We start from the raw sequence: 453415 nt of genomic DNA on the forward strand, positions 1-453415 counted from the left end.
GCACGTGATCGGGCACCTCGAGCTCGCGGACGTGCTTGTGCCCGCCCACCTCGTGCTTGATCGAGCCCTGCGGCAGGCCGATGCGGTCGACCAGCCCCTTGGCGTGGGACTCACCCGTGTCGGGGTCGACGAGCTGGTACTTGAGCGAGGAGGAACCCGCGTTGACGACGAGAACTGCGCGCATGCCTTACCCCTTGGCCTGGATGCCGGTGATGGCGACGGTGTTGATGATGTCTCGCACGGTAGCGCCGCGCGAGAGGTCGTTGACGGGCGCGTTGAGACCCTGCAGGACGGGCCCGATCGCCACGGCGGACGCGCTGCGCTGGACGGCCTTGTACGTGTTGTTCCCGGTGTTGAGGTCGGGGAACACGAGCACGGTCGCGCGACCGGCCACCGGGGAGTCCTTGAGCTTGGTGGCCGCCACGTCGGGGTCGACCGCCGCGTCGTACTGGATCGGTCCCTCGACGAGGAGTTCGGGGGCGCGTTCGTGCACGAGGGCCGTGGCCTCACGGACCTTCTCGACGTCGGCGCCGGAGCCCGAGCCGCCCGTGGAGTAGGACAGCATCGCCACCCGTGGCTCGACGCCGAACTGCGCGGCGGTCTTGGCCGAGGAGATCGCGATGTCGGTGAGCTGCTCGACGTTCGGGTCGGGGTTGATGGCGCAGTCGCCGTAGGCGAGGACCTTGTCGGCCAGGCACATGAAGAACACGCTGCTGACCACGGAGACGCCGGGAGAGGTGCGGATGATCTCCAGCGCCGGGCGGATCGTGTGGGCCGTGGTGGTGATCGATCCGGACACCATGCCGTCGGCCTCGCCGGCCTTGACCATGAGTGTGCCGAAGTAGGCGGGGTCGACCACGACGTCGTGGGCCCGGTCGAGGGTGACTCCCTTGTGGGCGCGCATCTCGGCGTAGGTGTGGGCGAACTGTTCGCGCAGCTCGCTGGTGTAGGGGTCGATGACGCGGGCGTTGCTCAGGTCGAGGCCGAGCACGATCGCGCGGTCGCGGATCTGGGCCTCGTCGCCGAGCAGCGTGAGCCTCGCCACGCGCCGCGCGAGGAGGGTGTCGGCGGCGCGCAGGATGCGGTCCTCGCCCCCTTCGGGCAGGACGATGTGCGCGTCGGCGGCGCGGGCGGGCCGTGAGCTGGTGCTCGAACATCAACGGCGTGACGACCCGCGGTGCCGAGGAGGGCTCGTCCTCCGGCCCGGCCGCGGGCAGCAGCGCGTCGACGTCGACGTGATCGTGCACGAGCGCGCGGGCGTGCTCGATCTTGCGGGTCGTGTGCGGCGTGATCCGCCCGGCGACCTCGTGCATGGCCATCGCGGTCTGCATCGTGTCGTCCTCGCACGTGAGCACGGGCAGCTCGACCTCCAGGCCCTCGACCAGGCGCGAGACCTGGCGAGACAAGGGGAATCCGCCGTTGAGCACGACACCGGCGAGCGCGGGGAACGTGGAGGACTTGTGCGCGAGCAGCGCCGCGATGAGCACCTCTTCGCGGTCGCCGGGACAGATGAGGACCTTGCCCTCGGTCAACCGGTCGAGCACGTGCGGCATCGTCATGCCGGCGACGACGAGGCCGGCGGTCTCGCGGTCGAGCAGGCTGTCCTCACCGGCGAGCAGGGTCGCGTCGATGGCGGTCATGAGGTCGCGCAGGGTGGGCGCGCCGAGCAGTGTGTCGTCGGGCATGGCGAACACCCGCGGGGTGCAGGTGTCGAGGTCGAGCTCGGCGAGCCGGGACTCGATCGCCTCGCGCACGACGTCGACCTGGCCGTCGGGGACGCGGTTGGTGACCACGGCGGCGACGTCGGCGTGCCGGCTGCGGGCCTCCTGGACGCTCACGACGGCCGCGGTGGCGGTGGCGTCGGCGCCGCGGTCGATGGCGGGGACGACCAGCACCATCCGCGAACCCAGGTGGGCGGCGAGGGCGGCGTTGGTGGAGAACTCCGCGGGAGCGGGGACGCCGGTGAAGTCCGATCCGACGATGAGCACCATGTCGTGGATCGCGGCGAAGGCGTGGTAGCGCTCGACGGCCGTGCTGATGGCGGCCTCGGTGTCGCGGTGGATCTCCTCGTAGGTGACGCCGACGGCCTCCTCCAGGGGCGTCTGGGAGGTGGAGAACGGGTGGAGGAGCTCGAGGATGCGGTCGGAGGAGCGGTCCTGGACGACGGGGCGGAAGACGCCGACCCGGCCGCCGCGGGCGCAGAGTTCGGCAAGGAGCCCGACCGCCAACGCGGTCTTTCCTGATCGGGATTCGACGGACGCGAGGTACAGGCTGCGAGTCACGTTTTTCACGATAACCTCCCGAGAAATAGCCGGTGACACGCCCGGTGATTCGCGAGGTGCCTCCTGTCCCTTCGGCCGCCACGGCCGACTCAGAAGTCGGACATTTCGACCGATGGGTGCCCGACGACATCAACGAGCCGGGAGAATTCGTGCGACGCCCCTTCAGAAAAGACCCGGTCATCCAGACCGCGACGACCCCGATCGAGCACGACGAGGTCTTCATCCTTCGCAAGGTCGTCAAGACCCTGGCGGGGGCGGAGGGCTACCAGGCCGCCGCACACGCCGGCATCAACCGGGTGTGCGACACCGTCGGGTGGGACCTGTCCAGCGTGTGGCGGGTCGACGAGGAGGCCGGCGGGCTCGTCCTCGACGTGTCCTGCGGACGCAACCCCGAGCTGACCGCGAGGTCGGCCGGAGTCGTCATCCCCCGCGGTGCGGGCGGGCTCGGCAAGGCCTGGCAGACCGGTGAGCTCGTCCTCGAGGAGGGCGAACTGCGCGATCTCCAGGCGATGCTCGGCCCGGATGCGCCGGTCCTGTCGACCACGCTGGCCATCCCGATCTTCTCGGGGCGTCGCGTCGAGGGGTCCTGAGCTTCGCGTCCCTCGAGCCGTGGCCGCGCACCGAGCGCCGCATGGAACTCATGCGCTGCGTCGGCGACCTGGTGTCGCAGGCCCTGGACCGGATCCAGGCGGCCGAGTCCTCCGCCGAACGCGCTCGTGACGCGACCGCGATCAACGCGGTGCTGCGCGAGGTCACCGAGGCGGAGTCCGAAGAGGCCGCGGTGAAGATCGCGCTCGACACCATCCGGCGCGAATTCGGTTGGGCCTACGGCTCCTTCTGGGCCGTCGACCCGGAGGCGCAGGTCCTGCGCTTCTCCACCGAGTCCGGTGACGCCGGCTCGGAGTTCCGGGACGTGACGCGCGCGGCGACCTTCGCCGAGGGCGTGGGCCTGGCCGGGCGCACCTGGCAGAAGCGGGATCTCGTGTTCGAGGCCGATCTCGGCACGGTCACCGACTGCGTGCGCGCACCGGCCGCCCAGCGCGCCGGGGTGAAGTCGGGCGTGTGCGTGCCGATCACGATCGGCTCCCAGGTGGTCGGCACCATGGACTTCTTCGCCACCCGCGAGATCGTGCTGACCGACGCGCGCCGCGACGCCCTGCGCAACACGGCGTTCCTCGTCTCGCACAGTCTCGAGCGCAGCCGTGCCACCGCGCGGATCGCGCACGCCGGCCGCGAACTCATCACCTCGATCTCCGAGGTCGGCAAGAACGTCGATTCCGCGCGGGACGTCGCCGCCGAGGCGAATCGCATCACGGCCGAGGCGGGCCGGATCGTCGCCGGGCTGGACAACAGCTCCATCGAGATCGGCGCCGTCGTCAAGACCATCACGACCATCGCCGAGCAGACCAACCTCCTCGCCCTCAACGCCACGATCGAGGCGGCCCGTGCCGGCGACGCGGGCAAGGGCTTCGCCGTGGTCGCCGGAGAGGTCAAAGACCTGGCGCGCGAGACCGCGTCGGCCACGGAGGAGGTCGGCACGAAGGTCGCGAAGATCCAGTCGGATTCGACGGCGGTGCGCGGTGCGCTCGACGAGGTCTCACAGACGGTGCGCCAGATCAACGACGCTCAGGAAGTCATCGCGAGCGTCCTGCGAGAGCAGGTGGAGGTCACGCGCAGCGTCCTCGGCGGCTGAGTGTCGGGATGTCGGCGGCGACGCACACATCGCAGCGAGAGTGGCGACACCCGCCGAATCTCCTACGCCTCCTCCGGTCTCGTGCCGCCTCCGATCGGAGGCGGCCTCGGCTCGCTGTCCTGGGCGGCTCCCGTCGAGCGATCTCCCAGGTGGGGTCGCTACCCTGCCGACTCGTGCCGGGGGCGCGCGTGAGTACCAGGGGGGACGATGAGACGGATGCCGGTGGCCGTGACGGCTGCCCTCGCGCTGAGCCTGCTGGGTGCGTGCGCCACCACGCCCCCGCTGACGCCGGAGGAACATCGGACCATGCACCCCACGCCGTCCACCCCACCCGCCACACCCGTGCCGGAGCAGCACGTGCGTGATCAGGCGTACGTCGCCGGCGGCGACGACGCACACGCTGGACCTCACGGTGCCGGGCGGTCACCGCGGTCCGCGTCCGGTGGTCGTGTTCATCCACGGCGGCGGCTGGGAGGGCGGCTCCCGAGCGCTGTTCGAGAGCACCGAGGGGCAGAACGTCGCGGCCCTGCGCGACGCCCTGCACCGGCGCGGCTGGGCGACCGCGAGCATCGACTACCGCCTGTCCGGGGACGCGCGGATGCCCGCGCAACTGCACGACGTCAAAGCCGCTGTGCGGTGGGTGTACTCCCACGCCGGGCGCTACGGACTCGATCGGGAGCGCATCGCCGTGGCCGGGGAGTCCGCCGGCGGGCACCTGGCGCAACTGCTCGGGACGACCCGGGGGCGGGCCGCGCACGAGGGGCGCCTGGGGCCGCTGCAGGGTGCCTCCAGTCACGTCGTCGCCGTCGTGAGCTACTACGGCGTCTCCGATCTGGCGGCGGTCGTCCCCGATCGGGTCCGGGCCGGGTGTGGTCGTGGGTCCGCCGGGCGGAGTTCACCGGAGGGGAAGCTCATCGGCGCCGACCCCGGTGCCGAGGCGGGCGCGAAGGCCGCGGCGGCGGCGAGTCCGATCACGTACGTGTCGCCCGAGTCGGCGCCGACCCTGTTCATCCACGGGCGTCAGGACTGCGTCGTCCCGCACGCCCAGTCCGAGCGTGCGGCCGAGGCGCTGCGCCGAGCCGGTGTCGCGACCGACCTCGTCCTCACCGACGGCGGGCACGCCGAATCCCGGTACTACGCAACGGAGGACATGCAGCGCAAGGCCGTCGACTTCCTCGCGACCTACCTGGATCCGCCTGCCGACGGCGGATGAACGCAGCGGTGGATCCGGGACCCGACCGGGCGGGGGAGCCCTCGGGGAGGTCCTCCTGGAGGAGGACCCGAAACCCTCCTGCAGGGTGACGCGCCGAGGGGAGGCCGGCGGGCACCGTGGTCGGTGAGCGCGGACCCGCGCTCGACGCGACCGTCCGAGGAGTCGACATGTTGAGCCAGGCCGTCTGGTCCGTGATCGCCGGTCTCGCCCTGTCGGGTGTGGCCTTCGTGCCCGTGCTGGTGTGGCAGTACCGCCGCTACGGTGCGCCGTCGCCCATGCGCTTGTTCGGCCTGGTCATGGCCGCGGTGTACGGGTCGGCGATCATCGCCTACACGCTGTTCCCGCTGCCCGGGCCGGGGGAGCTGACCCCGGGGTTCTGCACCGCTCGCGGTCGCCCTCTCGAACTCGATCCGACCGCCTACTTCCGCGCGATGCCGCGTGAGCTCGCCGGGCTGTCGCCGATCGCGATGGCGAAGAGCTGGGTGGTCATGCAGATGGTCCTCAACGTCGCGCTCTTCGTGCCGCTCGGGGTGCTCGGGCGGCGGCTGGGGCACTGGTCGGCCGGTCGGACCGTCCTCACCGGGGCCGGGGTGTCGCTGCTGGTGGAGGCCACGCAGTACACCGGCAACTGGGGGCTCATGGCGTGCTCCTACCGGTTCGCCGACGTCAACGACCTCATCACCAACACCACCGGCACCGCGATCGGCGTGGCCGTGGCCGGGTTCGTCCCGCGGTTGTTCGCCGACCCCGACGCCCTCGTGCGGCAGCGGGAGTCCGCCCGCCCCGTCACCCGGGTGCGCCGGTGGACCGCGATGCTGCTGGACGCCTGGATCCTCGCCTGCGCCGTCGCGCTCACCTGGGTGGGGGTGTTCATCGCGTTCGGGCTGGCCGTGGGGCCGCGCCTGGAGGAGCGGGGATGAGCGACCTCGCGCTCGAGCTGATGCGGTGGGCGGCGGTGGCCGTCACGGTCGCCCTCGCCGTGCTGCCCACCCTGCGCGGATCGCGGGCCTCCCTCGGGCAGCGGATCGTCTACCTGCGACCCGTGCCGGTCCGGCGGGACCGCCCGTTCCCGCTGGTCACGCCCGGTCTGCTGCGCGGGGTCGCCGCGGTGGGCATCTTCGCCGGACCCTTCCCCGTGGCGGCACTCGCCGTGCTGTGGCTCGTCGCCGACGTGCTGTGGGTGCTGCGCGACCCGCGAGGTCTGAGCGGGGTGGTCTCCGGGCACGACGTCGCCGATGCGCGGGCCGTGGACCGGGCGGGTTCGCACGCGGGCTCGGGAGCGACGGTGCGCGAACCCGTCGGCTGAACCGCGCGGCCGACACGGGCGGTCGTGGACGGCGAGGGTGAACCCCGCAGCCTCGGCGGCTGCGGGGTTCACCCTCATCGGGCCGTGCCCGGTCCGTTCTTCCGGTGCGGCGTCACTTCACCGGCGCGCGCTCGTCGACGACCGTGAAGCGGACCGTCTCGGTGTAGACCCGGCCGTGGCGGTCGGTGCCCTTCACGGTGGCGGTGTGGGTGCCGTTCGACAGGTTCTTCGGCAGCGTGGCGCGCCACACCGAAGAGCTGTTCTGGGGCACGTTGCCGCCGGCCGACAGCAGGTTGGCGTTGGCGACCTGGACGTCGGCGAACTCCCACCCGGTGTTGGTCTTCTCGCCCTTGCCCGGCTGCGCGAGCTCCGCCACCTGGTAGGCGCGGCCGTCGACGGACATCTCGACCGTGGCGTCGCGTGAGCCGAGCAGGAAGTTGGCCGAGATCCAGGTGCCGCCCTCGAGGTCCTCATCCGTGATGACGTTGAGGTTGCCCATGGTGGGGCGTGCACCCTTGTCGGCGGCCTTGTCCGCGCGCCACGCGAGAGCCTTGGGGGCCCAGTCACGCCACGTCGGGGAGTTCACGCCGAGGGAGAGCCGGTACTTCCAGGGCTCCTGGCGCACCTTGTAGCTCTCGACGAACCGGTTGCCCTTGAGCGACAGCGTCAGGGTGCCGGGACGGTTGCCACCGATGCCGACGGCGTAGGGCAGTCCGGACTCGTCGAGGTTGCCGGAGTACCAGTCGCCGGAGACGGCGCCCGCGACGATCTGGTGGAACGGCAGCTCGGCGATGCCCTTGGCCGCCCATTCCTCACGCTTGGTGCCCGGGAGCAGGTTCTCGATGGTGTGGGTGTGGCCACCGATCATGACGGTGTTCTCGGCGGTCCGACCGGTCGACTTCAGCACCGCGAACAGGTCGGCGGCGTTGTCGGTGCCCACGCCGCGGTAGTGCATGATCGGCGCGTGCGCGTTGATGACGACGAGCTTGTTCGCCGGCACGCTCGCGAGGTCCTTCTTCAGCCAGTCGAGCTGCTCCTGCGTGAGGGACTCCTTGTAGCCGCCGTTGTCCCACTTGCCGCCGGGCTTGGTGCCGTTGTAGCGGATGTTGTCGAGGGCGACCATGTGGGTGTTGCCGACGTCCCAGGAGAAGTAGGCCGGGCCGAACTGCGCGCGGTGGGTGTCGAGGCTGCCCTCGTCGTCCTTCGCGTCGAAGTCCATGTCGTGGTTGCCCGGCAGGGCGCGGACGGGACCCTGGAATTGGCGGTAGATGTCCTTCGTCGGGTCGTTCATGGCGAGGTCGTCGCCCACGTTGTCGCCGAGGAGCAGCACGCCGCAGCCGCCGAGGTCGGTGCGCTTGACGAGGTCGCGCACCGCACCCTGCTTGGCGTAGGCGACCTCCTTGAGGTTGTAGCCCTGTGTGTCGGAGGCGACCGCGCAGTTCTGCGAGGTCTTCGCGGTGGCCTTCGACTTCACCATCGGGAAGTTGACGGCCTTGGGCAGGGCGCCCGTGGCGGGTACGCCACCGAACCGGAGCTTGGGCGAGCCGGTCGGGAAGTGGTTGTAGGAGAACTGGGCGATGTTGTCCTCGTTCACCGGCACGGCGTAGCCCGAGGGCTGCGTGACGAAGACCGTCATGCGGTCGAACGCGGGGAGCGAGTACTCGCCGTCGGCGTTCGTGGTGACGACGTCGCGGCCGTTGGAGACGGTCACGCCGGCGATGCCCTTCTCGCCGCGGTCCTTGACGGAGTCCTTGTCCTTGTCGACGAACACCGATCCGGTGAGGACCTTCTCGTCCGCGGCCTTGCCGCGGACGACCTGCACGTGACCGGTGTAGTCGTCACGGACGACCTGGGCCTTGCGCTCGGGGTTGACGGGCGGGGTGGAAGCGGCCTGCGAGACGGTCACGGGCGCGAGGGCCAGACCGACGAGCGGGAGGATCGCCGTGGCGACGCGGCGGGATGCCTTGTTCATGAGGTGCTCCTGGGTGAGAGACGGAGGGCTGGACGGGCCCGCCGTCACGCTGTCGCGCCGGGGTGAACGCGACTCTGCCGTCGTCTGTTGGCCCGATGTACGCCACCTGACCGGACCCTGAGTAAATCCCTTGGTGCGCAACGAATTTCGGGTGACGTTCACCTGGTGTGCGCCGCCAGAGAACGTCGATCTGTTGTCGGGGTCGTCGGTCGCGCTGCGGGAGGGGTGAGGTGCGGGTGCAGGCATCGGGGTGCGGGCGGGCCGGACCCCGGCGTCCGGCGCGCCCAGCGTCGCGATCGTCGGCGTGGTCCAGGACGTAGCGCAGTTTCGACGTACTCGCGGAGGGGGTCGGGGGCAACAGTGCAGGTCAGCGGGGTGGGGTGTGGCGGGACCCCCTCCAGATGACGTCGAAACTGTGCTACGTCTCGGGTGGCATGGGCGGCGTGCCCGCTACCGAGATGGGCGCTTCGTCCTGCGTGACGCGCCGGGGTGGGGGCGGGAGGCGTCGGCCTGGTACGTCCTCGCGTTCCAGGTCGGGATTGCGGCGGGCGCGGGCCTCGGAGGTCTCGTCATCGCGCTCCGGGCGGCCCCGGGATGCTCCCACCCACGTCGTGCGTCGCGGTGGTCGCCGCGGCGGTCGTGGCGTGGGTGGCGGTGCGCGACCCTCATCGGACTGCTCGCCGGGCATGAGCGTCGTCAGGCCCGAGCCTCATCAGAAGGGTGGGGGTCCTGGGTCGGTGTCGGTCCAGGGGTCGCGTCGTGGTTCGGTGGTTCGACGCAGTCGTGTTCGTCGTGGTCGGTGGATGTGGATGGGGTCGTCGGTGAGGTCTCCGACCAGGACGGTGTCGATCGTGGTGGTGCGTCGGCAGTCGGGGCAGCGGGTGATGCGATGCACCACGCGCTCCGGCTGGGCGGGCCTCGATCCGAACGCAGTGAGCGCTCCTGGCGCGGGGTCGGCGGCGGGGTGGCCGGCAGTGCTGAGGGCCTCCAGGATCTGGTCGGGTGTGGGTGGGTCGGGGTCGCGGTAGTCCCAGGGTGTGGTGCGGTAGCGGCGTCCGGTGGGGGTGGTCCAGATGATCGTCCCGTCGGGTGCGGGTTCTCGATGGGAGTGCCAGGTGCGGTGGGTCTTGTGGTTGTGCCCGCCACGATGCTTGGCCGACACGTTCGACTCGCTGGTGGGGCCGCCGTCGGCGTAGTCGATGTCGTGGTCCATGTCGCACGCCCCGGCCGGACGGGTGCTGCCTGGCACTCGGGAGACCCGGTCGCGGGCCACGATCCGTTCGCGCAGGTCCCCGGTCACCGCGTATCCGGTGCTGGAGAGGTCGACCAGGTGCCCGCTCATCGGGTCGGTGACCAGTCGCCGCCAGGTCGATCCGGCCGCGAACGCCACATCGCGCACGATCTCCGCGCAGATCCACTCCTGTCGGCCCGCGATCGGCACCATTCCCGGATCTGCGCTCGCACCCATCAGGGAGGCCGCCGAGATCACCACATCGACCCGCGCCGCGGGCAACGCTCCGGCGAACCTCGAATACGCGGACAGGCCGGCGACGTCCAGGATGGCCGAGTCGGTGGGTAGTTCGCCCCACTGCAGCAGGTCCAGGGTGATGTCGGAGCGCAGTTGGGCCAGCGTGCGCGGATCCCCTCGCCCCGCAGCCGGCGCGCGATCCGGTCGACGCGTTCATGGGCGCTGGCCACGCGCAGCACATGGCCTGACGCAGACAGGGTGGCCTCGCCCTCGGGCAGCACGTCGATGCGGGTGCACCGCTGCCGCATCCGCTGGGCGTGACGCTCGGAGGCGTCCACGTGCCTGGCCACGAACCGCCGCAACCGGGCGCCGAACACCTCGTGCGGCACCAAGAGTCCGCCCACTCCGTCGACCGACCGCGCCGGATAGGGCGCCACGACCCGCGTCACCAGGTCTTCGATGTGCTCGGCCGGGACTTGGGCAGCGGAGTCCATGACTCGTCGCGCGCGTTCCCAGGACAACTCGCCCCGGCCCAGCGCCGCCCTGATCGGTCCCGTCCGCGAGGCATCACCACAGGCCAGGTCCAGCCGGGCCCGGCATTCATGAACCCGCAACCCCGTCGCCAGTGCCACCTCATCGACCACACACGCATCGGCCTCGGCGACCTCCAGAGTGCGCCGCCCCGCCGGGACATCCGGTGCCAGCGCCGCGAGGGCCTCCCGCCGCCGGCCGCGCGCCATGACCTCCATGAGGACCACCGACCGCGCCACCAACGCCGCCCGCTCACGCTCGATCCGCTCCAACTCGGACAGCAACTCATCCCCGGACATGCCCGCGAACACCGCCGCCTCGACACGCTCGCCCTCGCCGTCTGAGCGCGTGAGGGGGCCGCCGGCCCGACATATTCGGTCGCTGTCGACACAACCCTCACCCCCCGATCACCCGTCTGATTCCGTCTCCTCACCCTATCGCGTTGACCGATGAAAAGGAATGCTCAAACGGGAAACAATCGAATAGGTGTACGAGTTATCCACAGCGCTGTGGATACTCCCGCGTTGTCCACATCGTCGCCAGAGCAAGCCGGGCCTACAGGAACGGGCACCGCCTGATGATCTCCGCCGCCGCATCCCCCGGGGTGGCCGTGTCGGTGTTCACCACCATGTCCCAGTCGCCGCCCTGGCCCAGGCGGTGATGCCCTCGCGCATTGCCCGACTTGCGGCCCGACATCCGCTCCCGCTCCCGTCGTTCCAGCACCTCCAACGGCGCCGTGACGTAGACCCAGCAGCTCGCCGATGCCCGGAGATCACGCCGCCAGGTAGGCATGGTGGAGGCCTCGATCGGCATTTCGTCGAGGATGACGTCGTTGCCCGTCGCGAGGAGCCCGTTGACGGCGGCCCGCATGCCGGCGAGCAGCCTCCCCCAGCGTCTCCATAGCGGATGCGGGCCAGCGGAGCGCCGTCGTCGTCGGCGGAGTCGTCGTACCAGAATCCCGGCCCCGGACCTCGCGGATGGTCCTTCCAGTGGTGGGGGAACATCGAGAAGAATGATCCACCCCGACATGCAGAAGGGGTTCGCCCAGCCGGGTCTGCAGCTCCTGCGCCACAGACGTCTTGCCTGCGCTGGAGTCTCCCGCCAACACCACTGCTCTCCCGATCACGCGCCGAGTGTCCCAGCTTCAGGAGTCCGGTCGCCGGTCGACGCGCGGTCCTCCGGTGACCTCCCTGGCCAGGGGAGCCGGTGACGCCCGTCCTCACCCACGGCCCGTTTCGATCATGCCCACGGCGTCGACGTGCTCGCCCCCCCGCTGTCCCGGCGCGTGAGAGGGGTTGCCGGCGCCACACGTTCCGTCGCGGTGGACACCGCACGTCCCCCCGATCGCCCGCCGTCCACAGCACCCGGTCGAGCCGGCTCCAGGAGCAGACACCGTGCGTGGTCAGACACACGACTCAGCCCCTCCTACCCTGGGGGTCATGTCGCTGACCTCCCCGCCCAAAGCCGTGCCCGGAGACCGGGTGGCCGTGATCTCGCCGTCGTTCGCGGCGCCTGGATTCGCGCCGGAGGTGCACGAGCAGGCGATGCGTCGCCTCGCGGAGGTCACCGGTCTCGTCCCGGTCGAGTACCCCACGACCCGGCAGCTCGGGTCGTCGGCGCAGGCTCGGGCCGACGACATCATGGCCGCGTTCGCCGACCCCTCGATCCGGGCGGTGCTGGCGACCGTCGGCGGTGAGGACCAGATCACCGTCGTGGGCCGCCTCGACCCTGACGTCGTGCGCGCCGACCCCAAGCCCTTCTGCGGCTACAGCGACAACACCAACCTGCTGAATTGGCTCTGGGCGCACGGGATCCAGGGCTTCTACGGCGGGTCGACCCAGGTCCACCTCGGGCCGGGGCCGGAGGTCGACGCCGTCCATGCGGCCTCCCTGCGCGCCGCGTTACTCACCGGTGAGCGGCTGCGGATCACCGATCCGGGGGTCTCGGAGGACGTCGGCAAGGACTGGACCGACCCGGCGGCCCTCACGCAGTTCGGCGATCGCGAACCGACCGAGCCGTGGAGTTGGGCGGGGCCGGCGCGATCCGTGACCGGCCGCACCTGGGGCGGGTGCATCGAGGTCCTGCAGTGGATCCTCACGGCGGGGCGATTCCCTGACGACGCCGGCATCCTGGGCGGCGGGATTCTCTTGCTCGAGACGTCGGAGGAAGTCATCGACGCACGCGAGTTCTCGTGGATCCTGCGGTCGATGGGGGAGCGCGGCCTCCTCGCCGCGGTCGACGCGGTGCTCGTGGCGCGTCCGCCGGTCGCGACGATGGAGCACGCCCCGCCGGCGCGGGACCGAGCCGCCCATCGGGAACGGCAGCGCGACACCGCGATCGAGATGATCGCCCGCTACAACCCCGACGCCGTCGTGGTCGTGGGAGTTCCGTTCGGGCACACCAGGCCTCAATGGATCCTGCCCTACGGCGGAGTCATGACCGTGGACGGCGCCGCCCGGGAGGTCTGGGCGGAGTACGCCTGAGGCGCCCCTGATCCGGTCGTCAGCCGGCGGCACAGGCCTCCGCCGTCTCCTCCAACCCGGGCAGCCCGACGACGCCCGCATCCACCCACGTACCGTTTCGGTCATGCCGCCGACTCCCTCGTCGTCCACCTCGCCGCAGGCGCCCGAGGCGCCGCTCGACGTCAAGCTCGACCTGGCCCTGCAAGGTGGGGGTCGCACGGCGCGTTCACCTGGGGTGTTCTCGATCGTCTGCTCGACGACGACCACATCACGATCAGCGCCGTGAGCGGGACGAGCGCGGGTGCGCTCAACGCCGTCGCTCTCGCCTCCGGTCTCGCGGACGGCGGTCGGGTGGGTGCCCAGCAACGCCTCGCGCGGGTGTGGACGGAGGTCGGCCGGATCGGCACATGGATCTCCTCGCCGCTGGAGGCAGTTCTCGCCGACACGCCGCTGCAACCCTGGGTACAGATGTCCCAGGCCTGGGCCCGCATGTGGACCGGTCCCGTCGGCGGGGCCTGGCAGCAAGCCGTCCGGATGTGGGGCGCAGCGTGGTCGGCCGGGTTCTCCCCCTACGACATCAACCCCTGGGGCGTCCATCCGCTGCGGCGGATCATCCAGCGCGAGATCGACTTCGACGCGATGCGCCGCGGTGAGGTGGAGGTGTACGTCTCTGCGACGGCCGTCCGCAGCGGGCGGCTGCGGGTGTTCGACGGGTCCCGGATCGACGTGGACGTCGTCCTCGCCTCCGCCTGCCTGCCCACGTTGTTCCAGGCCGTGACGATCGACGGCGAGGAGTACTGGGACGGCGGGTACGCCGGCAACCCCTCCCTCCTGCCGCTGGTCGACCACGCCGAGGCCCGCGACCTGCTCGTCGTCCAGATCAACCCGGTCGGCCGTGACGAGGCGCCCACCACGGCCCCCGACATCCTCGACCGGATGAACGAGATCACCTTCAACGCCTCGCTGGTCAAGGAGCTGCGCATCCTCGGTCTCCTGCAGATCGTCGCGCCGGAGGCCGACCGGGCCTGCGAACAGCACCCGTTCCTCGCGCGCGTCCGGGATCTGCGCGCGCACCGCATCGACGGTGGTGACGAGCTGGCCCGGTTCAGCGCGTCCTCCAAGACCGAGGCGCCGGCCGCGCTGATCAGGAGCTTGCACGACCTGGGATGGCAGCAGGCCGACGCCTGGTTGGTCGAGCACCGCGCCGACCTCGGCCGCCGTCAGACCCTCGACCTCGCTTCGCTGGCGATCGCGTGAGTCGCGCCCGCCGCGCTCAGGACTTTCGGTACAGCTTCTTGGTCTGGTAGGCGGGTTCGCTCGTGACCTGCACACCGAGGTTGCGGAAGATCCCCTCGTCGACGGGCCCGAGGATGACGGTCGAGTGCACGTCGCACCCGCGCAGCTTGGGGAGTTCGGCGAGCGCGCGACGTGCGTTGTCGTCGTGCTGGGCGCCGACGGCCAGGGCGATGAGCACCTCGTCGGTGTGCAGGCGCGGGTTGCGGCCCCCGAGGTGGCGGGTCTTGACCTCCTGGATCGGCACGACGGTCTCGCGCGCCAGCAGCTTGACGCCGTCGTCGATCCCGGCGAGGGCCTTGAGCGCGTCGAGCAGGATCGCCGAGCAGCAGCCCAGCAGCGAGGTGGTCTTGCCGGTGATGATGCGGCCGTCGGGCAGTTCGATGGCGGCGGCCGGCCCCTTGGTGCGCTTGGCGACCTTGAGCGCGGGCTCGACGACGGGGCGGTCGGTGGCCTGGATGCCCATCCGGCCCATGAGCAGGGCGATCTTCTCCGACTGCTCGGGCTCGATCTCCTCGCGCCGTTCGTGCGCCAGGGCCTTGTAGTAGCGGCGGAGGATCTCCTGCCGGCTCGCCGCCACGCACGCGTCGTCGTCGCTGATGCAGTGCCCCACCATGTTGACGCCCATGTCGGTGGGGGAGGCGTACGGCGAGGTCTCCATGATCTGCTCGAACAGCAGGTTGAGGACGGGAAAGACCTCGACGTCGCGGTTGTAGTTGACGCAGCTCTCGCCGTAGGTGCGCAGGTGGAACGGGTCGATGAGGTTGACGTCGTCGAGGTCGACCGTGGCGGCCTCGTAGGCGACGTTGACGGGGTGGTCCAGCGGCAGGTTCCAGATGGGGAAGGTCTCGAACTTGGCGTAACCGGAGGAGATCCCGCGCTGATGGTCGTGGTAGAGCTGCGACAGGCAGGTGGCCATCTTGCCGCTGCCCGGGCCGGGCGCGGTGACGACGACGAGGTCGCGGGAGGTCTCGATGTACTCGTTGCGGCCGTACCCCTCGGGGCTGACGATGTGCGCGACGTCGTTGGGGTAGCCCTTGATCGGAAAGTGCCGGTAGACCTTGACGCCCTGCCGCTCGAGCTTGCGCTTGAAGGCGCGTGCGGCCTTGTTGTCGTCGGTGACGTGCGAGATGACCACGCTGCCGACGAACAGTCCACGGCTACGGAACTCGTCGATGAGGCGTAGGACGTCGGCGTCGTAGCCGATGCCGAGGTCGCCGCGCATCTTGTTGTCGGCGAGGTCCTGGGCGCTGATGACGATGACCATCTCGACCTCGTCGGCGAGCCGGCGCAACATGACCAGCTTGTCGTCGGGCGCGAAACCCGGCAGGACGCGGGAGGCGTGCAGGTCGTCGAAGAGCTTGCCGCCGAACTCCAGATAGAGCTTGCCGCCGAACTGCTTGCGCCGGGCGTCGATGTGCTCCGCCTGCATCTGCAGGTACTTCTCGCGGTCGAACCCGATCTCCATCTCGCCCCTTTCGACCGTCGGAGCCTACCGGGCGCCTCCGAGCGCCCCGCGCACCGCTCCGGTCACGTGCGGACGAGGACGACGAGGGCGCCGATGCCGGCGACGACCGCGGCGATGACGCAGGCCGCGACCACCGACTGCTGGTAGATCGGCAACAAGGCCGGCGCGAAAGCGGATCCGAGGAACTGGGCGGACAGCGCGAGGGCGGTGGCGGTGTTGCGGTTGGCGGGGGTGCTGCGCAGCGCGAGCGTGTTGGTCATGACCCGGGCCCCGGTGCCGGCGATCCCGGCGGCGACGACGCACGCGACGAGGGCGGCGACCACGGGCGGCCAGGCGGCGGCGCCGACGGCGAGCGCGAGGGTGGCGGTCGCACCGAAGCCCATCCGGCGCATCCCGAGGCGATCGGCGAGGGCGCCCACCAGCCGCCCGGAGGCGAGCCCGGCGACACCGAACGTGGCGACGACCAGCCCGCGGGCCGCGGGGGACAGGCCGAATCGGTCGCTGGCCTCGAGCGCGGCCACCAACATGATGACGGTGGAGGCGAACTGCACGGTGAACCCGACCAGGCACGCCTGCCCGAGCCCGCGGTTGAGCAGGGGCCGCCACGGCGGGCGGGCGGCGTCGGTCCGGGTGTGGGCGGGTGCGCGGGGGGTGACGATCGCGAGAGCTCCGGCCGCCACGGCGACGACGACGAAGGCGAGCCGGTAGTCGACGGCGGCCGCCAGCCCACCGACGAAGGGCGCGAAAGCCATCCCCGCGGCCTGCATGCTCGCGTACGTCCCGAGACTGCGGCCGATCCGCGAGGCCGGCACGCGGTCGGCGATCATCGTGATGAGCAGCGGCGTCGTGAAGGCGTTGGCCATGCCCTGCAGCACGCGTCCGGCGAAGAACACTCCGAACACCGGAGCCACGACGCACACGAGCGCGGCCGCCGCGTAGACGACGTACGCGCGCCGCACCGTGCGCTCCGCACCCCACCGGGCGGCGAGCAACCCCGCCAGCGGCATGAGGGCGGCGAACGGGAACAGGTAGGCGCTCACCGCCGAACCCGCCGCCGTGACAGTCGTGTCCAGCCCACCGGCGAGCTCCGGCAGCATCGTGTTGAGGATCGCCCCACCGAACGGGCCGAGGAATCCGCCGGCGTACAACGGCCACAGCGAGCGCTCCTGGTCGCGGGGGACGTCGCCGGTTCGGTCGGACACCGGCACAGAGTACGCGTGCGCCGGTCGTGAGCATCGGCGATGATCGAGCGCGGATCGCGACACCGGGCCACGCGGATCACGGCCCCGACCCGAGGAGAGCCCACCGATGACCGAGTTGTCACTGCGAACCACGTTGGAGCCGTTCGGTCCTGCGTGCGCGATCATCCTCACCGACGACCAGGTGCGCGAGCTCGGCGGCGGCAAGCGGGCGGCGGTGCGCGTGAGCATCGACGGGCGCACGACGGCCCTGCGTCTCGCCGTGATGGGCGGCGTCAACTGCATCGGCCTCAGCAAGGCCGCACGTGCCGAGCTCGGGGTCGAGATCGGGCAGCAGGTCGACGCCGTGGTGGCGCGCGACGAGACGCCGCGAGAGGTCGAGATCCCCACCGAACTCGCCGACGCCCTGAGCCGGGACGCCGACGCCGGCCGGGGGTTCGAGGCGCTCGCCTACACCCACCGCAAGTCCTTCGCGACGTGGGTGGGCGAGGCCAAGAAGGCCGAGACGCGGCTGCGGCGGGCCGCCGAGGCGATCACGATGATCCACGAGGGCCGCATGCGCTGATCCCGGTGGTTTCACCGCTCGGGGAGTTCCTGGGCGAGGGACTCGCTGCCGCGGCGCCGCTCAGCCCTTCTCGAGGGTGGCGACGACGGTGATCGTGCCGGGGTCGACCTCGGTGTACCCCGCGTCGCGGACGGCCAGGCGCCGATGCTCGGTCCAGGCCACCGCCGGGTCCTGCAGGCTCGCGAGGAGATCCCTCCAGCACCGCTCGTCCGCGACCTCGGCCACGGCGGGGCAGTCGGCCTCGAACCACCGGCGCAGCAGGTCGGGGTCGGTCTCGGCGGCCAACGCGGCGGCGATCATGCCCGCGTGTCCGGTCTGGGCCATGAGCTTGCCCGCCGTCATCTCGAGCGAGGCCGGGACGACGCAGCGCAGGTGAGGGCCCTCGTGCGGCGTGGTGGCCGGGTCGGCTGCCGGGGCGGGGGTGTCGTCGTCGGGGTCGACGGGCGGGATCTCCGTGCCGCCCACCTGCATCACCGACACCCGCTTGTCGAGGTCGCCGACTCGCCCTGGAACGAGGACGCGGATCTGCGTGTCGCCCTGCTCGAACGACAGTCCGGGCAGGTCGGCGCTCGCCTCCCATCGGGCTCCGCGGGCGCGGCGGGTGACCTTGCGGATGTGGCCTCGGCAGTACGCGTCGACCTCCGCATGCCAGGGCCCGCCAGGAGCGCTGCGCTCGTCGAGGCAGAGCAACGCGCACCCGGTGGCGGCCAGGGCCAGTGCCGTCGCCCGGTCGGGGGATCCGTCGCGTTCCAGGCGCAGGATGAGTTGCAGCGCGCGGACCTCCTCGGGGTCCTCGCGGCCGTCCCGTTCGACCTCGACTGCGTCCAAGCCCAGCCAGTGCGCGTATCGCTCGCGCACCGGGGTCAGCACCTCACCGATCGACATGACTCCCACGGTGCCATGGGGACGCGGATGCCCGTCGCCGCGGCCCGCCGGCGTCGGATCGGGTCGTCGTCGCCGCTCGCCGTATCTGTGGCGTGACCAGCGGTGTTCTGCGTTCCGGATGCGTTGTCGGTGGCGGCGGCTACGGTCGGCACCCACGGCGTCACGACAGAGGAGCACCGATGCCCGACACCCTCACCCCCACTCTCGATCGCCACATCGATGGCATCACGGTCCGCGACCTGCTGACCAACGGGTCGGGCTACGGCATGCAACCCGGTGGGTCGCCGTTGGCGGCGGCCTACCGCGACGCCGGCGTCGAGGCGGGGGCGGATCCGGTCGACTCGTGCGCCGACGACTGGCTGGTCGCGCTCGCCACACTGCCCCTGGCTCATCAACCGGGGGACGGGTTCCGGTACCACCACGGCTTCGGCATCCTCGGCGTGCTCCTGCAGCGGTTCGCCGGAATCCCGGTGGAGGAGTACCTGCGTCGAGTCGTGTTCGATCCACTCGGCATGCCGGACACCTCGCTGTTCGTCCCCGAGGATCAGGCCCACCGGCTCCCGGCCGCCTACCGCCACGGCGAGTCGGGCCTCGAGGAGGCCGAGCCGCTCGGCGGCGGGTTCTACGTGGGCGAGCCTCCGTTCGACACGGCGCACGGAGAACTGGTCTCGACCGCCGCCGACTATCACCGGCTGTGCCGCATGCTCGCCGACGGCGGCAGGCATGAGGGTGACCCCTTCCTCGACCCCGACCTGGTGCGCGAGATGACGCGGGATCAGGTGCCGGAGTCGGTCAAGACGCCGGACAGCTTCTTTCCCGGCTTCTGGGACGGCATCGGGTGGGGCTACGGCGGATCGGTCGCCACCGGTGGTGAGCACGAGGGGCGCTACGCCTGGTCGGGTGGCCAGGGGACCGACTTCTACATCGACCCCGACGGCACGATCTCGGTGTTCCTCACGCAGGTCGAACTCGGAGACGCGATGTGGCCGGTGCTCGGTGAGGTGCAGGCGAACGCGGCGTCGCTGCTCGAGGGGTGAGGCGCGCGCTCAGGCGAGGGAGAGGAAGAGCTTCTCCATCGCGGCGAGATCGGCCTCGCGGTCGGGGTTGTCCTCGGTCATGCACTGCTGCAGGCCGGTGGTGATGATCGAGAACCCTGCGCGATCGAGGGCGCTGCTGCAGGCGGAGAGCTGGGTGATGACGTCCTTGCAGTCGCGGCCCTCCTCGATCATGCGGATCACGGCACCCAGTTGACCGTGGGCGCGGCGCAGCCGCTTGAGGGCCGAGTCCAGGTCGGACGGGTCGAGTCGCATGGTGAGTACCTCCTGGTGACGACGAGCTACCGGACGTCGACGATGCCGGCACCGCACCCAGTGAGTCGGGGCGTGCGGTGATGTGCGGTCTCGGCGCAGGCCGAGCCCCGATCGTACATGTACCCCCAGGGGTATCGGTCGGCGCGTGCCGTGCAGCGACCTGGGAGCGCACCCCTCATCACTGTCGGCGGAGCTCGCCGGTCAGGTCGTGGGGGTCGGCGTAGGTCGGCGGGTGGCTCAGCGAAGGAAGTCGAGCAGCGTCGGTCGCAGGTCGTCGGCGAACTCGTCGAAGAAGCCGTGACGGCCGCCGTGGTGGTGGATGAGTCGGGCGTCGAGGATGGCCGAGGCGATGATCTCTGCGTTCTCGGGGGGCACCATCGGGTCGTCGGTGCCGTGCAGGACGAGGGTGGGTGCGGTGATGTCGGGCAGCGCCGTCCAGGCGTCGTGGCCGGTGCTGGCGCGCAGGTGGGCGAGGGAGGCGGCGGGCGTCATCGTCGGGTCGCCGAGCAGCAGGCTGTCGGAGGGCCGGCCCGGCCAGTCGTCGGTGTAGAAGAAGCGCAGCACCCGCTGGATGCGGTTCCCGTCCTCCGGGGAGGCGAGGATGCGGCGCACCTCACGGCTGCGCTCGCGGGCCAACGGGCCGCCGGGGGAGGTGCACGCGAGGATCAACCGCTCCACCCGTGAGGCGTGCCGGGCGGCGAGGTGTTGCGCGACCCGGCCTCCCATCGACGTCCCGTAGACGCGGTAGCTCTCGAACCCGAATTCGGCCATGACGAGCGCGGCGTCCTCGGCGAAGGTCAGCGTCGTCCAGTCGCCGACGTCGGCGCAGGTGTTGCCCGTGCCGCGGTAGTCGATGGTGACGGTGCGGTAGGCCTGCTCGAAGCCGGTGCGGAGCTCCTCCCACCACCGCATCGAATTGGCCTGACCCTGCAGCAGCAACAACGGGGGCGCGGTCTTCGGCCCGGCCTGGCGGACGGCCAGCAGGGCGCCGTCGGGGGCGCGGACGTAGTCGTTCATGCCGCAGGCATGCCGAGAGCGCCGTTCATGGCCACACCCTGTCACGACGCGGGCCGATCGCCCGCGCGTCGGGCCCTCAGCGAGTCAGGCGAACGCGCGCATCACGATTCGGAAGAACGAAGCGCGAGACGCCGGCACGCGGGACGTGAAGCGCGAGACGCGACGCCGCGAGGCGCGGAACGGCGCCCCCACTCCCACCTCCGGTTCGAGGTGGTCGGCGGCGAGATGTGGGGCGGGTGCGGCTATCGACCCAGGAGCCTGCTGAGGAAGCCGGACTTCTGGCCCGCCGCCGCTCGCGGGTGGCCCTCGCACCACTGGTCGGCGGGGACGTTCTGGCGGACCGAGTCGATGTGCAGGCCACATCCGGCCCAGGTCGTCCGGCCACAGACCGTGCAAGGCACTGCTCGGCACATGGTGAAGCTCCTTCTGATGACGGGGGTCGACAACTTGACGACCATATACCCCCAGGGGTATGTATGTCCACATGAACATCGTGATCGTCGGTGGCGTCGCCGCCGGAATGTCGACCGCAGCCAGACTCCGCCGGTTGGATGAGACCGCCACCATCACCGTGGTCGAGAAGAGCGGCAACGTCTCGTTCGCCAACTGCGGTCTTCCCTACCACGTGGGCGGGGTCATCGAGGAGCGCTCGGCTCTCCTGCTGCAGACCCCCGACTCCCTGCGGGCGCGGTTCGACATCGACGTCCGCGTGCGCACCGAGGCCGTCGCCATCGCCCGCGACGCCCGAACCGTCCGGGTGCGCGATCTCGACTCGGGGCGGGAGGAGGACCTTCCGTACGACTCGCTCGTGCTCACTCCCGGCGCCGCGCCCGTGAGGCCGCCGATCCCCGGCATCGAGCGCGCTCTCGTGCTGCGCAACGTCGAGGACACCGACGCGCTGGTCGCCGCCGTCGACGGCGCGAGGTCCGCCGTCGTCATCGGTGGGGGATTCATCGGCGTCGAGATGACCGAGAACCTCCTGCACCGTGGCCTCGCGGTCACGGTGGTCGAGGCGATGCCGCAACTCATGGCGCCCATGGACCCCGAGATGATCGCCGGTGTCCACGACGCCCTGCGTGAGGCGGGGGTGGATCTGCGTCTGTCCTCCAGCGTCACCGCCATCGGTGAGGATCACGTCGAACTCGCCACGGGAGAACGGATTCCGGCAGACCTCGTCGTCGCGGCCGTCGGCGTCCGGCCGGAGTCGGCGCTCGCCGTGGACGCGGGTCTGGAGGTGGCGCCCCGCGGCGGCATCGTCGTCGACGAGCACTACCGCACCAGCGATCCGCACATCTACGCGGCCGGCGACGCCGTCGTCAAGAGGGACGCGCTCGACGGCGAGGGGGTCCTCGTCCCGCTGGCGAACACCGCGAACCTGCAGGGGCGTCGCATCGCCGACACCATCGCCGGACGCGCGGTCGAGGATCGCCCGGTGCTCGGAACGGCGATCGTCGGGGTGCTCGGCCACCAGGTCGCGGCAGTGGGTTGGAACGAGAAGCGCCTCGTCGCGGCAGGCCGCGCCCACCGCTTCATCCACACCCACGCGGCCTCGCACGCCGGCTACTACCCTGGCGCGGAGTCGATCTCGCTCAAGCTCCTCATCGACCCCCAGACCGACGCCATCCTCGGCGCCCAGGCCGTGGGGCGCGACGGCGCCGACAAGCGCATCGACGTCATCGCCACCGCCATGCGAGCCGGATTGCGGGCGAGCGACCTCGCCGAGCTCGAACTGGCCTACGCCCCGCAGTTCGGCTCCGCCAAGGACCCCGTGAACATGCTCGGGTTCGTCGCCGAGAACCGTGCCACCGGTCTGGAGGACAGCATCCAGTGGCACGAGGTCGCCGACGCGCAGGCCGCGGGCGAGACGGTGATCGATGTGCGCACGCCGGCGGAGTTCGCGGCCGGGGCCATCCCGGGGGCGGTCAACATCCCCGTCGACGAGCTGCGAGTTCGGGCCGATGAGGTACCCGCCGGTGACCTCGTCGTGCACTGCGCGGTCGGCATCCGTGGCCATGTCGCCGGCCGCATCTTGACTGCCTCCGGTCGTCGCGTCCGCAACCTCGACGGCGGGTATCGCACCTGGTCGGCAGGCATGTCGACCCGCGGCTGAGTCGTCGAGCCCTCCGTCCATGAGGGGAGAGGTCCGCGTGCGTCCTCGCCGGCGCGGGCGACCGCGTCTCGATCCGCCACCGCGCGCGTCCGGAGGGGAGGTGGCAGGCTCACCCATGTCGACAGGGGTGAGCCATGGTGGACTCCGGGCGGCTCGCGGAGTTCTGGGACTCCGAGGCCGCGACGTACGACCGCAAGACGTCGCTCCTCGAGCGTCGCCTCTTCGCGCCGCATCGCGCCTGGGTGGGTGAGCGGGCTCGTGGGCATGTCGTCGACGTCGCCTGCGGGACGGGCGCGAATCTCGACCACTTCCCGCCCGGGACGCGGGTGACCGGTGTCGACTTCAGTCCCGCGATGCTCACCGAGTTCGCCTCCCGCGCATCGGCGTTGCGCATCCCCGCGGAGACGAGGCAAGCCGACGCCGGCCGACTGCCGCTGGACGACGCCTCGGCCGACACGGTGCTCTGCACGCTCGGTCTGTGCTCGATCGACGGCGTCGAGGGCGCGCTGTCGGAGATGGTGCGCGTCCTGCGTCCGGGCGGTGCGCTGCTGCTGCTCGACCACGTCGTCTCGACGTCCGTCCTGGTCCGGGCAGGTCAGCGGATGCTGGAGACGGTCACGGTGAGCCGGTTCAACGAGCACTTCACCCGCCGCCCCCTCGACGTGGTCACCGCCCTCGCCGCCGAGGACGTGCTGGACGTCGTGGAGACCAGGCGGCGCCTCGCCGGCACCCTCGAGAGCGTCCACGCCACTCGTGCCGAGACCGAAGTCCTGCGCCGCGAGATGAGGGGAAGGCGATGACTGTGACGCACGACGACTCCACTGGACTGGACCGGCTCGCCTGGCACGAACACCGTGAGCGCACGAACACCTCTGAGCGACGACGCCGGCGGCATGACAGTGCGGGTCTGCGGGTCTCAGTGACGTCCGTAGGCATCGCGGCGGTGTTCGATGCGGAGGACGACGACCTCGCGGTCCTGTTCGTTGATCCGGTACAGAATCCGATAGGTGCCGCGCCGCGCAGAGTGGATATCCGCGAGTTCGCCTCTGAGAGGTTTTCCGACTCGTCGTGGGTTGTCGATCAGTGCTCCGGTGAGGAGCTCGACCACTGCTGCGGCCACGGCCTCTGGCAGACCATTCTGGATGGCTCGCGATGCCGGTGGGGTGAGGACCAGCTCGAAGGGCTCCGTCACGGGAGGAGAGCGCGGACCGCGTCGGCTCCCCGGATGACGTTGCCTTCCTGGTAAGCCACGTCGGCCTCGCGGATGTCGGCCAGCGCGGCGGGATCGCTGAGCACCGCCAAGGTCTCTTCGAGCTCGGCGAGGTCCTCGGGGCTGAGGATGACGGCGGCTGCCTTGCCGTTGCGGGTCACGGTCACTCGCTCGTGCTGGTGCTGCACTCGGTCGACCACGTCGCTGAAGTGATCGCGGACCTCACGCAAGGACTCGATGCTCATGACCACAATTGTGGCGCTTGGCAGTGCGGGGGTCAATCCTGGTCGCGAGCACCCAGCACGGCAGATGAGTGCGTTGCGATCGGCCCCGTCAGGGGAGGAGGTCGAGTACTGCCTACGCGCAGGCATGGCGTGGATGACCAGCTCATTGCCGCTCACGAAGACGAGGACGATCGTCTCGATGAGGCGGGTGTGGGTGTCGAACCCGAGTCTCATGCCGCACCCCATGCTTGAGGGCGTCATGTAGGCCGCGAGAATGTCGTTGGGCTGCCGGTCGGGGGTTCTTGCGGGCGCGGTGGTAGCGCGCCGTGGTTCGCGGGCCGGCGTGGCCGGCTGCGGGCTGGACGTCTCTGAGGTCGACGCCTGCGCGTTCAGATGTCCTGGCTGGTGCGTTGCCGCACGCGGGCGCGCAGGGTGAACAGGACGACGATGAGCAGGACGCCGTAGAGCAGCCAGGTGATGGGGCTCGCGACGAGTACCCCGTAGTCGCCCGCCGACGACAACAACGCGTCGCGAAGCGAGGTCTCCGCGAGCGGCCCGAGGACCATGCCGATCATCAGCGGCGCGAGCGGCATGTCGTGGCGGCGCATCGCGAAACCGATGAGGGCGATGAACAGCAACATGAGCAGGTCGAACGTCGAGTTCGACAGCGCGTACACGCCGAGGCCGCAGAACACCGCGATGCCGCCGTAGAGGTACGGGGCGGGGATGAGCAGCAGCTTGGCCCACAACTGCGCGAACGGCAGGTTGATGATCAACAGCACGATCATCGCGACGAAGAAGCTCGCCAGCAGCGACCACACGAGGTCGGGTGCACGGTCGAACAGCAGCGGCCCGGGCTGGAGTCCGTACTGCCGGAACGCGGCGAGCATGATCGCCGCCGTCGCCGACACGGGCAGGCCCAGGGCGAGCAGGGCGCCCATCGCGGTGCCGGTCGTGGCGTTGCCGGCGGCCTCCGGGGCGGCCAGGCCACGGATGGCGCCGCGGCCGAACCGGGGCTCCTTGCGCCGACGGTCGAGACGCCGCTCGAGGGAGTAGGCCATGAACGTCGGCACCTCCGACCCGCCGACGGGGATGACGCCGAACGGCAGACCGATCGCCGTCCCGCGGGCCCACGCGGGTGCGGCCTCCTTGAACTCGGCCGGGGACAGCCACGGCCGGCCCGTCGTCTTCATGGCCCGCACGGTGGGGTCGCGTCGGATGCGGGAGGCGACGTAGAAGACCTCCCCCAACGCGAGGATCGCGACCGTCACCGTGACGAGCGAGATCCCGTCGAACAGTTCCTGCACGCCGAGGGTGGCCCGCTCGACACCCGTGGTCGGGTCGATGCCGATGGTGGCGATGCCGAGCCCGAGGATGAGCGCGGCGATGCCCTTGACCACGGAGTCGCCGACGATCGAGGAGGTCGCGACGAACGCGAACAACGCGAGCGCGAAGTACTCGGCGGGGCCGAAGGCGGCCGCCCACTCCGCGAGCTGGGGGCGAGGAACACCACGACCACCGACGCCGTCATACCGCCGATGAACGCGCCGATCGCCGCCGTGGCCAGGGCCTGGGTGGCTCTGCCGTCCTTGGCCATGCGATGGCCCTCGAAGGTCGACGCGATCGCCGAGGCCTGGCCGGGGGTGTTCATGAGGATGGCCATGGTGGAGTCGCCGAAGAGGCCACCGAAGTAGACGCCGGCGAACATGATGAACGCCGCCGTGGGGTCGAGCGCGAACGTCATCGGCAGCAGCAGCGCCACGGCCATCGACGACCCGAGTCCGGGCATGACACCCACCGCCGTGCCCAGGAGGCACCCGAGCACGACCCACATGAGGTTCATGGGGGTCAGCGCGCCGGCGAATCCCTGCATCAACAGATCGATCGACACCTCAGATCACCCCCAGCACGCCGGAGGGGAGGCGCAGACCCAGGCCGACCGAGAACGTCAGGTAGATGACGGAGGACAGCAGCAGCGCCGCCGAGATGTCGAACAGCGGCCGCCGCGACCCGATCCCGCGGGCCACGAACCAGAACAGGAGCGCGGCGGCGAGGATCCAGCCGAGCAGTTCGAGGGTGGCGGCGAACAGCGCGAATCCACCGATGCACCACGCCACGGCCGACCAGTCGGAGAACGTGCGGTACCGCCCGCGGTCGTCCGTGACGTGCTCGGGGAGCGCACGTACTGCAGCACGAGCAGCAGCGAGAAGACGTAGCCGAGGACCACGAGGATCGTCGGGAAGAAGCGGGGACCGGGAAAGTCGGTGCCCTCGGGGACGTCCGTCGTCAGCACGCCGAAGAGGAGATAGCTGCTGAAGGCGGCGAGGATCAGCGGCAGCACCAGCCCGGAACGGCCACCCCAGAACGACCCGCCGCGCGGCTCACCGGCAGCGTCGGCATCCTCGTCGACGACGTCGACGCGGGACACCTCCGTGCCGTTCGGCTCCCGCCCGGGATCGGTCGCGTTCACAGGCCCAACTCCTTGACGAGCGCCGTGATCTGCGCGGTGTCCTCCTCGATGAACGTGTCGAGTTCAGGGCCGGTGAGGAGGACGTCGGTCCACTTGTTGCGCGCCATGGCGTCCTTCCACTCCTGGGTCTGCGCGGTCTCGGTGATGATCTGTTGCAGCTCGGAGAACTGCTCGTCGCTGATACCGGGCGGCGCGACGAATCCGCGCCAGTTGGTCATGGCCACGTCGTAGCCCTGCTCGACGAGGGTGGGCAGCTCGATGCCGTCGGCCCGTTCGGGAGCGACGATGGCCAGCCCCCGCATGCGGCCGGCGTCGATCTGGTCGGCGAACTCGTTGTAGCCCGACACCGCCGCGTCCGCCGCGCCGGAGGACAACACCTGCACGGCCTCCCCGCCTCCGGACTTGGGGATGTAGGTGATCTGCTCGGCGTCGATGCCCGCCTTGAGCGCGAGGTCCGCGACGATCAGGTGGTCGAGCCCGCCGGCCGAACCACCGGTGAACACCATGCCCTTCGGGTCCTGCTTCCAGGCGGCGACGAGGTCGTCGATGCTCTGATGGGGCGAGTCCGCCGGGACGACGATGACGTCGTACTCCTCGCTGATGCGGGCGATCGGGCGCACGTCCTTGAGCGTGTTGGGGGAGTCGTTGGTCTCGATGGCGCCGATCATCACCGTGCCCGTGACCATGAGGTTGGTGGCCTCTCCCGTCATCGTGACGAACTTGCTGAGTCCGATCGTGCCGCCGGCGCCGGGGATGTTGACGACCTGGGCGTTGTTGACGACGTTCTCGGTGCGCATCGCGGCCTGCTGTTCACGCGCGAACGTGTCCCAGCCGCCGCCCGCGCCCGCCGGGGCGATGAGCGTGAGGTTGGCGCGCAGGTCCTCACCGCTGTGGGCCGCGCGCGCCGAGACGAGCACCGCCAACCCGACGACGACGACGCACACGACGGCGTAGATCGCCATGCCCAGCCGAGGGGTCCTCCGATCACGCTGGGGGACGGGTGTGCTCATACCGGCTCCTTCGGGCGACGACGGGTCGTGGCCGGGAGGCTATCCCACCGCGAGCCGCCTCAGAAGGGCTGAGACCGGGTCGTCCGCTCCGGAGCTACCTCGGCGCGGTGAACGGGCGAGCGTCGACGACGGCGGCGGTGGGGAGATCGCCGCCGTAGATGTGCGGGAAGAGCTCGGTGTCGACGTCGGAGGTGGCGGGATCGGCCGGCTCGTAACGCACCTCGAGGCCGAACCGGGTCAGCACGGCCTCGGAGATCACGAGCACGAGCATCGGGTCGGTGACGTCGCGGTAGAACCGGCGGGCCACCCGGCGCAGCTGGTCCTCGTCGGTGCTGGCGTGCAGGAATCCGACCTCGGCGATGGTGAGGCCGCGGGTGGACATGAGATACGCGGGAGCTGCCGGATTCCAGTCGCGGGAGAAGGCGAGGTGCAGCAGCGACATGCTCGTGCCTTTCATCGGTGGTGGTTCGATCATGCCTCGTCCACACCGTGGCAGACAGGGAGACCGGACGCTCGGGTCGCCCCCGATCCGACGCGGCCCGATCGGTCCCGGCGCGTTCGCCCGGGTTCGCCGGGTTCTCAGTGCGCGTCGCGGCGCAGGAGGACGAGCACCTCGGCGTGATCGCTCTGGGGGAACATGTCGAACAGCCGGGCCCGCACGGGCCGCAGCGACGGCATCCGGTCGAGATCGGCGGCCAGGGTGACCGGGTTGCAACTCGAGTACACGACCGCGCCCACGCCCGAGTCCTCCAGCCAGGAGGCGAGGCGGGCCCGGATGCCCCGGCGGGGTGGGTTGACGACGACGAGATCCGGTGGCGTCGGCAGCGATGCGGCCCACGCGGTGGCGTCGCCGACCTCGAACCGGGCGTCGAGCCCCATCTCCGCCGCGGATCGCCGGGCGCTCGCGACCGCCTCCGTGCTGACCTCCACGCCGTGCACGGCACGACCGGTGCGTGCCGCGTGGAGTGCGAATCCGCCCACCCCGCAGTAGAGGTCGAGGACGGAGCGAGGGTCGCATTCGTCGATCCACTCCGCCGCCTGGCGGTACAGGCCGGAGGCGACGACCGAGTTCGTCTGGACGAACGCGCCCGGCATGGGATGCAGGGTCACGTCGCCGATGGTCATGGGCAGCGTCGTCTCCTCGGTGAGGAGGATCTCCTCCTCACCCTCGGGCAGCGCGACGTGCCGTGGGAGGAGGTTGACCGAGACCACGCGCAGGCCCGGCAGCGCGTCGAACAGCGCCGGCAGCGAGCGTCGGAGGCGTCCGACCTGCCCCTCCGAGCGCAGCACGAAGCGCACCATCAGCTCACCCCCCGCCGACTCCAGCACGTGGATGTTCTTGAGTTCGCCGGTGCGGGCGGGAACGTCATAGGGGCGCAGGCCGGTGTCGGTGATGAACCGCGCGAGGACGGGCATGCTCGCCGTCGTCGCCGGGCCGAGGAGGCCGCAGGCGCGCAGGTCGACGCCGTGGCCGTCGGCGTCGAGGATGCCGAGGGTCGGGGCGTTCGGGGTGCCGCCGACGACCATCTTGGCCTTGGCGCGAAAGTGTGACTCGGGCGAGCCGAAGGGCGCCGACCAGGCCAGGGCCGGCCGGTCGCCGACGATCTCGCGGACCCGCCGATCCTTGTCGGCCAGTTGCGCGTCGTAGGGCTCACCCATGCGGGTGCACGAGCGGCACACGCCGGCGTCGAAGTAGTCGCACTGCACAGGGGCGATTCTCCCCGATGCCCCGCGACGGACTCGCTCAGGCCGTCAGCGTCGAGCCGAGCCGCTCACGGGCGCTGCGCCCACGGCGCCCGACGGGGACGGTGCCTGTGGCGGCGCCGAGCCCGATCGTGGCGCCCTCGTTGTAGAACGTCTCGATGCCGTCCGCCGGCACGGCGAACGTCTCGTGCCAGATGCCGACCGCCCCGGGGTTGGCGCGGCTCGCGCGGTTGAAGGCGCGCCAGGCCGGGAGGTGTTCGAGGTCCGTGCGCTGGGCGTAGGCGTAGAGGTGCTCGATGCTGCGCCAGTACTGGACCACGAACGGGCCCTTGCCGCCGATGAGGGTCTCGGCGCCGAGAAAACCCAGGTCGGGAGCCTCGCCGCGGCGGGCCGCCTCCTTGTTGGCGTGGAGTTCGCGCAGCATCTTCGGCATCGCGACGAAGGCGGGCATCCACAGGTCGGGCCGGTGGGGCTTGCGGATCGTCATTCCGATCGTGAAGACGACGACCGGGCCGTCGTGGGCGTGGGTCGTGGCTGCTGCGGACATGGGAACCTCCAAGAACGGCGAGTGCGACTCTCTATTTATGGCGAGTGTTACTCTCCATGTCAAGAGGTGATGTGGAATGAGGATCTCCGGACTGTCCGAGCGGACCGGTCTGCCGGTCGCGACGCTGAAGTACTACCTGCGTGAAGGACTGGTCCCACCCGGGCGGGCCACCTCGCCCAACCAGGCCCGCTACGACGACACCCACGTCGAGCGGGTCCGCCTCATCCGTGCGCTCACCGAGGTCGGCGGGCTCGACCTCGCCACCGTCGACCGCGTGCTCTCCTCCATCGACGGACCGGACGTCGAGCGACTCGGCGTGCTCGGGTCGGCCCAGCGGGCTCTGCTCGGAGCGGAATTCGTCGAGTACGACCCCGCCACCGCCGACGAGCCGCCGACCTCCCGCGCCCGGGACTGGGTGACGCGGCGCGGCTGGCAGGTCGACCTGCACGACCCCGTGCTCGACGCGCTCGATCGGGCGTGGGACGCGTGCGAGGCCTCGCTCGTGGGCTTCGACGAGGGCAAGCTCGGCGTGTACGCCGACGCCGCCGAACGCATCGCGCAGATCGACGTGGAGTCGGTGCCGCCCGATCCCCACGCGGCCGTGCGCCAGGTTGTGCTCGGCACCGTGCTCGTGGACGCGCTGCTCGTCGCGCTCCGCCGCCTCGCGCAGCAACACGTGGCGGTCTCGCGACACGGCGACGGCTGAGGGCAGGCTCCTCCCACAGGAGGAGGCCGAGGCCAGGGTGACTTTCTACGATCGAGGCGTGCCACGACCACCGCTTCCAGACCTGATCCTGTCCGGGCTCGCCCTGGCGCTGACGGCGCTGCTCGGGCTGAATGAGGCGGAGCGCGGCCTCACCTGGGACGGCGTGCTCTACGTCCTCCTCCACCTGGGCCTGGCGGCCACGCTGGCGCTGCGGACCACCCGACGCCGGGGGTCCTTCGTCGCCACCTATGTGCTCCTCGCGGCGATGGCCCTGCTCGTGTGGTTCGCGCCCGTCAATCACGGCGTCAGCCCGGTCATCCTCTGCGCGCCGGCGGCCCTCTACAAGGTCGCCCGGCACGATCCACCCGCCTGGGGGTGACCGGACTGCTGCTCGGCGTCGCCGGGGCGTTCGTCAGCCCGGTCAACCGGCTCGCCGGGGGACCCACGACCGCGCTGGTCGCGGTGATGATCCTCGGCATGGTCGGCACCTACCTGTGGGCGAGCGGTCGGCGTCGCACCGAGGTGGCCTACCGCGAGCAACTCGAGCGAGAACGGGACGAGCACGAACGCGAGGCGGCCCGCCGGGTCCTCACCGCACAGACCGACGAACGCGCCCGCATCGCCCGCGAGATCCACGACATCGTGGCGCACAGCCTGGCCGTGGTGAACGTGCAGGCGAGCACCGCTCTGGCCGTCGGCGGTGAGGCCCAGATGCGCGAATCACTCACGGGGGTGCGCGACGCCAGCAAGAGTGCGCTCGGCGAACTCCGTTCTCTGGTCAGCGTGCTCCGCGACCAGGTCACCGACCACGAGGTCTCCGGCGACCTGCTGCGACTGCCCGCCCTCGCGACGGAGACCACCGCGGCGGGAGTCCGGCTCGAGACCGCGCTGCCCGAGGAGGAGACGCTGCGCCGGTGGCAGGAATCCTGGTCCGCCCCGGCGCGGTTGGCGGTCGTCCGCGTCGTCCAGGAGGCGCTGAGCAACGTCATCAAGCACGGCGGGGTCCGGCCGGTGGCGAACCTGTCCGTCACCGAACGCGACGGCGCCTGCCTCGTGTCGGTGACCAACGAGGGCCGTGGGCAGGGTGACTCGCTCGGGTACGGTCTGCTCGGCCTGCGGGAGCGGGTCACCCTGACCGGTGGGGACATCACCGCCGGCCCCGAGGGTGCGGGCTTCGCGGTCCACGCGCGCATCCCGACGAGGAACCCGACTGAAGGGGAGTGAGATGACGGGCGAACCGATCAAGGTCGTGGTCGTCGACGACCAGCCGCTGCTGGTGTCGGCGTTCTCCGCGCTCATCGGCAACCAGCCGGACATGACGGTCGTCGCGACCGCCGCCGACGGCGTCGAAGCCGTCGAGCGCACCCTGGCCCACGCCGTCGACGTCGTGCTCATGGACATCCGGATGCCGCGCCTCGACGGGGTCGAGGCGACGCGGCGGATCCTGGCGCGCGAGAAGGCTCCTCGAGTCCTCGTGCTCACCACGTTCAACGTCGACGAGCTCGTCCTCGCGGCGGTGGGCGCCGGGGCGCGCGGGTTCCTCCTCAAGGACGCCGAACCCACCGAGGTCATCGACGCCATCCGTGCCGTGCATCGGGGCGAGGCCGTCATCGCGAGCCAGGCGGCTCCGGCGCTGCTGGCCGCGGTGCGCAACCCGGCGGCCCTCGTCGAACCCACCGGTGACGAGGAGGACGGAGCAGCCGGGCCGAGTCCGCTCGTCGACCACCTCACCGCCCGCGAGGTGGAGGTACTGCGCCTCATCGCGCAGGGGCGCACCAACGCCGAGATCGCCGACGACCTGTTCATCGCGCAGACCACCGTCAAGACGCACGTCGGCAACCTGCTGCTCAAGCTCGACGCGCGTGATCGCGTGGCCCTCGTCGTGCTCGCCCACAGCGTCGGGCTGGCCGGACCGGCCGGCACCGTGCCCCTGTCGTGAGCCGTCTCCTCCCACGGGAGGAGACCGCGCCGCGAGAGCTCCGTGAAGATCGTCTCCCGGCAGGAGGTGCCCGACTTCCGCGGTGACCAGGCTGGATGTCATGACCACGACGATTCCCGCCTTCGGGTGCTCCGGGCTCACCAAGAGCTTCGGCGCCCACCGTGTCCTCGACGGCCTCGACCTCACCGCGACTCCCGGACGCGTCTATGCGCTGCTCGGACGCAACGGCGCCGGCAAGTCGACGAGTCTGAAGATCATGCTCGGCCTGTTGCGTGCCGACGCCGGGGAGTGCCACCTGCTGGGTGAGCCGTTCTCGCGCGCCGGGCTCGCGCGCGTCGGGGCCTCCATCGACGGCCCGGCCCTGTACGGGCACCTGTCCGCCCGTGACAACGTGCGCGTCCACGCCCTGCTCACCGGGGTCGACGCCGACCGCGTCACCGAGGTGCTGGAGGTCGTGGGGCTGGACGCGGGCCGGCGCGGAGCCGGACGCACCAAGGTCCGCTCGTTTTCCACCGGCATGAAGGCGCGGCTCGCGCTCGCGATCGCGCTGCTCACCGACCCCGACGTCCTCGTCCTCGACGAGCCGCAGAACGGCCTCGACCCCGAGGGCATCATCGAACTGCGCGGCCTCATCCGCGAGCTCGCCGCCCGCGGACGCACCGTCCTCATCAGTTCCCACCAGCTCGGGGAGGTCGTGCGCCTGGCCGACGACATCGGCGTCCTCGCCGGCGGGCGCCTGGTGTACGAGGGCCCGCTCGCGGACTTCGCCGAGGGTTCGGCCGGCGACCTCGAGGCGGCCTACCTCGCCGCGACCGGAGGCGGTGCCCGATGACGACGACCGACGTCCGTCCCTCCACCCGATCCAGGGTGTCCCTGTCCGGTGCGGTGCGTGCCGAGTTCGTGCGTGCGAAGGGGAGCGCCGCGGCGCGGTTCGCTGCCGCCGGCCTGGCCCTCGCGCTCCTGCAGGCGGCCGGGTGGCTGCTCGTCCCCTCGGGGCCGGTGCGGGACTGGTCGGCGCTCTTCGGGTGGCAATCCCTCTACGCCACGGGGCTCCTGGCGCCCGTCGTCGCTCTCCTCGCGGCGTCGGCGTCCTCGCGTGAGGCCCGGGCCCGCGAGGGCGGCACCTGGGCGCGCCCCCTCACGCCGGGGGTCGCCTGGACGGCGCGGAGCCTCGTCCTCGCCTGGCAGTCGCTGCTGCTGCACCTCGCCCTGACGATGCCGCTGATCGGGCTGGGGCTGCTCACGGGTTTGGGCGACCCGCCGGTGGCCCGGTTCGTCACCCTGTGGCTCGTGCTGTGGGGCACGTCGTTGCTGCCGCTCATCCTGTCGCTGGTCCTGGCGCGCCGGGTCGGCATGCTGCTCACGGTCGGGTTCGCCCTGATCTGGCAGGTCGCGGGAACGATCACGGCCGAGTCGTCGCTGTGGTGGGCGCAGCCGTGGAGCTGGGGAGTCCGGGCCGTGCTGCCGGTCCTCGAGATCCACGCGAACGCCGTCGGACTCGACCCGGATTCACCCATCCGACTCCAGAACCCGTGGTGGCCGACCCTCGCCTGTCTCGTCGCGGCCGGAGCTGTGCCGGCGGTCACCGCGTGGGCCTGTTCCGCCGGCGAACCACGGCGGGTCGGCCTGCGGGCATGGCTCGTCCGCCTGCGTGGGGGTGGTGGCCCGCGCGGTCATCTCTCCACGACCGAGGACGCTCCCGCCGCGGATCAGGGGAGCCCGCTCGTCCGACGCGACTTCTCCCCGCGCGGGCCCATCGTGCGGGGTCGCCCGCGGCCGGTGCGCGCCCAGCTCGCCCTGTTGCGCGGGACGGGTGTGTTTCCGCTGGTCCTCGTGACCCTTGGGGTCGTGGCCCTCGTCGGCGCGATCTGGGACGCGGAGTACGTCCGCGGTGTCGCGACGTGGCTGGTCGTGCCGCTCGGGTCCTGCGTCCTCGCCGCTCTGGCGTGGTCGGCGATGGCGCCAGGGTGGCGTGTCGCCGTCCTGAGAATGACCCCCGGCGGCTCGCGGCGTCGATGCTCGGCGTGTGTCTCGGGCTGCTCGCGGTGGTCGTCACGTGGGTCGCTCTCGTCGCCGCCCTCAGCGGCGGGGTCTCGATCGCCGTCCCGGTCCTGCTCTTCGCCGTAGGCGCGATGGTGCTGGTCACGAGCCTGTGGCTGGCGACGCGGTGCGGAGCCGGCGCAGCGCTGGGAGTGGTGCTCGTCGTGCTCGTGGTGAGTCTGGTCTTCGGCGCGACGACCATCGCGGACTCGACCCTGTGGATCGTCGGAGTCCTCGCGTGGCCCCTCACCGCGACGTCCGCACCGCGCATCGCCGGCGTGCTCACGGTGACGATGGTCGTGTGCGTCCTGGCCGGAGCGGCGTGGTCGGCAGCCCTGCGTCGCGCGGCCCGGAGCTGACGCTCCGGACGCGTGGGGGCGTCGCGGTCAGGGCCTCGGGAGAGTGGGGTCCGCGAGTTCGCGGTTGCGTGCGTCCTGGATGCCGTGGCTCACCCCGTGTCGGACGGCGGCGTAGAGGCCGAGGAGCACCAGCGCCACGGGGACCGCACCGCCCACCACGCCTACGACCAGCATCGTCAGAAGCTCAGTCCATCCGATCATCATGGCCGAAGCGTAGGCGCCCGTGACCTGTGGTCACGGGCGCCTCGCGGGGATGCGGTCGACATCGCTGTCGACATCCCTACCCGTTCTCGACGACCGGTTTCTGGTCGCGCAGGGTCGTGCCGTCCTCGAGAGTGACGTCGTAGGTCAGCTCCGGGGTGGTGTCGGAGTCGCCCGGCCACTCGGCGAGGAACGTGCCGTCGGTGACCTGCGCGGTCACGGCACGGTCGCCGTCGCGGACGGTGACGCTCGCCACGTCGGCGCCCGCCGACCCGGACACCGTCACCACGCTGCCGCCGCCCTCGGACACGCCGCCGCCCGAAGCGATGTCGCCGATCTCGCACGGGCCCAGCTCCGTCCTGGCGGTCAGGGGGTCGGGCACGTCGCGCTCGACCGTTCCGTCGCGGGAGGTGACGTCGTAGGTGACGACGGGTGACGGGGCGTTCGGCGCGGTCTCGGCGGAGGGCCACCACGCCACGAACCAGCCGTCGGCGACGGTCGCCCGCACCTCGCGTCCCTCCGACTTGACGGTGACGGCTGCCACCTCGGCACCGACACGTCCTTCGGCGAAGGAGTACGTGCCCTCCGGGCCGCTGGACATGCCGCCTCCGTTGCTCTCGATCTCGTTCGGGGCCAACGACGTCGGAGGCGGGGAGCCCTGCGTCGACAGACCCGCCGAGGAGCCGCGCACCTCAGAGGGCTTCGCGGCGTCGTAGAAGCACGTGGTCGTGCTGCCGTCGGACGAGGCCATCGCCAGGAAGAGGAAGTCACCGCGCCGCTCGGAGGCGACGGTGCGGAAGCTCTCCGGCGTCGCGGTCGGGCGGGTGGTGGGGTCCTCCCCGGTGCGACCGAGGGCCTCGGCGACGTTCTCCCGGCAGGCCGACTCGGCGGTGGCGAGGTCGGCACCGTCGACGGGCATCGGTCCGGCGGTCCAGGAGGCGTACGCCGGAGCATTGCCACCCGGCCCACCCCACACCGTCATCACACCGACGAGGGCAGCGGCGGCCGCGGCCGGGATCGCCCACCGCACGGTGCTGCGCCTGGCCCGGCGACGTCCGACGACGTGCGCCGCCTGGGAGCGGGTCAGCGTCGTCGGCACACTGTGCGGCACAGGGGTCGGGAGCGTCGTGCCGGTCGTGGCGGGCCGCCGGTCACGCTCGCCCGCGAGAAGTGAGGCGAGCAGTGCGTCCTTGCGGGAGGTCTGCTCGGCGGTGAGGTCGCGGTCGGCGGCGTCGAGGTCGCGCAGCGCCACGTCGAGGCGGTCGTCGTCCAGGTGGGTGGTCATGAGATCTCCTCGAGCGAGACCGGCCGGAGCCGGGAAGTCATGGGCTGGGGTCGCCGGTCGGGGCCGGCGCCGTGCGCCTCGACATCGGTGCTGGTCAGCCCCTGTCTCAACGCGGCGCGGGCGCGGGACAGCCGGACCCGATAGGCGGCAGCGCTCACGCCGAGGACCTGACCCGCCCGCCGGGAGTCGAGGCCCTCGAACACGGCGAGTGCGAGGACCTCCTGTTCGACGTCGGACAGGCGTGACCAGGCGCGGGCCAGATCGACACGGGAGATGGCCGCGTCGGCGCCGTCGGGTGTCACCGTGGCGGAGTCGACGTCGGCGAGCCGCACCCCGAGCGCGTCCCGCCGCCGGCGGGACCGGGCGTCGTTGAGCAGGCAGTTGCGGGCGATGCCGAACAACCACGCCCGGGCGTCGTCCAGGCCGGAGGGCAGGTCCTCCACCCGCCGCCAGGCGATGGTCATCGCCTCGGCGACGACGTCCTCCGCGCCGGCGCCGTCCGGATGGAGGCGCCGTTGCACGTACCTGAGGAGGTCGTCGTAGCCGGCCGCGTAGGCGCTGGTGTAGGCGGCGAGTCGATCCTGCGTCGTTCCGTTCACACCTACTCCTGTCCGGCACGGCCGGGGTGCAACAGGCCGGATCGAGGACCCGCCGTGATGGGTGGCGCCTCAGCCGGGGAAGGGAGGACATCATCCTCCCCCGAGGTCAGCGTGGAGGGGTGAGCTGGAGGAGTCGGCCCGACGGGCCGTCGGTGAGCAGCCAGATCGACCCGTCCGGGCCTTCTTCCACCTCACGCACCCGCGTGCCCATGTCCCACTCGTCCGCCTTCTCGGCGGTCGTGCCCTCGAGGTCGATCCGCGCGAGCGCCTGGCCCGACAGCCCGCCGACGAACGCGTCGCCCTGCCACTGCGGAAAGGCCTCGCCGGCGTAGATCATGAGGTTGGCCGGCGAGATCGACGGATCCCAGAACGCCGCGGGCGCCTCGACGTCGGGCCGTTCGGTGTGCGACCGGATCTTCCGACCGTCGTAGTGGTCGCCCTCGGAGGTCTCGGGCCAGCCGTAGTCGACACCCGGCTCGATGAGGTTGAGCTCGTCGCCACCCCGCGGGCCCATCTCCGAGGACCACAGGTTGCCCGCGCCGTCGAACGCGATCCCGAGCGGGTTGCGGTGGCCGTAACTCCACACCGTCGCGGCCGTGTTGTGCTGGTCGACGAACGGGTTGTCGTCGACGTGACCACCGTCGAGGGTGAGGCGCAGGATCTTGCCGAGGTTGGACTGGAGGTCCTGGGCCGGGGTCATCTCCTGCCGGTCCCCGGAGGCGACGAACAGGTTCTCGCCGTCCGGACTCACGGCCAGGCGCAGGGCGAAGTGCCCGCTGCCGCCCGCCGGGTCCTGCTCCCAGATGGTCTTCAGTCCCTCCAGGCGGGGCTTGTCCGCCAACGACAACGTGGCCCGGCCGACGACGCCACGGGACTGGCCCTCGTCCGCGGCCTGGACCCAACTGAGGAACACGGTCCCGTCCTCGGAGAACGTCGGGCCGAGGGCGATGTCGCTCAGGCCCCCTGACCGGCGTCGACGACCTCGATGCCGTCGAGCCCCTCGACGGCCTCCGTCGCCCCCGAGGTGGTGTCGACGACGAGCAGACGCCCGCCCTTCTCGGTGACCAGGCCCCGCCCGTCGGGCAGGAACGTCATCGCCCACGGACTGTCCAGGGTGGCGACCTCGCGCGTGGCGAACGGCTGCCCGTCCCGCACGGTGCCGGCCGGTACCTCGGCCGACCTGGTGGGTGGCGGTGCGGTGCCGCCGGTGCCGCCTGGGCCCCCGGGGGTGCTCGGCTGGGTCGTGGTGCAGGCGGCGAGCAGGACCGCGGCGGCTACGGGCAGGAGTCGTCGGGCGTCCATGAGTAGACCCTACGGGTGTCGGCCTCCGACGTCCGGCCGTGCGCGGCCCCGCGTGTCCTCGCCCGGCCGGTGAGTATCCCGACGAGACAGGCGAATCGGGCGGTGCGGGCGGCGACCGAGGCAGAGCGTGTGCATGCCGGGAGACCGTGGGCGACCGGCCTACGGTGGGGTCATGGCCGAGACGACCGAACCCTGCCTCAACTGCGGGACCCCGATGCGCTGGGAGACCTCCCACGAACGCTGCGACGGCTGCGGATGGATCATCCCGTGCTGTGAAGGTGCGCCGTGCCCGCCCGCCGCTACGCCGGCTCCCGCCTCGCCCGAGCGTGCGGACGTCGATACGGTCGAGGCATGACTTCGCTCGTTCTCGTCGCCAATGCCGGAGACGGCACCATCACCTCGCTGCGTCTGCACCCCGGCGACGACCCGCGTCTCGAGACGCTGACGACGACCCGGGTCGGCGACGGATGCGGCACGCTCGCCGTCGACCCCGAGAACGCCCTGGTCTACGCCGCGACCAAGGAGCCTTCCGTGGTCACGCTGCGCGTGGATCGCGAATCGGGGGCCCTCACCGAGATCGCCCGCACGCAGATCGAGGAGACCCTCGCCTACATCTCCCTCGGGCGCGGCGGCTCGATCGTGCTCGGCGCCTCCTACGACGGGGCGTGCGCGATGACGTGGCCCGTCGCGGACGGTGTTCTCGGCGAACGTGTCTCACGCGTGGAGCACGCGAACGCCCACTGCGTCCTGCCCGTGGGTGAGCACGTGTACGTCGTGGCCCTCGGTGACGACGAGATCGGCCAGTACCGCCTCGGAGCCGACGGCGAGCTCGTCGCCCTCGACCCCGCCACCGCCTCCGCGCCGCAGGGCTCCGGGCCGCGCCACCTCGTGGTCGACGGCACGAACGCCTACGCGGTGACCGAGTTCTCCGCGGAGGCGATCCGCTACGACGTCGCCGGCGACGGAACGCTCACCCGCGGTGAGGCCGTCCGCATCGACGACCCCGCAGCCGGCCTGGGGCACAGCGACATCGACGCCGACCCCGCCAAGGAGCACCTGCGCTGGGGCGCGGAGGTCCGGCGCGTCGGACCGTGGCTGCTCTGCTCGGAGCGCACCGCCTCGACGATCGCCACCGTGCGGGTCGGGGACGACGGCCACCTCGGGGAGGTCGTCGCCGTCACCCCCACCGAGAAGCAGCCGCGCGCCTTCGGCATCACCCCCGACGGCCGGCACGTCGTGGCCGTGGGCGAGAAGTCGCCCCACGCCGCGCTGTCGCGGATCGAGGACGACGGATCGCTGACCCTGCTCGGCCGCGCCGACGTCGGTCAGACCGCCCGCTGGGTGTCCTTCATCTGAGTCCGCGGGGTCTCCGCCGACGGAACCCGGGGGCAGATTCGCCGACACCGGCAGGAACCACGTCCTGCCGGTGTCGGCGTTTCTCTGTCCTGCGGTGGGCGCGCTCAGGCGTCGGTGTCGGTGTCCCCACCGGTGAGTCCGCCGAGCACGTCGCCGGAATCGGTGCCGGTCACGTGGCCGCCGATGACGCCGTCGGCGCCCTCCTCGACGGTCGGGGCGTCGGACATGACGACGCCGGTGTCACCCGTGGAGCCGGTGCCGGTCTGGCTGGCGCCCTCCTCGGCCATCTGGGATTCGGGGTTGTTGCGCGGGTCGATCTCGGGGGTCTGGTCGCTCACGATCCACTCCCTTTCGTCGGTTCGGGGTGGCGCCCCGCCGGCGTCCGCGCGATGCGGGGCCCGGCGCGTGCGCCCGGTACGTCCTCACCCTGACACGACGACACCCCCTGGACCACACGGAGGGTCGACACGCCCGCTGTCGCCCCCAGGCCGGCCTTCGGGTGCCTCTTTCGCCGGGGTTGATCGAACCGAAGAACAACACCGACAACATAGACCCCGGCCGTCGCGCTTCCGTCGTGGCATTCCTGCAGGTCACGGGCCTGAGCCTCGACGAGGCGTGACGCCGATGTTGTCGATGTCGTTCTTCGGTCGGGTGAAGGCCGGGACCGTGTCTACATGTCGGCGAGCATGTCCTTCATCTGCGTGATCTCGGCCTCCTGGCTGTCGATGATCTGCTGCGCGAGGGCCTGCACGTCGGGGTTCTGCCCACCCCGCAGGACGTCCTGCGACATCGTGACCGCGCCCTCGTGGTGGGGGATCATGGCCTTGAGGAAGGCCCGGTCGAACTCTTTGCCCGACATCCCGCGCAGTTCGGCCATGACCTGTTGATGGGTCTTGCCGTTCATGAGCATGGATTCGTCGTGTTCGTGCCCGTGGTCGCTCGACTCCACGGGCTCCCCCCAGGCCTGAAGCCACGTCGTCATCTGCTCGATCTCCGGGCCCTGCGCCTGCTCGATGGTGGCCGCGAGGTCCTTGACCTCCTGGCTCTCCGCGCGCTGCGGGGCCAACTGCGACATCTCGATCGCCCCCTGGTGATGGACGATCATCATCTGGGTGAACATCGTGTCGGCGTCGTTGTGGGGGACGGGGTCGGAGTGCACGATCGCCGTAGGGGTCTGCGCCGGCGGGTTCTGACCCGGGGTGGGTGAGCCGTCCTGCCCTCCGCAGGCGGTCAGGGCCAGGGCCGAGAGCGCTGCTGTGGCGAGAGTCAGGTTGCGGGACATGGAAACTCCTCGATCTCAGGGGTCTTCATTCTGACAGCGACGGGCAGTCGGGTGTGAGGGGAGGCTCGGGTGTGTCACTGCCCCCGGAGTCGGTCGAGCCGACGACGATCGCGCTTGGTCGGCCGCCCCGCCCCGCGCTCGCGCAACGCGACCGGTGCCGGACGCTCCTCCCGCGGCGGGGGAGGAGGTGACTCGTCGAGATAGGCCTCGGCGGCGATCGGAGCGCCGACGCGCTTGCTCAGCAGTTTCTGCACGACGAGGATCCGCGGTCTGGGTCCGCCGGTGACCGTCACCCGCATCCCGGGCCGGACGGGTGCGGAGGGCTTGACGCCCGCCCCGTCGACGCGCACGTGGCCGGCCTTGACGGCCGCCGTGGCGAGGGACCGGCTCTTGAACATGCGCACCGACCACAGCCAGACGTCGATGCGCACGCTCGCCGGATCGTTCATCCCGCCAGGGTAGGGCGTGGCCGCGCGGAACCGGTGCGTGACAGGGCTGGACGCACACGGCGGGTAAGGCTAGCCTTACTCACGTCGAAGCAAGGGTTCGCCACGACCGGGGCGCATCGACATCCGGCTTGAGTCACCGGGTGTCGAGGCGCCCCGGTTTTTTCGTCGTGCTCGAGGCTTGTCGGCTGCTGCCGTTGCATGTACCCCCAGGGGTATATACGGTAGGGGGTATCCAAGGACCACTCCTCCGGAAGGGATCTCCTCGCCATGCCCGTCATCCGCACCATCGAGACGCCCTCCCTCGGCGACCGCAGCTACCTCGTCCACGACGGAGAGGTGGCGTTCGTCGTGGACCCGCAGCGAGACTTCGACCGCGTGCTCGACCTCGTCGAGGCCGAGGGCGTCCGTGTCGAGGCGATCTTCGAGACCCACATCCACAACGACTACGTCACCGGCGGGTACGCCCTGGCCCAGCACCTCGGCGTCGACTACTACGTCAACGCCGAGGACGACGTGAGCTTCGAGCGGACCCCCATCCGCGACGACGAGACCGTGACGGTCGGATCGATGACGGTGCGAGCTCTGGCGACCCCCGGTCACACCTTCACGCACCTGTCCTACGCGCTCGAGGGCGACGAACCCGTCGTGTTCACCGGCGGCTCGCTGCTGTTCGGCGCCACCGGCCGCCCCGACCTGCTGGGCCCCGAGCACACCGACGCCCTCGCCCACCACCAGCACGCCTCGGCCCACCGGCTCGCCTCCGAGCTCCCCGACGAGGCGCAGGTCATGCCGACCCACGGCTTCGGCTCGTTCTGCGCGCCGTCCAGCGAAGGCGCCGCCGACGACTCCACCATCGGCAAGGAGAAGCGCGAGAACCCGGCGCTGACCAAGGACGAGGCCGCCTACGTCGAGGAGATCGTCTCCGGGCTCGAGGAGTTCCCCGCCTACTACGCCCACATGGGCCCGGCCAACGCCGACGGCCCCGGCGCCCCGGACCTGTCGCCCCCGGAGAAGGCCGACGCCGCCGAGCTGCGTCGCCGGCTCGAAGCGGGCGAATGGCTCGTGGACCTGCGCAACCGCACCGCGTTCGCCGCCGGGCACGCGCCCGGGTCGTTCAACTTCGGCATCGACGGGCAGTTCATCACCTACCTCGGCTGGCTCATCCCCTGGGGGACGCCGGTCACGCTGCTCGGCGACAGCCAGGAGCAGGTCGACGAGGCCCAGCGCGACATGGTGCGCATCGGCATCGAGCGTCCCGCGGCCATGGCGACCGGCAGCCCGCACGACTGGACCGACGGCGAGCTCGCGAGCTACCCGACGGCGACGTTCGGCGACCTCGCCCAGGTGCGCCACCACCGCCAGGTGACGGTGCTCGACGTGCGCCGCCCGGCCGAGTACGCCGTCGGGCACATCGAGGACGCCGTCAACATCCCCATCCACGACATCGTCACCCGCATCGACGAGGTGCCCTCCGGTGAGGTCTGGGTGCATTGCGCCGGCGGCTACCGGGCCTCGGTGGCGGCCTCGATCGTCGCCGCCTCGGGCACGAAGGTCGTCGCCGTCGACGACTCCTTCGACAACGCTCGCGAGGCCGGACTGCCCATCACCGACTGACCACCACCTCCCCTCTACCGCAGGAGATCCCCATCGTGAACCCCGACTCCACCATGCCGCGCCCGGACACGGCGACCGCCCCGTCCTCGGGCGGCAACGTCGAGGCCCGCCCAGGCGACCCGCAGGCGACCCGCGAGATGCCTGCGCGCATCGACGCCCCGATGCTGCGCGAATGGCTCGACCGAGCCGATCGTCCCCGCATCATCGATGTCCGTTCGGCCGCCGAGTTCCAGGCCGCGCACATCCCCGGGGCGTACAATGTGCCCCTGCCGCTGCTGAAGGAGCACCGCGACGAGCTCGCCGGCAAGCTCGACGAGCAAGTGGTCCTCGTGTGCCGCACCGACAACCGGTCCGGCCAGGCGGGAGAACTCCTCGAAGCCGCCGGGCTCGGCAATCTGCACGTGCTGTCGGGCGGGCTCACCGCGTGGCAGCAGAGCGGCGGCACCGTCAACCGGGGTGAGAGCCGGTGGGACCTGGAGCGTCAGGTCCGCCTCGTCGCCGGAAGCATCGTCCTGACGGGGATCCTCGCGAGTACCGTCGTGCCGAAGGCGAAGTTCGTCTCGGGGTTCGTCGGCGGGGGTTTGGTGTTCGCAGCGCTCACCGACTCCTGCGCCATGGGCAAGCTGCTGTCCACGCTGCCCTACAACCGTGACCGTGAGCCGTCGGTGCGTGAGGTCGTCGACTCGCTCAGCCGCTGATCGTTTCGGAGGCATCGTTCGTGGAGTCGTTGATGGACCTGGTGTGGATCGTCCCGCTCGGCCTGGTCGTCGGCGTCGTCGTCGGCTCCCTCGGTGGCGGCGGGGCGATCATCACCGTCCCGATCCTCGTGTACCTGTTGCACCAGGACCCCTCGGCGGCGACGACCGGGTCGCTGATCATCGTCGCGCTGACGTCGCTGGTCGGGATGATCCCGCACCGTCGGGCCGGGCGGGTGCGGATCAAGGACGGGCTGCTCCTCGGGGGTCTCGGTGTGGTCGGCTCGTTCGCCGGCTCGGCCCTCAACCACGCGGTGCCGGAGCCGGTGCTCATGACGGCATTCGCTGCTCTGCTGTTCGTGGTCGCGGCACTCATGACCCGCAAGCGTCGGCGTGCCGCCTCCGACGCCGCGTCGGGGATCACGCGTGAGGCGGGAGAGCGACGGGGCCTGCCCGCGCTGATCGCCGCGGCCACCGGCGTCGGCCTGCTGACCGGGTTCTTCGGTGTCGGCGGCGGTTTCGCCGTCGTGCCGGCGCTCGTGCTCGTGCTGGGCTTCACGATGCCGGTAGCGGTTGGCACGTCGCTGCTCGTCATCGTCGTCAACAGCATCACGGCGCTCGCGGCCCGCGCCGGCGTCGGCCTGGAGGTCGACTGGTCCGTCATCCTCCCGTTCAGCGTCTTCGGCGCCGCGGGAAGCCTGCTGGGCGCCAAGGTGGCGCAGAAGGTCGACGAACAGAAGCTCAACCTGGGCTTCACGATCCTGCTGGTCGCGGTCGCGTGCTTCGTCGCGTACGAGAACGTGCCGGACCTCCTCCACCTCCTCCGCTGAACCACCCGCACACCCGGCCCCAGACCACCTCGGACAGCAGGTGACGACGAAACCGTAGCGCCTGCCTTGCTGTTTCAGACATGCCCGGCTGTTCGAGGTGTGATCGCCGTGGCCGGGAGTCGCTCGACCTCGGTTGTGGGCGCTCGGTCGACGGTGGACGATGGGGACGGCGTCCATCGGGGCGCCGCGGAGCGGGGAGGCAGCGGATGAGCACCGGCGGAGGAGGGGAGACCCCCGGGCGCGACGGCGACGCGTGGCGGGACGGCCCCCAGGACGTCCGGCCCTCGGATGCCACGCCGGCACCCCACGAGCGGGTGAGCGGACGTAGCGCCCCACCGTCGTCGACCGGCAGCGACGACGACCGCCGCAAGTCGACCTTCGTCAAGCTCGGGATCACCGCGGCCGTCGCCGGGGCGGGAGTTCTCACCCTCGTCGCGCTCAGTGGCGGTGACGATGACGACGAGCCGACGCACGCCGCCGTCTGTGTCGATCGCGAGACCGGAGAGCGCCAGCCCGACGAGCAGTGCGGCGACAACTCCGGCAGCTATCACGGCGGATTCGGCTGGTACTTCATCCCCTACGGCCTGGTCTCGCCGCGCGTCGGCGCGCCGGTGAGCGGCGGGAGCTACAGCGCCCCGGCGAGCTCGAGCTACGTCACCGGCGGCGTCTCACCGAACGGTGGTGTCGTCAGCGCCGACACCGTCAAGGGCGGCACGAAGACAACGGTGCGCGGCGGTTTCGGTGGCAAGGCGAAGGGCAGCGGGGGCTGATGCGACGCATCGTGACCACGGCCAGGCCCGACTGGCGCGCCCGGGTCGAGTCTCAGGGACTCGTCTACCCGACAACGGAACTCGACACGGCCGTGAGGTGCCGTACTGGTTCGAGGACGCCTACTACGAGCTGACCATGGCGGAGGTCGAGGAGCTCGAGGAGACGACCGAGACCCTGCACGGCATGTGCCTGGCCGCGGCGAGACGCCTGGCCACCGGTGAGTTCGGCGACCTCGGACTGCCACCCGAGGCGCTCGAGATCGCCCGGCAGAGCCTGGCGGCCGACCCGCCGAGCATCATCGGCCGCTTCGACCTCGGCTGGGACGGGCGCAGCCCGGCCAAGCTGCTCGAGTACAACGCCGACACCCCCACCGGTCTGGTCGAGAGCTCCATCGCGCAGTGGTACTGGCTGCAGGACACCTACCCGGAGTTGGATCAGTGGAACTCCGTGCACGAACGTCTCGTGCTCGCCTGGAAGGGTCTACGCAGCCGGTTGCCCGACGCCCGGGTGTGGTTCGCCCACCACGAGGACGAGACGACCGGCGAGGAGTTCATGACCTGCACCTACCTGCGCGACACCTGCGACCAGGCGGGGTTGCCGACCGGCTCCATCACCATGGGTGACATCGGGTACGACCCCGCGCGGGGGTGTTTCGTCGGGCTCGGCGCCGAGCCGCTGCGGACGTGTTTCAAGCTCTACCCGTGGGAGGCGATGCTCGCCGAGGAGTTCGGGCGCTACGTCGAACCCGACCCTGTCGGGGTGCTGTCGACGACGTGGCTCGAACCGCCGTGGAAGGTGCTGCTGTCGAACAAGGCGCTGCTGGCTGCGCTGTGGGCCATGTACCCCGGCCACCCGAACCTCCTGCCCGCCTACCTCGACGGCCCGCGCGACATGGACGCCTGGGTCGCCAAACCGCTGCACGGCCGCGAGGGCGACAACATCCGCATCCACGCCCCCGGCATCGAGATCGCCCAGCCGGGGGAGTACGGCGAGGAGGGCTGGTGCTACCAGCAGTGGTGTCCGCTACCGGAGTTCGACGGCAACAAGGTCGTCCTCGGCTCGTGGGTGATCGACGGGATCTCGGCCGGCGTCGGCATCCGTGAGAGCGACGGCTGGGTCACCGACTACTACGCCCGGTTCCTTCCCCACGTCATCGCGGCGCCCGCACCCGCGGACTCCCAGCGCGAGAACTGGCTGGAGGACGCCCGCCACGGCGACGTCCAGGACGTCGTGCCGGGAGGCTCGGGACGGATGCGCGGTGGGCGGGAGCCGAACGACCTGCCCGTGATCGAACCGCTGGTCTCCCCGATCCCGGTGGTCGGCGATCGTCAGGACAGCGTGCTGCAGGACACCACCCGCCCCGACCCGACGGCCGACCCGGCCCCGGCACCGACGAACGAGAAGGACGACCGCCGATGATCACCGCCCTGGGCTTCGGAGCCGCCTACAGCCTGCTCGGCATCGCGTTGCTCGTCGCGGGCTACTACGTGCTCGACCTCCTCACGCCCGGCCACCTCGGCAAGCACCTGACCAAGGGCGACTCCTACAACGCAGGGCTCATGGTGGCCGCGGGATTCCTCGGGTTGGGAGCCGTGATCGCCACGGTGATCTGGCACAACGCCGACGCGGGCTTCGGGCCGGCGCTCGCGTGGACGGCCGCGTTCGGGGTGCTCGGGATCGTGCTGCAGGCCGTGAGCTTCCTCGTCCTCGAACTCGTGACCCCCTGCAGTCTGCGCGAGATCGTCGTCTCCCCGGGGCTGCACCCCGCCGGGATCGCTGCCGCCGCGGGGCAGATCGCGGTGAGTCTGATCATCTGTGCGTCGATCGCCTGAGGAGCGCGCCGCCACCTCATGCAGTGTCGCGGGCGCAGGGGAGGGCGTGGCGGGAATCCTGCTGCGGTTGGGCAGGGGCGTTCTCGTCCCACCAGCGCAGCACGCGCAGGGCGTGGAACGTCAGCCACCTCGAGGACTCTCCGGGTTCGGAGTCGACGTGGAACCACACCCGGCCCTCGTGCCGCACCTGCTGGTGCCAGGTGCCGTCCTCGTCACGGGCCGCGCGGATGAGCTCGATCGCCTCGCGCATGCGGGGTCCGGCGGCGTGCCGTCGTGCAGGGCGGCGGCGCGGAGGTGATCGGCGGCCTTGAGGGCGCTGTACGTCGCCCGATAGGGGTAGGCGAAGTGCGTCGCCCACGGCTCGTGGATCTCACCCGTGCTGAGACTGCGCAGGAGACGACGCTGCAGCAGGTACTCCTCGGCGGCATGACGGGCGGCGCGGAGGTCGTCGGTGCCGCCGGTCCGGATCTCGTGGTCGAGGATGCCGATGACCGCGTTGATCGTCGAGTGGAACGACGCGCGGGTCGACCCGTCCACCCACGCGCAGTTCCACCCGCCCTCGGTCATCTGGTGTGCGGGGAACCACGCGGCGATCGGTGAGACGTCGGCGCCGAGCCACGTGCCGTTGGCGAGGGTGAAGGCGTTGATGCAGGCGTCGACCTCGCCGCCCCAGTACGGCAGGTCGTCGTACTCCCAGCGGGCGTTGGCGCGCAGGAGTCCCGCGGTGTCGGGCTTCAACGCGTCGGGTTCGACTCCCCATTCGCGCAGGGAGTTGAGCGACCACGTCGTCGCCGTCCACGGCTGACCGGGCTCCTCGGGGGAGGCATCGGCCGGGAAGAATGCGCCGCCGGCCCACAGTCCGTCGTCGTCCTGCTTCTCGAGCAGTGCCTTGCCGAACCCCTCGTGCGGAACCCGCGCACGCGTCGCCTGCCAGACCTCCTCGGGCGCGTCGAGAAGATCACGCTCGACCTGCCAGCGCAGCGCGGGATCGGAGTCGAGCAGCCGGTCGACGACGTCTGTCATGGACCCAAGCTAGGTGCGTCCGACCGGCGGCGCCAGACCTCGGGCTCGGCACTGCCGAACGGCATCGCAGAAGACATCGAGGTGGTCGCCATCGCGACCACTTCGGTGCGTTCTGGGATGCCGGATGGGTCTGCTCAGTACCCGGTACGGCCGTCGATCGCCTCGCGGAGGAGGTCCATGTGGCCGAGGTGACGGGCGTACTCCTCGATGAGGTGCGTGAGGATCCATCGCAGGTTGACCTGGTTTCCCCGGCGCAGTCCCCGGCCCGGGACGTCGAGGTCGGTCCATTCCGCCGCGAGTGCCCGTGTGCGCTCGACCTCCTCGCGGTAGGCCGCGACGTCGTGCTCGACGGCGGCGATGGTGGTGTCGTCGAAGTCGCCGTCGGGGCTCTCGCGGGTGCAGTAGTAGTCGGGCACGTCGGGGTCACCGAGCAGCACCTCGCGCACCCAGTACGCCTCGACCTCGGTCAGGTGACGCACGATGCCGACGAGGCTCATCGTCGAGGGCGGCACGGCCCGGCGGCAGAGCTGCTCGGCGTCGAGCCCGGCGATCTTGAGCAGGACGGACTCGCGGTAGAGGTCGAGCCAGTGGTCGAGCACCTCGCGCTCGGCGCCGGTCATCGGGCCGTCGGAGCGGGTGTCCTCGAACTCCCCGACGACCGGTGCCCCCGGCGAGTGGGTCCACGGCGCGACGGGACGGGTGGGGTCGTCGTCACGCCCGAGGGAGGCCAGCCATGCGTCGACGAGCCCGTCGGGGTGCGGCAGGTACTCGGGAACCTCACCGTGCCAGGTGAATCCGCACGCCCATGCGACTCGCCACGAGGCGAGGTTGCCGGCGTTCGCCCACCACGTCACCCGCTGCCCGCCCTGGTCGAACCACCAGCGGCACACGAGCCGCACCGCGGTCGACATCACGTGCAGCCCCCGAGCGTCGGGGTGCAGACCGAACCCGATCTCGGCACCGCCTTGACCGCGCGGGCGCAGATCGACGGTGCCGCCGAAGCGGGGAACGCCGGAGTCGTCGGTCCACTCGATCGCCCAGTACCGGTGGCTATCGGGGTGTTCCAGCCGTCGGCGACCATCTCGATCCACCGGCGTGCGTCGTCCTCGGAGTAGGGCCGCGGCACCGTGGTCCAGCGCACGCTCTCGGGATCGGTGCACTGCTCGACGATGGCCGGGACGTCGTCGGTGCGGTGGGCGCGCAGCCGCACCTGCCCTGATTCGAGCACGGGGACGACGTCGGGGAAGGACTCAGGCATGTCCCCGAGTGCACCACGCCCCAGTCAGGCGGGCCACCGATTTCGACGCGATGCGCGCGCGTCGACCTGCGCCAGGTTACGAAGCGCCATCCTCGCGCCGAGACCGCCCCCTATAGCCGGCGGTTTCGGCGGGTTCTTCGCTTCCGCGCCGAAACCGCCCCCTATAACCGGCGGTTTCGGCGCTTCTGTCGCCTGGCCGGGGCGTCGTCCGTCAGTCGCGCTCCGGCTCCGCCCACCGCCGCAGATGCTCGGCGGTGAGGGTGTCGGCGTCCTCGATCATGGCGCGCGGAGTTCCGGTGAAGACGACCTCGCCACCCTGGTGGCCGGCTCCGGGGCCGACGTCGATGATCCAGTCCGCCGCCGTCATCACGGCGAGGTTGTGTTCGATGGCCACGACGCTGCGCCCCCGCTCGACCAGCCGGTGCAGCATGTCGATGAGGTTCGCGGTGCCCGCGAGGTGCATGCCCGTGGTCGGCTCGTCGAGGACGTAGGTGTGGGCGTCGTCGCGCAGGCGGGCCACCAGCTTGATGCGCTGCCGCTCACCGCCGGACAAGGTCGTCAACGGCTGGCCGAGGGTCAGGTAGGGCAGGCCGACCTCGAGGAACCGGTCGAGGATCGCGGCGGGCTTCCCCGTCCGGAACACCTCACGCGCCTGCGTCGCGGTCAGCCGCAGGACCTCGTCGATGGTGTGCCCCTGGTAGCGGTAACCGAGGACCTCGTCGGTGAAGCGCCGGCCACGGCAGTCGGGGCAGGTCGTCTCGACCCCGGCCATCATCGCGAGGTCGGTGTAGACCACGCCCATGCCCTGACACGTCGGGCAGGCGCCGGTGGAGTTGGCCGAGAACAGCGACGCCGCAACACCGTTCGCCTTGGCGAAGGCGTTACGGATCGGGTCGAGCAGCCCGGTGTAGGTCGCCGGGTTGGAGCGGCGCGAGCCCCGGATCGGCGACTGGTCCACCACCAGCACCCCCTCCCGCCCCGCGAGCGAGCCGTAGATGAGCGAGGACTTGCCCGAGCCGGCCACCCCGGTGACGACGACGAGCACCCCCGTCGGGACGTCGACCGAGACGCCCTTGAGGTTGTGGGTCCTCGCGTCGCGGATCTCGAGTGCCCCGGTCGGGGTCCGCACGTCCGCACGCACCGGATGCCGCACGCCGATGGCCCGGCCGGTCGTGGTGCCCGCGGCGCGCAGACCCGTCGGCCCACCGGCGTACGTGAGGGTTCCGCCGTCGGCGCCGGCACCCGGGCCGAGCTCGACGACGTGATCGGCGGCGTCCATGACCGCGGGCTTGTGCTCGACCACGAGCACCGTGTTGCCCTTGTCGCGCAGGCTCTGCAGCAGCGTGACCATGCGGTCGACGTCGTGGGGGTGGAGTCCGGCGGTCGGCTCGTCGAAGACATACGTGCAATCGGTCAGCGCCGACCCGAGATGGCGCACCATCTTGACGCGCTGCGCCTCCCCGCCGGAGAGCGTCCCGGCCTCGCGGTCCAGCGACAGGTAGCCGAGGCCGACCTCGTCCAGCGCCGCGAGCATCTCCCGCAGGCTCCTGACCAGCGGCGCCACCTGCGCGTCGTCGATCCGATCCAGCCACGTCAGGAGGTCGCCGATCTGCATGGCGCTCGCCTGCGGGATCGTCACGCCCGCCACCGTCGCCGTGCGGGCCGCCTCGTTCAGCCGCGCGCCGCCGCACTCGGGGCATGCCGCGAACGTGGCGACCCGCTCGACGAACTCGCGCACGTGCTTCTGGCGCGACTCCTTCTCCTTGTCGAGGAACACCCGCCGCACCTTGGGCAGCAGCCCCTCGTAGGTGGCGTTCATCCCGGCGAGGCGGACCTTGACCGGCTCGGCGTGCATGAACCACCGCCACTCCTCCTCGGAGTAGTCGGCCAGGGCCTTGTCGGGGTCGAGGCGGTCGGACTCGCCGTAGGAGCGCCAGTACCACGTGCCCACACCGAAGTTGGGGGCGAGGATCGCGCCCTCGTTGAGGGAGCGCGACCGGTCGACGAGGACGTCCTCGTCGACGGCGGCGACCCGCCCGGTGCCCTCGCAGGTGGGGCACATCCCGTCGGGGAGGTTGAACGAGAAGCACCCCGAGGCGCCGACGTGCGGGGTGGACAGGCGGGAGAACACGAGCCTGAGCAGGGAGTAGGCGTCGGTGACGGTCCCGACGGTCGAGCGGGAGTTCGCCCCCATCCGCTCCTGATCGACGATGATCGCGGCGGTCAGGCCGGTCAGTTCGTCGACCTCGGGGCGGGCCAGGGTGGGCATGAACCCCTGGATGAACGTCGAGTACGTCTCGTCGATGAGGCGGCGGCTCTCGGCGGCGACGGTGCCGAACGCGAGGCTGGACTTGCCCGAGCCGGAGCGTCCGACGAACACGGTCATGAGGCGCTTGGGGATGTCGACGTCGACGTCGCGCAGATTGTGGACGCGGGCTCCGCGCACCCGGATGACGTCGTGGGTGCCGGCGGCGACCGGCGGTCGGTGAGGGGCGTGGCCATCGTCTGGCACGCCATGGTCTGGAACATGATGTCGTCGACTCATGTAGGGATATCGTAACTCTGAATTGCCTGTTGACCCTTGCGCCGGTCGGCGCTGTGGAGGTGTGCGCTGAAGTCTCAACGACGTACAGCGCTGCGACCCGTCGACCTGGCTCGTGAACACGGCCTGTCGGCCCAGGCGGTGCGCAACTACGAGGCCGCGGGAATCCTCCCTCCGGCCGAGCGGACCCCAGCGGCTACCGCCGGTACACCCCGACCCATGCGGCGGCTCTGCGCGCATTCATGGCGGCGTGGCCGGCGTTCGGTCACGCCGCCGCGACCCGGATGGTGCAGGCGGTGACGGCGGGCGACGTCGACGGCGCGCTCGCGATCGTCGACGACGGTCACGAGCAACTCGCGCGCGACCGGGCGACCCTCGACGCCTTGCGGGACGCGCTCGCCCATCTCGCGGCGGGTGAGGCGCGGCCGACGGTCGGCGACGGCAGATCGTGGAGCATCGGCGACCTCGCCCACCGCCTGGGTGTCACCTCCGCGACCCTGCGCAGTTGGGAACGTCTCGGGGTCCTCCGCCCGGAGCGCGACCCGGCCACGGGATTCCGGGTCTACTCAGGCGCCGACGTCTCCGACGCCGACCTCGCCCACCTGCTGCGTCGCGGGGGATACCGGCTCGACGACATCGCCGGTGTGCTCGAGCAGATCCGCTCCGCGGGCGGGGCCTCGGCGGTCGCGGCGGCGATGCAGGAGTGGCGGCAACGGCTCACCACCCGCGGTCTCGCGATGCTCACGGCCGCCGCGAAGCTGGGGGAGTACCTGGAGATCGCGGGACACCTGAGTGGCGCGGGCGGCCCGCCTCCGTACGCTCAGCCGGCCGCGCGGGTCGAGGGTCAAAGCTCCCTGGAGCGGTCGAATCACGTGTGAGCCGTACGGGACTCCAGCATTCACCCTGCGAGGGCGGAGCAGTCCTGCGCTCAGATCGCGGATCGCCCCGGCCGATAGGGAGGCGTGTCTGCCCCTCGCTCGGACCTCACCCGGTCGACCCGCTCCTCCCGCGCTCGGTCGGCCGCCGTGGTCGCCCTGCTCACGATCGTGGCCGCGGTCGCCGCGGGCTGCACGGACCAGACGGAACCAGAGGGTGGGTCCACGGCGGCCCCCTCGGACGCCGCACCGGCCGTCACCCCTGCCCCCGACCGCACGACCGTCGACGACGAGGGTGGAGTGGGCGCGCACGCCGATCTGCAGAAACCTCTCTGCGCAGCTCAGAACGGGGTGTGGGGCTTCACCGGCGTCGTCAAGAACGCCGCGCGCACGGCGCAGGTCTACACCGTCGAGGTCTCCGTGGTGAACCCCGACGGGTGGTCGGTCGTCGGCACGAAGAGCATCGAGGCCCGGGCCGAGCCGGGCAAGGCGGTGCCGGTGAGGGCCGCTGCGTTCCATCGCGAGTCGGCCGCCGACGCCGCGAAGCACCAGTGCGTGACCCGTGTCGTCCGTCATCAGGGCTGATCAGCCCACCGATCGCCGGCGTTGCGCACAGCCCGACTCACGCCCGGGCATCCCTTGACCGGCCGTCGTCCCCGCCGATGGGTGTGGCATCGAGATCCCTCCTGCCGATGCGGGGGTCCAGTCGTTCGGAGAGACCGAGGAGTGGTCATGCCTGCTGCTCGGATGCGCATCGCGCATGCCGCGTGGCTCTGCGTGTCCTGGCATCGGCCCTGGTCACCGTGGCTCTCGTCGTCGTGCCCTCGACCTGGCCGGTCCTCGCGGGCGGCATCCAGGCGGCCGGTATGCCGACGGCTCGGCCCGCGTCGGCCGTGCCCCTGATCGCCGGGAGTTCGTCCGACGGCCGGATCTCGGTCGACGTGCGGACCTCGACCTCGACGATCGTCACCCCCGGCACTCCGGTCACCTTCACCTATACGGTCACGAACTCCTCGACGACGCCCGCCTACCAGGTCTCGCTGACCGACACCGAGTGCGGCCCGATCACGGCGACCTCCGGACTGCGCAGCGACGGCCTGCGATGGTGGATCCCGGCCGGGCAGAGCGCCACCTACACCTGCGCCACCCCGGTGGACATCACCCAGACGGGCACCACCACCGCCAGTTTCCGGTTCGTCGACACGTCCGGCACGAGCACGATCTCGACGGCGACCGCCACCTCGACCGTGACGCTCAGCTCGGCGTGCTCGACGATCTGGTACGGCTCGACCCCGTCGGCATCCACCGTCGACGGCATCAACACCGGATCGATCGGCACGGTGACCTCGGCGGGTCTCACGCCGGAGTTCTTCACCTATGACCTCGCGCCGAACACTCCTCGGTCCCGCCCTATGGAGCACATTCGGGCCCTGGGCGTCGACCCGACCTCGGGGGCACTCTTCTACATCGCGTCGCCCCTCATCACGAACGACGAGGCCGGGCTCTTCCGCGTGAACCCCGACGGATCGAACAACCGACGCGTGACCGGCCCTTCGCAGGCCACCAACGCCGAGCGGCTGGCCGTGGACGGCGACGGCACGGTGTGGACGTGGGACGAGTTCAACATCCTGTGGAAGCTGCCCGCCGGGGCGACGACATGGACGCGGGTCGGACTTCCTCCCGGTCCGTGGCCGGCGTCGGGGGCCTATGCCGACTATGGCGACATCGTGTTCGACGGCAGCGGAAACCTCTATCTCCTGGGGCACGACGGAGGTGGGATCGCGTATCTCTCGATCATCGCGGCAGCGGACCTCGCGACACTGTCGACCTTGTCGCCGGTGACGACGACGCGGGTGCGCCCCTCCGAGGCAAGGTTCTACGCGGGGTTGGCCTTCGGACCCGACGGCCGCTTGTACGCCTCGATGGTGGCGGTGTTGGCCAACCAGATCGTCGACGTCCTCGACCCGGTGACCGGGATCGGGACGCGGTACACCACGGCCAGGCGCGAGGCGGTCGGTGACCTCGACGACCTGGCCTCGTGCGCCGCGCCGAAGGGGCAACTCGTCGCCACCAAGACAGCGACGACGAGTAGGCCGGCCGTCGAGGACGGCGATGAGATCACGTACTCCGTGCAGGTCCGGAACACCGGTGGCGCTCCCGTGGTGGGAGCGAGCCTCGCCGACGTGATCCCCGCGAACACGACCTACGTCCCCGGTTCGACCACCGTGAACGGGTCCGCGGTGGCCGACGTGTCCGGCGCCATGCCGTTCGCCACCCGCAGGACCATCACCGGGACGTCCGCGACCGGGACCATCCGTCCAGGCGTCATCCCCGCGGGCGGGACGGTGACGGTGTCCTTCAAGGTCAGGGTCGCCGCGGGCACGCTGGCCGACCGGGCGGTCACGGGGATCTCCAACCAGGCGACGATCACCTCGAGTGCCGGAACGGTGCGCAGCGACGACCCGTCGCGCCCCACCGGGACCTCCGCTGCTCCCGACCCGACCATCACGCCCCTGGCGCGGACCGAGGTGGCCGTGGCCAAGAAGGCCTCGGTGACCTCGGTCTCCGGCTCCGGCACGGTGACCTACGCGTACACGGTGACCAACACGGGCGTCGATCCGCTGGCGCGGGTGAGTCTCACGGACGCCGCCCGGACGGATGCGTCCGGCACGACGGCACCGTTCTCGACCGCGACCTGCGCGAGCCCCACCCGCCGATCCGGGGACGCCAACGGCAACGGGCTGCTCGACCCGACGGAGACGTGGGCCTACACCTGTGACCAGCCGCTGGAGTGGAAGCCGGGCGACAAGGACCCCACCACCGTCTCGAACACGGCCACCGTGACGGCGGTGGGGGACTTCACCACCAAGGCGGTGACGGCGACCGGCAGCGCGTCGGTCCGGGTGGTGCCCCGACCCGCGCACATCGACGTCGTCAAGACCGCCGGGACCGTGACCGGCCCTGACACCACGACCGGTGAGTCGTCGGCGACGTACACGGTGACCGTGCGCAACTCCGGTCAACTGCCCACCACCTACGGCGACCTCGTCGATATCCCGGCGTTCGCGGCCGGCCTGGAGGTCCTCGGGGTGAGCTGGACCGGGCAGACGACCGGCTCCGGCCCCGGCAGTACCCCGGTGACGCTCGCGCCGGCCGGGACCGCCCTCGCTGCCGGAGCCACCCACACCTACACGGTGACGGTGCGGTTCGCCGCCACGTCGACCACTGCCGTGCCCACGTGCGACGCGGGCGCCGGGCTGTCCAACGCGGTCACGCTTCCCGACGGCCAGGAGCACGGCCCGACGAGCGACAACACCGCCTGTCTCGCGCCGCCGGCGCCGCCGAAGACGGGGGTGACGATCACGAAGTCCGCCGGTTCTCCCGTGGATGCCGACGCCGACGGGGTCATCGACGCCGGTGACACGGTGGCGTTCACGTTCACCGTGGGCAACACCGGGTCGCTCACCGTGACGAACGTGGCGGTCGATGACGCACTCCTCGCGCAGGCGGGGATCGCGGTGACGTGCGCGGCCGACCGGCTCGCCCCCGGTGCGTCGACGACGTGTCGGAGCTCCCGGCCGTACCCGTTGACCCAGGCCGACGTCGACTCCGGCGCGCTGACCAACACGGCCACGGCGACGGCGAAGCCGCCCTACCTCGATGCGGTTACCAGCGCCGAGACGTCCGTGACGGTTCCGCTTCTGCGGACGCCGGTGCTGGGTCTGGAGAAGCGGGTCGCCGCGGTCACGGACGTCGACAAGGACGGTGTCACCGACCCGGGCGACACGATCTCCTACCGCTTCACGGTGATCAACCGAGGCAACGTCACCTGACCAGCGTGGCCGTCACCGACCCGTTGTTGTCGGGCGTGACCTGCACCGACACGACGCTGGCCCCGGGGTCGTCGACCCAGTGCACGGGCGTGGGGGCCCACACGATCACCGACGCCGATCAGCAGGCCGGAGCCGTCCGCAACACCGCGACGGCCATGGCGACCAGCGACGGACCCCCGCCCACCCCCGCGACGGCCTCGACCAGTACTCCCGTCGCCCCGGTCGGCAAGCTGCAGGTGAAGAAGACCATGGGTGTCACCTCCGCGATCGACCCCGTGACCGGCCAGGCGAGCGTCGGGTACTCGGTCACGGTCTCCAACGTCGGCGGCAGCCCCATCGGGTACGGCGCCCTCGTCGACACCCCCGGGTTCGCGCCCGAACTCGTCATCGACTCCGCCACGTGGACCGGCCCGACCTCCGGGAGCGATCAGGGCGCGGGTCCGTACACGCTGTCGCCCGGCGGCACGTTGGCCCAGGGGGCGAGCATCACCTACGCCGTGCGGATCACGTTCCACTACGCCGGAACCGGCGCCGTCACCGCGTGCACCTCGGGCCACGGGGGCGGGCTGTACAACTCGGTGACGCTCGCCAAGGCCCGCGAGATCGACCCGGCTGTCGACGCCACGGGCGGGGCAGCGTGTGCAACGGCCCCGGCAGCGCCGAGCACGGGACTCACCCTGAAGAAGGAGGTCGTCTCGGTCGTCGACACCGACGGCAACAACCGCACCAACCCCGGCGACACCATCACCTACCGGTTCGTCGTGACGAACACCGGATCGACCGTGGTGAACTCCCTGGGGATCCAGGACGAGTTGCTCGCCGCGGCCGGTGTGCCGGTCACGTGCCAGACGACCACCCTGGCGCCCGGTGGTACGACGACCTGTTCCTCCGGTGTGTACACGGTGACCACTGCCGACCTGTATTCGGGCGCCGTCACCAACACGGCGACCGCGACAGGTGCAGCGCCATTCCTCGGCGCCGTGACCAGAGGTGAGTCGTCGATAGCCACCAAGGTGACGACGGCCGGTCTCAGGCTCACCAAGACGGCGGGGACGATCACGGACCAGGACGGCAACGGACCCGACAGGGGGGACACCGTCGAGTTCACCTTCACCGTCAAGAACACCGGGACGACAGCGCTGTCCGACGTCGCCGTGACCGACCCTCGGATCGGGGGCGGCGGGACGGCCGTCTGCACGATCGCCACCCTGGCGGCGAAGGACGAGCACACGTGCGCGAAGGTGACGTACACGCTGACCCAGGCCGACGTCGACGCCGGAACCGTGACGAACACTGCATCGGTGACCGGCGTCCCCGCCGACAAGGGAACCGCGCCCGTGGCCTCGGCGAGTGCGGAGGTGTCCATCACCCCCGCCCTGGGTTCGCTCACGGTGGTGAAGTCGGCCGGTGGGATCGCCGACGCCAACCTCAGCGGCAGACCCGATGCCGGTGACACGATCACCTACTCCTTCGTCGTCACCAACGCGGGCGCCCAGACCGTGCGAGCCGTGACGATCAGCGACCCGAAGATCACGAGCGCGCCGATCACCTGTGGGGCCGGATCACTCTCGCCGGGCGCGAGCACCTCCTGCACCGCGACCTACACGTTGACGCAGACGGACTACGACTCCCCAGGAACGGTCGTCAACACCGCAACGGCGACGGCCACGACGTCGGTCGGCGGAGAGGTCACCGGTTCGAGCAAAGCAGTGATCACAGATCTGAAAGCCACCGCGCACCTCTCGGTCGACCTGCGTGCACCGGCGACCGTTCCGGGTGCCAAGGTCGGCGACACCGTCACCTTCACCGTCGTCGTCACCAACGACGGCACGCAGACCGTGAACGGGATCACCGCGGACCTGCCGGGGACGAGCGGACTGACCTGCTCGACTCCGGTGTCGCTGGAACCTGGTCGCAGCGCCACCTGCACCGCCACGTACGTCCTGACCCAGGCCGACGTCGACGCCGGACAGATCACCCGCAGCGGGACGATCACCTCGACCGACCCCGTCGTCACCGTGACCGACGTCGCGACGACGCAACTGCAGCCGACCGCCTCCGTCGCGTTGTCGAAGGAGGTCGTGCTCGACGCGGCAGGCAAGAGCGTCACCGACACCGACGGCAACGGCACGGACCTCGGTGACACCATCCGGTACCGCTTCACGGTGACGAACACCGGCACGACGACCCTCGCACCGGTGACGATCACCGACGCCAAGTTGGGGATCTCGGCGATGACGTGCGCGTCGACGCTGGCCCCCGGCGCGAACGCCACCTGCGAACCCGCCGAGCCCTACCGGCTCCAGCAGCCCGACGTCGACCTCAACACGGTCGTCAACGGCGCGCGGGCCGACGGCACCACGCTGCTGGGGACGGCAGCCGCCCCGGGCGCGGACAGTGTCACCGTCGTCTACGACCCCGTCGTCGCCCCCGCGAAGTTCGACCTGGAGAAGGTGGCCGGGACGGTGGCCGACGCCAACGGCACCGGCCGTCAGGACGCGGATGACACCGTGACGTACACCTTCCGCATCACCAACACCGGGCCGCTGACGATCCACGGCATGACGATCTCGGATCCGCTGCTGGGTTCGGCGCTCACGTGCGGCACGAGCATCGGCCCGGGCGTGACCGCCGTCTGCACCTCGCCCACCCCCTACCGCCTCTCCCAGGCCGACATCGACGCCGGCGAGGTCGTCAACACCGCGACTGTCTCGGGTCTCGACCCCAAGGACCGCCCGGTCACGGTGGGTGAGCGGTCCGACACGGCCACCCTGGCGCTGTCCCCGTCGTCCTCGGTCGAGCTGCGCAAGACCGCGAGTGCGATCACCGACGTCGACGGCAACGGGCCCGACGCGGGCGACACGATCCGCTACTCCTTCGAGGCCCGCAACACCGGCGCGGTGACCCTGGCCCCGGTGACCGTGACCGACTCCAAGCTCGGTCTGGACGGCGCTGCGTGTGTGACCTCCCTGGCGCCGGGCGCATCCGCCCCCTGCGCCGTCACTCCGACCTACACGTTGACCCAGACCGACGTCGACAACCGGCGCATCGACAACACGGCCACGATCACCGCGACCGATGCCACCGGGCGCCAGGTCCAGGCAGACTCCTCCGCGACTGTGCCGATCACCAACGTGGGTGCGATCGCCCTGACGAAGACCGCCGGCGGAGTCAAGGACCTCGACGACAACGGGCCCGACGTCGGTGACACGATCGGCTACACGTTCACGATCACGAACATCTCCAACGTCACGCTCGAGACGATCACGCTGACGGACACGAAGCTGACCGGGCTGAGCTGTCCGGCGACGCGTCTCGCGCCACGGGGCGCGACGACGCGTACGGCGAACTCCTATGTGTTGACACAAGCTGAGGTCGACGCCGGTCGCGTGGACAACGCGGCGAACGTGTCCGCCGTCGCACCCGGCGGGACGGCCGTCGTCGCCGACGCCACCGAGACCGTCACGTTCACGGCCCGTGCCTCGGTCGCCCTGACCAAGGTGATGTCCCAGACGACCGACGTCAACGACAACGGCGTCACCGATCCCGGCGACACCCTCACCTACACGATCACCGCGCGCAACGACGGCGCCGTGACGCTCCAGACGTGGACGGTGACCGACCCGACCCTGACGGGCATGTCGTGCGACACCGGTCCGATCGGTCCTGGTCTCACGAAGGTGTGCACGGGCACCTACACCGTCACGACGGCCGACCAGCGGGCCGGTCGTCACGACAACACCGCCGACGTGCAGGCCGTCGCCGCCGGAAACCGGGCCGTGTCCGCGAGTGCCACCGCCTCGACGCGTGTGGCGACCGAGGCGAACGTCGACGTCGTCAAGAGCGCCGGCACCGTCACCGAGGTGGATCCGGTGACCGGTCGGGCGAGCGCCACCTACACCGTGCGCGTCGTCAACTCCGGCGGCACCCCGGCGCCGTACGTCCTCACCGACACCCCTGCCTTCCCAGCGACCGTGACGATCGACGGGGTCACCTGGACGGGGCCGACGGAAGGTCAGGCATCCACGGCCGGTCCGTGGGAGCTCGGCAACGGCACGGTCGGCGGCGAGAGCACCCACGAGTACGTCGTCACCGTGCGATTCCACTACTCCGGAACGCCGAGCGGTGAGCCGGGCCTCCTGACCAACACCGCGTCACTGGCGGGCGATCAGGAGCAGGGCCCGTCCGCCAACAACACCGTGTCACCGTCGGCGCCCGGGGCACCCAGCGCGACGCTGTCGATGACCAAGACCGTGGCGGGGACGAACGACGCGGACGATGACGGGCGAGTGAGCGCGGGCGACACCGTCACCTACTCGTTCGACGTCGTCAACACCGGGACGCTCCAGGTCACCGGGCTCGTCGTGAACGACCCGGGTGTGCAGGTCACCTGCCCGGCGACCACGCTGGCGCCGAAGGCGCGGACGACCTGCGCGAGCACCGCCAGGACGGTGACGGCGGGTGACGTGGCTGCGCAGGCGGTCACGAACACGGCAGCGGAGACCGCCACCCCTCCCGCGACCTGGGCCGGAGCGCAGCCGAGTTCGACCGCGACCGCGACCCTGCCCATCACGACGGCCGGTCTGACCGTGACGACGTCGCACGCCGCTCCTGCCGACGCCAACGGCAACGGGCGTCTGGATGCGGGGGACACCGTTGCCTACTCCTTCACCGTGACCAACACCGGGAGCACGACGCTGAGCGATGTCACGGTCGCCGACTCCCGTCTGGGCATCGCGCCGTTCGTGTGCGCGTCTAGTCTGGCCCGGTCCTCGGCCACGTGCACGGCGTCGGCCGCGTACGTGCTCACCCAGACCGACATCGACGCCGGCGACGTGACCACCACGACGACGACCGCGACCGGCACCCCGGCCGACGGCGGCGTTCGACCCAGCGCCGGTGATGAGGACACGCTGACGCTCACCGGGATCGCGCCGGCGTTGACGTTGACGAAGACGAGCAACGGCATCGGCGATACCGACAAGAGCGGGGGAGCCAACGCCGGGGACACCATCACCTAGACGTTCACGCTCGAGAACACCGGCGCGACGACCCTGACCTCGCCGGTGGTGTCCGATGCCGCGTTGGGGATGGACCGCGCGAGCTGCGGTGACGCCAGGCTCGCCCCGGGTGCGACGACAGGGTGTACCGGAACGCACACGCTGACCCAGACCGAAATCGATGCCGGGGCCGTCACGAACACGGCGTCCGCCGCGGCCAAGACCCCGGTCGCACAGACGCCCACCGTCAGCGCCACGGCGTCGGCGACCACCCCGATCACCGCGACGTCGTCGATGACGCTCGACAAGGCCGGGCCCGCTCCTGTCGAGGACGCCCGGGCGGAGCAGACGATCGCCTACACGTTCACGGTCACCAATACCGGTGCGACGACGATCACCGACCTGACGATCGACGATCCACTTCTGGCCTCGGCCCCCAGCTGCACTCCCACGACACTCCTCCCGGGGGACGTCGCGAGCTGCACGGGGACGTTGACCCTGACCCAGGCCCAGGTGGACGCCGGATCGGTGACCAACCTGGCGACTGCTCGAGCGTCCACCACCCGCGCAGGAGAGCGCGTCTCCGTCCCGCCGGTCACGGACACCGTGACGACCACCCTCCGGTCGACCTCGGGAGTCTCGGTGACCGCCGAGGCGGGCACGCTCGTCGACACCGGTGCCGCAGGCGCCACGGCCGGTGACCAGATGCCCGTGACGATCACGGTCACCAACACCGGCACGGTCACCCTCACGAACGTGCGGCTCGACGATCCGAAGCTGGGTCTGACCGGGTTCGTGTGCACCGCAGGACCCCTCGCGCCGCAAGCGAGCGCCACCTGTTCGGTGCCTGCGTACGTCCTCACCCAGACCGACGTCGACGCCGGCGAGGTGAGCTTCGCTCGCGAAGGCGACGGCCTCGGCACCGAGCGGTGACACCACGGCCGACACCGCGTTGACCGTGCCGCTGACCATCGGTGCGCCGTCGTTCACGCTCGACAAGGTTGTGGGCGGGCTCGCCGACACCGACGGCGACGGTCGCGCCGACGTGGGCGAGCAGATCCCCTACATCTTCACCGTGACCAACACCGGCCCCGTGACCCTGACGACGGTGTCGATCGACGACCCGAAGGCCGGGTTGCAGGGCGCGGAATGTCTGACTGCGCCCCTCGCCCCGGGCCAGCAGGCACCTTGTGCCGCAGCGGGTGCCTACACGCTCGTCCAGGCCGACATCGAGATGGCCAAGGTCGACAACACCGCGACGGCGAAAGCGACCGCCACGAACGGAGCGAGCGCCCCGAGCGTCACCGACTCCGCGACCGTCGACCTCGTCGTCGCGAACTCGATCACCCTGGACAAGGCGAGCAACGGTGTCCTGGCCGGAACCGACGGCCGGGCCGACGCCGGTGACATGGTGCCCTACACCTTCACCGTGAAGAACACGGGACAGCAGACCGTGTCGGACGTGACGATCACGGACACCGCGCTCGGCATCATCGATGTCAAGTGCGCCGATGCGCTGGCTCCCGGCGCCTCGGTGACGTGCACGACCGGGGTCACACCCGGCATGTCGGTGCGCACCCTGACCCAGCCCGACATCGACGCCGGTCGGGTCGAGAACACGGCCACGGCCACGGCGACCCCGTCGACGGGGAACCCCGTGCAGGCGAGTGACGCCGTGTCGGTGCTGCTGGATCGGGTCGCCACCCTCGTCACGACCACCACCGTCACCGGCCCGGCCGACAATAACAACGACGGTCGCACCGGAGCCGGGGACACGGTCACGGTCACGATCACCCTGGAGAACACCGGCAACACGACCTTGACGGACGTGTCGGGCAGGGCGACCCTGCCCGACGGGAGCGTCGTCACCTGTGCACCGGACGGTGGAACCCTGACGCCCGGGAAGCCACACGAGTGCACCGTCACCTACACCGTCACTCAGAGCGACGCCGACGCCGGTCGGGTCGATGTCACGACCACCGCGTCCGGCACCGACCCCTCGGGCGCGGCGCAGACCGTCACCTCCGGCGGCTCGACCACCTGGACCTCCCCGAGCGGGATGAGCCTGGTCAAGACCGCGGGTGAGGTCGTCGACGCCGACGAGGACGGGATCGTCTCCGCGGGGGATACCGTCGCCTACTCGTTCCAGGTGACCAACACCGGCGCCACCACGCTGTCGGGAGTCATCATCGACGACCCGACGATCGGTCTCACCGGGTTCGGTTGCGGCACTGGTGTCCTCGCGCCCGGAAACTGGGCCGACTGTGGCCCGGTCGTCGTCGCGATCACCCAGCCGCAGATCGACGCCGGGATCGCGCAGAACACCGCCACGGCCGCCGCGACGACCCTCGCAGGGGACCCGGTCTCGGCGACGTCGAACCCGACCGACACGACACTCGCCGCCACCAACCGGTTCTCGATGATCAAGCGGGCGAGCGCGGTGGCCGACACCAATGGTTCCGGTCGCGCCGACGCCGGTGACCGCATCACCTACTCCTTCGAGGTGACGAACACCGGATCGCAGACCCTCACCGACGTCGCGATCGTGGACGCCAAGCTCGGGCTGAACGGGGTGCTGTGCGTCGCGCAGCTCGCACCGGGGACGACCACCGCGTGTGCCGCCCCTGCCGATTACGTCCTCACCCAGGACGACGTCGACGCCGGCGTCGTGTCGAACACCGCCTCCGCCGTGGCGACCCCACCCGGCGGTCCAGCACGCAGCGTGTCGGTCACCCCATCGACCTCCCTGTCCACGGCCACCCCCATCACCGTCCTCGCCTCGCTGACCCTGGAGAAGCAGGCTGGGCCGGTCACCGACGTCGACGCCAACGGACACGACGCCGGCGACACGGTCGTCTACACGTTCACGGTGACGAACAGGAGCAACGTCACGCTCTCGGCCGTTCAGATCGCCGACCCGATGCTCGCCGGCTCGACGATCACCTGCGAGTCGAACACCCTCGCACCCAGGGACGACACGACCTGCACCTCCGCGCCGTACGAGATCACCCAGGACCAGGTCGACGCCCGCCGGGTGGACAACGAGGCCACGGTCTCGGCGCAGACCCCCGCCGGTGCGACGGTCACCAGCTCACCTGCGGTGTCCGGGCTGGATCTCACCCCGATCACCGGCGTGTCGGTCGAGACCATCCCCACGTGCAGCGACGAGCCCTGCGGCGTGGGTGACCAGGTGACCTACACGGTGGAGATCACCAACACCGGCACGACGACGCTGGATTCGGTGACCGTCAGCGACCCCGCGGGCGGCACGTTCACCTGCCCCGGCCCCATCGCCCCGGGCGCGCCGCCCTCCCGCTGTCAGGTGCCCACCCCGCACACGGTCACGCAGGACGACGTCGACCGTGGGGACGTCACCACCTCCGTGACGGTCACCGCCACCGCCGGGACGGCCACGGTCACGACCGGGTCGACCAGCACGATCACGCTCACCTCGAGCGCGAGTGTCGAGTTGGGCAAGTCGGTCCGCACCCTGCGCGACACCGACGACTCCCGTGGGTACACCGCCGGCGACGAGATCGCGTGGACGTTCACGGTGACCAACACCGGCACCCGCACCTTGGCCGCCGCCACGATCGCCGACCCGCTTCTCGGCATCACCGGCTATCTCTGCGCTGCCGACCTCGCACCCGGGGATGCCGGGGAGTGCGTCACGCCCACCTACCGCCTCACCACAGCCGATGTCGATGCCGGAACGGTGACGAACGCGGCCACGGTCACGGGCGTCCCTGCCGGCGCCGGCGGCGGTGACCCGGCGACGGCCGAGGCCACGTCGGTCACACCCTGACCGAGTTCCCGACGCTCGAGATGACCAAGACCGCGACGATCTCGTCCGACGCGAACGGCGATGGGATGCTCTCGGCCGGTGACGCGGTGACCTACACGTTCTCGGTCACCAACCGCGGACCGGCCCAGGTCAGCGCCCCCGAGGTGACCGACCCGCTCCTGGCGTCGCGCGGCATCACCGCGACCTGCCCGGCCGGTCCGATCGCTGCGGGGAGCTCGGTGACGTGCACGTCCTCGGCCCCCATGACGGCCACCGAACGCGACGTGAGCACCACCACGCTCGAAAACCGCGCGTCGGTGCAGGCACTGACAGCCCAGGGCAACCGCACCCCCGTTGCCTGGGCCTACCAGTCAGCGCCGGTGGCGGTTCCGACACTGTCCCTGACCAAGAGCGCGACCCTCGAGCACGACGGGATGACGGCCGACGCCGCCGACGAGGGTGACACCGTGCGGTACACGTTCAGGGTCGTCAACACCGGCACGGTGCCGCTGACCGGTGTCGCCATCGACGATCCGTTGCTCGCCGCGGCCTCGATCGCCGTCACCTGCGAGACGACGGACCTCGCGCCGGGCGCCTCCACCCCGTGTACCGCCGCCGGCGACTACACGGTTCGGGCCCCCGACATCGCCGAGGGACTGCTGCGCAACGTCGCGACGGCGACCGGCACCGCCACCGGCGGCCTGAGCGCCCGCAGCGACAACGCCAAGGCCGACATCGTCGGTGGCCAGACGGCCGAGGCCGAGCTCGACCTGCGCAAGTACGCGCGGCGTGCCGGGCTCCTGCCCGATGCCCCGCTGGTGCGTGGCCAGGAGGTCACCTACGGCTTCATCGTCGTCAACACCGGCACCGTTCGGGTCGACGACATCACGGTCGCGGACCCGATGCTGACCGGCCCCATCACGTGTGCCGCCACGACCCTGGAGCCGGGCGGCTCCACCACGTGCGCGGCGGACGCTCCCTACCTCGTCACCGCGGCCGACGTCACGGCTGCGAAGGTGACCAACACCGCGACGGTCAGCGGCCGCCCCGAACAGGGGCCCGCCCTCGATGTGACCGGCTCCGGGTCGATCACCATTCCGGCCGAGGCCAGGAGCTCGACATCGTCAAGACCGCGGCGCTCGGTGAGGACCGCGGGTTCCCGGGATTGGCCGACCCCGGCGATGTCATCCGCTACACGTTCCGGGTGACGAACCTCGGCACGACCGCCGCCACCGTGATCGTCAAGGATCGGCTGCTCGAGGAGTCGAACACCCCGATCACGTGCGCGACGACGCAGCTGGGCGCGCAGGAGGACACGACCTGCACCGCCGACTACGTGGTGCCGGAGGAGCAGCCGCAGTCGACAGGCGTCACCGAGTTGACCAACACCGCACTCGTCCAGGGCACCACGGTTGAAAACCCGGTCCCCATCCCCGAGGCCGGTGACGACGCCGAGGCCCTCATCGCTCCGGCCGCGCTCGCCCGGGTCCGCATCCTCATGGGGTACAGCGCACTCGACCGCGACGGCGACGGGCGGCTCGGCCTCGGTGACGGCGTGGTCTTCGACTACACCGTCACCAACACGGGCAACGTGCCGTTGACCGAGGTGACCGTCACCGATCCGCGAGTGACGGCCGCCGGGTTCGAGGTGGCGTGCGACGAGACGACCCTGGATCCGGGACAGCAGACGAGGTGCCGCGCGAGTGGTCCCTACACGGTGACCGCGGCCGACGTCACCCGAGGATTCCTCGTGGACATCGCGACCGTCACCGCCGGCTCGGAGTACGAGTTCGCGCCGCCGCCACCGGACGAGGCGAGCGTCACCATTCCGTTGGCCCAGGCTGCACCCGTCGACCCCGTCGATCCTCCGACGCCCGCCCCGACGCCCGCCCCGACGCCCGCCCCGATGCCGACCCCTGGACCGACGTCGACCCCTGGACCGACGTCGACGCCCGGACCGACCCCCACCCCCGCGCCGAGTCCGACGTCGGGCCCACCTGATTCACACGACGGCCCGGATGAGGACACCACCTCGCGCCCCTCGCAGAACCCGCCCCGGGAGGAGGTGGACGGGCCGCGTCGGACGACGGACCGCCGGGCCCCGACGACGGATCACCGGCGTCCGACCACGCGTACCGAGGTGCGCCGCCCCGCGCCTCGAACGGAGCACGTCCCGGTCACCGACCCCTGTGTCCGCACGCCCGTCCGCAAGGGAACCGCGATCTGGCGGGCCAAGACCGAGGCGATCGAGTGCCCGGATCGACCCCGCACGTCCACCTCCTCCGGTGACGACTCCTCCGGTGACCAGGGGTGGGAGGCGCTCCCGCAGGCTCCGGCCGATCCGGATGCCTCCGTCGGAGGCGACGCGGACGCGCTCGGCACTCACCCGACCGGGCGAGACGCGCTGCCGTGGCCCGAGGCCGTGGCGCAACTGCCCGTCGTGCTGTTCACCGTGCTGACACTGCTCGGCACGCTCGTCGTGGTGCGCCGTCGATACGAGGAGTCGAAACGTCGCGACGACGCGGACGGCGACGGCGACGCGTAGACGGCGATGACGGGGGCGGAGCTGTGGGTGTGCGCCCGGGTGCGTCACGTCGTGTGCCGTGCCACATCCCCGACGTCCGGTCCTGGCCGGATCACCGAGTACACGTACACATCCCGACGTTCGGCGCCGATCTGCTGCCACGAGCGCAGGAGCCCCTCGCGTTCGTACCCGCAGGCCTCCGCGGCGCGCCAGGACGCCTCGTTCCACGGTTCGATGTGCAGTTGCAGGCGGTGGATCTCGCCCAGGCCCATCGCCCAGGTCGTCAAGGTACTCAAGGCCGCCCGCAGGTAGCCGCGTCGTCGGTGGTGCGTCGCCACCCAGTAACCGGCGGTCGAGCGTCCCGAGCTGATCCCGACCGTCCAGAGTCCGATCTGGCCCACGGCCTCGTCGGAGGTGGTGTCGGCGATGGCGAAGGAGTACCCCAGGCCGCGGCGCACGCGATCGTTCTGGCGGATGATGAAGTCGAGGGCGTCCTGAGGGTCGCTGCTGGTCGGCACGGTCGTGATGAGGGGGATGAGCGGGTCGTCCGCCACCGCGCGGATCAGGGGCGCGTCGCGTTCGGCGAACGGCCGCAGGGTGACGACCGGGCCCGCCAGCGTGGGAATGTGCTCGGGGAGCATGACCCAGTGTCGCCTCCTACACTCCGCGACATGACGTTTCGCGAGATCGACATGGCCGCACTGGGCGAGTCCGACGAGCGGGCACCGTACCGGCTGCTCAACTCGGTCGTCGTACCGCGCGCCATCGCCTGGGTGTCCAGCCGTTCGGGTGACGGCGTGGACAACCTCGCACCCCACTCCTTCTTCACGGTGGCGTGCGCGGAGCCGCCGATGCTGGCGTTCACCTCGATCGGGGCCAAGGACACCCTGCGCAACGTCCGCGAGACCGGCGAGTTCATCGTGCACGTGGCCGCGCGGGAGTTGATGGGCGCCGTCAACCGGACCGGTGCCGGGCAGCCCGCCGACGTCAGCGAGTTCGACGACGCCGGACTCGACCGCGCCCCCGGACACGCCGTGTCGGTCCAGAGGGTCGCCGCATCGCCGGCGGCGTTCGAATGCGTCCTGCACCAGATCGTCGACCTGGGCACGAGCGCGATGATCATCGGGCGCGTCGTCCACGCGGCGGTGCGCGAGGACGTGTTCACCCACCCCAAGTACCCCGATCACCCGAGCTTCGATCGACTCCAACCCCTCGCCCGGCTGGGGCTGTCCGAATGGGCCCTGCCCGGCGAGGTCGTCACCCTCAAGCGCCCGTCCTGGGGCGTCGACACCTGACGCTCGGGGACGACCCGAGGCTCCGCGGGCCGATGCTCGGCGGGCCGGTACCGTCGACGGATGGGCGACCACTTCGACCATCAGGGTCACTACACGCACGGTCACGGCGAGGCGACCCTCGCGTCGCACGCCGCACGCACGGCGGCGAACTCCGCCGCGTACCTCCTCCCGCATCTGCAGCCAGGGATGCGCCTGCTCGACATCGGGTGCGGGCCGGGCACGATCACCCTCGACCTGGCACAGGTCGTCGCGCCGGGTGAGGTCGTCGGGGTCGACTCCGCCGAGACCGCGCTGACGGCCGCCCGCGACGAGGCCGCGCGCCGGGGCGACACCACCACGCGGTTCGACCTCGGCGACGTGGCCTCGCTGCCGTTCGAGGAGGACTCCTTCGACGTCGTCCACGCCCACCAGGTGCTGCATCACCTCGCCGACCCTGTCGCCGCCCTGCGCGAGATGCGGCGGGTCTGCCGCCCGGGCGGGTGGATCGCCGTCCGCGACGCCGACTACTCCGGCATGGCGTGGTACCCGCCGACGCCGGGATTGGAGGTGTGGCGGCGCCTGTTCAGCGAGGTCCAGCGCGCGCACGGTGCCGAGCCCGACGCAGCCCGGCGTCACCGGCGCTGGGCGCGCGAGGCGGGCCTGGCCGAGCCCCGCATCACCACGTCGACGTGGACGTACGCCGACCCCGAGTCCTGCTCGTGGTGGGCCGACGGTCAGGCGACGAGGTACGGCGCGGCGACGTTCACCGACCAGGCCCGTGAGATCGGTGCGAGTGAGGAGGACCTCGAGGCGGTCGTGCAGGGGTGGCGCTCCTGGGGCGCGGACCCCGACGCGTGGTTCGTCATGGTGCACGGAGAACTGCTGGCGCAGGGGTGAGGCTCACGCCTCGGCGTCGATGAGCAGCCCCTTGTCGAACATGCCGAACAGCGACGACGGGCCGAGACGCCGTGCGGCGAGCAGGAATCCGAGGCCCTTGCCGCTGCGGAGGGAGTCGAGCAGCTCCCGCGGCGGCATCCGCAACAGGCGGCTGAGGCGTCCGAGCCCCTCACGCTGAACGGGGGTGATGTTGTCCGACAGCAGCCCGGACTTGAGCTCCGGGTTGTCGAACCCGCCCTCCTGCTTGCCGCGCTGAGGGGTCTTTCCGGGCATGCCGACAGGCGCCGGAGCCCCGACTCCCGACACGCTGCTGGTGGCGGCAGTCGTGACGGCCGACGCGCGCGTCGGATCGACGCCCTCAACACCTGCCACGGTCACGCCCTCCCATCGGCGCGTGACCGCCCGTCCCCAGCTTCTCGGGCGAACGTTCTCGCCACTCCCACCTCGGACAGCAGGGAAGGTCTCGAACAGCCGCGCACGCCCTACGGTTTCGCCCTCACCGGCTGTTTCAGGTCGGTCAGGACGGTGGGACCAGGCCGAGGATGTCCGCTCATCCCGGCGGGGTCAGGAATGCAGGGTGGGGTTCGGTCGGCCATCGGTCCGGCGGCCCGCGACCCACCACATGAGGACCCATACGGCGGCGATCATCGGGCCCCCGATAATGGCGTACCGTCCCTTGTCCCCGTCGAGGAGTGCGAAACCCAAGCCGAAGGCGATGGTGAGCAGTACGGCGATGGTGTACGCGGTGCGCTGGGTCATGCCGACAGACTGTCAGTCTCGCACCACAGGCACCCCTGACGGATGTCACCTCCGCGGAGTGCGATTTCGCGCAGATCAGCGGACGACCACCACAGGGATCTCCGAGCGGTGGATGAGCTGGTGACTCACCGAGCCCAGGAGCAGCCCGGAGAACCCGCCGCGGCCACGGCTCCCGACGATGAGGGCCGTCGCGTCCCTCGTCGCCTCGAGGAGCGCGACGGCGGGATCGCCGTGGAGCAGTCGGGTCGACACGTCGAGGTCGGGATGCTGCTCGCGGATCTCCTCCGCGATGCCGTCGATCATCTCGCGCGTCGCGTCGCGGACCGCGTCGGCGCCGGTCTGCAGCGTGGACAGTGCCCACCCCTCACCCAGGCCGACGAGGACCTGGTCCTGCCACGCCGAGGCGACGACCAGCGGCAGCGCGAAGCGGCGCGCCCACTCGGCGGCGGTCGTCACGGCGTGCCGGGAGGCGGTGGAACCATCGACGCCGACGACCAGGGGACCGGCCCACTCGTGCGGCTCCGGCCCCACGACGACGACGGGACAGGGCGCGTGCCCGGAGAGCTGGACCGCCACCGATCCCAAGAAGGCGGAGGCGAATTCGCGATGGTGCCGGTGGCCGACGACGATGATGTCCTCGGCGGTCGCGCTGACGATGAGGGCGCCCGGGACGGGCCCGAGGACGACCTTCGACTCGACCTCGACCGCCCCCTGCGCGCGGGCTCGCTGTTCCCCCTCGATCATGACGTCGCGGTACCACTCCTCGACCTCGGCCTGGGTCGGCCGGGTGAAGCTGACGTACGTGGCGACGTCGACCGTGGGGTTGTCGAAGGCGCTGACGATGAGGAGTGGTTCGCGGCTGCGGGCGGCCAGGCGGGCGGCGGCCTCCAGGGCCGGGACCGCGTCCGTGCTTCCGGTGTAACCGACGATGATCATGACGACCTCCGACCTGGGGTGACGGTCACCCACCGCGTGGTCGCAGCGACGCCGGTACGTGGCCGTCGGCGTCTTTCCGAGTCTAGACCCGTATCGCCCGGCCGTCGTGAAGTCCGTCGACGACGGCGTCGACGGTCTCCTCGACCGACTGGTGCGTGGAGTCGACCCAAAGGCCGAGGTCGCGGAACTCCTCGAACTCCCGCGCCACCCAGTCGAACTGGTCGCCGATCCGCTTGGTCCCGCGCGCGGCGTCGCGGGCGAGACTCACCGAACGTTGCGGGTCGAGGTGGACGTAGGCGAGCCGGCGGGGCGCCACCGCCGTCGCGAAGGTGCGCAGCAGCGACGGGATGAGCAGCGAGTCGACGACGACGGTGAAGCCCGCGTCGGAGAAGTTGATCGCGAGGGCGGCGATGTTGCGCCACCGCAGGTCGAGCTGCCGCCACGACTCGTCCTCGGGCTCCTCACCCGGCCCGACACACCCGCTGACCGTCATCGTGTGCTGCAGGTGGTCACCCTCGATCACGGCGGCCCGGGGCAACCGCGCGGCCACAGCCGTCGAGACCGTCGTCTTGCCGGAGCCCGGCAGGCCGTTGATCAGCACGATCAGGGGTTCGTCCGACACAGGGACAGGCTAGCCCGGGTGAGCCTGTCACCTGCCGGGCGCCGGGCGATCAGCGCCGCACGGCCTGGTCCTGGGCGAGTGCCTCAGCCCGACAGCGTCCCGATGCGGAAGGAGGAGAGTCGCTCGGTCGGGGCGACATCGCCGTCGTGCTGGCCGGTGAAGTCCTGGGTGCCGTCCTTGCCGCACAGGTTCTTGATCCGGTCCTCACCGCCGGGGTGCTGACCGATCCACCGCGTGACGTCGTAGACGCCGCCGTCGATGACGGTCCAGCACGAGTCGGCGTTGCCGTGCTGGGCGACCTGCTCCATCGTGTAGCTCTCCGTGGGGGAGGGGGCGGCCGGGTTCGGCGGCGCGGAGGGGGCCGAGCCACACGCGGCGAGGAGTCCGGAGAGGGCGAGGGCTGCCAGGAGCGAAACACGTTTCACGAGATGTCCTTTCGGGCGTCGTCGACCACCACCGTAAGGCGATCGGCGTCGCGCATGTCAGCGGTCGGTCCGCGCGATTCGGTCCGGCGCACGCGTGGCCCACTCGCTCCAGGAGCCGTCGTAGAGACGCGCCTCGGTGCCGGCCACCTCGGCGGCGAGCGCGACCACGCAGGCCGTGACGCCCGATCCGCAGCTCACCACGAGCTCCTGCCCGGGAGCGACCGTGCTCTCGACCGCCGCCACCAACTGCTCCCGGCTGCGGAACCGGCCGTCCTCCAGCAGGTCGGTGAAGGGGAGGTTGACCGAGCCCGGCATGTGCCCCGAGTCGATGCCCGGGCGCGGCTCCGGGTCGGTGCCCGCGAATCGGCCACGGCTGCGGGCATCGACGACGGCCGTCCCCGGGTCGTCGAGGAGCTGATCGACCTGGGCGAGATCGACGACGTGTGGCGCGAACGGCCGCGCGGTGAACGTTCCCGGCTCGGGCGGGGCGTCGTCGGTCCACGGTTCGGTGTCGAGGCCGGCCGCCACCCAGGCCGGGAGGCCGCCGTCGAGGACGGACGTGCCCTCGTGCCCCGCGGTCCGCAACATCCAGCGGGCGCGCGGGCTCGAGAAGATGCCGGCCGCGTCGTACACGACGACCCGGGTGTGCGGCGAGATGCCGAGCCGCCGACAGTTCTCGGTGAACACCTCCGGCGTCGGGAGCGAATGCGGCAGACCGGTCGTGAGGTCGGACATCTCGCCGTCGAGATCGAACCGGCGGGCGCCGGGGATGCGTCGTGACTCCTCGCGCTCCGGGCCGACGCTCGCATCGAGGACGAGCAGGTCGGGGTCGCGCAGATGCTCGCTCAGCCAGGTGACATCGTCGACGGCAGGTGTCTCTCCCATAGGGGCAACCGTAGGAGGTCGGGCGGCGGTGACGCAGCGATCCGCGCTCCTCGGCGTTGTCGGGCGGCCGGCGAGCGTGGCACCCCCGCGCTCCGGTGGCGGAGGCGCGTCCATCGAAACGCGGTGGCCCTCGACCGGGCTCGTGCGACACCATCGGAGTCGTGACGTCGACCCCGTGGCCCATGCGTGTCGGATCGATCCTCCTGCGGGAGGCGACCGCCGCCGACATCGACACCCTCTACTCCTTCCGCACGCTGCCCGAGGTCAACCGGTGGATGCTGCGGACCTCCGTCGACCCCGACACGTTCCGCCGCGAGTGGCTCGCCGTGCCCGACAGCGAGACCGAGTTCTCCTGCGTCGCCGAGGCGGACGGTGAGCTCGTCGCGATCGGGTTCCTCGACATCGAGGACGGCATGGGACAACCAGGCATGCCGACGGGCACCGAGGCCGGGATCGGCTACCTCGTGCGGCCCGAGGCGTCGGGGCGAGGAGTGGCGAGCGCGGTCGCCCGCGGGTTGGTGAGCGCGGCGTTCGACCACCTGGGGATCCGGCGGGTGACGGCCGGGTGCTACGCCGACAACGTGGCCTCCGCGCGGGTGCTCGAGAAGGTGGGGATGCGGCGCGAACAGCACGGCGTGCAGGACAGTTGGCACGCCGAACTGGGCTGGGTCGACGGCTACACCTACGCGATCCTCGCCGAGGAGTGGGCGGCGAGCGCAGCGAACAGAGGTCCGGGGTGGCCGGCGTCCGAGATGGACGATCGGACGACATGATGGAAGAACGCCTGGAGGGTGGTCACACCACCGAGGTCGTGCGTGTGGGTGACACGGTGCGGCGTCCGGTCGGTGCGTGGACGCCCGCCGTCCACGCGCTCCTGAGGCATCTCATCAGCGTGGGGTTCGACGGCGCGCCTCAGGTGCTGGGCGTGGACGACAGGGGCCGGGAGGTCCTGGGATTCGTCGAGGGCGAGGTGGGCACGTTGTCCCCGGACTCCCCGCTGCCGCCGTGGTTCCGCACGCCCCACGCCTGCCGCGCGGTCGGGCGGTGGATCCGGTCCTTCCAGGAGGCGCAGCGAGGATTCCGCCCCGATGTCGCCCACCCGTGGCGTCGCTCACCCGGTGTCGACCTCGGCCCGGGCCAGGTGGTCGTGCATCACGACGTCTCCCCCTACAACACTGTGCGCACCGCCGCCGGGTCGATCGTGATCCTCGACTGGGACTTCGCCAGGCCTGGTGACCCGATCGAGGAGATCGCGTGGGCCGCGTGGAGGTGGGCTCCACTGTGTGCGGGCACGTGGTGGCACGCCGAGTACGGCATCGAGGCCGCCGAGGACGTCCCGGCCCGGCAACGCGAGAATCTGGCGGCGCTCCTCGACGGTTACGGCGCCGACGATCAGCAGCGGAGGCGGCTCGCCGACGCCATCACCGCCCAGATGACGGGCCACGCGGACGACCTCGAGGACATGGCCCGCACGGACCCGGCGTTCGCCACCCTCATCGACCGTGGCTACGCCGACGCCGCCCGTGCGGATGCCGCATGGTGGGCGGAATCGTCACTCCGGCGGGACGTCGATACAGGGACGACGCGCCTCCGGTGGGACGAGGTGCGTCCGGCCGACCGGTGGTGACGTCAGGAGGTGTCCGTTCCCGCTGGTGGGGCCGATGATCCCGGGCCCGTCGTGCGGTGGGGCCTCGGCGGCTTATCGTTTTGTGCATGGGACCCGTCGGCAGGCTCACTCAGGTGACGTTCGAGTGTGCCGACCCCCGGCGTTGGCGGAGTTCTGGCGCGCCGTCCTCCAACTCGAGCCCGCCACCGGTGACGAGAACCGGCAGACCCTGGAATGGGAACCCGTGGAGCGTCTGACGTTCCACCGGGTCGAGGGATACCGGCCGCCGGAATGGCCCGGCCTGTTCGGCGAGCAGCAGTCCCACTTCGACCTCCTCGTCACGGACTTTCCCGACGCCTGTGCCCGGGTGGAGGACGCCGGCGGCAGAGCGCTCAGCCCGGTCTTGGAACCGGGTCCGCAGGCCTGGCGCATCTACGCCGATCCCGAGGGCCACCCGTTCTGCCTGGTGTCGACGCCGGAGTAACCGGTACCTCTGGCGCGAGCACGTCCGGCGCCGCCTTCAGGAGCGCTTCCCGCACGCCGGACGCCCCGATCCGCCGTCGCGCGGCGTTGCGTAGCCTTCGCTGGTGGCCGATTTCGCAAGTGCTCTGAACGACCGTGACGTCCTGCTCCTCTTCGGGCTGACCCCGCCGCGCGCGTCGGTCACGGCGGAGAAGGCGGACCAGATCGCGGAGGTGACCCTCCGGCGGCTCGAGGGCATGCCGCTCGACGGGCTCGTCCTCTACGACCTCGACGACGAGAGCGACCGCACCGAGGAGGAGCGTCCCTTCCCCTTCATGCGCACGATGGACCCGGCGGACTTCCTCGCCGACCACCTGACCGGTTGGAGCGAGGCCGCCGTCGTCTACCGCAGCGTCGGCAAGTACACGCCCGAGGAGCTGACGACCTGGCTCGACTCGGTGCCGCCGGGGCAGCCCACCGTCATGGTGGGGGCGTCGACCTCGGGCAAGCAGGTGCGTACGAACCTGCCCGAGGCCCAGGCGTTGTGCCGGTCGCGGCGCCCCGACGTCCCCCTCGGCGCCGTCGCCATCCCCGAACGGCACAAGGAGAAGTCGAACGAGCACGAGCGCCTCATCGCCAAGCAGGAGGCGGGGGTCTCGTTCTTCGTCACCCAGGTGGTCTACGACGTCACCGCCGCCAAGAACCTCGCCTCCGACTACGTGTACGCCTGTCGCGACCGCGGACTCGAGCCGGCGCGGATGGTGTTCACGTTGTCGCTGTGCGGCTCGACCAAGACGCTGCAGTTCCTCCAGTGGCTCGGCGTCGACGTGCCCCGGTGGGTGCAGAACGAACTGACGAACTCGCGGGACCCGCTCGGGTTGTCGGTGGTGCACGCCCTGGACACCGCGCGTGAGCTGCGGGCCTTCTGCGCCCACCTCGGACTGCGGTGCGGGTTCAACGTCGAGAGCGTCTCGACCCGCCGCGCCGAGATCGAGGCCGCGGTGCACGTCGCCCGTCAGATCGCCTTCGAGATGGGCGACTGAGAAGACTGAAACCTGAACGCCCCGCTCCGGTTTCGGTGGATGCGGGGCATGTGGGTGCGCGCTCGGGCAAGGGTTGTCGGTGGTGAGTGACACGGTGAGGTCATGAGTGATCCGAAGCGCACACTGACCGCGACCGAGGTGACCGAAGCCGGGATCGAGGACTGGCGGCAGCTGATGGGCCGCATCACGGCACGGTTTCGCACCAAGGACTTCGCCACGGGCCTCGAGCTCGTGGCCAAGATCGGGGAGGCCGCCGAGGCGGCGAACCATCATCCCGACCTCACCCTCGTGTACACCGACGTCGTCGTGACGCTCTCCAGCCACGACGTCGGGGGCCTCACCAGCCGCGACATCAAGCTCGCGCGGCAGATCAGCGGGTTCGCCCGTGAACTCGGTGTGCGGGCCGACGTCGCGGGTCTCACCCAGCTCGAGATCGGGCTGGACACTACGGCCGGCGCCCGTCATGCGCCCCTGTACGCCGCCTTGTTGGGGGCGAAGGTCGTCGAGGGAGAGCCCGTCGACCCCACCGGGCAGGTGCCGACGCTCTGGTGGCAGGGGCCTGCAGAGCAGGAGGGGAGTACCCGCACATCCCCGAACCCGAGGTGGAGCAGCGGTGGCACTTCGACGTGTGGGTGCCGATCGACGAGGCGCAGCGACGCCTGGCCGCGGTGCTCGACGCCGGAGGCCGGCTCGTCAGCGACGCCGCCGCCCCGGCGTACTGGGTCATCGAGGACGTCGACGGCAACCGGTCCTGCATCTGCACGGCCGCCGAACGCGACTGACACGACCGGTGAAACGCCCGTTCCCCGCCGGGGCCGTCGGTTATCAGGTGTACGTGCGGTCCTTCGCCGACTCGGGCGGTGACGGGGTGGGCGACCTGGGAGGCGTCCTTTCCCGACTCACCTACCTGGGCGACCTCGGGGTGGACGCCGTGTGGCTCAGCCCCGTCCAGCCGTCGCCGCAGGTCGACCACGGCTACGACGTCTCCGACTACACGGGCATCGACCCCCTCTTCGGCGACCTCCCGCAGTTCGACGAGATCGTCACGCAGGCGCACCGGCTCGGCATCCGGGTACTGCTCGACCTCGTCCCCAACCACTGCTCCGACCGACACCCCCTGTTCCAGGAGGCGCTCGCCGCCGCACCCGGCTCCCCAGAGCGGGCGATGTTCCACTTCAGACCCGGTTCGGGGTCGCGTGGCGAGCAGCCGCCGAACAACTGGACCAGCGTGTTCGGCGGCCCGGCGTGGACCAGGGCTCCCGACGGCTCCGGGGAGTGGTACCTGCACCTGTACACGCCCCAGCAGCCCGACTGGAACTGGGTCGAGCCGGCGGTGGCCGACTTGTTCGAGGGGGTGCTGCGCTTCTGGCTCGACCGAGGCGTCGACGGATTCCGGGTCGACGTCGCCCACGGACTCGTCAAACGCGCGGGCTATCCCGGGCTGGCACAGGTCGTCGACTCGATGGACGGGCTGCGGTCCAACGAGCACGTGTGCGATCTCGAGGAGGTCCACGACGTCTACCGGCGCTGGCGCCGCGTCCTGGAGGAGTACAGCCCGCCCCGGCACCTCATCGGTGAGGTCAACCTCGCGCCCGAACGGTCGTGGCGCTACGCCCGGCCCGACGAACTGGACCAGGTGTTCACGTTCGGCCTGTGGCGCCTCGGGTGGGACGCCGCGTCCTGGCTGGAGTCGCTGACCGCCGCCCAGAGCGTCACCGATCTCGCAGGGGCACCGGCCGCCTGGACACTGGAGAACCACGACCTGCCCCGGGCGGCCACCCGCTTCGGCGGCGGTGAGATCGGTCGGCGTCGCAGCCTCGCAATGACGGCGTTCCTCCTGGGCCTGCCCGGCTCGGCCTACCTCTACCAGGGACAGGAACTCGCGCTGCCGAACGCCGTGATTCCCGCGGAATCACGCACCGATCCGGCCGCGCCCGGAGGCCTGCCTCTCGGCCGCGACGCCGCGCGCGTGCCGCTGCCGTGGACGTCGCACGGACCGAGCCTGGGATTCAACCGAACCGGACGGACGTGGTTGCCCCAGCCGGCGGAATGGGCCGATCTGTCGGTGGCTGCGCAGGAGGCCGACCCGGAGTCGGCACTGTCGGTCGTCCGCCGCGCTGTCGAGACGCGTCGACGACTGGCGGATGACCACCCGGGGTGGTCCACCTCGACCGCCCGGTTCGAGCTGTCGGGCGAGGTGGTGATCGCGCGCACCGACGTCGTGAGCGTCGCCATCACGATGGGTGAGACGTCTTGGCGATGCGATGAGAGGGACGTCGTGTTCGCCACCGCACCCGTGGTCGACGGACGCGTGCCGCCGGACACCACGGTGTGGCTCGCCGAGGCCGAGACGTCGTGACCGGTCGTCGCGGACGTGCCGGGCCGTCATCCGCGGGTCGCTCCCTGTCCCAATTCGCTCGCTGCGCACCACGATCGGGGACTCCCGACCTCGAGCTACGCCGGGCTCCCGGTCGTCGTGCGCCTCGCGTCGACCCGGCTCGCGCTGCCCTGGCGTCCCCACGTCGCCACCCGCCACGCGGCTTCGAGTGGACCCTGGCCGAAACGACGCAGCCACAGGGTGGAGGCCACGCTCTGGACGACGAGGATCGCCACGCACAGCGCGATCATCCGCAGCCAACTGTCCTGGTCGGCGCCCGCGATGCCGAGCTCGGGCATCACCGGACGCAGGGCGAGGATGATGGCGGTCGCCCCCAGATAGTTGGTGAGCGCCATCCGGCCCAGCGGCGCGAGAGTGGCTCGCAGGGCGGGCGCGACCGGGGTGTGCAGCAGGAGCAGCAGGGTCGCGACGTACGCGGTGGCGAGAGTGAGCCCGAGCGGTGGCGAGAGTTCGTCGCGAAGGGTCCGGACGTCGATGGTGACGAGAACGATCAGTGCCGCGACCCACGTGAGCGCCGCCACCAGCGCGACTCCGGGAATCGCGTTGACGATCCGCGACATCCGGCCGCTACGGCCCGCGCCGAAGCCGATCAGGAACAGTCCCGGGATCAACTCGGCGCTACCGGCGTCGGCCAAACCGGCACCGAGCAGCACGACGCCGAGGACCAGCGGCACGATCACCCCGGCGCGGCCACGCACCCAGGTGACCGGGAGAAGGAACACGATCCCGGCCAGGGCGTAGGGCAGCAGCGCCTCACCGGGGTGGACGAACTGGTGCAGGAGGCCGAGCACAAACAGCACGCCGAAGCGGCGCAGGAGGGCCAGCCGGGGGCGGGCGCTGCGCTGCGCCGCGATGAGCCACATCAGGCCGAAACCGACACCGAACAGCAGGCAGAAGATCGGAAAGAACCGCTCCTGCACGAAGAGATCCAGCGCGAGCCGCACCGGGTTGACCGTGCCGCCCTCGACAGCGGAGGGGAGGTCGATCAACGGTGGGACGTTGACGAGCAGGATCCCGCACAGTGCGAAACCACGGACGACGTCGAGGGCGTCGATGCGTCGGGATGGCGCCCCGGCGTCGTCGGGCATGGTCCGTGCGGGTTCGGTGTTCGCTGTCATCACCTGACCAGCATGGTCGCGGCGAGGTCATCGCGAATCAGCCCAGGGTCGAGACCTGGTGGCCTCTCACGTACGACTTGGGATCGAACGGGCCTCGGTTTCGGTGGACGACGAGGGGGCGGATGCCGGCCGCGTGAGTGGTGAGGACGGCGCCTCGGTGCGCCGGCGCGCCGGCGGGTCAGCGCGACAGGGCTATCGTCGGTGCTCCCACGCGTGAGGAGACACCGATGCCGAGTGGATGGCGTGACGTCGCACGAGGATCGGCCGAGCCCGGGGATCGGCCGCTGCTGGTCGTGCACGGCAACTGTCAGGCGGAGTCACTGCGGGTGCTCTGCGACCAGGCGTGGGGTGAGGAGGTCACCTGCGTCCGCATCCCACCCGTCTTCGAGCTGGAGGCCGGTGACGTCGAGGACTTCCACGCCCTCGTGCGGCGGACGTCCTACCTGGTCACGCAGCCGATCGTCGACGACTACCGCGACCTGCCGCTGGGGACCGGGCAGATCACGGCGCTGCTGCCGGACTCCGCCCGCGTGGCGATGGTGCCGGTGATGCGGTGGAGTGCGCTGATGCCCACCCACGCCATCGTCCGGGCCGCGGGAGTGGGCGACCCGCCCGGAGTCCCCTACCACGACCTGCGCGTACTCGCCTCGGCCGCGCGCGGTGAGGCCGTGGCCGACCTGAGCGAACTGTCGGCCGAGGCCGTGCGCGCGGTGCAGGAGATCTCGCGCGAACAACTGCGCGTCCGCCAGGAGCATCACGGCACGGTCGACGCGCTGTCGTTCTTCGAGGAGGCCGGGGCCGACGCGGCGTGGACGATCAACCACCCGCAGAACTCCGTGCTCATCGGCGTCGCCGGCCAGGCCCTCGATCGACTGGGCCTGCCGCGGACGGTCGGGGATCCCGGCCGGGTGCTGCTCGCGACGACCACCGCGCCCGTGAGCGCGGCCGTGTTGGAGGCGCTCGGCCTCACCGGCACGCCGCGGTCGGGGTGGCGTCACGAGGGCGACCCGTTCACCGAGGAGGAGATCGCCGCGACCCAACTCGCCTGGTACGCCGAGCATCCGCAGGTGGTCGAGGCCGGCATCCGTCGTCACTACGACACCCTCGAGGTCCTGGGCCTGCACGTCGGACACGTCTCCACCTCGGACAGTAGCCGAGGCTGAAACCGCCGCGCACGCCATCCTGTTTCACCCTTTCCCGCCTGTTTCAGGGGATGGGGAGCCGGCATCCGGGCTCGGTCGCTGCCTGGTGGAGGAGACTGTGGGCATGCGCTTTCGCAATCACCACGCCGGGTGCTGTGGGTACGTCCCGACCCGGTCCGACGGCTCGGAGTGGTCCCACGTCCTGACCCTGCGTGATGGGAGCACCGTCTACGCCGACACCGTCGAGGAGGTCCTCGCCGAGCTCATCCCCGGCTGGCCCGAGTTGACGCCCGAAGAACAGGCCGCGGCGCTGGTCCGGCACGCGAACGAGGCGGCGCAGGGAGAGCAGCAACGCCGCATCGCCGATGCGACGGTGCGAGGCCGCTTCGACCCGGCCGACGCCGACGACCGCGGGATGCTCGTCGTCCTCGAGGCCGACAAGCAGGTCTCCCTGCTGCTGGAGACGCCCGATCAGCCCGGTGAGCAGGCGTCGTGGGAGGCACCCGTCGACCTCGTTCTGCTGACGACGAGCTACCGGCCGCACGGCGAACATCCGCCGATCGGGGGCCGCACGGTCTGGCTCGATCCCTCGGACGCCGGCGCGTATCTGGCGAGCCTCGGCCGGGCCGGGGTCAACGACTACTGGAGTCTCTGACCCGCCGGACGCCCCGACGATCCGAGCCGTGACATCGACCCGCGGCCCGGCCGATCGGTCGTCACTCGTCGTCGCGCGGCCGACTGCTGCGGTGGCGCCACACGCCCCACCATTCGTGGGCGGTGAACAGCGACCAGCCGACGAGCGCCAGCCACAGCAGCACCGAATCTCCGGCGCCCGAGAGCGACCACGCCCAGACGCCCAGGAGCGCGGTCATGACGATGGCGCGTCGCAGTCGCGCGCGTCCTTCGTGGCGGGGGAACCCGTCGGCGTAGGTGCGGGGCGCGCCGAACTCCGTCGCCAGGTCGGTTCCGGCACGTGCCGCGTGCTCGCGGGCCTCGGCGAGGATGGTGCGGACCTCGGATCCGCGCAGGTCACCGCGTCGGCGCAGGGCCGCCTCGGCCTCACGCAGCCATCGGGCGTCCGCGTTCTCCTCACCGGTGAGCACGGGCTCGGCACGCAGACTCCCGGCTCCCTCGGGGATGAACCGGCTCGCGGCCCAGGTCAGCGCGCCGAGCGCGACCGGGAGCAGGAGCAGCCACCCCAGGCTCGCCCGACCCAACTCACCACCGGGGGCGAGGAGGGCCGTGGTCGTGATCGCCACGCCGACCACGAAGGTCGCCCCGGCGCCGGCCAGGGCCACGAGCCAAGGACGACGGCCGGCCAGGCGTTCCCACACGGTCAGGGTGGCCATCGTGGTGGCCGCCCCGAGCACGGGGAAGACGAGCCACCCGATCGTGTAGTCGACGTTCCACTGCCCCTTGAGGGCATGCACGCCCACGACGACGAGCGAGATGAACGTGGCGAGGATACCGGTGACGCTGACGAGGGTGTTCGCGTCCTCCGGCCCGTCGGGGGAGTGGTAGGCGACGCCGTCGTCGACCCAGCCGTCGATCCGCTCGCGCGCCCACGCGTCCGGGTCGCCGAACAGATCCTCCGGCCCCTCCCCGGAGGACTCCACGAGCTCGACGGCCTCGTCCAGCGCCTGCCGGATCCGGCTGTCGGAGACGTCGTTGGTCGTCAGCACGAGCAGGGCGCGACCCGCCCAGAGCTCGTCCCGCTCCTCCTCACGCGCCCGCCGGAATCGGTCGAGTACGTCGGTCATCGCACCGCTCATGTCCCCTCCTTCGTTCGTCGCACCGGCTCCCGGTGCCTGCCGCCGGCCCCGGTGGCCCCGGTGCCGTCGGTGTCCTCGCTGCTGTCGGTCGTCGTGGCCAGACCCAGGAGCACCCCGGTGAAGGCGCCCCAGCGCTGGGCCTCCTCCTCACGGTGTCGCCGCCCGGCCGGCGTGAGGGCGTACTCCTTGCGCCCCGGGCCCGAGGGACCCGGCGCCCACGACGCCTCGATCCACCCGGCCTCTTCGAGCCGGGCGAGGGCTGGGTAGAGCGATCCGCCCTTGAGCCGGCCCATCCCCTCCTCCTCCAGGCGGGAGGCCACGGCGTATCCGTGCCGCGGCTCCACCGTCAGCGTGGAGAGGATCGCCAGATCGAGCGCGGCCCGGACCCACGCCGTCGGGAACACCTCGCTGTCACTCACATATCTAAGTATGCACAGTATCTAGATCGGTGCAAGGGTCAGCCGTTCTCGGGCGTCGCATCGTTCGCCGCGGCCGGCTGGAGGTGACGCCGACCCTGGGCGCCGTGCCATCCGTCCGCGGAGGCCATGAGCACGACCCACCAGCAGACCAGGGCGAGCAGTGAGATCCGTTGGGCCAGGCCGAGAACGCCGACGCCGATGCTCAACTGGGCGATCTCCACGAGCGACCACGCGAGGGCGACGAGATGGACCGCGGCCAGCGCCGTTCCCGCCGTGCGCAGCAGCGTCGGCGCGTGTCCACCGCGCGTGAACCAGACCGTCCACATCATGGCGATCGCGGCGAACGTGCCGGCGATCGAGCTGGTCACCTCGTGGATGCGGTGGGGAAGTGGCACGGTGCCGGCCTCGTCGGCGATGCGGCACGCGAGGTCGGCGGTGGGTGTGCAGCTCAGGGGCGAGAACGCGTCGAGCAGTGTCGCGAGGCCGAAGAGGGCGAGCAGCGCGAAGGGGACGTCCCGGATCCACGGCCGGCCGGTGTCGTCACCGGTGCGCAGCGCCACGAGCATCGAGTCCGGGCGGTCCCGCACGGCCGGGGCGGCACGCGACGCGCGCCGGTGTCGGGCGATGACGATCGCGCAGGCCGAGACGAGGGCGACCGCGGCGATCGCGTCGGCGGTGCGGAAGAGGTGGGCGAAGGGTTGGCCCTGCGCAGCGAGTTCGCTGACGTAGGCCGTGATCGGGTCGAGCCCGGGGTTGATCCACCTCGCGCCCAACCACACCGTGAAGAAGACCGCGGCCACCACCGAGAGCCCGACGGTGACGCGACCCCCGGGCCGGACCCGGATCCCCGCCCCTCCTGCTGCTGCTCGTGCTGGTGGAGGTCGGTCCCCGCGACGGTTCTCACCGTGATTCCCCGATTCTCGCTCGCGTATGGTGCTCGCCCCGATCCTCCCGCGGAGGGTCGCCCGCGCACATCGACCGAAAGGCCGAGTGGGCTCATCCCATCGGCTGGGGTTCGCGGGGTGACCCGCGCGGCGTCGGGGGCGACAGGTGTCAGCCGTGATCGGTCCTGCCGAGGGCCGCACGAGCAGGGGTCAGCGGAATCGAAGAACAACACGGACTACATCGAGCGAGGTCTGATGTGCATCGGTGCAGGTCAGAGTGCCTGCCCTCACGGCAGGGGTCTGTCGATGTCGTCCGTGTTGTTCTTCGTTCGCCGAGACGCCCACGGGGAGGGGGTGCGACCCGCCCGATCAGGTGCCGTGGGCCTGCGAGCGGATCCGTTCGAGAGTGCGGGTCAGTGCCTCTCGATCCTCGCGACCCAGCTCGACGCCGAGCTCTCGGACCCCGTCGATCACCTCGGCCACGGTGAGGTCGTCGTGCCGCGTCGCCGAGCCGGCGGCGCGTTCGGTTCGTGCGGTCTCGGTCACGGTGACGTGGCCGGCGTCGGTGTGCCGCATCACCATGAGGTGATTCCCGAAGGGGAGTCGGCACCGGTGGAGGTCATGAGGTGCCCCATGGTGACGTCGACGGGCTGCACGGGCAGGTCGTCGTGGACGTGTTCGAGGGCTCCCTCGCGGGTCAGGGCCCACGTGCCGACGCCGGCGACGTTCCATCGCTCGATGCGGAACTCACGACCCGCCACCTCCTGGGTCGCCCCGGCGCGCAGCTCGATCGGTGAGGTGATGCTGAACCCGAAACCCGGGTCGCACAACACCTCTCGCCCGTCCAGACGCACGACGACCGTCATGTGCGTTCGTGAGCCGGCGACGTCACGGACCCGCCCCAGGGCCCGCCGGAACGTGAACCCGACGTACTCCAGGGCTGCGGCGAACAGTTGGGTGTGCTCGAAGCAGTACCCGCCTCGCCGACGGCGGACCAGTTGATCGTGCACCGTCACCGGGGCGATGCCCGGGTGCTGCCCCAAGAGCACGTCGACGTTGGCGAAGGGCAGCGTCCGCACGTGTGCCGAATGCACCTCGGACAGCACCTCGCTCGTGGGCTCGAGTGACGGACCCGGCCCTCCCGCCGAGGCGAGGCCGATCGACTCCAGGTAGGCGGGCACGTCGAACTCGGCTGTGCGCCACGAGGGTCCGACGAGGGTGGTCGGCGGCACGAGCGACTCCTGTCTGCGGGTTTGCGGGTCTGCGGCTCTGTCGGGCGTCTGGACCGCGGCGGCCGGTGCCCGCCTCAGCGACCCGTCTTCTGCCAGAACGGGGTCGGGGCCGGGATGCGGTCGAGAGGGGAGTCGACGCGGGCGAATCGGTCGTCGCGTCGTGCCCAGGACGCCTGCGCCTCCTCGATCTCCTCGCGGCTGCGGGCCACGAAGTTCCACCACATGAGGATCCGCTCCTCGAAGGGGACGCCGCCGATGAGCATCACCCGCGCCGGCTCGCGCACGTCCACCCCGAGTTCGTCGCGACCACGACCCAGGTAGCCCAGGTGACCGGGGGTCAGTGCCTGCCCGTCGACGGCCACGCTGCCGGAGAGGACGACGAGTCCGTACTCGAACTCCGGCCGCAGGGGCACGGTCGTCGCGGAGTGCATGACGAGGTCGACGCCGACGAGCTCGGTGTCGCGGCGGCCCGGGCTGGTGCCGCCCTCGAACTCCCCGAGCAGGACCGTGGCCTGCGCGCCGTCGAGGTCGAGCTGCGGCAGCTCGGCGTGGTGCTCGAACTCGGCGTCGCCGTGGCGGGTGGCCTCGGGCAGCGCGACCCACAACTGGATGCCCTCGAGGGTGCCGCCGTAGTGGCCCGTCGCCTCCTCGGAATGGGTCACCGAACCGCCGGAGGTCATGAGGTTGAGCTGCCCCGGGGCGATGACCTGCTCCGATCCGAGACTGTCGCGGTGCAGCAACTGGCCGTCGGTCAGCCAGGTGACGGTCTGCAGGCCGATGTGCGGGTGGGGGCCCACGTCCAGGCTGCGCTCCGGGGTGACGTCGGCCGGGCCCATGTGGTCGGCGAAGCACCAGGCGCCGACCGTGCGGCGACCCCGGCGGGGCAGGGCGCGGCGGATGCGGACCTCGCCGAGGTGGGCCTCACGGCTGTCGCTGATCTCGACGCACGCGGGCGCGGGTCGGTCGCGCTCCGGCGTGGCGGTGGTGTCGGTGTCCTCGCGAACCGGTCCGCTCATGGGGTGCCTCGCTTCGGGTCGGTGTACGTGTCGCGTCGCGGCGGCACGCGGAGAAGTCCGATGCTCCTGACACCACCGTAGGCCGCACCGGACCCGGCGGTCGCGGGCAGCGGTGTGTCAGGCTGGGGCACATGGCCGTCAGCGAGCAGGACCGGGAGTTCCTCCGACGTTGCGTCGACCTGGCCGCGCAGGCCCTGGATTCCGGCGACGAGCCGTTCGGGTCACTGCTCGTCCTCGACGGGCGGGTGCTCTTCGAGGACCACAACCACGTCGCCGGGGGTGATCCGACCCGGCATCCGGAGATCGCCGCCGCGAGGTGGGCCATCGACCACCTCGACCCGCGGCAGCGGGCGGCCTCGATCGTGTACACCTCCGGCGAGCACTGCGCGATGTGCGCCGCGGCCCACGGCTGGGCGGGCCTGGGGCGCATCGTCCTGGCGACCACCTCGGCCCAGCTCGGGGAGTGGCTCGCGCAGTGGGGCGTGCCGGAGGGGCCGGTGGCCCCGCTGCCGATCCAGACCGTCGTCCCCGGAGCCGTGGTCGACGGCCCCGAACCGTCCCTCGCCGACGAGGTCGCCGACCTCCACCGGCGCTATCACCGAGTCCGATCGGCGGAGGACAGCCATGACCGATGAACACACCACCACCGAGGCCCACGAGATCCCCACGTCCAAGCTCGCCACCGACGGCCCCACCGGCGGCGACCTCCTCGTCGACCTCATGCGCGAGGAGGGCGTGGACGTCGCGTTCGGTGTCATCAGCATCCACAACGCGCCGCTGGTCGAGGCGGTCGACCGGGAGCTGCGGTTCGTCCCGGTGCGGCACGAGGCGGCGGCGGTCAACGCGGCCGACGGGTACGCCCGCGCGACCGGGCGCATCGGAATCGCCCTGACCTCCACCGGAACCGGCGCGGGCAACGCTGCGGGCGCGATGCTCGAGGCCCTCACCGCGCAGAGCCGGGTGCTGCACATCACCGGCAACATCGACTCGACGTTCCTCGGGGAGGACCGCGGCGTCTACCACGAGGTGCCGCGGCAGCTCGAGATGCTCGAGGCGGTCTCGGGCAGCGCGCTGCGCGTCGAGCGGGCGAGTCATGCGCGCCGCGTGCTCACCGAGGCCGTGCGGTCGCTGTCCACCGCGCCGTATCGCCCGGTCAGCGTCGACTGGCCCATCGACCTGCAGTACACCGCCGACCCCACGGATCAGGTGCAGATCCAGGGGAGCGAACCCCGCCCCAAGGCGGCGACCAAGCGTGACGTCGCCAAGGCGGCGCGGGTCTTGCGCCAGGCGAGTCGTCCCCTCATCTGGGCCGGTGGCGGCGCACGCCGGGTGGGTCCGGCGTTGACGGATTTCGCCGAGGCGTGGGGCGCCGGAGTCCTCAGCGGCGCCAACGGGCGCGGCTCGGTCCCGGAGGATCACCCGCTGTGCATCGGCAACTTCGCGATCACCGACGAGCTGCGCGGCCTGGTCGAGCAGAGCGACTGCCTGCTCACCGTGGGCAGCCACCTGCGCGGGCACGAGACGCAGAACTTCGAGCTCCCGCTGCCGAGCGCCCACGTGCAGATCGACCTCGACCCCGACGCGATCGGCCGCAACTACCCGGTCACCGTGGGTCTGAACGCCGATGCGACGCATGCGATCCCGGCGCTGCTGGAGGCGCTGGCCGAGGCGGGAGGCCCGTCGACGCAGGACGGGTGGACCGAGCAGGTGCGCACCGCCGCCGAGGCCGCCCGGGCGGCTCATCGCACCGACATCGGCGCCTACGCCGCGATCTGCGACGCGATGCGCACGCGGCTGCCGCGCGAGGCGCCCCTGGTGCGTGACGTGACGATCCCCGGGAGTTCGTGGGGCAACCGGCTCCTGGAGGTCTACGACCCCCGGACCAACGTCTTCGCCGCCGGCGGCGGCATCGGTCAGGGCCTGGCCATGGCGATCGGTGCGGGCGTCGCCGTGCCGGATGTGCCCGTGCTGGCCATGGTCGGCGACGGCGGCTTGGCCGTGCACCTCGGCGAGCTGGCGACCCTCGCCGGAGAACGGCCCCGAGTCGTCCTCGTCGTGTTCAACGACGCCGGGTACGGCGTGCTGCGCCACATGCAGGAGGAACGGGGTGCCGACCCGCGCGCGGTCGATCTGCACACCCCTGACGTGGAGAAGCTGGCGGCGGCGTTCGACCTGCCCCACGCCGAGGTCGGCGACCCGGACGCGTTCGACGCCGCCCTGGCCACGGCTCTTCGCCGCACGGGTCCGTCGGTGATCGAGATCGACGTCCCGGCCCTCGACCCGCAACCGGCACCGTTCGTCCCGCCCGTCAACGTGCCCTGATCCGATCCTCCCGCTGCCCCTTGCCTGAAACAGCCGGTGAGGTCGAGACAGCAGCGCACGCGGTGCTGTCTCGGACCTCACCGGCTGTTTCAGGTGAGAAGGGACGTCTCCGTGCGTCGGTCAAGCGCGCAGGGATCGCTCGATGGCGTCGACCATGAGGTCGAGGTCGTCGGTGGTGGCCACGAGAGGCGGCGCGAGGCGGATGGTCGAGTCGTGGGCGTCCTTGGCGAGTACTCCGTGTCCGGCCATGCGGTGGCACAGCTCGTACCCGGTCATGAGGTGCGGGTCGACGTCGAGCCCTGCCCAGGCGCCGCGGACGCGCACGTCGACGACTCCGTGCTCGCGCAGCGCCTCGAGCTTGGGCGTCATGTGGTCGCCGAGCACGCGTGCCTTCTCCTGCCATTCGCCGGTCAGGAGCATCTGGACGACCTCGTGCGCGACCGCCGCCGAGAGCGGGTTGCCGCCGAACGTCGACCCGTGGGAGCCGGGGGTGATGACGTCCATGACGTAGTGGTCGGCCGCGATGGCCGAGACGGGCAGGATGCCTCCGCCCAGCGCCTTGCCCATGACGTAGATGTCGGGGACGACGTCCTCGTGGTCGCACGCGAAGGTGCGGCCGGTGCGCGCGAGGCCGGACTGCACCTCATCGGCGATCATCAGCACGTCGCGGCGGGTGCACAGGTCGCGCACGCCGGGCAGGAAGCCCGCCGGCGGGATGAGCACGCCGCCCTCGCCCTGGATGGGTTCGAGGAGGACGGCCGCCGTGTTCTCGTCGACCGCTGCGTCCAAGGCCTCGAGGTCGCCGTACGGCACGACCCGGAACCCCGGGGTGTAGGGGCCGTAGCTGCGGCGGGCGATGTCGTCGGTGGAGAACGACACGACCGTGGTGGTGCGGCCGTGGAAGTTGCCCGCCATGGTGACGATGTTGGCCTGGTCGGTCGGGATGCCCTTGACGTCGTACCCCCAGCGCCGCGCCACCTTGACGGAGGTCTCGACGGCCTCGGCGCCGGTGTTCATCGGCAGGATCATGTCCTTGCCGGTGAGGGTGGCCAGATCGCGGGCGAACGGCCCGAGCTGGTCGCTGTGGAACGCCCGGCTCGTGAGGGTGAGTCTGTCGAGCTGCTCGTGCGCACGCGCGACGAGCCTTGGGTGCCGGTGTCCGAAGTTGAGCGCCGAGTACCCCGCGAGGGCGTCGAGGTAGCGCTTGCCGTCGACGTCGGTCACCCAGGCGCCCTCGCCCTCGGTCAGGACGATGTCGAGAGGGTGGTAGTTGTGGGCGGCGTAGGTCTCGACGAGACGGATCTGCTCTTCGCTGCTCATGAGGGGCTCCTTCACCTGGACGGCCGGCCCGCACCGGGTGCGGGCCGGACGTGATCGCGGCGGTCGTGGGTGATCGTAGTGAGGCCGGCGCTCAGGCGGTCTCGTCGTTCAGCACCCGGCCACGGGTCTCGGGGAGGGTGAGGACGGTGATGGCGCTCACCAGCAGGAGGGCCATGACGTAGTAGGAGAAGGCCTGGGGTCCGTAGGCCCGGGTGAGGTAGGTCTGCAGGTACAGGCTGGTTCCACCGAAGATCGCGATGGCGATCGAGAGCGGAAGGGCCACGCCGATGGTGCGGATCCGGGTGGGGAAGATCTCGCACATGATCGCAGGCGAGATGGCGCACGGCGCGGCGACGAAGACCTGGGCGATCGTCATCGCGAGGAAGAGGCGGACCGGGTCGCCGTCGATCATCGCCGACAGGGGCAGGCACAGCGCGAACAACCCCACGATGCCGATGAGCATGACCGGCTTGCGGCCGATGCGGTCGGACAGGATGCCCCACAGCGGGAGCCACACGAGGAACAGCGTGTTGGCGGCGACGCTCGCGATGAGCGTGGCGGTCGGGTCGGCCTTGAGGACGGCGATGGAGTACCCGGCGGCGGCCACGACCCAGAGGTAGTAGGAGACGGTGAGCCCGACGGTCATGCCGATCACCTGGAAGGCCGAGCGGCGGTGCACCCACATCTCACGGACCAGGCTGGGACGCTCGCGGGCGATGACGGCCTCGGTGCGCTCGAACTCCTCGGTCTCGCTCATGCGCGAGCGCATGTAGAGCGCGAACAACCCGCCCACGGCGCCGATGGCGAAGGCGATGCGCCAACCCCACGTGCTCATGTCGGCCTGGCCGAGCACGGCGGACAGGATCGTGGCGAGGACCAGGCCGAAGTTCGCGCCGATGGTGCCGGAGAAGTAGATCAGCGTCGACCAGAGGCCGCGTCGCTCCGGCGGGGCCGCCTCGGCGAGGTAGGCCTGCGCCGCCGGCTGCTCGCCGCCGTGGGCCAGGCCCTGCAGCACGCGGGCGACGAACAACACGACGTAGGCGAGGACGCCGACCATCACGTACGGCGGGGCGACGGCGATGATGAGGCTGGCGAACGAGCCCAGCGCCACGGTCATCGCCAGGGCGCGCTTGCGGCCGAGCCGGTCGGAGACCCGCCCGAACATCAGCCCGCCGAGGGGCCGTGCGACGAAGCCCACGGCGAACACCGCGAGGGTCGACAGGAACGCCGACACGGGTCGGTGGAGACGAAGAAGCTGGCCGCGAAGAACGGGGCGAAGCTGGAGTAGATGCTCCAGTCGAACCATTCGATGGCGTTGCCGATGCCGGTGCCCACCAGGGTGCGGCGGGTGGAGGTCGGCGGGGTCGCCGTCGAGGACGACGCGGTGGGGTGGGCCGTTGGAGCGGGGCCGGTGGTGGCGGGCGGGGTCGCGGGGGTCGCGGACATGGGACTTCCTCGGGTGAGGTGGGATCGGAAGACGAGCACTACGAAGGGCGCTCGGGAGAGTCGAGGTGCCGGACGCGGCGACGCGCTCGGGTGACGGGCACGCCGAGGTGCCCGGGTGGTGCGGGGTGAAAGGAGTCAGGGGTGCAGGCTCGCCCAGGCGAGCATCTGCAGCGGCCGATGGTGGGCGCGGTGTGGTCGGCGTACCCATCGGCAGAGCTCGTCGTGACGCGGCGGCCGGGAAGGAGATCATCGGTGGTGGTCCTCGCCGGATCCGCGTCGTCCGTCAGTGTGAGGACGCGGCCACGGGCATCACGCTGATCTGTCGAATCCCGTCGAATCGGACACCACCGCGCTCGATCCGTTCATGAAAGGCTCGAACTATCGTTGATCCGTGCACTCACCGCCTGGGCAGGTGGCGGAGGGGAGCCGGTGAGGTGACGTCCGAGTGCCGCCATCGAGGCGGAGGAGAACCCGGGAGAACCCGCGAGAGCCCAGGAGAAGGGGAGACAGGTGCAGCAGAAGCTCGACGAGATCGACCTGCAGTTGGTGCACCTGTTGCAGATCGCACCCCGGGCGTCCTGGGCGGGTCTGGCTCCGATCCTGGGGCTGTCGCCCTCGGCGCTCGCGGCCCGCTGGCGGCGGCTCGAGAGGTCGGGCACGGCCTGGTTGACCGTCCACGCCGACCAGGCGGTGACCGGTCACGTCAGCGCGATCGTGCGCGTCGAGTGCCGTCCCGGAACCCGTGCCGCGGTGCGCGAGGCGTGCATCGACGACCCCCGGATCGTCGGCATCGACGAGGCGTCCAGCGGCAGCGAGTTGTTGTTGACGACCATGGTGAGCGACCTGCACGAGCTCTCCGACCACCTCGACGACGTCGAGTCGTGGTCCGGCGTGCGGCGGCTGCGGGCCTCCGTCGTGCACGACGTGTTGCGTGCCGGCAGCAACTGGCGCCTCGGTCATCTCGACGCCGAGCAGACCGCGGCCGCGGCCGCGCTGTCGCGCATCCCGTCGACGCCGGTCGTGACCTCGCCGCTGGCGGCCCCGCCGCACGCGACCCCAGCCGGGGGAGCACCGACAGGGTCGATGCCCCTGCTCATGCCGCCGATGCCACCCGACGCCGGCGCGTTGGCGGCGCTCCTGACCCGGGACGCCCGCATGCCGATCGCCGATCTCGCCCGCGGGCTGGGAGGGGAGCCACCCCGGCCACGACCCGCCGCCACCTCGACCGGCTCGTGGCCTCCGGCGCACTGGCCTTCCGGTGCGACCTCGCGCACGACGCGGCCGACTGGCCCGTGACCTCCGCGTGGTTCGTGCGGGTGCCCCCGGCCGAGTTGACCCGCACCATCGCGCTGCTCTCCTCACTCACCCAGTCGCGCCTCCTGTTGGGGATCACGGGTGAGGTGAACCTCGTGTTCTCGGTGTTCGGGCGGTCGGTCGCCGGGGTGTCCGCCTTCGCGGAGGCCCTCGGTCGAAGGCTGCCGTGGCTCGAGCAGGTCGAGTCGATGCTCCTGCTGCGCTCGGTCAAGCGGATGGGGTGGGTGCTCGACGACCGCGCCCGACGCACCGATCGCCTGGTCGTGCCCACCGTGGTGGAACGTCTGGGCCGGGTGTCGGGGTAATGGCGCCTGGGAAAAGCACGTGACCGGGCGCGATCTGCGCTGCTACCGTCGCCGACATGGGTTCGTTGTTTCTCTAGGTGTCTGCTGAAGAATCCCGTCGGCGTCCGCGCCGCTGCCCCGATCTGGCTGCGTTGTCGGCACTCGACGTAGCCCGCTACGCCTTCGCACCTCCGCCTTGCCAGATCGACGCAGCGACACGCCCGCTGATCGACGGGATTCTTCAGCAGACACCTAGGACAGGACGTCGCGTCGAGTTCGCTCCGTGGCGAGTCCTCCAGCGCGTTCGGCGGCACGGTGCTCCCCGAGCGCGAGTGTCTATCCCGCATTCGTATGGAGAAGCCTTCCCATGACCCGTCCTTCATCCCTGCCCCGAGCCCACCGTGTCTGCGAGATCCGCGGGGCGACGGTCCGCTACGCCGACCACATCGTCCTGCGTGAGGTCGACCTCGTCGTCGGCCCCAGCGAGCGCGTCGCCGTCGTCGGCGACAACGGCTCGGGCAAGTCCACCCTCCTTCGTGCCGTGGCGGGTGCCGTGCCGCTGGCGGCGGGCGATCGGCGCGTCGAACTCCCCGACGGTCTCGTGCTCGCCGAGCAGAACCCGCTCTTCGAGCCCGGCGCGAGCGTCGCCGACGCCCTCGACGTGCTGCTCGTCGATCTGCGGCGTCTCGAGTCCGACGTGCAGGAGGCCGCGGACGCGGTGGCCCGCGGCGCGTCGGACGACCGGTCCGACGAGGCCGCGCCGCACGACCCGGACGCCCAGCCCGGAGAGGCCGCGCTGCTCGCCCGACTGTCCAGCGCGATGGACCGGTTCGAGGCGCGCGACGGGTACGGCCTGGATCAGCGCCTCGACTCCGGACTCGACCAACTCGGACTCGGCGGCCTCGACCGCACCCGCTCCGTCGCGGAGTTGTCCGGTGGTGAACGGGCGCGCCTCGCGCTCGCGGCGGCGCTGGTCTCGCAGGCCGAGTTGCTGCTGCTGGACGAGCCCACGAACGACCTCGACGACGCCGGGATCGCCTGGCTGGAGGATCGGGTCGCCGCCCACCGCGGCGCGATCGTCGTCGTCACCCACGACCGCGCGTTCCTCGACCGGTTCGCCACCGACATCGTCTGCGTGCAGGACGCCGGCCTACGCCGGTACGGCGACGGGTACGACGGCTACCTCACCGCCCGGGCCGCCGAGAGGCGCCGGCTCGCCACCGAGTACGCCGCCTGGCGCGCCGACGTCGAGCGCAACGAGGCCCTCATCGAGGCCACTTCCTTTCGCGCGGCAGCGATCCCGCGCAAACAGGAGAAGGCGGCCTTCGGGCATGGATCCTTCCGGCTGCGCAGCCGCGATCACGGCGCGTCGAGCCGGATCAAGATCGCCAAGGAACGAGTGCGGAGGTTGACCGATGACCCCGCGCCCCGGCCGGCCGACCCGCTGCGGTTCACGGCCGGCTTCGCGCCACACGTTCGCGACCGCGACACCGACGCACCGCTGATCCGCGCCGAGGGCGTACGTCTGGGCGCGACGGCCGGGCCGCGCCTGCGGCTCGACTCCCTGACGCTGGAGGTGGGGGAGCGGTGGCTCGTCACCGGCACCAACGGGGCGGGCAAGACGACCCTCCTGCGGGTGCTGGCGGGCGAACTCACGCCGCAGTCCGGGACCCTCGAGCGTCGTGAGGGCCTGCGCGTCGCGTGGCTGCGCCAGGATCTGTCCGCGGGGTCGGCGCGCTCACTCCTGCACACCTACGCGCAGGCCCTCGACGTCTACCCCGAGGACGCCGCCGAACCCCTGCTCGCGCTCGGGTTGTTCGGGGCCGAGGACCTCGAGCGGCCGGTATCGCTGCTGTCGGTCGGTCAGCGTCGGCGTCTCGAACTGGCTGTCGCCCTCACCGGCGTCAGCGACGTGCTCCTGCTCGACGAGCCGACCAATCACCTGGCACCCGAACTCGTGGAACAACTGGAGGACGCTCTCGAGGGGTATCCGGGAACCGTCGTCACGGTCACCCACGACCGCCGGTGGCGCGACCGGGCTCAGGCGGGAGGGCACCTGCGCCGGCTCCACGTCTCCCCGGAGGGTCGGGTGACGCGGGTCGAGGCGTGACCCTTCCGGCTGCGCAGGTGGGCCTGGAGTGGTCGCGCGGCGGGCAACCTTTCTAGAGTGGCCACGTCAGCGCGGACCGTGATCCGTCCGGTTCCGCGAGCAACGTGGCGTCCACGACGCCAGGACGAGGAGTCTCCATGCATCCGACGCACATCCCGCTCCGTCTCGCCACCGGGGCCTTCATCCTCAACTCGGGCCTCGGCAAGCTGGACGCCGACGAGGGGACCGCGCAGTACCTGCACGGCGCGGCCTCGGGCGCCTACCCGTTCCTCGCCGACATGAAGCCCAAGGACTTCACCCAGTTGCTCGCGTTCGGCGAGATCGCCGTCGGCGGCGCCCTGCTCGCCCCCATGGTGTCCTCGCGGGTCGCGGGCGCGGCGCTCACGGGCTTCGGCGCCGGTCTGGTCGGCCTCTACCTGCGCACCCCCGGCATGACCGAGGACGACGGCATCCGCCCCACCCAGGAGGGCACCGCCGTCGCCAAGGACATCTGGCTCGTCGCCGCGGGCATCACGCTCATGACGCAGAGCGCGCTGGCCGGCGTGAAGTCGGGGGCCAAGGCGCTGCGCAAGAACGCGCGCAACGCGCTTCCGTTCACCGACTGACCCACCGCACCTCCGAGCACCCGGTTCGGCGTCCACGCGGACGCGCGGGCCGGGTGCTCGCGCGTCCGTCCCACCCCCGAAAAACCCGGACGGCCTGCCGTCGGTCACGGCTACCCTGGTGTTCGCCCGCCCTTCGTCGGCGTCGACGTGCGTGGCATCGACGCCACCCCCACTCCCCGGCTCGCGCCCACCGGCGCGATCCCCATGCCGTCAGGACCGACCGTCCCGATGACAGGCGAAAGAGAAGGACCCGTCCATGACCAGCGCCGCCCCGACGACGCACACCCACGCCGAGTCCACCGACCCCCACACCACGAGGACCCTGCGCGTCCTCACCGTCGCGACGTTCATCGTCATCCTCAACGAGACGATCATGGTCAACGCGTTGCCCGTGCTCATGGACGCCCTGTCCATCGACGCCCGCGCCGCGCAATGGCTCTCGACTGGCTTCATGCTGACGATGGCGATCGTCATCCCGACGACCGGCTGGTTCCTCCAGCGCGTCGGTCGTCGCACGGCCTTCATCGTGGCGATGTCGTGCTTCTCGGCGGGCACACTGCTCGCGGCGCTCGCCCCCTCTTTTCAGTGGCTGCTGCTCGGACGGGTCATCCAAGCCTCCGGCACCGCGGTGATGATGCCGCTGCTCATGTCGAGCGTGCTCGCGCTCGTGCCGATGAGCCACCGCGGCCGCGTCATGGGCAACGTGTCCCTCGCGATCTCCGTGGCACCGGCCATGGGGCCTGCGATCTCCGGGGTGATCCTCGGGTTCGCCTCGTGGCGCTGGCTGTTCGGAGTCGTGCTGCCGATCGCCGTGCTCATCGGTGTGATGGGCGCGCGGATGCTGCGCGCGCCCGTCCTCATGGCGACCGACGTCGAGATCGGTGACGGCGCGACCGCCGATGACGATGAGGGCGCGGCACCCGCCGGGGCCCTCGACATCCCCAGCGTCCTGCTGACCGTCGTCGGGTTCGGCGGTCTGGTCTATGGCCTCAGCCACATCGGCGGGGAGGGCGAGGCCACCGGCACGGCCGGCAGCGAGGCCGCCGGATTCCTGCTCGGACTCCCCATGATCGCGCTCGTCGTCGGCATCGTCGGGGTCGCGCTGTTCGCGTGGCGGCAGATCCGGTTGCAGCGCCGTACCACCCCGCTGCTCGACCTGCGGGTGCTGCGCCACGGCGCGTACCTGCTGTCGGTGTCGGTGATGGCCCTCGCGTTCATGGGGCTCATGGGCGCGATGATCATGCTGCCGATGTACTTCCAGGAGGTCCGCGGCATGTCGACCCTCGAGGCCGGCCTCATGCTCATGCCGGGCGGCTTGATCATGGGTGTCCTCGGCCCGGTCGTCGGCCGCCTCTACGACCGGCTCGGACCGGCGCGCCTGGTGATCCCCGGTTCCGTCGCGCTCGCCTGCGGCCTGGGTCTGCTCGCGTGGTCGACGACGCACGGTCCGTGGTGGCTGTTCCTCGTGCTGCACATCGGCATGAGCGTGGCGCTCGCGTTCATCTTCACGCCGGTCTTCACCGCCGGTCTGTCCGCGTTGCCGTCGCACCTGTACGGACACGGCAGCGCCCTGCTCGGCACGTTGCAGCAGGTCGCGGCCGCTGCCGGCACGGCCCTGGTCATCACGGTGATGTCGGTGCGGACCGCCACGCTCGTGGCCGCCGGCGGGTCTCCGGCCGCATCGCTCGGCGGCGGTGTCCAGAGCGGGCTCGTCGTCGCCACCGTGCTCGCGGTGATGGTCGCGGCCCTGTCGTTCCTGTTCCTGCGGGTGCAGGTCACGGAGTCCGATCGCCCCGTCGTCGGGCACTGACGACGGGCACCGACGTCGGGCGAGGCCCCTCGCGGGTCAGCCGTCGCCGCGCAGGATCGACGTCATCTTCTTGCCGCGCGCGAGCTCGTCGACGAGCTTGTCCATGTACCGGATCTTCTGCATGAGCGGGTCGTCGATCTCCTCGACGCGGTGTCCGCAGATGACGCCGGTGATGAGCGCGGCGTTCGGGTTCATCGCCGGCGCGTCCTCGAAGAACGTCTCGAGGGCGACCTTGCTCTCGATCGCCTCGGTCAGTCCGGCGGCGTCGTAGCCGGTCAGCCACGAGATCACCGTGACCAGGTCCTCCTCGCTGTGGCCCTTGCGCTCCACCTTGGTGACGTAGTGCGGGTAGATGTCGGCGAACGCGGTGGTGAAGATGCGGTGCTCGGCCATGTGTCGATCCTGTCCTGAGGCGGTGGATGCCGTCCTCCACGATGTCATCGTCGGCGCCGGCCCGCGGCGCGGCACGCCTGTCTCGTGGCGCCCCCTCCCGGAGGCCGTGCTGACCTACGGTTGAGCGCGTGAGACGACGAATGGCGGCGATGACGAGCGCCCACTGGTGGTTGGCGGAGGAGCGGCGGGCCTACGGGTCGGTGACCTTCGGGTTTCTCGCCACCCTGCCGCTGGCCGTCCGGGCGGCGGGGAACATGGGCCAGGCCACGTATCTCGGGTACGCCCTGGTGCTGCTCGCCACGTACCTCACCGCCTACGTGCTGCTGAGCTTCTTCGTGTTCGCCCGGGTCCCGGCGCACGAGTGTCGGGAGTGGGCGCGCTCGACCGAGCCGGGCACCCGCATCGAGCGGTTCGTCCTCGGCACCCAACCCGGGGCGGGGATGGCCACCGGACTCTCGGCGGTCTCACTGCTCGCCGTCGTCCTCGGGCGGACCTCCGACCTGTGGAGTGCGTTGGGCGTGTCGAACATCGTCGGGATCGTCGTGGTCGTCACCCTCCTGGTCACCTCGTGGTTCTCGGTCGTCGTCACGTACGCAGTCGAGTACATGTGCCGCGACCAGCGTGAACCCGGCGTGCAACTGTCGTTTCCCGGGGGTGAGGAGTTGGGGTGGATGGACTACCCGTACTTCTCGTTCGGGGTCTCCACGACGTTCGGGACGACCGACGTCGATGTGCGCAAGACGACGATGCGCCGCACGGTCACCGGGCACGGCGTCATCGCGTTCGTCTTCAACACGGTCATCCTCGCCGTCGCCATCGGGGCGCTCATCTGAGATCGGGGCGTCTCAGCCTCGGGACAGTCGGCCGCGACGGGTGGGGGTCGCGCAGACGTCGTGACGCACCCGGACGACGTCGGGTCGGAGGGCCGCGGCGGTGTCGACGTCACCGAGGGAGGCGAGTTCCTCCACGAGGACCCGGGTGGGGGCGAGGAGGAACAGGGAACCGTCCTCGGCGCCGGCCTCGATCGCGCGCGCCGGCGCCCAGTCCGAGTGGTGCGCCTCGGTCGTCGTGTGCGTGAACGTCGCCGCGATCGCCGGGTCGCGCACGGGCAGGAGGAGGAAGCGGACGTCGAAGCGCTTGGGGTAGCCGATCGGCGTCTCCCAGTCGTCCCAGGGGATGAGTTCGGTCGGGTCGAGTCGTGCGCCGGTCTCCTCCTCGACCTCGCGCAGCGCCGTGGCGAGGACCGTGCGTGCCGCGACCGAGCCCCCACCGAGGCGGTCGTGCGCCGTCCGCGCCCAGGCGCGTTCGTGCTCGGCGACGAGGGCGTCGGGGAGCTCGAGGCTCGCTCCCAGCGCGGTGTCGCCGGGGTCGACGCGCCCGCCCGGAAAGACGACGGCGTCGGGGACGAAGTCCATCGTGCCGACCCGGTGTTGGACGAAGACCTCGAGCCCGTCCGGTCCGTCGCGCGCCGGCAGCACGCTGACGGCCGGGGTCGGTGTCGGGGTGTCGAGGATCGTCCGCCGCATCGCCACGCGCGGGCCGCCGTCGTCGAGTCGGGCGGCCCGCTCGGCGTCACGGATCGCGGCGAGGGAGGCCGGCAGCGGGTCGGGCAGCACCTCGAACCCCTGCCGCGCGTACCAGGGGGCGTTCCACGGCACGTCCGCGAAGGTCGTCAGGGTGAGGGAGTCGCCGCCGGCGTCCGCGACGACGCCGTACGCCGCGCACAGCAGCCGCGTCCCCAAGCCGCGTCGCTGGGCGTCGGGGCGGACACAGATCGCGTCGAGGTGATGTCCGTCGTCGAGGTCGACGACGTGCGCGAATCCCAGGGCGGGCTGCCCGACGACGAGCAGGGTGCCGCGCCGCGCACGCTCCTGCCCGCTCGGCGGTGTGCCCCACCCCGAGACGTCCATGACCTCGGCGAACCGTCGATCGGCCTGCGCCTCTAGCGACTGCACGAGCGGCAGGTCCTCGGGCTCGGCGTACCGCACCGCCGTCACGCTCAGGGCCATCGGTCTCTCCTGTGTCCAGCCGCTGCCGGGCGACCGTGCACGAGGCTACCCGGCCCGAGACGCAGCGGTTCGGCGTTCTCCGAGCTACTAGTTCTATTGACCTCAGGATCGGTGCCTGGCCAGGCTCGGTCTAGGTGGTCGGGGTAGTCGCTCTTTTCCGGCTGTCCATCCTGGTGGTGTGACTCTCGACCGGCTTGCGCTGCTCCGGCCACCGACATGGTCGGGAGAGGCTGAAGAAGGGATTGCTCTGCTGGTAGTAGCGGTGCCCTCCGGACCGACACAACCGATGTCGAGGATGTCAGGAGGCAGCTGATGAACGAGCAGGCACCGGGTCCGGTCGTGATCGGGATGGACCCGCACAAGCGCACCGTCACGATCGAGGTGATGACTCCCAAGGAGCAGATCCTCGGACACGGACAGTTCACCACCGACGAGGACGGCTTCGCCGCGATGCTGGAGTACGTCAGGCGTTGGCCCCAACGGAGGTGGGCGGTCGAGGGCTGTGAGGGCATCGGTCGACATGTCGTGGCCAGGTTGTTGCCGCTGGGCGAGCAGGTCGTGGACGTGCCGGCCAAGCTGTCCGCCCGGATGCGGATCTTCGCCACCGGCCAGGGCCGCAAGACCGATGACACCGACGCCCACTCCATCGCCCTGGTCGGGGCCCGGATCGCGGGGCTGCAGTCGGTGGCCCACGACGAACAGCTGGAAGTCCTGCGGCTGCTGGTCGACCGGCGCCGCCGGATCGGGGAGGAACACGTCCGCAAGGTCTGCCAGCTGCACGCCTTGCTGCTTGCGATCGTCCCTGGTGGGGCCAAGAAAGACCTGTCCGCCGCCCAGGCCCGCACGATCCTGACCGGCGTGCGACCCAAGGACGCCCTGGGCAAGACCCGCAAACGGGTCGCCCTGGAACTGGTGGTCGACCTGGAACGGATCCACACCCGCAAGAAGAGCGCGGACAAGGAACTCATCGAGCTCCTCAAGAGCACCGGAACCGCCCTGCTCAGGTTGCACGGCATCGGGCCCACCGGCGCCGCCCGGCTGCTGGTCGAGATCGGTGACATCACCCGGTTCCCCAGCAAAGGCCACTTCGCGTCCTGGAACGGTACCGCCCCGATCGACGCCTCCTCCGGTGACAACACCCGCCACCGCCTTTCCCGCGGCGGGAACCGACAGATCAACCACGTGCTGCACATCATGGCCATCGTCCAGCTGCGCACCCCCACAACCCAAGGACGGGCCTACTACGACCGGAAAATCGCCGCCGGCAAACGCCCCAGCGAAGCAATGCGCTGTCTGAAACGACGCCTATCCGACATCCTCTACCGCACCATGCTCAACGACGTCCTCACCACACAAAGGACGGGCCCAGGAGGACACCGGGGCGCGTCACTGTCATCCAGCGCGGCCGGCTCACAGCCCCACACCGACACTTCGGATCAATCACTTCCCGGACCCGTCACCACCCAGAATACGACCCCCTCAAGACCCCCGCTTGACACAGAAGGGTGCCGGTATCGGCTCGACGGAGCCCCGGCCGAACGCGAAGGAGCCACCGAGCCCGACATCGCCGGCGTCCGGCGAACGCAGCGTGTCGTCCTCACTGGATGGGGGTCGCTTCACCAGCTCACCCGCGGTGGGCGGAAGCGGACGTGGGGGCCGTCGGCGCTCTGGTCGACGAGGGCGTGGATGCCGTAGACGGCGTCGATGATCTCGGTCGTCAGCACCTCGCTCGGCGTGCCCGCGGCCACGGGGCGGCCACGGTTCAGCAGGAGGATCTCGTCGCAGAACGCGCCCGCGAGGGTGAGGTCGTGCAGGGCCACGACGACGGTGGCCGGGGTCGCCCGCGCTAGGGCGAGGATGTGCAGTTGGGCGGCGATGTCGAGATGGTTCGTCGGCTCGTCCAGCAGGAGGATGCCGGCCTCCTGCGCGAAGGCGCGGGCCAGCTGCACCCGCTGCTGCTCCCCACCGGAGAGGGTGTGCCAGCGACGGGCGAGGAGGTCCTCGACCCCGGTGCGTGCCGCCGCGGCCCGGACGACGTCGGTGTCGGTGGCGTTGCGTCCCGACCACGGCGGTCGATGGGGGATGCGGCCGAGGTCGATCACATCGGCGACCGACAGGTCCTCCTCGGTCGCGCTGAACTGCTCGACGATCGCGACGCGTCGGGCGAGTTCGCGACGGTGCCAGGCTCGGAGGGGGCGGTCGTCGAGATGCACGTCCCCGGCGGTCGGCCGTAGGTGACCCGAGAGCATCCGCAGCAGCGTGCTCTTGCCGGACCCGTTGGGACCGAGTACGCCGAGCACCCCGCCGACGGGCGCGCGCAGGCTCACGTCGTCGACGATGCGCACCCCGCCGATCTCGCGGATGAGCCCCCTGGCCTCGAGGGTCATGAGCGCTTCCGCCGGATGAGCACGATGGTGAACACGGGCACGCCGACGATGGCCGTGACCACGCCGACGGGGATCTCCTGCGGCGCCAGCAGCGTTCGGGCCAGGGTGTCGACCCAGACGAGGAACACGGCCCCGAGCAGGGCGACGGTCGGCAGTAGACGGCGGTGTCGCGGCCCGACGAGCATCCGGGCGATGTGGGGCAGGACGAGCCCGACGAAGCCGATCGCGCCGGAGGAGCTGACGACCACAGCGGTGAGCAGCGCGGTGGCGATGAGGAGGACGGCCCGGGTCCGGGTCACCGAGATGCCGAGGCCGGCCGCGGCCCGCTCCCCGAACGCGAAGGCGTCGAGCGCGGAGGCCGACCCGAATGTCACGCCGAGGACGAGGGCGAGGACGACGGCGGTCAGCGTGACATCGGTCCACGACGCCGTGCTCAGCGACCCCAGCAGCCAGAACAGCACGCCGCGGGTCGTCTCGGCGTCGGCGGCGACCATGACGACGAAGGAGGTGATCGCGGAGAACATCTGGGTGACGGCGATGCCCGCGAGGATGACCTTGTCGGTGGTTCCGCCCGCCGCCCACGCGAGCCCGAGCATGACGGCGAACGCGACGAGCGCCCCGACGAACGCGCCGCCGGACAACCCGATCGAGCCCATGCCGACTCCGAGGACGATGACGGCCACCGCCCCCGTCGACGCCCCGGAGGAGACGCCGAGCAGGTAGGGCTCCGCCAACGGGTTGCGTAGCAGCGATTGCAACACCGCGCCGCACACGGACAGACCCGCGCCGCACAACGCAGCGAGCAGCGTGCGCGGCAGCCGCAGGTCCCACACCATTGCGTCCTGCAGCCGCGAGACGCCGACGTCGGCGCCGAGACCGAGGTGCTGGGCGAGGACTCCCCACACCTGGGTCGTCGACAGCGGCGCGGGCCCGAACGTCACGGCGAGCAGGATCGACCCCGCGAGCGCGACCGACGCCACCAGGCAGACCCCGAGGGCGAGGAGGCGGCGACCCCACAGCGCCCCGACCAGTCCGGCGTCGCGCGCCGTCGCACTGCGGTCGGTGCTGCGGCGGGTCGGCGTGGTCGTCGTCATCCGCCCAGGCCGAGCTTCTTCAGCCCGGCTGCGACCTTCTCGACCCCGTCGACGGTGCGCAGGGAGGGGTTCAAGTCACCACCGGAGACCGTGATGTACCGCTTGTTCCTCACCGCGTCCATCTGCCTGGTGACAGGGTTCTTCTCGAGGAAGGCGATCTTGGCCGCTGCGGTCTCGGCCGTCTGACTCTTGCGAGTGAGGTCGCCGAGGACGATGACGTCGGGATTCTTGGCGGCGAAGTCCTCCCACCCGACCTGCGGCCACTCCTGCGTGCTCTCGCTGTAGACGTTCGTCAGCTTCAGCGTCCGCGAGATGATGCCGGGCGCCCCGTAACCTCCCGCGACGTAGGGCTGCTCGGAGTTGGCGAACCAGTAGACGACACTCGTGCCGTCCTTCGCAGGCGTCGCTGCGGCCGCGTCGAGCCGCGTGTTCAGGGAGGCGTTGACCCGTTCGGCCTCCCCCGGCACCGACAGCAGCCGGCCGAGCTCGGTCACCTCCTGGCTGATCGTGCTCATCTCCAAGGGAGTCGAGCGTGCGCCGTCGCCGTCGTCGTTGTTCGCTTTGACGCACTCCGAGGGCGACATGTAGGTCGGTACGCCCAGCTTGCCGAATGTGGCGCGGTCGGCCACCCCGCCTTCCGCGAGAGTGTTGTGGAAGGACGCCGTGACGAGGTCCGGCTCCTTCTGGAGGACGACCTCCAAGGAGGGATTGTTCTCGGCGAGGCGCTCGACCTCGGCATTCGCGTCGGCCAGCGCGGGCAGGACCGGGTCGGTCCACGTCGCCGTACCGACCATCCGGTCGGCGACGCCCAGCGAGAGCAGGATCTCCGTCGAACCCTGGTTGAGGGAGACGATGCGCTGCGGCGCCTGCGGCAGCGTCACCCTCGCACCGCAGTTCTCGATCGAGACCGAAGCGGCTCGCGTCGCATCGTCGGCGCCCGAGGGTGCTCCAGATCCCTGATCAGCCGCCGTCCCACCGCATCCCGCCAGGAGGGCTGCACCGGCGAGGGCGGGTGCGGCGAACTTCCGCGAGGTGTGGATCCGGCGTCGCACGGCGGTCATCGAGCGCCGACCTTCGCCAGACCCTGCGCGATCTCGGCCGTCGCTGCGGGGGTGCGAACGCCGAGGTGCATGTCCGAGCCCTGCAGGAGGATGTACCTCTTGTTCTTCACGGCCGTCATCTCCTTCGTGACGGGATTGCTCTCGAGGAACGCGATCTTGACGGCGCCGGTCTCGGATGTCTGCCGCTTGCGGGTGAGGTCGCCGAGCACGAGGACGTCTGGGTCCTTCTGCGCGAAGGCCTCCCAGCTCACCTGCGGCCACTCGTCGCGGGACTCGGCGAAGACGTTGGTCAGGCCCAGTGCCCGGGCCGACACGGCAGGTGTTCCGTACCCGCCTGCGACGTAGGGCGATTCGCTGTTGGCGAACCAAAAGGCGACGGTCTTTCCGGCTCCCGGGTCGCCGGTCGAGGCCGCGGCCAGATCGGCGCGGATCCGCTCGTTGAGCTTCGCGCCGGCCTCGGGCACACCGACGATCCGGGACAGTTCGTCGATCTCCTGGTAGGCCGCGTCCATCGTCAGCGGAGTCTCGCGGCGCCCGTCACCGGTCCCGTCGGTGGCCTTCGCGCACTCGGCCGGCGCCATGTAGACGGGCAGGCCGAGCTGCCCCAGCGACTCGATGGTGGAGGAGCCCTCACCGGGTAGGTCGGCCCGGAACGTCGCGGCGACGAAGTCGGGCTCGGTCGCGAGAAAAGCCTCGAGGGAGGGGTTGTTGTCGGCGATCCGCGGGATGTCGGCATTCGCCGCCTCGAGCTCCGGGAGGATCGGGTCGAACCACGTCGAGGTCCCCACCACCCGATCACCGACGCCGAGGCTGAGCAGGGTCTCGGTGGTGTTCTGGTCGAGTGAGGCGATGCGCTGTGGCGGCTTCTGGACGACGAGTTCCCGCCCGCAGTTGTGCACGCGGACGGGGTAGCCGGCGGATGACGCCGAGACCGCCGGTGCGCTGGGGGTCGAGTTGCCGGGCTCGGCCGCGGAGCAGGCGGACAGGCTCGCGGCGACGGCGAGGGTGATGAGAAGGGACTGCCGGTGACGGAGCACGAAACACCTCGGGGGATCCGCAGCCCTGGAACGCGAGGTCCGCACGTCGATCCGGCCCGCGGGGTCCGCGGGAGATCACCAGCAGGTCTTCGGACTCGGCATCATCCGGGTCGGGGCGCCTTCCCGGATCGCTCCAGTGGCGTCGTGCCCCGCCCGTCCGCCTCACCGCTGCGCGTCAGTCCCGGACTCACACCGGGTTCCCTGGCCCTCTCGAGGGCGACTGGCAAGGCAAACCTAACACGGGCTCTCGGCGTGGGATTCCACCGCAGACGGCATCGCAGAATGCATCGAACTGGTCGTCATCACGACCATCCGGCTGCATTCTGCGATGCAGTCCTACTCGGGGTCGTGGATCGCGCCGGATCTGGAGAGGCGCTGGGAGGCGGCGACGGCCGGGGCGAGGTCGGCGAGGGTGAGCAGGTGGCGCGGCGGATGGGCGAGGACGAGGCGTTCCTCGATGTCCAGGGCGCCGGTCACGTGCACGAGCACGCCCGACGGCAGCAGGCGCCACCCGTCGTCGCCGTCCATGGGTTCGCTGGCGACGACGATCGAGGGGATCTGCGCCAGGTCGGCCGAGTGCACCGCGGTGCCGGCGGCGCTGCGGTGGTGCAGGGGACCATCCGCGTCGCGCCGGTCGAGCAGCCACAGCTCGTGGGTGTCGGGGTAGCGCAGCGCCCAGAGGTCGGTCGGTGTCGACAGCAGGATGTTGAGGGCGAACACCGGAAGGCGGTCGGCGATCCACGCCGTGGCGGAGGTGATCCCGGCGCCGACGTCACCTCCGGCGCGGGCGATCTCGGCGGTGACGAGCGCGAAGACGCGTTCGGAGTCGGTTTCGCCGCGCACCCGGCGCAGGTCTGCGCCGAGGTGTCGCTCCAGGTCGGGCAGCCCCTCGATCACGCCGTTGTGCGCGAAGATCCGCCCGTCGAGGGTGAACGGTTGCGTGTTCTCCTCGCTGATCCCGCCGGTGGTCGCGCGGCGCACGTGGGCGACGAACGTCGTGCTCTCACGGCGACGCGCCTCCCGGGCGAAGGCGGCGTCCTCGTACGCGGCGAGCGGTTGCCGCTCCACCACCGGCGACCCGTCCGCGTCGAAGGTGCCGAGTCCGGTGCCGTCGGGGTTGGCGTGGGACTGCCGGCGCAGACTGTCCGGCGCGTGCAGCAACCAGACCGTGGCACTGGCCCGATGACTCCCCGCGCTCAGACCGAACAGTCGACACATGCGCGCCTCCTCGGCTCGGGGTCCATCCGCGGGGTGGATGGTCGAGTCTCGTCGACGCAGACTGCATCCGCCGATCCAGTGCGCCTCCCTCTGGTCGAGGGACGCCACCCCCAGGCCGGACGACGCCTCGCCCCGGGGTCTCCGACCGCCGCCGCCGGGGATGCCCGACGTCGACCCGCGCCGGCGGATTCGCGCTCGTCGCAGGGTGCTCGGGCAGAACTCGACCGGAAGGCGCACGCTTGACCTCTACCGCTCCGGTACGGGGGCAGGAGGCATCCCATGGACACCCCGATCGAGGAACACGCACTGCTCGGCGACATGCGGACGGCGGCCCTGGTCACCCGCGCGGGCAGCATCGACTGGCTGTGTCTGCCGCGGTTCGATTCGCAGGCCTGCTTCGCGGCCCTCCTCGGCGAGCCGGAGAACGGGTGGTGGCTGCTCGGCCCCGCGGACGCGGCGCACAGCGAACGCCGGTACCGCCCGGGCACGCTCGTTCTCGAGACCACCCACACCACCGAGAGCGGATCGGTGCGGATCACCGACGCGATGATCGTCGACCCGGCGACCCTCACCGACACCGTCGGCGCCGAGCGTGTCGACATCGTCCGCCGGGTCGCGGGCATCTCGGGGCGCGTCACCCTCCGTCACGAGTGGATCGTGCGGTTCGAGTACGGCGCCGTGCGTCCGTGGATCCATCGCGTCCCCGACATGAGCGACCTCGGCGGGCCGGAGATGCTTCAGGCCGTGGCCGGCCCGTACGCGGTGGCGTTGCGGGGGCCCCTGCTGCCCCACGCCGAGGGCCGCAGACACGTCGGCGAACTCGTCGTCGAAGCGGGCGACGTGCTCACGTTCACGATGACCGCCTGGCCCTCCTACCGCCCCACGCCCGGGCCGTTCGACGTCACCCGCGCCCTCGACACGACGGTGCGGGTGTTCGCGGGGTGGACCAACCGGTGCGAGTTCGGCGGCCCGCACCGGCAGGCCGTGCTCACGTCGCTGACCGTGCTGCGTGCGCTGACCGACAGCGAGACCGGCGGCATCGTCGCCGCACCGACCACGTCGCTCCCCGAGCAGTTCGGCGGCCCCCGCAATTGGGACTACCGCTACTGCTGGCTGCGCGACGCGTCGTTGACGCTCTCGGCCTTCCTGCGCGCCGGCTACCGGCACGAGGCTCGCACGTGGCGCGACTGGCTGTTGCGGGCGATCGCGGGCGACCCGGTCCACATGCGCATCATGTACGGCATCGACGGCCGCCGTGACCTTCCGGAGAGCGACCTGGAGCACCTCCGCGGCTACGCGGGCTCCCGGCCGGTGCGCATCGGCAACGGAGCCTCGGGGCAACGGCAGAACGACGTGCTCGGCGAGGTGCTCACGGCGCTCGAGAACGCCCGGGCGCACGGTCTGGCCGAGACCGACGACTCGTGGGCCCTGCAGGTGGCGCTGGTCGATCACCTGGCGGAGACGTGGGACACCCCCGACAACGGACTGTGGGAGATCCGCGGCCCCCAACGGCGATTCACCCATTCGCGGGCGATGTGTTGGGTGGCGTTCGACCGCGCGGTGCGCGCGATCGAGACCTATGGTCTGCCCGGTCCCGCGACGCGGTGGAAGCGGGTGCGCGACGTCGTCCGGCAGGACGTGCTCACCCGCGGCGTCGGCCCCGAGGGCCACTTCCGGCAGCACGACGAGACCACCGCGGTCGACGCTTCGCTCCTCCTGCTCGCACCGGTGGGCATCGTCGACGCCGCCGATCCCCGCTACGTCGCCACCGTGGAGCGGATCGAGCGAGAGTTGCTCGTCGACGGCCTCGTGATCCGCTACCGCCCCGAGACCGGTGTCGACGGCCTGCCCGGAACCGAGAACCCGTTCCTGGCCTGCTCGTTCTGGCTGGTGACGGCGTACTGCCTGCTGGGCCGCGTGGACGACGCGGAGCGCCTCATGGCCCGGCTCGTCGGGCTGACCAACGACCTCGGCCTCCTGCCCGAGGAGTACGACCCGGCGGGCCGCTTCGCCGGCAACTTCCCCCAGGCGTACTCCCACCTGGCCCTCGTCGAGGCCGCGTACGCGTTGAACGCGGCGCGACAGGCCTGAACTGGGATTTCTGCCCGTCGCGGTGCCTGCCGGCGAGCCGTGAGCAAGCCCGGGCGGTGCCAGGTCTCCTCGAGCGCGTGGGCTTCGACGACCGGATCGAGGACTCCCGCTACGGGCTGGGCGACGGCCCCGACGGCGGTGACTCCGGACGTAGCGCAGTTTCGACGGTCTCGCGGGGCTCGTTCAGAGCGCAAAATGCTGTGACCAGCACTGTTGGGTCCGGTACTCGCTGCCACACCGTCGAAACTGCGCTACATCCGCCCGCACCCGACTCGGCGCGCAGGTCAGTCCGCGGACCGTAGTGGCCGGAGGGCGCCCGCCCAGCGTTCGACCTGGTCGAACATCGACGCGCGGTTGCGCGGCTGGTAGTCGCGGGGTGACATCACGGAGAAGTCGGTCATGTCGTCGTAGATCGAGATGGACACCTGGCTGCGGACGGTCGCGATCTGCAGCTCGCCCAGGACGAGCTTGAGCTGCTCGGCGACCCGCAACCCGCCCGAGCTGCCGTAGCAGCAGATGGCTGCGGCCTTGTCGTTCCACTCCGCGTAGAGGAAGTCGAGGGAGTTCTTGAGGGCGCCGGGGATGCCGCGGTTGTACTCGGGCGTGACGAACACGAAACCGTCGAAGCCCGTGACGAGTTCGGACCAGGCTCGCGTGTGCTCGTGGGTGTAGGTGCCGGAGGACGCGGGCTCGGGCTCGTCCAGGAGCGGCAGGTTCTGGTCGGCGAGATCGACCAGGGTGTAGGTCGCGGCCTCGCGGTCGGCGGTGCCCTCCATGACCCAGTCGGCCACGGCCGGACCGACCCGCTCCGGTCGGGTGGAGGCGAGGATGACGGCGATCTTCAGCTTGTCGGGCATGCCGCGAGTCTCGCGCACCGGCGGGCGTCCGTGCACCCGCCCGACGTCTCGTCACGTCACGCGCCCCCCGTCAGGTCGTGTCGACCGCACGACCTTCCTTCCGCGTGAGGCTCGGGCACCCTACCCCTCCTGCCCGACTCCCGAGGTCAGGAGTGCGTGGAGGAGCCACGCCTCCGTGCCCGCGAGGCCGACGCTGAAGAACACCGTGGTGCCCTCAGGTACCGGACGCTCACCGGCGAGCACGGCGCCGACATGGACGATGTCGTTCTCGATGGCGCTGCCCACCAACACGTTCGGCGGGTCGTAGGCCTGCACCTGCTGCGGGGAGTCGCTGACGACCATCGCCGCGTCCCGGGCCAGGGAGGGGTCGAACTCGGAGCGGCCCACCTGCTTCGGGCCGAGCGTCGTCACGTACGCCCCCGGACGCACGAGGTCGGCGGCCAGCACGGGCTGCCGCGCGGAGGTCGCGAGGATGACGACGTCGGCGTCGCGGACGGCGGCCTCCACGGTCTCGGCCGGGCGGACGTCGAGGCCGAGCTCCGTACGTGCCCGCTCGGCGAACGCCGTGCGGGTCGTTCGGGAGTGCACGTGGATCGGGGTGCCACGAAAGCGATCCGGCAGGGCCCAGAGTTGGTGCCAGGCCTGGGTTCCCGCGCCGACGAGGGCGATGCGTTCGGGGGCCTGCGGACCGAGCGCGTCGAGGGCCGCGGCCCCGATGGCACCGACCCTGCAGGGGCCGAGCGCCTCGCCCACGGCCATGCCGAGGACGGCACCGCTCGCCTCGTCCTGCACGACGACGACCTGGTCCTGGTGGGCGTCACCGGGGGCGATGTAGGAGCGGTAGCCGAACCAGTGGCCGGGTCGGGCGCCGCACGTGAACGTCAAGCGGGATCCGTCGAGGTCGGCGCTCACCCGCGGCGGCGCGATCAACTCACCGCGCCAGGCGGCGACGGCGGCCTCCCGCATCGCCGCCCGCGCCAGGTCGGGGGTGAGGAGTCGCTCGACGTCCGTATCACGCAGGATCCGCATGGCTCAGTGTTTCCCGGTGGCGGCCCCAGGGCAACGAGGTTCGGCCGATCTCCCCACGAGGATGAGGGGCGCCCGGTCGGGTGAGGCCGATGAGAGGATCCGGTGCGTGAAGATCCTCGTCGTCGACGGTGCGAACGTCGTGGGCAGCGTCCCGGACGGGTGGTGGCGTGACCGCGCGGGTGCGGCGGCTCGCCTGCACGCCGGGCTGACCCGCGCCGAACTCGCTTACGGCCGTGTCGTGCTCGTGCTGGAGGGCGAGGCCCGGGCGGGTGTGCCGGAAAGTATCGACGGGATCGTGCAGACGGTGCACGCGGCCGGCTCCGGCGATGACGAGATCGTGGCCCGGTGCGAACACGCCGCCGGCGCCGCCGAGGTGACGGTGGCGACCGCCGACCGCGGCCTCCTGGACCGCCTGGCCCCGGAAGTGGCGGTGATCGGCCCCCGCACGCTGCGCTCGCACCTGGGATGAGGCGCCGCGGGTGCTCTCGCGTGACGAAGAACAACACGGACAACATCGTCACGACAGCCGTTGCCGACGCCGCAGGTCAGGGGGTGAGCGGTGTCGAGCGGACCTGTCGATGTCGTCGGTGTTGTTCTTCGGATCGGGCGACACTGCGCGCCGTCCGGGGCAGTGCGGGTGTCGAGGGCGGTCTCGTCAGACTGGACCCATGACGCGGATCACGAAGGGGCCCGGCCCGATGGGTGTCGAGGAGCTCGTCGAGACACCCGACGGGCGGGTGCTGCACACGATGGTGGCGGGGGAGGGCCCTGACCTGGTGGTTCTCGAGGCGGGCCTGGGGTTCGGCGGGCACTATTGGGCGCCGGTCCATGAGCGCCTCGCCCGACGGGTGCGGGTCGTGGCGTACGACCGGGCCGGCCTGGGCGACAGCAGCCCCGACCCTCACCCTCGCGACCTCGACCGCCTGGAGGCGGACCTCGGTGTGCTTCTCGACGCCTACCCGCACCGGCGCCTCGTGCTCGTCGGACACAGTTGGGGTGGCCCCGTCGTGCGCCTGGCCGCCGCTCGGCGCCTGGACAGCGCGCGACCGATCACCGGCGTCGTGCTCGTGGACGCCTCCGACGAGCATGCGCCGGGGTACTTCGCCCGGCAGGCGGCCCTGGGCGATGCGGTGCAGGCGGCGACCCTGCCGACCCTGGCCAGGGTGGGCCTGATGCGTGCGCTGATCGCGGTGGCCGCTCGAGGACTCGAGCCCGTCCACCGTCGTGGCCTGCTGGACTCCTCGACGACGGTGGCCGCGGCCCGCGCCGCCGTCGAGGAGAACCGACATGTCCGGCCGGGGCTGCGGGCACTCCTGGACCGGCCCCTACCGTTGCCCGACGTGCCGGTGACCGTCATCTCGGGACGTCGGCACGGCCGCCTCGACGCCGGACTGCGGCGGCAGCTCAACCGCGCGCACGCGGTGACGGCCGAGAGGCATGGTGGCCGGCTCGTGTTCGCCGAACGCTCGGGCCACCTGATCCCCCTGAGTGAACCCGAGCTGATCGCCCGCGAGGTGCTGGCCATGGTCGAGCCGGCGCCGGAGCCGGCCTGACCGCCCGACACTCACGCCGGACGGGTCGCTGGGGAGCCGACCTCGAAGGCCGGCTCCCCAGCAGCTCAAGCGGATTCGCTGAACTGACGCCGCAGGTCGGTCGACGGCTCGGCCTCGGAGCGGGGCACGAGGTGGATGCCCGCGAGCATGCAGCGGGCCGAGCCGCCGGCGTGCTCGATCGTCGGGATGTGGACCGGGACGATCGGTGTCGTCGCCTCGAGGGTGGATCGTTGTGCTGGGGTGAGGGATTCGACGCCGCGAGCGCTCATGACGAGGACGTTGCCGGTCGGGGTGGTCACCTCGAACGCGTTGCCCGCGAACGCGGCGATCTGTGCGCGGGACAGCTCGACGACCTCGCGGCCGCTCGCCTCCAATTCGGCTCGTACCCGGGCCCGGTCGGCGACCGACGGCATCGCTTCGAGGCCCACGAGGGCGGTGTGCGTGCCCACCGACATGAGCACGTTGGTGTGGTAGATCGGCACGCCGTCGTCGTCGAGAGCGTCGAACACGACGGCCTCGTAGGCGAACTCGGCGCAGAAGCGGCGCAGCAGGGGCTCGCTCATGCGCTGCGAGCGGCACGCATAGGCGCGGCGGGTGCGGTGGTCGAGCACCATCGAGCCGGTGCCCTCGAGGAACTGCCCCTCGAGCTCGTGGCCGGTGTAGTCGTGCACCTGCGTGACCCGGTAGTGCTGGGCGAGGTCGTCGAGGATGTCGATGCGGCGCTCGGCCCGCCGGTTGGGGCAGTGCATCGGGTAGAGCGCGACCGCGCCGGAGTGCTCGGTGGAGAACCAGTTGTTCGGAAAGACCGAGTCGGGCGTCGCGGTGCCCACGTCGTCGTAGAGGTGCACGGTGATGCCGGCCGCCTCGAGGGTCGCCGCCATGGCCGTGACCTCGTCGAACGCGGCGCGCGCCACCTCCTCGGGCGCGACGGTGGGAGCGCTCTGGAACGCGTTGTCGACCCGGGTCTGCGGGTTGGGGACGAAGCGGTGCGGGCGGACCATGACGACGGCTCGCGGGGCGTGCCGGGCGGACAGATCATCAGGCATGGGGCCTCCTCTCGATGGACTCACCCTGGAATGGTGCGGTCTGGGAGGTGTCGCGCACCATGCCCAGAAGTAGCAATTTCTGGTTGCTCTCTGAACAAAGTGCGAGGTATTTGCCTACACTTTGGCCCATGAGGGCACTCGACGATCTCGACCGACGGCTGATCTTCGAGCTCCGGGGCGACGGGCGTGCCACCGTGAGTGCGCTGGCCGCCGCGCTGCAGGTGTCGCGCGGCACCGTGCAGGCGCGTCTCGAGCGGCTGTTGCGCGACCGGGTCATCCGACGGTTCACCATCGAGGTCGGGCCGGGCGCGGAGGAGGACATCGTCCGGGCGATCACGTCGATCCAGCTCAGCGGATCCAACGCGCGACCTGTGACCCGCCGCCTGACGTCGATGTCGCAGGTACGAGCGCTGCACACGACCAACGGCAACTGGGATCTGGTGGCCGAGATCTCCGCGACGAGCCTCGTCGCCCTCGACGCGACGCTCAGCGAGATCCGTTCGCTCGCAGGCGTCGCCAACACCGAGACCTCGATTCTCCTCACCTCGTTGTGACGCCGCGGCGGGCGACGTCCGTATGCCCGCAGAGGTCGTCCAGCGGGGTGCTCGATACCGGATCGCGCGTGGTCGACTCCGGCATCACCGGCCCGACGGGTGGTGGAATGTCGGGATGAACGCCGGTCGGCCCGTCTTCGTCCTCCATGAGCATCGCGTGCCGCGACACCACTTCGACCTGCGCCTGGAGGAGGGCGGCGTGCTGCGCTCGTGGGCGCTGCCCAAGGGTCTGCCGACCACTGCCGGCGCCGACCGGCTGGCGGTGCCGGTACCCGACCACGGGCTCGACCACGCGACGTACACCGACGCGGACAAGGACATCGCCGACACCGGCTGGTGGGAGCTGGAGGACCGCAACGACCGCCGATTCGTCTTCGTCCTGCACGGACGAACAGGAGCGCGCCGCTACGCCATGATCTCCACGGCGCAGGGCGCGCTCCTGCATCTGGTCGAGGACCAGTCCGGCCTCTGAGGGTGGTCAGGCGGTGCGGCGCAGTGCGCCCCGCACCGTGTCGACGACGGAGTCCGTCGACAGGCCGTATCGGTCGTGCAGCGTCGGCAGCGCCCCGGCGTCGAGGAACTCGTCGGGCAGGCCGATCGGCTCGATCTTCCTGCCGATCCCGCGCCGTGCCATCGCGCCGGCGACGCTCTCGAAGAGACCGCCGACCACGGTGTGGTTCTCCAGGGTGTATACGGGCCGGTCGGTGTCGATACGGGACAGAACGGTGTCCGCGTCGAACGGCTTGATCGTGGCGCAGTGCACGACCTCGGCCTCGATACCGCTCTTGGCCAGCTCCTCCGCGGCGAGCAGCGCCCGCATGGTCATGAGTCCACTGGAGACGAACACGACGTCGTCACCGGGGCGCACGACCTTGGCCTTGCCCAGTTCGAAGGTGTAGTCGTAGTCGTCCAGGATCCTCGGCACCGCGCCGCGGAGCAGGCGCGTGTAGGTCGGCCCGGGGGAGGCTGCGAGCTGGGGAACGGCCTGCTCGAGGTCGACGGCGTCGCACGGGTCGATGATCGTCAGGTTCGGCATCCCGCGAAGGATCGCCACGTCCTCGGTGGCCTGGTGCGAGGGCCCGTACCCCGTCGTCATGCCCGGCAGGGCACAGACGATGTTGACGTTGAGCTCGGGCTCCGCCATGTCCAGGCAGATGAAGTCGTAGGCGCGGCGCGTCGCGAACACCGAATAGGTGGAGGCGAACGGCACCAGACCCGTCTGCGCCATGCCGGCGGCCGCCATCATGAGCGCCTGCTCGGCCATGCCCATCTGGAAGAACCGGTCGGGGTAGGCCTTGGCGAAGACGTGCATGTCGGTGTACTTGGCGAGGTCGGCCGACAGGCCGACGATCCGCTCGTTCTCCGCCGCCGCCTTGACCAGCGCCTCACCGAAGGGCGCCTTGGTGGTGCGCATGCCGGGGTCGGCGATCGAGGCGATCATCGCGGCGGAGCGCAGGGGCTTCATGTTCTTGTCGGGGGCGTCGGTCATGACGCGTCCTTCCCTTCGTAACCGGCGGTGAGCTGGTCCATGCAGACCGGCCATTCCTCGGCGGCGATCTTCATGAAGTGGAGCTTCTCGCGAGATTCGAGCATCGGTACGCCCTTGCCGAGCTTGGTGTCGCAGATGATGATGTGCGGCCGGCCCTGGGCCTGGGCTTCGTCCTTGGCCGCATCGAGTGCGGTGAGCAGTGCCTCGAGGTCGTTGCCGTCGACACGCTGCGTGTGCCACCCGAACGACTCCCAGCGTGCTTCTTGCGGTTCGATCCGCAGCACGTCCTCGGTGCGGCCGTCGGCCTGCATGCCGTTCATGTCGACGAGGGCGATGAGGTTTCCGGTCTGCCAGTTGGCCGCGGCCATCGCCGCCTCCCAGGTGGATCCCTCGTTGAGTTCGCCGTCGCTGAACAGCACGTAGACGAACTGGTCCGTCTTGCCCTGATGCCGCAGACCCATCGCGGCACCGACGCCGAGTCCGAGGCCGTGGCCGAGTGAGCCACCCGAGATCTCGTTGCCGGGTGTGTAGGTCGACATCGAGGACATGGGTAGACGCGAGTCGTCCGCCGCGTACGTGGTCAGTTCGTCACGCGGAATGATGCCCGCCTCCGCGAAGGTGGCGTACAGCAGCAGCGCGTAGTGCCCGACCGACAGGAAGAATCGGTCGCGGTCCTCCCAGTCGGGGTTCTCCGGGTCGAACTTCATCGCGTCCATGTAGACGGCGGCGGTGATGTCGGAGGCGCCGAGCGCCTGTCCGACGTATCCCTCTCCCTGCGCTTCGCCTTCTTCGAGGACTCCCATGCGGATCCGGTAGGCCGAGTCGGTGGCCTCCTTGATCCTGGTCTGGAGGTCCTTGTCGCGGTTGGGGTTCTTGATCGACATGTTCTCTCCCTCAGCAGACATAGGTGCCGCCGTTGATGCTCTGGGTCGTGCCGGTGATGTAGCCGGCGTCCTCGCTCGAGAGCCACACGTACAGAGCGGCGATCTCATCGGGTCGGCACTGGCGTCCGAGCGGAACGGCGGCCGACAGCTTCTTCTCGTTGTCCTCGTCGGACCCGACCCTGATGTCGGTGTCGACGACTCCCGGCGCGATCGCGTTGACGGTGATTCCGTACTGGGCCAGCTCGCGCGCCATGCCCTTCGTCAAACCGATGACACCGGCCTTGGCGGCGGCGTACCCCGTCTTCGAGAAGACCCCACCGCCGTGCTGTGCGGTGACCGAGGACATGTTGACCACGCGTCCGTAGCCCGCCTCGATCATCTGGGGGACGAAGGCCTGGGCCACGAGGAAGGAGCCGGTGAGGTTGACCGCGATGACGCGGTTCCACTCGTCGAGGCTCATGTCGAGGAAGGAGGACGGGGAGGGGATTCCGGCGACGTTGGCCACGGCGCCCACCGGGGGCAGATCCGAGGCGGCGACCGCCTCGACGACCGCCCGCACGCTGTCGGGGTCGGCGACGTCGCAGGCGAGTGCGAGAACCGGCACGTCGTAGTCGTTCTTCAGCACGTCGCCGGACTGGGTGACGCCGGCCTGGTTCAGGTCGGTGAGGACGACCGCCCACCCCTCCTGGGCGTAGCGACGGGCGGTGGCGAGCCCGATGCCACGGGGCGATCCGGCTCCCGTGACGACGGCTGTGCGTTGAGTCTGTGCGTTCATCACTGGTCCTTTCAGGCGGTCGACGGTGACCGCTGACTCAACCCTTTCACCGCTGACTGTTGACTGTCAACAGTCAGCACACAGTGTGATGTGACACGCGTGATGCGGAGGAGGTCCGGGGGTCAGCGGGCCGGCGCGTCCACCCAGAGGCGCGCCGCCTGCTCCATGTGTGCCACGAGCGTGTCGTGCGCGGCCCGGTGATCGCCCGAGGCGATGGCGTCGACGATCGGGAGGTGGTGATCGCGGGTCATGATGGTGGAGGGGCGATCACCGCCCCGTGCGAAGAAGATGATCCGCATCCGATCCTGCAGCCCGCTCCACGCGTCGAGCAGAATCGAGTTCTCGCTCAGGCGCACCATGCGCTCGTGGAACGCCAGGTCGCGATTCATGTGATCGCTGAAGTCCCCCACCACGCTCGCCGGGGGCAGATGCCGGCGCAGCTCCGCGACGATGTCCGCCCGCCGCTCGTTGCCGGTGATCGCCCGCGCCGCCAGGCCTTCGAGGGCGCCGCGCACCTGAAAGAGTTCGGCGATCTCCCGGTCGTCCGGGGTGTGCACGTGCAGCCGTCCGCGGGCATCCGCGTCCACCAGCCCGGCCGCCTGCAACTCGCGTAGGGCCTCCCGCACCGTGCCACGGCTCACCCCGTAGGCGGTGGCCAGATCCGTCTCGATCAGCGAGGAGCCCAGGGGAAGTCACCGCTGGTGATGGCGGCGCGGAGGAGGTCGAGCACCTGCTCGCGCAGCGTCTGACGGTTGACGGCCACAGGCTTGACGATCACCGCTGAAGGTTACCAGCGGGTGCTGTGCGCGCCAGGTCGTCGGCAGGCCGACCATCGCTCCCACCTGGCCCCATGCCCCTTGTGCGGAGGTGCGGAAATTCTCCTCGAGCCCCTCTAGACCCGGCCGCGTCTCCGGGTTTAGGTTGACAGTCAACAGTCAACTGCCGACTGACGACAAAGGAGTCTCCCGTGGGCACTGCATATCTCATCCTCGTGGGGATAGCGGCCATCGCGTTGCTGCTGTTCCTGGTCATGGCCTTCAAATGGCCGGCATACATCGCGCTCGTCGCGGTCTCGGTGGTGGCTGCGGTCGCCGCGGGGATGCCACTCGACGAAGTCATCCCGACCGTCATCGCCGGAATGGGCGGCACTCTCGGCAGCGTCGCTCTCCTCGTCGGACTCGGCGCGATGCTCGGCGGGATCGTCGAGAAGACCGGCGGAGCCGAAGCGCTGGCGCGCAGCATCACTCGCAAGCTCGGCGAAGACCGGGTCGTTCCGGCCCTGGTCATCGCCGCGTCGCTGATCTCGATCCCGATCTTCTACGACGTCGCCTTCATCATCCTGGTCCCGCTCATCTACAGCTTCGGCAAGGCCGCGGGTCACCGCTCGCCGCTCATCCTCGGGCTGCCCATCGGCCCGCTCATGGTGTACATCCACAACACCGTTCCGCCGCACCCGGGCATCACCGCCGCCACGGTGAGTCTCACCGGCGACGTCGGCCTGCTCATGCTCGTCGGCCTGGCGATCTCGGTTCCGGTCGGTGTCGTCGCCTACTTCCTCGCCAAGTACCTCAACCGCACGGTCTTCGAGCTCTCCCCGGAGATCCAGGAGCACTTCGTCCACGCCGGGGCCGACGAGCCGATCGCGGGGATCGACCAGAACGGGGGCGGCAGCGGCGGCTCCACCGGTTCGGGCGGAACCGCTGCTGTCGGTGCCGCGACCTCCACCAGTGCTCCCACGGCCCCGGTCAGGACCGCGCCCGGGGGCGGCGAGGTCCTCTTCGCCATCCTGCTGCCGGTGGCCATGATCGCCGTCGGCACGATCGGCAACCTCCTGTTCGAGGACGGCAGCGCCGAAGCGCGCGCCACGGCCTTCATCGGCGCCCCGGCGTTCGCGCTGCTGGTGGCCTGCGTGCTCTCGTACTACCTCCTCGGTGTGCGCCACCACTGGTCCGCGGGTGAGGTCACCGAGATCATGGAGGGCGCGCTCGGCCCGGCCGCGGTCGTCATCTTCGTCACCGGTGCCGGTGGCGTCCTGGCCAAGGTTCTCACCGAGTCGGGCATCGGAGACGCGCTCGCGAACTCCCTCCTGCAGACCGGCATCCCGATCATCGTGCTGGCGTTCCTGCTCTCCGCGGCGTTCAAGGTCTCGCAGGGGTCGGGCACCGTGGCCAGCCAGACCACCGCTGCGCTGCTCGCCTCGACCATCATCGGCGGCGATTACAGCGCCATCCAGATCGTGCTGATCCTCGTGGCCATCGGCTGTGGCGCGAACTCCCTCACGCACGTGAACGACTCGGCATTCTGGATCACGACGAAGTACCTCGGCCTCTCCGTCGCCGACGGGTTCAAGACGTGGAGTCTCATGGGTCTCGTCCTCGCCCTCACCGGGTTCGCCATGTCGTGCCTGCTGTGGTTGATCGTCTGAGCCGGTCGGACCGGAGAACGGAAGGGATTCCCATGCGTATCGTCATCACGGGCGGTCACGGGTTCATCGGATCGCTGCTTCGAGCCCAGCTGAGCGCTCGCGGCGTCTTTCGCGGTGAACCGATCGACGAGCTCGTCATCCTCGACCGCAGCGCTGCTCAGAGCGACGTCGCAGGGTCGGGTGGAGTGTCGACGTCGACCGTGGTCGGCGACCTCGCCGAGAGCCTCGACGATCTCTTCACGCAGCCGGTCGACGCGGTGTTCCACCTGGCCTCGGCGGTGTCGTCGGAGTGCGAGGCCGACCTCGACCTCGGTCTTCGCGCCAACCTCGACGGAACCCGCGCCCTGCTGGACGCGGCCCGCCGCCAGTTCGAGCAGACCGGCCGGCTCGTCAGCGTGATCTTCAGCAGCAGTGTGGCCGTCTACGGTTCGGACGCCGCTCTTCCGATGCCGGAGGTGGTCAGCGAGTCGACCCTGTTGACACCGCAGTCGAGCTACGGCACGCAGAAGCACATGTACGAACAGCTGATCGCCGACTACACGAGGCGTGGCGTTCTCGACGGCCGGGTCGTGCGGCTGATGACGGTCGCGGTACGACCCGGACGCCCCAACGCGGCGGCCTCGAGCTTCGTGTCGGGGATCATCCGCGAACCGCTCGCGGGGCAGGGTTCCGTGTGCCCCGTCCGCCCCGACCTGCTGCTCGCGATCGCCTCACCTCGCCGCACCGTCGAGGGAATCCTCACGGTCGCGGAGGCCGAGCGGGGCGATGGCCCCGGCACTCTCACCGGTCGGCTTCCCGTGAATCTGCCCGCGCTCACCGTGACGGTGGGAGACATGCTCGATTCCCTCGAGCGCCTCGGCGGAAAGGAGGCGCGCGCCCGCGTCACGATGCGGGAGGACCCGGCGATCGATGCCATCGTGCGCTCATGGCCTGCGCGTTTCGACAATGCCCGCGCCTTCGCGCTGGGTCTGGGCGCCGATGAGGACATGGACGCCGTCGTGGCCCAGTACATCGAGGATCACGCGTCCGGAACCGTGGACGCCTGACCCGCGGGGCGCGAGCGGAGGCGTGCGGGAGCCGATGCCCGGATCGGGTGGTGGAGGAGCCCTGGTGGTTCCGCTAGTTGTACTGACCGGGCACGTTGATCAACGCGCGTCGGGGATATACAATACGAGACGTGTCGTATCAAAAGGATGGTGTTGTTTCGCGCGGTCGCCCTCGTGACGTAGAGCTCGATCGCCGGCTTACGTCGGCGGTCCTTGAGGTACTCGGCGAGGAAGGCTTCGAAGGCCTGACATTCGAAGCGGTCGCGCGCCGCAGCAAGGCCTCCAAAGCGTCGCTGTATCGCCGCTGGCCCAGCAAGCGAGACATGGTGTTGGCCGCGGTGAAGGACGGGCCCGCGCGGGAAACATCCGAACCCCTCGAACCCGGGTCGTGCCTGCGTGACGACCTCCTGGCACTTGTTCGGCGGCTGGCGCAGACGATGAGCACGGCGGACACCGGCACGGCGCTTATGTTGTTGCAGGCCGGGCTAGAAGACCCAGACCTGTGCGACGCCATCGAGGAGGCCGTTGGCCCCACGGGGGCCCGGCTGCCACAACCGGTGATCGACGCTGCCGTCGCCCGCGGTGAGCTGCCCCTCGGTGTTGATCCCTTCGCATACGAGGAAGTCGTGGGCGCGGTCCTGTTGCTGCGTCGCGCAAACGGTCTCGCCATCACCGACGACTACTTGCACTCGCTCGTTGACGCCGTAGTCATCCCCGCCCTGACCGCTTCGCCCGCCCGCGTCGGGCTGCCCGCCGGCATCTTCTCTGGCCACCCCTCGACCACTGCTAACCCGTCCCAGGAGACCTCATGACAAACCTCACGATCGAAGACTTCAGCTATCGCTCCGTCGCGGGCAGCGACGGAGTCCGCCTCAACGTCGCCGTCGGTGGTCAGGGCCCGGCCGTGGTCCTGCTCCACGGGTTCCCTCAAACGCACTACATGTGGCGACATGTCGCCCGTCGGCTCGCCGCGCAGTTCACCGTGATCGTCCCGGACCTGCGCGGTTACGGCGACAGCGACAAGCCTGCCGCAAACAGCCCCGACACATACTCCAAGCGCACGATGGGCAACGACATCGTCGCTGTTGCCCACGAGCTCGGCTTCGATCGCTTCGGGCTGGTGGGCCATGACCGCGGGGCCTTGGTCGCCGTGCGCGCCGGCCTCGATCACCCTGACACGGTGTCCTTCCTCGGCATTCTCGATGTCTTGCCCACCCTCGACACCTGGTCAGTCCTGCACGGCGTGGACGCCAAGGTCGCCTGGCACCTCTATCTCATGGCGCAGCCCGCCGGGCTGCCCGAGAAGATGATCGCCGCAGTCGCGCCCGAGTTCTACGGCTCCTTCCTCGACGCGTGGGACCCGACCGGCACCACCTTCACCCCGCAAGAACGGGACCACTACGTCCAGAGCTCGATCACGTCCACCGACTCGATCGTCGCCGACTACCGCGCCACCGCGGGGATCGACCTCGACATGGACGCCTCCGACCGCGAACGCGGCGCCCAACTGGCCATGCCCACGGCCGCCATCTCTCAGGACTGGGGCGCACAGCTCGGCTTCGACGCCGCGGCCCTCTGGCGCGCGTGGGCGCCCGACTTCACTTACCAGGCCACGGCCAGCGGCCACTTCATGGCCGAGGAGAACCCCGACGAGATCGCCGACTTTATCGAGAACCTCGCGCGACGCGCCCAGCATCAGCCCTGAACCACCCACCTTCGAGGGGCCCATCCGCGCCGGATGGGCCCCTCGCTGTACGCAAGGACACGAATGTCGCATCGAAATGCCGCTCTGACCCCACGCCACCGCTTGAAGGTCGCCCGCTTGGTCGTCGACTTCGGGTGCCCGATCAGCGAGGTCGCCGCCCGGTTCCAGGTCTCCTGGCCGACGGTGAAGCGCTGGGTCGACCGCTACCTGGCCGGCGAGTCGATGCAGGACCGCTCCTCGCGCCCGAGGACGTCCCCGAACAAGACCCCGAAGCAGGTGACGAAGCGGTGTGTGAGTCTGAGAATGCGGTTGCGGGAGGGTCCTGTTCAGCTCGCTGCCCGACTCGACATCGCCCCTTCGACGGTGCATCGCATCCTGTCGACGGCGCGCCTGAACCGGCTGTCGTACGTCGACCGGGCCACGGGTGAACCCGTCCGCCGGTACGAGCACTCCCACCCCGGGTCGCTGGTGCACGTGGACGTGAAGAAGCTCGGGAACATCCCCGACGGCGGCGGCTGGCGCTACGTCGGCCGGCTCCAAGGCGAACGGAATCGGGCCGCGACCCCCGGGAAGCCGAAGAACAAGTGGCACAACCCCAGGCTCGGCTACGCCTAAGTCCACACCGTCATCGACGACCACTCCCGCGTCGCATACACCGAGGTCCACGACGACGAGACCGCCGTCACCGCAGTCGCCGTCCTGCACCGAGCCGTCGAATGGTTCGCCGACCGCGGCGTCACGATCGAGCGGGTGTTGTCGGACAACGGCGGCGCGTACCGGTCGCACCTGTGGCGCGACACCTGCGAAGCCCTATCGATCACCCCGAAGCGGACGCGACCGTACCGGCCGCAGACCAATGGGAAGGTCGAGCGCTTCCACCGGACCATGGCTGACGGGTGGGCCTACGCCCGCTGCTACACCAGCGAGCAAGAACGCCGAGACGCCCTTCCCGGATGGCTGCACCGGTACAACCATCACCGTCCCCACAGCGCGTGCGGGAACAAGCCACCATTCTCACGGTTGATCAACGTCCCCGGTCAGTACAGCTAGTTGTTGTCGTAGCCCGTGACCGGGCCGGCGGTGTTCGGCTCCCACCCGAGCGCCGGTGCGACGTGCGTGGCGAAGTTCTCCAGGATGCGCAGGTTGGGCGCCACGCCGAGCTGGGAGGGGATCGTCAGCATGAGGGTGTCGGCCGCCTGCACGGCGGCATCGGCCTGCAACTGCTCGATGAGACGGTCCGGCTCGCCGACGTAGGAGCGTCCGAACGTGGACGTGAATCCGTCGATGACGCCGACCTGGTCGCGCGACTCCCCGCGCAACTGCAGCCACATCGTGTCGTTCGCATCGACGATGGGAAAGACACTGCGGCTCACCGACACCCGAGGCGTGTGTGCGTGGCCCTGCTCGGCGAACGCATCGCGGTAGCGCTCGATCTGCTCGCGCTGCAGGTCGCCGAACGCGTCTCCGGTGGCCTCGGTGATGAGGGTCGAGCTCATGAGGTTGACGCCGATCTGCCCCGCCCAGGCGGCCGTGTCGCGCGTGCCGGCGCCCCACCAGATGCGCTCGGCCAGGCCGGGGAGTGCGGCTCGACCCGCAGTCGCACGCCGGGGCCGAACTGCGCCGGGTCGGCGTCGACCATCCGCTCACCGGAGACGGCTCGCATGAAGGTCGCGAACTTCTCACGAGCCAGATCGGCGCCGCGGGGGTCGGTCGAGCCGGTGTAACCGAACGCCTCCCATCCGCGCTGGGCGGGCTCGGGTGAGCCGCGGCTGATGCCCAGGGCGATGCGTCGCCCGGAGATGAGGTCGAGCGCGGCCGCCTCCTCGGCGAGCTGCAGCGGGTTCTCGTACCGCATGTCGATGACGCCCGTGCCGACCTCGATGCGGGAGGTGCGCGCGGCGATCGCCGACAGCAGCGGCATCGGGGAGGCCGCCTGGCGCGCGAAGTGGTGCACGCGGAAGTAGGCGCCGTTGACGCCGAGATCGTCTGCGCCCTGGGCGATGTCGATCGCGTCGCGCAGCATCGCGCCCGCGTCCGGATCGTGCGGCCCGCTGCCGGAGCCGTAGTGGCCGAAGCTGAGGAATCCGAAGGCCTTCATGCCGTGGTCCAACATGAGTGAAGAATCACTTGTTCCTGCGTCGGTACGGGCGGGATGGGCCTCGCCGTGAGCGCCGCCTGATTCACTGGGGGCATGGGACGAGACCCTGAAAGGGCCAGGCAGGCGAGGCTGCGGCGGGCTCGCCGGCGCAACGACGTGAGGACCGTGAGGCGTGCCGGCGACGACACGTCGCTGCCGTTCGACCTCGCGTACGTGCGCACCGGGCAGCGTGGCCGCACACCGGTGCTCGTGCTCCCCGGTGGTCCGGGGGTCGCCTCGATCCGCATGTACGAGCCGTTCCGCGCCTCGGCCACCAAGCACGGGCTCGACGTGGTCATGGTCGACCACCGCGGGGTGGCGTTCTCCCGCCGCGACACCTCCGGTCGCGACCTCCCGCCGGAGTCGATGACCCTGGAGAGTGCCGTCGACGACCTCGCGGCCGTGCTCGACGCCGAGGGCATCGAGCAGGTGATCGTCTCGGGAACCTCCTACGGCACCTACCTCGCCCAGGCGTTCGGCGTGCGTCACCCGCAGCGGGTGGCCGGCATGGTGCTCGATTCGACCGTGCTCACCGCCGAGGACCACCACGAGGTGCGCCGCAATGCGCGCCGTCTGCTCTGGGAGGGCGCCGATCCCGCTACCGCCGAGGTGGCGTCGAAGATCCGCATCCTCGTGGAGCGCGACGGCCTCGACCCCCTCGCTCTCGGCGACGCCGCTCGCCTGCTCTACGAGTTCGGCGGTGTCGCCCTGCTCGACCGGTACCTCGAACAACTCGTCCGCGGGCAGGCCAGGGCCACGCAACGCACCATCGCCCGGCTCATGTCCAAGGAGGTGGCCGAGGGGTCGCCCGGGATCATGGAGTTCGACCTCGTCGGCCGCATCGCGTTCCGCGAACTGCAGTACCACCCCGAGCCCGACGGCCTCATCTTCGACCCCGCCCCCTCGATGGAGGAGGCCTCCCACGCTCATCCGCCCTACGCGGGCGAGCCGTTCGACCTGCCCGCCGCCCTTCCCCGCTTCGACTGGCTGACCGCCGTGATCTCCGGAGGCCGCGACCTGCGCACACCGCGCGTCGTCGCCGAACGTGTGGCCTCGCTGCTGCCCGACGGGGTCCTCGTGCCGATCGCCGAGATGGGGCACAGCGCCCTCGACACCCACAACGAGATCCTGCTGGAGGTCGCGCGGGCGGTCCGCGACGGCGACCGTGAACGGCTGGCCGAGCTGGCCCGCAGCGGCGGTTCGGAGATTCGCCGGCGTGGCGCCTCCGGCCTGCTGGGTCCGATCCTGCGAGCACTGCTGGCCGCCGAGAAGCCCGTGGCTCCGCTGGTGCGGGCAGCGACTCGGAGGTAGCCACCGCGACGTGGATGATGCGTGCCCGACGCCGCTGGTCGCGGCGCATGTCGGCCGTGTCGTTTCGTCAGCGGCGAGGCACCCGCGCGGCTCGGTCGGTCATCGTCGCGCACAGGGTGACGAGGGTGTCGCGGCGCTCCTCGTCGAAGTCGCCGAGCAACACCTCACCGATCTCGCGCCGCACGGCGGCGATCTCGGCGGCAGCGGACTCGCCGGCCGCCGTGAGGCTCACCCGCAGTGCACGACGGTCCTCCGGGTCGGGGTCGCGGCGCACGAGCCCCTTGTCCACCAGCGCGTCGACGATGACGGCCAACTGCTGCGCACTCACGCCCACCGACTGACCGAGCGCTCGCTGGCGAGACGGGCCGTCCTCGTGCAGGGCGAAGACCACGCGGGCCCGCACGGGCGTCAGGCCGAGGCGGCGTGTGCCCGTATCCACGAGGGCGCCGAAGCCGGCGGCGAGGTCGGCCACGGCATCAAGAGCGTCTTCCACCGACGTCACGGTCTTCTCCTCTCGGGGGCGGACGAGTTCACGGTAGCTCCTTGACAACCATCAACAGTATTGTCAATAGTGTTGATGGTTCGCAAGGGCGAACACAGTCGAGATGAAGGAGCCTGCGATGGACGTCGTGATCATGGGATGTGGGGAGATCACCGGTGCGGTGGCCCAGGAACTGGCCCGAGAGGGCGGGGTGCGCCTCGTGGTGGCCGACCGGGATGAGACCAGGGCACGCGAGCTGGCCGCCCGAACCGGCGCACGTCCGGCGCGCGTCGACGTGACCGACCGCGAACAGCTGATCTCCGTGCTGGGCGACGCCGACCTCGTCGTCAACGGGGTGGGCCCGTTCTTCCGGTTCGGCCGCAGTGTCATCGACGCCGCCGTGGCGACCTCCACGCACTACGTCGACGTGTGCGACGAGTACGACGTGACGGCGCAGGTCGTCGCCGACGTCGACCTCGACCGGGCTGCCCGTGAGGCGGGTCTGACGATCCTGCTCGGCGCGGGAGCATCGCCCGGCATCACGAATCTGGCGGCGCGCTGGGCGGCGGAAGGGCTGGACGAGGTGCGCTCGATCGACCTCTTCGTCGGCGTGCCGACGATGCCGAGCTTCGGGGTGACCATCAACGAACACATGCTGCATGCGCTCTCGGGCGACGTACTGCAGGTGCTCGACTCCCGTCTGCAGCCGGTCCCGGCCTGGGGTGGCGCGGTCGAGCAGCCTCTGGCCGAGCCCTTCGGCACCCACGAGTTCGGGTACATGGGGCATCCCGAGCCCATCACCCTCGCCCGCAGGTACCCGGGGCTCGAGCGGGCCACGATCCGGTACTCGTGGCTGTCGCCGCAGACCAACCGGCTGTGGCGTGACTTCGATCGGCTGGGACTGACGTCGTCGGACCCGGTCGACGGCACCGGCATCTCGCCGCGCGGCTTCCTCGCCCGCCTCCTCGACAGCGACCAGGCGGCGGCGATCCCGGGTGCCACCCCCACCGAGCGTCCGGTGGGCTCCGCGTGGCGCATCGTCGCCGAGGGCGTGCGCGACGGGCGATCCGCCGAGGTCGTCGTCGACAACGCGATCCGGTACGCCGAATTGCGGTGCGCCGGGCCGATGCTCACGGCGCTGCCGGCGGCGTGGGCGGCTCGGGCGCTCCTGCGCGGCGAGGTGGAGGGCGCAGGAGTGGTGGCCCCTGAGGACCTGTTCGATCCGGAACCCTTCATCGCCGACTACGTCGAACGCACCGGGTGCCGCATCGAGCGGCGCGTGTGAGCTCGGGCGGCCCTGCCGACGAGGGTCAGGAGCGCGCGAAGCCGGCCCGGCCGAGAGCGTCCTCGAGGTCGGCGGGGTCGACCGGGCGCACGACGCGTCCGACCTCCACGCCGTCGCGCAGGAGCACGAGCGTCGGCCAGAGCTTGACCCTGAACGAGCGGCCCAGCGGGTATCCCTTGCCGTCGGCGACCTTGATGCGGCGGATGTGGGGGCGGGCGTCCAAGGCCTGGTCGAGCAGCGGTCGGGCGGCGCGGCAGATGCCGCACCAGTTGGCCCCGAACTCCAGGGCCACCTCACCCGGCATGGCGTCGACCTCGTCGCGGGTGGGCTGGTCTTCCTCGTATCCCAGGGAGAGCATCACCCGATCCTAGGGTGAGCCTGCGCGGCCGGCGCCTCGTGAAGCACCTTCGCGTGCCGGATACGATGGAGGCGAAGCTGCCGGCGGGACGACCCGCCAGGTCGACGTACGAGCAGGGACGACCCCGCAGAAACTCGGGAATCACCTGTGAACTCGGTACCCATCCTCCGCACCGTTCTCACTCCGGCGGTGCTCGTCCGCATCGCCTTGGGTTGGGGAGCGTTCGTCCTCACGCTGGTGGCACGGCCCGTGCTGTCCGCCCATCTCCCGACGTCGGCGCTGGTCGCGGTGCTGGCGGCGGTCGTCGCCGTCATCGTGGTCTGCGCCTTCGGGGTCGTCGCCCAGGCCGAACACCTCGCACACCGCCTCGGCGATCCCTACGGCACGCTCGTGCTCACGCTGTCGATCGTGCTCATCGAGGTCATCCTCATCTCGGCCGTGATGCTCGGCCCCGGCGATCACCTCACCATCGCCCGGGATTCGGTCATGGCGGTCTCGATGATCATCCTCAACCTGGTCATCGGCGTCGCGCTGCTCGTCGGCGGCCTGCGCCACGGTGGCCTCCTGCCCAACCGTGCCGGGACCTCGGCGTACCTGTCGCTGCTGGTCGTGCTGTGCACGGTCGCCTTCGCGCTGCCCGGCCTCATCGGCACGGGCGGCGCCTACCGCGCCGGGCAGGCTGTCCCGATCGCCGCGCTCACCGTGGTGCTCTACGCCTTCTTCCTCTACCGGCAGATGGGAGCCCAGCGCGCAGACTTCCAAGAGGTGATCGCGGTGGGGTCCACCGGGGCAGCGAACCCTGCCGCGGAGGCGACCGATGACGCGGCGGACGTGCGTCCCTCGATCGGCGAGGTTCTCTCGGAGCACCGCACCGAGGTGGTCGCGCGGGCGATCGCCCTGGTGCTGACGGTGACACCGATCGTGCTGCTCTCCCACGACATGGCGGTGCTCCTCGACGACGGCCTCGGCCGGGCCGGGGCCCCGGTGGCGCTGTCGGGCATCCTCATCGCGATGATCGTCTTCCTCCCGGAGACCCTCACCGCGATCCGGGCCGCCCACGCCGGGGAGATCCAGCGGGTGAGCAACCTGTGTCACGGCGCGCTGGTCTCCACCGTGGGGCTGACGATCCCGGCGGTGCTGACGATCGGGCTGCTCACCGGTCAGACGGTGGTCCTCGCCGAGAACGCCACCAACCTGACCCTGCTCGCGGTGACGCTGGTACTGAACGTGATGACGTTCGCGGGCTCGCGCGTCACCGCACTGCACGGCAGCGCCCACCTCATGGTCTTCGTGATCTACGGACTCACCGTGTTCGCGTGACCTCTGCGCCCCCATCTCGAACAGGCGGGAGCAGTGTCGAACCGGAGGGTCTGGCGTCCGGTCCGAACGTCACCCTCCGGTTCGAGATGGGTTCGGCGTTCCTGCGGGTCGTTCGTTGATCCACGCGGACGTGATGGAGCCGGACCCGCGATCGATCCTGGCCTCGTAGCGGTACGCCGTCGGCCAGGTGGCGAACATCGACGAGTCGCTCACGATGTACCGGTACAACAGCCCGCGCTGGCGCGGCACTTCGACGGCGTTCACGTCGATGGCCAGTCGGGTGCGGTGGCCCTGGACCTCCACCGTGTAGCCGGCGGTGATGCGGCCCAGCTCCGGGTGGCTGGTCATGATGACCGTGCCGCGGCCGGCCTGCGTCAGGTCCAGAGCCGGCTCGAACGCGAACTCAGTGCTCCCGGCGATGATCCGGCCGAGGTGGGGCCCGTCGAAGACGTAGACGGTGTCGCCGTCGCGATGGGTATCTCCATCGGTGGTGACGCGTTGCAGGTGGGCGTGGCCTGTCGGGAAGACCGCGATGATCTCGGAGTCGGTCATGTACTTGGCGAAACTGCGCCACTGACCCTGGATCGGTAGTGGGACGGGAAAACCGGCCAACGTGACGGGCCGGTCGTCGATGTGCACGTCGAGGTCGGAGCCGCCGAGGCGGATGAACTCGAAGTCGTGCATGAGGAACAGGGGGAAGTACTCCGGGTCGGCGGCGGACGACCCCACCGGTGCCAGGAGATTCATCGGCGTGGACCGCCGGGTGGTGCGTTCGTGGATGCCGGCCGTGATCCGTCGGCCTTCGACGTCGACGAAGGAGAACTCGACGTGGATGCGGCTCTGGTCGTCCACCTCGAGGATGGGCCGGCCGAGGTCCGTGTGGCGATAGGTGAGCCGACCCCTGCCCGTCACCCGGCTCTCCTCCTCCGGTTCGGGAGTCAGAGTCAGGTCGTCGTACAGGTCGACGTGGCCGTCGTGTCGATAGCCGATGATCCGGATGCCCTGCTCGGCGCCCCGATCGATGAACTGCGGTTCGAGTCCCTCGTAGACGCTGTCGCCATCGTCGGCGAACTGCAGCAGGGCGAGCCGGGTGATGGGTGCGCGGTCGACCCGCAGCGGGAGGAGTACCTCGCGATCCTGGCCGTCGTTCCGGTCGGACGAGACGCTCGGGGCGGTCCCGGGGAATGGTCGACGCAGATCCCAGACCTCCCACCCGATGAGGAGCACCCCTACCAGCGCGATCGCGAGTGCCCCTCGGGCCGGCCAGACCCCGTGCCCCTGCGAGAGGGCGAAGACCGCCGCCGCCGCCGCGCCGGCGAGCATGGCGAGGGACGACCGGACGTCGAGGACCGCCACTGGCAGCGCCACCAGCGCCAACACCACCGCGACCCACGCCATGTCAGATCTCCGCGCCCGGGGGGAGCAGTGAGTCCCCGGTCAGTGACCGCGACATGGTGTCGAGCACCCGCAGGCAGGTGTGCAGGTCGGCAGGTGCGACGTCGGCGAAGAGGTCGTCCAGGAGGCGTCTTCCGGTCGCGTCCTCGCGCTCGAACAGGTCGAACGCTGCCTGGGTGAGGCTGATCTGTCGGGCGCGCCCGTCCTCGGGTGAGGGGGCGAGGCTCAGCAGGCCCTTACGGTCCAGTGCCCCCACCAGTTTGCGGACGTTCTGATGCGTGGTGCCGAGGGTGCGAGCCACCACCGCGGTCGAGGGCACCGGCTGCGGCAGAGTGGCGACCACGGCCAGCGCCAGCCACTGCTTCAGCGTCACCTCGCCCAGCGCCGAGTCGTACGTCGTCTGCATGCGGTTGGCGAGCAACAGCACGCCCGCGAACGTCGCCTGTCGGTCGTCGATCCCGGCCATAGGGAAAACGTACAACTAGTTGTAAAAAATGGCGGCGCCGGCTCGACGAGAGCGGATATCGGCCCGCCTGAGATCGGGGAGTCCGCCCTGCGGTGAGCAAGAACGGTCGGGCGCGGGCGGGGGTGGCGCGCGCAGACTGAGGTCATGACGACGCCTGCCCGAGATCGCCTGCGCGAGCTGCTCGATGCAGTGCTCGACGAGGATCACCGCACGCTCGGCGACATGGCCCAGGGCGCGTTCTCCTCGCCGTTCCACTTCAGTCGGGAGCTGATGCGCGGGGCCGGCGAGCCGCCGGTGACGATGCGCCGCCGGGTGCTGCTCGAGCGTGCCGCGTGGTCGCTGGGGCGAGGTGGGTCGGTGACCGACGCGGCCTTCGCCGCGGGATACGAGTCGGTCGAGGGGTTCTCGCGGGCGTTCGCCCGGGCCTACGGGCACCCGCCCGGCTCGGTGGCCGCGCGCCCCGGGAGTCACTGGTTGCCCTCCCCGAACGGGATCCACTTCCATCCGCCCACGTCGCTGTGGGTCGACAGTGGCGAGGCGAACTCGGCTCACCCCGTCGGTGCGGGTCCGCTCGAGCTGATGGTGCACCACGACATCGACGACATCCGTGCCCTGCTCGCCGCGGCGGCGACACTGCCTCGCGAGGACCTGGACGCCGTCCGGGTCGCCGGCAGCGTGCCCCTGAGCTGGGACGGTCCCGACGAGACGATCGGTCAGGTGCTGCGCCACCTCGTACAGACCAAGGAGGTGTGGCTGGCCGCCGTCGAGGGTCGGGACCTACCCGAGCTGTCGGCCGACGCATCGATCGAGGTGCTCGGAGAACGCCACGACGAGGTGGCCGCCCACTGGCTCGCCCTGGTGCGCGACACCGACCGCCGCGGAGCGTGGGCCGACCGGATCGTCGACGCCTTGTGCGAGCCGCCCGAGAGCTTCGTCCTCGGCGGCATCGTCGCCCACGTTCTCACGTACTCCGCGCACCGACGTCAGCTGCTCCGGCTGATGCTGCGCGCCCCGGGCCGCACCCTCGACGAGGGCGACCCGATCACCTGGCTCCGACGACGCTCGGGAGGCACGGCATGACCCGCACGATCTTCTACACCGCCGCCACACTGGACGGCTACCTCGCCGACGAACACGACTCGCTGGAGTGGCTGTTCGTGCAGGACATCGACGCCGACGGGCCGAACTCCCACGGGGCCTTCATGGCCGGGGTCGGGGCGATGGTCATGGGCCGGACGACCTACGACTGGCTCCGCGTGCACTTGCAGCGGACGGGGGAGTCGTGGCCGTACGCCGTGCCCGCCTGGGTGCTCAGCCACGCGACGCTGCCCGACATCGACGGCGCGGACCTGCGCTGGGCGCAGGGGGACGTCGCCGACGTTCATTCCGCCCTCGTCGAGGCCGCGGGAGGCAAGGATGTGTGGGTCGTCGGCGGCGGTGACCTCGCCGCCCAGTTCGCCGACGCGGGTTTGCTCGACCAGATCGTCATCTCCATCGCCGGCGTCACCCTCGGCGCCGGACGGCCCCTGTTCCCACGCCGTTTCGCCCTCGAACTCACGGACGTGGCGCGCAACCGCTCGTTCGTCTGCGCGACGTACGCCGTCAAGGGGCCGCTGGAGTAGATCGCGCTGTGAGCCCACGTTCCCGACGATGACGATGTCATGATGAATCCCTCGCCGAGGCCATCCACTCCGCCTACGACCTCGCCGATCCCTACTGACCCGACGGCGCCGTCCGGGCATGGATCGCTCGGTCGGGATCAGGGCAGGGTGACGCCGGTGTGTTGTTCGAGCCGTTGCAGGAGGCGTGCCTGGAGGGCGGGGTCAGTCCCTGGCCGGAGCGGGTCACCCTAGGCGCAATCGCTCCACCGATTGCCCGGTGACCTCGGCGATGAGGTCGAAGTCCTTGTCGAGATGGAGGACCGTGAGCGACTCCGCCTCGGCAGTGGCGGCGACGAGCAGGTCGGGGATGCCCGGCGCGCGGTGTCGCCCCTTGCCGGCCAGCAAGCGTTGCACCTCGAGTGCACGCAGTTCAGCGGCAGGCGTCGTGTAGGTGACGGGCATCAGGGAGACCGGCGGTTCGGTCACGAGCGATGCCCAGTCGGTGCTGTTGCGCGCTGAGAACCCGATCTCCAGCAGCGTGGGGGTGCAGATGTGGACAAGGCCGCGTCGGATCCGTTCGAACCATTCGGCGGCGTCGCCGGCGGTGGCGATCCGCCACAGGGCGGATTTGGCGAGCAGCCAGCGGCCGTCGCTCACGACCAGGCGTCCCGCATGAGATCGTCGTCGCCCAGCGAGGCGAACTTGTCGAAGTCCGAGGCGGCGACGGGTGCGCTGCCCAGGTGGGCCTCACGCTCGACGGTGCGCCGCAGGAACTCGGCGCGGGAGATACCGAGGCGCGCACTGGCACCGCCTCCGCCGCCATGCTGATCCACGTGGGAGACGCGCCCCACTCGTCCGTCGGGCGCAGCGGTCGGGTGCCTCACCGGCACCCGACCGGCCCGCAGGTCACGGGGTGGGCATGCCGCCGTTGACGTTGAGCGTCTCGCCGATCACGTAGCTCGACTCGGGGGAGGCGAGGAAGACGTAGGCGGGCGCGAGCTCGGTGGGTTGGCCGGCGCGACCGAGGCCGGTCGCCTTGCCGAACTCGGGCAGGTCTTCCGGAAGCTGCCCGCCCGAGGGCTGCAGCGGCGTCCAGATCGGGCCCGGGGCAACCGCATTGACTCGGATTCCCTGCGGAGCGAGTGCCTCGGCCAGTCCCTTGGTGAAGTTGTTGATCGCGGCCTTCGTCGAGGCGTAGTCGAGCAGCGTCGGCGAGGGCTGGTAGGCCTGGATCGACGTCGTGTTGATGATGCTCGAGCCGGGCTTCAGGTGCGGCAGCGCCGTGCGGACCAAGCGGAACATGGCCAGGATGTTGATGTCGAAGGTCGCCTCGAGCTGCTCGTCGTCGATCTTGTCGAAGGACTCCGTCGCCACCTGCTTGCCGCCGTTGTTGACGAGGATGTCGAGGCCACCGAGAGCCTTGACTGCCTCGTCGACCAGCTTCTTCGTGAACGCCTTGTCGCGCAGGTCGCCGGGGATCGTCGCGACCGTGCGTCCGCTCTCGCGAATGATCTCGGCGACGTTCTGGGCGTCCTGGTCCTCCTCGGGCAGGTAGGTGATGGCGACGTCGGCGCCCTCGCGCGCGAACGCGATCGCCGTCGCGGCGCCGATACCGGAGTCGCCGCCGGTGATGAGAGCCTTTCGACCCTCGAGGCGGCCGGTGCCGCGGTAGGACTTCTCGCCCAGGTCGGCCTTCGGGGTCATCTCCGCGTCGAGGCCGGTGCCGGGCAACGCCTCCGCCGGCGGGCTGATCGAGGGGTAGCGCTTCACCGGGTCCTGCAAGGTCAGCTGGTCGGTGGTGGTCGTGTGAGTGTCCTGCGACATGAGACTCCCTTGATAGTGGGTCCGGCGCGTGTCCGGGCGTGGGCGGTGTCGTCGCGCCGATCTGGCATCCGTCGCCGACTTCTGTACCCGTCCAGGCGCATTCGACACGTGGGGGTCAGCGCGCTTCTGGAGCCACTCGGGGTCGGCATCATCGGTCCCCGCGCCGTGCGATCTCACCGCGGGTGACGCGGACCGGTACGCCTCTCCGGGATCGAAGAACAACACGGACGACATCGAGACCGCGGCCATCTGAAGCACCGCAGGTCAGACGGTTGAGGGTTGCGCTGACAGCCCGCCGATGTCGTCCGTGTTGTTCTTCCCCGTCGGGCACCCGTCGCCCCGGGGCCCGTGTCCCACCGGATCGGGGCCGGTCCGAGGCGGGTCGCACACCCGATGACCACGGGGAGGGTGCGGCCCTGATGGGTGCGTCGGCCGGGTCGATGGCAGGGGGTCGGCGCCGGGCCCCGAGGATGGCGGGGTGGACGACGCGCGCGGTGACGAGGCACAGGTCGATCCGCGCACCGTGCGCCGGACGGTGCTGGCGGCGGCGGGGCTGAACCTCGGCTACTTCTGGGTGCAGGTCGCGGTGGCGCTCGCGATCGGGTCGGTGGCGCTGTTCGCGGACTCGGTCGACTTCCTCGAGGACACCGCCGTCAACCTGCTGATCTTCGTGGCCCTGGGCTGGCCGCTCGCGCGACGCGCACTCGTCGGGCGGGTCATGGCCGGGATCATCCTCATCCCCTCGGTCGCGGCGGCCTGGATGGCGCTCGTGCAGGCCAGGAACCCCGAACCCCCGGACGTCACGGCGCTCGTGGTCACCGCGGGCGGGGCGATGGTCGTCAACGGTGCGTGTGCACTGATCCTGGCCCGGATCCGCCGGCATGGTGGGTCGCTCACGGCGGCGGCGTTCCTGTCGGCCCGCAACGACGTGCTGGTCAACCTCACGATCATCGTGATGGCCCTCGTGACGTGGTGGACCGACAGCGGGTGGCCGGACATCGTCCTCGGCGTCGTCATCCTCCTGCTCAACGCCACTGCGGCCAAGGAGGTGTGGGAGGTCGCCACGGAGGAGCACCTCGCCGCCAAGGCCCTCGCCGGCGAGGACATCGACGACGACTGAACGACGACACCCCGACGTCGTCGGCATCGGGAGAGTCGTCGAGTGCGGACATCGTCCTGATCTCGGGAGGTCGCTGCTCCCGAGGCTCCGCCCACCGAGCGGGCAGGGATAAGGACAGCTCCGGTGCCGTGATGACGACACCGGAGCTGTCCTACCGGCTGTCCGCTCGCACTCAGGCGTGGAGCGGCGCCCTCATCAGTGCAGAGAGAGGTCGGCGGCGGTGGTGCGCCAGTCGTGGAAGCGGACGACCAGGCCCGCGCGGGTGGGGGCGCAGACGAAGGGGCCGGCCTCGAGTGGCTCGCCGGGGTCGGTCGGGGTGACGCGCACGAACTGCCACGGCCCCCGGTCCTGCCCAGGGGCGGTGTCGGTGTCCTGATGCGCGGCGGCGCGGACGATGAGGGCGTCGCCGGTGCGGCTGACGCGGACCGTCACGACCGCGCCGTCCCGGTCACCGGCCGGTGCGACGGACCAGTCCGAGCGGTCGCGGGTGACGACGGCCCCGAGCTGCAGGATGCCGTCGGAGCGTTCCAGGCCTGCCTTGACCCAGGTGCGCTCGTCGGCGCGCACGAACACCCCGGCCTGATCGAACTGCTCGGGCAGGTCGGCGGTGAAACTCACCTCCACCGCCGTCCCCGCCTTCAGGGGTGCGAGGAGCGCGTGCTCGGAGTCGTGGACGAATCCGTAGGACGTCGTGCGCCACGCATCGGACCCCTCCGCCGCGGTGACGAGCAGATCGTCCCCGTCCTCCCTGATCCCGGCCGGCGCGTTCGTCCAGCGTCCGTGCGACCACGGGTGGCGCACAGGCAGGACGGTGGGCGAGGTCGTGGGCTCGGGGGAGGTCATGCTGCCCATTCCATCAGTCGACGTACCCGAGGGTGGGCGCGGGGACGCCGTGGCGAGGCGGGGACCGGGACATCTCGTCGCGTGAGCGGCGCAGCCGGCGCCCTCGCGGGCCTGACCGGCTGAGGGTGCAGGGATGAGTGCAGGATCGCTGCTGTCATGGCGACACCGGCCCCGCACTCATCCCTGCATCCATCCAGCCGCGGCGGGACGAGTGCTCAGCGGTAGAGCAGCCGGTTGAGCTGGGTGAGGAATGCCGCGTCGACGGTCGCGGACGGATCGTCCACCTTGTTCGTGATCACGTCGATGGCGAGGTCGCGGCGGCGCGGCAGTCGATCCTTCTGCGCCGCGGCGAGGGCCGAGGGGATCTGCTCGGCGGTCAGGCTCGTGCAGTAGACCGGCGACCCCGGCTGCTGACGCCAGGACTCGCTCAGCGAGCCGGCGTCGACCGCGTCGAGCCCGGTCTCCTCCACGAGCTGCCGGGCGACGGCGCTCGCGCGCTCGTCGTCGCCGGCCACCGGGATCGCGATGCGCCCCGCGTCGCCGGAGCCCGCGGCTGCCAACGTGTCGGCCAGGACGGCGTTCCAGGCCTTGACGATCGAGCGGCCCAGCTGCTCCACGACCCACTCGCTCTCGACCTGACCGTCGTCCAACGCCTCGATCTGACCGTCGCGAGCCGGGTAGTAGTTCGAGGTGTCGATGACCACGGTCCGCTCGTCGGCGGCGGCCACGACCGGCGCCAGGTCGGGGATGCGCGCCAACGGGATCGACAGGATGAGCACGTCGACCTCGGTCGCCGCCTCCTGCGCGGTCACCGCCCGGGCGCCGGCGGAGGTCACGTCGGCCTCGATGGTCTCGGGGCCGCGGGAGTTCGCGACGAGGACGTCGTGGCCGGCGCGAGGCAGCCGCTGCGCCAGCGTGGTGCCGATGTTGCCGACGCCGATGATGCCGATCTTCATGTCAGGGCCTTTCCGTCGAGGGTGCGTTCCACCGCGAAAACGGAGAGGTGGTCCGTTTCATTCCCTGCCGGTCGATGTCGCCCAGCCGCGGCGCAGCATCTCGCGCAGGCCGGGCTCGACGGAGTCGTCGGCCGAGTCGGCGCCGCCGGCCCATGCGGCGGCGAGCGTGCCGAGGTAGAGGTCGACCCCGCGCACCCCGGGACGGGCGTGGCCGTCGCGCTGCGCCGCCACGAGGAACCGGTCGGTGGTGGCGATGACCTCTTGGCACGACGGCGCCAGTGGGGAGGTCTGCTCCCGGTGGGCCGTGCGCAGCGGCTCGGGCAGGCCCTCGAACGCCTGCATCCAGGCGCTCACCGCCGTGAGCCAGCGATCCAGTGCGGCCCGCGAATCGGTCTCCTGCGCCTCGATGTCGGCCTGCTCGGCCCGCAGGTCGGGACCGCGGTCGGCGAGGACGGCGGCGATGAGTTCCTCCCGGTTGGGAAAGTGCCGGTAGAGGGTGCCTGCGCCGACTCCCGCTCGCTTGGCGATCGCGTCCATCGACACCTCGACCCCGGTCTCGGTGAAGCCCTGCTCGGCCACGGCGAGGATGTGCGCCCGGTTGCGCTGGGCGTCCGTGCGGGGGCGGCGGCCGGTCGGCTGGGTCATCGGGTGAACACCTCACTGGCGCGGATCGCGCCTGGACTCGAATAGCGGAGATGGTCTCCGTATCGTAGAGGCCGAAGCGGAGAAGCTCTCCCATTATCTCGGAGGACAGGATGACGGTCAATCACGCGCCCACACGCACGGCGCCGGGCCCCGAGGCGATGCGGCACGCCCTGGCAGCCTTCCCGACCGGAATCGCCCTCGTGGCCGCGCAGGTGGAGGGTCGCACGGTCGGCATGCTCGCCAACTCCTTCGCCTCCGTCTCCCTCGACCCGCCGTTGGTGTCGATCGCCTTCGCGCGCACGTCGACGACCTGGCCGGTGCTGCGCCGCGCCGACCGCTGGGGCATCAGCGTGATCGGCGCGGACGACGCGCAGAGCGTCGCAGCCTTGTCACGTCCGGCGAGCACCCGCTTCGACGACGTCCCGGCCGAGATCGCGGTCGACGGCAGCGTGCTCCTGAGCGACGCCGCCGCGACGTTCACCGTGCAGCGGCACGCCGAGGTGGCCGCCGGCGATCACGTCCTCACCCTTCTGCGGGTCCTCGACCTGCACCGCGACACCTCCCTGCCCCTGGTCTTCCACGGCAGCGCCCTGCGCCGACTCGCCGACTGACCGCGCTCACGCCACGAAGGAACCCATGACCAGGCAGTCCCGCCAGATGCTCATCGGCCTGCAGCTCGGCAACGGCTACGGCAGCCAGCCCATGTCCTGGCGCGCTCCCGGCGTCGACCCGGCCAACTACACGAGCTTCGACGCCCAGGTGCGATACGCCCAGGCCGCCGAGCGTGGCAAGATCCAGTTCTTCTTCCTGCCCGACTTCGCCGGCCTGACCTCCGACGTCACGAACGACTCGCCGCAGCTCACCCTGGAACCGCTGCTGACGATCGCCGCCGCGGCCCGCGCCACGGAGCGCATCGGGTTCGTGGCCACCGGTTCCACGACCTTCACCGAGCCGTACAACCTGGCCCGCCAGTTCAAGACCCTCGACGTCATGAGCCACGGCCGCGTCGGCTGGAACGCGGTGACCACCAGCGACCCGAACGTCGCCGCCAACTACGGCGCCCAGATCGCGCCACGTCCCGAGCGCTACCAGCGCGCCCACGAGACGATCCAGATCGTCCAATCCCTGTGGGGCAGTTGGGGCGAGGACGCCTGGCTCAAGGACACCGAGACCGGGCGGTTCGCCGACCCCGACAAGATCGTGCCGATCAACCTGCAGGGACAGCACGTCGCCTCCCGCGGGCCGCTGCCGATCCCGCCGTCGGAGCAGGGGCAGCCGGTGATCTTCTCCGCCGGCGGCGGGGAATACGGGCTCGGCCTCGCGGGCCGCTACGCCGGCGGCGTCATCGGGGCGACGTTCTCGATCGAGGATGCGCGTGCTCAGCGCGAGTCGATCCGGGAGGCCGCGCGCGCTGCCGGACGCGACCCCGACGAGGTGAAGTTCTTCGCCGGGGTCATGCCCGCCATCGCACCCTCGGTGCGCGAGGCCGTCGACCGGCGGCTGCGGATCGGGGAGTACTCGCTGGAGAAGCGCCTGCCCTACCTCGGCTCGATGCTGGGCATCCCGATCGAGGCGAGCCGGCTCGACCGGCCGCTGACGCCGGAGCAGTTGTCGGCGGCGCGACCGAGCCCGTTCGACCCGCGCGCGCCGCGCGCCCTGGAGGTCGCCCGCGAGGGCTGGACCGTGCGCGAGATCCTCGCCCACGGCGTCATCGACTACCACCCGACGCCGGTTGGCCCGGCCTCCGTCACCGCCGATCACATGCAGGAGTGGTTCGAGGCCGGCGCGGTCGACGGGTTCTGGGTGTCGGTCGATGTCTACGAGGACGGCATCGACACCTTCGTCGACGAGGTCGTGCCGATCCTGCAGGAACGCGGCCTGTTCCACACCGAGTACGAGGGCAGCACGCTGCGCGACCACCTCGGCCTGCCCCGGCAGTACGGGCTCGACCCGCGCCTGCACTGACCGCACGCGCCTGCACTGACCGCACCAGACGATTCGAACCGACCACGACAACCTGGAGGAACCCATGCGCATCGGCATCATCGGCGTCGGCCACATCGGCTCGACCCTGGCACGCGAACTCAGCCGGCGGGGCCACGACGTGGCCGTCGCCAACTCCCGCGGACCGGAGACCATCGAGAAGCACGTCCTCGCCCACGGAGCCCGCGCCGTCACGGCGCACGACGCCGTCGAGGTGCTCATCCTGTCCGTACCGCTCAGCGTCATCCCCGGCCTCGCCCCGCTCATCGCCGGTGTGCCGGAGTCGACGACGATCATCGACACCTCGAACTACTACCCCATGCGCGACGGCGACGACCTCCTGCCTTCGGGGCAGGCCGAGAGCGAGTGGGTCGTCGAGCAGCTCGGACGCCCGGTCGCCAAGGCGTGGAACACGATCGGGTCGCAGTCCCTGGAGCGCAAGGGCGCTGCGGCCGGGGCGCCGGGGCGCATCGCGTTGCCCGTCGCCGCCGACCGGCCGCAGGACCGCGACCGCGCCATGGGCCTGGTGGACGAGACCGGCTTCGATCCCTACGACGCCGGCGAGCTCGCGCAGTCCTGGCGTCAGCAGCCGGGAAACCCCTGCTACGGGACCGATCTCACGCTCGAGGAGCTGCCGGCGGCCCTCGCGGCGGCGGATGCCGAGCGGGCTCCCCGCCGCCGCGACCTCACCGTCGCGATCTTCGCCGAGCGGATGGGCTCCGGTGTCAACCCCGACGCCGACTGGGGCGTGGCCGTCTCCCGGCTCGTCTACGGCTGACCGGCCCGCCCGAGTGACAGGGCGTGCGCAGACGTACCCAGCAGGTCCTCGGGGCAGCTCGAGACGTCCCTCGTCGGTGATCGTGCCCAGGGCAGCGACGGCGTCGGTGACGGTGCTGGACAGGGTCTGATCGTCCGTCGGCGCCGCTCCGCCCCAGCGTCTCCCGGTGGTGAAGCCAGACGGTGAGTGAGACGCCCCCGGCCGGCCGCGTTTCGATCAGCGCGATCCGGGGGCTTCTCAGGTGGCCGGGAGCGTGTGTCCGGTGTGCTCTCCCAGGAGTCGAATCACGTCCGCCCGGAACTCCGGGTCGAGTGTCGCCGGATGGGGACGCTGCGTGCGCCGGTGGTGCCAGTAGCCGCCGGTGCGGGGCTGGATTCTCGCCAGGTCCGCGGTGGCGAGCCAGGTCTGCGTGGGGTGGGCCTCCTGGAGGCTGTCGGTCGCGCCGGGGCCGCCCATGCGCGTGGGTACCCAGCCGGGGTCGACGGCGTGCACGGCGGTTTCCGGGATGGAGTCCGCCAGCGCCATGGCCAGGGTCGTGAGCAGCAGCTTGCTCGTCGAGTAGGCGGACGTCGCCCCGGAGGAATCATCGAGGTCGAGCCCGCTCAGGTCTCTCGAGCCCCCGCGATGCATCGAGCTGCTGAGTCCGATCCACCGCACCGGTGGCGTCATGAGGGCGGTGAGCAGGTAGGGGGCGACGACGTTGACCGCGAACACGTCCGGTCCGTCGATGACCCCGGCGTTGTGGATGACGGCGTCGAACCGGCCGATCTCCTCGGCCTGGGCCGCCATCCGGGCGACCTGTGCGGGGTCGGCCAGATCGCCGCACACCATCGCCTCGACCTTCTCGGCCACGGCCACGCCTTCCACGCGGCCGGGGTGGCGGGCGTGGAGGACGACGTCGTGCCCGTCCTCCACGAGCGACTCGACGGTGGCGAGACCCACGCCGGCGGTGGCGCCGGTGACCAGGATCAGTGACATGGAGGGTTCCCTTCTCGGTGGTGCGGACGGCCCGTGGGCCCGTGGTCAGGACGCAGGCAGGAACTCGGGGAGGTCACGGGTCTTGTCACGACCGAGCCTGCCCAGCACGGCCCGGATCGGCGACCTCATGGGCCTCCGCGCGGACGTCGACGTTCTGCCCGCCCGGAAGGACGGGGCCCATTCGACGATCGTCACGTCCGAGCCGGTCCGATGCGGCCGGAGCGCGGTGCCCAACCTGGCGATGCTCGCCCCGGAGACGAGTACTCGATGATCCATGCCCGCTCCTCGCTCGAACTCGCTCGTGTCAGCGGTCCAGGTTCGGGTTTCGGTTCCGCCAGGTGCGGGCGAGGGTCAGCGCGGCCAGGCTGATACCGCAGCGCAGCCGGCCGGTCGCGATCAAGGTGTCGATCTCCTCCTGCGTGAACCATCCCGTGCGCTCGACCTCTGGGCCCTCCCCGGCATCGCCCGAGCCGTTCCCGCCGTCCCCATCTCCGGTGACGTCGTGGTCGCCGGTGCGTCTCGGTGAGTCCGCCTCGGCGGGACCGGCCTCCGCCACGACCACCTGCACCGACGCTGCGAACACCCCCGGGTCGGGGTAGATCTCACCGAGGTCGGCGACGAATCTCGCCTCCACCCCGGTCTCCTCGCTCAACTCGCGCAGCGCGGACTCCGCTGGGGTGGCGTCCTCCTCGTCGACCATGCCGCTCGGGACCTCCCAGAGCCGCACCCCGGGAGCGGGTCGGTCCTGTTCCACGAGCAGCACGCGCGGCTGCGGCCCGTCGCGCCGGACGCACACGCACATGGCCCCGGTGAGTCGTCGCTCTTCGTCGCCCATGACCAGGCGCAGGTTCGGGCGGGTCCACCCGTCGGATTCGCGGGTCGCCTCTTCGACCTGCCACCGGCCGTGCCGCTCGTCGGACCACAGTGCTCGCCAGTCCAGGGGTGGGCATTGCGGGGCGATTCCTCCCCACGTCCGGTCGTTCATCGTGTCTCCCTCGTCCGCCGATCTTCCCGGAGACGGCCAGATGCGAACAGTCCGTCCCGGGCGGTGTCACCTCCTCGACGGTATGCCGGGCTGAGGTCCGCGTCCTGCGCAAGCCGGTCGTCGAGGAGTGCGCGGCGGCCACCGCTGTCCAAGACGTCAGTTCAACTCGAGGCGGCATCGCACCGTTCGTCGGGCAGAGTGCCCTGTCACGGCCGTTACGCCCGCCGGAACCGCGACCACCGGGAGCCCACATGGCGAACGTCACATCCCCTCGACGACCGACACGGCCCCGTCGGCTCGGCCTCCGTCACGGCGCTCTACGACGTCGTCGTGCTCGGCTCGGGCTTCGGTGGGTCGGTCGCCGCGCTGCGCCTGTCCGGCGACAAAGACCGACTCGGCCGTCGACGAAGGCCCTCGTTCGCGATACGGACTGGTGCCGGTGGCGCCGGTGGCGCCGGTGGCGCCGGTGGCGCCGGTGGCGCGGGCAGGGGCCAGGTGGCACCGGCCGACGCCGATCTCGACGGCGGGTCGGGCGTCGATGATGTCTCGCCTCTCTCGGTCTTCAGCAGCTGCAGGCACGGGCTGTCGTGCGTGAGGTCTCGACCGGCGGAATATGCCCGTCGTCCTGCCGCGAATCCTGGGGCGGGTAGGTGGGCGAGCGGGTCTGGGCGGGCCGGTCGGTCACGGCCGACAGTGGTTCAGCTGGATCCACGTGCAGGACTGGCTGACGATCGCTCGCCGCCCTGGGGCTCGAGCCGGGGATCGACCTTCCGGCGGGCGTGGTCGTGGCTGCTGCGCCGACCCCTGTTCGCAACGCCGAACTGATGGCGACCCTGCGCCGCTCGACCGGCCGGAGGGCGGGCATGCCCACGCCTGCGCCGCTCCTGCGCCTCGGCGCCATCGGCTTGCGCACCGACCCGGCCCTGGCCCTGACCGGCAGACACGCGACCTCGCCCGTCCTGGCCGAAGCAGGGATGTGTTGGCAGCATCCCACCCTGGCCGGCGCTGTGGCAGACCCATTCACGCCGCGGCTCGAGTGACGACCCGGCCCCAGGTCTGGGGCAGCGCTGGGCAGGCTGGATGGACACCAGCGGGCTCCCGAGATCGCGAGAGGCGACCTATCGTCACGAGCGTGTCTCTTCATGTGCGAACCGCTGGGGACGAGGACGTTGCGCAGGCCGCGGACGTCCTCGCGCGGGCTTTCGCGACCGATCCGCCCTTCGTCGCCGCGCTCGGGCATCCTGACGAGCCACAGCGGCTGTTGCGCTGCCTCTACGCGAGCCTGCTGCGCCATCACTACCTGTCGCGCGGCGCCGTCGATGTGGCGGTGGACGGCGACGAGGTGATGGGTGTCGCCGTGTGGGGTGCGCCCGGGCGCGGGGCGCTGCCCCTCGGGGCGAAGGCCCGTATCGCCCGGGAGGTCCTGCCCGTGTACGGCCTGCGCGCCATCCGGTTGCTGCGCCAGGAGCGCATCATCGCGGCACACTACCCGCCGGGTGAGTACTGGTACCTGTTCGCCATCGGCGTGGGGGTGCCCGGCCGAGGCGTCGGAGGCCTGCTCCTAGACCACGGCGTCGCCCGCGCGACCGAGCACGGTTGCTACCTCGAGGCCTCGACCCCGTCCAGCGCTCGGCTGTACGAGCGCAAGGGATTCGTCCGGCGGGGCGACGTCGAGGTCGAGGGCGGCCCTCTGGTGCGGATGTGGCGTGAGCCGGCTCCTGTGAACCAGGTCTGAGAAATCGAGACGGGCGGACGGCCATCGGCCGGCGGTGACCTCGTGAGATAGCAGGCAAGGGTGAGGAAATCGTGCGGGCGGAGCTGCGTCACCCTTCGTGGCCCCGGGTGGCCGAGGCCCTCCCCACGACCCCTGGGCGTCGCCGCAGTCGGGCAGTCTGGGGTCGAACGGCGTCGTCCGCCGCCCCCGCCTCATGACGGCGCGACGGCCCGGCTCGTTCTCGACCTCATCGACCGAAAGGGCACGGCATGCGCATCGGCAATCTGGACGGGCGGCTGGTGATCATCGACGCCACGGAGACGCGAGCTCTGGATGTGGCGACGGCCAGTGGGGGGCGTTTCGGCCCCGATCCGCAGTCGGTGTTCGAGCGGTGGACGGACTTCGCCGGCTGGGCCGCATCGGCCGACGTCGTCGCCGGTGAGGAGTTCGACCCGATCCGGCTCGGACCGCCGGTGCCCCGGCCACCCCAGGTGTTCGGTATCGGCCCCAACTACCGCGACCACGCGCAGGAGGCAGAGCTCGACCTCCCGGCCGAGCCGATGGTCTTCACCAAGTTCCCCTCCTCGGTGACCGGCCCGTTCGCCGAGGTCCGGCTGCCGTCGGACCGTGTCGACTACGAGGTGGAGCTCGTCGTCGTCATCGGTAAGAAGGGGCATGCCATCCCGGTCGAGCGGGCGTGGGACCACGTCGCCGGCCTGACGGTCGGGCAGGACGTGAGCGAGCGTGCCGTCCAGTTTCGTGACAAGCCCGCGCAGTTCTCGCTGGGGAAGTCCTACCCGGGGTTCGCTCCGATCGGTCCCGCCCTGGTGACGCCGGACGAGCTGCCGGATCGGGACCGGCTCCAGATCGGCTGCCGCACGGGTGAGGAGACGCTCCAGCAGGGAACCACGGCCGACATGGTCTTCCCGGTGGCCGAGCTCGTGGCCCGGCTGTCGTCCGTCGTGACGTTGCTCCCCGGTGACGTTGTCTTCACCGGAACGCCTGCCGGCGTCGGCTCGGTCCGCTCGCCCCGCCGCTACCTCAGCCGCGGGGAGGTCGTCGAGAGCACCATCGAGGGCGTCGGACGGATTCGGACGACGTTCGTCTGAGCTCCCCCTTCTCCTGCCGGTCGACATGATGGCGTCGATGCAGATACGTCGCGCAGCGCTCTGTCTAGGTGGTGCGTGGCTGCTGGGGTCAACGCCGTGACGTGGCCACGGTCAGAAGGGTGGTGGTCCGGGGTCGGGGTTCGTCCACGGGTCTGTCGGTCGGTCGGGGCGACGTCGTGGGCGTGGTGGGAGGTGGACACGGATGGGGTCGTCGTCGAGGTCCCTCACCGTGATCATGTCGACGTGGTGGGTGCGTCGACAGTCGGGGCAGCGGTGGATGCGGTGGACGACCTGGTCCGGTGGGGCGGACTGGATCCGCCCCGGTTCGGAGGTTCCGGCATGCGTGTCCTGCGGGCCGTCGTGTGGGTGGTCGACTCCTGCGCCTGGACCTGGACCTGGGCCTGCGCCCGTGGTCGTGGCGGTCGCCGGTGTGCCGGCGAGGTTCTCCAGGAGTTCGTCGGGGTCGGGCGGGTCGGGGTCGCGGTAGTCCCAGGGTGTGGTGGTGTAGCGGCGTCCGGTGGGGGTGGTCCATGTGATGGCGCCGTCGGGGTGGGGTTCGCGATCGCAGTGCCAGGTGTGGCGGGTCTTGTGGTTGTGTCCGCGGCGGTGTTTGGGGGAGATGTTCTCCTCGGAGGTGGTGCCGCCGTCGGCGTAGTCGATGTCGTGGTCCATGTCGCAGGCCCCCGCGGGGCGGGTGCTGCCGGGCACCCGGGAGACCTGATCGCGAGCGATCACCTGCCGGCGCAGGCGCGCGGGGACCTCGTAGGCCTCGGTGGACAGGTCCAGCAGGTGCCCGGTCAGGGGGTCGGTGACCAGGCGCCGCCACGTGGACCCGGCGGCGTGGGCGACATCGCGCACGATGGCTGCGGAGATCCATTCGTGCCGCCCGGCGATGGGAGTCATGCCGGGGTCGGTGCTCGCACCGAGGAGCGAGGCCGCGGAGACGACCACGTCCACCCGTGCCGGGGGAGCGCCCCGCCGAAGGTGGCGTAGGGAGCGAGGTGGGTTTCCTTGAGAGTGGCGTCGGGCGAGCCGAGTTCGCCCCACTGCAGCAGGTCGAGGGTGATGTCGGAGCGGAGTTGGGCCAGGGTGCGGGTGTCGCCTTCGCGGCGCAGGCGGCGGGCGATGACATCGACGCGTTCGTGGGCTCCGGCCACGCGCAGCACGTGCCCGGAGACGGTGAGGACGGCTTCGCCGTCGGGCAGGACGTCGATGCGGGTGCAGCGCTGCCGCATGCGCTCGGTGTGCCGCTCGGTGATGTCGACGTGTCGGGTGACGAACCGGCGCAGCCGGGCCCTGAACACCTCGTGGGGGACGGCCAACCCGCCGACGCCGTCGACGGAGCGGGCCGGATAGGGCGCCACGACCCGGGCGACGAGCTCGTCGATGTGTGCGGCCGGGACCTGCGCGGAGGCCTCCATCACCGTGCGCGCCCGCTCCCAGGACAGCTGCCCGCGGCCCAGCGCGGCGCGGATCGGGCCGGTACGGGAGAGGTCGCCGCAGGCCAGCTCGAGGTGGGCCCGGCACTCGTGGGTCCGAAGTCCGGTGGCCAGGGCGATCTCGTCGACCACGCACGCGTCGACCTCGGCGACCTCCAGGTTCCGACGCGAGGGCGAGACGTCGGGAGCCAACCCCTGCAGGCAGTCTCGCCGCCGCGCGCGGGTCATGGCCTCGGTCACGGCCACCGACCGCGCCGCCAACGCCGCGGTCTCACGTTCGATCCGTTCCAACTCACTCAGCAACTCATCGCCGGACCACCCGGCGAACGAGCCCGCATCCACGAGTCCGGGACCGGCGTGCTCGTCAGGGGTGGGCGCGAGGGTGGGGGACTCTGTCATCGCCGTCGACACTGCCGTCGTCACCGCAGCTCACCCCCCGTCTCGTGATCGATCCCTGTGACAGAACTCTACCTCAGAGAGATCATGAGGGCAATGGTCAGAAGGCATGTATTCGTAAACGTGTACGACTTATCCACAGGCTGCGTGAAGCGCTCGAACATCCACATCCCGTCCCAACCGCCCGCCGAAGCCGCCTACCGACCGGCACATCGAGGCGTCGACCGGTGGGGGCGACGTGAGGAGAGAAGTTCGAAAGAAGCTCTTTCGGCGCCGGCCGCAGGGGCCTAGGGTCTCGGTCATGGCGACCACCGACCCGGGCCTCGTCGAGGTCAAGGCTTTGAACGACGCCACGTGGCCGCTGTTCGAAGCTCTTGTCGAGCGTCACGACGGCATCTTCGGGGGTGCTGGTGCATCTGGTTCCACCCCGGCTGTGTCGAGCGCGGGCAGAGCTACGAGGGCAATCGCGTGCTGAAGAAGCGACTGATCACCGATGGCGAGGCCCATGCGGCACTGGTCGTTCGACAGGGCGAGGACGGAGAGGAAGCCGTTGCTTGGGCGCAATACGGCTCATCGGAGGAGCTGCCGAACATTCATCACCGCAAGCAATACCTGAAGGACCTGTCAGCAGCCGGCGAGAGCGAGCCTGACTACCGCATCACGTGCATCTTCGTGGACAAGCGCTTCCGTCGCCATGGCCTGGTCACCGCCGCCTTGCACGGCGCACTCGACCTGATCGCGAGGGCCGGCGGCGGGATCGTCGAGGGCTACCCCCATATTCCTCGCACGGACAAGCCGACCTCCTCGTCGTTCTTCTACAACGGCACCAGAGCCGTCTACGAACGTGCCGGTTTCGAGTTCGTTCGCCCCAAGGGGCTGCGCAACACCGTGATGCGCCGGGCCGTCCAGCCCGCCTGACCACGTACTCGCCTCGTGCAGGCGGGCACGATCCCGGCGGACGTCACGCACGCCCACTCCTCCTCCAGGATGGTGCGACGGGTGCGGTGCGTCGTCACCGAGGAGGCCTCAGCGCCCTGACGTGCGCGTCCTGGACGTGCCCGCTGGAGTGCGGGGCTGCTGCACCCGCGCGGGAGAAGGCCCGACGCGGGCGGCGCAGCAGCCCGGTCCACCTCACAAGAACCGGTACTTGGCCTTGCTGATCATCAGGCCGCGCCCCGTGTCGAGGTCGGTGCAGGTGACGCCGGTCGTCTCGGAGGTGCACGTGTAGTCGCGGTTGCGGAGCGTCCAGCCGTAGGGCAGGACGGCCTGCGGGCCGTACAGGGACTTGAAGGGCTTGAGGTCGGTCTGGTGACCGTGTGGCCCCGCGCGAGCGCCGCACGGGCCAGTTCTGCTCCGGTGCCCGAGGAGGCACCGACGATGGTGATGTTCACGGTTGTCCCTTCTGCTGACGGATGGGGGTGATGACGCGGCGCACGGCCGGCCGGAGGCCGAGGACGCCTCGGACAGCGGTGCGGGCCACGGGGGTCCACCGGTCGCGGAACGCGATCCAGGGGCCGATCGTCTCGGCGTACCGGGTGAGGTCGGCGTCGGGACCGAACAGGCGCTGCTCGACCTCGCCGTCACTCCGGCCGAACCGGGCGGCGACGCTCGAGAGGATCCGCACGATGACGTTGCTCGCGGTCTCGGCGGGATCGGTGGTCCGCAGGTTCTCCTTGAGCTGCCACGCGTATTCGCCGAGCGCCTCCAGGTCGGGCAGGCGATTCCGCTCGTAGTCGGCCAGGGGTGTTGCGGAGTCGGTCGCGAGCGTGTCGGTGAGGAGGAACGCGTCCTCCAGGCCGGAGTTGACGCCCTCCCCGGTCGGAGGGATGACGCTGTGCGCGGCATCGCCGAGCAGGACGAGCCACTCGTCGAACGCGATGCGCGAGCACCGGACGACTGCACCGCCGAAGGGTTCACGGGCGAAGTAGGCCCGGTAGTCCTCCTCGCGCAGCAGCGGTGGGACGAGCGGGGCGTGCTCGGCCAGGTGGGCGCGCAGGGCGGCGACGTTCTCGTCCGTGGCGTCCGTGGAGAGAAGGAGGTCTTCGGCGGGGTCGCCCTTGATCGCTGTCACCGCGATGCACCAGACGCCGTTCGGCAGGGTGGCGGTGTAGATGCCCTTGCTCGTGAAGATGTGGTGCTGCGCGGGGTCCAGACCGGGCGCGGTCGCCCCCGCCTGGGAGAACAGGACGCGGAACTGCACGCCCCAGTCCCCGACCACCGGGTCGAACTCGGGCACGGCCTCGGCGAAGGACCCGCGGGCCGGGGACCACACGCCGTCACACGCCAGCACGATCGCGCGGCTCGCGTCGACGGTGACCGACTCGTCGGCGGTCGTCGTGAAGTCCAGGCGCCGGGCGTCGCGGTCCAGGGTGCTGAGCCGGTGGCCGGTGACGATCCGGATCCGCGGCTCCGTGCGGGCGGCGTCGAAAAGGATGCGGGTGAGGCGGGCCCTGGTCGTCCCGGTGAGCGTGCCCGAGGGCAACTTCGCGACGGTCCGGGTGCCGTTGCGGATGACGAACCCCTCGACGAGTTCGCCGGTGTCGCGCAAGGCATCCAGGAGGGCGGGGTCGATGCGGCGCAGCGCCTCCTGGCCGCGCACGTTGACACCGATCGGGTAGCTGTTCTCGTCGGTGAGGAGCAGCTCGTCCCGGCCTTCGTAGACGGTGACGGCCCGCCCCTGTTGCGCCGACAGCAGTGCTGCGGCCAGACCGACCGGCCCGGCGCCCACGACGATGACCTCGGTCGAGTCGGCGGGGGAGGCTTGGGCCGGGGACGTGTCGGCCTGGGGTGCCTGGGTGTTCTCGGATTGCGTCATGTCAGCGGTTCCCCCGCAACTCGATTGATATTCAGATTGACACATGATCCGGATCCCGCCGCAGGTCGCCGACACGGCACGTCAGCGCGCTACTCGGGCTCCGGTCCACCGCTCGTCATCGCTCACGTCTTCGATGATGTCAAACCGGTCCGGGGTAGGCGCAGAGGGCTCCTCTCCATGGTCGATCTCGGCGACCAACGTCCCGTCGGTGTGCTCATCGAGGGCAACAGTGCCTTCACCGGTGGGCTCTCCGCGCGGTGGGTCGCTGCTGATTCTCTCGGGCGAGGATGTCGCTGCGGCGGAAACGACAGGAGTCCGCGGAACGTCACGTGTCGGATCCGACGACGCCGCTCAGGGTCGCGGCGGGTCGAGGAGGACGCCGGCCTGCCAGAGAAGATCGACCCTCGGCGGCAGGACGACCCCGTCTGGGCCGTAGACGGATTCGCACACGTCGGCGATTGCGTCGGCGTTCGTCAGTCCCAAGTGGTGGATGAGCAGCCTCAGGTCGCTGAGGTCGGAGTGTCGAAACGCCGCCATCTTCATGGCGAGGAGGTGTTCGGCCGGGGCGATGACGATGTCGAGAGCGCCGAACCGACCGAGGACTCGTCCGGTCGGGGGCGGCCCGGGCGGGAGGAAGAGGGTGACGGCGTCACTGAGCCATTCGGGTGGGAGCGCACGTTCGGCGGCCAGCTGTGCGGCGACGTCCTTGATCGTCGTGGGTGGGTCGAGCAGTGCATCGATGTCACGGGTCGAGCGCCGAGCGTCCCACTCCAGGGCCATGACCGCGCCACCGACGACGTAGATGCGTCCGGCCACGTGGTGCGCCGCGAGGCGAGTGCCCAGTTCGGTCAGTAATTCCGTCACGGTGTTGCGGTCGAAGTGGTCCACGTCATCGGCCCTCGAGTGATTCGGCATCGATCCACACGCCGAGCACGGCCAGCTCGGAGGGCGTGCGCTGAAGCAGTCGTGTGGCCAGGGCGGGCTCGGGACGCACCATCCAGAACCGCTTCAAGGGTTCGATGTTCGTCCATTGCGGTGCTGTCAGGCCGCGACGACCGAACACCCAGGCGACCGCCCCGGCGGTGAGCGCGTCCCAGCGCGCAGACCCGGTGCGCGGCGTGTCGGCCGCGCGACGCGGACCTCGACGAGACTGCGACATCTTCAGTGAGATCCGACACCTCCTGGCGGCCACCACCACATCGGTCCCCGATCGCGGGAATGATCTCCCGTCGACAAGAGTTGAGTCGAGTGAGCGCAACTTTGCGGAGCCCCGGTTTGACAGGATCGGGCCGGAGTCGCAGAGTTGAGCGCAGTCGAATCAACCCCGGCCGGAGCCGGGCGAGAGGCCTCGTGATCGGGTCCGCACGACCCGACCTGGGCGCAGCACCACACCGACGAGTCGGTGGGTGTGCGGCCCCGAACAGGAGGCGTCCCGCCGTGACTCCGACCACCCCGACCCACAGGGAGTGAGAAACCACATGGCTCGTGCAGTAGGCATCGACCTCGGTACCACCAACTCGGCCGTCTCCGTTCTCGAAGGAAACGAGCCGACCATCATCGCGAACGCCGAAGGCGGCCGCACCACGCCGTCCGTCGTCGCGTTCAGCAAGAACGGCGAGGTGCTCGTCGGCGAGATCGCCAAGCGCCAGGCCGTCACCAACGTCGACCGCACCATCCGCTCGGTCAAGCGCCACATCGGCACCGACTGGAAGTCCCCGGAGATCGACGGCAAGCAGTACAGCGCCCAGGAGATCAGCGCACGCACGCTTATGAAGCTCAAGCGCGACGCCGAGTCCTACCTCGGTGAGCCCGTCACCGACGCCGTCATCACCGTGCCGGCGTACTTCGACGACGCCGAGCGTCAGGCCACCAAGGAGGCCGGTGAGATCGCGGGCCTCAACGTCCTGCGCATCGTCAACGAGCCCACCGCCGCGGCCCTCGCCTACGGCCTCGACAAGGGCAAGGAGGACGAGCTCATCCTCGTCTTCGACCTCGGTGGCGGCACGTTCGACGTGTCCCTCCTCGAGGTCGGCAAGGACCCGGAGGACGGCTTCTCCACCATCCAGGTCCGCGCCACCCACGGTGACAACAAGCTCGGTGGCGACGACTGGGACGACCGCATCGTCAAGCACCTGCTCACCACGGTGAAGAACAACACCGGTGTCGACCTGAGCAACGACAAGATCGCCATGCAGCGTCTGCGTGACGCCGCGGAGCAGGCCAAGAAGGAGCTCTCCACCGCGACGAGCACCAACATCTCCCTGCAGTACCTGAGCATGAGCGAGAACGGCCCGATCCACCTCGACGAGACCATCACCCGGCCTCAGTTCGAGCAGATGACGGCCGACCTCCTCGAGCGCACGAAGGCGCCGTTCAACCAGGTCATCAAGGACGCGGGGATCTCGCTGTCCGACATCGACCACGTCGTGCTCGTCGGCGGTTCGACCCGTATGCCGGCCGTCAGCCAGGTCGTCAAGGAGCTGACCGGCGGCAAGGAGCCCAACAAGGGCGTCAACCCCGACGAGGTCGTCTCCGTCGGTGCGGCGCTGCAGGCCGGTGTCCTCAAGGGTGAGCGCAAGGACGTGCTCCTCATCGACGTCACGCCCCTGTCCCTCGGCATCGAGACCAAGGGCGGCCTGATGACCAAGCTCATCGAGCGCAACACGGCCATCCCGACGAAGCGTTCCGAGGTGTTCACGACGGCCGAGGACAACCAGCCCTCGGTGCTCATCCAGGTGTTCCAGGGTGAGCGTGAGCTCGCCAACGCCAACAAGCAACTCGGCACCTTCGAGCTCACCGGTATCGCGCCCGCGCCGCGTGGTGTGCCGCAGATCGAGGTCACCTTCGACATCGACGCCAACGGCATCGTCCACGTCTCCGCCAAGGACCGCGGCACCGGCAAGGAGCAGTCCATGACGATCTCCGGTGGCTCCGCGCTGCCGAAGGAAGAGATCGACCGCATGGTGCGCGAGGCCGAGCAGCACGCCGAGGAGGACAAGTTGCGTCGCGAGGAGGCCGAGGCCCGCAACACCGCGGAGCAGCTCGTCTACTCCACCGACAAGTTCCTCGTCGACAACGGCGACAAGGTGTCCGAGGAGACGAAGAAGCCGGTCGAGGAGGCCCTCACCGACCTCAAGGTCACGCTCGGCAAGACGGGCGACGAGGCCGCCACGCCGGAGGACATCAACGCCAAGGTCACCAAGCTCAACGAGGTCTCCCAGGCCATGGGCGCCGCGATGTACGCCGCGGCGCAGGCCGAGGGCGGCGAGCAGGCCGGCGGCGAGCAGGCCGGCCCGTTCCCGGGTGCCGAGGGATTCGGCGCGGCCGGCGGGCCTGCCGGTGACCAGGGTGCTCAGGCGGGCAAGGACGACGACGTCGTCGACGCCGAGGTCGTCGAGGACGACGACAAGAAGAAGTGACCCCGCTGTTCCGCCCCGGTCCCACCTCGCGTGGGGCCGGGGCGGAGCGCCACCCGCAGACACCCCGGTGAGGCCGCCGGCGCAGACCGAGAAGGAGCCGTACATGAGCAACGACGAGAACCGGACGCCCGTCGGCGACGACGCGCTCGGGTGGCCCGGTCAGGACACCAGGTCCGAGGCCGATCAGGGCGGTATGTCCTCGGGTCGGCCCACGTCTCCCGCGAGGAGTGCGGCCTCGGCCGCCGCCGCCCGCGCCGCCTACGCGAACGCAGGCAAGGGCGCACCGCGCGCCGAGCAGCACGATCTGTCGCAGGACGACGCCCCCAGCATCGAAGAGGAGCCGGTCATCGAACCCGCAGACCCGCGCGAGGACATCATCGGCTCCGAGCAGGACCCGGAGCCGGAATCGGCCGAGGGACGCCCGGAGGCACCCGGTCCCGACACCCAGAACGTCGACGCCCGGCTCGCCGCCGAGCGCCTGGCCGACTACCAGCGTCTGAACGCCGAGTACGTCAATTACAAGCGCCGCGTCGACCGCGACCGTGCCGGGGACCGCAAGCGGGCCGTCGCCTCGTTCCTCGAGTCGTTGCTGCCCGTGCTCGACGAGATCCACCTCGCCCGCGAACACGGTGAGCTGGTGGAGGGAACGCCCTTCGCCAAGATCGCCGCCAAGCTCGAGGGGATCCTCGCCAAGCAGGGCGTGAGTGCCTTCGGTGAGGTCGGCGAGACCTTCGACCCGATGGTGCACGAAGCGCTGATGCACACCACCGCGGAGCTGCCCGAGGGCACGACCGACACCACCGTCGTCATGGTCATGCAGCCCGGCTACCGCATCGACGACCGCGTCGTCCGACCCGCACGCGTCTCGGTCGCCGACCCCGCGTGACCCACCCGAACACCTACTGAGGAGGCGAGATGGCCAGCCAGGACTGGTTCGACAAGGACTTCTACGCCGTGCTGGGCGTCTCGGTCGACGCTGACGCCAAGGACATCAAGGCCAAGTACCGCAAGCTCGCCCGGACGCACCACCCGGACAGCAACCCCGGCGACGCGGCGGCCGAGCAGCGGTTCAAGGAGATCGGCGAGGCCTACGCCGTGCTGTCCGATCCCGAGGAGCGCAAGCAGTACGACGCCGTCCGCGCCATGAGTCGCGGTGGCGCCCGGTTCACCGCCGGCGGCCCCGGCGGCGGCATGGGCGGAGCCGGGTTCGAGGACGTGTTCAGCACGATCTTCAACCAGGGCGGCGGCGGAGGCACCCGGTACTCCACCGGCGGCGGCTTCGGCGGCCGCACCGGCCAGGAACCCGACCTCGAGGACCTGCTCAACATGTTCGGGCAGGGCTCGGGCGGCGGATTCCCTCCGGGCGGGACCCAGTACGGCGCTCCGGGCGGCCCCGGTGGTCGATCGGGCGGTTTCGGTGGCGGGTTCCGCGCGCCCCGCAAGGGCCGCGACATCCACGCCACGGCGGGACTCAGCTTCCGTCAGGCCGTGGAGGGCGACACGGTCGTGGTCAACGGCGTCGGTGGCAAGGCCATCACGGCCCGGATCCCCCGGGGATCAAGGACGGCGCGACGATCCGCCTGCCCGGCAAGGGCGAGGCGGGACCCGGTGGCGCGCCCGCCGGCGACATCCTGCTCAAGGTGACCGTCCACCCCCACGAGGTGTTCACCCGCGACGGCGACAACCTGCGCATCGAGGTTCCCGTCACGTTCGCGGAGGCGGCCCTGGGGGAGACGATCAGCGTGCCGACGCTGGCCGGTGACACCGTCAAGGTCAAGCTGCCCGCCGGCATCACCAGCGGCAAGACCCTGCGTGTCAAGGGCCGGGGAGTGCGGCGCAAGAACGGGCAGAGCGGCGACCTCATGGTCAAGGTGTCCGTCACCGTGCCGCAGCGGCTCACCGACGAGGCCCGTGCCGCGATCGAGGCGCTGCGCAACCAGGAGGTCGGCATCGACCCCCGCGAAGAGCTGTTCCGCAAGGCCCGCACCTGAGGCGGGCCCGGCCGGCATCGACCCGCCGGGCCGGGAGGACACCCCTTCCGGTCCGGCGTGGGGCACTCTGAAACTCTCGGAGAGGAGATGACATGACCACCATGGGATTCACCCCGGACGACGACACTCCGGTCTTCGTCATCTCCGTCGCGGCCGAACTGGCGGGGATGCACGCCCAGACCCTGCGCCAGTACGACCGCACCGGGCTCGTCACCCCCTCCCGCACCCGCGGCGGAGGACGTCGGTACTCCAACCGCGACATCGTCCAGCTCCGGGAGATCCAACGGCTCTCCCAGGACGAGGGTGTGAGCCTGGCCGGCATCAAGCAGATCCTCGACCTGGAGAACGAGAACGCCGCCCTGCGTGCGCGCTTGACCGAGATCCAGGACGAACTGGCCCGCGTGCAGGCGCTGTACGAATCGGGTCGGCGGGTGTTCGCCGCCGGGCGCGCCGGTGACGTCGTGGCCGTGCGTGCCGGTGAACGTCCCCGGCGCCGCCGCAGTGACTCCCGCGCGCTCGTCGTCTGGCGGCCTCCGACGATCTGAGCACGGGACGCGGCTACGGTGACCTCGTGCTCACTCTGCTGTCACCGGCCAAGTCGCTCGATCTCGACTCCAAGCCGCCCACGAAGACCCACACGCAGCCGCGTCTGCTCGCCGAGGCGGAGCAGCTCGTCGAGGTGATGCGGGGCAAGAGCCCCGAGGAACTGTCCGAGCTCATGGGCATCTCGGAGGAGTTGGCACAGCTCAACGTGGACCGGTTCGCCGCCTTCACCACGCCGTTCACGCCCAAGAACGCGCGACCGGCGGTGTTCACGTTCGCCGGCGACGTCTACCAGGGGCTCGACCCGCGGGAGCGGTTCGACACCCGCGACCTCACCGAGGCGCAGAAGACGCTGCGCATCCTCTCCGGCCTCTACGGCGTGTTGCGGCCGCTGGATCTCATGCAGGCCTACCGCCTCGAGATGGGCTCCCGCCTCGCCACCGACCGCGGCGCCTCCCTCTACGACTGGTGGGGGTCGCGCATCACCGAGCAGATCGCCGCCGATCTCGCCGACTCCCCAGGGCCCGATGTCGTCGTCAACCTCGCCTCGGGGGAGTACTTCGGGGCCGTGGACGCCGACGCGCTCGACGCCCGGCTCGTCGAACCCCGCTTCGAGGACCAGGGGCCGACCGGCGACTGGAAGGTGATCTCGTTCTCCGCCAAGCGCGCCCGCGGACTCATGGCGGGCTGGATGGTGCAGAACCGCGTCCGCTCCGTGCGCGCACTGCGGGAGTTCGACGAGGCCGGCTACCGCTACCAGCCCGACCTCTCGCGCCCGGATGCACCCGTGTTCCGCCGCCCGCGCGTGGCCTCGGCCTGAACCCACTCCCTGTTCGAGCACGTCATCGATCGACATCGGTCGATCGGGAGTAGGTCAGCGGGACAACTCGTCGAGGAAGGCCAGGGTGGGTTCGGTGATGCGCTGCTGGGCCACGTCGTGTGGCACGGACTCCACGCCGTCGTCGGACTGGGTGCCGTAGTCGGAGAACGAGGTGTGGGTGGCGCCCTCGGCCGCGACATACCGGGTGTTCGCGGGTCGCTGCTCCGGCGCGGGTACGGCCTCGGCCGGCGCGATGAGGCCGTCGTTCGTGCCGTACACGCTGAGGACGGGGACGACGTCGGTCGGTGTCCGGACGTCGGCGTAGGAGGCCCAGAAGAGGAGTCCCACGACGCGAGGGTCGCTCGAGGCTGCCGTGCGGGCAGCGGCGACTCCACCGAGGCTGTGTCCCGCAGCCACCCAGCGAGACACCTCCGGGTGGGCGTCCATGGCCCAGACCGCGGCACCCTGCGCGAGCAAGGAGACCCCGAGCGGCTGCTCGGCGATGACGACGGTGTGGCCCCGCTCGGCGAGACGGGTGAGGATCGGTACGTATGCGCGGGCGTCGACGCGGGCTCCGGGCTGGAAGACGACCCCGACCCCGGTGTTCTTCCGTGGAGTGAGGGTGATCGACGTCGTGTCGTGAGTGACGCTCACGGTGTCCGTCCCCGACATGGCCGCGAGGGCGATGTCGGTCGCGGAGTGCGGACGCCCGAAGACGAGGACGACCGCGACCACCGCGGTCGTGAGCACTGCAGCGACCCATCCGCTCGCGCGCAACGCCTTTCGACGTCGGGACGCCGCCCCGGCGGTGGATGGCTCGTGTGTCGACGATCCGGAATCACCGGGTGCAGCGGCGGACCGGTCCCCGAACAGGGACACGGCGTCCTCGTCGGGCAGCCGGCTCGCTGCGCTGTGGCCGGTCCCGTGGCTCGCTGCACTGTCGCTCACCGGCCGACTCGCTCCCTGGCCCGCCGCGCCGGCGTTGCGGCTGTTCGAGCGGCGCAAGGTGCGGAGCAGGAGGAGGCCACCCGCGACCGCCGAGATCGTGAGCATCACCGGATACACCGGGTGTCCGGTGACGATCGCGTCGAAGGCCGTGGCCAGCGCCCAGACCGGAATGCCGAGCAGGACGACGCCGCATGCGGCGAGCACGATCGAGCCGACACGAGGACGGGGGCGAGTGGCGGGCATCCCTCGATCTTCGTCCACCGTGCGGGCATCCGAGGTCTGCCGCGCGGCGCGTCCCTACGATGCCGCGGTGGCAACTCTGACTCCCGCGACCCGCATGGGTCTGTCGATCGGGGTGGCAACGGGGCTCTATGGACTGAGCTTCGGCGCACTCGGTGTGGCCGCCGGTCTGTCGATCCTCCAAACGTGCGCGTTGTCGTTGCTGATGTTCACGGGTGGCTCTCAGTTCGCGCTGGTCGGGGTGATCTCCGGTGGGGGCACCTGGCCCTCGGCCGTGACGGCCGCCTCGCTGCTCGGCATCCGCAACGCCGTGTACGGGGTGCAGTTGAACGAGCTGCTGCGACCCCGCGGGGCGACGCGAATGGCCATGGCGCACCTGACGATCGACGAGTCGACGGCCACGGCGTCGGGCCAGGAGGATCCCGCCGAACAGCGCCGTGGCTTCTGGACGGCCGGGGTGGCGGTGTTCCTCTTCTGGAACCTGAGGACGTTCATGGGTGCACTCGCGGGGGCCTCCCTGGGCGACCCCGAGGCGTGGGGACTCGACGGTGCGGCGGTGGCGGCGTTCCTGGGTCTGCTGTGGCCGCGACTCCACGGCCGTGGGCCGATCGAGGTGGCGCTGATCTGCGCGTTCGTGGCCCTGGTCGTCACCCCGTTCGTGCCGCCGGGCATCCCCATCGTGCTGGCGGCGGTCGTCGCGGTCCTGGTCGCGTGGGCGCAGCACCGGCGAGCGGGGGAGGCGTCATGACTCCGTGGCTGTGGCTCGGCCTGGCCTGCCTCATCGCGTTCGCGACCAAGTTGCTGGGCTATCTCGTCCCGGAGTCGGTCCTGGACGCTCCCGTGATCCGGCAGGCGTCGGCCGCCTGTACCGTCGGTCTGCTCAGTGCCCTGGTCGTCGCCAACACCTTCGCGTCCGGTCAGGACTTGACGCTGGACGCACGGGCGGCGGCGTTCGTCGCCGCAGCCGCGGCGCTGGCCCTGCGGGCCCCGTTCATCGTCGTCGTCATCGTGGGAACGCTCGCCGCAGCGCTCGCCCGTCTGGCCGGGCTTCCGTGAGACCGGAGCAGCATCGCCCCGCACGGGCACGGTGTCGTTGAGCCGGGAGCGAAACCCGTGGAAGGCCGGCGTCGTGCGTGTCACGGTGCCGTCATGGACTTCTTGATCCTGGGTGGGACGGCCTGGCTCGGACGACGTGTCGCCGAGATCGCGCGTGATCGAGGGCACGACGTCACGTGCCTCGCGCGGGGAAGCGAACCCGCGCCGGAAGGGGTGCGGTTCATCCGCGCCGACCGGGACGACGAGGACGGCCTGAGCGGTGTCCGGGACCGGCGGTGGAGCGCGGTCGTCGACGTGGCACGGCAGCCTGGGCAGGTCCGGCGGGCGATGAGACAGCTCGAAGCCGAGCACGTCGTGTTCGTCTCCAGCATCAGCGTCTACACGCGCAACGACCTGCCCGACCGCGACGAGTCCGCACCCGTGCACGAGCCGCTCGCCGCGGACGAGCTGGACGACATGTCGCAGTACGGCCCGGCGAAGGTGGCCTGCGAGCGGATCGTGCGAGAGACCGCGTCGTCCTCCACGGTGATCCGGGCCGGACTGATCGGCGGAGCCGGGGACCACACCGGGCGCACCGGTTACTACCCGTGGCGCTTCGCCCACCCCACGGGCGCCGACGTGCTCGTGCCTCCCGACGACTCCTACCCCGTGGCGATGATCGACGCCGAGGACCTGGCCGCCTGGATCGTCGAGGTCGCCGAACGCCGCGTCGACGGGATCTTCGACGCCACCGGCCCTGCGGTGCCGCTGGGGGAGGTGCTCGAGTGCGCCCGCGCGGTCGCCGGCAGCTCGGCGCCGCCGCGCGCCGCGGATCCCGAGGCGCTCGCGAGTGAAGGCGTCGGATTCTGGATGGGGCCGACGACGCTGCCGTTGTGGGTCGGCGCGCCGGGGTGGCGATATGCGACGGTCGCCGACGCGTCCGCCGCCCGCAGCCACGGCCTGACGACCCGTCCACTCGCGCAGACCCTGGCCGCAGCCCTGACTTTCGAGGAGAGCCGCGGCGGACCGCGCGGCGCCGGCCTCACCGACGAGGAGGAACGACGCCTGCGGGCTGCGCTCTCCGGGCAGTGAGTCCCGTTCTCTCTGAGCAGATCCGCCTTCCGTGCTGCCCCGGCGCATGTGCGGGTCGGTGATGATGACGGCAGGCGAGGCCAAGGTGCGGGAGGAGTCACGCGTACCAGCAGCCGCCCGCTGGGGGCAGGCCCGCACGACAGCGAATCGGGCTCGACCCGAGCCGTACCGCACGGGAGAGAACGTCTCGGGCAAGGATGGGGGCATGCGTCTCGTCATCGCCGGTTCCGGCTCACAGGGGGACACCCGTCCCTACCTCGCGCTCGCCGAAGGCATGCGGGCGCGGGGGCACGATGCCGTCGTGTGCCTCGATCGCACCGGACGTGACGCGGCCGACGCCCTCGGGTTGGACTTCCGCGAGCTGGGGGGCGACTTCCGGACCCACCTGGACGGCGGGCGAGGGATGCGCGCGCTCGAGAAGGCCGACGGTGGGTTGTCCGGGCTGATGCTCTTCCGCGACGTCGCCCGCGAGCACTCGCAGCAGTGGATCACCACCATCGCCGCTGCGGCCCATGACCATCGCGCCGACGTCGTCCTCGGCAGCGGCCTCGCGATCTTCGCCGCGCTCACCGCAGCCGAGATCACCGGCAGCAGACCGGCGGTCGCCGGCGCGTTCCCGCTGTCGCCGACGAGGAGTTCTCCTCCGCCGTGACTCCCGCGCCGGTGCCCGCCCGGCTGAACCTGGCCACCCACCACGTCGCGTCCCGGGCCATGTGGTCGGCGTTCCGGGCCCCGACCAACCGCATCCGTCGCGCCGCCGGGCTACGCCCGTTCTCGCCCCGGTGGGAGCGGCTCCCGGTCGTCTACGGGTTCTCCCCGGCGTTGGTGCCACGGCCGCTGGACTGGCCGGACAGCGCGCGCGTCTGCGGCGCCTGGCACCTGGCGGAGCCCGACTGGACCCCACCGACCGAGCTCGCCGCGTTTCTCGACGAGGGGGAGCCGCCGGTCTACATCGGCTTCGGCAGCATGGCGGCGTCGGGAACGGCTGAGCTCACCCGGAGGATTCTCGACGTCCTCGAGGGGCGTCGGGCCTTGGTCGCGCCGGGGTGGAGCGGTATCGAGCGCGAGCTGGGCGCGTTGCCCGAGTCCGTCCGACTGGTCGGGGCGACGCCGCACTCCTGGTTGTTGCCGCGGTGCGCCCTCGCCGTCCACCACTGCGGTGCGGGGACCACCCATGCCGTGGCCCGTGCCGGCATCCCCTCGGTCCCCGTCCCCTTCGCCGCCGACCAGCCCTTCTGGGCGCGCCGGCTGCGGGAGGCCGGCATCGGCAGCCGTCCGTTGGACCGCCGGTCGGCGACGGCCACGTCCATCGGCGACGCGCTGTCGGAGGCCAGTTCGAGGTGGATGCGTGACCGCGCAACCGAGGTCGGGCAGGACATGGCGGGAGAGGACGCGGTCGGGGCCGTCATCGACCACCTGTCGCGCTGGCACTCCTGATCGACGGTGGGCACAGGCGCGGCGGCAGGGGCGAGCACCAACCGGGAGTACAACGGCGCCGAGCCCGGGTACCGCGTTCCATGAGTGCAGTTCACAGGGTTGCTGCGAGGGTCGGGATCCGCCGCATCCACCGTTACCCTCCCGCTTGGTGCCCGCACCCACCCATCGCATCGGTGTGAAGAGCGACTCCGCGTCCCTGGAGGATCGAACCGGCGGGGTCGGCGTCATCCCGGCCCGCGTGGGCATCGACCGGGTCCCCGACGCGAGGGCTCGTCCGGTGTCCGGCTGCCCCCTCAGGCCCGCAGGGCGGCCCGCCGCAGCACGACCCACACGACCACAGCGGTGACGCCGGTGAGGATCGCGCCGACCATCGACGTAGACGCCACTCCGGCCTCGAAGGCGCGCTGCGCGGCGAGGACGGTCTCGGCGGCCTGCGCCTCCGGCATCCCCTCACTGGCGGTGACCGCGGTGCCGATCATGTTCTCCACGTCGGCGCGGGCCTCGGCGGGCACGCTGTCCGGCACCTGGATGGTCATGCGGTACATCCACGAGAGGTAGCTGCCGAGAATCGCGACGCCGAGCGCCGTGCCCAGTTCGTACGCCGTCTCCGAGATGCCCGACGCGGCACCGGCGCGTTCGGCCGGCACCGAGGCGAGGATCGCGTCGTTGGTCAACGTCTCTGCCAACCCGGCACCGGCCCCGACCAGCACGAACACCAGCACGATGACGATGTGCGGCGAGCCCACCGTCATCGTCGACCCCAGGGAGTACCCGGCCGTGGCGAGCAGGATGCCCGCCGGGATGAGGTGCCGGACGGCGATGACCCGCGCCAACACCACGGCGAGCAGGCCGCTGACGATCGAGGCGAGCGCTCCCGGGATCATCGTCGTCGCGGCCTCCAGCGGCGACCTGCCCTCGACGAACTGCAGGTGCTGGGAGAGGAAGAACACGAGTCCGGCGAACGCGAACACGCTGATGAAGTTGGCCGAGATCGACGCCGCGAACACCGGGCGCGTGAACAGACGCAGGTCGAGCAGCGGGTCGGTGCGCGTGAGCTGGCGCCGCACGAACGCGATCGCGCTCGCGATGCCGATGGCGAACATGCTCGCGCCGAGCAGGTCGACCCCCTCGGTGGCGGTGTGCTTGACGCCGTAGACCAGCGGCATCATCGCGGCGATCGACAGGACGACGCCGACCGGGTCGAGGCGCCCGGCGTGGGGGTTGCGCGACTCCGGGAGCAGGAAGGGCCCGGCGGCGAGCAGCACGACCGCGGCCGGCACGGAGATGAGGAAGATCGCGCCCCACCAGAAGTGCTCGAGCAGCCACCCGCCGACGATGGGTCCGAGAGCGGCGCCACCGGCGAACGCGGAGGCCCAGATGGCGATGGCCAGACGGCGTTGGGTGTCGTCGAGGAACACGTTGCGCAGCAGCGACAGGGTCGAGGGCATGAGCATCGCGCCGAACACCCCGAGGAGGATGCGGGCCGCGATGAGGTGGCCCGCGGTGGGCGCGAAGGCGGCGTAGATGCTGACCAGCCCGAACCCGGCGGTGCCGATGAGCAGGAGGCGTCGCCGGCCGATCCGGTCGCCGAGCATGCCCATGGTGATGAGCAACCCGGCGAGGACCAGCGGGTACACGTCGACGATCCACAGCAGCGCGTTGGCGCTCGGCTGCAGCGAGGTCGACAGCTGCGGCACGGCGAAGGCCAGGGCGGTGTTGTCGATGCTGACGACGAGGACGGGCAGCATCAACACGACCAGCGCGGCCCAGCCACGAAGGCCCGCGCGTGGGGTGGTGGTGCTGGTGGGTGACATGGTGCTGGTCATGACCTTTCGGGATTCTCGCTCGAGGGTGTCGTCTCACTTAACCGTCCGGCCGGTACAGTATCTGGTGACGTGTCATCCCCGCCAATCGGAGGAGAACCGGCGAGGATGGAGAATCCGAACGATATCGACCGCGGTGAAGACCGCGGGAGGAGGCGAGCGCCACGTGAGTGACACCCGGGGCCGGATCATGGACGCCCTGGAGGAGGTGCTCGCCGAATCCGGGCCCACCGGCGCGACACTCGAGGCCGTCGCCGCCCGTGCCGGGATCTCCAAGGGGGCCTGCTCTACCACTACGGCAGCAAGGAGGCCCTCTACGGCGGGCTGCTCGACCGCCTGCGGGGGCTGGGGGAGGCCGACGCCACCGACCGGGCTCCGGGCGGGGTCATCACCTCCTACCTGGCCACCTCGTCGGTCGCCAAGGACCACTTCACCCGCACGCTCATGGCGGCGCTGCGCCTCCTCGGGTCGGCCGACGTCGACGTCGAGGGCGCGATCGTCGAGGCCATCGACCACTGGTCCGCCCTGTTGTCGCGCGAGATCGAGGATCCACTGCTGGCCCGCCTCGTCGTCCTCATCGGTGACGGGCTCTACCTGCGGGCGCTCATCGGCGCGGAGCCGAGTCCGGTCGACGGTGATCTGGCGGCGTATCTCGAGGGGCTCGTCGAGCGGGCTTGATCCCTGGCGTCCTGGACGGGTCCGGGATGGGTGTCCAGTTGCGCAACGCCGGAATCGGCCACGAAAGCGGTGTCGACGGCGCCTCCGCGGCCGATGTACTGGTGACCCCCGTGCAGTGAGTCACGACCAGAACAGAGGCGCCCTTCTCATGAGCCAGTTGATCGACATCGCTCTCGACGGCGCGGCCGAGGCGTTGGACCCGGCTGTGCGTCCGTGGATCCTGGGAGTGGCCCATCTCGTCGACACCTCACCCGAGCAGGAGGCCTTCGACCCCGCGACCATCGAGTCGGTGCTCGACCTCGCCTCGCGGACGGTGCAGTTCCCCAGCGGTCCGGTCGGGTTCGTCGCCGGAGGGTATGAGTCGCGTCCAGAGCCGGACTTCCAGCTCGTCACGTTGAGCAGCGCCAAGGCCCCGCACCTCGAGCTGAAGATCGGCCTCGGCATCGCGGGGTTCGTCGCCGTCGGGCTGACGCGCAGCGACGTGTTCGACGACGGGGTGACGCGTCCGGCAGGCGCGCTCCTCACGGACATGGAGTCGGTCATCGCCGACACCTACACGCTCTCGATCGCCAGTGCCCTCCAGCTCGGATACGTCGGCCCCATCGACTACGGCTTCACGGTCGCCTACGACGGCCAGGGTCGCGGTCTGACGCTCTACACGCTCGACGAGGCCACGGGGCGCCCGGTGGAGGTCGTGACCGACGGTGCGAGGATGGCCCCGAGTGTCGGTCGGATCGCCTACTCGCCGGAGAAGACCCTGGTGGAGGCGTACATGGACGTGTACGAGATGGCTCGAGGTCTGCTCGCGCGCTACGACCGGACCCCCCAGCTCATCGACCTGCCCGGACGCAGCGGCGACGGATATGACGGGGACCCCCTCGGGGCCAAGGCGGAGCGGGGGCGGCTCCGGCCGTAGGGCCTCGGCCCCCGGGGTCCATCCGTTCGCAGAACGGCTTGCTGTACATAGCTGTCCTTGCTGTCTATAGTGCGTATAGACAGTAAGGAGACTCTCGTGCGCATCGTCATCTCGAACGCCTCGGGACAACCGATCTACGAACAGATCTCGACCCAGGTCAGGGCCGCGATCCTCGCCGGGGATCTCGCCGAGGGCGAGAAGCTGCCCTCGATCCGCGGGCTGGCCCGTGACCTGCGCGTCTCCGTCATCACCACGACACGTGCCTACTCCGACCTGGCGGCGGAGGGGTTCATCGTCAACGTCCAGGGCAAGGGCAGCTACGTCCTCGCCCGCGACGGCGAGCTCGTCCGCGAACACGCGCTGCGCGAGATCGAAGCCCACCTCATCCGCGCCGTCGACACCGCTCGCGCGGCCGGTCTCGACGGCGCCGACGTCCGCGCAGCCCTGCAGGCGCTGCTCGACGCGGACTCCGACGACTCATCGGATGCGAAGGAGACCACCGATGACCGACATCCACCCCACCCCGAACGACACCCTCGCCGGTTCCGATGTCGCACTGGCGATCCGGGGGCTGGTCAAGAGGTTCGGCCGGTTCACGCTCGACGGGATCGACCTCGACGTCCCGCGTGGGTACGTCGTCGGCCTGGTCGGCGCGAACGGCTCGGGCAAGACGACGACGATCGGTTCGGCCATCGGCACGGTCGTCCCCGACGAGGGCCGGATCGCCATGCCGACCATGGACAGGGTCGGGGTCGTCCTCGACTCGCACTACTTCATGAAGGGCTGGACGCCGACCGCGATCGAGTCGGCGGTCGAGCCCTTCTACCCCGCGTGGTCGGAGGAGCGCTACCGCAGTCTGCTCGCGCGGTTCGGCATCCGCACCGATGCGAAGGTCGGTGAGATGTCGCGCGGAACCGGGATGAAGCTGCAGGTCGCCGTGGCACTCGCGCACGATCCCGAGCTGCTCGTCCTCGACGAGCCCACCTCCGGTCTGGACCCCGTCGCCCGTGAGGACTTCCTCGACCTCGTCGCCGAGTTCATGCAGGACGAGAGTCACGCCGTGCTCTTCTCCAGCCACATCACGGGTGACCTGGAGCGGATCGCCGATTTCGTCACGGTCCTCGACCAGGGCCGCGTCGCCGCCTCCGCAGCGACCGATGACCTGCTCGCCGATCACCGCGTCGTCCGGGGCGGCGTCCGCGACCTCACCGACGACATGCGCGCCGCGCTGTACGGGTGCGGGTCCACGAGGCCGGTTTCGACGGGCTCGCCCGCACCGAGGACGCCCGGGGCTGGGCCGGCGACCTCGTGCTCGACCCGCCGACCCTGGACCAGATCGTCGTCGGCCTCGCCACGGGGCGAGGAGGTGTGCGGCGATGACCCTCCTCACCTTCTCCGATCTGGATCGTCGACGCCCGCCCCGCGTACACGAGGCGTGGAGGCTGGATCGTCGCAGCGCACTCGGGGGTGCCGATGTCGCCGTCGCCGTCGTCGGCCTCGCCGGCGGAGTCCTCGGCGCCTTCATCGATGTGAGCAACGCGCTCACCGGCGGCGCCCTGGGAATCGCCTACCCGCTCATCCGCACGTTGTGGACGGTGGACACGACCCAGGGTGGGGGAGAGCTGCGGCGCATCCTGCCGCTGCGGCGGCGCGACGTCGTCACGGCCCGGTACCTCGCGAGCGCGCTCCATTACCTCGCGTTCCTCGGGAGCTACCTCTTCGCGGCCCTGGTGGTCTCGCTCGTGACCGGTCGGGGCGTCGGAGAGGCCCTGTTCGCGTCGTGGATGGCGGCCTGCGTCGCCACGGGTGCCGTCCTTGCGGGGATGCCGGTGGCAGCCGGTCGAGGTGCGATCGCCACGTTCATCGCCGCGGTCACCGGCGGATTCGTCGCGATGTTGTCATGCCTGGCGATCTGGGCCGTGGCGCTCGATGAGAGCCCCGCCCTGCTCACCCCCACCTCCGGCGTCGTCGCACTCGTCACGCTGGTCGTCCTCGTCGTGGGCGGGGAGTCCTGTCCCACCGCCTGGCGGTGCGTCGCTACGAACGAAAGGATCTCTGATGCGAGCGCTCGGGTTGGATCTTCGACTCGTCGGAAGCCGGTCGTTCCTCGGCGTGATCGCCGTGCTCGTCGTGGTGGGGTGTGCGGTGACGGGTTCGCTCGTCCTGGCCTGGCCGATCGTGGCCGGGTGGGTCTCGGCGTGTGGCCTGGCGCACCGCGACATGGAGCAGTCCGGCCGGGTCGGTGCGCTCCAGAGCGTGCTCGGCATCCCCCGCGGCACGGCGGTGCGGACCCGGTATGCGTCCGTGGTCGTCATCGCGGCGGCTCTGGCCGTTCTCGGTGCCGTGATCGCCCTGGCCTGGACGGCGCTCGGGCGTGACCTCACCCCGGTGTGGGGGTACTTCGCGGTCCTCGTCTTCGCGCTCGCCTTCGGCCTGATCAACCTCACCCTCGGCTACACCGCCTCCACCGGGGTCAGGCAGGCCGTGGCCTACGGTCTCATCGTGATCGCCCTCGCCGTGACCCTCACCCCGTTCATGGTGGGCGCGAACACGGGATGGTCGACAGCCGCCCTCGTCGAGGTGCTGTACGCCGCCCCGGTTCCGCCCGTCGTCGTGGCCGGGCTCATGGCGATCGCCGCCCTCACCCTCGGCTCGCCCATGGCGGTCCGCGCGCACTCCCGCGCCGTCCTCTGACCCGATCGTCGCCGCCCGAGAGCCCCGTCGTCGTCCCGCCGCCTGTGCTTCACGGCGCGGAAACCTTGGGGGCCTGCGGGATTCGCCCGGTGTTCCTAGCGTCTGGCTGCGCTCACGAGGAGCGCGAAGACACAGGAGGACCACGTGGACAACGACGACATGGATCGCCCCGGCACGAATCTGGGACGGCGCGGGCTGATCAAGGCCGGCGGGCTCGGGGCGCTGGGTCTCGGCATGGCCGGCATGGCTCCGGCGTCGGCTCAGGCGGCGCCGAAGCCGAAGGCCGACCCGGTGAGCGGCATCGCCACGAAGGCATCGGTGCGCTTTCGGCCTAACGGCAGGTTCAAGATCGTCCAGTTCAACGACACCCAGGACGGGCCGCGCACCGACCGCCGCACGGTGGAGCTCATGGACAAGGTCATCGAGAAGGAGAACCCCGACCTCGTCGTGCTCGTCGGTGACCAGCTCACCTCGGCCCCCACCACGGTCATCGAGCAGAAGCAGGCACTCAACAACGTCATCCAGCCGATGGAGCGCCGTGGCGTCAGGTGGGCGGCCACGTTCGGCAACCACGACGAGGACCCCACCCCCAAGACGGGCATGGACGAGCCGGCGATGCTCGACTTCTTCCGCACCTACGAGCACAACGTCAACACCGCGGGGGCCAAGGGCATCACCGGCACCGGCAACATGTTCCTGCTCATCGGCAGCAGCCGCGACAACGAGCCGATCTTCGGTGTGTGGCTGCTCGACAGCGGCCGCTACGCCCCCAAGCAGATCGCCGGCCAGGACTTCGAGGGCTACCCCGACTGGGACTGGCTGCGGGCCGACCAGATCCGCTGGTACCTCGAGGGTTCCGAGCACGTCCAGCGCCGGGTCGGGGCCAAGATCCCCTCGCTGATGTTCCTCCACATCGCGCTCTGGGAGCACCGGTTCATGTGGTTCGCCAGCGTCGACTCCCGCACCGACGCCGACCACGCCCGCGCCGTCAAGAAGCACCAGATCGTCGGTGAGCGCAACGAGGCCGAGTGCCCGGGGCCGTTCAACTCCGGCATGTTCTCCGCCATCCAGCACCGCGGCGACGTCAGGGGTGTCTTCGTCGGGCACGACCACATCAACACCTACGTCGGTGACTACTACGGGGTGAAGCTCGGCTACGGCCCCGGCACCGGCTTCGGCCCCTACGGGCTCGAGGGTGATCAGAAGCACCGCCTGCGCGGCTGCCGGGTCTTCGAGCTCGACGAGTTCGCCAAGGACGTCTGGACCGGCACGCGCACCGTGTTCGCCAAGGACCTCGGGATCGACATGTCCGTGGCCAAGCAGCCCATGGAGCCCCTGCCGTTGGGTCGCCGGCAGCGCTGATCAGCCTGCTCACCGGGGCTGTGGCCGTGATCGCGGCGTGGTGGGGCTCGGCCCGCATCACGCCGCGCCTCGGCGCACGTCCCGTTGCACGACCCACGTTCTGTGGTCGACTGACCTCCCACGCACGAGAGGAGCAGGGCATGAGCACCATGCGCGCAGCAGTCGTCCGCGAGTTCGGTCGGCGGGTCACCGTGGAGGAGATCCCGCGGCCCACACCAGGGCCGGGGCAGATCCTCGTCAAGCTGCTCACGACCGGGGTGTGTCAGACCGATCTGCATGCGTGCGACGGGGATTGGGCCGCCAAGCCCCGGCTGCCGTTCGTGCCCGGGCACGAGGGGGTCGGTGAGGTGGTCGAGGTCGGCGAGGGCGTGAGGCTCTGGTCGCAGGGTGACCTCGTGGGCAGCGCCTGGCTGGCCTCCACGTGCGGCGCGTGCGAGTACTGCCGGTCGGGGTGGGAGACCCTGTGCAAGAGGCAGGTCAACAGCGGGTTCTCGGTCGACGGCAGTTTCGGGCAGTACATGCTCGTGGACGAGCAGTTCGCGGTGCGGATCCCCGAGGGCAGCGACCCGCTCGAGGCCGCTCCGGTCCTGTGCGCGGGGGTCACGGTCTACAAGGGACTCAAGGTGTCCGGAGTGCGGCCCGGCCAGTGGGTGACGATCTCCGGGATCGGCGGTCTCGGGCACGTGGCGGTGCAGTACGCGGTGGCCATGGGCATGCGCGTGGCGGCCGTCGACGTGGCGCCCGACAAGCTCGACCTCGCCCGCCACTACGGCGCCGAGGTGGTCGTGAACGCCGGGGAGACCGACCCCGCCTCGGCGATCAGGAAGGCGACCGGCGGTACCCATGGCGTGCTCGTCACCGCCGTGCACCCCTCGGCGTTCGGGCAGGCCATCGGCATGTGCCGGCGCGGAGGGACCATCGTCTTCCAGGGTCTGCCGCCCGGTGACTTCCCGGCCCCGATCTTCGACATCGTCCTCAAGGGCCTGACGATCCGCGGGTCGATCGTCGGCACCCGCCAGGACATGGTCGAGGCCCTCGACTTCTACGCCCGCGGGCTCATCAAGCCGCGCTGCAGCGAGCGCCGACTCGACGAGATCAACGACGTGTTCGACGAGATGCGGCGCGGCGGCATCGACGGACGCGTGGTCATCCGCCACTGACCGTCGCGGCCTGCGCCCGATCCGGTCAGCGCAGGGAGAACGTGCGCACGATGTCGTGGAGTTCGCTCGAGAGGCGGGACATCTCGTTGGCGGCGGCCAAGGTCTCGGCGGCGCCGTCGGCGGTCTCCTTGGCCGCGCCGGCGACCCGGTCGATGTTGCTCGCGATACCCGAGGAGCCCGACGCCGCGTCGTGCACCGAGCGGCTCATCTCGTTGGTCGTCGCGGTCTGCTCCTCCACGGCGGAGGCGATCGTGCTCTGGGTCTGGTCGATCCGGGCGATGACCTCGCTGATGGCGGCCAGAGCGGCGCTCGTGGCGGCGGCGTCGTCCTGAATCCCCTGGACGCGGGTGGAGATGTCCTCCGTCGCGGTCGCGCTCTGCTGAGCGAGCTCTTTCACCTCGCCGGCGACGACCGCGAACCCCTTGCCGGCCTCACCGGCGCGGGCGGCCTCGATGGTCGCGTTGAGGGCCAGGAGGTTGGTCTGCTCGGCGATGCTGGTGATCGCCTTCATCACCTCGCCGATGCGGATGGAGGACTCCGACAGCTTGGCGACGGTGTCCGAGGTGAGCTCGGCGGACTGCACGGCCTCCTGCGCCACGCCCGTCGCGCGGTTGGCGGCAGCGGCGATCTCGCGGATGGAGGAGCTCATCTGCTCCGTGCCCGCCGCCACCGAGGAGACGTTGGTGCTGACCTCGCCGGCCACGGTGGAGGCCGACTGCGACTCGCTGCGGGTCCGCTCCGAGGCGGCGTCGAGACGCCGAGCGGTCTCGGTGGGTTGGGATGAGGCGGTCGACAGGGCCTCGGCGTTGGCGGCGATCGCGGTGATGACCGAGGCGACCTGCTCGTTCTGGGCGTTGAACGCGTCGGCGAGGTCGTGCAACTCCTCCACGCCACCGGGCTCGAGGGCGAACGTCAGATCGCGGGGGTCGCGTCCGCGCAGATCCTCGGCGTAGCGGCGCACGACACGTCCGAGCTGACGGTGGAACACCAGGAGGATCGCCAGCAGCGCGATCGACAACAGCCCGGCGGCGACGGCCAGCGCGACCTCGGTGAAGGACCGGAGCGCCTCCGTCTCCTGGGCCTCGGCCGTGACGCGCGCGGAGGACTGCTGGTGGAACTGCTCCAGCGGTCCCATGATCTTCTCGACCTCGGCCTGGTAGGCCTCGCCGTGGACCAGCTCGCGCGCCAGGTCCCGCTTGCGATCGGGGGACAGCGCGGCGTCCGCGGGCGCGTAGTCGAACTCGGCCACGGCCTTCGGCATCTGCCCGGTCGGGACCCGGTCCGCATCCAGCACCAGCCGCATGGCGCGGGTCTCGGCGGTCACGAGGTTGCCGGAGTTGGCGCTCGCCTGCGAGACGAGGTCGAGCTCGGACTGCGGCGTGCCGACGGCCTTGAGCTGCTCGATCCCCTTGGCCTGGGACTTGGTCTGGTCGATCTCGGTCCAGTAGCGGTCGAGCCAGGCACGGTCACCGGTGGCGGTGAACGCCCGGACACTGTTCGTCAGGAGCTGGGAGGACTCCTCGATCGCGTCGCTGGCCACGATGGTCTGCTCCCTGACCTGCGCGGCCTCGAGCGTCTGGTTGGTGGCCTGGATGTTGCCGGCGACGGCGGCTCCCGCCAGGAGGGTGAGGGCAACAGCCGAGCCTGCCGCGATCTTGGTGACGGTCGACTGCTTCACGAGGTTCCTCCGAACGATGGTGTCTGGTGAGAAATCGACCCTGGGATCGACGAACTGAGAGTCACCGCTGGACCGCCGGGGCATGACGACGCCCGGGCGGTCTCCTGACCACCCGGGCGTCGTGAGCAGCGGTTCTCAGATCGAGGTGACGGGCGTCTCCGGAGCCTCACCCCTGAGCACGGCCAGCGCGTTGCGCGCCGCGAGTTCGGCCATCGCCGTACGGGTCTCCACCGTGGCCGAGCCGAGGTGGGGGAGCAGCACGACGTTGTCGAGGTCGAGCAGACCCTCGTGGACCGTCGGCTCGTCCTCGAACACGTCGAGGCCGGCGCCGGCGATCTCGCCCTTCTTCAACGCCTCCACCAGGGCCGCCTCGTCGACGATCGGGCCGCGGGCCGAGTTGACCAGGTAGGCGGTCGGCTTCATCCGCGCGAGCGCCGCGGCGTCGATGAGGTGGTGGGTCGCGCCGTCCTGACCGGCCGGGATGAGCGGGCAGTGCAGCGAGACGACGTCGGCGGTGGCGAGGAGTTCGTCCATGTCCACCCGCTTCGCCCCCAGTTCGGCGGCGGCCGAGGCCTCCATCTCACGGGCGTCGGTGTAGATGACGTCCATGCCGAACGCCTTGGCGCGGCGGGCCATCGCAATGCCGATCTGACCGGCGCCGACGATGCCGATCGTCTTGTCCTGCAGGCCCATTCCGAGCATGTAGAACATGCCCCACTGCCACGGCGTCCTCGAGCGGATGACGCGTTCGCCCTCACCGAAGCGGCGGGTGGCCATGAGCATGAGCCCGAACGCCGTGTCAGCGGTGGTCTCGGTGAGCACCTTGGGGGTGTTCGTGGCGACGACTCCGCGCTTCTCGCAGGCGGCGACGTCGATGTTGTTGTAGCCGACGGCGACGTTGGCGACGACCTTGAGCTGGTCACCGGCGGCGTCGAGGAACTCGTCGTCGACCTTCTCGGTCAACAGCGTCACGACCGCGTCGGCGCCGGCGATGAGTTCGAGGCATGTCTCTCGCGAGATGCACTCCGCCTCGTCCCACACGGTGACGTCGTGCTCGGCCTCCAGCAGGGCGACGCCCTCGGCGGGGATGCGGTTGGTGATGACGACCTTGGCCATGATCTCCTCAGCTCTCGATCCAGGACTTGAGCAGGCCCAGGCCCCCGCGGATGTGCTCCTCCGGCAGGCCGGAGTAGGCGAAACGGACGTAGTCGCGGTCCTCACCCGGCTGGGGCCGGCCGAAGTGCTTGCGCGTGCAGAACGACACCCCCGTCGCGTGCAGGGCCTCGGTGGAGAAGGCGTTGACCTCCTCGATGCCCTTGGCGGCCATCGCCTCGGTGACGTCGGGGAAGAGGTAGAACGTGGACTCCGGCTTGGCGATCGTGACGCCCTTGATGGTCGAGAGCACGTCGAACGCGGCGTCGCGGCGGCCTCGGAGGGTGTCGAGGATGGCCTTGACCTCGGTCTGGTCGCCGCGCAACGCCTCAGCACCGGCGTACTGGATGAAGTGCGTCGTGCACGACTCGTTGTTGGTGTTCATCGTGCTGATCACGCCGGCGATCTCCGGCGGAGCGATCGCGGCGCCCAGCCGCCACCCGGTCATCGCGAACTTCTTGGAGAACGTGTAGAGGATGACCGTGCGCTCGGCCATGCCCGGCAGGGACGCGATGCTCTTCGATTCACCCGAGTACCGCATCTCGAAGTACGCCTCGTCCGAGAGGACCCACAGGTCGTGCTCGATGGCCAGCTGGGCCACGGCCTCACGCTCGGCATCGGTGGACTCGGCGGAGATGGGGTTCTGCAGGTCGTTGTAGATGATCGCCCTGGTCTTGGGCGTGATCAGTGACTCGACCTGGTCGAGGTCGATGGCGAACCCGCGCTCGGTGGGCACGTAGCGGTAGGCCTTGGCGATGCCGCCCAGGTACTCGATCTGCGACTCGTAGATCGGAAAACCGGGGTTGGGGTAGAGGACCTCCTCGCCCTCGTTCATGACGGCCTGGAGGAACTTGGTGATGACCGGCTTGCCGCCGGGCTGCACGACGACGTTCTCCGGGGTGTACGACGTGCCGCGGCGCATGTTGACGTCGTCGGCGAGTGCCTCGCGCAGGGCCGGGATGCCCGCACCGGGGCAGTAGCCGGTCTTGCCGTCGGCGATCGCCGTGTTCATCGCCTCCGTGACGACCCGCGGGGTGGGCAGGTCGATGTCACCGAGGTGGAAGGGGTAGATGCGGTGGCCCTTGGCCCCCACTCGTTCGCTGCGAGGGACACGGCGAACGCTGTCTCCGTGCCGAGCCTCGACAGCCGGTTCGCCACTGGCATGGCGTCTCCTTTCGGCCGTGTCCGGTCACAGTAGCGCCGCTGACCTGCGGCGTCCGGTGGTTCCGGAAAGCTCGGACCGTGAGGGGGAGCACGCCGGGAACGGTGGGGGATCGAACGATTCATGCGGCGTCGAGTTCCGCCGGCCGGCCGGGTCCGCGCCCGGTTCGGGAGGGGTCAGCCGGCCCGAGTCACGACTGTCGCCGGAGCACGATGTCCTCCGGGACGGCGGCGATGCCCCGCACGTCCTCGACCAGCTCCGCATCGATCGTCTGCCCGTCCCGCACCACGGTGAGCGATCCCCGCGACTCGAGGATGACGAGGGCCACCTCGGCGTAGCTGCGGACGCCCGCCATCCGGAGGCGGATGTCGAGGTCGTGCTCGTCGATGTGCGCGGCCCGAAGTTCGGCTCGCAGGACACGCCCCTGCCGCACGACGACACGCGCCGGGCGGCGGCGCCGGTGTCGCTTGGCCACCCCCTTGGTCCGCAGGAACCCGAACCCGGACTCGAGGGCGGCCAGCGTGAGGAGCGCGACGAGTCCTCCGAGCAGCGTGGGGGAGTTGCCGAGCATCGCCCGTGCCATCACCGCGCCGGTCACCGTGGCCAGGGCGAGGCTCAGGGTGGACGTGCTCGATTGCAGTCGTTGCGTCCACAGCTCCAGCAGGGCCGCGTACACGAGATAGAGCACGGTCGTGGCCCCGACGACTCCCAGCACCTGCGGCCACGTGATGCCGATCTGAAACCAGAGCTCGTCCATGCCCCGATTCTCGCGGGGCGCACCTCGTCACCGCCGAGACCATCGGTGCACATCTCCTGCCGTGTCGCCCGGGCCGCCCGTGTCGCCGTCTCGGATCGGGCCTCGCCTCGCGCAGTGAAATCGGCCGCCCGTGGACCGCGCGCCTACATGAGCGGGGCTCGCAATACAGTGACCTCGCGCGATGTGCGCGCCTTTTCGCCCGCATCGATCCGACGGAGGATTCGTGAGCACCCTGCACCCCACGCTGCAGCCCATGTATGAGACGGTCCTGCGCCGCAACCCTGGTGAGGTCGAGTTCCATCAGGCGGCGCACGAGGTGCTCGAGAGCCTTCGCCCCGTGGTGGACAAGCGGCCGGAGTTCGTCGACGCCTCGATCATCGAGCGCATCTGCGAGCCCGAGCGCCAGATCATCTTTCGGGTGCCGTGGGTGGACGACTCGGGCAAGGTGCGCATAAACCGGGGGTTCCGGGTGGAGTTCAACTCCGCCCTCGGGCCGTACAAGGGTGGTCTGCGGTTCCACCCGAGCGTGTACCTGGGGATCGTCAAGTTCCTCGGGTTCGAGCAGATCTTCAAGAACGCCCTCACGAGCATGCCCATCGGCGGCGGCAAGGGCGGCTCGGACTTCGACCCCAAGGGGCGCTCCGACGGTGAGATCATGCGCTTCTGTCAGTCGTTCATGACCGAGCTGTACCGCCACCTCGGCGAGTACACCGACGTCCCGGCCGGTGACATCGGTGTCGGCGGCCGCGAGATCGGCTACCTGTTCGGGCAGTACAAGCGCATCACCAACCGGTACGAGGCCGGCGTCCTCACCGGCAAGGGACTCTCGTGGGGCGGCTCGCAGGTGCGCACCGAGGCCACCGGGTACGGCACCGTCTTCTTCGTGCACGAGATGCTGCGTGCCCGCAAGACCGACTTCGACGGCAAGAAGGTCGTCGTGTCGGGCTCCGGCAACGTCGCCATCTACGCGGCGGAGAAGGTCGCCCAGCTCGGCGGCACGGTCATCGCCCTGTCGGACTCCGGCGGCTACATCGTCCAGGAGGGCGGGATCGACCTCGACGCGGTCAAGGAGCTCAAGGAGGTGCGCCGCGGCCGCATCTCGGAGTACGCGGAGAAGCGCGACGCGCGGTTCGTGGCGGACGGCTGCATCTGGGACGTGCCCTGCGACATCGCCCTGCCGTGCGCCACGCAGAACGAGCTCGACGAGTCAGGCGCCGGGGCGCTCGTCAAGAACGGGTGCATCATCGTGGCCGAGGGCGCCAACATGCCGACCACGCCGGAGGCCCTGCGGGTCCTGCGCCGCGGCGGGATCGAGTTCGCTCCCGGCAAGGCGGCCAACGCCGGCGGTGTCGCCACCTCCGCGCTGGAGATGCAGCAGAACGCCTCGCGCGACACGTGGACGTTCGAGTACGCCGAGGAGCGCCTGCACGACATCATGCAGGGCATCTACGGCACCTGTGCGATGACGGCCGAGGAGTACGGCATGCCCGGCGACTACGTGGCCGGCGCCAACATCGCCGGGTTCATCCGGGTCGCCGACGCCATGCTGGCCCTCGGGGTCATCTAAGCTTGGCGGGCATGTCATCGTCGGGTTCCGAGAGGTAAGCCGCGGTCTCGACTGCATGGAGGATGTCCAGCTCGTCGATGCCGTGGCGCAGCGCAGAGTGGTTGACCTTCACGCCACGTAGGCGCGAAGAGCGGCACGGATCAGCTCCGAGCGGCTGAGGCGATCATGTGCGGCACGCTCATCGAGTGCACTGAGCAGCGTGTCGTCGATACGCACGGGCACCACTCGCGCGGGGCCATCCCCCAGAGGCTTGCGCCCTCGCTTTCGGAGGACCTCCACGTCGTACCCGGCCTCGGCCTCATCCGCCCAGGCCTGGATCTGCTCGTCGGTGACGGGCTTGCCGTTGATGGTCTCCATCCACAAAGCGTATTACGGAATGCAGCGCCGCGCCAGAGGGCTGAAAGGCCAACCAGCAGCAACGCTCGCCTCTGCCGCGGGGCGCGCATGTCCCTTTGTAGCGAATTGAGAGACACGCCCTAGGCGCGACGTGATCCGGCGCGAACGAACTCGAACCGCACTCCGATCGGAGGGCGGTTCGGGCGTTCGGGCGGAAGATGGGCGGGTCAGGAACCCGCGACCGCCGAGGCGAGGCGGGCGAGGGAGTCCTCGAGCGCCTCTTCCTGGATGAGGGGGAAGCTGACCTTCTTGAGGAGCTCCTTGTCGGTGACCTTGGACCAGTCGTAGCTCAGGGCGACGACGGTGGAGTCCGGGCCCTCGGGGGTGAGCTCGTACACCCACTTCCATCCCTTGGGCTCGGTGCCGGCGGGCGCGGTCTCCCAGGCGATGAGCCGGTTCTCGTCGAACCCGACCACGTGGTTGTCGGTCTGGTAGTCCCCACCCATGTGCTCGGCGTTCATGTTCATCGTGAACACCTGGCCGTTCGCCGTGATGCGGTCGGTCTTCTCGTCCGAGACGATCTGACCCGAACCGTCGAACTCCGCGTGACGGGCCGGGTTGGAGATGATCTCGAACACCTCCTTGGGGGCGGCGTCGATCGTGCGGCTGACCGTGATCTTCTTCTCGTCACTCATGATTCCCACCCTGCCTGCCACCGAGCGCCGACGCCACCCGGGCACCCGGGTCACGGCCGGCCGGCGACTACCGGTCCGGCGCGTCGAAGGCCTCGCCCGGGTAGAGGCCGGGCATGGGCGGCCACGGCTCGGGTGAGAGGTCGGCCTGCTCGGCTGAGAGGTCCGGCTGCTCGGCCGGTGGCGCGCTGCCCAGCAGGACCCGGGTCATCCGGCTACGGGTGTCGAGCAGGCCGTCCAGCGCGAGATCGAGGTCGTCGGCGCTCGCGGTCAGAGGCGCGTCCTCCTCGCCGCCGACAAAGGACTCTCCGGCCTGCGCGGATCGTTCCGCGGCGGCCAGTGCCGTCCGGCGCAGCAACTCCTTGAGGAACGAGGCCGTGACCCCTTCGGCCCGTGTCAGGGCCGCCCCGATGCGCTCCTCGTCCGCGTCGATGACCAGACGCCCGCGGTAGAGCTCGAAGAGGCGGCGGCGCGCCTCCAGGTCGGGCAGGTCGATCTCGACGGCCTCGTCGATGCGTCCCGGGCGCGCAGCCAGCGCCGGTTCGAGGAGGTCGGCGCGGTTGGTCGTGAGGATGAACGCGACGTCGGCGTCACCCTCGATCCCGTCCATCTCGCCCAGGAGCTGGAACAGCATCGGGTGCTCGCCGGGGTGCATGCCGCGGTCCTCGGCGATGAGGTCGACGTCCTCGACGACGACGATCGACGGCGCGAGCGACCGTGCCGCCGAACACGCCTCGGCGACGAACTGCAGGGCGTTGCCGCTCACTTGGATGACGGTGACGTCGGTCAGCGTGCTCATGAGGTAGCGGATGGTGTGCGTCTTGCCCACCCCGGGCGGGCCGTACAGCAGCAGCCCACGCTTGAGGTGCTGCCCGGCGCGCAGGAGCGCCTCGCGGTGGCCGGCGATCCCGACGACCTGCCGCTCGATCGCCGCGAGGGTCCGCTCGTCGAGGATGAGGTCGGAGCGCGTCATCGAGGGTCGGCGGTGGAAGTTGAGGATCGACTCGCCGTAGCCGAACATGTCGCCGCCGAAGGTGAGGACCTGCCCCCGGAACACGTTGAGCGCCCGGCTCAGCTCGCGCAGCTCCCGCCCGACGCGTGCGGCGACCTCGCGGTCGGCGGCGAGGATCTCGACGGTCGCGTGGGGGCGTCCTCGGCTCGGGTCGGCCAGTGACTGGAAGAGCGCGACCCGGCTGTCGGCGTCTCCCTCGACCGTCTCGATCAGGTGGAGGCCGAACCGCACGCACGCGATGGTGTGGCCGTCCGGTCCGGCCGGCAGGTTGGTGCGGGAGACGTTGGCGATCGTCGCGCTGAAGGGGTTGTCGTCGCCCATGAGCATGATGCCCAGGGACGCGTCGTCGTTCATCGACTGGATGCCGTAGAGCCGGTGGGGCTTTCCCGCCGTCCAGGCATCCACGGCGCGTTGGAGGTTGACCCCCTCGTAGGAGGCCCACGCCTCCTGCACGATCTCGGCGTCCACGGCGGCCTCACCGAGGAAGTCGCGGATGACGCGGCCCGGCGTCGCCCCTTCCTCGGCCCGGGCGACCTTGAGCGCCAGCTTGAGGCCGCGGCGCGCGAGGCGTCCGATGTCGGCGAGCTCGGCCTGGCGGCGCGGGTCGGGGGCCTCCGGTGGGCGGATCCCCGCCGTCGGTGCACCACCGTCGGCATACTGCTCGGACATCGGTGCGTAGGCGAACCATCCCTGCGACATGAGCCTGTCCCTTCCCCGAACCCGGCCACGACCCCCGCAGCCGGACTCCAGCAAACCAGCACGGCAGACCGGCGTCGAGCACTATCCGGATCACCGCCCTCGAACCCACCTCGGACAGCAGGTCCGGTCCGAGACAGCCGCGCACGCCCTGCTGTCTCGTCGTGAGGTGCTGTCCGAGGCTGGGAGGCGACGGTGGGGGCGGGGTCAGGCCAGCTTGGGGATGCGTCGGAGCACGAGGGAGAGCACCAACGTGACCGCCACCAGGGCCGCGCACAGTGCGACGACGACGCTCCAGGCTCCCTGGGCCCACGCGATGCCGGCGACGGCACCGAACACCGAGGACCCGGCGTAGTAGGCGAACAGGTAGCCCGAGGACGCCTGCCCCTTGGCGGCGCCGCCCTTGGCCGCACGCGCGGCGACCCACCCGCTCGCCACGCCGTGGACCGCGAAGAACCCGGCCGTCATCACCGCGAGTCCGAGGACGACGACGAGCACGGGCCCGGCCAGGGTCACCAGCAGTCCGGCGGCCATGACGAGGACGCACACCGGCATCACCGCACGCTGACCCCACCGTGAGGCGGCGCGGCCGGCGTAGGCCGAGCTCACCGATCCCAGTGCGTACGTGAGGAACACGAGCCCGACGGCACCGACACCCAGCCCGTACGGCGGCGCCATGAGCCGGAAACCCATCGCGTTGAAGACCCCGACGAACGCGCCCATCGACGTGCCGGCCACGCCGAACAGGCACAGGTAGGCGGGGTCGCGCAGGATCGTCCTGGCCGCGTCGAGCAGGTGCGCGGCACTCGCCGGGGCGGGGGTGAAGCGTCGGCTGCGGGGGAGGAGGAACCACACGGCGACCGCGCACACCAGGCACAACGCCCCGATGCCGACCAGCGCCGCGCGCCAGCCGCCGAACTCCGCCAGCGCGCCGGTGACGAGACGACCGGACATGCCACCGATCGCGGTCCCGCCGATGTACAACCCGGCCACCCGGGCCGTCGCGCGCGGATGCACCTCCTCGGCGAGGTAGGCCATGGCCACGGCGGGCAGGCCGGCGAGCACGATCCCCTCGACCAGACGCAGACCCAGCAGGGCGTTCCAGCCCGGTGACAGGCCACCGGCGATCGCGACGAGGGCGGCGGCGAACAGCGAGGCGTGCATCAGCGGGGTCCGTCCGAGCACCTCCGAGACCGGCCCCGCCACCAGCAGCGCGGCGCCCAGGCCGGCCGTCGCGAACGAGACCGACAGCGCGCTCTGCCCCGGGGTCAACCCGAACTCCTCCGCCAGCAGCGGCAGCAGGGTTGCGTGCTGTACAGCAGTGCGAACGTGGCCACACCCGCCAGGAACAGCGAGATCGTGATGCGCCGGTAGCCACGGCTGCCCGGCTCGTATCCCTCGAACGTCATGCATCCTCCGGGCGACGGAAGCGGCGGGTGAACCACACGGTCCAGATGATCGTGCCGACGAGGTACAGCGCCAACATCCACGGGCCGACGACGTCACGACCCAGCATCGAGATGGCGACGATGTCGGCCATCATCACGGCGATGAGCAGGTTGGTGGCGGCGAGGAAGTACCAGAGCTGGGTGCGCACGAGGCTCAGCGTCGCCTCTCGCCGTTCGGGCTGCAGCCAGTAGTCCTTGTTCGGCATGTTGAGCATCGACGCGTCGCCGCGCGTGGCCGCGGAGCTCAGCGCGGGGGTGATGCCCAGCATGAGCAGCGCCAGGCCGAGGTTCGTCCCGACGAACTCCGCGCGGCTGCCGTACCGGGTCACCTCACCGGAGAGCGACATGTGCGCCGCCACCCCGTCGGCGGGGAGCACCAGCCAGCCCCAGACGATGACGCCCAGGTAGAGCACGGCGCTCACGATCCACGTCACCCTCCCCATGCCCCCGATGACACCACATCGACACCGGCGGGGGCATGGGTGGTCAGTCGACGGTGATCTCGCTGCGGTCACCGGACCACAGGGTGTGGAAGCTGCCCTCGGCGTCGGTGCGGCGGTAGGTGTGGGCGCCGAAGTAGTCGCGCAGGCCCTGGGTCATCGCGGCGTTGACCCGCGGCGCGCGCACCATGTCGTAGTAGGCGACCGCGGCGGAGAAGCCCGGCACCGGCACACCGGCCTGGACCGCCCGCCCGATGGTCCGGCGCCACCCGTCCTGGCAGCGGGCGAGCCCGTCGCTGACGCTCGGCGCCTCCAGCAGGGTCTCGAGGTCGCCTCCGGCGTACTCGTCGCGGATCCGGTTGAGCAACTCCGCGCGGATGATGCAGCCGGCCCGCCAGATCTTGGCCACCTCGGCCATGTCGACGTCCCAGCCGTACTCCTCACCGGCCATGCGGATCTGGTCGAGTCCCTGGGCGTAGGCGATGACCTTGGAGGCCCAGAGGCTGTCGCGCAGGTCGGCGACGAACGCGGCCCGGTCCTCCACCTCCAGGGTGCCGCCGGGGCCGGTCAGCACCCGCTGCGCGCTCCGACGCAGGGTCGTGTGCGAGGAGACGGCCCGGGCGAACACCGACTCGGCGATCGTGTTGACCGGGGTCGCGAGGTCGAGGGCGGTCTGCACGGTCCAGGTGCCGGTGCCCTTCATGCCCGCCGCGTCGACGATGACGTCGAGCAACGGCTCGCCCGTCTTCGCATCGATCTGTCGCAGGACGTCGGCCGTGATCTCGATGAGATAGGAGTCGAGGTCGCCGGTGTTCCACTCCTCGAAGACACCGGCCGCCTCCTCGTGGGAGAACCCGGCGGCGGAGAGCAGTTCATAGGCCTCGCCGATGAACTGGATGTCGGCATACTCGATGCCGTTGTGCACCATCTTGACGAAGTGCCCCGAGCCGTCGGGGCCGATGTGCGTGCAGCACGGCTCGCCGTCGACGTGGGCGGAGATGTCCTCCAGCATCGGCCCGAGAGCCTCGTAGCTCTCGGTCGAGCCGCCCGGCATGATCGAGGGCCCCTCGAGCGCACCGACCTCACCGCCGGACACCCCGGCGCCGACGAAGTGGAACCCGAGCTCGCGCAGCTTGGCCTCGCGGCGGCGGGTGTCCTCGAAGAAGGAGTTGCCGCCGTCGACGACGATGTCTCCCTCCTCCAGGTGCGGCAGGAGGGTGTCGATCACCTGGTCGGTGACCTCACCGGCCTTGACCAGCAGGATGATCCGCCGCGGACGCTCGAGGCTGCGGGCCAGATCCTCGACGGTGCCCGAGGGGACGAACGTGCCCTCGTCGCCGTTCTTCTCCATCATCGCGACCGTGCGGTCGGCCCAGTGGTCGTACACCGCGACGCGGTAGCCGTGGCGTCCGAGGTTGCGGGCGAGGTTGCTGCCCATGACGGCCATGCCGACCACCGCGATCTCCGCGGACGCCGTCTCCGGCGAGGGGATGTCGACGCTCTCGCGTGCACTCCCGACCTTGGTGTCGGTCTCGGCGGCGGCGGCGCGCTGACGCCCGGCACGGGATTCCTGGGTGGTGAGTTCCTCGTCACCGTCGTGGGGGTCGCGGGGGTCTCGTGCTCGGGCGTCATCACGTCTCCTCGACGTCGGCTGATCTGCTGCCGACCACGCTACGACCCGTCCCGCGAACCCGCACGAGGGGTCGTCGAGGGGGCGCGGGATGCGTTGCGGGCCCGTGTTTCTCGGGGGTGGCCCCGGTGCGGGCCCTGCGTGCATGATCCATCACTCACTCCCGTGCGCGGGTGTTGAAAACCCCGCCCGTCGGACGTCGGTGGCGAAGCCGGGAGCGGTGGCGTCGATGTCGGAGGATGACCGCCATTCGGCGGACACGCGTTCGCCGATCCCTGAACACCGAGAGGATCCTCGATGCGCCCCCTTCGTATCGCCGCCGCACTCGCCCTGAGTGCCTCGATCTCCGTCGCCCCCGCCCTCGCGCCGGCCGGATACGCCGCCACCGCCTGGCAACAGGCGTCGGCCCAGGTCGCCACCGCCCCGATCGACCCCGAGGCTCTGCGCGCCCGCATCGCCGAGCTCATGCCGACGACGGAGAGCCCCCGCAAGGCGGCGCTCGACCGGCTCATGGATCACCCGCAACACATCGACGGCTCGCAGTACCAGTGCGGCCCGACGCAGTTCAACCGCTGGGCCGCGCAGGCCACCGCCGACTTCACCGCACAGGACCGGCAGATCCTCGACAGCCTCGCCGCCTACGACCTGCCCACCTACGAGGCCCTGGTCTTCGGCGCGCAGGGACACCCGGACTTCGCGCTCCGCGCCGACGCGAAGGACCTCGAGAAGACCATGCGCAAGCTGCGCTCGTTCTGGGACATCAAGCACGACGACATCCAGCTCATGGCCATGCACGGCGAGATGCTCGCCGACCCGGCGCGCACCGCCCGCGTGTACGAGGTGGTGTACGAGGTGCCGCGCGCCCAGGCCCAGGAGCTCGCCCGGCTGCTCGCGGAGTTCATCCGCTCCGACCCCAAGTTCGAGGGCGGCAACCACCCGATCTTCACGCTCAACGCCTTCGCGTTCACGACGCACGGCCAGGAGCTGCCGGGTCTCGGGCGGATCGGCGACCGCATCGTCATGGGCGACGGCATCCTGCAGGCCTACCGCGAACTCGGTTACGGCGACGTGGCGCCCGAGGCGATCCTCGCCCACGAGTACGCCCATCACGTGCAGTTCGAGATCGGCATGATCCCGCCGAACCGGATCAGCACCCCCGAGGGCACCCGCCGCACCGAGCTGCACGCGGACGCCTCCGCCGCGTACTTCCTGTCCCACCCGCGCGGGCTGAGCATGCAGCAGAAGCGCGTGACGCAGTTCCTCACGGTCTTCTACACGATCGGTGACTGCAGCTTCGCCAGCACGGGCCACCACGGCACCCCGCTGCAGCGTGAGCGCGCCGCGAACTGGGCCTACCAGGTGCAGGAGCAGGCCCGCCCCAAGGGCAAGATCCTCACGACCCGCCAGTTCTTCGAGCTGTTCGAGGCCGAACTGCCGCGTCTCATCGCCCCCGACGCCCGCGTGGCCTGACCGGTCGCCACACCGCCGGCACCCGCCCGGGTGTCGATCGCCGACCGACGCCGTCGAGGCTGCGCACCTATCGGCCCGCTCCGCGAAACCCTCGGGGTTCTCGGGGCGGGCCGTGTCGCGTGCCGGGGCAGGCTGGGGAGGCCGGTGACGAACCCCTCGACGCGACGGCGCCCCGGTCGAAGAACAACACCGACAACATCGAGCGCGGCACCGGTGACGACATCCCAGGTCACGAGGGTGCTGACCGGCAGGAGGTGTCATCGATGTCGTCGGTGTTGTTCTTCCCTGCGGCAGACCGGTGCGACATGACGTGTCGGGCGCCCGCGTGCGCCGCCCGAGACCCGTGGACGACCTGACTGCTGGGTGTCGGCGCTCCCCTTCTAGGGTGGCGCCATGGCCGGCCGGATCGCGTGGATCGACGTTCGCGCCGGCGTGGCCGGTGACATGCTCCTCGGTGCCCTGGTGGACGCGGGCGCCGATCTCGACGTCGTCCGCCGTGACGTCGAGGCGGTCCTTCCGCAGACCGTGACGCTGCGCGCCGAGCCGGTCACCCGCGGGGTGATGCGGGCGGTCAAGCTCCACATCGACCCCGTGCGCACCGACCAACCCCACCGGTCCTGGCGCGACATCCGCGCGATGATCCGTGCGGCCGACCTCCCCGAGCGTGTGCAGGCGGATGCGATCGCCACGTTCGCCGCTCTCGCCCGGGCGGAGGGGCACGTCCACGGTGTCGATGCCGAGGACGTCCACTTCCACGAGGTCGGCGCGTGGGACTCGATCGCCGACGTGGTCGGCGTGTGCTCGGCGCTGGCCGACCTCGACGTCTCCACCGTGCTGACCACCGCCATCGCGCTCGGCGACGGCTTCGTCCGCGGCGCCCACGGGGTGGTGCCGGTGCCGGTCCCGGCCGTGCTCCGCCTGCTGGAGGGCAGTGGACTCGAGGGCGTCGGCGTGCCCGCGCGGGTGCCTGGGTGGGGGAGTCCGGATGCCCCTCACGATCACGAGGGTCCCGATGCCGGTGGGTCGGGCAACGCCCCGGAGGCGCGAGGCGCGGTCGGAGAACTCGCGACCCCCACGGGTGCGGCGCTCCTGGTCGCGCTCGCGACGCCGGCCCCGGTCATGCCGCGCGGACGGGTCGAGAAGGTCGGCATCGGTGCCGGGACCAAGGACGGCCTGCCCTGGGCCAACGTCGTGCGGATCGTGCTGCTCGACGCCGAGGCGCAGGTCGGGGCACGCCCTGATTCGCCCTCCCGGCAACCGGTCTCGGCCGGTGCCTCCGACGAGCGGTCCGACGTGCTCACGGTGCTCGACAGCAACGTCGACGACCTCGACCCGCGCGTCTGGCCGTCGGTTCTCGAGTCCCTGCTCGGCGCCGGTGCCCTGGATGCGTGGCTCACACCCGTCGTCATGAAGAAGGGGAGGCCGGCCCACGTCGTCTCCGCACTGGTGGGTCCGGCGGCGCTGGACGCCGTCCGCGACACGCTCTTCCGCTCGACCACCACCCTCGGGGTGCGGGAGTACCCGGTGCAGCGGACGGCGATCGCCCGCACCTGGCGGGCCGTGACGGTGACGCTCGGTGAGACCACCGGGGAGGTGGCCGTCAAGATCGGTCATACGGGAGGCGAGATCGTCACGGCGACGCCGGAGTTCGAGGACGTCGCGTCGCTCGCGGCGACGGCCGGGGTCCCCGTGCGCCACGCTCTGTCCGCGGCAGCGACCGCAGCGCACGACGCGGGGCTGAAACCCGGGGGCGCCCTGCCCGGGTGAGCCGGTTCAGTCCGGGGTCGGTGCGGCGATCTGCGCCGCGAGGTGCCCGCCGCCGTACCCGTTGTCGATGTTGACCACGCCGACACCGGGGGCACAGGCGTTGAGCATGGTCAGCAGGGGAGCGAGTCCGTCGAAGGCGGCGCCGTAGCCCACCGAGGTCGGCACCGCCACGACCGGCGCCGACACGAGACCGGCGACGACGCCGGGCAGGGCGCCGTCCATCCCGGCCACGACGACGATCGCGCGGGCGGAGCGCAGCAGGTCGAGCCGTCCGAGGATCCGGTGAAGTCCCGCCACGCCGATATCGGCGATCAGCTCGGCGGGGCGTCCGAGGTAGCGCACGGTCGACCACGCCTCACGGGCCACCGGCAGATCGGATGTACCGGCACAAGCTACGACGACCAGCCCACCCGTCGGTGGCGGCGGCGTGGGCGGCCACGCCAGGAGGCCGGCGAGCTCGTCGTAGTGGGCCTCGGGAACTTCGGCGCGCACGGCGGCGGCGTGATCGGGGTTCGCGCGGGTGAAGAGGGCCACACCCGGCTCCTGGCGCAACCGGGCCGCGATGGCGCGCACCTGCTCCGCCGTCTTTCCCTCGCAGAACACCGCCTCGGGGTAGCCGCGGCGCGCGAATCGTTCGGTGTCGAGATCGAACTCGGACTCCTCACCCACGGGTGACCTCGATGAGCGGCAACGTGAACGCGCCGGACTGGATGCCGTCCAGATCGAGGGCCACGAAACGGAATCCGGCGGCCCGGATGCCCGCGGTCAACCGCTGCGACACCTCGGGGGTGACGGCGCTGGGCAGGTCCTCGGTGCGCAACTCGACGCGCGCCACGTCGCCGTGGTGGCGCACCCGCCCGTCGGTGAAGCCGCACTCGCGCAGCACGCGCTCGGCCGTCTCGACCTGCGCGAGTCTGGTCGGGGTGACCGGCTCGTGGTGCGGGATGCGCGAGGCGAGGCACGGGGCGGCGGGCTTGTCGGCGCACGGCAGTCGCAGAGCCCGGGCCAGCTCACGCACGTCGGCCTTGGTCAACCCGGCCTCGGCCAGGGGGCGCAGGACGCGGTGCTCGGTCGCCGCGCGCGATCCCGGGCGGTCGGGGCGGCGGGCGTCGTCGGCGTTCTCGCCGTAGGCCACCGCGTCCAGCCGCTGGTCGGCCACGAGCTCGTCGTCGATGCGGGTGAAGAGCTCGTCCTTGCAGTGGAAGCACCGATCCGGGCCGTTGGCGACGTAGGCGGGGTTATCGCCCTCGTGCGTGCGGACCTCGACGACCGGGCAGCCGATGAAGTCGGCGACCCCGTGCGCGGCGGTCCGCTCGTCGGCGGCGAGGCTGGGGGAGACGCCGAGGATCGCCACGACGTTCTCCGGCCCGAGTGCCCGCACGGCCACGGCCAGCAGCACCGAGGAGTCCACACCGCCGGAGAAGGCCACGCCCAGCCGCCGCACGCCGCCGAGCATCGAGGCCACGTGCTCTTCGCGTGCCTCCAGCGGCGAGGGCAGGGGCGTGCGTTGCATCCGATCCATGGGCCCCAGTGTCACAGCAGCTTCACCCGCAGCCGGAGGGTGGCGCCCGAAACCGGACGCCACTCCGGTCCCGGGCACCACCCTCCGATGGAGGTGGGCTGGTGAGGCGTCGATGCGCTCGCTCAGCGACCGGCGCTCAGCGACGCGTGTGGTCGGAGACGGACGTGTTCGACGGGCGCTGGGTGACCTCGGCAGGGTCGTCGGTGCGGCCGAGGCGCGCGTCCTGCCTCTCCAGGGCCGCGATCGAGACGCGGTATACGACCAGGCCCAGCGTCGTGATGACGGCGATGATCCACAGCACGTTCGCGTACTGCTCGCCTTGCTCGGTCGCGGCCAGGGACAACCAGGACAGGAACCGCGGGGAGAGGTCGATCAGCATGGCCACGTAGGCGATGCCGAGCGGGATGGCGATGTTGATCGTCAGGTTGTAGAAACCGATAGCCACACCCGACTTCTCCGGCGCGATGTCGCGGATCGCCGTCGAGACCAGCGGCGCGTAGATCAGGGCGAAGCCCGAGGCGAACAGCGTGACCGACACGACGAACACCCACGTGCCGGCCTCCACCAACACGGCCGGGCCGGCCAGGGCGAGGATCATCATGCAGATCGCCAGGGTGATCGCTCGCTTGGAGTCGAGGTAGCGCGCGATCCGGCCCGACAGGATGCCGACGAGCACGGCGCACAGATAGCCCGGGGCGAGCAGCAGCGACGCGGCGCCGGCGTCGAGGCCGTACAGGTCGGCCATGAGGAAGGGGAACATGAACATGTACGCCAGTTGCGCGGAGTACAGCACGAACACGACGGCGAGCATGCTCGGGTAGCGGGGCTCGGCGAAGAACGACCGGTCGACGATCGCGCGCCTGCCGTACCGGATGTGCAGCACGAAGACCACCATCGCCGCCGTCACCGGCAGCAGCCACCACCAGACGAAGTTCTGCAGGAAGAGCATCACGCAGGTGGCGAAGACCGCGATGAGGAACAGGCCGAGCACGTCGACATGCCCGGCGGTGACCTCGTGGCGGGGCACCTTGCGCAGCACGCCCGGCAGGGCGAACACGCAGAGCAGCGGGACGAGGAAGAACACCGTCCAGTGCACGTAGGTGGCGATGAATCCGCTGGCCACGGCGCCGAGGAGCAGGGAGAGCTGGAACGCGGCGGTGCTGAAGCCGAGGTAGGTCTTCTGGTCCTCGCGCCGCAGGTACTTGGTGACGTAGATGACGTAGAGCGTCTCTGCCGCGGCCAAACCGCAGGTCTGGATGATGCGCCCGGCGAGGATGCCCTCGAACGAGGTGCGGAAGACGTAGCCGACGAGCGATCCCACACAGATCATCGCCACGGCGGCGATGAGCAGCTTGCGGATGCTGAACGTGTCGGCCAGCGTCGCGTACACCACCGCGCCGATGCCGATGATGACGCCCGCGAGCGTGGCCTGCAGGCTCACCGTCGACGCCGACAGGCCGAGGTCGTCGCCGATCGACTTCGAGACGAACTTGAAGCCGTTGTCGATGATGAGGGAGAAGACGAACAGGAAGAGGATGACGGGGACGGCGCGCTTCGGGTCGACTCCGCGGCCGGCCTCGACACCGCCGGCGGGGGTGGGTGTGCTCACTTCGTCACCGCGGTGAGGGCGATCTCCATCATGGCCGTGAAGGCGGTCTGCCGTTCCTCGGGCGTCGTGTGCGTGCCCTCGATGAGGTTGTCGCTGACCGTGAAGATCCCCAGCGCGTCGACGCCCGCCGCGGCCGCGTTGGCGTAGAGGCCCGCGGACTCCATCTCGACCGCGAGGATGCCCATGCGCGCCCACCGGTCGACGGCCGTGTCGTCGGCGTTGTAGAAGATGTCGCTGGAGAGGATGTTGCCGACGTGGAACCGCTGGTCGGCCCCGCGCGCCGCGGCGACGGTCCGCTCCAGCAGCCGGTAGGACCCGATCGGGGCGTACGTGCCGGGGCACCCGAACTGGCTGAGGTAGTTGGAATCGGTCGAGGCGGCCTGCGCGATGACCACGTCGTACAGATCGACCGACGTCTGCATCGCGCCGCACGAGCCGACGCGCACGAGGTTCTTGACCCCGAACGTGTGGATGAGCTCATAGGAGTAGATCGAGATCGACGGCACGCCCATGCCGGTTCCCATCACCGAGACCTGCTCTCCGCGATAGGTGCCGGTGAAGCCCAGCATGCCCCTGACCTCGTTGAAGCACACGACGTCATCGAGGTAGGTGTCAGCGATGAACTTGGCGCGCAGAGGATCACCCGGGAGCAGGATCGACTCGGCGATCGGGGCACCGTTCGGCTGGATGTGGGGCGTGCTGGCGGCGGACACGAAGGCCTCCTGGTCGATGTTCGCGCGGACGGTCGATCCGCGCTGTCGACGCTAGGAGGCCACCGAACATCCGTCAAGAGTCCTGTGACAGATGTTCCAGATCGGTCGCACCGGCAGCGGTCGGAGGCCGGCCTCGCCAGTAGGGTCGAGGCATGCCGCCCGTCGACGAGGACAGGGCCGCGACCATCTACGACGTCGCGGCGGCCGCGGGCGTGAGTCCTTCCACCGTGTCACGCGCGTTCTCCCGTCCCGGGAGGGTCTCCTCGGCCACGGCCGCGCGGGTGCACGAGGTCGCCGAGAGCCTGGGGTATCGCCGCGAGGCCGTCCGGCACACGACCCTCGGCGCGGCGGTCCGCACCGACGCCCTCGCGCTCGCTGTCACCGACGTCACCAATCCGTTCTTCTCGCCGATCATCCGCGGCGCCGAGCGCGCCGCCGCCGAGGCGGGGTACGTCGTACTGCTCACCGACGCCGCCGAGCACGACGAGGCCGAACGCCGCATCATCCAGCGGGCCGTGCCGCTGGTCGACGGCCTCGTCGTCGCCAGCTCGCGCCTGTCCGACACCGATCTGCGCTCCCTGGCCAAGGTGGTGCCGGTCGTCGTGCTCAACCGGGTCGTGTCCGGGCTGCCGAGCGTCGTCCCCGACACCGGGCGTGGAGTGCGGCGCGCCGTCGAGCACCTCGCCGAGCTCGGCCATCGCCACATCACCTACGTCGCCGGCCCCGAGGGCGTCCTGGGCCGACGGCAGCCGGTGGCGCGCGCTGCGGGAGGCGGCCTCCGAACTCGCCTTGCACGAGCATCGGGTGGGTCCGTTCGAGCCGACCGTCGGCGGAGGGCGGCGCGCGGCGCGTCTCGTGGCCGAGCGGGGTGACGGGGCGGTCATCGCCTACAACGACCTCATCGCCATGGGACTGATCGCGGGGCTGCGCGAGCTGGGGATCTGGTGCCGGGGCGGGTGAGCGTGGTCGGATTCGACAACATCTTCGCCGCCGACCTCATCTCCCCGGCGCTGACCACGGTCGCAGCGCCGCTGGCCACCCTCGGTGAGACCGCCGTCCGCTACGTGCTCGCGCTCGCCTCGGGCAACGCGACCGCCCGCCGCCGGCCCACCGTCCTGCCCGTCGAGCTGGTGGTGCGTGAGTCCACCGGACCTCGTGGTGGTCGCTCGCGACGCTGACGCACCCGTCCGCGCCCGACTACCTGGTGGATCGGTCGCGCACGCGGAAGAGGATCTCGCCGGCGTTGTGGACGACGGTGACCTGCGGATCGGCCTCCAGCGCCGCGAGGTCGATGCTCGCCGGGTCGAGGTAGCCGACGTTGATCCGGCGGCACACCTCTTCGGGGATCTGCGTCGCGAGGGTCACGCCGATCCGCAGGCTCTCCTCGCCGGTGTCGGGGTCGTACGTGCCGCGGCCCCGCATGTGCGTCGAGTGGGCGAGGACTCCCCAGTGGATGTGTTCGAACGTCTCCCACTGCTGCACGAAGTAGTCGCGGCAGTGGTAGCCGATGTCGTAGATCTCGGGGTGGGTCTCGCTGACCTCGGTGATGTGCGGGGCGTAGATGATGACCTCGCCGCCGTCGGCCACGGCCGGCTCGGTCTTGTAGAAGCCCTTGGCCGCGGTCCAGATGTCCTCGTACCGCTCGGGCATGACGGCCACGACGGTGCGGAACGGCTCCTCGACGTACGTCACGTGGGTCTCGGCGGCGACCGCGGCGGTGGCGGCCCAGGCCTCCTCGGGGGTGCCGAACGCCGCCGCCTCGAGCTCGCCCGTGCCGGATTCGACGACGCAGCACAGCGCCAGACGCAGGGTGGGGATGAGGCGGGCGCCCTCGTCGATCATGGCGCGCACGGGGGTGATGCCGGTCGTCCCGATGATCTCGCTGCTCGTGATGAGCGCGCCGACCCAGTGCGTCATGTCGATGAACTCGGCCGAGGCGACGCCGGGGATGAAGTACTTGTTGCCTCCCGAGATGCCCACGACCTCGTGCGGGAAGACCGGTCCGACGACGATCGCCACGTCGGACTCCACGACGTACCGGTTGATGAGGATGTCGGCGCCGACCGCGAGCCTCCCCTCGGACAACTCGGCGATGCGCTCGCCGCCGATGTGCCCGACGCGCACGAGCATCTCGGGGTCGGCCCACTCGTGGTTGACGACCCGCAGGCCGGGGTAGGCCTCCTCGAGGGTGGCCGGCCGGGCGCTGCCGTCGGCGTGCGTCCCGCGGACGCCGAAGAGCCGGTCGATCTCGTCGGGCTCCATGTAGGAGTGGGTGCCCAGCGCGATGACGGCGGTCAACGACGCGACGCGTTCGTGCAGGTGGCGGTGCAGGGTGCCGACCAGCAGGGGCAGCGGGCACGACCGGGTGCCGTCGGGGACGACGAGGACGACGTCCTTGCCGTCGACGTCGACGTCCGCCAGGTGCTCCTTGACGAACGCGTCGAGTTCGACTGCGCCGACGTGCTGGTGGGGTCCGCCGATGCTCGCGATGCTGCTGTTGGTCGTCACCGGCCCAGTCAGCCACGAGTGACCGCCGATTCGCAACGGGTTGCCGGGTGTTGGCCCGCCCTGGCAGGCAGCGACGAGGTCCGGCTCGAGATCCGGAGGCCCGGAGAAACACATGGCAACCCGTTGTGGGCTCGCCTGCCGCACACCAGGATGGCGTGCATGAGTGAGCTGACCCTGCACCCTGACCGCCTCTTCCCGCCCGAGGCCACGACCCGGGGTGTCGCGAGCCGCCTGTACGACCAGGTCAAGGACCTGCCGATCATCTCCCCGCACGGCCACGTGCCGCCGGAGTGGATCGCGAAGGACATCCCCTTCCGCGACCCGGCGTCGCTGCTCATCACGCCCGACCATTACGTGGGCCGCATCATGCACGCCCACGGCGTCGACCTCGCGAGGCTCGGCGTCGCCCAGGGCGAGCTGGACGAGACTGCGTCCCGGGCCGCGTTCCGGACGCTGTGTGAGCACTGGCATCTCTACGCCGGGACGCCGGTGCGCTACTGGCTGGAGAACGAGTTCGTCGACATCTTCGGCATCGACGAGGTACCGACCGCTGAGAACGCCGACCGGCTGTACGACGCCGTCTCCGAGTGGATCTCGCGACCGACGAGCCGACCGCGGGCCCTCATGGAGTCCTTCGACATCGAGTTCATCGCCACCACCGACGACCCGTGCGACACGCTCGAACACCACATCGCGCTCGCGCAGGATCCGTCGTTCACCCGCCGCATGGCTCCCTGCTTCCGGCCCGACGCCTACCTCGAGCCCGCCCGCAAGGACTGGAACGAGCGCACCGACCGTCTCGCCGACGTCAGCGGAGTCTCGATCGACTCCTACGCCGACTGGGTGGCGGCCATGGAGAACCGGCGCGCGTTCTTCAAGGAGAACGGCGCCGTCTCCACCGACCACAGCCACAAGGACCTGCGCACCGACGTGCTGCCCGAGGGTGAGGCCGAGCGCATCTTCCGCGAGGCCCGTGCGGGGTCGGCGAGCCGGGTGGAGTGCGAGGCCCTCCAGCGGCACATGCTCTCGGAGATGGCCCGCATGGCCGCCGACGACGGGCTGACGATGACCCTGCACCCGGCGGTCGCGCGCAACCACGACCCGGCGACGCTGCGCGACTTCGGCGCGGACGTCGGTGGCGACGTGCCGATCTCGGTGGAGGCCACCCGCGCCCTGCAACCGCTGCTCACCCGCTACGGCAACACGGGCACGTTCAACCTCGTCGTGTTCACCATGGACGAGACGATCTTCGGCCGCGAGCTCGGGCCGCTGGCGGGGTTCTACCGCAACATGTACGTCGGTGTGCCGTGGTGGTTCATCGACGCCCCCGACGCCATCCGGCGCTTTCGCAAGGCCGTCACCGAGCCGGCCGGGTTCCACAAGACCTCCGGTTTCATCGACGACACACGGGCCTTCTGCTCCATCCCGGCGCGCCACGACATGTCCCGCCGCCTCGACTGCGTCCACCTGGCCGACCTCGTCGTCGAGCACCGCCTGTCCGAGGACGAGGCCGCCCGGATCGCCCACGAACTCGTCGTCGACATCCCCCGAAAGGTCTTCACGCTGTGACCACCTCCGCCCGCCGCCTGTCCCGCGCCACCGACGGACGCCCCGCCGCGCCGGTCCGCATCCTCCACCTCGGTGCCGGCAACTTCTTTCGCGCCCACCAGGCCTGGTACACCGAGCACGTCCCCGACGCGCAGCAGTGGGGGATCGCCGCCTTCACCGGCCGCTCTCCCCAGGTGGCCGAGGACCTCGCGCCGCAGGACGGGCTGTACACGCTCGCGACCCGCGCCGCCGACGGCGATCGGACCGAGGTCGTCTCCTCCCTGAGCGCGGTCCATGCGGCCGGAGACCTCGAGGCGTGGCGCGGCTACTTCCGCAGCCCCGAGCTGGCCATCGTCACGAGCACGATCACCGAGGCCGGCTACCTGCGTGACTCCGCCGGTGGGCTCGACCTCGACGACGAACGGGTCGCCGCCGATCGCGACGCGTTGCGCGAGGACGGCGCCGAGGCCGAGGTGAGCACGGCGGTGGGCCGGTTCGTCGCCGGACTCCTCGCTCGCAGAGCCGAGTCGGGGAGGCGCGCCTGACGTTCGTCCCCTGCGACAACGTGCCCGAGAACGGCCCGATGGTGCGCCGGGTCGTCACCGACCTGGCCCGCGAGGTCGATCCGGATCTCCTCGAGTGGATCGAGCGCACCTGCACGTTCGTCACCACCATGGTCGACCGCATCACCCCCCGCACGACGGAGGAGGACCGGCGGGACGCCGCCGACCAGACCGGTGTCGACGACCCCGCCCTCGTCGTCACCGAGCCGTTCGTCGAGTGGGTCCTCGCCGGTGAGTTCGCCGCGGGACGTCCGGCCTGGGATGCCGCCGGTGCGCGCATCGTCGACGACGTCCGTCCGTTCGAGACCCGAAAGTTGTGGCTGCTCAACGGCTCCCACTCCCTCATGGCCTTCGCGGCCACGATCCTCGGTCACGAGACCGTCGCCGACGCGATCGGCGACCCCGTGGTCCGTGGCTGGGTCGAGGAGTGGTGGGACCTCGCGGCGCGGCACCTCGATCTGCCGGAGGAGGACATCGACTCCTACCGTCGCGCGCTCATCGAGCGGTACGAGAACCCGCGCATCCGCCACCTGCTGGCGCAGATCGCCTCGGACGGGTCGCAGAAGCTCGCCATCCGCATCGTCCCGGCGCTGGAGGCCGAACGGGCCCAAGGTGGCTCGGCGACCGGTGCGTGTCGTGCCGTCGCGGCGTGGACCCTGCACCTGCGCGGACTCGGGGCGCCCGTGAACGACCCGGGTGCCGACGAGCTGCGTCGCGCGGTCGAGGGAGATCTCTCCTCGGCGGTGGGTGCGGTGCTGCGTCACCTCCGGGTCGAGGACGACGAGGTGCACGCCGAGGTGTTGCGCCTGGCCGAGGACCTCTCCCGCCAGGAGTGACCGACCGCTCGACTCAGGTCGGCAGACCCTCACCGGCCGCGGCCAGCCGCACCGGCCCGGTCGCGGCGGTCGCGGCGGTGTCGGCGCCCTGGGCATCCGGCCTGGTGGGGATGTCGAGCAGGAGCGCGTCGGCGCACCCGAGCACGTCGGCGTGGGTCCAACCGGCCTCCGCGAACGGCCGGATCACCCGGTGGGCGCCCACGGTGCGGACGACGTCGAGGTCGCCCTCGGCGGTGTCGACGTAGGCGACGGAGGTGAACTCCGTGGCATCGCGGGCGATCTCGACCCCCGTGGCCCCGGAGATCGCCGCCACGTGCGGGTCATGACGCTCGGGACCGACGACCAGGAGCACGCGCTCGTGACCGAGCGCGCGCCGCGCGAGGTCGAGCAGCAGTGTGGTGGCCACGGGCTCACCGAGGACGACGCCGAGGCGGCCCGCGCCGATCACACACGCCTGGACGCGGCCGACGTGCGCGGCCAGCTGTGCCGACGCCGGGCACGGGTGCGCCGCCCGGTCCCGTCCCCGAGGTTCCATGAGCCAAGTGTCGCAACGGAATCGGCGCACGTCAGGTGCCCTGGTGCCCGTGTCGTATACATCGGGGTCGTCTCGGGTGTGCGTCCGTGGTGAAACGGCGACAGCACGGACGGGTGGCCGTCCGTGCTGTCGTCTGGACCGGAGTCGTCGTGTGCGGGAGGGTCAGTCGCCGGCGAGTCCCAACGCCGTGGGCAGCCACAGCGAGATCTGCGGCACGAAGACGACGACGAAGAGGCCGATGACGATGGCCAGGAGGAACCAGGCCAGCTTGGCGACGACGGGTTCGATCCGCAGTCCCGCGACGCGGGCGCCGACGAACAGGACGTTGCCGACCGGCGGCGTGATCACCCCGACGCACAGGTTGTAGACGATCATCGTGCCGAAGTGCAGCGGGTCGACCCCGAAGGTCTCGACGACCGGCAGGAAGATCGGGGTGAAGATGAGGATGGCCGGGGTCGGGTCCATGAAGCAGCCCACCACCAGCAGGATCGCCATCATCACCAGCAGGATCACCGTCGGGTTCGAGGAGAGGCCGAGCATGGCGTCGGAGACCATGCCGGGGATGTGCGAGAACGACATGACGAACGACAGCGCCGTGGAGACCGCGACGAGGATCATGACGATCGCCGTCGTGCGCGCCGCGTCGAGCAGGATGCGCGGCAGATCACTCACCTTGAGTGCGCGGTAGACGAATCCGAGGACGAGGCAGTACACCACCGCGATGGCCGAGGACTCGGTCGCCGTGAAGAACCCCCGAGGATGCCGCCGACGACGATGACGATCATCAGCAGCGACGGCACCGCACGCCACAACGTCACGGCCGCCTGAGCCGCGGTCGGGCGGGCGGCGTCGCGTCCGCCGCTGAACTTCCGACCCAGCACGGCGACGACGATCATGCAGGCCGCCACCCACACCAGGCCGGGGCCGACACCGGCCATGAACAGGGCCGCGATCGAGGTGCTGCTGACCAGCGAATACACGATGAAGGTGTTGCTCGGCGGGATGAGCATGCCCGAGGGTGCCGAGGCGACGTTGACCGCCGCGGCGAACGAGCGGTCGTACTTCTCCTCGCGCATGCGGGGCGTCATGACGGTGCCGACCGCGGCCGCGGCGGCGACGGCCGCTCCGGAGACCGCGCCGAACATGCCGTTGGCGACGACGTTCGTCTGCGCCAAGGAGTTCGGCATGCGCCCGACGAGGACCTTGGCCGCGTCGATGAGCCGCGCGGCGATGCCTCCGTTGTTCATGAGCACGCCGGCGAGGACGAAGAACGGGATCGCCAGCAGCGTGAAGCTGTTGATGCCCGTGAACATCTTCTGGGCGCTGACCAGCGCGGCCTTCTCGACGTCGAGGAGCACGAACGCGGCGGCGAAGGACGACAGGCCGATGCCGACGGCGATGGGGACGGCGCACAGGATGCACAGGGCGATGCCGACGACCAGGACGATCGCGGCGAGCATGATCGGGTCCACGGCGTCAGTTCCTGTTCTCGTCGGTGGTCGTGCGCGGGGCCGCGGTGGCGCCCGCGCCCGTCGCGGCCTGCTCGTCGGGATCGAGATGGACCTCGACGGCCGGGTCGGTCTCCTCCGGGAAGGGATCGACGGCCCCGCTGAGGATGGAGAGGAGGTCGCCGATCGCGTAGAAGGCGATGAGGACTCCCGTGATCGGCAGGACGATGTACATCTGCCCGAGGGTGAACGGCAGCGACTGGAGCTGCTGGTCCCAGGCGCCACCGGCGGCGCGGATGCCCCCGTAGACGAGCAGGAGCAGGGCGAAGGCGATGACGGCGACCTGGACGAGTGCTCCCAGCACGCGTCGGCCCGCGGTCGGCAGCATCCGGGCGACGATGTCGACGGCCAGGTGGCCACGCTCGGAGAAGACGAGTGCCGTCGCGAAGAGCCCCACCCACACGAACAGGTACCGCGACACCTCGTCGGTCCACGCCGCGGGCGACTGGAGCACCTGTCGGGTGATCACCTGCCACACCACGACGAGCACGAGCACGGAGAAGAGGACGACGCACGTGCCGGCGAGGAGACGGTCGAGCATCCTGCGGAGCGCGTTCATCGGGTCGCCGCCTGTCGGGTCCGGTCGTACAACTGCTGCTGGGTGGGGTTGGCGAGGAACGACCTCGCCAGGGGTTCGAGCCGCTCGTCGAACGGGGCGGTGTCGATCTGGTGGAACTGGGCTCCCTCGGCGGTGGCGCCCTCGATGGCGTCCTTGGTGGCCTTGTCCCAGAGGGTGACGAACTCCTCGTACGTCTTGGTCCACTCGCGGTCGAAGGTCGCGCGGTCCTCGGGCGACATCTTCTGCAGCGTCTCGCTGTTGGCGACGAGGTAGTCGAGTCCGACGAGGTGCTTGGTGTAGGTGTAGTGCGGCGCGACCTCGTAGTGCTTCTGCGTGAAGTAGGAGACCTCGTTGTTCTCCGCGCCGTCGAGGACTCCCGACTGCATGGCCGTGTACACCTCGCCGTAGGACATCGGGGTGGGGGAGCCGCCCATCGTCGTGATCATCCGCAGCATGACGGGGCTCTCCTGCACGCGGATCTTCTGCCCGGCCAGGTCGGCGGGGGTGTTGATCGGCTTCTTCGTGTAGAGGTTGCGCTCGCCCTGGGTGAAACCGCCGAGCACGGTGAGGTGCTGGTCGCCCTCCAGCGATCGGTAGAGGTCGCCCACCACGGCCGGGTCGTTGATGACCTTCATCTGGTGCTCGACCGAGTCGAACACCCGCGGCAGGTTGAACACCCGGAAGTCGGGGTTGATGTTCTCGAGCTGGGTGCCCGAGATGACGGCGAGGTCGATGATGCCGTCGCTCGTCAGGCCGAGGACCTCCTGCTGGGCGCCGAGGACCTCGTTGGGGAAGACGTCGAGTCGGTACCGGCCTCCGGTCGCCTGCTGGAGGCGGATGCCGAAGCCGGTCAGCGCGACGTAGGAGGGGTGCTTCTCGGTCTGGTTGAGCGCGAGCCGGAGGATGACGGGGGCCTCGCCGCCGATGGCGGGCGCGGCCGACGTGCCGCAGGCCGCGAGGGAGGCGATCGCCGCTGCGCAGGCCGCGCTCGTGATCAGGGGCCGTACACGCATGGCGTGTCCTCTCGACGACGGTGTGGAGTGTCTCGAATGCTCGCGGACCGCTTGACTGCCCGGCAACGTGTTGCCAGAAGTTGCCGGGCGGTCACCTGCGGAGCGCATCGACGAACGCCCGCAGGGTCTTCTCGCCGAACAGGACGAACCGCACGACGTCGAACTCGCCCTCCTCGACGCCGGGGTGGGCGCGCACCGCGTCGACCGCGAGGCGGGCGGCCTCGGCTGCGTCCCAGCCGAACACGCCGGCGCCGACGGCGGGGAGGGCGATGCTCTTCGCGCCGAGGTCACGCGCCACGTCCAGGCTGCGGGTGAAGCACGACGCGAGCAGGTCGGGATCGGTCTGACCGGCGCGGCGGTCGGGGCCGACGGTGTGGATCACCCACCTGGCCGGCAGGTCGAAGGCGTCGGTGGCGACGGCCTCACCGGCGGGAAGGCCGTCCGGCAGGGATTCGGCGCGAAGCGCCCGACACGCCTCCAGGAGCCTCGGGCCCGCCGCCGCGTGGATGGCGCCGTCGACGCCGCCGCCCCCGGTCAGCGAGCTGTTCGCCGCGTTGACGATCGCCTCGACCCTCTGGGTCGTGATGTCGCCCTCGATGGCCTCGATCAGCGTGCTCATCGGCGTCCTGCCTCTCTCGGTGCGTCCTGCGGACGAGGAACACGGCCAACGTAGGTGATTCGGAGCCGCTGATCGGGCGGGGCGATTCGGACGCGTGGCGGAGGGCGCGGGAGGACGGCGATGGGTAGCCTCGGGGAGGACGCCGTTCCGGTGCGTCCGAGATTCACGACGAAAGGACCTCCGATGGTCGTCTTCGGACTCATCCTCCTGCTGCTGGGCGTGGGCGCCGGCGCGTTCGCCTTCTGGGTGGCGACGGCGGGGACGCAGTCGCCGGGCGGCGGCATGGGCATCGACGTCTTCGGCAACACGATCGTCATCGCGCCGCTCACGCTCGTGCTCCTCGGCGTCGGCGCCGCCCTGCTCATCCTGCTCGGCGTCTGGGTCATGATCGCCGCCAGCCGCCGCAAGATGCGCGAGAGCCGCGAGCGCCGCGAACTGCGCAAGACGCAGAAGCGTCAGGAGAAGGAACTGGCCGAGACCCGCAGCCGTCTGGGCGAGGACTCCGCCCGCACGGGCCGCCGCGACGACCACCGTGACGACCGCGGCGCGACCGGAGGTGCCGTGCGTGCAGAGGACCGCAGCGCGGCCCCCGCACCGAGCGCTACGACGAGCGCAGCGGTGTGCGTCACGAGGACGTCCGCCACGACGACGGCCGCGGCCCGGCCACCGGCGAGCGCATCGGCAACCAGGACCGCATCCCGCCGGTGGACCCCCCGCGCGACCCGCGCTGACGGCATGGAGCAACGACTCACCTTCGTCACCCTCGCCGTGGACGACGTCGCACGCTCGGCGGAGTTCTACATCGGCGGTCTCGGGTGGGAGGTCGAGTTCGAGGCGCCCGGTGAGGTGCTGTTCATCCGGCTCGGGCCGGGATTGGTCCTCTCCCTGTGGAGCCGTGCGGGATTCGTCGAGGAGATCGGCGCGGAGCCGACCCGGGGTCTTGCGCCCCTGACTTTGGCCCACAACGTGTCCTCGCCCGAGGAGGTCGACGACGTCCTCGACTCGGCGCGCGGCGCGGGGGCGGAGGTGAGTCCCGGAGTCCGGCGCGACTGGGGTGGGTATTCCGGCTACTTCACCGACCCGGACGGGTTCCGGTGGGAGGTGGCGCACAACCCGAGTCCGCTCGGGGACGACCTCATCGCACGCGCCCGGGTCTGGGAACAGTCGCGCTCCCTGGGTGCCGCGTCGGTCACCACCTCGCTGCGCGAGCGCGAGCCGCTGTTCCACCGCGAACCTCGTGACGCCACGCGAGCGCACTTCGAGCAGATGGTGGCACCGGGCATGGTGCACATCGGGGCCTCGGGACGGCAGATGGACCGCGAGGAGACCATCGCGGAGGTCACCCGCCGCTACGCCGAGGGCGACCACGGCGACGACCACACCTGGATCGTCGAGGACTTCGAGGTCGAGGAGCTGGCCCCAGCCCTGTGGGCCGCCACGTACGTGCTGCATCAGGGGCCGCGCGTGACCCGACGCTGCACGCTCTGGGAGCTCGCCGACGGACACTGGCGCGTGCGACGCCACCAGGGCACCGTGATCGATGCGTGACCTGGGCCGGACCATTCGACTCCGAGCGTTCGCCTACTCGTGACCCGAACGTGACCCAACCGGCTCACGCCGGAGGGTGACGTGCGTCACCATCGAGGCTCCGGTCATTCGCCAAAGGAGCCGAAATGCCAACTCGCTCAACACGGTCCACCAGACGGTGGACTCGTTCGTTCGCTGCGTCGATCGCGATGGGGGCCACCGCCCTCGGCGGCGCAGTGGTCGCCGCGCCGGCTCTCGCCGAGCCCACGCCGTCCCCCGCCCATCGGCGCGGGCGACCGCTCCCGATGCCGCCAGCCTCGTCACCGTCCACGCGCCGACCAAGGGAGCGAGGACCAAGCTCGTCGACCTCGGCTTCGACACGACCAGCCGCATGCGTGCCGGCGGTGGTCTCGACGTCGTCCTGCACGGCAAGGCCGACGCCGCCCGTCTCAAGACGGCGGGATACACCTGGACCGTCCGCACCGCGAACCTCGCCGCGCAGCAGCGGGCCAACGCCGCCAAGGACCGGGCCTACGACAAGGCCACCGTGCGCTCCCCGCTGCCCAGCGGCCGCACCGCCTACCGCACCTACGACGAGTACGTCGCGGACATGAAGCTCCTGGCCGAGAAGTACCCCAAGCTCGTGCGGATGTTCACCCTGCCCAACAAGACCGTCGACGGCCGAGAGGTCCACGGCATCGAGATCACCGAGAACGTCGACGCCATCGACGACGGCAAGCCGGTGTTCCTCATGGCCGGTGCGCACCACGCCCGTGAGTGGCCGTCCTCGGAGGCGACCCTCGAGTACGCCTTCGACCTGCTCGACAACCGGGCGAGTCGCGTGGGTGATGCCCGGGCCCGCGAGATCGTCAAGAAGACCCGCACGATCTTCGTGCCCATCGTCAACGTCGACGGCTTCATCGTCTCTCGCGACGCCGTTCCCAAGGGCGACTTCTCGGCGCAGGACTACGAGATGCGCCGCAAGAACTGCTCGATCAGCGTCCAGACCCCCGCCGACATGCGCTCGGGCACCTGCGGCGACAACCCCGCCGGCCGGTTGCGCGGCACCGACCTCAACCGCAACTACCCCGGCTTCTGGGGCGGTCCGGGAGCCTCGGCCAACTGGCGCAGCGACACCTACCGTGGCGACGGGCCGGGCAGCGAGCCGGAGACCGACAACATCCGCAAGCTCGTCTCCGGCCGTCAGGTCGTCACCCTCATCTCCAACCACACGTACAGCAACCTCGTGCTGCGTCCGCCGAGCATCATGGACACCGGCCTCACCCCGGACGAGCCGTTGTACAAGGCGTTCGGTGCCGAGATGGCCGATCCGATGGGGTACGTCAACCAGCGTTCCTTCGAGCTGTACGACACCTCCGGCAGCACCGAGGACTGGAGCTACTGGAACACCGGCGGTCTCGGATTCACCTTCGAGATCGGTGCCGAGGGCTTCCACCCGCCGTTCGCCGACGGGGTGGTGGCCGAATACGTCGGCGCCAAGCCGGCTCCGGGAGCGAGCAAGGGCGGCATCCGCGAGGCGTTCTACCGCGCGTCGATGTCGACGATGAACGCCGAGCGGCACTCGACGCTGACGGGCAAGGCCAAGCCCGGCCACACGCTGCAGATCCGTAAGCGCTTCGTCTCGGCGACGTCGCCGGTGATCGGCACGGACGGCATCGTCGGCGCGCCCCGCTACTACGAGGACACCCTCACCAGCACCCTGCGTCCCAAGAAGGACGGCCGCTTCACCTGGTCGGTCAACCCCTCGACGCGTCCGGTCGTCGCCGGGCGGTACGGCCGCGACGCCGTGGCGCCGCCGCAGAAGGCGATCACGTTGACCAACCCCGACGGTGTTCCCGCCGAGGGCAAGACGGAGGAGACGACCTTCACCGTCGAGGCACCGCCGAAGGCCGACAACGGGCGCGTGACCATCGAGGTCGGCTGGGCGGGCGCCACCGGTGACACCGCCATCGACTGGGACGTCGAGATCATCGGCCCGGACGGCAAGCCCGCGGGCTCGGCCGGGACGACGAACCAGCCGGAGAAGGCCGTCATGCTCGACCCGGTGCCTGGCAAGTACACCGTGCGCGTCACCAACTACAAGGGCGGCGCCACGGCCGACTGGACCGGCAAGGTCACCTTCGCCTCGCCGCAGCCGGCCACGTACTCCGGGATCAAGGAGTCGTGGACGCTGACCTGCACGAACGCGCGAGGCAAGATCGTCGCGATGCACGACGTCGTCGTCGACCGCGGCCAGAAGAAGAACCTGGGCAACAACGTCTGCGGCCGCAAGGGCTGATCCGCAGCCATCCGAGTCCGACGCGCCGGCCGTCCCGCCTCACGCGGGGCGGCCGGTGCTGTCGCCGAGACCGCCGCCTATAGCCGGCGGTCTCGGCGAGGTGGGGGTGACGCATGGTTGCCACGCCGATGCCGGTTGCCTAGGCTCCGAAGAAGTCGAGCGAGGCCGGACACAGTGTCGTGCCGGCTCGGTGGAGGTGGCTTGCGATGAGCGCGAACCCGCAACCGGGGGCTGACCGGACCGGCACCCCGTTCCCACCGGGCGCCCGACCTCCGGGCGTCGACGACGGCCCTGACGACCCGGACCCGCCGCGGCAGGCGCCCGGTGGCAGTGACCCGTTCGCGCCGTCGGACACCGGCGCCCTCGCGGGGCTCGCGCGCGATCTCGCCGGACGCATCGGCCCCGAGAAGCTCCTCACCGATCCGCAGCAGCGCCGCACCTACGAGTGCGACGGCCTGGCGCATCACGCGGTCGTGCCCGGGCTCGTCGTCCTCGCCGAGAGCGCGGACGACGTCCGGGAGACGGTGGCGGCCTGTGCCGCGGCCGGCATCCCGTTCGTCGCGCGCGGCAGCGGGACCGGCCTGTCGGGTGGGGCCCTGCCGCACGCCGACGGGGTCCTCATCGTCACCTCGCGGATGCGGGCGATCCTCGAGATCGACCCCGTCGCCCAGCGGGCCGTCGTCGAGCCCGGCGTCATCAACCTGCAGCTCACCCAGGCCGCGACCCCTGAGGGCTACTACTTCGCGCCCGATCCCAGCAGCCAGCAGGTCTGCTCGATCGGGGGGAACATCGCCGAGAACTCCGGCGGCGCGCACTGCCTGAAGTACGGCTTCACCACGAACCACGTCACCGGCGTCGACTTCGTCACCCCCGACGGGCAGGTGAGCACCATCGGGGGCAAGGCACCCGATCCGCCTGGCTACGACCTCCTGTCGATGATCGTCGGCTCCGAGGGGACGCTCGGGGTCGCGACGCGCGCGACCGTGAAGCTGACCCGGTTGCCGCACACCGTCCGCTGCCTGCTCGCGGGCTTTCCCGACACCGACGGTGCGGGCGCCGCGACGAGCGCCATCATCGGCTCCGGGTGCATCCCGGCGGCCATCGAGATGATGGACACCCTGGCGATCGAGGCCGCCGAGCAGGCGGTGCACTGCAACTACCCCGAAGGCGCCGGGGCGGTGCTGATCGTCGAGCTCGACGGCCCGCAGGAGGAGGTCGAGGCCCAGTTCGCCCAGGTCGAGAGGTTCTGCCGCGAGCACGGCGCCTTCGAGCTGCGGGTCGCCGCCGACGAGGCCGAGCGCGCGCTCATCTGGCGCGGTCGCAAGTCGGCCTTCGCCGCCGTGGGGCGGATCAGCCCCGACTACCTCGTGCAGGACGGCGTCATCCCGCGGACCGAGCTGCCCGAGGTGCTCCGCGCGATCGGTGACCTCGCCCGGGAGCGCGGGTGCCGTGTCGCCAACGTCTTCCACGCCGGAGACGGCAACCTGCACCCGCTCGTGCTCTTCGACGGCGACGTCGAGGGCGAGGCCGAGCGCGCCGAGGAGGTGTCCGGGGCGATCCTCGACCTGTGCATCAGCCACGGCGGCTCGATCACCGGTGAGCACGGGGTCGGGTCGGACAAGGCCAAGTACATGCCGCGCATGTTCACGGCCGAGGACCTGGACACGATGCAGATGGTCCGGTGCGCCTTCGATCCGGACCTCCTCTCCAACCCCGGCAAGGTCTTTCCCACCCCGCGCCTGTGCGGGGAACGCCCCGGTCGGCACCGAGGCGCCCATCCGCTCGCCGAGGCGGGCGTGGCGGAGGTGTTCTGACGCGATGACCACCCAGCACTCGCACGACACCCGGCCGGATCGGGACCCGTCGTCGCGCCTTCGTGACGACGAGATCGGTCGCCTTCTGCGAGCCGCCGCGGACGTCCGCGACGCGACCCCCGCCGACCACGTGGGCTTGGTGCCCCCGCGCTGGGTGGCCCGTCCGAGCGACACCGCCGGCGTCGCGGCGCTGATGCGCGTGGCCCACGAGCACGGACTCGCCGTCGTCGCCCGCGGGGCCGGCACGAAGCAGGACTGGGCCGCCCCGCCGCGCGCGCTCGACCTCGTCATCGAGACGACCGGGCTCGCGGAGGTCATCGAGTACGCCCCGGACGATCTCGTGCTGCGCGTCGGCGCCGGCGTCCGGCTCGAGACGATCGAGGACCTGCTCGCCGAGAACGGGCAGAGGCTCGGCATCGACCCCGCGCGCCGTGGCACGATCGGCGGCGCGGTCGCGACCGCGGCGACCGGGCCGATGCGCCTGACCCACGGCTCCGTGCGCGACCTCGTCCTCGGCGTGACCTTCGTGCGCGCCGACGGGACGATCGCCAAAGCCGGTGGCAAGGTCGTGAAGAACGTCGCGGGATACGACCTCGGCAAGCTGCTCACCGGCGCGTTCGGCACGCTCGGCATCATCACCGAGCTCGCCTTGCGCCTGCACCCGCGCGCCGAGGCGACCCGGTGGATCGGCGCCCCCTCGATGTCGGCGGGCTGACCCGGGTGCTGCACGCGATCGCCCAGGAGCAGATCGTGCCGAGCGCCGTGGAGATCGACGTGCCGGTCGACGGACGCAGCAGCATCAGCGTGCAGTTCGACGGCACGCTCGCCGGGATGGGCCGCCGCGTCGACCGGATGCGTGAGCTGCTCGTCGAGGCGGGGCAGGTGAGCGACGCCGGGATCGCCGTCGACGACGGTCCACCCTTCTGGTGGGGTGCCGAACCTCCCGGTGAGGCGATGCTCAAGGTCACCCACGTGGTCGGCCGGGCCGGTGCCCTGGCCGAGTCACTGCGCGAGGCCGCCGAGGCCACCGGCGTCCGGTGCGCCCTGCGCGGCTCGGCCCTCGTCGGCGTGGCCCACGTCGGCCTCGATGCCCCCGGGCCCGAGTCCTTCGCCCGCTTCGTCGAGATGGCCAGGGCGGCCACGGCCGCCCTGGAGGGCACGCTCGTGGTGCTCAGGGCCCCGGCGCCGTGGCGCGACGCCGTCGACCCGTGGGGGCCCGTGGCGGGGTTGCCCCTCATGCGGGCGGTCAAGGATCAGTTCGACCCCGACGCGATCCTCGCGCCGGGCCGATTCGTCGGAGGGATCTGATGAGCACCGGACACGAGACCGACGGGCGCGCGCACACCTCGAGCAGTCCGGGCGGCACGACCGCGCCGAAATCTCCGGCGCAGGCCCCGGCCACGGCGCCGGCATCGGCGTCGACACCGGTGGCGCTGCGCGGATTCGACGAGCACCGCCCGCCCTCGGCCGAGCTCCTCTCCGACTGCGTGCACTGCGGCTTCTGCCTGCCGACGTGCCCCACGTATCTCATGTGGGGGAGGAGATGGACTCCCCGCGCGGGCGCATCCACCTCATGACCCAGACGCTCGAAGGCGGGCCGTTGACCGACACGGTCGTGGGCCACTTCGACGCCTGCCTCGGCTGCATGGCGTGCGTCACCGCGTGCCCCTCGGGGGTGCAGTACGACAAGCTCATCGAGGCCACCCGCGCCCAGGTGGAGCGCAACCATCGCCGCTCGCCCCAGGACCGGGCGCTGCGCTCGGCGATCTTCTCCCTCTTCCCCTACCCCCGGCGGCTGCGGGCGGTGACGGCGCCGCTCAAGCTCTACCAGCGCACAGGCCTCGGCCGGCTCGTGCGCCGTTCGAAGGTGCTGGACCGGATCTCGCCGCAGCTCGCGGCCATGGAGGCGCTGGCCCCACCGCTCGGCGCCGCGGAGCCCGTCGCGCACGTCACCCCCGCGGTCGGTCCGCGCCGTGGCCGCGTCGGGATGCTCCTGGGGTGCGTGCAGCGGGAGTTCCTCCCCGGCGTCAACGCCGCCACCGTGCGGGTGCTCACGGCCGAGGGCTACGACGTCGTCGCGCCGCGGGAGCAGGGCTGCTGCGGGGCGCTGTCGGTGCACGTCGGCCGGGAGGAGGAGGGCTGCGCTTCGCGCGCTCCCTCATCGACGTCTTCGAGCGCGAGCGCATCGACCACTTCGTCGTCAACGCGGCCGGGTGCGGCTCGGCGCTCAAGGACTACGCGCACCTGCTCGCCGACGACCCGGAGTACGCCGAGCGCGCCGCGGCACTGTCGGCGCGCAGTGTGGACGTCAGCGAGTTCCTCGCGCAGGTGGGGACGCAGGCGACCTACCACCCGCTGCCGGTGACGATCGCCTATCACGATGCCTGCCACCTGGCCCATGCACAGGGGGTGCGGGCGCAACCGCGGGCCCTACTGCGCGCGATCCCGGGTGTGGAGCTGCGCGAGATCGTCGAGGGCGACCTGTGCTGCGGCTCGGCCGGCGTCTACAACGTCATCAACCCCGAGCCTGCCGCGCAGCTCGGCGACCGCAAGGCCGGCCACGTCGCCGCCGCCGGCGCGGAGCTGCTCGTCACCGCCAACCCCGGATGCCTGCTGCAGATCGCCTCCGGTCTGGAACGTCGGGGCGTCGCCATGCGGTCGGCGCACACCGTGCAGGTGCTCGACGCCTCGATCCGCGGCGCGGGGGTCGACGACATCGGCACGTGATCCGGCGCGGGGTGTCCGGGCCTTCGTCACCGCGGCCATCCCACGGGGGTGCGGAGGTGAAGAACGACACGGACAACATCGAGCGACGGCATGATTGCATCGATGCAGGTCAGGGAGATGCGCCCAGGGCGATGGCCGTGTCGATGTCGTCCGTGTTGTTCTTCGTCCGGTCAGACCTCCTCCGAAAAGCCCCGGCATACCTCGAACAGGGTTGAGTGGAATAGACTCAACTTCGTTGCAGTTGTACCCGGTGAATGCCGGCTACCGGCCACAGAAACCATGTCCGCGACACCCCCGAGGAGGGTTGCCAGTGTCCCTTCAGCTCACGACCAAGGCCCAGGAGGCCTTCTCCACCGCCGTCCGCACCGCAGCAGCTGCGGGGCACCCGCACGTCGAGACGGCCCACCTGCTCAAGGCCCTGGTCGAGCAGACTGACACGACGACCGGCCCGCTGCTCGACGCCTCCGGGTCCTCCCGCCTGGCCGCGATGCGTGCCGCCGACGCCAAGCTGGCCCAGTTGCCCAGCGCCACAGGGTCCTCGGTCAGCTCGCCCAACCTCTCTCGCGGCGCGCAGACCGTGCTCGAGCAGGCCCGCCAGGTCATGGAGGCGATGGGTGACACCTACGTCTCCACCGACCACCTGTTGCTCGCCATCGCCCGCACGGGCGAGTTCGGGCTCGACGCCGAGGCGATCGACCGGCTCATCCCGCAGATGCGCGGGGGCGGCAAGGTGACCACCGAGAACCCCGAGGACCAGTTCAACGCGCTGGCCAAGTACGGCACCGACCTCACCCTCGCCGCGCGCGAGGGCAAGCTCGACCCCGTCATCGGTCGCGACTCGGAGATCCGCCGCGTCGTGCAGGTGCTCTCGCGTCGCACCAAGAACAACCCCGTCCTCATCGGCGAGCCCGGCGTCGGCAAGACCGCCGTCGTCGAGGGCCTGGCCCAGCGGATCGTCGCGGGCGACGTCCCCGAGTCCCTGCGGGACAAGCGCCTCATCGCGCTCGACCTGTCGGCGATGGTCGCCGGTGCCAAGTACCGCGGCGAGTTCGAGGAGCGGCTCAAGGCCGTCCTCACCGAGATCCGCGAGGCCGAGGGCAAGGTCGTCACGTTCATCGACGAGCTCCACACCATGGTCGGTGCGGGAGCCACGGGTGAGGGCGCCATGGACGCCGGCAACATGCTCAAGCCGCTGCTGGCCCGTGGTGAGCTGCGCCTCGTCGGGGCGACGACCCTGGACGAGTACCGCAAGCACATCGAGAAGGACGCCGCGCTGGAGCGCCGCTTCCAGCAGGTGTTCGTGGGCGAGCCCAGCGTCGAGGACACCATCGCGATCCTGCGCGGGCTCAAGGAGCGGTACGAGGCCCACCACAAGGTGGCCATCGCCGACTCGGCGCTCGTGGCGGCGGCGACGCTGTCGGATCGGTACATCCAGGCGCGTCAGTTGCCCGACAAGGCCATCGACCTCGTCGACGAGGCGGCCTCGCGGCTGCGCATGGAGATCGACTCCTCGCCGGTCGAGATCGACGTGCTCCGGCGCGCCGTCGACCGGCTCAAGATGGAGGAGCTGCACCTCTCGCGCGAGACCGACGAGGCCTCGATCGCGCGGCTGGAGAAGCTGCGCGCCGACCTGGCCGACCGTCAGGAGGAGCTCGCCGGTCTCACCGCACGGTGGGAGGCCGAGAAGGCCGGGCTCAACCGCGTCGGTGACCTCAAGGCGCGCCTCGACGAGCTGCGCATCACCTCCGAGCGTCTGCAGCGCGAGGGCGACTTCGCCGAGGCGTCCAAGCTGCTCTACGGCGAGATCCCGCAGCTCGAGAAGGAGATCGAGGCGGCCAGTGCCGCAGCCGATCTCGCGGCCGAGAACCCCGACCCGATGGTCAAGGAGCAGGTGGGTCCCGACGACATCGCCGATGTCATCTCGAGCTGGACCGGCATCCCCGCCGGCCGTCTGCTCGAGGGCGAGACCGAGAAGCTGCTCCACATGGAGGACTGGCTCGGCAAGCGCCTCATCGGTCAGGCCGAGGCGGTGCGTGCGGTGTCGGATGCGGTGCGTCGCAGCCGTGCGGGCATCGCCGACCCGGATCGTCCGACGGGCAGCTTCCTGTTCCTCGGACCGACGGGTGTCGGCAAGACCGAGCTGGCCAAGTCGCTCGCGGACTTCCTCTTCGACGACGAGCGCGCGATGGTGCGGATCGACATGTCGGAGTACTCCGAGCGGCACGCGGTGGCCCGCCTCATCGGTGCACCCCCGGGTACGTGGGGTACGACGAGGGCGGTCAGCTCACCGAGGCCGTGCGGCGCCGCCCGTACTCGGTCGTGCTGCTGGACGAGGTCGAGAAGGCCCACCCGGAGACCTTCGACATCCTCCTGCAGGTGCTCGACGACGGCCGTCTCACCGACGGCCAGGGGCGGACGGTGGACTTCCGCAACGTCATCCTCGTGATGACGAGCAACCTCGGGAGCCAGTTCCTCATCGACGAGAACCTCACGTCGGAGGCCAAGCGTGACGCGGTGATGGCCGCGGTGCGGGCGTCGTTCAAGCCGGAGTTCCTCAACCGCCTCGACGAGACCGTGATCTTCGAGCCGCTGTCGACCGAGGAGCTGTCGCGGATCGTCGACCTGCAGGTCGAGGCCCTCGACCGCCGGCTGGCCGACCGCCGGATCGTGCTGGAGGTCACCGACGGCGCCAAGGAGTGGCTGGCGATGACGGGCTACGACCCGGCCTATGGTGCGCGTCCGCTGCGCCGACTGGTCCAGCGCGAGATCGGCGACCGGCTGGCGATGGCGCTGCTCGCGGGCGAGGTCCGCGACGGACGCCGCGTGGGGGTCGACGTCGACTTGGCGGCCGACCACCTCGTGCTCACCGAGCTCGACGCGCCGATGCAGGGTCCCGCTCCGGCGGGTGCCGGCACGGAAGGTGGCGGCGATGACGACATCATCGACGCCGAGGTCGTCGACGACGGCACGCCCTGACCCCGGTCCCGGACGAGAACAGCGCTCGGGCCGCCTCCCCTCGGAGGCGGCCCGAGCGCTGTGTCGCGTCTCAGGCGATGGGCTCGAAGCGGCTGGTGAAGAACCGCAGGCTCGGGGGCTCGTAGACGAACTTCAGGCCCGTGATCTGGTCGCGCTTGGCGCAGAGGTCGATGACGGCCCGGGCCACGATCTCCATGTGCCGGTCGGTGTAGACGCGGCGCGGGATAGTGAGGCGCACCAACTCCAGGGCGGGGTTGCGGTTGTTGCCGTCGGCGTCGCGGCCTGCGGAGACGTTGCCGCGCTCCATCGAGCGGACGCCGGACTCGACGAACAGCTCGGCCGCCAGCGCCTGCGCGGGGTACTGGTCCTGGGGGATGTGCGGCAGGAACTCGGCCGCGTCGAGGAAGACCGCGTGGCCACCGATCGGCTCGACGATGGGCACGCCCGCCTCGCGGAGGAGTTCACCGAGGAAACGCACCTGTCCGACGCGGTGCGCCAGGTAGGCGTCGTCGGTGGCCTCGCGCAGACCCACGGCCATGGCCTCGAGGTCGCGGCCCGCCAGGCCGCCGTAGCTCGGCATCCCTTCGTAGACGACGACGAGCTCGCGGGCCTTGACGAGGATGTCCTCGTCGCGCATCGCGAGGAATCCACCGATGTTGACGAGGCAGTCCTTCTTGCCCGACATGGTGAGTCCGTCGAAATAGGACAATTGCTCCTTGACGATCTCGGCGCAGGACGTGTCGGCGTATCCCTCTTCGCGTTCCTGGATGAAGAAGGCGTTCTCGGCCAGACGGGTGGCGTCGGACCACATGATGATGCCGTTGTCGTCACACATCTTTCGGACGGCCCGGATGTTCTCCATCGAGACCGGTTGCCCGCCTGCGAGATTCACCGTGAGTGCCACGTTGATGTAGGCGATGTTCTCGGCGCCGACATCATCGATGAGTTTCTGGAACTTCGCGAGGTCGACATTCCCCTTGAAGGGGTGTTCGAATTGCGGATCGTGCGCCTCGTCGATGATGACGTCGTGGAATGTCGCGCCCGCCTGTTCCTGGTGGAACCGCGTGGTGGTGAAGTACATGTTGCCCGGCACGTGCGTGCCCGGACGGATGAGGATCTGGCTGATCAGGTGCTCGGCGCCGCGCCCCTGGTGGGTGGGGACGACGTACGGGAAGCCGTAGACCTCCTCGACCGCCTCCTTGAGGAGGTCGAAGGACTTCGCGCCCGCATAGGCCTCGTCGCCCATCATCATGTGCGCCCACTGGTTGTCGCTCATGGCAGAAGTGCCCGAGTCGGTCAGCAGGTCGATATAGCAGAGCTTGCTCGGCAGAAGGAAAGTGTTGTACCCGGCCTCGCGGATCGCCTTTTCGCGTTCTTCACGCGTGGTCATCGTGATGGGCTCGACCGTCTTGATGCGATACGGTTCGGCAAGGGTGCGTTCTGTGGTTGCCATGGGTGGGCTCCTGCGTATGCGGCTGCGCCGATGACGGAATGGCGGGCAATCAGGTGGTGTCGCCTCGCCTTTTCATCATGTCACCGGGCCCGAGGTCGCGGAGGGTGTTTGGGTAACTTCACCCCGAACGCCGAAACCGCCGGCAATAACCGGCGGTTTCGGCGAAAGTGAGGTTGGCCTAAGCGTCGGACCACCGAGCGATGGTCGCGGCCGCGCGGCGGACTCCGCCTCCGGGCAGGTCGGGAACGACGTCCTCCAGGAAGGAGTACCGCCGGCGGACGGCGCGGTGGTAGGCGTTGGAGGAGCCGCAGTCGCGCAGGCGGTGCCACCAGTCCGCGATGTCGCCCCACCCCGGCGCAGCCAGCGAGCCGCCGAACTCCTGCACCGCGAGCGCCGAGCACAGCGCCGCGAAGGCCAACCGCTGCCGCAGCGGCCAGCCCGCGAGCGTCCCCAGCGTCATGGCGGCGCCGAACACGTCGCCGGCGCCCGTCGCATCGATCGCGGGCACCATCAGTGCGGGGACGCTCGCCTCCTCACCGGTCGTGCTGTCGTAGGCGAGGGCCCCGTCGGCGCCGTTCGTCACGACGGCCAGCGGCACCCGGTCCGCCAGCGCGTACACGGCCTCCTGCGGGGTTCGGGTGCGCGTGTATGCCATCGCCTCACCGGCGTTCGGCATGAAGGCGTGGCAGATCGACAGCGGCTGGAGCATCTCCGGGTCCCATCGCCCGGTCGCGTCGTGGCCGATGTCGGCGAACAGCAGCGCCCCGTCCTCGTGGGCGAGCCGGCCCCATCCCGGAGCGTCGTCGGTGCCCATCGCATCCGAGCACGACAGGTCGAGCAGCACCGCACGCGACCGAGGCGGGCGCCCGATCATGACGCTCGCCGACTCGGGGGCGTCGTGGCCGTGCGTGACCATGTTGCGGTCCCCGCCGCAGGCCATGGACACCGTCACCGGCGAATGCCACCCGTCGTACCGCTTGGAGGTCGACAGGTCGATCTCTTCCTGGTCCGCGAGCGTGCGCCAGCAGAACTCGCCGTAGTCGTCGTCGCCGAACGCGGCACCGAGTGAGGTCCGCAGGCCCAGGCGGGCCGTCGCGACCGCGAGGTTGGCGATGCCGCCGGGGCAGGAGCCCATGCCGTCGGCCCACACCTCCTGGCCTGCCTCGGGCATCGACTCCAGCCCGGAGAAGATGATGTCGAGGAACACGGTGCCCTGCAGGTACACGTCGAACGGCGGCCCGTCGTCGCGGCTGTCGGCCAACGGATCGAAGCGTGGATTCACCGGACCTCCTTCAGAGATCACTCGCGGACGGCCCCCTCGAGCATCCCCGCGATGAAGTGCCGTTGCAAGAACAGGTAGACGATGACCACCGGTAGCGCCACGATGACGGCTCCGGCGGCGAGCAGCGCGAAGCCCTGGGTGTATTGGCCCTGGAAGAACCCGAGGCCGAGCGGAGCGGTGCGCAGTTCGGCGTTGCTCGGCAACATGACCAGCGGGATGAGGAACTCGTTCCAGGTCCACATGAACTGCAGCACGATCAGCGTGAAGACCGCCGGGCGGGCCAGGGGCAGGAGCACCGACCACAACACCCGCACGTGTCCGGCCCCGTCCAGGCGCGCCGCCTCGACGAGCGCCCTACTGCTCGTGCGGAAGTATGCGCGCAACCAGTACGTGCCGAACGCCACCGACTGCGCGACCTGCGGCAATGCCACAGCCCAGAACGTGTCGGTGAGCCCGAGGCTCTGCAGGTCGAAGAACAACGGGACGACGATGACCTCGGTCGGCAGCATGATGCCGAGCAGGAACACGTAGAACAAGACCCCGGAGCCGGGAAAGCGCATGGATCCGAACGCGTAGCCCGCGAGCACCGACAGCGTCGTCGCCACGACCACGACGAACACCGAGACGGCCAGGCTGTTGAGGAGGTAGTCGCCGAACCGGCCCACCTGCCAGGCGAGGGCGAAGTTGCCCAGACCACCGGGTGCGCCGCGCTCGGGGAGAGGGAGGCGATGAGCACCGTGAGCAGCGGGTAGATCGCGAAGATCGCGAACGCGATGAGGATGACGTAGTTGGCCAGCCGTTCGGCGGCGGAGATCCTCATCGTGGGCCGTCCTCGCGGTCGCCGATGCGGTTGATGACGAAGGAGATGAGGAAGATCACCGCGGCCAGGCACACCCCGAGTGCCGAGGCCGCGCCGACCCGTCCGATCTCGAACGCCTGGTAGTACACCTCGTAGGACGGCACCGACGTCTGCCGGCCAGGCCCGCCCTTGGTCATGATGTAGATGAGGTCGAAGGTCTTGAGGGCGGCGATGACGGTGAGCGTGAGCGCCACGGCGATCTCCCCGCACCGAGGGCAGCGTGACGGCGAAGAACTCGCGGATCGGCCCGGCGCCGTCGAGGCGCGCGGCCTCGTACAGCTCCAACGGGATCCGGCCCATCCCGGCCAACAACAGCACGGTGACCAGGCCCGTCTCGAACCACGTGCCCACGAGGCCGACGGCGGGTAGGGCCAGGGAGTAGTCGCCGAGCCACGCCCGATCACCCCCGAGTCCGATGGCTCCGAGGGCGCCGTTGAGGGGGCCGTCGACGGCGTAGATGCGGCGCCACGCCACACCCACGACCACCATCGCGACCACCTGCGGCAGGAAGACCACGGTGCGGAAGAAGGACAGTCCCCGCACGCGCGCCCGGTGCAGGATCGCGGCCAGCAGGAGGCCGACGATCAGCGGCAGGACCGCGAAGAAGAACATCAGCACGAAGGCGTGGACGAAGGCTCCCCGCAACCGGACGTCGGTGAACACCTCGACGTAGTTGGCGAATCCGACCCAGGTGCCCGCCGTCAGCCCGTCCCAGTCGAAGAACGACAGGTTGACGGCGCGGGCGAGGGGGAAGAGCAGGAAGGCGGCGTACACGAGGAACGCCGGCAACAGGTAGAGGTAGGCGATCAGGCGGGGTTCGCCGGGCGCCGACGAACGCCGCCCCCGCCCGGTCGCGGTGCGAGACCGGACCGGGCGGGCGGCGGCACCCACCGTGGCCGATGTGCTCATGTCAGCCCTTGGAGGTGAAGTCGCTGTAGTCCTGCTCCAACTCCTGAAGCACCTGCTCGGGAGTGCGCTGCTTGGCGATGAGGTCCTGCAGCCCGGCGCCGAGGGTGTCGCCCATCGTCGGCGTCGCCCAGTCGAGGTAGGGCAGCAGGCCGTTGGCGGTCGACACCTGGTCGAAGGCCGTGAAGATCTGCTGACCCAACTCGTTCGGGGCCTTCTGGTCGGCGGCCTCCACGACGGGCAGGCCCTCGTTCTCGGCGATGACCTTCATGGCGTCGGAGTTGGTGATGAAGTCGATGTACGCCGCTGCCGCGTCGGGGTTGTCGGCCTTGTTCGTGATGGCGAAGGGCTGACCCGAGGCGCCCGTGGTGTGCACGGCGCCGCCCTCCTGCGCGGGCGGCGGGAGGAAGAAACTGACGTCCTTGCCCATCGCGGCCGACAGGTCCGCCTGCAGCCACGTGCCCGCGATGAGGAAGAGGCCCTCACCCTTGGTGAACGACTGCCACGCGGGGTCGTACCCGGTGCCGTTGACGCCCTTGGAGAAGTACCCGGCGTCGACCCACTCGACGAGTTTGGTCGCCGCCTGGGTGTTCTCGGGGTGTTCCAACTGGCGCCGGCGTTGCCGAAGCCGAGGGCGCGGATCTGGTCGGGCTGCACGTACTGACCCTGGATCACGCCGAACACGTGCGCCGCCGGCCACTTGTCGAGGTTGCCCAGCACGAGCGGGGTCTCACCGCCGGACTTGGCCTTGGCGAGCGCGGCCTCGAACTCGGCCCACGTCTTGGGCTGGGAGATGCCCAGCTCGTTCATCTTCTTGGTGTTGGCGAACACGCCGACGACCTCACCGACCTGCGGCATGCCGTAGACGCTGCCCTGGCCGAAGGTCTTGCCGTCGGGGGAGTAGGACACGACCGAGCGCACCGACTCCGGGTAGCGCTTGTCCCAGCCGTAGGCCTGCATCCACGGGTCGAGCGAGATGAGCTGCCCGGCCTTGACGAACTCGCCCATCTGGGCGCGGGTGTTGTTGGCCTGGACGACGTCCGGGGCGTCGTCGCCGCTCAACGCCAGACGCAGGGTCTTGACGAGGTCGTCGAACGAGCGCGAGTTCCGCTCGATCTTGATGTTGGGGTACTTCTGCATGAAGGCTGCGTTGAGGGCCTTGAGCTGGGCGTCCTGCCCGCCGCGGACCTCCTGGTCCCAGACGGTGAGGGTGACATCCCCCATCGAGGCCGGATCGGTGTTCACCGAGGTGGACGCGGCGGGGGTCTGCTGCGGCGCCGACGGCTGGGTGCCGGGTGCGCAGGCGGCGAGGGCGAGGACGGCGGTGATGCCGGTGGCGGCTACGGCTCGGCGGCTGAGGTTCATGGTGGGTCCTTTCCTGCCGGCCTGGCCGACAACGGTGGCGACCCCATCCTGCCCCTTACCGGCGCAGAAGGAGAGTAGGGGAGCATGATCGGTATGAAGCTGGCACTCCTCGGCGGCGGCGGGTTTCGTGTTCCCCTCGTCTACGGCGCGCTCCTGTCCGATGTCCACGACCGGCGGGTCGACGAGATCGCCCTGCACGACGTCGATCCCGGGCGGCTCGCGGCGATCTCCCACGTGCTCACGCAGATGGCCGCGCAGTCACCGCGGGAGGTCGAGCCGCCGCGGGTCGTGACGACCACCGATCTCGACGTCGCCCTGACCGGGGCCGACTTCGTCTTCTCCGCGATCCGCGTGGGCGGGTTGGCCGGACGCACCTGCGACGAACGGGTCGCGCTCGACCTGGGCCTGCTGGGGCAGGAGACCACGGGACCGGGCGGCCTGGCGTACGGCCTGCGCACGGTGCCCGTCGCCCGCGAGATCGCCCGCCGTGTCGCGGCGGTGGCACCCGGCGCGTTCGTCATCGACTTCACCAACCCCGCCGGCCTCATCACGCAGGCGATGAACGCCGAGATCCCCGGCCGGGTGGTCGGCATCTGCGACTCCCCGATCGCCCTGATCCGGCGCGTCGCCCGCGCCCTGGAGGTCGATCCCGCGCGCGTCTCGGCGGACTACGTCGGGCTCAACCACCTCGGATGGCTGCGGGGGATGCGCGTCGACGGGGTCGACCTGCTGCCCGACCTGCTCGCCCGGCCCGACCTCGTCGAATCCTTCGAGGAGGGAAAGCTGTTCGGGGCCGAGTGGCTGCAGACCATCGGTGCCGTGCCGAACGAGTACCTCTACTACTACGACTTCACCCGGGAGGCGATCGCCTCGATCCGGGGCGGCGCGCAGACCCGCGGGGAGTTCCTCCTCGATCAGCAGACCGACTTCTACCGCGCCGTCGAGGCCGATCCCGACTCCGCGCTCGCCACCTGGCGGGCCGCGCGCGAGCACCGCGACGCCACCTACATGAAGGAGGCCCGCGAGGAGGGCGAGGAGCGTGACGCACTCGACGTGGCAGGCGGCGGATACGAGGGGGTCGCCCTGGCGCTCATGGCGGCGATCGCGCGCGGCGAACGGTCGACGATGATCCTCGACGTGCCCGGTGGAACCGCGGTGCCGGGTCTGCCCGCCGACGCCGTCGTCGAGGTCCCGTGCCTGGTGGATGCGAGTGGGGTGTCACCGCTTGCGACCCGCCCGCTCACCGGTCGCATGCTCGGCCTCGTGCAGCAGGTCAAGTACGTCGAGACGCTGGTCATCGAGGCGGCTCTCGAGCGTGACCCGCGCCTGGCCGTCGAGGCCTTCGCGAGTCACCCGCTGGTGGACTCGGTGACGACGGCGCGGGCCCTGTTCGACGGGTACTGCGCCCGGATCCCCGAGCTCGGGTCGCTCTTCCGCCGCTGACGAGCGGTTCCGCCGACACGCACGCCGAGACCGTCGGTTATAGGGGGCGGTTTCGGCGCTCACGCCCAGACCGTCGGCTATAGGGGGCGGTTTCGGCGCTCACGCCCAGACCCCCGGTGATCTGTGGCGATCTCGGTGGGCGCTGAGACGGGTGTCAGTACGGGGTGAGGAGCTGGTCGACGGGCGCGAAGTCGTCGGTGAGCACGGGGGCGTCGCCGACCCAGGCGCGCAGGTCGTCGCCGGCGATGACGCTCCATCCCACGTCGCGGGAGGTCATCTGCGCCGCCCACGCCGAGGTGTCCAGCGGCGCGTCGGAGGCGAGCACGACGAGGTTGCCGCCGCTGCCGTCACCGGCCAGCGCCCCGGGGTAGCTGGCGAGCGCGACATGGTCGAACGTCGTCATGAGGGTGGCGACCTCGGCCCGCGCGAAGGCCAGGGGGCCGCGGTCGATGACGTTGAGGGCGTACACCCCGTGAGGGCGCAGGGCCCGGTGGATCTTCTCGACGGCCTCGACCGTGGTCAGGTGCCACGGCACGCTCACGCCTCCGAAGGCGTCGCCGACGACGAGGTCACGGCTTCCCGCCGGGAGGGCGTCGAGCCCGAGGCGGCCGTCCTCCACCCGCACCTGCAGATCGTCACCGAGCTCGGCTGCGAGGTGCTGCTGGTCGATGTCGACGACGCCCTGATCGATCTCGGAGACGGTGTTGCGGCTCCCCGGCCGGGTCGCCGAGAGGTAGCGCGGCATCGTCAGGCCACCGCCGCCGATGTGGTGCGCCTCGATCGGCCGCCCGTCGGGGAACGCGGCGTCGACCGCCGCCGCGTAGGCCTTGACGTAGCGGAACTGCAGGTGGGTCGGGTCGTTCAGGTCCACGTAGGAGTGCCGCAGGCCGTCGAGCACGAGCGTTCGGCCCGAGGCGTTCTCGGGATCGGTGACCACCGCGGCGCAGTGGTACCGGGTCTCGACGTCGCACCCGTCCGGGACGATCACCGAGCCGGAGCCGATCGCCGCCAGCAGCGCCACGCACCCGACGCTCGCCCGCCCGGAGGGCTTTGAGGGCGTCGCAGGCCGGCCAGGACGATCGCGGCGGCGGCGAGCAGGGCGACACCGAGACCGATCATGATCCCGGTCACCGGCACGGCCGAGATGAGGATGAACCCGGTGATCACCGTGCCGACGATGGACCCGGCCGTGCCGATGCCCGACAGCTTCCCGACGACGGAGCCGGTGGCGGACAGGCTCGTCAGGCTGAGCTTGGTCACCATCGGGGTGACCGCCGAGAGCAGCGCGCCGGGGATCATGATCGTCGCCGCGGCCGCCAGCAGCGTCAGCCCGGCATCACCGATCATGCCCACGGCGCGCACGACGAACGGCATCGCCGCCGCCGCGATCGCCGAGACTCCGAGCAGCGGCGCGAGGGCGTCGCGCGGGTCGATCCGGTCCGCGGCCCGCCCACCGGCCCAGGAACCCAGGGCGATGGCCGCGAGGGCGATGCCGATGACCAGGGTGTTCGTCTCCAGCGTCAGGCCCAGGTAGGGCGCGAGGAGGCGCAGCGCGACCAGCTCGACGACGAGCACGGCCGCCGAGGCGAAGAAGACGAGCGCCGCCGCGGCGACGTGTCCGAGCCCCGGACGCACCGATCCTCCTGCGTCGTCGGGCGGTTCGGACCCGGACCCGTCCTGGCCGGGGGCGTCGGAGGCGCGGCGTGTCGTCACGCGCGCCACTGTAGGAGAGTCACGCCCGCCCCGGCGTCCTACGTCTGGGGCCTGGGCGCGTCGAGTACCGCCGCGGCGGGTCACGCGACGCACCGACATGCATGCGCCCTCCAGCATTCGCTCAGAAAGCACGAGGCCGGGTTGCGTAGCCTGTCGTGGGACGCGCGGCGTCCGCGCTCTCCTCCCGACCGACATCACCCACTCGAAAGGTGCGCTGTGGACGCTGGCAACGCCGTCCTGACCTATCTCGATGCCCTCATCCTCGGCATCGTCGAAGGTCTCACCGAGTACCTCCCGGTGTCCTCGACCGGCCACCTCACCATCGCCGAGAAGCTGCTGGGCCTGCCGATCGACAACCCGACCGTCACCGGGTACACGGCGACGATCCAGATCGGGGCGATCCTCGCGACGCTCCTGTACTTCCGCACCAAGATCCTGCGGCTGTTCCGCGCGTGGGTGGCGGGCCTGCGCAACCCGGAGGCGCGCACGCACGACTACACGCTGGCGTGGGCCGTCGTCGTGGGGTCGTTGCCGGTCGGCATCGTCGGATTCCTCGGACGGCACGTCATCGAGGGCGCGCTGCGCAGCCTGTGGGTGGTGGCCATCGCCCTCATCGCGTGGAGCCTCGTCATGTGGATCGCCGAGCGACGCTACGAAGGCGCCGTCGCGAAGGGGAACGAGCGCAGCGAGGACGACATCACGATCCGCGACGGCCTGATCATCGGCCTCGTGCAGTGCTTCTCGCTGATCCCCGGCGTGTCCCGGTCCGGGGCGACGATCTCCGCGGGCCTCCTGTCGGGCGTCAACCGCGTGGTCGCCACCGAGCTGTCGTTCTTCCTCGCGATCCCCGCGCTCACGGCAGCCGGATTGTTCGGGTTGAAGGACGTCGATACCGCCGTCATCCCCCTCGGGCCGATGATCCTCGGCATCGTCATCTCGTTCGTCGTCGCCTACGCCTCCATCGCCTGGCTGCTGCGGTTCGTCGCGTCCAACAGCCTGCGCGTGTTCATCTGGTACCGGATCGCCCTCGGCGTCGTCCTCCTCGTCGTGCTGTCGATGGGCTGGATGACCGCCACCTGAGCCGGAGCATCCGGTCAGGGCGGTTCAGCTCTCCCGGCTGTCGTCAGGCGGATCCGGAGGATCGTCGCCACCCCGTGATGACGCGCTGCACGGCGAGGACGTCCTCGTGGATCTCCGCTGCCGGGCGACTCCCACGGACCGAGTGGGTCTTGATGCGCGACAACGGTTCTCGCGCTCGATCCGCGAGGGCGCCCGCCGAGCGCGTGTCGGGGTGCCAGGCCAGGCCCAGCACGACGTATCCCAGATGCGACAGCGTCGCCTCCATCTCGCGATACGGCGCGACGCGGCGGGGGAGTCGGCGAGGGTGCGGCGGGCGTACTCCTCCGACTCCAGCAGCGCGAAGTGCAGGTGGCGGCGGTTCTCCCGCGCGGCGTGCGTCTCGATCCGGCCGGCGCCGAGATCGGACAGCACGGCCCCGATGCCGTCGACGACGTCGCGGGCGTAGCTGCGCAGGACGGGCACGTCGGTCCTCCGGCCCACGAGGTACAGCACCGCGAACGCCACGACGATGGCCAGCACGGTGTCCAGGCCGCGCTCGGCGGCGAGGGCCGAGGACGACGACCCGCCCGAGGCGTAGGCGCCGACCGTGAGCGCCAGCGGGGTGATGGCCACGACCGCGAGGCCGTAGTTCGCGACGACGACCATCTCGATGAAGAACTGCAAACCGGCGACGAGAAGGATCAGCGGCCAACCGGTGGGGCCGATCCAGCTGATGAGGAGGAGCAGGCCGAGGCCCACCACGGTGCCGCCGAGGCGCTGGATGCCGCGCACGGTCTGTGCCTCCCGCGTCCCTCCTTGGTGGAGCACGAGGGTGGCGAAGGCCGCGGCCCAGTGGGCGTGTTCCGCGCCGAGGGTGCGCGCGATCCCGGCGGCGATGAGCGTCGCGACGAAGACCCGGCCGGCGACGAGCAGAGGCTCGGAGGGCCACCGGAGCGCACGGAGCAGGATCGGGCCCGCCGCGGGACGGCCGAGGGAGGTGTCCCAGATCTTCTCGGCCTCGAGCCGGCGAGCGGCGGCCGTGGTGAGGGCGTCGTCGGTCTCGAGCACCGCGCCGGTGAACTCGTCCTCCTCGCCCGCGACCGAGCCCCACGGCGCCTGGTGGAACCCGAGTTCGGCGCCGGTGACGCGTGCTGCTGCGGCGGCGTACCGGTCCTGGACAGCCCACAGGCGTGAGGTGAACGACGGATGACCGCCGCCGTCGGTGACCGTCGTCCACCCCCGGTGCAGTGCCGAGGAGGCGGCGTACCTGACCGCGACGAGGTTCTCGCGCCGGGTCTCGGCCTCGTACCGGTCCATGGCGTTCTCGGCCGCTTCGACGGCGTGACGCTCCGGGCCGGTGGGGTCGAGGACGAGGTCGCTCATGCCACCCACGACCCCCATGACCGCACCGAGGGCGACGGCGCCCACGATGACCTCGTAGGGAGTCCCGTGCAGCGCGGCCAGCCCTCCCACGCCATGGACGAGCACGAAGAACATCGCGCCCGGAGGTCCGACCCGCAGCGCGACGCAGAGGAAGGTGGCGACGGCCCCGGTGGTGGCCAACGCGGGCACGTCGAGCCAGGGGTTGTGGACCGTGAGTGCGCCGACCGCCACCGACGACACGAGCCCGAACCCCACCGTCGCCAGCAACCTCAGCCGGTACCGCGCCGGCGCCATCGCCCCGTAGAGGACGGTGAAACAGCCCAGGGTCGCCAGCATGCCGAACCGGAGGTCACCGAGCAGGTGCGAGCCGCCGAGGACGACGACACTCGTGGCCGCGGTCTTGAGGGCCACGCGCCACCGGGCGGGCACGGCGTTGAACCGCGCGGCCGCCCGCAGATGTCGGTGTCCTGGGATCGCTTTCATCACCCGCATTGTCCCCCGCCCGCCGCGGTCGCTGCGGTCGTCCACAGGGTCCGCTCGTGGGTCGGGACACCGGCCCGCCGCCGACCTAGCCTCCCGGCATGACGAGCCTCTCCCACGACGGTGCCCTCCGCAACGACGGCCGCGCGATCGTCGCCCCGTTCCTCACTTCGGGCGAACGGATCGACCACACCGAGTTCATCCCGCGGACCGAGGCCTCGCCGCGGGCCTTCGTCCTCATCGTCCTTCTCCCGTTCGTGGTCGTTGCCGGGGCGGGGGTCTGGCAGGTCGTGAAGGAATGGACGACCACGACGAACCCCATCGACTTCGTGCCCGCGGCACTGCAGACGGGGATGCTCTTCGTGTTCTTCTGCATGGTCGCGGCCATCGCGCTCATCCCCGCAGGCAATCGGCGACGCATCTTCGGCTCGCCGCCGCGCCTGTGCGCCGTCACAGACCGACGGATCCTCGTGTTCGACCTGGTCGGCCGCGATCGGCGGCCCTCGCTCGACGTCGCGGAGTCGCTGGACGCGCTGCCGCAACTCACCCGCCTCGGGACACCCGGTCGGTCCGATCTCTACTGGGCCGGCACCGAGTTCCAGGTCCGCGTGCACGCATCGGCGGGGAGGGTCGGTCGGCGTCGTGACGTGAACTCGGTGCCACTGACGGGTGTGAGCGGGGCGCCGGTCGACCTCTCCGGCCTCGAGCGCGCCGTGGTCGCCTCCGGGCGCCCCGCCGTACCGCCCGGGCGCACCTCGACCTCGCACCTCTCGCCGCAACACCAGGCCCTGCTCGCCGAGGTCCTGCACCCCGAGGAGGTGCCGGTGTGGTGCTCCGAGGCGCCCCTTCACCTGGCCGACGGGTGGGTGGACGACGCCGTCGTCACCACATCGACGGGTCGTGTCCGCCCGATGTCACCGGCGCGGACGCGGATCGTCCTGTTCGTCGTGGTCGTGGTCGTCCTCGGGGTGAACCTCCTCAAGCTGCTGCAGGCGTCCCCGAACGTCGCGACGTCTCCCGTGCCACCGGTGGCGCTGTGGATCGGGCTCGTGTTCGTGGTTCTCCTGCTGCCCGTGCTGCGGCGGCGCGCAGGCCAGCAGGAAGCGAGCGGTGCCTGCGCGATCTACGCGGTGACGAACGCGCGGGCGGTCATCGCCCAGTGGGACGAGCACGGACGGATCCTCGTCGAGACGTTCCTGCCCCCACACCTCGCCGGATGCCACCGCACGGCGACCGGAGACGTGATCCTGTCGAGGCACCCGCGTGTCGGTCAAGGGTTTCCGTTGCCGCAGAACGTCTTTCGCCCTGTCGCGGATCTTGAGAACGGCGAGCGTGCCCTGATGTGGCTCATGTCCTCGACCGGGGGCCACCCGTTCCGTCCTCCCTACGGCTCTCGTCCCGCGTGAGGGGGCGTGCCGGGTGCGTCGCCTCAGGCGATGGGCCAGGTCTCCCGGCGGTGCGCGGCGTCCCAGAACATCCACTCGAACTGCGCGGCACGGCCGAACGCGGCGAGCATCCGCTCACGCACCTGCGGCGAGCTCTCGTCCGCGAGGCGGTCGACGATGGCGATGGCCTGCCGGGTCGATTCGGCGAAGTCCTCGTCGGCGTAGGTCGCGATCCAGTCGCCGTAGGCGTGCTGCTCGAGGTCGCCCGCGGCCTCCAGCAGCCGGTCACCGACGTCCTTGTAGATCCAGAAGCAGGGCAGCACACCCGCGGCCAGCACGGGGTAGCAGCCACCCGCGACGAGCGAGCTGAGGAACCCGGTGTAGGCGACGCAGGTCGGAGACGGCTCGGTCGCGGTCATGTCACCCACGTGGGCCTCGTGCAGGACGCGTTCCACGACGATCGTCTCCCGCGCGGCCGCGGCCCAGAAGATCAGGTCGTCGCTGGTGGAGCTCTGCGTCGCGCAGGCGGCGAGCGTGCGTCCGTACTCGAACAGGTACAGCGCGTCCTGCGCCATGTAGTGGTCGAAACGGGCGCGGTCCAGGGTGCCGTCGGCCAGTTCGGTCACGAACGGCAGCGCGTCGATACCGGCGCGAATGCCCTCGATGTGTGTCCATGCGGTCTGGGTGAAGCTCGTCATCTGTCCTCGTCGTCCTCTGGCCGGTCGGGCCGTGGTGGGGGTGGTGGGGGTGCGGCGAAGCGGGAGTCTCAGCGGTCCCACAGGGCGTGGAAGTGGTGGATCGGGCCGTGACCGCCGCCGACCTGCAGGGTGTCGGCCGCGGCGATCGCCCCGGTCAACCAGGCCTTAGCGTCGCGGGCCGTCTCGACCCAGTCGGTGCGCTGGGGACGCAGAGCGGCCAGCGCCGACGAGAGGCTGCAGCCCGTGCCGTGGGTGTTCCTCGTCTCGATGAACGGCGCCGTGAGCACGTGCTCCTGGCCGTCGAGGATGAGGACGTCGGTGGCGAGTCGCCCCTCGTGGGTGTCGTCCGGCGCTCCGCTCACGCGCTCGGTCCGCGTCGCCCCGGCATCGAGGTGTCCTCCCTTGACGTAGACACCCCGGGCGCCGGCGGCGACGAGGCGGCGTGCCTGGTCGCGCAGGTCGTCCAGGGTGCGGGCCTCGGGCAAGTCGAGGAGGACCGCCGCCTCCGGCAGGTTGGGGGTGATGACGTCGGCGAGCGGCATGAGGGCGCGGACGGCGCCGGTGGCGTCCGCGTCGAGCAGCCGGTCGCCGCTGGTCGCGACCATGACGGGGTCGAGGACCACGGGCAGGTCCGCGAAGGGACCGGCGAGGTACTCCCCGACGGTGTCCGCGAGGGCGGCCGAGGCCAGCATCCCGATCTTGACGGCGTCGACCCGCACGTCGGAGACGATGTCGTCGAGCTGCGCCCGGACGAAGTCGAGTGGGACGGGGTGGACGTCGCTCACGCCGCGGGTGTTCTGGGCGGTCAGCGCCGTGAGCACGCACATGCCGTAGGCGCCGTTCGCGCTGAACGCCTTGAGGTCGGCCTGGATGCCGGCGCCGCCGCTGGGGTCGCTGCCGGCGATGGACAGGACGTTGGCGATCCGCGGAGCCCTGGCCCACGCCTCGGTGAGCTCGCGGGTGGCCGCCTCGGGGTCGTCGGTGCCGCAGATCGCGCTGATCACCGCCATGCCGTCGACGCCGCTCGCCTTGAGGGCGGCCGCATCGCGCGAGGTCACGCCACCGATCGCGCACGTCGGCCACGGGCTGCGCCGGGCCAGGCGCGCGAGCCGGGCCATGCCGAGCGGGTCGGCGTGACCCGGCTTGCTCGCGGTGGCCCGCATCGGCCCGAGGCCGAGATAGTCGATCGTCCCCTCGGGCAACGCCAGGGTCGCGTCGAGTTCGGCCTCGTTCGTCACCGACCAGCCGATGACGGCGTCGGGGCCCAACACCGCGCGGGCCTGCGCCGGTGGCATGTCGGACTGCCCGACGTGGACGCCGTCGGCGCCGATCTCATCGACGAGGTGCACCCGGTCGTCGACGATCAGGGGGACACCCGAGCCGGTCAGCACGTCGGCGAGTTCGAGTCCGAGGCGGACGAACTCCTCGTCGGAGGCGTGAGGGTCGCGCAGCTGCACGAGGGTCGCGCCCCCGGCGAGCGCCCGGCGCACGGTCTCGACCACCCCGCCCGGCCCGCCGCACTGCTCGGTGTCGGTCACGAGGTAGACGGCGAGGTCCTCCGGGCGCATCCGTGCCTGGGCGGTGCTCATGCGGTCCCCCCGTCGATGCGGAGTCGGCTCTCGAGGCCCTCGGGCGTGATGAGCGCGAGCTGGTCGAGCAGCGCGACGGCGAAGGATCCGGGGCCCCGGGACTCGGTGGCAGCGGCCTCGGCTGCGATCGTCAGCAGTGCCGTCGCGGTGGTGGCGGCCAGCACCCGGTCGTCGGTGACCGCGGCGACTCCGGCCATGAGGGCTCCGAGCGAGCAGCCGACGCCGGTGACCCGGGTGAGCAGCACGTGCCCGTTGTGCACCCTGACCAGGCGCGTCCCGTCGGTGATGTGGTCGACCTCGCCGCTGACCGCGACCACCGTGCCGTGTTCGCACGCCAGGGCGTGCGCCGCGTCCAGCGCGGTCTCGGCGGTGTCCGTGGAGTCGACTCCGCGCCCGCCCGCGCCGCCGGCGAGGCCGAGGATCTCGGAGGCGTTGCCGCGCACGATCGCGGGTGGCTCGTGCAGGGACAGCAGCCGCCGACCGACCTCCGTGCGCCACGACAACCCGCCGGCGGCGACGGGGTCGAGCACCCATGGGGTCCCGGCCGCCGACGCGCCGCGGACAGCCTCCTCCATGGCGGCGATCGTCTCCACCTGCGGTGTTCCGAGGTTGACCAGCACGCCTCCGGCGACGGCGGCGAACTCCGCCGCCTCGTGGGGGTTGTCCACCATCGCGGGAGCCGCCCCCGCGGCGAGCAGCACGTTGGCGGTCCAGTTGGTCACCACGGTGTTGGTCAGCGACTGCACGAGCGGTCCGGTGTCCCGGAAGGTCTGCAGGGTCTCGGCGCAGGCGGCCGGGGTGATCTCAGGGTGCGGTGGCGTCATCGACGACGTCCCTTCGCTAGTCCGAACTAGAGGCAGGTTCGACGGGTGTGATCTCAGCGCTCGCGCGCACCCCGCGTCGTCCGGCCACTCTAACCACCACGCGTGAGCGTCCGCAGGCGGGCAGCGCGAAGGGCGGGCACCGAAGCGAATCGGTGCCCGCCCTCCAGGCGAAGCGGTAGGTCGGAGGACCGGTGGATCAGCCTCGGCCGAGGCTCTTGGTGCTCTCGGCCAGGGTCAGCACCGCGTGGGCGATGGCCTTGACGTTGATGCCGAGCGCGGCCTTGTTGATGTTGGTGAGGTCGTCCTTGGGTGTGTGGTAGTTCGGGTCGTACTGCACGCCCTCGGTGCCACCGAACAGCTCGACCTCACGCGCGGTCTTCGAGCCGTCGGCGCCGGTGAACAGGCCGCCCGCGGCGACACCGTTCTCGATGAACGCCTGGTAGTCCGAGCGTCCGGAGAACTCCGTGTCGACCCACGGCTGACCGATCTTGTCGAAGTAGTCGGTGAACACCGACTCGGTCGCGGCCGAACCCGCAGGCACCGCCACCGGGGCCTTGTACGTCGACTCGTTCGCGTCGTACACGCCGATGATGTGGTTGGGGGAGCCCACCATGTCGAAGTTGAGGTAGGTGGCGATCTTGCCGAGCTTCTGCGGGTTGTTCGCCTTGAGGTCGTTCACGTAGTGGGTCGAACCCAGCAGACCGATCTCCTCGGCGCCCCACCAGGCGAAACGCACCTTGTTGGCGGGCTTGCCCTGGATGTTGCGCTGCTGGAACTGGCGGGCCACCTCGAGGATCGCCGCCGAACCGGAGGCGTTGTCGTTGATGCCGGGGCCGTCGCCGACGCCGTCGAGGTGCGCACCCACCATGACCACGTTGTCGGCGCTGCCGCCCTTGGTCTCGGCGAGCACGTTGAAGGTCTTGCGGTTCTCGACGGTCTTGTCGAGGACGAACTTCATCGTGACGGGCCCGGCGTTCATGAGGTCGAGCAGCGACTGACCCTCGGCCTTGGTGACGCCGGTGGTGGGGACGTGGCCGGCGTCGATGCCGCCGAGCGTGCCGTTGAGGGCGCCTTCGGCGTTGTTGTAGATGATGACGGCGGCGGCGCCTGCAGCGCCCGCGGCCTTGGACTTCTCGCCGAAGGAGCAGGTGCCGCGGCTGACCAGGGCGATCTTGCCCTTGGCGTCGATGCCGTTCCAGGCGGCGGCGTCGCAACCCTGCTCGTTCGCGGGCTTGACCAGCGCGGCGGTGATGCCGGCGGCCGGGGTGCCCGGGCTGTAGGACATCGGGTTCTGCTCCACCGCGCGCTGCTGCGGGGAGACCACGGCGAGGCCGGCGGCGCGCACCTGCTCGAAGACGAAGTCGAAGTACTGACGCTCGGTCGAGTAACCGGCCGCGCGCATCTGGCTCTCGACGTACTTGGCGGCCTCTTCGTACCCGCTGGTGCCGGCGGCGCGGTTGTTGTCGTTGGCCTTGGCGATGGCCTCGAACTTGTTGAGGTGGGTCATGACGCCCTCGGTCGTCACGGCCTTGCGCAGCTTCTCGGAGCGCTGCAGGGTCTTGTCCGGCGGGGCGGTGGGAGCGGCGGTGGCCGTTCCGATGCCACTGGCGAGAAGGCCGGCGACGGCCAGGGCGACGGTCGCGGTGCGACGGGTGTTCCTCACAGGGGTACTCCTGGTGTGGGGAGCCTCACAGGGATGCGGCTCGGTGTGAGGAGGCTAGGAAAGTCCTGGACGTCGCGCCCCGAGTTCCCGGATGTGGTGCGGCGGGCGGGTGTTCCGGCGGGGCGAACGGCTGCTGTGGGCCGGTGAGCGGGCCTGTGTGGGGATGGATGGCGGCACCACGCGGCGAACGGCGGAACTGCGCGAAACGGACGGGCGCCACATCCTCCGGTTCGAGCGCTCGGGGCGCGGTGCTCAGTCGAGCTCGACGAGCACCGGCGCGTGGTCGCTGGCCCCCTTGCCCTTGCGTTCCTCGCGGTCGATGGAGGCTCCGGTGACCCGGGCGGCGAGGGCGGGGGAGGCCAGGGCGAAGTCGATCCGCATGCCCTGCTTCTTGGGGAAGCGCAGTTGGGTGTAGTCCCAGTAGGTGAACTGGTCGGGGGTGTGTTCGCGCACCACGTCGGCGTAGCCGGCGTCGACGACGCCCTGGAACCCTGCGCGCTCGGGCGGGGACACGTGCGTCTTGCCGACGAAGAAGCCCGGGTCCCAGACGTCGTCGTCGGTCGGGGCGACGTTCCAGTCGCCCATCAGGCAGATCTGCGCCTGCGCATCGGCGGCCAGCCAGCCGCCCGCCGTGTCGCGGAGTGAGGCCAGCCAATCGAGCTTGTAGTCCAGATGCGGGTGGCCGAGCTCGCGGCCGTTCGGCACGTACAGCGACCACACGCGCACCCCGCCGCAGGTCGCGCCGATCGCGCGGGCCTCCGCCGCGGGGTCCGGCTCACCCCAGTGCGGCATCCCCTCGAACCCGACCTGCACGTCGTCCAGGCCGACGCGGCTGACGACGGCCACCCCGTTCCACTGGTTGAGGCCGTGCATCGCGACCTCGTACCCGGCGTCGACGAACCGCTGTACGGGGAACTGCTCGTCCTTGCACTTGGTCTCCTGCAACGCGAGCACGTCGAGGTCGTGCCGCTCCAACACGCCTACGGCGCGGTCGATGCGGCTGCGGATGGAGTTGACGTTCCAGGTCGCGATACGCACGCCCCCACCCTATGTGGGCGCGCCGTCGCCCTCAGTCGGGAGGGGCGCGGGCCGATCAGGCAAGAGCGCGATGACGATTCTCCCCGATCTCAGGAGCCCCCGATGGTCCGCCGCCCCTTGCCCACAGCCGTGCTCGCGATCGGAGTACTGGCCGCCGGCGCGGTCGGAGGGCCCCTCGCCGCGGGCCCGGCCGCCGCCGCCTCCACCGCCGCGGCTCCCGCTGCCGCCCCCTCGACGGCGGCGCGGATCGCCCAGTGGAACGACATGCGCTGCGGGTTCGCCTCGGCGCAGGAGGTCCGCGACGACCGCCCGACGACGGTCAGGCTCGCCCCGGCGACGTTGACGATCGGCTCCATCCCGGCGAACCAGTGGCGCAAACCCGCCTCCGCCGACCCGACCTGGCAGCTCAACCTGTACAGCTTCGTCTGGCTCCGGCCGGTCGCCAAGCGGGCGTTCGACGACGGTCAGACCAAGGCGTTGGCGCGCATGGTCGCGCAGGTCGACGCCTTCTACGTGCAGAACCCCGACACCGGCAAGTCGGTGCGCGGCTGGGACGAGGGGTCCTCGTTGCGGCGGCTGGAGAACCTCAACTGCCTCTACTCCCTGACCTACGATCCTCGGCTGGCCAAGCGGATGGGGCAGGAGGTGGCCCTGCAGTTCGGGCCGCGCTACTACGGCCCCCCGCGACACCCCGTCCACAACCACGGGTTGATGGCCAACCTGCAGGTCAAGCGTGCTGGGCAGCTCCTCGGCCGCAAGGACTGGGTCGAGCGCGCGAAGACCCGCATCCGCTCCGAGGCCGACCTCGCGTTCTCCGCCCAGGGCACGTCGATGGAGCAGTCCGCGGCCTACCACATCGTCAACCGCAACATGTGGCTCACGGCGGCGTACCGCCTGGCCGAGATCGACGAGAAGGACCCGATCGCCCGTCAGATCCGGGCCCAGATGGACAAGGCGACCGTCGTGGGTCGGTGGCTGACCGAACCCGACGGGGACCTCGTGCAGATCGGCGACTCCCGTCGGACCGCCGGGCTCGAGCCGGAGGGGACCGAGCGGGCCACCGCGTTCCGTGACGACGAGGCCGGGCTGCTCGTGGGTCGCTGGTCGTGGACCGACCCGCAGACCTCCTACTACACGCTGCGCTACGGACCTCCGCGGTGGGCGCACGGACACCACGACAAGGCGGCGGTGACCTGGTCGACCGCGGGCACGCGGGTGCTCGTCGGGCCGGGCTACTACTCCTACGACTGGTCGAACCCCTACGCGGTGCGGGCCCGCACCCTGCAGGCGCACAACGCCGCCTGGGCGGCCGGCCGCAAGTTCAACGGCCGGGCGAACGCGACCCTGCGCACGGCGGGCAGCAGCCGCGACATCCACCGATTCACCATGCGGGACAAGGTGTACGGCGTCGCCCACACCCGTCATGTCCAGATCGCCGGGCCCGCGAAGCGACTGATCGTCAAGGACACCTACCCGGGCAAGACTGTCGTGCGCCAGTCCTGGCACCTCGACACGAAGTGGCAGTTGTTCAATCAGCGCGGCAAGACGCTGAACTTCGTCCACCCCGACGGAAAGCGGCTCGCGCTCACGACGTCCGGCGGGTTCGTCTCGAGCAGCCGGGGCAAGACGCGTCCGGTTGCGGGGTGGAACCACCCGACCACCGGGTCGCGGATCGCCAACTGGGAGATCGTCACCGGCGGCACGGGCACCGTCACCACGACGTTCCAGGTGCGCTGAGGCTCACTCCTTGGCGTGCACCAGGGCCGTGAGGAGTCGGCAGGTGGGGGTCGGGACGCCGAGGAGCTCACCGCGGCGGACGATCTCGCCGGTGAGGTGGTCGATCTCGGTGAGGCGGCCGCGCGCCAGGTCCTGCGCGGTGGACGACATCTGGGTGGGCATCGTCCGAGCCAGGCGGACGGTGTCGTCCACCAGTGTGTCGGGGAGGTCGATCCCCTCGGCGCGCCCGACGGCGAGGCACTCACCGGCGATGTCGTCGACGACCTGCGGCATGCCCGCCATCGACCAGACCTCGCCGTAGGTGTGTCCGGTGATCGCCGACAGCGGGTTCCACACGCAGTTGGCGATGAGCTTGCCCCACAGGGCGACCCGGACGTCGGGGACGCCGCGCACCGCGAACCCGCTGCCGTCGAAGAGCTGCGCGAGTCGGTCGTGATCGGCGCCGGAGTCCACGACGAGTTCGCCGGCGCCGTGGTGGCGGACGTGGCCGGGGCCGACGATCCCGACCGCGACGTAGACCACCGAGGCGATGACACGCGCCCGGGGGAGGGCGTCGGCGAGGACCTCGGCGTTGCCGATCCCGTTCTGCACGCTGACCACGAGCGTGTCGCCGCGCAGGTGGGGCTCGAGGTCGGCGGCGGCCTCGCCCGTCCCCGTCGACTTGACGCAGCACAGCACGACGTCGGCGTCGGCCACCGCCGCAGGATCGGTGCTCGCCGCGAGGCGGACCGTCTCCTGCTCCTCACCGCGGGAGATGCGCAGGCCCTCGGCGTTCACCGCGTCGACGTGCGCTTCGCGTCCGATGAGGACGACCTCGCGCCCGGCTGCGGCGAGCAGGCCTCCGATGTAGCTCCCGACCGCCCCGGCGCCCATGATCGCGACCTTCATGCCTACCTCCGACCGTTGGAATGACGCCTCGACGGTCCCACACGGACTCCTGATCCGCGGGTTCGGGCACCCGGAATCGCGATTCGGGCCGGCAGAGATGCGGGGTCTCCGGGATCGAAGAACGACACGGACTACATCGACAGCGGCTTCGGCGCAGCCCACCTGCGCAAATGCCTCGTGGGCCCTCGCCGATGTTGTCCGTGTTGTTCTTCATCACCCGAGCCGGCAGGTCTGCAACGCCGGAACACGTGCCTGTGGACGGGTCCTCAGCGGCGCCGTGAGCAGCCCGCGAGTTCGGCCAGGATGTCGCTGAACTCCGGTGTCCACGGCATGAAGTGGTCCGAGTCGAGGGTGGGCGCACCACTGCTTCTCACGCGCCGAAACCGCCGGCTATAGACGGCGGTCTGGGCGACAGTCATGTGTCACCGCGAGCCGCCGGCCGTCTTCGGCGGCTTGGGCGTGGACGGTGGCGTCCGGTTACCGTTCGGTCATGACGACTGCACTCATCACCGGTGCCACCTCCGGTATCGGAGCCGCGTTCGCCGATCGACTCGCCCGCGACGGGCACGACCTCGTGCTCGTGGCCCGCTCGGCCGAAACGCTGGAGCAGAAGGCCGCCGCGTTGCGCGTCGAGCACGGGATCGCCGTCGAGGTGCTCCCCGCCGATCTGTCCGACCGGGACGCCGTCGAGCGGGTGGCCGAACGCCTGCGCGACGAGGGCGACCCCGTCGACTTCCTCCTCAACAACGCCGGGTTCGGTACGAGCAAGGCGTTTCTCGAGAGCGAGATCGCCGAGGAGGAGCACGCGATGGCCGTGATGATGCAGGCCGTCATGGTGCTCTCGCACGCCGCCGGTCGGGCGATGGGTGCCCGTGGCCGGGGGCCATCGTCAACGTCGGTTCCGTGGCGTCGTTCATGTTCTCCGGCACGTACTCCGCGGCCAAGACGTGGGTCACGACGTTCACCGAAGGCCTCGCCACCGAACTCGCACCGCGCGGCGTCGTCGTCACCGCCTTGTGCCCGGGCCTCACCCACACCGACTTCCACCGCCGCGCCGGCATCGAGTTCATGGATCAGGCGGCGCTCTGGCTCGACGTGGACGACGTCGTCGACGCCTGCCTCGCGGACGTCCGCCGCGGCAAGGTGCTCAGCGTTCCCGGCCTCCAGTACAAGGCGTTCACCACGATGTTGGAGGTCGTGCCCCGCCCACTCAACCGGATCATCAGCCGCGCCCTGCGCTGATCCGTCGACTCAGGCCGACCTCGCCGCGCCGATGGCCTGGGAGAGATCGGCCCAGAGGTCCTCGACGTGCTCGACACCCACCGACAGCCGGACGAGGTCGTCGGGCACGCCGTGCGCCGCGTCACCGGCGTACCGGGCGCGGCGTTCGATGAGCGATTCGACGCCGCCGAGACTCGTCGCGTGGGCGATGAGTCGCACGCTCTCGCAGACGCGTTCGGCGACCGCGGCATCCCCGAGCCGGAAGGTCAGCACGGCTCCGTAACCGTCCATCTGCTCGGCCGCGCGGTCGTGGAACGGGTCGTCGGGCAGGCTGAGGTGGCGCACCTCGACGACCGCGGGGTGCTGCGAGAGTCGGGCGGCGAGTTCGGCGGCGCCGGCCTGGGCGGCGTCCATGCGCAGCGGCAGGGTGCGCAGTCCGCGCAGCGCGAGGAAGGCCTCGAGCGCACCGGGCATGGCGCCTCCCCGGTGGCGGCGGCGCGTCAGGCGCTCGCCGACGTCGCTGCCGGGCCGCGTCACCGTCGCTCCGATGAGCGCGTCGGAATGCCCCGCGATGTACTTCGTGGCCGAGTGCACGACGACGTCGGCCCCGAACTCCAGCGGACGCAGGACGAACGGGGTGTTGAACGTGGAGTCCACGGCGACCAGGGCGCCGCGTGCGTGCGCGGCCTCCGTCAGGGCGGCGAGGTCGCTCACGCGCAGCATCGGGTTGCTCGGCGTCTCCAGCCACAGCAGGGCGACGTCGCCGAGGTCGTCCATGGCGGCGCACGTGGCCTCGGTGTCGGAGGTGTCGACGACGCTCACCCGCAGGCGCCCGTCGTCGCCGGCCTCCTCGGCGACGACGCGCGAGTTGTAGTAGCAGACATCGGGAACCACGATCCCGCTCCCGGTGGGCACGACGTCGAACACGGCGCTGGTCGCGGCCGTGCCGGAGGCGAACGCCAACGCCTGCCCGCCTTCGAGGGCTCCGAGGGCCTCTTCGAACGCGGACACCTCGCTGTCGACGGTGCCCAGTTGGCGGCGGTAGACCGCCTCACCGCCGTGGTGGTGGGTGGTCGAGGTCACCAGCGGAGCGTTGACACCGGCCCCGGGGGTGCGCGGCGGACGTCCGGCGGAGACGGCGAGGGTGCGGCGGTGCGTCATCGCGTCAGCGTATTTCGGGTAGGGCTCAGGGTCACTCGGAGCCCCGCGCCGCAGTGGATTCTGCGGCCTCCTGCCCGCCTCTTAGGCTGACCCCATGACCGCACGCGAGCAGCTTCTCGACCTCATCAAGGCCAAGGCCGTCGTCCACGGCAAGGTCACCCTGTCCTCGGGCAAGGAGGCCGACTACTACGTCGACCTGCGCCGGATCACCCTCGACGGGCAGGCCGCACCCCTGGTCGGTGAGGTGATGCGCGAACTCGTCTCCGACCTGCAGTTCGACGCCGTCGGCGGGCTGACGATGGGCGCCGACCCGGTGGCGACCGCGATGCTCCACGCCGCTGCCGCGCAGGGCGGGCGTCTCGACGCGTTCGTCGTCCGCAAGGCCGAGAAGGCCCACGGCCTGCAGCAGCGCATCGAGGGTCCGTCGATCTCGGGGCGCCGCGTGCTGGTGGTCGAGGACACCTCCACCACGGGGGGATCGCCGCTCACAGCGGTCGAGGCGTGCCGTGAGGCCGGCGCGGAGGTCGTCGCGGTCGCCGTCATCGCCGACCGCAGCTCCGGTGCGGGCGAGCGCATCCAGGACGAGGCAGGCGTGCCCTACCGCTACGCCTACGGCCTGGGAGACCTCGGCCTGAGCTAGGACACCGAACGGACAGGTGGACGGACATCGGTGCTGTCGTGATGGCGACACCGCTGATGTCCGCTTGCCTGTCCGGGCGCCCCCGTCACGCCGCGTGGCGAGATGCCCTCACCTCTGGTCTGTGCCCCGATGCCACCGCTCGACGGTGTGTCTGCTCGATGCGAGCCAGGACCCGGCCGGGCTCCTTCGCGATCGAGCTCGGGGTGAGGGGAAGGACCCGAACTCCGTGAGCGGTGAGTTCACCGTCGCGCTCGACGGTGGGGGCCCAGGCGGCGCCCGAGTGATATCGGTGCGAGTGCACCATCAACGCCAGACCCACGTCGTCGAACCAGCCGTCCGGGGTCAGGAGGCGAGTGCCGTCGGCTGCCGACAGCCGCGGGTTGCACCACATCTCGGGAAGAGAGCGGCTACCCGCGACCAGCCTGGCCAGGTGCAGCTCCGGTAGTGACCAGGCACCGTCCGCAGCGCCGGCGATGGCGCGGGTCGCCAGGGCAGACCCCGGGCGACCCAGTTGGTCGTTGACCGAGACGAGTTCGTCGAGCGTGACGACCCGCCGCTGGACCGCTTCGATCACCAGGGCCTCGGCGGCCGACGCGTCGGGAGCGTCGCGTGCGGCCACCACGACGGCCCGAGCCGGTTCGACGGCTCGGATCGCGCCGACGCCCCGTGCCTCGTACGGAATCCAGGTGCGGCGGGCCTGGACCCAGGCCACCTGCCGGGTGGCGCATCGGCGCGGGACGGCGACCCGCACGACGCCTCCGTCATCGGCCTGTCGGAGGCCGTACCAGCCGGCGGCACTCGCTCCCGTGAGGGCCGACCACGGCCCGGTCAGGAGAAGGGCGGCGATGCGGCGTTGGTCGTCTGTGAGCGGGACGCGGTGGACGTGGATGACGCCCGGCAGCACCACCTGCCACGAGCGGGCGAGTGCCCAACGCAACGCGGACGGGGTCATGCCCGCGCCAAGGGCCTGGGCCCGAGTCATCAGATCGAGCTGTTCGGCCAGGATCGGGAGCAACGAAGCGGGAAGCATGGCCGCAGCACACCCCGGACTCGGCTCGGAGTCCTCGCTCTCCCGGGTGCCGGTGGACGACCACCCTCGGGACAGGAACCTGTGGATCCCGAAAGGACACGCAGGCGGACATCTCCGGTGTCGCCATCACGACATCGGAGATGTCCGCCTCGCTGTCTGCTCGGTGGACCCGGCGGTGTCACCCGTAGACTCCGCGCCGTGGAGGGCGTGGAGCAGCGTGTCGTCGGGGTGGGGCCGTGGCCCGGGGAGAGGACGCGTGGCCGCGGACCGATGCAGGTGAGGTGGCCGCGCCGTACGATCCCGACCTCCTCGCACACGGCGACACGCGCAACGTCGCCGACGGCTACCGCTACTGGAGTCACGACGCGATCGTCGCCGACCTCGACACGCGTCGCCACGACCTGCACATCGCGGTCGAGAACTGGGAGCACGACTTCAACATCGGCTCGATCATCCGCACGGCCAACGCGTTCAACGTCGCTGCCTTCCACATCGTCGGCAAGCGGCGCTGGAACCGTCGGGGCGCGATGGTCACCGACCGCTACCAGCACGAACACCACCACCCGGACGTCGCCGATCTGCTGAGCTGGGCGCGCGGGGAAGGGCTGGCGGTGCTCGCCATCGACAACGTGCCCGGCAGCGTCGCGATCGAGACGGCGCCGATCCCGCGGCGCAGCCTCATGCTGTTCGGGCAGGAGGGCCCGGGGTTGAGCGAGGCAGCGCTCGCCGGTGCCGACACGGTGCTGCACATCAGCCAGTTCGGCTCGACGCGCTCGATGAACGCCGGTGCCGCGGCCGCGATCGCGATCCACGCCTGGATCCGCCACCACGCCGAGATCGGCTGAACGGTGGACGATCTCGTCGTCGAACACGTGCTGCGGGCGGTGGAGCAGGTCCCGGCCGGGCGGGTCGTCTCCTACGGCGGGATCGCCGAACTCGTCGGCGGCACCGCGCGTCAGGTGGGCTCGGTCATGCGGTTCTACGGCTCGAACGTCACCTGGTGGCGGGTCGTCAACTCCTACGGTGACCTGCCCGCCCACCTGCGATCCGAGGCCGCCGTGCACTGGGCCGCCGAGGGGATCGAGTGGAAGCCGAACGGGCTCGGGTGCCGTATCGCCGAGTACCGCGTGGACGAGGAGACGTGGGCCTCGGCGTACGAGCGCGCCGTCGAGGATCTGCCTCGCCTCCACCGCCGCTGAGGCCCCCGAGCCCGGGATAGCCGGGTCATGCGGCGGGCGTGGATGGCAGGCTGTGGGCAGATGCGACGAGCCGCCCCGATCGAAGGAGACGCGATGAAGTACATCCCCGAGCCGTTCAAGATCAAGATGGTCGAACCCATCCGGATGACGACCGAGGCCGAACGTCGGGAGAAGATCGCGGCCTGCGACTGGAACGGATTCGGGCTGGCCGCCGAGGACGTCTACATCGACCTGCTCACCGACAGCGGTACCGGCGCCATGAGCGACTCGCAGTGGGCCGCCATGCTCACCGGCGACGAGTCCTACTCCGGTGGGCGCAGCTACTACCACCTGGTGGAGAACGCCCGCGAGATCTTCGGCTACGAGTGGATCCAGCCCGTGCACCAGGGACGCGCCGCGGAGAAGGTCCTCTTCCCCGTTCTCGTGGAACGGCGCGGGCAGGTCGTCATCTCCAACACGTTCTTCGACACGACCCGCGCGCACGTCGGTCTCGCGGGCGGTCGTCCCGTCGACTGCGTGTGCCCCGAAGGGCTGGACTCGGGCCTGGACGCCCCGTTCAAGGGCGACATGGACGTCGACCGGCTCGAGGACCTCATCACCGAGTTCGGTGCCGGGGAGGTCGCCGGCATCGTCATGACGATCACGAACAACTCCGTGGGCGGCCAGCCGGTGTCCATGGCCAACATGAAGGCCACGTCCGAGATCGCCGCCCGTCACGGCATCCCCGTCGTCATCGATGCGGCCCGGTTCGCCGAGAATGCCTACTTCATCAAGGAGCGCGAGGAGGGCTACGCCGACAAGTCCACCCGCGAGATCACCCGCGAGTTCTTCTCCTACGCCGACATCTTCACGATGAGCGCCAAGAAGGACGCCATCGCCAACATGGGCGGGCTGCTCGGCGTGCGTGAGGAGGGCGAGCACGTCCCCGACGTCAAGTCGCTCGTCATCGCCGGCGAGGGATACGTCACCTACGGCGGCCTCTCGGGACGTGACCTCGCGGCCCTCGCGGTCGGTCTGGTCGAGGGTCTCGACGAGGACTACCTGCGCTACCGCCTCGGGCAGGTCGCCTACCTCGCCGCGCAACTCGACGAGCGGGGCATCCCGTTCCAGCGCCCGGCCGGCGGTCACGCCGTGTTCGTCGACGCGGGCCGGCTCCTGCCGCACATCCCCTGGTACCGGTACCCGGGGCACGCGCTCGCCGTCGAGCTCTACATCGAGGCCGGAATCCGCAGCTGCGACATCGGCTCCTACCTCATGGACCGCGACCCGGCGACCGGCGAACAGCAGCGCGCCCCACTGGAGTTCACGCGCCTGGCGATCCCTCGTCGCACCTACACCCAGTCCCACCTCGACGTCATCGCCGAGGCGCTGGGCGAGATCGCCGACCGTGCCGAGCAGGTCAAGGGTTACGAGATCACCTGGGAGCCCAAGGTCCTGCGCCACTTCACCTCGAAGTTGCGTCCCGTCGACTGATCGGAGCGGCCTCCCGCCGTCTCGATGACGCCCGGGTGGCCGCGGCCGGTCCTGCACTGACTACGATGAAGCCAGTCCTGGTCCGCGCATCAGGCGTGGACATCCGAGTGACGAAGGAGCCCGCCAGTGCCCATCGCAACCCCCGAGGTCTACGCCGACATGCTCGACCGGGCGAAGGCAGGATCCTTCGCCTACCCGGCCATCAACGTCTCCTCCAGCCAGACGCTCCACGCGGCGCTCAAGGGCTTCGCCGACGCGGGCAGCGACGGCATCATCCAGGTCTCCACGGGTGGCGCGGAGTATCTGTCCGGTCCCTCGATCAAGAACATGGTGGCCGGTTCGCTCGCCTTCGCGGCGTTCGCGCAGGAGGCCGCCAAGAACTACCCGGTCAACATCGCCCTGCACACCGACCACTGCCCCAAGGACAAGCTCGACGGGTTCGTTCGCCCGTTGCTGCAGGCGTCCAAGGAGCAGGTCGAGAAGACGGGTCTGCCGATCTTCCAGTCGCACATGTGGGACGGCTCGGCCGTGCCGCTGGACGAGAACCTGGAGATCGCCAAGGAGCTGCTCGAGCTCGCGGCCGCCGCCAAGATCATCCTCGAGGTCGAGATCGGCGTCGTCGGTGGCGAGGAGGACGGTGTCGCCAACGAGATCAACGACCAGCTGTACACCACCCCCGAGGACGCCCTGGCCACGGTCGAGGCGCTCGGGCTGGGCGAGAAGGGCCGCTACATGGCGGCGCTGACGTTCGGCAACGTCCACGGCGTGTACAAGCCGGGCAACGTCAAGCTCCGCCCGGAGATCCTCAAGCAGTGCCAGGACGCCATCAAGGAGAAGTACGGAGACGCGGCCGGCGACAAGCCGCTCGCGCTCGTCTTCCACGGTGGGTCGGGTTCGCTGCCGCAGGAGATCAGCGACGCGGTCGACTACGGCGTCGTCAAGATGAACGTCGACACCGACACCCAGTACGCGTTCACGCGCCCGGTGGCCGAGCACATGCTGCGTAACTACGACGGCGTGCTCAAGATCGACGGCGAGGTCGGCAACAAGAAGCAGTACGACCCGCGCGCGTGGGGCAAGGCCGCCGAGGCCGGCATGGCCGCCCGCGTGGTGGAGGCCTGCGAGAACCTGCGCTCCGCCGGCACCCACAAGTGAGTCGACTCCGCGGCTGAGCGCCTGCGCGCGTCGAGCGCCCGCATCCTGCGTGGTGCGCGGTCGGCGCGTGAGGCGACGTGCCTACGTGACGGCCTCGCGACCTGCCCGGTCGCGGGGCCGTCGTCCGTACGAGCCGGACGAGAACGCCGAGACCGTCGCCTATAGGCGGCGGTCTCGGCGTCGGGAGGTCATCGGCCGGTGGCCATCGGCGCGCCCGAGGGTCGGAGTGGCCGCGGTCAGGTGATCCGGGAGACCATGGTGGAGGGTGGCCGGTCCGAGCCGCGCCCGATCCGACCCCATCACCACGGAGGAACGATGTCCCACCAGAACCTGTTGGAACCCCCGAGACGCTGCTCGAGGTCGACCCGGCCGCGGCCGAACTGCTCTCCGGCGCCGACCCGGCGATCACCGCGGGACGGTTCCCGGAGTCGGCGCTGGCGTGGGCGACGCTGGCGGAGGCGGCTCTGGCGATGGGATTCACCGTCGAGGCGTACGCCTACGCCCGCACCGGGTACCACCGCAGCCTCGACCAGTTGCGTCGGGCGGGGTGGAAGGGTGCCGGTCCGGTGCCGTGGCGTCACGAGCCCAACCGCGGATTCCTGCGCAGTCTCGGCGCGCTGGCCCGCGCCGCCGCCCAGATCGGTGAGGACGCGGAGCGGGAGCGCTGCGAGCAGTTCCTGCGCGACTCCAGCCCCGAGGCGGCCGACGCGCTCGGCTTCTGAACCGGGCGCATACCCCGCTGACGCGACGACCGCCGAGACCGTGGCCTTCCACGTTCTCGGCGGTCGTGCGTGCGCGACGCGGGCGTCGCGCACGCGGGGAGAGGTCAGTCGACCTTTGCGCCGACGACGCCGCCGCCCTTGCCTGCCTTGACGGCGTCGAGGTCGAAGGTGAGCGTGACGCGCTTGCCGGCCTCGGTCGTGTAGCTGCACATGTCACCGTCGCAGGCCGTGCGCAGGAGTTCGCCCTTCGGGACTCCGGCGCCGAGATCGGCCACGGCGGAGCCGGACACGTACTTCGCCAGCGTCGCCTTGTCGCCCGCGGCCCACGCCTTGACGGCCGCGTCGCCGTAGTCGCCCGGGTCGGTCTGCGGCACCGTGACGGCACCGCGCGCGGCGTCCTTGGACGTGGCCGTACCGCGCGGGGTGGCGGCGCCGGTCTCGCTCGCCGCCGGAGCGGACGACTGCGCCGATCCCTCGGTGGCCGTGGGCTCCTCGGTGGCCGACGTGGTCGGCGCCGCGGTGGTGGCGACGGCGGGGCTCGTGGGTGCCGTCGACCCCGTGTTCGTCGTCTCGTTCTGACCGCAGCCGGCCAGAGCCGCGCAGAGTGCGGCCGAGGCGGCGAGGGTGCGGCGGGTCTTCATCACGAATGCTCCTAGCTCGGTCCCAGGACCGGGGTCGTCGACGGGCGCCCGCGGGTGCGGGACACATGTCAGCTCAACTCTGTTCGGCACGATTCCCCCAGGACTGAGCGTAATTCGCCGGCGAACCCTCGCCGGTGCGACGCGGCGGGGATCCTGCGAAGACCTGTCGAGGTCGAGGGGGCCCGCCGGTGGCGAAACCCCTGCCCGCCCGTGCTCGTTCCGCGCCCTGAAGGAGCCCCGCACGACGCGGTAGGCTCGGTGAGTACGGGCCCCGTACAGGGGCCCGCGCCGTTGCCGGAGCAGAATCCGCAGCGCCGACGCGAGCGAAAGGTGGACCCACCATGCCGGCGATCGTCCTGATCGGAGCCCAGTGGGGCGATGAGGGCAAGGGCAAGGCGACGGACCTCCTGGGCAAGGACGTCGACTACGTCGTCAAGTTCAACGGTGGCAACAACGCCGGTCACACGGTGGTCATCGGTGGCGAGAAGTACGCCCTGCACCTGCTGCCCAGCGGCATCCTCACCCCTGGTGTCACGCCCGTCATCGGCAACGGGGTCGTCGTCGACCTCGAGGTGCTCTTCCACGAGCTCGAGGCGCTGGCCGCCCGCGGCGTGGACGTCTCCAAGCTGCGGATCAGTGCGAATGCGCACATCATCCCCTCCTACAACCGCACCCTCGACAAGGTCACCGAGCGCTTCCTCGGCAAGCGGCGCCTCGGCACGACCGGTCGCGGCATCGGTCCGACGTACGCCGACAAGATGAACCGCGTCGGCATCCGCATGCAGGACCTGTTCGACTCCTCGATCCTGCACCAGAAGGTCGAGGCGGCCCTCGAGGTCAAGAACCACCTGCTGGTCAAGATCTACAACCGTCGCGCCATCGAGGCCGAGGAGGTCGTGGCCGACCTGCTCTCCTACCGCGACCGCGTGCACCCCATGGTCGTCGACACCGGGTACGAGCTGTCGTGCGCGCTGGACGAGGGCAAGACGGTCCTGTTCGAGGCCGGTCAGGCGACGATGCTCGACGTCGACCACGGCACCTACCCCTACGTCACCTCCTCCAGCGCCACCGCCGCCGGGGCGTGCACCGGGTCCGGCATCGGGCCCACGCGCGTCGATCGGGTGGCCGCGGTGTTCAAGGCGTACACGACCCGCGTCGGCGAAGGTCCGTTCCCCACCGAACTCAACGACCAGTTCGGTGAGCGCCTGCGCGCCAACGGATTCGAGTTCGGCACGACGACCGGCCGTCCGCGCCGCTGCGGCTGGGCCGACACGGTCATCGGCCGCTACGCCACCCGCATCAACGGGGTCACCGACTACGTGCTCACCAAGCTCGACGTCCTCACCGGCTTCGACACCATTCCGGTGTGCGTGGGTTACGACGTGAACGGTCGGCACTTCGACGACATGCCCGCCAACCAGAGCGACTTCCACCACGCGGTGCCGGTGTACGAAGAGCTGCCCGGGTGGAGCGAGGACATCAGCGCCGCACGCGAATTCGAGGACCTCCCGGAGAACGCGCAGAAGTACGTGCTGCGCCTGGAAGAACTCATCGGGGCGCGCATCTCGGTCATCGGTGTGGGACCCGGCCGCGAGGAGATCATCCAGCGGCACAGCCTCCTGCACGACTGATCTCCCCCTCGACACCCCACCGCGACCAGAGACCCACCGCTAGGACGACTGCATGAACGACGCCGATCGACCCCACGACGCGACCTCCGCCCGGCCACGCCGCCGCCGCAAGGAGAAGCAGGCCGAGGTCGACTGGGTGGCCCGGCTCGCCGACGAGGTCATCGAGGCGGCCGTTGCCCGCGACCCCGAGAAGACCATCGTGTGCGCCTCGGGCCTGTCTCCCTCCGGACCGATCCACCTGGGCAACCTGCGCGAGGTGATGACGCCGCACCTGGTGGCCGACGAGATCGCCCGCCGCGGCATCCCCGTCGAGCACATCATCAGCTGGGACGACTACGACCGGTTCCGCAAGGTGCCGGCCGGGGTCGAGGGCGTCGACGCCTCGTGGGAGGCGCACATCGGCAAGCCGCTGACCAGCGTCCCTGCGCCGCCCGGGAGCGAGCACCCCAACTGGGCCGAGCACTTCAAGGCCGCGATGGCCGAGTCGCTGGCGCGCATGGGCGTGCGGTTCCGCGGCATCAGCCAGACCGAGCAGTACACCTCCGGCGCCTACCGCGACCAGGTGCTGCACGCGATGGCTCGCCGCGGCGACATCGACGCCGTGCTGGGTCGGTACCGGACCAAGGGCGCGACGGCCGACGCGGAGGCGGCTGCTGCAGCCGAGGGCGGTGAGGGGTCCGAGGACGCCGATGCCGTGGCACGCGCCGCCGAGGGCAGCGGCGCCGCCGACGAGGACGACGGCGGCAGCGCGGCCGGGTACTTCCCCTTCAAGCCGTACAGCAAGGCCTTCGGCACCGACGCCACCCGCGTGCTGGCCTACGACGACGAGACGACCGAGCTCACCTACGAGGCGAGCGGCCCCGGCGGCGAACTGGTCACCGAATCCATGCGCCTGGACACCGATTTCCACGGCAAGCTCGTGTGGAAGGTCGACTGGCCCATGCGCTGGGCGTACGAAGGCGTCGACTTCGAGCCCTCCGGCGTGGACCACCAGTCACCCGGGTCCTCCTACGTGGTCGGTGGCCAGATCGTCGGCCCGATCTTCGGTGGTCACCAGCCCATCGGGCCCATGTACGCCTTCGTCGGCATCGCCGGCATGGCGAAGATGAGTTCGTCCAAGGGCGGCGTGCCCACCCCCGCGGACGCCCTGCAGATCATGGAGCCCGCCGTCCTGCGCTGGCTCTACACCCGGCGCCGGCCCAACCAGTCGTTCTCGGTGGCGTTCGACGCCGAGATCCAGCGGCTGTACGACGAATGGGACGCCCTGGGCCGCAAGGTCCTCACCGAGGCGGCCCAACCCGGCGACCTGGCCATGCACGCCCGCGCCATCGGGACGGCCACCGGCGAGCTGCCCCGCACACCCATCCCCGTGGCGTACCGCGCGCTCGCCTCGGTCATCGACATCACCGGCGGCGAGCCCGAGCAGATGTCCCGCATCGTCCACGGGATGCTGCCCGAGGAGCAGGCGGAGGTGTTCACCGGACTCGACCAGCTCCGGCCACGCCTCGACTGCGCCACGACGTGGGTCAGGACGCAGATGCCCGCGGAGGACCGCACGCAGGTGCGCACCGAGCCCGACACCGACCTGCTCGCCGGACTCGACGACGCTCAACGCGAGGCCTTGGCGATGCTGTCGGAGAAGTTGACCGACGACTGGTCCCTGGGTGGGCTGACGACCCTCGTCTACGGCGTGCCCAAGCTCCAAGCCGGCTACGACATCGGTGAGAAGAAGCTCCCGCCGGAGGTCAAGACCGCCCAGCGCGACCTCTTCGCCCTCCTCTACCGACTCCTCGTCGGCAGCGACACCGGCCCACGCATCCCCACCCTCCTGCTGTGCCTCGGCCCCGACAAAGTCCGCACCCTCATCGAGCCCTGACCACACACGCACGGGGGCTCCCGCCCCCGTGTGCCCCCGGAACTGCACACACGGGGGCTCCGCCCCCGTGTGCCCCCGGGACTGCATCGGCGCGGCTGCGCCGCGGCGTCTTTCTGTTCCGCCCGTTCAAGCTCGCTGCGCTCGCGAACGGGCGGGCCTCGCTACCGCTCGGCGGATCGCTTTTCCTGCTCTTCGGGGGCTCACACGTGGTGTGCCGCCCCGCGCCGTCGCCCTGGCCGATGGTGTGGTCGTGCTCCTTTTGTCGGGGGAGCATCACCGCTATCGGGGGAGCATCACCGTTGGTGCGACGACGAAGCGGAGTCCGGGCGCAGGACGTGCATGCGGTGGGCTGCTCGGGTGAGGACGACGTACAGCACCCGCACCCCACCCGGTGACTCCGCGACGATCTCGTCCGGGTCGACGACGACCGTCGCGTCGTACTCCAGGCCCTTGCTCGACAACGGGTCGACCAGCACCAGCCGTCCGCCGAGGTCAGCCGGGCCGCTGCGGAGTTCGTCGACCAGGTCGGCGAGTTCGCGCGCCCACCGTGCCGGCGCCACGATCGCGATGCTCCCGTCGACCTCGGCGGCGAGGTCGAGCACCGACCGGCGGGCGGCGTCGACCACGTCGGTCACCGTGCGGTCCACCGGCTGCACACCGGTCTCGCGCACCGCGTCGGGGATGTCCGCGTCCGGCACGTGCTCGCGGATCACCTTCTCGGCGTAGGCGAAGACCTCGCGGGCGTTGCGGTAGTTGGTCCCCATGTGGAACGAACGACGCACGGGGGAGCCGAACGCGTCCTCGCGCGCAGCGGTCGCCTCGGCCACGTCCTCCCAAGACGCCTGCGCCGCGTCGCCGACGACGGTCCAGCTCGCCCACCGTCCACGGCGGCCGAGCATCCGCCACTGCATCGGGCTGACGTCCTGGGCCTCGTCCACGAGGACGTGCGCGTACTCCGCCGGCGGGCCGATGTGGCCACGCAGGAGTTCATCGCGCGTGTCGCCGTGACGCTCGCGCGCGGTGGGCAACGCCGAGTGCTCAGGGGCGGGCCGCTCGGGTGTGACCCCCACGCGCAGCGACCGCTGGGCCTCGAGCTCGTCCAACTCCTCGATCTCGAAGAACCCGCGCTCGACCGGCGCCTCCTTGACCTCACCCAGGCGCACGTCGAGGTCGTCGACGAGCGACACGTCGGCGGCCGACCACAGCCCCGACTCCAGGGTGAGGCGCATCGACTCGCTCAGGACCTCGGCCTCCCGGTGACTCAGCACGTCCTGGGCGTAGCGGCGCGCCCGGGCGGGGTCGGCCAGCCACAACAGCACCTCACGCGGGTCGACCGGCCGCCACCAGCGACGGAGGAACGCGTCGACCTCCAGGTGGTCGACGAACGTGGAGATGAACTCCTCCCGATCCGTGTCGCGGTCGTCGGGGCGACGGACCTGACTCCACGCCTCGGCCGCGAGGGCCAGGGACATCGGTTCGAGGGAGGAGTTGCGGTGGTGACGCCGCAGGACCCGGGAGCGGATGCGATCCAGGGTGCGGCGATCGAGCCGGACGGCCCGCCCGGCGATCATCGCGCGGAGCTCCTGCGGCGCGCCGGGGATCGTGTCCCGCGACGCGCGTCCGAGCACCCGCCGGATCCGCAACGACCCCTTGACGGCGGCGGCCGCGGGCGGATCCAGACGTCCTGCGGTGCAGGCCTCGACGACGTCGCCGAGCGCCCGCAGCACGACCGACTCCTCACCGAGAGAAGGCAGCACGCGTTCGATGTAGGCGGTGTAGGCCGGGGACGGTCCGACCACGAGCACGCCACCGGCCTCGAACCGGCGCCGGTCGGAGTACAGCAGGTACGCGGCCCGATGCAGCGCCACGACGGTCTTGCCGGTGCCCGGCCCGCCGGTGATCTCCGTGACCCCACGGGCGGGCGCGCGGATGGCCTCGTCCTGGTGCGCCTGGATCGTGGCGACGATGTCGCGCATCCGCGCACTGCGGCTGCGGCCGAGAGCCGCCATGAGCGCACCCTCCCCGAGGACGACCAGATCCTCGGGCGCCTCGGCCACCATGAGGTCGTCCTCCGCGCCGATCACCCGATCGTCACGACACCGCAGGACGCGCCGGCGCAGCACGTTCTGCGGGTCGACAGGCGTGGCCCGGTAGAACGGCGAGGCCGCGGGCGCGCGCCAGTCGACGACCAGCGGTTCGTAGTCGTCGTCCCGGACGCCGATCCGGCCGATGTAGCGGACCTCCCGGCCGTGGTCGTCCTGCATGTCCAGGCGGCCGAAGACCAGCCCTTCGTGTTGACGTTCGAGGTCGTGTCGGCGTCTGCCGGCGCGGAAGACGAGGGCGTCACGGGCGAACAGGCCCGACATCTCCTCATCACGGATGTCGCCGGTGCGGTCGGTGCGGCCGCGCGACATCCCCTCGGCCTCGACGAGCGCGGCGCGTTCGTCGGCCTTGCGCAGCTCCTGGTACACCCGGTCGACGTGCTGTTGCTCGACAGCGAGTTCGTGGGCGAGTACCTGGGCAGGCGACCGCTCGCCGGTCTCGTTCGTGCTCACGCCATCGCTCACTGCATCGCTCATTCTCATCGCCGGAGTTCGTCGTCCCACGCGTCCGGCAGGGACGACGCGAGCCATCCACTTTACGGTGGCCGCGAGGTGGGTCGGAGCGCGGTTCGGTTCAGATCCACCCGCGACGGGCGGCCATCACGCCGGCCTGGAAGCGGGTGGCGGCGCCGAGCCTGCTCATGAGGATCCGGACGCGGCGTTCGACGGTGCGTTGGGAGATCCCCGACTGCACGGCCATCGTCGTGTCCGTCGCCCCGGCGGCGAGCATGGACAGGATGAACGCGCTGTCGCGGTCGAGTTCGCCGACGGCCTCCCAGGCCATGGGGGTGCCGAGCGTCCACCAGGTCTCGGCGAGGCGGCGCAGCGCCAGCACCAGCCGGCGATCGTCGATGAGCAGGGACCCGGCCCCGGAGGTGTCGAACGAGGTGAGGTCGATGACGGCGATCGCGTCGTCGGCGAGGATCACCGAGAACGGGACCCCGGTGAGGAACCGGTGTTCCTCCCCGCTCTCCGACCTGGCCATGAGCACCTCACCCGCCCGGCCGTGGCGCATCATCGTGCTGTCGAACGTCGTGCGGCGCCGCAGCGGGGTGCCGTCGGGGGTGATGAGCCGGGCGCGGTGCCACTCCAGGTCGTTGCCGAAGAGGTGGGCCGTGCAGGGGAGTCGTCGTAGGCGGCCCAGACCTCACTGGTCGCCGTGCCGATGACGAGGGAGATCGCGGCACTGAGCTCCTCGTTGTTGCGCAGGACCGTGATCCTCTGGGTCGGTTCGCCCGAGGGCAGCCGGGTCGAGTGGTAGACGTACGCCAGGCTCTCCGCGGAGTCCCGCAGATAGGTGGCCCGCGCCTCGTACGTCGACGCGAGCGACGGCAGCGCGAGGTCGGGCGGGATGGCCTCCCAGGTGTCCGCCCCGACGGGCCGCAGCAGGCCCTGCTCGCTGAGGAGGTCGATGATGGTGTCGAGGTTCTCCTCCGGCAGCCCCGCTGCGATCATGTGCAGTTTGGTGAGGTTGGGATGCCGGATCGCGAGCATGTACAGCCGCGTCGAGTGACGATCCAGGGTGTCCGGCGGCAGGATCGACAGCGGCGTGGTGCGGTCCCTCGATCCGGTGTCGACGGTGCCCGAGGCGTCGGCGTGCGCACCGGTGGCCCCGCCGGTCTCGGTCGGGATGTCGGGCCCGTCGGCCGCCGCGAATCGAGGGTCCTGACCGTCCTCGTCCACATCGACCTCCTCGGGTCTGCGGTGTCGTCCACCGCGCCGCGGGATCGCACGAGCAGTCCCGCACTCCCCCAGCACGATAGCGGGACGACCCCCGACGAGCGGTGAGGCCCCTGCTCGGGTGTGACGAGTCACGCGGCTCCTCGGGCCCGGGTCGAGGCGGCGTTCGACCGCCTAGGCTGGGTCCCGTGAAGGTCCTTGTCATCGGTAGTGGTGCCCGCGAACACGCCCTCGCACTGTCGCTCTCGCGCGACCCGTCCGTCGAGGAGGTGGTCGTCGCTCCCGGCAATCCCGGCATGAGCCAGGTCGCCCGGTGCGAGCATCTCGAGGGCGGAGGTCTGGACCCCGAGGCCGTCGCCGACCTCGCCGAACGGCAGAGGGCCGACCTCGTGGTCATCGGACCGGAGGCCCCGCTGGTGGCGGGGGCGGTGGACGCGGTGGTCCGGCGCGGCATCCCCTGTTTCGGACCGACCGCGCAGGCCGCCCGCCTCGAGGGCAGCAAGGCGTTCGCCAAAGAGGTCATGGCCGCAGCCGGGGTTCCCACGGCGCGATCGATCGTCTGTCGGCGGGTCGATGAGGTCATGGACGCCTTCGACACCTTCGGTGCGCCGTTCGTGGTCAAGGACGACGGGCTCGCGGCCGGCAAGGGCGTCGTCGTCACCGAGGTGCGGTCCCAGGCGTTGGCGCACGCGGTGCAGTGCCTCGAGCGCGAGGTCGGCCCCGGCGCGGCTCCGCCGCAGGTCGTCGTGGAGGAGTACCTCGACGGCCCGGAGATCTCCCTGTTCTGCCTCACCGACGGCGAGGCCGTCGTGCCCCTGGCCCCGGCCCAGGACTTCAAGCGGCTCTCCGACGGTGGCCGCGGGCCGAACACCGGTGGCATGGGTGCGTACTCGCCGCTCGACTGGGCGCCCGCCGATCTCGTGGAGGAGGTCGTGACGACGATCGCGCAGCCCACGGTCGACGAGATGCGTCGCCGCGGCACGCCGTTCGCCGGAGTGCTGTACGTCGGTCTGTCGCTGACCGCACGCGGCCTGCGGGTGGTCGAGTTCAACGCGCGGTTCGGCGACCCGGAGACCCAGGTCGTCCTCGCCCGGCTCGAGACCGGCCTCGGGGGCGTCCTGCTCGCCGCGGCGCAGGGACGTCTGGCCGAGGAGCCGCCGCTGGAGTGGTCGCCGGAGCACGCCGTCACGGTGGTCGTCGCCGCTCGCGGGTACCCCGAGGCGCCGCGCAAGGGCGACCCCGTGGTCGTCGGCGACGTCGGCGACGCCTGGGTCCTGCACGCCGGCACCCGGATGGGCGCCGACGGGCTCGTGACCTCCGGGGGACGTGTGTTGTGCGTCGTCGCCACCGGTGAGGACCTGCACGTGGCGCGGCGGCGCGCCTACACCGGAGTCGACGCCGTGAACATCCCCGGCTCCCAGCACCGCACCGACATCGCGCTCGCCGCGGCGCAGAACCGCATCGCTCTCCCCGTCGAGGAGCTCGCATGACGACGACCCCGTCCGACGCGCCGCCGATCCCCGGTCACGCTCCGATCTACTCCGGCAAGGTCCGTGACCTCTACGCGCCGCTGGATGCGAACGGCGATCCGCGCGAGGACGTCCTGCTGCTCGTGGCCTCCGACCGCATCTCGGCCTACGACCACGTCCTGGACTCGGTGATCCCCGACAAGGGCCGGGTTCTCACGCAGCTCTCGTTGTGGTGGTTCGAGCAGTTCTCCTCGCTCGTGCCCAACCACATCGTGTCCACCGACGTGCCGAGCGAGGTCGAGGGGCGGGCCGTGCTCGTGCGCAGGCTGCCGATGCTGCCGGTGGAGTGCATCGCTCGCGCCTACCTCACAGGCAGCGGTCTGGCCGAGTATCGCGAGGTGGGCTCGGTGTGCGGGGTGGCGTTGCCCGACGGACTCACGGAGGCCTCGCCGCTACCGGAGACGATCTTCACGCCCACGACCAAGGCGCCGATGGGTCAGCACGACCAGCCCATCACCTACGCCCAGGTCGAGGACCTCATCGGGGCCGAACTCGCCTCCAAGGTGGCCGAGATGACCACCTCGATCCTCGCCCACGGCAACGAGATCGCCGCCGCGCGCGGGATCCTCGTGGCCGACACCAAGGTCGAGTTCGGTGTCGCGGGCGACGAACTCGTCCTGGCCGACGAGGTGCTCACCCCCGACTCCTCCCGGTTCTGGCGGGCGGAGGACCACGTCGTCGGGGTGCCGCAGAAGTCCTACGACAAGCAGTACGTCCGTGACTGGCTCACCTCTGCCGAGTCCGGGTGGGACCGCACGTCCGGTGACGCGCCGCCCGCCCTGCCGGCCGACGTCGTCGCCGCCACCCGCGAGACGTATGTCGCCGCGTACGAGGCCATCACCGGCGACACGTTCCGCTGAGGGTTTCGGCCGATAGGCTTGGTGGACCGGATCGTCCGAGCGAAGGGGCCCGCCGTGGGAAGCGTCGTCGTCGATGTCATGCCGAAGTCCGCACAGCTCGACCCGATGGGACGTGCCGTCACCGGCGCGATGCCCGTCCTGGGGTTTCCGCAGTTCGTCGACGTGCGTCAGGGCAAGCGGTTCGTGCTCACCGTGGAGGGCGAGGTCACCCGTGAGGTGCTGGCCTCGGCCCGCCTGCTCGCCGAGAAGACCCTCACGACACCGGGTGTCGAGGAGATCGTCTCGGTGCGCGAGGCCGGTGACGCCACCGATCTGGACGACGACGTCGACGCCGACTGGGAGGACATGCCCGAGCACTGGGGCGGCGGCGACACCGTGCCGCCCGAGGTGGGGTCGTACCGTCCGCGCAAGCCCGTCGCGCACCACCGCATCGACGAGTCGATGCTCGGCCAGGTGGAGGCGGGCTCGTATTACGGACGCGCCGAGGACGTCAGGAGCGACCGCCTCGGCGGCGAGGAGAGCTAACGCACCCGCCAATCGCGGCGTCCTCCCGGCCGAGTCACACGCCCGGGAGGGGGTCCTGGCCAGAATCGTGGCGCGAGAGCAGACCCGCCTTGTGTGCCCACGAGGCGAACCCGCCGAGACCGAACGGCCAGCGGATGTCGTGCCGCAGCATCTCGTCGCAGAACGCCGAGACCACCCCGACCGTGGCGCGCCCGGCCGCGATCCCCTCCGTCAATGCCCAGAGGGACCCGTGGGCGGGAAAACCGTGTCGTCCGGCGACGCGTCGTGCGCCCGCATCATCGATGATCGGAACGGCCCTGTGCACTTCACTCCAGGCAAGTACTGCAGCCTCGCCCCGATGCCGGTCCTCCGTTGCGCCGGTGACGCTGAGCCAGCGTGAGAAGGCTCTGAGCTCTCGGAGGTCGTCACCCAGGGTCATGGTGCCGATCCAGACGGGCAAGGTCATGCCGAGCAGTTCCCTGTGGACGATGTCGGGGACCACGTGCCGACACGGCGGTAGCAGCGAGCCGAGGACGTCCAGGCGATCTGCACGCTCGGCGTGGATCAGCAATGTGGCATCCCAGCAGTACGCCGACCTCTGTTCGGTCACCAGCTCGCTGCCGCCGGTTCGGGCAGATCCTGCGGCCCCAGGCTGGGGTCTCGCAAGAGTTCGAGGGCGCGAGGTGCCATCACGAAACCATCCTCGTAGGCCGCCATGACGGCCTGCCGCCAGGTGCTGCTGGATGTGCCCACCTGAAGATCTTCCGGCACGTCGGCACCCACAACCCGGAGAAAGTCACCCCTCAGCGGCGGATCGGCGATCAGGTCTTGCGCGACGTCGTCGGGCAATGCGGCGACCCTTTGTAGCCCGCGGACAGAAGCACTCCACGACACGCGGTAGGCAGCGCCGATCCTGATCAGGTGCTTTCGCAGTTCCGGGATGGAGGCCCCACCCACTGGGACGACCTGCAGCACCGCGGTCGGCAGGAGTAGCTCATGCGCGAAGGCATCGATGAGACGTTCGCGGGCGTCCCTGCTCGTCGCGACTCCGACATCGGACGCGTACTCGTCGCCGGTGACGTGGTGACCGATCTCGTGGGCAGCGGTCATGCGGCGGCGGCCGGGGCTCGACCGTCCTCCGACGATCGCGACACCAAATCCTGGTGTCGGCGTGAGGCTGGCGCCATCCATCTCGTCATCCATCACGGTGATGTGCAAACCCAGACCGGCAGCGACGTCGGCCAACGGCGGCAGCGGTTCATCCTCGAGCCCGAGCCGCGAACGCGCCATCCGAGCCAACTCGGCCGCCGACTCCTGGTCGGTGATGGCGCGCGCCGGAAACTGAACGGGCTGCAGATACCCACCTGCCTGCAGTTGCTCCACATCTCGCCATGCCTGTTCCAGCGCCACGTCCGCGGTGAACTGCTGGGCCTCGGTCGGGTTGGCCTGCTCATCGAGTGGTGTGCGCATCGACACCACGGCCGGGAGTGGCTCCTCGAGGAACCACGACATCGGGACGTGCAGACAGTCGGCGATCGAGAGCAACTCCAAGGCGGTGATCCTTCGATCTCCTGCCTCGACCCTGGTGAGCGCACTGCGGTCCAGCCCTACTCGATCGCCGAGGTCGGCCTGGGACATGGCTCGTCCGAGCCGGGCCTGCCTGACCCGCCCCCCGATCTGCGTCCACTCCGCCGTCGCCGCCATGGTGTGATTTTCACACGCGATCCCGCTCGGTGGGGCCCGGGTTGCACGCAAGCCGTGATGTCACGCGCTAACGCACCCGCCAGCGTCCGGGGTCGGGGGCCGTGGGGGAGGGCATCGGGTCGTCCCGCGTGAGCAGCGCTGCGCCGGAAGGGCGGCGGACGATGTCGGTGCGCAGGCCCGTCGGGATGGGCGCACGCCGCAGACGTCGCGTGAGTTCGGCGACGTCGAGTTCCTCCGCGCTCGCCACGAGGACGAGGTTGCCGCCGCGTCGACCCTTGAGCACGTCGTGCGTGGCCACCACCGCGCGATGCGGCAGGCCGGCCGCCCCGACGGTGGCGCTCACGCGGGTGACGTAGCGCAGGCCGGGCTCGTCGTAGAGGTTGGCCGCGAAGACCCCGCCGGGTCGCAGCACCGACGCGGCGGGGGTGAGGAACTCCAGCATCGTCACCTCGGCGGGCACCGTGCCGGCCGTGAACGCGTCGAGGACGAGGGCGTCGGCGGTGCCCGGGCGCAGCGCGGAGACCCCGTCCTCGCCGGTCGTGGCCCGCACGCGGATCCGATGCCCGCGCGGCAGTGGGGCGGCGGCGCGCACCGCCTCCGTGAGGGCGGCGTCGGGCTCGAGCACGATCTGCGGTGAGCCGGGCCGGACGTGCTCGACGTAGCGCGGCAGCGTCAACCCGGCTCCGCCGACGTGGGTGACAGCGAGCCTGGCCGGCGGTGAGGGCCGGAGGAGATCCAGCACCGCGGCGAGGTGCTGCATGTACTCGAACACGAGAAACCCGGGGTCGTCGGCGATGTGCGACTGAGGATGCCCGTCGGCGAACACGGTGACCCCGTGCGGATCACGGATGAAGTCGACCACCGCTGCACGCTACCGGGCGACGCCCGACTCGACGGCGTCCGGCCTCGCAGGACGGGCACGGAGTTCGACAGATGTGACATAGGGGTCCATCTCCGTGAAGCGGAAATGCGAAAGGAAGTGCGGGCGTACTCTTCCCAGGTGACGACGAGCGATCCTCGTCGCGCCGGCACGAACGAAAGGTCGCCCAGATGACGCAGCCCACCACCGCCCGGCATTCCGGCGGGTCGTCCACCGATCGAGGGTTCCTCGGCCATCCCGGCGGCCTGGGCACGCTCTTCTTCGTCGAGTTGTGGGAGCGCTTCTCCTACTACGGGATGCGCGCCATCCTCGTCTACTACCTCTACACGGCCATCGCCGACGGCGGTCTCGGCATCCCCGAGGAGAACGCGCAGGCCGTCGTGGCGATCTACGGAGCGTCGGTCTACCTGCTCAGCGTCATCGGCGGGTTCGCGGCCGACCGGATGATCGGTGCCTACCGGTCGACGTTGTATGGCGGCATGGTCATCATGGCCGGCCACATCAGCCTGGCCCTTCCCGCCGAGGTCGCCTCCTGGACGGGCATCGCCCTGGTGGCGCTCGGTACCGGCCTGCTCAAGCCCAACATCTCCACGATGGTCGGGCAGCTCTACGACGAGGACGACAAGCGGCGCGACGGCGGCTTCTCGATCTTCTACATGTCCATCAACATCGGTGCGTTCTTCTCCCCGTTCATCGTGGCCGAGTTGCGCAACCTGTGGGGTTTCCACGCGGGATTCGCGGCCGCCGCGGTCGGCATGGCTCTCGCCCTGGTGCTGTTCGTGTGGGGCCGTGGGCGCCTGAGCCCGCACAGCTTCGAGGTGCCGAACCCGCTGACCTCCCGCGAGCGCACGACGGTGAGCGTCGGCATCCTCGCCGCGCTGGCCGCGTTCGTCGTCGTGTACTTCCTGGCGGCGATGTGGCGCGACAGCGCGACCGAGCAGGTCGTCGACGCGATCTCGATCTTCTGCCTCCTCACCCCGGTGGCGTTCTTCACCATGATGTTCCGCAGCCCCAAGGTGAGCGCCACCGAACGCAGCCACCTGACGGCCTACATCCCGTTGTGGATCGGGGCCATGTTGTTCTGGATGATCTTCGAGCAGGCCGCCGGCAAGATGGCGACCTTCGCCGAGGTCAACACCGACCTCAGCCTCGGCGCGCTGGAGGTGCGGCCGGAGTGGTTCCAGTCGATCAACCCGCTCGCGATCATCGCCCTGGCCCCGATCTTCGCCATCGTCTGGACGCGGCGCGCCGGCCGGTTCCCCTCCCTGCCGATGAAGTTCGCCATCGGAGTGGCGCTCATCGGCCTGTCGGCGTTCGCGATGTCGGCCGCCTACGCCGCGTACCCGCCCGACGGCCCGGCCCGGGCGGCGGTCTGGGTGCTGGGGTCGATCTTCGTGCTCCAGACGATCGCCGAGCTGTGCCTGTCGCCCGTCGGGTTGTCGGCCACGACCCTGCTCGCGCCGAAGGCCTTCGCGAGCCAGGCGATGGCCCTGTGGTTCCTCGGCAGCGCCGCCGGTCAGGCCCTCGCGGCGCAGATCATCACCGCCATGGCGGGGCTGTCCGACGCCGTCTACTACGCGGCCCTGGGCGGCATGACCCTGGCCGTCGCGCTCCTGCTGTTCCTCCTCGTGCCCTGGACCCAGCGCAAGATCGAGGCCGCCGACACCGGCGAGACCGTCGCGGCCGCTCACTGAGGCCGGCCGAACTCCCGCTCCGAACTCGCCTGAGACAGTAAGCGAGGGCGAGACAGCAGCGCGTGCGGTGCTGTCTCGGACCTCGCTTGCTGTCTCAGATGGGGTTGGGTGGAGTTTCGGGTGGGTGGGAGGATGGCCGCATGCCCCGACGAGTACGTCCCGCTGACGGCGAGTCGGCTCTGGCTGCGTGGTGCACCGACCCGACGGCCCCGCGGGCGGTCATCGCCACCGCCGTCCGCTACACGCTGGAAGAACTCGCCGAGCGGGCTCCCGGTCATTCGGTGGAGGTGCGGGTCCCGCCGTTCGGGGTGGTCCAGTGCGTCGCCGGGCCGCGGCATCGCCGCGGGACCCCACCTGCGGTGATCGAGACCGACGCGCGAACGTGGCTCGGCCTCGTCGTCGGTGATCTGACCTGGGAGGACGCCCGTGCGTCGGGGTCGGTTCGCGCCGGTGGCGAGCGCGCCGACCTGGGCGCCCACCTGCCTCTGATCCCGCGCGCCGCCTCCGCTGGATGATCCCGGGACGTGGCAGAGCACTCCCGGCGGGTGGTCCCGTCCGCTCGTCCGGCGCCTCGTGGACTACCGTTGCCGTCATGGCCTCCACCGCACCGAACTCCCACCGCGGGCGGACGACACGAAGCGTGAACTGGGGTGCCTTCCTCGGCACGGGCGTCGTGCTCGGCGTCGTCGTGGGAGGGCTCGTCCACGTCCTCGGCCCGTACGTCCCGAGCTACACGATGACCACCTCGGTGCTGTTCTTCGCGGCGTTCGGCGCTCTCGTCGGTGGGCTCCTCGCCGGGCTCATCGGCGTCATCTGCGACATCGTCCTCGCCCGGCGCTGATCGGATCGGTCCCGCGAGCCCGGCGCACGATCGACGCCATGGGTCGGCGGACCGTCGCCGCTGCGAGATCGACCGGACGAGGCGTTCCCCCGACGTGTGGAAGACTGAGCGCGTGAGACGCGGTGACGGTCGGCTGAATCACGACATCCTCCCTGGTGAATCAGGGCCTCAGGACGCCTGCGGTGTCTTCGGGGTCTGGGCGCCCGGCGAGGAGGTCGCCAAACTCGCCTACTACGGGCTCTACGCGCTGCAGCACCGCGGGCAGGAGTCCGCAGGCATCGCCGCAGGTGATGGTTCGAGAGTCCTCGTCTACAAGGACATGGGCCTGGTCAGCCAGGTCTTCGACGAGACCAGCCTCGCCCAGCTCACCGGCCACGTCGCCGTGGGCCATGCGCGCTACTCCACCACCGGTGGCAGCACGTGGGAGAACGCGCAGCCGACCCTGGCGGGGGCCGCTCGTCACACCATCGCCCTGGTGCACAACGGCAACCTCATCAACGCCCCCGAGCTGCGTGAAGAGCTCGGCGAACCGTTGGAGGGGGCTGTGCGGGGCGAACTGCGCCGCGGCAACACCACCGACACCGCCATCGTCACCACGCTGCTGTCGGAGAGCGAGGGCAAGGACATCGAGGCCCGCGCGCTTGAGGTCCTGCCCTCGGTGCGGGGGCCTTCTGCTTCGTCTTCATGGACGAGAACACCCTGTACGCCGCCCGCGACCCCCAGGGCATCCGCCCCCTGGTCCTCGGCCGGCTCGAGCGGGGGTGGGTCGTCGCGAGCGAGACGGCGGCGCTCGACATCGTCGGTGCCAGCTTCGTCCGTGAGATCGAGCCGGGCGAACTCATCGCCATCGACGAGGACGGGCTGCGGTCGCAGCGGTTCGCGGAGGCACGTCCGCGCGGATGCGTCTTCGAGTACGTCTACCTCGCCCGACCCGACACCTCGATCAACGACCGGGGGTGTACGAATCCCGCGTCGAGATGGGTCGCGCCCTCGCGCGCGAGCACCCCGCGGACGGCGACCTGGTCATGCCGACGCCGGACTCCGGCATCCCCTCGGCCATCGGGTACGCCGAGGAGTCGGGCATCCCCTACGGCCAGGGCCTCGTCAAGAACGCCTACGTGGGCCGCACCTTCATCGCGCCCAGCCAGACCATCCGCCAGCTCGGCATCCGGCTCAAGCTCAACCCGCTGCGGGACGTCATCAAGGGCAAACGCCTGATCGTCGTCGACGACTCGATCGTCCGCGGCAACACCCAGCGCGCCCTGGTGCGGATGCTCCGCGAGGCGGGGGCCGCCGAGGTGCACGTGCGCATCTCCTCCCCGCCGGTGAAGTGGCCGTGCTTCTTCGGCATCGACTTCGCCTCGCGCGCGGAGCTCATCGCCACCGGCCTGGGCGTCGAGGAGATCTGTCGCAGCATCGGCGCGGACAGCCTCGGCTACATCTCGGAGACGGGCATGATCGAGGCCACCCGCCAGCCGCGCGAGCTGCTGTGCACCGCCTGCTTCACCGGCGAATACCCGATGGAACTCCCCGAGTCGACCTCCGTCGGCAAGCACGTGCTCGAGCCCGGCGCCGCGCCGCTGTACCCCGGAAACCCCGACGCCTCGCTCATCACCGTGCCCGCCGAGCAGACACCGCGGCGTTCCGTCGTCACCCAGGAGGACACCCCATGACCGACGCCACCCCTTCGACCTCCGGAGGCATCACCTACGCCTCCGCCGGCGTCGACGTGGAGGCCGGTGACCGCGCCGTCGAACTCATGAAGGCCTCGGTGGCTCGCGCGCAGCGCCCCGAGGTGCTCGGCGGCCTGGGCGGATTCGCGGGGATGTTCGACGCCTCGGCGTTGCGCGGGATGCGCCGCCCCGTGCTCGCGACCAGCACCGACGGTGTCGGCACGAAGGTCGCGATCGCGCAGGCGATGGACAAGCACGACACCATCGGGTTCGACCTGGTGGGCATGGTGGTCGACGACATCGTGGTCTGCGGGGCCGAACCCCTGTTCATGACCGACTACATCGCCTGCGGCAAGGTCGTCCCCGAGCGGATCGCGGCCATCGCCTCCGGCATCGCCGCCGCCTGCGAGTCGGCGGGCGTCGCGCTCGTCGGCGGCGAGACGGCCGAGCATCCGGGGCTGTTGGGTCTCGACGAGTACGACTGCGCCGGCGCCGCCACGGGTGTCGTCGAGTTCGACGACGTGCTCTCACCCGATCGGGTCGTGCCCGGCGACGTCGTCATCGCCCTGGCCTCCAGCGGTCTGCACTCGAACGGGTACTCCCTCGTGCGGGCCGTGTTCGCTGCAGCCGGCTGGGGATTCGACCGGCACGTCGAGGAGTTCGGACGCAGCCTGGGGGAGGAGCTGCTCACCCCGACCCGGGTCTACAGCAAGGATCTGCTCGCGCTCATCCGCACCGAGGGCGTCGACGTCCATGCCCTCAGCCACGTCACCGGCGGCGGGCTCGCCGCCAACCTCGCCCGGGTACTGCCCTCCGGCGTGCGGGCGGAGGTCGACCGCGGAACGTGGACCCGCCCGGCGGTCTTCGACGTGGTGCAGGCCGTCGGCCAGGTTCCCACGCCCGACCTCGAACGGACCCTCAACCTGGGCGTCGGATTCGTCGCGGTCGTCCCCGAGGACCAGGCGGACCGCGCGCTGGCGAGGTGCGCCGAACTCGATCTGCCGGCGTGGGTGGCCGGTCGCGTCAGCGTCGCCGACACCCCGGCACGCGACGACGCGGAGATCGTCCAGGGCTCCAAGGGCGTCCAGGGCGGCGCGGTGCAGGTCTTCGGCACGCACCCGCGCTGAGGTTCGCCGGACTTTTCGAACTCACGCCGATCCATACATCGTGCAACGACGAGGCCGACGTCCCGGGTGGTCCTGGGATGTCGGCACACGTCGATGACGGGTACGGGAGGGTGGAGAGGGGACTCAGCGCTCCGAGGTGCGCCAGTCGTCGTCGTTGCCCCCGTAGCCGTGGTCCTCGGCCTCGACCTCACGGTCGCGATCGGTCGTCGAACCGTGGAGCTCGCGCTCAAGCGCTCGTAGGTCGGTGTCGGGGCTGAAGTACTTCAGCTCGCGAGCGACCTTGGTCTGCTTGGCTTTAGCTCGGCCGCGCCCCATGGCGTCGACCCCCTCACGCGTCTGCCGGGGCGGCATCACGACGGCCGGGCACCTCGTCCGACGAGTGCCTGGCCGTCACGGAGCGGCTCCGGGAATGTCGTTTGTTCGTGGGGTCTACGGTACATGCCCGAGCGAGAATCGGAGAACCGGCGCGGTCGACCGCCAGGGCCCCGTGAGGACGCCCTGCGACGATTCGGCATCGGTGCCCGGACTGGGCGACGTACGCCCTCGTGTCCGTGGGGCGACGAGAGTAGGCTGGGGGCTTCGTCGACGCGGAGACCAATGCGTGGAAGGCAGCTCATGGCACAGCAGGAAAAGACCGACGCTCGAGAAGATCTGATGACACCGGCAGAGGTCGCAGCCCTGTTCCGTGTCGACCCCAAGACCGTGACCCGCTGGGCGGTGGCCGGTAAGTTGCAGTCGTTGCGCACGTTGGGCGGGCACCGTCGGTATCGGGCCGCGGAGGTCCACGCACTGCTGGCCCAGGCCTCGGGGGCATGCGCCGACGCCCCGGTCGAGGGGCCGGGCGCAGGCGCCGCCGACGCGGCCTACTGACACCGGCGCCGCCCGGGTGGGCGGCGACGAGAACGGCCGGCCCGTCCCGAAGGGGACGGACCGGCCGAGTCGAGTTCCGTGTTCCTCTGAAGGACCCGCCGCCTGTCTTGGGCGGGCGGGCCTTACTTCTGGCGGCGTTCGCCCTCCGCCTCGTTTTTGTCCTTGCGGGGGGACATGCGCTTGGCGAGCGCGGCCGCGGCTCCAGGACGTGCCGTCGCGGCGTCCTGGTTGGCCTTCTGGAGATCGCGGTAGATCTCCTCGCGGTGGATGTCGACGTCGGCCGGGGCCGTGATGCCGATACGGACGGTGTCGCCGTTCACCTCGAGAACGGTGACGACCACGTCGTTGCCGATGAGGAGACTCTGCTGCGGGCGTCGGGACAAGACCAACACGGCGGGTTCCTTAAGGGGATGAGAGGGGCGAGGAACTTAGTGCCGCAAGGTTACAGCTCAGTCGAGCTGAAGCGTGGCACGCAACGGCAGGTCCTGGTCGACGAGCACGACCTGGGCCGCCTCCTTCGTGTGCCGGTTGACGACCACGGGCGCGAGCAGGTTCGCGGCCGGCTGCTCACCGTCGACACCGAGGTTGACGAGCAGCAGCACGAGAGCGTCGTCGACGTTCTCCAGGCCGAGACGGCCCGCGGTGCCCGAGTCGATCGAGGGTGAGTAGTCCGGGAAGAACGGGCTCGGTGCGATGACGACGAAGCCCATGTCGGGCATGTCGAGGCACTGCATGTCGAACAGGCCGCCCGGGCTCTCGGTGAGCCGGAAGTTCTGGGCGAGCGGAAACCCGACCAGGCCGTGGGGAAGAGTGAGGTCGACGCTCTCGACCTGCTCGGTGGACGTGCTCGGAGTGCTCGTGGTGCTCATCTGGTAATCCCCCAGGGTGGACGTGAAGGTCAGGACTTCTGGTCGAACAGGTGCCGTCCAGATCCCCCGGCGCGTGCACCCGTGGCGGTGTACGTCGTGGAGTCCTGGGACGTGTGGTTGAACCGGTCGAGGGTCTCCTGAACGGCGCGGTAGCTCGCCTCGAGCATGGCGCTGTTCGACCGGCTGAGACGGGACAGTTCCTGTGTGGCCTTGGTGAGGGCGTCGCGGTGCTCGTCGAGGACGTCGTCCCACGGCGGCGGCGCCGCCGAGGCGATCTCGGACAACGGCGTGTCCTCGGGCAGGCCGAGCAGTTCGCACACCGGTCCCGCGTCGACGGAGCGCATGAGTTCCGCCTCGCGCATCTCGCCGATGACGACTTCGATCTCGCGCGTGGAGCGACCCATCCACCGGGTTCTGCCGGTCTCGATCAGGACATGCTGAACCTCCAGCCGGTAGGTGAGGAGTTCCAGGAGTTCCTGGATCCGCCACAGGCCGGCTGAGAGGTTGGAGAGTACCGTCGTCGCGGCGTCGGAGGGGCCGGTCACGCGTGCCTCAGCTCGTTCACGAACGTTCAATCGGCCGGTGTCCTCGGCAGGTAAGGGTTTCGAGGACATCCGGGAGAGGTGACGCGAGAAGTGCCGGAGCGGGGCGACCGGCGATATCGGCGGTGATGTCGATGTCGATCCGGGATGTTGCATCCAGCGGAGGGGCCCTGGGGTTCAGAACGCCGGTGCCGGGTCCGAATAGATGGACGCATCCACCCGCGGTCGGGCCCGCACACGCTCGCCCGACGGTCGGGCCGGGAGCGAAGTGCTTGACGGTGAAGCGAATTGGCGTGGCTCCTTTGGAGGAGCGATATGGGATCGATTCTCGTGTGGCTCTGAAGGATATTCTGGGCAAGCGTTCTGGACATGTACTGGACAATCGATCAATTGCTGCTTCAACATGTTCACAACCCCTCGGAGTTGCATCTAACGAGGCCCCCTGATCGCTACCTGAGAGTAGGCGAAGGCCCTCTGACCTGCGCCGATGCCCCGAGCATGGGCGATTTGTCGTCCACCCGCACCTCTTCCTAGCGTGTCGTTGTGACCGCAATTCCCGGTGTCTTGCGAGGTGGGAGAAAACCGTGACTGAAGTGAAGGTCGACGCCGTCGACATGGATGAGTTGTGTCGTGCGCACTTGCCGTTGGTGCATTTTGAGGTGCGGGCGATCGGGTCTCGGTTGCCTGGGCATGTGTTCACTGATGATCTGGTGAGTGCTGGGATGGCTGCGTTGGCGATGGCTGCGCGGAGTTTTGATGCGTCGTTGGGTGTGCCGTTCGGTCGGTATGCGGTGCGTCGGATTCGTGGGGCGTTGTTGGATGAGTTGCGGTCTGCGGATTGGGCGACTCGGTCGTTGCGGGCGAAGGTGCGTCGGCGGGATGCGGTGCATGATTCGTTGGCGGCGTCGTTGGGTCGTCGGCCGTCGCCGGTGGAGGTGGCTGCCGAGTTGGGGTGTTCGGTGGCGGAGTTGGAGCGTTTGGAGGCTGATCTTCATTCGTCGGTGGTGTTGCGTCTTGATGTGATCACTGATGCTTCTGGTGGTGGGGGTGCGGCGGATGCGATTTTGCCGTCGACGGATGCGACGCCGGAGATGGTGTTGATGGCGCGGGAGCGTCAGGCGTATCTGCGGGATGCGATCGAGGCGTTGCCGGATCGGTTGGCGACGGTGGTGCGTGGGTGTTTCTTCGAGGATCGTCCGATGCGGGAGTTGGCGGAGGATCTGGGTGTGACGGAGTCGCGGATCTCGCAGATGCGTGCTGAGGCGTTGCGGTTGTTGCGCGATGGATTGAATTCGCAGTTGGATCCGGCGATGTTGGCGTCTTCGGGTGATCGTCCGGTGAATGCCACTGGTGCGGTGGCTCGTCGGAAGGCGGCGTATTACGCGCAGATCGCGGCGCGGTCCTCGTATCGGGACCGGTTGAGCATGCCCACCGCAGGCGAGGCCGCCGCTGCATCCATGAGTGGGTGACAGGGGCTTCGCCACTGCCGATACTCGGACCAGGAGCCGGCGTGCTCCACGACAACTGAATCGGCCTCACCCGAGGCCCGTGAACTTCCGAGACCTTCGAACTCCGTGCGACAACACGTCGAGCGCGATCCTCGGATTCGGTCGGTCGGCGGCTTTCCCCAGCTGCGACCGATCGGGTTCGGTGCCATTCCCCCAAGCGGCATCGGACCCCACCGGTTCCCCGGCCGGTGTGGAAGGCCCCTGCCGACCGTGCTCCCCAACACGGTCGGGCAGGGGCCTTCGTCGTCCCCGGCAGAACCCGTGGGCAGAACCGTCGGCGCTGTCCTAGGCGCGTCTGGCCCGCAAGACGTACTCGTAGGCCTCGAGCATCGTGCGGGCCTCGTCGGAGTCGGTGCCGTAGGAGGCGATGCAGCCCACGAGGGCGTCGAGGTGGGAGGGGTCGTGCAGGGGGATCTCCTCCACGCCGCACGCCTCGATCCTGCTGAGGCCGAGGCGACGGAACATCGCGACGGCCTCGACCATGGTGAACAGGTGGATGCTGCCCCGGTGCAGCAGGCCGGCGTCGCGGTACTCGAACCGGTCGTGGAGCAGCAGCGGCAGCACGACCGACCAGTGCTTGACGTTGGGGATCGCGGCGACGACCACCCCGTCGGGCGCCAGGTAGGGGAGCAGCGCGGCGAGGCTCGCCTCGGGGTCGACGAGCCGGTCGAGGATGTCGACGGCGACGATCGCGTCGAAGTGGCCGCGTTCCTGATCGAGGTCGGGGAGCCGGTTGAGATCCGCTGCGACGACGTGATGCAGGGTGCGGCGGGCCTGGTCGAGATGCCCGCCCTCGTGGTCGATCCCGGTGACGACGGCGCCGCGCTCGACGGCCAGGCGGTGGGCGAAGACCCCTGTTCCGCAACCGAGCTGCAGGACGCGGCCGGCGGTCGGCGGGACGGCCTGGAGGATGCGCCGGTGCCGGGCCGTGAACCCGGACTCGGGCGGGGCGGGCGCGGGCAGGGTGCCGAACCGCTCCGGGCGCTCGTGGGTGCCCTCCTCCAGCGCGACGTGGTGTTCGAGGGTGCCGAGCGTCACCGACCGCGCCCGACGCCCCTGCCAGACCGCCGCCGCCTGCTGGTAGGCCGCGTCGATGTCGTCCGGGTCGGCGTGGCGGGTCAGGGAGATCGGTTCGACCGAGATGCGCCAGCCCTGCTCGCGGGCGCGGTGGCAGAAGTCGACCTCGAACCCGCTGGGGCCGGTGAAGGCGACGTCGTCGAAGCGCAGCCGGGCGGCGAGGTCGGGACGCAGCACGATGCAGGCCGAGTCCACGTAGTCCACGGGCGTGCCGGCGTTGTCCGCGGCCCCCGGAGGTGAGCCCGGATGGCTGCGCGCGGCCGTCTGCCACCAGCGCGGCTCGGAGCCGGCGCCGCTCGCGCCGATGATCGCGAGCTGCGGGTCACGCTCGAAGGCGGCGAGGATCCGGGTGCGAAAGTGCGGGTCGACGATCTCGACGTCGTCGCGCAGGAGCACCACGGCCTCCACCCCGTCGAGGTCGAGGCTGGCCTCGAGAACGTCGTTGTAGGTGCGGGCGACGGGCAGGTCCGGTGAGGACATCAGGGTCGCGTCATCGCCGCCGTAGGCCGCGATGGCGGGCAGGCAGTGTCGGTCGAAGCGGTCGGTGGATTCGACGCACACGCCGAAGACGAACATCGCGAAAGTCCCTTCCGTCGGACGCGCGTCCCGCGACCCGTCCAGGACTCTGATCGGCCTTCGACCTCCGTCGCTGAGGCCATCCGGTCAGCGCTCGTGGGCAGGTGCGCCCTGCTCGCAGGCCGCCTTGATCCCCTGGAGGGTCTGCCTCATCCCCGCGCGCATCGTCCTCGTGAACGCCTCCGTCCCGCCCATGTACTTCTGGGTCAGTCCGTGGGCGTGGTCGGAGATGCCGTCGGGGGCTTCGCGGCGTTGGACGAGCCGCGTGCCCGGACCGGGGGTCTCCTCCAGCGTGAATGACCAGACGAGCCAGTTCTCGTCCAGGCGGAACGCCATCGCGCGACAGGGCTCGAAGTGCACGATCTCGCCGTGGGTCGTCCACGCGAGTGGGCCGCTCTCGTTGTGGTTGACGAATCGGACGCCGACCTCGAGATGGACGGCGCCGTCCAGCAGTGTGGTCTCGCGGACCTGCGGGCTCCATTCCGGGAGGCGACGGACATCACCGACCATCGACCAGACGATGTGCGGGGGTGCATCGATGAGGACGTCCACCTCGAGGGTCTCCAGGGCGGGCACGGCATTCTCCGATCGCTCGAGATCGACGCATCGCTCGACGTGTCGAGAGGCCCTGTCCCATTCCAGGGGGCGGCCCGAATCGAGCCTATTCCTGTCTTCGAAGCGCGGACAGGGATGAAGGCGCACAGGTGCCGGCAGGGGGTGATCGCCTCCACGAAAGCGGCCGTGATGGGGGCGTCTGCGACGTCTTCGACACCTCTGTCGGGGCAGTGGTGGCGGAGGAGAGGAGGCCTCGGACCTGGGCGGACTGTCAGAAAAGTGACGTTCTCTGATTTTTTGGGCGCATGTCCAATACGTGCGACCGACCCTGTTGATCAGGTATCGACAATGGCGTTCTGCTACCGAGTGTTTCAGCATTGCGCAAAGGAATCGTCAGGGCTTCTCATGCATTCATGCGTGCGTCCATCTTGGCCGGAGCGGGGTATCCTGTGAGTCTGTGACCAGCGGCGTCTCATCAGATGGACGACCTTGGAGCGGCCGGAGAAGGTTCTTAGCGTTCTCTGAGTGACCGCGTTATTGGGTGGGGTGGAAAAATATGGGTCCTGAATCGAAGGCCCCTGCGAACGACATGGATGAGTTGTGTCGTGCGCACTTGCCGTTGGTGCATTTTGAGGTGCGGGCGATCGGGTCTCGGTTGCCTGGGCATGTGTTCACTGATGATCTGGTGAGTGCTGGGATGGCTGCGTTGGCGATGGCTGCGCGGAGTTTTGATGCGTCGTTGGGTGTGCCGTTCGGTCGGTATGCGGTGCGTCGGATTCGTGGGGCGTTGTTGGATGAGTTGCGGTCTGCGGATTGGGCGACTCGGTCGTTGCGGGCGAAGGTGCGTCGGCGTGATGCGGTGCATGATTCGTTGGCGGCGTCGTTGGGTCGTCGGCCGTCGCCGGTGGAGGTGGCTGCCGAGTTGGGGTGTTCGGTGGCGGAGTTGGAGCGTTTGGAGGCTGATCTTCATTCGTCGGTGGTGTTGCGTCTTGATGTGATCACTGATGCTTCTGGTGGTGGGGGTGCGGCGGATGCGATTTTGCCGTCGACGGATGCGACGCCGGAGATGGTGTTGATGGCGCGGGAGCGTCAGGCGTATCTGCGGGATGCGATCGAGGCGTTGCCGGATCGGTTGGCGACGGTGGTGCGTGGGTGTTTCTTCGAGGATCGTCCGATGCGGGAGTTGGCGGAGGATCTGGGTGTGACGGAGTCGCGGATCTCGCAGATGCGTGCTGAGGCGTTGCGGTTGTTGCGGGATGGGTTGAATTCGCAGTTGGATCCGGCGATGTTGGCGTCTTCGGGTGATCGTCCGGTGAATGCCACTGGTGCGGTGGCTCGTCGGAAGGCGGCGTATTACGCGCAGATCGCGGCGCGGTCCTCGTATCGGGACCGGTTGAGCATGCCCACCGCAGGCGAGACGACCTCCGCGGCCATCGGCTGATCGCCGGGCTCCTCGGGCTTCTCCGGCTGCCTCCGCTCTCTGATCTGCACCGGTGGGGGACTGCGGTCCTCAGCGAGAGGGATCCGCTGCCGATAGGGGGATCGGAACCCGTGCCAGGGACGGCGCGGGCGAGAACTCACGGAGGAGCCATGCGGATCCCGGTCGACCAGGACGCCTTGGCGCGTATGGTCGCGCGCCACGTGTCAGCCCATCAGGCGGCGTCGGTGACGGCTGCCCGGCGCCTGGCCGACATCACTCCGAACGCCGCCGACGACGCGGCGGGCGTGGCCATCGCCACCCGCATGCAGGCCCGCGCGGCGAGCGCGGCGGCCGCCTCCCACAACGTGCAGGACGGCATCTCGCTGATGCAGGTCGCCGACGGCGCCCTGGCGGCGATGACCGCCTATCTCGACAAGGTCAGGGTCGTGGCCGTGCAGGCGGCGACCGACACCTTCGACGACACCCAGCGCAGCGCCCTGCAGATCGGCGTCGACTCCCTGCTGCAGGGGTTCGACGACACGTGGCGGTCCATCAGCGAATCGACCCGGTCGATCCAGGTGGGCATCGACGCCGGCGACACGCTCACTGTCCCGGCCGGTCTCGACGGCGAGCGGTCCTGGGGGTCTCCGTGCAGAGCGCCGACTCCGCACGATCGGCGCTCGACATGCTGGACGAGGCGTTGCAGGAGCTCTACGCGCAGCGGGCCGCCGTGGGCGCCGCGGAGAACCGGCTGGGTCGGATCCTCGAGTCGCTCGGGGTGCAGGAGTCGCAGGGCGCGCAGACCGCCTCGCGGATCACCGACGCCGACCTGGGTCGGGAGGTCATCCAACTCCTTCGTTCGCGCTCGTGGGCGCAGGCCGGCGCGCAGATGCTCGGTGAGGTCACGGCCGCCGGTCGTCGGGCGATGGAGATCCTTCTGGCGTCGGCGGCGACCGTCTCGGCCGAGGCAGCGGCGGACAGTCCTCCGGCGACCGGGTCCGCGGCGGCGCCCCCGGCGAGTGCGCCGTCCCCGATGCCCATGCTCATGCGCCCCGCCGTGGACGTCTCCCCGCTGCCTGCGGCTCCTTCGCCCGGTCCTCGGCTCGCTCCCGCGGGCGTAGAGTCCGCTTCCTCGGAACCTCATCTCACGGCCACGCCTCTGCCCGTGCAGAATTCGACGGCCGAGTTGGCTTCGACGTCGGCCGGTCCTGCCGATAGGACCTCGACCGTGTAGCTGCGCGCGTCCGACCGCTCATCCGGTGGGACGGGATCGGAGGCGAGGTGAGCAGGCTCGCTCTCGTGATGGTGACCCGCGACGAGGCAGATCTCGTGGAACGGGCGGTGCGATCCGCGCAACCCTTCGTCGACGAGACGGTGCTGCTCGACGTCGGCTCCGGTGACGCCGCCCTGGAGCGGTTCGCGCAGCTCGACGTCCGGGTGGTCGACGGCCGGTGGAGCGAGGACGCCGCGAGATGCCGCAACGCCGCTCTCGACGCCGCCGACGCCGACTGGAATCTCGTGCTCGACCCGGAGGAATGGCTCGCGGAGGGCGCTGAGGGACTCAGGTCGCTGACCGACGGGCCGGACCAGGTGGGTCTGGTCGAGGTGCGGCGGGCGCCCGGTGGCGTCCACGAGGCCGACCACCCGCGCCACCTGTCGCCCCGGCTGCTGCCCCGAGGGGTGCGGTTCGAGGGTGCCTACCGCGAAGAGCCCGTGTTCGATCTGCCGGTCGTGCGCACCGATCTGGTCGTCGCCTCCGACGACACCGAGACCGGACGCTGGCGGGCCGACCGCAGCCGCAACGAGGCGATCCTCCTGCAGGCGCTGGCGGTGCGTCCCGGCGACCCGACTCTCCTGACGCAGCTCGCCGACGAGATGCGACTCACCGGCCGGTACTCCGAGGCCGCGGAGTACTACACGACCGCGATGACGGGTGTCGCCGCCACGGAGGAGTCGCGGCACGCGATGGTCATCGGTGCGCTGGAGTGCTACACCAAGGCCGGCCTGTTGCGCGACGCCGTGGCGCTCATGGACGAGCAGGGCGCCGCCTGGCAGCACTCACCCGACTTCACGTTCCTGTTGGGCGACCTCTTCTTCGAGATGATGCTGACCACGCCCGATCTGGGGCAGGAGTTGGCGCCGCTGGTCGAGACCGCCTGGCGCCGCTGCCTCGAACTGGGGGAGCGGCCGGATCTGGCCGGCGCGGTGCACGGCCGGGGCAGTTTCCTCGCCGCGCAGAACCTGTACGTGCTCTACCTGGTGCTCGGTCGCAACGACGAGGCGGAGGAGTGGGCGGCCCGCGCCTCGACGATGCGCATCCCCGCGTCCTCGGTGGGACGCCTGCTCGGCTGAAGGACCCGGCCTTCTCGCGTGTCAGGCGTGTGCGCGGCTGGTCACCAGGAGATCTCGATCTCGATCTCGGACTTCTCACCGACCTCGACCTCGACGGACAACTCCACCTGATCGGGAACGCTCACGGTGACGTCCCGCCCGCCCTGCACGAACGTGATCTCGTTGTGGCGGGCGAGTTGATCGGCGATCTCGTGCAACCGGGCCGCGGCCTCTTCGCGGCGAAGGGACTCGTTCTTCTCGTGCTCGATGATGTCGGCCATGCCTCAACCCCACCGGGGCCGACGCCGCGTGTCAATGACCGGCGTCACGGGGTCGGGTGGGCGGGAGTGCCGGTGTGAGGCGCAGTGAGATCTGTCGCTCCCGCCCGGCCGTCACCGCCCGCGACGTGCCAGGGTGCCGGACATGGACATTCCCACTGTCGTGACGACCTACCAGGGTCCGGCCGGAGACCACGACGATCGGGCGATGGATGCGGTCGTCCGGCTCGGCGAGGCTCTCGGGAGATGGGCGGGGACCGACGTGGTCGAGGTGGGGATGCCGTCGCCGTCCGATCCTGGTGACTGGCGCGTCGAACTCGAGCGGTGCCGGACCTCGCTGCACCTCATGGCGGACCGTGTGGACGCGGTGATGTCGGCCGGGCAGCGCCCGATCAGTGCCATCACCCGGTGCGCCGTCGCGCTGGCGACGCTGCCCGTCGTGCCCCGTCATCGGCCCGACGCGGTCGTGGTGTGGTTCGACGCCCACGCCGACATCAACACCCCCGCCGACACCGGCACCGGATACCTGGGCGGGATGGCTCTGTCCGGTCCACTGGGGTGGTGGGACTCCGGCCTGGGCGGTGGCCTGCCCGAGGACCAGGCGGTGCTGGTCGGCTGCCGCGACATCGACCCGGCCGAGCAGGCCCGCATCGCGGCGGGGTCGCCGGTGCTGGTGGCCCCCGGGGTCGGCGTGGCCGATCGGCTGGCGAAGGCCGTGCGCGGGCGTCCCGTCTACATCCACCTCGACTGCGACGTGATGGAACCCGGGCTGTTCTCCACCGACTACCGGGTTCCCGGCGGCCTGACGCTGCCCGACCTCGAGGCCTGCGCCCGGGTGTTGGGCGGGAGTGAGGTGGTCGGGGTCGAGATCGCCGAGTACGAAGGCGACGGTTCGGCGACGGCGGAGGACCTCGTCGAGAGTTTGAGACCGGTTCTGTTCGCCTGAGTCGGCGCGGCCGTGGTCGGCACGTGGATCGAAGAACAACACCGACAACATGGCCGCACCGGCGCTGAGGATCACCCCAGGTCAGAGGGGTGCACCCCTGAAACGCAGTCGATCCATGTTGTCGGTGTTGTTCTTCGCGGCGAGAGACCGTCGGCGAATGGTGTGGGAACTGCTGCTCACGGGGTGATGGTGCGGGCGAGGCGGAAGCCGAGGTCGTCGAAGGTGGCCCGAGGGTTGGTCTTGCGCCGGACTCCTGCGCGGCAGGCCCAGTGGGGGTCGCTCCAGCCGCCGCCTCGGATGATGCGGTAGGAGCCGTAGATCTGTGGGTCGTAGAGATCCCAACACCATTCCCACACTCCGCCGAGCATGTCGAACAGGCCCCACGCGTTGGGCCTCTTCTCGCCGACGCGGTGCCGGGCGCCGTCGGAGTTGTCGGCGTACCAACCGATCTCGTCGAGGTCGCCATAGCGCGCGCCGCTCGTGCCGGCCCGACAGGCGAGTTGCCACTCTGCATCCGTGGGGAGGCGATAGCCGTTCGCCTCGCGGTCCCAGGCCACGTCCCAGTCGTCGGGGACCGGCTCGTCGTGCGGGGTCCACGTGGATCGCGGCTGCGGCGCGGGATCGAGGACGGTGACGGCGTAAGCAGGAGCGAGTCCCTCCTGCAGCGACAATTCGTTGCAGAACGCGATCGCCGCCCGCCAACCGACGTCGACCTTGGGGAGGTCCGTCCGGTTCGAGTCGATGTCGATGTCGCGCACCGTGTTCCACTGATCGACGGTCACGACCGTCGTGGCGATCTCGAACCGATCGACCTCGACCGTCCACGTCCGCCCGGTCCGGCGATCCACCATGGCCTCGGCGACGGGGCCCTGCGGGGGCACCCGCACCATGTCGATGGGCATGTGCGTCCTCTCGGGTGGGGGCGTCCGCGACCGCACGTCGTACTCGAGCGGCGTGATCCGCGACCACCGTAGACGGGTGGGGTGTCGGGGTGTGAGTGAGCGTGAGCTCACGGGTGGAGCGGGCTTGGGCTATAGCAATGGACGCTATGGTCTGAGCGTGAGTGAGCGGAAGGAGATCCTGGCGCTCGTGATGCGTGCGACCAGCACCAGTCAGAGCGAGTTGTCCAGGTTGAGCGGGTGCACCAGCCCAGCATCAGTCAGTTCCTGTCCGTGAGGTTCCCCCGGACCGTAGAGGCATCGACAATGAGGATCGAGATGCCAGAGAAGCGGAAGAAGTACGACCGGGAGTTCCGTGAGGGAGCTGTCCGGATCGTCGAAGAGACCGGGAAGCCGATCGCCCAGATCGCGCGCGACCTTGGCGTGAACGAGGGCACGTTGGGCAACTGGGTGAACCGCGCACGCGAGGCTGCCGAGGGCACCAGAGGGTTGTCGAAGGACGACGTCGAGGAGCTCAAGCGGCTGCGTGCCGAGGTCGCCGAGCTCCGGATGGAGCGTGATGTCCTCAAGCGATCCGTGGTCCTGTGGGTCAAGGAGGCGACGAAGTGAGCGTGGCACGCTTCATCGCCGACCAGAGGACCAACTACCGGGTGCCACACACCGTGACCTGCCTGCTGCTGGGGGTGTCCCTAGCGTGGTTCTACAAGTGGCTCACCCGTGCCACCGGACCGTCGGCGTCCAGCGGTCTGCACACCTCTCGGGACCGTCGCCGCGACACCATCGACCGGGCCGTGAAGGTGATGTTCACGAGCAAGCGCGGCCTGCATGGCTCGCCCCGCTTGGTCCATGATCTGCGTGACGACGGCTGGCAGGTCAGCGAGAAGACCGTCGCGGACTCGATGCGTCGCCAGGGCCTGGTTGCGCGTCGGATCAAACGTCGCAACGGGCTGACCAGGCAAGACAAGACCGCGCCGAAGTTCCCTGACCTGCTCAAGCGGGACTTCACCGCCCAGCGGCCCAACGCAAGGTGGGTCGGCGACATGACCGAGATCCCGACCGTCGACGAGCACGGCCGGCCGGGCCCGAAGCTGTACCTGGCGACCGTGATCGACCTCTACTCCCGGCGTCTGCTCGGCGCGGCCACCGGGCTGCATCCCGACGCCGAACTGGCCTGCTCGGCGCTCAAGATGGCCGTCGCGGCCCGTGGCGGCGTGGACGCGGTCAACGGTCCCGACTGGCGCACCGACGAGACCCAGCGCGTCATCTTCCACACCGACCGAGGCTCGACTTACACGGCGAACTCGTTCACCAGACTGTGCCGTCAACTCGGGGTCCGCCAGTCGATGGGCCGGGTCGGATCGTGCTTCGACAATGCCGCGGCCGAGGCGTTCTTCTCCTCCCTGGAGTGGGAGGTGCTGTCGCGACACGAGTTCACCAACACCCGCGCCGCTCGGGCCGTTGTGCTGGACTGGTGCTACGGGTTCTACAACCACGACCGCCGGCACAGCTCGGCGGGCATGATGAGCCCCGTCAGCTACGAGAACACCGCGGCCCTCGACCGGGAAGCCGCATAGGGAAGCCCTCCACGATTCGGGGGAACCACACCGGACGCGTCGACCTGAGTGACGAGCAGCTCGACCGGTTGCTGTGTTGCATGGGTCAACGGCTGGAGGTCGCCCGCAGGGCGGTCGAGCCTGAACTGACTCGCTCGGAGCGTCGGTCGTGGCTGCTTCACCGGCGGATCTCCGCGCACCTGACGCGTGAGACGTGGGGCGCCTCGGAGCCGATCGTCCAGAGCAACCTGCGGAGGCTGCGTCGGGGCGTTTCGGGGGAGCCTCACAAGCGCAACCTGGCCCGCTGGCAGGTGCTCGTCGACTCGGGCGACATCTCCGGGCTCAAGCGCGTGCTGACGGGCCTCGACCGACACTCGATCGAGATGCGGGAGGTCTCCCCCATGCGCGGCCTGATCTCCCAGGAGGAACGCTCCGCGGTCATGGCGCAGGGGCGTTGATGCGCCGAACCCCGCTGGACAGGGGTTCTCCGCATACTGAACTCGTGCGCGTCATTCGCATCATTCCCGACCTCGAGGTCGAGGACATCGCCGCCGCCGACGACTTCTACGGCGGCTACCTGGGCCTGCAGAAGCAGGACCTCGGGCTCGACTGGGTCACCCGGTACCTCGCGCCCGCCGGCGCCGACGTGCAACTGGTGACGACCGACGCCACCGCGAGCACCACGCCCGTGCTGTCGGTCGCCGTGGACGACGTCGACGCGGCCCACGCCGAAGCGGTCCGGCGCGGGTACGAGATCGTGCACCCCCTCACCACGGAGAGCTGGGGAGTGCGACGGTTCCTCGTGCGCACGCCCGACGGGCACGTCGTCAACATCCTCCGCCACCGCGAGTGACGATCCCGCACGCCTGCACACGCCAGAATCGGACAGTTCGCCCGCACCAGAAGCAGATCCGAGACCAGGCAGACTCGGGGACATGACCTCCGAACCCCGCGCAGGCGACGTCCGAGTCGGTCTCGAGCCCGACACCGGACGCCCCGCCCGACGCTTCCACCCCGCCGCGCGTGTCGTGCTGGCCGCGCTGGCGATGCTGGTGTCCGCGCTGTCGCCGCTACCGTTGCTCCTCATCCCCGGGGCGCAGGCGTACCTCAACGCGGCGACCCCCGAGGTCGCGGGTGCGTTCATCATCGGGATGAGTGTGCTGCCCTTCCTCGCGGCCATCGGGCTGGTCTGGCTGCTCATGAAGTACGTGGATCGTCGCCCGATGCGCGAGAGCGGCGTCGTGTGGACCCGGCGGTCGCTCCCCATCTTCCTCGGGTCGATCGCCGCGGTCGTCGCGCTCGTCGTGGCCTGCGGGTTGGCCGTGGAGGCGACAGGGCTGCTGCGCGAGGGCGGGTCGCTGGGCGGCGGTGCGTTGTGGATGGTGATCCTGGTGGCCCTCGCGCAGGCCTTCCTGCTCCAGGGCATCCCCGAGGAGTTCATCTGGCGCGGCTACATGCTGCAGACCCTCTCGGTGCGGCCCTGGGTCGCCGTCCTCATCTCGGCGGCGGGGTTCGCCTCGCTGCACATCATCTCCCAGGGCGGGCAGCAGAACGCCCTCGAACGCGTGCTGTACCTGGCCGTCCCCTTCGGGTTCGGGCTGCTCGCCGGCGCCCTCGTGGTGCAGACCGGATCGGTGTGGGCGGCGGCCGGCGTCCACGGCGGGTTCCACACCGGACTGCTCATCTGCTCCCTGCTGGGAGTCGGCAACGGCCCGGCGTTCTGGCTGGCCTCCGGCGGACTCCTCGGCATCATCGGCGTCGTCCTCCTCTGGCTGCCCGAGAGGCGAACCAGGCAGGCCCAGGCATCGGTCGACGACGCCCGGACGTCCCTCCCCAGGACCGACTGAGGCCCTGATCAGGCGCCGCATCGCGGCCCCGATCCGCGCTCCGGAACACACCGACCGCACCGACATTTTCCAATTGCTTTACCGTCCACAGTGTTTCGGTGCTTGAATCCGGGCCGCGGGTGCCGATGGAGGGAGCATGGAGACGCCCACGCTCGCCTGCTGCTTCGTCGTCGGTGACGACGCCCGCGACCTGCACGCCGCCCTGGCCTCCCTCGCCTCGCTCGAGGACCTGCTCAAGGGCACGGTCGTCATGGGCATGGGCGCCTCGGAGCGCACACTCGAGTTCGCCCGTCGTGCCGGAGCCCAGGTCTTCTCCCGCCCCGACGACGGAGACCTCGCCGCCGCCCGCAACGAGGCCGCCGCCGCAGCCGAGTCGACGTGGATCTTCACCCTCGAGGGCGACGACCGCGTCACCGCCGACCCGGAGTTGCTCGGCAAGCTGCTCGTCTCCCAGCCCGGCGAGGTCGTCCGGCCGGACGCGCTGCAGATCGAGGTGCAGCAGGGCGCCGACGCGCCGGCGACGCGCGAGGTCCGCCTCTACCGCACCGACGGCTGCCACTACATCGGCGGCATCCGCCCCCGGCTCGTGGCCATCGAGGCCGGCCGCACCCTGCGTCCGCTCAACCCCGGCTCCGACGTCGTGCGCGTGAGCAGCGCGCTCGGCTCCGACCCCGCGGGTGAACGCGCCCGACTCCTGCGCCGCGAGGCTCGCGCGACCCGCATCATCGACGTCCTCGACGCCGACGGCACCGGCGGCGACGAACTGGTCTCCGCGCTCGTCGAACGTGCCCGTGCCCGCCGCAAACTCGGTGACGGCAACGGCGCGCTGGCCGACCTCAACCGCGCCCGGGCACTGCCCGCGGGCGACCGCTACCGCGACACCGCACGCGAAGAACTCGTCGGCCTCCTCGTCGAGCACCGCCACCTGGCCGGCGCCCGCACCCTCATCTCCCAGCTGCGCGAGGGCGGCGCCGACACCGGGTACAGCGACTGGCTCGAAGCGCAGGTCAGCGCGGCCGAAGGGCAGGCCGAACAGGCACTGGCCATCGTCGACCGGCTGCGTGAGCGCGGCCTGCTCACCCGCGCCGACGGCGGCGTCGTCGCACCCCCGGAGATCCTCAACGAGACGATGATCCTCGCCGCGCGGGTGCACGACTACGACAAGGCGTTCGAGTGCTGCCTCGAACTCGTCTCCCGCCACGGCCAGGCGCGGCGCTTCGGACGTCTGCTGCTCAAGCTCTGGGGCGCCCGCTCGCCCGAGGGACTCGCGGCGCGTCTCAAGGCCGCCGGTGCGCCGATCGACCCCGTCGCGACCGCGCTGCGCGGTCTCCCGGGCGCCGGGCCGGCGGTCGCCGAGGCACTCGAGGCGACCCGTCCGGAGCTCACCGAGGTCGCCGCCGCACTGTGACGGCGACCCCCGACCTCGACGGCATCGTGATCCCGGCGGAGGACGATGCCGCTGCGCCCGACCGCGCGCACGGCGACTTCCTCGCCGTCGACATCGGCCCGCACGGCCTGCGTGCGCGCCGGACCGGGACGGACCCCGAGACCCGACTCGACATCCCCGAGATCGAGGGCGTCCCCTCGGTCGGCGACCTCCTCGGAGCCGTCGGCGGACTCATGATCGGCCGGCCTCCGTCGGTGACCGTGTGGTCCCTCGGTGGGGCCGCGGCACGTGTCGACCCGGCCGAACTCGTGGCCGCCTCGCCCCCCACCACCAGGACCGTGGTCGTCGACGCGGCGACCGCCACCCTCGTCGGGGCGCTCGGCGGCGTCGAACCCGGCATCGTGCTCGAGATGACCTCCGGCGTGCGCACGATCGTCACCGACTTCGACCTCGTGTGGCGGCGCATCGACGGGTGGGGACCGATCCTCGGCGACCGCGGGTCGGGTGCGTGGCTGGGGGCCCAGGGTCTCGCCGCCGGACTCCGGGCCGCCGATGGCGTTCCGGGCGGATCGGAGGAACTGCTCCGGGCCGGACGCCACGCGTTCGGCGACGAGTTCACCTGGCGGGAGATGCTGGAGAACCTGCCGGTCGCCGAGGTCCTCGCCGACTTCGCGCCGGTGGTCGGCGACGTCGCCCGCCGTGATCCGGTGGCCGAGGGGCTGTGCCGGTTGGCCGGTGAACACCTCGCCGACGCGATCTGCGCCGGCGCCGAGATCCTCCCCGGGCGGCCCATCACGGCCACCGGCGGACTCCTGCTCATCGAGGCCGTCAAGGTGTCCTTCGCCTCGGCCCTGGGCAAGCGGTACAAGGTGCTCGTGCCGGCGCTGGGCGACACCCTCGCCGGTGCCCGCACCATCGCCGAACACGTACTCGCCGGCGGCCGGTTGCCGCACCGCCCGCCGTACGTCTTCGTCCAGGGCCAGTACGCCCTCACCGGCGCCACCGCCGACAGGAACCACGAGGTCTGAGACCTCACCACGCGCCGAGACCGCCGCCTATAGGCGGCGGTCTCGGCGTCTGCAGGGGTGCGCACATGCGAGAAGCGGGCCCCCGGTGGGAGCCCGCTTCGTCTGGCGGAGGATAGGGGATTTGAACCCCTGAGGGTGATTAACCCAACACGATTTCCAATCGTGCGCACTAGGCCACTATGCGAATCCTCCATCGGCGAGGGTACCCGAACGTACCCCTGACGAGCCAATTCGCCCCCAGAGCACTAACTGGTCGACCAGGGGCTCGCCGGTCAGAAGGGGATGACGATGCCCAGGGCCCCCGTGCCGTACCCGTCGACGTCGAGGGAGAAGTCCTCCCGCCGACCCAGGCCGCGCATCTGCATGGCCGCCTCCCGGGGAGGATCATGCCCGGCTGATACACGGTCTTGAGCTTGAGGTTGGCGCCCGTCTCGTCGTCGAAGAACAGCGACGAGAAGATGTTGAGCACCTCGTAGAAGTTGTCATACAGCGCCGCGGGGAGCTCCTTGTTCTCGATCGCCGAGTCGGCCCCGGTGGAGGGGACCAGCCCCAACGCCGCCCCCGCACGGGCCGACAGTTCGAGGTCGGCGGCCACGAGGGCCTGCGTCTCTCCGTCGTGGTCCATGTAGGTGCCCACGCAGCACGCGCGGCGGGCGGTGGGGACGACCTTCTCCGACTGCGTCGCGATCGTGACGTCACGCCCCAGCAGGCTCTCGAAGAGGTCCTTGATGGGCTTGTGATCGGGAATCTTGGCCATCGTCGCGTCGTTCCGCTCGGTCGAATCGGATGGAGGGGCAGGTGGGCTCAGCCGAAGACCGGCTTGAGCGCCTCCGCGAACATGTCGGCGGTGAACGGCTTGGCGATGAGGAACAGCGCGCCGGACTCGTCGGCCTGCGAGCGCATCGTGTCCGAGCCCTCGGAGGTGACGAAACCGAACGGCACCTGGTTGCCCTCGGCGCGGACGGCCTGGAGGAACTCGATGCCGTTCATGTTCGGCATGTTCCAGTCCGACAGCACCAGGTCGGGGGAGTTGGCCTTGACCGCGGCCAGGCCCTCGGCGCCGTCCTCGCACTCGATGACCTCGGCGCCGTCGTAACCGGCCTGACGGAGGGTCCTGACGACGATCATGCGCATGGCGCGGCTGTCGTCCGCGACTACAACCTTCACGGGAATCTCACTTTCGGGGGAGTTCGGGTTAGGGCGACCGGCTCCGGTGGGAGCCGGGCGGGATCAGGACTGGTTCAGTCGGTTCCAGACCGTGACGATGATGAGGTGGTCGCCGCAGGCGTAGACGGAGTCGAGCAGCTTCTTCGCCGACGGCACCTTGAGGGTCGGGCTCGTGCCCTGCGCGACGACGGGCAGTGACAGCGAACTCGGCTCCGGCAGGAGGGACTTGATGTTTCCGCCGACCATGTTCGTCAGCTCGCCGATGGCGTCGGAGATGTCGTCCTCGGACGCCTCGTCCTCGGCCAGACCGAACATCGTCGCCCCGAAGAGGCGCGCCGCGTCCGAAGCCATCTCGACACAGATCAGGCAGTCGGTGGCGCCGCTGACCCCGACCGAACCGGACACCGCAGGCCCGGCGATCTTCGGGCGCTCCTCGAGCTCGAGGGGGTCAACCGGAAGGCCGAGCATGGAGCTCCAGACCTCGTTGACGATCGCTGCGACATCGTCGTTTGACAGGTGCATGCTCGGTCCTTCGATGGCGACCACGGTGGTCTGCTGAGACTCGATGACCCCCTCGGATCGGGGCACACCGCTGGTGCGGCGAAACCTCATCCGGGACAGGGTCATCCGTAAACGGACAACCTCTCTATCGGCGTCCACCACCTTGATCTGAGCAACCCATTTCGGCGAGTGCCGTTGTCTCTCAGTGCAGAACCGGTGGTCGTGTCGTTGTGGCCGGCGAAGACGACGTCGTCGGCGTCCGGATGTCTCATCGGCATGGTCGCGGCGAACCTGACCCACGCGCGCGCGTGAGTGAGATGGAGGACGGCGAGCCGGGAAACCGGGCGATCCGGACGCTGGGGACCGCCCGCGTCGAGGTGGCCGAACTCTCGCTCAGGTCACCATCGCTGCCGCCGATTGGTGGCCTGAGCAAGATCAGTGCGTCAACAAAGGCCGACCGCGACGGCGCCGACGCCAGACCAGGAAGGTGCCCATGGACGGCATGGAGGAGATCGTTCAGGAATTCCTCGTGGAAAGTCACGAGAACCTGGACCAACTCGACCAGGACCTGCTCGCTCTCGAGCGGGAACCCGAGTCGAGGGAGCTGCTCTCGAGCATCTTCCGGACCTTGCACACGATCAAGGGCACCAGTGGGTTCCTTGCGTTGCACACGCTCGAGCGGGTGGCCCACGCGGGCGAGTCGCTCCTGTCGAAGCTGCGCGACGGTGAGATGGTCCTCAACCCGGAGATGGCGACCGCCCTCCTGGAGATGGTGGACGCCGTGCGTTCGCTCCTCGGCCACATCGAGGAGGACGGGAACGAGGGCACCGAGGAGTACCACGAACTCACCGCCAAGCTCCACCTCCTGCTCGAGGGACGCTCGCCGAAGGCCGAGGCCGCCGCCGGCAACCTGGTGCTCGCCGAGAGCGCCGCTCCTGCAGCGGAGGCCACCGAGACCACCGATGCGGCCGACGCTGCCGAGCCCGTGGTCGAGATCTACGAGGAGAGCGTCACCACCGCCACCGACGGGGACGTGACGACGACGATCTCGACGTTCGAGGAGTCCGTCACGGCGGCCGACGGCACGACCGTCTCGGTCACCACCGTCGCCACCGAGCAGCGGCCGGTCGGCGGGGAGCCCCCGCCTCCGAGCAGCCGGCGGAGACCCCCGCGGAGCAGGCAGACGCCAAGGCCGACACGCGCGACGCCGTCAAAGCCGCCGCGAACGCCCAGGCCAGCGCCGCCCAGACCGCGCAGGCCGGCGACGGCGACAAGAAGCAGCAGCGCTCCGTCGCCGACTCCAGCATCCGCGTCGACGTCGACCTGCTCGACTCGCTGATGAACCTCGTCGGTGAGCTCGTCCTGTCGCGCAACCAGCTCGTGCAGCGCGCCGCCGCCAGCGACGACCAGGAGCTCCAGCGCTCCATGCACCGCCTGTCCCTCGTGGCCAGTGAGCTGCAGGAAGGCGTCATGAAGACGCGCATGCAGCCCATCGAGAACGTGTGGAACAAGATCCCCCGCGTCGTGCGCGACCTGTCCAACCAGATGGGCCGGCAGATCCGCGTCGAGATGGAGGGCAAGGAGACCGAGCTCGACAAGACGATCCTCGAGGCCATCAAGGACCCGCTGACCCACCTCGTGCGCAACAGCTGCGACCACGGCATCGAGCCGCCGGAGCAGCGCGTCGCCAAGGGCAAGCCCGCCGAGGGAGTCCTGCTCATGCGCGCCTTCCACGAGGGCGGGCAGGTCAACATCGAGATCATCGACGACGGCGCCGGCATCAACGCGGACAAGGTCCGCGAGAAGGCCGTCGAGAAGGGTGTCATCACCCGCGAAGAGGCCGACCGGATGTCGGACCGCGACGCCCAGCACCTCATCTTCAAGGCCGGGTTCTCCACCGCCGCAGCCGTGACCAACGTGTCCGGCCGTGGTGTCGGCATGGACGTCGTCAAGACGAACATCGAGAAGATCGGCGGCGTCATCGACGTCACCTCGGTGTACGGCGAGGGCACGACGACCCGCATCAAGATCCCGCTGACGCTCGCGATCATCCCCGCGCTGCTCGTGCGCGGCAAGGACAACATGTTCGCGATCCCGCAGGTCAACCTGCTCGAGCTCGTGCGCCTCGACAAGGAGCAGGCGGCCGAGCGGCTGGAGACCATCCAGGGGACGCCCGTCTACCGCCTGCGCGGCCAGCTCCTGCCGCTGGTCGACCTGCGCGATCAGCTCGGCGTGGAGAAGGAGGAGCACGAGACGACGTTCATCGCCGTGCTCCGCGCCGACCAGCGCCAGTTCGGCCTCGTCGTCGACGACATCGAGGACACCGAGGAGATCGTCGTCAAGCCGCTCGGCAAGCAGCTCCGCGGCATCGACCTGTACGCGGGAGCCACCCTCATGGGTGACGGCCGCGTGGCCCTCATCCTCGACGCCAACGCGTTGGCCGCACACGCCGGCATGGTCAACGAGAGCGCCGAGGCAGCCCGCCGCGCCGAGGAGGCCATCCTCTCCAGCAAGGACTCGACCTCGCTGCTCGTCGTCAAGCTCAGCAACGGTCGCCGCGTGGCCCTGCCGCTCGCGTGCGTCGAACGGCTCGAGGAGTTCTCCATGTCACGCGTGGAGACCGTCGGGCAGAACCAGGTCGTGCAGTACCGCGGCGTCATCCTGCCGCTGCTGCGCCTCGCCGACGACTACGGCAGCTACACCGAGATGGATCAGCCGGACACCTCCGTGCAGGTCGTCGTCTGCCACCACCAGGGACAGCTCTTCGGCTTCGTCGTCTCCCAGGTGCTCGACATCGTCGAGGACGAACTCGCCATCCGCACCCACCTCGACACCGGCGGCAACCTCGGGTCGGCCGTCGTCAACGAGCACGTCACCGAACTGCTCAACATCGACGCGACCCTCGCCGCCCTCATGCCCCCGGACTCCGGGGACTTCGCCGACGCATCCCAGTACTCCGGAGCCTTCTCCGGTCACGGCTACTGAGCCGACCTGCCACACCTGAGGGCGACGCCCGCGGGTCGAACACCGAGGAGAATGACCCATGCCCGCGACCGTCTCGTCGACGCCCGGCGGCACCACCAGCGCTGAACCGGGGCGCGGCTCCCGCCTCGGTGTGCGCGGAGAATTCCTGCTCGTCGGCCTGGCGGGCGCGATCGCGGCGGCTCTCGTCGCGGGCATCGCGCTCGTCAACGTCGGCCACATGCGCTCCCTCACCGAGGAGATGCGCCGGATCGAGATCGCGCAGGCGCAGATCCAGGACATCCGCTTCGCCAACGGCGACGTCAGCGGGTGGCAGCTCGGCGCCGCGTGGACCGCGAACGCCTCCGGTGGGGCTGTGGGGGCCGACCCGGAGAACAAGTACCGCAAGAACTTCCTCGCGTACGGCAAGGAGCTGCAGCAGAAGATCGCCGGGTTCCCGACCGCCGACCTCAACGAGGGCGAACGCGCTCAGCTGACCAAGCTCAACGACCTGTGGACGCGCTACCTGGCGTTCGACGGGCCGATCGCGGCGGAGTGGGCCAAGAACAACGACGCCGGCGTGGCCGCGGGCGATGAGATCCTGCGCTCGCAGGCACTGCCCATGTACGGGGAGATCCTCGACGCCACCGACGCCCTGGCCAAGTCCGTCGACGCGCGCAGCGCCCAGGCGGCTCAGGCCGCCGCCGACGCCGCGGCGCTCGCCCGCCTGCTCATCGTGGTCACCAGCCTGCTGGCCCTCGTGGCCATCGCGGCCCTCGCCCTGTGGATCTCGCGGCGGTTCATCACCGCGCTGCGCTCGGTCCGCGAGAGCCTGCTCGCCATGGGCGACGGGGACCTGACGGTGCCGGCCGAGGCGACCACGAACGACGAGGTGGGCGAGATGGCCACCGCCGCCGAGCAGACGCGCGTCTCCATGAACAAGGTCATCGGCGAGGTGGCCACGGCCGCCTCCGGTGTGGCGTCCGCCTCGGAGGAGCTCCGGGCGTCCTCGGACTCGCTGCAGTCGGCCTCCCAGTCCTCGGTGCGACAGGCGCAGGACGCGCAGAAGTCGGCCGAGGAGGTCTCGCGCAACGTCGACACCGTCGCGGCCGGGACCGAGGAGATGACCGCGTCCATCCGCGAGATCAGCAAGTCGGCGAACGACGCCGCCGGGGTCGCCTCCCAGGCGGTCTCGGTGGCCGACCGCACGACCGACACCGTGGGCAAGCTCGGCGAGTCGAGCATCGAGATCGGCAACGTCATCAAGACGATCACGTCCATCGCCGAGCAGACCAACCTCCTCGCCCTCAACGCGACCATCGAGGCCGCGCGTGCCGGTGAGGCGGGCAAGGGCTTCGCGGTCGTCGCCAACGAGGTCAAAGACCTCGCTCAGGAGACCTCCAAGGCCACCGAGGACATCGGCCGGCGCGTGGAGGCGATCCAGCTCGACACCGAGGCGGCCGTCGCGGCCATCAGCGAGATCAGCGCGATCATCGCCCAGATCAACGACACCCAGTCGACGATCGCGTCCGCCGTGGAGGAGCAGACCGCCACGACGAACGAGATGGGCCGCAACGTGCAGGACGCCGCCAGCGGCTCCTCCGAGATCGCCCGCAGCCTGGTCGGCGTGTCCCAGGCCGCCGGAGGTGCCACGACGACCGTCGAGCACACCAACCGCTCGGCGGGCGACCTCGCCCAGCGAGCCAGTGAACTGCAAGCACTCGTGGGGCGCTTCCGCTACTGAGGTCCGTGCACCGGAGTCCCTTGAGAGCAGGGGGCTCCCGCCGATGGGACAGACAGCCCATCGACGAGCGCGGAATGGGCCCCACGCATCGAAGGGAACATCATGGCAACGCAGTACTGCACCTTCCGCCTCGGCGGGCACCTGTTCGGTGTCCCCGTCGAGACCGTGCAGGAGGTGCTCCGGGAACAGGCACTGACCAAGGTGCCGCTGTCCTCCTCGGAGGTCTCCGGACTCATCAACCTCCGCGGCCAGATCGTCATCACGATCGACCTCCGCGAGCGCATCGGCCTGCCTCCGCGTGAGGAGGGCCAGGAGGTCACCAACGTCGTCGTCCGCACCGCGGACTCGGTGACGAGCCTGCTCGTCGACGAGATCGGTGACGTCCTGGAGCCGGACCTCGACCGCTTCGAGTCCCCGCCCGACACGGTTCCGCCGCGCGTGCGCGACCTCGTGACGCGGGTGTGCAAGCTCGACCGTCAGCTGATGCTCGTGCTCGACACGGACAAGGCGGTCGACGTCGAGGCGGCAGCCTGATGCCAGCCGTCTGCGCTCGAAAGGCGCCGCTCTGCCCGGCCCGGGATTCGGGTGTCGGGGCGGAGCGGCGCCTTTCCGGTCGAGGGTCGGCTCTCTTAGAGTTCCCGGCCCTCGTCGAGGTCGGTGATCTGGTCGACGCGGCCCGCGTGCCGGCCTCCGTCGAAGGAGGCCTCGAGGAAGGCGTCGACGATCGCCATCGCCAGGCCCTCACCGGTGACACGCTCGCCCAGGGCCAGCATGTTCGCGTCGTTGTGACGTCGGGTCATGTGCGCCGACCAGGGGTCGGTGCAGGTGGCGCACCGGGCACCGGGGACCTTGTTGGCCGCGATGCCGATGCCGATACCGGAGCCGCACACGACGATCCCGAGCTCGGCCTCGCCGCCGGTCACGAGTCGCGCGGCCCGCGAACCCCAGATGGGGTAGTCGGTGCGGTCGGGGGAGTCGGTGCCGACGTCGAGGACCTCGTGTCCGAGGTCGTCCAGGTGCTTCTTGACAGCGTTCTTCAGGGTGAATCCGGCGTGGTCGGCGCCCAGAGCGATCTTCACGGGTGGTTCCTCTCGGACGGAAACGGACGGAGGCTGACGGACGGGGCCGGCCGAGCGCCGGCTGCCTCGATTCTCCCATCCACCGCTGCGGCGCCAGGCGTCGCACTCGCGACCGCGGGGGCCCGAGAGCAGCGGCGGACTCGGGCAGGCGACCACGACCTCGGTTCAGTCACCTTGAAAAGCAGGCGGATTCGCCGATGGGCACCACGTCAGGCTGCGCCGTCCCCTCAGGAGTCCACGTGTCGACCAGCACACCCGCCCCGTCGCCGTCGTTCCTCTCCCGGGTGCCCCTGGCGACCAAGATCGTCTCGATCGGCGTGGTCGGCGTGCTCGGCCTGGTGCTGCTCGCGGTGTCGATGTGGGCCGGATCCTCGGCGATGTCCTCGGCCGCCGAGCGACGTGAGGCCCAAGCCACCGTCACCGAGAACGCCGCCCGGCTGGCCACCCTCGACCAGCGCCTGTGGAACACGCAGTTGCTCTACGTGCTGGCGGTGAACGGCGGGCGATGGGGTGCGGCGGAGGCGTCCTCCCCACAGCGCTCGGCGTTCCTGGAGGTCCTCAGGCAGAAGCAGGAGACGCTCGCCGCGTTCCCCGCCCAGCACCTGACGCCGACGCAGTCCGACGCGCTCGTGCGTCTGCGGGAGATCGACGCCGATTTCGCCGCCGCCGAGCAGCGGGGCGCCCAGTTCTACCTCGCCCGCAACCGGGAGTCGGGTGCCCGGGAGATCGACGCCTCGCGGGCCGTGCTGGGGGAGGGTGAGGCGGTACTCACGGCACTCACCGACGCGGCCCGCGCCGAGGCGCAGGCCGCGGACGCCGAGATCGCGGCGGCGAAGGACCGCCAGCGGATCATCGGGCTGGTCACCGTGGCCGTGATCGGCACGCTCCTCGCCCTTCTCGCGATCCTGCTGGCGCGCTCCGTCGCCGGCCGGATGCGCCGCGTGCAGGACACCCTCACGGGCATGGCGGGCGGCGACCTCACCCACGCCACGGGGCTCGCGCCCGGTGACGAGATCGGCGACATGGCCGCGGCGGCGGACGCCTCGCGGGAGGCCATGCGCAGGACGCTCACCGAGGTCGGTTCGGCCACGGAGGAGGTGGCGGCGGCCTCGACGCGGCTCGCGGCGAACGCCGACGAACTCGACCAGGGCGCGAGCAGCGCGACCGCCGACCTCGAGCGGGTGGTGGGCTCCTCGAGTGACATGTCGCGCAACGTGTCGACGGTCGCGGCGGGCACCGAGGAGATGACGGCCTCGATCCGCGAGATCGCCAAGAGCGCCACCGATGCGGCCGGGGTCGCGGCCACCGCGGTGACGGTCGCCGACCGCACCAACGCGACGATCGCCAAGCTGGGGGCCAGCTCCGCCGAGATCGGGGAGGTCATCAAGGCCATCACCTCGATCGCGGAGCAGACCAACCTGCTGGCCCTCAACGCCACGATCGAGGCGGCGCGCGCGGGGAGGCGGGCAAGGGGTTCGCGGTCGTCGCGAACGAGGTCAAAGATCTGGCGCAGGAGACCGCCAAGGCCACCGAGGACATCGGTCACCGCATCGAGGCGATCCAGCTCGACACCGAGGCGGCCGTGGCCGCCATCACCGAGATCAGCGCGATCATCGCCCAGATCAACGACACCCAGGCCACCATCGCCTCGGCCGTGGAGGAGCAGACCGCCACCACCGACGAGATGGGCCGCAACGTGCAGGACGCCGCCGGCGGTGCAACGACGATCTCCGACAGCGTGGCCCTGGTCAGTCGCACCACCCAGGCCAACATGAGCGCCACCCAGGACACCGCCGCGGCGGCACGCGAACTCGGGGAGAAGGCCGAAGGGCTGCGCACCATCCTCGGCCGGATCCGCTACTGACGTCCGGGGACTCCCCACCGGCACGGAACTCCGTCTGTGCTCCTCCGATAGGGGGAGCACAGGCGGAGTGTGGTGTGTCTGTCGTGAGTCCAGGTGGATGAAGACCGAAGGCCGATGGGAGCCTGTCGCTCGCGGATCTGCGGGTCACCGACGGCGACCTCCGACCCGCCGACCGGCCCGAGCGCGGGGGCAGGTCGGCCCAGTTGAGTGGGACCGCTTGAGAACACATCGCCTTCGCCGATGAGTGGGTGTGGGCCCCCGACGTCGTCGAGGGGTCGAAGTTCCCCGGTCGCCGACGTGTCGGCGGCCGTGACCCTCACCGGGTCCCTTCCCGAGCAGCGAGGACAACAATGCGTGCACTGGTGATCGACGACTCGCGTGCGATGCGCACGATCCTGACCCGGACGATGGAGAATCTCGGATTCGAGGTCGAGGCGGTCGTCGATGGACAGCAGGCGGTCGAGGCCGTCCAGCGTGGTCCCCTGCCGGACGTCTGCCTGATCGACTGGAACATGCCCGTGATGAACGGGTTGGAGTTCATCGTCGAGGTCCGCAAGAACCGCGAGTGGCGCGACATCACGCTGATGATGGTCACGACCGAGGCCGAGCAGGCCAACATCGTGCGCGCCCTGGCCGCCGGTGCCCACGAGTACGTCATCAAGCCGTTCACGCCCGAGGTCATCGAGGACAAGCTGGCGATGCTGGGACTGCTCTGATGGCCGGGCAGAAGATCCGCGTCCTCATCTGCGACGACTCCATCGTGATCCGTCGGCTCATCACCGACGTGCTCAAGACCGACGCCGAGATCGAGGTCGTCGGCACCGCCGTCAACGGCAAGAACGCCCTCGACAAGCTGCCGATGCTCAAGCCGGACGTCATGACGCTCGACGTCGAGATGCCGGTCATGGACGGCCTGCAGACCCTGGTCGAGGTGCGCAAGCTCAACAAGAAGCTGCCCATCATCATGTTCTCCACGCTGACCGAGCGTGGAGCCGGCGCCACCCTCGACGCCCTCGAGCGCGGGGCCAGCGACTACGTGACCAAGCCCGCCAACGTCGGCTCGGTGAGCGAGTCGATGGAGGCCGTGCGCAGCCAGCTCATCCCCAAGATCAAGTCGCTCACCGGACGCGCGCCCATGCCGCCGCGCCGTGCACGTCCGGCCTTCGGTGGCGAACCGCCCGCGGGCGCACCGGCCCCCGGCGGCCCCTCGGGTCCGGTCACCGCCGGCACCCCCACGGGCAAGGTCGACGTGGTCGCCATCGGGATCTCCACCGGTGGGCCCGACGCGCTGACGACGGTCATCCCGTCGCTGCCGGGCAACTTTCCCGTGCCGATCGTCATCACTCAGCACATGCCGCCGGTGTTCACGCAACTGTTCGCGCAGCGGCTCGACGGCAAGTCCGCGCTGCACGTGGTCGAGGCATCCCAGGGCGAACTGCTCACCCCCGGCAAGGTCCTCATCGCGCCCGGCGACTGGCACATGCGCTTCAAGCGCGGCGCCCAGGGAGTCCAGGCCGTGCTCGACCAAGGACCGCAGGAGAACTACTGCCGCCCGGCCGTGGACCCCATGTTCCGCTCGGTCGCCGAGATCTACGGCGGCAACGTGTTGTCGGTCATCATGACCGGAATGGGTCAGGACGGGCACCGCGGTGCCGAACCGATCATTCGCGCCGGCGGGCGACTCATCGTCCAGGACGAGGGGAGCTCCGTCGTGTGGGGCATGCCGGGGGCCGCGGTCGCCGCAGGCCTGCCGTGCGACCTCATTCCCTTGTCCGGACTGGGTGAGGCCATCACGTCTCGGACCGTCTCGGGCCGGGGCGCCACTTCGAGGAGCGGGCGAGCATGAGCCTTTCCGGATCCGACGTCGACTTCATCAGTCAGGTCGTCCGGGCGCGGTCGGCGATCGTGCTGGACCGGAGCAAGGAATACCTGATCGAGTCGCGTCTCGTGACCCTCGCCCGCGAGCGCGGCGACGAGTCGGTGACCGACCTGGTGCGTCAGTTGCGGGCCAACCCCAACGGGCCGGTCCGTGACGCGGTCGTCGAGGCGATGACCACGAACGAGACGTCCTTCTTCAGGGACGGCCACCCGTTCATGGCCCTGTCGAACACGATCCTGCCCGACCTGCTGGTGGAGCGCGGCCGTGAGCGGTCGCTCAACATCTGGTGCGCGGCGTGCAGCTCCGGGCAGGAGCCGTACACGATCGCCATGCTCATCCAGGAGCTCATCGGTGCCGACCCGAGCTGGCGCGTGCGGCTGCTCGCGACCGACATCGACTCCAAGATGCTCAACCGCACCAAGGAGGGCATCTACAACCAGTTCGAGATCAACCGCGGACTCCCCGCGCCGCTGCTCGTGCGGTACTTCGCCCGGCACGGCATGAACTACCAGGTGGATCCACGACTGCGGTCGATGATCGAGACGAAGTTCCTCAACCTCGCCGAGCCGTTCCCGCCGATGCCGCCGATGGACATCGTGTTCCTGCGCAACGTCCTCATCTACTTCGACGTGGAGACCAAGCGCGCGATCCTGAAGCAGGTCAAGAAGGCGCTGCGGCCCGACGGCTACCTCTTCCTCGGCGGCGCCGAGACGACGATGAACGTCGACGAGGGCTGGGAGCGGCAGACCATCGGCCGGGCGGCGGTGTACCGCCCGCGGTGATGCGCAAAGCCCGCACGTGAATCGTTCCGGCACCCCGGGGGACCTCGTCCCACCGGGGTGCCGGCGTGAGAGGCGGGGGCGAATCACGGTGCTCGACAAGCCGGTTCAGGCGGTTGACCGATCGTGTTCCACGCCGGCCCCGCTGTTGCATCCATGCAGGTCAGACGGCTATTCGGCGGCTCCGACCACTCAGGACACCCGCACCGGTGTCGATTGAGTCTGTGGCCATGGAGGGCCGTCGGTCACCACGGAAGAGACGACAACGAGGGCGCCTGCCACGTCCTCGACAACGCCATCCCAGGGGGAGCCCAATGAGTTTTCTCATCGGCGACATGACCATTCGCACGCTGAGCGAGGCCATGACCGGTCTGTCGATGCGTTCGCGCACGATCAGCGACAACCTCGCGAACATCGACACACCCGGCTTCCTCGCCGGCAAGGTCGACTTCGAGTCGGTCCTGAAGAAGGCGTACGCCGCGGGCACCGACCCGACCGGCATGGACATCGCCACCTCCCGTTCGCTCGAGCCGACGCGGACCAACGGCAGCAACGTCAACCTCGACGAGGAAGCGGTGGCGGGTCAGGAGACCCTGCTCACCCAGCAGCTCGTCGCACAGGCGCTGACGAACAAGTACAAGGGCCTGCGCACGGCCATCACCGGTAGCGGTCAGGGCTGAGGGGGACGTCATGAGCATGTTCGACGCGATGAACATCTCCAACTCCGGTCTCACGACCAACCGCAAGTGGCTCGACGCCATCAGCGACAACATCACGAACATGAACAACGTGAGCCGCACGGACGAGGCCGCGTTCCAGGCCCGTTACGTCGTGGCCCGTGCCGCCGACTACGGCAAGCCCGCCGGTGCCTACGTGGCGGGAAACATGTGGGGCAACCCGGAGGGCCGTGTCGTCGACATGCCCGATCACCCCCTGGCCGACGCGCGCGGGCAGGTGCGCGTCCCCGACATCAATCTGTCTGACCAGATGGCGCAGCTCATGCAGGCTCAGCGCGCCTATCAGGCCAACCTCGCCGTCGTCGAACGCACGAAGGCGGCCTACGAAGCAGCGATCGGAATCGGTAGATGAGCATCGCCCCCATCAGCCCCTCGTTCGGATTCGGCGTGACCCCCGGATTCGGCATCAACCCCGCCTACGGCGTCTCGGCGACCCCGCCGCGCACCCAGCTCGACCTGGGTGGCTCCGGCGGAGGTGTGACGACGTTCGGTCAGGTTCTCGCCGACCGCATCGCCGCCTTCGGGCCGGCCGCGTCGCCGGCGGCTGCACCGAACGTCACCACTGCCGTCACCGATGCCTCCGGCACCCGCGTGAACAACCTCGGCGGAGTGCAGGCCGTGACGGCGCCGGTCAACGCACAGAACGCGGCGAACTCCGGCATGAGCGGGTACGTCTCGGAGAAGCTCGGGCAGTTGTCGGGCCTGCACACGCGCAGCGACAAGCTGGCGGTGGCCGCCGCGACGGGTGACCTGCGGGACATCCACGAGTACACGATCGCCGCGCAGGAGTCGGGCGTGGCCACGCAGCTCGCCGTCACCGTCCGTGACAAGGCGGTCCAGGCGTTCAACGAGATCATCCGGATGCAACTGTGAACAAGAGCAAGATCACCTCCGTCTTCTCCTCCTCGAAGCAGACCTTCGGCTCGTTCACCCCCGGTCAGCGCGCGGTGACGATCATCGCGCTCGTCGTCGCCCTCGTCGGTGGTTTCGCGTTCATCCAGTGGGCCAGCGCGCCGACGATGACGCCGGTGTTCAGCAACCTCTCGGCCACCGACGCCGGTGCGGTCACCGCCAAGCTCGACGAAGTCGGCACCAAGTACGAGCTCGGCGAGGGCGGCACCACCGTGCTCGTGCCGGCCGAGCAGGTCGCCAAGACCCGCATCGACCTGGCCGCGGCCGGGCTGCCCAAGAACACCGAGAACAGCCAGGGGTACACGCTCCTGGACGAGCAGAACTTCGCCTCCTCCGACTTCCAGCAGAAGATGGCCGCCAAGCGCGCCGCCGAGGGTGAGCTGCAGAAGGCCATCGAGAGCATGGACGTCGTGCAGAAGGCCACCGTGCAGCTCGCGCTGCCCGAGGAGGAGGTCTTCACCGCCGAGCGCACCCCGACCACCGCGTCGGTGCTCGTCTCGCCCAAGCCGCAGAGCCAGCTCGACGCCGGCCAGGTCGAGGCCATCGTGCACCTGGTCAGCAGCGCCGTGCCGAAGATGACCGCCGGTAACGTCACGGTCACCGACAGCACCGGAAAGCTGCTGTCGGCCACCGGGACCGGCGGCGCCGCCAGCTCGATCGGCGACCAGCGCGCGGCCCAGGCCCAGACGATGTCGCTCACGGCCCAGCAGAAGATCCAGGCGATGCTCGACAAGGCCGTCGGCCCGGGCAACTCCTCGGTCACCGTCACGGCCGACCTGAACTTCGACAACACGCGGATCCAGTCCAACGAGTACATCCCGGCGCAGCCCGGTGCCGTGCCCGTGCAGGAGGACATCGAGACCGAACGCCTGCGCGGCAACGGTCAGACCCCCGTCGGTGGCGTCCTCGGCCCGGACAACATCACCGTGCCCAACGCCAACGCGGGTCAGACCAACCAGGAGTACGACACCGAGAAGCGCAAGGTGCAGAACCCCGTGGGAACCCGCGTCACCGAGACCGAGCAGGCGCCCGGTCGACTGGCCCGGATGACCGTGGCCGTCATGCTCGACTCGGGCAAGTCGGCCGCGATCAACCAGACAGAGATGAACGAGCTCGTCGCCGCCGCCGCCGGTATCGACGCCGACCGTGGCGACGTCGTCAAGGTCAGCCGCATGCCGTTCGACACCCAGGCCGCCGCCGCCGCCGAGGCCGCAGCACAGGCCGCCGCCGAGCAGCAGCGTCAGGACGAACTCATCGAGCTCGCCAAGAACATCGGTCTCGCGCTCCTGCTCCTGCTGGCCCTGCTCATCGGGTTCCGCAAGAGCCGCAAGAAGACCCGCACGGTCGAGATGGGCGACCTCGCCTCCGTCGAGACCGAGAGCATCCTGCCCCCGCAGGGTCTGCCCGAGCTCCCGCCGCCCCCTCGGAGTACGCGTTGGAGGACGACGAGATGCCGGTCATCGAGGCCACCCCGGTCGACCCGCAGTCCGAGGCGCGCAGCCAGGCTCGCGCCGAGATCTCGGCACTCGCCTCCGAGAACCCCGACGAGGTCGCGCGGTTGCTGCGCGGCTGGATCGCGGAGAGGAAGTGACGTGAACTCCATGCCCCCTTCGCCGGCCCGGCGCCCCTGAGGCGTCCTGCGTCCGATGTGCGTGAGAAAGAGATGTCATGAGTACGGTCGCCCCTCACCTCACCGGGCTGCGCAAGGCCGCCATCCTGCTGGTCCAGCTCGGGCGGGACGCCTCCGCCTCGATCCTCAAGACCCTCCCCGAGCACGAGGTCGAGGCCCTCACGGCCGAGATCGCGCGCCTGGAGGACGTCGACGTCGAGATCCTGGACGAGGTCCTCGAGGAGTTCCGCCAGGTCGCCAAGGCCCGCCAGTACTACGTGCAGGGCGGTGTCGGGTTCGCCGAGGAGATCCTCGTCGCGACCATGGGCAAGGAGAAGGCGCAGGAGGTCATGGACCGCCTGACCGCCTCGCTGGTGGAGCTGCCGTTCGAGTTCCTCCGACGGGTCGACGCCAAGCTCATCCTCAACTACCTCGCCGACGAGCACCCGCAGACGATCACGCTGGTGCTCGCGCACATGCAGTCCGAGCAGGCCGCGATCATCCTCTCGGGTCTGACCCCCGACATGCAGGCCGAGGTCGCGCACCGCCTGGCGATCATGGACCGCACGTCCCCGGAGATCGTCAAGCAGGTCGAGGCGCACCTCGAGCGGCGACTGTCCACGCTCGTGCAGGCGTCGGACTCGACCAAGGTCGGCGGCCTGAAGCCGTTGGTCGAGATCATCAACCAGTCCGACCGCACCACCGAGCGCCTCATCCTCGAGGGCCTGGAGAAGCGGGATCTCGAACTGGCCGAGCAGGTCCGCGCGCAGATGTTCATGTTCGAGGACATCGTCGGCCTGGAGGACCGCGCCGTGCAGGTCGTGCTGCGCAAGGTCGACTCCAAGGACCTCGCCGTCGCCCTCAAGGGTGTGCGCGAGGACGTCCGCGAGAAGATCACCCGCAACATGTCCGAGCGTGCCGCGCTCGCCCTCGCCGACGAGATCAGCATCCTCGGGCCCGTGCGCCTCAAGCAGGTCGAGGAGGCGCAGGCCGTCGTCATCCGCCAGATCCGGATGCTCGAGGAGGCCGGCGAGATCGTCGTGGCCCGCGGCGGCGGTGACGAGTTCGTTGCCTAGCGCCCGCCGTCAGCACACCCCGGTCCGCCCGAGCTACGTCATCCGGGCGGTCGAGGACGACGTGTCCCGTCCCGCGCGGATGGGGTCGGACCTGACGACGACCGAGTTCGCGCCGGTCGGTATCGCCGACCCCCGCCTCGTGGACCCCTATCTCGCGCAGCTCGTCGAGGAGGCACGGGAGGAGGCACGCAAGGAGGGGTACGAGGCCGGGCGTCGGGCCGGGTTCGAGGTCGGCCGCGCCGAGGGGCTGGAACTCCTGGCGCAGCAGCAGGCCGAGTTCGCCGAGGAGGACGCGCGGGAGCGTGCCTCCCGCAAGGAGCGGCTCGGTGAGCTGCTCATCGCCGTCGAGACCGCCATCGCCTCCGCGCTGGACTACCAGGCTCCGGCGATCGCCGAGATGCAGGAGGTCATCAGCGGCCTGTCGGCGGAGATCGCCGCGGCCGTGATCGGCCACCACCTGGCGGTGGGGGACTGCACGGCCCGCGACGCCGTCATGCGTGCGCTGGGGCAGGTGCCGCGGCGCGTGCGGGTCAGCCTGCGGATGAACCCGGCCGACCTCGCCGAGGTCGAGGCCATCACCGGCGACATCACCGACTGGACCGTCGCGCAGGTCATCCCCGACCCGAGCGTGGCCCGCGGCGACGCGATCGCCCTGGCCGACAACCTCGAGGTCGAGGCGAGCATCTCCGGCGCCCTCGCGCGCGTCAACGAGGCGCTCGGCCGATGACCGTCGACTCGTCCCAACGGGCCGGACGCCACGTCGTGCTCTCCGGAGTCTACGCCGACCTCGCCCGGCAGGTGCGCCAGGCCGCCACGCCGCTGGCCAAGGGCAAGGTCGTCAGCGCCGTCGGTCTGTCCATCGAGATCGCCGGCCTGGAGCTGGGGATCGGCGAGGCCGTGCGCATCATCGGCGACCACGGCCCGATCATGACCGAGGTCGTCGCCCTCCACGACGGGTACGCCTCGTGCATGCCGGTCTCGGACCTGCGCGGCGTGCGCGCCGGCAACCCCGTGCTCTCCACGGGCGCTCCGCTGCAGGTCCCCGTGGGTGCGGGGCTGCTCGGACGCGTCGTCGACGCCCTCGGACGCCCGATGGACGGCGGCCCACCGCTGACCAACGTCACGTTGACCAGCTCGGACGGCACGCCGCCCCCGGCGATGGAACGCGAACGCATCACCGACCCGATGCCGCTCGGCGTCCGCGCCATTGACACGCTCGTGCCGGCCGGGCGCGGCCAGCGCATGGGCATCTTCGCGGGCTCCGGTGTCGGCAAGTCGAGCCTGCTCTCGATGATCGTCCGCGGCACCGAGGCGCCGGTCTCGGTGCTGGCCCTGGTCGGCGAACGCGGCCGTGAGGTCCGCGAATTCATCGAGGGCGACCTCGGACCCGAGGGCATGAAGCGGTCCGTCGTCGTCGTGGCGACCTCCGACGAACCCTCCCTGGTGCGTCTGCGGGCGGCGTTCACGGCCACCCGGATCGCGGAGTGGTTCCGCGACCAGGGCCAGGACGTCATCCTCTGCATGGACTCGGTCACCCGAGTCGCGATGGCCCAGCGCGAGGTCGGCCTCGCCGCCGGCGAACCGCCCGCCACCCGCGGCTACCCGCCGAGCGTGTTCGGGCTCATGCCGCGGCTGCTCGAACGGGCCGGCATGTCCAAGGACGGGTCGATCACGGCCCTGTACACGGTCCTCGTCGACGGCGACGACCTCAACGACCCCATCGCCGACAACGTGCGGTCGATCCTCGACGGACACATCGTGCTGTCGCGCAAACTCGCCACGCAGGGCCACTTCCCGGCCATCGACGTGCTCGAGTCGATCTCGCGTGTCAACAACGCCGTGACGACGAGGGACCAGCGCGCCGACGCCACCCTGCTGCGCGGCCTGCTCGCAGCGCGCCGCGACGCCAAGGACCTCATCGACATCGGCGCCTACGTCGCCGGCAGCAACCCGCAGGTCGACCGGGCCCTCGCGCAGTCGGCCGACATCGACGCGTTCCTGCGCCAGGACATGGAGGACCTCACCCCCGCACCCCAGGCGTGGGAATCGCTGAACCGCATCGCCGAGTCGGGCTGAACCGGCCGTGGCGAAGTTCACGACGCCCTACGACACGTTGCTGCGGGTCAGGCGCATCGAGGAGGACAAGGCGAAGGCCGAGATGGCGAGCGCCTCCCACGCGCAGCGGGCCGCGCAGGCCACGCTCGAGAGCCGCGAGGCGGCCTACCCCGACCTCGTGCGGCCTCCGGATGCTGAGACGGCACTGAGGGATTTCCGTCGACATCAGGAGTCGGCCGAGGCCGCCGCCGCATCCGTCACCCAGGCGAGGCAGGCGAACGAATCGGCATACGAACAACTGGAGTCCGCGCGGACGCTGCTCCAGGAGGCCGCGATGCGCACCCAGGGACTCGAGCGGCTCGTCGATCGGGCCCGTGAAGAGCGGTTTCGCGAAATGCTCGATGCCGACCAGCGGGCGGCCGAAGAGAGTGCGTCGAGGAAAAAGAAAGGACGTCGATGACGATCGAGGCGAGCGGCCTGGCGGCCGCCCAGTCGAGGGTCGCGCAGATCCAGTCGCTCTTCGGACCGAAGGCCGCCCCTGCGACGGCCACGGCGACGTCGGCGACGGCCACGAACGGGTCGTTCGGCGACGCGATGACCCGTGCCCGCAGTCAGTCGGCGACCGCACAGCCCTCCGCCGACGCGGCGACCTCGCACGCGCAGAACGCGCCCACCGCTGCCGGCCGGTCCAGCGCCGGCGCCGCGGCGACGCGGGCGGAGTCTGCTCCGGCGACGTCCTCCGGCGGGCTCAAGGACGCCGACGCCGTGCTGGCCACCGCCAAGAAGTACCTCGGCATCCCCTACAAGTGGGGCGGCACCAACCCGAAGGTCGGCCTCGACTGCTCGGGCTTCGTGCAACTCGTGTTCAAGCAGCACGGGATCTCCCTGCCGCGCGTCTCGCGCGACCAGGCACGCCAGGGCTCGAAGGTGGAATCCCTCGCCCAGGCCAAGCCCGGTGACCTCGTGGCGTTCAACAGCCCGGTCAGCCACATCGGCATCTACGTGGGCGACGGCAAGATGATCCACGCCCCGCGCACCGGCGACGTCGTCAAGATCAGCAACGTCCACAAGAACATCACCGCCATCCGCCGGGTCCTGCCCGAGGAGGCCCCGGGCGCGACCGCCCAGCCGGCCTCGACGACGCCCGCGGCCACCTCGCCGCTGCCGGCCCCCGGCGTCGACACGGCCAAGCTGGCCACGACGCTGCGCAACGCCGCCATGAGCACCGCGGTCAATGGTGCGGACACGGCCACGTGGCAGGAGGCCGTCGCCGCGGCCGTCTCGCAGAGCCTGGTGGGCTCCGACGTGGAGAACCCGCAGGCCGCAGTGCAGGCGGCCATCGCCGGTCTCGGCTCCTCGGCCGCCGAAGTCGTGGCCGCCGCGAGCATGGGCCCGACCGCCACGTCGGCCGTCACCCGCCGGGCGGGTGGCCTCGCGCCGGACGCCGTGGGCACCACCGCGCTCAACCAGGCCCCGTCGCGCTTCCGTGAGCTGTTCGAGGCCGCCGAGCGCAAGTACGGCGTGCCCGCGACGCTGCTCGCAGCCGTCGCCAAGCAGGAGAGCAACTTCAAGCCCAACGCGGTCAGCCGCGCCGGCGCCCAGGGGCTCATGCAGATCATGCCCGGCACCGCCCGTGGCCTCGGCGTCACGAACGCCTTCGACCCCGCGCAGGCTGTCGACGGCGCTGCCAAGCTGCTGCGCTCGCACCTGCGGACCTTCGGCTCGACCGAGCTCGCACTGGCCGCCTACAACGCCGGCCCCGGTGCCGTGCGCAAGTACGACGGCATCCCGCCGTTCCGGGAGACCCAGAACTACGTCCGCAAGATCATGGCCGGACTCCAGGGGATGGCAGCATGACCGAACTCGTTCCCGACGTCACCCGCACCCGCTACGGGCGCGCCACCGCCGACGGCGGCCGCACCGGAGGCACCCCCGTCGAGGGGTTCTTCGAGGCGATGAACACCGCGTCCAAGGGCCCGCGCGGCCAGGCCGCCGACACGGCCGGAGCCGGAGTCGGTGGGCAGGGCGGCGGGTCTTCGGCCGGTGGGTCGGGGTCGGGTTCGGGTTCGGCGTCGATGTCGACCGATTCATCCACGGGAGAGCCGAAGTCGCTCGCCGCGCAGACGGCGTTCGCGCGGCTCACCGAACGTGGCCTGTGGCACCAGGCGCTCGGCCTCGCCGCCGGTCTGGTCGACGGCGACGTGCGCCGCACGTCCGAGACGCTGCTGGGCCAGGCGGCGGTGCCCGCTGCGAACGCGGCCGCGACAGCAGGCGACGACGCGCTCGCGGGCACGGATGCCTCGGTGCCCGTGACCGCAGTTCCCTCTGCCGGTGTCGACGAGGCCGCTGACGTGGCCGACGTCGATGCCGCTGCCGGCGGCACAAGCGACGTCGCGCCGCTGGACCGTGCGCTCAGCTCGGCCGCGATCGTCGCCGCCGAGACCGCCGCGGGAGCCGCGGCCTCCGCGACCGCTGCCATCGCCGGATCCTCCACCGCGACCGGTGAGGCCGACGCCGACGTGCCGACCGCGGCGCCGGGCGTCTCGGCGGCCGGGGCCCAGGGGCGTTCTACGGGTGCCGCGACTGCGACGGTCCCGACCGTGCCGAGTGCGCCCGCCGAGGCCGCTGCCGGGCAGGCGTTCGGACGAGTCGCCGGATCGCAGCCCGCTGCCGCGCAGAGCGCGCAGGCCGCTCCCGCAGGTGCCTCGGAGACGACCACCGAGGGCGAGGCCGCACTGCGCGGCGCCGCCTTCGGCACGCCTGCCGTGGCTTCGGCGGCTGCCGGCCGCGACACCTCCACCGTCGCCGACGATGCGACCGTGCGCCCCGCGGCTGTGCCGCAGGGCGTCGCCGAGGCCGCCGGTGGCGCGAACCGTGCCGCTGCTGCTGCGGCGGGCTCACGCACCGATGGCGTCGTCGGCCAGGGAGCCGCATCGCCGCAGGTGGGCTCACAGATTCCTGTCTCCGGCGGTGCTGCGGACGGCACTCCCGACACCGTCACGGCCACGCGCGGACGGAACTCCGCCGACGCCCTCTCCGGTGCGGCGACGCGCACCGCGGCGGGTCTCGACCAGGGCGCGGCCGGCCGGGTGCCCGCGGGTGCCCAGGCACCTGTCGCCCCGGGCGTCACGCCGCAGACTGCTGCGCCGTCGGCCGCCGCTGCTCCCGCCGCGGGCGCTCCGGTGCCCGCCGTGCCCGCGACGCCGACCGTCGCCCAGCCGACTCCGGCCGGCGCCGCTGCCGCTGGTGTGCCGATCCCCGGCGTGGTGGTCGAGGACGTCCAGGTCGAGGGTCAGGCTGCCGGTCTGCCGGCCGACGCCGCCGAGACCCGTGTTGCCGGGGAGCCCCGTCAGTTCGTGCAGCGACCGGCCACCGAGTCTGCTGGTCGCGCCGCCGTGGCCGAGGCGGCCACACCGGCGGCGACCGATGCAGCAGCGGTGTCCGAGTCCCCCGAAGGCATGTCGGAGGTCGACCGCGCCGCTGCGACCGGCGACCGCTCGAGCGTGGACCGCACCGACGTGCGTGCCGACCTCGGCGGCGGGCGTGGCGGGGAGTCCCAGCAGGGCTCCGGCCGCGAGATGCCGCGCCAGGACATGACTCTGGTCGGTGCCGAGCGGGGCTTCACAGCTCCCGCGTCGATGCCGGTCGTCTCGCAGGCGGCCGCACCCGCCGGGGCGAGCCCTGCCGGTGCACCGCTGCACGCGCAGATCATGCAGGGCCTCGGGCCGCTGCTGCGCCGCGAGGACGGCACCCACCAAATCCAGTTGCAGCTCGCCCCCGCCCACCTGGGCCGGGTGCGGATCACCCTCGAGATCCGCGGCGGTGAGGTGGCCGTGATGATGCAGGCCGCCGACGGTGCCGCCCGTGAACTCCTGCGCGACAACGTCGACCAGTTGCGCCAGCAGCTCTCCGATCTGGGCCTGCGACCCGGCTCGGTCGACGTCGACTCCGGCGGTCACGCCGACGGTGGCGACGGCTGGCAGCAGCTCGTCGACGCCCAGGCCCAGGCCCGTCGCGCCGCGGAACTCGGCGACGGCACCGGATTCCCCGGCGAGCCCGACCTTGCCGCCCCGAACACCGAGAACCTGGCGTCGTCCCCTGCCGGCGACGCCGCCCCTGCCCAGTCCGATGACGGCGACCTCGATGTCCGTCTTTGAGGAGGACACCCCATGACCACACCTGTCGGTTCGACGACCAACAGCACTCCGCCCCCGCCCCCGGCACCGACCAACACGGTCAAGCAGCCGGACGGGTCGACGTTCGAGCTGCCCATCCCCACGGCGACCTGGGACCCGGCGACCAACTCGTGGCGGTCGAACGTCACCGAAGAGGTCACCAAGCAGGCCCAGCAGATCAACCGCAAGTACGGCCAGGCTCTCGACGCCGACGACTTCATGAAGTTGCTCGTCGCGCAGATGCGCTACCAGGACCCGAGCAAGCCCGCCGACACCACGGCGATGATGCAGCAGACCGCCTCGATGGCGATGCTCGAGCGCGTCAACGAGATGACGACCTCGGCCAACGCCATGGCGGAGGCCGCGAAGGACCTCAAGGCCAGCAACAACGAACTCATGGCCTACTACGCCGGACAGCGCGTGGAGCAGCGAATGGCCACGGCTGTCGGGATGATCGGCGCCACCATCACCTATGCCGACCCGGCCGATGCGTCCAAGACGCTCGAAGGACTCGTCGAATCCGTCAAGTTCTCCGACGCCGGGCCGATTCTCTTCGTGAGTGGTACGGACGTTCCGCTCGGATCGGTCAAGTCGGTGAAGTCACCGGCCACAGCCGCACCGGACGCCACGCCTGCGACCAGCGACACGAACACGGGTTCGGCTCCCTCCACCGCACCCACCACGGACACCACCGGTGCACCCACCGGCACAGCCACGGACGGCACCCCGGGTAGTGACACCACTGCCGACAGCACCGGAAGCACCGGTACCCCTGCCTAAGACACCTCGGGCCATCGCCCGAGAAGGAGGACTTCTCTCATGATCCGTTCCATGTGGTCGGCCGTCTCCGGTCTGCGTAACCACCAGATCTACCTCGACGTGACCGGTAACAACATCGCGAACGTCAACACCCACGGGTACAAGTACTCCCGCGCCGTCTTCGAGGACAGCCTCAACCAGGTCGTGCGCAACGCGGCAGGGCCGGACACCGCCAATGGCTCCGGTGGTCTCAACCCCACCCAGATCGGTCTCGGCGTTCGCCTCGGACAGATCTCCGGCAACTTCACTCAGGGTGGTCTGCAGGTCACCAACGTGCCGACCGACATCGCCATTCAGGGCGACGGATTCTTCACGGTGCGCAAGGGCGAGACCGAGTACTTCACGCGCAACGGTGCCTTCAGCCTCGACAAGGATGGCAACCTGACCACGTCCGACGGCAGCTTCGTCCTCGGCATCATGGGCGACGGTGACATCACAGCCGGGGGCGAACCGGATGACCTGGCGCCGATTCAGATCAGCACGAAGGATTGGCAGAACTTCCAGATCTCGCCCAATGGCAAGATCATGGGTCAGGCAGTCGGGGAGGAAGCGCTCACCCAGATCGGTCAGATCGGTCTCGTCAAGTTCAACAACCCCGCCGGTCTCGATCGCGTGGGTGGAACGATGTTCCGGCAGACGCTTAACTCCGGTGACCCGCTGGTGTACGCCCCGAACGACGCCGACAACGGCATGGGCTTCGTCACCGCCGGCACCCTCGAACTCTCCAACGTCGACCTGGCCGGTGAGTTCACCAACCTGATCATGGCCCAGCGTGGTTTCCAGGCGAACTCGAAGGTCGTCACGGCCTCCGACGAGGTGCTCAACGACCTCATCAACATGAAGCGCTGATCCGGCTCTTAGTTCTTCGCCGGTCGCATCAGACCCTGTGTCGACGCTGTCACGTCGACTCGACCGCTTCGGTGGTCACCGGCCGGCGCGCCTTCTTCCGGGCGCGCCGGCCGCTCTCGTCCGTCTCTGCCATAAGGACCCTGCATGTTCCGTGCCGCCGACTCCGCGATCGCCGGGATGCGTCAGCATCAGATCTTCCTCGACGTCACCGGTAACAACATCGCGAACGTCAACACCGACGGGTACAAGGTCAACCGGGCGATGTTCGAGGACACGTTGTCCAAGATCGCCCGGGCCAACGACATGGCGCCGCCGCAGCCGAACGGGGCCATCAACCCCGCGATGCTCGGTCTGGGTGTCGGGACGCGAGCCATCTACGGCGAGTTCCACCAGGGCGCATTCATCACGACGAACAAGCCGACCGATCTCGGCATCGGCGGCGCCGGCTACTTCGTCCTCCAGGGGGCGGGGGCGCACCTACACCCGCAACGGCAGCTTCTCGCTCGACCCCACGGGTGTCCTGCGGGCCGGCGACGGCAAGGCGGTGCTCGGCGTCGACAACCGACCCATCCGCATCCCCGACGCCTCCACCACGCCCGCGAGCTACTCGATCGGTCCGAGCGGCCGGGTGACCGCGCGGGGTGCGAACGGCGAGGAGGTCGTGCTCGGCACGATCCAGATCGCCCGCTTCACCAACGACGCAGGTCTGTTCCGCATCGGCAACACCGAGTTCCGCGAGACGGAGGCCTCCGGCGCCCCCATCGCCGGCACGGGCGGCACCGACGGCCGCGGCTCGATCTACTCCGGCGTCGTCGAGGCGAGCAACACCGACATGGGCCGCGAACTCACCAACCTCATCCTGGCCCAGCGCGGATTCGCCGCCAGCTCCAAGGTGCTCTCGACGATGGACGAGCTCGCCGACTCGGTGAACCAGATCCGCCGCTAAACCCACCTGAAACAGCAGGTGAGGTGTGAAACAGTCGCGCACGCGCCGCTGTTTCACCCTCACCTGCTGTCTGAGGACGCGTGGGTGCCGGTCGTCAGCGCCGGATGTCGGGTGGATCGGTGGTGACGGGGAGCCCGTCCGCGACCCACGCCTCGAATCCACCGATGACGTCTGTGGCTCGGTGCAGCCCCATCTGCCGCAGGTTCCAGGCGGCCAACGAGGACGAATACCCGTGCCGACACACCAGCACGTATCGGGTGTCCCACCTCCTCGCCTCGGGGATGCGGTAGGCGAAGGTCGGGTCCAACCGCCAGGGCAGTACGGTCAGATCGATGACGAGCGCGTCGGGGATCTCGGCGGTCCTCGCCCGCTGCGCGTCCGTGCGCACGTCGACGATGACGGCTTCCCGTGATCGTTCCTCCCACGCCTGCGCGGGAGTGAGCCGATCCAGCCCGGCCCGTGCCCTCGCCAGCAGACCCATCGACCCGGACACAGCGGCGGAGTCCTGCACCGACACGACCTCGTGCAGCGCCATGGGCGCCCTGCGTCGTTCCGTCACAGGCCCGACGATAGGCGCGACGTCCGCCACCGAGGTCCACGCCTCGCGGACCGCACAGCAGCAGACACCCGTCCCCGAGCGGTGAGTGGGACGACAACGGCTCCTGACCATACTGGTCAGGAGCCGTGTGTCGATTGGTCGGGGTGACAGGATTTGAACCTGCGACCTCTTCGTCCCGAACGAAGCGCGCTACCAAGCTGCGCCACACCCCGGTGCTCGCGTGCGAGCGACCGCCTTACCTTAGCCGACGCGAGGCTCGATCACCGAATCGACTCGGGTGCCGGGCTCGGGCGCGGGACCAGCGTGAGAAGGGTCGCCTCCGGGCGGCAGCAGAACCGGATCGGCGCGTACGGCGAGGTGCCCAGACCGGCGGAGACGTGCATCCACGCGGCGTCCGGCGGCGCCTGCTCCGAGGGGATGCCGCCCGCACCCGGCCACCAGCGCGATACACCCTTGACGCGCTTGGTGTCGAGGTCGCAGTTGGTCACCAGTGCACCGTAGAACGGCACCGCGAGCTGCCCGCCGTGCGTGTGGCCGGCGATGACCAACCCAGCCCCGTCGGTCGTCATCGCATCGAGCGTGCGCGTGTACGGCGCGTGCACGATGCCGACGGTCAGATCGGCGCTCGGGTCAGCGGGCCCGGCCACGTCCTCGTACCGGTCGTACCCCAGGTGCGGGTCGTCGACGCCCACCAGCTCCAGATCGAGCCCGCCCACGGCCATGCGGCCACGCGTGTTGGTGAGGTCCGTCCACCCGGCCCCGGACAACTCCGCGACGAGCACGTCGGTCGGCAGCCGCGGCGTCTTCGGCTTGGCCTTCTTGCGCAGCAGGTAGTCGACCGGGTTCTTGCGCCCCGGAGCGAAGTAGTCGTTCGACCCCAGCACGAACGCCCCCGGCAGGCCCGGAACGGCTCGAGCGCCGTCATCAGCGGCTCGATCGACTGCGGGTGGGCGATGTTGTCGCCCGTGTTGACCACGGCGTCGGGCTCGAGCTCGGCGAGAGCGGAGATCCATGCCAGCTTGCGCTTCTGCGACGGCATGAGGTGGATGTCCGACAGGTGCAGGATGTCGACCGCGCGGCTGCCCTCGGGCAACACCGGCAGCACGAAGCGGCGCAGGGTGAAGGCGTTGCGTTCGATGAGCGAGCCGTACGCGACGGCCCCCGCACCGGCCAGGCCGGTGCCGAGAACGGCTTTCGTGAGCGTGTTCATCGAGGCCAGTGTTGCAGAAAGTGCTCGGGCCCCCTCCGAGCGGAGGAGGCCCGACGCATCCAACACTCAGTTCTGACTGCGCCCGCTCGACAAGGTGAGGCGGATCGTCGACCCCTCGTCGGTCTCCTCACCGGCGCCCGGAGACATCTCGGCGACACGGCCACGCTGGACGTCGGAGGAGGAGACCCGCTCATCGGCGATCTCGACCTCGAAGCCCGCCTGCTCGAGACGGTTGGTGGCACTCTGGCGCCCACGCCCGACGACGTTGGGCACCCGCACCTGCTTGGCCTCGCTCTGCTCGGAGTCCGAATCGTCGCCGCCGGTGAGGCGGAACCGCTCGGCCTTCATGCCCTTGCTCGCCTCGCCCATGATGCGGGCGAACAGGGGAGCGGCGACCGTGCCGCCGTAAGCGCCCACCGACCGCTGCGTGTAGGGGGTGCCGTACCAGACGGCCGTCGACAGCTGCGGCGTGTAGCCCGCGAACCAGGTCTCCGTGCTGTTGTCGGCCGTACCCGTCTTACCGGCCACCTGACGCCCGGAGAGCGCGGCGCGCTTGCCCGTGCCGTCGGTAACGACGCCCTGCAGGATGCGGGTCGCGTCGTAGGCGACCTTGGGCTCGATCGCCCGGCGGCACTTGTTCTCGCCGATGGGGAGCTTGGTGCCGTCGAAGGCCTCGACCTTCTCGACCGGTCGCGGCTCGCAGTACATGCCACCGGCGGCGAGCGTGGCGTAGGAGGCCGCCAGCGTGAGCGGGGAGGCGTTGTCGGCGCCGAGGATGGTCGCCGCCAGACCGCCCGAGCCGTACTCCTTGCCGTCGGCACGGGTCATGCCCATCCGGCGCATGACGTCACGCTGCGGGCAGACACCGGTCTCTGTGGCGAGCTGGGCGAACGCGGTGTTGATCGACATGACCGTGGCCTCGCGCAGCGTGGTCATGCCGTGCTCCTCGCCCTCGGCGTTGTACGGCGAGAACGACCTGTCGGTGTAGCCGCACTGCTCACCCTTGAACGCCGAGCCGGGGAAGGTGGTGCCGTCGACCGGGGCGTAGAAGCGGGAGCCGGCCGTCATGCCCTGTTCGAGAGCGGTGACGACGGCGAACATCTTGGCGGTCGACCCGATCTGGAACCCGGCGGAGGCGCCGTACTTGTTGTCGACGGCCCAGTTGAGGCTCGTCTTGCCCGGGCCGCCCTCCAGCGCCCACTCGGTGTTCTGCCCGATGGACAGCACCCGGCCGGTGCCCGGCTCGACGACGGCGGCCGCCGCACCCCGCTGGCTCGCGTTGGTCGGAGGCACGCGATCGGCCAGCACCTTGGTCGTGTACTCCGTCAGCTTGGGGTCGAACGTCGTGTGCACGTTGAGCCCGCCGTAGTAGAGACGCTTGCGGCGCTCTTCGGGGGTGTTGCCGAGCGCCGGCTGCTCCATCAACCACTTGACGACGTAGTCGCACACGTAGGTGTTGGTGGCGGCGGGGCAGGACGGCTTGGTCTGCGTGACCTTGAGCGAGAGGGCCGACTTCTTGGCACCGTTCATGCGCCGCGTGCTGATCATGCCCTGCTGCCGCATGGCGTCGAGCACGTCGTTGCGGCGCTCGATGGCCCGCTCGGGGTTGTTGATGGGGTCGGCCGTGCCCGGGTTCTGGGCCAGACCGGCGATGAGCGCCGCCTGGGGCAGCGAGAGCTCGGCTGCGGTGGTGTCGAAGTACCGCCGCGCGGCAGCCTCGACCCCGTAGGCGTTGGCGCCGTAGTACACGATGTTGAGGTAGCCCTCGAGGATCTGCTCCTTGCTGCGCCGCTGCTCCATCGAGATGGCGTACTTCATCTCCTGGATCTTGCGGACGATGCCGGGGATGCCGCTGCGGGCCTGAGCGGCCTCCGCCGCGTCCTCGTTGCCCTTCTGACGAGCCGTCGCGATGAGCAACTGCCGCACGTACTGCTGGGTGAGCGTCGAGGCGCCCTGGGTCTCACCACCCGCGGTGGACACGAGGGCGCGCACGAGCCCACGACCATCAACGCCGCCGTGCTCGTAGAACCGGCGGTCCTCGATGGCCACCTGCGCATCGAGCATGACCGGGGCGATCTTGTCGATGGGCACGACCAGGCGGTTCTCGTCGTACAGCGTGGCGATGACCGAGCCGTCCTTGGCGAGGATGCGCGACTGCTGCGCCATGGGCGAGGCCGTGAACTGCGCCGGCAGCGCGTCGAACGCCGTGACCACCGACTTGGCCGTCATCCCTCCCGCGCCGACGATCGGCATGATCACACCTGCGGCCAATAGCCCGAGCACGGTGGATGCCGCGACGAACGCTCCGAGAAGTCCAGCGACCGCGGTCGCTCCCTGACGCCGTTCCATGAGTCCAGCGTAAACGGCATCACTGACAACGGTTCACGGCGCTCGACCCGTGTCGGCCGCGCCTCAGGCGCGCTCGGGGGTCTGAAGGGCGTCCGAAACCGCAGGTGATCCCACGGGTCTAGTCACTTCGGACTACGTCGAACCATCCTCCCGGGGGATCGCGCCGGAGCCCCCGGCTTCCTAACGTTGGAGTAACGAGCCATCGCTCGTCAGCCGCTCACGCGGCCACGTGCATGCGCCACACCGTTGGTCGCCGACACAGAGGACGGGGAATGACGATCACATCAACGCCGATGCGGCGTCGTCAGTCGGACTGGGTGGAGGACTGGACTCCACTCGCGAGTTGCCGGGCCTCCACACCGGATGAGCTGTTCGTCCAGGGGGCTGCGCAACAGCAGGCCAAGAAGATCTGCCTACGCTGCCCGGTCGTGGCCGAGTGCCTCGCCGACGCGTTGGACCACCGGGCCGAGTTCGGCGTCTGGGGTGGCATGACCGAGCGCGAGCGCCGCGCCATCCTGCGTCGGCACCCCGGAGTCACCTCCTGGCGCGACCTCTTCCAGCGCGCACGCGCCGAGGACGAGACGGACTGACCTGACACAGCCCCGGCGTCCGTAGGCCCGGATCCCATCGATCCGTGCTGCGACGACCGGGGCTCAGTCCTGCCCCGGAGCGGACGCTCGCGTGACGGAGGCTCGCTCGAGGGCCGCCTGCGCCTCGGCCCGCTCCCGAGACACGCGCGCCAGTTCCGTACCGATGCCGCGGAGCCCGTCGAGGTCGTGGACGTCGGTGGCGGCGATGGGCACCCGCACCAGAGGAACCGCAGGATGCCGCGCCGCGAAGTCGTTCGTGAGCCGTTCGTGCCTGCGCGCCTCGGCGGCGATGTCGGCGTGCACGTCCAGGAGTTCGGCGGCCGCCAGCAGGCGATCCCCGTCGTTCGAGGACTCCGCCCGCGCCCGCAGCTCCTCGGCCGCGGAGGTCGCCGAGTCCACCGACACCGCCGACGTGCGGGTGTGACGCACCCGGTTGACGACCACACCGGCCAGCGGCATCGCCTCGGCCACCAGCCGGTCGATGAAGTAGCCCGCCTCCCGCAGCGCATCCCGCTCGGGGAGGCCACGACGACGAACGCCGTCTCCGGGCGCTGGAGCAGCGAGAACGTCTGGTCGGCCCGCTCGCGGAACCCGCCGAACATCGTGTCCAGCGCCGCCACCAGGCCGCGGACGTCCTCCAGGGTGGACGCGCCGAGGAGCTTGGACAACACCCCCGACGCCATGCCGATGCCGACCCCGACGACCTTGGTGTAGGCGCGGCCGCCGGCCTTGGCGGGGGCCAGCAGCACCCGGATGAACCGGCCGTCGAGGAAGGAGCCCAGTCGCGTCGGTGAGTCGAGGAAGTCCAACGCCGAGCGCGAGGGCGGCGTGTCGACGACGACGAGATCCCAGCGTGGCCGACCGTCGGGCTCGGTGAAGGCGTGGAGTTGCCCGAGCTTCTCCATCGCCATGTACTCCTGGGTGCCGGCGAACGAGCTCGACAAGGCCTCGTAGAAGGGGTTGGCGAGGATCTGCGCCGCCTTCTCCGGGGTGGCGTGCGCCTGGACGACCTCGTCGAACGTGCGCTTCATGTCGAGCATCATGGCGTCGAGCCGGCCTCCGCGGGAGGCGTCGATCCCCTCCACGGCGCGGGGGGTGTTGTCGAGTTCGGTCAGGCCGAGGGACTGCGCCAGCCGCCGGGCGGGGTCGATCGTCAGCACGACGACGCTGCGACCCTGCTCGGCCGCGCGGACGGCGAGGGCCGCCGCGGTCGTCGTCTTGCCGACACCGCCGGAGCCGCAACAGACGATGATGTGGACGCCCTTGTCGCCGAGCAGCCCGTCGACCCCGAGCGCCGGCCGCGGCTCGGACTCCGAGAAGTGGGCCGCCTGGCGACGGCGGTGACGTGCGGGGGATTCGGTCATGACCACACCGCCTGTTCGGCCAGATGTTGGGCGAGGATGCGGATGCCTGCCGGGTCGGTGCCCTCGCCCACCTTGGGCAGGACGAGCAGGGGGACGCCGTGGCGGGCGAGGACGTCGAGGTGGACGTCCTCGAGCGCGAGGCGGTCGGCGTGATCGCGGGCCTGCTGCAGCAGGGCCGTGACGACCTCGGGCGATCCGTCCACCCGGGACTCGGACAGCACACCGCCCAGCGCCGCGACGGACTCCTCGTCCTGCAGCGCCGGAAGGTCGGCGACGGTGGCCTCGGAGAGGATCTCCTCACGTGCCTGGTTGACGATGATCGCGCCGAGCGGGACCTGGATGCGCGCCAGGTCGGCGACGGCGTCGATCGTCTCCTGCACCGGCATGTCCTCGAGCAAGGTCGTGATGTGGACGACGCACGTGCCCGAGCGCAGCATGCGGGTGATCGAGTCGGCCTGGCCGCGGATCGGCCCCATCCTCGCCAGCTCCGCCACCTCGTCGTTGACGTTGAGGAAGTGGGCGACCCGGCCGGTGGGGAGCGTCGAGGACGACCGCGTCGTAGACCCACGGGGAGGTGCCCGCGCGCGTCGGACGCCCGCGCTCGGCCCGCCGGCGCACCGCCTCGTACACCTTGCCGATGAGCAGCACGTCGCGCACGCCCGGCGCGATGGTCGTGGCGAAGTCGATGGCGCCCATGCGTTCGAGCACGCCGCCGGCCCGCCCCAATTTGTAGAACATGCTGAGGTATTCGAGGAGCGCGGCCTTGGCGTCGACCGCCAGCCCCCAGATCTCACCACCGCCGGAGACCCGCAACACGAGCCGTTCGTCGTCCGCCAGGGGAGCGACGTCGAAGGCCTGGCTGATGCCCTGCCGCCCCTCGACCTCGGCGAGCAACACCTTGTGGCCGAGGCTCGCCAGCGTGAGGGCGAGCGCGGAGGCGACCGTCGTCTTACCGGTGCCGCCCTTGCCGGTGACGACGTGGAGACGCGCGCCCGGCCAGTCGGCGGCGTGCGGGGAGTCGGACATGGCTCAACTGTAGGGACGCCACCGCGGCCCGACACCCGGAGGAGGTTCGGGCAGTTCGCGAGGAGTGCTCGGGTTTCGCCGAGACCGCCCGATATAGCCGGCGGTCTCGGCGAGGGGGTGTCCGCGGCGGGTGCCTTCCACCTCGGCGGGTCCGGTCTAGAGTCGGGGGCATGACCACGTGGGAGTACGTCACCGTTCCGCTGATCGTCCACAACACCAAGGCGATCCTCGACAACTGGGGGTCCGACGGCTGGGAGCTCGTCCAGGTCGTCGTGATGCCCGAGGGCAACCTCGTCGCCTACCTCAAGCGCCCCCTGCAGTCCTGAGTCCCGGCGCGCTCCCGGGCGTCCACGCGCGACGTCCGGGACCGCCCGGCACCGACCCGAGATCATCAGCAGACCCCTGAACCCGAGAACACCGCGAGCCGAGGAGAAGAGCCGTGAGCACCATCGAAGATCGTCTGGCCGAGATGGGACTGTCCGTCCCCGAGGTCGTCCCGCCCGTGGCGTCCTACGTCCCCGCGCAGCGGGATGGTCGCCGCATCTACACCTCGGGGCAGCTGCCCATGAAGGACGGTGCGATGCCGGCCACCGGCAAGGTCGGCGAGGGTGAGGGTCTCGTCAGCCCCGAGCAGGCCAAGGAACTGGCGCAGCTCTGCGCGCTCAACGCGATCGCGGCCGTCAAGAACGTCGTCGGCGATCTGGATCGCGTGGCGCAGGTCGTCAAGGTCGTCGGGTTCGTCGCCAGCGACCCCTCGTTCACCGGCCAGCCGGGCGTCGTCAACGGTGCCAGCGACCTGCTGGGCAAGGCGTTCGGCGATGCCGGGGTGCACGCGCGCAGCGCGGTCGGAGTCAGCGCCCTGCCGCTGGACGCGCCCGTGGAGGTGGAGATGATCGTCGCCCTCGCCGAGGACGACTGAGCCCATGGCAGGTCTCAGCGTCGAACGGGTCGTCCGGTACTTTCCGGTGCCGGTCGGCCTGACCTCGGCCACGGCCGCCGACGACGATGCGCCGGTGCCTGCGCGTCCGGCGTCCACCGTCATGGTGGTTCGCGACGCGGCGACCGGTGAGGGTGGCGTCGAGGTGTTCATGCTGAGGCGCAGCTCCTCGATGGCCTTCGCCCCCAACCGCCTGGTGTTCCCCGGCGGTGGGGTCGACCCCCGCGACGGCGACGACGACCTGCCCTGGGCCGGTCCGTCACCGGCCGACTGGGCCGAGCAACTCGGAGCCCACGACGAGGCGGAGGCCCGCGAACTCGTCGTGGCCGCCGCCCGGGAGGTCTTCGAGGAGTGCGGGGTGCTGCTGGCCGGCCCCGACGACGCGAGTCTCGTCGGCGATGTGTCCGGCGCGGACTGGCACGCCGAACGTGACCGACTGGCCTCCCACGAGCAGGCGTTCTCCGAGATGCTCGTGCGTCACGGGTACGTGCTGCGGACCGACCTGCTGCGACCGTGGGCGCACTGGGTGACCCCCGAGTTCGAGCGTCGCCGCTACGACACGCGCTTCTTCCTGGCGCGGCTGCCGGAGGGGCAGATCCCCGACGACCGCACCAGCGAGGCCGACACAGCCGACTGGGTGTCACCCGCCGACCTCCTCGCCGAGGCCGAGGCCGGCAGCGCCGCGCTCCTGCCTCCGACGATCGTGTGCCTCGAGAGCCTGGCCGCCGCCGCGGACTCGGGCGATCTCCTCGCCGCCGCGCCGCCGATGGCCCGCGTCATGCCCACACTCGAACCCCACGGAGACGGGGCGCGCCTGCGCATGGAGCTCCCCGTCGCAGGGAGGACGTCATGAGCCCGATACCCCCGACTCCGCCGGTCGAGCCGGGCACGTGGACCGGCGGCGCGGGGACTCCGCACGTGCGGGCCGTCCTGGCGCCGAACCCCTCACCGATGACGCTCGAGGGCACCAACACCTGGGTCGTCGGGGAGCCGGGCGTTGGCGCGTGCGTCGTCGTCGACCCGGGGCCCGACGACGGGACGCACCTCGCGGCCATCCTCGACGTCGTCGACGGTCGGCGCGTCGAGGCGGTGCTGCTGACCCACCGCCACCCCGACCACGCCGAGGGCGCCGGGGCGTTCGCCGAGCGGGTGGGCGCGCGGGTCCGGGCACAGGGCGAGGGGGAGGACGACCTCGCCGACGGCGACGTGGTGAGCGCGGGGGACGTCGAGATCGGGGTCCTGGGCACGCCCGGGCACACGGCAGACTCGGTGTGCTTCTACGTCGGCGCCGACGACGCCCTGCTCACCGGCGACACGATCCTCGGGTGGGGCACGACGATGGTGGCCTGGCCCGACGGCCGCCTCGACGACTATCTCGGCTCGCTCGACCGGCTCGCAGGCCTCACCGGCACCGGCCGGGTGCGCACGTTCCTCCCCGGGCACGGCGCCTACCTGCCGGACGCCGACGCCTCGGTGCACTACTACCTCGACCACCGCAGGGAGCGCCTGGACCAGGTGCGACGCGCCGTCGAGGGCGGGGCGACCGACGTCCAGTCGGTGCTCGAGGTCGTGTACGCCGACGTGCCACGCGAGCTGTGGCCCGCGGCGTCCCGCAGCATCGAGGCCCAACTCCACCACCTCCGCGGGGAGTGATCAGAGCCCCAGGCTCGGGGCGCCCAGCGCCTCCTGTCCCTGGACCCGGCCTTCCTCGAACCTGATGTCTGACCGCCTCCACGAGGAGGCGGTCAGACATCAGTGGGAGGCGGCGGTTCAGCGGCTGCGGCGGCGCAGGCGTTCGACGTCGAGCAGCAGGACGGCGCGAGCCTCGAGGCGCAGCCATCCGCGGGTGGTGAAGTCGGCGAGGGCCTTGTTCACCGTCTCGCGTGAGGCGCCGACGAGTTGGGCGAGCTCCTCCTGAGTGAGGTCGTGGGCCACGAGCAGGCCCTCCTCGGTGGGCCTGCCGAAGCGCTCGGAGAGGTCGAGCAGGGCCTTGGCGACGCGGCCGGGGACGTCGGTGAAGACGAGGTCGGCCAGGGAGTCGTTGGTGCGGCGCAGGCGCTTGGCCAGGGCCGCGAGCAGGCTCTGACCGACCGGGGGACGACTGAGGAGGAACTGCTGCAGAGCCTCGTTGCCGAGGCCGATGAGGTGGGTCTCGGCGATGGCGGTGGCCGTCGCGTTGCGCGGACCCGGGTCGAACACGGAGAGCTCACCGAACATCTCACCCGGGCCGAGGATGGCCACGAGGTTCTCCCGCCCGTCGGCGCTGGAGCGGCCGAGCTTGATCTTTCCCGCCTGGATCACGTAGAGACGGTCGCCCTGCTCGCCCTCCCGGAACAGGACCTCGCCGCGTGACAGGCGGCTCGTCGACATGGTGGCCTGCAACGCCGCGACATCCTCGTCATCCAGGGCAGCGAACAGGGGAGCTTTGCGTACGACGTCGTTCTCCACAGCCCTAGTGTGCCAGAGGTCACCATGCCTCCCCCGTAGCTTCGACCCCTGACCTGGCGGACCGACGCGATCCCGCCGGCTCACCGGGCGGCGGCGCGGCCGCTCACCCTCCTAGGCTGAACCGCGTGAGCACCCTCGAACCGGAGTCCCCCCTCGCCCTCAAACGGCGCGCACGCCGCATGTACCGGGTGCTGCACGAGCGGTACCCGGACGCCCACTGCGAGCTCGACTTCACCACCCCGCTCGAACTGCTCATGGCGACGGTGCTGTCGGCGCAGACCACCGACGTGCGGGTCAACATGGTGACCCCGCGACTCTTCGCCACCTACCCCGACGCCGCAGCGTACGCGGGCGCCGACCGCAGCGAGCTCGAGGGGATCATCCAGCCCACCGGCTTCTTTCGCGCCAAGGCCGACTCCCTCATGAAGATCGGCGCGGCCCTGGTGGAGAAGTACGACGGCGAGGTCCCGAAGAAGCTCCCCGACCTCGTCGCCCTCCCGGGCGTCGGCCGCAAGACCGCCAACGTCGTCCTCGGCGACGCCTTCGGAGTTCCCGGGATCACCGTCGACACCCACTTCGGGCGTCTCGCGCGCCGCTTCGGATGGACCACCGAGGAGGACCCGGTCCGCGTCGAGCAGGCCGTCGGAGAACTCATCCCCCGCAAGGACTGGACGATGCTCTCCCATGTGCTGATCTTTCACGGGCGCCGGACCTGCCACTCGCGTCGACCCGCGTGCGGCGCGTGCCCCGTGGCCCGCTGGTGCCCCTCCTACGGCATCGGCGTCACCGACCCCGTGGCCGCCGAGAAGCTCGTCAAGGACGCCCCGCCCGCGCCCGCGACCACGCCGTGACCGACCGGCCGGCGTGGCTCGACCGGGCCCGCGACGCGGCCGGACGCGCACCGAAGGACTTCTTCTCCCGGCACCGCCCCGCGGGGGTGGGCCACCGGGAGAGCGCCGTCCTCATGCTCGTGGGGCCGCGACCCGAGCACCCGGGCGAGCAGATCCTCGTGCTCACCGAACGGGCCCACGGCCTGCGCTCCCACGCGGGCCAGATCGCCTTTCCCGGTGGCCGCGTCGACCCCACCGACGACGGCCCGATCGCGGCCGCGCTGCGGGAGGCGGGGAGGAGATCGCCCTCGAGCCGGCCGGCGTCGAGGTGATCACGACCCTCCCGCAGGTGCACGTGCCCGTGTCGTCCTCCGTCGTCACACCCGTCCTGGCCTGGTGGCACGCGCCCTCACCGGTGCGGGTGAACTCCCCGGCGGAGGTCGCGCGGGTCGAGCAGGTGCCGCTGACGGAACTCCTCGATCCGGTCAACCGTTTCACCGTGACCCACCGGGTCGGCTATCGCGGGGTCGGGTTCGAGGCATCCGGACTCTTCGTCTGGGGCTTCACCGCCGCCCTCATCGACCGGCTCGCGGTCCTCGGAGGACTGGAGAGGCCGTGGGATCCACACGTTACCCGGCCGCTGCCGGACCGGGTGAGCGCAGGACGGGCGCCGATGATGCTCGACCAGTCCCCGGAACGAGAGGACCGATGATCACCACCACGAACGCCACCCTCGTCCTCGACGGTCTGCTGCTGCTCGGCCTCCTGCTCTACGCGGTCGAGGGCTACCGGCGCGGATTCGTGCGGACGGTCGGTGGCGCGGTGGGATTCGTGGTCGGTGGTCTGCTCGGGCTGCGCTTCGCCCCCGCGTTCGTCGAGGCCATCGCCCCACAGCTCGCGCCGATCCCGCTCCTGGTGGCGCTCGTCGGACTGGTGTTGTTCGCGGCGCTCATCGGTCAGGCGGTGGTCTCGGGGATCACGCGCCGCATCCTGCCGGTGCGCACCGCGGCCCTCGGACGGATCGATGCGCTGCTGGGCTCGGTGGTCTCCCTCGTGCTCGCCGCCGGCATCGTCTGGCTCGGCGCCGGGCTGCTGCGCACGGCCGTACCCGCGGCCGTCGCCGACGTGGTCGACGACTCCCGGGTGCTGCGGACGGTCGACGACCTCGCGCCGGTGTCGAAGGAGCGTGCGCTGCAAGAGGTCTCCGACGTCTTCGCCCGGTACGAATTTCCCCGGGTGTTCGAGGGCGAGCCCGAACGCATGCCGCCGGTCGAGGCCGCCGACCCGGCCATCGCCGACAACGCCGCCATCGCGCGGGCGGGAGCCTCCGTCGTGCGCATCGACGCCACCGCGAGGCAGTGCGGCCGGATGCAGGAGGGCAGCGGCTTCGTCGTCGGCCCCGGCCTCGTCGTCACGAACGCGCACGTCGTCACCGGATCGGATGCGGTGCGGATCCGCAAGGACGGGCTGCGCAGCACGGCGGAGGTCGTCGCGTTCGACCCGGGACGCGACCTCGCCGTGCTGGCCGCCGACACCGGCGACCTCACGCCGATCCCGCTGGCGGACTCCGACCTGCGCCGTGGCAGCGAGGCGATCATCGCCGGCTACCCGCTCGGAGGCCCCTACACGGCGCACGCCGGGCGGGTGCGCGACCTCATCACCGCGCAGGGCCGCGACATCTACTACCAGGACCGGGTCGTCCGCAAGGTCTACGGCGTGCGCGCCGGCATCAAGCCGGGCAACTCCGGCGGCCCGCTGCTGACGACGGACGGCTCGGTCGCCGGCGTCGTCTTCGCTCGCTCGCTCGACGACGAGGGCACCGCGTACGCGCTGCGCCTCGCCGAACTCCGCCCGGTGCTCGAGACCGCCCAGGCGCGCGAGACGGTCGCCGTCGGAGGATGCACCGCCGCCTGAGCCGGAGCTTCGGCACCGAAACGACGAGGCGCCCCACCCGAAGGTGAGGCGCCTGGTCGATGTGACGGACCGATCAGGACTTGGCCTGCGTGCTGCCGCTGCCGTCGCTGGACACGGTGCCCGCGGACGCGACATCGGTGCGCGGCGCGTTCTCGATGCGCGCCGGCGCCGTGGCGGGGGAGGGGCCGTGCGTGATCGGGTCGGCTCCGCGGACCGCCTGGGTGCGGTGACCCGACGCGCTGCGCTTGACCGCCTCGACCGACTTCTGCGCCGAGTCGATGGTGCGCTCCGGCTTGCCCTTAATCTTGCTCAGCGCGCTCTTGCCCACCAGCGCGAGGATGCCCGCGATGACGAAGAGGACCAGCGTCACGATCAGGTACGACGCCCACATCGGCAGACCGAGGGCGTTGATGCCGAGCGCGATCGTGTGGAGCAGGAAGATGAGACCCAACAGGGCCAGCACCCCGGCGACCGCGAACATCGCGGCGCCCTTGACGCCCTTGTTGACGTCGACGGAGATCTCGGCCTTCGCCAGGGCGATCTCGTCACGGATGATGCCGGACAGGTTCTCTGTCGCGTCGGCGACCAGACGACCGAGGGTCGGGTCGGAGGCCCGCGGCGCGGCCGGGTCCGGAGTCGGGGGGATTGACGTGGACATCGATACCTCCTGTGCGGGCTTGACGCCCTCGTTCATGACAAGGAGACCATAGCGACTCGCCGGTCACCCGGCGAGGTCAGGCGTCCCGGCGCGTTCGACGGCGCGTTCGGTGGCGGGGCGGCGGCGCGCTCGTGAGCGGGCGGTGCCCCCGGTGTGAAAGGTGGATGAACGCCGGAGTGGCGCGCCCGAGTCCGGTCGGGGACGCCTCACGCATCGAGGACAGTGGAGGCATGGGGTATGCCGACACCACCGGACCCATCGCGCTGGCCCACCGGGGAGGTGGCGGGCTGGCCCCCGAGAACACCCTCGCGGCGTTCGCGCTGACGACGGACCTCGGGTTCCGGTACCTGGAGAGTGATCTCCGCTTGACCTCCGACGGCCAACTGGTCTGCTTCCACGACGCCACGCTGGACCGGGTCACCGAGGGGCGTGGGCCGATCGCGGCCCGGAGCCTCGCCGAGCTGCGCCGGCTGCGGGTGGAGGGGCGCGAGACCATCCCGAGTCTGGACGAGGCGCTCGAGGCCTTTCCGGACACGTGCTTCTCGGTCGACCTCAAGGACGAGCGGGCCATCGAACCGCTGGTGAGGACGCTGAGACGCCCGGGGGTGGCCGACCGGTTGTGCATCGCCGGCGCCTGGGACCGGTGGCTGCTGGAGGTCCGCCGGGAGGTGCCGGGGGTGGCGACGACGCTCGGCTGGCGCTCGCTCACCATGCTGATCGCCTGCGCCCGGGCCGGCGTCCGGCCACCACGGCACATCGCCACCGCGCCGTTCGCGCACGTGCCGGTCCGCCTGGGCCGCCTGCGGATCCACGTGGAGCGCGTCATCGAGATGGCCCACGACCTGGGCGTGCGGGTTGTCACCTGGACCGTCGACGACGCCGACACCATGCATCACCTGCTCGACGTCGGCGCCGACGCCGTCATCACCGACCGCCCCGACGTGCTGCGCGGCGTGTTCGTCCACCGCGACCTCTGGTCGCCCATGAGCCCGCCTGCGACGCTCGAGGATCCGATCACATGGATGCCGGTCCCCGCCCGACCGCCGGGCCACCCCCAGGCATGATGGGTGAGGAGCCCAGGGGCGCGGCGTGACCGCCGCCCGTTCGAACAGAGGGGAGACGGCGATGACGACCCGGATCGGGGTCCTCACCAGCGGCGGAGACGCCCAGGGGATGAACGCGGCCGTGCGGGCCGTGGTCCGCACGGGCATCCACCTCGGAGCCGAGGTGTACGCCATCCGCGAGGGCTGGCAGGGGGCGGTCGACGGCGGTGACGGCATCAGCCGGCTCGACTGGGACGACGTGGGCAGCGTCCTGCACCGCGGCGGGACCGTCATCGGCACGGCCAGATGTCGGGAGTTCCGCGAACGGGCGGGGCAGCTCGCGGCGGCGCGTCATCTGCTCGAGCACGGCATCGACCGGCTCATCGTCATCGGCGGCGACGGCAGCCTCACCGGCACCGACGAGTTCCGCCGCAACTGGCCCGACCTGGTGGCCGAACTCGCGCGCGAGGGTCAGATCACCCAGGAGGTGGCGGACGCCCACACCTCGCTGATGATCGCCGGGCTCGTCGGCTCCATCGACAACGACCTCGTCGGTACCGACATGACCATCGGCGCCGACTCGGCCCTGCACCGCATCGTCGACGCCATCGACACCATCGCCAGCACCGCGGCGAGCCATCAGCGCAGCTTCGTCGTCGAGGTCATGGGACGGCACTGCGGATACCTGCCCCTCATGGCGGCGATCGCCGGCGGATGCGACTACGTGTTCGTCCCCGAGGACCCTCCGGCCGACGGCTGGGAGGACGACATGTGCGAGCTGCTGCGCTCGGGCCGGGCCGCCGGGCGGCGCGACAGCATCGTGCTCGTCGCCGAGGGCGCTCACGACCGGCACGGCACCCCCATCACCGCCACCCAGGTCAAAGACCTCCTGGCCGAGCGCCTCGGTGAGGACACGCGGGTGACGATCCTCGGTCACGTGCAGCGCGGTGGCTCCCCGAGCGCGTACGACCGGTGGATGAGCACCCTGCTCGGGTACGCGGCCGTGCAGGAGGTGCTCGAGGCGACGCCCGACAGCGTGCCCCACATCCTCGGGGTGCGGCACAACCGCATCGCGCAGATCCCGCTGGTCGAGGCCGTGCAGCAGACCCGTGAGGTCGCCCGTCACGTCGAACGGCAGGACTACGAGGCCGCCGTCACCGCCCGGGGCGCGAGCTTCGGCGAGATGCTCGCGGTGTTCGAGCGCATGTCACGCCCCCGCAGACCGTCGAACCCATCGAGAAGGCGCCGCGGGTCGCGATCGTCCACGCCGGTGGTCTCGCGCCGGGCATGAACACCGCCGCCAGGGCCGCCGAGCGACTCGGGCTGACGCGCGGGATGAACATCATCGGCGTCGACGGCGGATTCCCCGGTCTGATCGAGGGCCACGTCCGCGAACTCACCTGGGGCGACGTCGAAGGCTGGACGGGGAGGGCGGCGCCGAGCTCGGAACGCGCCGGCGCATCCCCACCGTCGACGAGCTCTACGCCCTCGGCCGGTCGATCGAGAAACTGGAGATCGACGCGCTGCTCGTCATCGGTGGCTACAACGCCTACCAGGCCGTGCACCTGCTCGACTCCGAACGCGGGCGGTATCCCGCGTTCGACATCCCGATGATGTTGGTGCCGGCGAGCATCGACAACAACCTGCCCAGCTCCGAGCTGTCCATCGGCTGCGACACCGCCCTCAACAGCGCCGTCACGGCCCTGGACGCCATCAAGATGTCGGCCAGCGCCAGCAAGCGCTGCTTCGTCGTGGAGACCATGGGACGCCGGTGCGGCTACCTCGCGCTCATGTCCGGGCTGGCCTCCGGCGCAGAACGCGTGTACCTGCACGAGGAGGGCATCACCCTGGCGGGGTTGCAGCAGGACGTGGAGGAGATGATCCGCGCGTTCCGAGGCGGCAAGCGGCTGTTCCTCACGATCCGCAACGAGCGCGCCAACGACCTCTACACCACCGACTTCCTGGCCCGCCTCTTCGAGGAGGAGGGCCAGTCGCTGTTCGACGTGCGGCAGGCCGTCCTCGGACACGTACAGCAGGGCGGCGCCCCGACGCCGTTCGACCGCATCCTCGCCACGCGGCTGGTCAAACACGCCGTCGACGGACTTGCCGGTCAACTCGCCGCTGAGGACACCGCCGCCCGATCCGTCGGACTCGTCGACGGGGTCGTCACGTTCGCGCCCGTCTCACGCATGCCGGAGCAGATCGACGCCGAGAACCGTCGCCCCCGCGAGCAGTGGTGGCTCGACCTCCGACCCGCCCTCGCGGCCGTCGCCGAACGCAGCCCCCGCAGCGAGGAACCACCGATCCCCGTCCTGCGCGCGGAGGGCCCCGCCTGACCGTCGTCGCGCGGCCGCTGCCGGGGTCGGGGCGAAGGTGAGGTGCATGCGAGCGGCACGAATCGGTGCTCCATCTCCCATACTGGGTCGATGAAATGCAGGGAACACCGGGTCGTGGTCGACGACGGCGACGTGGCTGTCGTCGAACACGTGAAGGACGCAGGCAGTGCGCGTGCTGCGATCCCCGTGCTGCTGGTCCACTCCACAGGGATGTGCGCGGCGAACTGGGATCTGCTCGCCGCCGAGCTCGGCGACTCCGTCGTGGCGTACGCCGTCGACCTTCCTGGTCACGGCCGGTCGAGCGCCGAGATGCGTACCGCCGAGGACGGGTGGCGCCACCTGCCCACCGTCGTGCGGGAGCTGGGATTGGACCGCCCACTGCTCGTCACCCATGAGAACTCCGCCTTCGTGAGCACGGTCGCGGCTCTCGAGTCGCCTGACTCCTTTCGGGGCCTGGTCTCCTTCGGCGGTGCCGTCCTCGACAGCACCGAGGCGGCCGTGGAGGCGATCGCGTTCGTCAACTCCGCCGGTTTCGCGGAGGTGATGACGGAGAGGTTCCGGTTCGGGGAGACCGGCTCGACCCCCGCCCAGGCCTCCGCGCTCGTCCACCAACTGAACGAACGGGCCCAGGCCGATTGGGTCTCGGTCGAGTTCGGCGACAGGCTCCTCCCCGAGATCACGAGGTCCCTGACCTTCGCCCCTGACGGATCGTGGCTGCACAGGCCCACGATCGAGACCATTCAGGCGATGTACACCCTGGCCGAGGACCACCCTTACCTGCCCGGCCCCCACTTCTACGACTCCCTGCGCATCCCGGTGTGGACCGTCGTGCTCTCCGGCGGCTTCGAACAGCCGTCTGCCGAGGCGGTGGCCCTGGTGGACGACCACCCCCTGATGCGTCTCGTGCGGATGAACGCGGGTCCCTGGCCGCAGTACGAGACCCCCGAGGTGCTGGCACGGTTGATCGAGACGCTGGCGCTCGACCCCGAAGCGGACACCCCGGCGTCGGTGCAGGCCATCACCCGCTGACGCGGCCGGATCGAGACCGTTGGGGCAGCTCGCCCCTGTCGTCTCGCATCAGCAGGGGAGCCGGTCTGCGGTCGAGTCTGGCCCCAGCGGTGCGGCCCCCGCTCAGTCGCCGGTGTAGGTGCCGGTGCGCTTCTCGCGCATAGCGGCCAGCGCCTCGGCGTGGTCGGCGGTGTGGTGTCCGAGGGGCTGCATCGCGGCCGAGAGCTCCAGCAGGCTCGACAGGCTGGAATGGGCGGACTCGCGCAGCAACCGCTTGGTCATCCGGGTGGCCCGCGGCGGATTGGCCGCGATTCGCGCCGCCAGTTCGTGTGCCGCGGTGAGGAGGTCGTCTGGCTCGACGACCCGCGACACCAGCCCCCACTCGAGGGCCGTGGCCGCATCGATCGCATCGCCGGTCAACGCCATCTCGGCCGCCCGTGCCGCGCCGACGACCCGCGGCAGGAACCAGGCCCCGCCGTCGCCGGGGATGATGCCGAGCTTGACGAAGCTCTCGGCGAAGAACGCCGTCGCCGACGCGATCCGCAGGTCGCACATGAGCGCCAGGTCGCAGCCGGCACCGACCGCGGGTCCGTTGACCGCCGCGACGACGGGGACCTCGCACTCGTAGAGAGCCCGGGGGATGCGCTGGATGCCCCGGCGGTACCCCTCGCGCATCCGGGCCGGGGAGCCGCCGAACATGCCGCTCTTCTCGGCCATCGCCCGCACGTTGCCACCGGCCGAGAACGCCGACCCTGCACCGGTGAGCACCACCGCACGGACCTCGTCGTCGACGTTCACCCGGCCCACGGCCTCGACGATCGCATCGATCATGTCGTCGTCGGAGATGGCGTTGCGGATGTCGGGCCGGTTCAGCGTCCATGTCTCGACGTGCCCGTCGCGCTCGATGAGGACCGCCGGCGACGCGTCGGTGCCACCGCCGTCGATGGACTCGCCCACCCCGGCCGTGTTCTCGGCCTCGTTCCCGTTCTCGCTCTGCGCACTCATCTGCTCACCGCCACCGGATCGGGGCCATGGTGAGCACGCCCGTCGACCCGAGTCCGAGCGAGGCCATCGCACGATCCACGAGCGCATGGCCTTCACCGAACAGCGAGGCGACGGGGGAGTTGCTGTTCTCGGCGGGCATGAACCGGTCGAGCGGGCCCAGCTTGGGACTGATCCGGGTGTCGGCCTCGTCGGGGTCGATGTCGGCGAGGGCGCAAGCGCGGAGCACGGCGTCGGACAGTCCGCCGACCCGGTCGACGAGACCGATGTCGGCCGCCTGAGCACCACTCCACACACGGCCGCGGGCGAGGGGTTCGAGCTGGTCGATCGACATGCCGCGGTCGTCGGCGGCCTTGCGGGTGAAGTCGGCGTACACGTCGTCGAGGAAGCGGGAGAGCAAGTCCCACTCCTGCTCGGTGAAGCCGCGCTGGGAGCTGAGCATGCCGGCGAAGGGGCCGGTGCTCACCAACGCGCGGTGGATGCCGAGCCGGTCGAGTCCGCCCTGGGTGACCTGCTTGCCCGCGAGCACACCGATCGAACCCGTGAGCGTGGTGGCGTTGCTGACGATCTCGGTGCAGGGCATGGAGATGAAGTATCCGCCGGATCCGGCGACCGACCCCATCGAGGCCACGACCGGCTTCTTCTCCTTGAGCCGCAGGATCTCCCGGTGGATGGCGTCGGAGGCCACGGCCGACCCGCCAGGGGAGTCGACCCGCAGCACGACCGTCTCGACCTTGTCGTCCTCGGCGACACCCCGCAGAGCGGCCGAGAGTGAGTCCGAACCGATGGAACGCCCGGCCAGCGGCGACGGCCCGCCCGACCGCCCGAGGTGGATCGGCCCGGCCGCCTGCACGATCGCCACCACGGGCCGGCCCCGGCCGGTCATCGAGCTCATGCCGAACCCGGAGTCGTACCGTTCGACGAAACGCAGCTCGGTGTCCTCATCGGCTCCGGCACGCTCGCGCAGCGAGGCGTAGGCCTCGTCGCGGTAGCCGACCCGGTCGATGAGATGCAGCTCACGCGCCCGCTCGGGGAGAGGACACCCTCGTCGACGACGGGTCGGACGTCGTCGGCCTCCATGCCTCGACCTCGGGCGATGCCGGCGAGGAACGTCTCGACGGCGGAGCCGGTGAGCGACTGCAGCACCTCGCGGTAGGGGCCGGAGATCTCACGCTCGGTGAACATCTCGCTGGCCGACTTGTACTCGTGACGCCGGTCGAACTGCGGCTCCACGCTCATCTTGTCGAGCGCCTCGCGCAGGAAGACGGCCTCGGCCGCCGCGCCGGTGAACTGCAGGTACCCGGTGGGCTGCAGCCAGATCTCGTCGGCGGCGGTCGCCACCAGGTACCCGGCGACCCCGTTGGTCAGCTCGCCGTACGTCTCGGCCCAGGCGATGACCGGCTTGTCGGCGTCGGCGAAGGCCTCGACGGCGGCGCGCACCTCCTCGGCGTGGGCCGGGGAGAGGGCGGGCGCGCAGGCGTGGACGGCGAGCCCGCGGATCTTGGGGTCGGTCGCCGCGTCGTGCAGGGCCTCGACGATGGCGTGCAGCGTCGGGGTGTGCCGCTCGCGGATCGCCTCGATCGGGGAGGCCGGCGCCGTCTCACCGACGCCCCTCGCGAGGTCGAGTTCGAGCAGGCAGTCGCCGGAGATCCCGGGCACGGGCAGCTTGCGCAGCGCCGTGGTGTCGAAGGGGAGGCGGTCGAGGAGGTCCTTGAATGCGCTCACGGTGCTCACGCTACAGAGCCCCACCGACAACCCGCTGGACGGACGGAATCGGCCCCGCGCCCCGGGCGCGACAACGCCCCGCCGGCAGGGGTCCGGCGGGGCGTGGCCACTGTACGAGTCGGAGGCGGGATCACGGACGTGACCGCGCGGGACTCGCCGCGAAGGGCGATCAGCCCTTGGTCATGCCCTTCTTGATCGTGTCCATGACCGAGGAGTCGGTGAGGGTCGTCGCGTCTCCGGCCTCACGGCCCTCCGCGAGGTCCTTGAGCAGACGGCGCATGATCTTGCCCGAGCGCGTCTTGGGCAGCTCGCTGACCACCATGATCGACTTGGGCTTGGCGATCGGGCTGATCTCCTTGGACACGTGCGACTTGAGGTCGGCGACGATCTTGTCGTCCTCGCCCTGGGCGTCGCCACGCAGGATGACGAACGCCACGACGGCCTGACCGGTCATGTCGTCGGCCGCACCCACGACGGCGGCCTCGGCCACGGTCGGGTGCGACACCAGCGCCGACTCGATCTCGGCGGTCGACAGACGGTGGCCCGACACGTTCATGACGTCGTCGACGCGCCCCAGCAGCCAGATGTTGCCCGCCGAGTCGTACTTGGCGCCGTCACCGGCGAAGTAGTACTTCTCGCCGAACCGGCTCCAGTAGGTGTCCTTGTAGCGCTGGTCGTCGCCCCAGATGCCGCGCAGCATCGCCGGCCACGGCTTGGTGAGCACGAGGTACCCCACCGCGTCGGCCTCGGTGACGGGCTCGCCCGCGTCGTCGAGGATCTCGGCGCTGATGCCGGGGATCGGACGCTGCGCCGAGCCGGGCTCGAGCTCGGTGACACCCGGCAGCGGCGAGATCATGATCGCGCCGGTCTCGGTCTGCCACCACGTGTCGACGATGGGGGCCGAGCCGCTGCCGATGTTCTCGCGGTACCAGCGCCAGGCCTCGGGGTTGATGGGCTCGCCCACGCTGCCGAGGACCCGGATGCTGGAGAGGTCGTACTTCTGCGGGATCTCGGCCCCCACTTCATGCAGGCCCGGATCGCCGTCGGCGCGGTGTAGAGCACCGACACCTTGTACTTGTCGACGATCTCCCACCAGCGGCCCTGGTGGGGGTAGTCCGGAGTGCCTTCGTAGACGACCTGCGTCGCGCCGTTGGCCAGCGGCCCGTACACGAGGTAGGAGTGCCCGGTGACCCAGCCGATGTCGGCGGTGCACCAGTACACGTCGGTTTCGGGGTGCACGTCGTGGACGACGCTGTTGGTGTACGCGACCTGCGTGAGGTAGCCGCCGGAGGTGTGCAGGATGCCCTTCGGCTTACCCGTGGTGCCCGAGGTGTAGAGGATGAACAGCGGGTGCTCGCTGTCCATCGGCTGCGCCTCGTGCTCGGCCGATTGCCGGTCGACGACCTCGTGCCACCAGACGTCCTTGTCGTTCCATTGCACGTCGCCGCCGGTGCGCTTGACCACGAGCACGTGCTCGATGGGGGAGTCCTCGGCGCTGACCGCCGTGTCGACGGCCTCCTTGAGCGGGGCCGACTTGCCCTTGCGGTACTGCCCGTCGGCCGTGATGACGACCTTGGCCTCGGCGTCGGCGATGCGCGACTTGATCGCGTCGGAGGAGAACCCGCCGAACACGACCGAGTGCGGGGCACCCAGACGGGCGCAGGCGAGCATCGCGACGATCGCCTCGGGGATCATGGGCAGGTAGATGGCCACCCGGTCACCCGTGCTCACGCCCAGTTCGGTGAGGGCGTTCGCGGCCTGGCAGACCTTCTTCTGCAGGTCGGCATAGGTGATGGTCTGTGTGTCGCCCTCGGCGCCCTCGAAGTGGATGGCGACGCGGTCGCCGTTGCCGGCCTCCACGTGCCGATCGACGCAGTTGTGGGCCACGTTGAGTTCGCCGCCGACGAACCACTTGGCGAAGGGGGCGCCACTCCAGTCGAGAGTCTGGTCGAAGTCCTTGCTCCACGTGACGTACCGACGCGCCTGGTCGGCCCAGAACCCCTCGAAGTCCGTCTCGGCGGCGGTGAAGAGGTCGGCCGTACCGTTTGCCTGGGCCGTGAACTCCTGAGTCGGTGCGTAGCTCGCGTCGGTCACGAGGTCCTCCTACGGGTCGGTGTGCGTTGTCTGCCCTGTTTGTAACGTCACTCAACCCGGCGACGGTATCGACCTCAAGGGGGCGTCCGCCCCTCGACCGCCCGGCGGGCCGCTCGTGCGACGAACGGCGGAGCACAAGGGTTCTCACCAAGATCGTTCAGGTGGGCGGCGTGACGCGTCGTCGGGTTCTGTCGGCCTACTCTCGTCAACAGCGGGCTGATGACGAGTAGGCCGAGGCGCTCATGCAAGGGTTGTCAGTGCCCACCAGTAGCGTCTGTCATAGTGAATTTGCCATCTATCTGGAGGTGCGCGATGGGATCTGCAACGACCGAGTCCATGACGTCGGAACAGCTGGAAGAGGAGCTTCGCAGGCTCGAAGCGGAACTCGGCATGCCTGTCGACCTCGCCGAGGACATAGCCGCCGCGGACGCACTCGACGCTGATCGGTACCAGATCCTTCGACGGATCCGAGACCTCAGGTGGCTCCAGACACCGTGACCTCGCTCGCAGCGGAATCCGACGCCTTCGCCCGTCGGATCTCAGATGCTGTTTCGGCCTTCGTCGGTCGTACAGTCCCGTTCAAGTCGACGAGCAGTGGCTCACGTTTCGTCGTCACCGACGACACCAACGGCATTGTGATCCCGGTCGGCGAAGTTGGGACCCTGGCCCTGGAGGTGAACTACCGGTGCGAACTCGACGGCGCCGGTCGCTATCTCAAGGTGCTGAGTTCCAAGGTCGCGGTCTATGCGGGCAGCCGTCCGAAAGGTGACCCACTCTTCCGATACGAGTACGTTCACGACCAGGGAAAGGGGTTGCCGGCCGGGCACGTGCACGTGCACGCTCACCGAGATCAGTTCACCCGTGTGATGACGCTGGCCGCCGTTTCGGGTGTGTCCCGTCGTCAAGCCGCTCCGGACGCGGAACTCGAGGCGGCGCGGCTGTCACGGATTCACTTCCCCACCGGTGGCCACCGTTTCCGACCCACGCTCGAGGATGTGCTCCAGATGATCGAGGAGGAATTCGGGGTGAGACCGGGGACGACGACATGGCCTCAGGTGCTTCGAACCAACCGCATCCAATGGCGGCGGCACCAGACGGGTTCTGCCGTCCGTGACTGTCCGAGTGAGGCCGTGCGGGTGCTCGAAGAGCTCGGCTACGTTGTGAACCCACCCGCGACGGGGCCGGTCCAAGACAGGGAGGACCGGCTCGCCGCCTTCTGATTCGGCCGAGCATCCTCGGATGGCCAGGCTCGCAGTCTCCTGGATGCCGGAGTGCGACGGCCTCGATATCTGCTTGGATGCCGGAGTGCGACGGCCTCGACATCTGCTCAGCGCACCGCGGCCGAGGCGTCGACGAGGCCGTGGCCGTAGTTGCTGTTGAGCCCCTTCTTGGTGCGGCATCCGTTATCGCCCCGGGGGCAGGGCAGCGGACGTGCCTGTTTCTGCAACATCGCCGAGAGCCGGGACGGCGACGCCTGGGGGTGCCGGGTGGCCAGCAGGGCGAGGACGCCGGCGACGTGCGGCGCGGCCATCGAGGTGCCGGACTCGACGGCGTACCGCCCGCCGGGAACGGTGGACAGCACCTCGTCGCCGGGGGCGGTCACGTCGACGACGCCGAGGCCGTCGTTGGAGTAGGGCGCCAGGCGCTTCGACCGGTCGAGGGCCGAGACCGTGACGACTCCGGGGATCTCGGTCGGCAGGTCGTGGCAGCCGCTGTTGATGCGGCGCATCCGCGTGGAGGCGTCGGTGGGGCTCTCGCTGTCGACGCTCTTGCGCGTGAGGTCGATGCCGGAGTTACCCGCAGCGGCGACGTTGACCACGCCCTTGCGCGCCGACCACGCGAACGCCCGGCGCAGCGACTCCTTGACCGCCGCCTGGCCCGGCTGGTCGTCGCACCAGAAGACGAAGGGGTCGACGAAGTAGCTGTGGTTGGCCACCTTCACCCCGGCGCGGGCCGCGGACATGGCGCCGCAGATCGCGTACTCGGGATAGATCATGCCGTCCTCGTCGAGGACCTTGATCGAGGCGAGCCGCACACCAGGCGCGACGCCGGTGACGCCGGCCCCGTTGCGCGCGGCGGCGACGATGCCCGCGACGTGCGTGCCGTGCGGGTTGGTGGTGGCGCGCCAGGCCGACTGTGCCCGCTCGGGCCGTCCACCGTTCGCGCACCCCATCGACGCCTTGGGGTCGATCGCGCCCTTGAGTTCGGGGTGATTGACGTCGATGCCGGAGTCGACGACCGCCACCGTGACCGCGCGAGAGCCCCGGGTGACCCGGTGCGCCCGGTCGGCGCCGACCATCGACGTGTTCCACTGCGTGCGCTCGCGGGCGACGCGGACACCGTTCGCGGGGGCCGTGCGCCTTGGCGGGGGCGTGCGCTTGACCGGCACGCTGCGGGTGGCCCCGGCGGAGGCGACGCGGGCGGCGCCCTTGACCTTGGCGAGGAATCGGGTGTCGCGCGACTGCACCACGAGCACCCCGATCTCGGGCCACGCCGCGACGACGCGGCCGCCGGCCTTGCCGACCGCCTTGTGACCGGCCAGACGATCGGCGCGGGAGGGGGTGCGGAGGTTGACGACGTAGCTGGCGGTGGTGCCGGCGCGAGGGGTCTGGGCCATCGCGGTGGACCGGGGTTCGGTGCTGCCACCAGACCAGGAGGCCGCATCCACCCGCGTCGGGCCGGCCTCGGCGGGAGGCGCGGGGGCGAGGGCGAGGCTGGGGACGAGCAAGGACGCACAGACGACCGTCAGTGCGGCTCCTCGGCGGCGGGACACGGGAACTCCTCGGTGTCGAGTCGGCCACGTCGGTTTTTCGCGACCGATTCCCAGGGTAGGGGGTGGCACCGACACCCCTGGTGTCTCGTCCGCGGCGCCGGGTGCCCGCACCGCTTCAACAGCGCAGCTCGCGGGTTGAACATCTGCTGCCCACAACCTGGGGAAACCCCGAGCCTGAATCCTTGAGCGGGGGCCTCGGGGAGTGTCTACTGAGGCGATCGGACGACGGTGTCCGACCCCGAATACCAGGAGTCCCCGTGTCTTCATCCACGCGCATCACCCGCCTCGGTCTGACCCTCACCGCGGTGGGAACGCTCCTCGTGCCCGCGCTCACCGCGCAGGCCGTGCCTGCAGCACCTGCCGCCCCGCAGGCCTCCACCCCTGTCCCGATCGTCTACCCCGAGGGGCAGACGATGAGCTACGTCGTCAACGTCGGCAAGGTCAACCACGGCCAGATGCTCAAGGCCGAACGCGCCGTCAAGGCCGCAGGCGGCACGGTCGTCCAGCGGTGGCCCGAGATCGGCGTCATCGTCGTCCAGTCGACCAAGAGCCGGTTCCTGGAGACGCTGCGCGCCGACCGCAAGAGCGGTATCGAGTCCGCCGGCCCGACCCGCACGGTTCCCGTCTCCGAGGCCCCGGGCAGCGACGCCGGCCGCGCCCTCCCGCCCGGTCACCGCAAGCTCGCCGACTTCGAGGGCGCCTACACCGGGGACGCGTCGCCGGCCGCCGGCACGCTCGACCCGTTCGAGCCCGAGCAGTGGAACAACGCGATGATCAAGGCCGACCAGGCCCACAAGATCACCGACGGCGACCGCAAGGTCACGGTCGCGATCGTCGACTCCGGCATCGAGGCCAACCACCCGGACCTGGCCCAGAACATCGTGCCGAGCCTGTCGGTCAACTGCACCGGCGGCGGCGTCACCGACACCTCCGCCACCGGATGGCAGGCCACGACGAGCTACCACGGCACGCACGTCGCGGGCACCGTGGCCGCGGCCCGCAACGACGTCGGCATGGTGGGTGTCGCACCCGCGGTCAAGCTGGCGAGCGTCAAGGTCGTCAACGACGACGGCTTCATCTATCCGGAGTACGCGATCTGCGGGATCATGTGGACCGCGCAGAAGCAGATCCCGGTGGCCAACCACAGCTACTACGTCGACCCGTTCGAGTTCTGGTGCGGCGACCAGCGTGACCAGGCGCCGGTCATGGAGGCCCTGCGTCGTGCCTACGCGTTCGCCGATAAGCGGGGCGTCGTCAGCGCGGCGGCCGCGGGCAACTCGGCCTATGACCTGGCGAACAAGACGACGAACGACTCGAGCCCCAACGACTCCACCCCGATCCAGCGTCAGATCAACAAGACCTGCAAGGACCTCCCGACGGAGCTGCCGGGCGTGGTGACGGTCTCCGCGGTCCAGCAGGACGGCAACCTCGCCTCGTTCTCCAACTTCGGCGACGGGGTCATCGACGTCGCGGCGCCCGGCCGCAGCATCCTGTCGACCGTGACGGGTAACCGTTGGGGCCGCGCCTCGGGCACCTCGATGGCGTCCCCGCACGTCGCGGGCGTCCTCGCGCTGCTCAAGGGCACGCACCCGAACGCGTCGCCGGCCCAGTTGGTCTCGTTGTTGAAGTCGCAGGCGACGAACAAGCCCTGCCCCGCCGGTGACGCCCGGTGCACCGGCACGGCGCAGTACAACGGCTTCTACGGCGAGGGCATCGTCGACGCCCTCAAGGCCGTCCAGAAGTAACAGCGGTACACCCACCCACCTGAACCCGGAAGGCGGCGCCTGAGACCGGAGCCGATGGACTCCGGTTTGAACGTCACCCTCCGGGTTCAGGTGGTTGTGGCCGCGCATGAAGAACGGCCGCGGCGGGCTGGTGCCCTCCGCGGCCGTTCTCGTGTGCTGTGTGGCGCGAGCGTCAGTGGTCGACGATCTTGCCGGAGGCGCCGGCCCCGGTGAGGGAGCGGACCTCCATCTCGGCGTACTTGGCCTCGTTGTACTCCTTGCTCGTCACCGAGCCGAGCCAGCCGAGGAAGAACGCCAGCGGGATCGAGATGATGCCCGGGTTCTCGAGCGGGAAGAGGTGGAAGTCGATCGCCGGGTTGGTGATCATCGAGGAGCTGAGCCCGGTGATCGGATCGGCCGGCTTACCCGAGACGACCGGGCTGAAGATGATGAGTCCCAGCGCCGAGATCAGTCCGCCGTAGATGCTCCACAACGCGCCGCGGGTGTTGAACCGCTTCCAGAACAGCGAGTAGAGGATCGTCGGCAGGTTCGCGCTCGCCGCGACGGCGAAGGCGAGGGCCACGAGGAACGCGATGTTCTGGCCGTAGGCGAGGATGCCGCCGACGATGGCGATGACACCGCCGCCGAGAGCCGCATAACGGGCGACCTTGACCTCTTGCTCCTGCGTGGCCTGTCCGTGCTTGATGACCTGGTTGTAGATGTCGTGGGCGAACGTCGCGCTGGTGGTGATCGTCAGGCCGGCGACGACCGCGAGGATCGTAGCGAACGCGATGCCCGAGACGATGCCGAGGAACACCGATCCGCCGAGTTCGAACGCGAGCAGTGGTGCCGCCGAGTTCGCGCCACCGGCGGCCGCCTTGATCCTGTCGGGGCCGACGAGGGCCGCGGCGCCGTAGCCGATGACGAGCGTGAACAGGTAGAAGGCGCCGATGAGCCAGATGGCCCACTCGACCGACTTGCGGGCCTGCTTGCTGGTCGGGACGGTGTAGAAGCGGATGAGCACGTGCGGCAGACCCGCCGTACCGAGCACGAGCGCCATCGACAGCGAGATGAAGTCGATCTTGGTGAGGTCGGAGAGGCCGTACTTCAGACCGGGGTCCACGAGCTTCTCCCCGACCTTGGGGGAGTTGTCGATCGCCGCCTGGAAGAGGCCGTTGATCGACAGCCCGAACAGGGCGAGTACCCAGATGCTCATGATGAGTGCGGCGGCGATGAGCAGGACCGCCTTGATGATCTGCACCCAGGTGGTGCCCTTCATCCCGCCGATCATGACGTAGCCGATCATGACGACGCCGACGACGGCGATGACGAGGTACTGGGCCCACAGGCTGCTCACGCCGAGCAGTAGCGAGACCAGGCCGCCCGCACCGGCCATCTGGGCCAGCAGGTAGAAGAAGGAGACCGCGAGCGAACTCGTGGCGGCCGCCATCCGCACCGGCCGTTGACGCAGGCGGAAGGAGAGCACGTCGGCCATCGTGAATCGGCCGGTGTTGCGCATGAGTTCGGCGACGAGCAGCAGCGCCACCAGCCAGGCGACGAGGAATCCGATCGAGTAGAGGAAGCCGTCGTATCCCTGCAGGGCGATGGCGCCCGCGATACCGAGGAACGACGCGGCCGACAGATAGTCACCGGCGATGGCGACACCGTTCTGCTTGCCCGAGAACGCCGCGCCGCCCGTGTAGTACTCGGCGGCGGTCTTCTTACCGGCGGCGACCTTGATGACGACCGTCAGGGTGACGACGACGAAGAGGACGAAGATCCCGATGTTGATGAGGGGATTGCCGACGGTGGGTGCCGCGGCGGCGGTGATCAGGTTCATCGCTGGTCTCCCATGAAGCGCTCACGGATGGCATCGGCGCGGGGGTCGAACACCTTGTCGGCCCAGCGGACGTAGGCGATGGTGATGCCGAACGTGGTGACGAACTGGAGCAGCCCGAAGATCAGCCCGATGTTGACCAGGCCGAACACCCGCGTGCTCATGAACTCCGGAAAGTACGCCGCGAGGATGACGTACGCGAAGTACCAGGTCAGGAAGAAGATCGTGCACGGGAAGACGAATCCCCGAAATCTCTTCCGAAGATCCTTGAATTCGTCGCTCTGCTGCACCTCTCGGTACAAAGATGAGTTCGTCGCGTTCGGGTTCGTCGCGTCTGGATCCACGAGGCACACCTCCTGTCGTTTCGCTGATGGCCGTGATGAGCGGGCACCGGCCCGCCGCGGACCCACTCTGGCGCTCCGGGTACCGGTGGGCGAGCAGGCACTTCGGGCTCTGAGGTCGGCGGCATCGTGCCTGCGGTCACCGGCGCGGATCGTGGCGCCGAACGGTTGCCGCCCCGCGCCGAACGGTGGGGCGTTTCAGCCGGTTCGCGAAGAGAGGTTCTCGGGCAGGTGCAGGCGCGTCATGGTGCGGAGCACGTTGCGCGGGATGCGGTCCTGTGTGGCCAGCGAGGCGAGCATCGCGGTGACGAAGGCCAGCGGCACGGTCCACGCCGCGGGCTGGGACAGCAGCAGCGCGTACGGCTCGGGGAGGTCGATGTGCGACAGCGTCACCCCGGCCGAGGCGAGCGAGCCCGTCGCGCCGACGACCATGCCGAGGGCCGCACCGCGGGCGGTCAATCCGCGCCACCACACCCCGAGCGCGAGCATCGGGCACAGGGTCGAGGCGGACACCGCGAACGCGAGTCCGACGGTGGTGGCGAGGCCGGTGGGTCCGACGACGACCGTGAGCATCAGCGGGACGACCATCGCGAAGACGGCCGACACCCGAAAGCTGAAGATCCCGTCGACGTCGTCGCCGGTCACGCGCCGCAGCCACGGTTTGACCAGGTCCTGGTCGACCACGCCCGTGACGGCGATCGCGAGTCCCGAGGCCGTGGACAGGAACGCCGCGAAGGCCCCCACGGACAGGACCACGACGAGCGCCTGCCCGAGGGCGCCGGGCGCGATCACCGTGGGCAGCAGGAGGACGATCTGGTCGGCCTGGGCACCGGGCGGCAGCGTGGGCAGGTAGGCGCGGCCGAGGACGGCGTAGATCGGCGGGAACAGGTAGAAGAGGCCGAGCAGCCCGATGACCGGGATCGTCGTGCGGCGTGCGGCGAGCCCGTCGCGGTTGGTGTAGAAGCGAACCGCCACGTGCGGGAGTCCCATCGTGCCGAGGCAGAGCGCCAGCAGCAGGGAGTACGTGGTGTAGGCCTCGGTCGCCGCGGTCTGCATGGGCAGCTCGGGCATCGTCGGCACGCCGAGGTCGGAGGACGCCCAGATGGTGACCATGATGACCGCGGGGACCGAGATGGCCACGAACTTGACCCAGTACTGCACCGCCTGCAGGTCGGTGACCGAGCGCATGCCTCCGGCGACGACGTTGATCGTCACCACGACCACGACGAGGGCGCTGCCCGCCCATCCCGGGGCTCCCGTGAGGGTGGCCACCGCGATGTCGGCGCCCTGGAGTTGGGGGATGAGGTAGAGCCAGCCCACGAGCACGACGAGGACCGAGGTGAGCAGGCGCAGTTTGCGGCTCTCGAGGCGGAGTTGGGCGAAGTCGGGCAGGGTGTACGCGCCCGAGCGCCGCAGGGGAGCGGCCACGACGGCGGCGAGGATGACGTACCCGAGCGTGTAGCCCACCGGAAACCACAACATGGCCACACCCGAGGCGTAGACCAGTCCCGCGATCCCGAGGAACGAGGCGGCCGAGAGGTATTCACCGCCGATGGCCGACGCGTTGCGCCAGGGGGTCACCTGCCTGCCGGCGACGTAGAAGTCGGAGGTGGTGCGCGAGAGTCGGACGCCGTGGATCCCGCCGACGACCGTCGCCAGACAGGTGAGCGTGATCGCGACGACGATCGGCACCGACGTCACGGAAGATCCATGAGTTCGGCGAACTCGCGCTCCACCCGCTCGGCCGCCCGGACGTACCAGGTCGTGACCAGCAGGGCGATGGGGTAGACGAGGACCCCGAGTCCGACCCAGGACGCCGGCACCGTGAACGGCCCGAGGTCGAGCGCCTCGGGCACGAAGAGCAGGACCATCGGCAACCCCACCACGAGGAGCACGATGCCGATGATGAGCGACCCGGCGAGCCGGCGCTGCGCCTGCAGGATGGAGTCGACGTAGACCTCGCCGAGCAAGGTCTCCTCGTCCAGATCGCGGTAGCGCGACCGCCGACCCACCTGGTGCGCGGCGCTGCGCGGCGAGGTGACCCTGACGCGGCGCGGACTACCCCCGCGGCCGGGTGAGGTCACGAGGTTCCTCGCCGAGGCAGACGGATGAGGCGGTCGCGCAGATCGCGGGTGTGGCGCCTGCTCACCTGCAGCTCGATGCCGTCGCCCACGACGACGACGCTGCGGCCGGCCTCGGTGCGCACCTGGGTGATGGCGGGCAGGGCGACGAGCGTGCTGCGGTGGATGCGGGCGAATCCGGCCTCGGCCCAGCGCTCCTCGAGCAGGGTGAGGGAGACCCGGAGCAGGTGGGAGCCGTCTGAGGTGTGCAGGCGGGCGTAGTCGCCCTGGGCCTGGACGTAGAGCACGTCGGAGCGCTGCACGAACGACGTGACACCGCCGAGCTCGACGGGGATCGTCTCGTCGGGGACCGCCGGCGGCGCCGGGCTCGCGGACCCGCCGCCGGGTGTCGCCTTGGCCACGACCCGACCCACGGCCTCGGCCAGGCGCGTGGCCCGCACCGGTTTGACGACGTAGTCGGTGGCCGAGACGTCGAAGGCGTCCACGGCGTGCTGCTCGTAGGCGGTGACGAACACGATCTGGGGGCGGACGGCGAACCGGGCCAGCACCCGCGCCAGTTCCATGCCGTCCAGCCCGGGCATGCGGATGTCGCAGAAGAGCACGTCGGCCGGGGCCTGATCCAGCGCCCGCAGGGCGTCGGCGCCGTTGGACGCCGTGCGCACCTCGCTGATCCGATCGTCCTGCTCGAGCAGCCACGCCATCTCGGCCCGGGTCGGTGCCTCGTCGTCGATGACGAGGGCATGCAGGCCGGACGGCGCTGATCCGGAGGGCTCTGGTGCCATGTCGGAAAGATTACGTCGTGAGGCGGTGTGAGCGGCGCTGTACGCGCGGTTCGAGGCTCATCTCGCCGGTCACCGCCGTGGCCGGTGCGTCAGGACCTCACTCCACGCCGGGGTGGTACTTGGGCACGCGAAAGCTCACCCGCGTGCCGGCGCCCACGGCGGTCTCGACGACCAGGCCGTACTCGTCGCCGAAGGTCTGGCGCAGGCGGGCGTCCACGTTGGCCATGCCGATGTGGTCGCCGCCCTCGTCGCCGGCCAGCACCGCCCGGATCCGCTCGGGTTCGGCGCCGGCACCGTCGTCCTCGATGGCGATCTCCGCCTCCGTGCCGAGGTCGTAGGCCTCGATGAGGATCGATCCGACGCCCGTGGCCGCCTCGATCCCGTGCTGGACCGCGTTCTCCACCAACGGCTGGATGGCGAAGGAGGGCACACGCACGCCGAGCACCTCGGGCGCCACCCGCAGGCTCACGCTCATCCGGTCACCGAACCGCGCCTCCTCAAGGGCGAGATAGCGCTCGATGTTGACGAGTTCGTCGGCCAAGGGCACCAGCGGACCGGTGCTGCGGAAGCTGTAGCGCGTGAAGTCGGCGAACTCGAGGATGAGGTCGCGCGCCCGTTCGGGATCGGTGCGGACGAACGAGGCGATGGCCGCGAGGGAGTTGTAGATGAAGTGGGGGCTGATCTGGGCCCGGAGTGCGCGCAGCTCGGCCTCCATGACCCGGCCGCGCTCGCGACCGAGCTCGGCGATGTCGATCTGGGTGGCGATCCAGTCGGCCACGGCCTCGGTGGCGTGCACGAGGTCGCTGGTGGAGCCCCGGTGGTAGGAGGCGAGGACCGCCACCACCCTGTTGTCGCTGACCACGGGCGCGAGGATCGCCGCGCGGATCAGGCAGTCGGGGTCGTCGCACGACACCTTGCGGTCGTCGAGGCGCACCGTGCGTCCCCCGGCGAGCACGGTGGGCACGTGCTCGGCGAACGCGCCGCGGTGGTGCTCGGCCGACCCCTCCCAGGCCAGCACACCGCCGGCGTCCCCCATCGCCACCGCCTCCACCCCGAGCAGGGGACGCAGGTCGCGCGCGGCCCGCTCGGCCGCCTCCGGGGTGAGCCCGTCACGCAGATGTCTCGCCGCGGTGGAGGCGGCGTGCAGGGTGCGGTAGGTCGCGGTGCCCTCGGGTGAGGCGATGCGGCTGCGCACCCGCAGGACGGTGGCGACGATGACCAGCAGCAGGGCGGCCGCGGCCACGAGCACGATGACGACGGTCCACGCCCGGCCTTCGGTGCCCGCCTGGTCGATCAGCGGGACGACCGTCGGGAGCAGGTGCGTCGTCACGTCCGCACTCTACGACCGGCGGAGGTTACCCGGCCGCTGCCGGAGCCCGTGTTCGGACCGAGGCGCGCCCGGTCTGCGTGCAGGTCCTACCCTGACCGGGTGAGTGATGCCGCGGACGCGATACGGACGATCGCCGCCTGGCCGGCGGTGGATGCGGCGCTGTCGGAGGCGCGTGAGGCGTGCACCCGGTTGCGGTGGAACGAGGGGTTGCGGCGCCGGGCGCCCGAGGCCGCCGCGGAATCCCGGGTCCGGGGTGCGCGGGCGTCGGCGGAGGTCGACGGTGCGCGCTCGGAGGACTCCGTGGTGCGCGGCCTGCTCATCGGCGCGACGGAGTGGCCCTCGGACCCCGACCCCACCCTCGCCGTGCTGCGCGGAGCGATCCAGGCGACCGCCGAAGCCGAGCACGTGGGTCGCATCCTGCGCAGTTCGCCCCGCCAGGCACTCGCCCGCCTGCACACCGCCGCCGCCGAACCGCTGCTCACCGGCGAGGGGCACGCCCAGCTGGGGCGGCCTCGCGAGGAGGGCTCGCCGTGTGCGGAGTTCGCCGACCTCGGAGCACCGCCGACAGGGCTGACGGACAGGCTGCACGGCATCGTCTCGCTGCTCGAGACCTCGGCCGCACCGGGGACGCCCGTGCTCGTCGTCGCCGCGCTCGTCCACGCCGAGATCGCTATCGTCCGGCCGTTCTCTCGTGGCAACGGCCTGGTCGCACGTGCGGTCGAGCGGGCGCTGGTGCACGCCGGCGGCGTGGACCCCACCGGAGTCAGCGTCCCGGAGGCGGGTCATCTGCGCCGGGCCGGGTCGCCGTACCTCGGCGCGCTGGCGGCGTACGCGGGCGGCACCCGCGAGGGGGTCGAACTGTGGGTGCGGCACGTGGCTTCCGCCGTGACCGACGGTGCCGCAGAGGGTGAGCGCATCGCCTCGGCGGTCAGGGCCGGGCGGTTGGACGCGTAGGAGGTCGGGCCGCGAGGACGGGGCACAGAGCCCCGGGTGCCCGCGGGGTGAGAACCGTGCGGGCGGTGTTCGAGGCAGGTGCGAACTGCGGCGGCGTGGGCCCGGGGGCATGCCTCGCACGTGCCGTGAACAGCAGCGCAACGATGCGCGGGTGGCCCGAACGTCTCCACCATGAGCGTATCCGCCTATGGCCGAAGACACCATCGACAAGGCCTTGCGGATGTATCGGAACGGGGTGATCCTGAACATGTCGGAACGAGGAGTGATCCTCCGGAAGACACCCAGGTGAACGGCCGGGCACCCACACGCAGGCAGTCCACTGATGGACCGGTCCGTGGTGGGCTTGCCCCACCCGGACGGCTACGACCGCACGCTTGATCACCCGGTCCGGTCACCTGGAGATGGCACCCCGTTCCAGGGGTGCCATCTTCGTGTGCGACGCCACTTCGGGGCAGGCGGCGCCGACCGGGGGCAGATCGCCAAAATCGCACCGAGAATCTCCGCCTCCGGAATTGCCAATCGGACGTCCAACTAGCACAATGGATTCAGCGCTCCCTTCGGGTTGAGCGCGGCGCACCAGCTCCTCCCCCCGGGGCTTGGCGCGTTTGGCGGCCCCCGTTGTCCCCCCAGCGGGGGCCGCCCCCATTCTTCTTGCGGATTCCGCTGGGGGACAGGCGTGCTCAGCGGCCACCGGTCGGTCGTCCGCGGCGGCGTGCCGGCCCGGTCCACCCGTCCACACCCGGCCCTCACGTCGTCGGTATCCACAGCCCGAGCGCGGGCTCGCTCCGGACATCGTCGACCACGGCCAGGCTGCCCCCATGACTCGTGTGATCTCCGTCGTCGGCACCGCCGGAGGCGTCGGTGCCTCTGTGCTCACCGCCGCACTGGCCTCGCGTGCCTCCCATCTCGGCGCGGCGGTCGTCGCGGTCGACGCACGCCCCTTCGGCGGCGGCCTCGACGTCGTCCTCGGTGCCGACGAGGAACCGGGTCTGCGGTGGCGTGATCTCGCCGACGCGGCCGGCCCGGTCGAGGGGGCGGAGGTCTTCGGGCGGCTGCCCCTGGCCGGACGATGCGGCGTGCTGTCCTTCGACCGGGACGAACCCCTCATCCCCTCCCCGGAGGCGCTGACCTGCCTGGTCGGTGCGCTGGGGCGGGTGAGCGACATCGTGCTCATCGACGCGCCGCGGGCCGGGGAGGTGTGGGAGGCGGAGGTCGCCGACCTCAGTGACGAGGTGATCGCCGTGACCGGCTACACGATTCCCGCCCTCGCGGCCGCCGCCGCGTCCCTGGCCCACCTCGACCTCGTCCACGACGGACTCTGGCTGGCCTGCCGCACCGATCGGGAGACCGCCGACCTCCCGGACGCCATCACCCGCCGGTTCGACATCCCGCTCCTCGGCGCGGTGCCCACCGATGCCCGGGTACCCACGGCGCTGCGTGAGGGGCGCCCACCCCCGGGTCGAGGGCGCCTGGCCAAGGCCGTCGATGCCATGCTCGGCAACCTCCGCCCCCTGCGGAGGGCGGCATGACGACCGCGGCCGTCTGGGATCACATCCGCCACGGCCGGGCACCGACCTCCTCGCGTGTCGCCCACGCGGTGGGGCAGGAGGCCGCCGTCCTCGGAGCAACGGGTGCCGTCCGCAAGGTCGGGCACATCGAGGGCGCGCTGCTCGGCGCAGGACCGCTGCAGGAGTTGCTCACCGACGAGCGCGTGACCGACGTCCTGGTCAACGGCACCGCCGGGGTGTGGGTCGACCGCGGTGACGGGCTCGAACACGTGGACTGCGACATCGGCGACGAGAGCGACCTGCGGCGACTCGCGGTGCGGCTCGCAGGGTCGGCGGGGCGCAGGCTCGACGATGCCAGCCCGTACGTCGACGGGCAGTTGACCGGTGGCATCCGCCTCCACGCCGTCCTGCCGCCCCTGGTCGACGGCGGACCGCACATCAGCCTGCGCATCCCACGCCGTGACGCGCCGACCCTGGCCGAGCTCGAACTCTGGGGCGCCTGCACGAGCGACATGACGCGGATCCTGCGGGCCGTCGTCGCTCGGCGCTGCGCCTTCCTCGTCACCGGCGGCACCGGGAGCGGCAAGACCACCCTGCTCGCGGCGTTGTTGGCCGAGGTGCCCCACACCGAACGCATCGTGGTGGTGGAGGACGTCCGCGAACTGCTCGTGCGCCACCCGCACCTGGTCGCGCTGCAGGCCAGACCCGCCAACGTCGAAGGGCGGGGCGCGGTCGACCTCGCGGCGCTGGTGCGTCAGAGCCTGCGCATGCGTCCGGATCGGGTGGCGGTGGGCGAGGTGCGCGGCGCCGAGGTCCGCGACATGCTCACCGCGCTCAACACCGGGCACGAGGGAGGGTGTGGGACCGTCCACGCCAACGCCCCGGCCGATGTCGTCGCCCGGATCGAGGCCCTCGGCGCTCTGGCCGGCATGAGCCCGTCGGCCACGCGGAGCCAACTCGTCAGCGCCTTGCGCCTCGTCATCCACATGCGACGGCAGGGGAGTGCGCGCGTCGTCGACTCCATCGGGGTGATCGACGGCGACAGCCGGCGTCTGCGGGTGATTCCCGCCCTGCGGCGGGAGGGGCAGGGGTATCGGCGCGAGAGCGGCCACGGAATGCTCGTCGATCTCGGGATCACCGGAGACGACGCGTGACCGGGATGCTGTTGGGAGTCCTCGTGGCCCTGGCGGTGCTGCTCGTGCCGTCCCGGACGCCCCGGCTGTGGGCCCGGGCGGCGCCGCGGGCGGCTGCGCCGGTGGATCGTCACTCCGGGCGGAGGGCTGCCGCGCAGACCACGGGTGAGGTCGAGGGGCTGTTGGCGTTCCTCGACGTCGTCGCGCCCAGCCTGCGTGCCGGACGCACTCCGGAGGAGGCGGTGCGGTTGGCCTGCGACGTCGTCGGCGGGAGCACGTTCGTCGACGCCGTGGGTGAGGCCGTCGCACACGGCCGGTCGGTCGACGTGGTGGTGGAGCGCCACGCGCGGAACCACCCGGAGTCGGCGTTGTTCGCGCGCGCCTGGCAGTTGTCCTTGCGCACCGGTTGCCCGTTGGCCGACGCCGTGGAGTGCGCCGCTCGTGGTGTGCGGGCGCGGCTCGCCCATCGTCGGCGTGTGGTGACCGCCTCGGCGGGAGCACGATCGACCATCCGGATCCTCATGGCCCTGCCACTGGGTGGCCCGCTGCTGGCGGTCGCCGTCGGTGTCGATCCCGTCGAGGCGTACCTGACCTCACCCACGGCCTGGGCGTGCCTGGCAGCCGGTGGCGTCCTCGTCCTCCTCGGACGAGCGTGGGTGGATCGATCGGTCCGCGACGTCGCTCGCGGCCCCGTCCTGGCGTGAGCACCGCATGACGGGGCTCGTCGGGATTCTGGTCACGCTCGCCGTGCTGCTCGCGAGCGGCGGGAAGGGTGCCCTTCACCGTCGAATCGGACGCGTGGTCGGCCGCCGGGTCGACGACGCGACCCCAGTGGTCGAGATCGCCGACGTCGCCGAACTGCTCGCCCTGTCGTTGGCGTCCGGGCGCGGGGTCACGGCGTCGATGTCGGTCGTCGCCGAGCGGGTGGGCGGACGCCTCGGGCAGGACCTGGCCATGGTCGTCGCCGCGCGCGACTGGGGTCTGCCGGACGACCAGGCGTGGGGACTCGTCGATCCGGCGTGGCAGCCGCTCGCGCGTGCCCTCGTCCTCGCGGAGGCGGCCGGTGTCCCACCCTCGACCACCCTCACCGCTGCTGCCGAGGACATCCGACGTTCCGAGGGTCACCGGCTCGACGTGGCGGTCGAACGCCTGGGCGTGCGCCTCGTCGTACCCCTGGGCCTGACGTTCCTGCCTGCCTTCGTCCTCACCACGGTCGTGCCCGTCGTCGGCGCGCTCGCCGGATCGGTCCTCGCGGGATGACCTCCCACAGCAGCCCGTCGTCCACACCGCCGGAGAGGCTGCGCGTTCGTCCCCATACCGCGGGTGACGCCGGCCGGCGGCCTCCCGCGGAGGTGAGGCTGGCAGCGCGGACACGCCGCATCCACATCCCGACCCGAAAGGACGGCCCTCATGTCCCTGTCCCTCATCACCCGATCCCGAGCCCTGGCCCCTCGACTCCGGCAGCGGTGGCGCGAGCTCACCGCCGCCGGGGAATCCGGGATGTCGACCGCCGAGTACGCCGTCGGGACCCTGGCCGCGTGTACGTTCGCGGCCGTTCTCATCGCCGTGGTCAAGTCCGGCACGGTCAGCGCGGCCCTGACCAAGCTCGTCACCTCCGCGCTCGCCATCGGGAGCTGACGTGACGTCGCGGGTGCGGGTGACGGTGGGCGAGATCCGGTCTGCGCGTGAGGCGGGCATGGTCACGGCCGAGACCGCCGCCGTCCTCCCGGCGATCGTCCTCGTCCTCGCGCTCGCGTTGACCTCCGTCCGGATCGGCATCGACCAGGTCAGGTGCATCGACGCCGCCCGCGCCGGGGCACGGGCCGCGGCGCGGGGAGACACCGAGGCCGACGTGCGGGCGGTGGCCGAACGCGCGGCGCCGCGAGGATCGACGGTCACCGTCTCGCGCGACGGCGGCGATGTCGTCACCACCGTCACCGCACCCACGCCCCTGGATCTGCCCGTGATCGGAGACCTGCCCGCACCGGTCGCCCGCGCGATCTCCCCCGTCGAAGGGGCCGGGGCGGGCTGGGGGCGCACATGAGCGCAGATCGTTCGCCGCGGATCTTCCGAAGCGGGCGCTCACCTCGACGACGACCTCATCGAGCCGTGATCTCCCAGGGTGGAGCCGGCGCCCGCGGTGGTGGTCCCCGCACGACCGTGACCCTGCGGGACCCCGAAGCGGGCCACGCGACGGTGCTGGCCGCGGGGTCGATCGGTGCCCTGGTGATCGTGCTGGTGGCGGCGTTGCTGCTGACGTCGGCAGTCATCGCCTCACATCAGGCGCGCGCCGCCGCCGATCTCTCGGCCCTGGCCGCGGCCCGTGGCTCAGCGCCCTCGTGCGACGAGGCGCGCCGGGTGGCACGCCTGCACCGGGCGACGGTGCACGAGTGCCGACCCGACGGGGCGTACGTGGACGTACTGGTCGGCGTACTCCCGGCCGGGGCCGCCGCCCGATTCGGGGAGGCCCAGGCACGGGCCCGCGCCGGCCCCGAGACCGGAGAGGAACTCAGCGGTGGTGACGACCGAACCGGCCCGTGATGGCCGAGGCGATGTCGAGGTAGGCCTCCCGCGTCGCCGGACGCAGCTGGTCCCACTCGAGCAGAGACCCGTCCGCGACGTGCGGGTCGGCCGGCACGACGATGAGGTCGCCCGCCTTCCACAGGTGCTGGGTGACGGCCTCCTTGTCCACCGACTTGCTCACGATGTCCTTGGCGGTGAGCACGACGACCGAGCTGCGCGCCAGGTCCTCGAAGCCGTTGTCCTCCAACCACTCGATCGACTCCGCCGCGCGCTTGGCGCCGGTGATCGACCACGCCGCCGGGATGACGACCGTGTCGGCGAACCGCAGGATGCCCGCCATGAGCGGGTGCGTCACACCGGTGCCGCAGTCGATCTGCACGAACGAGTAGTACCGCTGCACGACGTGCATGATGTTCTCGAAATCGCGCGAGCTCAGGGAGTTTCCGAGCGTCGGGTTGGGTTCGCCGGGCAGGACGGTGAGCCGGCCGCTCGTCGCGGTGTACCGGGACAACTCGTCGAGACTCGTCACCTTGTCCACGTCGTGGGCGAGGCTGGTGATGCCCGACAGCTTCTCGCCGATGAGACGCTCGGCGAGGTCACCGGCGTCGGGGTTGGCGTCGATGGCGAACACCGGGTCGGGACGCAGGTCGGACAACGCGATCGAGGTCGCGGCCGTCGTCGAGGTCTTGCTGATGCCGCCCTTGAGGCAGAAGAACGCCGTGACGTGCCGGCCGCGCAACTGGGTCGCGATCCGCGCCTCACGGTCACGCTCCCGGCGCTCCTTGGCGGACAGTCCGGGGTTCCACCGGCCACCGGTCACCGAGTAGGCGGAGGCCCGCCAGCCGGCACGGGGGCGACGCTCGCGCGGCCGCACCATGGGCGCCGTCCACTGCGGCCGATCGATCTGCGGGAGCTGTGGCGAAGGATCCTGCGGGACGGACGCGCCGTCGTCCGGGGGAGCCGCGATGGCCTCGGTACGAAGGCCACCGTCGGGGCGATGAACGGAATCCACGGAGTCGTCCTGGGGGTCGAAAGACAGGGGTATCAGGACATTGGTCCAGATTTCAGCTCGTGTCAAACATCGTCATACCGAACGCCCAGCGCCGACAGAGGTTTCCGCGTCCACCAGAAGGTCGAGAAGGGTGATCGCGGCGGCCTTGTCCAACGGTTCGTTGCCGTTGCCGCACTTGGGCGAGTGCACGCAGGAGGGGCACCCCGACGAGCAGCGGCACCCGGCCACCGCGTCCTTGGTCCGCCGCAGCCATTCGTGCGCGCGCTCATACCCCTCGGCGGCGAATCCCGCCCCGCCCGGATGCCCGTCGTAGATCATGATCGTCGGCAGGCCGGTGTCGGGATGGCACGCGGTCGAGACGCCCCCGATGTCCCATCGGTCGGCGGCCACGAGCAGCGGCATCAGACCGATCGCCGCGTGCTCGGTGGCGTGCAACGCCCCCGGCAGCGTGGCGTCGTCGATCCCCGCCCCGGCGAGCGCGTCGGGCGTGATCGTCCACCACACGGCGCTGGTCGTCATGGCCCGTTCCGGAAAGTCGAGCGGGTGCTCGCCGAGGACCTCCCCGAGGGGAGCCGCCGCAGGAACGACGTGACGCGCGAGCGCACAGACACCCGGCCGGTGTGCGCGGCGACGCCGCCCAGGTCACGCCGGTCGGAGGTGTCGAGGACGACGAACGAACTCTGCGAACGGGCCGTCGTGATCCACCCGGGGTCGCCCGCCACCACGTGCGCGGTGCCGTCGTCGAGATCGAGCTCCCGCACCACGTAGGTCCGCCCCTGGTGCAGGTGGACGGCGCCGGTGTGGACGGAGGCCTCCGCGCGGGCGGCGTCCACGGTGCCGATGACGCGCCCGGTGGAGTTCTCGACGACGCGGACCTGCGGCCCCACCCCTCGGATGGGCAGGTCGTCGGTGGGACGTTCGTCCCGTGTCCAGAACCACCCCGTCGGCCGACGACGCAGGAGCCCGACGTCGGTGAGCCGGGCGAGCAGCGCCGGCGCCGCCGGGCCGAAGATCGTCTCCTCCGGTCGCAGCGGCAGCTCGTAGGCGGCGGCGAGCAGGTGCGGGCCGAGGATGTGCGGGTTGTCCGGCGAGACGACGCACGCCTCCAGAGGGCGGTCGAACAACGCGTCGGGGTGCGTGACGAGGTAGGTGTCCAGCGGGTCCTCGTCGGCGACGAACAGCACGAGGCTGCGCCGCCCCGACCGCCCGGCTCGGCCCGCGCGCTGCCACCAGGCCGCGGTGGTCCCGGGCCACCCCGCGAGGATCACCGCATCCAGGCCGCTCACGTCGATGCCGAGCTCGAGGGCACTGGTGGCGGCGACCCCGCGCAGCGCACCCTCACGCAGATCGCGTTCGAGGGCCCGCCGATCCTCGGGGAGATATCCGCCGCGGTAGGCCGCGACCGCACTCGGTGGCACCTCACCCGCCGACCTCTCCGCCACCACCTGCCGGGCGATGTCGGCGACGACCTCCGAGCCAGCCCGGGAGCGGCCGAACGCGACGGTCCGGACGTCACGGCAGACGAGTTCGCCCAGCAACTCACCCGCGTGGGTGAGGGTGGACCGGCGCGAGGTGCCGTCCTCGGGCGCCGGGTCGAGGAGCGCGAGTGTCCGCTCTGCCGCGGGCGACCCGTCCACGGTGAACGCCTCGACGTCCAGACCCAGGAGTGCCGACGCGTGCTCGGCGGGCCGGGCGACCGTGGCCGAGGCGAAGGCGAACGTCGGCGCCGCCCGATGGTGCGCGGCGACCCGGCGCAGACGGCGCAGTACGGCACCCACGTGGGTCCCGAAGACCCCCGGTAGGCGTGGCATTCGTCGACCACCACGTAGGCCAGATCCCGCAGGAACGCGGCGAATCGACCATGCCCCGGCAGGATCGAGTGGTGCAGCATGTCCGGGTTCGTGAAGACGACGTTCGCGTGACGACGGATCCACGCGCGTTCGTCGGCCGGGGTGTCCCCGTCGTAGACGGCGGCTCGCACACCGGGGATCTCCAGTGCCTCGACGTGCGCGAGCTGGTCGGCGGCCAGGGCCTTCGTCGGCGACAGGTACAGCATGGTCGCCGGGCGAGGTCGGCCGAGGCTCACGGCGGTGAGGGCGGGCAGTAGGTAGGCGAGGCTCTTGCCCGACGCAGTCCCCGTGGCGATGACGCTGTGTCGCCCGGCGTGGAGCGCCTCGGCGGCCTCCACCTGGTGGTCGTACAACGTGGTGATCCCGCCCAGCTCGAACGCCCGACGCACCTCCTGACCTGCCCACTCCGGCCAGTCGCGGGTCGTCGGCGGGCGCGCCGGCAGGGTCCGGACCGCCGCGAGTCGCGGCGTGGACGGCGGGAGCCCGGCGAGGACGGCGAGGGGACCGAAGGGGGACATTGCCGCCACCGTACGTCCCTTGTCGGGAGCCCGACTGCGGGCCCCGGATCGCGCAGTCTAGAGTAAAACCGCCGGGAAGGAGGCGCAGATGAGCGAGCTGTCAGTGTCGAGCCACGAGCAGGGGCGTTTCACCGTCGTCGAGGCCAATGGAGACATCGACCTCATCTCGGCCCCCGTGCTGCGCGGCAGCCTGGAGTCGCTGTTCCGCGACTCCCGCCTCGCGTTGATCATCGACCTCCGCGGGGTCCCGTTCCTCGACTCCTCCGGCCTCGGCGTCCTCGTGGGTGCCCAACGGGCGGTGCGACCCCGCGGCGGCGACATCCGCCTCGTGTGTCATGAACCACGTGTCCTGCGCGTGTTCTCCATCACGGGCCTGGATCAGGTCTTCTCCATCTACGACAGCCCCGAATCGGCCATCGAGGACGGCGGGGTGAAGGCCGCTGCAGACGGGGCGGAGTGATCCTTGCGCAGTGACACGGTGAACCCGCGATGAACGACCGGGGGCATTCACTTTGTTCCCCTCGAATTGACCATCTTGAATGGTGGGTTTGGTTGCTCCCGGTGGGTAGCGACCAGTAACTTCGATGACGTGGCCGAGACCAGTGCCATGCCGGACGATGGGACGGGAATGGAGTGTCCTTGGTCGCCTCGGGGAGTCCGCTGCCCGCGAGGAGCGGACGGAAGAACTGTTCGCCCACGCGGAATCGCTGACCGACATCGCCGAACAACAGACCTGCCTCGACGAGATCGTCCTGCTGAACGCAGGAGTCGCGGAGGCACTGGCAGGTCGTTACTCCCAGCGGGGTGCCGACCCCGAAGATCTGGTCCAGGTCGCGTACCTGGGCCTCGTCAAAGCGGTGCAGGGGTATCGCCGCGGCGAGGGCCCGGGGTTCCTCGCCTATGCCGTGCCGACGATCTCAGGTGAGATCAAGCGGTACTTCCGCGATCACGGCTGGATCGTGCGACCGCCTCGCCGGCTCCAAGAGCTGCGGAGTGCCGCGGTGACGACGGCTGCCGACCTCGAGCAGATGTGGGGTCGTCCGCCGACCAAGAGCGAGATCGCCGAGGGCCTCGGCGTCGCCGAGTCCGAACTGGTCGAGGCCGAACAGTCCCGCGTCGGGTTCACCGCGCTGTCCTTGGACGCGCCGGTGCGCGACGACGGTTCCGCCGTGCTCGGCGACCTGTTGGTCGACGAGAACAACGCGTTCGAGCACGTCGACGACGCCGAGATGTTGCGCCCGGCCCTGCAGATGTTGACGCCCCGAGAGCGGCACATCCTCCTGCTGCGCTTCGTCCGGGGTCTCACCCAGGAACAGATCGGGCGAGAGATCGGCGTCAGCCAGATGCAGGTGTCGCGGCTGCTGACCAAGATCCTCGACGGCCTGCGCGAGCAGCTCGAGGTCACGGGCCAGACCGCCTCGATGGGCTGAGACTCAAGAGCGTCGGGACGCGGGCGACCGCGCCTGTTTCTCGCCGTCACCTCCCGTCGGGGATGATCTTCTGGTGCCTGGTCTCGGAGTGATGTCGTGATGCCCGGATCGCTGCCGGATCGACGCAGCGTTCTGCGCGCCGCCCTGTTCGGGGTCGGTGCGGTCGGTCTCGGCGCGTGTACCGCGAACCCGTACCGGAGCGGACCCTCCGGTGGCGGCGCTACGACCGGCGCCGTCCCCACGCAGGCGACCGGGCGCGAGGTCGAGTTCCAGGGCGCGACCTACCGGGTACCGCCGCGCGCAACACGCGTCGTCACGCTCGGCGACGCGAGCCTGCAGCCGGTCCTCGACGTCGGTGGGCCGGTCGTGGCGACGTCCTCGATCGCGCTCGCGACCATGCCCCCGTCGCGGCGTCCGGCCGTCCGCGAGATCCCGGTCGTCGGTCGCGGGCGCGAGGGGGACCCGATCACCGCCGCCGACGTCGCGGAACACACCCCCGACCTGGTCTTCGCGGCCGAGGGGACCCCGCGTGACCTCGTCACCGAGGTGGGCCGGGACGTGCCGGTGGTCCTCGTCCGCACCTCGGGTGAGTTCCGCCGGGACTGGCAGTCCCGCGTCGGCGGGGTCGCCGAGATCCTCGGATCCGACGCCCTGCCCGGGCTCCTGGCCTCCTACCGGGGTCATGCCGACCGCATCCGTCAGCGCCACGCGGCCACCCTCGAGCGGGTGCGGGTCGTCGTGCTGCGCGCCTGGGACACCGAGCGCATCACGGCCTACGGCCCGGACTCCGCGATCGGTGCGATCTACGCCGACGCCGGGGTGCGGTTCGTCCCCACCGTCCAGGGCGAGGCCGCCCGCGCGGCCGGCGGTGAGGTCGACGACGCCAAGGCGAACGTGTCGCGCTACCTCCAGGGCGCCGACATCGTCATGCTCGCGAGCGACTATGCCGGCGGTCTGGACGCGTTCACGGGGGCAGCCTCGCGACCTCGGACGCCGTGACCGGCCACGTGCGGCGCACCGGCGCGGTCCTGACCGGCGCGGGAGTCCTCGCCGTCACGAGCTTCGCCCAGGTCCACTACATCCTCGACAGGTTGGACGAGGCCCTCACCGCGGCCGCCGCCTGACCGAGTGCCCGCCACGGCGAGGAGGCCGGCGTCTCCTACTGTGTGGCTCATGGATGAGACCCGGACCGAGGCGGGCGCTCCGTCCTCCGCGCAGACCGCCACGGCCTACGGCCAGTCGCCTCCCGTCCCCGTCCTCCCACCGGAGCTCGTCGACCCCCTGCGCCGCGACCTGTCGGAGGCCGACTACACCGTCGAGGGGATCACCGCCGCCCTGGGCGACGTCGCGGCCGGTGCGATGATGCGCGGCGACCTCGTGCCCGCACGCCGGGTGATCGCGGGTCAGGGAGGAACGCCGCTCGCCGTGCTCCTGCGCCTGTTCGCCCTCGGCGACGCGGTCGACGAGGAAGCGCTGGCCACGGCTTTTCCGCGCACCGGGGCCGCCGGGGTGCGCCGCGTCGGTCTGGTGGCGGGCGTCGACACCGGCGTCGTCGCCACCTGTGACTTGCGCCCCTACGGCGACGAGAGTGCCACCTGGTGGATCGCCTCCGACCTGGGGGAGATCACGACCGGGCGGCCGCTGCATCCCGATCACGTCCTCGGGGTGGGCGGGGCCTCGCTCACCCTCGCCGCCTGGACCCCGCGCCTCCCGGCACCACGGGTCCTCGACCTCGGCACCGGCTGCGGGATCCAGGCCCTGCACGCCGCCGCCCAGGCGCAGGAGATCGTCGCCACCGACCTCTCGGAGCGGGCCCTGGCCTTCGCCGCCTTCACCGCGGCGCTGGCGCAGCAGCGCTGGGATCTGCGTCGGGGGATCTGTTCGAGCCCGTCGCGACCGGCGAGCCCGACCGGTTCGACCTCGTCGTCAGCAACCCGCCGTTCGTCGTCAGCCCGCGTGCCTTCGGGCTGCCGGTCTACGAGTACCGCGACGGCGGGCGGCCCGGCGACACGCTGGTGGAGTCGTTCGTCCGCGGGGTGGGCCGGCATCTGACGCCCGGCGGGCTGGCGTGCTTCCTCGCCAACTGGGAGGTCGGGCAGGACGCCGACTGGCGTGACCGCTGGCGCACCTGGCTCGCGACCCCCGAGTGCGCCGGTCTGGACGCCTGGGTACTGGCGCGCGAACGCCAGGACGTCGCCGAGTACGCCGAGACGTGGGCCCGCGACGGCGGTCACCGCCCGGGCAGCGCCGAGCACGACCGCTGGATCGAGGCGTGGCTGGAGGACTTCGAGTCCCGCGGGGTGCAGACGATCTGGTTCGGCATCGTGTTCCTGCAACGTCCGGTCGACTCCCGCTCGCGGTGGATCGACCTCACCGAGGCCACCGGCGCCGTGGAGTCCCCGATGGGACCGGCGATCGCGCGCGGGCTGGCGGCCCGGACGCGTCTGCACGACCTCGACGACGACGCCCTCTTCGCGACGACCTGGGTCGCCGCCCCCGACGTCACCGAGGAACGGCACACCCGGCCCGGCGAGGCCGACCCCGACGTCATCGTGATCCGGCAGGGAGGCGGGCTCCGGCGGGTCATCCGGGCCGACACGGCCCTCGCCGCGTTCGTGTCGGTGTGCGACGGCGAGTTGGCCGGCGACGTGGCCATCACGGCGATCGCCGCCCTCACCGGCGTGGAGCCGGAGGTGGTGCGCGCCGCGGTGATCGGGCCGCTGCGGGAGCTGGTCGCGGACGGACTTCTCGTCCCGGCTCCGGCGTCGGGGCCGGCGTAGACCGCGGGATGAGGGCGTCGACCTCACGGTGGGATGCTCATACGCCGATGGGACATCGCCGAGCGCCACGCGCTACGGTGTGGCGAAACCTCGCTGCCCCCGTGGCACAGGTCGAGGGATGGGGCAGCGACGAATCCGCTGCAGGTGAAAGGAAGCCGACCAGTCGTGTCTGCAAGTGAACCGCGGCGTCTCGTCATCGTCGAGTCGCCGGCCAAGGCCAAGACCATCGCCGGCTACCTCGGTTCGGGATACGAGGTGGAGGCGTCCGTCGGGCATATCCGCGACCTCCCCAACCCCAGCGAGCTGCCGGCGGACATGAAGAAGGGGCCCTACGGCCGGTTCGCCGTCGACGTCGACAACGGGTTCGACCCCTACTACGTCATCGACGCGGACAAGAAGAAGAAGGTCACCGAGCTGCGTCGCGCCCTCAAGGACGCCGACGAACTCCTGCTCGCCACCGATGAGGACCGCGAGGGCGAGGCCATCGCCTGGCACCTGCTCGAGGTGCTCAAGCCCAAGGTGCCCGTCAAACGGATGGTGTTCCACGAGATCACCAAGGAGGCCATCCGGCGCGCCGCGGGGAGACCCGCGACCTCGACCACGCCCTGGTCGACGCGCAGGAGACCCGCCGCATCCTCGACCGTCTCTACGGGTACGAGGTGTCGCCCGTGCTGTGGCGCAAGGTGCGTCAGGGCCTCTCGGCGGGCCGCGTGCAGTCGGTGGCCACCCGCATGGTCGTCGAGCGGGAGCGCGAGCGCATGGCCTTCCGCGTCGCCTCCTACTGGGACGTGACCGGCCGGTTCGACACCCAGGCCGACCGGGTGGAGTCCTTCACCGCGAGGCTGTCCTCGCTCGATGGAACCCGCGTGGCCACCGGACGCGACTTCGGCGACGACGGCCGGCTCAAGAGTGCCGTCACCCACCTCGACGAGGCGGGTGCGCGCGCGGTGGCCGAGGCCGTGGCCAGGGCGAGCGCGACCGTCCGCGAGGTCAGCGAGAAGCCCTACTCCCGCCGTCCCTCCGCACCGTTCACGACCTCCACGCTGCAGCAGGAGGCCAGCCGCAAACTGCGCCTGTCCAGCCGCAATGCCATGCGCGTCGCGCAGCGGCTGTACGAGAACGGCTACATCACCTATATGCGGACCGACTCGACCACGTTGAGCGATTCCGCCCTCACCGCCGCGCGCAGCCAGGCCCGCGACATGTACGGCGAGGAGTACGTGCCGAGCAGCCCGCGCCGGTACGAGAAGAAGGTCAAGAACGCCCAGGAGGCGCACGAGGCCATCCGCCCGGCCGGTGACACCTTCCGCACCCCGGCGCAGGTCGCCGGTGAGCTGCGGGGTGAGGAGTTCGCGCTGTACGAGCTCATCTGGAAGCGCACCGTCGCCTCCCAGATGGCCGACGCGAAGGGATCCACCGCCACCGTCAAGCTCGTCGTCCCCACCGCGGGGGCGATGGTCGGGGGCGCGGCCACCCAGCAGGCCGAGTTCTCCGCCAGCGGCACCGTCATCACCTTCCGCGGCTTCCTCGCCGCCTACGAGGAGGGCCGCGACGAGGACGAGCGCGCCGCCGCGCAACTGCGCGAGGAGGACCGCCGCCTGCCGCAGCTCACCGAGGGCACGGGTCTGGACGTCACGGAGGCCGAGGCCGACGGACACGAGACCGCACCGCCCGCCCGCTACACCGAGGCCACGCTGGTCAAGGCCATGGAAGAGCGGGGCATCGGACGCCCGTCGACGTACGCGGCGACGGTGGCGACGATCCAGGACCGCGGCTACGTCGGAATCCGCGGCACCGCCCTGGTGCCCACGTGGCTCGCGTTCGCCGTCACCCGCCTGCTCGAGGAGCACTTTCCGAGCCTGGTCGACTACGCGTTCACGGCCACGATGGAGGCCGACCTCGACGCCATCGCCCGCGGCGACGCCCAGCGCGTCGACTGGCTGCAGAAGTTCTACTTCGGCGACGAGGTCGCGCACGCCGAGGGGCTGCGGCACCTCGTGGAGAACCTCGGCGACATCGACGCACGGGAGATCTCCACGATCTACCTCGGCGAGGGCATGGTCGTGCGCGTCGGCCGGTACGGGCCGTACGTGCAGGAGGAGGTGCCCGCGGGCGTCGACCCGGCGACCGGCGAGGTCACGGGTGAGGCCACCGGTGAGGCCACGCAGGCCAAGGAGACCCGACGGGCGTCGATCACCGACGACATCGCCCCCGACGAGATGACCCCGGCCAAGGCGCGGGAGATCCTCGAGCAGGCCTCCGACGACGGGCGTGAACTGGGCGTCAACCCCGAGTCCGGACGCCAGGTCCTGGCCAAGGCCGGACGGTACGGGCCGTACGTCACCGAGGTCCTCACCGAGGCCGAGTCCGAGCTCAAGGGCAAGAACAAGCCCAAGCCCAAGACGGCCAGCCTGTTCAAGGACATGGACCTGGCCACGATCGAGCTCCCGGCCGCGTTGAAGCTGTTGTCGTTGCCGCGCGTCGTGGGCACCGACGCCGAGGGCGTCGAGATCACGGCACAGAACGGCCGCTACGGTCCGTACCTCAAGAAGGGCACGGACTCGCGCTCGCTGACCACCGAGCAGCAGCTCTTCGACGTCACGGTCGAGGAGGCGCTCGCGATCTACGCCCAGCCCAAGCAGCGAGGTCGCGCCGCGGCCAAGCCGCCGCTGGCCGAACTCGGGGAGGACCCGGTGTCGGGGCGCCCGGTCGTCGTCAAGGACGGCCGCTTCGGTCCGTACGTCACCGACGGCGAGACCAACGCCACGCTTCGACGCGACGACGACCCCGAGACCATCACGGCCGAGCGCGGATTCGAGCTGCTCGCCGACAAGCGGGCCAAGGGCCCGACGACCCGCAAGCGGGCGACGAAGAAGACCGCGAAGAAGACGACGAAGAAGGCGGCCTCCAAGAAGACGGCCACCAAGAAGACGGCGTCGACCAAGACGACCGCCAAGAAGTCGTCGTAGCGAAGGACGAGCGCGCGTCGATGACGCGACAGTACGCAGAGGCCGTGGACGAGATGTCCACGGCCTCTGCGCTGTTCGGGGTGGTGCTGCGCGGGGTCTCAGCCCTGACGGGCCTTGAAGCGCGGGTTCTGCTTGTTGATGACGTAGAGGTGCCCGCGGCGGCGGACGACCTTCGATCCCGGTGCTGTGGCGAGCGACCGGATGGAGGCGCGGACCTTCATCGGAGTCCTTTCGTGGTGGGTGTGGTGGTGGGTTCTGGGCACTGGGTGGGCGGTCGAGCTCACCAACTCGACTTGGTCACTCCGGGCAGTTCGCCGGCGTGGGCCATCTCGCGCAGGCGCACGCGTGACAGGCCGAACCTGCGGTAGACGGAGCGGGGGCGACCGTCGACGACGTCGCGGTTGCGCAGCCGGGTCGGGCCGGCGTCGCGTGGCAGCTTCTGCAGGGCGCGGCGGGCCGCCTCGCGTTGCTCGTCGCTGCTGTCCGGCGAGGCGAGGACGCGCTTGATCTCCGCGCGCCGCTCGGCGTACCGGGCGACGATCTCGCGCCGCTGGGCGTCCTTGGCGATCTTGCTCTTCTTGGCCATCAGCGCTCCTCCCGGAACTCGACGTGGCGCCCCGCGCGCGGGTCGAACTTGCGCAGCCGCAGACGGTCGGGGTCGTTGCGGCGGTTCTTGCGGGTGACGTACGTGTAGCCCGTCCCCGCGGTGGAGCGGAGCTTGATGATCGGGCGCACGTCGGTGTGCCTGGCCATCAGAGCTTCTCCCCTCGGGCGAGCAGGTCGGCGACGACGGCGTCGATGCCGCGGCGGTCGATGACGCCGATCCCCTTGGGGCTGACGCGCAGCGTGACCTTTCGGCCGAGGCTCGGCACGAGGTAGGTCTTGCGCTGGACGTTGACGTTCCAGCGGCGCTTGGTCCGGCGGTGGCTGTGCGAGATCGAGTTGCCGAACTGCGGCGCCGCCCCGGTCACCTGGCAGCGTGCGGACATGTCTCCTCCTGTGCTAGTAATGATAACTATTCGCATCAAGGTACAGGAGGCGTTCGTGCAAGAGGGAATCCACCCCGACTACCACCCCGTCGTCTATCGCGACCGCGCCGCCGGGTTCGCGTTCCTCACCCGGTCGACCGCCACACCCGCAGCGACGATCGAGTGGGAGGACGGCCACACCTACCCGGTGGTCGACGTCGAGGTCTCCGCGGCTAGCCACCCGTTCTGGACCGGCACCGCCCGCGTGCTCGACAGCGAGGGACGCGTCGAGAAGTTCCGCCGTCGCTATGCCCGCGGCGGTAGCCACGGGCGTGCGGGGGAGCCGCGATGATCCCCGTCGTCACGTGCTGCTCGGTCGATGAGGTGTTGCGGTCCTCGGTGACCGGGGGTTGCTGCTCGACCTGCCGGGCGCCGTCGTCATCCGGCACGACATCGATCCCGAGGCCGGCACGCTGCGGCGGCTGGTTCACAACGCCGGCGGCACGATCGAGGACCGGACGCGCGAACTGGCGCACGCCTGCCTCGGGTGCGCGTTGCGGGAGGACATCGTCCCGGCCATCCGTGAGGCGACGCTGCGCCGGCCGCCCGCGATCGTCCTCGCCCTGCCCGTGACGGCCGAACCCGTGCCGGTCCTGCGGGCGCTCACCGAGCTCTCCGACGAGGGTCTGATCGCGGTCGGTGCGGTCCTCACGGCGCTGGAGGCGGGGGACGTCGCCTGGGACGTCTGCGGCGACGACCTGTTGCGCGAGCGGGGACTCGCGCTGTCCGCCGACGACGAGCGGTCCCTGGGCGAGGTGCTGGCCCGCCAGATCGAGGGTGCCGACGTGGTCGTGAGCGACCGGCCCTTCGACGCCCTGGGTGACGCCCTCGTCGATCACCTGACGCCGCCGGCGACCTCGCGCATGCTTCTGCACGAGGTCGAGGCGGCCTCCCTGCTGGCCACGATCGACCGTGAGGATCTGCTGCGCCGGGGCGATCCGGTGTCGGTGACACCGAGCGAGTGCGCGCCGCGCGAAGGGGTCTGGACCGTCGAACTCGAGTCGTGGCGACCGTTCCACCCCGGTCGCCTGAGGGAGAACCTCGAGGCCCTCGGTGCCGGTCCCGGGCGCAGCCGCGGCGTGTTCTGGCTGCCCACCCGCCCCGACCTCGTCTGTCACTGGGACGGTGCCGGCGGCCAACTGAGCCTGGGCAACCACTCGACGTGGACGGGGGTCGGATGCCGGGCGTGCACGCGGCTGGTCGTCACGGGAGTGGACGGCGAACCGGCCGACCTCGCCCGGGCGTTCGAGAAGACACTGCTCACCGACGCCGAACTGGCCGCCGGCCTGGCCGGATGGGCGGGCAAGGACGACGGGTTCGACCCCTGGCTCGGCGAGCGCCGAGGTGCGGCCTGAGGGCCCCCGGGTGTGGCCCCGACCGGAACGCCGAGCGCGCGATTCGCCGAGACCGTCGCCTATAGCGGGCGGTTTCGGCGCGAGATGGCCGACCCGGACGGCACGAGGCACACGAACAACACGAACAACACTGTGGGTCGACACCGACGATCCACCGACGACGAAGGAGACGACCATGGCAGTTCCCAAGCGCAAGATGTCCCGGTCCAACACCCGCTCGCGCCGAGCGCAGTGGAAGGCCACGCCGGCCGATCTCGTGCCGGTCACCGTGCAGGGCAGGCGGGTTCAGGTGCCGCGACGCCTGGTCCGGGCCGCTCAGCTCGGTCTGGTCGACCCCGCGCCGGTCGACTGACCGGCCGGCACGATCCCGGCCACCTCAGGTGCGGGGGCGGGGACCCTCTCCCCGCTGCCGGGCGTCCTCGACCGCCGCCTCCACCTCCCGGAGTCCCTCCGCGCTGATCAACTGCAGGTCGTGGGCGATCCGCGCCGCCTCGTCCCAGGTGTCGACGGTGTACACGCCCTCCCGGGCCCAGTCGGCGCGGGTGCGTGCGTCGACACCGACGACGTCGTGGATGAACACGGCGGCCACGTGGTCGCCGTAGTCGCGGCGGGCCTGGAGACCGACCTGGGCGTCGGCCTGGCCGCTGTCACCGCAGAACACCATCCGGCACTCGGGAAAGAGGCGCCGGTCGCGTGAGATGTTCTGGATCTTGCGGTCGGCGATCGCAGTCTTGGTGTGCAGGTTGAGCAGCGACCCACCCATGATCGAGTGCGACGGGAGGTCGAGCTCGCCGAGCGCGTCCCGCGTGTACCGCTCGACCAGTCCTGCCGGGCCCGCCGGACGCGCCGTGACGAACGTGAGGTCGCCCGGCCGGCCGGGGTTCGCGCCGCCGCCGTCGTCGAGCGCCCGCAGGAACGCCTCGATGCCGGGATAGATCGTCCCCTTGGGGTAGCGGTCGTCGTGGATGGCGCTCTTGAGGGTGTCGTCGATGTCGCACAGCACCCGGACGTCGCGGACCTGTCCGACCACGCGTGCCTGCTCGGCGATGTGCGCGAGCAGCCTCTCCCGCGGCGCCTCCCCGAGGTCGTCGTAGACGAGTTTCTCCAGGTCGTGCATGTCGCCCTGGCTGTTGAGCAGGTACTTGACGTCGAGGAACCGCCGGCTCCGCAGGCGGGTGAGCAGGCTGACGAGCGCGGCGCCGCCGTCGGGGGAGATGCCACGCCGATGAGCTGCATGCGCGAACCGGGCGATGGCCAGGTCGGAGAGGTCGTCGACCTTCGGGGTGGACTGTCGGCTCGGACGGGTGTGCACCAGCAGGGCTCCCGGCTCGATCCGGGCGGCCAGCGCGCGCACGCCCTCGACGACGTCACCGTCGACCTGGACCCGCTGGGGTCGGTCGACCTCGACGGTCACCCGGTCGCCCCGTCGCTGGCTGAGTCCGGCCGGGCCGCGGTAGCGCGGACGGATGCCGTAGGCGGCCACCCGCAGCCACTTCCAGGCCGAGTCGGGATCGACGACGCTCAGATGCAGGACCCCGTCGTTCGGTCGGGCGTGGTCGACCAGCGTGACGCCCCCGGGCAACCGGCCCGTGTTCGAGACGAGCACCGACCACGCCGTCTCCTCACGCGGCTCGGTGTCGTCCAGCCGCACGCGCATCGGGATGAGGTCCGCGGACAGACGTCGCAGGCCGGGCAGGACGTAGGACATCCAGCCGACGTCGCTCTTGTGGTGGGCGTTCACGTCGGCGACGGTGTCGGCGTCGTGCCCGATCCCCACGACGACGAGGAACGGCCGCTGCCGAGTGCCCTCCGTCGTCGTCAGCTCGACGCGGCCGAGGTCGGCCGGTTCGGGGGCGCCGGCGATGGCCCACCGGGCGAGGCGGCGCACCTCGTAGCCGTGCAGACCGGCGCTGCGGGCGTAGAGGTTCGCGGTCCCCGTGGGGAGGATGCCCAGGGGGACGCCCGTGCCGGCGAGGACCCCGGCGACCTCCACGACCGTGCCGTCGCCGCCGACGGCCACGACGACGTCGGCGCCGGCCTCGAGGGCCGCCCGGGCCTGCGGACCGCCGGGGGAGTCCGGCGTGGTCTCGAACACCAACGGCGCGGGCATCTCGAGGAACCGGCACCGGTCCCGCACCGCCTCCAGAGCCGGGACCGATCCGCGGTGGATCGGGTTGAGGACGACGGCGACCTGTCTGCGCGAGGGTGCGTTCACGCACGTCAGTGTGCCGGGAGCGTGACCTCGCCGCCATGCGGAGGCCCGAGGGGATGACAGGATGCGGCCATGCGCAGCGCCGGCACCTTCCCCATCCTCGACCACGACGACGACCCGGACGACCTCATCCACGTGGCCCAGCGGGCGCAGGAGCGGGTCGACCTACCGCCGCGGGCGGTGCTCACGCTGCTGGGGGAGGTGTCCGAACGCTACGCCGAGGAGAACGGGTACGAGCTCGTCGATGAGGTCGAGACGATCATGCGCAGGCACCCGATCCGGGTGGGCGTCCACGGCGGCGTCGAGGTCGCGCTCGTCGAGATCCCCCTCGGCGGACCGGCGGCGGTCATCATGCTCGAGCACCTCCTCATGAGCGGGGTGCGTGAGGCGGTCGCCGTGGGCTCCTGCGGCGGCCTGACCCACTTCGAGGAGGGCGCGTTCGTGCTGCCCACGCGGGCACTGCGCGCCGAGGGGACCTCCTACCACTACCTGCCGGCACAGGAGTGGGTCGACACCGACCCCGCGTTGCGCCAGGCGTGCGCCCGTGCCGTCGAGGCGGCCGGTCTGCACCACGTCGAGGTCGCCACGTGGACGACCGACGCCTTCTACCGCGAGACCCGGGCCACCCTCGCGGCCCGTCTCGAGCAGGGCTGCCAGGTCGTCGAGATGGAATGCGCCTCGCTCGCCGCCTGCGCGCAGTACCGCGGTGCCTCCTTCGCGCAGATCCTCTACACGGCCGACACCCTCGCCGAGGAGGACTGGGACGCACGGCGATTCGGGAGCGACGCCCGCGAGGTCGGGCTCACCCTCGCCCTCGACGCGGTGACCGGCGTGACGTCGGCGTCCGGGGGTCAGGCGCAGCGATGACGGATCGCGTCATGAAAACGTCACGAACCGGGGCGTAGAACTGGGGGTACTCGTCCGTCGCGTCGGCAGGCCGCGACGTCGAGGTCGTGGATCCCCCGGGGGAGGCACGGCTGGTCAGGCCCTTCGCCACGAAGGGGCGCCACGTTCGTCGGTCCCGGCGCAGCTCAGGGGAGTGCCGGGACCGACGTGTGCCCACGGGGAGGGTGACAATGGGGGGCGTGCGAGTGCTCCTGGTGGAGGACGACCTGGATCTCCGGTCGTCGGTGGCCGCGGTGTTGCGGCGACAGGCCTACGCGGTCGACGAGGCGGGGTCGATCGCGGAGGCCGACGAACGCCTCGCCGTGCACTCCTACGACATCGCGATCCTCGACCGGGCGCTCCCCGACGGTGACGCGGCCGATCTGCTGCGCGAGGCGCGGGCGGCGGGCTGGACCGCGCCCGTCCTGTTCCTGTCGGCGCGGGCCGACATCCACGACCGCGTCCGTGGACTCGACGCCGGGGGCGATGACTACCTCGTCAAACCGTTCGCCATGGAAGAACTGCTCGCCCGGCTGCGCTCGCTCACGCGCCGGCCGCAGGTGACCACGGAACGGCTCTCGCTCGCCGACGTCGAGATCGACCCCGCCCGCGTGGAGGCGACCCGAGCGGGCCGGCCGATCCTGCTGACCCCCAAGGAGTTCGGCCTCCTCGCCTACCTCGTGCGGCACACCGGACGTGTCGTGTCGCGCACCGAACTCCTCGAGCACTGCTGGGACGAGTACGCCGACCCCAGCAGCAACGTCGTCGATGTGCGGATCCGGTTGCTGCGCAGCAAACTCGGCAACCCCGCCCTCATCCACACGGTGCGTGGCGCGGGGTTCATCGCGGAGCGCCGCGCATGAAGGTGTCGGGTCGGCCTCCGGCGCCCGGCGAGGTGCTCCAGGGGCTGCGGGTGCGGCTCACCGCGGTCTTCTTCCTCGTGGCCCTCGTGGCGTTCACGCTCTTCGTCCTGGCCCTGTCGGTGCGCGACGTCGAGCATCACGCCCGGTGGATGGACACCCTCCTGCGCGGTGAGGCCTCGCGTGCCGCCGCGTTGATCTACGTGGATTCCAGCGGTCGGGTGACGACGGAGGCGCTGCAGCAGGACCACGTCGGCACCCAGGCGTCGGGCCTGTTCGTCCTCGAGCAACAAGGCGAGAATTTCGTCGAGGTCTTCGCCTCGGGCCGGTCGATCGACGGGGAGTGGCAGGGGTTCGCGCGGACGTGCCTGGCCGCGGCGCCCGAGGTCGGGGCGTTCGCCGACATCGGCGGTGAACGCGTCGCCGGGATGCCGTGGTGGGGAGACACCGGCGATCCGCATCCGGCGGGGTGCGCCATGGCGCTCGCGTCGCGGGCCGGCCTCCTGCATTCGCACGTCACGCTGCCCGCGATGCTGGGGTCGGGTCTGCTGTTGGTCCTGCTCTCCGCGATCGTCTGGTGGACCGCCGGACGCAGCATGCGCGTGGCCGAATCCGCGCTCGACGACCGCGAACGGTTCCTCGCGACCGCCGCGCACGAGATGCGGGGACCACTGGCCGGGATCCGCCTGGCGGCCGAACTCGCCCTGAGGTCACTGCCGCCGGATCACCCGGAGCCGGCGCGGCAGTTGCGGAGCCTGCTGGCCACGGCCGACCGCGCGGGCCGGGTCGCCTCCAACCTGCTGCTCGCCACCCGGATCGATCACGCCGAGGTGCCGGTCCAGGCGCCCCCGGTCCGGCTCGACGAGCTCGCGTTCGAGGTGGAGACGGCGATCGACGGGGTGGTCGTCGACGTCACCGAACGTGTCGAGATCACCGGCGATGCGATGTTGCTCCGGCTGGCGATGACCAACCTCGCGGACAACGCCCTGCGCCACGGTCGCTCGCGCGGGCAGGGAGCCGACGTCCTGCTCACCGTCGCGCGGCGCGCCGATCACGACGTCGTGCGGGTGGCCGACGACGGACCCGGGTTTCCCGCCGGGCTCGACGTCACCGAGCCCTACGTCTCGGGTGCGACCGGTGGCAACGGGCTGGGGTTGCCGCTGGTGCGGTGGATCGCGCGACGGCACGGTGCGGTGCTGTGGACCGGGTCGGCCGACGGCGAGGGCGGGATGCGCGGCGCCGCGGTGGAGCTCCGCTTCCCGCGGGATGTTGCGCAACGCACGTCGACGACCGAGCGCGGGCGCGCTCGCTGGTGGCGGTCCTGAGATCGCCGTCGTAGCAGGCTCGCTCGGGCGGTCCGACGCACGTCGCCGGAGATGGGCCTGTGCTCGGCCGCCGCGGCGACGGGCCGGGCCGCTCAGGACGAGGGGTTCGCGGCCGATGTGTCGGTCGAGTGTCCTGCCGGGCACCCCTGCCACCGGATGACGGAAGGTCACGACATGGATGTCGCCGCGCTCGCCCAGACGATCCTCAGTTCGAGGACGGCTGCGGCGTACCAGGACGCCCAGGTGTCGATGCTGAAGAAGACGATGGACACCCAGAAGGCGGCCGCCTCGCAGCTGCTGGAGACCATGACGCTGCCGCTCGCCACCGACGGCAACCTCGGCCGCAACGTCAACACCTACGCCTGACCTCGGCCCGGAGAGCAGAGGGGTCGGCCTCCCGGCACACAGCGCCCGCGGAGTGCCGGGCACGAGCGCGTCGGATAGCGTCGTCCGGGTGAGCAACGACGCCGATGGCCTGGACGATTTCTACGCGCAGATCGCGCACGCCGAGCCGTTGGTCATCGCGCAACTCGGGCAGAGCCTGGACGGGTTCATCGCGAGCCGCACCGGCGATGCCGAGTTCGTCACCGGTGAGGGCGATCACCGTCATCTGCACATCCTGCGGTCCCTGGTCGACGCCGTGGTCGTCGGCGCGACCACGGTCATCGCGGACGACTGCCGCCTCACCGTCCGTCACGTCCCGCTGCGCGGCCCCCGCCCGACGCGCGTGATCCTCGATCCGCGAGGCCGAGTACCCGCTACTGCGCACCTGTTGACCAGCGACGATGCGCCGACCCTGTGGATCGTGGGCCGCCGCGCCGAGGTGCCGCGCGGACTCCCGTCCCACGTGGACGTGCTGCGGATGGAGGTCGACGCCGCGCTGGCGCCGGCCGACGTCGTCGCCGAACTCTCCGAGCGGGGGTTGCGCCGGATCCTCGTCGAGGGCGGCGGCAGGCTGGTGTCGGCCTTCGTCGAGGCAGGTCTGATCGATCGGCTCTACGTAACGACGGCGCCGCTGCTCATCGGCGACGGCGTTCCGGGACTTCGGTTCACGGGCGCGGACGCGCTCAGCGATGCGCTGCGGGGTCCGTCGCGCCGGCTGATCCTCGGTGAGGACGTCTGTACCGAACTCGTCCTGCGATGAGCACCAGCGCGCCGGGCAGCACCGAGGCCAGGGCCAGCAGGCCGTAGGCGACCGAGGTCGTGAACCCGGCCGATCCGTCGAGTCCGGCCAGTCCGTAGGCGAGGACGGCGACACCCTCCCGCGGGCCCCACCCGCCGACGTTGAGGGGGATCGACATGCCCGCGAGGACCAGCGACCCGACGACGACCGTCTGCAGCGGCGGGAGGGGCGGGCTCACCCCGGCGGCGGCGAGTCCGCCTGCGGCGAGCGCGAAGAGGCCGAGGTAGGCGAGCCAGCCGACGATCGACCACGCCACGCAGGCCACCACGGCGGTGGCGGGCAGGGCCCGCATCGAGTACCCGGCCACGCCGGCGACGATCAGGGTGATGACGAGCAGGGCGGCGGCGAGGTCGGCGCGTCCGAGGCTCGCGACCGATCCTGCGGCGGCGAGCGTGACCACCGCTGTGCCGCACAGCCGTTCACCGACCACCGAGCCGATCCCCGTGCCCCAGTCGTCGCGGGCCCGACCCCGGCGGAACGCGCGCAGCGCATCGCCGGCGAGGCCACCGGGCAGCACGGCGTTGAGGAACGCGGCCTCCAGGCACCGGGAGATCGCCTCGGTGCGGCTCATGCGGTCGCCGAGCCCGGCGGCCACCGCACGCCAGCGCAGCCCCTGCGCGAGGCCACCCACGAGACCGAGCGCCACGGCACCCGCGACGGTCCCGGGGTGAAGGACCGCGCCGGCGGCGGTGGCGGCTCCCGTGCCGAACAGCCGGATCAGCCAGGCGAGCACACCGATCGCCACGGCGATCTGCAGTGCGACGAGCCAGGGACGTCGCCGTCCCGGGCCGTTCACCGCGGGAGGACGAGCAGATCGACGTGGCCGACGACGACGGCGAGCCTGCCCTCGCGACACTGGTCGAGGCGGCGCTCGAGCCACCGCCGACCCCGCTCGGCGAGCGTCGGCTCCTGCTCGACGGCGGCCGCGACCCGGTCGGTCAAATAGCGCTCGATCAGGTCGGCGTCGCTCGTGGTGAGCCGCCACGGCGTCGCGGCCTCGACGACCTCGGCGCCGGCCTCACGCAACCGCCCCGCGAGGTGGGCGGCCGCCGTCGATCCCGCGATGTCCTCCCGCTGCTGGTGCGCCTCGAACGCGGCGCCGATGGTCTCGTCGTCCTCGTCGGCGGGGGCGAGGGTGACCGTCCCGTCGACGGTGAGGCTGAACAGCGCGGGCACCGACCGGTCGACGATGACGCGCGCCAGGTCGTCGAGTTGGGCCGGGGTGAGCAGGTCCAGGAGCGCGGAGCAGGTGAGGACGGTCGTCCCGTCGGCGTCGGTGAGGAGGTCGGGCAGGTCTTCGATCCCCCCGTGGACGCGGTTTCCCTGGGCCGCGGTCTCGGGGTGGTGCAGCAGGTCGGGGTCGTGGTCGAGCAGTGTCCACCGCGTAGGGAACGGGAGCCGCTGGGCCAGCCATGCCTGGTTGGCGCCGGTGCCTGCGCCGAGGTCGATGACGTGCACGGGCCTGCCGGGGCGTGCCTCCGGGCGTTCCTGCAGCGCGCGCCACAGCCGGGATCCGAGCCGCTGGGTGCCCTCCCGGGCCGCTTCGTCGGCCGGTCGGCGCAGGGTCAGCCAGTCGGCGGCGATCGGGCGGGGCAGGGCGGAAGGCTCGTGGTGACTCATGGAAGCTCCGTCAGGGGTGGTGGCGGGAGGGCGTCGGGCCGAAGAGGATCTCGGCGGGGGTGGTCCAGCCTCGCAGGTGGGGCCGTCGGCGCAGGGCGAGGGTCTTCCAGGTCGGGTCCGACAGGACCGTGTCCAGCGCGAGGGCCAGGGCCCGCGGATCCCTCGCGTCGACGGCGATCCCCGGGTCGGGGCCCGGTCCGTCGCCGAGCGCCTCGACCGCGCCGGTGCCGGCGGCGACGACCACGGGGACGCCCCGGGCCAGCGCCTCGGTGACGACGAGCCCGTACGTCTCGGCCAGGGACGGCAGGACGAGCACGTCGGCGGAGTCCCACAGCTCCTCCAGCGCGGCGCCGCCGACCTCACCCGGCCGGCTCACGCGGTCGGCGACACCGGCGGTGACCAGGGCGGATTCGACGTCGGCGACGGTGTCGTGGTCACCGTCGGGGCCGGCGAACACCGCGGTCCACGACCGGTGGCCCATCAGCCCCAACGCCTCGGCGAGCACCCGGTGGTTCTTGCGCGGCACGATCGCGGCCAGGCACAGGACCAGCGGCGGGGTGCTGCCGTTCGACTCGGGGGCCGGCCGGGCGCCCGGCGCGGCCACGATGACGTCCTCGCGGCCGTAGCGCTGCGCGAGGTCGGCCGCGGCGGTGCGGCTCGTGGCCACCACGCGCGAGCAGGCGAGGACGGCTGCGCGTTCGCGACGCGCCAGGTCCTCCCGGCGGGCGGGTGACAGACCGGTCTCGTCGGGCAGGGGCAGGTGGATGAGGAGGGTGATGCGCGTGCCGGCGCGTTCGGCCGCGTCCAGCACCTCGGGGTGGGCGGCTCCCGCGAGCCCGTCGACCACCGCGGAGGCACACCCGGCCAGGGCACTCGCCAGCGTGGTGGCCGTGCCGGGTCCGTCCGGCCAGTCGCCGGGCAGTCGCACGTGGTCGGCGGCCTCCCCTGAGTCCCCCGAGCGCGCCTCGAGCACCGCCCGGTTGTACACGTGCCCCCCGCTGACGACCTCGGACGCGGGGGAGATGAACGTCGTCACCGCAGGTCGCGGGTGTAGGAGGCCCAGGCGTCCGGGTGTTCGCGCAACACCACCTCGAGCGTCGTCAGGCCCTCGTCGGTGACCCGCTCGGCGAGTTCGTCGGCGATGTGCCGGGCGATCACCTCCGTCGTCGAGAAGCGGCCGGCGAAGGCGGGGTGTTCGTCGAGGTTGCGATACGTGAGGTCGGCGATCACCTCGGCCAGGGCTCCACCGGCGGCGCCGATGTCGAGGACGACGCCGTGCTCGTCGAGTTCGGCGCGGCTCCAGGTGGCCTCGACCACGAGCGTGGCGCCGTGCATCTGCTGGGCCGGACCGAAGAACGGGTCGGGCAGGCTGTGGGCGATCATCAGGTGGTCACGAACCGTGAGGCGGAACAACGGATCTCCTCGGGCGCTGGGATGGCTGCGGGGGTGATGCGGGCAGTGGGCTCAGTCTGTCGTGGTGTGGTCGACGACGTGGCAGATCGCGCGCAGTCGTCCGTGCGCGATGTCATCCATGGTGGCCGGGAGCTCCGCGAACGGGACAGGACCCGTCAGCAGGGCGTCGAAGGCAGGATCGGCCAGGCACCGCAGCGCGAGGGCCATGCGGTCGCCGAAGGTCCGACGCACCCGGCGGGCGTCGCTGACCATGCCGACCTGGCTCGAGCGGATCCGCAGACGCCGCGCGTGGAAGTCCAGGCCGAGCGGGACCTGCGGGTCGGACGTGCCGTACCAGGACATCTCGATGACCTCGCCCTCGTCGCCGAGGAGTTCGAGGGAGCGGGCGAGCCCGGCCTGGGTGGACGAGCAGTGGAACACCAGATCGCAGCCGCCGAGATCGCCCTGGTCGGTGCGCTCCGGATCGACCCACGCCACCCCCAGACGCGCGGCGAGTTCGCCGACGGCCGGGTCGGGGTCCAGGAGGTGGAGCCGGTCGAGGGGAAGCTGCGCAGCAGGATGGCGACCGAGGCGCCGATCATGCCGCCCCCGACCACGGCGATGCGGTCACCGAGCCGCGGACCCGCGTCCCACAGGGCGTTGACCGCGGTCTCGACGGCGCCGGCGAGCACCGCGCGGTCGGTGGGGACCTCGTCGGGGATCGGGGTCAGGGCGCCCGTGTCGACGACGTACCGGTCGACGTGCGGGTAGAGGCAGAACACGCGACGTCCGAGGAGATCGGCGGGGTTCGAGCCCTGTCCGTCGTCGTCGGCGGCCGGTCCGACCGCCTCGACCTCACCGACCGACAGGTAGCCGTAACAGACCTCGCCGGGGAGGTCGCCGCGCTGGAACGGGGCGCGCATGAGGTCGCGCACCGGCGCGGGTACCCGCCCCAGATGCACCAGGGACTCGGTGCCTCTGCTGATCCCCGAACGCAGGGTGCGTACACGCGCCTGACCGGGACCGGGATCACCGACCGACTCCTCACGGAGCTCGCCCCGGCCGCCGGGAAGGGTCCAATAGGATCGGCTCCACATGAAACGGATTCTCGCCGGTCGCTGGCGGCCCCGCGAGTTCGCGCCCCTGACGGCCGCGATCGCGGTGGCCGGGGCCGGTGTGGCCGGTCCGGGCCGTCGGGTGCTCGGTGCCGTGGTGGGCGCGGTGGTGCCGTCAATCGTGGCTCTCTCGGTGAGTCGCCGTGCAGCGCCCGGGAGTTCACCCGCCGATGCCATCACGTTCGTGCGGGCCGGGCTCGCCGGATGTGCGTGCGCGGCCGCGCTGGCGCCCCCCACCGCGAGCGAGGGGCTGCGGACCTGGGCCGTCGCGGGTTTCGCGATCCCGGCGCTGGCCCTGGACGCGGTCGACGGCCCGGTGGCGCGGGCGACCGGCACCGATAGCCCGGCCGGTGCCCGCCTCGACATGCAGACCGACGCCGCCGCCCTGTTCATGCTCTCGACCGTCGCGACGCGCGTCGTCACCCCGTGGGCCGCGGGCATCGGGGCCGCGCGGTACGTGTTCGTGGCCGGATCTCTCCTCCGCCCGGCCTGGGCGGGGGAGTTGCCGCCGAGCAGGCGGCGCAGGGCTGTCGCCGGTCTGCAGGGCGTGGTCCTGTCCGTGGCACTGGCGCCCGTGGTGCCCCTGCCGATCGCGCGCGGCCTCGTCATCGGAGGTGCGATCGCCCTCGCCGGGTCGTTCGGGCGCGACATCTGGCTCCTGGAGCGTCGCGTGGCTCGGCAGGCAGGGTCGACGCGGGGCGGGTGGGCCGAGCGGGGCGAGTGGGCCGCATGGCTCCGCCGGCATCGCGACGACGACTCCTCTCGCGCCGCAACCGCCGGTGAGAGGCGGCGGTCTCGGCGAGAGGGGCGGGTCGTCTCGGAGCGACGAACGACTGTCGGTGTCGTCGCCTAGGCTGCGGCCGTGGTGTTCATCGCGTTCGAGGGCGGAGACGGGGCCGGCAAGTCCACGCAGGTGGCGAGGCTGGCGGCCCGGTTGCGTGAGCGTGGCCACGAGGTGGTGACCACGCGCGAGCCAGGTGGTACCGAGCTCGGTGCCGTCATCCGCGAGCAACTGCTGCACGGCGCGCAGGTGGGCCCCCGTGCCGAGGCGTTGCTCTTCGCGGCCGACCGGGCCCACCACGTCGACACCCTCATCCGCCCGGCGCTGGAGCGTGGCGCCGTGGTCCTCACCGACCGGTACGTCGACTCCTCCGTCGCCTACCAGGGGGCCGGGCGTGATCTGGACGCCGCCGAGGTGGCCTCGCTGTCGGCCTGGGCCACCGGGGGCTGGTGCCCGACCTCACGGTGCTGCTCGACGTCAGCCCGCAGACGGGGCGCAGACGGCGCAGCGGCCGAGCGGCGGACCGCATGGAGACCGAGGCCGAGGCGTTCCACGAGCGGGTGCGCCGCCACTTCCTCGACCTGGCGGAGGCTGCTCCCGAGCGTTACCTCGTGCTCGACGCGTCATCAGCGAAGGCCGATCTCGCGTCGCAGATCGCCGGGCGCGTGGAGGCCGTGCTCCCGGCGGGGGTGAGGCCGTGAGCGTCTGGGACGACCTGGTCGGACAGAACCAGACGGTCACCACTCTCGACCGCGCGGTCCGCGACCCCGCCTCGATGACGCACGCCTGGTTGCTCACCGGGCCGCCCGGCTCGGGCCGGTCGACGGCGGCGCGGGCGTTCGCCGCGGCCCTCAACTGCCCCGATCACGGCTGCGGCACGTGCCGTGAGTGCACGACGAGCCTGGACGGCACCCACGCCGACGTCACGGTCGTCGCCACCGAGGGTCTCTCGATCCGCGTCGAGGACGCCCGCGAGTTGGTCGTCGAGGCGGCACACCGCCCCTCGGTCGGGCGGTACCGCGTCGTCATCGTCGAAGACGCCGACCGGCTCACCGAGCGCGCCGCGGACGCGCTGCTCAAGGCCCTCGAAGAGCCCTCCGAGCGCACCGTGTGGGTGCTGTGCGCGCCCTCCCACGAGGACGTCATCGTCACCATCCGCAGCCGCAGCCGCCACGTGCGCCTGCGTACTCCGCCTGCCAAGGCCGTCGCCGACCTCCTCGTGCGGCGCGACGGCGTCGACCCGGCGATGGCGATGTACGCCGCCCGTGCCGCGCAGAGCCACATCGGCCTCGCCCGGCGACTCGCGCGCGACGACGACGCCCGGCGTAGGCGTCGCGAGGTCGTGCAGATGACCGGCCGCATCCGTTCGGTGCCCGACGCCATCGGAGCCGCCGCCGATCTCGCGGCGATCGCGACCGAGGAGTCCGGCGCCTCCTCCAGCGAACGGGACGCCGCCGAGCGGGCCCGGCTGCTGGAGACCCTCGGCGCCGACGCGGGCGCGCGCACCCAGCCGCCGCACGTGCGCGCGCAGATCGCCACGTTGGAGAAGGAGCAGAAGACGCGGGCCACCCGGTTCGCCCGCGACGTGGTCGACCGCGCCCTCATCGACCTGCTGTCGGTCTACCGAGACGCGCTCGTGGTGCGGTTCGGCGCCCGCGTCGAGCTCGTCAACGAGGACGCCCGCGCCGAGGTCGACGCGCTCGCCCGAGCCATGAGCGCCGACGACCTCCTGGCCGCGATGACGGCGATCGGCACGGCGCGCACCCGCATCGAGGCCAACGTCCCACTCCTGCTGGCGCTGGAGGCGATGGCGGTGTCGCTACGGCTGCAGCGTCGCTGAGTCTCGTCCTGAATACGGGCGCGCGCGCCGGGAGCGACCGCCCGGTCGCGCAGGTACGGTGAGTGCCGAGGCGCCGCATCGCGTGCGCGCACTGCATGGAGTCACACAGGAAGGGATCGATGTGGGTCGTGTCCAGGCTGGGAGGCGTCGTTCCCGCACGGCCGTCGCGATGACGTTGGCGACGATGATCGTCGTCGGGGGCTGCTCCGTGCAGGCGCCCGCCGAGGGTGGCGCGAGCGGAACTGCGCCGGCCACGGCACCACCCGCCGGGCAGGAGGCTCTGTCGAAGTTCTACTCCCAGAAGTTGAGCTGGGAGGGCTGTGGCCCCGCCGGTGAGGCGAAGGCCGAGTGTGCCTGGGTCGAGGTGCCGGTGGACTACGACGAGCCCGACGGCGAGACCATCAAGTTGCGGGCACTCAAGGTGGCGGCGACGGGCAAGTCGCAGGGATCCTTGCTGGTCAACCCCGGTGGCCCCGGTGGTTCCGCCGTGGAGTACGCCCGGGCGGCCGACCTGGTGGTCTCCCCGTCCATCCGCCGGAGCTTCGACGTCATCGGTCTCGACCCGCGTGGGGTGGGGGAGTCGAACCCGATCGAGTGCTTCGGGGAGGAGCGGATGGACGAGATGCTCTCCCTCGATCCCACGCCGGACGATCAGCAGGAGGCCGACAAGGCCCGCACGGTCGCGCGGGAGTTCGGCCAGGCCTGCCAGCAGAAGCACCCCGATCTGTTGCCGCACCTGTCGACGGTCGAGGCGGCCAAGGACATGGACGTCATGCGGGGGGCGCTCGGCGAGGAGAAGCTGACCTACCTCGGCAAGTCCTACGGCACGTTCCTCGGCGCCACGTACGCCGAGCTGTTCCCGCAGCGTGCGGGGCGGTTGGTGCTCGACGGGGCGATCGCGCCGGAGCTGTCCAACGACGAACTCAACCTGGGTCAGGCCGTCGGGTTCGAGACCGCGACGCGGGCCTACGTGCAGGCGTGCGTGTCCGAGGGGACTGCCCGCTGGGCAAGGACGTCGACAAGGGCATGCAGCAGATGCGGGATCTGCTCGAGAGCATCGACAAGAAGCCGCTGCCGGTGACCGACGACGCCCGCGTCACCGAACTCACCGAGGGGTGGGCGGGCACCGGATTCGCGCGGGCCATGTACGACCAGAGCTCTTGGGACGGACTCACCGACGCGGTACGGGCGGCGCAGAAGGGTGACGGGTCGCAGTTGTTCCAGCTGGCCCGCGAGTACGCCGACCGCGACGAGTCGGGCAACTATCACGGCAACATCATGCAGGTGATCTCGGCGGTCAACTGCCTGGATCGGCCGGCCGAGAAGCCGAGCGAGGCCGAGCTGAAGGCGCGGCTGGAGAAGTTCGAGAAGGCCTCGCCCACGTGGGGTGAGTCGATGGCCCAGTCCGGTGTGACGTGCGAGGAGTGGCCGGTCAGGTCCGACAGCAAACCGGCCGAGATCCAGGCTCCGGGCAGTGGACCGATCGTCGTCATCGGCACGACCCGCGACCCGGCGACGCCGTACGAGTGGGCGCAGAAGCTCGCCGGTCAGTTGGAGGACGGACGCCTCATCACCTTCGACGGCGACGGACACACCGCCTACATGCGCAGCAACGACTGCGTCGACAAGGCCGTCGACACCTTCTTCTCCAAGGGCGAGGCGCCCAAGGACGGACTCTCGTGCTGAGGCGCCGCTGACACCCCCGTCGCCGGTGGGCGCGACAGGTGGGATCGATGCGCGTACCGCCGCAGGTGGGCGCGGGTTTTTGGCAGGCGCAGGGGCTTTGCTATCCTCGGTGAGTCCCGCTGCGCGGGGCGACGCCGCTTTAGCTCAGTCGGCCAGAGCGATTCACTCGTAATGAATAGGTCGTCGGTTCGATTCCGACAAGCGGCTCAGATGACGCCTCCGATCTCCGGTCGGGGGCGTTTCTGCTGCTCAGGAGGTTGTCGCGGTGTGCAGGGGAGGTTGCAGCTAGCCCCGACCCCAAGCCGCTGCGGGAGGCCGACATTGGCTTGGTGGACGCATCCTGGCCGTATGTGTGCGGACTGTCCCTCCATCTTCGTCCGGGCCGGGTACCGAGGATGGAGGTCGGCTGTGCCGAGGATTCCCCGACCGCGACGGCCATGGTTGTCATGCCTGTCCGCCGATGCGATCCAGGGCGGCGACGGTGTCGAGCTCGTCGTCGTACAGGTGGGCGTAGGTGCGTGGGGTCGTCGTGATCGACTCGTGCCCCATCGCCTTCTGAATCCACCGGCCGTGCACGTGCTCAGAGTGGATCCCCCCGAAGAAGGGGCGATGATGACTCGGTGGCCGCAGAGTCCGCTGCGGCAGCGGCCCCCTTAGAGAACTTCAACTTGACTCTGCCATTCAGCCTGGCCTCCTTGAGGGATTGGCGAACGGCTTTCGCGACCTGCGCGGCCTCCTTGCCTGCCCCGTCGATTCCCACGATGAGCCGGTTCCGTGCAGGGTCCGTCTGAACTACAGAGACGAACGCGTCACCTGTGCGGAAGCCGTCCGCCCGTCCCGTAACGATACCGTAGGATTGTGTCAGTTCGGCGCTCTGCCGCGGAACTGCGGCAACTTCCTTCTCGCTTCCTGGAGTAATGTCCTCCATAGTTTTCTGCAAATCATCTGCGATGATTTCGTCGGCGGGCGGATCATTCGTAGGGTCGCTTGTTGATGCGTAAACAATTGCCGGGGGCATGGCGAGAATCAATGCCGAGGCGGCGATGACGATCGGGCGAATTCGTCTCATGACGGTCTCTCTGTGAGGTGTGCAGAAGTGACGGTGTTCGTGGAATCTACGCCCACGACGAGCAGCTGTTGTTTAGGGTTGCCTGATGTGATCGTGAATGTTGTTCGCGTGCCATTCGCGTCGGTTTGAATCCCGTCCACTGCAACAAGCTCACGGGGTGGGGTCACTCTCTCCGTGAGAGCTAACGACTGGAACGTCTCGATGCACGAATTTGCCTCGTCAGGGCAGGCGGCCTCCTGTACCCCGAGAACGGCCCAGTAGGCGAAATGAGCCGCCATCGCCACCCGCGGGGACACGTCGCTCGGGAGGTCCGTGGGGAGTGTGGGCGGTGGCGGCTCGATGGGGCCCGCTTGGCCGACGGGTGGAATCGTCGAACGAGCCGGTTCGAGAGAAGGGTTCGATTGCGTGCAGCTTGCAAGGGCCAATGCGCCGACCACCGTCAGGCTTCGACCGAGCAGGCGGACCCTAGTGGCAATCATAGAGATGCCTTCGCGCACAAGCGGTGACTGGGCTCATCCCCAATTATAGGGGTATCTCGACACAGTGTGGGTAGGGGTGCCACCAATTCGCATTCAGACCGTTATCGACCCGTCATCTTGGCCCTGTTGGATCGCCTTCTGCATGAGCTGGCCATGGGGCGACGATCTCCTCGTCTGACGTATCGACTCGTGTTGGCCCCCTGAGCTCACCGTGGCAATCGACGAGGGCCCCCAGGGGAGGGCAGGTGTGCACGCCAGCGCGCTCACGGCGGTGCTGGAGGCCACGGCCGCGCGCGAGACGCCCACCCGGGGAACTCGGAACACCGCGTCATCGCCTTGGCGACCAGGTTGCCAGACCGGTCGCTGGCCGCGGCGCCATGTTCGTACGGCTGCTACGGGGGAGGCGGACTGTGGTGGGTGCAGATTGCTTCCGACAACCCTCGTAATGAATGGGTCGTCGGTTCGATTTCGACAAGCGGCTCAGAGCAGGCCCCCGGTCACCGACCGGGGGCTTTCTGTTCGAGTCGATCATCCTCGCCGTGGCCCTGCGCGTGGATGTGGTGGCCCTGGGGGCACGCGGAACCCGGCCTTGCCCGAGAGGTAACGCAAGTATCGACGTACTCGCGGCACCCGACCGTCGTCGACATCTGGTATCGCTGCAGGTCAACCGGTTGTCGCCCCGAAAGGCGCTCCGGTCACACCGTCGAAACTGCGCTACGTCCGAGGTGCTGTGGCTGAGGGGGCTCGTGGCAGGGCGAGCGCCGCACCGCTCTGCCGAGCCGGCGGGAGGCGGCTCGGGCTCCACGCGGCACTGATCGACCCTCGGGCTTCGGGTCCCTGATGTGCCGAGGATGCTGTGGATTCTGTCCGAATCAGGCGGATCCGGCGAGGGCTGCGTCGACGGCGGCGAGTGCGTGGATCCGTGAGGTGGGGAACAGGGGAACGTCGACCTCTGGGGTGTGGTCCGGGTCGAGGAGCAGTTCGATCTCGGTGCAGCCGAGGATGATCCCTTGGGCGCCCGCCTGGATGAGGTCCGCGACGACCTCGAGGTATCGGGTACGAGACTCCTCGCGGATGACGCCGTGGCACAGTTCGTCGTAGATGACGCGGTGGACGTCGGCGCGCCCGGCGGGTTCGGGGACGAGAACCTCGAGGCCGTGACGCTCGAGACGCTGCCGGTAGAAGTCCTGCTCCATCGTGAAGGCGGTGCCGAGCAGCCCGATGGTCCTCGACCCGGCGTCGGAGACCTTCCGCGCGGTCGCGTCGGCCAGATGTAGGAGCGGCACCGACACGGCGGACTCGATGTCCGAGGCGACCTTGTGCATGGTGTTCGTGCACAACACGATCAGGTCCGCGCCCGCACGTTCGAGGGCCCGCGCCTCCTGCGCCAGGCGGCGTCCCGCCTCGTCCCAGCGTCCGCTCGCCTGCAGCGCCTCGATCTGGGCGAAGTCGACCGACACCATGACGATGTCGGCGGAATGCAACCCCCGAGCCGACTCGCCGTCGCCTCGTTGATGAGCCGGTAGTACTCCATCGTCGACTGCCAGCTCATGCCACCGAGCAACCCGATACGCCGCATGCACGAGACGCTAGAGGACAGTGCCGGTGCTCGCCGAGCCCGTCTTCTGCGTCGGCCCCGGGGCATGTCATTGACCGGCCAGCGCATTGCAAGTTAACTTTGATCGATGCTGGATGAGCCGGTCGTCGCGCCGAGTGCGCTGAAGCATGGAGTAGCGGAGAGGGACATCTTGCATGCGTATCGCAACCCTGTTCGGGTCTGGGACCTGGGCGACAACTTCACGATGATCGTCGGTCCGGACCGGACCGCAATCTTCGTGGAAGTCGGATACGTCGAAGGAGAGCAGGCGCACGTCATCGTCCACGCGATGCGTGCTCGAGAGAAGTTCCTCAGGTGATGACCATGCCCCGCACAGTCGAAGAGATCCTCGCTCACGCCGACGAGTTGGCGGCCCGCTTCGAGGAGTACGAGCCGAGCGACGCCGACGAGCTCGACGTCGGTGCCGTGATGCTGCTTCGCTCCGCGATCGCCGAGCGCTCCCAGGCAGAGCGCCACCTCATCGCTGCGGTCCGACGGGCGCGGGAGTCCGGTATGTCGTGGTCCGCCATCGGGACGTTCGTCGGCACGAGCGGCGAGGCAGCCCGCCAGAGGTATGCGTCGAAGGTCGCCTGAGGCTGCCGATCCGGGCCAGGACAGCTGGGGGCCTCGGCCTGCGCCGTGAGTGCCGTCCGGTTCAGGGCGCTCACGGGGTCGAACTACGCCTACTCTGCGTGGAGCGTCGCGTGCCGGTGGCAGTCCGTGTCAGGCATGGAGGCGCCGAACCCCACACCGCACAGTGGACCTCGGCGTTCGAACACCGGCTGGCCGACGTCGTCGGCGACGGGTGCCGATGATCCACCGGGTGGCGTTCCCTCCGTCGGGGTGTCACCTCGCCCGATCTCTGACAGGCTGACCTGGGACACCTCGAACACGAACCCCCCAGGAGCCCGCCGTGGCCGATTGCGTCGAAGTCGTCATCACCGGACCGGATGCGGAGTGGGCGGCCGACCTCGCCCGGGTTCTCGTCGAGGAGCGGTGGGCCGCGTGCGCCCACATCCTCCCCGAGATCCGCTCGGTCTATCGCTGGCAGGGGCAGATCGAGGACGCCCCCGAGGCGCGCCTGGCGCTGCACACCCGCGCCGACCTCGTCGCCGACATCGCCACCCGCGTCACCGAGCTGCACTCCTACGACGTGCCCTGCGTCATGGCGTTGCCGCTGGTCGGAGGCCTACCCGACTACCTCGAGTGGATCGCCACCGAGACCCGAACCGACTGAGACGCCAGGAGAGGGCGAGACGGTAGCGCGGGCTACTCGTCTCGCCCTCTCGTGGCGTTCGAGGTGGATCTCAGTGGGCGTGGGGGCTGGGCCAGCGGCTCGTGGTGACGTTGTTGTCCTTCGCGCGCTGGACGGCCTCGTCGATGATGCGCTCGGCGGTCTCCTTGCCGGCCCAGTGGGCGCCGACCACGGACTTGCCGGGCTCGAGGTCCTTGTACGTCTCGAAGAAGTGCTGGATCTCCAGACGGTCGAATTCGCTGACGTCCTCGAGGGTCTGGATGTGGACGATGCGCGGGTCCTTGGCGGGCACGCAGAGGATCTTGTCGTCGCCACCGGCCTCGTCACGCATGTGGAACATGCCGATGGCGCGGCACTCGATGAGCACACCCGGGAACGTGGGGGAGTCGAGCAGGACCAGGGCGTCGAGGGGGTCGCCGTCCTCGCCGAGGGTGTCCTCGATGTAGCCGTAGTCGCTCGGGTACTGGGTGGAGGTGAAGAGCATGCGGTCGAGACGGATACGGCCCGTCTCGTGATCCACCTCGTACTTGTTCCGCTGGCCCTTGGGGATCTCGACGGTGACGTCGAAGAACTTGGGCGAGGCAGCCTCGTGGCCGGTCATCTGGGAAACCCTCCTGAGGTGGCGACGTATTCTCAGCGGACAGCATGTCATGCGCGGCGCGCCTGGCGCGTCCCGATCGCGGGGGAATCACGAACACCATGACCAGACGCACACGTGGGGCGATCGCTCTCGCGACCGCGATGGTCGTGGGCGCCGGCTACGTGACTCTCGATGTCTTCGACGTCGTCCCCGGCGTGCTCACCCGCGACACGCGCGAGATCGACCCGCCGCCTCGCCCCGACCCGGACGAGGACGGAGCGATCGCCCCCACCGCCGCGAGCCCCGCGCCGCCGATGCAGGCCCTCGCCACGACCGTTCCGCCGCCGACGCAGGCGGGGCTGGCCGCGGCGCTGACGCCGGCCGTGAAAGACCCGGCGCTCGGCCCCTCGGTCGGCCTCGACGTGCGTGACGGGCTCACCGGCGAACGCCTCTGGTCCCACGATCCCGGCCGGGCGCGCACCCCGGCCTCCACCACCAAGCTCCTCACGGCCGCCGCCCTCAGCCACGCGGCCCCGGGCGAGCGCACCTTCGACACCCGTGTCGTAACCGGTGCCACACCCTCCGACGTCGTCCTCGTCGCCGGGGGAGACACGCTGCTGGCCCCGGGGACGGGAACGCCGGACGCGGTCGCCGGTCGTGCGGGACTCACCGACCTCGCGCGGCAGACCGCAGCAGCGCTGCGGCGGTCGGGGACGACGACCGTGAAGGTCCACCTCGACGACTCCTACGCCCGCGGTCCGGCGCTCGCACCCGCGTGGGCGCAGGAGGACGTCGCGCTCGGGCTCACCGGCCCGGTCGCGATGCTGGGAATGGACGACACCCGGCCCCTGCCCGGGCGCCCGGCCCCGACCGACCCGGCACTCACCGCCACCTCGCGGTTCGCGGTCGCCCTCGTCGAGGCGGGGATCGACGTGGCCGGCCGGCCGGACCGGGTCACCGCGCCGCGGGGCGCGACCGAGCTCGGCGTCGTCCACTCCGCTCCTCGCCGGGAGGTCCTGGCCCTGGCGTTGGACGAATCCGACAACGCGCTCACCGAATCCCTCGCGCGCAGCGGAGCGTCCGAGGCCGGGCTGGGTGACCTCTCGTTCCCGTCCGTGGCCTCCTGGGTCCGCGACCGGCTCACCGAGCAGCAGATCCCCACCGGCCGTGTCGCCCTCGTCGACACCAGCGGGCTCTCCCGCGCGACCCGGGTCCCCGCCTCCGTGGTCGCCGACGTCCTCGTCCTCGCGAGCACGGGGGCCTCACCGGAGTTCGCCGAGGTCGTGGCCCGGTTGCCCGTCGCCGGTCTCTCGGGAACCCTGCACGACCGGTTCCACGGCGAGAGAGCGAGATCCGCGGCCGGAATCGCCCGCGCGAAGACCGGGACGCTCACCGGGGTGCACGCCCTGGGTGGCACGGTGGTCGACGCAGACGGCAGGCTGCTCGTGTACGCGGTGCTCGTCGACCGCGCCGGGGGAACGCCCGAGGCGCGCGCGGCGTTGGACCGCCTGGTCGCGACGCTCGCCGCCTGCGGCTGCCGATGACGATGGGAAGGGTCCGCCGATGACCGACAACCGGATCGAGCCGCGCAGGTCGTTCGTCGACTGGGAACTCGCCAGAGCCACCAGCCGGCGCCTCACGCCGTCGGGGCCCAAGGTCAGCGCTGCGGAGGCCGAGCAGGCCGTCACCGAACTCCGCGCCGCCTCGGAGCGTGCGCACGGCCCCGTCGCCGAGACGGCCCGCCTGACGACGCCGCCCGACCTCCCGCCGGCGATGGTCGTGGACCGTCCCACCTGGTCCGACATCAACATCGGCTCGTTCGCCGGGTTGATGGACCCGGTCGTCGCCAAGCTCGTCGACCGCAAGGAGGGCCCGCCGATGATCGCGCCGGTCCGCAAGGTCGGCGGCGTGCTCACGGGGGTCGAGGTCGGGTCGCTGTTGTCGTTCCTGTCCGCCAAGGTCCTCGGGCAGTACGACATCGCCTACTCCGGCACGGGCGCCGACGCGCGGCTGCTGCTCGTGGCTCCCAACATCGTCGAGACCGAGCGCGCGATGGGCGTGAACCCGAGCGACTTCCGGCTCTGGGTGTGCCTGCACGAGGAGACCCACCGCGTGCAGTTCACGGCCAACCCCTGGCTGCGTCAGCACATGATCGACCGCTCCCGCGCCCTGATCGACGACCTGGCCCCCGACGTGGAGACCCTGGGCGAGCGGCTGAAGATGCTCGTCGACGGCCTCCCCGGCGCGTTCCGTGAGGGCGGTGGCGGGGTCGTCAGCCTGGTCACCACCCCCGAACAGCGCCGCCGGTTGGAGGAGGTGACCGCGGTGATGTCGCTGCTCGAGGGGCACGCCGACGTGGTCATGGACGACGTCGGACCCAAGGTCGTCCCCAGCGTGGAGGAGATCCGGGTCAAGTTCGAGAAGCGCCGCGACGGCCTGGGACCCGCCGACATCCTGCTGCGTCGCGTGCTCGGTCTCGAGGCCAAGATGCGGCAGTACCGGGAGGGCGCGGCGTTCGTGCGCGGCGTCATCGACGTGGTCGGTGTCGACGACTTCAACGCCGTCTGGACCTCGCCGGAGACCCTGCCGACGCCCGAGGAGATCGCCGAACCCCGCCGGTGGATCACGCGGGTCCACGGCTGACGTGCCCGGCCCGCACCCGGCCGTCGCCCGGACCCGGCTCGCGGTGCGAGCGGTCCTGCGCGACACCGACACCCGGGTGATCGCCGCCGTCAGCGGGGAGCGGACTCCCTCGCGCTCGCGGCGGCGATCGCGTTCGAGTGCGACGCGGCGCGGCCTGCAGGCCTGCCCGTCGAGGCGCGTGCGGTCATCGTCGATCACGGTCTGCAGCCGGAATCCGCGCGGGTCGCCGACCTCGCCGCGGCTCGCTGCCGGCGTCTCGGGCTGGATGCGGAGGTCGTGCGCGTCACGGTCGACCGGGCGGGGGCCGGAGGGCCGGAGGCGCGCGCCCGGGACGCGCGCTACGCCGCGTTGGATGAGGCCCGCCTCCGCCACTGCGCGGATGCCGTGCTCCTGGGTCACACCCGGGACGACCAGGCCGAACAGGTGCTGTTGGGGCTGGCGCGGGGCTCAGGCGCGCGGTCGCTGGCGGGGATGGCCGTCGAACGGGACGGTGTGCGGCGACCCTTCCTGCGCGTGACGCGCGAGACCACACGCAGCGCGTGCGCCGCCCAGGGGATCGAGGTGTGGGACGACCCCCACAACGACGACCCGCGCTACCTGCGCGTCCGCGCGAGACGGCTCCTCACCGCCGTCGAGCGGGAGCTCCCCGGGGTGGCCGCGGCCCTGGCCCGCAGCGCCGACCTGCTGCGCGACGACGCCGACGCCCTGGACGAGATCGCCGCCGGGGTGCGCGCGGAACTGGGGGAGTCGCCCTGGGCCGTGGCCGCCGTCGTCGACCGTCCCGTGGCCGTGCGCCGTCGGCTGTGGCGAATCCTGATCACCGAGGCCGGGGTCGCGGGCGGCGCGCTGTCCTCGACCCACCTGCGGGCCGTGGACGACCTCGCCGCCCGGTGGCACGGGCAGGGGCCGGTCGACCTCCCCGGTGGCCTGCGCGCCCGCCGGCTCGCCGACCCCCACGGATCGCCGTCGAGACGGGCGCGGACACCCGATCCCGGGACTGAACGCCCATCGGCCGGTGGCGTCGGATAGCCTCGCCGCGTCGGGATCAGCACAGACGCAGCAGGAGGACACGTGGACGCCGAGCACATGGAGGGCGACCTCGAGCGGGTACTCATCTCCGAGGAAGAGATCCTGGCGCGACTCGACGAGCTCGCCGCCGACATCTGGCGCGACTACGAGGGCAAGGACCTGCTGCTCGTCGGCGTCCTCAAGGGTGCCGTCATCGTCGTGTCCGACCTCATGCGGGCGCTGCCCGGGACCGCCCCCATGGACTGGATGGCCATCTCCTCCTACGGGTCCGGCACCAAGAGCTCGGGAGTCGTGCGCATCCTCAAGGACCTCGACACCGACATCACCGGCAAGCACGTCCTCATCATCGAGGACATCATCGACTCCGGTCTCACGCTGAGCTGGATCAAGTCCAACCTCGCCTCCCGCAACGCCGCGTCCGTCGAGATCTGCACGCTGCTGCGCAAGCCCGACGCGGTCAAGGTCGACGTCGGCGTGCGGTACGTGGGCTTCGACATCCCCAACGACTTCGTCGTCGGCTACGGCCTGGACTACGCGGAGAAGTACCGCAACCTGCGCTGCATCGGCCTGCTCGCCCCGCACGTCTACGCCTGAGGCGCACTCCGCCCCCGGGCGCGGCCCCGCCGCATCGGAGGGTTGTGGGTGCCCCGGTGTACCGTCGAACGAACGGCCGACCAGGCGGCCAGGCACGCACCCGGGACCGTCCGGGGACAGACCAGGAGGAGCGGGGTCGCCCCGAGAACCATGGACGCCAAGCGCATCGTCAAGAACCCCTTGCTCTGGGTTCTGCTCGTGTTCCTCATCGGTCTCGTCGCGCTCAACCTCGGCACCGGCGGGTCGGCCCAGCGCATCGACACCGCCCGCGCCGAGCAGCTCATCGCCGACGGCCACGTCCAGAAGGCCGTCTTCCGCGACGGCGACCGCCTCGACCTGAGCCTCACCGAACCCACCGACGTGGGCACCGGCCGGGTCACCAAAGAGGTCTACACGATGTACGTCGAGCAGCGTGCCGACGCCCTGCTCGACCAGGTCCGCGAGGCGCGTCCGTCCCAGGGGTACGACGACCACCCGCCGCAGTCGAGCTGGTTCGGGCTCCTCCTGCTCAACGTGCTGCCGCTGCTCGTGCTGTTGCTCGTCTTCTGGTTCGTCCTCAGCCGCATGCAGGGCGGCGGCAAGGTCATGCAGTTCGGCAAGTCACGGGCCAAACTCGCGAGCAAGGACAACCCCACGGTCACCTTCGCCGACGTGGCGGGCGCCCAGGAGGCCGTCGAAGAGCTGCAGGAGATCAAGGAGTTCCTCGCCGAGCCCGCCAAGTTCGCCGCCGTCGGCGCCAAGATCCCCAAGGGCGTCCTGCTGTACGGCCCGCCGGGCACGGGCAAGACGCTGCTGGCGCGGGCGGTCGCGGGCGAGGCGGGGGTGCCGTTCTACTCGATCTCCGGCTCGGACTTCGTCGAGATGTTCGTCGGTGTCGGAGCGAGCCGTGTGCGTGACCTCTTCGAGCAGGCCAAGCAGAACGCCCCGGCCATCGTCTTCGTCGACGAGATCGACGCGGTCGGTCGCCACCGCGGCGCCGGCCTGGGCGGCGGGCACGACGAGCGCGAGCAGACCCTCAACCAGTTGCTCGTCGAGATGGACGGATTCGACGTCAACGCCAACGTCATCCTCATCGCCGCCACCAACCGCCCCGACATCCTCGACCCGGCCCTGCTCCGCCCCGGCCGCTTCGACCGCCAGATCGCCGTCGAAGCCCCCGACCTCGCCGGGCGTCGCGCCATCCTCGAGGTGCACGGCACCGACAAGCCGCTGGCCGACGGCGTCGATCTGCAGGCCGTGGCGCGGCGCACCCCGGGTTCACCGGCGCCGACCTGGCCAACGTGCTCAACGAGGCGGCGCTGCTCACCGCGCGCACCGGTGCCCGCGCCATCGACGACGACGCGTTGGACGAGGCCATCGACCGCGTCGTCGCCGGGCCGCAGAAGCGCACGCGCATCATGAGCCTGGAGGAGAAGAAGCGGACCGCCTACCACGAGGGCGGGCACGCGCTCGTGGCCGCCGCGCTGCACCACACCGACCCCGTCACCAAGGTGACGATCCTGCCGCGGGGGCGCGCGCTCGGCTACACGATGGTGCTGCCCGTCGACGACAAGTACTCCTCCAGCCGCAACGAGATGCTCGACCGGCTGGCCTACCTCCTCGGCGGGCGGGTGGCCGAGGAGATGGTGTTCCACGACCCGACCTCCGGCGCGGCCGACGACATCGACAAGGCCACGGCCCTGGCACGCAAGATGATCACGCAGTTCGGCATGAGCGAGCGCGTCGGCGCCGTCAAGCTCGGTCAGGACTCCGGTGAGGTCTTCCTCGGCCGCGACATGGGGCACCAGCGCGACTACTCCGAGCACCTGGCGGGCGTCGTCGACGAGGAGATCCGGCGGCTCGTCGAGGCGGCCCACGACGAGGCCTGGCAGGTGATCTCGGAGAACCGGGACGTCCTCGACCGCCTGGTCCTCGAACTCCTCGAGACCGAGTCGATCGGCACGGCGCGGCTGGCGGAGTTGTTCGCCGACGTCGCCAAGCAGCCCCGACGCATCGTGTGGCTGAGCAGCGAGCGGCGGTCGGTGAGCGAACGTCCGCCGGTGCTCACCGAGTCCGAGCGTCGCCGACTCGCGCAGGGGCGCCCCGCTGATCCCCCCGACGATCCCGAGGACGAATCTCCTCCCACACAGATCATCCAGATACCCGGCGGTGGCCATGTCGATCCCCCAGTCGTTGACATCGAGCGGGCCGAGCGCGCGGTCCGCGAACTCCTGCTCGCCATCGGTGAGGACCCCGACCGCGAGGGGCTGCGCGAGACCCCGGGGCGGGTGGCCCGTTCCTACGCCGAGCTCTTCGCCGGTCTGCGGATGGACCCGGCCGAGCTGCTGGCCACGACCTTCGAGGTCGACCACGACGAGATGGTGCTCGTGCGCGACATCGAGCTGTACAGCACCTGCGAGCACCACCTCGTGCCGTTCCACGGCGTGGCGCACGTGGGCTACATCCCCTCCAAGTCGGGGCGTGTCACCGGGCTGTCGAAGATCGCGCGGCTGGTCGACGTGTACGCCAAGAGGCCCCAGATCCAGGAGCGTCTCACCTCCCAGATCGCCGACGCCCTCGTGGAGCACCTCGAGCCGCGCGGGGTGATCGTCGTCGTCGACTGCGAGCATCTGTGCATGTCGATGCGCGGGGTCCGCAAACCCGGGGCGCGCACGACGACGTCGGCTGTGCGGGGGCAGTTGCGTTCTCCCGCGACTCGCGCGGAGGCGATGAGCCTGATCCTCGGGGGGCTCGATGAGCCGTCCGCTCGTGATGGGCATCGTCAACGTCACGCCCGACTCCTTCAGCGACGGGGGGCGCTGGTTCGATCACGAGGCGGCGGTGGAACACGGTCGGGAGCTGGCGGTCGCCGGCGCCGACATCGTCGACGTCGGGGGCGAGTCGACCCGTCCCGGTGCTCGGCGCCCGAGCGAGCAGGAGGAGCTCGACCGGATCCTGCCGGTCGTCGCCGCCCTGGCCCGCACCCGGCTGCGGGTCTCGATCGACACGATGCGTGCGTCGGTCGCCGCTGCGGCGCTCGACGCGGGGGCCGACATCGTCAATGACGTCAGCGGCGGTCTGGCCGACCCGGGGATGCTGCCGCTGGTCGCGAGCACCGGAGCGACCTACGTGACCATGCACTGGCGCGGCCACGGTGACTCGATGCAGCAGCGCGCCGTGTACGACGACGTCGTCGCCGAGGTGCGCGGCGAACTCCTCGCGCGGGTGGAGGCAGCCGAGGCGGCCGGGGTCGGCGCGGACCGGATCGTCATCGACCCCGGGTTGGGGTTCGCCAAGACCGCCGAGCACAACTGGCAGCTCATGGCCCGGATGCGGGAGTTCACAGAGCTCGGCTACCGGGTGCTGGTCGGGGCGTCCCGCAAGACCTTCCTCGGCCGGCTCGGTGGGGCGGAGGCGCCGGTGCCGCCGGCCCGCAGGGATGCCGCCACCGCCGCGACGAGCCTGCTGTGCGCGCAGGCGGGGGTGTGGGCGGTGCGCGTGCACGACGTGCCCTCGACCCTGGCCGCCCTGCAGGTGCACGAGGCCGTCAGCGCCTGGGGCGAGGTCTCGGGCGGCGCGTCGTGACCGACCGGATCCGACTCACCGGCCTCGAGGCCGACGGCACGCACGGCGTGCTCCCCGAGGAACACCTGCGGGCCCAGAGGTTCGTCGTCGACGTCACCCTCGAGGTCGACCTGTCCGCGGCCGGGGCGAGCGACGATCTGGCGGACACCGTGAGCTACGCCGAGGTGGCCCAGGACGTCGTCGAGGTCGTCGAAGGCCCCCACGTCGACCTCGTGGAGACGCTGGCCGACCGCATCGCGCGCACCCTCCTGCGCCGGCCTCCGATCGAGGCGGTCGAGGTCGTCGTGCACAAGCCCGACGCCCCGATCCCGTTGCGGTTCGCCGACGTCGCCGTCGAGATCCGACGCGAGGCGCGCCATCGGGTCGTCATCGCCCTCGGCGCCAACGACGGCGACCCGGGACACACCCTGGCCGCCGCCGTGCGGGCCGTGGCCGGCATCGAGGGCATGCGCGTCGACGGTGTCTCAGACCTGTACGAGACCGACCCGGTGGGCGGTCCGGAGCAGCCCGTCTACCTCAACGCGGTGCTTGTCGGTCACACGCGCCTGTCCCCGCACACGCTGCTCGGTCGACTGCACGAGGTGGAGGCCGATCACGGTCGCGTCCGGCAGGTGCGGTGGGGTCCGCGCACGCTCGATCTCGACCTCGTCCAGCACGGCGACCCGGGGGCCGGTGACGACGTCGTCTGCGACACGGCCGACCTCGTGCTGCCGCACCCGCGTGCGCATCAACGGGCCTTCGTGCTCGTGCCGTGGGCCCAGGTGGATCCGCGGGCCCTGCTGCGGGTGGCCGATGAGCCCGTGCCGGTGGCCGAACTCGTCTCGGCGCTCGACGCCGACGGGCTCCTGGAGGGGGTCCGCACACGGAACACCTGGCAACCCTCGTGGTGAGCGGTCGTGCGTGACGGCGTCGGCCCGGTCCCGATCGCCGGACTCGGTGTCCTGAGCGCGGTGTTCGGGTGGCTGATCACGCGGATCTGGTACGCCCGCGCCGGGATCCCGCCGTCGCCGTCGTGGCTCGCCGCGGTGCTCGTCGTCGTCGCGGCGGGCGCGGTGATCGTCCTGGCGCGTCCCGTGCGTGCGGCGTCCTCGGCCGACCCGCCCCGGAGCGTCGCACCCCGCCGGGCCGTCGTGGCTGTCGCGCTGGCGCAGGCCGCCGCGGTCACCGGTGCCGCACTGGCCGGGTGGAACGTCGGCTTCCTGCTCACGCTCGCCGGCGATCTCGACGCGGCGTCGGTGCGGGCCGCCGCGGGGGCGGCGCTGGCGCTCGTGGCCGCTGCCGTGGCACTCGTGATCGCGGGGGTGTGGGCGCAGAACGCGTGCCGCCTTCCTCCGCGCGGCGCTTCCCCGGCATCCTGAGGTCCGCCGAGCTACCGTCGTGGGTATGGCCAGCGACCGACCAGCCCGACTGAAGGTGGGAGTGCTCGGGTGCGGTCGGGTGGGGGCCGTGCTCGGTGCGGCGCTCGCGGAGGCCGGTCACCGGGTCGTGGCGGTCTCGGGGGTGAGCGAGGCGTCGCGGGACCGCGCCCGGGCCCTTCTGCCGGGAGTGCCGATGCTCCTGCCCGAGGAGGTGCTCGACCGGAGCGAACTCGTGCTCCTCACTCCACCGGCGGCCGTATTGGAGTCTCTGGTCGGGCATTTGTGTGTGTCCGGTGCTTTCCGTCCCGGACAGATCGTCGTGCATACACATCCAGGTTTCGGTATCCGTGTGTTGTCCGAAGCGAGGCATGTTCTTCCGCTGGCCATCCACCCGGCCACCCGATTCACCGGGACACGTTCGGATCTGGCGCGACTACGCGTTTCTCACGCGGCGGTGACGGCACATCCGGATCGTCGTGCCGTTGCCGAGGCACTGGCGGTGGAGATGGGCGCCGAACCCGTGTGGGTCGAGGAAGCTGCACGTTGTGTGTACGCGGCCACCATCTCGTTGATCGGCGATCATGTCCACGCGTTGTTCGAGGCCGGACGAAGTCATGCCCTCGAGGCGGGTATTCGTGACGCCGAGGATCTTCTCCGTGGATACCTGCACGCGAGTGCGGAGGTCGCGCATACCCGCCGGGCCCACCCCCACGGTTTCGCCGAGACCGGGGACGCCGAGGGGCTGACGCGCGACCTGACCGCCTTGGCCGGCGCGCAACCGGACCCGCGCCCGTCCTATCGGGCCCTGGCCCGGCTGGCGGTGGCCGGATCGTTGCGCAGCGGCACGCCGATCGAGCTGCGGGACGACAGCCTGTTCGACGCGTTGTCCCAGGACGACGGGGGCGGCGGTTGACGCGGACGTGACCGCGCCGCCCCTGACCACCGGCGATGTCGCGGGTGCGGTGTGCCGCAGGCCCGCGGCTCGCGCCGAGGTGAGGACGGCGAGTACGGTGGAGCGAACGCGCGCGTCGAAGGAGTGGTCGTGGAATATCTGGAGCAGGTGGCGCTCGCCATCATCCCCTCCATCGGGGTCGGATTCCTCTTCTACAAGGTCATCAAGACGATCGTCGAGAGCGATCGCAGCGAGCGGCTGGCCTATGCGCAATGGCAGCAGCGCCAGGACGCGCCCGAGAAGTCCGATGCGACCGACGGCACCGGTGTGGCAGAAAGCAGCTCGACGACTCCCCGGAGCTGAATGCAAGACATTCTCTGCGACTATTTCCCTCACTAGGCCGGATAAAGTAGGGTGAGGCGCGAGCCGAGTGGATGTCTCCTCGATATTCTCTCGGTCCCTTCAGTCTTCAATCAACTCTGGAGAACATCCATGGCCCAGCGTGTCCAGGTCATCCTCGTCGACGATGTCGACGGTGGAGAGGCCACCGAGTCCGTCACCTTCGCCCTCGACGGCGTGACCTACGAGATCGACCTTTCCGAGAAGAACGCCGCGCGTCTTCGCGATTCGATGAGCGAATGGGTGGCCAACGCCCGTCGTGCCGGCGGTCGCAAGGTCACCGGCCGTCGCGCGGGTTCGACCCGTCGTGACGACCTCAACGAGATCCGCCAGTGGGGTCGCGCCAACGGATTCAAGGTCAGCGACCGCGGTCGGGTGTCGCGCGAGCTGCAGCAGGCGTACGACACCGCTCAGGGAAAGTAGCCCCCGCCGGCTCGAAACGAGCCGGAGTCGGTGACATCCTGGTGGCCTCATGAGCGCGCACCCGGAGCTGGCCGATCTGGCGGCGGACATCACCACCCACATCGGGTACGTCGATGTCGTCGCGCAGGGATGGGGAGTCCGCTCCCCTATTCGTGCGAGCAGATCATCACCGAGCAGGAAGCCGGAGCGGACCCGACGGCATGGTGGCGCGAGAGCGTCGGCAAGGCCCAGGAACGCCGGTATCGACACGCGGCGCCCCCACAGGTGGGCGCCGCGTTCGTCATGGGGTGGTACCTGCAGGTGGTGGCGACGCCGCTCGCGTTCGCCGCGGTGCTGCGCGACTGGCTTCCTGATGCCTCGCCCGCGGCGTTGAGGTTCGATCTCGACGACGCCGAGTTCTATCCCGTGGCCGAGTCGCTCGGTGGCGAACACATCCGTCGCGCCACACATCCTCAGCTCCGGATGGCGCAGGCGCGCAAGGCGTACGAGGAGCACGCGTTCCGGTTCGCGGAGTCCTACGAGCCGGGTGTGAAGATGGGCAGCAAACAGCGCTACGGGCTCGTGCGTGACACGTGGGCGGCGATGCTCAACTCGGCACGGACCTCGGTGTTGCAGGAGCCGAGCCGTCTGGGAATGCGCGAATCGTGTTGCTTCATCTTCGCTCTCCCCGGCGCGCACACGTGCGCACGCTGCCCTCGCAATCGCGTCCGCTGAACACGAACGTGTTTCGACGTCGGTGCCCGGCGGCGTTGCGGTTCAAGAGTTCTCGCTGAGTCCGTCTTGCCCGGCCTCCGAGTCTGGGGCAGGCTGACCGCCAGGTCGCGCCCGTCGACCAGATGCGAGAGGTCACCCATGTGCGTCCATGATCACGAGAACAGCGACGTCTCCCTGCCCGCCGTCGCGCGGCGCAACGTCTTGGCGGGAGCTGCCGTCCTCGCGGGCATCGCCGGGGTCGGTCTGGCGTCCTCGCCCGCGGCCGCCGCGGCGGGGGAGCCCCGGAAGGATCGCGGGTCGGCACCCCACCCGCCTGTGCTGATCGTCGAGGGCGGCGCTCTGGTCGACCCTGAGACCGGCGACGTCACGCCGGATGCCGTGGTCGTGTTCGCCCGAGGCCGCGTGGTCGCCTCCGGCTCGCGCGATGCGACGCGTCGCGCGGTCAAGGAACACGGGCGGGGCGCGCGGGTCCTGCGGGCCGACGGGCGCTGGGTCGTGCCCGGCCTCATCGACGTGCACGTGCACAACAACACCCTCGAGGACGCCGCCACGGTGCTCCGGGCGGGCGCCACGAGCACCCGCAGCGGTTCGTCGCTCTTCTACCAGGACGTCGCCCTGGCGGAGTACTCGAAGTGGGCCCCCGGGCGCGTTCCGCGCATGCTCCCGGCAGGCACGTTCGTCACGCCCGATCTCGGCGACACCATTCTCGGCGACCCCGAGCTGGCCCCGTTGGCAGCGCTGCGCAACGGCGTGCGGACCCCCGCCGACCTCGCGCACCTGACCAAGGTCAACCTCTCCCGCGGCGCCCGCGTCATCAAGACCCGGGCCAACCCGCGCGCCGGTCTCCCGGAGCAGGACCCGCTCGAACTGGTCTACGACCGTGAGCAACTGTCGGCGGTCGTGAAGGCGGCGGGCAAGGCAGGTGTCCTGTGCCACGCCTACAGCGAGAAGGGCATCGACGGCGCCGTGCGAGCGGGGATCCGGTCACTCGAGCACGGGGTGTTCGTCGGCGAGCGCACGCTGGCCGAGATGGCGCGCCGGCGCACCTACTTCACGCCCACCATCGCGACGATCGACGGCATGCGGCACGTGGAGGATCCCGTGTTGCGGGCGCGCGGTGAGGAGTACGTCCCCGTCCTCGTGAAGGCCGTCGCCGAGGCGCATCGTCGGGGCGTGCCGATCGTGGCCGGGACCGACTCGTTCGGCACGGCCGTCGACCCCATCGGCAAGGAGACCCGCTTCCTCCACGAGGCAGGTCTGTCCCCGCTCGAGGCCCTGCGCAGCGCGACGACGCGTGCGGCTCGTCTGCTCGGATGGAGCCGGGCGGGGCGCCTCACCCCCGGAGCGTTCGCAGACGCCGTCATCGTCGACTCCGATCCGCTGCAGGACGGCGCGGCGCTGGAGAAGGTGCGGGTCGTCATCGCGCAGGGTGTGGTCGTCCGGGAGGACTGACCGGCGAGTGACGCGCTGAGACCGGAGGCGGCGTCGGTGTCGACGCCACCTCCGGCTTCTGGATCACGCTCAGGTGAGGGCGTCCATGAGGTCGCCGTCCGTCTGCAGGCGGTCGAGGACCTCCGTGGGCGTGAGTTGCTCCAGTGCCACCGGATCCTCGGCCCCCTCCTCGATCTCCTCCCAGGTGCGTGGCGCGGCGACGAACGGCGAGTCCTTCTTCCCCCGCAGTGAGTAGGGGCAGATCGTGGTCTTGGCCGCGACGTTCTGACTCCAGTCGATGAAGACCTTTCCGCCACGCACGTTCTTGGCCATCGTCGACAGCACGAGGTCGGGACGCTCCTCCGCGAGGTGGTCGGCGACGGTCTTGGCCATGGCGCGCGTCTGGTCGGCCGGGGTGAGGCTCGGCAGCGCGGCGTAGACCTGGAGTCCCTTGCTGCCGGAGGTGACCGGCACGAGCCGGGTCAGGCCCGCGTCGGCGAGCACGTCACGCACGAGCAGAGCGACCTGCGCGCACTCCGTCAGGCCCGCCGGCGGCCCCGGGTCGAGGTCGACGACGAGCCGGTCGCAGTCGAGGCGGCGGTCCTCCGCGGTCGCGGGGTCCACGTCGGCCCCCTCGGATGCGGCGTCGTCGACCTCGACGCGCCACTGCGGCACGTGCAGTTCGAGGGCGCCGAGCTGTCCGAGCCACGTGAGTCCGGCGACGTCGTCGATGAGGGGGTAGGTCACGAGTTCGTCGGCGCGGCGCGAATGGGGTGACAGGAGGGTGACGCGCCGCACCCACGTCGGCGCACCCGCGGGCGTGTTCTTCTCGAAGAACGACTCTCCGGAGACGCCGTGCGGAAAGCGCAGCCGCGTGACGGGCCGATCGTGGAGCTGGGGCAGCAGTGCGGGGGCGACGGCGGCGAGGTAGGAGAGGATCTCGGCCTTGGTCGTGCCGGTCCGCCCGAACATCACCTTGTCGAGGCTGGTCAGCCGCAGGACGCGCCCATCGACCTCTACACGTACCTGCTTGCGGTCCTCAGGCATCGGAATCCTCCTCCGGGATGTCGGTGGCGAGGGTGTCGGCGGGCACCAGATCGGGTCGCAGGCCGCGGTAGGACGGTTGCCGCAGTCGCCCCTGACCGGCCAGGCCGAGGCTCTCGACGTCGATGACCACCTCGGGACGCACCCAGGTGGCGAGTTCGGCGTCGATGCGGGGGACGTCGTCGAACGGCCGGTCGGGACAGGCGAGGTCGCGGAGGTGAGCCAGGAGTTCGTCACCGGCGCGGCCCGCGAGTCCGCTGCCGACGCGCCCGAGGAGCCGGAGTCTGCCGTCGGGGCCGGGGGTTCCCACCAGGACGGCGCCGAGCCGGTCGCGGCTGCCGGTCTCCGGGCGCCACCCGCCCACGACGACGCTGCGCGTGCGTCGGTGAGGACGCTTGAGCCAGTGCGGACTTCGCTGTCCCGGGCGGTAGGGCGAGGACCGCCGCTTGCTGACGACGCCCTCGAGGCCCCGCTCGCGGGTCACGTCCAGCAGCATCCGCCCGTCCGCGTAGACCTCGGGGACCAGCCACTTGTCGTGCTCCAGGCTGGGCGCCAGCGCGTCGAGGAGTTCGCGACGCCGGTGCCACGGTTGGTCGATCACCTCGTGGCCGTCCAGGGCGAGGACGTCGAAGAGCATGACCGTGACCGGCCGTGGTGCGGCGCGTCCAGGACGCTGCGTCTTCGCCGGGCCACTGATGCGGTCGGCCAGGGCGTGCAGCGAGGGGATGCCGGCCTCGTCGAGCGCGACGATCTCTCCGTCGAGCACGAGATCGGGCAGCACCAGGCCCTGCAGTTCGGGGAACGAGGAGGTCACGTCGCGCTCCGAGCGGGAGAACAGGCGCACCGCGCCACCTCGGACCTCGGCGATGACGCGCCACCCGTCCCACTTGACCTCGTGCGCCCAGGCGTCGCCCGTGGGGACGGAGTCGGTGTGGGTGGCGAGCATCGGACGCATGTCGACCATGGTCGCGCAGGTACGCGCGGTCGGCAGGACGACAGGCTGTGGGCACGCGACGGCACAGCGGGTGGGGCGTGGTCGAGGCTTCCACGAGGTGGTCGGATGGGTGCTCGTGCTGGATAGTGGAGGTCCACCCCAGGGGAGGTCTCATGCGTGCGATCTGGAAGGGGGCCGTGTCGTTCGGCCTCGTCACCGTGCCGGTCCGGTTGTACTCGGCGACGGAGAACCACGACATCCAGTTCCGTCAGGTGCGGGCGAGCGACGGCTCACGCATCCGGTACAAGCGGGTCGCCGAGGCCGACGGCGAGGAGGTGCCGTACGCGGAGATCACCAAGGGGTATGAGACCTCCGACGGGCAGATGGTGGTGCTGACCGCCGACGAACTCGCCGCGCTGCCGAGCCGGAGCAGCAAGGAGATCAGCGTCGAGAAGTTCGTCCCCGCCGAGCAGATCGATCCGATGCTGCTCGACAAGAGCTACTACCTCGAACCCGATGCGGCGGGCGCCAAGGCGTACTCCCTGCTGCGCGAGGCGCTTCGGGACTCCGACCGGGTGGCGGTGGCCACGTTGGCGGTGCGCACCCGCATGACCATGGCGGTGCTGCGGGTGCACGAAGAGGTCATCGTCTGCCAGACGATGCTGTGGCCCGATGAGATCCGGGCGGCGGACTTCGGCGTGCTCGAGGACGTGCCGGAGCCCAGCAAGAAGGAGGTGCAGATGGCGCACCTGCTCGTGGAGTCCCTCGCCGACGATTTCGAGCCCAACGAGTTCGAGGACGACTACGCCAAGGCCGTCGAGGAGCTCGTGGCCCGCAAGATCGAGGGCCAGGAGGTCGTCGCGGCACCCGAGGCCGAGGAGGAGGCCGGTCAGGTCGTCGACCTGCTCGCGGCGCTGCAGAAGTCCGTCGAACGCGCCAAGGGTGGCCGCAAGGGCGGCGGGTCGGCAGCGACGAAGGAGGCGGGCGAGCAGCAGGACTCCGGCGAGGCGCAGGAGGACGAGGACTCCTCGTCGACCACGCGCACCGCGAAGAGGTCGACCGGCAAGAAGACGGCCGCGAAGACCCCGGCGAAGAAGAGCGCCGCCAAGAAGAGCACCGCCAAGAAGACGACGGCGAAGAAGGCGAAGTCCTCCGATTCGTCCGAGGCGGACGACGAGACCCTCAAGGCCGGCTGACGTGCCGGAGGGGCACACGATCCATGCCCAGGCGCGGCGCCTGAGCAGAGCGTTCGCTGGGTCGTCGGTGAGCGTCTCGAGCCCGCAGGGGCGGTTCGCGGAGGCCGCGGCGCTCCTCGACGGCGGTGAGTTCGTCGCGGCCGAGGCGGCGGGCAAGCACCTGTTCACCCACCACAAGGGTGACCGGATCGTGCACGTGCACCTGGGGCTGATCGGCAAGTTCTCGGTCATCCCGCACGACGCCGGCGAGGGTGAGGTGCCCGTGACCGGCGCGGTGCGTCTGCGGATCCGCGACGACGCGCACGTGGCCGACCTGCGGGGTCCGAACGTGTGTGCCCTGGTCACCCCCGAGCAGCACGACGCGGTGCTGGCGCGCCTCGGCCCGGACCCGCTGCGTGACGACGCCGACCCCGACCGCGCCTGGCAGCGGATCTCACGCAGCGGCAAGAGCATCGCCGAACTGCTCATGGACCAGGCGGTGCTCGCGGGGGTCGGCAACGTCTACCGCTGTGAGGTGCTGTTCCGGCACCGGGTCGACCCGTTCCGCCCCGGCAAGGAGCTGAAACGGGCGACGTGGCAACGCATCTGGGACGACGTCGCGCTGCTCCTGCCGCTCGGGGTGGCCTTCGGCCAGATCCTCACGATGGAGGACCAGGTCGAGGACGCCCTCACCTGGCTGGGCAGCTCTCCGGAGGAGGTCGACGCCTACACGGCCACCCTCACCGGCGACGGACACGGCACCCACTTCGAACGACGCTTCTCCGTGTACAAGCGGACCGGCGAGGAATGCCGGGTCTGCGGCTCCCACATCCGCACGCAGAAGATCGCCGGACGCCACCTCTACTGGTGCGGACGGTGTCAGCGGCGGGGGTGAGACTCAGGTGTGATCGACGGCGGCACGTTGGACCGGAAGCGCGTCGCGGTAACGCTGCAGGAACTCCTCGAAACCCGCCGCCGTCTCGGCATCGGGCTCCGCACGCTGGAGATCGGAGCCCGAGAACACCTCGGCCTGCAGGTGGTCGGTCAGGCTGCGGCCCTGGCCGCGGAGCGTGAAGTCCGCCAGGAGGGCCATTCCCCAGGGACCGCCTCGCGACGCGACCTCGCCCACGAGGACCGGTGTCCCCAGTGCGGCGGCGAGGTACCCCTGGGCGACGCCCGGGGTGGCGAAGAGGCCGCCGTGGGCGAAGAGCCGGTCGATGCGCACGCCCTCCTTCATCAGGACGTCCATGCCCAACCGCAGTGTCGCGAAGGCGCCGAAGAGCTGCGCCCGCATGAAGTTGGCGAGAGTGAGCTCACTCCCCGGGCGACGGAGGACGAGAGGCCTGCCTTCGGGCAACCCGGTGATCGGCTCACCGGCCAGGTTGTTGAACGCTGTCAGGCCGCCCGCATCAGCATCTGCCTCGAGGGATGCGCGGAACAGGGTGGAGAAGACCGTGGACTCCTCGACCTCGTGGCCGAGAGCATGCGCGAACTGGCCGAACACGTCTGCCCAGGCGTCGAGTTCGCTCGCACCGTTGTTGCAGTGCACCATGCCGACCGGGTCGCCGGCAGGCGTGGTCACGAGGTCGATCTCGGGGTGCGGGCCCGACAAGGGACCCTCGAGGACGACCATGGCGAAGATGCTGGTGCCGGCGCTGACGTTGCCGGTGCGTGGTGCCACCGCGTTCGTGGCCACCATGCCCGTCCCGGCGTCCCCCTCGGGAGGGCAGGTGGGCGCGCCCGGTTCCAGGTGCCCGTCGGGGTCCAGGAATCTAACGCCTGCAGGGGTGAGGTGCCCTGCGGTCGCACCGGCCACGCGAACCTCGGGCAGGAGCGTCCGCAGCGGTGTCGTCACCCCGTGCTCTGCGGCCAGTCGGTCGAAGCGGCGCAGCATCCCCTCGTCGTAGTCGAGAGTCGCCGCGTCGACCGGGAACATGCCGCTGGCGTCGCCGATGCCGAGGATCCACTCGCCGGTCAGCTCGTGATGGACGTAGCCGGCCAAGGTCGTGAGCCGGTGGACGTGGGAGACATGCGGCTCCTGGTTCAGGATCGCCTGGAAGTAGTGCGCCACGCTCCAGCGGTGGGGGATGTTCTGACCGAGGTGCCTGCTCAACACCTCCGCAGCCTCGCCGGTGGCCGTGTTGCGCCACGTGCGGAACGGGGTGAGGAGTTCGCCCTCCTCGTCGAACGCGAGGTATCCGTGCATCATCGCGGAGACGCCGAGCGCTCCCACCTGCGACAATGTGGCGCCATGTCGTGCGCGGACGTCCTCGCGGAGCCGGGCGACACACGACCGCAGCCCGGTGCGGACCGCGTCCAGTGAGTACGTCCAGGTGCGGTCGACGAACTCGTTCTCCCAGGACTGAGAACCGTGGGCGATCGGCCGGCGGTCGGGGCCGATCAACACCGCCTTGATGGTGGTCGAGCCCAACTCGATGCCGAGCGTGGTCCGCCCTTCGTCGATGGCGGTCGCGACGGGGTGGGTCGTCATGGGTGAACCTCGTCGTTCTCGTCGTTCTCGTCGTTCTCGTCGTTCCGATGGGCACGGGCAAGACCTCACGGTAGCCCGCGAGGTCGTCGGAGCCAGGGGCTAGCATTCTCTGACGTCGTCGTCGCCCGATGTCGGCGGACGCCGTTCGCCTCCTGAAGGCGTACTCACACCACGCCTGCACGGGAGGTGGCACCGGATGGGGATCCAGGACGAGATCCGGGCGACGCGCGACGTCGTCTGCCGGCTGCACGCGGAACTCATCCGCTGGGAACTCGTGGTCTGGACCGCGGGAAACGTGTCTCAGCGAGTCGCGTCCGAAGGGCCGAGCGCCGACCTGTTCGTCATCAAGCCCTCCGGAGTCCGCTACGACGAGCTGACCCCGGAATCGATGGTCGTCTGCGATCTGGAGGGGAACCTCGTCGAGGGCGACAGATCTCCGAGTTCGGACACGGCCGCGCACGCCTACGTCTACCGGCACATGCCGACGGTCGGCGGTGTCGTGCACACCCATTCGACCTATGCCACGGCCTGGGCCGCGCGCGGCGAGGAGATCCCGTGCGTGCTCACGATGATGGCCGACGAGTTCGGCGGCCCCGTCCCCGTCGGGCCATTCGCGGTGATCGGTGACGACTCCATCGGGCGCGGCATCGTCGAGACGCTGCGGGATTCGCGGTCCAAGGCGGTGCTCATGGCCAACCACGGGCCGTTCACCATCGGCAAGGACGGGACGGCGGCCGTCAAGGCGGCAGCCATGGTGGAGGAGGTCGCCCGCGTCGTCCACATCTCGATGCAGCTCGGGACCCCGCTCCCCATCGCGGACCACCTCATCGACTCACTCCACGACCGGTACCAGAACGTCTACGGGCAGGGCAGCACCTCCTGAGGAGACCCAGAAGGGTCGGGAAAGGAACCACATGCAGGCACAGGGAACTCGCTCGTTGGATCGCAAGCTCACCGCGATCCTCGCCGGCGGCTACTCCCCGCGGGACTTCGTCATCGCGGACGCGAAGGACGCGGACATGTCCACCGGCCTATGTTCGGCGGGTCCTCGACGGGATGCCGGTGGTGCCGTCGTCGGATACCGCTCGCGAGCGGACTTCCTCCAGGACATGGTCGATCAGATCGAGCAGGGAGACATCGACATCCTGCTCGCCTCCGCATCGAACGCCGAGCGGCTGGCGGACGAGGATCGTCTCGGCCACGAGGTGACCCTCGCCGTCCGGGCCAACGACACCACGGACATCTGGGCGAACCGGGGAGCGACGTACCAGCAGTTCCCCTCGCGTCCGTTCCGGACTGCTTCTCTCCCGCGGGTGCGCCGGTTCTGCGACCTCGTCCTCTACTCGATGACGTTCACCAACGACATCGAGCGCGACCTGGCGACTCTGACGGACTATCGCGAGTTCCGCGCCGAGGCGGCCGATCTGGGGGTGCGGCACTTCCTCGAGGTCTTCAACCCGGCGGTGCCGACGGGAGTGAACGCCGCAATGCTGCCCGCCTACGTGAACGACTCGATCGTGCGCGCGCTGGCCGGCGTCACTCAGGAGGAACGGCCCATCTTCCTCAAGATCGCCTACAACGGCGCGTCCGCGCTCTCCGAACTGGCGCAGTACGACCCGGCCCTCGTCGTCGGTGTTCTCGGCGGGTCGGCAGGGACCACTCGCGACACCTTCGAGCTGCTGCATCGCACCGAGAAAGCGGGCGGCAGGGTCGCTCTGTTCGGTCGCAAGATCCAGAACGCCGAATCTCAGAGCGACCTCGTGCGTCTCATGCGTCGGGTCGTGGAGGGTGACCTCGCTCCCGAGGGCGCCGTCGAGGCGTATCACTCGGCGTTGACGGACAAGGGCCTCACCCCGCAGCGCCCGCTGTCGCAGGATTCCCGACTCACCGACCCGGTGCTGCTCGCCGAGTGACCTCAGGCGACCGGCGGGCGACACACGATCGCGCTGACCTCTCCGCCGAACTCCACCTCGCCGGCGTCTGCGGGCAGGACGACGGTGTCACCGCGGACGAGGGCCATGGCGCCCTCTGACCAGCGCATCTCGCCGGTCCCGCCGGTGACCACGACGATCCCGAACCCCGGTGGCAGGTGCGCACCGCGCGACACGCGGTCGGCGCGGAAGAACTGGTTCGCGGCCGGCGGGAGCACCGCCCCGTCCGCGGCGGCACGTCGACGGACGAGTGCGGTCGTCAGGTCCTCGCCGGAGGTGCCCCGCAGATCGACCGCGCGCAGGGCGGTGTCGAAGCCGATCCCCAGGTGGCCCTCAGACGGGCCGTCGATGTCGAATCCGACCCACTCGAGCAGGATCGACAGGTCTTCGGGCTCCTGGACCTCCACGATGAAGCACCCCTCGCCGATGGCGTGAGGCGTCCCGGCGGGGACCAGCACCGCATCCCCCTCCGAGACCTCGATGGCGTACATCGCGGCGAGCATGGCGTCGACATCCTGGTCATCGACCCACCGGCGCAGCTCGACCTCGTCGATGTCGAACCGCCACCCCAGGTGGACGGTGCCGCCCCGGAGGAACACCCACGCTTCGGTCTTGCCGTGGGCGACGCCGAGGTGACGTGAGGCGAAGTCGGCGTCGGGATGCACGTGCACCGGGAGGCGCTGTCCCGCGTCGAGGAGCTTGGTCAACAGCTTGGTGTCCGCTCCCCACGCCTCCACGTGCGCCCGACCGAGCCACGCCTCCGGGTGCCGGCGCACCTGGTCACGGAGGAGCTCACCGGTCGGGAGCCGAGACAGGCCCAGGCTTTCCTCACCGTGCAGGGTGGTCACCGACGCCACCCAGTCCTCGGGAACATGGCTCCCGTGGGCCCCGCCCGAGCGGAACTCCGAGATGCGGGGCCCGCCGCGGTAGAAGCGGTCCGCGGGCTGGTTGGGGGAGAGCTTGACCGGGTGGATCATCGTCGACCTCCGGAGGTGTGATGGTTGAGGGTGGTCGGGAGGGCGACCCTGCGCGGGGGAGCGTCGGGGTCCTCGAGACGAGAAAGCAGGAGTTCGACGGCGGTCCGCCCCAGATCCCTCGGATCGAACTCCGCGGCGATCACGTCGACGGGCAGGGCGTCGGCCAGGGGGAACTCGTCGAAACACACGATGGCCGTGGTCAGGCCGGCCGCCACGACGGTCGACGCGACACCGAGGGCGATGCGGTTGTTGCCGCAGAGGACCGCATCGGGCCGGTGTCCCCTGGAGAGGAGGTCTCCCATGACGGCGGCGGCGTCGTCGATGGTGTGCGCCCCGATCATCTCCTGGCCGGGGGCCACGTCGAGGCCGTGACGGCGCAGGGCGGCGTGGGCTGCCTCCCTCCGCAACCACATGGTGCGGAGCTGGAAGCTGTCCACGATGAGCGCGAAGTCGCGAAACCCGGCGGAGATCGCGGTGTCCACCAGGCGGGTCATGCCTCCGTCGTTGTCCAGTGAGACGTGGTCGAACGGCAGGTCCGGCCAATCGGTGTCGACTGTGACGAAGGGGACGAATCTGCTCTGCTCGGTCCCCGTCGGGACGTGGTCGACATCGGCCGGCGTGACGATCATTCCCGACGGCCGGCGGTCGAGCAGGCGGTCGAGAAGGAGTTGCTCGTGGCCGACCCGCCCCTCGGAGCTGGCCGCGAGGACGACGAGGTGGCGCTCGTCCGCGGCGGCCATCGCGCCGGCCGCGATGGCCGCGTAGAAGGGGTTGGTGATGTCGCGGATGATCAGGCCGATGGTGCTGGACACCCCACCTCGCAGGTCGGCGGCGGAACCGTTGCGCTGGTAGCCCAGACGCGCGCACGCGGCCCTGACCCGCGACGCCATCGCGGCGTCCACGCTGTCGACGCCGTTGACCACCCGGGATGCGGTCTTGAGACTGACCCCTGCCGCGTGCGCCACGTCCTTGAGGGTGGGCCGCCGGGCCGCCGGAACACTCACCGGATGAACCCGGGGGGACCGATCGTGCCGGTGCGCACGTACTCGGCCGTGACACGTCCGGCGCCGAGGGCGGCCTCGCGGAGTGGCAGGCGCGCCAGGAGGCCGTCGATGAGAGCCGCCTTGAGGACGTCCCCGGAGCCCGTCGTGGTGACGGGCGAGGCGATGTGGGGTGCCTCGACGAGGAAGCGGTGCTCCTGTCGGGGTTCGTCCGGGGTCAGGGGTCCGGGGGCGGCGGGCGTGCCGTGGGACGCGACCGCGAAGCCCAGGCTGCCGCCGGAGACGACCGCGACGGACGGTCCGTAGCCGAGCATCCTGTCCGCGAGGCCCAGGAGGTCCTCGGGTCGAGCAGGGGCGGGCACGCCGAGCGCAGAGACGAGGTCGTCCGAACTGCCGGCCAACAGGTCGCAAGCAGGACCCACGCGCCCGAGCCAGGCGTCCCAGTCGACCTCGGACGCAGGCGCATCCGGTGCCACCCCGGCGAGGTCCACCGATGTCCCCACACCGTCACGACGGATCTCGGTCAGGCGGTCCGCGAGAGCGCTGCCCTCGTTCGCCCACAGCCCGGGCAGCAGCGGCGGGTATCCCAGGTGCACGACTCGGGCGCCGTGATCGGCCGTGACGTCGGCGGCGGTGAACTCGGCATTGGCGCCCTCGTAGTGCCAGAAGGACCGATCCCGACCCTCGGCCTCGATGACCAGGGTGTAGGAGGACGCCGTCCCGATCGTCCTGAGGTCGAGGCGGGTCCACGTCTCCCGCTGCAGGAGGCGCTTCGTGATCCCGCCCACCTCGTCATCACCCGTCAGGCCCCCCAGGGAGACGTCGTGACCCAGGGCCGTCAAGGCTCTTCCGGTGTTGCAGGCCGAGCCGCCCAGCCGAAAGGCCAAGGGCCCGACGGCGAAGAGACGACCCGGGTCGATGGCCGGAGGGCCGGGCCAGTGCGGGATCAGGTCGACGCACACGTGACCGGTGACGCGGACCTCGCCCATGATGACCTCGCTGCCTCGAAACGGAGTGACTCGAAGCCTAGACAACGTTGTCTCGTCACGGCTAGGTTTGGGCGATCTCGCACGTGAGTCTTTCCCCGGGGTTGCCCCGAGGCCGAGCTCTCCTATCCGCAGAAGGGAACAACGATGTCTCCCAAGACGAAGTCCACCGCCCGCTTTCTGATCACGGGTGCCGTCGTCGGTTCAGTGCTCCTGGCGGGATGCAGTACCGGGGACGAGGGTGACCCCGGCACCAATGCGGCCTCCGGCGGAAGCAAGGAGGTCAAGAAGATCGGCGTGATGTTGCAAGACATCTCCAACCCCTTCTTCGCCGCCATGCAGAAGAGCATCCAGGACAAGGGGCAGGCCGACGGCGTCGAGGTCAATGTGCAGGACGGCCGTCAGGACATCGGCACGCAGAACGACCAGGTCGACACGTTCATCCAGCAGCAGGTCGACATGATCATCGTCAACGCTGTCGACAGCAAGGGCATCGGTTCGGCTGTCGCGCGCGCCAAGGCCGCCGGTGTCACCGTCGTCGCGGTCGACGTGGACGCCGAGGGCGCCGATGCGGCTGTCACGACGGACAACGTGGCCGCCGGCCGACAGAGCTGCGAGGCGCTGGTGAAGGCCATCGGGGGCAAGGGCAACATCCTCATCCTGGAAGGCACGCCGACCTCGGCGCCACAGGATCGCGTCAAGGGCTGTGAAGAGGTGCTCAGCCAGAACTCGGGCGTCTCCGTCGTGGGGCGGCAGGCGGGCAAGAACGACCGCGCGTCCGGACTTCAGCTGACCACAGACCTCCTCACCGCCAACAAGACCGTCAACGGGATCTTCGCCATCAACGACCCCGAGGGCCTCGGTGCGGACCTCGCCGTCCAGCAGGCCGGGCGCAGCGGCATCAAGATCGTGGGTGTGGACGGATCTCCGGAGGCGGTGAAGGCGCTGGAGGACCCGAAGTCCAACTTCTTCGCCACCCCGGCGCAGGACCCGGCGGGCATGGTCGTCAAGGCCTACGAGGTCGGCAAGCAGATCCGCTCCGGCCAGCCCCCGCCGAGCGGGTGACCCTCATGCAGCCGACGCTCGTCGACAAGGACAACGTGGGTGACTACAAGGGCTGGTGAGAACGGCCCTGATCGGAGGCGATGATGGTCACCGACGTCGACGCGCCTGACGAGAAGGGCGCGCACCTTCTGGAAATCTCGGGCGTCTCCAAACATTTCGGGGCGACCCGGGCGCTCACCGATGTGCATTTCGATCTGCGGCGCGGTGAAGCCCACGCGCTCATGGGAGAGAACGGCGCAGGCAAGTCCACATTGATGAAGATCCTCTCGGGCAATTATCAACCCGATACGGGGAGATCCTCATCGACGGGACCCCGGCTCACATGACGGATCCGCGTACCGCCATGCAGGCCGGCGTCGCCATCATCCATCAGGAATTGAACACGGTTCCCTACATGACGGTCGCCGAGAACTTGGCGATCGGACATGAGCCCAGTCGCGGATTCGGAATCCTCGACCGCAAGACGATGCTCGCCGACGCCGCGGAGAAGCTGGCACGTGTGGGTTCGGACATCGACCCGAGGACGCCGATCGGTCGTCTCAGTGTCGGCCGGCAGCAGATGGTGGAGATCGCCCGGGCCGTGGCGGAGGACGCCAAGATCCTCGTCCTGGACGAGCCGACCGCGTCGCTGTCCAAGACGGAGTCGGAGGCGCTGTTCGGCCTCATCCACACGATGCGCGAGCGGGGATGGGGCTCATCTACATCTCCCACCGCATGGAGGAGGTGTGGGAACTGGCCGACCGGGTGACCGTCCTGCGGGACGGTCAGCACGTCGGGACCCGGTCGATGTCGGACGGGACCAAGCCGTCGGACATCGTCCGCATGATGGTGGGTCGCGACGTGGACGACCTCTACGGCAGTCATCGTCGTGAGGCCGGCGAGGTCCGCCTCCGCGTGGAGGACGCTACCGGGGACGAGGCATCCGGCGTCGGTCCGGTGTCCTTCGACGTGCGCGCCGGGGAGGTCGTCGCCATGGTCGGCCTCATCGGGGCCGGGCGCACCGAGGTCGCCCGCATCCTCTACGGCGCCGACCCCTGCACGGGTGGGAGCATCTCTCTCGACGGGAAGCCGGTCACGGTCAAACATCCCGCCGACGCCATGAAGCAGGGCATCGGCCTGCTGCCGGAGAGCCGCAAGGACCAGGCACTGTTCCTCGACATGAGCGTGAAGGACAACATCACCGTCTCCACGCTGTCCCGCTACAGCAAGGTGGGCATCCTCGGCCGGGGCAAGCTCACCGAGGCCGTGCGGGAGATCATGAAGAAGCTCAACGTGCGCGCGCGGTCTCCCGAACTGGAGTCCCGGGCGCTGTCGGGCGGCAACCAGCAGAAGCTCGTCCTCGGGCGACTGCTGCTGCAGGCTCCGAGCCTGTTGATCCTCGACGAGCCCACGCGTGGCGTCGACATCGGGGCGAAGAGCGAGATCTACCGCATCGTCGACGACATCGCGGCCGAGGGGACGGCGGTCCTGGTCATCTCCTCTGAACTGCCCGAGGCCATGGGCATCGCCGATCGCCTCCTCGTCATGCGCAAGGGGCAGGTCGTCGCGGACGTCGCGGCGGCCGACGCCACCGAAGAAGTACTCATGGAGCACGCAACCGGCGTGTACTCGTCACCGTCGATGGGGAACTGACCATGTCCACGAATGTCGCAACCGTAGACAAGGCTGCATCGAAGCAGGACCGCAAGGATCTCGCCTACTGGTGGGACCGTGTGGGGATCCTTCTGGTGCTCCTCGTCCTCATCGCCCTCATGGCGCTGGTGGCCCCCAACTTCCTCACCGTGGCCAACGGCTTCAACGTCGCTCGGGCCGTGTCCATCAACGCGATCCTGGCCGCGGGCATGACTCTCGTCATCCTCACCGGGGGCATCGACCTGTCCGTCGGCTCCATCGTGGCGGTCAGCGGCGTGGGCGGTGTGTTGTTGGCGATCGCCGGTGTGCCGGCGGTCCTGGCCGTGCTCGGCGGCATCGCCCTCGGCGCCCTCGCCGGTCTGCTCAACGGTCTGCTCGTCGCGTGGCTGGCCCTGCCGGCGTTCATCGTGACTCTCGGCTCCATGACCTATCTGCGCGGCGCCGCCTACTCACTGACCGACGGACAACCCGTGGTCGCGAGCGGTCTCAACTACCGCGGCCTGGGCAACGGGTCCATCGCGGCCATCCCCACCCCGGTGGTCACGATGATCGTCGTCTACGCGCTGTGCTGGTTCCTCCTCGAGCGCACGACCTTCGGGCGGCACGTGTACGCGGTCGGCGGCAACCCCGAGGCCGCGCGACTCGGCGGCATCAACGTCCGCAGTGTCCTGCTCCGCGTCTATGTGCTGGCCGGGGCGGCAGCGGGCCTCGCCGGGGTCATCTTCTCGGCACGGGTCCTGTCGGCCCAGCCCACAGCCGGACAGGCCTACGAACTGGATGCCATCGCCGCAGTCGTCCTCGGTGGCACGGCCCTGGCCGGGGGCGTGGACGGATCCTCGGCACCCTCATCGGCGCCCTGATCATCGGGGTCCTGTCCAACGGGCTCGTCCTCATGAATGTGCCGTTCTTCTACCAGCTCATCGTCAAGGGCGTTGTCATCGTCCTGGCGATCGCACTGGACAGCCTCAAGAACTGGAGACGCGGAGGCTGATCCGACTCGTGCGGACGTGCCCGACGGCCGCCTCGGGCGCGCCCGGGCACCGTCGAGTCGGTCCGGCCAGGCCCGCCCGCAGGATCGGAGGAGGAGATCCATGGCTCTCGTCGCAGGGGTCGACAGTTCCACCCAGTCGTGCAAGGTGGTCGTCCGGGACGCCGACAGCGGTGACCTCGTGCGTACCGGCTCGGCACCCCACCCCGACGGGACCGAGGCCGATCCGCGGGCCTGGTGGTCCGCCCTCGGTCGAGCCGTGGAGGCGGCCGGTGGCCTGCACGACGTGTCTGCGCTGTCCGTCGCCGCCCAGCAGCACGGGATGATCTGCCTCGACGAGCGGGGAGAGGTCATCCGGTCCGCCCTGTTGTGGAACGACACGCGCTCGGCCGAAGCCGCCGAGGACCTCGTCCGTGAGGTGGGTGAGGGCGACGAGGACGAGGGCCGGCGCCGATGGGCCACCCGGACCGGCTCGGTGCCCCTCGCCTCGTTCACCGTGACGAAGCTGCGGTGGCTGGCCACCCATGAGCCCGAGAATGCGGCGAGGGTCGCGGCGATCGCTCTTCCGCACGACTGGCTGACGTGGCGCCTTCGTGGTTCGGGTCGACTGGAGGACCTCGTCACCGACCGCTCTGACGCGTCGGGCACGGGGTACTGGGACACCACCGCCGGCGAGTACCGGCGGGATCTTCTCGCCCTGGCGCTGCTGCGGGACGACGTGGACGACATCGTGCTCCCACGGGTGGCCGAGCCGTTCGAGACGGTGGGTCTCACGGCGGAGGGGGTGGCGCTCGGCCCGGGGTGCGGCGACAACGCGGGCGCGGCGCTGGGGCTGGGGTTGAAGCCGGGTCAGGCCTCGATGTCCCTCGGGACCTCGGGGGTCGTCGCGGCCGTGTCGCAGGTTCCCACCGGTGACGCCTCGGGCATCGTCGCGGGATTCGCCGACGCGACCGGCCGCTATCTGCCACTGGCCTGCACGCTCAACGCCAGTCGGGTGCTGGAGGCCATGCGGCAGGTCCTCGCGGTCGACTTCGAAGAGTTCGATCGCCTGGCGCTGTCGTCGGTGCCGGGGGCGCAGGGTCTGGTTCACATTCCGTACCTTGAGGGCGAGCGGACCCCCAACCTTCCGCGGGCGACCGGCTCGTTGCACGGCATGACCCTGGCGTCGATGTCGCGAGAGCACCTGGCGCGTGCCGCCGTCGAGGGGCTGCTCTGCCACGTGGCCGAGTGTCTCGACGGGATCGTCCGTCATGGCGTCCCCGTGGAGGAGGTCGTCCTCATCGGTGGCGCCGCGCGTTCGGAGGCCGTCCGAGAGCTCGCCCCCGGCCTTCTCGGTCGCCCGGTGGTGATCGCCCCGAGCCGGGAGTTCGTGGCGGACGGCGCCGCCGCGCAGGCGGCCTCCGTGCTGCTCGGCCACGACGGGCCCACCGTCTGGGGCCTCGACGGCGCGGCGCACACGTCCGCCCCGCCGCAACCCGCGGTGCGCGAGACGTATCGGCGGTATGCGGCCGAGGTCGCCGCCAACGAGTCGACTCGGCGGGGCTCAGAACCTCCGAGGACGCTCTGAGGTCGCGTCCCTGGTGGATACGCCGCTGCCGAGCCGCCCCGGCGCCATGTACCCCTGAGCCGACGACACGCCCGCCGTCACCGGCCGGAGCGTGCACATGGTCACTCGAGCCGCTGTGCGCGGGTGTGTCTTCGGCTGTGGTGCGCACAGCCGGCGGGACGTGTCGCGCGAAGGTCGTGGGCGGTCGGGGCGGGCAGGGCCTCGTCCCCGCCGATTAGGGTGACCCGCATGCGCACCACGCTCCGCGACATCGCACGGCTGTATGCCGAGGGCCGCCGGTTCACCATGGTCACGGCGTACGACTACACGAGTGCGCGCATCGCCGAGCGTGCCGGGCTGCCGCTGCTGCTCGTCGGCGACTCCCTGGGCATGGTGGTGCAGGGACAGGACTCCACCCTGCCGGTGACGGTCGACGACATCGTCTACCACGCCCGTGCCGTGGTGCGGGGGTGTCGGACGCCTCTCGTGGTCGGTGACCTGCCCTTCCTCACCTACGCCACCGAGGCCGACGCCGTGTCCGCCGCGCGGCGGGTCATGGCCGAAGGTGGTTGCGGCTCGGTCAAACTCGAAGGCGGGCGGGAGATCGCACCCATCGTCCGCAGGCTGGTGCACTCCGGCGTCCCCGTGATGGGGCACCTCGGGTTCACGCCCCAGTCCCAGCACCAGATCGGCGTGCGCGTCCAGGGCCGGGACGCGGCCGCGGCCCGCGACCTCGTCCTCGACGCCCTCGCCCTGCAGGAGGCCGGGGCGTGGGGGATCGTCCTCGAACTCGTGCCCGCACCCCTGGCCCGGGAGGTCACGGCCCGCCTGTCGATCCCCACCATCGGCATCGGCGCCGGCCCGCACTGCTCCGGCGAGGTGCAGGTGTGGCACGACGTGCTCGGCCTCTTCGACGACCACGTCCCACGGCACACCCGCCGCTACGCCGCACTCGCCGATGCCGCGACCGACGCCCTCACCGCGCTCGCCGCCGACGTCGAAGGCGGCACGTTCCCCGCGGCGCCGAACAGCGCGACGATGGACGAGACGGTGCTCGCCGACGCCCTGCGCGAGGTCGACGAGGAGACCGCCCGATGAAGGTCGTCACCACCCGGGAGGACCTGCGAGCCGCCCGGACGGGGCTGGACGACCTCGGCTTCGTCCCCACCATGGGATACCTGCACGACGGGCACCTCGGCCTCGTCCGCCGCGCGCGGCGCGAGTGCGCGGGCGTGGCTGCGTCGATCTTCGTCAACCCCACCCAGTTCGGGCCGGGGGAGGACCTCACGAGCTACCCTCGCGACCTCGACCGCGACCTGTCGCTGCTGGAGGACTCCGGCGTCGACCTCGTGTGGACCCCGCGCGTCGAGGACGTCTACCCGAGCGGGTTCGCCACGAACGTGCAGATCACGGGTGTCACCGAGGTCCTCGAGGGCGCGCGTCGGCCCGGACACTTCGGGGGAGTCGCGACCGTCGTCACCATCCTCCTGGCGCTCATGCGGCCACGACAGCTGTTCGTCGGGCAGAAGGACCTTCAGCAGTCGGTGGTCCTGCGCCGGTTGGTCGCCGACCTGGGCCTGGCCGAGGAGGTCGTCGTCTGCCCCACCGGACGCGAGAGCGACGGCCTCGCGATGAGCAGCCGCAACATCTACCTCGACGACGCACACCGGCAGGCCGCGCGCGTCCTCTCCACCGCCCTGCGGGCCGCCCGCGCCGCCTACGCCTCGGGGCAGCGCGACGCCGCGACGCTGCGAGGCACGATGGAGGCGATCCTCGCCGCCGAGCCCCTGGCGGACGTCGACTACGTCAGCCTCGCCGACCCCGACACCCTCGTCGAACTCGAGGGCCCGATCACCCGGGCGGCCGCGAGTCTCGCCGTGCGGGTAGGCCGCCCGCGCCTCATCGACAACACCCTCCTGCACGAGGACGACCCCGGCCTCGGGTGAGGGCGGGGTCGTCGGGCGCGCGGCCCGAGGGTCGAGCAGGTCGAGTGTCAGCGACGCTCGGCGGTCGCGCCGACACGATCGGAGTCGCGGGTCTCGACGGTGCGGTCGGCGTCCTTGGCGTCGACGGAGTCGCCACGGCGACCGGTGAGGGCGTGGTCGACGCTGTAGCGGCCGGGGCCGACGAGCGCGAACGTCATCGCGGCGAGGGCGATGACCGCCACGAGCTCCCAGCCACCGTCACTGGCGAAGATGCCGTTGCCGATGTGCACGAACACGGCGGCGCCGATCATGACGAACGTGACGAGGATGCCGACGATCGGCGTGAGCGCCCCGAGGATCAGCAGGATGCCGCCGACGAGCTCGATGAGCCCCGCCGCCCAGGCGGAGACGGCCGGCAGGGGCACGCCCATGCCCTCGAAGGCCGTGGCCGTGGCGTCCATGCCGTTCATGAAGAACTTCTGGTAGCCGTGCGCGGCCACGACGAAGCCGAGGAGTGCGCGGGCGATGAGCAGTCCGATGTCGCGTGCAGGAGTCAGGGGACGCATGCGGTTCCTTTCGGTGATGAGTCATCGATCTCCTCCACCGTACCAACTCCTGCCGCGCGCACCGGAACTCAGTTCGGCGTCGGCGTGGGTGACCTCCTAGTCGGACAGGTCCTTCGCCTTGGTCTCGGGCAGGGTGAAGACCACGAGCGCCGAGATGATCGCCAACGTCATGGCGTACACCGGGAACGCGTACCGGAAGTCGATGTCGGTGCCCATCCACGTCTGGACGTAGGGCGCCGTCCCGCCGAACAGGGCGATGCAGATGGCGTAGGGAACACCGAAGGCCGTGGCGCGCACCGCGGTCGGGAACATCTCGGCGTACACCGCCGGCGCGATCGCGAGGAACGCTCCGAGCACGACGCACATGACGCTGATGGCCAGCGCGAGCTGCCAGACGTGGGTCTGCACCAGCGACAGCATCGGGATGTAGAGCACAGCGGAGCCGATCATGGCGAACAGCATCAGCGGCTTGCGCCCGATGCGGTCGGACAGCATGCCCCAGAACGGGAGGCTGACGATGAGCGCCGTGTTGCCGATGATCGAGGCCCAGAACGCGTCCTGCGGGGCGAATCCCAGCGTCTTGGTCGCGTACGGCGTCATGGCCACCGACCACACGTAGTACGTCACGGTCAGACCGGCCGTCATCCCGATGACCTGGACGGCGGCGCGGCGGTTCTGCCAGACGCCGACGAGCAGGTTCTCCTTCGGCAGACCCTCGGTCTCCTTCTCCTCCTCGAACACCTCGGACTCCTCCATGCGGGTCCGGATCCACAGCGCGAAGATGCCGAACACGGCGCCGAGCAGGAACGGCACGCGCCATCCCCAGCTGTCCATCGCCTCCTGCGACAGGGTCGCGTTGAGGCCGAGCCCGAGGAACATGCCCAGCAGCAGACCGATGGTGCCGCTGACGTAGATGGCGCTCGCCCAGAACCCGCGCTTCTCCCGCGGTGCCTGCTCGGAGAGGTAGGTTTGCGCCGAGGGGAGCTCACCACCGTGGGCGAGTCCCTGGATGAGGCGCGCGATGAGCAGGATGAGGGAGGCCCACGCGCCGATCTGCGCGTACGGCGGGCAGATCGCGATCATGAGGGAGCCGACCGACGCGCAGATCACCGCGACCATGAGGGAGTGCTTGCGGCCGATGCGGTCGGCCAGCCAGCCGAACACGTACCCGCCGAAGGGCCGGGCGACGAACCCGACCGCGAAGATCGCGAGCGTGCTGAGCAGCGCCGAGGTGGGGTCGGCCTTGGAGAACATCTGCGCGGAGATGTAGATGGCGAACGTCGCGTAGACGTTCCAGTCGTACCACTCGAGCGCGTTGCCGATGCCGGTGCCGGTGATCGAGGTGCGGCGCCGTCGTGCGTCGTCGGCATGGGTGGTGCCGGCGGTGGTGCGCCCGCTGGTCGCGGGCTCCGGGGTGGTCGGTGTCGACATGGGAGAACCGATCTGTGAGGAGGAGGGGGATCAGTCGCCGTCGGCGGCGAGCGCGGCCAGGCGTCGGGTGGCGAGTTCGACGAACAGGGCGACACCGTCGTCGATGACGGCGTCGTCGAAAGTCGCGTACGCGGAGTGGTTGAAGGGTGCGGTGTCGTGATCGACACCCACCGGCACCGCGGACAACCCGATGAACGAGCCGGGGACCTCGGCCAGGACGCGGGAGAAGTCCTCGGCCCCGCCGAGCGGCTGCGTCCAGCGGGAATGACGCTCCTCGCCGAACAGCTCCTCGACGACACCGCGGACGAACTCCGTCTCGGCGTCGTCGTTGATCGTCGAGGGGTACTGCCGCTGGAAGTCGATCTCGACCTCGACGCCGTGCGTCGCCGCCACGCCATCGAGGACGCGCGGGACGAGTTCGAACAGCCGCTCCTGCGCCTCCGGGGAGAAGGAGCGCACCGTGGCGTCGAACTCGCCGAACTCGGGAATGACGTTGCACGTCGACCCGGCGTGGATCGAACCCACCGTGATGACCGCCGGGTCGAACACGTCGAACCGCCGCGCGATGAGCACCTGCAACTGCGTCACCATCTCGCACAACGCCGGAACCGGGTCCTTGGCGCGGTACGGAGTGCTGCCATGGCCGCCCTTGCCGACGACCTTGACCTGCAGACGGTCGGAGGCGGCCATCATCGGGCCCGGCTTGGTGCTGAAGCAGCCGCCAGGGTCGAGGGCGGACCACACGTGGATCGCATAGGCCGCATCGGCTCGGCGCCCGGCCGCGTCGAGGACTCCCTCGGCGACCATGTGTGAGGCCCCGTCGTAGCCCTCCTCGCCCGGCTGGAACATGAAGACGACGTCGCCCGCCAGCTCCGCCCGCCGCTCACAGAGCCGCCGCGCGGCCCCGACGAGCATCGTCATGTGCAGGTCGTGGCCGCAGGCGTGCATCGTGCCCGTGGTGGAGGCGAACTCCACGCCCGTCTCCTCGGTGACGGGGAGCCCGTCCATGTCGGCCCGCAGGAGCACGACCGGAGCATCCGTCTCGGGGCGGCGGCCACCGCGCAGGACGGCGGTGATGGAGGTCAGCGACTCCCCGGTGGTGATCTCCAGCGGGAGGCCCTTCAGGGCTCGCAGCAGCGTGGTCTGCGTGCGGGGGAGGTGCAATCCCACCTCGGGGTCGCGGTGGAGGGTGTGCCGCAGGTCGACGAGGTCGGTGTCCGTGCTCATCCCAGGTCCTTTCGGGCGTTTCGGGAATACGGGGTGTGCGGCTCCGTCGAGCGCGACCGACAGGGGCGGTCGGCGGAGGCGACACGCGGGCGCCGCCACCTTACGCACAGCCCGCGGGGAGTCCACGGCAGCCGGAGGCGTGGATAGAGTCGCTTCACCCGGCGCAGCGTGGCCCCGGGCCCGGATCGGAGGAGGATCGAGATGGTCGACGACACGCTCGTCAAGGCGCTGCTCGCGGAGTCGGAGATGCCGACGCAGTGGTACAACATCGTTCCCGACCTGCCGGAGCCTCCGCCGCCTCACCTGCACCCCGGCACGCGCGGGCCGCTCACGGTCAACGACATGGCCCCGATCTTCGCCCGGGCGCTCTGCGAGCAGGAGTTCTCCACCGAGCGGTACGTCGACATCCCCGAGGCCGTCGCCGAGGTCTACCGCATCTGGCGCCCCTCGCCGCTGTTCCGCGCGCGGCGGCTGGAGAAGGCGCTGTCGACCAGCGCGCGCATCTACTACAAGTACGAGGGCACCAGCCCCATCGGCAGCCACAAGGCCAACAGCTCCGTGCCGCAGGCGTACTACAACTCGGTCGAGGGGGTCTCGCGGCTCACGACGGAGACGGGCGCGGGCCAGTGGGGCAGCGCGCTGGCGTTCGCCTGCCAGGTGTTCGGGATGGGGTGCGAGATCTGGCAGGTGCGCGCCTCCTACGAGGGCAAGCCGTACCGGCGGATGCTCATGGAGACCTTCGGCGGCACGGTCCACCCCAGCCCGTCGGACCTCACCGAGTCGGGCCGGGCGGTGCTCGCGGCCCACCCGGACACGCCGGGCAGTCTGGGCATGGCCGTCAGCGAGGCGATCGAGGCGGCGGCGGGCAGCGGCGGTGCCGCCAAGTACGCGCTCGGAAGCGTGCTCAACCACGTCGTGCTGCACCAGAGCGTCATCGGCGAGGAGGTGCTGCGCCAGCTCCCGATGTTCGGCGAGGAGCAGGCCGACGTCGTGTACGGATGCGCCGGGGGCGGGTCCAATCTCGCGGGTCTGAGTTTTCCGCTGCTGCGCGAGAAGCTGGCCGGCCACGCCGACACCCGGTTCGTGGCCGTCGAGCCGGCGGCGTGCCCCTCGCTCACCCAGGGGCGGTACGAGTACGACCACGGCGACGTCGCGGGCCTCACCCCGCTGCTGAAGATGTACACGCTCGGGCAGGACTTCGTCCCCGACCCCATCCACGCCGGTGGCCTGCGCTACCACGGCATGTCGCCGCTGCTCTCGCACACGGTGAACCTCGGCCTGGTGGAGGCCGCCGCCGTCGGTCAGCAGGAGGCGTTCGAGGCGGGTGTGCTCTTCGCCCGCGCCGAGGGGCTGGTGCCTGCGCCGGAGTCGTGCCACGCGGTCGCCGCGGCCGTTGCGGATGCCCGCTCGCGCACGAGGCCGGAGGACTCGGTGGCCATGGTCATCGGCCTGTCCGGACACGGCCAACTCGACCTGCCCGCCTACCAGACGTACCTCTCCGGCGACCTGGCGGACACGGTGCGCCTCTGAGAGGCCTCAGGCGACCACCGGGCAGGCGGCTCGGTGGTCGCCTGAGATGGAGGCGTCGAGGGTCGGGTCGTTCCGGCTGCACGACGGTTCGGCGATGGGGCAGCGGGGGTGGAAGCGGCAGCCCGGGGGATGGCCGCGGCGTCCGGGGCCTCGCCCGTGAGGATCGTCGGGGTGATCCTCGCCCGCGGGTCCGGCTGTGGGATCACCGACATCAGCGCCTGCGTGTAGGGGTGACGCGGGTTTCTGGTGACCGCGGCCGCCGGTCCCTCCTCGACGATGCGGCCCAGGTACATCACGGCGATCCGGTCGGCGTAGTGGGCGGCCGTGGCGAGGTCGTGCGTGATCATGACGACCCCGAGCCCCTGCTCGCACAGCGACGCGAGCAGACCGAGGATCCCCGCGCGCACCGACACGTCGAGCATCGAGACCGGCTCGTCGGCGATGAGCAGCCGCGGACGGATCACCAGCGCCGCGGCGATGGCCACCCGCTGCCGCTGACCACCCGACAACTCGTGCGGGTACCGGCCCAGATAGGTCTCCGGCGGGGTGAGCCCGACCGTCTCCAACGCCTCGGTGATCCGCCGCGTCCGCTCCTCACGGCTCACCCCGCGTTCGTGCACGAGCAACGGCTCGAGCAGGGTGTCGCGCACGGTGAAGCGCGGGTCGAGCGACTCGTAGGGGTCCTGGTAGACCATCTGCATCGCGCGGCGCACCGGACGCAGCGACCGCTGGGACAGGGCGGTGATGTCCCGACCCTCCAGGACGATCCGCCCGCTGGTGGGATCGACCATCCGCAGGATCGTCTGCACCGTACTCGTCTTGCCGCACCCGGATTCGCCGACCACTGCGAGGATCTCCCCGGGCGCGACCGTGAGCGACACGCCGTCGACGGCGCGCACCTCACGGCCTCCCTGGAACAGACCGCGCGGGGAGTAGGTCGTGACGAGGTCGGTCACCTCGAGCAGAGCCTCAGACATGGTGGGCCTTCCTCGCGGGCCGGTCGACTCCCGCGCCGGGACGGTGGCATTCGGCCAGGCGGTCACTGCCCGGCCTGACCAGCGGCGGTGGCTCGGTCCGGCACACCTCGGCGGCCGAGTCGCAGCGTGGGGCGAACGCACAACCGGTCCGCTCCTCGTTCAACGGCGGCGGCGAGCCAGGGATCGACGCCACCGCATGCTCCGAGAGCACGTCGGGCGTCGCGTCGAACAGCATCCGCGTGTAGGGGTGGGCGGGGGAGTGGTACAGGTCGGCGATCGGCCCCGACTCGACGATCCGCCCCGCGTACATGACGGCCGCGCGGTCGCACAGCTGGGAGACGACCGGCAGGTCGTGCGTGACGAGCAGCAGAGCGAGGCCGAGTTCGCTGGAGAGTCGGTCCAGCAGCGTGAGGATTTGGGCCTGGACCATGGTGTCGAGCGCGGTGGTCGGCTCGTCGGCGATGAGCACCTGGGGGTCGCAGGCCAACGCCATCGCCAGCATCGCCCGCTGCCGCATCCCGCCCGAGAACTCGTGCGGGTACCGGCGCCCGGCAGACGGCGCGATCCCCACGAGTTCGAGCAGCTCCCGCGCCCGGCGCACGGCCGCCCGGGGATCGCGCAGGCCGTGCACGACCATCGGCTCGGCGATCTGGTCCTCGACGCGCACCACCGGATTGAACGCGTTCATCGCGCTCTGGAACACCAGCGACAGCCCGGTCCAGCGGTGCTTGCGGGCGTTGATCTCGTCGGGGACCAGCAGGTCCACTCCGTCGAAGATCACCCGGCCCGACACCGTCGCGGTCGGCGGCACCAGCGCCATCACGGCGTTGAGCACGGTCGTCTTGCCGCAGCCGGACTCACCCACGAGCCCGAGCCGCTGCCCGGCCTCCAGCGTGAGGTCGAGATCGCGGACCGCGTGCATCTGCCGGCCGTCGGGCGCCTGGTACCAGACGTTCAGGCCCGAAACGTCGAGGACGGCCATGTCAACGCACCTCCTGGGTGGACTGCAGTGCTCTCGGCTGCGACGCGGGCATCGACCTGTCCAGGTCCTCCTGCGCGGACTGCCGCCGGATGGAGGCGAGCCGGAACGAGCGCGGCGTGAGGTGGGAGATCTTCAGACGCGGGTTGAGGGCGTCCTCGACCGCCTGACCGATGAGCGAGCAGGCCGTCACGACGAACGCGATGCACAACCCGGCGGGGATGATCGCCCACCACGCGCCGGCCGACACTGCGGTGCGCACGAACCCGAGCTCGATGATCTTGCCCCAGGTGATGGCGTCGGGATCGCCCAGCCCGAGGAACGCGAGGGCCGCCTCGAGGAAGATGGCCGACGCGATCGCGAGGGTCATGTTGGCCATGAGCAGCGGTGAGATCTGCGGGAGCACGTGCCGGCCGATGATGCGCAGATGCCCCGCGCCGATGGAGCGGGCCCGCCGCACGTAGGCGCGTTCCTTGAGGCTGCGCACCTCCGCCCGCACCAGCCGCGCGGTCGTGGTCCAGATGAGCAGACCGATGACGAAGATCGTGTTCTGCACCTCGGCGCCCCACACGGCCGAGACGATGATCGCGAGCGGCAGTAGCGGGATGACCATGAAGTAGTCGGTGATGCGCATGAGGACGGAGTCCAGCCATCCCCCGAAGTAGCCCGCGAGGATGCCGATGCCGCCGCCGACGATCATCGAGACCAGCGCCGCCGCGAACCCCACGAGCAGCGAGGTCCGACCTCCCTGCAGGAGAGGGACAGCATGTCGATGCCGCCGTCGTCCAGGCCGAGCGGGTGGGCCAGGGAGGGCGGCCCGTAGACCTCGCCGACCCGTTCGTCCAGCGGGTAGGGGCTGAGCAGCGGACCGATGAGCGAGGCGAGGACGAACAGGGCCAGCACGACGACGCCGACGAGGGCCTCGGGGCTGTCCTTGAGGATCGTCCACAGTCGTCCGCGTGGCCGGCCGGAGGTCGGCGCGGCCGCAGGGGCCTTCGGTCGGGTGGCCGGAGTGGCGGGTGAGGTGTTCATGCGCGGATCCTCGGATCGAGCTTGAAGTAGAGGAGGTCGGTGAGCAGGTTGCACAGGACCACCGACACGGCGAGCACGAGGAACGCGCCCTGCAGCATCGGGTAGTCCCGCTGGACCACGGCGTAGTACGTCGCGTAACCGATGCCCGGCCAGCTGAAGACCGTCTCCAGCAGGATGGCGCCGCCGACGAGCGTGGCCAGGGACAGCCCGATGAGCGTGACCGTCGGCAGCAGGGCGTTGCGGAAGGCGTGTCGACGCAGGACCCGGCTCGGCCGCAGTCCCTTGGCGCGGGCGGTGAGCACGTAGTCCTCGCCGAGGCTCTCGAGCATCGCCGAGCGCACGACGAGGGTGTACTGGCCGTAGAGGATGAGCGCCATGGTGATCGTCGGCAGGATCATGTGCGCCAGCACGTCACCGACGCGGGTGGGCAGCGGCGCGTCGGCGAGGAAGGGATCGGACATCCCGTGGGTGGGCAGCACGCCCGAGAACCACAGCAGGAGCACGAGGGCGAGCCACTGGGCGGGGACGGAGTAGAAGAAGATCGCCATCGCGGTGGTGAGGGAGCCCTTGAGCGTCCCGCGCCACCACGCCGCCGCCACGCCGGTGACGACGCCGAGCAGGATGCCGAGGAGGGTGCCGGCGAACACCAGGAGCAGGCTGTTGCCCAGCATCTCCATGAGGTTGTCCCACACCGGTCGTTTGTCGACGAAGGAGATCCCCATGTTCCCCTGGACGAGCTCGCGCAGATAGGCGAGGTATTGCTCGCCGAGCGGCCGTTCCAGGCCGAACTCCTCGGTGAGGGCGTCCACGAGTTCCGGCGACGCGTTGGGCACGCGCGCCAGATTGTGGACGGCGTCACCCGGAAGCACCCGGAAGAGCACGAAATTGAGCGTGATGGCCACGAAGATCGTGGCGACGGCGAAGGTCACGCGCTTGGCGATGTAGCTCCACATATGTCTCCCACCTCTCCCGCGCGCCGCCTCACCGGCGGTGCACGGACTCCAGGGACTGGGTCGACCGGTTGTTGAAGAACCCCTGGGTCGAGGGGATCAGGCCCTCCCACTCACGCGACCAGGCGTCGATCCGCTGGTCGTAGGTGAGGACGATGTAGGGGCGGTCGAGGAGTTCTCGGTTCTTCGGCTTGTCGGGGTTGGAATTGATGATGAGATCGCGCAGCGCCAAGGCAGGTTCACCGTGCGTCTCGACGTTCGCCGACTCCAACGCCTTCAACCCGGTCGGAGGCACCCCGTAGGCCGCGTCCAGATCGCCGGAGGCCAGCGCCGTGATCATCGCGTCGGGCGCCCGGAACGTCTGCAACCCGAACTGCTGGATGGAGGGTTTGTCGCCGTACCAATGGGGGTTCGCCGTGAAGATCGCGGTCTCGCCCTGGCGGTACCGGCTGAGCACGAACGGGCCGCCGCCGACCATCGCCTCCCCACCCTCGGGCGTGTTGTCGAAGGTCTTCAGGGCCGACCCGTCACCGCCGGCGTACTTCTCCCAGACCTGCGGCGGGAGCAGCGGCGTGGTCGCGACGTCGTACAGCGACAGCGCGCTGCGCTCCGTGAACCGCAGCACGAGGGTCCGTGCGTCGGGTGCGGTGACCGACTCGATGGTCGAGCCCACCGACCATCCGGCGGCGGCCGTCTCGTGGAACTCGCGGAACACGTTGAGCGACCACGCTGCGTCCGTCGCGTCCAGCGGCTCGCCGTCTGACCACCGGGCGCCCTCGCGGATGGTGAACCTCAGCGAGAGTCCGTCGTCGGCGAGCTTCCACGACTCCGCCAGGCTCGGCCGGTAGGGCAGGTCGGGCTTGGACGTGTCGTACTGCAGGAGTGAGGGATACATGTGCATCCAGGCCGAGTAGCCTTCCTCGTTGATGCCGACGAAGGGGTTCATCGAGTCGATCCCGCTCGTGGTGCCGATGCGGAAGACCTCGCCGCGGGCGGGGGCGGCCGAGGTGCCACACCCCGCGAGCACGAGTCCGAGACCGGCCAGGGCGGCCACACCACGCCGCGCGCGCCTCATGAGCTCTCTCCTGTCGTCGCGGTCTGCCGGTCCAGGACGAGGCGGATCAGGCTGCGCACGCCGTGGCCGGTGGCTCCGGGCTCGAGTCCGTCGGTCTCCTCGTCGAGGAAGGCCGTGCCGCCGGTGTCGAGATGGGCCCAGGGGCGGCCGCCGACGAACTCGCTGAGGAACAGAGCCGCGGTGATCGCGCCCGGTCCCTCGCCGATCTCCTCGTTGCGCAGATCGGCCACCGGGGAGGCGATGAGCTCGCGGTAGGGCTCCCACAGCGGCAGTTGCCAGTACGGATCGCCGACGGCCACGCCCGCACGCCGGATGTCGGCCACGAGCGCGTCGTCGTTGCCGATCACCGAGGTGATCTGGATGCCCACGGCCCTGATCGTCGAGTAGGTCAGCGTCGCCACGTCGAGGATCGCCGAGGGCGCCCGCTCGGCGGCGTAGGACAGGACGTCCGACATCACGAGCCGGCCCTCGCAGTCGGTGTTGACGACCTCGGTGGTCAGGCCGCCCCGGTGACGGATGACGTCCCCGGGGCGCAGCGCGTGCGGGCCGGGGAGGTTCTCGGCCAGGGGGTCAGGGCGATGACGTGGACGTGGGGCGGCGCGAGCTGCGCCAACGCCCGGACGGCGGCGAGGACGGTCGCGGCGCCGGCCATGTCGGACTTCATCTCGGCCATCGCGCTCGCCCGCTTGAGGGAGAGGCCGCCGGAGTCGAAGGTGACGCCCTTGCCCACGAGGACGATCGGCGGGGTGTCGCCGGCCTCGGCGCCGCGGTAGGTCACCTCGACCAGGCGAGGCGGGTTGGGCGACCCCGCGCCGACCGTGACCAGGCCCGCGAACCTCTCGGCGGCGAGCCACGCCTCGTCGAGGACCCGCACGCTCGTGCCCTCCTGCACGATCTCCCGGACGACCTCGCCCGCGAGCATGACCGGGGTGAGGTCGCGGGCCGGGGCGTTCGTCAGGTCCCGGCACCACTGCACGTTCGCCTCGACCACCTGGGCCACGGCCAGGTCGTGATCGACGTCGCCGCGCCCCGTGTCAGGTCCCGCGTCGTGGAGGACGCGGAGTTCGGCCGGGGCGACGGCGGCGCCGGCGCGGTAGCGGGAGTAGCGGTAGCGCGCCTCGCTGAACCCGGCGACGAACCCGCGCAGGGCGTGCGCGCCGTCGGGTGTGCCGAGGCCGGTCACGGCGATGTCGGTGGCGCCGCGGTGACCGGCGCCGATCCGGCGTCCGGCGCGGCGCGCGGTCTCGTGGGTCGGGGAGTCGAGCACGACGACCTCGAGGACCCGCGCCCGGAACGCCGAGTCCGACGTGCCGGGAACGGTGAGCATCTCGCCTTCCTCGAGCTCCCGCAGGTGCGGCTCGTACGGCGCCAGCCAGGCCGGCAGATCAGTCGCTGTGGCCGGCCTCGCCACCACGGCGACGAGGACGTCGGCGTGGGCACGCGTGGCTGTGGTCGCCTCCCGGTGCAGGATGACCGGGTCGGGGATCTGGATGGACGTCATCGTCACGTCGAGCCCTCCGTCGGAGTCGAGGTGGGCTCAACCCTAGGGAGTCGGTGGGGCCGGCAATACCCGCGAGATGTCGCAAGAGTGGACGGTCCATTGCACATCCGGTTCGCCGCCTGGTAGGACCCTGACCATGTCGACGTCACCGGAGATGCCCTACCCGCTCGACCTCGGACGCTTGGACGACGACCTCACGTCGCCGCAGCTCGCCGCCATGTATCGGGCGCTGGTCGAGGAGATCCCCGCCGTCCTCTACATCAACGGGCCGCAGGAGAACTCGCCCACGCTCTACGTGAGTCCCCGCACCAACGAGGTCCTCGGCCTGCCGCCACAGGGGTGGTACGACGACACGTGGTCGACCCACGTGCATCCCGACGATCGAGCCACCGTCGACGCGAACTACGTCGCGGCCCTGCGGCACGGGGCGTCGGAGGCCATCGACGAGTACCGGTTCGTCAGGCCGGACGGGCAGGTCGTCTGGCTGCACGACAGCATCCGGGTGATCCGCGACGACGACGGCAGCCCCACGCTCGTGCAGGGCGTGATGTTCGACATCACCGCGCGCAAGCGCAGCGAGGAACTGCTGTCGCGCCAGGCCGCGCTGGTGGAACGGATCGCCGCGGTCGGTCAACGGTTCACCCAGCTCCTGCTCGAGGGCGGCGACCTTCAGGCCATCCTCGACGCCCTCGCCGACATCGTCTCGGCGCCTGTCGTGTTCGACGACGCCGCCCGCCAACTCGTGGGATTCGCGACGACGGCCGCGATGGACGACGCGCGGCTGCTCGAGGTGTGGGCGAGCCACGGCCACCGCGGGCACGTACCCGACGTGCACGAGGAGTGCGTGTGGATGCCGGTGCGGCTGCGCCACGAGGAGTGGGGTCGGTTGCACGTCCTCACCGACGGCGCGAAATCCGCCACGCGTGGCGCCGCCACGGACGCGGACGGCAACGGCACCGAGACCGGCACCGACCCCGACGAGATCGACGTCATCGCCACCGACCGGGCGGCCGCGGCCATCGGGCTGTGGCTGTTGTCGAGGCAGGACCGCGTCGCGCTCGCCGACCGGGCGCGCAGCGAGCTCATCGCCGACCTGTGGCAGGGGCGGCGGTGGAGCGCCCCTGATGCGCTGGCCCGATCCCGCAGTCTCGGTGGCGATCTCGATCGTCCTGTGCTGCTCGGCGTCGCCGTGGAGTTCGGTCGGGAGGGGCCGCCCGCCGGCTCGGGCGCACCCGATGCCGCCACCGTGCGACTGCTCGACTCGGCGCACGCGGAGATCCGACGGTTCGCCTCCGCCGAGGGGTTGTCGTGCATGGCCGCCGTGGTCGGTTCGGTCTGCCTGGCCATCGTCGGGTTCTCGACCGAGGCGGCCGCGCGACCGGTCCTCGGGCGGCTGGGGGCGCAGCTGGAGTCGCTCTCCCGCGCGGAGTCCCGCGGCCGGACCGTGGCCGTCGGCGTCAGTCGTCCGGGCTCCGCCGACGGTCTGCGGCGCATCCTCACCGAGGCGACCGACGCCGCCGCCCACGGCGCGCACTCCGTACGGGCGAGCGGGACCTACCACAGCGCCGACCTCGGCCTGCGGCACCTGCTGGCGCGTCTCGGCGACGGCCCGGAACTCGGGCGGTTCGTCGAGGACGAACTCGGGCCGCTGCTGGCCCACGACGCCACGGGCCGAGCGCCGCTCATCCCCACGCTGCGGGCGTTCCTCGACAGCGGTGGGCGCAAGTCCACCGCCGCCCGGACCCTCCACCTCGAGCGCCGGTCCCTCTACTACCGCCTCGAACGCATCGAGAAGTTCCTCGAGATCGACCTCGCCGACCCCTCGGCCCGGCTGCGGGTCGAGGTGGCCGTGCAGGGCCTCGACGTGCTCCGGCAACGCAGGCCCGGGTACGGCGAGCCGGAGTGAGGTCGCCACGCCGCGCAGGCTCTCACTCAGATGTGGCCGCTTGCGGCCGAATCGGATTCAGGAGGCGTGAACTCGCGGACTCGCCCAGGTGGGTCCCCGGGGGATCCACCACGTCGACAGACGCGCATGCGACGCTGGTTCGCGCCCACGCCGGTTCCAGCCGCGACGGAGACCGTGAATGCCCAGCTCCACCATCGAACGCCAGAGCGCAGCGCAGGACGAGACCGAGGTCCCGCTGCGGCTGTCGACGCGACGCCAGGAGGTGCTGGCCCGCCTCCTCATCTGGGTCTACGTGCTCGCCGCGGCGACCTCGTTGTTCCTCTGGCTGATCCAGCTGTTCGGACGCCACCACCCGTCGTGGATCGAGCTCGCGTTCACGTACATCAACATCCCGGTCAGCAGCTCGCTCATCTCGGTGGTGCTGCTCACCCTCATGGCGCGCGCCCTCATCGGCCGCAAACGCATCGGGCTCCTCGCGGTCGCGTTCTTCCAGGCGTTGGGGTCGATCTCCAGCCTGGCGGTGCTGCTCGTGCTCATCGCCGAGCCGGAGATCCGTCAGGAATGGGGGAGGACTGGTCCCTCGGCCTCGTCCTCGACATGACGGCGTTCATCCCGGCGCTCGCGGTCCTGGCCGTGTGCTGGTGGGTGCGACCGGCCTTCCCCGGGCGCCTGCGGCCGGGATCGTGGACCACGCTGGTGGGCACCCTCGTCATCGGGCTCGGTCTGGCGGCGCTGATCACGTGGGCGTTGCTCACCTACATGGAGCGGGACGCCACCGACCCCAACCTCGTGCGAGCGATCGTCCTCCACGCCCTCGGATTCGCCGGAGTGCTGACGACGCAACCGACCGGGGCGCCTCCGTTCGTCACCCAGGTCGCCTCCACCGTCGTCAGCATCACGGTCATCCTGGCCGTCGTCCTGTTCACCCGATCCTCCCGTGACAACGGCACCTGGACCCAGGACCACGAACTCTCCCTGCGCGAGCTGCTGCGCTCGCACGGCGACCTCGACTCGCTCGGCTACTTCGCCACCCGCCGCGACAAGTCGGTGGTGTTCTCCCGCGACGGCAAGGCCGCCGTCGCCTACGACGTCGTCGCCGGTGTCGCGCTCGCCGCCGGCGATCCGATCGGCGACCCCCACTCGTGGGACGACGCGATCCTGCGCTGGAAGGGTCAGGCGCGGTGGTACGGCTGGGCGCCGGCCGTGCTCGGGGCGAGTGAGGACGGGGCGCGGGCCTACATCGCCGACGGGTTCGACGTCTTCGCCCTCGGCGACGAGGCGATCCTGCGCCCCGACACCTACCGCCTGAACAACACGTCCATGACCGGCGTGCGCCGCTCGGTGCAGCGGGCGCGGCGGGCCGGGCTGACGGCCAAGGTGCGCCGACAGTCGGAGATCCCCGAGGTCGAACTCGTCGAGCTCGTCGCCATGGCCGACGCCTGGCGCGACGGCGGCACCGAGCGCGGGTTCTCGATGGCGCTCGACCGCCGGGGCGACCCCGCCGACCGTCGCACCGTGTGGGTCACCGCGCACGACGCCTCCGGCAAGTGCTACGGCATGTTGTCCCTGGTGCCGTGGGGTGCCACCGGGCTCTCCCTCGACACGATGCGGCGCCACCCCGAGGCGCCCAACGGCACCAACGAGTTCCTCGTCACCTCCCTGATGGAGGCGGGCGGCGACCTCGGCATCGTCAAGGTCTCCCTCAACTTCGCGTTCCTGCGCGGGGTGTTCGCCGATGCCGAACGCCTCGGCGCCGGCGTCATCACCCGGCTGAACTCCTCGGTGCTCGGCGGTCTCGACCGGTTCTTCCAGCTCGAACGCCTCTACCGCGCCAACCAGAAGTTCGAGCCCCAGTGGGTGCCGAGGTACGTCTGCCTCGACTCGCGGCTGTCGCTGCCGCGCGTGCTGTTCGCCATGGGCCGCGCCGAGGGATTCCTGCCCACCTACTTCCGTCGTACGCAGGTGCCGCGCGTGGACGAGGCTCACCTGGCCGCGATCCACGAGCTGGAGGCGCGCCCCGCGATCGATGCCGCCTCCCTCGCACCCCGCCGCGGAGACCAGACGCAGGTGCGCCTCGACCACGCGGCCGCGCTGCGCGCCGAGGGTCGCGAGCCGTACCCGATCGGGGTGGCGCCGGCCGCGCCGCTCGGCTCGGTCAGCGGACGCTCCGAGGAGCAGTGGGCGGGGACGGTCCGCCTCACCGGCCGCGTGCGCGCGGTCCGCGACCACGGCGGGGTCGCCTTCGCCGACCTCGTCGAGGGGCGCGACGTCGTCCAGGTGCTGCTCGAGGCGGCATCCACCGGGCCCGAGCACGGACCCTCGGCGTTCGTGCGCAGCGTCGACGGCGGCGACGTGATCGTCGTCGACGGCCGACTCGGCCACTCCCGCAACGGGACTCGGGCCGTGCTCGTGGATTCATGGCAGATCGTGGCCAAGGCGCTGCACCCCATCCCCTTCGGTGCGTTCAACGACCCCGAGACCCGTCTGCGGCGTCGTGAGACCGACCTCATCGTCCACCCGGAGGCGGCCGACATGCTGCGCGTGCGCAGCGCCGTCGTGCGGTCGCTGCGCGCCACGCTGGAGGGCGAGGGGTACCTCGAGGTGGACACGCCGATCCTGCACACCGTGCACGGCGGCGCCTCCGCGCGGCCCTTCACCACGTTCAGCAACGCCTACGGCGTCGACCTGTCCATGCGCATCGCGCCGGAGCTGTACCTCAAGCGCCTCGTGGTCGCGGGCCTGGGGCCGCTGTTCGAGATCGGCCGCAACTTCCGCAACGAGGGCGCCGACGCCACCCACAACCCGGAGTTCACGTCGCTGGAGGCCTACGAGCCGTTCGGCGACTACACGACGATGCGTCTGCTCACCGAGCGGCTCGTCAAGAACGCCGCCACGGCCGTGCACGGCTCGCCGGTCCTGCCGCTGCGGGTGCGCGAGGGGAGCGCGAGCTGGTCGACGTCTCCGCGCCGTGGCCGGTGGTCACGGTGCTCGGCGCGGTGTCCGAGGCGGTCGGCCGGCCGGTCGATCTCGACACCGACTTCGAGATCCTGCTCGACCTCGCGCGCAGGCACGACGTGCCGATCCACGAGGCGATGGGCCCCGGCGCGATCATCGAGGAGCTCTACGCCGAACTCGTCGAGCCCAACACCGTGCACCCGACGTTCTACGTCGACTTCCCGGTGGAGACCTCGCCGCTGACGGGCCCGCACCGCAGCGAACCCGGCCTGGTCGAGCGGTGGGACCTCGTGGTCGACGGCATGGAGCTGGGGACGGCCTACTCCGAGCTCACCGACCCGATCGAGCAGCGCGAGCGCCTCACGGCGCAGTCGCTCAAGGCGGCCCTGGGCGATCCCGAGGCGATGGAGGTCGACGAGAGCTTCCTGCGCGCGCTGGAGACGGGTATGCCCCCCACGGGCGGTCTCGGCATCGGCGTCGACCGCCTGGCCATGCTCATCATCGGCACGAACATCCGGGGCGTCCTCACCTTCCCGTTCGTGCGTCCCCAGCGCTGAGACCCGCGGCGCTCACCGCGGCAACGAGGCTCGCACCACCTCGCCCCGACCCGCCCCCGACTCGGGCCGCCTCCGATGGGAGGCCGCCCGAGGTGGTGGGGGACGATGATGTGCGTGCGTCCGTCGATGTGGAAGAAGCTCAAGCCCGACCCGTTCATCCTCATGATCCTCGGGGCGGTGCTCCTCGCGAGTCTGCTGCCGGCCCACGGCGTCGGGGAGGACGTCCTCGCCGGTGTGGTGACGGCGGCGATCGCCGTCCTCTTCTTCATGTACGGCGGGCGTCTCGAGCCGAGTGAGGCGCTGGCCGGGCTGCGGCACTGGCGGCTGCACCTGGTGATCCTCGCGTTCACGTTCGTCGCGTTCCCGCTGCTCGGGCTCGCGCTGTCACCCCTGTCGGGGAACCTCCTGTCGCCGGCGCTGTATGCCGGGATCCTGTTCTGCTGCCTCGTGCCCTCGACCGTGCAGAGCGCGATCGTGTTCACCTCGACCGCGGGCGGCAACGTGGCGGGGGCGATCGTGGCGGCGTCGGCGTCCAACCTCCTCGGCGTCGTCCTCACCCCGTTGCTCGCGGCGTTCGTCATGCACACCTCGGGCAGCGCCGGCATCGACCCCTCCGCCGTCCTCGACCTGTTCGCCCAGATCCTGCTGCCGTTCGTCCTCGGGCAGCTCTCACGCCGGTGGACCGCGGCCTGGCTCAAGCGCAACAACCGGTGGCTCAAGCACGTCGACCGGATGGTGATCGTGCTCGTCGTCTACTCGGCGTTCAGCAAGGGCATGAACGAGGGGATGTGGGGCCTGGTCGGTGTGAGCGACATGGTGGTCCTCATCCTCGTGTGCGCCGCGATCCTGGCGCTCATGCTCGTCCTCACGATCAAGGTCGCCGGATGGCTGCGCTTCGATCGCGCCGACCGCATCGCCATCCAGTTCTGCGGCACCAAGAAGTCGCTGGCCACGGGCCTGCCGATGGCCGTCGTCCTGTTCGCCGGGCAGCCCGTCGGACTCATGGTGTTGCCGCTGATGGTGTTCCACCAGCTCCAACTCATGGTGTGCGCGGTCCTCGCGCAGCGGTACGCCGAGGTGTGACGCCGAGACCGCCACCTATAACGGGCGGTCTGGGCGTGGATTCGGGGGTGCTCGCCGAGACCGCCACCTATAACGGGCGGTCTGGGCGTGGATTCGGGGGTACTCGCCGAGACCGCCGCCTATAACGGGCGGTCTGGGCGTTCGGAGGGGGCGGCGTCGGACTGCCGGCGTCCGGAGCCGGTGGTGGCTCGACTCAGGCGGTGCTCGTGGTCGAGGGCCGACCGATGTCGAAGAGGTTGCCCTCGGGGTCGCGCAGGGTGACCCACGCGACGCCGTACTCGTCGAAGTCGCCCACGCGCTCGGCGCCGAGGCCCACCGCCTTGGCCACGGCGCCCTCCAGATCGGGGTCGTAGAGGTCGACGTGCACGGGGTTCTTCGCCTCGGGCCGCGATCCGCCCACGCCGAGGAACAGCAGGGACGGCCCTCGATCCGCGGCGGGAGCGGCGTGCTCGTGGACCCCGCCGATGGAGGCGAAGTACGGCGAGGCGCCTTCGTCGATCGGGCGGTCCAGGAGCGCGGACCAGAACTGTGACTGGCGCGTGACGTCGCGGCAGTCGAAGGCGATGGCGGAGAGCGTGGGCATGGTCAGGGCCTTTCGGTGAGGTGGTCGACGCCGGTCGCGCGACCTGTGGTGGTGGATGCGCCGGCGTGCGCGCAGGGGTCGAGGGGGACGGAGTCCTGCAGCACCGGCCACCAGACCTCCGAGCGCCAGGTGGCGGGGTCGTCGCTGTGACCGGGGCCGACCAGATAGAGCTCGCGCACCGTCTCGTCCGACACGGAGGTGAGGTCGCGGCCCACGGCCCGCCCCAGCCCCGCGTAGGTGAGGTCGAAGTGGGTGTACGCGCCGTCGTGCACGGCCACCGCGAACGTCCCGCCCGGCAGCGACTCCGCGCCGGGAGTCCCCGCGGCGACGGGGACGAACGCGGTCACGGTGCCGTGGTCGTCGGTGAAGAACTCCGTGCTGTAGGTGGCGCCGAGAGGTCCCCACGGGATGCCCACGCGGCCGATCAGGTCGGTGAAGCTGCGGTCGAACCAGGTGGCGCACTCCTCGCGGGACAGGCGGGCCGCCGTGCTCACCACCCACTGCTCGGGGACCCGGCGTACGGCGTAGGAGACCTCCGGCACCGCCTGGAGCAGCGCCGCGGTGCCGACGAGCCGTTCTCGGGCCGACGCCAGTTCGGCGTCGACGGCCGCCAGCGCCGCCCGGATCGCCGCGTCCCGCCGGTGCGTCGTGGCGGCCACGATGCCCGAGATCTCGGCGAGGGGGACGCCGGCCCGGCGCAGCTGCGCCACGAGCATCGCGTCGGCGACCTGGGCGGGCTCGTACCACCGGTGGCCGGTGGCCGGGTCGGTGTGCGCCGCCATGAACACGCCCTTGTCGTGGTAGTGCCGCAGGCGTTTGACGGTGGTGCCCGACGCCCGCGCCATGTCCCCGATGCTCAACCTCATGGCCAGAGGGTGGCATCTCCCACCGTGGGAGGTTCAAGGGCCGATCCTCGGGCTGGGCGACCCGACCTCATCGCGCGCCTCCAGGGGTGCCGCCGCGCCGGTGGGCGGGAACGACTGTCCGCTGTGAGCGGACACGACTCAGGGCTGTTCGGGGAACAGGGCGGCGCAGGGTCGCGTTGAGTCCCGTGAGTCGTCCTCGCCGAGGTGTGTCCGTATCGCCTCGCGGCACGCAACACCGGTGGGGAAACAGCAAGCAGCCCAGCTAGCATCGAGGGATCTCGATAGCGAGGAGCGAGTTACATGTTCGAGAGGTTCACCGACCGGGCCCGACGTGTGGTCGTGCTGGCGCAAGAAGAAGCGCGCATGCTCAACCACAACTACATCGGGACCGAGCACATCCTGCTGGGCCTGATCCACGAGGGTGAGGGCGTCGCCGCGAAGGCGCTGGAAAGCCTCGGCATCTCGCTCGACGCCGTGCGCGAGCAGGTCCAGGAGATCATCGGCAAGGGCCAGCAGGCCAGCAGCGGGCACATCCCGTTCACGCCGCGCGCCAAGAAGGTCCTTGAGCTGTCCCTGCGCGAAGCGCTGCAGCTCGGCCACAACTACATCGGCACCGAGCACATCCTGCTCGGGCTCATCCGCGAGGGTGAGGGCGTCGCCGCGCAGGTGCTGCAGAAGCTGGGCGCCGACCTCAACCGGGTCCGTCAGCAGGTCATCCAGCTGCTCTCGGGCTACCAGGGTGGCAAGGAGACCGCGGGCGCCGGCGTCGGCGGGCAGTCGACCTCCGGCGAGGGCACCCCGCCGGGTCGCTCGTGCTCGACCAGTTCGGCCGCAACCTCACCCAGGCCGCCCGCGAGGGCAAGCTCGACCCGGTCATCGGGCGCAGCAGCGAGATCGAGCGGGTCATGCAGGTGCTCTCGCGCCGCACCAAGAACAACCCGATCCTCATCGGCGAGCCCGGCGTCGGCAAGACGGCGGTCGTCGAGGGCCTCGCGCAGGACATCGTCAAGGGCGAGGTGCCCGAGACCCTCAAGGACAAGCACATCTACACCCTCGACCTCGGTGCGCTGGTGGCCGGGTCGCGCTACCGCGGTGACTTCGAGGAGCGCCTCAAGAAGGTGCTCAAGGAGATCCGCACCCGCGGCGACATCATCCTGTTCATCGACGAGATCCACACCCTGGTGGGTGCGGGTGCCGCCGAGGGCGCCATCGACGCCGCCAGCATTCTCAAGCCGATGCTGGCCCGCGGCGAGCTGCAGACCGTCGGTGCCACGACGCTGGACGAGTACCGCAAGCACATCGAGAAGGACCCGGCCCTCGAGCGCCGGTTCCAGCCGATCCAGGTGGCCGAGCCCACGCTGAGCCACGCCATCGAGATCCTCAAGGGTCTGCGCGACCGGTACGAGGCGCACCACCGCGTGTCGATCACCGACGCCGCGCTCGTGGCGGCCGCCAACCTCGCCGACCGGTACATCAACGACCGGTTCCTGCCCGACAAGGCCATCGACCTCATCGACGAGGCCGGCGCCCGCCTGCGCATCAAGCGCATGACGGCGCCGCCGGACCTGCGCGAGTTCGACGACAAGATCGCCCACGTGCGCCGCGAGAAAGAGTCGGCGATCGACGGGCAGGACTTCGAGAAGGCCGCCAAGCTGCGCGACGACGAGAAACAGCTCATCGAGGCCAAGAACAAGCGCGAGAAGGAATGGAAGGCCGGCGACATGGACGTCGTGGCCGAGGTCGACGAGGAGCTCATCGCCGAGGTGCTCGCCGCCTCGACCGGCATCCCGGTGTTCAAGCTCACCGAGGAGGAGTCGACCCGCCTGCTCAACATGGAGGGCGAGCTCCACAAGCGCATCGTCGGCAACGACGACGCCATCAAGGCGCTGTCGCAGGCGATCCGTCGTACGCGCGCCGGTCTGAAGGACCCGCGTCGTCCGGGTGGCTCGTTCATCTTCGCCGGGCCCACCGGTGTCGGTAAGACCGAGCTCGCCAAGGCGCTCGCCGAGTTCCTGTTCGGTGACGAGGACGCCCTCATCACCCTCGACATGAGCGAGTTCGCCGAGAAGCACACGGTGTCGCGGCTGTTCGGCTCGCCTCCCGGCTACGTCGGGTACGAAGAGGGCGGCCAGCTCACCGAGAAGGTGCGCCGCAAGCCGTTCTCGGTCGTGCTGTTCGACGAGGTCGAGAAGGCGCACGCCGACATCTTCAACAGCCTGCTGCAGATCCTCGAGGACGGCCGACTCACCGACGCCCAGGGGCGCGTGGTCGACTTCAAGAACACGGTCATCATCATGACGACCAACCTCGGTACGCGGGACATCAGCAAGGCCGTGAGCCTCGGCTTCGCGCCCGACCCGACCGACGTGTCGAACTACGAGCGCATGAAGAACAAGGTCAACGACGAGCTCAAGCAGCACTTCCGTCCCGAGTTCCTCAACCGCGTCGACGACACGATCGTGTTCCCGCAGCTGTCCGAGGACGAGATCGTGCAGATCGTCGACCTCATGGCGGCCCGTCTCGACGAGCGCCTCAAGGACAAGGACATGGGCATCGAGCTCACGCCCGCGGCCAAGAAGCTGCTCGCCAAGCGCGGCTACGACCCGGTGCTGGGTGCCCGTCCGCTGCGTCGCGCGATCCAGCGCGACATCGAGGACGTGCTGTCCGAGAAGATCCTCTACGGCGAGCTGACCTCGGGTCAGTTGGTGTCGATCGACGTCGAGGGTGAGGGCGGCGACGCCGTGTTCACCTTCGAAGGCACCAAGAAGGACTTCGACGACACGCCGGTCCCGGCTCACGCCGAGGGCAGCGACCACGGTGGTCCCGACCACATCAGTGGTGGTGCCGGTGGCGCCGCGTCCGCCGCCGACACCCCGCCCGCCGAAGGGCCCGCCCAGGCCTGACACACGGCACTCACGACGACGGCCGCCCTCCCCACATACGGGGAGGGCGGCCGTCGTTCTGGGTGAACACGAGGGCACGGCGGCGGCGCCGGGTCGCGGCATTCCGGCAGCCTCGACGGCAGGGAAATGGTCGTCATCACGACCATTTCCCTGCCAGGGTGGATGTCGGCGTGACGGCAGATCCGAGCCGGTCCCTTCCCGGTTCGGGATCTCGCCGCGAGCACTATGTCTATGGCGGACGTATGCGCCGGCACGTAGCGTCGAGGGATGACCGACCTCATGCCACCCGGCCGCGGGATCCGCGAGTTGTTGCGGGCCACCCTCACCGAGCGGATGCGCGCGCGTGACACCGATGCCGTCAGCGCGTTGCGTACCGCTCTGGCGGCCATCGACAACGCCGAGGCCGTCCCGATCGAGGACGAACAACGCGCCACGGGCGGGTCCGCGCACGTCGTCCTCACGTCCGGGACGGCCGAGGTCGACCGTCGGGAACTCTCCGAGGAGCAGATGCGGGGCCTCGTCGCCGCCGAGGCCGACGACCTGGCCGAGCTGTCACGACGACTCGGTGAGTCCGGGGCGGCCGACGCGGCGCGCACGGCATTCGAGCAGGCCGCTCATCTGCGGTTCCTCCTCGACGTCGCCGCCGACCGCGCGAAAGGTGAGTCCGGCGCCGGCTGACGTCCGCGCGCCGGGGACACGCGGGCGAGACCCGTCGTCCGGCACCGGGGCCTCGGCGGGATACTGGCCCGATGATCGAGGTCAGCCGCGCCCGCACCTCCGACGTCGAGGGCATCCACAGGCTCGTCGAGCCCCAGGCGGGCCGGCGCGTCCTGCTCGCCAAGGAGACCGTCGCCTACTACGAGAGCGTCCCGGAGTTCCGGGTGGTGCGCGACGAGGCCGGCGAGGTGGTCGGCTGCGGCGCCCTGCACGTCATGTGGCGTGACCTGGCCGAGGTCCGCACGTTGACCGTGCGCGAGGACCAACTGGGGACCGGGGTCGGGTCGGCGCTGCTGCACCGCCTCATCGAGGACGCCCGCGAGATCGGCGTCTCCCGGGTCTTCTGCCTCACCTTCGAGACGGACTTCTTCGCCCGCCACGGGTTCGAGGCCATCGAGGGGATCCCGGTCGAGCACGAGGTCTACTCCGAACTGCTGCGCAGCTACGACGAGGGTGTCGCGGAGTTCCTCGACCTCGAGCGGGTCAAGCCGAACACCCTGGGAAACACGCGGATGCTGAGGATCCTCTAGGTGGCGCGCACGAAGCGCCGCGCCGGTGCCGGCAGCCCGGAGGTCACGAGTGTCACCGTGTGCCAGGCCTGCTGGGCCGGTGACTCCGCCGAGGTGATCGGGTCGGCGCCGATCTGCGGGCTGGGTGAGCGCCCCGACGTGCGCACCCGCGGCATCGACTGCTTCGGCGTGTGCGAGGGGGACAGCGTCGGTGTCGTGCAGCCCTCGGTGCAGGGCCGCCGCGCGGGGGCCGGCCGTGCTGGCTGCGCGAGATCCACGACCCCGATGTCATCGAGGCCGTCGCCGGCTGGCTGGAGGCCGGCGGTCCGGGCCTGGCCGACGAACCCGACCTCGTCGCCATCCACGCCTTCACCCCCTCCCGCCGCATCCGCACCGAACACGAGGACACCTGAGTCGAACTCGTCGCGGTGGGGTGGGCGGCGTACCGACGGTCCGGGCGAGTCCGTCCGGGAAGAACAACACGGACTACATCGACGGTGGCTTCTCGAGAAGAGAGGCATCTGACCTGCAGCGATGCTCATCGGCCTGTGCTCGATGTTGTCGGTGTCGTTCTTCGATCCCGCAGCCTTTGCACCGTCATCGGCCGCGATCTCTCGCTCGTACCCGAATCAGCCGCCCAACTCCTCGGCTCAGGTGTCGAGGCCGGAGGCGTAGACGCGGCGGACGACGTCCTCGATGTCGGGTTCCTCGATCGACAGGTCACGGACGTCGGTGCGGCGGGTGACGGCCGCGAGCAGCCGTGCGGCGGAGGTCTTCTCGGTGTCGAAGGCGAGGCGTTGGCGCAGGCCGTCCGCCTCGGAGCCGACCAGGTCGACGCCCGCCAGGGGCGTGCCGTCCTCGTCGGACAGGTCGGTGAGGTCGGGATGGGGGAGTTCGAGGTCGACGACGAGCACCCGCCGCGCTCCCATGGACCGCGCCAGCGACGGGAGGTCGCCGTCGTACAGCAGCCGGCCCGAATCGACGAGAAGCACACGGTCGCAGAGGTGTTCGATGTCGCTCATGTCGTGGGTGGTGAGCAGCAGGGTGGTGCCGTGCCGCTCGCGCTCGGCCCGGAGGAACTGCCGCAACTGCGCCTTGGACAGGACGTCGAGGCCGATGGTCGGCTCGTCGAGGATGACCAGGCCGGGGGAGTGCAGCAGGGCCGCCGCGAGCTCGCCGCGCATGCGCTGGCCCAGGGAGAGCTGCCGGACCGGGGTGTCGAGGAACGCGGCCAGATCGAGCGCGTCGACGAGTTCGGCGGTCCGCTCGCGTTCGCGTTCGGAGCTCAGGCCGTGGATGGCCGCGAGGATCGGGTAGGTCTCGCGCAGCGGCAGGTCCCACCACAGTTGGCTGCGCTGGCCGAAGACGACGCCGATGCGCCGGGCCAGGTCGCGGCGCCGGGTCGTGGGGTCGAGGCCGCAGGTGCGGACCTCACCGGAGGTCGGCACGAGGATGCCGGTGAGCATCTTGATCGTCGTCGACTTTCCCGCGCCGTTCGCGCCGATGTACCCCACGGCCTCGCCGGCCCCGATGCGCAGGGACAACCCGTCGACGGCCCGGACCACCCGTCGCGACAGTCCCTTTCGTACGGAGAACTCACGCACGAGGTCGCGGGTCTCGATGATCGTGCTGCCCGATGGATCGGTCTGGGCCGTATGGGGGGTCATCCTCCACCTCCCTGGTAGTGGCGGGTGCCGATGCGCCAGCACCCCAGGGCGAGCACCCAGGTCCAGGCGGCGACGAGCGGTGTGGCCCAGGCGAGCTCGGGCCGCAGCCACGACAGCGAGTCCGGCGGTGCGACGTCGAGGAGTCCGAGCGCGGGCACGTATCCGGTGAAGGCCACCGGCACGGCGAACACGAACGCGACCGCCAGGCCACGGCCGAAGATCGACGCCGGCTGCTGCGAGGCGTACCGGCCGCCGTACGTGAAGGCGTTGGTCATCTCCTGTCCGTCGACGAGGAAGAACTGCAGCCCGGCGGCGGCGACGAACAACGCCGCGAACAGGGCGATGGAGGAGGCCAGGCACAGCGCCAGCAGCACCGCCTTGGCCGGTGACCACGCGATGTCGACGACGGTCAGCGCCCAGCCGAGGATGACGACCGACAGGGCTCCCCACCCGAGACGGCGCAGCGCGACCTCGCTCGTCACCAACTGGCCGAGTACCGACAGGGGCCGGAGATGGAACGCCTCGAGGGTGCCCGTGCGCAGGTAGAGCGGGATGCGGTCGACGTGACCGAACAGCACCTGCGAGAACGAGAACCCGACATGGGCGATGCCGAACAGGAGGCACACCTGCGCGAACGACAGCCCGCCGAGGGAGTCGACGTTGTGGAAGACGATCCAGACCTCGGCGAACTCCACGAGACCGACGAGGATCGACGCGACGACGTCGAGGGCGAAGGAGGTCGAGTACGCCTGCTGGCTGCGGATGCGGGAGAGCACGAGCAGCCGGTAGGCGTGGGCGGCCCGGCGCAGGTCGGCGCGGGGCATGTCAGCCGCCCTGGACGACGAGGCGGCGGGTGCCGGCCGCGAGAAGGACCCGGCCGAGGAGGACCAGCGCGACGAGCCAGCCCACCTGCTGGGCCACGAGCCACCAGATGTCCGGCCCGGTCACCCGTCCGGACAGGATGTCGATCGGGTGCTGGAGCATCGAGGGGAAGGGCGTCAGCATCGCCATGGCCCGCAGCCAGTCGGGCATGAGCGCGAGCGGGAAGACGAGCCCGGCGAAGAACCCGGACACCACCATGTAGAAGGTCTGGATGCCGCGGATCTCGATGACCCAGAACGAGCTCAGTTGCATGACGAACCGCGCCAGGAACGAGATGACCAGCGCCAGCGCGATGCCGAGCAGCCCCGCGATCCAGGGGGCCAGGTGGCCCGGGAGGACGATGCCGACGGTGAGGGCGCCGACGGCCACCGTCGGGAGTCCTCGCAGGACGATCGAGGCGAGCGCGCGGCCGAGATCCTGGGCGAGGAACGTGGTCATGAGGTCCAGGGGCCGGGCGAGGTCGACCGCGATGTCGCCGGTCCGGACCCGGTCGGAGACCTCGGTGGTGCCCCAGATGGCGAGCGCGCCGATGGCCGACTGCGTGAGCCAGTTGTAGGTCATGAGGCTCTGGCCGGTGTACCCGGCGGCGGCGACGCTCCCGCCCCCGACGATGGCCAGCAGCACCGCGCCACGGATGTAGCCGAAGGTGACGTTCGCGACGATGCCCGCCACGGCCGCGAGGCGATAGGCGGTGAACCGGCGGAACCCGGCCAGGACGAGGACGAGCAGCATCCGGACGACCTGGCGCGCGCCGACCGTGCCGACCGGCTGGGGGAGGGCGGGCGCGGGTGCGGACACAATCGGCCAGCCTAGCCCAGGGCGGCCGGTGGCGTACGCGGATGCGGGACCCGCGCCGAGGGGGTTCGTCCCCGTGGGCGGGGCGCGGCGGCCCGCCCAGATGGGGCTCGCCGGACGTCGCGCAGTCCGCCGGCTGATCAGGCGGGGAGGCGGTAGCTGCTGTCTCCGACGGGTTCGACGAGGCCGTCCTCGATGAGGGAGGCGAGGCAGCGCTCACGCTTGGCCTCGTCGGCGGGCCAGGCCGCCGCGAGGTCGGAGGCCGCCACCGGATCGGGGCTCTCGCGGAGCAGTGCCATGAGGCGTCCGCGCACCTGCCGGTCGGTGTCGGCCCAGGCCTGCCCTCGCCGTGCGGGTCCGTCGTAGGCGGGGGAGCCGGCGCGGCGCCAGGCGCACAGGTCCTCCACCGGGCAGGCCGCGCACCGCGGGGATCGGGCGGTGCAGACGAGCGCGCCGAGTTCCATGGCCGCGACGTTCCACGTGGCCGCCTCGGCGTCGTCCTCGGGGAGCAGCGAAGTGGCCAGCGACGACTCCGCCCTGGTCAGGGTCGCCGCGGGGAGGGCGTCGCCGGTGACGAGCCGCGCGTGCACGCGCCGGATGTTGGTATCGACCACCGTCGTACGGATGCCGTAGGCGAAGGTGGCGACCGCGGCGGCGGTGTAGGCGCCGACGCCCGGGAGCGCGAGCAGCGCCTCCTCGTCGGCCGGGACCTGCCCACCGTGACGCTCGACCATCGCCGTGGCAGCTGCGTGCAGGCGCAGCGCCCGCCGCGGGTAGCCGAGGCGATCCCACATGCGCACGGCCTCGCCCGGGGAGTCCGCCGCCAGGTCCGCCGGGGTGGGCCAGCGCCGCATCCAGGCCGACCATGCGGGCTCCACCCGGGCGACCGGCGTCTGCTGGCTCATGACCTCCGAGACGAACACGCCCCACGGCGTGCACCCGGGCTCGCGCCACGGCAGGTCACGGCCCGCGCTCGCATACCAGGTGAGGACGCGACGATGGATCTCGGCCAGGGGCGGGTCGAGGGTGCTCACGGCGAGGGAGTCTGTCAGATCACTCGTCGTCGAACGTCGTCATGGCCTCGTGCATGGCGCGCAACACGTCACGCGCGGTGCGCAGCGACTCGTCGTCGAACTCCGCCAGGCCCTTGGCGATGTGCATGCCGAGGGGGACGAAGTAGGCGGAGGCCGTCTCGTGGCCGTGGAGGGCGTAGCGCAGGATGACGCGCCGCCGGTCGGTCGGGTCGTCGGCGCGGGTGACGTGCCCGGAGGAGACCAGACGCTCGACGAGGTAGGTGACGGCACCCGAGCTGAGGCTGAGCATCGCGGCCAGCTTGGACGGACTGAGCGGCTTGCCCTGCTGCTCGGCCGTGTAGATGAGCGTGAGCGCGCGGAAGTCGGTGGCGTGCAACTCGTGGTGGTGGGCGAACCGGTGGGCCAGGCGGTCGCTCTCCAGCGTCATGTCGCGCATGAGATCGCCCAGGGCGCGGGCCAGTTCGACGCGCTGCTCCGAGGATTTCGCCTTGTCGGCTCCGTCGGCCGGCGCTCCTGATGACCTCATGCGCCCAACCCTACCTGTCTCTCATTGACTGAGAAGTTCAATTGATGAAAGAGTGCTCCTCATGCCGTCTGCTCCTGCGATCCTCGACGCCCGGACCTCCGACACGACGCCTCGCCCGGTACGCGCACCGGCCCGAGCCGTCACCGGACCGCGCTCCTGGATCGCCCTCCTCGTGTTGCTCATCGCCTGTGGTGCCGTCTTCGGCCTCGTCGACTCGACGTCGAGCTCCAGCGCACCCGCCACCCTTCCCGCGGAGGCGGAATCACAGCTCGTCGCAGACGAACTCGCCACCTTCCCCGACGCGGATCTCGCACCGGTCATCGGTGTGGCCACCCGGGTGGACGGCGGGCAGCTCACGCAGGCCGACCTGGACGCGTTCACGCAGGCCAGGGAGCGGATGATCGCCGTCGACCGTGGGCCCGGCACCGAGAACACGGCCGACGCCGAGAACTCCGACGCCGCCGATCCCGGCGCGGTGCCACCGGTGCCGCTGCCGACGGACGACGGTGAGGCGGCCACGATCCTCGTGCCGGTCTCGGTCGACGTCGACGGGGGCGACCTCGCCGACATCGTCGAGAAGATCCGCTCCGAGGGTCGCAACGGGCTTCCGGCCGATCTGTCGTTGCTGGTCACCGGCGGTCCCGCGTTCGGTGCCGACACCGCCGGCGCGTTCGCCGGTGCCGACCTGCGGCTCATCCTCGTGAGCGCCGCGGTGGTCGCGGTGCTGCTGCTCATCACCTACCGCTCGCCGATCCTGTGGGTGGTGCCGCTGCTCGTCGTCGCGGTGGCCGACCGGGTCGCCACGCTGCTGGCGGGCGCCTTCGCGGGGTGGTTGGGCTACGCCGTCGACGGGTCGACGAACGGCATCACCAGCGTGCTCGTGTTCGGTGCCGGAACGAACTACGCCCTGCTCATCGTGTCGCGCTACCGAGAGGAGCTGCGCCGAGAACCCGACCACCGCGTCGCCCTCGGGCGTGCGCTGCAGGCCGCCACGCCGGCCGTCCTCGCCTCCAACATCACCGTCGTCCTGGCGCTGGCCACGCTCATGGCCGCGATCGTCCCGAGCACGCGACTTCTCGGCCTCTCGGCAGCGGTGGGGCTGCTCGTGGCCCTGGTCATCGTCCTCGTCGGCCTGCCCACGCTGCTGTCGCTGTGCGGACGCCGCTTGTTCTGGCCGTTCGTGCCGCGGTTCGGCGACCCCGACCCCTCCGAGCGCGGCGGCTGGCACGCGGTCGCCAGTGCGGTCGTGCGGCGTCCGTTGATCGCCCTGGCGGTCACCCTGCCGTTCCTCGCGCTCTGCGCCGCCGGTCTCACCCACACCGAGGTCGGCCTCGAGCAGAGCCGGCAGTTCCGCGTACAGGCCGAGTCCGTCGAGGGCCTGGACGCCCTGCGCGAGCATCAGGATCCGGGTGAGGTGACCCCGACCAACGTCCTCGCGACCACTCCGGACGAGGCGGCCGTCGCCGACACCCTGGAGGTCATCACGAACACCCCCGGCGTGCTGCGCGCGAACCCGAGCGGCCAGGAGGGGGACCGGACGAGCTTCCGGGTCGTGCTCGACGCCGAACCGGCCTCGGACGAGGCGTTGCAGGCCGTGCAGTCCTTGCGTGACCGGCTGGGGCAGGTCGAGGGGGCCCAGGCCCGGGTCGGTGGTGGTGACGCCGAACAACTCGACTCGCGCGCCGCGAGCGAGCGCGACCTCTTCCTGCTGGTCCCGCTCATCCTCGGGGTCGTCGTCGTGGTGCTCTACGTCCTGCTGCGCGGCGCATGGGCGCCGCTGCTGCTCATCACCGCGACCAGCGTGTCGACGATCGCGGCCATCGGCGCCGGGTCGTGGCTGAGCGCGGAGGTCTTCGGCTTCCCCGCCCTGGACGTGTCCGTCCCGCTGTTCTCGGTGCTGTTCCTCATCGCCCTCGGCGTCGACTACACGATCTTCCTCGTCACGCGGGCGTGGGAGGAGTCCGTCGACCACGGCACCCGGCAGGGCACCGTGCGGGCCGTGGCACTGACCGGCGGCGTCATCACCAGTGCCGGCGTCGTCCTCGCGGCGGTGTTCGTCGTCCTCGGGGTGCTGCCGCTCATCACGCTGACCCAGATCGGCATCATCGTCGGCATCGGCATCCTGCTCGACACCTTCGTCGTGCGAACCATCGTGGTGCCGGCCATGATCGGCGTCATCGGCGACGCGTTCTGGTGGCCCAGGCGCCCCGGCCGGGCGCGGGAGGCCGCCCGTCGCGAGGAGCAAGAGCCCGCACTGACGTAGCCCGCGGGATCACGCCGACGCCGGCGCGCGCCCACGCGGCCGGTGTCGGCGGGGGCGGGCAGGTCGTGGGCTCGGAGTCTGCGCGGGTGGTCCCGCCGTTCCTCGCCCGAGCGGGTCAGACGTAGCGTTCGAGGATGCTGGACTCGGCCAGGCGGGAGAGCCCGTCGCGCACGGCACGGGCCCGCCCCTCGCCGACGCCGTCGACCCGCTGGAGTTCGTCGAGGTTGGCGGCCAGGAGGCGCTGCAGCCCGCCGAAGTGCTCGACGAGCCGTTCGACGATGACGCCGGGCAGACGCGGGATGCGGGACAGCAGCCGGTAGCCGTTCGGGCTCGTCGACTCGTCCAGGGTCTCGGGCAGCGTGGAGTACCCGAGGGCAGCGGAGGCCGAGGCCACGTCGAGCAGTGCGCCCTGGGGCAGGGAGCCCAGCGCCTCGATGACGTCGTCGGGGGTCCGCTCGAACAGCGGGCTGAGGTAGTCCCGGATGACCAGGTCGCGCTCGCGGTCGATACCGCTGGTCAGCTCGGCGAGCTGCAGGCTGAGCAGCCGGCCGTCGGTGCCGAGTTCGACCACGTATCCCGAGATCTCCTCGCGGATGCGTTGCACCATCTCGAGGCGTTGCAGCACGACGGCGACGTCGCGGATCGTCACGAGGTCCTCGATCTCGAGGGCCGACAGGGTGCCGGTGACCTCGTCGAGGCGGTTCTTGTACCGCTCGAGCGTCTGCAAAGCCTGCACGCCCTTGCTGATGATGGTGGCGGCGTTCTCGAGGACGTGCCGGCGGCCGTTGAGGTAGAGCGCGGCGATCTGCATCGACTGGCTGACGGAGACGACGGGCAGCCCGCTCTGGATGGAGACGCGCTCGGCGGTGCGGTGCCGGGTGCCGGACTCGCTCGTCTCGATGGAGGCGTCGGGCAGGAGCTGTGTCGCCGCCCGGACGATGCGGGAGACGTCCTTGTCGACGACGACCGCGCCGTCCATCTTGGCCAGTTCGCGCAGCCGCGTGGCGGAGAACTCGATGTCGAGGGGGAACCCGCCGCTGGAGATCTCCTCGATGATCGCGTCCTGGCCGAGCACGATGAGCGCCCCGGTGCGCCCGCGCAGGATTCGCTCGATGCCGTCGCGCAGTTCGGTGCCGGGCGCGAGCGCCGCCAGGGCTGCTCGGAGCTCGTCGTCGATCTCGGCCACGGCATTCCTCCTGGTCATGGGACTACGAGCGCGGGACGGAAGCGTGGAACGCCTTTCGACAGCAGGCCCGCGAACCGATCAGTGCACATGGGCGGTACATGGGCGCTGAGCAGGACGTATGCCGACTCTACCGGCCTGAGCCGATCAGCCCTTGTACCGCCTCGGCGAGCCGTTGCACCTGATGGACGCGCAGCCCACGCGGCATGTCGCCCGCCTCGACCGATCCCGCCGGGACGACGGCCTGGGTGAAGCCCAGCCGACCGGCCTCGGCCAGGCGCCGCGCGACCCCGGCGGTGGGCCGCAGTTCGCCCGCGAGCCCGACCTCGCCGATGACGACGGTGCTGCGCGGCAACGGCCGGTCGGCCAGCGAACTGGCCACCGACATCGCGGTCGCGAGGTCGGAGGCCGGCTCGGACAGCCTGACGCCGCCGACCGTGGAGACATAGCAGTCGCAGGTGCCGACGGGGATCTTGACGTGCTTCTCGAGGACGGCCAACACCATCGCGACGCGGGAGTGGTCGAGCCCGCTCGTGGTGCGCCGGGGTGACCCGCCACCGGCCTGGGTGAGCAGGGCCTGGACCTCGCAGACCAGAGGGCGCCGGCCTTCGAGCGTCACCGTGACGCTGGTGCCGGGCACCTCGAGGTCGCGGCTGGACAGGAAGAGTCCGCTGGGGTCGGCGAGCCCGAGGATGCCGTGTTCGCCGAGGTCGAAGCACCCGACCTCATCGGTGGGGCCGTACCGGTTCTTGACCGCCCGCACGAGGCGGAGCCGGGTGTGCCGGTCGCCCTCGAACTGCACGACGACGTCGACGAGGTGTTCGAGCACGCGGGGGCCGGCGATGCCGCCGTCCTTGGTGACGTGGCCGACGAGCAGCGTGGACATGTCCCGCTCCTTGGCCGCCCCGATGACGGCCGCAGCGACCTCGCGCACCTGCGACACGTTGCCGGCGGACCCCTCGACCTCGGTGGAGGAGATGGTCTGGACCGAGTCGAGGATGAACAGGTCGGGGGAGAGGCGGTCGATCTGCGCGAGGACGGTGCCGAGGTCGGACTCCGCAGCGAGGTAGAGCCCGTCGGCCATCGCCCCGATGCGTTCGGCCCGCAACCGCACCTGCGCGGCCGACTCCTCGCCGGTGACGTAGAGGACCGTGCGACCCAGCCGCGCGGCGCGTGCCGCCACGTCGACCAGAAGGGTCGACTTGCCGATCCCCGGCTCGCCGGTGACGAGCGCGACCGCGCCCTGCACCAACCCGCCGCCGAGGACGCGGTCGAACTCGGCGACCCCGGTGCTCTTGGCCTGAGCCGCCCGGGCGTCGACCTCACCGATGGGGACCGCGGGCCGGTTCACGCTCCCGGACGGACGTGTGCGCCCGGCCGGTGCGGCGTGGATCTCGACGACCGTGCCCCACGCCTGACAGCCGCCGCAACGCCCGACCCACTTGATCGAGGTCCACCCGCACTCGGTGCACCGGTGCCCCTGCGGTGTGCTGCGGGCGGACTTTCGCCGTGCGGAGGCGGTGGAGGTCGACATGTCACGAAGGCTAGAGCGCCCCACCGACAACCCTTGCCCTCCCACGCCCGCAGGGCCGAAGAATCCCGTGTCGCTGCAGCTCAGCGGCCTCTCAGTACCGCCGCCACCACACATCGACCGCGTAGTCGACGCTGCTGCCGGGGTGCTCGGCCAGGATCGCCTGCGCGAGGTGCGGCGCGAACTCGATGCGCACGATCGCCTCGAAGTCGGCGCGGGTGTCCGTCTGCCACGAGGTGAGGATCGGGTGCCGGGTCCACCCCCGCCGGCGCCAGAACCGCGCGACCGCGAAGGGGTCGTAGTCGGGGTGGGAGCGGCGGAACCAGGCCCCGAACGTAGAGGTCGTGATGCCGTTGTCGATGACGAAAGCCGTTCCCCCGGCGCCATCACCCGGTCCAGTTGCGCCAGGCCGGGCTCACAGCCGGGGCCGAAGAAGTAGGCCCACCGCGCGTGGGCCACGTCGACGCAGCCGTCCTCGACGGGCAGGTCCTGTGCCGGCGCCTGCGCCACCTCGACGCGCGAGCGTGACTCCGGCGCACAGGCCTCGAGACGCCGCCGGGCCCGCTCGACCAGCGGCGGATGCGGCTCGACGCCGGTGACCCGCCCCGCTCGCTCGGCCCACCGCGGCAGGTGGAAGCCGTCACCGCAGCCGATGTCGAGCAGATGACGCCACGGGCCGGGCGCGATCTCCGCCATCGCCGCCTCGACGAGTCCGGCGCGGTCGAACGCGCGGTTCTCGATCTCGTACACCTCGGGGTGTTCCCAGATGTTCGGGCTGCGCAACGTGCCCGGTCCCGACTCGTGGTTCATCGTTCACCCGCGCTCGTTCGCCCGCGCCGCGAGCGTCGCCGGATGGACGAGCAGCGGCAGCATCCGCGCCCCCTCCGGCACGTGGCTCAGCGCGGAGACCGAGGCCAGGTGCGCCGTGCAGCGCCGGGCGAGTTCGTCATAGGCGGGCCGGCCCATCAACTCCACGAGTTCGGCCTCGGACGTGCGGAACAGCGGCGCGCTCCCGGTGTGCGCCCGCGGTGAGGCCGTGCAGTACCAGTCGAGATCGTGGCCACCCGGACCCCAGCCCGCCCGCGTGTACTCCCCGATGCTGACCTCCTGGTACTCGGTCTCGTCGGGCAGCGTGACGTCGCGGTAGGTGCGGCGCAGGGGCAGCTGCCAGCACACGTCGGGCTTGACCGTGTGCGGCTGGAGACCCCGCGCCACCGCGTGGTGGTGCAACGCGCACCCCGCCCCGGCCGGAGCGCCCGGCCCGTTGAGCAGGATGCACGCGCCGTCGACGACGCGGGTCTTCTCCTCACCGTCCTCGAACTCGGTCCAGCCGTCCGTGAGGGCCTCCTCCCGCAGCTCCCACTCCTGCGGCCCCAGGTCGCGGACGACGGCCTCGACCCGCACGCGGTCCTCGTCGTCGGTGAAGTGGGCGCCCAGGGTGCAGCAGCCGTCGTCGGGACGGTCGGCGTCGATGCCGGGACATCCCGCCCCGAAGACGCAGTGGTAGTCGGAGGTGAGCCACGTCAAGTCGCACCGGAACCGGCGGCCCTCCTCGGCGGGGTCGTCGAACTCCACCCAGATGCGCGTCGACGGTTCGTCGCACTCGTCGGCTCTCCTGGGCCGCGTCGCGCCCGGCTCGGTGGTCATCGCGCCAGGCTACGCGTGCCTCCGCCGGGGTGCCGAGCGCTGAGCGCGGGGCCGGAGGGGGTAGTTTTCCCGCATGCGCATGGGAGTCATCGACGTCGGATCCAACACGGTCCACCTGCTGGTGGTGGACGCGTTCTGGGGTGCCCACCCCATCCCGGCGAGCAAGCACAAGGTCGATCTGCGGCTGTTCGACTACATGGACGAGAAGGGTGCGATCAGCGACGAGGGCTCGGCGCGCCTGCTCGGGTTCGTGCGCGAATGTCTCGACGTCGCCGAGGACTACGGCGTCGAGGCGCTCATGGGGTTCGCCACGAGCGCGATCCGCGAGTCCCGCAACGGCGACGACATCCTCGAGCGCATCCGCAAGGAGACGGGGGTCGAGCTCAAGGTCCTCCCGGGCGCCGACGAGTCGCGGCTGACGTTCCTCGCGGCCCGCCGGTGGTTCGGCTGGTCGGCCGGACGTCTGCTGCTGGTCGACATCGGCGGCGGGTCGTTGGAGCTGGCCTCGGGGCTGGACGAGGACCCCGACGTGGCGTTGTCGCTCCCGCTGGGTGCCGGGCGCATCACCCGTGAACACCTGGCCGGCGACCCGCCCAAGCCCGCGCAGGTCAAGAAGGTCCGCAAGATGATCCGGGCCGAGATCGCCAAGGTCATGCGCGACCTCAACAAGGTCGGCGTCCCCGACCTGTACGTCGGCACGAGCAAGACGATCCGCTCGCTGGCGCGGCTCACCGGCGCGGCGCCGAGCGGAGAGGGCATCTACACCCGCCGCACCCTGGCCCGCGACGACCTCAAGGAGGTCCTGCCGCAGCTGGCGGCGATGCCGCAGGCCAAGCGCGCCGAGCTGCCCGGGGTGTCGGCCACCCGCTCGCTGCAGGTCCTCGGCGGCGCGATGGTCGTCGAGGCGGTCATGGACCTCGCCGGCATCGAGGAACTCGTCGTGTGCCCCTGGGCGCTGCGCGAGGGCGTCATCCTGCAGCAGCTGGACCTCATCCCGGCTCCGTGAGCGAGGCCGGCGGCCTCTACGCTGGCACCATGAGTGGTCGCGCGGGTCCCGAGGTGACGCTGTCGACCTCGTCGGTGTATCCGTTGGGTCCGGCGGCGGCCTTCGAGATCGGCGCGCGGCTCGGGTACGACGGGATCGAGGTGATGGTCCTGTCCGACCCCACCACCCAGGATGCGGAGGGTCTGCGCCGCCTCGTCGACGAGCACGGAATGCCGGTCCGCTCGATCCACGCACCGACGCTGCTCGTCACCCAGCGCGTGTACGGCTCCTCGCCGTGGGACAAGATCGACCGCTCCATCGAGCTCGCGCACGAGCTGGACGCCGACGTCGTCGTGCTGCACCCGCCGTTCCGGTGGCAGAAGGAGTACGCGACCGGGTTCGTCGAGGGCGTCGTGCAACGCGAGGCCGACAGCGGCCTGCGCCTGGCCGTGGAGAACATGTTCCCCTGGCGCGCCGGCAAGGAGCTGCAGGTGTACCTGCCCGCGTGGGACCCCGTGCCGATGTCCTACGACAGCGTGACCCTCGACCTGTCGCACTCGGCGACCTCACGCAGCGACGTCCTGGCGATGCAGGCAGAGCTCGGCTCGCGCCTGGCGCACGTGCACCTGGCGGACGGGTCGGGCTCCCTCAAGGACGAGCACCTCGTCCCCGGTCGCGGCACCCAACCGTGCGACGAGTTCCTGCGCCGGCTGGGCGGTTCGGGGTTCGAGGGCGTGGTGGCCGTCGAGGTCGGAACGCGGCGCCTGACCCCGGAGGGACGCGACGCCGACCTGCGTGAGTCCCTGGAGTTCGCCCGCACGCACCTGGCGGACGGCGGCGAGTTCACCTGATGCCGCCTGCTCCGGTCGCGCGGCCTGTCGGTGGGACCGACTAGCCTGGCCGTGGTGAGGATCGAGATGCCCCCGGTGAGGGGCCGAACTCGGAAGGGGACGGCGTGGAGGCCGCTCGTCTGACCGTGCAGGACGCGCTGATCCGGGTGGCGACCGACGCCCGTCTGCGTCGCGCCGCAGAGAACCGCACGATGAGTCACGAGATCGTGCGCCGCTACATCGCGGGGGAGTCGATCTCCTCGGCGATGGACGTCGCCTCCTGGCTCGCCGCCCGCGGCCGGTGCGTCAGCCTGACCCACCTCGTCAGCGAGCCGCAGGATCTCGCGCGCACCGTCAAGCGCGCCAAGCGCATCCGCAAACTCATCCGCCGCCTGTCCGACGCCGGGCTCACCGACGACGGGTTCGCCGACGTGAGCATCAGGCTCTCGGCGCTCGGTGCGGGCCTGGGCAACCCCGGACGCAACGCCGCCCGCGACCACCTGCGTGAGCTGGCGGAGGCCGGCGCCGAGCACGGCGTCACCCTCACCCTCGAGGTCGAGCCCGCGATCCCCGCCGACCTCACCATCGAGGCGTTCCACCACATCCGCGTCGACCACCCCGAGACGGCGATCAGCCTCCAGGCGTGTCAACGGCGCACCGAGAGCGACTGCCGCTCGCTGGCGCGCGCCGGCGCCCGTGTCCGCCTCACCAAGGGGGCACCCGGTCCCGATCCCGAGGCCTTCGGCCGCCAGCACGACGTCGACCTCGCCTACGTCCGGGCCGTCCAACCGCTGCTCGAAGGGGCGAGCAAGGTCGCCGTCGCCACCCACGACGAACGACTGATCCACCTCTCGGAGACGCTGTGCCGACGGTTGGGGCGCGACCCCTCCACCCTCGAGTACCAGTTGCGCTACGGGGTGCGCCCGGACAAGCAGGCCGAGATCGCCGACCGGGGCGACCGCATGCGGGTCTACGTCCCGTTCGGCGAGGACTGGTACCCCTACCTCGCCAGGCGCGTGGCCGACAGCCCCCGCGAGATCCTCGCCCTGGTCAGGGCCACAGCCCGCTGACGACCTCGACGCAGCCCGTTCCACCGACCACGACGACCCGACCAGCCGTCGACGCGCATCATCGACCAGCCAGGAGACGAGCAATGACGAGCGACACCCCCGACCTGTCGACCTTCGAGGCTCGGATCGCCGTGCTCGGCGCGGGGATGATGGGAGGCGCGGTGCTCTCGGGCCTGCTGGCGGCCGATCTGTCGGCCGAGTCGGTGATCGTCACCAACATCGACGAGGACGCACTGCGGCCGTGGGCCGAGCGGGGCGTCCAGACCTCCGACGACAACGTCGCGGCCACGCGGGATGCCGACATCGTCTTTCTCGCCGTCAAACCCCACGTGGCGGCCGACCTGCTGGACGAGATCGCCGCCGAGCTGTCGGAGGACACGCTGGTGGTGTCGCTGGCCGCGGGCGTGACGCTCTCGACCCTCGAAGGGCACGCCGGCGCGGGCGTCCCGGTCGTGCGCGTGATGCCGAACACCCCGGCGCTCGTGGGGGAGGGCATGTTCGTCCTCACCCCCGGCGAGCACTGCGGCAAGGATCGCCTCGAGGCCGTCGAGCAACTGCTCAACGCCTGCGGACGTACCGAGGTCGTGCCCGAGCGGTTGCAGGACGCCGCCACCGGACTGTCGGGATCCGGGCCTGCCTACCTCTTCTACGTCGCCGACGCCCTCATCGAGGGCGGCGTGCTGGAGGGGTTGCCCCGCCCGATGGCCACGCGGCTGGTGGCGCAGACCCTCTTCGGTTCGGCGGCCATGGTCCGCCAGGGCGACGAACCGCCCGCGACGCTGCGTGAACAGGTGACGAGCCCCGGTGGCTCCACCGCCGCGGCCCTGCGGGTCCTCGACGCGGGCGCGGTGCGTCACCACCTCGGGGCAGCCGTGAGCGCGTCGACGAAACGGTCCGCCGAACTGGGCGCCTGACCCCTGGAGGGCCGCGGAACGGCGTACACTTCACGCTCCGGCAGTGGTCGACAGAGGGTCGATCGGCGCTGTTACTGTGGTGATGGCCGCTGTGGCGGGGGCCCAGCCTGGTTGCGAGGAAAGGAACCTCATGTCGGAGTTCTCCGTTCGTGTGCTGTCCGAGGCGGAGTGGGAGCTGTACCGCGAGATGCGGTTGCGGGCGCTGCGCGAGTCTCCCGAGGCGTTCGTCGCCGACATCGCGACCGAAGAGGACTACGACGAGCAGCTGTGGCGCGACCGCATGAACCGCTCCGACCGCATGATCTGCTACTCCGGGGACGACCCCGTCGGCATCGCCTCCGTGCGCATGAACGAGGCCCTGTTCGAGAACGCCGCCGAGCTCTTCAGCCTGTGGATCTCACCGTCCCTACGCGGTGAGGGTCTGGCCGCCAAGTTGGTCGTCGCGGCCAGCGAACTCGCCGAGAAGAAGGGCGCTTCCCAGCTCGTCTACTGGGTGGGTACCGACAACGCGCGCGCCGTCGCGTTCGCCAGCAGCTACGGGTTCCGTCCGACCGAGCACCGCCGCGAGCCCCGCACCGAGTCCGCGCGCTCGGAGGGGATCGAGGAAGAGCTCGCGATGGTCCTGGCGCTGCGGCGCTGACCTCCCTGCGCAACTCCGTCGGCGCGAACGCGCCGCCTCGGCCTGCCTGACGGATAGCGTTCGACCATGGCGACACAGGCCCGCATCGTCTGGGACGACTCCTTCACCGCGTACGACTTCGGTGAGGGACATCCGATGAACCCGATCCGGTTGGATCTCACCGCCCGGTTGTGCCGTGCCCTCGGTCTGTTCGACGAGGGTGAGGTCGAGCTGGTGGTGCCCGACACCCCCGACGACGACCTCCTCGCGCGGGTGCACTCGGCCGAGTACATCGAGGCCGTGCGTCGCGCCTCGGCGGATCCGTCGTCGGCCGACCCGCGCTTCGGGCTCGGCACGGAGGACGACCCGGCCTTCCTCGGCATCCACGACGTGAGTGCCCGCATCGCCGAGGGGACGCGCGCCGTCGCCGAGGGTGTCTGGCGCGGTGAGGTCCCGCACGGGGTCAACTTCGCGGGCGGGTTGCATCACGCCATGCCGAACACCGCTGCCGGATTCTGCATCTACAACGACGCCGGCGTGGCCATCGACTGGCTGCTGGACAACGGTGTCGAGCGGATCGCCTACGTCGACATCGACGCCCATCACGGCGACGGCGTCGAGCGCATGTTCTACAAGGACCCTCGCGTCCTGACGATGTCGATGCACGAGACCGGCACGGTGCTCTTTCCGGGCACGGGCTTTCCCGGCGACCTCGGCGGTCCCGACGCGCTGGGCTCCTCGGTCAACATCGCCCTCCCGCCCGGCGTGGGCGACGTCGGGTGGTTGCGGGCCTTCCACGCCGTCGTGCCCCCGATCCTGCGGGCCTTCCGACCCCAGATCCTCATCACCCAGCACGGCGCGGACTCCCACTACAGCGACCCCCTGGCGCACCTGTCGGTCTCGGTCGACGCCCAGCGGATCGCCGCGGACACCCTGCACGACCTCTCCCACGAGCTGTGCGGCGGCAAGTGGGTCGCGCTCGGCGGTGGGGGATACGAGATCGTGCAGGTCGTGCCGCGGGCGTGGACCCACGTCGTCGGCCTCGCGCTGCACCGGCCGATCTCGGTGGACACCGAGGTGCCCGCCTCCTGGCGCGACGATGTGCTCACACGTATGGGTGAGGAGGCGCCGCCGACCATGGGCGACGGCACGTCGGAGAAGGGGCGCATCTGGTGGCGGTCGTGGGATGCCGGGTTCGACCCCGAGGACGCCGTCGACCGAGCGGTGATGAAGACGCGGGAGGCCGCCTTCCCCCATCACGGACTGGACCTCTGGTTCGACTGATCGGGCACCGCCGCGTTTTCCCCCGGCGCCCGTGCACGCTAAGCTCGGGGAGATCGTCTGTCGCATCGGCCTGCGCCGACGCGGTGGGCACGAAGCGCGCTGAGCATGACTGCCGGGACAACGGCCGACCATGACTGCCGTTTCTCATCCGGGCCGGTCGACTCGCGCCGATCAGCCGAACCACCCCAATCACCGGGTTCTCCGGTGTGATCGATGAGGTTTTCTATGGGCTCTGTCATCAAGAAGCGCCGCAAGCGTATGGCGAAGAAGAAGCACCGCAAGCTGCTTCGCAAGACGCGCCACCAGCGTCGTAACAAGAAGTAGTCCGCAAGGCGGATCCAGGCGAGGAGCAGGTCTGCGTCACGCAGGTCGGCTCCGGCCGATCGTGTCCGGGCCGTGGTCGTCGTCGGCGACCCCGGCCTGATGCGTGCCCGGCTCCGGCGTCGACGGCGGCCCTGGGCGATCACGCGTCCGCGTAGCGGTTTCGCAGGCGGCGTGACTCGTTAGGATCCAGGCAGAACGACGAGGAGGGGCGGATGTCGACGACGATCCTCGTCACCGGTGTGTCCTCCTACCTGGGCGCCGGCGTCGCGCGCCGGCTGGCCGGGAGTCCCGACGTCGACCGGGTCATCGGCGTCGACGTGCAGAGCCCGGCGTTCCCGCTCGGTGGCGCGGAGTTCCTGCGCACGGATGTCCGCAACCCGATCCTCGGGCGGGTCGTGCGTCAGGCGGAGATCGGGACCCTGGTGCACTTCGGCGCGGTGCCCACCACCGGGTCGCGCTCGGCGCGGACCTCCCAGCGTGAGGCCACGGTCATCGGCACCATGCAGCTCCTCGGGCTCTGCCAGGCCGTCCCCGCGCTGCGGCACGTGGTGCTCGCCTCGACCGGATCCGTGTACGGCGCCTCGGCCTCCTCGCCCGCGATCGTCACCGAGCAGAGCCCGGTCAACGTGCGGGCCCGCGCCGGTCACGTGCGCGATGCCATCGAGGTCGAGTCGTACGTGCGGGCACTGGCGCAGCGGCGCCCCGACGTCGGGGTGAGCGTGCTGCGCCTGACGCACGTGTTCGGCACCCACACCCGCAGCGCCATGAGCAACTACCTGCGCGCCCCCGTGGTGCCGGTGCCGTTCGGGTTCGACGCGCGCCTGCAGGCGCTGCACGAGGACGACGCCGTCGGAGCCCTGGTCACGGCCGCGGCCGGCGAGCCCGTCGGCACCGTCAACGTCGCGGGCGACGGCATCCTCACCCTGCGCCAGGCCCTGCGGATCGCCCGCCGCCCCTCGGTGCCGGTGCTCACCACGACCGGCCGCGCCCTCGGGGCGCTCACCCGTTGGGCGGGGGTCTCCGACGTCGACCCCGATCACATCGACTACGTGATGTACGGCCGCTGCCTCGACGTGCGGCGGATGCGCGAGGTCCTCGGATTCACGCCGCGACTGACCACCCGCGAGACCTTCGAGTGGTTCGCGCAGGAGACCTGGGGTGTCGCGCCGTCGCACACGCACCTCACGCGTCCGGGGCCGGGCGCCGTCGCCGACCTCCCCGACGACGTCGATCCCGCCGACGACGAGCTGCTCGTGGAGGAGGGCACGTGACGGAGCTCCTGCGCCACCTGGTGTCGATGTTGCCGCCGGGCACCGACCCCGAGGAGGCCGTCCGGATCCTCACGCGGATGCTGCGGTGGGCGGCCGATCAGGCCGGTCTGGATGCGGAGGAGGCCGAGGAGGCCGTGGCCGCGACCCTGGCCTTCCTGCGCCGTCGGCTCGAGGGCGACTACGTCGTCGACGAGTTCGGGTTCGACGCCGAGTTCACCGAGTCGGTCTACATCCCGATCCTGCGGCCGCTCTACCACCGGTGGTTCCGCGTCGAGGTCCGCGGGATCGAGAACATCCCCTCCACCGGCGGCGCGCTCATCGTGTCGAACCACTCCGGCACGATCGCGATCGACACGATGATGACCACGGTGGCCGTCCACGACGCGCACCCGGCGCACCGCTTCCTGCGGCCGCTCGGGGCGGACCTGGTGTTCGCGGCGCCGCTGGTGGGCGACGTCGCGCGGCGCTCGGGATCGACCCTGGCCAGTCAGCTCGACGCGGCCAGGTTGCTCGAGGACGGCGAGGTGGTCGGGGTCTGGCCCGAGGGGTTCAAGGGCGTGGGTAAGCGGTTCGCCGACCGGTACAACCTCCAGCGCTTCGGCCGCGGCGGTTTCGTCGCGACGGCGCTGCGGGCGGGAGTGCCGATCATCCCGTGCTCGGTGGTCGGGGCCGAGGAGGCCTACCCGATGATCACCGACCTCGCGCCGCTGGCGAAGCTGCTCGGGCTGCCGTACTTCCCGCTCACGCCCACGTTCCCGCATCTGGGACTGTTCGGGCTGGTGCCTCTGCCGACCAAGTGGATCATCGAGTTCGGGACGCCGATGGACACCGCCGGCCTGGGGGCGAAGGACGCCGACGACCCCCTCACGGTGTTCGAGGTGACCGACCAGGTCCGCCAGACGATCCAACGCACCCTGCACGCCCTGTTGGCGCAGCGCGGTTCCCCGTTCACCGGCGGCTGACGACGGCCCTGCGAACGCGGCCCTCCGGGTGCATCCGTGCAGCTCGGAGCACGGATGGGCCCCAGGCGAACCCGGTCCGGGGTGGGGGATGGCCACCGTCGAATGTCGGAGAATCAGGACGATCGTCATACAGTGGTCCGCATGGAGAGCACATGGGCACCCACCGTCACGCTCATCACGAAACCCGGCTGTCATCTGTGCACGCTGGCCCGTGATGTCGTCACCAGGGTCACCAGCGATCTCGGCGCCGGATTCGAGGAGTTGTCGCTGGCCGACATCCCCGATCCCGACCCGATGTGGTGGGAGCAGATCCCCGTCACGCTCATCGACGGTCAGGTCCACGACTACTGGCGCGTGAGCGAGCGACGACTGCGCAACGAACTCGCGGGACGGATCGGCGCGGCGCGCAGCGCGTGAGCGGCGCAGTCCGGCGGCTCGGCTCGACCGGCGGAACGGTCGAGATCCCCCTGTCTCGCGAGGCGAGTCGACGCCGGTCGGCATTTGTCCCGGACGAGGGGTGGATCTAAGGTGAACGAAGACCTGACGGGGACGCCCACGTCATCCACGATCGATCAGGAGCCGGAGACACCGTTGACCGTTCATGCCGCATCGGCCACGGACGGGCGACGCCGCCATCGTAGTGCGCCCGTTCTCTGCACCGGGCGGGGGGTAGGTCGATGAGCCTGGTGGTCATGGGAATCTCCCACCGCAGCTCGGACATGTCTCTGCTGGAGCGTCTCTCGCTCGACGACACCCGACTCGACTCCCTCACCCGGACCCTGTTGTCCGGTGAGCACATCGAGGAGGTCGCGCTGCTGTCGACCTGCAACCGGCTCGAGGTGTACGCCGAGGCGTCCACGTTCCACGGAGCGGTCGCGCACATCGGTGAGGCCGTCGCGGACGAGACGCAGGTCGATCGTGACGAGCTGAACGCGGCCTTCTACGTCCACTACGAGGACCGGGCCATCGCGCACGTGTTCTCGGTGGCCTGCGGTCTTGACGCCATGGCTGTGGGCGAGGCGCAGATCCTCGGCCAGGTGCGCGGCACCCTCTCGCGGGGGCAGGACTCGGGGTCCGTCGGTCACCAGCTCAACCTGCTGCTGCAGCACGCCCTGCGCGTCGGCAAGCGGGCCCACTCCGACACCGAACTCGACCGTTACGGCTCGTCCCTCGTCGAGGTGGGGTTGAGCCGCGCCCAGGAGCACGTCGGCGACCTGTCGCACGCCTCGGTCCTGGTCATCGGTGCCGGCGCGATGAGTTCGCTCGTCGCCACCACGGCCGTCCGCCACGACGTGAGGTCGCTCACGGTCATCAACCGCACGCCCGAACGCACCCGCCGGCTCGCGGCGGCGACGGGTGCCACGGCCCGCAACTGGGACGAGCTGCCCGAGGCGCTCGCCGAGGCCGACGTCGTCCTCTCCTGCACCGGCGCCATGGGTCAGGTCGTCGAGGCCGACGTGGTGCGCCGCATGCTGCCCGGCCGGCAGGGACGGCCGGTCGCCTTCGTCGACCTCGCCCTCCCGCGCGACGTCGACCCCGAGATCGCCGACCTGCCCGGATGCCTGGTGGTCGCGCTCGACGACCTCGGCCGCGCGCTGTCCGACGTGTCCATCGGCGGCGAGGCCCTGCGCCAGGTCGAGGACATGGTGGTCTCCGAGGTCGCCGCGTTCCTCATGACCCGTCGCCAGGAGTCGGTCGCACCGGCTGTCGCCGCGCTGCGCCGGCATGCCGCGGCCGTCGTCCGCGCCGAACTCGACCGACTCGACACGCGCCTGACCGGCGTCGACGCCCAGACGCGCGCCGAGGTGGAGCGGACCGTGCACCGCGTCGTCGACAAGCTGCTGCACACCCCGACCGTGCGGGTCAAAGAGCTCGTGGCCAACGGCACCGGCGGCGGCGACTACGCCCAGGCGCTGCGCGAACTGTTCGACCTCGACCACGAGCACGTCGCCACGGTCACCCGGCCCCCGGAGCGCGGCGGAACGAGGGATCTGCCATGACACGACCCGCTCCCGCCGGACACTCCGGATCCTCACCCCGCCCGCTGCGTCTGGGCACCCGCCGCAGCCGCCTCGCGACGACCCAGTCCGGGTGGGTCGCCGACAAGCTCCGCGCCCTCGGGCACGAGGTCGAACTCGTCGAGGTCGTCACCGAGGGTGACGTCAACCTGGCGCCGTTGACCCAGATCGGTGGCACGGGCGTCTTCGCCTCCGCGCTGCGGCAGGCCCTGCGCGCCGGTGAGGTCGACCTGGCCGTGCACTCCCTCAAGGATCTGCCGGTGCTGCCCGAACCGGGCCTCGTGGTCGCCGCCATCCCCGAGCGGGAGGACCCGCGCGACGTCCTCGTGGCCCGCGACGGTCTCGATCTCGCCGGTCTGCCGGCCGGTGCGTCCGTGGGCACCGGGTCGCCCCGTCGGGCGGCGCAGGTGCTCGTGCACCGGCCCGACCTGCAGGTCACCGCCATCCGCGGCAACGTCGAGAGCCGCATCCGCCGCACGACCACGGGTGAACTCGACGCCGTGATCCTCGCCGGTGCCGGCATGCGCCGGCTCGGCCTGGCCGAGCAGATCACCGACGTCATCGACGTCGACGTCATGCTGCCCGCCCCCGGGCAGGGCGCCCTGGCCGTGGAATGTCGCGAGAGCGACACCGAGGTGATCGAGGTCGTCCGCGCCCTCGATCACGAGGCCACCCGCACCGCCGTGACCGCCGAACGGGCGCTCCTGCGCGCACTGGAGGCCGGATGCACCGCCCCCATCGGCGCCCGCGCCCACCTGGAGGCCGGTGAACTCGTCCTCGAGGCGTTCGCCGGCAGCGACGACGGGTCGATCGCCCTGCGGCGGCGCGCCACGGGCGACCCACAGGATCCCCTGCGTCTCGGATCCTCCCTCGCGGCCGAGCTCCTCACGGACGGAGCGGACCGCATCCCGGCGAGCGTGCTCGCCCGCACCCCCACACACACGCCGCCGTCGGGAGACCCCGACGGCCGTACGCGAAGCCCCCGTGACACGGGCGCCATCAAGGAGCAGACACCGTGAGCACCACCAGCCGCCCGGTCGACGGAATCTCGACGCAGACGGCACGCGTCGCCTTCGTCGGCGCGGGCCCCGGCGACCACTCGT

The 453415-nt window shown here is 70.8% G+C and carries 437 protein-coding genes, 3 tRNA genes, 41 pseudogenes and 1 riboswitch (1 of these 482 cut by a window edge); of the genes and pseudogenes, 271 read left to right on the forward strand and 210 right to left on the reverse strand.

The genetic code is table 11. The features are described 5' to 3' along the window. Together QQK49_RS00005 and pta are read right to left on the reverse strand one after the other, a co-directional pair. Positions 1-184 (reverse strand): annotated as a pseudogene (locus tag QQK49_RS00005) (acetate kinase); the annotation flags it as partial. A gap of 3 nt (positions 185-187) precedes the next feature. Further along, positions 188-2282, reverse strand: a pseudogene (pta, locus tag QQK49_RS23065) (phosphate acetyltransferase). Positions 2283-2398: 116 nt separating this feature from the next. Here pta and QQK49_RS00015 point away from each other — a divergent pair. The 5 genes from QQK49_RS00015 to QQK49_RS00035 all read left to right on the forward strand — a co-directional run bounded on the left by QQK49_RS00015 (position 2399) and on the right by QQK49_RS00035 (position 6494). Next, a complete protein-coding gene (locus tag QQK49_RS00015) occupies positions 2399-2872 on the forward strand; it encodes a hypothetical protein (RefSeq protein ID WP_284302007.1) in 474 nt (157 codons plus the stop codon). A gap of 41 nt (positions 2873-2913) precedes the next feature. After that, positions 2914-3975, forward strand: a complete 1062-nt coding sequence (locus QQK49_RS00020; RefSeq protein WP_284302008.1) for a methyl-accepting chemotaxis protein — start codon at positions 2914-2916, stop codon at positions 3973-3975. A 361-nt stretch (positions 3976-4336) separates the two neighbouring features. Continuing rightward, positions 4337-5188: an alpha/beta hydrolase gene (locus tag QQK49_RS00025; RefSeq protein WP_284302009.1), complete on the forward strand. Its 852-nt coding sequence runs from the start codon at positions 4337-4339 to the stop codon at positions 5186-5188. A 167-nt stretch (positions 5189-5355) separates the two neighbouring features. Then, positions 5356-6108 (forward strand): VanZ family protein, encoded by a 753-nt coding sequence (locus QQK49_RS00030; RefSeq protein ID WP_284302010.1) that lies wholly within the window; start codon positions 5356-5358, stop codon positions 6106-6108. Beyond that, positions 6105-6494 carry a hypothetical protein gene (locus QQK49_RS00035; protein ID WP_284302011.1) on the forward strand — a complete coding sequence of 130 codons (390 nt, stop codon included), beginning with the start codon at positions 6105-6107 and terminating at the stop codon, positions 6492-6494. The genes QQK49_RS00030 and QQK49_RS00035 overlap by 4 nt, the downstream gene beginning before the upstream one ends. Before the next feature lie 112 nt (positions 6495-6606). Here the strand turns inward: QQK49_RS00035 and QQK49_RS00040 are convergent, their stop codons facing one another. The 5 genes from QQK49_RS00040 to QQK49_RS23070 form a co-directional block, all read right to left on the reverse strand. Next, on the reverse strand, positions 6607-8466 hold the full coding sequence (locus QQK49_RS00040) for a calcineurin-like phosphoesterase family protein (protein ID WP_284302012.1): 1860 nt from the start codon (positions 8464-8466) through the stop codon (positions 6607-6609). Positions 8467-9178: 712 nt separating this feature from the next. Further along, positions 9179-9934: an HNH endonuclease signature motif containing protein gene (locus tag QQK49_RS00045; RefSeq protein ID WP_284302013.1), complete on the reverse strand. Its 756-nt coding sequence runs from the start codon at positions 9932-9934 to the stop codon at positions 9179-9181. Between the two features lie 17 nt (positions 9935-9951). Then, complete coding sequence (locus QQK49_RS00050) at positions 9952-10764, reverse strand: hypothetical protein (protein WP_284302014.1); 813 nt, start codon at positions 10762-10764, stop codon at positions 9952-9954. A gap of 256 nt (positions 10765-11020) precedes the next feature. Continuing rightward, on the reverse strand, positions 11021-11347 hold the full coding sequence (locus QQK49_RS00055) for a phosphotransferase-like protein (RefSeq protein ID WP_431310563.1): 327 nt from the start codon (positions 11345-11347) through the stop codon (positions 11021-11023). After that, on the reverse strand, positions 11238-11591 hold the full coding sequence (locus tag QQK49_RS23070; protein WP_431310499.1) for a phosphotransferase-like protein: 354 nt from the start codon (positions 11589-11591) through the stop codon (positions 11238-11240). Before QQK49_RS23070 ends, QQK49_RS00055 begins: the two co-directional genes overlap by 110 nt. Positions 11592-11904: 313 nt before the next feature. Between QQK49_RS23070 and QQK49_RS00060 the strand changes: the two genes are divergently transcribed. The 3 genes from QQK49_RS00060 to QQK49_RS00070 all read left to right on the forward strand — a co-directional run bounded on the left by QQK49_RS00060 (position 11905) and on the right by QQK49_RS00070 (position 14184). After that, positions 11905-12948, forward strand: a complete 1044-nt coding sequence (locus QQK49_RS00060; protein WP_284302016.1) for a S66 family peptidase — start codon at positions 11905-11907, stop codon at positions 12946-12948. 103 nt (positions 12949-13051) lie between these two features. Continuing rightward, entirely contained in the window at positions 13052-13213 is a 162-nt protein-coding gene (locus QQK49_RS00065; protein ID WP_284302017.1) for a hypothetical protein, read from the forward strand. Then, a complete protein-coding gene (locus QQK49_RS00070; RefSeq protein ID WP_284305786.1) occupies positions 13195-14184 on the forward strand; it encodes a patatin-like phospholipase family protein in 990 nt (329 codons plus the stop codon). The genes QQK49_RS00065 and QQK49_RS00070 overlap by 19 nt, the downstream gene beginning before the upstream one ends. Before the next feature lie 16 nt (positions 14185-14200). Here QQK49_RS00070 and QQK49_RS00075 read toward each other — a convergent pair whose 3' ends face one another. Continuing rightward, positions 14201-15688 carry a DUF1846 domain-containing protein gene (locus QQK49_RS00075; RefSeq protein ID WP_284302018.1) on the reverse strand — a complete coding sequence of 496 codons (1488 nt, stop codon included), beginning with the start codon at positions 15686-15688 and terminating at the stop codon, positions 14201-14203. A gap of 62 nt (positions 15689-15750) precedes the next feature. Beyond that, positions 15751-16890 carry an MFS transporter gene (locus QQK49_RS00080; RefSeq protein ID WP_284302019.1) on the reverse strand — a complete coding sequence of 380 codons (1140 nt, stop codon included), beginning with the start codon at positions 16888-16890 and terminating at the stop codon, positions 15751-15753. A 106-nt stretch (positions 16891-16996) separates the two neighbouring features. Between QQK49_RS00080 and QQK49_RS00085 the strand changes: the two genes are divergently transcribed. Continuing rightward, positions 16997-17452: a YdeI/OmpD-associated family protein gene (locus QQK49_RS00085; RefSeq protein ID WP_284302020.1), complete on the forward strand. Its 456-nt coding sequence runs from the start codon at positions 16997-16999 to the stop codon at positions 17450-17452. A 60-nt stretch (positions 17453-17512) separates the two neighbouring features. Here the strand turns inward: QQK49_RS00085 and QQK49_RS00090 are convergent, their stop codons facing one another. Further along, positions 17513-18337 (reverse strand): peptidyl-tRNA hydrolase, encoded by an 825-nt coding sequence (locus QQK49_RS00090; RefSeq protein WP_284302021.1) that lies wholly within the window; start codon positions 18335-18337, stop codon positions 17513-17515. A 179-nt stretch (positions 18338-18516) separates the two neighbouring features. Here QQK49_RS00090 and QQK49_RS00095 point away from each other — a divergent pair, with 179 nt between their 5' ends. Further along, positions 18517-19374: a serine hydrolase domain-containing protein gene (locus QQK49_RS00095; RefSeq protein WP_284302024.1), complete on the forward strand. Its 858-nt coding sequence runs from the start codon at positions 18517-18519 to the stop codon at positions 19372-19374. Between the two features lie 9 nt (positions 19375-19383). On the opposite strand, the gene QQK49_RS00100 is transcribed toward QQK49_RS00095, so the two are convergent. The 3 genes from QQK49_RS00100 to QQK49_RS23540 form a co-directional block, all read right to left on the reverse strand. Further along, on the reverse strand, positions 19384-19647 hold the full coding sequence (locus tag QQK49_RS00100; protein ID WP_284302025.1) for a metal-sensitive transcriptional regulator: 264 nt from the start codon (positions 19645-19647) through the stop codon (positions 19384-19386). A gap of 237 nt (positions 19648-19884) precedes the next feature. Beyond that, on the reverse strand, positions 19885-20664 hold the full coding sequence (locus tag QQK49_RS00105; protein WP_284302029.1) for an alpha/beta fold hydrolase: 780 nt from the start codon (positions 20662-20664) through the stop codon (positions 19885-19887). Between the two features lie 242 nt (positions 20665-20906). Beyond that, positions 20907-21122: a hypothetical protein gene (locus QQK49_RS23540; RefSeq protein ID WP_488803204.1), complete on the reverse strand. Its 216-nt coding sequence runs from the start codon at positions 21120-21122 to the stop codon at positions 20907-20909. 26 nt (positions 21123-21148) lie between these two features. Between QQK49_RS23540 and QQK49_RS00110 the strand changes: the two genes are divergently transcribed. Continuing rightward, on the forward strand, positions 21149-22774 hold the full coding sequence (locus tag QQK49_RS00110; protein ID WP_284302031.1) for an FAD-dependent oxidoreductase: 1626 nt from the start codon (positions 21149-21151) through the stop codon (positions 22772-22774). Between the two features lie 134 nt (positions 22775-22908). Next, complete coding sequence (locus QQK49_RS00115; protein ID WP_284302034.1) at positions 22909-23574, forward strand: class I SAM-dependent methyltransferase; 666 nt, start codon at positions 22909-22911, stop codon at positions 23572-23574. Between the two features lie 116 nt (positions 23575-23690). On the opposite strand, the gene QQK49_RS00120 is transcribed toward QQK49_RS00115, so the two are convergent. From QQK49_RS00120 to QQK49_RS00160, 8 genes and pseudogenes are all read right to left on the reverse strand, one after another. After that, positions 23691-23966, reverse strand: a complete 276-nt coding sequence (locus QQK49_RS00120; RefSeq protein ID WP_284302036.1) for a type II toxin-antitoxin system RelE family toxin — start codon at positions 23964-23966, stop codon at positions 23691-23693. Then, complete coding sequence (locus tag QQK49_RS00125; RefSeq protein ID WP_431310500.1) at positions 23963-24442, reverse strand: type II toxin-antitoxin system Phd/YefM family antitoxin; 480 nt, start codon at positions 24440-24442, stop codon at positions 23963-23965. The genes QQK49_RS00120 and QQK49_RS00125 overlap by 4 nt, the downstream gene beginning before the upstream one ends. A 155-nt stretch (positions 24443-24597) precedes the next feature. After that, positions 24598-26081, reverse strand: a pseudogene (locus QQK49_RS00135) (tripartite tricarboxylate transporter permease). A 19-nt stretch (positions 26082-26100) separates the two neighbouring features. Then, a complete protein-coding gene (locus QQK49_RS23075; protein WP_284302038.1) occupies positions 26101-26325 on the reverse strand; it encodes a tripartite tricarboxylate transporter TctB family protein in 225 nt (74 codons plus the stop codon). A 349-nt stretch (positions 26326-26674) separates the two neighbouring features. Beyond that, the gene (locus QQK49_RS00145) at positions 26675-27688 is read right to left on the reverse strand and encodes a tripartite tricarboxylate transporter substrate binding protein (RefSeq protein WP_284302040.1); all 1014 of its coding nucleotides are present in this window, start codon (positions 27686-27688) and stop codon (positions 26675-26677) included. 94 nt (positions 27689-27782) lie between these two features. Next, positions 27783-28145: a DUF952 domain-containing protein gene (locus QQK49_RS00150; protein WP_284302044.1), complete on the reverse strand. Its 363-nt coding sequence runs from the start codon at positions 28143-28145 to the stop codon at positions 27783-27785. Between the two features lie 122 nt (positions 28146-28267). Continuing rightward, positions 28268-29395, reverse strand: coding sequence for a methyltransferase domain-containing protein (locus QQK49_RS00155; protein WP_284302047.1), 1128 nt, complete (start codon positions 29393-29395; stop codon positions 28268-28270). Positions 29396-29432: 37 nt separating this feature from the next. After that, on the reverse strand, positions 29433-29939 hold the full coding sequence (locus QQK49_RS00160; RefSeq protein ID WP_284302050.1) for a DUF4188 domain-containing protein: 507 nt from the start codon (positions 29937-29939) through the stop codon (positions 29433-29435). Positions 29940-30015: 76 nt separating this feature from the next. On the opposite strand from QQK49_RS00160, the gene QQK49_RS00165 reads away from it, so the two are divergent. The 7 genes from QQK49_RS00165 to QQK49_RS00195 all read left to right on the forward strand — a co-directional run bounded on the left by QQK49_RS00165 (position 30016) and on the right by QQK49_RS00195 (position 34983). After that, positions 30016-30645, forward strand: a complete 630-nt coding sequence (locus tag QQK49_RS00165) for a MerR family transcriptional regulator (protein ID WP_284302053.1) — start codon at positions 30016-30018, stop codon at positions 30643-30645. Between the two features lie 58 nt (positions 30646-30703). Beyond that, positions 30704-31024, forward strand: coding sequence for a hypothetical protein (locus tag QQK49_RS00170; RefSeq protein WP_284302056.1), 321 nt, complete (start codon positions 30704-30706; stop codon positions 31022-31024). After that, positions 31021-31869 carry a sensor histidine kinase gene (locus tag QQK49_RS00175; protein ID WP_284302059.1) on the forward strand — a complete coding sequence of 283 codons (849 nt, stop codon included), beginning with the start codon at positions 31021-31023 and terminating at the stop codon, positions 31867-31869. The genes QQK49_RS00170 and QQK49_RS00175 overlap by 4 nt, the downstream gene beginning before the upstream one ends. 1 nt (position 31870) lies before the next feature. Then, complete coding sequence (locus QQK49_RS00180) at positions 31871-32584, forward strand: response regulator (RefSeq protein ID WP_284302062.1); 714 nt, start codon at positions 31871-31873, stop codon at positions 32582-32584. 100 nt (positions 32585-32684) lie between these two features. Then, on the forward strand, positions 32685-33416 hold the full coding sequence (locus QQK49_RS00185) for an ATP-binding cassette domain-containing protein (RefSeq protein WP_284302063.1): 732 nt from the start codon (positions 32685-32687) through the stop codon (positions 33414-33416). Further along, positions 33413-34711: an ABC-2 family transporter permease gene (locus QQK49_RS00190; protein ID WP_284302066.1), complete on the forward strand. Its 1299-nt coding sequence runs from the start codon at positions 33413-33415 to the stop codon at positions 34709-34711. Before QQK49_RS00185 ends, QQK49_RS00190 begins: the two co-directional genes overlap by 4 nt. A 5-nt stretch (positions 34712-34716) precedes the next feature. Next, positions 34717-34983: a hypothetical protein gene (locus QQK49_RS00195; RefSeq protein ID WP_284302069.1), complete on the forward strand. Its 267-nt coding sequence runs from the start codon at positions 34717-34719 to the stop codon at positions 34981-34983. 27 nt (positions 34984-35010) lie between these two features. Here QQK49_RS00195 and QQK49_RS00200 read toward each other — a convergent pair whose 3' ends face one another. The 4 genes and pseudogenes from QQK49_RS00200 to QQK49_RS00215 all read right to left on the reverse strand — a co-directional run bounded on the left by QQK49_RS00200 (position 35011) and on the right by QQK49_RS00215 (position 38370). Then, entirely contained in the window at positions 35011-35187 is a 177-nt protein-coding gene (locus tag QQK49_RS00200) for a hypothetical protein (protein WP_284302072.1), read from the reverse strand. A gap of 76 nt (positions 35188-35263) precedes the next feature. Further along, the gene (locus tag QQK49_RS00205) at positions 35264-36469 is read right to left on the reverse strand and encodes a hypothetical protein (protein ID WP_284302074.1); all 1206 of its coding nucleotides are present in this window, start codon (positions 36467-36469) and stop codon (positions 35264-35266) included. Beyond that, a complete protein-coding gene (locus QQK49_RS00210; protein WP_284302076.1) occupies positions 36466-37068 on the reverse strand; it encodes an RNA polymerase sigma factor in 603 nt (200 codons plus the stop codon). Before QQK49_RS00210 ends, QQK49_RS00205 begins: the two co-directional genes overlap by 4 nt. Positions 37069-37174: 106 nt before the next feature. Next, positions 37175-38370 (reverse strand): annotated as a pseudogene (locus QQK49_RS00215) (PQQ-dependent sugar dehydrogenase). Between the two features lie 351 nt (positions 38371-38721). Between QQK49_RS00215 and QQK49_RS00225 the strand changes: the two are divergent. Then, entirely contained in the window at positions 38722-39726 is a 1005-nt protein-coding gene (locus QQK49_RS00225) for a lactonase family protein (RefSeq protein WP_284302084.1), read from the forward strand. A 104-nt stretch (positions 39727-39830) separates the two neighbouring features. Here QQK49_RS00225 and QQK49_RS00230 read toward each other — a convergent pair whose 3' ends face one another. The 3 genes from QQK49_RS00230 to QQK49_RS00240 all read right to left on the reverse strand — a co-directional run bounded on the left by QQK49_RS00230 (position 39831) and on the right by QQK49_RS00240 (position 41457). Further along, positions 39831-40064 carry a hypothetical protein gene (locus QQK49_RS00230; RefSeq protein ID WP_284302085.1) on the reverse strand — a complete coding sequence of 78 codons (234 nt, stop codon included), beginning with the start codon at positions 40062-40064 and terminating at the stop codon, positions 39831-39833. A 332-nt stretch (positions 40065-40396) separates the two neighbouring features. Further along, complete coding sequence (locus QQK49_RS00235; protein WP_284302088.1) at positions 40397-41008, reverse strand: DUF305 domain-containing protein; 612 nt, start codon at positions 41006-41008, stop codon at positions 40397-40399. Between the two features lie 74 nt (positions 41009-41082). Beyond that, positions 41083-41457 (reverse strand): RNA-binding S4 domain-containing protein, encoded by a 375-nt coding sequence (locus tag QQK49_RS00240; RefSeq protein ID WP_284302090.1) that lies wholly within the window; start codon positions 41455-41457, stop codon positions 41083-41085. Positions 41458-41724: 267 nt separating this feature from the next. Between QQK49_RS00240 and QQK49_RS00245 the strand changes: the two genes are divergently transcribed. From QQK49_RS00245 to QQK49_RS00270, 6 genes and pseudogenes are all read left to right on the forward strand, one after another. Next, on the forward strand, positions 41725-43071 hold the full coding sequence (locus QQK49_RS00245) for an MBL fold metallo-hydrolase (protein ID WP_284302091.1): 1347 nt from the start codon (positions 41725-41727) through the stop codon (positions 43069-43071). 35 nt (positions 43072-43106) lie between these two features. Beyond that, positions 43107-43769 (forward strand): rhodanese-like domain-containing protein, encoded by a 663-nt coding sequence (locus QQK49_RS00250; protein WP_284302093.1) that lies wholly within the window; start codon positions 43107-43109, stop codon positions 43767-43769. Between the two features lie 32 nt (positions 43770-43801). Further along, a complete protein-coding gene (locus QQK49_RS00255) occupies positions 43802-44596 on the forward strand; it encodes a sulfite exporter TauE/SafE family protein (RefSeq protein WP_284302095.1) in 795 nt (264 codons plus the stop codon). A gap of 206 nt (positions 44597-44802) precedes the next feature. Beyond that, positions 44803-45366: a hypothetical protein gene (locus QQK49_RS00260; protein ID WP_284302097.1), complete on the forward strand. Its 564-nt coding sequence runs from the start codon at positions 44803-44805 to the stop codon at positions 45364-45366. Then, positions 45366-46786, forward strand: a pseudogene (locus QQK49_RS00265) (glutathionylspermidine synthase family protein). Before QQK49_RS00260 ends, QQK49_RS00265 begins: the two are co-directional and overlap by 1 nt. Beyond that, positions 46783-47199 carry a DUF350 domain-containing protein gene (locus QQK49_RS00270; RefSeq protein WP_284302098.1) on the forward strand — a complete coding sequence of 139 codons (417 nt, stop codon included), beginning with the start codon at positions 46783-46785 and terminating at the stop codon, positions 47197-47199. Before QQK49_RS00265 ends, QQK49_RS00270 begins: the two are co-directional and overlap by 4 nt. A 16-nt stretch (positions 47200-47215) precedes the next feature. On the opposite strand, the pseudogene QQK49_RS00275 reads toward QQK49_RS00270, so the two are convergent. From QQK49_RS00275 to QQK49_RS00290, 4 genes and pseudogenes are all read right to left on the reverse strand, one after another. Beyond that, positions 47216-48222 (reverse strand): annotated as a pseudogene (locus tag QQK49_RS00275) (squalene cyclase). 134 nt (positions 48223-48356) lie between these two features. Next, positions 48357-49382: a GNAT family N-acetyltransferase gene (locus QQK49_RS00280; RefSeq protein WP_348536027.1), complete on the reverse strand. Its 1026-nt coding sequence runs from the start codon at positions 49380-49382 to the stop codon at positions 48357-48359. Continuing rightward, positions 49295-49480: pseudogene (locus tag QQK49_RS00285) on the reverse strand (GNAT family N-acetyltransferase); the annotation flags it as partial. The gene QQK49_RS00280 and the pseudogene QQK49_RS00285, both read right to left, overlap by 88 nt. A 211-nt stretch (positions 49481-49691) precedes the next feature. Then, positions 49692-52025 carry an excinuclease ABC subunit UvrA gene (locus QQK49_RS00290; RefSeq protein ID WP_431310501.1) on the reverse strand — a complete coding sequence of 778 codons (2334 nt, stop codon included), beginning with the start codon at positions 52023-52025 and terminating at the stop codon, positions 49692-49694. A 138-nt stretch (positions 52026-52163) separates the two neighbouring features. Here QQK49_RS00290 and QQK49_RS00295 point away from each other — a divergent pair, with 138 nt between their 5' ends. The 10 genes and pseudogenes from QQK49_RS00295 (at position 52164) to QQK49_RS00340 (ending at position 68059) form a co-directional block, all read left to right on the forward strand. Continuing rightward, positions 52164-52322, forward strand: coding sequence for a hypothetical protein (locus QQK49_RS00295; RefSeq protein ID WP_284302104.1), 159 nt, complete (start codon positions 52164-52166; stop codon positions 52320-52322). Next, entirely contained in the window at positions 52265-52900 is a 636-nt protein-coding gene (locus tag QQK49_RS00300; protein WP_284302106.1) for a MerR family transcriptional regulator, read from the forward strand. The genes QQK49_RS00295 and QQK49_RS00300 overlap by 58 nt, the downstream gene beginning before the upstream one ends. A gap of 84 nt (positions 52901-52984) precedes the next feature. Next, positions 52985-53482, forward strand: a complete 498-nt coding sequence (locus tag QQK49_RS00305) for a hypothetical protein (protein ID WP_284302108.1) — start codon at positions 52985-52987, stop codon at positions 53480-53482. Positions 53483-53664: 182 nt separating this feature from the next. Beyond that, positions 53665-56730, forward strand: coding sequence for a DUF7507 domain-containing protein (locus QQK49_RS00310; protein ID WP_284302110.1), 3066 nt, complete (start codon positions 53665-53667; stop codon positions 56728-56730). Between the two features lie 5 nt (positions 56731-56735). Next, positions 56736-61751, forward strand: coding sequence for a beta strand repeat-containing protein (locus QQK49_RS00315; protein ID WP_284302111.1), 5016 nt, complete (start codon positions 56736-56738; stop codon positions 61749-61751). A 48-nt stretch (positions 61752-61799) separates the two neighbouring features. Next, positions 61800-61910, forward strand: a pseudogene (locus tag QQK49_RS23080) (hypothetical protein); the annotation flags it as partial. 114 nt (positions 61911-62024) lie between these two features. Further along, positions 62025-62663 carry a DUF7507 domain-containing protein gene (locus tag QQK49_RS00325; RefSeq protein WP_284302113.1) on the forward strand — a complete coding sequence of 213 codons (639 nt, stop codon included), beginning with the start codon at positions 62025-62027 and terminating at the stop codon, positions 62661-62663. Positions 62664-62688: 25 nt separating this feature from the next. Continuing rightward, positions 62689-65535, forward strand: a complete 2847-nt coding sequence (locus QQK49_RS00330; RefSeq protein WP_284302114.1) for a DUF7507 domain-containing protein — start codon at positions 62689-62691, stop codon at positions 65533-65535. A 20-nt stretch (positions 65536-65555) separates the two neighbouring features. Next, entirely contained in the window at positions 65556-66722 is a 1167-nt protein-coding gene (locus QQK49_RS00335; RefSeq protein ID WP_284302116.1) for a DUF7507 domain-containing protein, read from the forward strand. Beyond that, positions 66680-68059, forward strand: a complete 1380-nt coding sequence (locus QQK49_RS00340) for a DUF7507 domain-containing protein (protein ID WP_431310502.1) — start codon at positions 66680-66682, stop codon at positions 68057-68059. The genes QQK49_RS00335 and QQK49_RS00340 overlap by 43 nt, the downstream gene beginning before the upstream one ends. A 44-nt stretch (positions 68060-68103) precedes the next feature. On the opposite strand, the gene QQK49_RS00345 is transcribed toward QQK49_RS00340, so the two are convergent. After that, the gene (locus QQK49_RS00345) at positions 68104-68679 is read right to left on the reverse strand and encodes a GNAT family N-acetyltransferase (RefSeq protein WP_284302120.1); all 576 of its coding nucleotides are present in this window, start codon (positions 68677-68679) and stop codon (positions 68104-68106) included. A 30-nt stretch (positions 68680-68709) separates the two neighbouring features. Here QQK49_RS00345 and QQK49_RS00350 point away from each other — a divergent pair, with 30 nt between their 5' ends. Both QQK49_RS00350 and QQK49_RS00355 read left to right on the forward strand, forming a co-directional pair. Then, a complete protein-coding gene (locus tag QQK49_RS00350) occupies positions 68710-69333 on the forward strand; it encodes a flavin reductase family protein (RefSeq protein ID WP_284302121.1) in 624 nt (207 codons plus the stop codon). A gap of 60 nt (positions 69334-69393) precedes the next feature. After that, positions 69394-70209: a class I SAM-dependent methyltransferase gene (locus tag QQK49_RS00355; RefSeq protein ID WP_284302123.1), complete on the forward strand. Its 816-nt coding sequence runs from the start codon at positions 69394-69396 to the stop codon at positions 70207-70209. A gap of 3 nt (positions 70210-70212) precedes the next feature. On the opposite strand, the gene QQK49_RS00360 is transcribed toward QQK49_RS00355, so the two are convergent. From QQK49_RS00360 to QQK49_RS00385, 6 genes are all read right to left on the reverse strand, one after another. Then, entirely contained in the window at positions 70213-70482 is a 270-nt protein-coding gene (locus QQK49_RS00360) for a hypothetical protein (RefSeq protein WP_284302124.1), read from the reverse strand. Positions 70483-70773: 291 nt separating this feature from the next. Further along, positions 70774-70968 carry a hypothetical protein gene (locus tag QQK49_RS00365; RefSeq protein WP_284302126.1) on the reverse strand — a complete coding sequence of 65 codons (195 nt, stop codon included), beginning with the start codon at positions 70966-70968 and terminating at the stop codon, positions 70774-70776. A 75-nt stretch (positions 70969-71043) separates the two neighbouring features. Further along, entirely contained in the window at positions 71044-71904 is an 861-nt protein-coding gene (locus QQK49_RS00370) for a universal stress protein (RefSeq protein ID WP_284302128.1), read from the reverse strand. A gap of 82 nt (positions 71905-71986) precedes the next feature. Continuing rightward, positions 71987-72526, reverse strand: coding sequence for an AAA family ATPase (locus QQK49_RS00375; protein ID WP_284302130.1), 540 nt, complete (start codon positions 72524-72526; stop codon positions 71987-71989). An 83-nt stretch (positions 72527-72609) separates the two neighbouring features. Beyond that, positions 72610-72951: a cytochrome b5 domain-containing protein gene (locus QQK49_RS00380; protein WP_284302133.1), complete on the reverse strand. Its 342-nt coding sequence runs from the start codon at positions 72949-72951 to the stop codon at positions 72610-72612. 57 nt (positions 72952-73008) lie between these two features. Further along, entirely contained in the window at positions 73009-73836 is an 828-nt protein-coding gene (locus QQK49_RS00385; RefSeq protein WP_284302134.1) for a sulfurtransferase, read from the reverse strand. 161 nt (positions 73837-73997) lie between these two features. Between QQK49_RS00385 and QQK49_RS00390 the strand changes: the two genes are divergently transcribed. From QQK49_RS00390 to QQK49_RS00420, 7 genes and pseudogenes are all read left to right on the forward strand, one after another. Next, on the forward strand, positions 73998-74609 hold the full coding sequence (locus QQK49_RS00390) for a GNAT family N-acetyltransferase (protein ID WP_284302135.1): 612 nt from the start codon (positions 73998-74000) through the stop codon (positions 74607-74609). Then, a complete protein-coding gene (locus QQK49_RS00395) occupies positions 74606-75463 on the forward strand; it encodes a phosphotransferase (RefSeq protein ID WP_284302136.1) in 858 nt (285 codons plus the stop codon). The genes QQK49_RS00390 and QQK49_RS00395 overlap by 4 nt, the downstream gene beginning before the upstream one ends. A 124-nt stretch (positions 75464-75587) precedes the next feature. Next, positions 75588-75926, forward strand: a complete 339-nt coding sequence (locus QQK49_RS00400) for a VOC family protein (RefSeq protein ID WP_284302137.1) — start codon at positions 75588-75590, stop codon at positions 75924-75926. A gap of 103 nt (positions 75927-76029) precedes the next feature. Next, positions 76030-76947 (forward strand): methylenetetrahydrofolate reductase, encoded by a 918-nt coding sequence (locus QQK49_RS00405; protein WP_284302138.1) that lies wholly within the window; start codon positions 76030-76032, stop codon positions 76945-76947. A 174-nt stretch (positions 76948-77121) separates the two neighbouring features. Next, a pseudogene (locus tag QQK49_RS00410) lies at positions 77122-77268 on the forward strand (4a-hydroxytetrahydrobiopterin dehydratase); the annotation flags it as partial. Between the two features lie 227 nt (positions 77269-77495). Beyond that, positions 77496-77729: a VOC family protein gene (locus QQK49_RS00415; protein ID WP_284302139.1), complete on the forward strand. Its 234-nt coding sequence runs from the start codon at positions 77496-77498 to the stop codon at positions 77727-77729. An 8-nt stretch (positions 77730-77737) separates the two neighbouring features. After that, the gene (locus tag QQK49_RS00420; protein WP_284302140.1) at positions 77738-79306 is read left to right on the forward strand and encodes an alpha-amylase family glycosyl hydrolase; all 1569 of its coding nucleotides are present in this window, start codon (positions 77738-77740) and stop codon (positions 79304-79306) included. A 95-nt stretch (positions 79307-79401) separates the two neighbouring features. On the opposite strand, the gene QQK49_RS00425 is transcribed toward QQK49_RS00420, so the two are convergent. Further along, a complete protein-coding gene (locus QQK49_RS00425) occupies positions 79402-80463 on the reverse strand; it encodes a DUF418 domain-containing protein (protein ID WP_284305788.1) in 1062 nt (353 codons plus the stop codon). 227 nt (positions 80464-80690) lie between these two features. Here QQK49_RS00425 and QQK49_RS00430 point away from each other — a divergent pair, with 227 nt between their 5' ends. After that, on the forward strand, positions 80691-81626 hold the full coding sequence (locus QQK49_RS00430; RefSeq protein ID WP_284302141.1) for a WcbI family polysaccharide biosynthesis putative acetyltransferase: 936 nt from the start codon (positions 80691-80693) through the stop codon (positions 81624-81626). A 103-nt stretch (positions 81627-81729) separates the two neighbouring features. Beyond that, positions 81730-82260, forward strand: a complete 531-nt coding sequence (locus QQK49_RS00435) for a hypothetical protein (RefSeq protein WP_284302142.1) — start codon at positions 81730-81732, stop codon at positions 82258-82260. A 61-nt stretch (positions 82261-82321) separates the two neighbouring features. Here QQK49_RS00435 and QQK49_RS00440 read toward each other — a convergent pair whose 3' ends face one another. From QQK49_RS00440 to QQK49_RS00465, 6 genes are all read right to left on the reverse strand, one after another. After that, the gene (locus QQK49_RS00440) at positions 82322-83377 is read right to left on the reverse strand and encodes a hypothetical protein (RefSeq protein ID WP_284302143.1); all 1056 of its coding nucleotides are present in this window, start codon (positions 83375-83377) and stop codon (positions 82322-82324) included. Further along, on the reverse strand, positions 83374-83796 hold the full coding sequence (locus tag QQK49_RS00445) for a PadR family transcriptional regulator (protein ID WP_284302144.1): 423 nt from the start codon (positions 83794-83796) through the stop codon (positions 83374-83376). Before QQK49_RS00445 ends, QQK49_RS00440 begins: the two co-directional genes overlap by 4 nt. A gap of 38 nt (positions 83797-83834) precedes the next feature. After that, the gene (locus QQK49_RS00450) at positions 83835-84599 is read right to left on the reverse strand and encodes a DUF998 domain-containing protein (RefSeq protein WP_284302145.1); all 765 of its coding nucleotides are present in this window, start codon (positions 84597-84599) and stop codon (positions 83835-83837) included. Between the two features lie 450 nt (positions 84600-85049). Next, positions 85050-85256 (reverse strand): hypothetical protein, encoded by a 207-nt coding sequence (locus QQK49_RS00455; RefSeq protein ID WP_284302146.1) that lies wholly within the window; start codon positions 85254-85256, stop codon positions 85050-85052. Further along, positions 85256-85912 (reverse strand): arylamine N-acetyltransferase family protein, encoded by a 657-nt coding sequence (locus tag QQK49_RS00460; RefSeq protein WP_284302147.1) that lies wholly within the window; start codon positions 85910-85912, stop codon positions 85256-85258. Before QQK49_RS00460 ends, QQK49_RS00455 begins: the two co-directional genes overlap by 1 nt. 74 nt (positions 85913-85986) lie before the next feature. Further along, positions 85987-86928 (reverse strand): pirin family protein, encoded by a 942-nt coding sequence (locus QQK49_RS00465; RefSeq protein ID WP_284302148.1) that lies wholly within the window; start codon positions 86926-86928, stop codon positions 85987-85989. 131 nt (positions 86929-87059) lie between these two features. On the opposite strand from QQK49_RS00465, the gene QQK49_RS00470 reads away from it, so the two are divergent. Together QQK49_RS00470 and QQK49_RS00475 are read left to right on the forward strand one after the other, a co-directional pair. Next, positions 87060-87563 (forward strand): nucleoside deaminase, encoded by a 504-nt coding sequence (locus tag QQK49_RS00470; RefSeq protein WP_284302150.1) that lies wholly within the window; start codon positions 87060-87062, stop codon positions 87561-87563. Further along, the gene (locus QQK49_RS00475; RefSeq protein ID WP_284302151.1) at positions 87553-89250 is read left to right on the forward strand and encodes a thiamine pyrophosphate-binding protein; all 1698 of its coding nucleotides are present in this window, start codon (positions 87553-87555) and stop codon (positions 89248-89250) included. Before QQK49_RS00470 ends, QQK49_RS00475 begins: the two co-directional genes overlap by 11 nt. A 120-nt stretch (positions 89251-89370) precedes the next feature. Here QQK49_RS00475 and rocD read toward each other — a convergent pair whose 3' ends face one another. The 3 genes from rocD to QQK49_RS22460 form a co-directional block, all read right to left on the reverse strand. Then, on the reverse strand, positions 89371-90570 hold the full coding sequence (rocD, locus tag QQK49_RS00480; protein ID WP_284302152.1) for an ornithine--oxo-acid transaminase: 1200 nt from the start codon (positions 90568-90570) through the stop codon (positions 89371-89373). Positions 90571-90661: 91 nt separating this feature from the next. After that, positions 90662-91804, reverse strand: coding sequence for an MFS transporter (locus QQK49_RS00485; protein WP_348536028.1), 1143 nt, complete (start codon positions 91802-91804; stop codon positions 90662-90664). Continuing rightward, positions 91735-92016 carry a hypothetical protein gene (locus QQK49_RS22460; protein ID WP_348536029.1) on the reverse strand — a complete coding sequence of 94 codons (282 nt, stop codon included), beginning with the start codon at positions 92014-92016 and terminating at the stop codon, positions 91735-91737. Before QQK49_RS22460 ends, QQK49_RS00485 begins: the two co-directional genes overlap by 70 nt. Before the next feature lie 510 nt (positions 92017-92526). On the opposite strand from QQK49_RS22460, the gene QQK49_RS00490 reads away from it, so the two are divergent. The 5 genes from QQK49_RS00490 to QQK49_RS00510 all read left to right on the forward strand — a co-directional run bounded on the left by QQK49_RS00490 (position 92527) and on the right by QQK49_RS00510 (position 98139). After that, the gene (locus tag QQK49_RS00490) at positions 92527-93312 is read left to right on the forward strand and encodes an Lrp/AsnC family transcriptional regulator (protein WP_284302153.1); all 786 of its coding nucleotides are present in this window, start codon (positions 92527-92529) and stop codon (positions 93310-93312) included. Beyond that, positions 93309-93635, forward strand: a complete 327-nt coding sequence (locus QQK49_RS00495; protein WP_284302154.1) for a hypothetical protein — start codon at positions 93309-93311, stop codon at positions 93633-93635. Before QQK49_RS00490 ends, QQK49_RS00495 begins: the two co-directional genes overlap by 4 nt. 346 nt (positions 93636-93981) lie before the next feature. Further along, the gene (locus QQK49_RS00500) at positions 93982-95724 is read left to right on the forward strand and encodes an ABC-F family ATP-binding cassette domain-containing protein (protein WP_284302155.1); all 1743 of its coding nucleotides are present in this window, start codon (positions 93982-93984) and stop codon (positions 95722-95724) included. Between the two features lie 137 nt (positions 95725-95861). Next, a complete protein-coding gene (locus QQK49_RS00505) occupies positions 95862-96329 on the forward strand; it encodes a hypothetical protein (protein WP_284302156.1) in 468 nt (155 codons plus the stop codon). Positions 96330-96585: 256 nt separating this feature from the next. After that, positions 96586-98139, forward strand: coding sequence for an MFS transporter (locus QQK49_RS00510; protein WP_284302157.1), 1554 nt, complete (start codon positions 96586-96588; stop codon positions 98137-98139). A 36-nt stretch (positions 98140-98175) separates the two neighbouring features. On the opposite strand, the gene QQK49_RS00515 is transcribed toward QQK49_RS00510, so the two are convergent. Then, positions 98176-98532, reverse strand: coding sequence for a DUF2200 domain-containing protein (locus QQK49_RS00515; RefSeq protein WP_284302158.1), 357 nt, complete (start codon positions 98530-98532; stop codon positions 98176-98178). A 128-nt stretch (positions 98533-98660) separates the two neighbouring features. On the opposite strand from QQK49_RS00515, the gene QQK49_RS00520 reads away from it, so the two are divergent. After that, the gene (locus QQK49_RS00520; RefSeq protein ID WP_284302159.1) at positions 98661-99365 is read left to right on the forward strand and encodes a DUF1345 domain-containing protein; all 705 of its coding nucleotides are present in this window, start codon (positions 98661-98663) and stop codon (positions 99363-99365) included. A gap of 12 nt (positions 99366-99377) precedes the next feature. Here the strand turns inward: QQK49_RS00520 and QQK49_RS00525 are convergent, their stop codons facing one another. Continuing rightward, positions 99378-100541, reverse strand: coding sequence for a GNAT family N-acetyltransferase (locus QQK49_RS00525; protein WP_284302160.1), 1164 nt, complete (start codon positions 100539-100541; stop codon positions 99378-99380). Positions 100542-100853: 312 nt separating this feature from the next. Between QQK49_RS00525 and QQK49_RS00530 the strand changes: the two genes are divergently transcribed. After that, positions 100854-102236 (forward strand): IS110 family RNA-guided transposase, encoded by a 1383-nt coding sequence (locus tag QQK49_RS00530; protein ID WP_284302161.1) that lies wholly within the window; start codon positions 100854-100856, stop codon positions 102234-102236. On the opposite strand, the gene QQK49_RS00535 is transcribed toward QQK49_RS00530, so the two are convergent. The 5 genes from QQK49_RS00535 to QQK49_RS00555 all read right to left on the reverse strand — a co-directional run bounded on the left by QQK49_RS00535 (position 102158) and on the right by QQK49_RS00555 (position 107338). Further along, complete coding sequence (locus QQK49_RS00535; RefSeq protein ID WP_284302162.1) at positions 102158-102928, reverse strand: ABC transporter ATP-binding protein; 771 nt, start codon at positions 102926-102928, stop codon at positions 102158-102160. The genes QQK49_RS00530 and QQK49_RS00535 overlap by 79 nt on opposite strands. Next, positions 102925-104022, reverse strand: coding sequence for a FecCD family ABC transporter permease (locus QQK49_RS00540; protein WP_284302163.1), 1098 nt, complete (start codon positions 104020-104022; stop codon positions 102925-102927). Before QQK49_RS00540 ends, QQK49_RS00535 begins: the two co-directional genes overlap by 4 nt. Continuing rightward, the gene (locus QQK49_RS00545; protein ID WP_284302164.1) at positions 104019-104903 is read right to left on the reverse strand and encodes an ABC transporter substrate-binding protein; all 885 of its coding nucleotides are present in this window, start codon (positions 104901-104903) and stop codon (positions 104019-104021) included. Before QQK49_RS00545 ends, QQK49_RS00540 begins: the two co-directional genes overlap by 4 nt. 176 nt (positions 104904-105079) lie before the next feature. Continuing rightward, positions 105080-106120 carry an ABC transporter substrate-binding protein gene (locus QQK49_RS00550; RefSeq protein ID WP_284302165.1) on the reverse strand — a complete coding sequence of 347 codons (1041 nt, stop codon included), beginning with the start codon at positions 106118-106120 and terminating at the stop codon, positions 105080-105082. A gap of 63 nt (positions 106121-106183) precedes the next feature. Next, a riboswitch (cobalamin riboswitch) is annotated at positions 106184-106360 on the reverse strand. 96 nt (positions 106361-106456) lie between these two features. Continuing rightward, positions 106457-107338, reverse strand: a complete 882-nt coding sequence (locus tag QQK49_RS00555) for a class II glutamine amidotransferase (protein WP_284302166.1) — start codon at positions 107336-107338, stop codon at positions 106457-106459. Between the two features lie 279 nt (positions 107339-107617). On the opposite strand from QQK49_RS00555, the gene QQK49_RS00560 reads away from it, so the two are divergent. Next, positions 107618-109429 carry a glycoside hydrolase family 15 protein gene (locus tag QQK49_RS00560; RefSeq protein ID WP_284302167.1) on the forward strand — a complete coding sequence of 604 codons (1812 nt, stop codon included), beginning with the start codon at positions 107618-107620 and terminating at the stop codon, positions 109427-109429. 284 nt (positions 109430-109713) lie between these two features. Here the strand turns inward: QQK49_RS00560 and QQK49_RS00565 are convergent, their stop codons facing one another. Together QQK49_RS00565 and QQK49_RS00570 are read right to left on the reverse strand one after the other, a co-directional pair. Then, the gene (locus tag QQK49_RS00565; protein WP_284302168.1) at positions 109714-110286 is read right to left on the reverse strand and encodes an NADPH-dependent FMN reductase; all 573 of its coding nucleotides are present in this window, start codon (positions 110284-110286) and stop codon (positions 109714-109716) included. A 120-nt stretch (positions 110287-110406) separates the two neighbouring features. Beyond that, entirely contained in the window at positions 110407-111315 is a 909-nt protein-coding gene (locus QQK49_RS00570; RefSeq protein ID WP_284302169.1) for a hypothetical protein, read from the reverse strand. Positions 111316-111421: 106 nt separating this feature from the next. Between QQK49_RS00570 and QQK49_RS00575 the strand changes: the two genes are divergently transcribed. Both QQK49_RS00575 and QQK49_RS00580 read left to right on the forward strand, forming a co-directional pair. Continuing rightward, positions 111422-111784: a hypothetical protein gene (locus tag QQK49_RS00575; RefSeq protein ID WP_284302170.1), complete on the forward strand. Its 363-nt coding sequence runs from the start codon at positions 111422-111424 to the stop codon at positions 111782-111784. Positions 111785-111983: 199 nt separating this feature from the next. Further along, positions 111984-112868, forward strand: coding sequence for an alpha/beta fold hydrolase (locus tag QQK49_RS00580; RefSeq protein WP_284302171.1), 885 nt, complete (start codon positions 111984-111986; stop codon positions 112866-112868). Positions 112869-112933: 65 nt separating this feature from the next. On the opposite strand, the gene ctlX is transcribed toward QQK49_RS00580, so the two are convergent. Further along, on the reverse strand, positions 112934-113914 hold the full coding sequence (ctlX, locus tag QQK49_RS00585) for a citrulline utilization hydrolase CtlX (protein WP_284302172.1): 981 nt from the start codon (positions 113912-113914) through the stop codon (positions 112934-112936). A gap of 128 nt (positions 113915-114042) precedes the next feature. Here ctlX and QQK49_RS00590 point away from each other — a divergent pair, with 128 nt between their 5' ends. Then, positions 114043-114468, forward strand: a complete 426-nt coding sequence (locus QQK49_RS00590) for an Lrp/AsnC family transcriptional regulator (protein WP_284302173.1) — start codon at positions 114043-114045, stop codon at positions 114466-114468. A 157-nt stretch (positions 114469-114625) separates the two neighbouring features. Next, complete coding sequence (locus QQK49_RS00595; protein WP_284302174.1) at positions 114626-114940, forward strand: DNA polymerase ligase N-terminal domain-containing protein; 315 nt, start codon at positions 114626-114628, stop codon at positions 114938-114940. Between the two features lie 6 nt (positions 114941-114946). Here the strand turns inward: QQK49_RS00595 and QQK49_RS00600 are convergent, their stop codons facing one another. The 4 genes from QQK49_RS00600 to QQK49_RS00615 form a co-directional block, all read right to left on the reverse strand. Beyond that, positions 114947-115957, reverse strand: coding sequence for a transketolase family protein (locus tag QQK49_RS00600; protein WP_284302175.1), 1011 nt, complete (start codon positions 115955-115957; stop codon positions 114947-114949). Further along, complete coding sequence (locus tag QQK49_RS00605; RefSeq protein WP_284302176.1) at positions 115954-116841, reverse strand: transketolase; 888 nt, start codon at positions 116839-116841, stop codon at positions 115954-115956. Before QQK49_RS00605 ends, QQK49_RS00600 begins: the two co-directional genes overlap by 4 nt. Positions 116842-116851: 10 nt before the next feature. Next, a complete protein-coding gene (locus QQK49_RS00610) occupies positions 116852-117616 on the reverse strand; it encodes an SDR family NAD(P)-dependent oxidoreductase (protein ID WP_284302177.1) in 765 nt (254 codons plus the stop codon). A gap of 122 nt (positions 117617-117738) precedes the next feature. Next, entirely contained in the window at positions 117739-118221 is a 483-nt protein-coding gene (locus QQK49_RS00615; protein WP_284302178.1) for a GntR family transcriptional regulator, read from the reverse strand. Between the two features lie 362 nt (positions 118222-118583). Between QQK49_RS00615 and QQK49_RS00620 the strand changes: the two genes are divergently transcribed. From QQK49_RS00620 to QQK49_RS00640, 5 genes and pseudogenes are all read left to right on the forward strand, one after another. Then, positions 118584-120041, forward strand: a complete 1458-nt coding sequence (locus QQK49_RS00620; RefSeq protein WP_284302179.1) for a GntT/GntP/DsdX family permease — start codon at positions 118584-118586, stop codon at positions 120039-120041. Between the two features lie 32 nt (positions 120042-120073). Further along, positions 120074-121087 carry a D-erythronate dehydrogenase gene (denD, locus tag QQK49_RS00625; RefSeq protein ID WP_284302180.1) on the forward strand — a complete coding sequence of 338 codons (1014 nt, stop codon included), beginning with the start codon at positions 120074-120076 and terminating at the stop codon, positions 121085-121087. 131 nt (positions 121088-121218) lie between these two features. Beyond that, positions 121219-121899: a TetR/AcrR family transcriptional regulator gene (locus tag QQK49_RS00630; RefSeq protein ID WP_284302181.1), complete on the forward strand. Its 681-nt coding sequence runs from the start codon at positions 121219-121221 to the stop codon at positions 121897-121899. Then, positions 121896-122792: an alpha/beta fold hydrolase gene (locus QQK49_RS00635; protein ID WP_226344060.1), complete on the forward strand. Its 897-nt coding sequence runs from the start codon at positions 121896-121898 to the stop codon at positions 122790-122792. Before QQK49_RS00630 ends, QQK49_RS00635 begins: the two co-directional genes overlap by 4 nt. Before the next feature lie 63 nt (positions 122793-122855). Next, positions 122856-123842 (forward strand): annotated as a pseudogene (locus QQK49_RS00640) (IS481 family transposase). Here the strand turns inward: QQK49_RS00640 and QQK49_RS00645 are convergent. Beyond that, positions 123839-124890: pseudogene (locus QQK49_RS00645) on the reverse strand (LLM class flavin-dependent oxidoreductase). The pseudogenes QQK49_RS00640 and QQK49_RS00645 overlap by 4 nt on opposite strands. Before the next feature lie 165 nt (positions 124891-125055). Between QQK49_RS00645 and QQK49_RS00650 the strand changes: the two are divergent. After that, entirely contained in the window at positions 125056-126240 is a 1185-nt protein-coding gene (locus QQK49_RS00650; protein WP_284302182.1) for an alpha/beta fold hydrolase, read from the forward strand. 67 nt (positions 126241-126307) lie between these two features. On the opposite strand, the gene QQK49_RS00655 is transcribed toward QQK49_RS00650, so the two are convergent. Next, on the reverse strand, positions 126308-126742 hold the full coding sequence (locus QQK49_RS00655) for a MarR family winged helix-turn-helix transcriptional regulator (RefSeq protein ID WP_284302183.1): 435 nt from the start codon (positions 126740-126742) through the stop codon (positions 126308-126310). Positions 126743-126860: 118 nt separating this feature from the next. Here QQK49_RS00655 and QQK49_RS00660 point away from each other — a divergent pair, with 118 nt between their 5' ends. Further along, complete coding sequence (locus QQK49_RS00660) at positions 126861-128006, forward strand: saccharopine dehydrogenase family protein (RefSeq protein WP_284302185.1); 1146 nt, start codon at positions 126861-126863, stop codon at positions 128004-128006. 25 nt (positions 128007-128031) lie between these two features. On the opposite strand, the gene QQK49_RS00665 is transcribed toward QQK49_RS00660, so the two are convergent. Continuing rightward, complete coding sequence (locus tag QQK49_RS00665; RefSeq protein ID WP_284302187.1) at positions 128032-128364, reverse strand: thioredoxin family protein; 333 nt, start codon at positions 128362-128364, stop codon at positions 128032-128034. Between the two features lie 147 nt (positions 128365-128511). Between QQK49_RS00665 and QQK49_RS00670 the strand changes: the two genes are divergently transcribed. Next, positions 128512-129684, forward strand: a complete 1173-nt coding sequence (locus QQK49_RS00670) for a calcium:cation antiporter (protein ID WP_284302189.1) — start codon at positions 128512-128514, stop codon at positions 129682-129684. Positions 129685-129753: 69 nt separating this feature from the next. Here QQK49_RS00670 and QQK49_RS00675 read toward each other — a convergent pair whose 3' ends face one another. Next, positions 129754-131082, reverse strand: a complete 1329-nt coding sequence (locus QQK49_RS00675; RefSeq protein WP_284302190.1) for a hypothetical protein — start codon at positions 131080-131082, stop codon at positions 129754-129756. A gap of 1 nt (position 131083) precedes the next feature. Further along, positions 131084-131545: a MarR family winged helix-turn-helix transcriptional regulator gene (locus QQK49_RS00680; RefSeq protein WP_284302192.1), complete on the reverse strand. Its 462-nt coding sequence runs from the start codon at positions 131543-131545 to the stop codon at positions 131084-131086. Between the two features lie 144 nt (positions 131546-131689). Here QQK49_RS00680 and QQK49_RS00685 point away from each other — a divergent pair, with 144 nt between their 5' ends. Next, the gene (locus QQK49_RS00685; protein ID WP_284302193.1) at positions 131690-132625 is read left to right on the forward strand and encodes a helix-turn-helix domain-containing protein; all 936 of its coding nucleotides are present in this window, start codon (positions 131690-131692) and stop codon (positions 132623-132625) included. Next, on the forward strand, positions 132622-133167 hold the full coding sequence (locus QQK49_RS00690; protein ID WP_284302195.1) for a dihydrofolate reductase family protein: 546 nt from the start codon (positions 132622-132624) through the stop codon (positions 133165-133167). Before QQK49_RS00685 ends, QQK49_RS00690 begins: the two co-directional genes overlap by 4 nt. Before the next feature lie 222 nt (positions 133168-133389). Here QQK49_RS00690 and QQK49_RS00695 read toward each other — a convergent pair whose 3' ends face one another. The 3 genes from QQK49_RS00695 to QQK49_RS00705 form a co-directional block, all read right to left on the reverse strand. Next, complete coding sequence (locus tag QQK49_RS00695) at positions 133390-133803, reverse strand: PIN domain nuclease (protein ID WP_284302196.1); 414 nt, start codon at positions 133801-133803, stop codon at positions 133390-133392. Then, positions 133800-133979 carry a hypothetical protein gene (locus QQK49_RS00700; RefSeq protein WP_284302198.1) on the reverse strand — a complete coding sequence of 60 codons (180 nt, stop codon included), beginning with the start codon at positions 133977-133979 and terminating at the stop codon, positions 133800-133802. The genes QQK49_RS00695 and QQK49_RS00700 overlap by 4 nt, the downstream gene beginning before the upstream one ends. 73 nt (positions 133980-134052) lie before the next feature. Beyond that, positions 134053-134970, reverse strand: coding sequence for an SDR family oxidoreductase (locus QQK49_RS00705; protein WP_284302199.1), 918 nt, complete (start codon positions 134968-134970; stop codon positions 134053-134055). 478 nt (positions 134971-135448) lie between these two features. Between QQK49_RS00705 and QQK49_RS00710 the strand changes: the two genes are divergently transcribed. Beyond that, on the forward strand, positions 135449-136090 hold the full coding sequence (locus QQK49_RS00710; protein WP_284302200.1) for a cation efflux transmembrane domain-containing protein: 642 nt from the start codon (positions 135449-135451) through the stop codon (positions 136088-136090). 195 nt (positions 136091-136285) lie between these two features. On the opposite strand, the gene QQK49_RS00715 is transcribed toward QQK49_RS00710, so the two are convergent. From QQK49_RS00715 to QQK49_RS00725, 3 genes are all read right to left on the reverse strand, one after another. Then, complete coding sequence (locus QQK49_RS00715) at positions 136286-136933, reverse strand: DUF1349 domain-containing protein (protein ID WP_284302202.1); 648 nt, start codon at positions 136931-136933, stop codon at positions 136286-136288. A gap of 215 nt (positions 136934-137148) precedes the next feature. Beyond that, positions 137149-137889: an NADPH-dependent F420 reductase gene (locus tag QQK49_RS00720; protein ID WP_431310503.1), complete on the reverse strand. Its 741-nt coding sequence runs from the start codon at positions 137887-137889 to the stop codon at positions 137149-137151. A gap of 57 nt (positions 137890-137946) precedes the next feature. Beyond that, complete coding sequence (locus tag QQK49_RS00725) at positions 137947-138534, reverse strand: TetR/AcrR family transcriptional regulator (protein WP_284302204.1); 588 nt, start codon at positions 138532-138534, stop codon at positions 137947-137949. A gap of 110 nt (positions 138535-138644) precedes the next feature. Between QQK49_RS00725 and QQK49_RS00730 the strand changes: the two genes are divergently transcribed. The 3 genes from QQK49_RS00730 (at position 138645) to QQK49_RS00740 (ending at position 141295) form a co-directional block, all read left to right on the forward strand. Next, positions 138645-139145 carry a flavin reductase family protein gene (locus QQK49_RS00730; protein ID WP_284302205.1) on the forward strand — a complete coding sequence of 167 codons (501 nt, stop codon included), beginning with the start codon at positions 138645-138647 and terminating at the stop codon, positions 139143-139145. Between the two features lie 25 nt (positions 139146-139170). Further along, positions 139171-140499: an NtaA/DmoA family FMN-dependent monooxygenase gene (locus tag QQK49_RS00735; protein ID WP_284302207.1), complete on the forward strand. Its 1329-nt coding sequence runs from the start codon at positions 139171-139173 to the stop codon at positions 140497-140499. Positions 140500-140563: 64 nt separating this feature from the next. Further along, positions 140564-141295 carry an NADPH-dependent F420 reductase gene (locus tag QQK49_RS00740; protein ID WP_284302208.1) on the forward strand — a complete coding sequence of 244 codons (732 nt, stop codon included), beginning with the start codon at positions 140564-140566 and terminating at the stop codon, positions 141293-141295. 237 nt (positions 141296-141532) lie between these two features. Here QQK49_RS00740 and QQK49_RS00745 read toward each other — a convergent pair whose 3' ends face one another. After that, a complete protein-coding gene (locus QQK49_RS00745; RefSeq protein WP_284302210.1) occupies positions 141533-142273 on the reverse strand; it encodes an SDR family NAD(P)-dependent oxidoreductase in 741 nt (246 codons plus the stop codon). An 82-nt stretch (positions 142274-142355) separates the two neighbouring features. Between QQK49_RS00745 and QQK49_RS00750 the strand changes: the two genes are divergently transcribed. Beyond that, on the forward strand, positions 142356-142544 hold the full coding sequence (locus QQK49_RS00750) for a hypothetical protein (protein WP_284302211.1): 189 nt from the start codon (positions 142356-142358) through the stop codon (positions 142542-142544). A gap of 33 nt (positions 142545-142577) precedes the next feature. Here the strand turns inward: QQK49_RS00750 and QQK49_RS00755 are convergent, their stop codons facing one another. After that, positions 142578-143258, reverse strand: coding sequence for an NUDIX hydrolase (locus QQK49_RS00755; protein WP_284302212.1), 681 nt, complete (start codon positions 143256-143258; stop codon positions 142578-142580). 261 nt (positions 143259-143519) lie between these two features. Then, a complete protein-coding gene (locus QQK49_RS00760) occupies positions 143520-143837 on the reverse strand; it encodes a hypothetical protein (RefSeq protein WP_284302213.1) in 318 nt (105 codons plus the stop codon). A 284-nt stretch (positions 143838-144121) separates the two neighbouring features. Between QQK49_RS00760 and QQK49_RS00765 the strand changes: the two genes are divergently transcribed. From QQK49_RS00765 to QQK49_RS00775, 3 genes are all read left to right on the forward strand, one after another. Beyond that, complete coding sequence (locus QQK49_RS00765; RefSeq protein WP_284302214.1) at positions 144122-144298, forward strand: DUF1731 domain-containing protein; 177 nt, start codon at positions 144122-144124, stop codon at positions 144296-144298. Positions 144299-144390: 92 nt separating this feature from the next. Further along, complete coding sequence (locus QQK49_RS00770; protein WP_284302215.1) at positions 144391-144993, forward strand: hypothetical protein; 603 nt, start codon at positions 144391-144393, stop codon at positions 144991-144993. 248 nt (positions 144994-145241) lie between these two features. Further along, positions 145242-146081: a fumarylacetoacetate hydrolase family protein gene (locus QQK49_RS00775; protein ID WP_284302216.1), complete on the forward strand. Its 840-nt coding sequence runs from the start codon at positions 145242-145244 to the stop codon at positions 146079-146081. Between the two features lie 111 nt (positions 146082-146192). On the opposite strand, the gene QQK49_RS00780 is transcribed toward QQK49_RS00775, so the two are convergent. Both QQK49_RS00780 and QQK49_RS00785 read right to left on the reverse strand, forming a co-directional pair. Then, the gene (locus QQK49_RS00780) at positions 146193-146984 is read right to left on the reverse strand and encodes an HNH endonuclease signature motif containing protein (protein ID WP_284302217.1); all 792 of its coding nucleotides are present in this window, start codon (positions 146982-146984) and stop codon (positions 146193-146195) included. Then, positions 146981-147919, reverse strand: a complete 939-nt coding sequence (locus QQK49_RS00785; protein ID WP_284302218.1) for a hypothetical protein — start codon at positions 147917-147919, stop codon at positions 146981-146983. The genes QQK49_RS00780 and QQK49_RS00785 overlap by 4 nt, the downstream gene beginning before the upstream one ends. Positions 147920-148217: 298 nt before the next feature. Here QQK49_RS00785 and QQK49_RS22465 point away from each other — a divergent pair, with 298 nt between their 5' ends. Then, complete coding sequence (locus QQK49_RS22465) at positions 148218-148391, forward strand: hypothetical protein (RefSeq protein WP_348536032.1); 174 nt, start codon at positions 148218-148220, stop codon at positions 148389-148391. Next, on the forward strand, positions 148385-148834 hold the full coding sequence (locus QQK49_RS00790; RefSeq protein WP_348536033.1) for a GNAT family N-acetyltransferase: 450 nt from the start codon (positions 148385-148387) through the stop codon (positions 148832-148834). The genes QQK49_RS22465 and QQK49_RS00790 overlap by 7 nt, the downstream gene beginning before the upstream one ends. Positions 148835-149303: 469 nt before the next feature. Here the strand turns inward: QQK49_RS00790 and QQK49_RS00795 are convergent, their stop codons facing one another. The 3 genes from QQK49_RS00795 to QQK49_RS00805 form a co-directional block, all read right to left on the reverse strand. Then, positions 149304-150731: an FAD-dependent oxidoreductase gene (locus QQK49_RS00795; RefSeq protein WP_284302219.1), complete on the reverse strand. Its 1428-nt coding sequence runs from the start codon at positions 150729-150731 to the stop codon at positions 149304-149306. A gap of 351 nt (positions 150732-151082) precedes the next feature. Beyond that, positions 151083-151619 carry a hypothetical protein gene (locus tag QQK49_RS00800; RefSeq protein ID WP_284302220.1) on the reverse strand — a complete coding sequence of 179 codons (537 nt, stop codon included), beginning with the start codon at positions 151617-151619 and terminating at the stop codon, positions 151083-151085. A gap of 1 nt (position 151620) precedes the next feature. Continuing rightward, positions 151621-151890, reverse strand: a complete 270-nt coding sequence (locus QQK49_RS00805; RefSeq protein WP_284302221.1) for a hypothetical protein — start codon at positions 151888-151890, stop codon at positions 151621-151623. A 319-nt stretch (positions 151891-152209) separates the two neighbouring features. Here QQK49_RS00805 and dnaK point away from each other — a divergent pair, with 319 nt between their 5' ends. The 5 genes and pseudogenes from dnaK to yaaA all read left to right on the forward strand — a co-directional run bounded on the left by dnaK (position 152210) and on the right by yaaA (position 157504). Then, on the forward strand, positions 152210-154150 hold the full coding sequence (gene dnaK, locus QQK49_RS00810; protein WP_284302222.1) for a molecular chaperone DnaK: 1941 nt from the start codon (positions 152210-152212) through the stop codon (positions 154148-154150). Positions 154151-154253: 103 nt separating this feature from the next. Continuing rightward, positions 154254-155036 (forward strand): nucleotide exchange factor GrpE, encoded by a 783-nt coding sequence (gene grpE, locus QQK49_RS00815; protein WP_284302223.1) that lies wholly within the window; start codon positions 154254-154256, stop codon positions 155034-155036. Positions 155037-155065: 29 nt separating this feature from the next. Next, a pseudogene (locus QQK49_RS00820) lies at positions 155066-156141 on the forward strand (DnaJ C-terminal domain-containing protein). A 92-nt stretch (positions 156142-156233) separates the two neighbouring features. Then, positions 156234-156686, forward strand: a complete 453-nt coding sequence (locus QQK49_RS00825) for a heat shock protein transcriptional repressor HspR (protein ID WP_284302225.1) — start codon at positions 156234-156236, stop codon at positions 156684-156686. Between the two features lie 26 nt (positions 156687-156712). Continuing rightward, the gene (gene yaaA, locus QQK49_RS00830) at positions 156713-157504 is read left to right on the forward strand and encodes a peroxide stress protein YaaA (protein ID WP_284302226.1); all 792 of its coding nucleotides are present in this window, start codon (positions 156713-156715) and stop codon (positions 157502-157504) included. Between the two features lie 54 nt (positions 157505-157558). On the opposite strand, the gene QQK49_RS00835 is transcribed toward yaaA, so the two are convergent. Further along, a complete protein-coding gene (locus QQK49_RS00835; protein ID WP_284302227.1) occupies positions 157559-158695 on the reverse strand; it encodes an alpha/beta hydrolase in 1137 nt (378 codons plus the stop codon). Positions 158696-158789: 94 nt separating this feature from the next. On the opposite strand from QQK49_RS00835, the gene QQK49_RS00840 reads away from it, so the two are divergent. From QQK49_RS00840 to QQK49_RS00860, 5 genes are all read left to right on the forward strand, one after another. Then, entirely contained in the window at positions 158790-159440 is a 651-nt protein-coding gene (locus QQK49_RS00840; RefSeq protein WP_284305789.1) for an AzlC family ABC transporter permease, read from the forward strand. Further along, the gene (locus QQK49_RS00845) at positions 159437-159748 is read left to right on the forward strand and encodes an AzlD domain-containing protein (protein ID WP_284302228.1); all 312 of its coding nucleotides are present in this window, start codon (positions 159437-159439) and stop codon (positions 159746-159748) included. The genes QQK49_RS00840 and QQK49_RS00845 overlap by 4 nt, the downstream gene beginning before the upstream one ends. Before the next feature lie 93 nt (positions 159749-159841). Next, positions 159842-160819 carry an NAD-dependent epimerase/dehydratase family protein gene (locus QQK49_RS00850; RefSeq protein ID WP_284302229.1) on the forward strand — a complete coding sequence of 326 codons (978 nt, stop codon included), beginning with the start codon at positions 159842-159844 and terminating at the stop codon, positions 160817-160819. 205 nt (positions 160820-161024) lie between these two features. Continuing rightward, entirely contained in the window at positions 161025-161471 is a 447-nt protein-coding gene (locus tag QQK49_RS00855) for a glycosyltransferase (protein ID WP_284302231.1), read from the forward strand. Next, entirely contained in the window at positions 161468-162256 is a 789-nt protein-coding gene (locus tag QQK49_RS00860; RefSeq protein WP_284302232.1) for a glycosyltransferase, read from the forward strand. Before QQK49_RS00855 ends, QQK49_RS00860 begins: the two co-directional genes overlap by 4 nt. Before the next feature lie 293 nt (positions 162257-162549). Here QQK49_RS00860 and QQK49_RS00865 read toward each other — a convergent pair whose 3' ends face one another. Further along, positions 162550-164082 carry an MFS transporter gene (locus QQK49_RS00865; protein WP_284302233.1) on the reverse strand — a complete coding sequence of 511 codons (1533 nt, stop codon included), beginning with the start codon at positions 164080-164082 and terminating at the stop codon, positions 162550-162552. A gap of 441 nt (positions 164083-164523) precedes the next feature. On the opposite strand from QQK49_RS00865, the gene QQK49_RS00870 reads away from it, so the two are divergent. From QQK49_RS00870 to adhP, 8 genes and pseudogenes are all read left to right on the forward strand, one after another. Next, complete coding sequence (locus tag QQK49_RS00870; protein ID WP_284302234.1) at positions 164524-164757, forward strand: hypothetical protein; 234 nt, start codon at positions 164524-164526, stop codon at positions 164755-164757. 148 nt (positions 164758-164905) lie between these two features. After that, positions 164906-165673: a hypothetical protein gene (locus tag QQK49_RS00875; RefSeq protein WP_284302235.1), complete on the forward strand. Its 768-nt coding sequence runs from the start codon at positions 164906-164908 to the stop codon at positions 165671-165673. 96 nt (positions 165674-165769) lie between these two features. After that, positions 165770-165937, forward strand: a pseudogene (locus QQK49_RS23085) (GntR family transcriptional regulator); the annotation flags it as partial. A gap of 238 nt (positions 165938-166175) precedes the next feature. Further along, positions 166176-166694: pseudogene (locus QQK49_RS23090) on the forward strand (ATP-binding cassette domain-containing protein); the annotation flags it as partial. Between the two features lie 215 nt (positions 166695-166909). Further along, entirely contained in the window at positions 166910-167053 is a 144-nt protein-coding gene (locus QQK49_RS00885; RefSeq protein ID WP_284302237.1) for a hypothetical protein, read from the forward strand. 678 nt (positions 167054-167731) lie between these two features. Next, entirely contained in the window at positions 167732-168367 is a 636-nt protein-coding gene (locus QQK49_RS00890; protein WP_284302238.1) for a hypothetical protein, read from the forward strand. Positions 168368-168511: 144 nt separating this feature from the next. Further along, positions 168512-169729 (forward strand): metallophosphoesterase family protein, encoded by a 1218-nt coding sequence (locus QQK49_RS00895; RefSeq protein ID WP_284302239.1) that lies wholly within the window; start codon positions 168512-168514, stop codon positions 169727-169729. Positions 169730-169869: 140 nt separating this feature from the next. Then, complete coding sequence (gene adhP / locus QQK49_RS00900; protein ID WP_284302240.1) at positions 169870-170889, forward strand: alcohol dehydrogenase AdhP; 1020 nt, start codon at positions 169870-169872, stop codon at positions 170887-170889. Positions 170890-170914: 25 nt separating this feature from the next. Here the strand turns inward: adhP and QQK49_RS00905 are convergent, their stop codons facing one another. The 4 genes and pseudogenes from QQK49_RS00905 to QQK49_RS00920 form a co-directional block, all read right to left on the reverse strand. Continuing rightward, positions 170915-172567, reverse strand: a complete 1653-nt coding sequence (locus tag QQK49_RS00905) for a methyl-accepting chemotaxis protein (RefSeq protein WP_284302241.1) — start codon at positions 172565-172567, stop codon at positions 170915-170917. Between the two features lie 135 nt (positions 172568-172702). Then, entirely contained in the window at positions 172703-173683 is a 981-nt protein-coding gene (locus QQK49_RS00910; protein WP_284302242.1) for a 2-hydroxyacid dehydrogenase, read from the reverse strand. A gap of 7 nt (positions 173684-173690) precedes the next feature. Then, positions 173691-174883, reverse strand: a pseudogene (locus QQK49_RS00915) (pyridoxal phosphate-dependent aminotransferase). Between the two features lie 188 nt (positions 174884-175071). Continuing rightward, positions 175072-175638 (reverse strand): YetF domain-containing protein, encoded by a 567-nt coding sequence (locus QQK49_RS00920; RefSeq protein ID WP_284302243.1) that lies wholly within the window; start codon positions 175636-175638, stop codon positions 175072-175074. A gap of 253 nt (positions 175639-175891) precedes the next feature. Between QQK49_RS00920 and gdhA the strand changes: the two genes are divergently transcribed. Beyond that, positions 175892-177205 carry an NADP-specific glutamate dehydrogenase gene (gdhA, locus tag QQK49_RS00925; RefSeq protein WP_284305790.1) on the forward strand — a complete coding sequence of 438 codons (1314 nt, stop codon included), beginning with the start codon at positions 175892-175894 and terminating at the stop codon, positions 177203-177205. Between the two features lie 108 nt (positions 177206-177313). On the opposite strand, the gene QQK49_RS00930 is transcribed toward gdhA, so the two are convergent. From QQK49_RS00930 to gndA, 7 genes are all read right to left on the reverse strand, one after another. Continuing rightward, positions 177314-177562 carry a ribbon-helix-helix domain-containing protein gene (locus QQK49_RS00930; protein ID WP_284302244.1) on the reverse strand — a complete coding sequence of 83 codons (249 nt, stop codon included), beginning with the start codon at positions 177560-177562 and terminating at the stop codon, positions 177314-177316. 206 nt (positions 177563-177768) lie between these two features. Then, complete coding sequence (locus QQK49_RS00935; RefSeq protein WP_284302246.1) at positions 177769-178236, reverse strand: SRPBCC family protein; 468 nt, start codon at positions 178234-178236, stop codon at positions 177769-177771. 67 nt (positions 178237-178303) lie between these two features. Further along, positions 178304-179944: an AAA family ATPase gene (locus QQK49_RS00940; protein ID WP_284302247.1), complete on the reverse strand. Its 1641-nt coding sequence runs from the start codon at positions 179942-179944 to the stop codon at positions 178304-178306. Between the two features lie 204 nt (positions 179945-180148). After that, positions 180149-181213 (reverse strand): MFS transporter, encoded by a 1065-nt coding sequence (locus QQK49_RS00945; protein ID WP_284302249.1) that lies wholly within the window; start codon positions 181211-181213, stop codon positions 180149-180151. Further along, complete coding sequence (locus QQK49_RS00950; RefSeq protein ID WP_284302250.1) at positions 181210-181350, reverse strand: hypothetical protein; 141 nt, start codon at positions 181348-181350, stop codon at positions 181210-181212. The genes QQK49_RS00945 and QQK49_RS00950 overlap by 4 nt, the downstream gene beginning before the upstream one ends. Further along, positions 181347-181832, reverse strand: coding sequence for a hypothetical protein (locus QQK49_RS00955; protein ID WP_284302252.1), 486 nt, complete (start codon positions 181830-181832; stop codon positions 181347-181349). Before QQK49_RS00955 ends, QQK49_RS00950 begins: the two co-directional genes overlap by 4 nt. Before the next feature lie 43 nt (positions 181833-181875). After that, on the reverse strand, positions 181876-183606 hold the full coding sequence (gene gndA / locus QQK49_RS00960; RefSeq protein ID WP_284302253.1) for an NADP-dependent phosphogluconate dehydrogenase: 1731 nt from the start codon (positions 183604-183606) through the stop codon (positions 181876-181878). Between the two features lie 150 nt (positions 183607-183756). Between gndA and QQK49_RS00965 the strand changes: the two genes are divergently transcribed. After that, on the forward strand, positions 183757-184929 hold the full coding sequence (locus QQK49_RS00965) for a hypothetical protein (RefSeq protein WP_284302254.1): 1173 nt from the start codon (positions 183757-183759) through the stop codon (positions 184927-184929). Between the two features lie 393 nt (positions 184930-185322). Beyond that, positions 185323-186696, forward strand: a complete 1374-nt coding sequence (gene larC / locus QQK49_RS00970; protein ID WP_284302255.1) for a nickel pincer cofactor biosynthesis protein LarC — start codon at positions 185323-185325, stop codon at positions 186694-186696. Positions 186697-186702: 6 nt separating this feature from the next. Here the strand turns inward: larC and larB are convergent, their stop codons facing one another. The 4 genes from larB to deoD all read right to left on the reverse strand — a co-directional run bounded on the left by larB (position 186703) and on the right by deoD (position 190540). Next, positions 186703-187365 carry a nickel pincer cofactor biosynthesis protein LarB gene (gene larB, locus QQK49_RS00975; protein WP_284302256.1) on the reverse strand — a complete coding sequence of 221 codons (663 nt, stop codon included), beginning with the start codon at positions 187363-187365 and terminating at the stop codon, positions 186703-186705. Continuing rightward, positions 187358-188218, reverse strand: coding sequence for an ATP-dependent sacrificial sulfur transferase LarE (gene larE, locus QQK49_RS00980; protein WP_348536035.1), 861 nt, complete (start codon positions 188216-188218; stop codon positions 187358-187360). The genes larB and larE overlap by 8 nt, the downstream gene beginning before the upstream one ends. A 136-nt stretch (positions 188219-188354) precedes the next feature. Beyond that, the gene (locus tag QQK49_RS00985; protein WP_284302257.1) at positions 188355-189827 is read right to left on the reverse strand and encodes an MFS transporter; all 1473 of its coding nucleotides are present in this window, start codon (positions 189825-189827) and stop codon (positions 188355-188357) included. Then, positions 189824-190540 (reverse strand): purine-nucleoside phosphorylase, encoded by a 717-nt coding sequence (deoD, locus tag QQK49_RS00990; protein ID WP_284302258.1) that lies wholly within the window; start codon positions 190538-190540, stop codon positions 189824-189826. Before deoD ends, QQK49_RS00985 begins: the two co-directional genes overlap by 4 nt. A gap of 152 nt (positions 190541-190692) precedes the next feature. On the opposite strand from deoD, the gene QQK49_RS00995 reads away from it, so the two are divergent. Together QQK49_RS00995 and QQK49_RS01000 are read left to right on the forward strand one after the other, a co-directional pair. Next, entirely contained in the window at positions 190693-191412 is a 720-nt protein-coding gene (locus QQK49_RS00995) for a LacI family DNA-binding transcriptional regulator (protein ID WP_284302259.1), read from the forward strand. Positions 191413-191496: 84 nt separating this feature from the next. After that, a complete protein-coding gene (locus tag QQK49_RS01000; protein WP_284302260.1) occupies positions 191497-191718 on the forward strand; it encodes a substrate-binding domain-containing protein in 222 nt (73 codons plus the stop codon). 19 nt (positions 191719-191737) lie between these two features. Here the strand turns inward: QQK49_RS01000 and QQK49_RS01005 are convergent, their stop codons facing one another. Further along, positions 191738-193048, reverse strand: coding sequence for a lactate racemase domain-containing protein (locus QQK49_RS01005; RefSeq protein WP_284302262.1), 1311 nt, complete (start codon positions 193046-193048; stop codon positions 191738-191740). Positions 193049-193207: 159 nt separating this feature from the next. Here QQK49_RS01005 and uxaC point away from each other — a divergent pair, with 159 nt between their 5' ends. The 3 genes and pseudogenes from uxaC to QQK49_RS23095 all read left to right on the forward strand — a co-directional run bounded on the left by uxaC (position 193208) and on the right by QQK49_RS23095 (position 195995). Continuing rightward, entirely contained in the window at positions 193208-194617 is a 1410-nt protein-coding gene (uxaC, locus tag QQK49_RS01010) for a glucuronate isomerase (RefSeq protein WP_284302263.1), read from the forward strand. Next, positions 194614-195362, forward strand: a pseudogene (locus QQK49_RS01015) (mannitol dehydrogenase family protein); the annotation flags it as partial. The gene uxaC and the pseudogene QQK49_RS01015, both read left to right, overlap by 4 nt. Before the next feature lie 141 nt (positions 195363-195503). Beyond that, positions 195504-195995: a mannitol dehydrogenase family protein gene (locus tag QQK49_RS23095; RefSeq protein ID WP_431310564.1), complete on the forward strand. Its 492-nt coding sequence runs from the start codon at positions 195504-195506 to the stop codon at positions 195993-195995. Positions 195996-196008: 13 nt separating this feature from the next. On the opposite strand, the gene QQK49_RS01025 is transcribed toward QQK49_RS23095, so the two are convergent. From QQK49_RS01025 to QQK49_RS01050, 5 genes and pseudogenes are all read right to left on the reverse strand, one after another. Then, a complete protein-coding gene (locus QQK49_RS01025; RefSeq protein WP_284302266.1) occupies positions 196009-196530 on the reverse strand; it encodes a hypothetical protein in 522 nt (173 codons plus the stop codon). Between the two features lie 162 nt (positions 196531-196692). Beyond that, a pseudogene (locus QQK49_RS23100) lies at positions 196693-197990 on the reverse strand (TRAP transporter large permease). A 16-nt stretch (positions 197991-198006) separates the two neighbouring features. Beyond that, positions 198007-198579: a TRAP transporter small permease gene (locus QQK49_RS01040; protein ID WP_284302269.1), complete on the reverse strand. Its 573-nt coding sequence runs from the start codon at positions 198577-198579 to the stop codon at positions 198007-198009. Positions 198580-198593: 14 nt separating this feature from the next. Further along, the gene (locus tag QQK49_RS01045; protein ID WP_284302270.1) at positions 198594-199610 is read right to left on the reverse strand and encodes a TRAP transporter substrate-binding protein; all 1017 of its coding nucleotides are present in this window, start codon (positions 199608-199610) and stop codon (positions 198594-198596) included. 91 nt (positions 199611-199701) lie between these two features. Then, positions 199702-200229, reverse strand: coding sequence for an O-acetyl-ADP-ribose deacetylase (locus tag QQK49_RS01050; protein WP_284302271.1), 528 nt, complete (start codon positions 200227-200229; stop codon positions 199702-199704). A gap of 183 nt (positions 200230-200412) precedes the next feature. On the opposite strand from QQK49_RS01050, the gene QQK49_RS22470 reads away from it, so the two are divergent. The 9 genes and pseudogenes from QQK49_RS22470 to clpB all read left to right on the forward strand — a co-directional run bounded on the left by QQK49_RS22470 (position 200413) and on the right by clpB (position 211572). Beyond that, positions 200413-201777: a VOC family protein gene (locus QQK49_RS22470; RefSeq protein WP_348536037.1), complete on the forward strand. Its 1365-nt coding sequence runs from the start codon at positions 200413-200415 to the stop codon at positions 201775-201777. Between the two features lie 157 nt (positions 201778-201934). Further along, positions 201935-204055 carry a M14 family metallopeptidase gene (locus QQK49_RS01060; RefSeq protein ID WP_284302272.1) on the forward strand — a complete coding sequence of 707 codons (2121 nt, stop codon included), beginning with the start codon at positions 201935-201937 and terminating at the stop codon, positions 204053-204055. Between the two features lie 206 nt (positions 204056-204261). Beyond that, entirely contained in the window at positions 204262-205869 is a 1608-nt protein-coding gene (locus QQK49_RS01065; RefSeq protein WP_284302273.1) for an FAD-linked oxidase C-terminal domain-containing protein, read from the forward strand. Between the two features lie 4 nt (positions 205870-205873). Continuing rightward, complete coding sequence (locus QQK49_RS01070; RefSeq protein ID WP_284302274.1) at positions 205874-206584, forward strand: FAD-binding oxidoreductase; 711 nt, start codon at positions 205874-205876, stop codon at positions 206582-206584. Further along, positions 206551-207177 (forward strand): FAD-binding oxidoreductase, encoded by a 627-nt coding sequence (locus tag QQK49_RS01075; protein ID WP_284302275.1) that lies wholly within the window; start codon positions 206551-206553, stop codon positions 207175-207177. The genes QQK49_RS01070 and QQK49_RS01075 overlap by 34 nt, the downstream gene beginning before the upstream one ends. Continuing rightward, on the forward strand, positions 207177-207446 hold the full coding sequence (locus tag QQK49_RS01080; RefSeq protein WP_284302276.1) for a hypothetical protein: 270 nt from the start codon (positions 207177-207179) through the stop codon (positions 207444-207446). Before QQK49_RS01075 ends, QQK49_RS01080 begins: the two co-directional genes overlap by 1 nt. Then, a complete protein-coding gene (locus tag QQK49_RS01085) occupies positions 207413-208234 on the forward strand; it encodes a heterodisulfide reductase-related iron-sulfur binding cluster (RefSeq protein WP_284302277.1) in 822 nt (273 codons plus the stop codon). The genes QQK49_RS01080 and QQK49_RS01085 overlap by 34 nt, the downstream gene beginning before the upstream one ends. Beyond that, positions 208198-208596, forward strand: coding sequence for a (Fe-S)-binding protein (locus tag QQK49_RS01090; RefSeq protein WP_284302278.1), 399 nt, complete (start codon positions 208198-208200; stop codon positions 208594-208596). The genes QQK49_RS01085 and QQK49_RS01090 overlap by 37 nt, the downstream gene beginning before the upstream one ends. A gap of 310 nt (positions 208597-208906) precedes the next feature. Beyond that, a pseudogene (clpB, locus tag QQK49_RS01095) lies at positions 208907-211572 on the forward strand (ATP-dependent chaperone ClpB). A 70-nt stretch (positions 211573-211642) separates the two neighbouring features. Here clpB and QQK49_RS01100 read toward each other — a convergent pair. From QQK49_RS01100 to QQK49_RS01130, 7 genes and pseudogenes are all read right to left on the reverse strand, one after another. After that, on the reverse strand, positions 211643-213025 hold the full coding sequence (locus QQK49_RS01100; protein ID WP_284302279.1) for a tyrosine phenol-lyase: 1383 nt from the start codon (positions 213023-213025) through the stop codon (positions 211643-211645). Positions 213026-213203: 178 nt separating this feature from the next. Beyond that, positions 213204-214307, reverse strand: coding sequence for a carbohydrate kinase family protein (locus QQK49_RS01105; protein WP_284302280.1), 1104 nt, complete (start codon positions 214305-214307; stop codon positions 213204-213206). Between the two features lie 17 nt (positions 214308-214324). Continuing rightward, positions 214325-214972, reverse strand: a complete 648-nt coding sequence (locus QQK49_RS01110; protein WP_348536038.1) for a carbohydrate ABC transporter permease — start codon at positions 214970-214972, stop codon at positions 214325-214327. A 151-nt stretch (positions 214973-215123) separates the two neighbouring features. Continuing rightward, entirely contained in the window at positions 215124-215360 is a 237-nt protein-coding gene (locus tag QQK49_RS22475) for a carbohydrate ABC transporter permease (protein WP_348536039.1), read from the reverse strand. A gap of 716 nt (positions 215361-216076) precedes the next feature. Then, on the reverse strand, positions 216077-216343 hold the full coding sequence (locus tag QQK49_RS01120) for a type 2 periplasmic-binding domain-containing protein (RefSeq protein ID WP_284305975.1): 267 nt from the start codon (positions 216341-216343) through the stop codon (positions 216077-216079). A 57-nt stretch (positions 216344-216400) separates the two neighbouring features. Next, a pseudogene (locus QQK49_RS01125) lies at positions 216401-216772 on the reverse strand (hypothetical protein); the annotation flags it as partial. 8 nt (positions 216773-216780) lie between these two features. Further along, positions 216781-217437: pseudogene (locus tag QQK49_RS01130) on the reverse strand (ABC transporter substrate-binding protein); the annotation flags it as partial. Between the two features lie 93 nt (positions 217438-217530). Between QQK49_RS01130 and QQK49_RS01135 the strand changes: the two are divergent. Continuing rightward, positions 217531-218880, forward strand: a complete 1350-nt coding sequence (locus QQK49_RS01135) for a 6-phospho-beta-glucosidase (protein WP_284305792.1) — start codon at positions 217531-217533, stop codon at positions 218878-218880. A gap of 154 nt (positions 218881-219034) precedes the next feature. On the opposite strand, the gene QQK49_RS01140 is transcribed toward QQK49_RS01135, so the two are convergent. Beyond that, positions 219035-219901 (reverse strand): fused MFS/spermidine synthase, encoded by an 867-nt coding sequence (locus QQK49_RS01140; protein ID WP_284302281.1) that lies wholly within the window; start codon positions 219899-219901, stop codon positions 219035-219037. Next, positions 219865-220593: a fused MFS/spermidine synthase gene (locus tag QQK49_RS01145; RefSeq protein ID WP_284302282.1), complete on the reverse strand. Its 729-nt coding sequence runs from the start codon at positions 220591-220593 to the stop codon at positions 219865-219867. The genes QQK49_RS01140 and QQK49_RS01145 overlap by 37 nt, the downstream gene beginning before the upstream one ends. Positions 220594-220809: 216 nt before the next feature. Between QQK49_RS01145 and QQK49_RS01150 the strand changes: the two genes are divergently transcribed. Further along, positions 220810-221673: an undecaprenyl-diphosphate phosphatase gene (locus QQK49_RS01150; protein WP_284302283.1), complete on the forward strand. Its 864-nt coding sequence runs from the start codon at positions 220810-220812 to the stop codon at positions 221671-221673. A gap of 24 nt (positions 221674-221697) precedes the next feature. On the opposite strand, the gene QQK49_RS01155 is transcribed toward QQK49_RS01150, so the two are convergent. Continuing rightward, positions 221698-223518, reverse strand: coding sequence for an FUSC family protein (locus QQK49_RS01155; RefSeq protein ID WP_284302284.1), 1821 nt, complete (start codon positions 223516-223518; stop codon positions 221698-221700). 98 nt (positions 223519-223616) lie between these two features. Here QQK49_RS01155 and QQK49_RS01160 point away from each other — a divergent pair, with 98 nt between their 5' ends. Continuing rightward, a complete protein-coding gene (locus tag QQK49_RS01160) occupies positions 223617-224921 on the forward strand; it encodes a hypothetical protein (RefSeq protein ID WP_284302285.1) in 1305 nt (434 codons plus the stop codon). A gap of 23 nt (positions 224922-224944) precedes the next feature. On the opposite strand, the gene QQK49_RS01165 is transcribed toward QQK49_RS01160, so the two are convergent. From QQK49_RS01165 to QQK49_RS01185, 5 genes are all read right to left on the reverse strand, one after another. Continuing rightward, positions 224945-225598 carry a TenA family protein gene (locus QQK49_RS01165; RefSeq protein WP_284302286.1) on the reverse strand — a complete coding sequence of 218 codons (654 nt, stop codon included), beginning with the start codon at positions 225596-225598 and terminating at the stop codon, positions 224945-224947. A gap of 68 nt (positions 225599-225666) precedes the next feature. Next, the gene (gene thiD / locus QQK49_RS01170; RefSeq protein ID WP_284302287.1) at positions 225667-227187 is read right to left on the reverse strand and encodes a bifunctional hydroxymethylpyrimidine kinase/phosphomethylpyrimidine kinase; all 1521 of its coding nucleotides are present in this window, start codon (positions 227185-227187) and stop codon (positions 225667-225669) included. Then, a complete protein-coding gene (gene thiM / locus QQK49_RS01175; protein WP_284302288.1) occupies positions 227184-228011 on the reverse strand; it encodes a hydroxyethylthiazole kinase in 828 nt (275 codons plus the stop codon). The genes thiD and thiM overlap by 4 nt, the downstream gene beginning before the upstream one ends. A 196-nt stretch (positions 228012-228207) precedes the next feature. Next, on the reverse strand, positions 228208-229674 hold the full coding sequence (locus QQK49_RS01180; protein WP_284302289.1) for a M20/M25/M40 family metallo-hydrolase: 1467 nt from the start codon (positions 229672-229674) through the stop codon (positions 228208-228210). Positions 229675-229926: 252 nt separating this feature from the next. After that, a complete protein-coding gene (locus tag QQK49_RS01185; protein ID WP_284302290.1) occupies positions 229927-230712 on the reverse strand; it encodes an exodeoxyribonuclease III in 786 nt (261 codons plus the stop codon). A gap of 102 nt (positions 230713-230814) precedes the next feature. On the opposite strand from QQK49_RS01185, the gene QQK49_RS01190 reads away from it, so the two are divergent. Beyond that, positions 230815-232449 carry a heparinase II/III domain-containing protein gene (locus tag QQK49_RS01190; protein ID WP_284302291.1) on the forward strand — a complete coding sequence of 545 codons (1635 nt, stop codon included), beginning with the start codon at positions 230815-230817 and terminating at the stop codon, positions 232447-232449. A gap of 3 nt (positions 232450-232452) precedes the next feature. Here the strand turns inward: QQK49_RS01190 and QQK49_RS01195 are convergent, their stop codons facing one another. After that, entirely contained in the window at positions 232453-233337 is an 885-nt protein-coding gene (locus QQK49_RS01195; protein WP_284302292.1) for a ketopantoate reductase family protein, read from the reverse strand. Between the two features lie 490 nt (positions 233338-233827). On the opposite strand from QQK49_RS01195, the pseudogene QQK49_RS01200 reads away from it, so the two are divergent. Beyond that, positions 233828-234579: pseudogene (locus tag QQK49_RS01200) on the forward strand (SDR family NAD(P)-dependent oxidoreductase). A 9-nt stretch (positions 234580-234588) separates the two neighbouring features. Here the strand turns inward: QQK49_RS01200 and QQK49_RS01205 are convergent. After that, the gene (locus tag QQK49_RS01205) at positions 234589-235719 is read right to left on the reverse strand and encodes a trans-sulfuration enzyme family protein (RefSeq protein WP_284302293.1); all 1131 of its coding nucleotides are present in this window, start codon (positions 235717-235719) and stop codon (positions 234589-234591) included. 94 nt (positions 235720-235813) lie between these two features. On the opposite strand from QQK49_RS01205, the gene pyrE reads away from it, so the two are divergent. Further along, positions 235814-236359: an orotate phosphoribosyltransferase gene (gene pyrE / locus QQK49_RS01210; protein ID WP_284302294.1), complete on the forward strand. Its 546-nt coding sequence runs from the start codon at positions 235814-235816 to the stop codon at positions 236357-236359. A gap of 85 nt (positions 236360-236444) precedes the next feature. Here the strand turns inward: pyrE and QQK49_RS01215 are convergent, their stop codons facing one another. Beyond that, a complete protein-coding gene (locus QQK49_RS01215; RefSeq protein ID WP_284302295.1) occupies positions 236445-237389 on the reverse strand; it encodes a hypothetical protein in 945 nt (314 codons plus the stop codon). Positions 237390-237587: 198 nt separating this feature from the next. Here QQK49_RS01215 and QQK49_RS01220 point away from each other — a divergent pair. The 5 genes and pseudogenes from QQK49_RS01220 (at position 237588) to QQK49_RS01240 (ending at position 241938) form a co-directional block, all read left to right on the forward strand. Beyond that, positions 237588-238234, forward strand: a pseudogene (locus QQK49_RS01220) (TrmH family RNA methyltransferase). A 3-nt stretch (positions 238235-238237) separates the two neighbouring features. Further along, positions 238238-238588: an MGMT family protein gene (locus QQK49_RS01225; protein WP_284302296.1), complete on the forward strand. Its 351-nt coding sequence runs from the start codon at positions 238238-238240 to the stop codon at positions 238586-238588. A gap of 93 nt (positions 238589-238681) precedes the next feature. Then, complete coding sequence (locus QQK49_RS01230) at positions 238682-240061, forward strand: tryptophanase (RefSeq protein ID WP_284302297.1); 1380 nt, start codon at positions 238682-238684, stop codon at positions 240059-240061. A 126-nt stretch (positions 240062-240187) separates the two neighbouring features. Next, positions 240188-241216 carry a class II fructose-bisphosphate aldolase gene (fbaA, locus tag QQK49_RS01235; protein ID WP_284302298.1) on the forward strand — a complete coding sequence of 343 codons (1029 nt, stop codon included), beginning with the start codon at positions 240188-240190 and terminating at the stop codon, positions 241214-241216. 380 nt (positions 241217-241596) lie between these two features. Continuing rightward, positions 241597-241938, forward strand: a complete 342-nt coding sequence (locus QQK49_RS01240) for a DUF3151 domain-containing protein (RefSeq protein ID WP_348536246.1) — start codon at positions 241597-241599, stop codon at positions 241936-241938. 104 nt (positions 241939-242042) lie between these two features. On the opposite strand, the gene QQK49_RS01245 is transcribed toward QQK49_RS01240, so the two are convergent. Continuing rightward, positions 242043-242582, reverse strand: a complete 540-nt coding sequence (locus QQK49_RS01245) for a hypothetical protein (RefSeq protein ID WP_284302299.1) — start codon at positions 242580-242582, stop codon at positions 242043-242045. Between the two features lie 338 nt (positions 242583-242920). Here QQK49_RS01245 and QQK49_RS01250 point away from each other — a divergent pair, with 338 nt between their 5' ends. Further along, entirely contained in the window at positions 242921-244210 is a 1290-nt protein-coding gene (locus tag QQK49_RS01250; protein ID WP_284302300.1) for an adenylosuccinate synthase, read from the forward strand. Between the two features lie 52 nt (positions 244211-244262). Further along, a complete protein-coding gene (gene lysS / locus QQK49_RS01255; RefSeq protein ID WP_284302301.1) occupies positions 244263-246086 on the forward strand; it encodes a lysine--tRNA ligase in 1824 nt (607 codons plus the stop codon). Positions 246087-246379: 293 nt separating this feature from the next. Here lysS and QQK49_RS01260 read toward each other — a convergent pair whose 3' ends face one another. The 3 genes from QQK49_RS01260 to QQK49_RS01270 form a co-directional block, all read right to left on the reverse strand. After that, positions 246380-248671 carry a HelD family protein gene (locus QQK49_RS01260; protein ID WP_431310565.1) on the reverse strand — a complete coding sequence of 764 codons (2292 nt, stop codon included), beginning with the start codon at positions 248669-248671 and terminating at the stop codon, positions 246380-246382. 91 nt (positions 248672-248762) lie between these two features. After that, entirely contained in the window at positions 248763-249206 is a 444-nt protein-coding gene (locus QQK49_RS01265) for a LuxR C-terminal-related transcriptional regulator (protein ID WP_284302302.1), read from the reverse strand. After that, complete coding sequence (locus QQK49_RS01270; protein WP_284302303.1) at positions 249203-249871, reverse strand: hypothetical protein; 669 nt, start codon at positions 249869-249871, stop codon at positions 249203-249205. Before QQK49_RS01270 ends, QQK49_RS01265 begins: the two co-directional genes overlap by 4 nt. 185 nt (positions 249872-250056) lie before the next feature. On the opposite strand from QQK49_RS01270, the gene purD reads away from it, so the two are divergent. From purD to QQK49_RS23105, 3 genes are read left to right on the forward strand one after another with little or no spacing between them, the layout of a single operon-like run. Then, entirely contained in the window at positions 250057-251358 is a 1302-nt protein-coding gene (gene purD, locus QQK49_RS01275) for a phosphoribosylamine--glycine ligase (protein WP_284302304.1), read from the forward strand. Then, a complete protein-coding gene (locus QQK49_RS01280) occupies positions 251355-252257 on the forward strand; it encodes a phosphoribosylaminoimidazolesuccinocarboxamide synthase (protein ID WP_284302305.1) in 903 nt (300 codons plus the stop codon). Before purD ends, QQK49_RS01280 begins: the two co-directional genes overlap by 4 nt. Positions 252258-252311: 54 nt before the next feature. After that, the gene (locus QQK49_RS23105; RefSeq protein ID WP_431310504.1) at positions 252312-252782 is read left to right on the forward strand and encodes a phosphoribosylformylglycinamidine synthase subunit PurS; all 471 of its coding nucleotides are present in this window, start codon (positions 252312-252314) and stop codon (positions 252780-252782) included. A 34-nt stretch (positions 252783-252816) separates the two neighbouring features. Here QQK49_RS23105 and QQK49_RS01290 read toward each other — a convergent pair whose 3' ends face one another. The 3 genes from QQK49_RS01290 to QQK49_RS01300 all read right to left on the reverse strand — a co-directional run bounded on the left by QQK49_RS01290 (position 252817) and on the right by QQK49_RS01300 (position 255327). Continuing rightward, positions 252817-253371, reverse strand: a complete 555-nt coding sequence (locus QQK49_RS01290; protein ID WP_284302306.1) for a PIN domain-containing protein — start codon at positions 253369-253371, stop codon at positions 252817-252819. Beyond that, positions 253368-254465 (reverse strand): helix-turn-helix domain-containing protein, encoded by a 1098-nt coding sequence (locus QQK49_RS01295; RefSeq protein WP_284302307.1) that lies wholly within the window; start codon positions 254463-254465, stop codon positions 253368-253370. Before QQK49_RS01295 ends, QQK49_RS01290 begins: the two co-directional genes overlap by 4 nt. A gap of 67 nt (positions 254466-254532) precedes the next feature. After that, entirely contained in the window at positions 254533-255327 is a 795-nt protein-coding gene (locus QQK49_RS01300) for a spermidine synthase (RefSeq protein WP_284302308.1), read from the reverse strand. A gap of 188 nt (positions 255328-255515) precedes the next feature. Between QQK49_RS01300 and QQK49_RS01305 the strand changes: the two genes are divergently transcribed. The 5 genes and pseudogenes from QQK49_RS01305 to purM all read left to right on the forward strand — a co-directional run bounded on the left by QQK49_RS01305 (position 255516) and on the right by purM (position 260680). Next, positions 255516-257039, forward strand: coding sequence for a peptide MFS transporter (locus QQK49_RS01305; protein ID WP_284302309.1), 1524 nt, complete (start codon positions 255516-255518; stop codon positions 257037-257039). Between the two features lie 140 nt (positions 257040-257179). Continuing rightward, entirely contained in the window at positions 257180-257554 is a 375-nt protein-coding gene (locus tag QQK49_RS01310) for a sterol carrier family protein (protein ID WP_284302310.1), read from the forward strand. Between the two features lie 77 nt (positions 257555-257631). Continuing rightward, positions 257632-257880 carry a hypothetical protein gene (locus tag QQK49_RS01315; protein ID WP_284302311.1) on the forward strand — a complete coding sequence of 83 codons (249 nt, stop codon included), beginning with the start codon at positions 257632-257634 and terminating at the stop codon, positions 257878-257880. A gap of 112 nt (positions 257881-257992) precedes the next feature. Continuing rightward, a pseudogene (gene purF, locus QQK49_RS01320) lies at positions 257993-259553 on the forward strand (amidophosphoribosyltransferase). Then, positions 259550-260680, forward strand: a complete 1131-nt coding sequence (gene purM, locus QQK49_RS01325) for a phosphoribosylformylglycinamidine cyclo-ligase (protein ID WP_284302312.1) — start codon at positions 259550-259552, stop codon at positions 260678-260680. The pseudogene purF and the gene purM overlap by 4 nt, the downstream one beginning before the upstream one ends. 123 nt (positions 260681-260803) lie before the next feature. Here the strand turns inward: purM and QQK49_RS01330 are convergent, their stop codons facing one another. Beyond that, the gene (locus QQK49_RS01330) at positions 260804-260995 is read right to left on the reverse strand and encodes a DUF3073 domain-containing protein (RefSeq protein WP_284305795.1); all 192 of its coding nucleotides are present in this window, start codon (positions 260993-260995) and stop codon (positions 260804-260806) included. A gap of 300 nt (positions 260996-261295) precedes the next feature. On the opposite strand from QQK49_RS01330, the gene QQK49_RS01335 reads away from it, so the two are divergent. Next, entirely contained in the window at positions 261296-261550 is a 255-nt protein-coding gene (locus QQK49_RS01335) for a BldC family transcriptional regulator (RefSeq protein ID WP_284302313.1), read from the forward strand. 122 nt (positions 261551-261672) lie between these two features. Here the strand turns inward: QQK49_RS01335 and csrA are convergent, their stop codons facing one another. Genes csrA through QQK49_RS01350 form a run of 3 tightly spaced genes read right to left on the reverse strand, consistent with a single transcriptional unit; the run spans position 261673 to position 262964 of the window. Further along, on the reverse strand, positions 261673-261942 hold the full coding sequence (gene csrA / locus QQK49_RS22480) for a carbon storage regulator CsrA (RefSeq protein WP_348536040.1): 270 nt from the start codon (positions 261940-261942) through the stop codon (positions 261673-261675). 57 nt (positions 261943-261999) lie between these two features. Next, positions 262000-262419, reverse strand: a complete 420-nt coding sequence (fliW, locus tag QQK49_RS01345; RefSeq protein ID WP_284302314.1) for a flagellar assembly protein FliW — start codon at positions 262417-262419, stop codon at positions 262000-262002. Between the two features lie 29 nt (positions 262420-262448). After that, a complete protein-coding gene (locus QQK49_RS01350) occupies positions 262449-262964 on the reverse strand; it encodes a flagellar protein FlgN (RefSeq protein ID WP_284302315.1) in 516 nt (171 codons plus the stop codon). 581 nt (positions 262965-263545) lie between these two features. Between QQK49_RS01350 and QQK49_RS01355 the strand changes: the two genes are divergently transcribed. After that, complete coding sequence (locus QQK49_RS01355) at positions 263546-264430, forward strand: sigma-70 family RNA polymerase sigma factor (protein ID WP_284302316.1); 885 nt, start codon at positions 263546-263548, stop codon at positions 264428-264430. 324 nt (positions 264431-264754) lie between these two features. Here QQK49_RS01355 and QQK49_RS01360 read toward each other — a convergent pair whose 3' ends face one another. Then, on the reverse strand, positions 264755-266122 hold the full coding sequence (locus QQK49_RS01360) for a methyltransferase domain-containing protein (RefSeq protein WP_284302317.1): 1368 nt from the start codon (positions 266120-266122) through the stop codon (positions 264755-264757). 87 nt (positions 266123-266209) lie between these two features. Next, positions 266210-266698 carry an SRPBCC family protein gene (locus QQK49_RS01365; RefSeq protein ID WP_284302318.1) on the reverse strand — a complete coding sequence of 163 codons (489 nt, stop codon included), beginning with the start codon at positions 266696-266698 and terminating at the stop codon, positions 266210-266212. 568 nt (positions 266699-267266) lie between these two features. On the opposite strand from QQK49_RS01365, the gene QQK49_RS01370 reads away from it, so the two are divergent. Further along, positions 267267-268118, forward strand: coding sequence for a sigma-70 family RNA polymerase sigma factor (locus QQK49_RS01370; protein ID WP_284302319.1), 852 nt, complete (start codon positions 267267-267269; stop codon positions 268116-268118). Between the two features lie 211 nt (positions 268119-268329). Here the strand turns inward: QQK49_RS01370 and QQK49_RS01375 are convergent, their stop codons facing one another. Next, positions 268330-268476, reverse strand: coding sequence for a hypothetical protein (locus QQK49_RS01375; protein ID WP_284302320.1), 147 nt, complete (start codon positions 268474-268476; stop codon positions 268330-268332). Between QQK49_RS01375 and QQK49_RS23110 the strand changes: the two are divergent. From QQK49_RS23110 to QQK49_RS01385, 3 genes and pseudogenes are all read left to right on the forward strand, one after another. Next, a pseudogene (locus QQK49_RS23110) lies at positions 268421-268573 on the forward strand (flagellin N-terminal helical domain-containing protein); the annotation flags it as partial. The gene QQK49_RS01375 and the pseudogene QQK49_RS23110 overlap by 56 nt on opposite strands. A gap of 173 nt (positions 268574-268746) precedes the next feature. Then, on the forward strand, positions 268747-269331 hold the full coding sequence (locus tag QQK49_RS01380; protein ID WP_284302321.1) for a flagellin: 585 nt from the start codon (positions 268747-268749) through the stop codon (positions 269329-269331). Positions 269332-269378: 47 nt separating this feature from the next. Next, the gene (locus tag QQK49_RS01385; protein ID WP_284302322.1) at positions 269379-270449 is read left to right on the forward strand and encodes a tetratricopeptide repeat-containing glycosyltransferase; all 1071 of its coding nucleotides are present in this window, start codon (positions 269379-269381) and stop codon (positions 270447-270449) included. Positions 270450-270490: 41 nt separating this feature from the next. Here QQK49_RS01385 and QQK49_RS01390 read toward each other — a convergent pair whose 3' ends face one another. Further along, positions 270491-270709: an amphi-Trp domain-containing protein gene (locus QQK49_RS01390; RefSeq protein ID WP_284302324.1), complete on the reverse strand. Its 219-nt coding sequence runs from the start codon at positions 270707-270709 to the stop codon at positions 270491-270493. A gap of 142 nt (positions 270710-270851) precedes the next feature. Between QQK49_RS01390 and QQK49_RS01395 the strand changes: the two genes are divergently transcribed. After that, positions 270852-271652 carry an arginase family protein gene (locus tag QQK49_RS01395; protein ID WP_284302325.1) on the forward strand — a complete coding sequence of 267 codons (801 nt, stop codon included), beginning with the start codon at positions 270852-270854 and terminating at the stop codon, positions 271650-271652. Between the two features lie 176 nt (positions 271653-271828). On the opposite strand, the gene QQK49_RS01400 is transcribed toward QQK49_RS01395, so the two are convergent. Further along, positions 271829-272554 carry a formylglycine-generating enzyme family protein gene (locus tag QQK49_RS01400; protein WP_284302326.1) on the reverse strand — a complete coding sequence of 242 codons (726 nt, stop codon included), beginning with the start codon at positions 272552-272554 and terminating at the stop codon, positions 271829-271831. A 315-nt stretch (positions 272555-272869) separates the two neighbouring features. Between QQK49_RS01400 and QQK49_RS01405 the strand changes: the two genes are divergently transcribed. The 7 genes from QQK49_RS01405 to QQK49_RS01435 all read left to right on the forward strand — a co-directional run bounded on the left by QQK49_RS01405 (position 272870) and on the right by QQK49_RS01435 (position 278366). Continuing rightward, positions 272870-273160 (forward strand): transposase, encoded by a 291-nt coding sequence (locus tag QQK49_RS01405; protein ID WP_284302328.1) that lies wholly within the window; start codon positions 272870-272872, stop codon positions 273158-273160. A 2-nt stretch (positions 273161-273162) separates the two neighbouring features. Next, the gene (locus QQK49_RS01410) at positions 273163-274125 is read left to right on the forward strand and encodes an IS3 family transposase (RefSeq protein WP_284302329.1); all 963 of its coding nucleotides are present in this window, start codon (positions 273163-273165) and stop codon (positions 274123-274125) included. An 80-nt stretch (positions 274126-274205) separates the two neighbouring features. Continuing rightward, complete coding sequence (locus QQK49_RS01415) at positions 274206-274562, forward strand: XRE family transcriptional regulator (RefSeq protein ID WP_284302330.1); 357 nt, start codon at positions 274206-274208, stop codon at positions 274560-274562. A 44-nt stretch (positions 274563-274606) separates the two neighbouring features. Next, entirely contained in the window at positions 274607-274957 is a 351-nt protein-coding gene (locus tag QQK49_RS01420) for a VOC family protein (RefSeq protein WP_284302331.1), read from the forward strand. 82 nt (positions 274958-275039) lie between these two features. After that, the gene (locus QQK49_RS01425) at positions 275040-275951 is read left to right on the forward strand and encodes a CPBP family intramembrane glutamic endopeptidase (protein ID WP_284302332.1); all 912 of its coding nucleotides are present in this window, start codon (positions 275040-275042) and stop codon (positions 275949-275951) included. 136 nt (positions 275952-276087) lie between these two features. Beyond that, on the forward strand, positions 276088-277359 hold the full coding sequence (locus QQK49_RS01430) for a glycosyltransferase family protein (protein WP_284302333.1): 1272 nt from the start codon (positions 276088-276090) through the stop codon (positions 277357-277359). Beyond that, positions 277356-278366 (forward strand): hypothetical protein, encoded by a 1011-nt coding sequence (locus tag QQK49_RS01435; RefSeq protein WP_284302334.1) that lies wholly within the window; start codon positions 277356-277358, stop codon positions 278364-278366. Before QQK49_RS01430 ends, QQK49_RS01435 begins: the two co-directional genes overlap by 4 nt. 103 nt (positions 278367-278469) lie before the next feature. On the opposite strand, the gene QQK49_RS01440 is transcribed toward QQK49_RS01435, so the two are convergent. From QQK49_RS01440 to QQK49_RS01455, 4 genes are all read right to left on the reverse strand, one after another. Then, positions 278470-278558 (reverse strand) — tRNA-Ser (locus QQK49_RS01440). After that, positions 278536-279123: a hypothetical protein gene (locus QQK49_RS01445; protein ID WP_284302335.1), complete on the reverse strand. Its 588-nt coding sequence runs from the start codon at positions 279121-279123 to the stop codon at positions 278536-278538. Before QQK49_RS01445 ends, QQK49_RS01440 begins: the two co-directional genes overlap by 23 nt. Before the next feature lie 47 nt (positions 279124-279170). Beyond that, a complete protein-coding gene (locus tag QQK49_RS01450; RefSeq protein ID WP_284302336.1) occupies positions 279171-279533 on the reverse strand; it encodes a response regulator in 363 nt (120 codons plus the stop codon). A gap of 63 nt (positions 279534-279596) precedes the next feature. Further along, on the reverse strand, positions 279597-280055 hold the full coding sequence (locus QQK49_RS01455) for a chemotaxis protein CheX (RefSeq protein ID WP_284302337.1): 459 nt from the start codon (positions 280053-280055) through the stop codon (positions 279597-279599). A 481-nt stretch (positions 280056-280536) separates the two neighbouring features. Between QQK49_RS01455 and QQK49_RS01460 the strand changes: the two genes are divergently transcribed. From QQK49_RS01460 to QQK49_RS01475, 4 genes are all read left to right on the forward strand, one after another. Next, positions 280537-281373, forward strand: coding sequence for an Hpt domain-containing protein (locus QQK49_RS01460; RefSeq protein WP_284302338.1), 837 nt, complete (start codon positions 280537-280539; stop codon positions 281371-281373). Then, the gene (locus QQK49_RS01465) at positions 281373-283019 is read left to right on the forward strand and encodes a chemotaxis protein CheW (RefSeq protein ID WP_284302339.1); all 1647 of its coding nucleotides are present in this window, start codon (positions 281373-281375) and stop codon (positions 283017-283019) included. The genes QQK49_RS01460 and QQK49_RS01465 overlap by 1 nt, the downstream gene beginning before the upstream one ends. A gap of 58 nt (positions 283020-283077) precedes the next feature. Further along, positions 283078-284739 (forward strand): methyl-accepting chemotaxis protein, encoded by a 1662-nt coding sequence (locus QQK49_RS01470; protein ID WP_284302340.1) that lies wholly within the window; start codon positions 283078-283080, stop codon positions 284737-284739. A gap of 102 nt (positions 284740-284841) precedes the next feature. Next, positions 284842-285273 (forward strand): chemotaxis protein CheW, encoded by a 432-nt coding sequence (locus QQK49_RS01475; RefSeq protein WP_284302341.1) that lies wholly within the window; start codon positions 284842-284844, stop codon positions 285271-285273. 95 nt (positions 285274-285368) lie between these two features. Here the strand turns inward: QQK49_RS01475 and rpiB are convergent, their stop codons facing one another. Further along, positions 285369-285818, reverse strand: a complete 450-nt coding sequence (gene rpiB, locus QQK49_RS01480) for a ribose 5-phosphate isomerase B (protein WP_284302342.1) — start codon at positions 285816-285818, stop codon at positions 285369-285371. A 1244-nt stretch (positions 285819-287062) separates the two neighbouring features. Between rpiB and QQK49_RS01485 the strand changes: the two are divergent. The 18 genes and pseudogenes from QQK49_RS01485 to QQK49_RS23115 form a co-directional block, all read left to right on the forward strand. Continuing rightward, positions 287063-287514: pseudogene (locus tag QQK49_RS01485) on the forward strand (methyl-accepting chemotaxis protein); the annotation flags it as partial. A 518-nt stretch (positions 287515-288032) separates the two neighbouring features. Further along, entirely contained in the window at positions 288033-288398 is a 366-nt protein-coding gene (locus QQK49_RS01490) for a response regulator (RefSeq protein WP_284302343.1), read from the forward strand. Continuing rightward, a complete protein-coding gene (locus QQK49_RS01495; protein WP_284302344.1) occupies positions 288398-289528 on the forward strand; it encodes a protein-glutamate methylesterase/protein-glutamine glutaminase in 1131 nt (376 codons plus the stop codon). Before QQK49_RS01490 ends, QQK49_RS01495 begins: the two co-directional genes overlap by 1 nt. Next, positions 289525-290343, forward strand: coding sequence for a CheR family methyltransferase (locus QQK49_RS01500; protein ID WP_284302345.1), 819 nt, complete (start codon positions 289525-289527; stop codon positions 290341-290343). Before QQK49_RS01495 ends, QQK49_RS01500 begins: the two co-directional genes overlap by 4 nt. Before the next feature lie 332 nt (positions 290344-290675). Beyond that, complete coding sequence (locus tag QQK49_RS01505) at positions 290676-291020, forward strand: flagellar basal body rod protein FlgB (RefSeq protein ID WP_284302346.1); 345 nt, start codon at positions 290676-290678, stop codon at positions 291018-291020. A gap of 10 nt (positions 291021-291030) precedes the next feature. Next, positions 291031-291429, forward strand: a complete 399-nt coding sequence (locus QQK49_RS01510) for a flagellar basal body rod protein FlgC (RefSeq protein WP_284302347.1) — start codon at positions 291031-291033, stop codon at positions 291427-291429. After that, positions 291426-291950, forward strand: coding sequence for a flagellar hook-basal body complex protein FliE (gene fliE, locus QQK49_RS01515; protein ID WP_284302348.1), 525 nt, complete (start codon positions 291426-291428; stop codon positions 291948-291950). Before QQK49_RS01510 ends, fliE begins: the two co-directional genes overlap by 4 nt. Next, complete coding sequence (gene fliF / locus QQK49_RS01520; RefSeq protein ID WP_284302349.1) at positions 291947-293620, forward strand: flagellar basal-body MS-ring/collar protein FliF; 1674 nt, start codon at positions 291947-291949, stop codon at positions 293618-293620. The genes fliE and fliF overlap by 4 nt, the downstream gene beginning before the upstream one ends. 37 nt (positions 293621-293657) lie before the next feature. After that, complete coding sequence (gene fliG / locus QQK49_RS01525) at positions 293658-294674, forward strand: flagellar motor switch protein FliG (protein ID WP_284302350.1); 1017 nt, start codon at positions 293658-293660, stop codon at positions 294672-294674. After that, entirely contained in the window at positions 294667-295401 is a 735-nt protein-coding gene (locus QQK49_RS01530; protein ID WP_284302351.1) for a FliH/SctL family protein, read from the forward strand. The genes fliG and QQK49_RS01530 overlap by 8 nt, the downstream gene beginning before the upstream one ends. Further along, positions 295398-296750 (forward strand): FliI/YscN family ATPase, encoded by a 1353-nt coding sequence (locus QQK49_RS01535; RefSeq protein WP_284302352.1) that lies wholly within the window; start codon positions 295398-295400, stop codon positions 296748-296750. The genes QQK49_RS01530 and QQK49_RS01535 overlap by 4 nt, the downstream gene beginning before the upstream one ends. A 7-nt stretch (positions 296751-296757) precedes the next feature. Next, on the forward strand, positions 296758-297189 hold the full coding sequence (locus QQK49_RS01540; RefSeq protein ID WP_284302353.1) for a flagellar FliJ family protein: 432 nt from the start codon (positions 296758-296760) through the stop codon (positions 297187-297189). Next, positions 297186-298586: a transglycosylase SLT domain-containing protein gene (locus tag QQK49_RS01545; protein WP_284302354.1), complete on the forward strand. Its 1401-nt coding sequence runs from the start codon at positions 297186-297188 to the stop codon at positions 298584-298586. Before QQK49_RS01540 ends, QQK49_RS01545 begins: the two co-directional genes overlap by 4 nt. Next, positions 298583-300886, forward strand: a complete 2304-nt coding sequence (locus QQK49_RS01550) for a flagellar hook-length control protein FliK (protein WP_284302356.1) — start codon at positions 298583-298585, stop codon at positions 300884-300886. The genes QQK49_RS01545 and QQK49_RS01550 overlap by 4 nt, the downstream gene beginning before the upstream one ends. A 12-nt stretch (positions 300887-300898) precedes the next feature. Further along, the gene (locus QQK49_RS01555; protein ID WP_284302357.1) at positions 300899-301684 is read left to right on the forward strand and encodes a flagellar hook assembly protein FlgD; all 786 of its coding nucleotides are present in this window, start codon (positions 300899-300901) and stop codon (positions 301682-301684) included. Between the two features lie 39 nt (positions 301685-301723). Further along, the gene (locus tag QQK49_RS01560; RefSeq protein WP_284302359.1) at positions 301724-302572 is read left to right on the forward strand and encodes a flagellar hook-basal body complex protein; all 849 of its coding nucleotides are present in this window, start codon (positions 301724-301726) and stop codon (positions 302570-302572) included. Positions 302573-302749: 177 nt separating this feature from the next. After that, a pseudogene (locus QQK49_RS01565) lies at positions 302750-302980 on the forward strand (flagellar basal body protein); the annotation flags it as partial. Beyond that, positions 302928-303518 carry a flagellar hook-basal body protein gene (locus tag QQK49_RS23115; protein ID WP_431310505.1) on the forward strand — a complete coding sequence of 197 codons (591 nt, stop codon included), beginning with the start codon at positions 302928-302930 and terminating at the stop codon, positions 303516-303518. The pseudogene QQK49_RS01565 and the gene QQK49_RS23115, both read left to right, overlap by 53 nt. A gap of 94 nt (positions 303519-303612) precedes the next feature. Here the strand turns inward: QQK49_RS23115 and QQK49_RS01575 are convergent, their stop codons facing one another. The 4 genes and pseudogenes from QQK49_RS01575 to QQK49_RS01590 all read right to left on the reverse strand — a co-directional run bounded on the left by QQK49_RS01575 (position 303613) and on the right by QQK49_RS01590 (position 307636). Beyond that, the gene (locus tag QQK49_RS01575) at positions 303613-304077 is read right to left on the reverse strand and encodes a rhodanese-like domain-containing protein (protein WP_348536041.1); all 465 of its coding nucleotides are present in this window, start codon (positions 304075-304077) and stop codon (positions 303613-303615) included. Between the two features lie 135 nt (positions 304078-304212). Beyond that, positions 304213-304289 (reverse strand) — tRNA-Pro (locus QQK49_RS01580). A 48-nt stretch (positions 304290-304337) separates the two neighbouring features. Continuing rightward, positions 304338-305287, reverse strand: a pseudogene (locus tag QQK49_RS01585) (metallophosphoesterase). A 66-nt stretch (positions 305288-305353) separates the two neighbouring features. Further along, positions 305354-307636, reverse strand: coding sequence for a penicillin-binding protein (locus QQK49_RS01590; protein WP_284302360.1), 2283 nt, complete (start codon positions 307634-307636; stop codon positions 305354-305356). A gap of 272 nt (positions 307637-307908) precedes the next feature. On the opposite strand from QQK49_RS01590, the gene QQK49_RS01595 reads away from it, so the two are divergent. Further along, entirely contained in the window at positions 307909-308226 is a 318-nt protein-coding gene (locus QQK49_RS01595; protein ID WP_284302361.1) for a WhiB family transcriptional regulator, read from the forward strand. An 824-nt stretch (positions 308227-309050) separates the two neighbouring features. On the opposite strand, the pseudogene QQK49_RS22485 reads toward QQK49_RS01595, so the two are convergent. The 3 genes and pseudogenes from QQK49_RS22485 to QQK49_RS01605 form a co-directional block, all read right to left on the reverse strand. Next, positions 309051-309590 (reverse strand): annotated as a pseudogene (locus tag QQK49_RS22485) (ArsA family ATPase); the annotation flags it as partial. Further along, on the reverse strand, positions 309587-309970 hold the full coding sequence (locus tag QQK49_RS22490; RefSeq protein WP_348536042.1) for a hypothetical protein: 384 nt from the start codon (positions 309968-309970) through the stop codon (positions 309587-309589). The gene QQK49_RS22490 and the pseudogene QQK49_RS22485, both read right to left, overlap by 4 nt. Then, positions 309888-310616 (reverse strand): ArsA-related P-loop ATPase, encoded by a 729-nt coding sequence (locus QQK49_RS01605; protein WP_348536043.1) that lies wholly within the window; start codon positions 310614-310616, stop codon positions 309888-309890. Before QQK49_RS01605 ends, QQK49_RS22490 begins: the two co-directional genes overlap by 83 nt. A gap of 170 nt (positions 310617-310786) precedes the next feature. Between QQK49_RS01605 and sp36 the strand changes: the two genes are divergently transcribed. The 4 genes from sp36 to QQK49_RS01625 all read left to right on the forward strand — a co-directional run bounded on the left by sp36 (position 310787) and on the right by QQK49_RS01625 (position 313206). Next, the gene (gene sp36, locus QQK49_RS01610) at positions 310787-310942 is read left to right on the forward strand and encodes a Sp36 family protein (protein WP_284302362.1); all 156 of its coding nucleotides are present in this window, start codon (positions 310787-310789) and stop codon (positions 310940-310942) included. 113 nt (positions 310943-311055) lie between these two features. Next, on the forward strand, positions 311056-311535 hold the full coding sequence (locus tag QQK49_RS01615; RefSeq protein WP_284302363.1) for a RidA family protein: 480 nt from the start codon (positions 311056-311058) through the stop codon (positions 311533-311535). Between the two features lie 4 nt (positions 311536-311539). Continuing rightward, positions 311540-312406 (forward strand): NUDIX hydrolase, encoded by an 867-nt coding sequence (locus tag QQK49_RS01620; protein ID WP_284302364.1) that lies wholly within the window; start codon positions 311540-311542, stop codon positions 312404-312406. Further along, positions 312403-313206: an MBL fold metallo-hydrolase gene (locus tag QQK49_RS01625; protein WP_284302365.1), complete on the forward strand. Its 804-nt coding sequence runs from the start codon at positions 312403-312405 to the stop codon at positions 313204-313206. Before QQK49_RS01620 ends, QQK49_RS01625 begins: the two co-directional genes overlap by 4 nt. A 117-nt stretch (positions 313207-313323) precedes the next feature. Here the strand turns inward: QQK49_RS01625 and QQK49_RS01630 are convergent, their stop codons facing one another. Beyond that, positions 313324-314001, reverse strand: a complete 678-nt coding sequence (locus tag QQK49_RS01630; protein WP_284302366.1) for a Crp/Fnr family transcriptional regulator — start codon at positions 313999-314001, stop codon at positions 313324-313326. Between the two features lie 125 nt (positions 314002-314126). Between QQK49_RS01630 and nth the strand changes: the two genes are divergently transcribed. The 4 genes from nth to QQK49_RS01650 are packed head-to-tail and all read left to right on the forward strand — an operon-like array spanning position 314127 to position 316745. Then, complete coding sequence (gene nth, locus QQK49_RS01635; protein WP_284302367.1) at positions 314127-314852, forward strand: endonuclease III; 726 nt, start codon at positions 314127-314129, stop codon at positions 314850-314852. Then, entirely contained in the window at positions 314849-315163 is a 315-nt protein-coding gene (locus QQK49_RS01640) for an NUDIX domain-containing protein (RefSeq protein ID WP_284302368.1), read from the forward strand. The genes nth and QQK49_RS01640 overlap by 4 nt, the downstream gene beginning before the upstream one ends. Next, positions 315160-315543 (forward strand): NUDIX hydrolase, encoded by a 384-nt coding sequence (locus QQK49_RS01645; protein ID WP_284302370.1) that lies wholly within the window; start codon positions 315160-315162, stop codon positions 315541-315543. The genes QQK49_RS01640 and QQK49_RS01645 overlap by 4 nt, the downstream gene beginning before the upstream one ends. Further along, positions 315540-316745, forward strand: coding sequence for a MarP family serine protease (locus tag QQK49_RS01650; RefSeq protein ID WP_284302371.1), 1206 nt, complete (start codon positions 315540-315542; stop codon positions 316743-316745). Before QQK49_RS01645 ends, QQK49_RS01650 begins: the two co-directional genes overlap by 4 nt. A 73-nt stretch (positions 316746-316818) precedes the next feature. Here the strand turns inward: QQK49_RS01650 and QQK49_RS01655 are convergent, their stop codons facing one another. Next, positions 316819-317403 (reverse strand): phage holin family protein, encoded by a 585-nt coding sequence (locus QQK49_RS01655; protein ID WP_284302372.1) that lies wholly within the window; start codon positions 317401-317403, stop codon positions 316819-316821. Between the two features lie 230 nt (positions 317404-317633). On the opposite strand from QQK49_RS01655, the gene QQK49_RS01660 reads away from it, so the two are divergent. The 4 genes and pseudogenes from QQK49_RS01660 (at position 317634) to QQK49_RS01675 (ending at position 321811) form a co-directional block, all read left to right on the forward strand. After that, positions 317634-318467, forward strand: a complete 834-nt coding sequence (locus QQK49_RS01660; RefSeq protein WP_284302373.1) for a glycerophosphodiester phosphodiesterase family protein — start codon at positions 317634-317636, stop codon at positions 318465-318467. A gap of 61 nt (positions 318468-318528) precedes the next feature. Further along, complete coding sequence (locus QQK49_RS01665; RefSeq protein ID WP_284302375.1) at positions 318529-319737, forward strand: 6-phosphofructokinase; 1209 nt, start codon at positions 318529-318531, stop codon at positions 319735-319737. After that, positions 319734-320782, forward strand: a pseudogene (locus QQK49_RS01670) (6-phosphofructokinase). The gene QQK49_RS01665 and the pseudogene QQK49_RS01670 overlap by 4 nt, the downstream one beginning before the upstream one ends. Before the next feature lie 90 nt (positions 320783-320872). Beyond that, positions 320873-321811 carry an alpha/beta hydrolase gene (locus tag QQK49_RS01675; RefSeq protein ID WP_284302376.1) on the forward strand — a complete coding sequence of 313 codons (939 nt, stop codon included), beginning with the start codon at positions 320873-320875 and terminating at the stop codon, positions 321809-321811. Positions 321812-321913: 102 nt separating this feature from the next. Here the strand turns inward: QQK49_RS01675 and QQK49_RS01680 are convergent, their stop codons facing one another. From QQK49_RS01680 to acs, 4 genes and pseudogenes are all read right to left on the reverse strand, one after another. Further along, positions 321914-322795, reverse strand: coding sequence for a crotonase/enoyl-CoA hydratase family protein (locus QQK49_RS01680; protein WP_284302377.1), 882 nt, complete (start codon positions 322793-322795; stop codon positions 321914-321916). 4 nt (positions 322796-322799) lie between these two features. Further along, entirely contained in the window at positions 322800-323687 is an 888-nt protein-coding gene (gene sppA, locus QQK49_RS01685; RefSeq protein WP_284302378.1) for a signal peptide peptidase SppA, read from the reverse strand. After that, complete coding sequence (locus QQK49_RS01690; RefSeq protein WP_284302379.1) at positions 323684-324517, reverse strand: S49 family peptidase; 834 nt, start codon at positions 324515-324517, stop codon at positions 323684-323686. The genes sppA and QQK49_RS01690 overlap by 4 nt, the downstream gene beginning before the upstream one ends. 169 nt (positions 324518-324686) lie before the next feature. Continuing rightward, positions 324687-326611: pseudogene (acs, locus tag QQK49_RS01695) on the reverse strand (acetate--CoA ligase). A 336-nt stretch (positions 326612-326947) separates the two neighbouring features. Here acs and QQK49_RS01700 point away from each other — a divergent pair. Next, positions 326948-327109 carry a hypothetical protein gene (locus QQK49_RS01700; protein WP_284302380.1) on the forward strand — a complete coding sequence of 54 codons (162 nt, stop codon included), beginning with the start codon at positions 326948-326950 and terminating at the stop codon, positions 327107-327109. Further along, positions 327106-327831 carry a hypothetical protein gene (locus QQK49_RS01705; protein WP_284302381.1) on the forward strand — a complete coding sequence of 242 codons (726 nt, stop codon included), beginning with the start codon at positions 327106-327108 and terminating at the stop codon, positions 327829-327831. The genes QQK49_RS01700 and QQK49_RS01705 overlap by 4 nt, the downstream gene beginning before the upstream one ends. Before the next feature lie 107 nt (positions 327832-327938). Here QQK49_RS01705 and QQK49_RS01710 read toward each other — a convergent pair whose 3' ends face one another. Next, complete coding sequence (locus QQK49_RS01710; protein WP_284302382.1) at positions 327939-329384, reverse strand: S8 family peptidase; 1446 nt, start codon at positions 329382-329384, stop codon at positions 327939-327941. A gap of 257 nt (positions 329385-329641) precedes the next feature. On the opposite strand from QQK49_RS01710, the gene QQK49_RS01715 reads away from it, so the two are divergent. Next, positions 329642-331129, forward strand: coding sequence for a S8 family serine peptidase (locus QQK49_RS01715; protein WP_284302383.1), 1488 nt, complete (start codon positions 329642-329644; stop codon positions 331127-331129). Between the two features lie 172 nt (positions 331130-331301). On the opposite strand, the gene QQK49_RS01720 is transcribed toward QQK49_RS01715, so the two are convergent. The 6 genes from QQK49_RS01720 to QQK49_RS01745 all read right to left on the reverse strand — a co-directional run bounded on the left by QQK49_RS01720 (position 331302) and on the right by QQK49_RS01745 (position 337401). Then, the gene (locus QQK49_RS01720; protein WP_284302384.1) at positions 331302-332948 is read right to left on the reverse strand and encodes a solute symporter family protein; all 1647 of its coding nucleotides are present in this window, start codon (positions 332946-332948) and stop codon (positions 331302-331304) included. Beyond that, positions 332945-333289, reverse strand: coding sequence for a DUF485 domain-containing protein (locus tag QQK49_RS01725; protein WP_284302385.1), 345 nt, complete (start codon positions 333287-333289; stop codon positions 332945-332947). The genes QQK49_RS01720 and QQK49_RS01725 overlap by 4 nt, the downstream gene beginning before the upstream one ends. A gap of 195 nt (positions 333290-333484) precedes the next feature. After that, positions 333485-334987, reverse strand: a complete 1503-nt coding sequence (locus QQK49_RS01730; RefSeq protein ID WP_284302386.1) for a sodium/solute symporter — start codon at positions 334985-334987, stop codon at positions 333485-333487. Beyond that, positions 334984-335370, reverse strand: coding sequence for a DUF485 domain-containing protein (locus QQK49_RS01735; RefSeq protein WP_284302387.1), 387 nt, complete (start codon positions 335368-335370; stop codon positions 334984-334986). The genes QQK49_RS01730 and QQK49_RS01735 overlap by 4 nt, the downstream gene beginning before the upstream one ends. Next, entirely contained in the window at positions 335367-336149 is a 783-nt protein-coding gene (locus QQK49_RS01740) for a LytR/AlgR family response regulator transcription factor (protein WP_284302388.1), read from the reverse strand. Before QQK49_RS01740 ends, QQK49_RS01735 begins: the two co-directional genes overlap by 4 nt. Before the next feature lie 97 nt (positions 336150-336246). Then, positions 336247-337401, reverse strand: a complete 1155-nt coding sequence (locus QQK49_RS01745) for a histidine kinase (RefSeq protein ID WP_284305798.1) — start codon at positions 337399-337401, stop codon at positions 336247-336249. Positions 337402-337578: 177 nt separating this feature from the next. Here QQK49_RS01745 and QQK49_RS01750 point away from each other — a divergent pair, with 177 nt between their 5' ends. From QQK49_RS01750 to QQK49_RS01785, 8 genes are all read left to right on the forward strand, one after another. Next, positions 337579-338433, forward strand: coding sequence for a Fic family protein (locus tag QQK49_RS01750; protein WP_284302389.1), 855 nt, complete (start codon positions 337579-337581; stop codon positions 338431-338433). Positions 338434-339251: 818 nt separating this feature from the next. Beyond that, positions 339252-339962, forward strand: coding sequence for a CpaE-like family protein (locus QQK49_RS01755; protein WP_284302390.1), 711 nt, complete (start codon positions 339252-339254; stop codon positions 339960-339962). Further along, positions 339959-341095 carry a TadA family conjugal transfer-associated ATPase gene (locus tag QQK49_RS01760; RefSeq protein WP_284302391.1) on the forward strand — a complete coding sequence of 379 codons (1137 nt, stop codon included), beginning with the start codon at positions 339959-339961 and terminating at the stop codon, positions 341093-341095. Before QQK49_RS01755 ends, QQK49_RS01760 begins: the two co-directional genes overlap by 4 nt. A gap of 5 nt (positions 341096-341100) precedes the next feature. Beyond that, the gene (locus tag QQK49_RS01765) at positions 341101-341778 is read left to right on the forward strand and encodes a type II secretion system F family protein (RefSeq protein WP_284305799.1); all 678 of its coding nucleotides are present in this window, start codon (positions 341101-341103) and stop codon (positions 341776-341778) included. A gap of 7 nt (positions 341779-341785) precedes the next feature. Further along, complete coding sequence (locus QQK49_RS01770; protein WP_284302392.1) at positions 341786-342334, forward strand: type II secretion system F family protein; 549 nt, start codon at positions 341786-341788, stop codon at positions 342332-342334. A 150-nt stretch (positions 342335-342484) separates the two neighbouring features. Then, complete coding sequence (locus QQK49_RS01775) at positions 342485-342712, forward strand: DUF4244 domain-containing protein (RefSeq protein WP_284302393.1); 228 nt, start codon at positions 342485-342487, stop codon at positions 342710-342712. 1 nt (position 342713) lies between these two features. Further along, positions 342714-343118, forward strand: a complete 405-nt coding sequence (locus QQK49_RS01780; RefSeq protein ID WP_284302394.1) for a TadE family type IV pilus minor pilin — start codon at positions 342714-342716, stop codon at positions 343116-343118. 65 nt (positions 343119-343183) lie between these two features. Next, complete coding sequence (locus QQK49_RS01785) at positions 343184-343615, forward strand: Rv3654c family TadE-like protein (RefSeq protein ID WP_284302395.1); 432 nt, start codon at positions 343184-343186, stop codon at positions 343613-343615. On the opposite strand, the gene QQK49_RS01790 is transcribed toward QQK49_RS01785, so the two are convergent. The 4 genes and pseudogenes from QQK49_RS01790 to QQK49_RS22510 all read right to left on the reverse strand — a co-directional run. After that, positions 343584-344609, reverse strand: coding sequence for a MinD/ParA family ATP-binding protein (locus tag QQK49_RS01790; protein WP_284302397.1), 1026 nt, complete (start codon positions 344607-344609; stop codon positions 343584-343586). The two genes, QQK49_RS01785 and QQK49_RS01790, sit on opposite strands and share 32 nt — an antisense overlap. 72 nt (positions 344610-344681) lie before the next feature. After that, complete coding sequence (locus tag QQK49_RS22500; protein WP_348536045.1) at positions 344682-345128, reverse strand: Zn-binding domain-containing protein; 447 nt, start codon at positions 345126-345128, stop codon at positions 344682-344684. Beyond that, positions 345125-346420 carry a DEAD/DEAH box helicase gene (locus QQK49_RS22505; RefSeq protein WP_348536046.1) on the reverse strand — a complete coding sequence of 432 codons (1296 nt, stop codon included), beginning with the start codon at positions 346418-346420 and terminating at the stop codon, positions 345125-345127. Before QQK49_RS22505 ends, QQK49_RS22500 begins: the two co-directional genes overlap by 4 nt. Positions 346421-346458: 38 nt before the next feature. Beyond that, positions 346459-346755: pseudogene (locus tag QQK49_RS22510) on the reverse strand (DEAD/DEAH box helicase); the annotation flags it as partial. Between QQK49_RS22510 and QQK49_RS22515 the strand changes: the two are divergent. The 8 genes and pseudogenes from QQK49_RS22515 to topA all read left to right on the forward strand — a co-directional run bounded on the left by QQK49_RS22515 (position 346730) and on the right by topA (position 354156). Beyond that, positions 346730-346855 (forward strand): hypothetical protein, encoded by a 126-nt coding sequence (locus QQK49_RS22515; RefSeq protein WP_348536274.1) that lies wholly within the window; start codon positions 346730-346732, stop codon positions 346853-346855. The pseudogene QQK49_RS22510 and the gene QQK49_RS22515 overlap by 26 nt on opposite strands. 210 nt (positions 346856-347065) lie before the next feature. Next, the gene (locus QQK49_RS01800; RefSeq protein ID WP_284302398.1) at positions 347066-347437 is read left to right on the forward strand and encodes an STAS domain-containing protein; all 372 of its coding nucleotides are present in this window, start codon (positions 347066-347068) and stop codon (positions 347435-347437) included. A gap of 157 nt (positions 347438-347594) precedes the next feature. Then, complete coding sequence (locus tag QQK49_RS01805) at positions 347595-348407, forward strand: sigma-70 family RNA polymerase sigma factor (RefSeq protein WP_284302399.1); 813 nt, start codon at positions 347595-347597, stop codon at positions 348405-348407. A 99-nt stretch (positions 348408-348506) separates the two neighbouring features. Continuing rightward, positions 348507-349406, forward strand: a complete 900-nt coding sequence (locus QQK49_RS01810) for an ABC transporter substrate-binding protein (protein WP_284302400.1) — start codon at positions 348507-348509, stop codon at positions 349404-349406. Continuing rightward, the gene (locus QQK49_RS01815; protein WP_284302401.1) at positions 349403-349531 is read left to right on the forward strand and encodes a hypothetical protein; all 129 of its coding nucleotides are present in this window, start codon (positions 349403-349405) and stop codon (positions 349529-349531) included. The genes QQK49_RS01810 and QQK49_RS01815 overlap by 4 nt, the downstream gene beginning before the upstream one ends. A 49-nt stretch (positions 349532-349580) precedes the next feature. Beyond that, complete coding sequence (locus tag QQK49_RS22520) at positions 349581-350459, forward strand: DUF7059 domain-containing protein (protein WP_348536047.1); 879 nt, start codon at positions 349581-349583, stop codon at positions 350457-350459. Continuing rightward, entirely contained in the window at positions 350423-351187 is a 765-nt protein-coding gene (locus QQK49_RS22525) for a hypothetical protein (protein WP_348536048.1), read from the forward strand. The genes QQK49_RS22520 and QQK49_RS22525 overlap by 37 nt, the downstream gene beginning before the upstream one ends. 165 nt (positions 351188-351352) lie before the next feature. After that, a pseudogene (gene topA, locus QQK49_RS01825) lies at positions 351353-354156 on the forward strand (type I DNA topoisomerase). A gap of 98 nt (positions 354157-354254) precedes the next feature. On the opposite strand, the gene ykgO reads toward topA, so the two are convergent. Genes ykgO through rpmB form a run of 4 tightly spaced genes read right to left on the reverse strand, consistent with a single transcriptional unit; the run spans position 354255 to position 355145 of the window. Next, positions 354255-354377, reverse strand: coding sequence for a type B 50S ribosomal protein L36 (gene ykgO, locus QQK49_RS01830; RefSeq protein WP_284302402.1), 123 nt, complete (start codon positions 354375-354377; stop codon positions 354255-354257). A gap of 59 nt (positions 354378-354436) precedes the next feature. Then, a complete protein-coding gene (rpsN, locus tag QQK49_RS01835) occupies positions 354437-354742 on the reverse strand; it encodes a 30S ribosomal protein S14 (protein WP_284302403.1) in 306 nt (101 codons plus the stop codon). Beyond that, the gene (gene rpmG / locus QQK49_RS01840) at positions 354742-354909 is read right to left on the reverse strand and encodes a 50S ribosomal protein L33 (RefSeq protein WP_284302404.1); all 168 of its coding nucleotides are present in this window, start codon (positions 354907-354909) and stop codon (positions 354742-354744) included. The genes rpsN and rpmG overlap by 1 nt, the downstream gene beginning before the upstream one ends. Further along, complete coding sequence (rpmB, locus tag QQK49_RS01845; RefSeq protein WP_284302405.1) at positions 354909-355145, reverse strand: 50S ribosomal protein L28; 237 nt, start codon at positions 355143-355145, stop codon at positions 354909-354911. The genes rpmG and rpmB overlap by 1 nt, the downstream gene beginning before the upstream one ends. A 55-nt stretch (positions 355146-355200) precedes the next feature. Between rpmB and QQK49_RS01850 the strand changes: the two genes are divergently transcribed. From QQK49_RS01850 to rpmF, 3 genes are all read left to right on the forward strand, one after another. Next, positions 355201-355476: a type B 50S ribosomal protein L31 gene (locus tag QQK49_RS01850; protein ID WP_284305800.1), complete on the forward strand. Its 276-nt coding sequence runs from the start codon at positions 355201-355203 to the stop codon at positions 355474-355476. A 58-nt stretch (positions 355477-355534) separates the two neighbouring features. After that, a complete protein-coding gene (locus QQK49_RS01855) occupies positions 355535-356539 on the forward strand; it encodes a GTP-binding protein (protein ID WP_284302406.1) in 1005 nt (334 codons plus the stop codon). A gap of 175 nt (positions 356540-356714) precedes the next feature. Next, positions 356715-356891 (forward strand): 50S ribosomal protein L32, encoded by a 177-nt coding sequence (gene rpmF / locus QQK49_RS01860; protein WP_284302407.1) that lies wholly within the window; start codon positions 356715-356717, stop codon positions 356889-356891. 24 nt (positions 356892-356915) lie between these two features. On the opposite strand, the gene QQK49_RS01865 is transcribed toward rpmF, so the two are convergent. Further along, positions 356916-358754: a diacylglycerol kinase family protein gene (locus QQK49_RS01865; protein ID WP_284302408.1), complete on the reverse strand. Its 1839-nt coding sequence runs from the start codon at positions 358752-358754 to the stop codon at positions 356916-356918. A gap of 69 nt (positions 358755-358823) precedes the next feature. Between QQK49_RS01865 and QQK49_RS01870 the strand changes: the two genes are divergently transcribed. The 5 genes from QQK49_RS01870 (at position 358824) to QQK49_RS01890 (ending at position 362965) form a co-directional block, all read left to right on the forward strand. Beyond that, entirely contained in the window at positions 358824-359618 is a 795-nt protein-coding gene (locus tag QQK49_RS01870) for a nucleoside phosphorylase (protein ID WP_284302409.1), read from the forward strand. A 209-nt stretch (positions 359619-359827) separates the two neighbouring features. Further along, the gene (locus tag QQK49_RS01875) at positions 359828-360499 is read left to right on the forward strand and encodes a response regulator transcription factor (RefSeq protein ID WP_284302410.1); all 672 of its coding nucleotides are present in this window, start codon (positions 359828-359830) and stop codon (positions 360497-360499) included. Further along, on the forward strand, positions 360496-361821 hold the full coding sequence (locus QQK49_RS01880) for a sensor histidine kinase (RefSeq protein WP_284302411.1): 1326 nt from the start codon (positions 360496-360498) through the stop codon (positions 361819-361821). Before QQK49_RS01875 ends, QQK49_RS01880 begins: the two co-directional genes overlap by 4 nt. Positions 361822-361995: 174 nt before the next feature. Next, positions 361996-362187 (forward strand): YjfB family protein, encoded by a 192-nt coding sequence (locus QQK49_RS01885; protein WP_284302412.1) that lies wholly within the window; start codon positions 361996-361998, stop codon positions 362185-362187. Positions 362188-362275: 88 nt separating this feature from the next. Beyond that, positions 362276-362965 carry a RibD family protein gene (locus tag QQK49_RS01890; RefSeq protein WP_284302413.1) on the forward strand — a complete coding sequence of 230 codons (690 nt, stop codon included), beginning with the start codon at positions 362276-362278 and terminating at the stop codon, positions 362963-362965. Here the strand turns inward: QQK49_RS01890 and QQK49_RS01895 are convergent. The 5 genes from QQK49_RS01895 to QQK49_RS22530 are packed head-to-tail and all read right to left on the reverse strand — an operon-like array spanning position 362889 to position 366514. Next, a complete protein-coding gene (locus QQK49_RS01895) occupies positions 362889-363800 on the reverse strand; it encodes a lysylphosphatidylglycerol synthase transmembrane domain-containing protein (protein WP_284302414.1) in 912 nt (303 codons plus the stop codon). The genes QQK49_RS01890 and QQK49_RS01895 overlap by 77 nt on opposite strands. Further along, positions 363797-364624 (reverse strand): class I SAM-dependent methyltransferase, encoded by an 828-nt coding sequence (locus tag QQK49_RS01900; protein WP_284302415.1) that lies wholly within the window; start codon positions 364622-364624, stop codon positions 363797-363799. The genes QQK49_RS01895 and QQK49_RS01900 overlap by 4 nt, the downstream gene beginning before the upstream one ends. 10 nt (positions 364625-364634) lie before the next feature. Further along, the gene (locus tag QQK49_RS01905; RefSeq protein WP_284302416.1) at positions 364635-365660 is read right to left on the reverse strand and encodes a glycosyltransferase family 4 protein; all 1026 of its coding nucleotides are present in this window, start codon (positions 365658-365660) and stop codon (positions 364635-364637) included. Further along, positions 365657-366037, reverse strand: a complete 381-nt coding sequence (locus tag QQK49_RS01910; RefSeq protein ID WP_284302417.1) for a 6-pyruvoyl trahydropterin synthase family protein — start codon at positions 366035-366037, stop codon at positions 365657-365659. The genes QQK49_RS01905 and QQK49_RS01910 overlap by 4 nt, the downstream gene beginning before the upstream one ends. Before the next feature lie 51 nt (positions 366038-366088). Next, entirely contained in the window at positions 366089-366514 is a 426-nt protein-coding gene (locus QQK49_RS22530; protein WP_348536051.1) for an MDR/zinc-dependent alcohol dehydrogenase-like family protein, read from the reverse strand. 597 nt (positions 366515-367111) lie between these two features. On the opposite strand from QQK49_RS22530, the gene QQK49_RS01920 reads away from it, so the two are divergent. The 6 genes and pseudogenes from QQK49_RS01920 to QQK49_RS01945 all read left to right on the forward strand — a co-directional run bounded on the left by QQK49_RS01920 (position 367112) and on the right by QQK49_RS01945 (position 371645). Beyond that, positions 367112-367984 carry a CDP-alcohol phosphatidyltransferase family protein gene (locus tag QQK49_RS01920; protein WP_284302418.1) on the forward strand — a complete coding sequence of 291 codons (873 nt, stop codon included), beginning with the start codon at positions 367112-367114 and terminating at the stop codon, positions 367982-367984. A gap of 9 nt (positions 367985-367993) precedes the next feature. Beyond that, a pseudogene (gene tmk / locus QQK49_RS01925) lies at positions 367994-368613 on the forward strand (dTMP kinase). Beyond that, positions 368610-369752 (forward strand): DNA polymerase III subunit delta', encoded by a 1143-nt coding sequence (locus tag QQK49_RS01930; RefSeq protein WP_284302419.1) that lies wholly within the window; start codon positions 368610-368612, stop codon positions 369750-369752. The pseudogene tmk and the gene QQK49_RS01930 overlap by 4 nt, the downstream one beginning before the upstream one ends. A 169-nt stretch (positions 369753-369921) precedes the next feature. Further along, complete coding sequence (locus tag QQK49_RS01935) at positions 369922-370833, forward strand: alpha/beta fold hydrolase (RefSeq protein WP_284302420.1); 912 nt, start codon at positions 369922-369924, stop codon at positions 370831-370833. After that, positions 370779-371438, forward strand: a complete 660-nt coding sequence (locus QQK49_RS01940) for an alpha/beta hydrolase (RefSeq protein ID WP_284302421.1) — start codon at positions 370779-370781, stop codon at positions 371436-371438. The genes QQK49_RS01935 and QQK49_RS01940 overlap by 55 nt, the downstream gene beginning before the upstream one ends. Positions 371439-371571: 133 nt before the next feature. After that, positions 371572-371645: transfer RNA gene (locus tag QQK49_RS01945), tRNA-Thr, on the forward strand. Between the two features lie 237 nt (positions 371646-371882). On the opposite strand, the gene QQK49_RS01950 is transcribed toward QQK49_RS01945, so the two are convergent. The 3 genes from QQK49_RS01950 to QQK49_RS01960 form a co-directional block, all read right to left on the reverse strand. Next, positions 371883-372014 (reverse strand): hypothetical protein, encoded by a 132-nt coding sequence (locus tag QQK49_RS01950; protein WP_284302422.1) that lies wholly within the window; start codon positions 372012-372014, stop codon positions 371883-371885. 4 nt (positions 372015-372018) lie between these two features. After that, positions 372019-372507, reverse strand: a complete 489-nt coding sequence (locus QQK49_RS01955) for a hypothetical protein (protein WP_284302423.1) — start codon at positions 372505-372507, stop codon at positions 372019-372021. 1351 nt (positions 372508-373858) lie between these two features. After that, a complete protein-coding gene (locus QQK49_RS01960; protein ID WP_348536052.1) occupies positions 373859-374470 on the reverse strand; it encodes an aspartate/glutamate racemase family protein in 612 nt (203 codons plus the stop codon). Between the two features lie 201 nt (positions 374471-374671). Here QQK49_RS01960 and QQK49_RS01965 point away from each other — a divergent pair, with 201 nt between their 5' ends. The 3 genes from QQK49_RS01965 (at position 374672) to cutA (ending at position 375820) form a co-directional block, all read left to right on the forward strand. Next, the gene (locus QQK49_RS01965; protein WP_284302424.1) at positions 374672-374902 is read left to right on the forward strand and encodes a hypothetical protein; all 231 of its coding nucleotides are present in this window, start codon (positions 374672-374674) and stop codon (positions 374900-374902) included. A 5-nt stretch (positions 374903-374907) separates the two neighbouring features. Continuing rightward, positions 374908-375177 (forward strand): hypothetical protein, encoded by a 270-nt coding sequence (locus QQK49_RS01970; protein WP_284302425.1) that lies wholly within the window; start codon positions 374908-374910, stop codon positions 375175-375177. Positions 375178-375496: 319 nt separating this feature from the next. After that, positions 375497-375820 (forward strand): divalent-cation tolerance protein CutA, encoded by a 324-nt coding sequence (gene cutA / locus QQK49_RS01975; protein ID WP_284302426.1) that lies wholly within the window; start codon positions 375497-375499, stop codon positions 375818-375820. Positions 375821-375890: 70 nt separating this feature from the next. Here the strand turns inward: cutA and QQK49_RS01980 are convergent, their stop codons facing one another. After that, complete coding sequence (locus QQK49_RS01980; RefSeq protein ID WP_284302427.1) at positions 375891-376439, reverse strand: inorganic diphosphatase; 549 nt, start codon at positions 376437-376439, stop codon at positions 375891-375893. A gap of 98 nt (positions 376440-376537) precedes the next feature. Between QQK49_RS01980 and QQK49_RS01985 the strand changes: the two genes are divergently transcribed. The 14 genes and pseudogenes from QQK49_RS01985 (at position 376538) to QQK49_RS02050 (ending at position 389486) form a co-directional block, all read left to right on the forward strand. Beyond that, positions 376538-377962 (forward strand): D-alanyl-D-alanine carboxypeptidase/D-alanyl-D-alanine-endopeptidase, encoded by a 1425-nt coding sequence (locus QQK49_RS01985; protein WP_284302428.1) that lies wholly within the window; start codon positions 376538-376540, stop codon positions 377960-377962. Positions 377963-377981: 19 nt separating this feature from the next. After that, positions 377982-379061, forward strand: coding sequence for a zinc-dependent metalloprotease (locus tag QQK49_RS01990; protein ID WP_284302429.1), 1080 nt, complete (start codon positions 377982-377984; stop codon positions 379059-379061). A gap of 126 nt (positions 379062-379187) precedes the next feature. Further along, complete coding sequence (tilS, locus tag QQK49_RS01995) at positions 379188-380090, forward strand: tRNA lysidine(34) synthetase TilS (protein ID WP_284305801.1); 903 nt, start codon at positions 379188-379190, stop codon at positions 380088-380090. A gap of 42 nt (positions 380091-380132) precedes the next feature. After that, the gene (gene hpt, locus QQK49_RS02000; RefSeq protein WP_284302431.1) at positions 380133-380684 is read left to right on the forward strand and encodes a hypoxanthine phosphoribosyltransferase; all 552 of its coding nucleotides are present in this window, start codon (positions 380133-380135) and stop codon (positions 380682-380684) included. 150 nt (positions 380685-380834) lie between these two features. Further along, positions 380835-382843: pseudogene (ftsH, locus tag QQK49_RS02005) on the forward strand (ATP-dependent zinc metalloprotease FtsH); the annotation flags it as partial. 60 nt (positions 382844-382903) lie between these two features. Next, positions 382904-383344 (forward strand): annotated as a pseudogene (folE, locus tag QQK49_RS02010) (GTP cyclohydrolase I FolE); the annotation flags it as partial. Positions 383345-383435: 91 nt separating this feature from the next. Further along, positions 383436-384248, forward strand: a complete 813-nt coding sequence (gene folP, locus QQK49_RS02015) for a dihydropteroate synthase (RefSeq protein ID WP_348536054.1) — start codon at positions 383436-383438, stop codon at positions 384246-384248. After that, positions 384245-385138: a 2-amino-4-hydroxy-6-hydroxymethyldihydropteridine diphosphokinase gene (folK, locus tag QQK49_RS02020; protein ID WP_284302434.1), complete on the forward strand. Its 894-nt coding sequence runs from the start codon at positions 384245-384247 to the stop codon at positions 385136-385138. Before folP ends, folK begins: the two co-directional genes overlap by 4 nt. 6 nt (positions 385139-385144) lie before the next feature. Next, positions 385145-385606, forward strand: a complete 462-nt coding sequence (locus QQK49_RS02025; protein WP_284302435.1) for a DUF3180 family protein — start codon at positions 385145-385147, stop codon at positions 385604-385606. Positions 385607-385631: 25 nt separating this feature from the next. After that, a complete protein-coding gene (locus tag QQK49_RS02030) occupies positions 385632-386519 on the forward strand; it encodes a DUF2520 domain-containing protein (protein WP_284302436.1) in 888 nt (295 codons plus the stop codon). Positions 386520-386648: 129 nt separating this feature from the next. Then, positions 386649-386861 carry a hypothetical protein gene (locus tag QQK49_RS02035; RefSeq protein WP_284302437.1) on the forward strand — a complete coding sequence of 71 codons (213 nt, stop codon included), beginning with the start codon at positions 386649-386651 and terminating at the stop codon, positions 386859-386861. A gap of 129 nt (positions 386862-386990) precedes the next feature. Beyond that, a complete protein-coding gene (locus tag QQK49_RS02040) occupies positions 386991-387320 on the forward strand; it encodes a histone-like nucleoid-structuring protein Lsr2 (protein ID WP_284302438.1) in 330 nt (109 codons plus the stop codon). Between the two features lie 129 nt (positions 387321-387449). Next, positions 387450-388034, forward strand: a complete 585-nt coding sequence (locus QQK49_RS02045; protein WP_284302439.1) for a (2Fe-2S)-binding protein — start codon at positions 387450-387452, stop codon at positions 388032-388034. A 138-nt stretch (positions 388035-388172) separates the two neighbouring features. Further along, complete coding sequence (locus QQK49_RS02050) at positions 388173-389486, forward strand: amidohydrolase family protein (RefSeq protein WP_284302440.1); 1314 nt, start codon at positions 388173-388175, stop codon at positions 389484-389486. A gap of 69 nt (positions 389487-389555) precedes the next feature. On the opposite strand, the gene ligD (QQK49_RS02055) is transcribed toward QQK49_RS02050, so the two are convergent. Together ligD (QQK49_RS02055) and ligD (QQK49_RS02060) are read right to left on the reverse strand one after the other, a co-directional pair. Next, positions 389556-390512 carry a non-homologous end-joining DNA ligase gene (gene ligD / locus QQK49_RS02055; protein WP_284302441.1) on the reverse strand — a complete coding sequence of 319 codons (957 nt, stop codon included), beginning with the start codon at positions 390510-390512 and terminating at the stop codon, positions 389556-389558. After that, entirely contained in the window at positions 390505-391464 is a 960-nt protein-coding gene (gene ligD / locus QQK49_RS02060; protein WP_284302443.1) for a non-homologous end-joining DNA ligase, read from the reverse strand. Before ligD (QQK49_RS02060) ends, ligD (QQK49_RS02055) begins: the two co-directional genes overlap by 8 nt. Before the next feature lie 152 nt (positions 391465-391616). Between ligD (QQK49_RS02060) and ku the strand changes: the two genes are divergently transcribed. Together ku and QQK49_RS02070 are read left to right on the forward strand one after the other, a co-directional pair. Continuing rightward, positions 391617-392639 carry a non-homologous end joining protein Ku gene (ku, locus tag QQK49_RS02065; protein ID WP_284302445.1) on the forward strand — a complete coding sequence of 341 codons (1023 nt, stop codon included), beginning with the start codon at positions 391617-391619 and terminating at the stop codon, positions 392637-392639. A gap of 1 nt (position 392640) precedes the next feature. Continuing rightward, a complete protein-coding gene (locus QQK49_RS02070; RefSeq protein ID WP_284302446.1) occupies positions 392641-393513 on the forward strand; it encodes an Fpg/Nei family DNA glycosylase in 873 nt (290 codons plus the stop codon). A gap of 3 nt (positions 393514-393516) precedes the next feature. Here the strand turns inward: QQK49_RS02070 and QQK49_RS02075 are convergent, their stop codons facing one another. Next, the gene (locus QQK49_RS02075; protein ID WP_284302447.1) at positions 393517-395109 is read right to left on the reverse strand and encodes a xylulokinase; all 1593 of its coding nucleotides are present in this window, start codon (positions 395107-395109) and stop codon (positions 393517-393519) included. Positions 395110-395305: 196 nt separating this feature from the next. Here QQK49_RS02075 and QQK49_RS02080 point away from each other — a divergent pair, with 196 nt between their 5' ends. Both QQK49_RS02080 and QQK49_RS02085 read left to right on the forward strand, forming a co-directional pair. Beyond that, positions 395306-395992 (forward strand): L-ribulose-5-phosphate 4-epimerase, encoded by a 687-nt coding sequence (locus QQK49_RS02080; protein ID WP_284302448.1) that lies wholly within the window; start codon positions 395306-395308, stop codon positions 395990-395992. A 31-nt stretch (positions 395993-396023) separates the two neighbouring features. After that, on the forward strand, positions 396024-397022 hold the full coding sequence (locus tag QQK49_RS02085) for a beta/alpha barrel domain-containing protein (RefSeq protein WP_284302449.1): 999 nt from the start codon (positions 396024-396026) through the stop codon (positions 397020-397022). Positions 397023-397024: 2 nt separating this feature from the next. Here the strand turns inward: QQK49_RS02085 and QQK49_RS02090 are convergent, their stop codons facing one another. From QQK49_RS02090 to QQK49_RS02100, 3 genes are read right to left on the reverse strand one after another with little or no spacing between them, the layout of a single operon-like run. Continuing rightward, a complete protein-coding gene (locus QQK49_RS02090; protein ID WP_284302450.1) occupies positions 397025-398017 on the reverse strand; it encodes a class I mannose-6-phosphate isomerase in 993 nt (330 codons plus the stop codon). After that, entirely contained in the window at positions 398014-399021 is a 1008-nt protein-coding gene (locus QQK49_RS02095; protein WP_284302451.1) for a LacI family DNA-binding transcriptional regulator, read from the reverse strand. The genes QQK49_RS02090 and QQK49_RS02095 overlap by 4 nt, the downstream gene beginning before the upstream one ends. Further along, positions 399018-400007, reverse strand: coding sequence for a carbohydrate kinase family protein (locus tag QQK49_RS02100; protein WP_284302452.1), 990 nt, complete (start codon positions 400005-400007; stop codon positions 399018-399020). Before QQK49_RS02100 ends, QQK49_RS02095 begins: the two co-directional genes overlap by 4 nt. 144 nt (positions 400008-400151) lie before the next feature. Between QQK49_RS02100 and QQK49_RS02105 the strand changes: the two genes are divergently transcribed. The 7 genes and pseudogenes from QQK49_RS02105 to panC all read left to right on the forward strand — a co-directional run bounded on the left by QQK49_RS02105 (position 400152) and on the right by panC (position 407181). Next, a complete protein-coding gene (locus QQK49_RS02105; RefSeq protein ID WP_284302454.1) occupies positions 400152-401069 on the forward strand; it encodes a substrate-binding domain-containing protein in 918 nt (305 codons plus the stop codon). Positions 401070-401290: 221 nt separating this feature from the next. After that, positions 401291-401817, forward strand: a pseudogene (locus QQK49_RS02110) (ATP-binding cassette domain-containing protein). After that, positions 401757-402701: a sugar ABC transporter ATP-binding protein gene (locus QQK49_RS02115; protein WP_284302455.1), complete on the forward strand. Its 945-nt coding sequence runs from the start codon at positions 401757-401759 to the stop codon at positions 402699-402701. Before QQK49_RS02110 ends, QQK49_RS02115 begins: the two are co-directional and overlap by 61 nt. A gap of 2 nt (positions 402702-402703) precedes the next feature. Next, on the forward strand, positions 402704-403561 hold the full coding sequence (locus QQK49_RS02120) for an ABC transporter permease subunit (RefSeq protein WP_284302456.1): 858 nt from the start codon (positions 402704-402706) through the stop codon (positions 403559-403561). Between the two features lie 231 nt (positions 403562-403792). Beyond that, entirely contained in the window at positions 403793-405256 is a 1464-nt protein-coding gene (locus QQK49_RS02125) for a xylulokinase (protein WP_284302457.1), read from the forward strand. Positions 405257-405484: 228 nt separating this feature from the next. Then, on the forward strand, positions 405485-406333 hold the full coding sequence (gene panB, locus QQK49_RS02130; RefSeq protein WP_284302460.1) for a 3-methyl-2-oxobutanoate hydroxymethyltransferase: 849 nt from the start codon (positions 405485-405487) through the stop codon (positions 406331-406333). Beyond that, a complete protein-coding gene (panC, locus tag QQK49_RS02135; RefSeq protein ID WP_284302461.1) occupies positions 406330-407181 on the forward strand; it encodes a pantoate--beta-alanine ligase in 852 nt (283 codons plus the stop codon). The genes panB and panC overlap by 4 nt, the downstream gene beginning before the upstream one ends. Before the next feature lie 47 nt (positions 407182-407228). Here panC and QQK49_RS02140 read toward each other — a convergent pair whose 3' ends face one another. From QQK49_RS02140 to QQK49_RS02150, 3 genes are all read right to left on the reverse strand, one after another. Further along, entirely contained in the window at positions 407229-407726 is a 498-nt protein-coding gene (locus QQK49_RS02140; protein ID WP_284302462.1) for a DoxX family protein, read from the reverse strand. A 96-nt stretch (positions 407727-407822) separates the two neighbouring features. After that, positions 407823-409157: an MFS transporter gene (locus tag QQK49_RS02145; protein WP_284302463.1), complete on the reverse strand. Its 1335-nt coding sequence runs from the start codon at positions 409155-409157 to the stop codon at positions 407823-407825. Positions 409158-409187: 30 nt separating this feature from the next. After that, positions 409188-410384: a M20 metallopeptidase family protein gene (locus QQK49_RS02150; RefSeq protein ID WP_284302464.1), complete on the reverse strand. Its 1197-nt coding sequence runs from the start codon at positions 410382-410384 to the stop codon at positions 409188-409190. 201 nt (positions 410385-410585) lie between these two features. Here QQK49_RS02150 and QQK49_RS02155 point away from each other — a divergent pair, with 201 nt between their 5' ends. Beyond that, positions 410586-411914: a TrpB-like pyridoxal phosphate-dependent enzyme gene (locus QQK49_RS02155; RefSeq protein WP_284302465.1), complete on the forward strand. Its 1329-nt coding sequence runs from the start codon at positions 410586-410588 to the stop codon at positions 411912-411914. On the opposite strand, the gene QQK49_RS02160 is transcribed toward QQK49_RS02155, so the two are convergent. The 7 genes and pseudogenes from QQK49_RS02160 to QQK49_RS02195 form a co-directional block, all read right to left on the reverse strand. Then, positions 411866-412891, reverse strand: a complete 1026-nt coding sequence (locus tag QQK49_RS02160; RefSeq protein ID WP_284302466.1) for an oligopeptide/dipeptide ABC transporter ATP-binding protein — start codon at positions 412889-412891, stop codon at positions 411866-411868. The two genes, QQK49_RS02155 and QQK49_RS02160, sit on opposite strands and share 49 nt — an antisense overlap. Beyond that, positions 412884-413873, reverse strand: a complete 990-nt coding sequence (locus QQK49_RS02165) for an ABC transporter ATP-binding protein (protein WP_284302467.1) — start codon at positions 413871-413873, stop codon at positions 412884-412886. The genes QQK49_RS02160 and QQK49_RS02165 overlap by 8 nt, the downstream gene beginning before the upstream one ends. A 1-nt stretch (position 413874) precedes the next feature. Further along, positions 413875-414597 (reverse strand): ABC transporter permease, encoded by a 723-nt coding sequence (locus QQK49_RS02170; protein ID WP_284302468.1) that lies wholly within the window; start codon positions 414595-414597, stop codon positions 413875-413877. Continuing rightward, positions 414567-414902, reverse strand: coding sequence for a hypothetical protein (locus QQK49_RS02175; RefSeq protein ID WP_284302469.1), 336 nt, complete (start codon positions 414900-414902; stop codon positions 414567-414569). Before QQK49_RS02175 ends, QQK49_RS02170 begins: the two co-directional genes overlap by 31 nt. Beyond that, on the reverse strand, positions 414899-415855 hold the full coding sequence (locus QQK49_RS02180) for an ABC transporter permease (protein WP_284302470.1): 957 nt from the start codon (positions 415853-415855) through the stop codon (positions 414899-414901). The genes QQK49_RS02175 and QQK49_RS02180 overlap by 4 nt, the downstream gene beginning before the upstream one ends. A gap of 28 nt (positions 415856-415883) precedes the next feature. Then, positions 415884-416927 carry an ABC transporter substrate-binding protein gene (locus QQK49_RS02185; protein WP_284302472.1) on the reverse strand — a complete coding sequence of 348 codons (1044 nt, stop codon included), beginning with the start codon at positions 416925-416927 and terminating at the stop codon, positions 415884-415886. Then, a pseudogene (locus QQK49_RS02195) lies at positions 416924-418428 on the reverse strand (leucyl aminopeptidase family protein). Before QQK49_RS02195 ends, QQK49_RS02185 begins: the two are co-directional and overlap by 4 nt. 136 nt (positions 418429-418564) lie before the next feature. Between QQK49_RS02195 and QQK49_RS02200 the strand changes: the two are divergent. From QQK49_RS02200 to QQK49_RS02220, 5 genes and pseudogenes are all read left to right on the forward strand, one after another. Further along, positions 418565-420334, forward strand: a complete 1770-nt coding sequence (locus QQK49_RS02200; RefSeq protein ID WP_284302473.1) for a PAS domain-containing protein — start codon at positions 418565-418567, stop codon at positions 420332-420334. Positions 420335-420512: 178 nt separating this feature from the next. Next, positions 420513-420935 carry a hypothetical protein gene (locus tag QQK49_RS02205; RefSeq protein WP_284302474.1) on the forward strand — a complete coding sequence of 141 codons (423 nt, stop codon included), beginning with the start codon at positions 420513-420515 and terminating at the stop codon, positions 420933-420935. After that, positions 420932-423211: pseudogene (gene lysX, locus QQK49_RS02210) on the forward strand (bifunctional lysylphosphatidylglycerol synthetase/lysine--tRNA ligase LysX); the annotation flags it as partial. The gene QQK49_RS02205 and the pseudogene lysX, both read left to right, overlap by 4 nt. 119 nt (positions 423212-423330) lie before the next feature. After that, positions 423331-423846 carry an amino acid--tRNA ligase-related protein gene (locus QQK49_RS02215; RefSeq protein WP_348536057.1) on the forward strand — a complete coding sequence of 172 codons (516 nt, stop codon included), beginning with the start codon at positions 423331-423333 and terminating at the stop codon, positions 423844-423846. Between the two features lie 114 nt (positions 423847-423960). Further along, on the forward strand, positions 423961-424929 hold the full coding sequence (locus tag QQK49_RS02220; RefSeq protein ID WP_348536059.1) for a bile acid:sodium symporter family protein: 969 nt from the start codon (positions 423961-423963) through the stop codon (positions 424927-424929). 193 nt (positions 424930-425122) lie between these two features. On the opposite strand, the gene QQK49_RS02225 is transcribed toward QQK49_RS02220, so the two are convergent. Beyond that, a complete protein-coding gene (locus QQK49_RS02225; RefSeq protein ID WP_284302477.1) occupies positions 425123-425512 on the reverse strand; it encodes a VOC family protein in 390 nt (129 codons plus the stop codon). A 2-nt stretch (positions 425513-425514) separates the two neighbouring features. Beyond that, positions 425515-426378, reverse strand: coding sequence for a MerR family transcriptional regulator (locus QQK49_RS02230; RefSeq protein WP_284302478.1), 864 nt, complete (start codon positions 426376-426378; stop codon positions 425515-425517). Positions 426379-426678: 300 nt separating this feature from the next. Between QQK49_RS02230 and QQK49_RS02235 the strand changes: the two are divergent. The 3 genes and pseudogenes from QQK49_RS02235 (at position 426679) to QQK49_RS02245 (ending at position 430528) form a co-directional block, all read left to right on the forward strand. Beyond that, a pseudogene (locus QQK49_RS02235) lies at positions 426679-429281 on the forward strand (ATP-dependent Clp protease ATP-binding subunit). A gap of 267 nt (positions 429282-429548) precedes the next feature. Then, positions 429549-429959, forward strand: coding sequence for a GatB/YqeY domain-containing protein (locus QQK49_RS02240; protein ID WP_284302480.1), 411 nt, complete (start codon positions 429549-429551; stop codon positions 429957-429959). A 71-nt stretch (positions 429960-430030) separates the two neighbouring features. Beyond that, positions 430031-430528 carry an amino-acid N-acetyltransferase gene (locus QQK49_RS02245; RefSeq protein ID WP_284302481.1) on the forward strand — a complete coding sequence of 166 codons (498 nt, stop codon included), beginning with the start codon at positions 430031-430033 and terminating at the stop codon, positions 430526-430528. On the opposite strand, the gene QQK49_RS02250 is transcribed toward QQK49_RS02245, so the two are convergent. Further along, entirely contained in the window at positions 430525-430683 is a 159-nt protein-coding gene (locus QQK49_RS02250) for a hypothetical protein (RefSeq protein ID WP_284302482.1), read from the reverse strand. The genes QQK49_RS02245 and QQK49_RS02250 overlap by 4 nt on opposite strands. 15 nt (positions 430684-430698) lie before the next feature. Between QQK49_RS02250 and QQK49_RS02255 the strand changes: the two genes are divergently transcribed. Continuing rightward, a complete protein-coding gene (locus QQK49_RS02255) occupies positions 430699-430920 on the forward strand; it encodes a hypothetical protein (RefSeq protein ID WP_284302483.1) in 222 nt (73 codons plus the stop codon). 237 nt (positions 430921-431157) lie between these two features. Here the strand turns inward: QQK49_RS02255 and QQK49_RS02260 are convergent, their stop codons facing one another. The 5 genes from QQK49_RS02260 to QQK49_RS02280 form a co-directional block, all read right to left on the reverse strand. Then, a complete protein-coding gene (locus tag QQK49_RS02260) occupies positions 431158-432174 on the reverse strand; it encodes an ABC transporter ATP-binding protein (RefSeq protein WP_284302484.1) in 1017 nt (338 codons plus the stop codon). Next, positions 432171-432998, reverse strand: a complete 828-nt coding sequence (locus QQK49_RS02265; RefSeq protein ID WP_284302485.1) for an ABC transporter permease — start codon at positions 432996-432998, stop codon at positions 432171-432173. The genes QQK49_RS02260 and QQK49_RS02265 overlap by 4 nt, the downstream gene beginning before the upstream one ends. A 1-nt stretch (position 432999) precedes the next feature. Then, on the reverse strand, positions 433000-433854 hold the full coding sequence (locus tag QQK49_RS02270) for an ABC transporter permease (RefSeq protein ID WP_284302487.1): 855 nt from the start codon (positions 433852-433854) through the stop codon (positions 433000-433002). 137 nt (positions 433855-433991) lie between these two features. Continuing rightward, entirely contained in the window at positions 433992-434885 is an 894-nt protein-coding gene (locus tag QQK49_RS02275; protein WP_284302488.1) for an HhH-GPD family protein, read from the reverse strand. 19 nt (positions 434886-434904) lie between these two features. Next, the gene (locus QQK49_RS02280; protein WP_284302489.1) at positions 434905-435411 is read right to left on the reverse strand and encodes a MarR family winged helix-turn-helix transcriptional regulator; all 507 of its coding nucleotides are present in this window, start codon (positions 435409-435411) and stop codon (positions 434905-434907) included. A gap of 61 nt (positions 435412-435472) precedes the next feature. On the opposite strand from QQK49_RS02280, the gene QQK49_RS02285 reads away from it, so the two are divergent. After that, positions 435473-437674, forward strand: coding sequence for an MMPL family transporter (locus QQK49_RS02285; RefSeq protein ID WP_284302490.1), 2202 nt, complete (start codon positions 435473-435475; stop codon positions 437672-437674). 115 nt (positions 437675-437789) lie between these two features. On the opposite strand, the gene disA is transcribed toward QQK49_RS02285, so the two are convergent. The 4 genes and pseudogenes from disA to QQK49_RS02305 all read right to left on the reverse strand — a co-directional run bounded on the left by disA (position 437790) and on the right by QQK49_RS02305 (position 442035). Next, a complete protein-coding gene (disA, locus tag QQK49_RS02290) occupies positions 437790-438878 on the reverse strand; it encodes a DNA integrity scanning diadenylate cyclase DisA (protein ID WP_284302492.1) in 1089 nt (362 codons plus the stop codon). A 109-nt stretch (positions 438879-438987) separates the two neighbouring features. Continuing rightward, positions 438988-440391 (reverse strand): DNA repair protein RadA, encoded by a 1404-nt coding sequence (gene radA, locus QQK49_RS02295; protein WP_284305805.1) that lies wholly within the window; start codon positions 440389-440391, stop codon positions 438988-438990. A 408-nt stretch (positions 440392-440799) separates the two neighbouring features. Next, a pseudogene (locus tag QQK49_RS02300) lies at positions 440800-441198 on the reverse strand (class I SAM-dependent methyltransferase); the annotation flags it as partial. A 3-nt stretch (positions 441199-441201) separates the two neighbouring features. Then, positions 441202-442035, reverse strand: a complete 834-nt coding sequence (locus tag QQK49_RS02305) for a DUF3109 family protein (RefSeq protein ID WP_284302494.1) — start codon at positions 442033-442035, stop codon at positions 441202-441204. Positions 442036-442108: 73 nt separating this feature from the next. Here QQK49_RS02305 and QQK49_RS02310 point away from each other — a divergent pair, with 73 nt between their 5' ends. From QQK49_RS02310 to QQK49_RS02370, 13 genes and pseudogenes are all read left to right on the forward strand, one after another. Then, on the forward strand, positions 442109-443041 hold the full coding sequence (locus QQK49_RS02310) for a Ppx/GppA family phosphatase (RefSeq protein WP_284302495.1): 933 nt from the start codon (positions 442109-442111) through the stop codon (positions 443039-443041). 29 nt (positions 443042-443070) lie between these two features. Beyond that, the gene (locus QQK49_RS02315; RefSeq protein ID WP_284302497.1) at positions 443071-443871 is read left to right on the forward strand and encodes a sugar phosphate isomerase/epimerase family protein; all 801 of its coding nucleotides are present in this window, start codon (positions 443071-443073) and stop codon (positions 443869-443871) included. Positions 443872-443975: 104 nt separating this feature from the next. Continuing rightward, complete coding sequence (locus QQK49_RS02320) at positions 443976-444920, forward strand: proline dehydrogenase family protein (protein ID WP_284302500.1); 945 nt, start codon at positions 443976-443978, stop codon at positions 444918-444920. An 83-nt stretch (positions 444921-445003) separates the two neighbouring features. Then, positions 445004-445834 (forward strand): pyrroline-5-carboxylate reductase, encoded by an 831-nt coding sequence (proC, locus tag QQK49_RS02325; RefSeq protein ID WP_284302502.1) that lies wholly within the window; start codon positions 445004-445006, stop codon positions 445832-445834. A gap of 130 nt (positions 445835-445964) precedes the next feature. After that, positions 445965-446474 carry a GNAT family N-acetyltransferase gene (locus tag QQK49_RS02330; protein WP_284302504.1) on the forward strand — a complete coding sequence of 170 codons (510 nt, stop codon included), beginning with the start codon at positions 445965-445967 and terminating at the stop codon, positions 446472-446474. Between the two features lie 66 nt (positions 446475-446540). Then, positions 446541-447737: an acetoin utilization protein AcuC gene (locus tag QQK49_RS02335; protein ID WP_284302507.1), complete on the forward strand. Its 1197-nt coding sequence runs from the start codon at positions 446541-446543 to the stop codon at positions 447735-447737. A 225-nt stretch (positions 447738-447962) separates the two neighbouring features. Next, the gene (locus QQK49_RS02340; protein ID WP_003792170.1) at positions 447963-448061 is read left to right on the forward strand and encodes a 30S ribosomal protein bS22; all 99 of its coding nucleotides are present in this window, start codon (positions 447963-447965) and stop codon (positions 448059-448061) included. Between the two features lie 212 nt (positions 448062-448273). After that, positions 448274-449332 (forward strand): NAD-dependent epimerase/dehydratase family protein, encoded by a 1059-nt coding sequence (locus QQK49_RS02345; RefSeq protein ID WP_284302508.1) that lies wholly within the window; start codon positions 448274-448276, stop codon positions 449330-449332. Beyond that, on the forward strand, positions 449329-450294 hold the full coding sequence (locus QQK49_RS02350; protein WP_284302509.1) for a lysophospholipid acyltransferase family protein: 966 nt from the start codon (positions 449329-449331) through the stop codon (positions 450292-450294). Before QQK49_RS02345 ends, QQK49_RS02350 begins: the two co-directional genes overlap by 4 nt. Positions 450295-450435: 141 nt before the next feature. Then, positions 450436-450711, forward strand: a complete 276-nt coding sequence (locus QQK49_RS02355) for a glutaredoxin family protein (protein WP_284302510.1) — start codon at positions 450436-450438, stop codon at positions 450709-450711. A gap of 260 nt (positions 450712-450971) precedes the next feature. Beyond that, positions 450972-452294, forward strand: a complete 1323-nt coding sequence (locus QQK49_RS02360) for a glutamyl-tRNA reductase (RefSeq protein WP_284302511.1) — start codon at positions 450972-450974, stop codon at positions 452292-452294. Then, positions 452291-453331 carry a hydroxymethylbilane synthase gene (hemC, locus tag QQK49_RS02365; RefSeq protein ID WP_284302513.1) on the forward strand — a complete coding sequence of 347 codons (1041 nt, stop codon included), beginning with the start codon at positions 452291-452293 and terminating at the stop codon, positions 453329-453331. Before QQK49_RS02360 ends, hemC begins: the two co-directional genes overlap by 4 nt. After that, positions 453328-453415 (forward strand): annotated as a pseudogene (locus QQK49_RS02370) (bifunctional uroporphyrinogen-III C-methyltransferase/uroporphyrinogen-III synthase); it runs 1579 nt beyond the window's last position. Before hemC ends, QQK49_RS02370 begins: the two are co-directional and overlap by 4 nt.

The organism is Mobilicoccus caccae, from assembly GCF_030161635.1.
In the GTDB taxonomy this organism is placed as follows: domain Bacteria; phylum Actinomycetota; class Actinomycetes; order Actinomycetales; family Dermatophilaceae; genus Mobilicoccus; species Mobilicoccus caccae.

Coding starts and splice junctions, on each gene's coding strand:
- QQK49_RS00020 (WP_284302008.1), top strand. CDS start 2,914: ATGGAACTCATGCGCTGCGTCGGCGACCTGGTGTCGCAGGCCCTGGAC.
- QQK49_RS00030 (WP_284302010.1), top strand. CDS start 5,356: ATGTTGAGCCAGGCCGTCTGGTCCGTGATCGCCGGTCTCGCCCTGTCG.
- QQK49_RS00035 (WP_284302011.1), top strand. CDS start 6,105: ATGAGCGACCTCGCGCTCGAGCTGATGCGGTGGGCGGCGGTGGCCGTC.
- QQK49_RS00040 (WP_284302012.1), bottom strand. CDS start 8,466: ATGAACAAGGCATCCCGCCGCGTCGCCACGGCGATCCTCCCGCTCGTC.
- QQK49_RS00045 (WP_284302013.1), bottom strand. CDS start 9,934: ATGGGTGCGAGCGCAGATCCGGGAATGGTGCCGATCGCGGGCCGACAG.
- QQK49_RS00050 (WP_284302014.1), bottom strand. CDS start 10,764: ATGTCCGGGGATGAGTTGCTGTCCGAGTTGGAGCGGATCGAGCGTGAG.
- QQK49_RS00060 (WP_284302016.1), top strand. CDS start 11,905: ATGTCGCTGACCTCCCCGCCCAAAGCCGTGCCCGGAGACCGGGTGGCC.
- QQK49_RS00065 (WP_284302017.1), top strand. CDS start 13,052: ATGCCGCCGACTCCCTCGTCGTCCACCTCGCCGCAGGCGCCCGAGGCG.
- QQK49_RS00075 (WP_284302018.1), bottom strand. CDS start 15,688: ATGGAGATCGGGTTCGACCGCGAGAAGTACCTGCAGATGCAGGCGGAG.
- QQK49_RS00085 (WP_284302020.1), top strand. CDS start 16,997: ATGACCGAGTTGTCACTGCGAACCACGTTGGAGCCGTTCGGTCCTGCG.
- QQK49_RS00090 (WP_284302021.1), bottom strand. CDS start 18,337: ATGTCGATCGGTGAGGTGCTGACCCCGGTGCGCGAGCGATACGCGCAC.
- QQK49_RS00095 (WP_284302024.1), top strand. CDS start 18,517: ATGCCCGACACCCTCACCCCCACTCTCGATCGCCACATCGATGGCATC.
- QQK49_RS00100 (WP_284302025.1), bottom strand. CDS start 19,647: ATGCGACTCGACCCGTCCGACCTGGACTCGGCCCTCAAGCGGCTGCGC.
- QQK49_RS00105 (WP_284302029.1), bottom strand. CDS start 20,664: ATGAACGACTACGTCCGCGCCCCCGACGGCGCCCTGCTGGCCGTCCGC.
- QQK49_RS23540 (WP_488803204.1), bottom strand. CDS start 21,122: ATGGTCGTCAAGTTGTCGACCCCCGTCATCAGAAGGAGCTTCACCATG.
- QQK49_RS00110 (WP_284302031.1), top strand. CDS start 21,149: ATGAACATCGTGATCGTCGGTGGCGTCGCCGCCGGAATGTCGACCGCA.
- QQK49_RS00115 (WP_284302034.1), top strand. CDS start 22,909: ATGGTGGACTCCGGGCGGCTCGCGGAGTTCTGGGACTCCGAGGCCGCG.
- QQK49_RS00125 (WP_431310500.1), bottom strand. CDS start 24,442: ATGAGACTCGGGTTCGACACCCACACCCGCCTCATCGAGACGATCGTC.
- QQK49_RS00145 (WP_284302040.1), bottom strand. CDS start 27,688: ATGAGCACACCCGTCCCCCAGCGTGATCGGAGGACCCCTCGGCTGGGC.
- QQK49_RS00150 (WP_284302044.1), bottom strand. CDS start 28,145: ATGAAAGGCACGAGCATGTCGCTGCTGCACCTCGCCTTCTCCCGCGAC.
- QQK49_RS00160 (WP_284302050.1), bottom strand. CDS start 29,939: ATGTCCGCAGCAGCCACGACCCACGCCCACGACGGCCCGGTCGTCGTC.
- QQK49_RS00165 (WP_284302053.1), top strand. CDS start 30,016: ATGAGGATCTCCGGACTGTCCGAGCGGACCGGTCTGCCGGTCGCGACG.
- QQK49_RS00180 (WP_284302062.1), top strand. CDS start 31,871: ATGACGGGCGAACCGATCAAGGTCGTGGTCGTCGACGACCAGCCGCTG.
- QQK49_RS00185 (WP_284302063.1), top strand. CDS start 32,685: ATGACCACGACGATTCCCGCCTTCGGGTGCTCCGGGCTCACCAAGAGC.
- QQK49_RS00190 (WP_284302066.1), top strand. CDS start 33,413: ATGACGACGACCGACGTCCGTCCCTCCACCCGATCCAGGGTGTCCCTG.
- QQK49_RS00195 (WP_284302069.1), top strand. CDS start 34,717: ATGGTGCTGGTCACGAGCCTGTGGCTGGCGACGCGGTGCGGAGCCGGC.
- QQK49_RS00200 (WP_284302072.1), bottom strand. CDS start 35,187: ATGATGATCGGATGGACTGAGCTTCTGACGATGCTGGTCGTAGGCGTG.
- QQK49_RS00205 (WP_284302074.1), bottom strand. CDS start 36,469: ATGACCACCCACCTGGACGACGACCGCCTCGACGTGGCGCTGCGCGAC.
- QQK49_RS00225 (WP_284302084.1), top strand. CDS start 38,722: ATGACTTCGCTCGTTCTCGTCGCCAATGCCGGAGACGGCACCATCACC.
- QQK49_RS00235 (WP_284302088.1), bottom strand. CDS start 41,008: ATGTCCCGCAACCTGACTCTCGCCACAGCAGCGCTCTCGGCCCTGGCC.
- QQK49_RS00240 (WP_284302090.1), bottom strand. CDS start 41,457: ATGAACGATCCGGCGAGCGTGCGCATCGACGTCTGGCTGTGGTCGGTG.
- QQK49_RS00245 (WP_284302091.1), top strand. CDS start 41,725: ATGCCCGTCATCCGCACCATCGAGACGCCCTCCCTCGGCGACCGCAGC.
- QQK49_RS00255 (WP_284302095.1), top strand. CDS start 43,802: ATGGACCTGGTGTGGATCGTCCCGCTCGGCCTGGTCGTCGGCGTCGTC.
- QQK49_RS00260 (WP_284302097.1), top strand. CDS start 44,803: ATGAGCACCGGCGGAGGAGGGGAGACCCCCGGGCGCGACGGCGACGCG.
- QQK49_RS00270 (WP_284302098.1), top strand. CDS start 46,783: ATGATCACCGCCCTGGGCTTCGGAGCCGCCTACAGCCTGCTCGGCATC.
- QQK49_RS00290 (WP_431310501.1), bottom strand. CDS start 52,025: ATGAGTCGACGACATCATGTTCCAGACCATGGCGTGCCAGACGATGGC.
- QQK49_RS00300 (WP_284302106.1), top strand. CDS start 52,265: ATGGCGGCGTGGCCGGCGTTCGGTCACGCCGCCGCGACCCGGATGGTG.
- QQK49_RS00325 (WP_284302113.1), top strand. CDS start 62,025: ATGACGCTCGACAAGGCCGGGCCCGCTCCTGTCGAGGACGCCCGGGCG.
- QQK49_RS00335 (WP_284302116.1), top strand. CDS start 65,556: ATGACCAAGACCGCGACGATCTCGTCCGACGCGAACGGCGATGGGATG.
- QQK49_RS00345 (WP_284302120.1), bottom strand. CDS start 68,679: ATGCTCCCCGAGCACATTCCCACGCTGGCGGGCCCGGTCGTCACCCTG.
- QQK49_RS00350 (WP_284302121.1), top strand. CDS start 68,710: ATGACGTTTCGCGAGATCGACATGGCCGCACTGGGCGAGTCCGACGAG.
- QQK49_RS00355 (WP_284302123.1), top strand. CDS start 69,394: ATGGGCGACCACTTCGACCATCAGGGTCACTACACGCACGGTCACGGC.
- QQK49_RS00360 (WP_284302124.1), bottom strand. CDS start 70,482: ATGCCCGGAAAGACCCCTCAGCGCGGCAAGCAGGAGGGCGGGTTCGAC.
- QQK49_RS00365 (WP_284302126.1), bottom strand. CDS start 70,968: ATGACCCAGCGCACCGCGTACACCATCGCCGTACTGCTCACCATCGCC.
- QQK49_RS00370 (WP_284302128.1), bottom strand. CDS start 71,904: ATGATCATCGTCGGTTACACCGGAAGCACGGACGCGGTCCCGGCCCTG.
- QQK49_RS00385 (WP_284302134.1), bottom strand. CDS start 73,836: ATGGGAGAGACACCTGCCGTCGACGATGTCACCTGGCTGAGCGAGCAT.
- QQK49_RS00395 (WP_284302136.1), top strand. CDS start 74,606: ATGATGGAAGAACGCCTGGAGGGTGGTCACACCACCGAGGTCGTGCGT.
- QQK49_RS00425 (WP_284305788.1), bottom strand. CDS start 80,463: ATGACAGCGAACACCGAACCCGCACGGACCATGCCCGACGACGCCGGG.
- QQK49_RS00430 (WP_284302141.1), top strand. CDS start 80,691: ATGCCGAGTGGATGGCGTGACGTCGCACGAGGATCGGCCGAGCCCGGG.
- QQK49_RS00435 (WP_284302142.1), top strand. CDS start 81,730: ATGCGCTTTCGCAATCACCACGCCGGGTGCTGTGGGTACGTCCCGACC.
- QQK49_RS00440 (WP_284302143.1), bottom strand. CDS start 83,377: ATGAGCGGTGCGATGACCGACGTACTCGACCGATTCCGGCGGGCGCGT.
- QQK49_RS00455 (WP_284302146.1), bottom strand. CDS start 85,256: ATGCGGCACACCGACGCCGGCCACGTCACCGTGACCGAGACCGCACGA.
- QQK49_RS00465 (WP_284302148.1), bottom strand. CDS start 86,928: ATGAGCGGACCGGTTCGCGAGGACACCGACACCACCGCCACGCCGGAG.
- QQK49_RS00470 (WP_284302150.1), top strand. CDS start 87,060: ATGGCCGTCAGCGAGCAGGACCGGGAGTTCCTCCGACGTTGCGTCGAC.
- QQK49_RS00475 (WP_284302151.1), top strand. CDS start 87,553: ATGACCGATGAACACACCACCACCGAGGCCCACGAGATCCCCACGTCC.
- rocD (WP_284302152.1), bottom strand. CDS start 90,570: ATGAGCAGCGAAGAGCAGATCCGTCTCGTCGAGACCTACGCCGCCCAC.
- QQK49_RS22460 (WP_348536029.1), bottom strand. CDS start 92,016: ATGTCCGCGACCCCCGCGACCCCGCCCGCCACCACCGGCCCCGCTCCA.
- QQK49_RS00500 (WP_284302155.1), top strand. CDS start 93,982: ATGACCCGTCCTTCATCCCTGCCCCGAGCCCACCGTGTCTGCGAGATC.
- QQK49_RS00505 (WP_284302156.1), top strand. CDS start 95,862: ATGCATCCGACGCACATCCCGCTCCGTCTCGCCACCGGGGCCTTCATC.
- QQK49_RS00510 (WP_284302157.1), top strand. CDS start 96,586: ATGACCAGCGCCGCCCCGACGACGCACACCCACGCCGAGTCCACCGAC.
- QQK49_RS00515 (WP_284302158.1), bottom strand. CDS start 98,532: ATGGCCGAGCACCGCATCTTCACCACCGCGTTCGCCGACATCTACCCG.
- QQK49_RS00525 (WP_284302160.1), bottom strand. CDS start 100,541: ATGGCCCTGAGCGTGACGGCGGTGCGGTACGCCGAGCCCGAGGACCTG.
- QQK49_RS00530 (WP_284302161.1), top strand. CDS start 100,854: ATGAACGAGCAGGCACCGGGTCCGGTCGTGATCGGGATGGACCCGCAC.
- QQK49_RS00535 (WP_284302162.1), bottom strand. CDS start 102,928: ATGACCCTCGAGGCCAGGGGGCTCATCCGCGAGATCGGCGGGGTGCGC.
- QQK49_RS00540 (WP_284302163.1), bottom strand. CDS start 104,022: ATGACGACGACCACGCCGACCCGCCGCAGCACCGACCGCAGTGCGACG.
- QQK49_RS00555 (WP_284302166.1), bottom strand. CDS start 107,338: ATGTGTCGACTGTTCGGTCTGAGCGCGGGGAGTCATCGGGCCAGTGCC.
- QQK49_RS00560 (WP_284302167.1), top strand. CDS start 107,618: ATGGACACCCCGATCGAGGAACACGCACTGCTCGGCGACATGCGGACG.
- QQK49_RS00565 (WP_284302168.1), bottom strand. CDS start 110,286: ATGCCCGACAAGCTGAAGATCGCCGTCATCCTCGCCTCCACCCGACCG.
- QQK49_RS00570 (WP_284302169.1), bottom strand. CDS start 111,315: ATGCGGATCCTGCGTGATACGGACGTCGAGCGACTCCTCACCCCCGAC.
- QQK49_RS00580 (WP_284302171.1), top strand. CDS start 111,984: ATGACGCGGATCACGAAGGGGCCCGGCCCGATGGGTGTCGAGGAGCTC.
- ctlX (WP_284302172.1), bottom strand. CDS start 113,914: ATGCCTGATGATCTGTCCGCCCGGCACGCCCCGCGAGCCGTCGTCATG.
- QQK49_RS00590 (WP_284302173.1), top strand. CDS start 114,043: ATGAGGGCACTCGACGATCTCGACCGACGGCTGATCTTCGAGCTCCGG.
- QQK49_RS00600 (WP_284302175.1), bottom strand. CDS start 115,957: ATGACCGACGCCCCCGACAAGAACATGAAGCCCCTGCGCTCCGCCGCG.
- QQK49_RS00605 (WP_284302176.1), bottom strand. CDS start 116,841: ATGTCGATCAAGAACCCCAACCGCGACAAGGACCTCCAGACCAGGATC.
- QQK49_RS00610 (WP_284302177.1), bottom strand. CDS start 117,616: ATGAACGCACAGACTCAACGCACAGCCGTCGTCACGGGAGCCGGATCG.
- denD (WP_284302180.1), top strand. CDS start 120,074: ATGCGTATCGTCATCACGGGCGGTCACGGGTTCATCGGATCGCTGCTT.
- QQK49_RS00635 (WP_226344060.1), top strand. CDS start 121,896: ATGACAAACCTCACGATCGAAGACTTCAGCTATCGCTCCGTCGCGGGC.
- QQK49_RS00660 (WP_284302185.1), top strand. CDS start 126,861: ATGGACGTCGTGATCATGGGATGTGGGGAGATCACCGGTGCGGTGGCC.
- QQK49_RS00665 (WP_284302187.1), bottom strand. CDS start 128,364: ATGCTCTCCCTGGGATACGAGGAAGACCAGCCCACCCGCGACGAGGTC.
- QQK49_RS00675 (WP_284302190.1), bottom strand. CDS start 131,082: ATGGCGTGGGTCGCGGTGGTGTTGGCGCTGGTGGCGCTGCCAGTGGCG.
- QQK49_RS00680 (WP_284302192.1), bottom strand. CDS start 131,545: ATGGCCGGGATCGACGACCGACAGGCGACGTTCGCGGGCGTGCTGTTG.
- QQK49_RS00685 (WP_284302193.1), top strand. CDS start 131,690: ATGACGACGCCTGCCCGAGATCGCCTGCGCGAGCTGCTCGATGCAGTG.
- QQK49_RS00690 (WP_284302195.1), top strand. CDS start 132,622: ATGACCCGCACGATCTTCTACACCGCCGCCACACTGGACGGCTACCTC.
- QQK49_RS00705 (WP_284302199.1), bottom strand. CDS start 134,970: ATGTCGCAGGACACTCACACGACCACCACCGACCAGCTGACCTTGCAG.
- QQK49_RS00715 (WP_284302202.1), bottom strand. CDS start 136,933: ATGACCTCCCCCGAGCCCACGACCTCGCCCACCGTCCTGCCTGTGCGC.
- QQK49_RS00720 (WP_431310503.1), bottom strand. CDS start 137,889: ATGAAGATCGGCATCATCGGCGTCGGCAACATCGGCACCACGCTGGCG.
- QQK49_RS00725 (WP_284302204.1), bottom strand. CDS start 138,534: ATGACCCAGCCGACCGGCCGCCGCCCCCGCACGGACGCCCAGCGCAAC.
- QQK49_RS00730 (WP_284302205.1), top strand. CDS start 138,645: ATGACGGTCAATCACGCGCCCACACGCACGGCGCCGGGCCCCGAGGCG.
- QQK49_RS00735 (WP_284302207.1), top strand. CDS start 139,171: ATGACCAGGCAGTCCCGCCAGATGCTCATCGGCCTGCAGCTCGGCAAC.
- QQK49_RS00740 (WP_284302208.1), top strand. CDS start 140,564: ATGCGCATCGGCATCATCGGCGTCGGCCACATCGGCTCGACCCTGGCA.
- QQK49_RS00745 (WP_284302210.1), bottom strand. CDS start 142,273: ATGTCACTGATCCTGGTCACCGGCGCCACCGCCGGCGTGGGTCTCGCC.
- QQK49_RS00755 (WP_284302212.1), bottom strand. CDS start 143,258: ATGAACGACCGGACGTGGGGAGGAATCGCCCCGCAATGCCCACCCCTG.
- QQK49_RS00765 (WP_284302214.1), top strand. CDS start 144,122: ATGCCCACGCCTGCGCCGCTCCTGCGCCTCGGCGCCATCGGCTTGCGC.
- QQK49_RS00775 (WP_284302216.1), top strand. CDS start 145,242: ATGCGCATCGGCAATCTGGACGGGCGGCTGGTGATCATCGACGCCACG.
- QQK49_RS00780 (WP_284302217.1), bottom strand. CDS start 146,984: ATGACTCCCATCGCCGGGCGGCACGAATGGATCTCCGCAGCCATCGTG.
- QQK49_RS00785 (WP_284302218.1), bottom strand. CDS start 147,919: ATGACAGAGTCCCCCACCCTCGCGCCCACCCCTGACGAGCACGCCGGT.
- QQK49_RS22465 (WP_348536032.1), top strand. CDS start 148,218: ATGGCGACCACCGACCCGGGCCTCGTCGAGGTCAAGGCTTTGAACGAC.
- QQK49_RS00795 (WP_284302219.1), bottom strand. CDS start 150,731: ATGACGCAATCCGAGAACACCCAGGCACCCCAGGCCGACACGTCCCCG.
- QQK49_RS00805 (WP_284302221.1), bottom strand. CDS start 151,890: ATGTCGCAGTCTCGTCGAGGTCCGCGTCGCGCGGCCGACACGCCGCGC.
- dnaK (WP_284302222.1), top strand. CDS start 152,210: ATGGCTCGTGCAGTAGGCATCGACCTCGGTACCACCAACTCGGCCGTC.
- grpE (WP_284302223.1), top strand. CDS start 154,254: ATGAGCAACGACGAGAACCGGACGCCCGTCGGCGACGACGCGCTCGGG.
- QQK49_RS00825 (WP_284302225.1), top strand. CDS start 156,234: ATGACCACCATGGGATTCACCCCGGACGACGACACTCCGGTCTTCGTC.
- QQK49_RS00835 (WP_284302227.1), bottom strand. CDS start 158,695: ATGCCCGCCACTCGCCCCCGTCCTCGTGTCGGCTCGATCGTGCTCGCC.
- QQK49_RS00840 (WP_284305789.1), top strand. CDS start 158,790: ATGGGTCTGTCGATCGGGGTGGCAACGGGGCTCTATGGACTGAGCTTC.
- QQK49_RS00845 (WP_284302228.1), top strand. CDS start 159,437: ATGACTCCGTGGCTGTGGCTCGGCCTGGCCTGCCTCATCGCGTTCGCG.
- QQK49_RS00850 (WP_284302229.1), top strand. CDS start 159,842: ATGGACTTCTTGATCCTGGGTGGGACGGCCTGGCTCGGACGACGTGTC.
- QQK49_RS00855 (WP_284302231.1), top strand. CDS start 161,025: ATGCGTCTCGTCATCGCCGGTTCCGGCTCACAGGGGGACACCCGTCCC.
- QQK49_RS00865 (WP_284302233.1), bottom strand. CDS start 164,082: ATGACCAGCACCATGTCACCCACCAGCACCACCACCCCACGCGCGGGC.
- QQK49_RS00870 (WP_284302234.1), top strand. CDS start 164,524: ATGGCGGCGCTGCGCCTCCTCGGGTCGGCCGACGTCGACGTCGAGGGC.
- QQK49_RS00875 (WP_284302235.1), top strand. CDS start 164,906: ATGAGCCAGTTGATCGACATCGCTCTCGACGGCGCGGCCGAGGCGTTG.
- QQK49_RS00890 (WP_284302238.1), top strand. CDS start 167,732: ATGCGAGCGCTCGGGTTGGATCTTCGACTCGTCGGAAGCCGGTCGTTC.
- adhP (WP_284302240.1), top strand. CDS start 169,870: ATGAGCACCATGCGCGCAGCAGTCGTCCGCGAGTTCGGTCGGCGGGTC.
- QQK49_RS00910 (WP_284302242.1), bottom strand. CDS start 173,683: ATGGCCAAGGTCGTCATCACCAACCGCATCCCCGCCGAGGGCGTCGCC.
- QQK49_RS00920 (WP_284302243.1), bottom strand. CDS start 175,638: ATGGACGAGCTCTGGTTTCAGATCGGCATCACGTGGCCGCAGGTGCTG.
- gdhA (WP_284305790.1), top strand. CDS start 175,892: ATGTATGAGACGGTCCTGCGCCGCAACCCTGGTGAGGTCGAGTTCCAT.
- QQK49_RS00930 (WP_284302244.1), bottom strand. CDS start 177,562: ATGGAGACCATCAACGGCAAGCCCGTCACCGACGAGCAGATCCAGGCC.
- QQK49_RS00935 (WP_284302246.1), bottom strand. CDS start 178,236: ATGAGTGACGAGAAGAAGATCACGGTCAGCCGCACGATCGACGCCGCC.
- QQK49_RS00940 (WP_284302247.1), bottom strand. CDS start 179,944: ATGTCGCAGGGATGGTTCGCCTACGCACCGATGTCCGAGCAGTATGCC.
- QQK49_RS00950 (WP_284302250.1), bottom strand. CDS start 181,350: ATGACGTTCGAGGGATACGAGCCGGGCAGCCGTGGCTACCGGCGCATC.
- QQK49_RS00955 (WP_284302252.1), bottom strand. CDS start 181,832: ATGGGGAGGGTGACGTGGATCGTGAGCGCCGTGCTCTACCTGGGCGTC.
- gndA (WP_284302253.1), bottom strand. CDS start 183,606: ATGCACGCAGGGCCCGCACCGGGGCCACCCCCGAGAAACACGGGCCCG.
- QQK49_RS00965 (WP_284302254.1), top strand. CDS start 183,757: ATGCGCCCCCTTCGTATCGCCGCCGCACTCGCCCTGAGTGCCTCGATC.
- larC (WP_284302255.1), top strand. CDS start 185,323: ATGGCCGGCCGGATCGCGTGGATCGACGTTCGCGCCGGCGTGGCCGGT.
- larE (WP_348536035.1), bottom strand. CDS start 188,218: ATGGATCGGATGCAACGCACGCCCCTGCCCTCGCCGCTGGAGGCACGC.
- QQK49_RS00995 (WP_284302259.1), top strand. CDS start 190,693: ATGCCGCCCGTCGACGAGGACAGGGCCGCGACCATCTACGACGTCGCG.
- uxaC (WP_284302263.1), top strand. CDS start 193,208: ATGAGTGAGCTGACCCTGCACCCTGACCGCCTCTTCCCGCCCGAGGCC.
- QQK49_RS23095 (WP_431310564.1), top strand. CDS start 195,504: ATGGCCTTCGCGGCCACGATCCTCGGTCACGAGACCGTCGCCGACGCG.
- QQK49_RS01025 (WP_284302266.1), bottom strand. CDS start 196,530: ATGGAACCTCGGGGACGGGACCGGGCGGCGCACCCGTGCCCGGCGTCG.
- QQK49_RS01040 (WP_284302269.1), bottom strand. CDS start 198,579: ATGCTCGACCGTCTCCTCGCCGGCACGTGCGTCGTCCTCTTCTCCGTG.
- QQK49_RS01045 (WP_284302270.1), bottom strand. CDS start 199,610: ATGCGTGTACGGCCCCTGATCACGAGCGCGGCCTGCGCAGCGGCGATC.
- QQK49_RS01050 (WP_284302271.1), bottom strand. CDS start 200,229: ATGAGCACGCTGATCGAGGCCATCGAGGGCGACATCACGACCCAGAGG.
- QQK49_RS22470 (WP_348536037.1), top strand. CDS start 200,413: ATGGTCGTCTTCGGACTCATCCTCCTGCTGCTGGGCGTGGGCGCCGGC.
- QQK49_RS01065 (WP_284302273.1), top strand. CDS start 204,262: ATGAGCGCGAACCCGCAACCGGGGGCTGACCGGACCGGCACCCCGTTC.
- QQK49_RS01070 (WP_284302274.1), top strand. CDS start 205,874: ATGACCACCCAGCACTCGCACGACACCCGGCCGGATCGGGACCCGTCG.
- QQK49_RS01080 (WP_284302276.1), top strand. CDS start 207,177: ATGAGCACCGGACACGAGACCGACGGGCGCGCGCACACCTCGAGCAGT.
- QQK49_RS01085 (WP_284302277.1), top strand. CDS start 207,413: ATGGACTCCCCGCGCGGGCGCATCCACCTCATGACCCAGACGCTCGAA.
- QQK49_RS01100 (WP_284302279.1), bottom strand. CDS start 213,025: ATGGCAACCACAGAACGCACCCTTGCCGAACCGTATCGCATCAAGACG.
- QQK49_RS01120 (WP_284305975.1), bottom strand. CDS start 216,343: ATGAAGGTCATCGCCGAGAACGAGGGCCTGCCCGTCGTGGAGGCCGCC.
- QQK49_RS01135 (WP_284305792.1), top strand. CDS start 217,531: ATGAAGCTGGCACTCCTCGGCGGCGGCGGGTTTCGTGTTCCCCTCGTC.
- QQK49_RS01155 (WP_284302284.1), bottom strand. CDS start 223,518: ATGAAAGCGATCCCAGGACACCGACATCTGCGGGCGGCCGCGCGGTTC.
- QQK49_RS01160 (WP_284302285.1), top strand. CDS start 223,617: ATGACGAGCCTCTCCCACGACGGTGCCCTCCGCAACGACGGCCGCGCG.
- QQK49_RS01165 (WP_284302286.1), bottom strand. CDS start 225,598: ATGACGAGCTTCACCCAGACCGCATGGACACACATCGAGGGCATTCGC.
- thiD (WP_284302287.1), bottom strand. CDS start 227,187: ATGAGCACCGCCCAGGCACGGATGCGCCCGGAGGACCTCGCCGTCTAC.
- thiM (WP_284302288.1), bottom strand. CDS start 228,011: ATGACGCCACCGCACCCTGAGATCACCCCGGCCGCCTGCGCCGAGACC.
- QQK49_RS01190 (WP_284302291.1), top strand. CDS start 230,815: ATGGTCCGCCGCCCCTTGCCCACAGCCGTGCTCGCGATCGGAGTACTG.
- QQK49_RS01195 (WP_284302292.1), bottom strand. CDS start 233,337: ATGAAGGTCGCGATCATGGGCGCCGGGGCGGTCGGGAGCTACATCGGA.
- QQK49_RS01205 (WP_284302293.1), bottom strand. CDS start 235,719: ATGACGCACCGCCGCACCCTCGCCGTCTCCGCCGGACGTCCGCCGCGC.
- pyrE (WP_284302294.1), top strand. CDS start 235,814: ATGACCGCACGCGAGCAGCTTCTCGACCTCATCAAGGCCAAGGCCGTC.
- QQK49_RS01215 (WP_284302295.1), bottom strand. CDS start 237,389: ATGCTTCCCGCTTCGTTGCTCCCGATCCTGGCCGAACAGCTCGATCTG.
- QQK49_RS01230 (WP_284302297.1), top strand. CDS start 238,682: ATGAAGTACATCCCCGAGCCGTTCAAGATCAAGATGGTCGAACCCATC.
- QQK49_RS01250 (WP_284302300.1), top strand. CDS start 242,921: ATGCCGGCGATCGTCCTGATCGGAGCCCAGTGGGGCGATGAGGGCAAG.
- lysS (WP_284302301.1), top strand. CDS start 244,263: ATGAACGACGCCGATCGACCCCACGACGCGACCTCCGCCCGGCCACGC.
- QQK49_RS01260 (WP_431310565.1), bottom strand. CDS start 248,671: ATGAGAATGAGCGATGCAGTGAGCGATGGCGTGAGCACGAACGAGACC.
- QQK49_RS01265 (WP_284302302.1), bottom strand. CDS start 249,206: ATGATGCGCCACGGCCGGGCGGGTGAGGTGCTCATGGCCAGGTCGGAG.
- QQK49_RS01280 (WP_284302305.1), top strand. CDS start 251,355: ATGACGACGACCCCGTCCGACGCGCCGCCGATCCCCGGTCACGCTCCG.
- QQK49_RS01295 (WP_284302307.1), bottom strand. CDS start 254,465: ATGGCGGCGACGGCGGAGTGGACGCAGATCGGGGGGCGGGTCAGGCAG.
- QQK49_RS01305 (WP_284302309.1), top strand. CDS start 255,516: ATGACGCAGCCCACCACCGCCCGGCATTCCGGCGGGTCGTCCACCGAT.
- QQK49_RS01310 (WP_284302310.1), top strand. CDS start 257,180: ATGCCCCGACGAGTACGTCCCGCTGACGGCGAGTCGGCTCTGGCTGCG.
- QQK49_RS01315 (WP_284302311.1), top strand. CDS start 257,632: ATGGCCTCCACCGCACCGAACTCCCACCGCGGGCGGACGACACGAAGC.
- purM (WP_284302312.1), top strand. CDS start 259,550: ATGACCGACGCCACCCCTTCGACCTCCGGAGGCATCACCTACGCCTCC.
- QQK49_RS01330 (WP_284305795.1), bottom strand. CDS start 260,995: ATGGGGCGCGGCCGAGCTAAAGCCAAGCAGACCAAGGTCGCTCGCGAG.
- QQK49_RS01335 (WP_284302313.1), top strand. CDS start 261,296: ATGGCACAGCAGGAAAAGACCGACGCTCGAGAAGATCTGATGACACCG.
- fliW (WP_284302314.1), bottom strand. CDS start 262,419: ATGAGCACCACGAGCACTCCGAGCACGTCCACCGAGCAGGTCGAGAGC.
- QQK49_RS01360 (WP_284302317.1), bottom strand. CDS start 266,122: ATGTTCGTCTTCGGCGTGTGCGTCGAATCCACCGACCGCTTCGACCGA.
- QQK49_RS01370 (WP_284302319.1), top strand. CDS start 267,267: ATGGATGAGTTGTGTCGTGCGCACTTGCCGTTGGTGCATTTTGAGGTG.
- QQK49_RS01375 (WP_284302320.1), bottom strand. CDS start 268,476: ATGCCGTCCTGCACGTTGTGGGAGGCGGCCGCCGCGCTCGCCGCGCGG.
- QQK49_RS01390 (WP_284302324.1), bottom strand. CDS start 270,709: ATGGCCGACATCATCGAGCACGAGAAGAACGAGTCCCTTCGCCGCGAA.
- QQK49_RS01395 (WP_284302325.1), top strand. CDS start 270,852: ATGGACATTCCCACTGTCGTGACGACCTACCAGGGTCCGGCCGGAGAC.
- QQK49_RS01400 (WP_284302326.1), bottom strand. CDS start 272,554: ATGCCCATCGACATGGTGCGGGTGCCCCCGCAGGGCCCCGTCGCCGAG.
- QQK49_RS01405 (WP_284302328.1), top strand. CDS start 272,870: ATGCCAGAGAAGCGGAAGAAGTACGACCGGGAGTTCCGTGAGGGAGCT.
- QQK49_RS01415 (WP_284302330.1), top strand. CDS start 274,206: ATGGGTCAACGGCTGGAGGTCGCCCGCAGGGCGGTCGAGCCTGAACTG.
- QQK49_RS01425 (WP_284302332.1), top strand. CDS start 275,040: ATGACCTCCGAACCCCGCGCAGGCGACGTCCGAGTCGGTCTCGAGCCC.
- QQK49_RS01430 (WP_284302333.1), top strand. CDS start 276,088: ATGGAGACGCCCACGCTCGCCTGCTGCTTCGTCGTCGGTGACGACGCC.
- QQK49_RS01445 (WP_284302335.1), bottom strand. CDS start 279,123: ATGGCCAAGATTCCCGATCACAAGCCCATCAAGGACCTCTTCGAGAGC.
- QQK49_RS01455 (WP_284302337.1), bottom strand. CDS start 280,055: ATGCACCTGTCAAACGACGATGTCGCAGCGATCGTCAACGAGGTCTGG.
- QQK49_RS01460 (WP_284302338.1), top strand. CDS start 280,537: ATGGAGGAGATCGTTCAGGAATTCCTCGTGGAAAGTCACGAGAACCTG.
- QQK49_RS01465 (WP_284302339.1), top strand. CDS start 281,373: ATGAACCTCGTCGGTGAGCTCGTCCTGTCGCGCAACCAGCTCGTGCAG.
- QQK49_RS01470 (WP_284302340.1), top strand. CDS start 283,078: ATGCCCGCGACCGTCTCGTCGACGCCCGGCGGCACCACCAGCGCTGAA.
- QQK49_RS01475 (WP_284302341.1), top strand. CDS start 284,842: ATGGCAACGCAGTACTGCACCTTCCGCCTCGGCGGGCACCTGTTCGGT.
- QQK49_RS01490 (WP_284302343.1), top strand. CDS start 288,033: ATGCGTGCACTGGTGATCGACGACTCGCGTGCGATGCGCACGATCCTG.
- QQK49_RS01495 (WP_284302344.1), top strand. CDS start 288,398: ATGGCCGGGCAGAAGATCCGCGTCCTCATCTGCGACGACTCCATCGTG.
- QQK49_RS01500 (WP_284302345.1), top strand. CDS start 289,525: ATGAGCCTTTCCGGATCCGACGTCGACTTCATCAGTCAGGTCGTCCGG.
- QQK49_RS01505 (WP_284302346.1), top strand. CDS start 290,676: ATGACCATTCGCACGCTGAGCGAGGCCATGACCGGTCTGTCGATGCGT.
- QQK49_RS01510 (WP_284302347.1), top strand. CDS start 291,031: ATGAGCATGTTCGACGCGATGAACATCTCCAACTCCGGTCTCACGACC.
- fliE (WP_284302348.1), top strand. CDS start 291,426: ATGAGCATCGCCCCCATCAGCCCCTCGTTCGGATTCGGCGTGACCCCC.
- fliG (WP_284302350.1), top strand. CDS start 293,658: ATGAGTACGGTCGCCCCTCACCTCACCGGGCTGCGCAAGGCCGCCATC.
- QQK49_RS01535 (WP_284302352.1), top strand. CDS start 295,398: ATGACCGTCGACTCGTCCCAACGGGCCGGACGCCACGTCGTGCTCTCC.
- QQK49_RS01545 (WP_284302354.1), top strand. CDS start 297,186: ATGACGATCGAGGCGAGCGGCCTGGCGGCCGCCCAGTCGAGGGTCGCG.
- QQK49_RS01550 (WP_284302356.1), top strand. CDS start 298,583: ATGACCGAACTCGTTCCCGACGTCACCCGCACCCGCTACGGGCGCGCC.
- QQK49_RS01555 (WP_284302357.1), top strand. CDS start 300,899: ATGACCACACCTGTCGGTTCGACGACCAACAGCACTCCGCCCCCGCCC.
- QQK49_RS01560 (WP_284302359.1), top strand. CDS start 301,724: ATGATCCGTTCCATGTGGTCGGCCGTCTCCGGTCTGCGTAACCACCAG.
- QQK49_RS01590 (WP_284302360.1), bottom strand. CDS start 307,636: ATGGAACGGCGTCAGGGAGCGACCGCGGTCGCTGGACTTCTCGGAGCG.
- QQK49_RS01595 (WP_284302361.1), top strand. CDS start 307,909: ATGACGATCACATCAACGCCGATGCGGCGTCGTCAGTCGGACTGGGTG.
- QQK49_RS01605 (WP_348536043.1), bottom strand. CDS start 310,616: ATGTCCGACTCCCCGCACGCCGCCGACTGGCCGGGCGCGCGTCTCCAC.
- sp36 (WP_284302362.1), top strand. CDS start 310,787: ATGACCACGTGGGAGTACGTCACCGTTCCGCTGATCGTCCACAACACC.
- QQK49_RS01620 (WP_284302364.1), top strand. CDS start 311,540: ATGGCAGGTCTCAGCGTCGAACGGGTCGTCCGGTACTTTCCGGTGCCG.
- QQK49_RS01625 (WP_284302365.1), top strand. CDS start 312,403: ATGAGCCCGATACCCCCGACTCCGCCGGTCGAGCCGGGCACGTGGACC.
- QQK49_RS01650 (WP_284302371.1), top strand. CDS start 315,540: ATGATCACCACCACGAACGCCACCCTCGTCCTCGACGGTCTGCTGCTG.
- QQK49_RS01655 (WP_284302372.1), bottom strand. CDS start 317,403: ATGTCCACGTCAATCCCCCCGACTCCGGACCCGGCCGCGCCGCGGGCC.
- QQK49_RS01660 (WP_284302373.1), top strand. CDS start 317,634: ATGGGGTATGCCGACACCACCGGACCCATCGCGCTGGCCCACCGGGGA.
- QQK49_RS01665 (WP_284302375.1), top strand. CDS start 318,529: ATGACGACCCGGATCGGGGTCCTCACCAGCGGCGGAGACGCCCAGGGG.
- QQK49_RS01675 (WP_284302376.1), top strand. CDS start 320,873: ATGAAATGCAGGGAACACCGGGTCGTGGTCGACGACGGCGACGTGGCT.
- QQK49_RS01680 (WP_284302377.1), bottom strand. CDS start 322,795: ATGAGTGCGCAGAGCGAGAACGGGAACGAGGCCGAGAACACGGCCGGG.
- sppA (WP_284302378.1), bottom strand. CDS start 323,687: ATGAGCTCGATGACCGGCCGGGGCCGGCCCGTGGTGGCGATCGTGCAG.
- QQK49_RS01700 (WP_284302380.1), top strand. CDS start 326,948: ATGACGTCGGAACAGCTGGAAGAGGAGCTTCGCAGGCTCGAAGCGGAA.
- QQK49_RS01720 (WP_284302384.1), bottom strand. CDS start 332,948: ATGAACCTGATCACCGCCGCCGCGGCACCCACCGTCGGCAATCCCCTC.
- QQK49_RS01740 (WP_284302388.1), bottom strand. CDS start 336,149: ATGGCACCAGAGCCCTCCGGATCAGCGCCGTCCGGCCTGCATGCCCTC.
- QQK49_RS01755 (WP_284302390.1), top strand. CDS start 339,252: ATGACTCGTGTGATCTCCGTCGTCGGCACCGCCGGAGGCGTCGGTGCC.
- QQK49_RS01760 (WP_284302391.1), top strand. CDS start 339,959: ATGACGACCGCGGCCGTCTGGGATCACATCCGCCACGGCCGGGCACCG.
- QQK49_RS01765 (WP_284305799.1), top strand. CDS start 341,101: ATGCTGTTGGGAGTCCTCGTGGCCCTGGCGGTGCTGCTCGTGCCGTCC.
- QQK49_RS01770 (WP_284302392.1), top strand. CDS start 341,786: ATGACGGGGCTCGTCGGGATTCTGGTCACGCTCGCCGTGCTGCTCGCG.
- QQK49_RS01775 (WP_284302393.1), top strand. CDS start 342,485: ATGTCCCTGTCCCTCATCACCCGATCCCGAGCCCTGGCCCCTCGACTC.
- QQK49_RS22500 (WP_348536045.1), bottom strand. CDS start 345,128: ATGACGACCAGCGCCGTGTGGTGGACGATCACGCCCGACGCGCTCGCC.
- QQK49_RS22505 (WP_348536046.1), bottom strand. CDS start 346,420: ATGCCACGCCTACCGGGGGTCTTCGGGACCCACGTGGGTGCCGTACTG.
- QQK49_RS01800 (WP_284302398.1), top strand. CDS start 347,066: ATGAGCGAGCTGTCAGTGTCGAGCCACGAGCAGGGGCGTTTCACCGTC.
- QQK49_RS01805 (WP_284302399.1), top strand. CDS start 347,595: ATGGGACGGGAATGGAGTGTCCTTGGTCGCCTCGGGGAGTCCGCTGCC.
- QQK49_RS01810 (WP_284302400.1), top strand. CDS start 348,507: ATGCCCGGATCGCTGCCGGATCGACGCAGCGTTCTGCGCGCCGCCCTG.
- QQK49_RS22520 (WP_348536047.1), top strand. CDS start 349,581: ATGGATGAGACCCGGACCGAGGCGGGCGCTCCGTCCTCCGCGCAGACC.
- ykgO (WP_284302402.1), bottom strand. CDS start 354,377: ATGAAGGTCCGCGCCTCCATCCGGTCGCTCGCCACAGCACCGGGATCG.
- rpsN (WP_284302403.1), bottom strand. CDS start 354,742: ATGGCCAAGAAGAGCAAGATCGCCAAGGACGCCCAGCGGCGCGAGATC.
- rpmG (WP_284302404.1), bottom strand. CDS start 354,909: ATGGCCAGGCACACCGACGTGCGCCCGATCATCAAGCTCCGCTCCACC.
- rpmB (WP_284302405.1), bottom strand. CDS start 355,145: ATGTCCGCACGCTGCCAGGTGACCGGGGCGGCGCCGCAGTTCGGCAAC.
- rpmF (WP_284302407.1), top strand. CDS start 356,715: ATGGCAGTTCCCAAGCGCAAGATGTCCCGGTCCAACACCCGCTCGCGC.
- QQK49_RS01870 (WP_284302409.1), top strand. CDS start 358,824: ATGCGCAGCGCCGGCACCTTCCCCATCCTCGACCACGACGACGACCCG.
- QQK49_RS01875 (WP_284302410.1), top strand. CDS start 359,828: ATGGGGGGCGTGCGAGTGCTCCTGGTGGAGGACGACCTGGATCTCCGG.
- QQK49_RS01880 (WP_284302411.1), top strand. CDS start 360,496: ATGAAGGTGTCGGGTCGGCCTCCGGCGCCCGGCGAGGTGCTCCAGGGG.
- QQK49_RS01885 (WP_284302412.1), top strand. CDS start 361,996: ATGGATGTCGCCGCGCTCGCCCAGACGATCCTCAGTTCGAGGACGGCT.
- QQK49_RS01900 (WP_284302415.1), bottom strand. CDS start 364,624: ATGAGTCACCACGAGCCTTCCGCCCTGCCCCGCCCGATCGCCGCCGAC.
- QQK49_RS01920 (WP_284302418.1), top strand. CDS start 367,112: ATGAAACGGATTCTCGCCGGTCGCTGGCGGCCCCGCGAGTTCGCGCCC.
- QQK49_RS01935 (WP_284302420.1), top strand. CDS start 369,922: ATGACGTTGGCGACGATGATCGTCGTCGGGGGCTGCTCCGTGCAGGCG.
- QQK49_RS01940 (WP_284302421.1), top strand. CDS start 370,779: ATGCAGCAGATGCGGGATCTGCTCGAGAGCATCGACAAGAAGCCGCTG.
- QQK49_RS01955 (WP_284302423.1), bottom strand. CDS start 372,507: ATGAGACGAATTCGCCCGATCGTCATCGCCGCCTCGGCATTGATTCTC.
- QQK49_RS01965 (WP_284302424.1), top strand. CDS start 374,672: ATGCTGGATGAGCCGGTCGTCGCGCCGAGTGCGCTGAAGCATGGAGTA.
- QQK49_RS01970 (WP_284302425.1), top strand. CDS start 374,908: ATGCCCCGCACAGTCGAAGAGATCCTCGCTCACGCCGACGAGTTGGCG.
- QQK49_RS01980 (WP_284302427.1), bottom strand. CDS start 376,439: ATGACCGGCCACGAGGCTGCCTCGCCCAAGTTCTTCGACGTCACCGTC.
- QQK49_RS01985 (WP_284302428.1), top strand. CDS start 376,538: ATGACCAGACGCACACGTGGGGCGATCGCTCTCGCGACCGCGATGGTC.
- QQK49_RS01990 (WP_284302429.1), top strand. CDS start 377,982: ATGACCGACAACCGGATCGAGCCGCGCAGGTCGTTCGTCGACTGGGAA.
- folP (WP_348536054.1), top strand. CDS start 383,436: ATGGGCATCGTCAACGTCACGCCCGACTCCTTCAGCGACGGGGGGCGC.
- QQK49_RS02030 (WP_284302436.1), top strand. CDS start 385,632: ATGGCCAGCGACCGACCAGCCCGACTGAAGGTGGGAGTGCTCGGGTGC.
- QQK49_RS02040 (WP_284302438.1), top strand. CDS start 386,991: ATGGCCCAGCGTGTCCAGGTCATCCTCGTCGACGATGTCGACGGTGGA.
- QQK49_RS02045 (WP_284302439.1), top strand. CDS start 387,450: ATGGGGAGTCCGCTCCCCTATTCGTGCGAGCAGATCATCACCGAGCAG.
- QQK49_RS02050 (WP_284302440.1), top strand. CDS start 388,173: ATGTGCGTCCATGATCACGAGAACAGCGACGTCTCCCTGCCCGCCGTC.
- ligD (WP_284302441.1), bottom strand. CDS start 390,512: ATGCCTGAGGACCGCAAGCAGGTACGTGTAGAGGTCGATGGGCGCGTC.
- ligD (WP_284302443.1), bottom strand. CDS start 391,464: ATGCGTCCGATGCTCGCCACCCACACCGACTCCGTCCCCACGGGCGAC.
- ku (WP_284302445.1), top strand. CDS start 391,617: ATGCGTGCGATCTGGAAGGGGGCCGTGTCGTTCGGCCTCGTCACCGTG.
- QQK49_RS02075 (WP_284302447.1), bottom strand. CDS start 395,109: ATGACGACCCACCCCGTCGCGACCGCCATCGACGAAGGGCGGACCACG.
- QQK49_RS02080 (WP_284302448.1), top strand. CDS start 395,306: ATGGGGATCCAGGACGAGATCCGGGCGACGCGCGACGTCGTCTGCCGG.
- QQK49_RS02085 (WP_284302449.1), top strand. CDS start 396,024: ATGCAGGCACAGGGAACTCGCTCGTTGGATCGCAAGCTCACCGCGATC.
- QQK49_RS02090 (WP_284302450.1), bottom strand. CDS start 398,017: ATGATCCACCCGGTCAAGCTCTCCCCCAACCAGCCCGCGGACCGCTTC.
- QQK49_RS02100 (WP_284302452.1), bottom strand. CDS start 400,007: ATGGGCGAGGTCCGCGTCACCGGTCACGTGTGCGTCGACCTGATCCCG.
- QQK49_RS02105 (WP_284302454.1), top strand. CDS start 400,152: ATGTCTCCCAAGACGAAGTCCACCGCCCGCTTTCTGATCACGGGTGCC.
- QQK49_RS02115 (WP_284302455.1), top strand. CDS start 401,757: ATGGGGCTCATCTACATCTCCCACCGCATGGAGGAGGTGTGGGAACTG.
- QQK49_RS02120 (WP_284302456.1), top strand. CDS start 402,704: ATGTCCACGAATGTCGCAACCGTAGACAAGGCTGCATCGAAGCAGGAC.
- QQK49_RS02125 (WP_284302457.1), top strand. CDS start 403,793: ATGGCTCTCGTCGCAGGGGTCGACAGTTCCACCCAGTCGTGCAAGGTG.
- panB (WP_284302460.1), top strand. CDS start 405,485: ATGCGCACCACGCTCCGCGACATCGCACGGCTGTATGCCGAGGGCCGC.
- panC (WP_284302461.1), top strand. CDS start 406,330: ATGAAGGTCGTCACCACCCGGGAGGACCTGCGAGCCGCCCGGACGGGG.
- QQK49_RS02140 (WP_284302462.1), bottom strand. CDS start 407,726: ATGCGTCCCCTGACTCCTGCACGCGACATCGGACTGCTCATCGCCCGC.
- QQK49_RS02145 (WP_284302463.1), bottom strand. CDS start 409,157: ATGTCGACACCGACCACCCCGGAGCCCGCGACCAGCGGGCGCACCACC.
- QQK49_RS02150 (WP_284302464.1), bottom strand. CDS start 410,384: ATGAGCACGGACACCGACCTCGTCGACCTGCGGCACACCCTCCACCGC.
- QQK49_RS02155 (WP_284302465.1), top strand. CDS start 410,586: ATGGTCGACGACACGCTCGTCAAGGCGCTGCTCGCGGAGTCGGAGATG.
- QQK49_RS02160 (WP_284302466.1), bottom strand. CDS start 412,891: ATGTCTGAGGCTCTGCTCGAGGTGACCGACCTCGTCACGACCTACTCC.
- QQK49_RS02165 (WP_284302467.1), bottom strand. CDS start 413,873: ATGGCCGTCCTCGACGTTTCGGGCCTGAACGTCTGGTACCAGGCGCCC.
- QQK49_RS02175 (WP_284302469.1), bottom strand. CDS start 414,902: ATGAACACCTCACCCGCCACTCCGGCCACCCGACCGAAGGCCCCTGCG.
- QQK49_RS02180 (WP_284302470.1), bottom strand. CDS start 415,855: ATGTGGAGCTACATCGCCAAGCGCGTGACCTTCGCCGTCGCCACGATC.
- QQK49_RS02185 (WP_284302472.1), bottom strand. CDS start 416,927: ATGAGGCGCGCGCGGCGTGGTGTGGCCGCCCTGGCCGGTCTCGGACTC.
- QQK49_RS02200 (WP_284302473.1), top strand. CDS start 418,565: ATGTCGACGTCACCGGAGATGCCCTACCCGCTCGACCTCGGACGCTTG.
- QQK49_RS02205 (WP_284302474.1), top strand. CDS start 420,513: ATGCCCAGCTCCACCATCGAACGCCAGAGCGCAGCGCAGGACGAGACC.
- QQK49_RS02225 (WP_284302477.1), bottom strand. CDS start 425,512: ATGCCCACGCTCTCCGCCATCGCCTTCGACTGCCGCGACGTCACGCGC.
- QQK49_RS02230 (WP_284302478.1), bottom strand. CDS start 426,378: ATGAGGTTGAGCATCGGGGACATGGCGCGGGCGTCGGGCACCACCGTC.
- QQK49_RS02240 (WP_284302480.1), top strand. CDS start 429,549: ATGACCGACCTCATGCCACCCGGCCGCGGGATCCGCGAGTTGTTGCGG.
- QQK49_RS02245 (WP_284302481.1), top strand. CDS start 430,031: ATGATCGAGGTCAGCCGCGCCCGCACCTCCGACGTCGAGGGCATCCAC.
- QQK49_RS02250 (WP_284302482.1), bottom strand. CDS start 430,683: ATGCCGCGGGTGCGCACGTCGGGGCGCTCACCCAGCCCGCAGATCGGC.
- QQK49_RS02260 (WP_284302484.1), bottom strand. CDS start 432,174: ATGACCCCCCATACGGCCCAGACCGATCCATCGGGCAGCACGATCATC.
- QQK49_RS02265 (WP_284302485.1), bottom strand. CDS start 432,998: ATGCCCCGCGCCGACCTGCGCCGGGCCGCCCACGCCTACCGGCTGCTC.
- QQK49_RS02280 (WP_284302489.1), bottom strand. CDS start 435,411: ATGAGGTCATCAGGAGCGCCGGCCGACGGAGCCGACAAGGCGAAATCC.
- QQK49_RS02285 (WP_284302490.1), top strand. CDS start 435,473: ATGCCGTCTGCTCCTGCGATCCTCGACGCCCGGACCTCCGACACGACG.
- disA (WP_284302492.1), bottom strand. CDS start 438,878: ATGACCAGGAGGAATGCCGTGGCCGAGATCGACGACGAGCTCCGAGCA.
- radA (WP_284305805.1), bottom strand. CDS start 440,391: ATGTCGACCTCCACCGCCTCCGCACGGCGAAAGTCCGCCCGCAGCACA.
- QQK49_RS02305 (WP_284302494.1), bottom strand. CDS start 442,035: ATGACCACCGAGCCGGGCGCGACGCGGCCCAGGAGAGCCGACGAGTGC.
- QQK49_RS02310 (WP_284302495.1), top strand. CDS start 442,109: ATGCGCATGGGAGTCATCGACGTCGGATCCAACACGGTCCACCTGCTG.
- QQK49_RS02315 (WP_284302497.1), top strand. CDS start 443,071: ATGAGTGGTCGCGCGGGTCCCGAGGTGACGCTGTCGACCTCGTCGGTG.
- proC (WP_284302502.1), top strand. CDS start 445,004: ATGACGAGCGACACCCCCGACCTGTCGACCTTCGAGGCTCGGATCGCC.
- QQK49_RS02330 (WP_284302504.1), top strand. CDS start 445,965: ATGTCGGAGTTCTCCGTTCGTGTGCTGTCCGAGGCGGAGTGGGAGCTG.
- QQK49_RS02335 (WP_284302507.1), top strand. CDS start 446,541: ATGGCGACACAGGCCCGCATCGTCTGGGACGACTCCTTCACCGCGTAC.
- QQK49_RS02340 (WP_003792170.1), top strand. CDS start 447,963: ATGGGCTCTGTCATCAAGAAGCGCCGCAAGCGTATGGCGAAGAAGAAG.
- QQK49_RS02345 (WP_284302508.1), top strand. CDS start 448,274: ATGTCGACGACGATCCTCGTCACCGGTGTGTCCTCCTACCTGGGCGCC.
- QQK49_RS02355 (WP_284302510.1), top strand. CDS start 450,436: ATGGAGAGCACATGGGCACCCACCGTCACGCTCATCACGAAACCCGGC.
- QQK49_RS02360 (WP_284302511.1), top strand. CDS start 450,972: ATGAGCCTGGTGGTCATGGGAATCTCCCACCGCAGCTCGGACATGTCT.
- hemC (WP_284302513.1), top strand. CDS start 452,291: ATGACACGACCCGCTCCCGCCGGACACTCCGGATCCTCACCCCGCCCG.